The following is a 359,587-nucleotide window of genomic DNA, read 5'->3' as shown; positions in this document are numbered from 1 at the left end:
GCGCAAAACGTAGACGACCGCCTCGAACACTTGTCGTGCCGGCTTGGGCGGCCGCCCCGCCCCCGCCTTGCGCACGTACGCCTTGTCCGCGCTGCGCTCGCGCACCGGAATCAACGGCTCGACGCGCCGCCAAAATTCATCGGTCACCACCCACGATTCGACTCGCTTGCGTGTCGCCATTCCTTCGCCCTGGCGCCGTGTTAGCTACGGCTCGGAGCAGCAGTATACTATTTACGGATAACTTCTAAGTCAATTGGAAGCATTTGCGTGTACTGCCCGGCTTGGAACGGTGCATGCAGCGGCAAAACATCTCAATCTAACCCAGCCGGCGATATCGAATCGAATCAAAGATCTGGAAGACCAGATGTCGATCAAGTTATTCGAGCGTCAGAATCAGCGTCTGCTGGTGACGCAAGCGGGGAGAAATGCCCTGGTCTATGCTGAGAGAGTCTTGGCATCTGCCCAAGACATGGCGCGCCTGGATCTGAGCGACTCGATCAGTGGCCTGATCCGCATCGGGGTCGATGAGTCATGCTCCATCGTCGGCATGCCGCAGATCCTCAAAGACCTGAAAGAGACACACCCCAGCCTTCGCGTGGACCTGACCGTCGGCGGTGGCGCAGCACTGCTTGAAATGATCCATAACAACGAACTCGACATCGCGTTGCATACCGGCCGTAGCGATCAAGCCAATGTGACGAGTTTGTTTTTGGGGTGGACTGAGCACCAATGGATTGCGTCCAAGGATGTCGTGATGATTCCAGGCCATTTCACGCCGGAGCACGCAATGGCTTACCGCATCGTGTCCAATTCCCCGCCATCCACGCTCAACGATTCGATGACAAAGTGGCTGCAATCCGGAGGGTTCGAGACTGAGGAGTACAGCCGGTGCAACTCCCTGTCTCTGATGCTCGCGCTGGTCTTGTCGGGCCATGCGATTGCGGTCTTGCCTGTATCCATTGCGAGGGGCTATCTAGAGTCAGCTGCATTGCACGTGCTGGACGCCAAACCTCCCTTGCCGGCGGTGGCCTACTACTTGTCTTATCCGGCGCACCACCATAGCGAAACGACCGCTCGCATTCGGGATATTGCACAGCGAAATCTCGCCCTGACCAGGTTCTTTCTCCCAGAGTGAAGAACCCCGAGCAAATTGCTTGTTTTTAGCGGGGCAGTTGGATGGACCACCTCTACGCTATACCGGGAGCATGCATATCCAGGCGATATCGGTAGGCCGCCACTTCGACCAATTCGCCGTAAGCCCCAAAAGACACTTCCAGATTGTTTGCAATTCGCTCAGCAGCAAGAACGCTTGAGCTCTCGACGATGATGTAGGAATCTTCGCTGCCGACATACGGGACGTCCGTCATGAGCGGCTTCGACAGATCTGCATTACCTTCGACGAAGTGAATTGAGGTAACGCCTGGCTTTTCGAGCAAGGCCAGGAAATTTCGCAACCCCGGCATCATCCGCGCATCCTTCTGTGGTCGCAAGCGAATAAGCGTTACCGCGGCACCTCGGGCGAAACCCTGGCTCTCGACGAGTTGCCCAACGACACGGGTGGGTCGAATGAAACGGGGAATGTGATGTTTGGACCAATCCGTTTGATTCGCCAGTACTTCTTTATAGGGCGCGCTATCCAGCACCTCGAAGTTTACGGTGTTATAGATCTGCAAATACCTGGCCGACGAATCGACAGCCTCATATCGCCGGGCATCCAGAAATCCGGGAATTCCGACGCGTTCCGGCAGATGTTCCTTGTCGAACCACTCATTAAAATCAGCATCTTCATCTGGAAGAACCTGCATCGACGAAATTAAAATACCACTGCCTGGCAACATCATATTTATTCTCACTTTAAAAATAGAACCGAAGATAGCGAGTCAATCGATCTGGATGTTTGCATCCACGATGACCTTTTCCCACTTCACCCGGTCTCTTTTGATCGTGTCGGCGAGCCGCTGAGGTGTGCCGCCTTCGATTTCCATACCCAACCCCACCAATCTCTCGCGATTTTCCGTTTCATTCAAGATTTCATTGATGTCCTGATTCAGTCGGGCAACAATGGGAGCAGGCGTCCGGGCTGGCGCAACCAACGCGAACCAATGTAGGAGCTCGAAGTTACTGTAGCCACTGGACTCTGAGACAGTGGGCAGCCCTGGGTATGCAGGGGAGCGCTTGGCGGTTGTAATTGCCAAGGCCTTCATTTTCCCCGCCTTGGCCATCGGGATCGACTCAGGACCGATTGCCATCATCATGGCGACTTGGCCCGACATCAAGTCCTGCATAGCGGGTGCACCACCTCTGTAGGGTACATGGGTGATATCGACGGCCGCGATGCGTTTGTACAGTTCCATTCCGAGATGGCTTGGATTGCCCGCGCCGCTCGATGCATAGTTAAGGCGATTCGGTGATGATTTGAGGTAAGCCGTCAATTCATCGAATGACTTCACAGGAAGGCTGGGATTCACCATGACGATGCTAGGCAGGGTGACCAGCATCGCTACTGGCGCAAAATCTTTTTCAGCCTCATACGCGAGCCTGCCCCTGTATAAAGTAGGGTTGACGGACAGACCTGCCGTCGATGCCAGTAAGAGCGTATAGCCATCAGCTGGTGATTTCGCAACATAGCTTGCCGCGATTTGTTCTGTCGCACCCGGCTTGTTTTCAATAAGGACGGGCTGCTTTAGTCTCTTGGAAAGTTGCTGCCCGAGAAATCTGGCAACCGTATCTGAGGCGCCTCCGGGCGGATAAGGAACAATGATGCGAACAGGTTTTTCAGGGAAATTGGCAGCCTGCGTAACCGCAGGCACGATCAAAGATACGACACAGATAATCTTTAAAAAAGCAATCTTCATATGCATCCGATTTGATAAATGAAATTGCATCATACGAAGTTAGTTTCGTTATAAAAAGTCAAAAATCCGTATTAATAAGCATCAGAAAAATCTATCAACTCCATCGAAATGGAAGGATGCGCGGATGTGGTGTCGCCGGTCAACATCAGCGCTTCGCCGCAAGACGGGCTCGATGCGCGTGCACCGGATGTGGCGCAGTCGCGTGCGGCATCCGGCATACGGGAAGTTCGTTAGGCTTGGGCGGACCGCCTGTCCCAAGACCCGGACGCGCTGTTTGCCGAACTGCTGACGTTCCCGCAGCAGGAGCTGATATCTTTGTTGGCCGTGTGCGTAGCTTTGACGGTCGGCGCTGTGAGTTCACGGGAGGGTGATACGCCCCGCCGCACTGCTTGCTCAGGCTGTGGGGCTGAACATGCACGATTGGTGGACCCCCACCGCTGCGGGCTACTTCGCGCACGTTTCCAAGGCCAAGATGCTGGAAGCGGTGCAGGTGTTCGTGCCGGAGCAGGTCAACCGGCTGGCCAAGCTCAAGAAGGCAGAACTTGCCAGCGAGGCCGAAGGGCTGGTGGCAGAAACGAGGTGGCTGCCGGTGATGTTCAGGGGCGTGGAAGAACCCCGTCACTGAGGTGTCGGCAGTTGAAGTGGGCCGGGGTTTTGGCCAAATCGGCGCGACGCGCGCGGCAGGTACGCGGCGCGCGTTTTAATTTCAGCCATCGCATCCCCCAGCGTTGCCCCGGTGGGGCATTCGCCGTGAACAGCGGCGTCAAGCCAGCTACGCTGGAGAACGCCTGATTGGGTTGGTCGTGCGGTTCATCCGAACGAGGATCGAGCACCGTTTCGGCCACCCCGCTTTGCGCTGGGTTCGCCGGAACGGATGAACTTCGGCAACCTATCCACCCAATCCTCATGAACCATCAAGGCGTCAGTGAAATATTCTTTGAAGAAACCTACAGCGTGCCGCCAGAGCAAACGGCACGGGCATTGTTTTCCCGGCTTCCGCATGGAAGCGGCTATGCAGAAAGGCTGATCGAATGCCTGGCGACCGGATACCTGGTGGCAGTGGTTGAGTCCATCTGCATCCGTGAGATGCAGCGGCATGTGGACACCGCCTCAGAAGTCGTGGTGGGCCGTACGGTCCGCATGGAGCACAAGGGGCCGATTCCGCCCGGATCAGCGCTGAAGCTGAGAGGGTGGGTGGAGCAGTTGGGCGAGCGAAGTGCGACGTTTTGCGTTCAGGCGTCCGATGATCACGAAGTCGTTTGCGAGAGCTCCGTCACATTGGTGGCCGCGCAACGGGCATCCATGGAGTCTCGCATTGCTGCGAAAGTTGGGGCGCTTGTGACGAACCCTGATGGGAATCTTCCTGGCGGCGCACGCGGCACGGATGCCGCGCGCGTTTGGACTTCCAGCAGCCATGACCCTGAATCTTTCTAATCACGCCCCGCCGCAGGGGCGGTGCATCGTAGTGCGACTGTCTTTGCTGCGCCAGTTTGTGCAATATCGCCCTGTCCTCAAAGATATCGGGCTGGCCGCCATGAATGATGGCGAGTCACCTATAGGTCATCCACCATGCCCAGGCACTGCGACGCCGCGGTCAATCGAGACTACGTCGACGCGGGGACGCGCCTTCGCTCGTGTATGCGGAAGCGATTTTGTTTTGAAGGGTGCCTGCCAATGAAGTTGCTGTGCGGGGGGCCGAGGCCATGTGTCCTTTCGGGGCAGGATCACACCCACGGCGGCCTTGTATTTGTCGTGAATCCTGGCGCGGGCACGGCTTCGCCTCGGGCTTGTTCGCTGCAACCGTCCGGCCCAAACAATTTCCCCGGCACTCCCCTGCGGTCCTTGCCTTCCTCGCGAAACAAATTCTTTGGGCCTACCGGTCCTTCACTGCGTTGCGGCCTCATCGCTTTGCTCTGCGGTGCAGCGCGCCCGGACCCGCGCCCATCGGATCACGCCAAGGCCGCGATGGTCGCGACCTGGTTAACTTCTAAAAAGGACTTCATCATGTCAAACATCGGCAATTTCACCGCACAGAAAGACAGCTTCAGCGGCACGGTTCGCACCCTGACGCTTAACGTCAAGGTAAAAATCGTTCCGAACACCAAGGAAAGCGATAACGCCCCGGACTACCGCATCGTTGCCGGTACTTTCGAGATCGGCGCGGCGTGGAAGAAAGTCAGCAAGTCGGATCGGCCCTACCTGTCGGCGACCTTGGATGATCCGTCGTTCCCGGCGACCATCTATGCCCGGCTGGTTGAAGCCGAGGACGGCACGCACAACCTGATCTGGTCGCGCAGCAAGGGCGACTGAGCGTCGCCCTCAACGCCCCGCCCCTGCGGCGGGGCGCTTTAACGTTCGTGAATGGCCCGCCGTTTGTTGCGGGCTTTTTTACGTTTGACCTGTTTTGCTGATTTACGGGTTTGTGGATGTACGGCTTGACGCAGATAAGTAAACCCGGATTCGTGTATGGGCGTAAAGCCGCTTTTACGAATGTACGGCTCTGCGGGGTTACGCAGATGCGTGAAGGCGGTTTCGTGCATTTGAAGTTTTGAGTAAAGACGCATTGCAGGATTTACGGATGTCCGTGCGTCCCCGGCAAGCCGGGTCGCGCTGTCGTGCTGCGCATCGAGCCACCGATGGCGTCTCGCCCCTTCGGGCTTCCATCCCTGACGCCTGCGCGCTTCGCTTGCCCTCAAGGGGACCGGCTACCAGCCCGTCCCCGCCGCGCGGTGCTTGGCGCCCCTGGAAGTCCGCCGAACAGGCTGTGCCTGATCGGCCTTCGATTTCGACACATGGATGCCGGACTGCCTTGGGGCGATGCGCATTCTCCGGTGTTCATGGTGCGCATTCCTGTTTTACCTGGCCGTATCCCGACCGGACAAGCCGCGCAGCTTGGCGCACGCCGCACGCCCGTCAACCCCCAGCCCGCACCGACCGAGTCAGGGGTGTGACGGCCGCGCTATGCGCGTACGCCTGGATCGCAGCGCTCCGATCGGGAGCGTCCATTTCAAGGAGTTGCGATCATGAACCTTATTTCCGACGAACTACGTGCGCAGTTGCTGGACAACGGCCGACAATCCCTCGCAGGCGAGGGCTTTGACCCACTGCCAGTGGTCAAGTTGTTCACGCCCGATGCGGGTGCGACCTGGCTGCTGACCGAAATTGATCCTGACGATGAAGACCATATGTTCGGACTGTGCGACTTGGGTCTTGGCTTTCCTGAGCTGGGCTATGTGAGCCTGGCCGAGCTGATGAGCGTGCGGGGACGGCTGGGCCTTCTGGTTGAGCGGGATCTGCACTTCAAGGCAGACAAGCCGATCAGCGTCTATGCACGGGAAGCCCGGATGGCGGGCCGCATCGTGGCGTAGGTGTCGCAGGCATCAACCGCCGGTTGGCGATTGATGCCATTCCGCCGGAAGCCTGGCTTCCGTCTCAAGCATCAGCTCGCCAGCGCTGCGGCCCAAGGCCCTGGCGATCTTGAGCACCAGGGCCAGCGTGGGCATGTGCTCACCACGTTCGATCTTGCCCATGTGCGAGCGTTCGATGCCCGCCAGATGCGCCAGCGTTTCCTGGGCGATGCCGTCTTCGGTCCTGGTGGCGCGCACCGCAGCCCCGAACGCCAGAGCGGGCGCGGACTCAAAGGTCGTCGCGCCTGTCGGCCTTCCTCGCTGGATTACACGCTTCTGCATGGGCAGGAGCGTCGGTGTTTAGAACAATTTAAACCACGTTATATTTAACTCTTTTGCTTTGAATGCAAACCTCCATTAGAGTTAGAGTGTTCAGGGCGGTTCTAGAAAAATAATATTCTGTTACGGATGCGCCATGACCTTCCTTACTGAGCTCCAGCGCTCGCAAATGCTGGCCAATGGTGCAGCCCGCGCACGTGGCGAAGCCATCGATCCGTATCCCGTCGTCAAGCTCCACACCCTGGATGCCGGTGCCGTCTGGCTGCTGGTGAGCCTGGACGCGGATGGCGATCAAGCCTATGGGCTGTGCGATGCGGGAACCGGATTCCCAGAGCTGGGGACTGTAAGCTTGTCCGCATTGGAAGGTGTACACGGGCCGCGCGGCATGCGCATCGTGGCCGATACGCATTTCAAACCACGCCAATCGCTGTCGGCTTATGCGGCCGAGGCGATGCGGGACGGATCGATCAACGACTGAGCTATGGTGATCATTGCGCTCACAAGTTTCACCTTGTGTTACCCAAGCCGGCTTAAATTTTGACGTAACTCGTGGCACTCTTCCTGAAAATTCGAAAGGGAGCCATCGCAATGACGATCCAACACGACTCTGCCGACTTCTCCGCGCGTTGGCGCGCGGCAGCAGCCTACCTCTACACGCTGGACCTGGACGGTCCCGCGCTGGCATGGGAATATCTGAGACGCCACGCGGGCTACCGGGCCGACTGGCTCAGCGATCAACGCAGCGCTTCACGCAGTTCAGCGTCTCACTGGGGGTTGAAGAGTAGCCGAGGACCCACGGCTCGATGCTCGCCAGGCACACCCACGTTGGACAGCAGCGGCTGACGCGCTGCTGCATGTGCGTGCGGCTTTCACGCACGATTCAACCGCTAGTTTGGCCTTCGACTTCTGGAGGATTCCTGGTCGCAAGAGCCTGTCGCATGCAGGCCTGCAACTGAATCTCACAGCGGAGCACGGAGCGAACCGTTTGCGGGCCTCGCTGTCCACTGAGCTGGAGGAGGGCGCAGCCTATGGCTTGACTGTGCCCCTCGATGCCCACCTGCGCACGCGATTGACTGGTTACCAGGCCCAGGCCAATGCCATTCAGGGGCAATGGCCTCCAGTGGCCGCCAAAAAAGTTACCCGTGCTTCCTTGCTGCATCTGCACGCCCTGCAAGCGCTCGATGCATCACAGGCGGGCGCTCACCACCGCGACATTGCCGGAGCGCTGTTCGGCGCTGACGCGGTGCGCAAGCGCTGGACAGCTGATAGTGAGCTGCGTGCGCAGGTTCGTCACCTCCTGACCCGTGCAGAGGGTTTGATGCGTGGCGGCTATCTGGCCTTGGCAGGAGTGCGCCAGCAGCCCACCAGCGCCCCCGGAGACGAACCCGCTCGCTGAATCTCTCCCTTCGCAGTTGGCCAGGCTTTCCTGAGACTCCCTTCATCTGGCGGCATTTCGCTGCCAGGCGACAACCGTCGATGGAGTCCTTCATGGCAACTGCGAATTCCCTGCCTTTGCGTTCCTTACCTGCGGCTGCGCAGCCGCCCGCTGCAACGCCCGGTAACCCCGAGTTCCTGACCAATGACGAGGCCGCAGCCTTTTTGCGCCTCTCGCCACGCACGCTGGAGAAGCAGCGCGTTCTCGGTGGTGGCCCGCGCTACCGAAAGTTCGGCGCTCGTGTGCTCTACGCGGTTGGTGACCTGCGCACCTGGGCCGATGGCCGTGCCTACGGCATGACCTCCGATCCCGGCAGCCCTCAGCGGGCTTCGGTGCGCTGATCCAGTGCCAGATTCACGAACTCGCGAACGGATTGGCAGCCATGGTCAAGCCCTTGAGTGAACGCGAACAGCTGATGCTGTTCCGCGCACTGCCGGGCGGCGACATGGCCCCGCGCGACGCGCAGGACCTGATGGCCTACCCGTTCTTTTCGCTGGCCAAGTCCCGCCGGGTGGTGCCAATACGCTTCGAGGCCGGGGGTGTCACCCTGACGGTCGAAGGTGTACCGGAACATGGCATTGCCACGATCTGGGATGCCGACGTGCTGATCTGGGCGGCCAGCCACATCGTGCAGGCGCGGGACCGGGGTTTGCGCACTTCGCGCCTGATGGCCGCAACGCCGCATGAAATCCTCACCTTTGTACAGCGCGGCACGGGCTTTAAGGACTACCTGATGCTCAAAGCCGCATTGGATCGGCTGCAGTCCACCACGGTCGCAACATCTATCCGCCAGCCCGCAGGGCGGCGCATGCACCGCTTCTCATGGATCAATGAATGGAAAGAGCTGCCCGGAACTCGTGGCCGGGCCTACGGCATCGAGCTGATTCTGGCTGACTGGTTTTATGCCGGGGTAATGGATGACGCTTTGGTTCTGACCTTGGACCCTGCGTACTTCAAGCTCACCGGTGGATTCGAGCGCTGGCTTTACCGCCTGGTGCGCAAGCACGGCGGCCGACAGGTGGAGGGCTGGCGCTTCAACCTGCGCCACCTGCACCTGAAGTCGGGCAGCTTGCAGCGCTACGCCGACTTTGCCGTTCAGTTGCGGCGGCTGGTGCATCGGCAGTCGCTGCCTGGCTACTGGCTGTCCCTTGAGCACGTCGGCAGCACGGATTGGCTCAGATTCCGCAGCTGGTCGCGCCCACCCCGGTCCAACTTATCCACACCCGCTGGTGAAAAGCTTGTGGACAAGCTGTGTCCGAACTCGGGAATCACCCGCACGGCATTCGGGGAATCGCCCGCAAACGACACGGGTAATCACACGTGCGCATCGGCCGCCAGCCCACGCCCAGCAACGGTTTCGGGCCTCCTTAACTTATCTAACTAAAGACATAACCATGGATAAAAGAGGAAACACCCCTGCCCAAAAAACGGGCAGTGCTTCATCCGAAGCTCCAGAAAACCGTCGACCAGGAGAAGAAACACAAGCCGCAACTCGGTCCGGCAAGGTGATCGCGCTGCTCAACCAGAAGGGCGGGGCAGGCAAGACCACGCTGGCCACGCACCTCGCGGGGGAGTTCGCCATGCAAGGGCAGCGCGTGACACTGCTGGATGCCGACCCGCAGGGGTCTGCGCTGGACTGGGCGCAGAGAAGGGCGCAAAGCGGCCAGAACCGCCTGTACGGCGTGTTTGGCCTGGCGAGGGATTCGCTGCACCAAGAGGCGCCGCAGATCGCCTTGCAGGCCGATTTCGTCGTGATCGATGGTCCGCCCCGGGTGGCGGCCCTGGCGCGCTCCGCGCTGCTGGCCGCCGACCTGGTGCTGATTCCGGTGCAGCCCAGCGCTTATGACGTCTGGGTCAGCCATGAGATGGTGCAGCTCATTACCGAGGCGCGGGTGTTCCGGCCGCAGCTGCGCGCGGCCTTCGTGATCAACCGGCGTGTCGTGGGCACGGTGATCGGGCGGGAGGCGCGTGCGGCGCTGGCCGATCAGCCGTTTCCTGCGCTGCAGGTGGAGGTTTCGCAGCGCATCGTGTTTGCCGACAGCGTAGCGGCGGGTCGGTTGGCGTTCGAGGTGGCGCCGCATTGCGCGGCCGCACGCGAGATCGCTGCGCTGGCGCAGGCGGTGCGGGAGATGCTGCCATGACCAAGCCACAGGCGTTCACTGCGCAACGGCGGGCCCCGATCGATCCCAGGCCCGGTGCCGATCCGGCTTCGGCTTGGGTGCGGCGGGCCGAGGCCGTCATGGCCGTCACCAAGGCGTCGATCTACACCGCACGGCTCACCATCGATGTCACGCCTGTGCTGCGTGGGCGCATCAAGGTGGTGGCGTTCCGGCGGGGTGTGACCACCGTCGAGATGCAGCGGGAACTGCTGGAGCGTGAGTTTCCGGAGGGGACGTCATGATGCAGCCAGGATTTCAAGCAGCTTTGTCGGTGATGCGACCTGGGCGGATGGCGCCCAAGCCCACCTCCATGCGTGTTTCGCTGGCGTTTGTCGCGCAAAGGGTAAACGTGTGGTTGCGCTTCGGCAGGCCGGTGCGCGAGACCGTGCTGGACCGCTGGCGGCGCATTGCGGTGTTTGCACCTGGCGCGGTCTGCTGTCGCGTGAAGTGGTTCGCCAACGACTACGGCACGGCGCTCTGGCAGTTGATGGTGCTGCAGGCACCTATGCCACTCGGCGGCGCGCAGCGCATCGCTGGCGTGTTTCCGGGCGCACGCATCCTGCTGCGGGCTGAAGGCGAACTGCAGGTCAAGGCAGTGCTCGCGGCGATTGATGCCATCGAGCAGTTGGGCATCGATCCGTGTACCGCGGCCGTGATGTATTGGCGCACGGTTGGCAACCGGCTGGCTGCGCGCCAGCCGCTGCCCGAGTACACGCCCGAGCGGCATGCGGCGCATCTTGCGCGCGGAGCGCTGCAATGAAGCGGGCCGCCGTGATTTTCTGCATGGACCTCGGCCTGGCGGCCTTGCTCATGCCGTTGGCCATCCCACACTGTGTGTCCCTCGTCTACAACCCCAGCGACAGTGTGCCGCGCGGTTGGTACCGTATTGGGCCCGCCGACTCGCTGCAGGCCGGCAGCATCGTGCTGGCCCGACTTCCCGCACAGGCGGCTGCGCTGGCGGCGCAGCGCGGTTACCTGCCAGCTGGCATCCCCTTGCTCAAGCGCGTTGGCGCCGTGGCGCTGCAACGGGTGTGCGTGGATGGCGCATCGGTGCGCATCGACGACGTGGCGGTGGCCGCCGTGATGCTTGCCGATGGGCGGGGTCGTGCATTGTCTGTCTGGTCGCAGTGCCGACGCCTGGCGCTGGGTGAACTGTTTCTCTTGAGCAGCACGAACCTGGCGTCGTTCGACAGCCGGTACTTCGGCCCCATCTTGGCATCCAACGTGATCGGTCGTGCGCAGCCGATTTGGACCTGGGGTGCGCCATGAACTTGCGTTCTACCGTGCATATGTCCTGTCGCCAGCGTGCAGCCCTCGCTGCACTGGCGCCGCCCGTCCGGCAGCGTGGCACACCCTGTGTGCGGCTGGCGCGGTGTCGGAGCCGGGACCCCGGGGAGCCGGTGAAGACAGAGGGCAAGATAAAAGGGTCGGCACGTACCCGGCCGCAAAGCCAGTCTGCACGTGGGTTGGGCACGGCACGCCGGCTTGCAGCCTGTGTGCCGTCACAGAACGCAAACCCGCAGGGCATCACGGTTGGCCGCGTGCCGTCTTGGATGCGGTTCGCTGCGTCGCGCTGGAGCTTGTGCCATGGTCACACGTGACGATGACCGTTTCAGGGTTAAGCCAGGTGCGTCCAGGGGCGGTTCTGGTGCGGGTAATGGACAACGGGCGCAGCGCTTCGTCTCGCAGGTGTTGAAGCAGGTATCGAAGTCCGGTGCCAAGGCTTCTGGCGCGGGTGGTGCTAGGCCTGCATCGACATTCGGACGAGGGCGCGTCGCAGCGGGCAGGGCGGGCCAAACCCTTGCGGTAACTGCTCGGCGTGTGGTCATCAAGTCTCGCTATGTCGTACTGAAGAAGGCGGGCGCCAAATCTGTTTCGACGCACCTGCGTTATATCGAACGTGATGGCGTGACGCGCGATGGAGAGAAGGGGCAGGCCTACGGGCCGGAGACCGATACGGCTGACCTCAAGGCCTTCGAGGAACGCGGCAAGGGCGACCGCCACCAGTTCCGCTTCATCGTCTCGGTGGAAGATGCCGGGGAGCTGGAAGACCTGCGCGGTTACACGCGTGAGTTCATGCAGCGCATGACCACTGACCTGGAAACCCGGCTGGAATGGGTGGCTGTTGACCACTGGGATACCGACAATCCGCACACGCACATTGTGTTGCGCGGGCGCGCAGGGGAGGGCAGAGGAAAAGGCCAGGATCTGGTGATTTCGCCGGACTACATGGCGCACGGGATGCGCATGCGGGCCAGCGAGTTGGCAACCGAATGGCTGGGGCCGCGTACCGAGCTGGAGATCCGGCAGGGATTGCTGCGGGAGGTGGAACAAGAGAGGCTGACGAGCCTGGACCGGGCACTGTTGCGGCAGGCCACCGTGGATATTGTGGACTTGACCCAGCAACCCAAAGATCGACAGCGGCAAACTCATCTTCGTGCCCGGTTAAAACGGTTGGAGGCGATGGAGCTGGTGGAGCGCGTGGATGCGAACCGATGGAAGATGTCTCCAAAGATGGAGCAGACGCTGACAGCGATGGGCGAGCGTGGCGACATCCTGCGCACGATGCACAAGGCCTTGCAGGGGCAGCAGCGAGAGTTGGTTTTGGAAACCGAGTTGGCAACACCTGTCCTTGGTCGTATCGCCGCCAAGGGTCTGGCCGACGAGTTGCATGACCGAGCCTATCTGGTGGTGGATGGCATTGATGGCCGTGCGCATTATGTTCGCCTGCCGATCAGCACTGACCTGGCCGATCTGCCGGTGGGTGGCATAGTGGAAGTGCAAGCCGTTGGAGGGGAGCGGACGGTGGACCGGAATATCGCAGGTGTTGCGCGCGAGGGTCTTTATCGCACCGCTGACCATCTTGTGCAGCTTCGACAGGAAGGGAATCAAGACCCGCAAACTGTGGTCGATGTCCATGTTCGCCGGCTCGAAGCGCTGCGCCGGACTGGGGTCGTGGAACGCATGGCTGAAGGTGTTTGGCGCGTACCGCCTGACTTTTTGTCGCGCGCTCATGCGCACGATGTGCAACGGGTCGCAGGCGTTACCACCCTGCTGCGGTCGCACTTGTCTATCGAGCAGCAAGTACTCTCCCCGGGCGCAACATGGCTAGATCATCAAATGGTGGGGGATGCCAAGGGCCTGTCGGCGCTGGGCTTCGGTGCCCATGTGCGGGGTGCGTTGCTGGACCGGATGGGATTCCTCGTCGAGCAGGGCTTGGCCGAGCGGCGCGGTCAGCAAGTGGTTTTAGTGCGCAACTTGCTATCAACCTTGCGTGACCTGGAACTGGCCGAGGTGGGCAAAGTGATCCAGCAACAGACCGGACTAATCCATCGCCCGTTGCGCGGTGGCGAGCGCGCAGACGGCGTCTACCGCCGTTCAGTTCAACTCGCCAGCGGGCGCTTCGCGATGCTGGACGATGGCATGGGTTTTAGTCTGGTCCCGTGGCGGCCTGTGGTGGAGCAGCGCTTGGGACAGCAAGTCTCTGCCATGGTACGTGGATCATCGGTTACTTGGGGGCTGGGGCGGCAGCACGGACGTTAAGGGCGCGCACGCGTCCAGACTCATTGAATCATGGCGGGTAGCCAGGCTGGCTCAGCGTCTGCATGAGACGGAAAATCGATGATCGACGACAGCCAGTTTGCATAAAAACCGACCTCTGATAGCCCCGTTTAGGGAACGTTTAGGGAAGGTCTTTCATAATCGCAACAACTGGTTGTTCGCAGGCTCCCTGCGGGCGGGGCAGCGTGCGGCGGCGGTGATGAGTTTGATTCAGAGCGCCAAGCTCAATGGGCATGATCCGTATGCCTATTTGAAAGATGTGCTGGCTCGCCTGCCTACGCACAAGAACAGCCAGATCGAAGAATTGTTGCCGCATCGCTGGCAGCCCCCCCAGACTTAACTGCGATCTCGTGCCATCAAGGCGCCAGCGCCGTCTACACGTGTTCCCCATCCGCTTACGCGACAGCACACTAGACTGGTTCTGTTTCAGCCCTCAAATTACAAACGCATGGGCGTTTGAGGGAAACCCCCGAAATGTGTGCAAGTAACGGCAGCCGCGTCCCTTCCGGCTTCGAGGCATTCCTGAAGACCTCCACCGGCGAGTCGCATGGCGATGAAGCCCGCAATGAATGTGTCTCCAGCTCCCGTCGTGTCGGAAACCTCGATGGGCAGTATCCCGGTCTCGACCACGATGGAGCCGTCCGTCGCGAGGCTCCCAATCGCTCCTCGCGTGACCACCGCGAGTGCGGCACCCTGTGCCAAATATCCATTCGCGATGTCAATTGCGGCATGCGGATCGGAACCGGCGGAGCCGAAGGCGATCGCCAGCCCATCGGCGCCTGGATTGACGGTGATGTCCTGGGATACGCTGACGCCAGCGGTACCAAGCCGACGCTTCAGTTCTCCGCCGTCGTCCAGCCAGCCGATGTGGACATGGCGCATCGCGAGCAGGACTTTGACATCCGCTTCGGTCGGTCGATATGTCCGGCAAACGCCGAATTCCTCGAACGTGATGATGCGATCTCCGGCCTCGTCGATGTCAAGATTGGTATAGGCGGTAACGCCATCATTGACTTGGACGTGGTCTAGGTTAAGGCCGTTCTTCCTGAAGTAATCCAGCATACGGCGGCCGTCGTCATCCGGCCCAACAGCACCGAAATAAGCGGTATGCAGGCCATGCTTTCGAAGATGGACCGCGACATTGACGGCGTTGCCGCCGATTGCCGCGAGCCCAACCGGGGGCAGGTATCGATCGATGCAGTTGTCGCCGACCGTCGCGACTTCAAAATCCGGCATTGACTTGCTCCTAGAGATGGATGTCCGCTGCCGTATAAATTGGCGAGGGACATGAGGTAAATTAATACGCGACGCGCTTGTGGTACCGACGCATTACCGGCGGGTGATCGTGCATGACTCCCAGATGCGCGATCACCCGCTCCAGCACAGTGACGATACCGATCAGGCAGGCAAGGGCGCGAATGCATCGACAAGTTTCGAAAAATTCGGACACGAGCTGGATGAGAGCAAGAGATTGAATAGCTGTTTCGCCTGCGTTTCGCTCAGCAAGCCCGTCGTGCATGCGGTGAACTTGGCGAGCAACGCCTCGTCGCCCAGTGGATTGCCCGCGCTGCCCGGAACCGCTTCGCAGAACGCCTCGACACGCCTGCCGTCCCGAAGGACGAGCGCCACGCGACACGAGACGGAAATGCCGCTTGGTCCCCTGGGCAGCCCAGAATCATGGACCGCTTCGACACGCTCCATCATCTCGTGCACGGCAGGATCAGCCAAAGTTGCATCGTTAAATTCGCTGATCCCGACCCGACCTAAAACGGCCGCTGCCGCCAGCGCGAACGGCAGGCTGAACTTGGCCTCGACCGGCGTTCGAGGTCGGTTGTAGATTAGGATGCCGAAGACCCCTGGATCGATATTGCATATGATGCGTTCGACATCGGCGGCCTTGACGTGGTGCGTGGCGGCAAGCCCAAGCACACCCCAGATGGCGGTATGCGAGGCCGTGCAGCAGGGGTAGGACTTGATGACCATTCCGCCGGCAGAGAACCCGTAGGGCTTGCCGAAGCCGCTGATGACGGTTTCCAGGCGCGACAAGTCGCCGCCCTGGAGCGCGACGTAGCCCCTTGGACCCAACAGGCTGCCAGCTGCGGACTGAAGACCCGCTGCGGCGCATTCGGCCGCGAAAATGCCGTTGGCAACGGCCTGGCCGACCTGCAGCGGTTTGGCATGACTGCCAAAATTGCTGCGGATGCCGCTCGCGGAGGAGGCCGCCATGCCAAGTGCGTTCCGCATGGCTTCAACGTCAAGACCGAGAAGGCGCCCGGCAGAGGCGCACGCAGCAAAAGTTCCAAGTGTCGCTGTCGCATGCCACCCGTGCAGGTAGTGGCCCGGGTTGATCAATCTGCCGATGGACATGGCCAACTCGGTACCCAAGAGATAAGCGTGGAGGACTGCCTCGCCCGGGATCCCTGGCCGACTGTCGCCGATGACCGCTGCCGCCGTCATCGCCGTCACCGTGAGATGGGCCATGGTGATGTCGGTTTCGTCGTCGTCGAAATCGTGCCAATGCGCTGCATAGCCGTTGACCAAACCAGCATCGCGCAACGATAGCCGCCGCTTCGTTCCCCATATCCTGGCCGATCCAACTGCGCTGTTGGTATCCTGGCAAAGCGCGGCAAGGGCACCGACCGATCGCTCTTCGGCTGCAGCGAGCGTCACCCCGACCAGATCGGCGAAATGCCGCGCAGCCCTTGCCATCTCTACCTCGGAGAAGGTTGGAGCCGCACCGCAGACTATCTCAGCGAGAAGACGTTCATGATCTATAAAATGCTGTTGCATCGGTTTGGCCTTTAGGGGTTGGTAAGGTCGATCGGTTTGTCCGCAACTGGCGCAGYGTTCGACTTGCGACTGGTTGACGACTGCTTTGCATGGGGTTTTGCAAAATGGTTCTCGAACACACGCCCGGCGTGTGAATCAGCCAGCACTGCAGGAAATAAATGACGTGAATGAAGCCGTAGACAACGAATGCTGGACTGCCGCCACGCGAGATCGTCGTCTGGACGGCGACGCCGCCTGTGCCGAGGAAACAGATGTTCTCGAAATCTTGCCCGATCAGCGATAAAAAAGATTTGGTCAATCTCAGGCACCAGCCCCACCGCGCCGAATGACAAATAACAGTTCTTGTCAAAATTAGGCATCGACGACGTGCGGTTACGAGCGCTTACTCCATCCAGGCGCCACCGCTGACAGTCAGCGAGATGCCGGTCATGAAATTTCCTTGGGGCGATGCGAGAAAGCCGATGACGCCTGCGACATCTTCCGGGGTTTCCAACCGACCAAGGGGGGTGTCCTTGATGTAGAGCTCTTGCACCTGTTCGCTCGTCAGGCCCCGCAATTTCATTTCCCAGGCGATTTCGCGTTCCTGCATCGACGTGCGCACATACCCGGGGCAGACCGCATTGACTGTAATGCCATCAGGGGACAGTTCGCTGGCCATTGCCTGCGTCAGACCGACAACGGCGAACTTGGAGGCGATGTAGTGGGCAAGATACGGTGCCTTGCCCGTCTTGCCCGCCACACTTGCCATGTTGATGATCTTGCCGCGCAGACCGTTCTCGCGCCGATCCTGCTTGAGCATCTGCCTTGCTATTGCCCTGCTACAGAGAAAAGTGCCCTTGGCATTGACCTCGAAATTGAAGTTCCACTCGTTCTCGGTAATGTCGACAAAACGCTGCATGGTGCTGACACCGGCATTGTTGCACCAGATGTCAATCCTGCCATGGCTGGACAGGACTCGGGAAAGCGCCGAGTCGATCGAAGTAGCGTCGGTCACATCCAGAGCCTCTGCCGACGTCTGGATGGTTGATTTCCTGATTTCATCGGCAGCGCGCTCAGCCTTGTCCGCATCGCGATCGGTGACGACGACATGCGCGCCAAGCTCGCCCAGACGCGCCGCGATGGCGCGGCCAATACCTTCGCCTGCGCCCGTAACCACTGCAACCTGATTGTTCAATGGTTGTGAATCCTTAGTCATTCTGAACTCTTTCCATATAGTTGTATTGCCAAGTTTCGGCACATCATTGAGCACTCCTTGGCTGCACCGCCAAACTTCGACGATCGATGTAGTTATCGCCGACCGCCGCGACTTCGAAACCGGGCATTGACTTACTTCTAGAGATGAATTTCCGTCGCCGTATGAATCGGCGACGGACATGAGGCGAATCAATAAGCGACGCGCTTATAGTAGCGGCGCGTTACCAGTGGGTGATTGCGCATGACTTCGAGATGCGCGCTCACTCGCTCCAGCACGGTGGCGAGAACAATCGGCGAGGCAAGGGCACGAACTTCGTCCGAAATTCCGGGGAGGACGAATTCCTTGCTATCGAGGACGGTCAGCTTGTCGGTGTAGCTCGGCACAAAATTCTCAACGCGTTCGGCCAGCGGACGATATGCATCCTCTCCCTTGAAAAGCACGACGCTGACGCCTTTTTCGACAAGCTCAAGCGTGCCATGGAAAAAGTCTGACGCATGGACCGGACGAGTGCGAATCCACTGCATTTCTTCCAGGATGCAGGTGCCGTAATACAGGGCCGCAGGCCAAGTATTGCCGCCGCCGGTGAAGATATGGTAGTCGGATGCCGCGATGCGGGCGGCGAAGGCCTCCGCCTTGGGTTCGAACGCACGCTTCACTTCCAACAGCAACTTCGGCAGACGCTTCAATTCCCAGACAATGGAGTCATAGTTGTCGATTTCTTTCCGGAATTTCATGATCGACAGCGCCACAAGCAGCGACTGGAGATAAAAGGATTCGCAGGACGTATCGTCTTCCGCAAAATTGATGAAGACATGGTCACCGCCTTTGCCCAGGGGGGTTTCCCCGTGCCCCACGAAAGTGAGGACGGTTGCCCCGATCTCCTTGAGTTTGGCGAGCATTGCGACGCTCTCCTTCGTCGTGCCGGAAAGTGATGGCATGACAACGATCGATTTGTTCGTCAGGTTCACGGAGTCGGTAAGAACCAGTTCAGATGGGTAGTCGATGAAGGCGGGGAATTTCGAGTGACGCTGCAGCTGCTGGTAGGCGGGCTGCATCAGGTAGGCAACGCCGCCGGTTCCCAGAAAGAGGATGTTTTCTGCTCCGGCGTTTAGCGCGGAGGCGATGGTGTTGTCGATTCGTTCGGCCAGGGCCACGGCACCCGATTGGATGCGCAGGAAGCGGGGTTCGTCAAAATTGAGCATGGCAGGTTCTTTCAAGTTGGAAGGTTATGAAAATCAGGCGACTATGGTTTGAATCGCTTTACGGAGACACTCGTTGGCGAGATCGACACCGCGCAGACGGGTCGTGACGAGATCGATGTCCTGGGCGCGCTTTGTCGCCAGGAACGCCAGCATGCGCCGGACTTCGGACGGTGCGGTGCCACCCGGCGTCGTGCGAGCATGGACGGATCGCACCGGATCGAGGCAATCGCGGACGAACTCTGGCGTAATCGCCAGCGGGCGACCGAGCTCTTTCACGGCGGACGCGTTGATCGTCTCGACCGTCATTCCGCCGGCATCGAGACCGGCATCGATCGCACGTTGCACCGCGCCGCCGACGACGTGATGCGCTTCGCGAAAGGACAGGCCGCATTCACGCACCAGTCCGTCGGCAAGATCGGTTGCGGTAGAGAAGTTCTCGTAGCATCTTTGCTCTAACCGTCCCTTCTTCACATCGACGCATTCGAAGACTAGCCTGAGAAGCTCCATCGCATCGACGAAAAGCGCCAATGACGGCCAGGCATCCACGATCCCTTCGCGGGTCGAGTCTAGGCCGATGGAATAATTGCTGCCTTTGATGTTCGCCAACGTACCGCTTAGCGCGCCAATGCTGCGTCCGGCGGCCGCGCGGAAATATTCCAGCGCGAACATGTTCTTCTTTTGGGGCATGATGCTTGAGGTGCCCGCAATTCGGTCCGGGAAGGAGATGGTCGCGAATTCGTGGGTGCAGAACACATACATGTCTTGTGCGACACGGCTCAGCATCGACAGCGCGCTGGTGGAAGTCCACAAGAGCTCGGTCACGAAATCCCGCGACGCCACTGCTTCAAGGCACGGGCTCGCCAACCCATCAAACCCTAGGAGGTCCGAGACTCGGCTACGGTCGACGTTGAAGCTGGTGCCGGCCAAGGCGGCTGCGCCGAGGCTCGACAGGTTGATGCGCCCATAGACCGCGGCAATCTTGTCATGCTCTCGGGACAGGGCCGACGCGACGTTGGTGAGGAAGTAGCCGAAGGTTATCGGCTGCGCCGGCTGGAGATGGGTATAGCCCGGCATGATGCTTTCGGCGTGTTCAGCCGCTTTTGCCTCGCAGGCGGCGCGGGCGCGGTTCAGGCCTTCCATCATCCTTAGGCACAGGGAGCGGGTCCTCATCCTGTCGAGAGTCGCTCCGAGGTCGTTGCGGCTGCGTCCGGTGTGCAGGAAACCGGCATCTTCTCCCGCAATGGCCGCGAGGCGATTTTCAAAGGCAAAGTAACTGTCCTCGAACTGGGGATCGAGGTCCATCGCTTCGACGCCCTCTGCGCGTATCCGAGCCATGGCTTTCAGTATCGATCGTCCCACCGAGCGGTCGATCAGGCCCTGTTCGACCAGCATCACGGCATGGGCCTCGTTCAGCTGGAGCAGCGCATCCAGCGCCTGGTTGTCGAACCCGGCCATTGCCGGCCGGTAGATGACATCGGCCAATTCTTTGGCGGCGCGTTCGGTAAGGCGGGAACTGACCGCGTTTTTCGTCTCATCACTCATAATCAAAGTCTCCACTCTGGCACGCGGACGTGCGTGCTCGATAAAATCAAGTTGCTGTCGATTGTGTTGACTGGATGCGTACTCGCTGCGCAGGTTATCTTTCCGTGCGTTCGCAGAGGCGCTCATGTGGAATAGCGCGCGCGAGTTCGCGACCAGGCGCCTAAGGATTACCAGCAGGTATAACCGCCATCGACCACGAGGATGCTGCCGGTCACATAGCTTGCCGCGTCACTGGCGAGATACAGCATGGCGAAGGCGATCTCTTCCGGCTTGGCCAAGCGACCCATCGGTGTATTACGCTCCCAGATGGGCAGCCAGCCGGAATTGGTGATGGCATCCTTCGTCATATCCGTCATGACGAAGCCGGGTGCCACGGCGTTAACGCGGATCTTTTGTGGGGCGAGCTCGACCGCCATCGACTTGATCATCTGATGCACGGCAGCCTTGCTGGCGTTGTAATGCGCCTGCGGCTGCGGACGGTCGACGATAAGGCCGGAGTTTGAGCCGATCGATACGATGCTGCCGCCACCAGTTTCGACCATGCCCTTCGCCACGGCCTGTGCAATGAAGAATTGGGCATTGACGTTGACGTTCATCACGTTCTGCCATTCCTGCGGGGAGATCTTCAGGAAGTCCGTATTGGGGCCGATGCCGATGCAGTTCATCAGAACATGTGTCGGACCGAAATCACGGCCAATGTCCTGAACCACCGCCTCGGCCTTCGTCCAGTCGCACAAATCCGCGCCGTAGAAGCGGACTTTCTTGCCGGACACTTCAGCCAGCCGCTTCGCCGAGGCTTCGCCCTGCTGCTCGAGAATATCGATGATCGCGACATTGGCGCCTGCATGTACGCACAATTCCGCTACGGCAAGACCAATGCCTCGGGCAGCGCCCGTGACGATGACGGTTTGGCCATCGAGGCGAAATCTATCCATTGGGTTCGTCATGGTATCTCCTATATCCAGTATGTTCATAAGGTTGCCTAATATCAGGCGTCGTGACAGTGGAAGACTGTTCCCGAAGCCCGTTTCCTGCTCCGGAAGACAAAATGTTGGCCGTTACTGGCGGCCGGATCAGCTGCTTTGCTGCAGGAACTCGAGCTCATACGGTGATCACGTTCGTCAGACCGCGGAGAGGTGCCAAACCCGATGAGCTTGCTTCCTTGCCCGTTATCAATGCCGTCACGGAACCAAGACCATCGATGACGCCAAGCGAATTGCGCCCGAGCTTGCTGTGATCTGCGAGAACAAACACCTCGCGGGCCGCGCGCATCATGATCTGCTTCACCATAGCCTCTTCGATATCCGGCACCGTCATGATGCCCGTGTGTTCGATTCCGTCGACACCCATGAAGAGGCGGTCGCAGCGGATTGATTCGAAGAACTTCGCGGCCACCTGACCGACCGCGGCTACGGGTCCCCGGCGCAGAGCCCCTCCGCAAATATGCAGGTCGATCTGCCGTCCATCGATCAAATCGGTTGCGACATTCAATGCGTTCGTCACAACGGTGAGGCGGCGATCCCTGAGCAGACGGGCGAAATGACCGGTCGTCGTTCCGGAATCGATGATGATCGTGTCTCCGTCCTGAACGAGTTCAGCCGCACGCTCGGCGATCCGCTTCTTTTCGGCAACAAATTGGGTGGCCTTGGCCGCAAACGACAGTTCGAAAAATGCCGTCTCCTTCAGCCTGGCACCGCCATGCGTGCGAATAAGCTGGTCTTCCTTTTCAAGCTCAGACAGGTCGCGCCGGATGGTCATTTCGGAGACGCCGAACCGCTTGCAAAGCTCGTCGATACTGCCCGTGCCGACTTCACCGAGATACTCAAGCAAAGTCTTCTGACGGTCGCTGCGTTTGTCGCTCATGTTTACTTATCCCAAGTCACTAATGTGTTTGATTCAAACAAAACTTAACTTTCTTGAAAAGATTGTTTAATGTTTAATTGTGACATAAATCGAACATTAGGTCAAGTAAGCATCAGAGGTTTGCGATTGCCGGGCGAGGGGGGCGTTCGACGCCGATGCGGCCGCGGCAATATCTCGAACCCGGCAGCGGCGCGAGGGCGCATGTTTTTGGGGTGGAGCAGTGATTGCTTCGGATACGCTTTCCATAGAACAGGCTGCGGCTCCGCTGAATGTCGCCATGATCGGCGGCGGCATCATCGGCATCAGCACCGCGTTGTGACTAAGGAGGAGCGGTCAAAACGTCACCGTGTTTGAGCTGGAATCCGTGGGGTCGCGGTGCGTCGCTGGGAGATTCGGGCAAGATCGGCAACTATGGCGTCCTCTCATGCAGCACGTCGGCAATGCTGAAGGCCATGTCCCGGCTGCTTTGGGACGGCACTAGCTCGCCGGCGATCCGCCCGGCGCACTTGCGTCGCAGGCATCATCGGCTTCCTCGCGTTGCCCCAAAGAAACTTCATGGCTGGCATCTCACTGACTGTCGGCGGTGGTGTCTGGATGGAGTAGCGCTCGCAACCGCGCGTCTCCAGTAAATCTTTTTATATATCAGGTGACGAGCGATGCGATGTCGATGACGAAGCGGTAGCGCACGTCGCTCTTCAGCACGCGTTCGTAGGCTTCGTTGACGTCTTGTATATTGATCTTCTCTATTTCCGACACGATGTTGTGCTCTCCGCAAAAATGCAGCATTTCCTGGGTTTCCTTGATCGAGCCGTTCATTGAGCCTGAGAGGCTCCTGCGGCCGAGGATCAGCGAGAAGGCATGGACCGGGATCATGTGTTCCGGCGCACCGACGATGACCATCGAACCGTTGACCTTGAGCAGGCGGAGATAGGCGTTCCAGTCGATCACGACACCTGCGGTGCAGATGATGAGGTCGAAGGTGCGAGCGAGCTTCTCGAAGGTCGAGGCGTCGCTGGTCGCGTAATATTCCTTGGCACCTAGTTTCAGGCCGTCTTCCTTCTTCGACAGCGACTGGGAGAGGACGGTTATCTCAGCGCCCATGGCGGCGCCGAGCTTGACGCCCATGTGGCCGAGACCGCCCATTCCGACGATTGCCACCTTCTTGCCGGGGCCGGCATTCCAGTGGCGGAGCGGCGAGTAGAGCGTGATGCCAGCGCAGAGCAGCGGTGCGGAGGCATCGAGCGGCAGGTTGTCCGGGATTGACAGGACGTAGCCTTCCTTGACGACGACATGATCGGAATACCCACCCTGGGTCGGGGTCTTTCCGTCAGCCTCAACGTCGTTGTAGGTATCAACGAGGCCTGGTAGGTACTGCTCGTTGTCGAGGTCGCGGCTGGCGCAGCCGACACAACTGTCGACGAAGCAGCCGACGCCGACGCGGTCGCCGACCTTGAACTTGGTGACCTTCGAGCCGACGGCCGAAACGATGCCAACGATCTCGTGACCCGGAACGATCGGGTATTTCGCGTTCTTCCATTCGTTGCGGACGGTGTGGATGTCCGAGTGGCAGACGCCTGCGAACTTGATGTCGATCACCACATCGTCAGGGTTCGGCGTGCGGCGCTCGAAGGTAAAGGGCGTCAGCGGTTTCGACGCGTCAGTCGCAGCATAGCCTTTAGCAATAGTCATGAATAGCTCCAGTCATCTTTGGTAAGCGGAATTGGACGTGCGGACTAAATTGGGTGGCCTTGGCCGCAAACGACAGTTCGAAAAATGCCGCCTCCTTCAGCCTGGCACCGCTATGCGTGCGAATAAGCAGGTCTTCCTTTTCAAGCTCAGACAGGTCGCGCCGGATGGTCATTCCGGAGACGCTGAACCGCTTGCAAAGCTCTTCGTGACGGTCGCTGCGCTTGTCGCTCATGGTCACTTACTCCACGTCAATAATGTTCAGATCGAACAAGGTTGGCGCAGTCATAGTCAAATATGGCAAGGGTTTTCCCTGCGTTATATTTTTCTGAATGCTTGCATAATGATTGATGTTAACACTATTCAATCAAAAATAGTGTAAAATTAAGTCCGAAACGTCGGGAATTTATCAACACCAGGAGTAAATGCATGACACACACATATTTTTATCGCGGCCTGCTTTCCGCAGCGGCCTTTGCGTTGATCGGTGCTTTTGCTGCGGCGGCGCACGCGGCTGACGTGGTCATCGCGTCATCTGGGGGTAACTCTCAAGTCGCGCAACGGGAGGCGTTTTGGAAGCCTGTCTCGAAGGCGTTGGGTATGACTGTCGGGGAAGACACCACCCAGAACTGGGGAGAGGCGAGGGCGCAGGTCGATGCCCGAGCAGTGACTTGGGACATCGTGCAGCTTGCCATGTTTGAAAGCAAACTTGCTGCCGATGCCGGCGTCATCATCAAGCTACCCGCCGACATCGTGAATCGTAGCGATTATGTGCCTGGTACGGTCTCCGATTACTGCATCGGCACCAGTGTCTATTCCACAGTGATTTCCTACAGCACCGTAGCATACGGTGGTCGAGGTCCGCAGAACATGAAGGAGTTTTGGGACGTCAAGATGTTTCCCGGCAAGCGCGGAATGTATCGCAATCCACGCAGCACGGTCGAAGCAGCGGTTCTGGCTTTGGGTTATCCACGTAGTGAGATCTACAAGTTTCTCAGTACGAAAGAAGGTCGCAAGGCTGCGATCGCTAAGCTCGCAGAGCTTAAGCCTCATATCGTGTTTTGGGAAAGCGGTGCTCAGTCCATGCAGCTTGTCAAGGACGGCGAAGTGCCGCTGATGTACGGTTATAACGGGCGCATCCAAGCCGCCATCGATGCTGGCGCAAAGTACCGGATAAACTTCAACGACGGACGCATTGAAAACGACTGCTACGCGATTGTCAAGGGTGCTCCGAACACCGCGAACGCGTTGAAGTTCCTAAGGGAAGTCGTTAAGCCGCAATATATGAAAGACCTGCCGAAATACATCGCATACGGGTCGGCGAATTTGAAATCTTACGCAACATTTGACGAAGCCACTCTGGCCCGGCTGGCATCGTCCCCAAAGAACGTTGTCAACCAATATACCGCCGACATCGACTTCTGGTATCGGAACGGCCCCGAACTGTCGGAGGCATTTGACGAGATGCTTCTCTCGAAGTAAGAGTTACTACCTTGGAAATTAGTGACCAAGGTTGTTGGCACCTTGTCGGGCGGTTCGAAACACAGGTCGGCCGCCCGACTGAAATGATGGGCATGACCTGTTTGACCCTGCATTGGATGCGCGCGACGTTATGAAACAACCAAGACACTTGACCTCTGCCTCGGCGGACTCGCTGCCGATCGGCATCACGAATATCGGTAAGACCTATGGCCGGGTAGAGGCTTTGAAGAACGTGTCACTCGACATACGTAGCGGCGAGTTCATGACCCTTCTCGGCCCTTCGGGTTCCGGAAAGACAACCCTGCTCATGGTGCTGGCAGGCTTCATTCGACCGGACCATGGGTCCCTTCGGTTCGGAACAGAAGAGGTCATATTGAGGCCCCCTCATCAGCGTGGCATCGGGATGATGTTCCAGAACTATGCGCTGTTTCCCCATATGAATGTATTTGAGAATATTGCCTATTCGTTGAGGATCAGGAAGCGACCCCAGGTAGAGATTGATGCGGCGGTGGCGCAGGTGCTTGAGACGGTACAGTTGCCCGGTTACCAGAATCGCCGCATTTCTGAGCTTTCCGGCGGCCAGAAGCAGCGTATCGCGCTTGCTCGCGCGGTGGTTGCCAAGCCGAAGATCCTTCTCATGGATGAGCCGCTATCCGCCCTCGACAAAAACCTGAGGGAACTAATGCAGGTCGAATTGCGGGCCATGCACGAGCGCCTGGGGATGACGACCGTGCTGGTGACGCACGACCAGCGTGAGGCCCTGACCATGTCGGATCGGATCGCCGTCTTGCGAGGCGGCGAGATCGCCCAGCTGGACGCGGCCGAGGATCTTTATAACGCGCCCAAGACGGCGTTCATCGCCGAGTTCATGGGCGAATCGAACTTCCTGTCGGTAAAGACGACCGGTGGCCAACCTTATTACCGTGACCAGGCGCTCAAGCTTGGCAAGGACTCGAATGCCCCCGAAGGAGAGGGGCTGCTGATCATCCGGCCGGAAAAGATGGAGATCGTCACCGCGTCAACGGATCGAAGCGCCTACAACATGTTTAACGGCACTCTTGAGAGAATTCTTTTCCAAGGCGATAGCTGCTTAGCTTTCGTGCAACTTTCGACCGGAGAAACTATCTCGGTGAGACGGAATTTGCGAGAAGGAACGCGGTCTCTTTTTCCCGCGCRCGGAGAGCCCATCACCGTTGGCTTGCACGTGAACGAAACTCGCGTCGTGAGCAACGATCTCAAGCGATGAATATGGCACCGATCTCATTGACCAATAGTGCTGACGACAATGCTGAAGCGCTCCGGAAATCCGCAAAGTCGGAAAACGCCTGGCTGCTGTCACTTGCCGCACTCGGTGCAGCGCTGATTTTTATTGCGATCCTGCTACCGCTAGGCGTCATGCTCTACCTTTCCTTCGTCGGTGACAGGGGCGGTTTCACCCTGGAGCATTACGAGCGGCTCTGGAGCCAACCGGTATATGCCAAGGTCTTCGCAATGACCTTCAAAGTATCGTTCTACACGACGCTGCTCGTGGCGCTGGTCGGGTATCCGCTCACCTATTTTCTGGTCCAACTGCCGGAGAAGACACTGAAATACGTGCTTCTTTTCATTCTTGTCCCGTTCTGGACAGCCGTTCTCGTTCGCACCTATGCTTGGCTCGTGCTCTTGCAGTACAACGGGCTCGTCAACAAAGCTCTGATCGGCATGGGACTGATCGACGAGCCGCTGCAGCTTGCGCACAACATGACTGGCGCGCTGATCGGTATGGTCCACATCATGATTCCCTTTATGGTGCTTCCTCTTTACGCGTCCATGCGAGCGATCGATCAAAATCTCGTGGCCGCAGCTTGCAATCTGGGGGCCAAACCGTCGAAGGCGTTTTGGGACGTGTTCTTCCCGTTGTCATTGCCCGGATTCTTGTCAGGCATCCTGTTGGTGTTCGTCATGTGCCTCGGTTTTTACACGACACCCGCAGTGCTCGGAGGTGGGCAGGTCATCATGGCAGCCATGCGGATCGACGCCAACGTGCGGCTGTATTCCAGCTGGGGTGCCGCAAGCTCACTGGGGATCGTATTGCTCGCCATCACCCTCGCATTGCTCGCAATCGCAACAGTTCTCGCACGTAAAACAAAACGGAGTACGTTTTCATGACTTGGTTGAATCGCTCGGCTTCCATTCTCCAGGTCACCCATCGACAGCGCCTCTGGCTGTATGTTTTCGCGGTTCTTATCCTGATTTTCCTGATACTGCCGACGTTGATCGTCGTTCCGATGAGCTTTTCCGGGACGCAGGACTTGGAATTCCCACCCCGCGAACTGTCGTTGAAATGGTACAGCAACTATTTCTCGTCACCCGAATGGATGACTTCGACGCTGACTTCGGTCCGGGTAGCCATCCTCACGACAATTTGCGCGACGGTCATCGGTACGTCAGCGGCCTACGGTATCTGGGCCGGCAGTGCGCGCTGGCGGTCGTTTCTCCTCAGCCTTTTCGCATTGCCTATGGCCGTGCCGATCATCCTCGTGGCTGTGGGCTCGCTCTTCGTCTTCGCGCGGCTCGGCCTGGTGAACACCACCTTTGGGCTTACCTTTGTCCACACTGCCTTGGCGCTGCCCATCGTCGTTATCCTTGTGACGGCAGGGCTGGCATCCTATGACGGCAATCAGGAACAGGCGGCCCGCAGCCTCGGGGCGACTCGTCTGCGTGCATTTTTCACCGTAACCGTGCCGCAGATCAAGGCGTCGGTGCTCTCGGCGACGCTCTTTTCCTTTTTTACGTCGTTCGACGAGGTCGTCGTTGCCATGTTCATCTCGAACGGTTCTGCGGCGACATTGAATCGCCGTATGTTCAACGCCCTCCGGGACCAGGTCGATCCTACGATCGCGGCGATCTCGACATGCCTCATTGGCGTGACGATCGTACTGATTGTCCTGAGCCAAGCGTTCAAGGCCCCAACAGCACTGTCACGTTGACGGATTGGTGAGCACTACGCGGCAGTTCAGCCCGATGAGCACCGTTTGCTGCAGCCTGACGATTTCACCAAACTGGGGTGAATGCAGTCAACGTGATTGAAGGGTTTGAAGGCATACAAGGTCAGCCAGGCTGATGTACCGGGTCGACGCGGTTGTCATCGGCACCGGTGTGGGTGGGCCTGGCAGGGTGCGAGGTCATGGTGCTGGCGGTGACCACCGGTACCGGCACCAGCTCACGCAACAGCGAAGTCATTCACGCTGGCATCTATTACCCGCAAGTCTCGCTCAAAGTCCGGCTGTGCATGCAAGGTAAAGACATGCATTGCCGTTATCCACGCCTGAACTGTGTCCGCACTTCGCTGCGCTACGCCAGCATGGGTGTGTAGTGCCGTGCTTCGAATCGAAACTTCATGCACGCGGTGCCGTGGTGGCACGCGTGCAAGAAATCGATACAAAGGGCGGGTTCATGCCGACAGGTATCCTGTTTGGTCAGATTGCAGTAGTGTTGGGGATCACGCTTAGTGGTATCTGGGCGGCAACCCAATGGACATCGGCAGCGCTTGGTTGCCAGCCGCAGCTCGGACTACCCTGGTTTGACCTGTTCGGCACCCCAATCTATCACCCGTGGAGCCTGTTCGAGTGGTGGTATTTCTTTGACGCCTATGCGCCCGATGTTTTCCTGCGCGGTGGCATCATCGCAGCCTCCAGCGGATTGCTCGCAACCGGTGCCGCCATTGCGATGGCTGTCTGGCGATCACGTCTCGCGAAGCGTGTCACCACCTACGGCTCTGCCCGTTGGGCCGAACCTGAAGAAGTTCGGGCGGCAGGCCTGACCCAACCTGCTGGTGTGTTCCTGGGGAGGTTGCGTACCAAGGAAGGTGACTACCTTCGCCACGAAGGTCCGGAACACGTGATGGCCTTCGCGCCCACCCGTTCCGGTAAGGGTGTCGGCCTGGTGGTGCCAACACTGCTGTCATGGCCCGGCTCCGCCGTCATCCACGACATCAAGGGTGAGAACTGGCAGCTAACCGCAGGCTGGTGCTCACGTTTCTCATATTGCCTGCTGTTCAACCCCACTGATGCACGCTCTGCTGCATACAACCCTTTGCTGGAAGTACGGCGCGGCATGCACGAGGTGCGCGACGTGCAGAACATCGCCGACATCCTCGTGGACCCCGAAGGCGCACTGGAGCGGCGCAACCACTGGGAGAAGACATCACATGCCCTGCTGGTGGGCGCCATCCTGCATGTGCTCTACGCCGGTGACGATAAAACCCTACGCGGTGTCGCCAACTTCCTGTCCGATCCAGCCAATCCGTTCGAGATCACGCTGCACCGGATGATGACGACGCGGCATCTGGGCGACGTCACTCACCCGGTCGTTGCTTCAGCAGCCCGCGAAGTGCTGAACAAGAGTGACAACGAACGTTCGGGGGTTCTCTCTACCGCGATGAGTTTTCTGGGGCTTTACCGCGATCCGACGGTGGCTGAAGTCACCTCACGCTGCGACTGGCGCATTGCTGATCTGATTTCCGCAGAACACCCGGTGTCGCTGTACCTGGTGGTGCCGCCCTCCGACATCAGCCGCACCAAGCCGCTGATCCGCTTGATCCTGAACCAGATCGGCCGACGCCTGACCGAATCGCTGGATGGTTCGGACGGCATCGCACGTCGGCACAAGCTGCTGCTGATGCTGGACGAGTTCCCGGCGCTGGGCCGTCTGGACTTCTTTGAGTCTGCTCTGGCCTTTATGGCAGGTTATGGATTGCGTGCCTTCCTGATTGCGCAATCCCTGAACCAGATCGACAAGGCCTATGGCCAGAACCATTCGATTCTCGACAACTGCCATGTGCGCATTGCGTTCGCAACCAACGATGAGCGCACAGCCAAGCGAATTTCTGAAGCCCTGGGCACAGCCACTGAATTGCGCGCGCAGCGCAACTACGCCGGCCACCGGCTGGCCCCATGGCTCGGGCACCTGATGGTCTCACGGCAGGAAACTGCACGCCCCTTGCTCACACCGGGCGAGGTAATGCAGTTGCCACCTGATGAGGAAGTCGTGATGGTGTCGGGTCATCCGCCGATCAAGGCCGCAAAGCTGCGCTACTACCAGGACCGAAATTTCATGGGCCGGATGCTGGCGCCGCCTGTGCTGGCGCTGGACGGCTATGCAGACAAGCCCATGGCGCGGCCAGACGACTGGAGCGGACTGCCGATACCTGCAGCGTCCGAGACCTTGACCGCGAACCCGTCAGGCGGGTTTGCCGACGAAGGCGGCCATCAGCTCAAGCCTGAATTGGACGTTGCGCTCGATGTCCAGCCCTTGATGGATAGTGACGACCTGCTGGTGCTCGATGACGAGGACGACATGTCACTGCAACCACACGGCCTGAAGCGGGACAGGCGGGATGGGTCGGATATAGGGGATACAGACCAACGAACGCAGCGCACCGCGCGACTCGCAGCACTGGACCCGGACGACGGGATTGCACTATGAGTCGGACCCGTCTCAATATCTTCATTGAACCCGATCACGCGAAGCGCTTGGACCAGCTCGCCGCCGTGCACAAGGGCGTGTCCAAGTCGGCGGTGATTGCGGCGGCTCTAGCTTCATTCCTTTCACCGGATGCTGCCGACCAGCGCGAGGCCGCCATGGGTAAACGGCTGGACCGCCTCTCGCACCAGTTCGACAGGCTGGAGCGTGATCAGTCCATCCTGATTGAAACGGTGGCGCTCCACATCCGCTATTTCCTGACGGTCTCATTGCCCGTGCCCGAAGGCCAGCAGGATGCAGCCCGTGCGCAGGGCCGTGCCCGTTATGCCCAGTTTATCGAACAGCTTGCCCGCCACATTCAACGCGGGCGCAGCCTGGTCCGGGAAGTCCATGAAGAGGTTGCGCCAGATGACCTGGCTTCCCAGGCGACCACACCAGAACACGAGGAAGGGGAGGTAACCAATGATCCGCAAGCCTGACAAAGACGCGGGGGACGGTGTGGTCCGCAGTGACGGAGACGGTAGCGGTGGCAGTGCCGCCGTCTCTCTGGAGCGCCGCATCCGCATGCTGCGCACGGCCATGGGTCCTGAGATTGCAGCAGCACTGGAAGACCCGGAAGTCGTGGAGGTTCTGCTGAACCCGGACGGTACTCTGTGGCTGGACCGGCTGGGCTCGGGTCGTTCCCCGACCGGCACGACCTTGCCGCCAGCCGTGGCCGAGCGGATCATCCGCCTAGTGGCAGCGCACGTGCGGGCCGAAGTGAGTGCAGGTGCGCCTATTTTGTCGGCCGAACTGCCCGAGACCAGGGAGCGTTTCCTGGGGGTATTGCCACCGGTGGTGCGTGCGCCCTCGTTTGCGATCCGCAAGCGGGCGTTACGCATCATGACGCTGAGCCACTATGTGGCCGATGGCATTCTGACCGAAGCGCAAGCCGTATTTCTCCGTGCTGCCGTGCGTGAGCGCCTCAACATCGTCGTATGTGGTGGCACCAGCACCGGCAAGACCACGCTGGCCAATGCGCTGCTCGACGAGATTGCCGATACCGGCGACCGGGTCATGATCCTCGAAGACACGGTGGAATTGCAGTGCCGATCCGACGACCATGTCTGCATGCGCACCGAGCCGGGTGTCAGCACCATGGCCGACTTGGTGCGTGCCACGCTGCGGCTGCGACCGGACCGCGTGGTGGTCGGCGAAGTACGCGGTGGGGAAGCGCTGGACCTGGTCAAGATCTGGGGTACCGGGCATCCGGGCGGCATTGCCACCGTGCACGCCGGTTCAGCCCATGGCGCCTTGGTCCGGCTGGAGCAACTGATTCAGGAAGTCTCGGTCACGGTTCCCCGCGCACTGATCGCCGAGGCGGTCAACGTCATCGTCTTCATCGCTGGTCGCGGTCGGCATCGGCGCGTGCAGGAGATTGCACGGGTCATCGGCTTTGACAGCCACGGCTACCAGCTCAGTCCCGATCTGATGCCGTCGTTTCCTTCAATTTCACCCGTCACCAACCTACCCACTACCGGAGAACCTTCATGACGACTTCACGCATTTCCGTAAAACCAGTCCTTCAGGCCGCGGCCATCACGGCGCTGCTGCTGGCTATCGCCATCCCTGCCCAAGCCGCAGGCTCGAACATGCCGTGGGAGGCACCGCTACAGTCCATCCTCGAATCGGTTCAAGGACCAGTGGCCCGCATCGTGGCGGTGATCATCATCATTACCACTGGATTGACGCTAGCGTTTGGTGACAGCAGCGGTGGCTTTCGGAAACTGGTGCAGATTGTGTTCGGGTTGTCGATTGCGTTTGCCGCATCGTCATTCTTCCTGACCTTTTTCAGCTTCTCGGGTGGAGCGGTACTGACATGAGCGCAGTCACAGCCAATACACCGGGTTTTGAGGTGCCGCTGCACCGGTCCCTGACCGAATCCATCCTGCTGGGTGGCGCACCACGCACCGTGGCGATTGCCAATGGCACGCTGGCGGCTGCGGTTGGACTGGGCTTGCAGCTCTGGCTGCCGGGTATTGCGCTGTGGATCAGCGGCCACTCGTTGGCAGTCTGGGGCGCGCGCCTGGATCCGCAGTTCATGCAGGTCTTTGCGCGGCACATCAAGCACCGCGTGCTGCTGGACGTGTGAGGCAAGACATGGAGAACACAGCATGATGCACCTCGCCGAATACCGCAAACGCCCGGCCTTGCTGGCCGACTGGCTGCCCTGGGCCGGAATGGTCGCGCCGGGCGTCGTGCTGAACAAGGACGGTTCGTTCCAGCGCACGGCACGTTTCCGTGGGCCGGACCTGGACAGTGCGACGCAGGGCGAGCTGGTAGCGACCTCCGCGCGTTTGAACAACGCGTTGCGCCGGCTGGGGTCGGGTTGGGCCCTGTTTGTCGAGGCCGAGCGCAGCGAAGCGGCTGACTACCCGAAATCAGTTTTTCCTGAACCGCTGTCCTGGCTGGTTGATGAAGAGCGCCGGGCAGCTTTCGAGGAGGCGGCAAGCCACTTCGAGAGTGCCTATCACCTGACGCTGCTGTACCTGCCGCCGGAAGAGTCTCAGGCGCGTGCCGCCAAGCTGCTGTACGAGAACACCAAGGCCGAGGGCGTGGACTGGCCAAATTGGAGAGGGCGGCTGGAGGGCTTCGTGTCGGAGACTGAACGCTTCTTTGGCCTGCTCGAAGGGGTGATGCCAGAGATTGCCTGGCTGGACGATGGTCAGACCTTGACCTACCTGCACGGCTGTGTGTCTACGCGCCGGCATCCGGTGGCTGTGCCCGAGGTGCCGATGCATCTGGATGCCTTGCTGGCGGACGAACCATTGACGGGTGGGCTCGCCCCCATGCTTGGAAATCAGCACCTGCGTGTGCTGTCGGTGCGGGGCTTTCCTACCTCGACCTGGCCGGGTTTGCTGGACGACCTGAACCGTTTGGGTTTTGCTTACCGTTGGAGCACGCGTTTCCTGTGTCTGGACAAGGCTGAGGCGGAGAAGGAACTGACGCGCTTGCGCCGCCAGTGGTTCGCCAAACGCAAGGACATCGTGGCGTTGCTGCGTGAGACCATCTTCCAGCAGGAAAGCCCGCTGGTTGATTCCGATGCGTCGAACAAGGCGACGGATGCCGATGCGGCCTTGCAGGAACTGGGCAGTGACCAGGTGTCCTTCGGGTATGTGACGGCGACGGTGACAGTAATGGATACCGATGCCACTGCCGCCGATGAGAAGCTGCGCGCCGTGGAGCGAACCATTCAGGGCCGCGGTTTTGTCACGAACCCGGAAACCCTGAATGCGGTGGATGCCTGGCTGTCGTCCATTCCGGGACATGCCTATGCCAACGTGCGCCAGCCCATTGTTTCGACCTTGAACCTGGCCCACATGATGCCGGTGTCAGCGGTCTGGGCCGGGCAGGACCGCAATGCGCACCTGGACGGGCCACCCCTGATCGTGACGCGCACCGATGGCGCGACGCCGTTCCGGTTGCTCACGCACATCGGCGACGTGGGTAATACGCTGGTGGTGGGTCCCATCGGCATGGGTAAGTCGGTCTTGCTGGCCACCTTGGCCATGCAGTTCCGGCGCTACGCCGGCTCGCGCATTCTGGCCTTCGACATGGGCCGTTCCATTCGCGCCACCATTCTCGGGTTAGGCGGCGAGCACTATGACCTGGGAAAGGATGGTGGTGCCGAGGGCTCTATTTCCTTCCAACCGCTGGCGCGCATTGACCACGATGGCTACCGCGCTTGGGCGGCGGAATGGATAGCCGGGCGTTTGATTCACGAAGGCGTCCCGGTTGGCCCAGCCGAGAAGGATGCGGTCTGGTCGGCTTTGAACAGCCTGGCCAGTGCGCCGGTCAATCAGCGCACCATGACGGGCCTGTCCGTGCTGCTGCAATCGAACGCCTTGCGCCAGGCCTTACAGCCCTATGTGCTGGGTGGCGCGCACGGCAAGCTGCTGGACGCGGATTCGGACCGATTGGGTTCCGCCGACATGCAAGGCTTCGAGATGGAAGAGCTGATGCACAGCAAGGCGGCAATGCTGGCGGTTCTGGGTTACCTGTTCGCGCGTTTCGAAGAACGTTTTGATGGGGCTCCGACGCTGCTGATTCTGGACGAAGCCTGGCTGTTCCTGGACGACCCGGTGTTTGCGTCCCGCATTCGCCAGTGGCTCAAGACCTTGCGCAAGAAGAATGTGTCAGTGATTTTTGCGACGCAGTCGCTGGCGGACATCAAGGATTCCGCCATTGCCCCGGCCATTATTGAGAGCTGCGCCAGCCGCATCTTCCTTCCCAACCCGCAGGCGACCGAGCCGCAAATTCGCGTCATCTACGAAGGCTTCGGGCTCAACAGTCGGCAGATCGACATCGTCGCGCAGGCGCAGCCCAAACGGGACTATTACTACCAGTCGCGACTGGGCAACCGGGTCTTTGACTTGGGGCTCGGGCCGGTGGCTTTGGCATTTGCTGGTGCTGCCAAACCCGAGGACCAGCGTGCCATGGATGCGGTGTCGGCGTCCGTCCCGCGTGTGGACTTTGCAAGCGCATGGCTGCGACATCGGGGTTTGGATTGGGCTGCGGACCTCATTCCGTCGTTTCCTTCGTTTCCATCACATCAGGAGAAATCTTCATGAAGAAGACCTTGCTGGCCGTTACCACGGCTTTGCTTGTGACCGCCATGCCCGCTGCACAGGCCCAGTGGGTCGTATTCGACCCGTCCAATTATTCCCAGAACATCCTGACCGCCGCCCGCACCCTGGAACAGATCAACAACCAGATCCGGCAGTTGCAGAACGAGGCCCAGATGCTGATGAACCAGGCCAGGAACCTGACGGGTCTGGACTTTAGTGCGTTGGCTGAGCTGCGGTCCGCGCTGTCTGCGACGAACCAGTTGATTCAGCAGGCGCAGGGCATGGCCTTTAATGTGTCGCAGATGGAGACGGAGTTCTCCCGGCTTTACCCGAATGCGTATTCCGCGTCCACCTCAGGCGGTCAGATGGCAGTTGACGCACGCCAACGCTGGCGCAACTCGTTGGAGGCGTTGCGCACGGCGACGAAGGTGCAGTCGCAGGCGGTGCAGAACTTCAGGTCTGACGAGCAAACGCTGACCGACCTCGTGAATCGCAGTCAGTCGGCAGTCGGCGCGCTGCAGGCCACGCAGGCAACCAATCAGTTGCTGGCCTTGCAGTCCCGCCAAGCGATCCAGGCGCAGCAGCTCCAAATCACGCAGGACCGGGCAACCGCCTTGGAGCAGGCGCGGCAGGTGGCGGTACAGGAGCGTGCGCGCGAGGTGCGTCAGCGCTTTCAGGGTGAGGGTACGCCTTACACCCCGTACACCGTGAACTTTTACAGCAACTGAGGGGATCACCATGAAACAGCTTCTGAGTATTGCGCTGGCGTTGTCGGTATCGCTCATAGCGGGTTGCGGAAAGTCGGCACCGACTGACACGGTCGAATCACTGGTCGCGAATCCCGAGCGCCTGAAAGAACTTCGCGCCCAGTGCAAGGCTGACCATGCCAAAGTGGGGGATGCTGTCTGCGGAGCGGTGTCCGAGGCCACGCGGCGGCGCTTCATGGGCACGGGGACGCCCTATACGCCTTATGTGTCCCCAGCAGCAGCACCGCAGCCCGCTGCATCTGCCGTTTCCTCGTCGAAGGACGGGACACGATGAACGACCTGTCGGTCATCGACCGCTTTCTGGATGTTTTTTCGCGCTACATCGATTCGGGTTTTGGCTTGTTGCATGGCGAGGTGGCATTCCTGACGGCCACGTTGGTCGGGATCGATATGACGCTGGCAGGCTTGTTCTGGGCCATGAGCCATGCCAGTGGGGGTGGTGACGACGTGATAGCCAAGCTGGTCAAGAAGGTACTGTATGTCGGAGCCTTTGCCTTCATCATCGGCAACTTCAACAACCTGGCGGGCATTGTGTTTCGATCCTTTTCCGGGCTCGGGCTGGTGGCGTCTGGCTCTTCGATGACGCAGGCGCAGTTGCTGCAGCCGGGACGGCTCGCCCAAGCCGGCGTGGATGCGGGTCGGCCCATCATGGCGCAGATCAGCGACCTGACTGGTTTTCCCGAGGTGTTCGCCAATCTTGATGTCATCAGCGTATTGTTTCTGGCCTGGCTGGTGATCATTGTGAGTTTCTTCGTGCTAGCGGTTCAGCTGTTTGTGACGCTGATCGAGTTCAAGCTGACGACACTGGCGGGGTTCGTGCTGGTGCCTTTTGCGCTGTGGAACAAGACGGCGTTCCTGGCCGAGCGGGTGCTGGGCAATGTGGTGTCATCTGGCATCAAGGTGCTGGTGCTGGCCGTGATTGTCGGTATTGGCTCAGGCTTGTTTGCGGAGTTCCAGACCCCACCGGGGACGGAACCCTCGATTGACCATGCGCTGGTCATCATGCTGGCGTCGCTCACGTTGCTGGGTTTGGGCATCTTTGGTCCCGGCATCGCGACCGGGCTGGTATCGGGCGCGCCGCAGTTGGGCGCGGGTGCTGCGGCGGGAACGATGCTCGGTGCCGCTGGGCTGGCCGTGGCAGGTGGCGCAGCCATTGCCGCCGGCGGTGCTGCCGTAGCCGCCGGTGCGCGTATGGCACCGGGGGCGGCACGTGCGGCTATGGGGGGTGGTGCCAGCGCCGCCCGTTCGGCCAGCACGATGGCTGCTGGTGCGAAGTCCGCCTACCAGGCAGGTGCCACAGCATCGGGCGGTGGCGGTGTTCGCGCTGCAGGGGCAGGTCTGGCCAATGTGGCGAAGACGGGTGCGAGCGCCGTCGGCCAGCGTGTCGCGGCAGGTGCCAAGGCTGTCAAAGATCGCGTTGCATCGGCTGTACCTGAAGCGGCTGCACCGGCTTCAGCCGCAGGTGCCACAACTGGCACAGGTGCTATGAGCGCCGACGCACAGCCTCCTGCACCGGCCTGGGCGAAGCGCTTGCAACGCAACCAGCGTCTTTCGCACGGGGTTTCTACCGCCGCCCACACGCTGCGCTCAGGTGACCACGGCGGGGGCGGAGCCAGCCCGAGCCTGCGCGACCCCTCGAACCATTAAGGAGATCACTTCATGTTATTCAAACGACCCCAGGTGCGTTACTCGGACACGCCCGAACCCGTCACCCCGTACCAGGCTGCCGCACAGGTCTGGGATCAGCGCATCGGCAGTGCCCGCGTGCAAGCCAAGAACTGGCGGCTGATGGCCTTTGGTTGTTTGAGCCTGGCTTTGCTGATGGCGGGAGGATTGGTCTGGCGCTCCGCACAGTCCATCGTGACACCCTATGTCGTCGAGGTGGACAGCGCCGGTCAGGTGCGTGCAGTTGGTGAAGCTGCCACGCCGTACAAACCGAATGACGCGCAGATCGCCTATCACTTGGCGCGCTTTCTCACCGACGTGCGTTCGCTGTCGATTGATCCCATCGTGGTACGGCAGAACTGGCTCGAAGCTTATGAGTACACCACGGACAAGGGCGCGGCCACGCTGAATGACTATGCGCGCGCCAATGATCCTTTTGCTCGCATAGGGAAGAACTCTGTTTCGGTGGAGGTCACGAGCGTTGTGCGGGCCAGCGAATCTTCGTTCCAGATTCGCTGGATCGAGCGCAGTTATGCGAATGGTGCACCTTCGGGCACGGAGCGCTGGACGGCAGTGGTCTCGGTGGTGTTGCAACCGCCGCACACCGAAGAACGCTTGCGACGCAATCCACTGGGCATCTACGTCAACGGCCTGTCCTGGAGCCGTGAACTCGAAGCGACACAAGGAGTAAAACCATGAAGACACATTTCCGTATTTACGCTTTGCCGTTGGTAATGGTCACCACCCTGGCGACCATCACCGGCTGCGCCACGCACGGCAAGCCGCCGCCCGCCATCACATTGGATGAACCCGTGGCCGCACAGTTGCTGCCGGAACTACCCAAGCCCATCGAGGTGGTGACGCTGCCCGAGCCGCTGCCACTGCCGGCACAGTTAAAGCCTCTGTCGACTGAAGCAGAGACGAAGACCCCACCGGAAGCTGCCGACGAAAAGATCCGTGTCTCGCGCGCCAATCTGGAGGCGCGTGTGGCGCCGAGCCGGGAGGGCTACGTCAATGCCATCCAGGTCTGGCCGTATGCCGATGGTGCGCTATACCAGGTCTACACAAGTCCAGGGAGGGTGACCGTCGTTGCGCTGCAAGAGGGTGAGGAACTGGTGACCGTTTCGGCGGGGGACACGGTGCGCTGGATTGTGGGGGACACGGCCAGCGGCTCAGGCACCAGCTTACGTGTGACCGTTCTCGTGAAACCCACCCGCACCGGTCTGAAGACCAACCTGGTCATCACCACGAACCGGCGCATGTACCTGCTGGAGCTGTCTTCGACGCCGCAGGCCTGGATGGCTTCGGTGTCCTGGGATTACCCCAAGGACCGGATGCTGGCCTTGCAGAAGCAGGCGCAGCAGGCTCAAGTGGCTGCGCCAGTCGATTCCGGCTTGTCGCTGGAGCAGATCAAGTTCCGCTATGCCATCACCGGCGACAGCCCGCCGTGGAGGCCGCTGCGTGCTTTCGATGACGGGCAGCGGGTGTACATCCAGTTTCCTGGGGGTATCGCGCAGGGCGAGTTGCCGCCGCTGTTCGTGATTGGGCCGCAAGGTGATGGGCAATTGGTGAACTACCGTTTCCGGTCACCGTATTACGTGGTGGATCGGCTGTTTGGTGCCGCTGAGTTGCGACTTGGGGCGGACAAGGCTCAGGTGGTGCGGATTGAGCGCACCGATGGGGTTGCCAGTACGGCGCGGAGGAACTGAGCATGAGTACACCCGCCACACCGCAGGCTGACACGCCGGTGCCCCCTAAGGTCGATCCGGACACCATGACTTTGCGTGCTCCACCGCGTCCGGTGGTGCGGCTGAATAGGCGCATGCTGGCGCTTGGTGCGGGCACGCTGGCCGCCGCCGTGCTCGGCGGCACCCTGTGGTCGCTGCAGACTCACAAGCGCGAGCGCAACCCGGCGATCGAGTTGTACAACGTGGATAGGGTCTCGCAGGCCGAGAGTCTGGATCAGTTGCCCAAGGATTACTCGAAGATACCGGTCCCGGTCAAACCTGCAATACCTGTGTTGGGCGAACCGCTGCCGGGTGATTTGGGGCCAGCTATCGTCAGTGCCGAGCGCCAGCGCCAGGCGAATGTGTCGGCGGCGTACAACGATCCAGCGCATGCAGATCGTCTGACACGGTTGCGTGATGCGGAGGAAGCGGCACGCTCTACGGTGTTTTTTAGGAGCAGTGGCAATGATGCGAAGCCGGCAATGGCTGCGGCCACGGCTTCGGCTGGCAGTCCATCCGCACCGGTGTCGGGCAACCAGCCGTTCAATCCGATGGGGCCGACGACTGCCACTGCGCTGGTGGCCGACCCGACCGCTGCGCAGAACCGGCAGGAACAAAAGGCAGCCTTTGTTGCGAATGCGGGTGACACGGCTACGCGCAATCTGGCCAGCCTGCAGATGCCTGTCTCGCCTTACCAAGTGATGGCGGGCACCGTCATTCCGGCCGCGCTGGTGACYGGCATCAATTCCGACTTGCCGGGGCAGGTGATTGCCAATGTGACGGAAGCGGTCTACGACACGGCCACGGGGCGTTATCTGCTGATTCCGCAGGGCTCACGGCTGATCGGGCGCTATGACAGCCAGGTGTCCTTTGGTCAGCGGCGGGTTTTGCTGGTGTGGACGCGGCTGATCCTGCCGGACACGTCGTCGATTTCCCTGGACCGCCTGCCTGGCATCGATCCGGCGGGTTATGCCGGGCTGGAGGATGGTGCTGATTGGCATTGGGACCGGATTCTTGCGGGTGCGGCGTTGTCAACGCTGCTGGGCGTGGGGGCCGAACTGGCGGCGCCGGATCGCAGCGCGAGTGATGGCAAGGTGATCGTCGCAGTGCGCCAGGGTGCGCAGGATACGGTGAACCAGGTTGGTCAAGAGATCACCAAACGGAACATGAGTGTTCAGCCGACGCTGACGATTCGGCCGGGGTTTCCGATGCGGGTGATCGTGAGCAAGGCCTTGATTTTGCGACCGTATCAGCCGCTGTTCTTTATTAGGGGGTCTTCCCAATGAGCAAGAATGTCGGCAAGCTGCGGTTGGGTCCTCTGCCGAGGCACGAGACGGTGAAGTTGACTATTGTGCTGACGACGACATTGAAGGCTGATCTGGAGCGCTATGCGGCGTTGCATGCGCAGGCCTACGGCGAGCCGGTCGATGTCGTAACGTTGATTCCGCATATGCTGGAATCGTTCATGATGCGGGATCGGGGATTCAAGAAGCAGCATGCCGCCGGGCCAGACGCCTTGACTCGAAGGCTAGCTGCCAACGGCTTAACCGGCGCAATCGGAGCTGATGCGCTGCCTGAAGGAGGTACAAAAAAATAGGCCCTTCCATCGCTGGAAGGGCCCTGTGGTGGTGCCCGGGGCCGGAATCGAACCGGCACGCCTTGCGGCGGGGGATTTTCTTACCACTTCGGCTTTCGCCGCCCCTCAATACGAGAGTTCGTGGTCTGGAGCACGCCTTCACCATAGTCTTTCGACTTTAGGTGCCCGCCGTCTGCTCTCTACACCTTCCCTCAACCTTTCGGTACGAGGGCTTGGCTCGGTATTAGCTCGGACTTGCGTCCAGGGCCTTCGCCGAGTTTGACGGGCTTCACCTCAAGAATTTCTTCAAGAGGGCTCAAATTTGGTCTGAGTCCCCTGCGTCTACCAATTTCACCACCCGGGCTTTGAATCCTCTGGACTGGGCCAGAATTTTCTGTTCAACCTTGGTTGATCTTCCATCTCGCCGCAGGCTCAATATGTCAGATCAACATTTCAATTCTACTTGTTGCCTCTTGGCTTTTCGCCGTGGCTCCTATTTGGCTCCTAGGTCTCAACAAGCCCTTTGGGGCTCTATTCGACCAGTCGCCATAAACCGTTATCCCGCCTGGTGTTGCGTGGTGTTCACGGAGTTCAAAAAAAGGTACACAAACCTCTTTTTGAGTCCCCTGCGTCTACCAATTTCACCACCCGGGCGGAAAGAAGCGAAGACCGAAATTATGGCACAGTGTGGCGTATGAACTATCCAACCATTGAAGACGCGATCGGCAAAACGCCGTTGGTCGCGTTGCAGCGCATCGCATTCGCTGAAAACACCGAACGCAACAACGTCATCCTCGGCAAACTCGAAGGCAACAATCCGGCCGGCTCCGTCAAGGACAGGCCCGCCCTTTCCATGATCAAGCGCGCCGAGGAGCGCGGCGACATCAAGCCCGGCGACACCCTCATTGAGGCCACCTCGGGCAACACCGGCATCGCGCTGGCCATGGCGGCGGCCATCAAGGGCTACCGCATGGTGCTGATCATGCCGGAGGACCTGAGCATTGAGCGCGCCCAGACAATGAAGGCGTTTGGCGCCGAGCTGGTGCTCACGCCCAAAAGCGGCGGCATGGAACACGCCCGGGATCTGGCCGAGCAGATGCAAAACGAGGGCAAAGGCCGGGTGCTGGACCAGTTTGCCAACCAGGACAATCCGCGCATCCATTACGAGACCACCGGCCCCGAAATATGGACAGATACGTCAGGCAAGGTGACACATTTTGTCAGTGCGATGGGTACAACCGGCACGATCACCGGGGTTTCGCGCTACCTGAAGGAGAAAAATCCGGCCATACGCGTCATCGGTGCGCAACCCAGCGAAGGCTCGCGGATTCCCGGCATCCGCAAATGGCCGCAAGAATACCTGCCCAAAATTTATGACCCCAGCCATGTGGACGAGCTGGTGCTGGTCAGCCAGAGCGATGCGGAAGACATGTGCCGCCGGCTGGCGCGCGAAGAGGGTATTTTTGCCGGTATCTCGTCGGCTGGCGCCTGCTGGGTGGCGCAGGAAATCGCCAAAACCGTCCGCAACGCGGTGATCGTGTTCGTCGTGTGCGACCGCGGCGACCGCTACCTGTCTACTGGCGTCTTTCCCGCCTGATTGACCGTGAATACTGTTTCAGGCCCATATTTTGTTGGGATAGTTTGCTATGAAAAATATAGCAAATTGTTGTTCGTGGGGCATCAGCCATGACCCACGAATTCCGCTTTTGCCCCCAATGTGCGACGCCGCTGGCCATGGTGGTGCAAATGGAAGACAGTGGGGAGAAGGCGCGCCTGCGCTGCCCGGCCTGCAATTACACCCACTGGAACAATCCCACGCCCGTGCTGGCGGCGGTGGTCGAATACCAGGGGCAGATTTTGCTGGCGCGCAATGCGGCCTGGTCCGGAAAGATGTACGCACTGATCACCGGCTTCATGGAGGCAGGTGAAACCCCGCAGGAAGGCATCAGGCGCGAGATCAAGGAAGAAACCAACCTGGACACCACCGCGCTGGACCTGATCGGGGTGTACGATTTTCAGCGCATGAACCAAGTCATCATCGCCTACCATGCCGTCTGCAACGGCGAGGTCAGGCTGTCGCCGGAGTTGGTGGATTACCGGCTGTACGATTTTGACAAACTCAAGTGCTGGCCTGCGGGTACCGGCTATGCGTTGGCTGACTGGCTGCGCACGCGTGGCTATGAGCCCGAGTTTCTGGCGTGGGACAAAAGGTCGGAATAAAAGGCCGGACAAACAGCGAAACAGCGTAGCAGCGAAATAGCGGTGGGTTGGTGCTGGCACCGGAGGCGGCGGCTGTGCAGCGCCCTGTTAGTGCTTAAAATAACAGCAACCCAAGGATAAGCATGCATATCGACAAAGAACTCGACACCCGCGGCCTGAATTGCCCGCTGCCCATCCTGAAAGCCAAGAAGGCGCTGACCGAAATGCTCAGCGGACAGTTGCTGCGCGTGGTCTCTACCGACTCCGGCTCAACCCGCGACTTCCAGGCCTTTGCCAAGCAGACCGGCAATGAACTGGTGGAGCAGCAGGTCGTCGGCAGCGACTTCATTCATGTGCTGAAGCGGCGCTGAAGTTCACCACCGTCTGCCCGGGTTTCCCCCGCGGTCCGGCCTTCAGTCGAGCTTGAGCCCGCTGAGGTATTGGCGAAAGTGTTGCCCGACTTCCGGGTGTTGCAGCGCCAACTCAACGGTGGCCTCCAGGAACCCTTCCTTGCTGCCGCAGTCGTAACGCTTGCCCTGGTATTGCAGGGCATAAACGGTTTCCTCGGCCAGCAGGCTTGAGATGCCATCGGTCAGCTGGATTTCGCCCCCTACACCGCTCGCCTGGCGGCGTATATGCTCAAAAATGGCGGGTGTGAGAATGTAGCGACCGGCAACGCCCATGCGGGATGGAGCCACCTCCGGCGCCGGTTTTTCCACGATTTTTTCCACCTTCATGAGCCTCGGATTGGCTCCCGGGCTGGCAGCTTGCGCCACCACGATGCCGTAGCGGCGCGTATGCGCCAGGGGCACTTCCTGCACCGCCAGCACCGACTGGTGAAGCTCCTGGTATTGCGCGGCCATCTGGGCCAGCACCGGCAGGCCGCCCGGTGGACCCACCATCAGGTCATCCGCCAGCAGCACCGCAAAAGGCTCGTCGCCCACCAGGTGTTCGGCGCACAGCACCGCATGACCGAGGCCGAGCGAACGGGGCTGCCGGACATAGGCAAAATTCATGTCGTCGGGCTGAACCGAACGCACCAAGGCCAGCAATTCCTGCTTTTGTGCGACCTCCAGTTCGTTTTCGAGTTCGTAGGCGGTGTCGAAGTGATCTTCGATGGCCCGTTTATTGCGTCCTGTCACAAAAATCATGTGACGAATGCCCGCCGCATAGGCTTCTTCTACCGCGTACTGGATGAGTGGTTTGTCCACGACGGGCAGCATTTCCTTGGGCTGGGCTTTGGTGGCGGGGAGAAAGCGGGTACCGAGCCCGGCAACGGGGAAAACGGCTTTGTTCAAGGTGAATTTTGGCATCGACTTTGGTCTGTGAAAAAACTTAAGTGTTGCGGCTCCGGTGAGGCACACGAAGTCGGACGACATCCCGAGTCGGCGTGCGCGAACCGCGCTATGAACAGGATGAGCCGGATTGGCAGGAAAAGGACAAAAAGGACAACTGGGTGGACATCTTACTTCTTGATGCATTGGTGCCGGAGGCTGTGACCTGGCTTCAAACCAGGCACAGCGTGGAATACCGTCCCGAACTGGCTGACGATCTCATCGCCCTGCGCAAGGTGGCTTATAAAACCAGGGGCATTGTCTTTCCCCGGCAAACCGTCGTCACCCGGGGGTTTCTGGATTTTCTGCCCAAGCTCAAGGCTGTGGGCCGCCTCCACATTGGCACGGACAACATCGACATCGACGCCTGCAAGGAGCGGGACATCAAGGTCGTACACGCCAGCAGCGCCAATGTACGCTCCAACGCCGAGTATTTGCTGAGCAGCCTGCTGCTGCTTTGCCGCCGTGGTTTGGTATCGGCCCTGATGGGCCACAAGCACCCCAGCGCCCAGATAGGGCGTGAGCTTCACGGCAGCACCGTCGGCATTTTGGGCCTGGCGCCCGCCGCGCATACGCTGGCCGGCATGCTGAGCGGCCTCGGGGTTCGCCTGATCGGCTATGACCCGGCGGTGCACCACACTGCGCCCGTCTGGGAGCGTCTGGGCATTCAGCCGGTCTCCCTGCAAGAACTGGTGAGCCAGGCCGATGCGGTGTCGGTGCAGATGGTCTATGCCACGCGGTACAGGGGCTTCGTCAATGCCAAATTGCTGGCCGCCTGCAGGCGTGACCAGCTGTGGGTGGGCATCAGCCGCAGCGATTTGTTTGAGGAAGCGGCGCTGGCTGCAGCGCTGGGCGATGGCCGCATCGAGGCCTGCATTCTCGATGGTGTCGAACCCGGTTTTGCGGGAGACACCTCGCCGCTCAAAGGCCTGAAGAACCTGTTTGCCACCCCGCGCCTGGGGTCGTACACGCGGGAGGCGCGCTTGCGGGCGAGCTGGTATGTGGCGCACCGCATGCATGAAGCCATCGGGGCGCCACAGAGTGGGCTGGATTCGCTGCCCGCCGCAGCCTCACCGTCGCAGTGGCCCGAACCGGACCTCTCGGTGTAGGCGGTTGGCCCGCCCCGGCGCCGGCACCGCGGCTCCGGCCTGCCTATGCGCTACCTAGGCGCTACCTAGGCGCTTATGCCAGGCGCGCCAGCTGGTCCCTGATTTTCGCCAGCGTCGCCGTGAAATCGGTCAGGCGTTTGCGCTCCTGCTCCAGCACGGCAGGGGGCACTTTGGTGACAAAGGCCTCGTTGCCGAGCTTGGCGTTGACCTTGACCAGCTCGCCCTCCAGGCGGGTCGCTTCCTTGCCCAGTCGCGCTTTTTCGGCGGCCACATCCACTTCCATGTGCAGGCAGACGTGTGCTTCGCCGACGACCGCGACAGGCGCTGCCTGGGCGGCGGCGGCCCAGCCGGCCTCGTCCTCAAACACCTTCACTTCGCTGAGCTTGGCCAATGACTTGAGCACGGGCGCCACGCTGTTCATGAAGGCGGTGTCGCCCAGCACAAACAGCGGCAGGCGCGTGGCCGGCGAGACATTCATTTCGCCGCGCAGGTTGCGGCAGGCATCGACCAGCGTCTTGAGCTTGGTCACATGCGCTTCGGCTTGCGGGTCGATTTTTTCGGGCTGGCTTTGCGGGTAGGCGGCCTGGCCGATATAGGGGCCTTTTTTGAGCCCCGCCACCGGCGCCACTTTTTGCCACAGCTCTTCGGTGATGAAGGGAATCAGCGGATGCGCCAGGCGCAGCACGCCTTCCAGTGTGCGGATCAGCGTGCGGCGCGTGGCGCGCTTTTGCGCATCCGTGCCGGTCTGGATCTGCACCTTGGCAATTTCCAGGTACCAGTCGCAGAACTCGTCCCAGACAAACTGGTAAATGCTGCCGGCCACGTTGTCGAGGCGGTAATCGGCAAAGCCTTTGGCCACGTCAGCTTCCACGCGCTGCATGGTCGATGAAATCCAGCGGTCGGCCTGCGAGAAGCTCAGGTAGTTTTCAAACTCGCCACCGGGTGCGCATTGCGCCTTGGTGTGCTCGGCCAGGCCGCAGTCCTGGCCTTCGCAGTTCATCAGCACAAAGCGCGTGGCGTTCCAGAGCTTGTTGCAGAAGTTTCGGTAGCCCTCGCAGCGCTTGCTGTCAAAGTTGATGCTGCGGCCCAGGCTGGCCAGCGAGGCGAAGGTGAAGCGCAGCGCGTCGGCGCCATAGCCTGGAATGCCGGCGGGAAATTCTTTTTCGGTGTTCTTGCGCACCTGGGGGGCGGTCTCCGGCTTGCGCAGGCCCTGCGAGCGCTTGTCTAGCAGCGGCGCCAGTTCAATGCCGTCAATCAGGTCGACCGGATCCAGCACATTGCCTTCGGACTTGCTCATCTTCTTGCCGTGGGAGTCCTTCACCAGACCGTGGATGTAAACATGGTGGAAGGGCACCTGGCCGGTGAAATGCGTGGTCATCATGATCATCCGGGCGACCCAGAAAAAGATGATGTCGTAGCCGGTGACCAGCACGCTGGATGGCAGGAACAGGTCCAGTTCTTTGGTTTTCTCGGGCCATCCCATGGACGAGAAGGGCACCAGCGCCGAGGAATACCAGGTATCGAGCACGTCTTCGTCGCGCGTGAGCTTCTTGCCGGGTGCCTGCTGCTGCGCTTCGGCCTCGTCGCGCGCCACGTAGACCTTGCCCTCTTCGTCATACCAGGCCGGGATCTGGTGGCCCCACCAGAGCTGGCGCGAAATGCACCAGTCCTGGATGTTGCCCATCCACTGGTTGTAGGTATTGACCCATTGTTCGGGCACAAACTTCACGGCACCGCTCTCGACGGCGTCGATGGCTTTTTGCGCGATGGATTTGCCGGTCGGGTCCTGGTCGCTGACCTTGGTCATGGCGACAAACCACTGGTCGGTCAGCATGGGTTCGATCACCTGGCCGGTGCGGGCGCAGCGCGGCACCATGAGCTTGTGCTTCTTCACTTCCACCAGCAGGCCCTGCTCCTCGAGGTCGGCCACCACCGACTTGCGGGCATCGAAGCGGTCCAGGCCGCGGTATTTTTCAGGCGCGTTGTCGTTGATGGCGGCGTCCAGCGTCAGCACGCCGATGATGGGCAACTGGTGGCGCTGGCCCACGGCATAGTCGTTGGTGTCGTGCGCGGGCGTGACCTTGACCACGCCGGTGCCGAATTCCTTGTCCACATAGTCGTCCGCAATCACCGGAATCTCGCGGTCGCACAGCGGCAGCTTCACGCGCTGACCGATCAGGTGTTTGTAGCGTTCATCGTCGGGGTGGACCATCACGGCCACGTCGCCCAGCATGGTTTCGGGGCGGGTGGTGGCAACCGTCAGGGAGCCGGAACCATCGGCCAGCGGATAACGGATGTGCCAGAGGAAGCCGTCTTCCTCCTCGCTCTCCACTTCCAGGTCGGACACGGCGGACTTGAGGATCGGGTCCCAGTTGACCAGGCGCTTGCCGCGGTAGATCAGGCCCTGCTCATACAGCCGCACAAAGGTCTCGGTGACCACCGTGGACATCTTGGGGTCCATGGTGAAGTACTCGTGCTTCCACGACACCGAGTCGCCCATGCGGCGCATCTGGCGTGTGATGGTCGAGCCGGATTCCTCTTTCCACTCCCAGACCTTGGCGACAAAGTTCTTGCGGCCCAGGTCGTGGCGGCTTTTACCTTCACCCTGCAGCTGCCGTTCCACGACGATTTGCGTGGCAATGCCGGCGTGGTCGGTGCCGGGCACCCACAGCGTGTTGTGGCCGCGCATGCGGTGGTAGCGCGTGAGCGAGTCCATGATGGTCTGGTTGAATGCATGGCCCATGTGCAGCGTGCCGGTCACATTGGGCGGCGGCAGCTGGATGGAAAACGACGGTTTGGCCGCATCCAGCGTGGGCTCGTATTGCCCGCTCTGCTCCCACAGCGGGCCCCAGCGGCTTTCAATGGCCGCCGGTTCAAAGGACTTGGCCAGGCTGTCCAGCCCGGGCGTGGAAACAGGCGCCTTGGCGGTGTCGGGAGCGGGGCTGGCGGGCGTGGGGATGGCGGCGTTGGTCATGGGGCAATGGAAAAGCGGCATCCGGGATGCCGCTTGGTGTTGGAGGTAACTGCCCCGATTTTATTCGACTGGCCAGTCGGTGCCCGTGTGGTCCCCATCTGCGCCATCGGCGGGCTTGGCGTCCCCACGTTGAGCCCTCGCTTTGCACCCTCAGATACCCGGGGGTTTCTTCAGCGTCAGCATCCGGTCTTCGGGGTTGATGACAATGGTCTTGACTTCATCGCCCTGGCGCACGGTGAGCGTGACCGGCTCGTCGGGCGCCGCCCGTGCCCACAGTTTCTTGTAAAAGCCCTCCAGCGTCGTGACTTCGGTGCCGTCCACGGCCAGTACCACCACGCCTGGCTGCAGGCCGGCATTCTCCGCCGGACTGTCCGCGCTGACGCGCATGATTTGCACGCGCCCCTCGTGGTCATTCGATGTCAAGCCCAGCCACGGCCGGTGGCTTTGACGGCTGCTGCCCGACTGCTGCATTTCAGCGAGGATGGGCTTGAGCAGATCGATGGGTACGAACATGTTGCCGGGCAGGCGGCGGTTTTCGCCGCTGGCGTCCATCACCAGCAGGGAGCCTATGCCGACCAGCTCGCCCTTCTGGTTGAACAGCGGCGCACCGCTGTGGTTGCCCTGGCCTGCGGTGACCGGCGGGCTGGTGAACAGCGCGGTGTCGATGTGGTACTCCCAGTTGCCCGAAAAAGCGCGCTTGCTGACCAGCTGCGTCATGCTCACGTCACCTTCTTCGCCGTCGACGGTCGCCCCGGTCGCGGCCATCAGTGCTTCACCGGGCGTTACATCCTGCGAATTTCCCAGCGTCACGGGTGCCACGCCGCGCAAGGGCAGCAAGGGCCTGACCAGGCCAAAACCTGTGGCGATGTCGTAGGCCACAGCGGTGGCCGGCAAGCTCTTGTTGTCCTGCGTGACGACCTCGATTCGCTGCGCTTCGAGCATCAGGTAGCCGATCGTCAGGACCAGGCCATCGGCTCCGATCACCACGCCCGAGCCGGTGCGCTCCCGTCCCAGTGTTTGTATCGACCGGGCATCCGGAACGGCGGTCACCTGGATGCCGACAACCGCTGCGTTGGCCTTGCTCAGGGCATCGATCACAGCCTGAACCGTGGGCGGCGGCAGTGGGCTCGCAGCGAATGACGCAGTGAGCGCTCCCGGGGCCAGCGCTAAAGCAAGGGACAAGGCAAGAAGCGGCCGGACAAGTGAAGTACCCATGATGGACTCCCGGGACACGCCGTGACAGGCATATACAGAGAATGCGCCCGATTCAAATCCCGTGCAAGTGCGGGGCCATGGCGGGCCGGGTCGCTGCCTCGCCCGCAGCCGCGATGCAGGCTTGCAGCAGCGCCGTGTTGCCAATCTGGTTGGCCATGAGCAGGATCAGGCGGGCATTGAGCAGCTCGGACTGCTCCCGGCTCAGGCCCTGGTGGGCGTCGAGCAGGGATTCGTAAAAAGCATCGGCATCCTGGAAGTTGACGTTGGTTTTCATGCGGTTTCTCCGTGCAGGCTCCAGTGGGTGCCAAGCGCCATGGCAATGGCATGCACCAGCGAAGTGTCAATGCTTTCGCCGGTCGCGGCCACGTAGCTGTCGGGCCGCAGCAGCGCCCAGGCATGGCCAAAGACATGGCAGCTGGCCTGCAGATGACCCTCCTGGTCAATCACGTGCTCCACCGCGCTGGCCCGGCTGTCGGGGGGGATCACCTGCACGCAGCGTACGTCGGTTTGCACGGCCAGTTCCTGGAGCCGCCGAGCGGCAGCGACGGGCAGGTCGCCAAACACCAGCAGCAGCAGGCGGCTGCCGGCCCAGTTGAGCAGATCGATCAGCTCGCCCCGGGTCCCGTTGGGCCAGGTGAGGGCGCAGTTTTGCGTGGCCAGTCCACCTGTCTTGCCGCAAACGCTGGAGTGGGTGTAGGTGTTGGGGGTAGACATGCGGCCGGTATTGACCAGTTGCCGGGCAAACGCATGCTGCCTGGCCAGGCTCAGGACGGCATTGCGAAACAGGCGTTCCGCGCCATCGGTGGGACGCAAAAAGCGTGTGGTGCGGTTGGTGACCCGCATGTTGAACTGTGCGGCCTCACGCCGCTCGTCGCTGTAGCTGTCCAGCAGCTGCGGCGCGGCGCGGTCCTCCACCACGGCGGCCAGCTTCCAGGCCAGGTTGTCGGCGTCCTGCACCCCCGAGTTGCCGCCGCGCGCACCAAAGGGGCTGACCACATGGGCGGCATCGCCGGCAAAAAATACCCGGCCGTGGCGCAGCATGTCCAGGCATTCGCTGCGGTAGGCGTAAGGGCCCACCCAGACGATTTCACATTCCTCCGGACTCAGCTCGCGCTTGAACTGGGCGTTCAGCCGGGCCCGCACGACGTCTTCGCGGCTCATCGATTGCAGGTCGGCATCGGGCGGCATCTGGTAGTCGATGCGCCAGACGCCGTCGGCCATCAGGTGCTGCCAGACGGCACGCCCCTCGTTGAACGGCGCCTCAATCCAGGTGTGGCGCTCCGCGGGCGGCGGGTTGCTGAAACGCACGTCGGCAATGCACCAGCGGTCGTCGCCCTTTTTGGCGGTGGCCGTGGCCTGGCACCAGTTGCGAAACGGGCTGTGGGAGCCGGTGCAGTCAATGACATGGTCGGCCTGCAGCGAATAGGCCCCGGCGGGGGTGTCTATGGAAAGCGTCGCAAATTCGGCATTCTGCTCAAACCCGGTAACCCGTTGGCGCCATCGGAGCTCCACGCCCGGTTGGGCCTGGGCCAGCTGGTAGATCCGCTCGACCAGAAAACCTTCCACATAAAACTGCTGGATGTTGATGAAGGGCGGTTCCTTGCTCAGGGAGTGGGTTTGCTGCTGGCGCAGGTCGAAGCTGTAGACCTCGTCCTCGCCGGCAAAGGTGCGTCCCACGCTCCACTGCACGCCCTTGGCGGCAATGCGCCCGTAAATGCCCAGGCGCTTGAAGATTTCGAGTGTCTTTTGCGCGTAACAAATGCCGCGTGACGAAGCCCCTTTGACGCCCACCGTGTTGTCTTCGTCGAGCAGCACCGCCGGCACACCGTAATGCGCCAGCAGGCAGGCCAGCGTCAGGCCGGTGATGCCGCCGCCCACGATGACAATCGGGTGGCGTTTGATCTCGCCCGAGGTGAGTTCGGGTGGCGCGATAAACGGGTATTCGGGCAGATGGTAGCCGGTGCCCTGCGTGAATTCATAACCGTTGGTGAAGGCGGTTTCGGCGTAGTCCGGATGTTCTTCTTGCATGGGTGGTGTCCCTCCTGCCTGCATTTCTGCATGTACTTGCACGATTTTCTACTGCAACTCCTGGCCGCCCTTATGGYCGCGCCATCGCCCTGGCGGCAACTTCGGGCCGGTCATTGCGAGTAAATGCTCTTGAAGATATGGTGATCCGTCACGCCGATCACGTCAATGCTATTAGCTTGCAGCCGCGAATACCCGCCAACGGCGACTCCGGGCCGTCGCCTCAGCTCCATCCTGCTAATAGTCGTAAAATTGTCTGTGATTATCAGTGTGTCACTATTGATAGTTATTGGCTATTTCAATCATTGATTGCGGCAACTGGACGCGTCACGCCAACAGCGCTAAGGTGGAATCGTCTTCGGCTGGCTTTGCCCGAGGCTTCAAGCAAGGTATTCATCAACCCACGAAGGAGATTTCCATGGCTGCTCTTAAAGGCTCCAGGACGGAAGAGAACCTGAAAGCCGCGTTTGCCGGCGAATCACAGGCCAACCGCCGCTATCTGTATTTCGCAAACAAGGCCGACGTTGAAGGCCAGAACGATGTGTCAGCACTGTTCCGCTCGACTGCAGAAGGTGAAACCGGCCACGCCCACGGCCACCTGGAATGGCTGGAACAGTGCGGCGACCCCGCCACCGGCATGCCCTTCGGCGCCACCCGCGACAACCTCAAATCTGCCATAGCAGGCGAAACCCACGAGTACACCGACATGTACCCGGGCATGGCCAAAACCGCGCGCGACGAAGGTCACGATGAAGTGGCGGACTGGTTTGAAACCCTGGCCAAGGCCGAGCGTTCGCATGCGAACCGCTACACCAAGGCCCTGGCCGAACTGGTGGACTGACCAGGCAGGCGCGCCGGCCCTGCCGGTGCTGGAACGGCTGCAGGGCGTCGTCGTCTCGGGTAGCTCACCCGGGCGACGGCGCCCCGGGTCGTCCGTACAGTCCGTACCTGCTGCTCGCTATCCCCGGGGTAGCGAGTTTAAGAAAGAGTTCTGCCGCGAAAGCCCCAGTGCCGCAGAGCCATTTCTTAAACCTTCATCCTCAAAACGAGAGACAGCGCCATGGCTACAGAAGGCAATCTGAAAGCACCTACCCGTCATGCTATTGACTGGAAAAATCCGCAGTTCTACAACGAGGAGGCGACCTTTCATGAACTGGAGCGCATCTTCGACATCTGCCACGGTTGCCGTCGTTGTGTGAGCCTGTGCGGCACATTCCCTACCCTGTTTGACCTGGTGGATGAGAGCAAAACCGGCGAAGTCGACGGGGTGGAGAAAAAGGACTACTGGAAGGTGGTGAACCAGTGCTACATGTGCGACCTGTGCTACATGACCAAGTGCCCGTATGTGCCGCCGCACGAGTTCAACGTCGACTTTCCGCACACCATGCTGCGCGCCAAGGCCATCAAGTTCAAGAAGGGCGAGGTCGGCGCGGGTGAGAGGTTTCTGGCCTCCACCGATGTGCATGGCAAATTTGCCGGCATTCCCATCGTGGTGCAGGTGGCCAACGCGGTCAACAAGACCAAGCCCGCGCGCGCCGTGATGGAAAAGGTGCTGGGCGTCGACAAAAACGCCTGGCTGCCCGAGCTGGCCACACAAAAATTCCGTTCGGGTGCGCTGGAGTCACCGCCGCATCCGGTCAAAGACGGCGCCAAGACGCCGGGCAAGGTCGTGATTTACTCGACCTGCTACATCAACTACAACGAACCGGGCATTGGCCACGACCTGCTCAAGGTGCTGGACCACAACGAAGTGCCCTATGTGCTGGTGGAAAAGGAAAAATGCTGCGGCATGCCCAAGCTGGAGCTGGGCGACCTGGACTCGGTGAACACCAGCAAGGAAGCCAATATTCCGGTGCTGGCCAAATACGCCCGCGACGGCTTCGCGATTTTGAGCGCCGTGCCCAGCTGCACGCTGATGTTCAAGCAGGAGATCCCGCTGATGTACCCGGATGACGCCGAGGTGCAGCTGGTCAAGGAACACATGTGGGACCCCTTCGAGTACCTGATGGCGCGCAAGCGTGACGGCCTGCTGAAGACCGAGTTTCCCACGCCGCTGGGCAAGATCAGCTACCAGATTCCCTGCCACGGCCGGGTACAGAACATCGGCAAGAAAACCGAGGAAATGCTCAAGATGGTGCCCGGCACCAGCGTGCAGACGCACGAGCGCTGCTCGGGCCATGCCGGCACCTTCGGCGTCAAGGTGCCCTACCACCAGCAGGCCATGAAAATCGGCAAGCCGCTGTTCAAGGCCATGGCCAACCACAAGGATGGCGGCCTGCCCGATGTCATCAGCAGTGACTGCCCGCTGGGTGGCCACCACATTGCCCAGGGCTTTGACGTCAACAACCTGGGCGCGCCGCCGCAGAAACATCCGCTGACGCTGATACGCACGGCGTATGGCCTGAAGTAACCGCCACAAACCTGGATGCATCCCATGGAAACCACCGGAAAAATCACGCGCGAGTCTCTGATGACGCTTGAGGCATACAGCAAGTACCGCAAGGAACACAAGGCCGCCATCATGGCCCACCGCAAGCTGCGCAGCGTGCGCCTGGGCGAGTACATCAACGTGCAGTTCGAGAGCGAAACCAGCATCCGCTACCAGATCCAGGAAATGTTGCGTCTCGAAAAAATCTTTGAGGCAGAAGGCATTGAGCAGGAGATCGAGGCCTATGCGCCCCTGATGCCCGACGGCAGCAACTGGAAGGCCACCATGATGCTGGAGTACCCCGATGTCAACGAGCGCAAGCGTGAGCTGGCCCGCTTGATCGGCGTGGAAGACCGCCTGTTTGTCGAGGTGGAAGGCCACGCCCGCGTGTACGCGATTGCCGACGAAGACATGGACCGCGAAAACGACGAGAAAACCTCGGCCGTGCATTTTGTGCGTTTCGAGCTGGACGCCGCCATGTGCGCCGCCGTCAAGGCCGGTGCCAGCGTCAAGCTGGGCTGCGACCATACCAATTACCCCGCGCACACGATGATTCCGGCGGAATCGCTGGCGTCGCTCGCCAGCGACTTGCGCTGAGAAACCTGCTCCCCGTGCGGGAGGGGCCTGTCGCAGCCCCCGGTCTTTCGGGGGCGCCCGGCTGGCTGTCGTACAGTCGCAGGCTTGCTTGTCAATTTAATTTTTCCGGACCATGCTGTTTCTCATTTCGCCTGCCAAATCGCTGGACTACGACACCCCCCCGCACGTCTCCACGTACACCAAGCCGCTGTTCACGCGCCAGTCGGCTGAGCTGATTGATGTGCTCCAGACAAAAACGCCGCAGCAGATCAGCACGCTGATGAAGCTGTCGGATGCGCTGTCCGGCCTGAATTTCGCGCGCTACCAGGCGTGGTCCCCCAAATTCACGGCCAAAAACTCCAAACAGGCCGTGCTGGCCTTCAATGGCGATGTCTACGGGGGGCTGGACGCGAAGACCCTGAGCGAGCAGCAGCTCGGCTGGGCGCAGGACCATGTCTGCATCCTCAGCGGCCTTTACGGCGTGCTGCGCCCGCTCGACTGGATGCAGCCTTACCGGCTGGAGATGGGCACTGCGCTGGCCACCGGCCAGGGCAAGAATCTCTACCAGTTCTGGGGCTCGCAGATTGCCGATTACCTCAATCAGCGCGCCGCCGCCCATACCTCGCCGGTCATCGTGAACCTGGCGAGTGAAGAGTATTTCAAGGCGGTCGACCGCAAGGCGCTGAAAGCCCGCGTGGTGAGCTGTGTCTTCGAAGAGTTCAGGGCAGGCAAGTACAAAATCATCAGCTTCATGGCCAAGCGCGCCCGCGGCCTGATGGTCCGCTATGCCACCGAGCACAAATTGGTCACGGTCAAGAAGCTGGAAAGCTTTGATGCCGAAGGTTACCGCTTTGACCCCGCCGCATCGGAGGCCGACCGCCTCGTGTTCCGGCGCCGGCAGGCGGCCTGAAGCGTTAGTAGGCAGGCCTGGTGTGAAGCAGCAGCCCTCCAGCGTCCAGCCTGTCAGCCGTGAATTGCGGGCCTGGATAGCCGCGCAAACGGCGCTGGGTCATCCCCGGGCAGCCATCTTCCAGGCGATGCTGGATGCCGGCTGGCAGCATGCTACGGCCTGCCGTGCCTTGCGGCTGACGCTGGCGGAGCAAGCGGCGTTTGCCTTGCCCCCCTTGCCGGCGGGTGGGTCCGGCACGATGCTGGACGCCGGAGACCGCTGGGTTGAAGTGCTCCAGCGCCTGGAGGTGCCCGATCTGGTGGTGTTCGGCAATTTGCTCAGCGACAGCGAATGCGAGGCACTGATGGAGGCTGCGCGGCCGCGCCTGTCGCGCTCACTGACAGTGAACACCAAGACCGGCGGTGAGGAGCGCAACCGTGACCGCACCAGCCAGGGCATGTTTTTTGCGCGTGGCGAGAATCCGGTGGTGCAGCGCGTCGAAGCGCGCATTGCCAGGCTGCTGGCCTGGCCGGTGCACAAGGGCGAGGGCCTGCAGGTGCTGCGTTATCGGCAGGGCGCCCAGTACAAGCCCCACTACGATTACTTTGATCCGGCCGAGCCCGGCACGCCAGCCATACTGCAGCGGGGCGGGCAGCGCGTGGCAACCCTGATCATGTACCTGAACGAGCCGGAGCAGGGCGGCGCCACGGTATTTCCGGACATTCGCCTGCAGGTGAAGCCCCGCCGCGGCACCGCGGTTTTTTTCAGTTACCCGAATGCGAATCCCGCCAGCCTCACCAGGCACGGCGGCGAGCCCGTGAAGGCCGGAGAAAAGTGGATTGCCACCAAGTGGCTGCGTGAACGAGAATTTGTTTAACACCCCTGTTGAGGCTCACTGCGTGTAGCCTCCTCTCCCCTTGCAGGGGACGGCGCCTGTGGGCCGGCGTAGCCGGACCCACGGCCCCCGCTGGTGGAGTCGGGCTACACGCAGTGAACAGGGGTGAACGAATCCCCCGCCAGCAGGGGCCGTGGAACTGGCTCTGCCAGGCCGCAGGCGCCGCCCCCTGCAAGGGGGGAACAGGCTACACGCAGTGAGCCTGGACGGGGGTATACATAATGACCAGATGAAAATCAGAGCCAACCACATCGACATCGAAATCGAGGACACTCACCCGGACGATGCCACGGGCCGGCCTGCGGTGCTTCTCATCATGGGCCTGGGCATGCAGCTGATCGCCTGGCCGCCGGAGCTGGTGCAGGGCCTGGTGGACGCCGGCTTTCGCGTGGTGCGCTTTGACAACCGCGATACCGGGCTAAGCCAGCACTTTGACCACCTGGGCACACCCAACCTGCTATGGGAGGGGCTCAAGTACCGGATTGGCTTGCGCATCACACCGCCATACAGCGTGGAGGACATGGCGCGCGATGCGCTGGGCGTGCTCGATGCGCTGCAAATCGACAAGGCGCACATGGTCGGCGTGAGCATGGGCGGTATGATCGCGCAGCGGATTGCGCTGCTGGCCCCTGGGCGTGCGCTCAGCCTTTCTTGCATCATGAGCTCCAGCAGCGCGCGCGGCCTGCCTGAAGCCCAGCCCGCGGTGACGCGCGCGCTGCTCAGCCGCCCGGCGGGCAAGGGCATGGCGGCCGCCATTGACCACACGGTCAAACTCTTCAAGGCCATCGGCAGCCCTGGCTTTCCCATGGATGACGCGATGCTGCGCGAACGCGTGACGGCCGCGACCGAGCGCAGCTACCACCCGCGGGGCATTGCCCGCCAGATGGCGGCCGCCGTGGCCGACAGCACGCGTGCCGCAGCGCTGGCCCGCATCGCCGTGCCTGCGCTGGTGGTGCATGGCAAGGCCGATCCGCTAGTGCCGTTTGCCTGTGCCGAAGACCTCGCCCGCCGCATTCCGGGCGCGAAACTGGCCGGCATCGAGGGCATGGGCCATGATTTGCCGCCGGGCGTGGTGGACCGCCTGCTGGCGCTATTGATTCCGCACTTTCAGGCCGCAAGTTGATATGGCCTCCACGCTTGTCGCTTCGCGTGCCTTCGGCGGCACGCTGCCCCTTTCCTTACATAAAGGGGTCTTCGCTTGCCCGGCGCGGCCCTTCGCGGCGCGGTCAGCTACATTGATCAAGATGATCAGAGAATTTACGACCCATGAACACCCCTGAACATTCCCAACTCGGCAAGGCATCGGCCTATATTGACCAGTACGATGCCTCCTTGCTCTTTCCGATTCCCCGTGCGGAAAAGCGTGCCGAAATCGGCGTCACCGGAACACCGCCGTTTTTTGGCGCCGACATCTGGACCGCGTTCGAGCTGAGCTGGCTCAATGCGCGCGGCAAGCCGCAGCTGGCGCTGGCACACATCACCGTGCCCTGTGAAACGCCGAACATCGTCGAGAGCAAGTCCTTCAAGCTCTACCTGAACAGTTTCAACAACACCCGCTTTGCCGGTGCCGGCGAGGTGCAGGCACGCATCCGCGCGGACATCAGCGAAGCCGCGTGGCGCGGCGCGCCTTCGCCGTCTTCGGTGGGCGTGAAGCTGCTGCTGCCCGAACTCTTCGACCGTGAGCCGGTGCATGAACTCGATGGCCTGAGCCTGGACCGGCTCGACGTGGAGTGCACGCGCTACACCCCCGCGCCCGAGCTGCTGACCGCCAGCTTTGAGGAGCCGCCCGTGAGCGAGGTGCTGACCAGCAACCTGCTCAAGAGCAACTGCCTGGTGACGGGGCAACCCGACTGGGGCAGTGTGCAAATCAGCTACTCGGGGCCGCAAATCAACCAGGAGGGCCTGCTGCAATACCTGGTGAGCTTTCGCAACCACAACGAATTTCACGAGCAGTGCGTGGAGCGCATCTTCATGGACGTGTGGACGCGCTGCAAACCGCTGAAACTGTCGGTGTACGCCCGCTACACCCGCCGCGGCGGGCTGGACATCAACCCGTTTCGCACCAGCCATCCGCAGGCCTTGCCGGCCAATATCCGGATGGCGCGGCAGTAAGTTGTAGTTGTGTATTTGATTTGCACATGGGTTGGTCAATCTTGCAGTGCCGGGCATGGTCAGCGTGACTTCGCGCGTGTTGCGGTGCAGTAGACCAGGCCGGCCTGCGCACCGGCCTTACCCTGTGCCGCCTCCGCCATGCCGGCAAACAAAAAGCCGTATCCTGTGCAGGCAAGCTTTTTTCGGTTTGCAGGCTATAGTGAAGATGGCGAACGTGCTCGCCCCACTGGTCCAGCAGCCGGGTGGATTGAAAAACAGGGCCGGTGACTTCGCGGCTCGGCTTAATTCAGGCGTTGGGCATCACAAAGAAGGAGGCCGTCGTGAGCCTTGAAGTATTCACAGCACAGCTTGACGCTGTTTTGAATGAGTTCGCGGCCTTCGCAGCGAAGTCTCAGCATGACGACCTGAGCGATCTGCCGAAGGCTGATAGACAGGCACTCGTTACCAAATCCATAGCAGCGATACACCGAATCGCCGGTACAAATTCAAGCTATGCGAAGGAAGTGGATCGGCTGTTGAAAGCGCTGAATCACTTGCACATGCACACAACTTCAATCATGGGCGTTGCTAAGGCGCTCCGAGACGATCTCAAAGCTGGATACATCCGCTCATTGGTTGAACTTGTTCATAGCGATGTCTTTGCTGACTTCTTAGAGATGGCCCAGCACCTGTGTGAGGCGGCATACAAAGATGCTGCAGCCGTAATTGCAGGATCAACACTCGAAAGTCATTTACGTGGCCTCTGTAGCAAGGCCGGCATTACGGTCGAGATCCCGAAAGCAGACGGTAGCGTCGTGCCGAAGAAGGCCGAGGCGATGAATTCCGATCTTGCGTCATCAGAGGTCTATTCAAAGCTTGACCAAAAGAGTATTACCGCTTGGCTCGACCTTAGAAACAAGGCAGCTCACGGGAAATACGGCGAATACACCCAAGAGCAGGTATCGGTAATGGTTTCGGGTGTGCGGGATTTTATCGTTCGCAACCCAGCGTGATGCGATGCCCAACCCATTAACAGTGAACACCACATGCATTGGCAGCTTCAGAACACAAACCTCCATGTGATCGGCTCGGTCCATGTTTCGGCTCGCCAACTCACTGTCAAGCCTGCGATAGCAAAGCTCCTTGAGGATGCCGAGGTAATAGCGTTTGAAACCAACTTCGATCTTAAGCCAGACGCGCAAATGGGGCTATATCCGAGCTCAACCAGCCTGAGCAAAAATATTCCTCCAGATCTATTTGTAGATACTCAACGAATGTGGGCGAAGACAAACCGCCCTACGGCTGAGTTAGATCACCACCGCCCATGGCACGCCGCGTCCCTGCTCATGAATGCAGCACTCCACTCGCGAGGCTTTTCGCCTGCCAATGGAATTGATCAACAGGTGATTGAACTGGCCAAACGTACTCGCAAAACTCTGTTCTTTCTGGAAACTAGGGCAGCTGGAATAGAGCCTTTTCGGGGTGCGCCACATGAAGAACAATTGAGGTTCCTCTCAGACATAGTGCGAAACATAGAAGAGGGGATTCAGGACGCCACGTCCCTCGGTGAGAGCTGGGAGAACAACGATCCGAACGGATTGCACCCCATTTGGGACAAGTGCATTCGCCTTATGCCGCGCTCATACGCTGGCGCTCTTGGCGGCAGGAATCGTCAGTGGCTACCCAAACTTCTCAAACTAGCGCGCGGGCGCAAACGGGCTGTTGCTGTAGTAGGCGCGCTTCACATGATTGGCCCAGAAGGTCTACCAACAATGTTTAAGGCCGCGGGGATAAATTGCCGCCACATCACCACCGATTCACACTCAGGCAGTGGAGGGTGAACGCAATGCCGAAGGTCTGCTCATCATCACCCAGCCTAACTGTAGATTCGAGAGGGGCAATGATGCTTCGCATCGTTGCCCCTCAACCTTGGTGTTGAGGCTGTATTTTTAGTCCCGCCAGGGCATTGATCTGGCTCATCACGTACCGGTCGTCATTGAAACCGGGGACTTCTAACCCGCCATTCGAGTGGACGGCTCGCCGCTCGCTCAATTCCAACGTTGGGCGGCATAGAAGCACACAACACGCTTGCGGGCATGGAACGTGATTGCGGAGACTCAGCCAACGCGGGACAATCTTGGTCAGACGGTTGGTTCTGCCGAGCCTGTGGTGGGCGCGAATAGCCCGTTCGCACAGAATCGATGAGTCCTTCGTCGCGAAAGGTGCCGAAAATGACCATTGAATACTTCGAGGAGAGTAATGCGGGTACACGAACGCTGCCGCGCTCACTGGCGACAAAGGCCGGCGGCTTTGTGTTTGTGTCCGGCCAGGTAGCCAGAGACGAAAACGGCAACATGATCGCCGGGGGCATTGAAGCTCACACGCGCCAGACGATGAAGAATGTCGCTCACGCACTTGCATTGGCTGGTTGCACGCTCGAGGACGTGGTGAAGACCATGGTCTGGCTCGATGACGCACGCGACTTCGGTGAATTCAATCGCGTTTACAGCGAGTTCTTTCCTGAAAAGAGGCCGGCGCGCTCGACAATGCAAGGGAAAAACATGGTCGGCACCAGGATTGAGATTGAGGTCATTGCCTATAAGCCATGAGGCGGCATGTCAGAGAAAGAGGCCAATTGCCGCCCCACACATCGATCGAGCGGACAGCCAAAGGGCTGCGCCCTTCGTCGGTCGCTCATGTCGAACGCTGAGGCGTGTGCGGCACCGCCTTCAAATGCCGCAAAAGAAGGAGATCATTATGAAAATGCTACTTACGGTCGAAATCCCGCATGAGCCTTTCAACTCCCTTGTCAGAAGTGGAAAGGCGGGCGAGATCATTGGGCGCATCCTCGAAACAATCAAACCGGAGGCGGCCTACTTCACGGAGCAAGACGGAGCACGCGGCGGAATCTTCGTGATTGACGTGCAAACACCGTCGGATGTGCCCGCCTTTGCAGAGCCCTTCTTTCTCAACTTCCAGGCCAATTGCAAATTTCGCATTCTGATGAGCCCGGAGGATTTGCAAAAGGCCGGCCTGGAGGCGCTCGGCAAGAAGTGGGCGTGAGTTCCGCCAGACACCGCGCTGAAGCCAGCAGCGGCCCCGCCTTGCCGTTACCGGGTCGCGGCGGGTTCGGGCGTCCTGAAAAAAGTAGGGGTCCTTGCTTGACTTTACATCGCATAACAACCGCTTCGAGAGGGACGGGGCAGAAAGCGCCGAGCCCCTCCAGCGGTGTGTCAGGCCTCGCGAAACCCCTCATTTCGCAACGCCAGCCTCATGTCAAACGAACCACCTGACCCGTACAACCTCGACCGCTTCGTTCAGGCCCAGGCGAGTGACTACGAGCGAGCCCTCGGCGAACTCCGCGCAGGAAAGAAGCGAACGCACTGGATTTGGTACATCCTGCCGCAGCTGCAGGGTTTAGGTTCGAGCGAGATGTCGGCCTTCTATGCGATCAGGTCAGTCGCGGAGGCACGCGCATACATCGGGCATCCGTTGTTGGGCCCAAGGCTCAAGGAGTGCGTGGCAGCCCTGAACGCGCTTCCTGGTGTAAGTGCGACTCAAGTCCTGGGCGATGTTGACGCCGCCAAGTTCCGGTCCTGCCTGACGCTCTTTTCCCAGGTTGAGGGCCCGGAGTCGCTTTTCGGTCAAGCGTTGAACAGGTATTACCTGGGCGAGCCTGATCGCCAGACACTGGTCCTGCTCGCAGCGCAGCGCGGAGAACCGCGTGAGGCCTGACCCCTCCGTCGATGCGAGGCCCCAAGGCATGGGCCGGCTCCATGGCCAGGGGGATGGTCGCGCTCCGCGAGCCCACACGTCGGTCCCGCTTGACGTCGACTGTTAGGTGCCTTCGAAATGCGTGCATCGCTGCCGTATCAGCTTCTCGCGGACGCAGTGTTGGTCCTGCATTTCGCTGTGGTCCTGTTTGTTGTCGGTGGCCTGCTTTTCATCGTCGCGGGCAACTTGCTGGCTTGGCGTTGGGTCAACAGCCCGTGGTTCCGCGTCGGGCACATTGCGGCAATCGGGGTTGTTGTCGCCGAGTCGTGGCTGAGCATCATCTGCCCACTGACAGCAGCGGAAGTCTGGCTTCGAATACAGGCCGGGTCCACGTTCTACCGCGAGAGTTTCATTGAGCATTGGGTTCAGCGCCTGCTCTTCTATGAGGCGCCACCATGGGTGTTCAGTGCGGTGTACACATTGTTCGGCTTGCTTGTGGTGGCGGCCTGGTGGTACTTTCCGCCAAAGTTCAGAAAACCTGGGCGCAAAGGCGGCGCCTGACCCATCGCTCAAGCTTCCCCTCAACGGCAAGAGGCTGACCGATGGTGTTGTTTGCCCTTGGCTGCCCTCGGTTGCCCGTTGAGCGCGGTCAGGCGAAGTCAGCGCACCAGATCCAGCCATTCACACCGGATGAGCTGCCTGGCATGGGCATGTGCCCGCCAGTGCACATAAAGCCGCGGTGCGAAAACACCCAGCAGGCACAGTGGATACGCCCAGGGTGCTTCAAAGGTGTAGGCGGGCAGCCAGCCTATCCAGCCCATGACCCATACGGTCAGCACGGCCTCCCAGACCTGGCGTTCCACCGGGTGTGCGTCCTGTTGGGCCACATGCCAGTTTTTGACTCGCTGCAACTGCACCAGGGTCAGGTGGTGTGGGTGGTATCTGGAAGGGTCTGACATAAAGCCTCCGTGCAGAGACTTAACTGTAAGTTTCGTGAAAGGTTCTGTCAATGCTTCGACACCCATTTCATAGGCCGTGACGGGCTCCGGCAAGCCTTTCGTGGGCGGCAATGGGAAAGGATCAGGAGCAGGAGCAGGAGCAGGAGCAGGAGCAGGATCATGGGAGAAACCATCCCGGCGGGTTGCCAGGATGGCAGGGCGGCAAAGGGCAGGGCTTGTTGGTTATTTAGCCGCTGCAACGGCCTTGGCCAGGTCGCTGGTTTCCTCGCAGGTCGCGCAGATGGCCTGCAGCCTGGCGAGCTGGGCTTCGGCCTGGGCTTTCTGGTTGGTCTTCAGGTAGGCAATGCCCGAATATTCCAGCGCGCCCTTGTGCCTGGGGTCCAGCGCCAGTGCCTTGCCGTAAGCGGCAAAGGCCTCATCGTATTTGCCCAGCCAGCGGTTGGAATAACCGAGGTAGCTGTAGGCGTCGGCATTCGTGGGGTTCCTGGCGACGACCTTGCTGAAGCTGCTCACGGCTTCCGCCCAGTTTTTGGCGTCCAGGGCCTTTTTGCCGGCAGCGAAGTCGTCGATCTGTGCGTTCTGCACCGGCGTGGTCTGGATATCGGCGCCCAGCACGGCACCGGCCAAAGTCAGGCCCAGGATGGGCAATGCGATGAAGTTGCGGATGGAAAACGTATTCATGTCGGGCTCCTTTAATCGTTGATGGATTGAATGCGCTGCAGGTCAGCACCTGGGATAAACGACGGAACCTGAAAAACGGATGCAGGGCAATTCGTATTTGTTTGTAGTTTGTAATTGGGTGGTCGCGGGTGGGAGCGGGTGGTGATCGCTCAGGCTGGAGTCGGGTTTGTTCTTTGAAGGCCGGCTTAGCGCCTGTTCACGATTTATTTGGGGTTGCGCAGTTGTCTTTTCGGGATGGGCTGCAAGGCGCAGTGCGCCGCCAATAGCCCGGCTATTGGCAAGCAGTGCAATGCCGCAGACGGCCCGAAAAGGCACCTGCCCTTCGGGTTGGGACGAAATCGGGCGATTTGGCAACCAAATCCCTTGCATGGGCATGAGCCCATGCGGCGTGATGTTGGCAGCTAACTCATCCCGATTGCGTCCCAACGCGACCCCAAATAAATCGTGAACAGGCTCTTAAACCGCATGCTGCCACCGAAGGCCCAACGGGAGCTCGCGGGGGCCATACAGAAAATGCAGAACCCTGCGCATGCTGCTGCCCGTAGATTTTGACGACGCATGTAAAAGCAGCGGGCGCATGGCCATCGCACTTCCTTGCCCGGCCGTGCAGACGAACTCGGTCTGGTCCCGGCGGGCGGTCGCCGCCGCCTCAGCCGGGAGCCGGCCGCACAGGTGCGAACCGGGCACCACTCGCAGCGGACCGTCGTTGACGCCGCAAGCGTCGATGTGCAGGCGCACCGCTACCAGCTGCTGCAGGAGTTCGACCGGCGGCTGAACATACAGGGCGCCTTCCTTTTCGGACCAGCCGCCCAGGCTTTCGTGGTCTACGCGGCCGGCAACCGGGATGCTCAAATCCTGGTGCAAAGGCACAAGCCAGTTGCGGGACAGCGATTTCTCAAAATAGGTGCACTGCGTGGCGACAAAATCGGAAGGAATAAGCGGCGACAGTGATGGATGTTGGCTGATTTTTGCAGCCAGCGCCCGGCACCAGGCTTGGGACAGCAGGCAACGCGTTCCCGCCGAGCCTGCCGGAACATCCGCAACCCGGTGGGCGACAGCTTCGCACTCGGCGCCAGTCAGTACCTGCGCAACGAGGGCAAAGCCCTGGGCCGTGAACTCGGTGTGGTTCATTTCCGGTGGCTGGTCTTTTCAGCCTTGTTTCACCTGGGGTGGCCTGTCAGCCGGGGAGCCTGGCGGGCTCACCACAACTTCGCGCAATTGCCGCTGAAGACCACGGTCCCGCCAGGAGCGGCAGGCGCTGCGCTGGCCTCAAGCGTCACCATCAGCTTGCCAACTTTGGACAGCAGCTTCTCCGACGTGTCGGGCAACATGGAAACGGCCGAACCGCTGGTGGGCACGGTGCCGAGCGCAAAGGCCGGCGCATCGGCGGGCACGGCCCACAGCACCAGCGTTCCGGCGGCGGGCGGTGTGATGGGGCCTATCACCTTGACCGTCATGGTTTTGCCGTGACGCAGCGAGCTCACCAGCAGCTTGCCGTTGCCCTGCGCATCGGTGAGCAGGCCCACATAGCTTTGTGGCAGTTTTTCACCCGAACGCATGGCGATCTGGTCGCTGGACATGAAAAGCGAGGGCATGGCTGCAAACAGCGCGCTGGCCGCGATCACCCCGGCCGCCAGGCCTCCCAGGCCAAAGTCTGCCGGCTTGAGCCAGCCCAGCCAGGAGGCCGAAGGGGAAACGGTACGCGGTGCAGCGGGTGCCCGGCCGGGTTGCGTACGTGCGGCAATGGCGGCCCACAGCTGCGGCGAAGGCCGCTGGGCCGGCACTGACATGGCCAGCTGGCCCAGCCGCGTTTCCCACTGCGTCACCAGCATCCGCACATCGGCGCGGTCGCGCTGCAGGCGTTCAAAGCGGCGTCGTGCGCCGCCTGCCAGCGTGCCCAGTACATAAGACGAGGCGAGGTGCTCCAGCAGTTCAGGGTGGGTGTACCTCATGGCGTCACCCCCTGCGCGGCCAGGCAGCCTCTGAGTTTTTCCAGCCCGCGCCGTATCCAGGCTTTGACGGAGCCGAGCGGCGCGCCCATTTGCGCCGCCACCTCGGTGTGCGATAAGCCCTGGTAGTAGGCAAGCGCCAGGCTTTGGCGGTAACTGCCTTCCAGCGCATTCATGCAGCCTTCTATGTGGAGGGCCTGGCTGGCCTGTTCCAGAAGCTGCATGGCGCTGGGGGCGGGCGTTGCGGTGGTTTCGGTGTCTTCTTCGTCCACGTCGCCGGACTCGGGTAATTCGTTTTCCTTGCGGCGCGTGCGGGAGCGCAAGGCGTCCAGCGCCTTGTTGCGGACGATGGCAATCAGCCATGTCATGGGTTGAATGGTTTGCCCGTCTACCTCGCTGCGGTAGCCGCCGGCATTTTTCCAGATGCTCACATACGCCTCTTGCAGCACATCCTCGGCCGCCTGTCCATGTCTCAATATACGCAGGGCAACGCCAAACAGATGCATATGGGTGCGTGAATAGATACGGGCGAAGCAGGCGTGGTCGCCTTGCGCCGCAGCCGCGATCAGCGCTTCCAGGCTGCGGGTGTCCGCATCAGTGTCCAGCTTCATGCGGCCGAGTATATGAAGTTCCTGGAGTTTTGCCGGGCGACAAACGCCCAGGCCTCGTCACAAAAATATTTTTGCGAACCTGCATCCGATTTTCAGAACGCAGCGTTTGTCCCTTGCAGGCAAGGCGGTGGAACCAGGGCACCTGGCTGCGCGCCTCAGCCGACCGGCTGTTTTATCCGTCAATTCACTTCAGGAGATTTCCATGACATCGATTCCCGCAACCCCATCCGCCATCACCAGCCTGGTTCTGGCTGCGCTTTGCGCCGGCCTGCTCAGTGCTTGCGCCTCTTCCAAACCGGGAGGAGCCGCAAACGTCGCGAAACCCGTGCCTGCGGCGCTCAGGCCCGCCGATAGCGAGCGCGTGGCGTTCACCTGGCACGCTGTCGGTTCGCAGATTTATGAATGCCGCGCCGCCGACAAGGGCGGTTGGGCCTGGGTGTTTGTGGCGCCCGAGGCTGATCTCTTCAACCAGAAAAACGAGAAAGTAGGCACCCACGGTGCCGGCCCCAACTGGGCGGCGCTTGACGGCAGCAAGACCGTAGGCACCGTCAAGGCCCGCGCCGATGGTGAGCGCGCGGCAGACATTCCGCTGCTGCTGCTGTCCGCCAAATCAAGCGATGCCACCGGCAGGATGGCCAGCGTCACCAGCGTGCAACGCCTCAACACGGCAGGCGGCAATGCGCCGGCCAAGGGCTGCGAGACCAAGGCCGACGCCGGCAAGCGCAGCAAGGAAGGCTATACGGCCGACTATGTTTTCTTTGCGGCGAAATAGCCTTGATGCCACCCCAGCATGTTCGTACTCAAGAATCTGTTTAGCACCGGGAAGCGCTCAAAATCCGAGCCTGCGGGGCCGGAGACCACGCCCGTCAAGATGAGTCTTGAGGAGCGCATGTGGTTCCGGCGAAAGATGCTGTATGAGGCCATCACGGTCACGATGCAGGCCCACGGCATCCTGTCGGCGAGCTACCGGTTCCGTGTGGTGCGCAACGACAGGCGCGGTCACCAGTATTCAGTTCTGGTTGATCTGTCCACCGACTTCCTGCACAACCGCGAAGGCCGTCCCGGGCAACTGGTCGTCCTGGGTGCGGCGATCACCAAAAATGCGGCCGCGCGGTACGGCATCACGGTGTCCGCTGTGTACTGGCAGGTCAACGGCCAGATCCAGGGCTTCGAGACCAGCCGGCCTGATGCGCAGCACAGCGGCGGCGGGGCCACGGCGCCGGGCCTGCCGCTGTCGCACCGGAAGCGCGACCAACCCACGGCTGAAGAGTTTGCCGCCTTCGAGGCCGCCCGGCAGAAAGGGCATGAGTTGCAGCTCGGCAACCGTGTCTATTTATCCGACCTTGCACCGCTGGGCGGCGATTTTGAAAGGGGTGATGGCCAGCGCTGAAGATGGAGCGGTCGACACGCTAGAACAATTGATCGCTTGCTATCGACTCAATACCTTGTTGCCCTTGTTGCGGGCGTCCCGATGGGGTTGATGGGGCTGATGGCGATTTTTGTTCGGGCACCGGCTCTTCACCGGCTTTGGCCAGCGTGCTGGCGCGAACGCCCAGCAGGCGCAGCTTTTTCTCGAGCGGAACCCGCTTCAGGCACAGGCCCGCCAGTTTCCGGATGGCTTGACCGTCAGCGGTGTAGCTGTCGGCGGTCTGGTCGCGCGTTGCAATCCTGAAATCGTCATAGCGCAACTTGATGCCTATGGTTTTGGCCACATAGCCCTTGCGCTGCAGGTCCTGCGCCAGTTTGCTGCACAGATCGGTGAAGATGGCGCCAAGCACCGCCTTGTCGCGCACCGCATGCAGGTCGCGGTCAAACGTGGTTTCCCGGCTCATGCTGACGGGCTCGCTCTCGGTGACCACCGGGCGGTCGTCGCGGCCCCAGGCGGCCTCATGCATCCAGGCGCCCGTGGCCTTGCCGAAGTTGGCAATCAGAAACGAAGGATCCTGCGCGGCCAGCTCGCCGATGGTGTGGATGTTCAGCCTGGCCAGTTTTTCCCCCGCCTTGGGGCCAATGCCGTTGATCTTGCGTACGTTGAGCGGCCAGATCCGGGTCTGCACGTCTTCCTCATACACAATCGAAATGCCATTGGGCTTGTCGAACTCGCTGGCCATCTTGGCCAGCAGCTTGTTGGGTGCCACGCCGACCGAGCAGGTGAGGCCGGTCTTTTCAAAAATCGCTTTCTGGATCAGCCGCGCCAGCACCCGGCCCCCCTCGCGCTGGCCGCCGGGCACATCGGTGAAGTCGATATACACCTCGTCCACCCCGCGGTCCTGCATCACAGGGGCAATCTCGGTGATGGTGCTTTTGAAGAGCCGCGAGTATTTGCGCACTTCTTCAAAATCGACCGGCAGCACAATGGCCTGCGGGCAGAGTTTGGCGGCCTTCATCATGCCCATGGCCGAGCCCACGCCAAATTGCCGCGCGGCATAGGTTGCCGTGGTGATCACGCCGCGACCCACATAGTCCTTGAGCAGCGGGAAATCTTCTACCGGAATGAAGCGCAGGGCCCGCTCGCCTTGCGCCGCCAGCAGTTCTTCATCCACCTTGCGCCGACCGCCGCCGATCACCACCGGCAGGCCTTTGAGCTGCGGGTAGCGCAGCAACTCGATCGACGCGAAAAACGCGTCCATGTCGAGGTGGGCAATGCGGCGCAGTCTGGCGCCATGGGGCAGGGTTGAAACGTTCACATGGCAAGCATAGCGTTCGTCGACGTGCCATCGCTTTTGTGTGGTCAAGCTCCGGGATGCCGACCTCCACGCCGATGCGGGCGCGAGTGGGGACTGGTTGCTCTGACTGCCCACATCGGCTTCACTCCAGGCGATGTTATTTTGTCACTGACAAAATATCCGCGGCTGCCTAAACTGGCCAATTGACCTGCGACGATGCGGCCCGGTGGTGGCGCGCCATCGAGGCTAATGGAGGGGGAAATACCATGAAACGCTGGATTAAATGGAGCGCTGCCGGCCTGGGCTTGGCCGTACTGCTGGTCGCGGGTGCTGCCGTGGTGGGCACGCAGCTGGCCGAGCGCAAACGCATGCGCCAGGTGAGTGTGCCGGTGCAGCCCGTGGCGTATGCCTCGGATGCCCAGGCGCTGGAGCGTGGCAAGTATTTATTCCAGTCGCGCGGTTGCGTCGACTGCCATGGCGCGAACGGGGGCGGGCGCGACTTTGTCAATGACGGCAAAGGCACGCGCATCGCCGGGCCCAACATCACGCCTGGCGGCGTGGTGGCCGGCTACAAGCCTGAGGACTGGGTACGCACGATACGCCATGGCGTCAAACCCGATGGGCACCCGGCGCTGATCATGCCCAGCGAGGATTACAACCGCTTCACCAATGAAGACCTGGCCGCTTTGGTGGCGCATGTGCGCAGCTTGCCGCCACAAAGTCCCCGCGCCGCTGTGATCGAACTGCCCTTGCCGGCCTGGGTGCTCTACGGCTTTGACGCCATTCCCGATGCGGCGCAACGGATTGACCACGCGCTGCCGCCCTCAACCCCGGTGGCGGCTGCCGTGACGGTGCAGCATGGCGCCTATGTGGCCAATATGTGCATCGGCTGCCATGGCGAGAAGCTGTCCGGCGGGAAGATTCCCGGTGGCCCCCCGGACTGGCCGGCGGCCGCCAACATCACGCCCGGCGAGGGCAGCGCCATGGGGCGTTACAAGGATGCAGCGCAGTTCATGGCCATGATGCGCAGCGGCAAACGGCCTGACGGCACAGCCATCCAGGTGATGCCGTTTGGATCGCTGTCGGCCATGAACGATGTCGATACCCGGGCGCTGCACGCCTACCTGCAAACGGTGCCGGCCCGACCTGCGGGCCAGCGCTAGGCAGGACTTCGCCTGGCGAAGCCTGCCATGACTCATGAGCAGGTGCCCTGAGCGCCCAAGGCCTTGGCCTTGAGCACGTCTTGTCCCGAGCGAATGCCACTGGCCATTGCACTTCGAACTGGCTGCCGACCGCAGCCAGTTCGAGGGTGTGCCGCAGTTTGGCCTGTCAGACCGGCAGGCCCTTGCTGCGCAGCAGGGCGTTGAAACGCTCCGGGTCGGAGGTGCCGGCGGCGTTGGTGGCGCGAATTTTGGCTTCGCGCGCCAGGTGCGCACGCACGACCGGCAGCAGCGCCGCCACGTCCGCCGATGGAATGGCGATCACGCCATCCGCATCGCCCAGCATCAGGTCGCCCGGCTGCACCGCCAGGCCGGCGCAGGCGATCGGTATGTTGATTTCGCCCGGGCCTTCCTTGCTGGGGCCGCGGTGCGTGTGCCCGCGCGCAAAGATCGGCATGCCGTCCTCGGCCCATTCCTGCAGGTCGTGGACGGCGCCGTCGATCACCAGCCCACCGAGTTTTTTGGCGAGGGCGGTGGTGCGCATCAGACCGCCGACGAGTGCCTGCGTCAGGTCGCCGCCGCCGTCAATGACCAGTACGTCGCCGGGCTCCACCATCATCAGCGCCTTGTGGATCATCAGGTTGTCGCCGGGGCGCATGCGCACGGTCACGGCCGGGCCGCACAGCGCCGTGCTCATGCGCCCGTGGTAGGGCCGCAAGCCCATGGCGCCAATGCTGCGGCCCACGCAGTCGCCGGCGACGGCCACCGCAATGTCGCGGAATGCCGCGACCATCACGAGACCTTTTCACACCTGTTTTCAGGCTCACACCGCATGCCAGAGGGGGAGTTTTGCCGAATTTATTAGGGTTTATACCTATTTTGGAGCCAAAAATAACCTTTAAGCTTCGTTCATCGTTTCAAGTATTAATCGCTGTTTCATAAGTGAAACAATAAAAAGTCAGAACCCAAATCTTCAGTTGAGGTTTCTCATGTTTGAAATCATCCGCATCACCGGCCTTCCACGCAGTTTGAGGCATCAGGCCCGCAAGCAAGCCCGCAGGGAGGTGAACCATGGTCGCGCATAGCCAGCCGGGATTGGTGCAGGGCCGCCGCATCCTGGTCACAGGTGCGGCCCGTGGTCTGGGTTTCTCCTTCGCCCGCACGCTGTGCGAGAGCGGTGCCAGGGTGGTGCTGGCAGACCTGCGCGAAGAGTTGCTGCAGCAGTCCGTTTCGACCTTGCGCGACCAGGGCTTTGACGTCAGCGGCATTGCGGTAGACGTCGAAGATCCTGCTTCCATCCAGCGCTGCGCCGAGCAAGCGGTGATCAATCTCGGAGGCCTGGACGGTCTCGTCAACAACGCCGCGGTGACCGACTCCGGAGGTCGCGGCATGGACGACATCGAGATCGCCAAATGGGACCAAGTGATGAACGTCAACGTGCGTGGTACCTGGCTCATGACGCGCGCCTGCCGCCCCGCGCTGCGCGCCGGTGGCCGCGGCGCCATTGTCAACCTGGCTTCCGACACCGCGATGTGGGGTGCGCCTAACCTGCTGGCCTATGTGGCCAGCAAGGGCGCCGTGATTGCGATGACGCATTCGCTTGCGCGCGAGCTGGGCCCCGACAACATCACCGTCAATGCCATCGCCCCCGGCCTGGTGCTGGTGGAGGCCACGCAGTACGTGCCCGAGTCGCGGCACCGTCAATACATCGACCAGCGCGCGCTCCAGCGCGAGCAGATGCCCGAGGACGTCTCCGGCGCGGTGCTCTATGCGCTGTCCGATCTGGCCCGGTTCGTCACTGGCCAGGTTCTCGCCGTCAATGGCGGCTTCGTCATGCGCTGAACGCGCAAAACCCGAAAAACCCGCTAAACGCAATTTCAAAGGAGTGAACAATGAGTGATCTGTCTGAGCAACGGCAACTCCCCAAAAGCTGGGACCAACCTGAGGGGGCGAGCTTCGCGTCCTGGATGGAAAGCCGTGTTGCGCGTTTTTCCACCCGCAAGTATGACTTCGATGCCCTGAAGTTCCAGGCGGACTTCGATCCCAAATACCGCCGTGGCCAGATGCGCTATATCGGCACGGGCGGCACCGGTGTCGCCTCGGACAGCACCACCATCCCGGCGGAAAACTTCACCTTCTCGACCATGGTGATCCCGGCCGGCCACGAAGGCCCGTCGCACCTGCACGTTGATGTGGAAGAGGTGTTCTTCCTCATCCGCGGCAAGCTCAAGCTGGTGCTGGAAAAAGACGGCGAGCGTTTTGAAACCATCCTCACCGACCGCGACGTGGTGTCGGTACCACCCGGCGTGTACCGCGAGGAAATCAATATCGGCGACGAAGACGCGCTGATGTGCGTGATGCTGGGCAACAAGAAGCCCATCACGCCCACCTATCCGCCCGAGCATCCGCTCGCCAAGATCAAGCGCTGAGCGCATCTGCCATGAACGCCGTGCCCCGCACCGCTGACGATCTGCTGCAGGCGCCCCTCGCGCTGCTGGATAGTCGCTTTCCCCAGCGCATCGTGCCGTTGCCCTCGGGCGCGCAGGTGGCGCTGCGCGAATGCGGTGCGCCCGGCGAGGCGCCCGCGGTGGTGCTGCTGCACGGCATCAGCTCCGGCGCTGCCTCATGGCTGCATGCGGCGGTGCTGGCCGGTGAGCAGGTGCATGTCATGGCGTGGGATGCCCCCGGCTATGGTGACTCTACCCCGCTTCGGGGCGATGCCCCCACGGACGCAGACTATGCGGCACGCCTGCATGAACTGCTGCAGGCGATGGGCGTTCGCCGCTGTGTGCTGGTCGGCCATTCGCTGGGCGCGCTGATGGCTTGCGCCTACGCACGCGGTCTGGGCGCGGACTGCGTCACACGCGTGGTGCTCATCAGCCCGGCCGGCGGCTACGGCGCGCCAGCGCAGGCCGAGACCCGTGCACGGGTGCGCAACGAGCGCCGCGATGCGCTGCAGACGCTGGGCGTGGCCGGTCTTGCCGAGCGCATCCCGCAGCGCCTGCTCTCGCCGGCGGGAGACAGCGCGGTACGTGCCTGGGTGCAGTGGAACACCGCCCGCCTGCAGCCCGCAGGCTACCTGCAGGCCGTCGAGTTGCTGTGCGCCAGCGACCTGGGGAAAAGCCGGGATTTGACCATGCCGGTTGATGTTTATTGCGGTGATGCCGATGTGATCACACCGCCCGCCGCCTGCCGCGGCTGGGCGGACTTGTATGCTGCGCCCTTTGACTTGATCAAGGGCGCTGGCCATGCCAGCCCTGTGGAGCAACCTGAAGCGGTCGCGCGCCTGATCACGCGCGCCGCGATGCAACCAAACGGAGCCATGCACCATGAGTGACAACACCGCCGAAGAAAACGGCAACGACAAATACATCGTCCCCGCGCTGGAGCGCGGCCTGCGCCTGCTCGGAGAATTCAGCCGCGACAGCCGCACGCTGAGCGCGCCCGAGCTGGCACGCCGGCTTGACCTGCCGCGCTCCACGGTGTTTCGCCTGCTCAACACGCTCGAGGCCATGGGCTTCATCGAGCGCACCAGCGGCGGTAGCGACTACCGCCTTGGCATGGCCGTGCTGCGCCTCGGCTTTGAATACCTCTCCTCGCTGGAGCTCACCGAACTGGGCCAGCCATTGCTGGCGCGGCTGTGCGATGAGGTTCACTATTCGTGCAACCTGGTGGTGAGAGACGGGCGCTCGATCGTCTATGTGGCCAAGGTTGCGCCGCCCACGCCGTTCGCCAGCTCGGTGCGCGTCGGCACGCGCCTGCCGGCCCACGCGACCGTGCTGGGCCGGGTACTGCTGCAGGACCTGACCCTGCCCGAGTTGCGCGCGATCTACCCCGAGGATCACCTCGAAGCGTTTTCCGCCAGCACGCCCAAGACCGTGCTGGAACTGTTCAACCTGCTGGAAGCGGACCGCCAGCGCGGCTACGTGATGGGCGAGGGCTATTACGAGGCCAGCATCTCCACCATTGCGGCCCCGGTGCGCGACGACAGCGGTCGCATCATCGCCGCGCTGGGAACCACCATTCCCTCAGCCCACATCGAGGCCGGGCTGGTCGACGACATGGTGCAGCGTGTGCGCGTGTCGGCCGACGAGTTGTCCCGGCTTCTTAATTACCAACCCCGCAGCGCCAGCCCCAACACGGTGGTTGCATTGCGCCAGCGCTGAGCACCCGAGATGAATCTGATTGACCTGAACAATACCGTGGCCGTGGTCACGGGCGGCTCGTCCGGCATCGGCCTGGCGACAGTCGAGCTGTTGCTGCAAGGCGGCGCGGCCGTGGCCTTCTGCGGCCGCGATGAAAAGCGCCTGCGTGACGCCGAAGCGAAGCTGCGTGCGCAGTTCCCCGACGCCCGTCTGTTCGCCGCCACCTGCAACGTGCTGGACGCCGCCGACGTGCAGCGATTTGCCGACGGCTGCGAGCGTGAGTTGGGCGCCGCCTCCGTTCTGGTCAACAACGCCGGCCAGGGCCGCGTGTCCACTTTTGCCGATACCGAAGACAGCGCCTGGACCGAAGAGCTGAACCTGAAGTTCTTCTCAGTCATCTATCCCACGCGCGCCTTCCTGCCGCAACTGCGGCGCCAGGCCGCACCGGCCATTGTCTGCGTCAACTCCCTGCTGGCCGCCCAGCCCGAGCCCCATATGGTGGCCACCTCGGCGGCCCGTGCCGGCATCAAGAATCTCGTGCGCTCCATGGCCACCGAGTTCGCTCCCATGGGGGTGCGCGTGAACGGCATCCTCGTGGGCCTGATCGAGTCCGGCCAATGGCGCCGCCGCTTCGAGGCGCGCGAGAACCGCGCGCTGGACTGGGCCGCCTGGACGGGTGAGCTCGCCGCACGCAAACGCATTCCGCTTGGCCGTCTGGGTCTTCCGCAAGAGGCGGCCCGCACCATTTTCTTTCTAGCCACCCCGCTGTCGTCGTACACGACCGGCAGCCACATCGATGTCTCCGGAGGTCTCTCACATCATGCCTGACAACAACCAAATCACGGTCGGCGCCGCCATTGCCGCATTCCTCGAGGAGTGCGGCGTCAAGGCTGCCTTCGGCGTCATTTCCATCCACAACATGCCCATCCTGGATGCCTTCAACGAGCGCGGCAAAATCCGCTTCGTGATGGCGCGCGGCGAAGCCGGCGGCACCAACATGGCCGACGCTTATGCCCGCACCACAGGCGGCCTGGGCGTGTGCCTGACCAGCACCGGCACGGCCGCAGGCAACGCCGCCGGCGCCATGGTGGAGGCGCTCACCGCCGGCACGCCGCTGCTGCACCTGACGGGCCAGATCGAAACGCCTTACCTCGACCAGAGCCTGTCCTACATCCACGAAGCGCCCGATCAGCTCACCATGCTGCAGGCGGTGTCCAAGGCGGCCTTTCGCGTGCGCAGTGTCGAGACGGCGCTCAGCACCATCAAACTGGCCGTGCAGACCGCGCTGACGGCGCCTACCGGCCCGGTCAGCGTGGAGATCCCGATCGACATCCAGGCGGCGCTGATGCCCCTGCCGGCCGATCTCAAGCCACTGCCCGTGGTGGCGCACCAGCCGTCCGCCCATGCGCTGGACGAACTCGCCGACCGCCTGGCCAAGGCCCGCCGCCCGCTGCTATGGCTGGGCGGCGGAGCCCGCCATGCGGGTGCGGCGGTGGCCCGCCTCATGGCCATGGGCCTGGGCGTGGTCACCAGCACCCAGGGCCGCGGCATCGTGCCCGAGGACGACGTCCGGTCGCTGGGCGCTTACAACCTGCACAAACCGGTGGAAAACTTCTACCAGACCTGCGATGCCATGGTGGTCGTTGGCTCGCGCCTGCGCGGCAATGAAACACTGAAGTACGAACTCAAGCTGCCGCGCCCGCTTTACCGCGTGGACGCCGACCCCGCCGCTGAAGGCCGCGGCTACGCCACGGACTATTTCGTGCACGGCGACTCCGAACTCGTGCTGCAGGGGCTGGCCGACCGTCTCGAAGGCCGCCTGTCGATTGACCCCGCCTTCATGGCCGACCTGCGCGCAGCGCGTGCCGCGGCCGAGAAAAGCCTGCTCGACGGCCTCGGCCCCTATACGGAACTGGTGAGCCAGCTGCAGCAGGCCGCTGGCCGAAACTTCAACTGGGTACGTGACGTCACGGTGTCCAACAGCACCTGGGGCAACCGCCAACTGCACATTTTCGATCCGCGTGCCGGCGTGCATGCGCTCGGTGGCGGCATCGGGCAGGGCCTGGCCATGGGCGTGGGCGCCGCCGTGGGTTCTGCAGTGACCGCCTCGGGCCGCAAAACCTTTTGCCTGTCGGGCGATGGCGGCTTCATCCTGAATCTGGGCGAACTCGCCACGGCCGTGCAGGAGAAGGCCGGCGTGGTGTACGTGCTGATGAACGACAAGCGCTATGGCGTGATCCAGAACATCCAGGACGCCCAGTACGGTGGCCGCCGCTGCTATGTCGACCTGCACACGCCGGACTATGCGCAACTGTGTGCCTCGCTGCAGCTGGGCCACACGCGCGTGAGCCGGCTTGCCGACCTGCCGGCCGGCCTGGACAAGGCGCTGGCTGCGAGCGGCCCCTTTATCCTGGAGATCGACATGCTCTCCATCGGCAGCTTTAAAACTGCTTTTGCCGGCCCGCCGACCAAAGTCGCGGTCGCTGCCTGAAGCGTGTGATGCCATGCTGAAAATTGCCATGATTGGTTGCGGCGCGATTGGCGCCAGCGTGCTGGAGTTGCTGCATGGCGACCCGGACGTGGTGGTCGATCAGGTCGTTACCGTGCCGGAGGCCCGTGACCGCACCGAAACCACTGTCGCCCGCTGGGCTCCGCAGGCCCGGGTGCGGGAGGCGCTGGCCGCTGATGACACGCCTGATGTGGTGGTCGAGTGTGCCGGTCACGGCGCGATTGCCGCGCATGTGGTGCCGGCGCTGGAGCGCGGCATTGCCTGCGTGGTGACCTCGGTGGGTGCGCTGAGCGCGCCCGGCATGGCGCAGATGCTGGAGCAGGCCGCACGGCGCGGCAAGACGCAGGTGCAGCTGTTGTCTGGCGCCATCGGCGGAATTGACGCGCTGGCCGCCGCGCGTGTGGGCGGGCTCGATTCGGTGGTGTACACCGGCCGCAAGCCACCGACGGCCTGGAAGGGCACGCCGGCCGAGACCGTCTGCGACCTCGACAGCCTCACCGTCGCGCACTGCATCTTTGACGGCAGTGCCGAGCAGGCCGCACAGCTCTACCCCAAGAACGCCAATGTGGCGGCCACGCTGTCGCTCGCGGGCTTGGGCCTGCAGCGCACGCAGGTGCAGCTGTTTGCCGATCCGGGCGTCAGCGAAAACGTTCACCACGTGGCGGCGTGCGGCGCTTTCGGCAGCTTCGAGCTGACCATGCGCGGCAGGCCGCTGGCGGCCAATCCAAAAACATCCGCGCTCACCGTTTATAGCGTGGTGCGCGCGCTGCTCAACCGGGGCCGCGCGCTCGTCATCTGAGGACATGTGTCATGACATTGATCACTGAATCGAAAGAGCTGCTTCCCATCAACATCGGCGGCGAGATGCGCCTTGGCGGCGGCGATGAATCCGCCACACTCTACCCGGCCACGGGCGAAGTGGTGGCGCGCTTGCGCGCACCGAGCCTGGCGGACGTCGACGAGGCCATTGCGCGCGCCGACCAGGCATTTCGCACCAGCGGCTGGGCCCAGCGCAAGCCGCATGAGCGGGCGGCTGTGCTGTACCGCGTGGCGTCGCTGATCCGCGAGCGCGCCGAGCCGCTGGCCCAGCGCCAGCGCCTGGACAACGGCAAGCCGATCAACGAGACACGCGCCCTGGTGGCGAGTGCCGCCGGTACCTTCCAGTTTTTTGCGAGCGCCTGCGAAACGCTGGAAGAAACCATCACGCCATCGCGCGGTGACTTCATGACCATGAGCGTCTACGAGCCCATGGGCGTGGTTGCGGCCATCACGCCGTGGAACTCGCCCATTGCGAGCGAAGCGCAGAAGGTCGCGCCGGCTCTCGCCGCGGGCAACGCGGTCGTCATCAAGCCGGCCGAGGCGACGCCGCTGATGGCGCTGGAGCTTGCCGCCATCTGCGAGGAGGCCGGCATTCCCAAGGGCCTGATCAGCGTGCTGCCGGGCCGGGGTTCGGTCATTGGCGATGCCATCACCAAGCACCCGCTGGTCAAGCGCGTGTCGTTCACGGGCGGCACCACTACCGGCAAGCACATTGCCCACATTGCGGCCGACAAGATGATGCCGGTCTCGCTGGAGCTGGGCGGCAAGTCGGCCACCATGGTGCTGGACGATGCCGACCTGGACCATGCGGTGAACGGCGTGCTCTATGGCATCTTCAGCTCGTCGGGCGAGGCCTGCATTGCCGGTTCGCGCCTCTTCGTGGCGCGCAGGCTGTATGGCGAATTCATGGAGCGCCTGGCCAACCGTGCCGCCGCGCTGCGCGTGGGTGATCCGGCCGACGAGCGCACCCAGATGGGTCCGCTGATCACCGCCAAACACCGCGAATCGATAGAGCGTTATGTGGCGCTGGGCCTGGACGAAGGTGCGAGCGTGCGTACCGGTGGTGCGCGTCCGCAGGGCGGCCTGTATGAGCGTGGCTACTACTACCAGCCCACGATTCTTGAAGGCGTGAAGAACACCGACCAGATCTGCCAGCAGGAGATCTTCGGCCCCGTGCTGGTGGCCATGCCCTTCGACAACGAAGACGACCTGCTGGCCCAAGCCAACGACAGCCTCTACGCGCTGGCGGCCGGCATCTGGACACGCGACTACAAGCGCGCCTGGCGCATTGGCCGTGCAGTGCAGGCCGGCACCGTGTGGATCAACACCTACAAGCAGTTCTCCATCTCGACGCCGTTCGGCGGCTGGCGCGACAGCGGCCTGGGACGCGAGAAAGGCCGCCTCGGGATCCTGCAGTACATGGAGCAAAAAAGCCTGTACTGGGGCCTCAACGAACAACCGCTGGCGTGGGCTAACTAAAGCCTGGCGCGACGCAGCGACACAAGGAGTTATTACATGAGCGTACTGGGCATAGACGAAATCACTTACGGCGCGGACGACCTGCCGACCTGCCGCCGCTTCTTCCTGGACTGGGGGCTGTCCCTGGTCAACGAGGAGGCCGATCAACTGGTGTTTGAAACCCTGAATGGCTGCCGCGTGATCGTGGCCGCCACCAGCCGCACCGGCCTGCCGCCCGCGATGGAGGCGGGGCCGACGCTGCGCCAGGTGGTGTGGGGTGTGGAGAGCGAGGCCGACCTTGCGCGCTACGCCGACAATATCCGCCAGCAGCAGGGCTTTGTGCAGGAGGCCGGCCGCATCGGCTGCACCGACCCCAACGGCTTGTCCGTGCGCCTGCAGGTCACGCGCAAACGCCAGATCGACGTGGAGTGCGCCGAGCACAACACCTGGAGCAGCAAGCATCGCGTCAACAAGCCCAGCCCGGCCTACGAGCGCGCCATGCCCATTGAAGTGGGGCACGTGGTGTTCTTCGTCAAGGACGTGGTGGCCTGCGAGCGCTTTTATCTCGAGAGCTTTGGCTTCGCCGCTTCCGACCATTATCCCGGCCGCGGTGCCTTCCTGCGCTGCGCACCCGACGGCGGCCACCATGACATCTTCCTGTTGCAGCGCCCCGCGGGCGATGCCGGGCTCAACCATGTGGCCTTCACGGTGCGCGACATCCACGAGGTGTTCGGCGGCGGCATGCACATCTCGCGCTGCGGCTGGGAGACCCAGTTAGGCCCGGGCCGGCATCCGATCTCATCGGCCTACTTCTGGTACTTCAAAAACCCGGCGGGTGCGCTCGTCGAGTATTACGCCGACGAAGACCAGCTCACGGCCGACTGGCAGCCGCGCGATTTTGAGCCGGGCCCGACGGTATTTGCCGAATGGGCGATCGAAGGCGGCATTGATGGCAATACACGCCGCCAGTCCAAAGTGCAGCCCGGCAGTGGGTTCCTGACCGATACAAAACCGTCCACTGGAAAGGAAGCTTGACATGAAACTTCTGGAACGCGGTGTTCTGATTGTTGGTGGTGGCATTGCCGGGTGCTCGCTTGCGATAGCGCTGGCGCAACGCGGGATACGCGTGACGGTCGCGGAAAAGCTTGATGCTTGGAATTTTCACAGCTCGGGCATTTTTATCTACAGCAACGGGTTGGCGGAGCTGCAAAAACTGGGCGTACTGCCCGGGATTCTGGAGTGCGGGTTTGCCATCGAGCAGGGCCGCAATCTCTACTTTGACCTACACGGAGAGCTGATTACCGAGACCCGTTACCCGAGCGCGCCCGGCACCACCTTGCCGCCTATTTTGGGTGTTCGCCGTTCCGAGATGCACCGGGTTCTCGCGGGCCGCATGCGTTCGCTTGGCGTGGAGGTACGCCTTGGCACCACCGTGGCTTCCATAGAGGACAGCCCCGAGCGCGGTGTCGTGATTGCGACCCTGAATGACGGAAGCAAGATCGAAGCAAGCCTGATGGTGGGCGCAGACGGCATCCGCTCGAAGATTCGCACCATGCTGTTTGGCGTCCTTGAGCCCGTGGACACTGGCTTTGGTGTATGGCGCAGTATCCACCGCCGGCCGCCCGAGCTGCGCGAAAAAATCATGATGATGGGTGTTGGCAAGCGCCTGGGCATCATGCCCATCAGCCAGGACCAGCTCTACGTCTATGCCACCAGCAACGAGCCCGGCCATCCGCGCTATGACCCTGCACGCCTGCACCTGACCATGCGTGAAAAGTTCGCTGAATTTGCCGGCCCGGCCGCGCCGCTGCTCAATGACATCCTTGATCCTTCGCAGGTGTTTTACACCGCAGTGGAAGAGGTCCGGCTGCCCCAGCCCTGGAGCAAAGGTCAAGTGCTCTTGATTGGCGACGCGGCCCATGCCTCAACGCCTTTCATGGGCCAGGGCGGCACGATGGCCATCGAAGACAGCAATGTGCTGGTCAGCATGCTCTCAGAGGGCCAGGATGTTGCGCAGGTGCTGCTGGAATTCGGTGCACGTCGCCAGTCCAAATGCCAGTTTGTGCAGGATGTGTCGCGCCGCGTCGGCGAGGCCGGTGGCATGGAAAGCGCCACTACCTGTGTGACCCGAAACGTCCGCATGCGCGAGCAGGCACAGGCCGATGTCGATAACTTTTACCGGAGGCTGTATGAGTTCGACCTTATTACCACCTAAGCCCTCGGTCCGTCGCGGTTGCGAGTGCGGGTTTTCGCGGCTGTTATTCGCCACCTTGGCGGTGCTGGGTTTGGGCCTCCTTGTAGCCCAGACGCCTGCGGAAAAGTTCCTTGCCTCAGGACCTTTCCGGATCATCGCGCCATTGCCGCCCGGTGGGCCGCAGGACCGCATTTCTTTTGCCGGCCCGTCCGCGAACGCAGCCGACGCCATCCCAAGCTTTGCCCCCAGTTCCGGTGATGCCGGGTTTTATTTTTAGTTTCAGGAAACCGTTATGAAATTCACACGACGTCAAGCACTCGCCCTGGCTGCCTGCATGGGTGCCGCATTGTCCGCGGGCAGCGCCATGGCCCAGGCCTATCCGAGCAAACCCATCACGCTGGTCGTGGCCTACCCGGCCGGTGGAGACACCGATGCCATGGCACGCCTGTATGCCGAAAAGCTGACGGCCCGCCTCGGCCAGCCGGTGATCGTCGACAACCGCCCCGGCGCCAGTGGCACCATAGGCAGCGCCTACGTGGCCAAGGCACCCGCGGATGGCTATACCCTGCTGCTCGCGCCCAGCACCTTCTCCATCGCGCCGCTGGTGCTCAAGACCGGTTCCGGAACGAGCTACGACGTGCTGAATGGCTTCACCCCCATCGTCCAGACCAGTCTCCAGCCGCTGTTCATCGCGGCCAGCACTTCCGCCGGCGCCAAGGATGTCAAGGAGCTGGTCGCCCTGTCCAGGGTCAAGATGCTGTCTTATGCCAGCCCCGGCAGCGGCTCACCGATGCACATTCTGGGCGAGATGTTCAACAAGTCTGCCGGCGTGAAGATTTCGCACGTGCCTTACCGCGGTGTGGCGCCGGCAGTCAACGACCTGCTGGGTGGCCACGTGCCGGTGACCTTCATGACCTACGGCCCGGTCGCGCCGCACATTGCCACCGGCAAGGTGGTGGCGCTGGCCGTGGCGCAACCCCAGCGCTCCTCCCTGGCGCCCAATGTGCCGACGCTGACCGAGCTGGGCTACAAGGACGTGGAGGTGGGCGCCTGGCAGGGGCTGTTCGGGCCCAAGGGCCTGCCTGCCGACATCACCAAAACGCTCAACAGCCACCTCAACGAGATTCTCAAGATGCCCGATGTGACCGCCAAGATGGTCACGTTCGGTGCGCTCCCGGCCGGTGGTGACCCGTCGCGGCTGGCCAAGGCCAATGCTGGCGACTACGAGCACTTCGGCAAGATCATCAAGGAATTCGGCATCCAGGCCGACTGATCCGACCAACCTGCTGATCTGACCGACCTGTCTGAATTGATTGACCCCACAGACCCGATTGACATCAAAGGAGACCCCTGATGCAAACCGACCGCTACCTCGACCCCCACCAGGCACGCCAGCGTGCCCCCACCACCTTTGAAGACCTGCTGGGCGACGCCATTGAGCGCGCCTTCGCGGAAGGCGCCCACACGCTGCCAGAACTGGTGGCCTGCCTCAACCGTACCGGTCCGTCCAGCGAGAACGGGCAGGCGTGGACCGAGCAGGGCTTCCAGACCCTGATGGCCCGCCTCGGCAACTAAGGAAAGAGGAGAGAGACCATGAACACCATCACTTTCACCAAAGACCCCGTCGACGCATTGCTGAAGGACGGCCTGAAGAATCTCTGGTATCCCATCTGCCCGTCGGGTTTTGTCGGCGAGCGGCCGATTTCACTGCGCCGGCTGGGCAAGAAGATTGCCCTGTGGCGCGATGCAACCGGCACGCTGCATGCGCTGGAAGACCGCTGCCCGCACCGCGGCGCGCCGCTGTCGCAGGGCATGGTGCTGGGTGACCGGCTCGCCTGCCCCTACCACGGTGTCGAAGTGCGTTGCGACGGCACCGTGACCAAGGTGCCGGGAAGCCCGGGCTGCAAGCTCGAAGGCACGCGCGCGGCGCTGTCTTTCCATGTGCAGGAAGCGTGGGGCGCCATCTTCCTCTACAACAGCGATGTGAACATCGACACGCCGCCGCTCATGACCATGCCCGAAGAGCTCAGCTCGCCGGAGTATTCGCATTTCCTGTGCTATGCCGAGTGGAAAGGCGACTACCGCTATGCGCTCGACAATGTGATGGATCCGATGCACGGCACCTTCCTGCACAAGCAGTCCCATTCCATGGCCGAAGGTGAGAGCACGGCCACGTTCCAGATCCGCACGACCGACACGGGCTTTGTGTTTGAAAAGACCGGCCAGCGCGGCGTCAACTTCGACTGGACGGAATGGGGCAGCACCGGTGTGCACTGGATGCGGCTGGAAATTCCCTATCCGAAGTCCGGTGGCCCTGGCGGCAATTTTGCGATCGTTGGCTGTGCCACGCCGGTTGATGGCAACACGACAGCGGTGTTCTTCTGGCGTTGCCGCAAGGTGTCGTCCTGGCAGCGTGACACCTGGAGGTTTTTGTATCGCAACCGGCTGGAGGCACGCCACTGGGCAGTGCTTGAGCAGGACCGCATCATGCTGGAGCAAATGGAACCCGACGCGAACCAGCACGAAAACCTGTACCAGCATGACATCGGCGTGGTGCGGCTGCGCCGCCACCTGCGCAACCTTGCTGAAGAGCAACTGGAGGCTGCTTCGACGGCCGGTAATCCGGCCTGATTCATCCTTGTGTCCCTTTTGAGCCCTTGAGCCTCTAACCATCATGTCTACTACCTTGAACGCCTTCGTCCACACGTTGCGCCATGAAGCCGACGATGTGATCAGCGTCGAATTGCGGCCCTTGCCCGGAACGGAGTTTCCAGCGTTCACGGCGGGCTCGCACATTGACCTGCACCTGCCCAACGGCATGGAGCGCAGCTACTCGCTGTCCAATTCGTGCGAGGAGCGCAACCGTTACGTGGTGGGTGTGCTCCGTGACCGGGCCAGCCGCGGCGGCTCGCGCTGCGTGCATGAGCAGTTGCGTGTCGGCATGCGGCTGCCCATCTCCGCGCCCCGCAACAACTTCCCGCTGCACGAAGAGGCCGGGCACACCGTGCTGATCGCGGGTGGCATCGGCGTCACGCCCATTCTGAGCATGGCGCGCCGGCTCAAGGCGGCGGGCAAGGCCTTCGAAGTGATGTACTTCGCGCGTTCACGCCAGGGCGCGGCGTTTGTGGTTGAGCTTGAGGCGCTGGGCATGCCGCTGATGCTGCACTTCGACGACGAAAAGGGTGGCCCGCCCGACCTCAAGGCGCTGCTGTCGGCGCGGGCACCCGACGCACAGACGCATTACTACGCCTGCGGCCCGACGGTCATGCTCGACGCCTTCGAGAAAATCTGCGGGGAACTCGGGCATGAGAACGCCCACATCGAGCGCTTTTCTGCCGTGGCCGTGGCCGCATCGGCCAATGCGCATGCAACCTTCACCGTCGAGCTTCGCCGCAGCGGCCGCACCATCACCATCAAGCCGGGCAAGTCAATTCTGGACACCCTGCTCGATGCCGGAGTGTCGGTTGACCACAGCTGCTGCGAAGGTGTGTGCGGATCGTGTGAAACCCGGGTGCTTGCCGGCGAGCCCGATCACCGCGACTCCATCCTCAGCGCCAAGGAGCGCGCCAGCAACAAGGTCATGATGCTGTGCGTTTCTGGCTGCAAGAGCGACTCGCTGGCCCTGGACCTCTGAGCCCGGACCGCTGAATTTCCCGCTGGACGGGTTTGGGAACTGGCCGCATCTTCGGCCGGAGGGCCCCGTCCTCCCCGCCTTCATTTCCAAAAACCAACAACCGGCCACATTGGCCGGAGGAGAAACTCATGAAAAAATCCCTGATCGCCGCTGCGGCGATGGCTGCGGCCGGCTGTGCATCGGCCCAGTCTTCCGTGACGCTGTTTGGCGTCCTCGACGTGGGCGTGGCTCACCTGACGGGCACCGGCATCTCCAAGACCGGCGTGTCCACCGGTGGCGCCAACATCAGCCGCTGGGGCTTTCGCGGCACAGAAGACCTCGGCGGCGGCCTGGCCGCCAGCTTCTGGCTGGAAGCCGGGCTGGATGTTGACACCGGCAGCGGCAAGGGGGCGGGCGGCGGCCTGAGCTTCAACCGCCGCTCCACGGTCAGCCTGTCCGGCCCGTTCGGCGAAGTGCGCCTGGGACGCGATGATTCGGCCACCTTCCTGAGTACCCTCATCTTCGATCCCTTCCTCACCAACGGCGTCGGGGGCAACATGGCCTTCATCATGCTCGGAGCACCTATCCAGATCAGCAATGCGGTCAGCTATTTCCTGCCAGGTAACCTGGGTGGTTTCTACGGACAGGTGCAGTACGCGTTTGGCGAGCCGCCCGCCACGGCCACCAACACCCACCAGGGTAACTATGCCGGTGCCCGTTTCGGCTACCGCAGCGGCCCGGTAAATGCAGCATTGGCCGCCGGCAAGCTCAAGGGTGCGACCGCAGCGCAGGACATCGAGATCCGCAACGTGGGGGCCTCCTACGACTTGGGCATGGTCAAGCCCATGCTGTTGTGGGCTACCGAAAAAACCGGCACCGCGAAAATCACCGCCATTGAGCTGGGGCTGACGGCCCCTGTCGGCGCCGGTGAAGTGCGTGCGCAAGTCAGTCGCTACGATACGGCCTCCAGCAACGCCGACTGGCGCAAATACGCCGTGGGCTATGGCTACAACCTGTCCAAGCGGACGCAGGTCTATGGAAGCTATGGACACCTGAGCAACAAGGCGGGTGCCCAGAAATCGATCGGCGTTCAGGGCCTGACGGCCACCGGTACAACGCTGGGGGGCAAGTCGAGCGGCTACGAGGTGGGCATCCGCCACAGTTTCTAGGCGTCGATGCACCGAGCGGGGCGACGTGAGGGGCGGCCTGGACCGCCCACCACCCTTGCGCGTCGGCCTCGCTCGTCAGGCCGGGTAGGTGCCGGGCAGCAGGATGCTTTTGTCCACCGTGTTGATATTGGTGCGGCCGCAAAACGCCATGGTCAGGTCCAGCTCCTTGTGGATGATCTCCAGCGCTTTCGTCACGCCTTGTTCGCCCATGGCGCCCAGGCCGTACAGGAAGGCGCGGCCGACGTAGGTGCCCTTGGCTCCCAGCGCCGTTGCCTTCAGCACATCCTGCCCCGAGCGAATACCGCCGTCCATGTGCACTTCAATTTGCTGGCCCACCGCTTCCACGATCTCCGGCAGGGCAGAGATGGATGAGGCCGCCCCATCGAGTTGGCGGCCGCCATGGTTGGACACGATCAACGCGTCAGCGCCCGAGTTGACGGCCAATTTCGCATCTTCCACGTCCTGGATGCCCTTGAGGATCAGCTTGCCGCCCCAGCGCTTCTTGATCCATTCGACATCGCCCCAGTTCAGGCCCGGGTCGAACTGCTTGGCCGTCCATTCCGAGAGCGAGCCCATGTTGTCGACGCCCTTGACGTGGCCGACGATGTTGCCAAAGCCGTGGCGTTTGGTCCCCAGCATGCCCAAGCCCCAGCGGGGCTTGGTCATCAGGTTGAGGATGGTTGCGAGTGTGGGTTTGGGCGGTGCGCTCAGGCCGTTTTTCAGGTCCTTGTGGCGCTGGCCGAGGATTTGCAGGTCCAATGTGAGCACCAGCGCCGAGCAATTGGCGGCTTTGGCGCGGTCGATCAAGCCTTCGATGAAGGTGCGGTCTTTCATCACATACAGCTGGAACCAGAAAGGGTGGCGGTCCGTGCCGGCGGCGACGTCCTCGATGGAGCAGATGCTCATGGTGGACAGCGTGAACGGAATGCCGAATTTTTTGGCGGCGCGGGCGCCCAGGATTTCGCCGTCGGCATGCTGCATGCCAGTGAGGCCCGTCGGGGCGATCGCCACCGGCATGGCAACCTTTTGCCCAATCATCCGGGTCGCCGTGCTGCGGTTTTCCATGTTGACGGCCACACGCTGGCGCAGCTTGATCTTCTGGAAGTCGCTTTCGTTGGCGCGGTAGGTGCTCTCCGTCCACGAGCCGGAGTCGGCATAGTCGTAGAACATGCGGGGAACACGTTTTTGCGCCAGAACGCGCAGGTCTTCGATATTGGTGATGACGGGCATGGGTGGGGGTAACTCCTGGGTTCTCGACCCGCATCGTAGCCAGTTTGGCAGCCCGGCGGTTTGAAAGTTTTTTGGAATCAGGCGTGCCGGTGTAATTTTTCTCACGTTGGCACGTGGTCCGGTGCGTCCGCGGCGAACAAATGCCGAGGGTCGGCGAGGACACGAATCAAGGCCCGGGCCAGGCAGCCACGGTCATCGCGCGGTCATCACCGTCATGCAATTTCAGTTTCAAAAAAGGCTTCAGCGGTGCAAAGTGCTGCCCTGTTTATCGGGCGGTAAAGCCCGCAACGCGTTGTTGGGTGTCCTCGTTTCCCATGGCACTGGCCGCTGCTTCGGCTTCCAGCTGCAAGGCAGTTGCCAGCTGACCCGACAGTTGCGTATTGACCATCTTTTTCAGGCGCGACACGGTGAAAGTGGAGCGCTCGCTGATCTTCTCGGCCAGCGCGATCGCAGTCTCCAGCACTTTCTCTTTGGGCACCACGCGGTTGACCAGGCCGAGCCGGTACAGCGCATCGGCACTTTGCTTTTCACCCAGCAACCAGAGTTCCATGGCACGCTGATGGCCCACAGCCTGGGGCAACAGATGGGTGACGCCACCGGTCACAAACTGTCCCCAGCTCATTTCGGGGAAGAAGCAGACCACATCTTCGGCCGCTACCACCATGTCGCAGTTGAGCACCCACTCGAACCCCCCGCCCACGGCAAACCCCTGGATGGCCCCGACAACGGGCTTGCCGCTGAACATGATGTCGCGCGTGACCTGCTGGATTTTCTCGGCATAGTTCGATGTGTCCCGGGCGGTGGCGGCTTGTCCGGAAAATTCCTTCAGGTCGGCACCCGCGCAAAACGCCCGGCCTGCGCCGGCAAGCACAATGGCCTTGATGTCCTCATCGAGCTGGGCCTTGAGCAGGGTGGCGTGCAGGTCGTCCAGCAGCGTTTCGCTGATGGCGTTCAGGCGCTCCTGGCGATTGAGCGTGACGATGGCGACGGGCCCGTGTTTTTCAAAAAGTACTTGCGACATTGCTTGTCTCCATGGTTTCTTCCTTTGTGTTTGTGTTTGTGTTTGCGTCAGGTTCGGTGGATGGGTTGCTGCGGTAGGAACTCCTGCGCGAACGCTTGGTTCCAGATAAACGTCAGCGTTGCCACGATGCTGTCCAGGTCGCCCGCCACGGCACTTACTTCCGCATCTTCATACAGATAGATGGAGGCCAGGTACTGGTCGACCATGGAGCCGAGCGCGTAGCAGCGCCGGCGCAACTCACGGTCAGAGGTCTTTTTGCCCGCCTGGGGAGGCCGTTTCTTCTTGATCGAGCTGACGACCTTTTCTATCCAGGCCGTGTTGAGTGTCTGCAGGATCTTTCGCGCCTGCGGAAATGCCTCATCGTGATTGAGCAGGCACTTCATCAGGCCGCGGTTCTGCGCGAACAGCTCGCAAAAGGCCCGCGTGGACAAGGCAACGGAGGCCAGGTGGCCTTCGCTTCCCCATGTTGCCGCTATCGTCCGCTTTCCCAAAAAGGAAACGAAATCGCTCAGCAGCGCGCTGAGCAAGGTGTCTCTGTCGGGGAAATATTGGTAAAAAGTTCCCTGGGCGATTTCCGAGCGGGTGCAGATGTCCTGAACCTTCAAGCCGGACAGGGAGCATTCCTCCAGCAGTGCGCATGCCGCCCAGCGAATCCGGAGCTCGGTCCGCGCCCCCTTGCGCAGGCCCTCCTGCCCGGATTGAGCCAGAAGCACGTCGCGGTAGGCGAAGACGGTCGGGTCTGCGGCGACGCTTTCAAGGGTTGCTGAGTCGGTCATGGATGGAACGGTGAGGGTGATCGGTGAGCGGAATGGATGATGAGGATGGTCATCAGGTGCAGGATTATTGCATTAATAAAAAACTGACGTCATAATCATATTTCTATTTTTCATCCACATCAAGTCATGCCCCATCCTCCAACACCTGCACCTGCACCTGCACCTGCACCTTCGCCTGTACCTCGGCCTATACCTTTGTCTGTATCTCCGCCCGTATCGGGCGCGGCGGCCTACGGGGCGATTTTCCGGCCCGGGCTTTTTGAGGACAAGGCCTACCTCATCACCGGCGGCGGTTCGGGTATCGGCCTGAAGCTGGCCAGAGAGCTGACGTCGTTGGGCGCGCGCGTTGCGCTGATCGGGCGGGATGCCGCCAAGCTCGAACGCGCCCGTGAATCCCTTGGCGAGTCCGGGAGTGCGGCCTTCGTGTACACCTGCGATATCAGGGATGAAGGCGGCGTGACTGAAACGGTGAGCCGGGCCCTGCATGACCTCCAGCGCATTGACGGGCTTGTCAACAACGCCGGAGGCCAGTTCTTCAGTCCGGCAGAGGCTATTTCGGCCAACGGCTGGGACGCCGTCGTGCGCAACAACCTCACCGGTGGGTTTCTGATGGCGCGGGAGGTCTACCGCCAGTACATGAAGGCCCAAAACGGTGGAGTGATCGTCAACATGCTGGCCGACATGTGGATGGGAATGCCGGGCATGGCACATTCGGGCGCCGCCCGCGCCGGTATGCTGAACCTGACAGAGACGCTGGCGTATGAATGGGCGCCGATACGGGTCAACGCCGTAGCCCCCGGATGGATTGCCTCCTCGGGGCTGGAAACATACCCGGACCGGTACCGGCCGATGATCAACCGCTTTGCGAGCCTGGTTCCCGCAGGCCGCTTGGGAACGGAGGCGGAGGTTTCTGCCGCCATCACGTTTCTGCTGTCCCCCGCGGCGGCCTTTATCTCGGGGTCCACGCTGCGCATCGATGGCGCGGTACCCAACCGCCGTGAACACTGGGAGGTGGCAGCGCACGGGGAGACGCCGGCGTTCACGGGGGACTCCGCAGGCAACGGCGCCCCCGTTGATTCGCAGGGAAGCGGCGCGTGAGCGTAAGCATGAGCATAGGCATGGGCGAGAATCTTGCCGGCGCGGGTGAGGCCTGCTGGACGCCCCCCGTTTGCGCCTCCCTCGGGGGAGAGCTGCGCCAGGCTGCCGCCGAGGTCCCCGACAAGGTTTTCATCCGGATGCTGCATGGCGAGTGGACCTACCGGCAGGTGGACGTCGAGACGGATCTCCTGGCCCATGGTTTGATGCGCCAGGGCGTGGGGCGAGGGCAAAACGTGACCTTGATGCTGCCCAACTGCATCGAATTCGCCATGACCTGGTTTGCCCTATCCAAACTCGCGCCGTGACAGCGCCGGTCAACACGTCCTTCCGGGGCGCCGTATTGGCCAGTGCCATCAATCTGGTCAGAAGCCGGCTCGTTCTTGTGCATGCATCGCTGCTGGCCCCACTGCAGGAGATATTGCCGGAACTGGCCACGGTAGAAAAAATTGTGGTGGTCGGAGAGGCGTCACCGTCGCTACTTTCACCAGCGCTAAACGGCCGGCCCTTGCTGGCCTATGCCGTGCTCAGGGATTCCGCATCGCAGGAATCTCCGGCGCCTTCTCTGGCAATCAGCTTTTCCGAGCTGTCACTGCTGCTGTACACCTCGGGAACCACGGGCCGGTCCAAAGCCGCCATGATCTCTCATCGCTTCGTGCTGGGGCAGGCCAGCCTGGTGATCAAAGGGCTGGGGCTGCGCCATGACGACGTGCTGTATTGTCCTTATCCAATGTTTCACCTGGACGCGGCGGTCATGACGATTGCGCCGGCGCTGCTGTTGCGGAGTGTGGCCGCCATCGGTGAGAAATTCAGCGTTTCCCGGTATTGGGATGAAGTGCGCGCCCTTGGCGCCACGGTGTTTGACTTCATGGGCGCGACGCTCACCATGTTGTGGAAACAGCCCCCACAACCCGGCGACAGGGACAACCCCGCGCGCCTGGGCTGGGGTGTGCCGCTACCGGCGTGGGCGCCTCAGTTTGAGGAGCGGTTCGGTTGCCGCCTGGTGGAGTTGTATGGCTCAACCGAAGTGGGCGCCATGATTTACATGCCGCTGGATGCGGCCCGGCGCCCGGGTTCGTGTGGCCAACCGATCGGACCGTTTGAGGTTCAGCTGGTGGATGAAGAGGGCGTTGCCGTACCTGCCGGCGTTGCGGGTGAACTCGTCATTCGCGCCACCGCACCGTCGATGCTCATGGAGGGGTATTTCGGCATGCCCGATGAAACCCTCAAGGCGTTTCGCCATGGGTGGTTTCATACCGGAGACGTACTGCGTGCCGACGAAGAGGGCTACCTGTATTTTGTGGGGCGTCGCAAGGACATGGTGCGCAGGCGCGGTGAGAACATTTCCGCCGCGGAAGTGGAGATGGTCGTCGAAGCGCATCCCGATATTCTGGAGTGTGCCGTGATCGGCGTTCCCAGCGAAATGACGGAAGAAGAGGTGATGGCCTGCGTGGTGGCGCGTGAGTCCGCCAACATCAGCGCCCAGGCGCTGGCCGACTTTTGCGCGACACGCATGGCGCGGTTCATGGTTCCCCGCTACTTCCGGTTTCTGCCCGCGCTGCCCAAAACCCCGACGGATAAGGTGGAGAAGTTTCGCCTGCTGAATGGGGGAATAACGGCCGATACCTGGGACAGGGAAGGGCCGCAGGCCCGCGGCTGATCCGCGCTACGGGCCACTACGCTACTGCGCTTGAGGGCTGCCTCGCGGCATCGCCCACCTGGTACCGCTCACCCTGCACCCATCCTTTCGCAGTTTTCGCTGTTTCCGCTGATCTCAGCCCAGGTTCACTGGCACAAAAATCTTGCTGTCGCCACGCTGGATGAGCAGCGCCACCGATTTGTCCGCTTTGGCGACCACGCTGCGCACCTGCTCGACATTCCTGACCGGTGTGCCATTGATGGCGATCAGTACGTCGCCAGCCTGCACGCCGGCCAAGGCCGCCGGGCCGCTGGCTTGCTGGACCACCAGGCCGCTGTCGAGGCCTGCCTCCTGCCTTTCGTCGGGCTGCAGCGGACGCAGGGCCAGGCCCAGCTTGCCCTGGCTGGGTGAATCTTTTTTGCTGGCGGCCTGGGCGGACTTGTCGTCGGCACTGGCCAGTCGTGCCGTGAGCGATTTGGCGGCGCCCTGGCGCCAGACGTCGAGCGCGACGGTGTCGCCGGGGGCGGCCAGGCCAATGAGAGCCGACAGGTCGCCCGAGGAGACGATGGGTTGGCCATTGACCTTGCGAATCACGTCGCCGGACTGCAGGCCCGCCTTCTCGGCCGGGCTGCCTTTTTCAACCGTGGACACCAGGGCGCCTTCCGGTTTGTCGAGTTTGAACGAGTCGGCAAAGGTCTGGTTCACTTCCTGCACCGCTACGCCCAGGCGCGCATGCTCCACCTTGCCGTTGGCCACGATCTGCTTCTGGATCCTGACCGCTATATCGATAGGAATCGCAAACGACACACCTTGATAGCCGCCGCTGCGGGAGTAGATCTGTGAATTGATGCCGACCACCTCGCCGCGGGCATTGAACAGCGGGCCGCCCGAGTTGCCGGGGTTGATGGCGACGTCGGTCTGGATGAAAGGCACGGTGCTGTCGTCGGGCAGGGATCGGCCCTTGGCGCTGACGACGCCGGCCGTCACGGTGTTTTCAAAACCGAAGGGCGAACCAATTGCCAGCACCCACTCGCCGACCTTCAGTTCGCTGGTTTTGCCCAGTGTCACCACCGGCAGGTTGCTGGCGGCAATCCGCAGCACGGCGACGTCGGTCCTCGGATCGGCGCCCAGCACCTTGGCGCGGAATTCGCGCCGGTCGGTCAGCTTGACCGTGACTTCGCGGGCATCGCGCACCACGTGCGCATTGGTCAGGATGATGCCGTCGCTGCTCACGATGAAGCCGGAGCCCTGGCCCCGGGTGGGAACTTCCTGCTGCCCGCCGCGGCCCTGTCGGCCCTGCCCCTGCTGGAAGCGGCGGAAGAACTCGAAAAATGGGTCACCAGCCAGGGCATCGTCGTCATCATCGCCCTGGGCCAGGGGTGATCCGCTGGACACCTTGGTGGTGCCGGTGACGCTGATGTTGACGACTGCCGGGCCGTGGCGCTCGGTGATCCGGGAGAAGTCGGGCAGCGCCACGGGCGTGCTGGCCACATTGTCGGCAACGGTTGCGGCTGCGGAGGTAGGGGCGATGGCGGCAGCGGCGCTGCCATGCAGGGCATTCAGTGCGCTGACGCTGGCGCCACCTATGGCGCCAGCGGCCAGCAGGGCAACGACCAGTCGGGTATTTTTCAATGCTGCGGATGTCATGGTTGGCTTCCTTGGGTTGGAGATATACATCGAACACACATCGGACACGCATCGGTGCCCACAGGACTAACTATGGGGAGCCAGCCTTAGACGAGGCTTAAGGTGAGCAGATGGGCGGGTGGGCGCGGCCCCGCAGTGGCTATTGCGCTGCGGCCGAAGCAGCCGTAGTGGCCGTAGGGCCGGCCGCAAAGCGGATCTCAACCTTCAGCCCTCCCAGCCGGGACGAGCGCTCCAGCGCCAGTGTTGCGCCGTGCCGCTCGGCAATCGCCTTGACAATCGCCAGCCCCAGGCCGCTGCCGGTTTCCAGCGCCACGTCGCTGGCGCGAAAGAAACGGTCGAACACGCGTGGGCGGTCCTGCGCCGCAATGCCGGGCCCGCTGTCTTCCACCGTCAGCACCGGCTGGCCATGCTGCAGCTGCAGCGACACGTCGACCTGACCGCCCGCCGGCGTGTACTTGACGGCGTTGTCGAGCAGGTTGCGCAGCATGACGCGCAGGGCTTCGCCCTGGCCGGAGACCGGTGGCATCTGCGCGTCCGGCGGGTCGGCCAGGCCCAGGTCAATCTGTTTGTGCCGCGCCAGCGGCAAGACATCGGCCACCGCCAGTTTGACCACCTCGTGCAGGTTGACGTCATCGCTGCCCTCGGGATTTTCCCCCGGGCCGGCTTCTTCGCGCGCCAGCACCAGCAGCTGTTCCACCAGGCGTATCGCCCGGTCTATGCCCTGGTTCAGCCGCGCAATGCCCGCTTCGTGCGTCGCCGGATCGTCATCACCGCGGCGCAGCGCCTGGGCCTGGAGCTTCAGGGCCGTGAGGGGTGAGCGCAACTCGTGCGCCGCATCGGCGACAAAATTCTTCTGCGCATCGAATGCGCCGCGCACCCGGCCGAACAGCAGGTTGAGTTCATCGACCAGTGGGCGCACCTCGTCGGGCAGGCCGGTCGGGGCCAGCGGAGAAAAGTCGTCCGCCGACCGGCCGGCCACCTGGCGGCGGGCGCGTTCTATGGGCGCCAGCGACAGGCTGATCACCCACCACACCGCGAGCATCAGCAGCGGGGTGAGCAGGGCAAAGGGCAGCACCGCCCTGAGGGCGAGTGCGCGGGCACGCGCCGAACGCGCGTCGAGGTCTTGCGCGATCTGAACGGTTTGCAGGGCGGTCTGCAGTGTATAGACCCGGTAGCGATTGCCGTTGGCCTCGACATCGGAAAAACCCAGGACCGCACGCGGCGGCAAGGCCGAGCGGGTCGAGCGAAAGAGCTGGGTGCCGTCCTGGCCCCAGATCTGCACATAGAGGTCAAAGCTGGCGTCTTCGTCGCCGTCGATCAGCGGTGAGCCCAGGGGAATGCCGCTGCGCAGCGAACGGGCCATCTGCTGCAGATGGTCGTCGAACATGGCGTCGGCCTGCTGCAGGGCGCCGCGGTAGGCGGTCGCGGCCTGCAGCAGCGCGGCCAGCAGGATGGCGGCCAGCACAAACCACAGCAGCCGGCCCCGCAGCGAGTGCGTGCCGGTGGCCGGCGGCGGGGTGGTGCGGCTCATTCCTTGGGTACCAGGTAGCCCAGGCCGCGCACGGTCTGTATCAGCTCGTTGCCGAGCTTTTTGCGCACGCCGTGAATATAGACTTCCACCGCGTTGCTGCTGACCTCGTCTTTCCAGCTGAACAGTTTTTCCTCCAGCTGGGCGCGTGAGAGCACCACACCGGGGCGGGCCAGCAGGGCCTCCAGCACGGCCCACTCACGTGCGGACAGCGACACTGGCTGGCCATGAACGCTGGCTTCGCGGGTGGCGGGGTTGAGGCGGACACCCTTGTGCTCAAACACCGGTTCGCCCCGGCCGGCGCTGCGCCGTATCAGGGCGCGTATGCGGGCCAGCAGCTCGTCGATGTCATAGGGTTTGACCACATAGTCGTCGGCACCGGCATCCAGACCGGCGATCCGGTCGCCGATGGCGTCGCGCGCCGTGGCCACCAGCACCGGTGTCGCGTTGCGCCGCGCGCGCAGTGAGCGCAACACTTCCAGCCCATCGCGCTGCGGCAGGCCGAGGTCGAGCAGCACCAGGTCGTACTGCTCGGTGCGCAGGGCCTGGTCGGCCATGCTGCCGTCGCGTACCCAGTCCACGGCGTAGTGCTCTGCACGCAGCACGTGCAGCACGGTCTCGCCGATCATGGCGTCGTCTTCCACCAGCAGTAAGCGCATTATTTGAGCCCCCACGGTCGCTCACTGCGTGTAGCTCCCGAGGCCTTGCAGGCCGCGGCTCGCGAGACGCTTCGCCTCTGTCGCCCGTCCAAGCCTGCGCAGGCAGGCTTGGAGCCGCGGGCTCCAGCCCCTCGGGGGCCGCCCGCCTGCGGCCCGGCAAAGCCGGTTCCGCGGCTCATGCTGGGTTGAAGAGTTCCAGCGGGTACAACCAGTGGGAGTCGCGGGACTGGCTTTGCCAGACCGCAGGCGCCGCCCCCTTGAGGGGGGAGCAGGCTACACGCAGTGAGCCTGGACGGGGGTGTCACATAACGCATTGTTGTGTCCTTCGTAGCTGTTCAGTCTACAAAGTACACCTTAGCCAGAACTTAGGCGAGGCGGGCGCGATGCCTTGCAATCTGCGCCCGCACCTGGGCCGGGGCCGTGCCGCCCAGGATGTTTCGGGCATTGAGCGAGCCGCGCAGGCTTAAAGCGTCGTACACGTCTTTTTCGATGCTCGGGTTGAACTGCTGCAGCACCGCCAGCGGCAGCTCTGACAGGTCCACCGCATGCGAGATGGCGGCCTTGACGGCATGCGCCACCGTTTCATGCGCATCGCGAAAGGGCAGGCCCTTTTTCACCAGGTAGTCGGCCAGATCGGTGGCGGTGGCGTAGCCGCGCAGCGCGGCGGTTTCCATGGCTTCGGGCTTGACGGTGATGCCAGCCACCATCTCGGCAAAAATGCGCAGCGTGTCTTTCAGCGTGTCGACGGTGTCGAACAGCGGCTCCTTGTCTTCCTGGTTGTCCTTGTTGTAGGCCAGCGGCTGGCCTTTCATCAGCGTGATCAGGCCCATCAGGTGGCCGACCACGCGGCCGGTCTTGCCGCGGGCGAGTTCGGGCACGTCGGGGTTTTTCTTCTGCGGCATGATGGACGAGCCGGTGGTGAAGCGGTCGGGGATGTGAATGAAGCCGAAGTTCTGGCTCATCCACAAGATCAGCTCCTCGCTCATGCGGCTGATGTGCACCATGGCCAGGGTGGCGGCAGCGGTGAATTCGATGGCAAAGTCGCGGTCGCTCACGGCGTCCAGGCTGTTCTGGCAGACACAGGCGCGGCCCTGCTCGTCCACCATGCCCAGGGTTTTGGCCACGCGCTCGCGGTCCAGCGGATAGCTGGTGCCGGCCAGGGCGGCAGCGCCCAGGGGCAGCCGGTTGACGCGCTGGCGGATCTCGGCCATGCGTTCGGCGTCCCGCGCAAACATTTCCACATAGGCCAGCATGTGGTGGCCAAAGCTCACCGGCTGCGCCACCTGCAGGTGGGTGAAGCCGGGCAGGATCACGTCGACGTTTTTCTCGGCAATGTCGACCAGTGCCTTTTGCAGGTCACCGAGCAGGCCTCCGATGAGGTCAATCTCGCCGCGCAGCCACAGGCGCACATCGGTAGCAACCTGGTCATTGCGGCTGCGGCCGGTGTGCAGGCGCTTGCCGGCATCGCCCACCAGCTGGGTCAGGCGCGCTTCGATGTTGAGGTGTACATCCTCGAGGTCCAGTTTCCATTCAAACGTGCCCGCCTCGATTTCAGCGGTGATTTGCGCCATGCCTTTCTGGATGGCGGCGAGGTCGCTTGCCGCGATGATCTTTTGCGCGGCCAGCATGTCGGCGTGGGCCAGCGAGCCGGTGATGTCAGCCTGCCAGAGACGCTTGTCAAAAAACACGCTGGCCGTGTAGCGCTTGACCAGATCGCTCATGGGTTCGGAGAACAGGGCTGACCAGGCTTGGGATTTTTTGTCGAATTGATTCACGTCGGGCTTTCTTTCGGGCGGTTGCGCGGCAGGGCTGCGGGGCCGCGCGCCATGGGTTAGGGCGCCAGGTGCGCTATTCTGGGCAGGTATTCGCAGGTATTCGGCGCGGCCGGGTTTAAATCGGGTTTCAACCCGGGCTGGAAGGCCACGGCCGGTGCCATACTCGTTTCCGGTGATTTTATCTGTGACTGACCGCCATGCCGCGTTCCGCGACAAGACACTGCCATAAACCCGAATAACCCCGAGAACGCCCGCACAAACGATGAAGCCTTTGCCTGATCCACAGACCTTCGGGGAGTCCACGCTGCTGGGAAGCTTTATTCCCGCCGACGAAGAGGTGGTGGCGTGGCCGCCGGTGCGCACCAGCATGTTTGATGCCTGCCATGTCGGGGTGGTGCTGCGCGCGGTGCTGTTTGTGGAGGCGGTGGCAGGGGTTGGCGCCATGTTTGGCGCCAACCACCCGATGGATTGGCTGCTGCGGTTTTCGCTGCTGACCGGCGGCGTGTTGCCCGCCACCCTGGCCTGGCTGATCGCCATTTGCGCGCTCAAGTCGCGGCTGAACCGGCTGGATACCTCGTCGCAGTGGCTGGCCGGCATGGCACTGGGTGCGGCTGCCGGGCTCTATGGCTGCGGTCTGCTGGCACTGATAGGGCTGCTGCAGCCAGCGCCATGGTGGGCCAGCGCCGCTTCGGGCGCCCTGCTGTCGGCCATGGTGCTGGCGGGTTTGTTCTGGCGCGCCAAGGCGCGCACGCCGGCAGCCACCGCCGCGCGGCTGGCCGAGCTTCAGTCACGCATCCGGCCGCATTTCCTGTTCAACACACTCAACAGCGCCATTGCGCTGGTGCGTGCCGAGCCGGCCAAGGCCGAGGCCGTGCTGGAGGACCTGAGCGAGCTGTTTCGCCATGCGCTGGCCGATCCGGCCGAGTCCGTGACGCTGGGGCAGGAAATCGCGCTGGCCCAGCGCTACCTGGCGATAGAACAGATCCGCTTTGGTGATCGCCTGCAGGTGCAGTGGAGCCTGGACGCCAGCGCCGATGAGGCCAAACTGCCGCCGCTGCTGCTCCAGCCGCTGGTGGAAAATGCCGTCAAGCACGGCGTGGAGCCCAGCGCCAGCGGGGCGCAACTCCGGATAAGCACCCTCAGGCGCGGCGGCAAGGTGGTGATCAAGGTGATCAATTCGACGCCGGCCGGGGTGGGGGAGCGCGGCAACGGGCTGGCGCTTGCCAATGTGCGCGAGCGCCTGGTTTTGCTGCATGATGTGCAGGCACAGTTCAAGACCGTGTTCAAGGATGGTGTATTTCAGGTCAGGCTGGAGATTCCTGCATGAAACTCAAGGTACTGCTGGTTGATGATGAAGCACTCGCCCGCTCGCGCCTGCGCACGCTGCTGGGTGACTGTACGGCGCCGCAGGCGGTGGTGGCCGCGGAAGCCTGCGATGCAGTCCAGGCCATGAACGCCCTGCGGCAGGACAGCTTCGACGCGGTATTGCTGGACATCCGCATGCCGGGCGTTGACGGCATGGCGCTGGCCCGCACCATTGCGGCCCTGCCCCGGCCGCCGGCCGTGGTGTTTGTCACGGCGCATTCCGAGCATGCCGTGCAGGCTTTCGAGCTGGAAGCCATCGACTACCTGACCAAGCCGGTACGACTGGAACGCCTGCAGCAGGCGCTGCAGAAGGTGAGCCGGCTTGCGCAGACCGTACCGGGACCGCAGGCGGATGCATCCCGGGAGATGCTCATCATCCAGGATCGGGGGCGCACGGAGCGCGTGCCGCTGGCCGAGGTGCTCTACCTGAAGGCCGAGCTGAAATACATCACGGTGCGTACCGCCAGCCGCAGCTACATCCTGGACGGATCACTGAGCGAGCTGGAAGAGCGCCATGCCGCGCAGTTCATGCGCATACACCGCAATGCGCTGATCGCGCGGCGCGCGGTGCGCGCGCTCGAAAAGCATTTTGATCCCGAGGAAGGCGAAGGCTGGGCGGTGCGGCTCAACGGCATCGACGAATTGCTGGCCGTGTCGCGCCGCCAGCTCAGTGCGGTGCGTGAAGCCATCGCGGGATGACGGGCGGGCCGGTTCGGGGCTGGCGGCACCGGGGGCGGCTGCTGATTCCTTCCGGTGCCTGCGTCCTACGCCGACAGGCGGGTTGTTCAGGCCCAATGGAGGCATAACGATGACGGGGACTGCTCCACGCGGGTTTTCCGTGGGTTTTTCCGCGAGTTTTCGCCGGTACGACGGGCAAAGCCTGCAGCTGTGGGGTCCATGAGGAGCAACAATGACTGAAGAAGCCGCAAAAGATACGCCGCTTGCCGAGACGGAGGCGGCGCTTTTGCCGGAGCCGGAACGGCTGCTGCTGCACATGCCGGTAGACATCCGCAGTGTCTCGCTGGTGATCCTGGCGATTCTGGCCAGCCTGTTTATGCTTCATTGGGCCAAGGCGGTCTTTATTCCCGTCATGCTGGGTCTCCTCTTCAGTTATGCGCTGTCGCCCGTGGTCAACTGGCTGGAGCTCAAACGCGTGCCGCGCTGGCTCAGCGCCGCGGTGCTGCTGCTGGCCATTCTGGGCGCGATCGGCTCGACCGCGTATTCGCTGCGCGATGAGGCTTCCCGGTTGCTGGAGTCGTTGCCGCTGGCGGCGCAAAAGTTCAGGCAGGCGGTCAAAATGCGTGATGGCAAGCCAGACGGTGCCCTGGAAAACGTGCAGAAAGCCGCTTCCCAGATCGAACAGGCAGCGCGTGAAAGTGGTGCAGCCTCTGCCGGATCATCCCGGGGCGCCATGCGGGTCGTCGTTGAGACGGCAACGTTCAATGTGCGGGACTATCTGTGGACAGGCACCCTGGGCCTGCTCACGCTGATAGGCCAGTTCACCGTGGTGGTTTTCCTGACCTACTTCCTGATGATCTCCGGTGACACCTTCCGCCGCAAGCTGATCAAGCTGACGCCCAGCTTCAGCAGCAAGAAAATCACGCTACAGGCCTTGCATGAGATCACCGGGCAGATCCAGCGCTACCTGCAGGTGCAGCTGCTGGCCAGTGCGTTGGTGGGCGTGCTGACCTGGCTGGCCCTGCTGATCGTTGGACTGGACAACGCGGCGGTGTGGGGCATTGCCGCAGGCGTGCTGAACCTCGTGCCTTATGTGGGTTCGCTGGTGACGGCGGGCGCGTCGGGGCTGGTGGGGTTTTTGCAGTTTGGTTCGCTCGACATGGCGATCGTGGTGGCCAGCGCCTCGCTGTTCATCCACATGCTGGTGGGCAACCTGTTCACCCCCTGGTTCACCAGCCGCGCCAGCCGCTTGAGCCCGGTGGCGGTGTTTGTCGGTCTGCTGGCCTGGGGCTGGTTGTGGGGCGTTTGGGGATTGCTGCTCGGCATACCGATTCTGATGATCGTCAAGTCCGTGTGCGACCGGATCGATGACCTCAAGCCCATTGGCGAGTTTCTGGGCTCTTAGAAATGAGGCCCCCACGGTCGCTCACTGCGTGTAGCTCCCTGCCCCCCGGGGGGGCCGCTGCGCCTGCGGTCTGGCGAAGCCAGTCCCGCGGCCCCGGCTGGGGTGAAGAGCCCCCACGGTCGCTCACTGCGTGTAGCTCCCTGCCCCCGAGGGGGCCGCTGCGCTTGCGATCTGGCAAAGCCAGTCCCGCGGCCCCTACTGGTGTAAAACTTCTGCGGTCGCTACATGGCCGCGCTGGATCATTGAAAAAAAGAAAGAGGCCATGCCATGATGGAACTGCTCACCGACCCGCAAGCCTGGATTGCCTTTGCCACGCTCACTGCGCTGGAACTGGTGCTGGGCATTGACAACATCGTATTCATCTCGATTCTGGTCGACAAGCTGCCCAAGGCGCAGCAAGAACTGGCGCGCCGTCTGGGTCTGTTCATGGCGATGTTCATTCGTGTCGGGCTGCTCATGGTGCTGTCGTGGATTGTGGGTCTGACAGCGCCGGTTTTTACCGTGATCGGCCAGGAAATTTCAGGACGTGACCTGATCCTGATATGTGGCGGCCTGTTCCTTATCTGGAAGAGCACCGGGGAAATTCACCAGTCGCTGGAAGGCGAGGAAGGCCACGCCTCCAGTGCGGTGCAAGCCACGTTTGCCGCCGTCATTGTGCAGATCATGGTGGTGGACATGGTGTTCTCGCTGGACTCCATCATCACCGCCGTGGGGATGGTGGACAGCCTGCCCGTCATGATCGCCGCCGTCATCGTCTCGGTCGGCTTGATGATGCTGTTTGCCGGCACCATCGGGCGCTTTGTGTCTGACCATCCGACCATCAAAATGCTGGCGCTGTCGTTCCTGGTCGTTGTCGGTGTGGTGCTGATTGCGGAAGGTTTTGAGTACCACGTACCCAAGGGCTTCGTGTACTTTGCGATGGCATTCTCGCTGTCGGTGGAGATGCTCAATATCCGCATGCGCCGCAAGTCCGCCACGCCGGCACATCTGCACGCGGCCTACACCCGCGAAAAGGCGGCGCAAACCGACCTGCCGGATCAAGGCTGACCTCGCCATGGCCGGATGCGCCGGCCCGGCAATGGCGGGAATGGACCCCTGATCCCGTGCAACGTGTCAGCTGTAAACAGCCGCTGATGTGAATGGGGCGTTGGTCACGGCACCCTCCTGAACGAGCAGCGCAGTGCGTGGGCCCAGCGCCGCGAGCGGTAGCCACTGTCCGGGCTGCACCGTGTATTCGGGCTTGAAATCGCCGTCGGTTGCGACGCCGGCGCGCTGCCAGCGTATGTGGATGACGCGGTCCTGCAGCCTGAGCGTTACCTCCACCGAAGGCCAGTGGGCCGGCAGGCAGGGTGACATGCAAAATTCGCCCTGGCGCACCTGCAGGCCGATCAGGTTTTCCAGCGCGGCCCTGTGCAGCCAAGCGGCGGAACCCGTGTACCAGCTCCAGCCGCCGCGGCCGACATAGGGCGCGGCGCTGTACACATCGCCCGCCATCACATAGGGTTCGATCTCGTACTGCGGGCCGCGTTCGGGGTGACGGCTGCGGTGGGCGGGGCTCAGCGCCTTGAAGCTTTCCCAGGCCGCTTCGGCGTCGCCTGTTTTCGCTTGCGCCATCAGGGCCCAGACGCCGGCGTGCGAATACTGCCCGCCGTTTTCCCGGATGCCGGGGGGGTAGGCCTGAATGTAGCCCGGATTGTTTTCCGAGGTAGCGAACGGCGGGTGCAGCAGGCGCAGCAGGCCGGCCTCGGGGTCTATTAGTTCGCGATTCATGGCCTGAAGCGCCGGCACGGTGTAGGGTGGGCTGGAGGCGTCGGACAGCACCGACCAGGCCTGTGCAATCAGGTCAATCCGGCACTCTTCATTGGCCGATGAACCCAGGGGTGCGCCGTTGTCAAAGAAGGCGCGGCGAAACCACTCCCCGTCCCAGCCATCGCGGTGCAGTGCCGCGATCCAGCTCTCGCGGCTGGTGTTCCAGCGGTCCATGCGGGCCCGCTCGCCCCGGGTTTCCGCCAGGGGGCTGAACTGCGCGACCACGCTGCACAAAAACCAGGCCAGCCAGACGGATTCGCCGCGTCCCTCATGGCCCACGCGGTTCATGCCGTCGTTCCAGTCACCGGTGCCCATCAGGGGCAGGCCGTGAGCGCCCACCGCGAGGCTGCGGTCTATGGCGCGCGCGCAGTGCTCAAAGACCGACGCCGTTTCACCGCTGGCCTTGGGCGGGTAATACGCGTCTTCCGCGCCGTCGGGTATGGCCGCCCCTTCAATAAACAACACGTTCTCGTCAAGAATGCCGGCATCGCCCGTCATTGCAATGTAGTGCGCGCAGGCATAGGGAAGCCACAGCAGGTCGTCCGAAAAATGCGTGCGCACGCCTTCGCCGCCGGGTGCGTGCCACCAATGCTGCACATCGCCCTCGGGAAACTGGCGTGAGGCGTTGAGAAGAATCTGCTCGCGCAGCCGTTGCGGTTCGATCAGCGCAAAGGCCATTGCGTCCTGCAACTGGTCGCGAAACCCGAACGCTCCGCCAGCCTGGTAAAAGCCCGCCTTGGACCAAAGACGCGAGGTGAGGGTCTGGTAGAGCAGCCAGCGGTTGACCAGCGCGTCAAACAGTGGGTCGGGGGTGCGTACCTCGACTTTGCCGAGCAGGCCAGTCCAGAAGGTCTTGACACCCGCCAGCGCCTCGTCCACATCCCTGACTTGCCAGGTGCGTGCCAGTTGCTCGGCGCCTGCGGCATCGCCGGCATGACCCAGCATGAAGCACAGGTCCAGGCTCTGGCCGGCGGACAGGTTGAACTCTCCGGCGAGCGCCGCACAGGGGTCTACGCCACTCCCGGTCTGCTGGCCCAGCAAGCCGGGCAGCACCAGGCCGCCGGCGGTGTCAAAAAATTCGCGACGGTCGCACGTCCACTGCAGTGGACCGGGCAGGCCGGTCAGCGACAAAAAGGCACTGTTGCCGCCGAAGCCGGCACGGCCTTCGCGCTGCTGCGCCAGCACGGCGGGCAGATCCTGGGCTTTCCATGCATGGACGGTACGCCGGTCGTGGCGTGCCGCGCCCATCTGCCACTCCACCATGGCCAGCGCGCGCAGACGGCGCTTGCCGGCGCCCTGCTGGTGCAGCCGCACCCGCACGATCTTGACGGCATCATTGCGGTCGGCAAAGAAGGTGGTTTCCACCTTCAGCTCGCCGTGCAGGCATTCAAACACGGTGTAGCCCTGGCCGTGACGCACGCGGAACGCCTGCTGTGAACCACTTTCGGTGGAGGGGCTCAGGGCGAGCGGCTTTCCCGTATCGAGGTCCTGCAGCAGGTAGTGTTCAAAACCGGGATCCCGCACCGGATCGTTGGACCACGGCGTGAGTTGATGCAGGCGGCTGTTGACTGCCCAGGTGTAGCCGGCGCCCGCTTCGGACACCTGAAAACCGAAGGACGGATTCGAAATCACGTTGATCCACGGGCGCGGCGGGCGGTGCTGGTGATCGACGTCGAACTGGAATTCTCCGGTGGCGGCGTCGAAGCGCCCTGCGGGCGCCTGCAGCGAAACAGGCGAGACAGGTTGCGCGGACGGGGGGTCTTCCGCCACTTCGAGCAGGGGCATGGCGGCGCGCGGGCTCCGGCGCGTTGGCCCGGCCAGGTCCTTCCAGGCTGCCACCTGTTGCTGGAGGGGTCGCCCGTCTGCGACGAGGGTAATGCGCGCCAGACCGGACAGCGCAGCCTTTTCGGATGGTGCCACCTCGTGGTCGCGCAGCAGGAAGAAACCAGCGACATCGCTGCGCGGAAAGCTGTTTTCCGCCTGCTGGAGGGTATGGTCGCGCAGGGCGAGGATGCTCTGCTGCAGGGGCATCAGGTAGGAGTTGACCTCGCTGTTGAGGATCACCACGTCGGTCGCCAGGCCGCAGAAGCTCCACCAGGGTTGGGCGCGCAGCAGGGCACGCACGAGACCCAGTCCGATGCTGGAGTGAATGCGCACCAGCACGATGGGCTTGTCGCCCGACAGGCCGAAGCGCCAGAGCTGGCGCTGGTCCACCGGGCCGCGATCGCTCCCGGGACGTGCCGCCGTGTACATCAGCGCCGTGTTGAGATCCTGGAGGGCCTCGTTTTCTTCCGGATCCGTTCCCAGATCGCGCAGACGTACCTGCGCCAGCGTGGCGGCCATCCGGGTGGCCCGCTCCACGTGCATGGTCTGCAGGTATTTGTCGATGCGCGGCTCCAGCTCCTCGGTCGTTTCCGCGGCGGCGGTCGCAAAAGTCAGCCGCGCAACACCACCGGCCTGGATGCGCACCCGCACGCGCAGGCCCGCGACGGGGTCGAGCCCATTGACGGGGGAACCATCGGCCTGCCTGGCCTGCGCCTGCAATGCGGGTTGTCCGGGCACATGGTTGCGCCCGAGGAAGGTGCGCCGGTCGGCGATGAAGTCGATGGCCCGCACATTGGCATCGGAATCGGCCAGGAAATGCGCCATGGCCATGCCCGGATCTTCCTGCAGCCGGGGTTTGCGCGACAGGATCAGGGCGCGCCACTCGGGATGCCACCCGGTTTGCACAAACAGGTTGGAGAAGGCGGGGTGGGCCTCGTCGGCGCGTGGATCGGTCAGCACCGCCTCAAGGCATGAAATCACTTCCAGCGTGACCGTGGCCGTGGAGAGGTTGTGCAGCGTGACCGTGCGGATCTCGGTGTCGTCCTCCGGACTCACCAGCACGCTGGTCGTCACCTCCAGGTCATTCGACATGGCGTCAAACTGGACCCGATCCGCGAGAAACATGGCCGAGTAATGCCAGTCGGGATTCGGCGCGGGGTGGTACGTGAGGGATGAGGCGCGTGCCTGACCTTCGGTGCGAAGGTAAATGAACGTGCCGTACTCGTCGCGCAGGAGGTCGTCGCGCCAGCGCGTGATGTTGTACGTGCGGTTTTGCGCGTGCCAGCGGCTCACGCCTGCGCCACTGGCGCGCAGTGCCACGCTGTAGCGCCCGTTGGACAGCAGCTGCGTCGGCTGCCAGCCGGTTGCCGCCGGATCCACATCGCGCGACTGGTAAAGGGGCCCCTCCTCGATCAAGTCAGGCTCCGGGAGGGTGCGCGGATCGGCACTCTCGATGATCTGGCGCGGTGTGCGTTCATGAAGCAGCGACTCGTGGGCCTGCACCAGCGGCGCTGAGGCGAACCAGCGGCGCGGCGCCTCGTCGCACAGCACATTGCACAGCGCCACCAGCGACATGCCCTGGTGATGCGCCATGAAGTTGTAGACCACGCTGAGCGCCTGCGCCGCCGGCTGCCGGGAGACCGTGAAGTCTACCGCATCCATGAAGCCGCAGTCTCCGCGCGCGCCGAGCGCTTCGAGCCGGCGCAGGTTGGCAACCGCCTGCCGGGGGGCAAACATGGCTGCCATCACGCTGGCATACGGCGCCACGACCCGGTCACCGGGGGGTGTGCGGCGCAGGGCCAGCCGCGGCACCCCGAAGGGCGCGTACTGGTAGGCGAGGGTGTGGTCCTGCGCCAGATAAGCGGACTCGGAGACTCCCCAGGGCAGGTGGTTTGCCCTCCCAAAAGCCTGCTGCTCCTTGACCGCCGCGAGGCCAGAGACATGCAGCAGGCCCTGGTCGGGTTCGGTCATGACCAGCGAGGGCATCAGGTACTCGAACATGGAGCCTGACCATGACTTGAGTCCGGGCGTGATGCCGACCGTCAGGAAGGCGCGCCCCAGTGCCAGCCAGTGGCGCCGCGGTATGTCGCCCTTGGCCATCGCCAGAAAGCTCGTCAGCCTGACCTCGGATGCCATCAGGTCGTAGTAGCTGGCATCCAGCGCCTGCTCGTGCACGCGCAAGCCGATATGAAACAGGTGACGCTTGGCACTGTAAAGACCCCTGAAGTCCATCGCCATGCACAGGCGCTCGCAGCGATCGGCAAGATAGTTCAGGCTGGCGGCCTGTTCCGCGGTCAAGGAAGCGACAGGCGTGGGGGCCATCGAATGCAGCGAAGGGTCGCCCCGAGCAAGTTCAGCCCCGTTTCCTGATGAAAGGGGCAGCGCTACGCCGAAGGCACGCGCAGCGACAAGCGTGGGGGCCAGCAATCTCCGGCATGCCTGCGCAGTGGCCAGCAAATGGCCCGCCAGGTTGCCGCTGTCCACGGTCGACACGTAGGCGGGAAGCAGCACCTGCAGCGTGCGCGTTTCATACCAGTTGAACAGATGGCCATCGTGCTTGGGCAAGCGCTCCACCGTGCCGAGCGTGGCTTCCAGCCGCGTGAGGAGGTCGGCGACGGTGATCCATCCAAACTCGTGCGCGCATGCCGTGGCCAGCAGGTACAGGCCGATGTTGGTGGGCGATGTGCGGTGGGCGATCGTCGGCTCGGGCAACAGCTGCAGGTTGTCCGGCGGCAGGTGGTTGTCTTCGGGCCCGACGCAGTGCTCAAAAAACTGCCAGGTCTGCCGGGCCAGCTGATGCAGGTAGTCCCGGTCCCTGGCGTCGAGCGTCAGCCGTAGCGGGCGTGCCGCCGGTTTGCTGGCCCACCAGCTGGTCAGGGGCGCCATGGCCCACAGCAGGAACAGGGCGGCGCCGGCCCAGGGATGCGGGCTCCAGCACGCGGCCACTGCCAGCCCCGCGCAAAGAAGCGACGCCGCCGCGTGGCGGCGCAGGAAGGCGCCCATCGTGTATTTCGCCGACGCCTGCGCCTGCACCGCCATGGTCCATTCGAGCAGGTGCCTGTGGCTGACGGCCATGCGCCACAGGGCCCGCGCAATCGCGTCGGAAATCAGGCCGGCCTGAACCGCGAGCTGGCTGAACTGCCAGGCGCTTGCCGCAAAACTGCGTGCCACCTCGCGCAAGCCTACATGGAAGAAATGAAGCCATGCAATGCCGCGGCGCGTGGGCACCAAACCTGCCAGCGCCCCCATCAACGGTCCGGCCAGGTAGGCGGAAAGGACGAATGCCAGGGTGGTCACCAGCGAAAGGGCACCGGTGAAGATCACCCACACCAGCAGCGCCAGTGCAGCGGGTGCGACGAGCGAGCGGCGCAGGTTGTCCGTCATGCGCCACACACCCAGCGCGTCAATACCGAAGTGCCGGGCGCGCAGCATCAGGGGCAGCAGCTGCCAGTCACCCCGTGTCCAGCGATGAACGCGCGATGCCGCCACACCGGTGTGATGGGGATGGTCTTCCAGCAGGACGACGTCGCTGACATAGCCACAGCGGGTGATGCTGCCTTCCAGCAGGTCATGGCTCAAAACCGCGCCTTCCGGCAGCCGCTGGTCCAGCACCGCATGAACCGCAGCCACATTGAGCAGCCCCTTGCCGGTAAACGTCCCCTGGCCAAACACATCCTGGTACAGGTCGGAGGCGCTGCTGCCGTAAGGGTCCAGGCCGCACTGGCCCGCAAACATCGCATGAAATGGTGAACGCTCATGGTGCGCCGACAGGGGTGTCACCACGCGCGGTTGCAGGATGCCGTAACCCGCGGTCACGCGGTGGCCTTTGCGGTCAATCTGCGGCGCATTCAGCGGATGGGCGGCGATGGAGACCAGTTCCCGCAGGGCGCCCGCGGGCAGGGTGGTGTCGCTGTCCAGCGTCAGGACATAGCGCGCGCCGTCTGCCAGGCGCATGTCGGGGCTGACCGGCACAAACGTCGATGCCGAGCCCTCGGCCAGTTGCCGCAGCAGTATTTCGAGCTTGCCGCGCTTGCGTTCCCAGCCTATCCAGCGCCGTTCTGTGGGCGACCAGCTGCGCGGGCGGTGCAGCAGCACAAAACGGGGGGGCGCGCCGGCGGCGGGCGGGTAGCGGCGGTTGAGCGCGCGCAACCTGGCGAGGGCGTCATCGAGCAGGGCCTGGTCACCAGGCAGGGTGGGCGTGTCCGCGTCGACCCAGTCTGTCAGCAGGGCGTACTGGGCGTGGATTTCGCGGCTGGCCAGCCAATGCAGGCCGAGCCGGTGCACGAGTTCGTTGTTGGAGGCGGTGGAACTGAGCATGGCGGGAATCACCACCAGCACGCGGTGCTCGGCCGGAATGCCGGCGCTGAAGTCAAGGCGGGCCATCGGCTGGATGCGGGTCGACTCCGCAATCAAGCGGTGAATCAGTGAGGCCACGGCTTCGGAGGCAGGCCACGCCATCAGGAATACAGCCACCCAGCCCGTCCAGTGCATGGCGGCAGGCGCAGGCACGGCCCACCAGAGAGCGGCTACCGTGCCGGCCAGCCAGACCGCGGCATACAGCGGCAGGCGCCAGGCGCGCCGCGTCAGTCTGGCCGGCAGTGCTTTGAGAGGTGCGCCGGGCGGGCGCAGCGCCGCTTCCAGCAGCGGGCGGCCAGGCCCCATCAGGTAGTAGCCTGCCGTTCGCGCGACCATTGAATTGTTGGGCTGCCGGGCGGCCGCCAGCACGGCTTCGGCCACGGCACGTTCGGAGCGGCCGCTTTGCTGGGACAGCCTTTCCATCGCCCGCGTGATCTGCTGGCGCGTCATCTCGCTTTCCCTGGAAAAGCTGGGCAACCGGCGCAGGACCTGCAGCGAATGGCTCACTGGCTCAATCAGTTCGGCCCATTCCACCTGGCCAATCAGCCTGAGCGTGGTGATGATGTTGCTGACCGTGAGGTTGGCCGCGACCTGGCTGGTTTGCCCCTCGCCAATCAGGCCCAGCCCATCGGGGCAGTGGTGTTCTATCCAGCCGACAAGGGGAACGGCGGAATCCACCTGTTCCGCGGGCATGCGCTGCCACAGCTGGGTCAGGTAGCCGCGTTCGAGGCCACGGCTTTGCAGACGCTGGTGCAGCTCATCGAGCGCCTGCACGCTCATGGTATCGGCCGAATCCCAGACGGCGTGTGCGACTTCCCGTGCGACCTTGTTCCAGGCAATCCGGTCGGCCATGCGCCGCAGGTTTTCCAGCAGCACCACGCGCAGGGTGGTAGGCAGGGCCCAGAGTTCGCCCAGGGTGAGTTCGCTGACCTCCTGGTAGGCATGCAGGAAAGCCGTGAAGAGCACCGGGTCGAGCACGCTGTCGGTGTGTGCAACATAGGCCCAGGCGATGCCGTAGACGCGCGGCAGGCCTTCCAGCGGCTTGTCGGCCAGTTTGGGCAGGTCCGCATAGTAGCGGTGGGGAACGCCCTCCTGGATCTGCTGAAGCTGCGCTTCAATCAGGTGAAAGTTGTCGAGCAGCCACTCGGCAGCAGGTGTCACGTAATGGCCGCTTTGCGAGGTCAGGGCGATGTAGTCGTAGGCCTGGCGAAGCGCGGCGATGTTTTCCTTCACGCGGGGGAAAAAGGGCGGCCCGCGGTCGGGGCTGCCGGCGGGCCGCACGGCCTGCGCCGCCGCCAAGCTGCGGCCGTGCTGCTCAAACCGCTGCGCGCCGAAGAGCTCCGCGCGGATGGGCTCCTGCAGCTCATCGCGCTGGGAAAAAATAACTTTCCTGGCGTAGGGACTTAAGGACTCCAGCCGTTCGATGGGAGTCGTTTTCACACGCTCAGGCTACAACGACAAGCAGGCCGAGGCAGATTGCCAACACTGCCGAGACCGTGACAATGCGCGGGCTCACCAAGCCATGAATGGATTGAAGTGCCGAATGCAAGGCAAAGAAACGGCTGCGTGAGCTGGCGCAGTGACTCATGTGGGACGCCAGGTTGGCGGCGTCCGCGGACACAAAATCGGTGGTGCGGGCCGACGACGAATCGGCCATGATCTCAAGGGTCGTCATGATTGTTGCGCTCCGGGGGATGAGTATGGATAGTCACCGCGCAGCGAAACGCACGCGGATTTTCCATGGCTAACACCCATGCTAAGCGGGGGCGCCCCGAAAAGACATCAGACGACTCCGGAGTTTGGCTAGGACAATGCCTACAGGGCCTACTGCAACAGGGCTTGCTACCGGCCTTCTGCAGGCGCGCCAGAATACCCCTGCGCCCCTATCCGCCTGGTCCGGCGGGGGTGGGAAACGGTGCGTCGGTCAGGGCGGTCAGGTCAGGTAGGGAGGGTAGGTCCGGTAAACCCCAAAATCAGCCCGTGTTGCGCAATCCGGCCGCAATCCCGTTGATCGAAATATGGATGCCGGTTTGCACTTTCTGGTCGGCCTTGCCTTCGCGGTAGCGCCGCACCAGCTCGACCTGCAGATGGTGCAGGGGGTCAATGTAGGGGAAACGGTGGCGAATCGAGCGCTGCAGCGCGGCATTGCCGGCCAGCCGCTGTTTTTCACCGGTGATCAGCGTCAGCGCTTCCGCGGTACGGTGCCACTCTGCCTCGATCGCGGTGAAAACCTTCTTGCGCAGCCGGGCGTCACCCACCAGCTCGGCGTAGCGCGACGCCAGCGCCAGATCACTTTTGGCCAGCACCATGTCCATGTTGCTCAGCAGGGTGCGAAAGAAAGGCCACTGCTTGTACATTTTTTGCAGCAGGGCCAGCGTTTCCTTGCGGGTGGCGGGTGTGCCGCCCGCGTCGAGCATTTTTTCAATGGCGGCGCCAAAGCCATACCAGCCGGGCAGGGTCAGGCGGCACTGGCCCCAGCTGAAGCCCCACGGAATGGCGCGCAGGTCTTCAATTTTCTGCGAAGCCTTGCGCGATGCGGGGCGAGAGCCGATATTGAGTTCGGCAATCTCCCGGATCGGTGTGGCGCCAAAAAAGTACTCGTTGAAACCTGGTGTTTCGTAGACCAGCGCGCGGTAGGCGGCCATGCTGGCCTGTGACAACTCGGCAGCCGCCTGCAAAAAGGCCTTGGTCGCCGGTTTGGTCGGTTGCAGGAGCGTGGCTTCCAGCGTGGCCGCCACCAGGGTTTCAAGATTGCGCCGGCCGATTTCCGGGTTGGCGTATTTGGAGCCGATGACCTCGCCCTGCTCGGTCAGGCGGATCTGCCCGCGCACCGTGCCCGGGGGCTGCGCCAGGATGGCCTGGTAGCTCGGGCCACCGCCCCGGCCTACCGTGCCGCCGCGGCCATGGAACATGCGCAACTGGATGTTGTGCGAGTTCGCCAGCTGGTCGAACAGCTCGACCAGCGCGATCTCGGCGCGGTACAGCTCCCAGTTGCTGGTGAAGATGCCGCCGTCCTTGTTGCTGTCGGAATAGCCGAGCATGATGTCCTGCTCGGCGCCACTGCGTTGCACCAGCTGGGCGATCCCCGGCAGCGCGTAGAACTCGCGCATGATGGGCGCGGCATTGCGCAGGTCTTCGATGGTTTCAAACAGCGGCACCACGATCAGGTCGTTGGTGGCGCCGTTGTCGCACGTCGCGTCGCCGGGCCGCCCCAAGGCGCAAGCGCCCCCCTGGGGGGCAGCGCCGTACACGGAGTGACCAGCGTGGGGGTCATTGAGAATGCCATGCATCAGCCCGACTTCTTTTTGCAGCAGCAGCACTTCCAGCAAATCGCTCACGGTTTCGGTGTGGCTGATGATGTAGTGGCGTATGGCTTCCTTGCCAAAGCGCGCGCGCGCGGTGCGTGCGGCTTCAAAGATGGCCAGCTCGCTCTGCGCATGCGCCGAGTAGGCGGTGCCGATCACGCGCAGGGGTCGCGCGTCGTTGAGCAGGCGGATCAGCAGCGCGCGCTTTGCGGCTTCGTCCAGGCTGGCGTAGCGGGGTTCGATGCGCGCCACGGCCAGCAGTTCGGCCACTACTTCCTCGTGTTTGTCGGAGCTCTGGCGCAGGTCCACCGTCGCCAGGTGAAAACCAAACACTTCGACCGCCCGGATCAGCGGATGCAGGCGCTGGGCCACCAGCGCCTCGCCGTGATTTGACTTCAGCGACGCTTCAATCGTGCGCAGGTCCGCCAGGAAATCTTCGGCCCGGGCATAGGCGTTCTGCGGCGCCACGGCGTGGCGGGCGGCCTCGCCACCCGTCAGATCCTTCAGGGTGGCGGCCAGCCGGGCGTACACGCCGGTCAGGGCACGGCGATAGGGCTCGTCCTTGCGGTGTTCGTTGGTGTCCGGCGAGCTTTCAGCCAGGGCCTGCATGCCCGGGCTGACCTCCACCAGCATGGCTGACAGCGACAGCTCGCCGCCCAGGTAGTGGACTTCGGTCAGGTAGTGGCGCAGGGCCACTTCGGCCTGCCGTGCCAGCGCGTAGTTGAGCGTGTCCGCACTGACATTCGGATTGCCATCGCGGTCGCCGCCTATCCACTGCCCCATGCGCAGGAAGCTGTGCACCGGCTGGTTGCCCAGCTCGCGCTCCAGGTTGGCGTAGAGCTTGGGGATTTCGCGCAGGAAGGTGGCCTCGTAGTAGCTCAGCGCGTTTTCGATCTCGTCGGCCACCGTGAGCTTGGAAAAGCGCAGCAGGCGCGTTTGCCACAACTGCATCACGCGGGCGCGCAACTGGGCTTCGTTGGCCGCCAGCTCGCGGGGCGTGAGGGCGTCCTTCGCGGCGTTGGTGGCCTGCGCCAGCGCCTTGATGTCATCGCGCGCGGTCAGCAGCTGCGCAATGTCGCGTTCGGCATCCAGAATGCTTTTGCGCTGCACTTCGGTGGGGTGGGCGGTGAGCACCGGCGACACGAAACTGTGGGCCAGTGTGCTGGCGATGGTTTTGGGGGATATCCCCGCCCAGCGCAGGCGGGCCAGCGCTACTTCGATGCTGCCTTCCTGGGTGTCGCCCGCGCGCTCGTGGACGGCGCGGCGGCGGATATGGTGGCGGTCTTCCGCCAGGTTGGCCAGGTGGCTGAAGTAGGTAAAGGCCCGGATGACGCTGACGGTCTGCTCGCCGCTGAGGCCCTTGAGCAGCTTCTTGAGCGCCTTGTCGGCTTCCTGGTCGGCATCGCGCCGAAAAGCCACCGAAAGCTTGCGTACCTGCTCGATCAGTTCGTAGGCGATGACCCCTTCCTGCTCGCGAATCACGTCTCCCAGGATACGGCCCAGCAGGCGGATGTCTTCCACCAGCGGGCGTTCGTTGTCCCGGGACCGGGTGGAGGCCTTGCCGGTGGTGGTGCCGTCTTTGGCGTTCTCATTGACCTTCCTGGCGCGTGCTGAAATGACCATCTCTGCCCTCTGGTTCTGGACCTGTTCTTGAACCCCGCATGCTAGCATTCACTTTCCCCCAAGGATTACGAACAGGTTACGAGTGTCTGCAGCGTTTCAACCCGGCAACCCGCTTGCCCCCCAAAAAATCGTCATCGCCACGCGCGAAAGCCGGCTGGCCCTGTGGCAGGCCGGGCATGTCAAGGCCCTGCTCGAATCGCGTCTGGGCTGGCAGGTGGAACTGCTGGGCATGACGACCCAGGGCGACCAGATCCTGGACCGTTCCCTGAGCAAGGTCGGCGGCAAGGGCCTGTTTGTCAAGGAGCTCGAAATTGCCCTCAGCGAAGGCCGGGCCGACCTGGCCGTGCATTCGCTCAAGGACGTGCCCATGGATCTGCCCGAAGGCTTCGCGCTGGCCTGCGTGCTGGAGCGCGAAGATCCGCACGACGCCTTTGTCTCCAGCCAGTTTGCTTCGCTGGCCGACCTCCCGCAGGGCGCAGTGGTCGGAACCTCCAGCCTGCGCCGGCTGGTGCTGCTTAAAGCGCTGCGGCCTGACCTGAAAATCGAGCCGCTGCGCGGTAATCTCGACACACGCCTGCGCAAGCTCGACGAGGGCCACTACCACGCCATCGTGCTGGCGGCGGCCGGGCTCAAGCGGCTGGGCCTTGAGGCGCGCATTCGCAGCATCTTTGCGCCCGCCGACATGCTGCCGGCCGCGGGGCAAGGCGCGCTGGGCATTGAGGTGCGGGCCGACCGCAGTGATTTGATGCAGGCCCTCGGAACGCTGGCCCATCAGCCGACCTGGCTGGCGGTGACGGCTGAGCGCACCGTCTCGCGCGCCATGGGCGGCAGCTGCTCCATGCCGCTGGCCGCCTACACCCAGGGTCCGGCCGCTGAAGGCATGCAGCTCCATGCGGCCTGGGGCGATCCGGCCACCGCCGAGGCTCCGGCCGGCCGACCATTGGCCCCGCTGGTGCGGGTGCAAAAAACAGCGGTAGTGCGCAGTTTTTCCGAGGCCGAGGCGCTGGGCGAAGCGGTGGCGGCGCAGCTGCGTGCCGGCGGCGCGGTCTGGGCCACCAACACATCTTCCGACACCTGACGCCGGGGGCCGAGTGAGCATTCCCCGCCCTGTCCGCGTCATTGTGACCCGGCCCGCTCGCGATGCGCAGCACTGGGTGCAGCAGCTCCAGCAGAGCGGCATCGAGGCCGAGGCTCTGCCCCTGATTGACATTGCACCGGCCAGCAGGCTTTCGGACCTGCAGGCGCTGGAGCAGGCCTGGCAAACGCTGGACAGCTACGCTGCCTGCATGTTTGTCAGTGCCAATGCGGTAGAGCATTTTTTCAGGGGAAATTCGGCTGTTAGCCTTGAATTCGTTGAACAATCAGCTATTAATAACATAGCGAATTCGGTCTTAAGCCGGCCATTGCCCGACCTGCGCTTCATGGCGCCGGGGCCGGGCACGGTGGYTGCACTGCTTGCCGCCGGCGTTCCCGCGGCGCAGATCGATGCGCCGGCGCCGGATGCCAGCCAGTTTGATTCGCAAGCCCTGTGGCAGGTGGTGGGCCCGCGCCGCTGGCAGGGCCGCCGGGTGCTGATCGTGCGCGGGCACAGCGTCGGTGCGGCGAGCGAGGGCACAGGCTCGCCGGGCCGGGACTGGCTGGCACGCCAGTGGGAAGCGGCGGGCGCACAGGTGGATTTCCTGGCGGTGTACCAGCGCCGTGCGCCGGTGCTGACCGAAGCGCAGCTGCGGCGTGCCAGGGCTGCCAGCACCGATGGCTCGGTCTGGCTGTTCAGCAGTTCAGAAGCGGTGGCCAACCTGGCCAGCCTGCCGGCGATGGACTGGCGCCACGCGCGCGCCGTGGCCACGCATCCGCGCATTGCCGATACCGTGCGTGCTGCGGGCTGGGGTGTTGTTGTGGAGTCACGTCCGGCGCTGAACGACATCAAGGCCGTTGTCCGCTCGATAGAATCACTTCATCCATGAGCGACAGCAGCCATCCCGCCCAGCCCCAACAACCCGTTCCCGACAGCGAGTCTGTGCTGGAGCGCGCGTCAGACGCCGAACGCAGCGAAGGGCCGCCCCGAGCAAGTTCAGCCCCCCCGGGGGGCAGCGCAGTACGCGAAGCGACAAGCGTGGGGGCCAACAATACCTCCTGGGTGGTGCCCCGCAAATGGGCGCTCCTGGTGGCGGTGCTGGCGGCGGCCGGCTTGCTCGCCAGCGGGCTCCTCTGGCAAAAGCTCGGCAATATCCAGGAAGAACTCGCCCGCCGCAGCACGGAGTCGGGTGCGCAGGCGATTGAAGCGCGCACGCTGGCCCGGCAGGCCCAGGAAGGCGCGCGGGAGCTGTCGGCCCGGGTGGCCCTGCAGGAAACCCGCATCAGCGAAGTCAGCCTGCAGCGCACGCAACTTGAAGAGCTGATGCAGAGTCTGTCACGCTCGCGGGATGAAAATCTGGTGGTGGATATGGAGTCTGCGTTGCGGCTGGCCCAGCAGCAGGCCCAGCTCACCGGCAGCGCCGAGCCGCTGCTTGCCGCGCTCAAGTCGGCCGAGCAGCGCCTGGCGCGCGCCGCCCAGCCCCGCCTGAACCCCTTGCAGCGCGCCATCTCCCGGGACATGGACCGTATCAAGGCGGCCAGCCTGACCGATGTGCCCGTGCTGCTGCTCAAGCTCGACGAACTGGTCCGCCTGGCCGACGACTTGCCGCTGGCCAATGCCATGGTGGCTGCGGCGCCTGTGCGCGGGGCGAATGGCCTCGCCGGGGCGGCTTCGGTCCCGCACACCGGCGCCTCCACGCCCCAGCACTCGCTGCTGGTGTTTGACAAGCTGGTGCTCAATACCTGGGCGCAGCGGACGCTCGACAACCTGCGCGAAGAAGCCCGCAAGCTCTTGCGCGTGAGCCGCATCGAGCAGCCTGAGGCGGCACTGCTTTCTCCCGAACAGTCGTTTTTCCTGCGTGAAAACCTCAAGCTCAAGCTGCTCAATGCGCGCCTTGGCCTGCTGTCACGCCAGACGGAAGCCGCGCGCGCGGACTTGCTGAGCGCCAACGCCTGGCTGGGTAAATACTTTGACCCTGCTTCGCGCAAGACCCAGGTGGCGGCCCAGTTGCTGCAACAGGTGCAGGGCCAGCTCAAAACCAGCGAGCTGCCCCGCCTGGACGAAACCATGTCTGCACTGGCCACCGCGGCTGCAGGCCGTTAAGCGTTAAGGACAGGGAGCCAACGATGCGCGCCGCCCTCTGGCTTGTGGCCCTGTTTGGTGTCGCCGTGGCTGTGGCCCTGTTTGCGGGCAACAACCAGGCGGTGGTCACTGTCTTCTGGCCGCCGCACCGGCTTGATGTTTCCTTCAACCTGATGGTGCTGGTACTGGCAGGCTTTTTCATGCTGCTGTACGGTGCCCTGCGCGCCATGTCGGCCCTGTTTGCCCTGCCGCTGGAAGCGCGGCGCTGGCGCGCCCAGCAGAAAGAGCGTGCCATGTACGGCTCCCTGATGGACTCGCTGGCGAACCTGCTGGCGGGGCGCTACATCCGCGCCACCAAGTCGGCGCAAAACGCCCTGGTGCAGGAAAAAAGCCTGGGCCTGCTCACCGATCAATCGGGCCACGTGACCGGCCACAGCGCCAGCCGGTCCACGCAATTGCGATCGCTGGCCCACCTGCTGGTAGCGGAAAGCGCGCAGTCCCTGCAAAACAGTGCCTTGCGCGACCAGCACCTGCAGCTGGCGCTGCAAAGCGCGGCCCAGCGCCATGCGCAGGAAGTGCGCGAGGGTGTGCAGCTCCGTGCGGCACGCTGGGCGCTGGAAGACCGTGATGCCGGCGCTGCACTCGAGTGGCTGACGCAGTTGCCCCAGGGCGCCGCGCGGCGCACCCTGGCCCTGCGCATGAAGCTGCGCGCCACCCGTCAGGTCAAGCAGACCTTGCTGGCGCTGGACACCGCCCGCCTGCTGGCCAAGCACCGTGCTTTTTCACAGGCGGCGGCGCAAAGCATTGTGCGTGGCCTGGCACTGGAGTTGCTGAACGACGCGCACGATCCGGCGCAGTTGCAGCAAGCCTGGTTTTCGCTGGACGAGAGCGAGCGGGCCATGCCTGAGCTGGTGGTGCATGCGGCATCGCGGCTGATGGCGCTGCACGGCGATGCCGGGCTGGCGCGCGCCTGGCTGCTGCAGGTGTGGGACCGCATGATGGAGCCGCGTTCGGAGATCGGCGACAACCTTCGCATCAAGCTGATCACGGTGCTGGAAGCTGGCCTGGACTCCCTGGACGCGGCCTGGCTGGCCCGTATCGAAACGGCGCAGCTCAGCCGGCCGCGCGACGCCAATTTGCAGTACCTGGCCGGCATGGCCTGCCTGAACCGCCAACTGTGGGGCAAGGCCCGCCAGCTGCTGTCGCAAGCCGCCATGGGCCTGCAGGATGCCACGCTACACCGCAATGCCTGGCGTGCACTGGCGGTGCTGGCTGAGCAGCGTGAGGATGAGCCGGCGGCGGCCCAGGCCTACAAGCGCGCTGCACAGCTTAATTAGAGTAGAAGCGCAAGGACTCTGCGGCCAGGCGCTGCTGTCTGTGCAGGGCGCAGCACAAAACTTCACGGAATACCGGCGCAAGAAGCTGGACAGGCAAAGTGGACAGGCAAAGAAAAGGCCCCGCGTGCGGGGCCTTTTTCATGGGGGGTGATTGCCCGTCAGTCCATCAGGCGGCCGGGTTTTCAAAGGGCAGCGTCATCGAGCCAAGATCGCGTTTGGTCTCCACCAGCACCAGTGGACCTTCATCGGAAACCGCCAGGGGTGGGCGCTCGCGCGGCACATGCAGCGGTTTGATTTCAGCTGCGATGGCGGCTTGCACCTCGGCAATCTTGGCCGCATCGGAGTTGACCCACTGCAGGCCTGAAGACTCGGCCACCTGGGCCAGGTCCTGCAGGGGCAGGGCGTAGGCCTGGACCTTGGGCAGCGTGATACCGGCTGCGGGCGCAGGTACCGGCACGGGCGCAGCCACTGGTGCGACAACAGCGACTGGCGCCGTGTAGGCAGGCGCGGGAGCCTGAGCCGGAACCGCAACTGGAACGGTTGCCGAAGGGGTCGTCGGTGCTACAAATGCAGCAGCGACTGGCGCACGCTCTTCCTGGGCTGGCACCTGATCTGGCGCTGAGCCGGCGGGTGCGGCGGCGCCCTCGGCGGGCTGCTCGCTGCGCTCGCCGTTTTCACCGCGCTCCTCGCCACGCTCGCGCCGGTCGCGGCCGTAGCGGTCGCGGCTGCGGCGTTCACGGGGCTGACGCTGCTCGTCTGCCGGGTTGACGCCCTGGCCGGTCTCGTCGAGTGCAGCGGCGGCCATAGGCGCGGCTTCAGCATTCACGAGGTTGCCAGCCGCCTCGGGGGCCGGGGCCGGGCCCTGGCCCTCGGTGCGCTCGCCGCGGCGGTCATTGCGGCGGCCACCGCGTTCACCACCCCGTTCGCCGCGTTCACGGCGGCCTTCGCCCCGTCCTTCGCGGCCGCCCTGCTGGCGGTCGCCGTCACGGCCGGCTTCCGGGGCGGGCCTGTCCTGGCCTTGCACGGCAGCATCGCCACCCATGGCTGCAGCCATGGCGGCCTGGTTGGCCAGTGCGAGGTCCTGCTCTACCGCATCGCGCGGGATGCGGTCCCCGCGTTCGCCGCGCTCGCGGCGGTTGCGGTCACCGCGACCTTCGCCGCGACCCTCACGCCCTTCACGGCTTTCGCCGCGGGGCTGGCCTTCGCCGCGATTTTCAGTGCGGGCTTCAGCGCGCACTTCGCCGGCGGGACGCTCCTGGCGTGCGCCTTCGCCGCGTGCTTCGGGACTGCGTTCACGGCGTTCGCCGCCGCGGCCCTCGGTACGGTCGCCACGGCCTTCGGGGCGGCCCTCCGGGCGAGCCTCGCCACGTCCTTCACCACGACTGCGACCACCACGGCGGCCATCGCGGCCACCGCGCTCTGAACGTTCACCTCGCTCGCCGCGTTCGCCACGTCCATCACGTCGTGCGTCGCCGCCACGCTCTTCTTTTTTCACTTCAATGGCAGGCGCAGCAGCCGGTGCCTCGGCGCCGCCGAACAGGCTCTTGATCCAGCCAAAGAAGCCTTTTTCGGCCGCCACGTGGGCGGGCGCTGCCGGCGCAGGGCGGGGTGCCACTTTGGCCGCAGGGGCTACCGGTTCGGGCTTGGGTGGGGCAATCGGCGCAGGCGCATCGGGCAGTACGCCCTTGATCACAGGTTCCTGCTTGTTGTGTTTTTCCTGGCTGCGGCGGGTCACCGTCGTCGGGTCTTCCACCTCGTCGGCCAGCTTGTAGCTCGCTTCGATATTGTCCAGGCGCGGATCGTCGTGCTTGAGGCGTTCCAGGCGGTAGTTCGGCGTCTCCAGTGTCTTGTTGGGAACCAGCAGCACATTGATGCGCTGCTTGAGCTCGATCTTGCCGATTTCGGAGCGTTTTTCGTTGAGCAGGAAAGACGCCACATCCACCGGCACCTGGCACAGCACCGAAGCCGTGCTGTCTTTCAGGGACTCTTCCTGGATGACGCGCAGGATCTGCAGTGCCGAGCTTTCCGTGTCGCGGATATGGCCGGAGCCGCCGCAGCGCGGGCAGGGAATCGATGCACCTTCCGACAAGGCAGGCCGCAGCCGTTGTCGGCTCATTTCCATCAGGCCGAATTTGCTGATGGTGCCGAACTGCACGCGTGCGCGGTCTTGCCGCAGCGCATCGCGCAGGCGGTTTTCCACATCGCGGCGGTTGCGCGACTCTTCCATGTCGATGAAGTCGATGACGATCAGGCCACCCAGGTCGCGCAGGCGCATCTGGCGCGCGACTTCGTCGGCGGCTTCCAGGTTGGTGCGCGTGGCGGTTTCTTCAATGTCGCCGCCCTTGATGGCGCGGGCCGAGTTGACGTCGACCGAGACCAGCGCTTCGGTGTGGTCGATCACGATGGCGCCGCCGGAAGGCAGTTGTACGGTGCGGGCGTAGGCCGATTCGATCTGGTGCTCGATCTGGAAGCGCGAGAACAGCGGTGCGTCATCGCGGTAGCGCTTGACGCGGTGCTCATGCTCGGGCATCACATGCGCCATGAACTGGCGGGCCTGCTCGTAGACGTCGTCGGTGTCGAACAGGATGTCGCCGATGTCGCTGTTGAAGTAGTCGCGGATGGCGCGGATCACCAGGCTGGATTCCTGGTAAATCAGGAAAGCGCCCTTGCCGCCCTTGCCGGCGCCATCGATGGCCGTCCAGAGCTTGAGCAGGTAGTTCAGGTCCCACTGCAGCTCAGGCGCGCTGCGGCCGATGCCCGCGGTGCGCGCGATGATGCTCATGCCGTTGGGGTACTCGAGCTGGTCCATCGCTTCCTTGAGCTCGGCCCGGTCGTCGCCTTCGATGCGGCGGCTCACGCCACCGCCGCGCGGGTTGTTGGGCATCAGGACCACATAGCGGCCGGCAAGCGACACGAACGTGGTCAGGGCTGCGCCCTTATTGCCGCGCTCTTCTTTTTCCACCTGGACCAGCAGCTCCTGGCCTTCGCGGATCACATCGTTGATGCGTGCCTGGCTGACCGGCACGCCTTGCGCAAAGTATTGCTTGGAGATTTCCTTGAACGGCAGGAAGCCGTGGCGGTCTTCACCGTAGTCGACAAAACAGGCTTCCAGCGAAGGCTCGACGCGGGTGACGACGGCCTTGTAGATGTTGCCCTTGCGCTGTTCGCGCCCTTCAATTTCAATTTCGTAGTCGAGGAGTTTTTGTCCATCGACAATCGCCAGACGGCGTTCTTCTGCCTGTGTGGCATTTACCAGCATCCGTTTCATGGGTAGCTTTCCTTATCGTTCTTCGTTTTGATGTCATGTCTCGAACATCAATCACATGCCCAAAATGGGCTAACGACGCCGGAGGGACGCAGTGCGAACGTGGGGAATTGCCGGAGAGCTTTTGACCGCACCCTGGCCGACTGAAAAATCAGTCAGCGAAGTGGTCTGGGCGTAGGCGCGTGGATGGAGTGAGCAGGGGTCAAACAGGTGCTTGCCACAAAATATGTAGCGGCTTGCGCCCACTGGACAATGGATGGAGGCTGATTTATGCCAAAAAGCAGGGCCCCAAGGCGCCGCAGGCATATATTTATCAGACTGACCCATGTTGTCATCAGAAGGCTACCCGTTAAAGGACTTGATCTCAGCTGGATCCGCATACAGCCTGTTGTGCACGATGATTGGCGTGACTTGGGCTGAATGCATGGTATTCCGTAGTTGTATTCGCAAAACGCCGACTCGTCTGCACGGTAATCCGCTCGCCGCGAGGTGCCTGGCACTCGTCGCTTGCGGGCAATTGCCTGCAGGGCATCGACCTTCCAGCGGGGCTGTAGGCGGCTTGTTAACAAGCCTTTTGATGGGCTCCGGACTTGGGTGGACTAAACTCCAGACAAATCAACCACTTACAGCATATCGCTAGTGAAACACATTATAGGGGTAGCGGCAGGCAAGGCAAGGAGACCGGTTAAAGCACCGGTCCGCGCGCTTGTTGCCGCCTCCCAACCCAGGCCCCAGACCCCGTCCCGTCCCGTCGTTCGCGAGGTGGCAGCCCCGGCGCAGCCCCAGGCGACGCTGGTCATGGTCGATGAAGACTACGCCGGCCAGCGGCTCGACAACTTCCTGATCCGCCAGCTCAAGGGCGTGCCCAAAACCCATGTTTACCGCATCATTCGCAGCGGCGAGGTGCGGGTCAACAAGGGCAGGGCGCAGGCCGACACCCGCCTCGAGGCTGGCGACGTGGTCCGCCTGCCGCCGGTGCGGACCTCGGAGCGGGCTGACCAGAAGGCCCACGCCATGGCCGAGGAGGTGGCGCGCCACGGTGCCAGCTCCACCGTCGGCGGGTATGCGCCCTCGCGGGAGTTTCCGGTTCTTTTCGAGGATGACTTCCTGCTGGCCATCGACAAACCGGCCGGCGTGGCCGTGCACGGCGGCAGCGGTGTGAGCTTTGGGGTGATTGAGCAATTGCGCATGGCCCGGCCGGAGGCGGATTTCCTGGAACTGGTGCACCGGCTGGACCGGGAAACCAGCGGCATCCTGCTGATCGCCAAGCGCCGCATGGCCCTGAAACTGCTGCAGGAGCAATTCCGCGAGCGCGAAACCGACAAGATTTACCTGGCGCTGGTGAGCGGCAACTGGCCTGCCAATCACCGCGTGATCGACAAGGCGCTGCACAAATACCTGTTGCCCGGCGGCGCTGGTGAAGGCGAACGGCGCGTCAAGGTGGTGCCCAATGACCATCCCGACGGCATGCGCTCGGTCACGCTGGTCAAGGTAAAGTCCGCCTTTGCGGCCTTTCCCGCGGCCCCGGGCACCCCGTTTACCCTGCTCGAAGTCACCATCAAGACCGGCCGCACGCACCAGATTCGCGTGCACCTGGCCAACGAGGGCCATCCGATTGCGGGGGATGATAAATACGGCGACTTTGAGCTGAACAAGTCCCTGCAGAAGTCCGTCGCCGGGGGCGCGCCCCTCAAGCGCATGTTCCTGCATGCCTGGAGCCTGAAATTCAACCACCCCAAGACACGCAAGACCATTCACCTGGAAACCCCCTTGCCCGACGAGCTGCAGCAGTTCCTGTCGCTCCGGCCCCAGGGCACCTGAGAACCGTGACGCTATGGCCCCAGCCCTGCAGGGCGTGCCGGGGCCAGCGACAATCAGGGCATGCACACCCGAAATTTTGACCTGATCGCCTTTGACTGGGACGGCACGCTGTTCGATTCCACCAGCATCATCGTGCGCTGCATCCAGGCCGCGGTGCGTGATGTGGGCGGCACCGTGCCCACCGACCAGGCGGCCGCCTATGTGATCGGCTTGGGCCTGATGCAGGCGCTGGCCTATGCGGCTCCGGATGTACCCGCTGAAAAATACCCCGAGCTGGGCGCCCGTTACCGCCACCATTACGCTGCCCACTACGACGACCTGATCCTCTTTGACGGCGTGTTGCCGATGCTGAATGCCCTCAAGGCGCGCGGCTTCCGGCTGGCGGTGGCCACCGGAAAATCCCGGCGCGGGCTGGATGAGGCGCTGCGGAGCGCGGAACTCAAGGGCATGTTTCACGGCTCGCGCACGGCCGACGAGACGGCCGGCAAGCCCGACCCGCGGATGCTGCATGAGCTAATGGAGGAATTCGGCTGCACGTCTCAGCGGATGCTGATGGTGGGCGACACCACGCACGATCTGCAGATGGCGCTCAATGCGGCCTGCCCCAGTGTGGGGGTGAGCTACGGCGCGCACGAACCCGATGCCTTCACGGCCCTGGCGCCGCGCCACGTGGCCCATTCGGTGCAGGATCTCCATGACTGGCTGCTGGCCAATGGCTAGTAATGGCTAGTACCAGCGACTGAAGGGCTTCCCATGGATGAGCTGTTACCCCTGTGCAATGCCAGCGACCTGGTCGAAGGCGGGGAGGCAGTGCCCTTCGATATCAACTATGCGGGCCAGACCTGCCGGGCTTTTGCCATCCGTTACGAGGGTCTGCCGCGTGCTTACCTGAACCGCTGCACGCATGTGGCCATGGAACTCGACTGGCAGCCCAACCAGGTGTTTGACGACAGCGGACAATGGCTGCTGTGCGCCAGCCATGGTGCGGCTTACCGGCCCGATACCGGTCAGTGTGCAGGCGGCCCCTGCCAGGGCGGGTTGATCAAAATCACGCTTTCGGAAAATGACGGGGTTGTTTATTGGCATTCCGCTTACAACCTCAGACCGGTACAGTTCTAATACTTCTCTAAACTAGCGACCATGAACGAATCCAACCGCCCCGACAATCCGAACGACACCTCCCCTGATCTCCTGCGGGAGTCGGATTTCAGGCCGAACCAGCCGGAGTCCCGTCCTTATCCGGAAGATCGTGCTCCTGAAGCGGGAGCGAAAAAAGCCCTTCAGGCCGACCCGTCCCTGGCTCCCGGCTGGGAGCGCGCAACGCTGGAGAAGCTGGCGTTTGCATCGCTCAATGAGCAAAAAGCTGCCCGCCGCTGGAAAGCCTTTGTGCGCCTGTCCTGGCTGGCGTTTTTCATCGTGCTGGTGTGGATGCTCCTGCACCGCGGTACCCCCGCCACCGATGCGGCCGCGCCGCACACGGCCGTGGTGGAGATCAAGGGTGAAATCGCCGCCGGCGCCGACGCCAGTGCCGAGTTTGTCAATGCGGCGCTGCGTGCCGCGTTTGAAGACGATGGCGCCAAGGCCGTGGTGCTGCTGATCAACTCACCGGGGGGTAGCCCCGTGCAGGCCGGCATGATGAATGACGAAATCCTGCGCCTCAAGATCAAGCACAAGAAGCCGGTTTATGCCGTGGTGGAAGAAACCTGTGCATCGGCAGCTTATTACATCGCGGTGGCGGCCGACAAGATTTACGTCGACAAGGCCAGCATTGTCGGCAGCATCGGCGTGTTGATGGACGGCTTTGGTTTCACTGGCCTGATGGACAAGCTGGGCGTGGAACGCCGGCTGTTGACGGCCGGTGAGAACAAGGGCTTTCTGGACCCCTTCAGCCCGCAGAGCGACAAGCAGCGCGTGTATGCGCAGGCCATGCTGGACCAGATCCACCAGCAGTTCATCACGGTGGTGAAAGCCGGCCGCGGCAAGCGCCTCAAGGAAATGCCGGAGATGTTCAGCGGCCTGTTCTGGAGCGGCCAGCAGGCGGTGGAGCTGGGTTTGGCTGACCAGCTGGGCGGCCTGGAGTATGTGGCGCGCGAGGTGGTCAAGGCCGAGGAAATCATCGACTACACGCGCCGCGAGAATGTGGCCGAGCGCCTGGCCAAGAAGTTTGGCGCGGCCATGGGCGAAGGTGCCATGAAGGCCTTCAAGGTCATCCCTGCCATTCGTTAGGCGCCTTTTCGGATCACGCAGCGCCAAAAAACAGCAGCACCCCAAAATCAAAAAGCCCGCATTGCGGGCTTTTTTTTGGGCTGCCCCAGATGTTTCTCAGCGGCCTATGCAAAAAACCGTGGGCAGATCCAGCGGCAGGACTGGTTTGTCGCGTTTCCAGCCGCTGGCCTGCATGCTGCGCGACGAGGCCTTGTCCAGCGTCAGGCCGCAGCTCAGTGCCAGCCGCGTATTGCCCTGCAGCGTCTGCAGCAGCGCCTGCAGCAGGGCCGCATTGCGGTAGGGCGTTTCAATAAAAAGCTGGGTCTGGCCGGTTTTCAGGGCCAGCGACTCCAGTTCGCGGATGCGCTGGGTCCGCTCGCCGCCGTCCTGCGGCAAATACCCGACAAACGCAAAGTTCTGGCCATTGAGGCCGCTCGCCGCCAGCGCCAGCATCAGCGACATGGGGCCTGTCAGCGGCACCACCTGCAGCCCGAGGTCATGCGCTGCGCGCACCACTGATGAGCCCGGGTCGGCGATCGCCGGCATGCCGGCTTCACTGACCAGGCCCATGTCGTGGCCCTCCATCGCGGCCATGAGCAGCGGCCGCGCATCAAAGTTGCCGGTGTGATCACCCTTCTTGTGGACCTCACGCGGCAGCTCCTGAATTTGTAGCGACTGCAGCGGGTGCGCCAGGGGGTGCTGTTCGTTGATGCGCTTCAGGTAAGCGCGGGTGCTTTTGGCGTTCTCGCAAATCCAGCAGGACAGCCGGGCTGCGACCTGCAGCGTGCCCGAGGGCATCACGTCCTGAAGCGGAGCCTGGGTGTCGCAGCCGAAATCAAGCGGCGCGGGCACCAGGTAAAGCCGACCTTTCATGGCGCCGCTCATCGCTGTGCCCCGCTGCCGGTGAGCAGGGCCACACCGGCCGCCTGGATCATTTTGCAGGTACGTATCAGCGGCAGGCCGACCAGTGCGGTCGGGTCGTCGTTGTCAATCGATTCGAGCAGCGCGATGCCCAGCCCTTCGCTTTTTGCGCTGCCGGCACAGTCATAAGGCTGCTCGGCGCGCAGATAGTTTTCAATCTCCGCATCGCTCAGGTCCCGAAATGTCACCCGCACGGCCGCCAGGCTGCTTTGCTCGAACCCGCTTTCCAGGCACACCACGGCCACCGCCGTTTGAAACACCACGGTTTGCCCTCGCATCTGACGCAGTTGTGCAACCGCCCGTTCGTGGGTGCCTGGTTTGCCCAGCGGCAGGCCGTTCAGGTCGGCCACCTGGTCGGAACCGATCACCACCGCATGGGGAAAATTGCGAGYCACCGCGCGTGCCTTGGCGAGTGCCAGACGTTCAGCCAGCAGGCGGGGCGTTTCGCCGGGCAGCGGTGTCTCATCAACGTCGGGAGTTGCCACCTCAAACGGGAGGTGCAGGCGCTGCAGCAGTTCGCGGCGATAGGGCGAGGTCGAGCCCAGCACCAGTGGGCGGCTTGTGGGCGCAAGGGCCGTGGCTGCCGTTGATGCGGCGACCGGGTTGGAGGCAGAGTTCATGCTCCGATTCTCTTACACTGCACCCATGTCCAGATCTCTTCAAGCCCACCGGCTCAACATGCAAGCTTTCGCCCAGGATGGTGTGCCGCTTGTCGAAACCACTTTGCTACAAAATATGAAGCGCCTTGTGGAGGAAACACAAGGGCTGGAGCCTGAGTCAGTTATAAAGTGGGAGGCTCGGGCGGAGCTGCGGCCACGCCCGGGGGCTGATGACGAGGTCTGGCTGCACCTGCAAGCGCAAGCGGATGTGCCGCTGACCTGCCAGCGTTGCATGGGGGCGGTGGTCACCCCTGTCCAGGTGGATCAGTGGTACCGTTTTGTTGCCAACGAAGACATTGCGATGGCCGAGGACGATCAGTCCGAAGAAGACCTGCTGGTGATGGAGCCGCAATTCGATTTGCTGGCGGTGCTTGAAGACGAGTTGTTGATGGCGTTGCCACTGGTGCCCATGCATGGCGAATGCCCGGTGGCTCCCAAGCTGCAGGCTGGTGAGGCTGACGTCGCCGACGAATCTGGCCAGAAGCCCAATCCTTTCGCTGTGCTGGCGCAGCTCAAGAAAAAGTAATAAATTTGTATTAGATTTCGCGTTTGCAGCAGCGGGAATTCACTGGAATGATGCGCCGCCACGGAATTGCCGGGCGGGGTGATGGCCAAAATTGCCGGTATCGCGCTATAATCAAAGGCTTCGCGTGCCAATGTAGTGATGCGGCCCTGTAGACCAACATACAGGCCCAGCTACCTGAATTCAAAAATCTGGCGCGTAATTTACCAACCCTATACCCCCTCAGGAGCGGATCATGGCCGTCCAGCAGAACAAAAAGTCACCTTCCAAGCGCGGCATGCACCGCTCGCACAACGCACTCACCGTGCCAGGCATCGCTGTGGAATCCACCACGGGCGAAACCCACCTGCGCCACCACATCAGCCCGACCGGTTTTTACCGTGGCCGCAAGGTGCTGAAAACCAAATCCGAAGCGTAATTTCGCGCTTGATGTACTGGCCCGCACTGATACTGCGGGCCTTTCTTTTGTCCATAATTCAATTTTGACTGCGCCGGTCTTTTCATGATCAGGATCGCTGTCGATGCCATGGGTGGGGATGTTGGCCCGGACGTGACCGTTCCCGCCAGCCTGGCCTTTTTGAGCGGCCACCCGGAAGCCTCGGTGGTGCTGGTGGGTCAGCCAGACGTTCTGGCGGCGCACCCGCAATACGCCCTGCTGCAATCGCATCCCCGCTGTCAAATCGTTGCCGCCAGCGAGATCGTCACCATGGACGATCCAATCGAAATCGCATTGCGGCGAAAAAAGAACTCGTCCATGCGGGTGGCCATGAACCAGGTCAAGGACGGTGTCGCCCAGGCCGCTGTTTCGGCCGGCAACACCGGCGCACTGATGGCCATTGCCCGCTACGTGCTGAAAACCATGGAGGGCATCGACCGGCCCGCGATTGCGACACAGCTGCCCAATGCCGCTGGCGGCGCCACCACCGTGCTGGACCTCGGCGCCAACGTGGATTGCACGGCCGACCATTTGCTGCAGTTTGCGGTCATGGGTTCAGCCCTGGTGGCTGCCATTTCCGGTAAACCCGCGCCTAGCGTTGGACTGCTCAATATCGGTGAAGAGGCGATAAAAGGCAGTGAAACCATTAAAAAGGCCGGTGAATTGCTGCGATCTGCCTCTATTTCCGGTGATCTCAATTTTTACGGAAATGTTGAAGGCAACGATATTTTCAAGGGCACAACCGATATCGTGGTGTGCGATGGCTTTGTCGGCAATGTGGCACTGAAAGCCAGCGAGGGGCTGGCGAGCATGATCGGTGGCTTCATCAAGGCTGAGTTTTCACGCAATATTTTGACGAAATGCGCGGCAATTGTGGCCTATCCTGTGCTAACTGCATTTAAAAACCGGGTAGACCACAGGCGTTACAACGGCGCCGCATTGCTGGGCCTGCAAGGCCTGGTTTTCAAAAGCCATGGATCCGCAGATGCCTTTGCTTTTGAGAGGGCGCTGAATCGGGCTTATGATGCGGCTCGTAACAATTTGCTGGAGAGAGTTCGCGAACGCATCGCCCATGCCGCCCCCTTGTTGGTGGCGGGGCAGCCGGCACCGGCCAACAATGGCGTGCCTGCGGTTTCTTCGATGGCAGTTGACCCAGCAGTCCCAACAGCGGCACACTAATCAATGACCCGTTATTCACGCATCACTGGCACCGGTAGTTATTTGCCACCGCGCCGACTGACCAATGCCGAGCTGGCCGCCGAGCTGGCCACCAAGGGCGTTGAAACTTCCGACGAATGGATTGTGGAGCGCACCGGTATCCGGGCGCGCCATTTCGCCGCACCCGATGTGTCCAGCAGCGACCTCGCCGTGAAAGCTGCCCGGCACGCGCTCGAGGCTGCAGGCCGTCAGGCGTCCGACATCGACCTGATCATCGTTGCAACGTCGACGCCAGACATGGTGTTTCCCTCTGCCGCATGCATTGTGCAGAACAAACTCGGCATTGCCGGTTGCCCGGCCTTTGATGTCCAGGCGGTTTGCAGTGGATTTGTTTATGCGTTGACCGTGGCCGATGCGTTGATCAAAACCGGCTCGGCCACCAAGGCGCTGGTGATTGGCGCGGAAGTGTTCTCGCGCATTCTGGATTTTTCCGACAGGACCACCTGCGTGCTGTTTGGCGATGGTGCTGGCGCCGTGGTGCTGGAAGCGTCGGAGACGCCGGGTATCCTCGCCAGCGATCTGCATGCTGACGGCAAGCATGTCGGCATCCTGTGCGTGCCGGGCAATGTGTCGGGCGGCAAGGTGCTGGGCGATCCCTTCCTCAAAATGGACGGGCAGGCTGTGTTCAAACTGGCCGTGGGTGTACTTGAAAGTGCGGCCCGGGCCGCGCTGGCCAAGGCCAATTTGCTGGATACGGACATCGACTGGCTGATTCCGCATCAGGCCAACATCCGCATCATGCATAGCACTGCGAAGAAGCTGAAGGTGCCCCTGGAAAAGCTGATCGTCACGGTAGACGAGCATGGCAACACCTCGGCTGCATCCATCCCGCTGGCACTGGATGCGTCCGTGCGCAGCGGCAAGGTGAAAAAAGGTGACACCCTCATGCTCGAAGGCGTGGGCGGCGGCTTTACCTGGGGTGCAGTGCTTCTCAACTATTGAGATGGCTGTCTGTATTTCCCGGCCAGCTTCTGACAGACAGGTGGCCACTTGAGTCTCAGACCGTCAGGCCGTGTGGATGCCATTGCAATCCTGCTGCTGGTGGCGGCCTTCGTCCTGACCGGCTGGAAAATCTTCAACCGCCTGCCTGCCGTCAGCTATGCGGTGGCACCGCAGCAGGCGGTGTTGTCAGGCGCTCCCCTGAAAGCCCTGCCGGTCGCAAGCCTGCCACCGCGGCAGCGTTCACCGGACGGCCGTTTCCGCTTCGAAAATCGCGGGCCGCATGGCGGCGGGTGGGGTGGGGCGTGCGCGACCGGTTGCCGTCCTGATGGGTTTCATAGAATGGCGGGCGCTGACAGGGTTCGCCGCTTGATAACTGGAGTAATTATTTGAAATCGTTCGCTATTGTTTTTCCCGGTCAGGGTTCGCAGTCGGTGGGCATGTTGGACGCCTGGGGCGACCATGCTGTCGTCCGGCAAACACTCATCGAAGCATCGGATGCCCTGGATCAGGATATCGGCCAGCTGATCAAGGACGGCCCCAAAGAGGCCCTGGCCCTGACGACCAACACCCAGCCGGTGATGCTGGTGGCGGGTGTGGCCGCCTACCGGGCGTGGATGGCGGAAACCGGCACGGCGCCGGCCGCCGTGGCTGGCCATTCGCTGGGCGAATATTCTGCGCTGGTGGCTGCGGGGGTGCTGTCCCTGGCGCAGGCCGCGCCGCTGGTGCGCTTTCGCGCTCAGGCCATGCAGGACGCCGTGCCCGTGGGTGTGGGTGCAATGGCGGCCATTCTGGGCATGGACGCAGCCAGGGTCATTGAAGGCTGTGCCGAGGCGGTCCGCACCTTCGGGCTCAATACCGACGAGGTGGTGGAAGCCGTCAATTTCAACGACCCCCTGCAAACCGTCATTGCGGGCAGCAAGGCTGCGGTGGACAAGGCGTGCGAGGTGCTGAAAGCCAACGGCGCGAAGCGGGCCTTGCCCCTGCCAGTGTCGGCGCCGTTTCATTCGAGCCTGATGAAACCGGCCGCCGAGAAACTCAGGGAAAAACTCGCTGCCATCGATTTCGCGGCCCCGCAGATTCCCGTCATCAACAATATCGACGTGGCGGTAGAGACGGATGTCGATCGCATTCGCGCGGCGCTTTATGAGCAGGCTTTCGGGCCGGTGCGTTGGGTCGAGTGTGTCCAGGCCATCAAGGCGCGCGGGTTGACGACGGTTGTCGAGTGCGGGCCGGGCAAGGTGCTGGCCGGCATGGTCAAAAGAATAGACCCGGAATTGACGGGCGTGCCCCTGTTTGACCCGGCCTCAATGGCAGACGTGAAGGAGATGCTGGCATGAATGAAGTCAAGTTTGAAGGACAGGTTGCGCTGGTCACCGGTGCGTCGCGCGGCATAGGCGCCGCCATTGCGCTGGAGCTGGCCCAGAAGGGCCTGAAGGTCATCGGTACGGCCACCAGTGACGAAGGTGCGGCCAAAATCAGCCAGGTCCTTGCCGCTTTCCCCGGCTGTGCCGGCAAGAACCTGAATGTGAATGATGCTGCGGCGGCCGAGGCGTTGATAGACAGCATCGTCCGGGAACACGGCGGCTTGCAGGTGCTGGTCAACAATGCCGGAATCACGCGTGACATGCTGGCCATGCGCCTGAAGGACGACGACTGGGATGCGGTGCTCGACACCAATCTCAAGGCGGTGTTTCGCATGAGCCGCGCCGTGATGCGCATCATGATGAAGCAGCGTTATGGCCGCATCATCAGCATTACGTCGGTGGTGGGTGCATCAGGCAACGCGGGGCAGTCCAATTACGCCGCCGCCAAGGCGGGTGTGGCAGGCATGACACGTGCATTGGCGCGCGAACTGGGCTCGCGCAACATCACGGTCAACTGCGTGGCGCCGGGCTTTATCGAGACCGACATGACAGCAAGCCTGCCTGAAGAGCAGCAAAAAGCGCTGCTGGGGCAAATTCCGCTGGGCCATCTCGGCAAGCCGCAGGATATTGCGCATGCTGTGGCTTTTTTGGCCAGTCCGCAAGCGGCCTACATCACAGGGCAGGAAATTCATGTCAACGGCGGCATGTATATGTAGCCGCTCAGTCTGCCTCATGAGGCGCATGGGTTGACGGTGGTAAAACACATCAAATCGGGGCCGGTTTTTATCCGTCCGGCCTGATGCTTAGGGAAACGACCCTAACGCGGTAAAATCACGGATTAATTTACAACCCTCAGAGGGAACTATGAGCGATATCGAAGCACGTGTTAAGAAAATCATTGCCGAGCAACTTGGCGTTGAAGAAGGTCAAGTCACCAGTGAAAAAGCCTTTGTGGCCGATCTCGGCGCTGACTCGCTTGACACCGTAGAACTGGTTATGGCTCTGGAAGACGAGTTTGGCATTGAGATTCCCGACGAAGATGCCGAGAAAATCACCACCGTCCAGAATGCGATTGACTACGCCAACACCCATCAAAAGGCTTGAGGCCCAAGGTTCCAGACCTTTGCCTTTGCCGTCATTCAACCTGAAAGGCCGTTCAGGGTCTTTTCGGGTTTTTTTCAGGATTACTGAATGAGCCGTCGTCGTGTCGTTGTGACAGGTTTGGGTTGCGTCAGCCCGGTAGGTAATACCGTCGCTGATTCGTGGGCCAATTTGCTTGCCGGAACTCCCGGCATTGACCTGATCACGCAATTTGATGCAAGCAACTTTGCCTGCAAGTTCGCGGGTGAGGTGAAGGGCTTCAAGATCGAGGATTACATCCCCGAGAAGGAAGCCCGGCACATGGACCGCTTCATTCACCTGGGCCTGGCTGCGGCGTTCCAGGCGGTCGCTGACAGTGGCTTGCCTACCGGCGATGCGCTCGGCGACGAGCTGGCTACCCGCATTGGTTGCAACATCGGCTCGGGCATCGGCGGTTTGCCGATGATCGAGCAGACGCATGCCGAGCTGGTGAATCGCGGCCCACGTCGCGTTTCCCCGTTTTTTGTGCCGGCGTCGATCATCAACATGATTTCCGGCCATGTGTCGATCAAGTTTGGCTTCAAGGGGCCCAACATCGCGGTTGTCACGGCATGCACCACCGGCCTTCATGCCATTGGCCTGTCAGCCCGCATGATCGAATACGGCGACTGCGACGTCATGATTGCCGGCGGTGCTGAAGCGACGGTGTCGCCTTTGGGTGTGGGCGGCTTTGCCGCAGCCCGCGCGCTGTCAACCCGCAATGAGGACCCCAAGACCGCTTCACGTCCCTGGGACAAGGACCGCGACGGCTTTGTACTGGGCGAGGGCAGTGGTGTTCTGGTGCTCGAGGAGTACGAGCATGCGAAGGCGCGCGGCGCAAAGATTTATGCTGAAGTCATCGGTTTCGGCATGAGCGCTGACGCCTATCACATGACCGCACCCGACATCAACGGGCCGTGCCGTTCCATGACCATGGCATTGAAGAATGCAGGCGTCAACGCCGATCAGGTTCAGTACCTCAACGCGCATGGAACTTCCACGCCGCTGGGCGACCTGAACGAGACCAACGCCATCAAGGCGGCATTTGGCAGCCATGCGAAGAACATGGTGGTCAGTTCGACCAAATCGATGACAGGCCATCTGCTGGGCGGCGCCGGTGGCATTGAGTCGGTGTTCACCGTGCTGGCATTGCATCACCAGAAGATCCCCCCCACCATCAACATTTTCAACCAGGATCCCGAGTGCGACCTGGACTACTGCGCCAACGTGGCGCGCGACGCCAACATTGAAATTGCGGTGAAAAACAATTTTGGATTCGGCGGCACCAACGGTACGCTGGTTTTCAAGCGCGCCTGACGTCGCCCTGTTTCCACCTTTTCAAGCACGCGCCCAAGCACCGCACTGACTGTCTTGATCACCCACAACGCCCCGCCGGTTGTCTATCCGCTGGGGCGTTCGCGTTTTCAGGGCTGGCTATTGCTGGGTCTGTGGCTGGCGGGTGTGTTGCTGGTTTTATTTTGGTTTCACCTTGTCCGTCAATCTGGTTGGCGGATGGCACTGGTCGTTGCAGCGGTATGCGGTGCGGGCGCCCTGGCATGGGTTGGCTGGAAAAAAGTACCCTCTGGCCGGCTGGCATGGGACGGCGAGGTGTGGCACTGGGAAAGCCAGGCTTACCAGGCGGGCGTTGCCGGGTACGAACTCTCGGTGATTGCTGATTTCCAGCACATGCTACTGCTCCGGCTTCAGAATCCGGCGCGTGCCGGACTCTGGCTTTGGGCGGAGCGAAGGGTGTTGCCAGAGCGCTGGCTGGACCTGCGCCGGGCGGTATATTCCCCGCACAAGCCGGCAGGCTCTTCCCGCTCATTGGACGGGATGCCTGCAGAGCCGCTGCCGGCTGTGGCAGTATCGGGCCATGAGTTTCCTGTTGATGCCACACGGATAAAGCCATGACTGAGGACCTGACACCCCGGCAATCCGAAAAAGCGGCTGACAGCGACGCCATGCTGGTCGAGCGCGCCGTGGCCGGGGACCAAAAGGCCTTTGAGCTGCTGGTGATCAAGTACCAGCGCCGCATTCAGCGCCTCATAGGGCGCATGGTGCGCGATGTGGATCTGGTGGAAGACATCGCCCAGGAGACGTTTATCAGGGCTTACCGGGCCTTGGCGCAGTTCAGGGGCGAAGCCCAGTTCTACACCTGGCTCTACCGGATCGCGGTCAACACCGCCAAAAAAGCCCTGATGGATCTCAAGCGGGATCCCACCGTTTCCGAAAATTCCTTTAAATCCGGAGAGGACGATGAAACTTCCCCGCTGGAAAACGAACTAACTAGCTCGGAAACGCCGGATGCCGTGTTGGCAAGCAAGGAAATTGCGGAAATGGTCAACGCGGCTATGGAGGCCTTGCCGGAAGAGCTTCGTCAGGCCATCACCTTGCGCGAAATCGAAGGGTTGAGCTATGAAGAAATCTCGGAGGCCATGAATTGCCCCATTGGCACAGTGCGGTCCCGTATTTTCAGGGCGCGTGAAGCGATCTCTGGGAAAGTCAAGCCCTTGCTGGAAAACCAGTCAGGCAAGCGCTGGTGATGCTGGTAGTTGTTGGCTGGTATCCATGTCAAGAGCCTTGTTGAATCACTATTGAGCCAATGAATGAATAACGCCCTGTCTTTCAGCCTGTAAAGCCTTTTAATAAACCGGCAGGCCCACTGCCCATGAACATCATGAAACCGTCTATGCAAACCAGTGAACTCATGTCTGCCTTGGCCGATGGCCAGCTGGGCGGTGAGGACTTTGCCGCCGCACTGCAGGCCTGCCAGCACGACGAATCTGCGTTTTCCAGCTGGGCCGCTTACCATTTGATTGGCGAGGTGTTGCGATCCCCTGCGCCCGTGGCGCCCGTGGCGGACCTGGCCTTTCTGGGTCGGTTGAACCAGCGCCTTTCGCAAGAGCCACAAGAGCCGTTGCTTCGGGCGCGCCACCAGCCTGTTGCACTTGATCCAGCGGCGCAAGCCAAGGGAAAAGCTGGTGCGAACGTGGTCCACCACCGCGGCGCGGCATCCAATGACAGCATGCTGCCCTGGAAGTGGGTGGCCGGCTTTGCTTCCCTGGCAGCCATTTCCGCCATCGCGTGGAACGCCTCGGGCCTGCTGATGCCTGATGCTGCACCGCAGCTTGCCCAAGGCCCGGCTCAGCAGGTGCTGGTGGCTTCACCGCAGGGTCCGATAGTGCGCGATGCCCGGCTGGAGGAGCTGCTGACCGCACACAAGCAGTTGGGTGGTGCATCCGCCTTGCAGGTGCCGTCGGGGTTTTTGCGAAACGCCACCTTTGAAACGCCTCAGAATGCAGGGCGTTGAATGAGCTTTTGCTGCGGCAGAGCCTTCAAAACAACCATGAATTTCAAGACTTATCGCCTTGTGGCCTTTTTTGTTTGGCCACTCGCTGCTATTAATTATGTAGCGGCCCAGGTGCCTTCGCCGGCCACGGCGTCCACGCCTGCCACGGCGGCGGAGTCCAGAAGCGTCAATGACTGGTTGATGCGCATGCACGAGGCTTCCAAAAAACGCTCCTATATTGGGACCTTTGTTGTTTCGTCGGGTGGCGCCATGTCAAGCGCAAAAGTCTGGCATGTCTGCGAAGGCAACCAGCAGGTGGAAAGGGTTGAAACCCTGACCGGGGCGCCGCGCTCTATCTTCCGGCACAACGATCAGGTCGTTACATTCATGCCCGACCACAAGGTGGTGCGCAGCGAAAAACGGGAATCGCTGGGCATGTTTCCCGAGTTGCTCCAGTCAACCGACAGCCGCATTGCCGATTTCTACAAGATGCGGCATGACGGCGTAGAGCGGGTGGCCGGCGTCGAAGCGGACGTCGTGATGCTGATTCCCAAGGACAGCATGCGTTTTGGCTACCGTATCTGGACCGAGCAAAAAAAGGGCCTGGTGGTGAAGTTGCAGACCCTGGACGCTGATGGCAAGGTGCTCGAGCAGGCCGCGTTTTCGGAGCTGCAACTCGATGCGCCGGTCAAAATGGACCAGCTTATCCAGATGATGGGCAAGGTGGACGGCTATCGCGTTGAGAAGCCTGTGATGGTGAAAACCACGGCCAGCGCCGAAGGCTGGGTGCTCAAAGCGCCTGTTGCCGGGTTTAAACCCATGAGCTGCTACAAGCGCCCCGCGGCGAGCGCCGCGCCAGGTGCCGAGCCTCTGCAATGGATTTTCTCCGACGGGCTTGCCTCCGTCTCCATCTTTGTGGAACCCTATGACCGGCAACGCCATGAGAAGGAATCCAGCCTGTCACTGGGGGCCACCCAGACGCTGACCCGGCAACTGGACGCTTACTGGATAACCATCATGGGTGAAGTTCCCATGGCAACCCTGCGCCAGTTTGCCAATGGACTGGAGCGAAAAAAGTAGACAGTGCCTGTGAGGGAGCGTTGTTGCTGGAAAATTCTTCCCACAGGGCGCAGGCGCCGCATGTTGTCCGTCTTGTCTTTTTCATTGGTGTCCCTATTTCCTTCCCACAAGTTTTGCATGCCTGATTACCAACATTTACGACGAGGCCGATGATGCTTGAATTGAACTGGAAACCCCTGCGCTCCTGTCTGCTTGCAGGTCTGCTGGGCGTGGTGACCGCCACAGTGGTGTTGCCTGCCGCTCCTGCATGGGCGCAGGTCCGCACGCTGCCCGACTTCACCGATCTGGTTGACCAAGTTGGGCCCTCGGTGGTGAACATCCGCACGATAGAAAAAGTCAAGGCTTCGGGCGCCGGAAGCGTAGATGAGCAAATGCTGGAATTTTTCCGGCGGTTCGGGATTCCCGTGCCGCCCAATCTGCCGCGCACGCCGCGTCCCGATCGCGGCCAGCCCCAGCCCGACGAAGAGCAGCCGCGTGGTGTGGGTTCCGGCTTCATCCTCACGGGGGACGGTTTTGTCATGACCAATGCCCATGTGGTGGAAGGCGCCGATGAAGTGATCGTCACGCTGACCGACAAGCGCGAATTCAAGGCCAGAATCATCGGCGCGGACAAGCGCAGCGATGTGGCGGTGGTCAAGATCGAGGCAAGCGGGCTGCCGGCCGTGAAAATTGGCGACATCAACCGTCTGAAGGTGGGCGAATGGGTGATGGCCATCGGCTCACCATTCGGCCTTGAAAATACCGTGACAGCGGGTATTGTGAGCGCCAAGCAGCGCGATACCGGTGACTATCTGCCGTTCATTCAGACCGATGTGGCCATCAACCCCGGCAACTCGGGTGGGCCCCTGATCAACATGCGCGGGGAAGTCGTGGGCATCAATAGCCAGATCTATTCACGTTCTGGCGGCTTTCAGGGCATTTCGTTTTCCATCCCGATTGACGAGGCCACGCGTGTTTCAGACCAGCTGCGCAGCAGCGGCCGGGTAACGCGTGGACGCATCGGGGTGCAGATCGACCAGGTCAGCAAGGAAGTGGCCGAGTCCATCGGTCTGGGYAGTCCCCGCGGGGCGCTGGTCAGAGGCGTGGAGGCTGGTGCACCTGCAGAAAAGGCAGGCGTGGAAGCCGGCGACATCATCATCAAGTTCGACGGCAAGCAGATCGAAAAATCCAGTGATCTTCCGCGCATGGTCGGCAATGTGAAGCCCGGCACCAAGGCGGTGGTGACCGTCTTCAGGCGGGGTGCCACCAAGGATTTGCCGGTGGTCATCGCGGAGGTGGAAGCAGAGAAGCCCCTTCGCAAGGCCTCGTCACCGGAATCCAAACCGCCGGTCGCCGGCCCTGCACAGGCTTTGGGCCTGGTGGTGAGCGACCTGCCGGATGCACAGAAAAAGGAACTCAAGATCAAGGGCGGGGTCCGGGTAGACAGCGCCGAGGGTGGAGCAGCCCGTGCAGGACTTCGCGAAGGTGATGTGATCGTCGCCATTGCCAACTCCGAAATCGCAAACGTCAAGGAGTTCGAGACTGCGCTCGCAAAAATTGACAAGAGCAAGCCGGTCAATGTGCTGTTTCGCCGGGGAGAACTGGCGCAGTTTGTGTTGATCCGGCCGGCGCGTTGATGGTTTGAGTTTGCCTCGCGGCAAGGGCCTCGCTACGCTGTTGCCCCTCCCGCTAAAGGCATGAAAGACCCCCATACCCCGCCAGGGTTGGGGGTTTTTCCACGCCAGATACTGTTTTTTGGCGTCTTCAAAAAATATATTTTGGGTAGACCATCTTTAAATTTGTTAGTACTCACTCACAAAATTAAACGATCCAATGATGAGTTTGAGTAGAATGCCGTAGAGYTACGGTGCCTTTTTGATATATCGAGCTTCTCGACAGCCGGGATTCCTGTGGCTTTCATCATCAATTCCATCCATTCAATACTGATCCACAGATCGCCCACAAGTTGTCCAGAGCCAAGCAGTATAAAATTGTGAATAAGTTGTGTATAAGTTTCCTGTTGCTAGCCTGCAACGACAAAAATATGGAGATTTTGGGACTGTTCGCTGCTGGCTTTTTGCCTACAATGAAGTTCCAACTATCGCAGTTGCCATAGATTGTTGGTTCAGGGCGCGTCACTACTCGACGCGCCCTTTTTTATGGTCCATCGCGAATGACGTGCAATCTCTTCGCAATACTTTCAAGCACTTAGGTGTTCTCGTTGATGAATCACATCAGAAATTTTTCGATCATTGCGCACATTGATCACGGCAAATCCACGCTTGCAGATCGCATCATCCAGCGCTGTGGTGGCTTGCAGGATCGCGAGATGAGTGCGCAGGTTCTCGATTCAATGGATCTCGAGAAGGAGCGTGGGATAACCATCAAGGCGCAGACCGCTGCGCTCAAATACAAGGCACGCGATGGCCAGGTCTACAACCTCAATCTGATCGACACGCCAGGCCACGTTGACTTCTCGTATGAAGTGAGTCGCTCGCTGTCTGCTTGCGAAGGCGCGTTGCTGGTGGTGGATGCCAGCCAGGGTGTGGAAGCGCAGACCGTCGCTAATTGCTATACCGCGCTGGATCTCGGTGTGGAGGTGGTGCCCGTCTTGAACAAGATGGATTTGCCGCAGGCCGATCCCGAGAATGCCAAACAGGAAATCGAGGACGTGATCGGCATTGATGCAACCGATGCCATCCCCTGCAGCGCCAAGACCGGCATGGGCATAGACGAAATTCTGGAAGCCGTGATCGCCAGGGTGCCGCCGCCACAGGGCAATCCGGACGGTGCCTTGCGCGCCATGATCATCGACAGCTGGTACGACGCGTACGTGGGTGTCGTCATGCTGGTGCGTGTGGTGGACGGGCGCCTGGCCAAAGGCGACCGCATCAAGCTCATGGCCAGCGAAGCCATGTACAACGCAGAGCAACTGGGCGTCTTCACGCCGCACACCGAGCCGCGCCAGTCGCTGGAGGCCGGTGAGGTGGGCTTTGTGATTGCGGGTATCAAGGAGCTGCAGGCGGCGCGCGTGGGCGACACCGTGACCCTGATCAAACCCGGCACGGGTGGCGCGGCTTTCACGGCGACGGAAGCGTTGCCCGGCTTCAAGGAAATCCAGCCCCAGGTGTTTGCCGGGCTCTACCCGACCGAGGCCAGCGAGTACGACTCCCTGCGCGATGCGCTGGAAAAACTCAAGCTCAACGACGCCTCGCTGCATTACGAGCCGGAAGTCAGCCAGGCCCTCGGCTTTGGTTTTCGCTGCGGCTTCCTCGGCCTGCTCCACATGGAGATTGTCCAGGAGCGGCTGGAGCGGGAGTTCGACCAGGACCTGATCACGACGGCGCCCAGCGTGGTGTATGAGGTGCTCAAGGCCGATGGCGAGATCATCAAGGTTGAAAATCCCTCCAAAATCCCCGATGCCGGCAGGGTCACGGAGATTCGCGAGCCCATCGTGACCGTGCACCTGTACATGCCGCAGGACTATGTCGGCGCCGTCATGACGCTGGCCAACCTCAAGCGCGGGGTGCAGCTGAACATGGCCTACCACGGCAAACAGGTCATGCTGACCTATGAGATGCCGCTGGGCGAGATCGTGCTCGATTTCTTTGACAAGCTCAAATCGGTTTCGCGCGGCTACGCGTCGATGGACTACGAATTCAAGGAGTTCCGGGCTTCCGACGTGGTGAAGGTGGACATTCTGCTCAACGGCGAGAAGGTGGATGCGTTGTCCATCATCGTTCACCGCAGCCAGTCCGCCTACCGGGGCCGGGCGGTGGTGGCCAAAATGCGCGAAATCATTTCGCGTCAGCAATTCGACGTCGCCATCCAGGCGGCCATCGGCGCCAATATTATTGCGCGTGAGACAATCAAGGCGCTGCGGAAAAACGTGATTGCCAAGTGTTACGGCGGAGATATTTCACGCAAACGCAAGCTTCTCGAAAAACAAAAAGCGGGTAAAAAGCGCATGAAACAAATCGGTTCGGTGGAGGTGCCCCAAGAGGCTTTCCTCGCCATATTGCAGGTAGAAGAATAATGCGCAACACCATGAGTTCCATCACCGCCCTGGTGCTGGCGGCGTTTGTCGGCTACGGGGCTGCCTGGTATCTGGGCGCAGTGGAGGGCAACTTCTCGCTGCTGCTTTTCCTGGCGACCGTGGTCACCGGCATTTACTGGCTCGCTGAGCGGTTTTATTTTCTGCCGCAGCGGCACAAAGCGGTTGCCGTGCTTGAACAGACCGCCGCCAAACGCCAGGCCGAACTGGCCAAAATGGGCATCAACCAGGTTGACAGCAATATCAGCGAAGCCAGAACCAGGCTCATCATGCAGCCTTGGTGGCTGGACTGGACCGCCGGCCTGTTCCCGGTGATTGTGGTGGTCTTCCTGCTGCGTTCTTTTCTGTTTGAGCCGTTCAAGATTCCGTCGGGCTCCATGATCCCGACCCTGCTCATCAATGACCTGATTCTGGTCAACAAATTCCACTACGGCGTGCGCCTGCCCGTGATCAACACCAAGGTGTTTGACAACCACAGCCCGCAGCGCGGTGATGTCATGGTGTTCCGCTACCCTCCCAAGCCCAGCCTGGACTACATCAAGCGGGTCGTGGGTGTGCCCGGTGACGAGGTGGCTTACCTCAACAAGAAACTCACCATCAACGGCAAACCTGTGTCCAAGATGCCGTTGGCCGATTTTTTCGATGAGGATGCGCTGCGCTATGCCAAGCAGTATCAGGAAACCAATGGTGGACGGACATACCGCCTGCTCAATGACGACGACCGACCGGCCTTCGTTGCCGGTGCCGAGGACTTTCCGTTCAAGCAAAATTGYCGTTACAGTAGCGAGGGCGTGGTTTGCAAGGTGCCGGAAGGGCACTACTTCATGATGGGCGACAACCGCGATAATTCGCTGGATTCCCGCTATTGGGGCTTTGTGCCCGAGAAAAACATCGTGGGCAAGGCCTTTTTTGTCTGGATGAACTTTGGCAACCTCAAACGCATTGGTTCTTTTCAGTAATTGCGGCATGGGGTAGGCGCCCGGGGGTGGTCAAGCGGTCACCTACAGGGCTACCCGGCCAGAGCAGGAGAAAAAATGAAACATCAGCAACGCGGCATTTCCTTCATTGGCATTTTGTTTGTCGGTGGCGTGATTGGTTGTGGCGGTATCCTGGCGGCCCAGGTTCTGCCAACCCTGATCGAATTTCAGGCCATCAACAAAGCTGCCAACAAGGCCAAGGAAGGCAATACGGTGGCTGAAGTGAAGTCCATTTTTGACAAAGCCGCGGCGATTGACGACATCAAATCGATTGCCGGCAGGGATCTTGAGGTCACGAAAGAGGGCGACAACATCGTGGTGGCTTTCGCCTATACCCGTGAAATCCACATGGCAGGTCCAGCTTACCTGCTGCTGAAGTACAACGGCCGATCCAAATAAGTGAGAGCCAGCGCCACCTCAAGCCCAGACCTGCTGGCACTGCAAAAACGCCTGCAGCACGAGTTTTCCAATCCCAAACTGCTGGCGCAGGCACTCACGCATCGCAGCTTTTCCGCTGACCACAATGAGCGGATCGAGTTTCTGGGCGACTCTGTATTGAACCTCGCAGTGGCCGGTCTGCTGTACGAGCRATTGAGCGAGTTGCCCGAAGGCGACCTGTCTCGCGTGCGCGCCAACCTTGTCAAGCAGGATACCCTGCACAAACTGGCTTTGACGCTGGGCTTGCCCGATATGGTGCGGCTCGGTGAGGGCGAAGCCCGCTCGGGCGGGCAGAAGCGGCCGTCCATTCTGGCGGATGCGCTGGAGGCGGTAATAGGTGCTGTCTACCTGGATGCCGGCTTCGACAAGGCCGACCAGCTGGTACGGCGCCTGTTCAAGGATGTGGAAATCAACCCGCAGATGCAGGCCATCGGCAAGGACCCGAAAACCGAATTGCAGGAGTGGTTGCAAGGGCGCAAAATGAACCTCCCCATTTACCGGGTGGTGGGCACGATGGGTGCCGCTCACAAGCAGACATTTGATGTGGAGTGTGAAATCACCGAGTACGGCCGGGCGGAACGCGGCATCGGTGGCTCGCGCCGGGCCGGTGAGCAGGCTGCGGCCGCCGCCATGCTGATGTACGTTAAAACCCTGGATTCCTGACTCGGCGTCGCAGCCGCGCCCGTCCAACACCATTGAGAGACCATGAGTACAGGTAAAAAAGAGCCGAAGAAGCCGGCAAATATATCGCTTGAATTGCCCGCTGACGAGGCGCAGGGCCCTGACGCGCTGGATGCCATGCTGGCCCAGGCCTTGTCATCGCGTGCTGCAGCGGGGGCTGCTGCAGACACCCCGCCCGTCGACGCGCAGCGCTGCGGCCTGATTGCCATTGTTGGCAAACCCAACGTGGGCAAATCCACTTTGCTCAATGCCCTGGTGGGCCAGAAAATCAGCATCACCTCCCGCAAGGCACAAACCACACGCCACCGTATCACCGGTGTGCGCACCGTGGAGGCCACGCAGTTTGTGTTTGTGGACACCCCGGGTTTCCAGACCCGGCACGGCAATGCCTTGAACCGTTCGCTGAACCGCACGGTGGTGGGCGCCGTCAATGACGTGGACCTGATTGTTTTTGTGGTGGAAGCCGGCCAGTTCAACCTGGCCGATGCCAAGGTGCTGGCCCTGCTGCCCGAAAAGACACCGGCCATCCTGCTGGCCAACAAGTTTGACCTGATCCATCGCCGGGCCGAGATTGCGCCTTGGCTGCGCTCCATGCAGGAACGGCATAATTTTGCCGAGTTTGTGCCCATGTCGGCCAACAATGCCAAGGATATTGAGCGGCTGTTCGGCATCTGCGAGAAGTACTTGCCGGTGCAGCCCTGGATGTACCGCGCCGACGAGCTGACCGATCGCAGCGACCGTTTCATGGCTGCCGAGATCATTCGCGAAAAGCTGTTTCGCCTGACCGGCGACGAGTTGCCTTACACCTCCACGGTGATCATTGACAAATATGAAGAAGAGGGCAACCTGCGCAGGATTGCTGCCACCATCGTGGTGGAGCGCGACGGCCACAAGGGCATGGTGATTGGCGAGAAGGGCGAAAAGCTCAAGCGAATCGGTACCGAATCCCGGCATGAGCTGGAAACGCTCACCGGCAACAAGGTGTTTCTGGAGATCTGGGTCAAGGTGCGTTCGGGCTGGGCGGACGACGAGGCCCGGGTCAAGACCTTCGGGTATGAATGAGGCCCCCACGCTTGTCGCTTCGCGTACTGCGCTGCCCCCCGAGGGGGCCGCTGCGCCTGCGGCCCGGCTAAGCCGGTTCCGCGGCCCCTGCTGGGAGGGGAGAGCTTGCGCCGGTGTGGCGATGCGCTGTTGGTTTCCTGCCTGACGCCTTGACTATGGCAACCAAACGCATCAGCGACGAACCGGCCTATGTGCTGCACCGCTATGACTGGAGTGAGTCCAGCCTGATCCTGGAAGTCTTTACCCGCCAGTATGGACGGGTGGCCCTGGTGGCGCGCGGTGCCAAAAAACCCAGCTCCAGCTTCCGGCCGATTTTGCTTCCCTTGCAGCCTTTGCACATTGCCTTTGGCGGTGATGCCGAAATCCGGACCCTGAAAAGCGCGGAGTGGCAAGGCGGCCATGTCATGCCCACCGGCGATGCCCTGCTGTCGGGTTACTACCTGAATGAGCTGCTGATGCGCCTGCTGGCCCGCGACGACCCGCACCCGGTACTTTTTGACGCCTATTCGGCCACGGTGCAGCTGCTGGCCAGCCAGGGCACGGACACGCTGCAGCTGGCTCTGCGGGCCTTTGAGCTGCGTTTGCTGCGTGATATTGGCCTGTTGCCCCTGCTGGATGCGGAAACGGCCACGCTGGCGCCGCTGGCGCCCCAGACCCGTTACGTGCTGGTGGCGGAAGCCGGCCTCAGGCAGGCCCATGATGACGACCGCAGCAGTCTGACCGGCGAGCAATGGACGGCGTTGCAGCAGGCGCTGGGCGACAATGCCCTGTTTTCCGACACCGTGCGGGCCTGCATTCCCGGGCTCAATGAACTTAAAACCCAGCTGCGTGCGCTGCTGCACTACCATTGCGGTGTGAAGGTCCTGAAAACCCGGCAAATGATGATGGACCTGCAGGCCCTCTAACAGCCCAATACCACCATGCCCCTTTTTCGCCACACTGACCATCCACCCACACCCTCGGGCGTTCACAAGACCGCCCTTTCGGTCAATATCAACAAAGTCGCGCTGCTTCGCAACACGCGGCATATCGATATTCCGAGCGTGCTGCGTGCCGCAGAGCTGTGCCTGGAAGCGGGCGCCCAGGGCATCACGGTACACCCACGGCCGGACGAGCGGCATATTCGACCCGATGATGTCTACGAACTCGCGGCCCTCATGAAGGACTGGCCTGACCGCGAGTTCAATATTGAAGGCAATCCCTTCCAGAACCTGATGAATTTTGTGCGCGACCTGACGGCGCGGGGCTTGCCGCTGCATCAATGCACATTTGTGCCCGACAGCGAAGACCAGTTCACCAGCGACCATGGCTGGACGTTTCCCGCCGATGCCGACCGCTTGCAGCCTCTGATCGAGCAGGCCCATGCCCGCCGGGTGCGCGTGAGCCTGTTCATGGACCCCGTTGCCGAAGCCATGGCCGCTGTCAAGGCGGTGGGGGCCGACCGGGTGGAGTTTTACACCGAAAGCTACGCCCGGGCCTCGTCAGGCACGGAAAGAAGTGAAGCGCTTAGCCGGTTTTCCAGCGCCGCCCGGGCGGCAGCGGCTCTCAATTTGGGCATAAACGCCGGCCACGACCTGAACCGTGACAACCTGACTGGCTTCCTGCGAGCAGTGCCTGGCGTGCAGGAAGTCTCGATCGGCCATGCCCTGATAGCCGATGCCCTGGAGTTGGGCTACACCGCGACCGTGAAAGATTACCTGCGCTGTATTGACGAAGCCTTTGCAGTGACGTCCTGATGATTTACGGCGTGGGTACTGACATCTGCGACGTGCGCCGCATTCGTGCCAGCCTGGAGCGCCATGGTGAGCGCTTTGCGCAAAAAATCCTCAGCGATGCCGAGCTGGCCACATGGAAAGAGCGCAGCGTGCGCTGGCCCGATCGCGGCGTTCGCTACCTGGCCACGCGGTTTTCAGCCAAGGAGGCTTTCAGCAAGGCGATTGGGTTGGGCATGCGCATGCCCATGACCTGGCGCCATTGCGAAATTTCCAAAGCGGCCAGCGGCAAGCCCGAGATTGTGTTGCACGGTGCGCTCAAGGACTGGTTTGAAACCCGTCAGCTGAGCGTGCATGTCAGCGTGACCGACGAGAACGAGTACGCGGCCAGCTTTTGCGTAGTAGAGAAAAACGACTTTTAGCTATGTGATATTTGAGCAGGCAGCTATCAATTAAATAGCAACCCTGAAGTGGCAACCTTGAAATATTTCCCATGACCCAGCACGCTCCCCTGATCATCGACATTGCGGGCCTGTCCCTCACCAAGGCCGACCGCCGGCGCCTGAAGCACCCGCTGACAGGGGGCATCATTCTGTTCGGCCGTAACTGGAAGGACCGCCAGCAACTGACGGCCCTGTGTGCCGACATCAAGCGCATTCGCCAGGATTTGCTGATTTGCGTCGACCATGAAGGGGGCCGTGTCCAGCGCTTCCGGACCGACGGTTTTACCCACCTGCCGCCCATGCGAGTCCTGGGTGCCCTGTGGATGAAAGACCAGCTGGCCGCCACCAACGCGGCCACGGCCTGCGGCTATGTGCTGGGCGCCGAACTGCGTGCCTGCGGCGTGGACTTCAGTTTCACGCCGGTGCTGGACCTGGATTGGGGCGAAAGCGGCGTCATCGGCGATCGCGCCTTTGGCCGGGACCCGCGTGTGGTCAGCCTGCTGGCCAAAAGCCTGATGCATGGCCTGCTGCAAAGCGGGATGACCAACTGCGGCAAGCATTTCCCGGGACATGGGTTTGTGAAGGCTGATTCCCACACCGACATCCCGGTCGACAAGCGCAGCCTCAAGGCCATACTGGCCGACGATGCCGCGCCTTATGAGTGGCTCAACACCACGCTGACCAGCGTGATGCCGGCGCATGTGATTTACCCAAAGGTCGATGCCCGGCCGGCGGGGTTTTCGGAAAAATGGCTGACCTTCATCCTGCGTGGCCAGCTTGGCTTTGGCGGGGCAATTTTCAGCGACGATTTGAGCATGGCCGGTGCGCGCCTGATTGACGGCAGGCAAGTCAGCTACACCGAAGCGGCGGTCACGGCCCTGAACGCCGGTTGCGACATGGTGCTGCTGTGCAACCAGTCCGTCGGTGAGGGCAAGCCAGTCGATGAACTGCTCGACGGCATGGGCGAGGCGCTGGTCAAAGGGCAGTGGGAGGCGCTGGAGTCCAGCGAAATGCGCAGGCTTGATCTGCTGCCGGCGACGCCCGCCCACGAATGGGACGAGCTCATGTTGCACCCCGCCTATATGCATGCGATGGGCTTGATTCCCTGAGGCCAGTCGGGTCGAAAATTCCGGATTTGCTATCAATTAAATAGCTTAATGCTCCCGATTTATATGGGTTATAGCGATATTTTTTACTGAATAGTCAAAACTCCTGAGCCAGCATCGATCACGGCTTCCCCAGCCGTTTGTCTGCCCGTCTGCCGGTCTTTCATTGCCAGGGTTCGGGGGGCGCTGGCAGTCGTTGATGGTTAATTCAAATTAAAACCAGATCGTCAGTTTTCAACGTTCAGGGTAAGGGGCACCGCTCCCTGCGTAGAGCGCTTTCGATTCAATCGCTACAGCCCACTAGCCGAGGCCGGTCAGTCTGAGGTATCGTGAACTCCTTTTCGTCCACTTTTCCTTTGTTTGGGAGTACTCACCATGAAATCAATCCAACGCAGGGCCGCCATGCTGATGGTCGGTGCTCTGGCGACAGGCGGGGTGCTGGCGCAGGGGGTGGCGCCAGTTCGGGTCGGTTCCAAAATCGACACCGAGGGAAAGCTGTTGGGCAACATGATTGTCCTGGCGCTGGAGGCCAACGGCATCAAGACTGAAAACAAAGCCTCGCTGGGAAACACCAAGGTCGTGCGCGGCGCCATCACGGCCGGTGAAATTGATCTTTACCCGGAGTACACCGGCAACGGCGCTTTTATCTTCTCGGAAGAATCCAGCCCGGTCTGGAAGAACGCCAAGGCGGGCTACGAGCGCGTCAAGACGCTGGACTACGACAAAAACAAAATCGTCTGGCTCGAGCCCTCGCCGGCCAACAACACCTGGGCGATTGCCGTGCGCAAAGAGGTGGCAACAGCCAACAAGCTCAAGACCCTGGACGACATGGGCAAATGGGTCACGGGCGGCGGGCAGTTCAAACTGGCGGCATCGGCCGAGTTTGTCGAGCGCTCTGACGCGCTGCCGGCGTTTCAGACCGCCTACAACTTCAAGCTCAAGCCCGAGCAGATTCTGACGCTGGCTGGCGGTGATACGGCGGTCACGATACGCGCGGCAGCCGAAAAAACCTCTGGCGTGAACGCCGCCATGGCCTATGGCACCGATGGTGCGGTGGCTGCGCTGGGCCTGGTGATCATGGAAGACCCCAAAGGCGTACAACCCATTTACGCGCCCACGCCCATCATTCGGGAAGAAGTGCTCAAGAAAAATCCAAAAATCAGGGACGTACTGGCCCCTGTGTTCAAGGTGCTGGACGGCCCGACCCTGCAGGCATTGAACGCGAAGATTCAGCTTGACGGACAGGATGCCAAAAAAGTGGCTTCAGATTTCCTGAAGTCCAAGGGGCTGCTGAAGTAAGCCTGTCGCGTGACTCAGGGGCGCCGTCTTTCTGGAGATCCTTCGGGATCGCCCCCTCTGCGATGGAGTCCCGTCCTGGCGGCCATGTCGTTCCTGGGGGCGTGCGTTCTTTACGGCTTGCCGTTTTTGCGCGTGGCGCCCAACCGTCTGGTATCGGGCGAGCCCGTTTCCTTGATTGCGGTGCTTCAAGGCCCAGGGTGGCTGCTGGTGGTTTTAATGGCCTCCTTGCTGCTGGCCGCTTTTTTCAAACCCGGTCGCGTACTGCTGTGGTCCGTGGTCATGGTTTCCTGTGTGCTGGCGAGTGGCCTGATCTGGCTCGCCGGCAGGTATGCGTCCCTCGCCGCCGAGGCCGGGTCGCACCTTGCCCGGACCTCGCTGGGTGGCGCATTCTGGGCCGCGCTGCTGCTTTTGGGCTTGATCGCGGCGGACGGGATGCAGCGCCTGCGGGCGGGCAGCGCGCAACGCTTTGCCGTCGTCGCGGCCGTGCTGAGTCCGGTGTGCTTCATGCTGTCGGCAGGTTGGTGCGACGACCTGTCCATCATGAAAGAGTATGCCAACCGCTCAGATATCTTTGTCGGCATAGTCGTCCGGCACATTCAGATCGTGATGATGGCGGCGGCCTTCACCCTGTGCATTGGCCTGCCGCTGGGATGGCTGGCCTGTCAAAAAAACAGGATCGCCGGCGCGCTGTTTCCGCTGCTGAACATCATTCAAACCATCCCTTCGATTGCCTTGTTTGGCCTGCTGATGGCGCCCCTGGCCCTGCTGGCCGCGGCCTGGCCCGCGCTCGCCAGGGCGGGCATCAGTGGCGTAGGCCTGGCGCCGGCCGTGATTGCGCTGACCCTGTATGGTTTGCTGCCGGTGGTCAGGGCTACCGTGGCCGGCCTGGAGCAGGTTCCGTCCAGTGTGATTAACGCAGCCACTGGCATGGGCATGACACGCTTTCAGATTTTCGGGCGTATCGAGTTTCCCCTGGCCCTGCCGGTTGTTTTGGGAGGTGTGCGCACCGCCATCATTCAGGCCGTGGGGCTGGCTGCCGTCACCGCGCTCATTGGGGCGGGCGGACTGGGCGCCATCATGTTTGAAGGGCTGTTTAGCAGCGCACAGGACCTGGTGTTGCTGGGCGTCGTGCCCATCATTGCTCTGGGAGTGTTGGCCGATGTGGCGTTCAAGGTGTTGATCAGCCTTACCAGCCTTACCAACGTCACCGGATCAGGAAGTGGCATGCGGTCATGATCGAGTTTCAGAACATCAGCAAATCTTATGGCTTTGTCACCGCGATAGACGGGGTGAACCTCAAGATTGAGCGCGGGGAGTTTGTGGTCCTGATTGGTGCTTCTGGCTCGGGCAAGTCCACCATGATCAAGATGATTAATCGCATGGAAAGCCATGATGCGGGAAGAATCCTTTTCGATGGCGAAGAAATCTACAGCTTCAAGGTGCGCGACCTGCGCCTGCGCATGGGCTACGCCATTCAGTCTGTGGGCTTGTTTCCGCACTGGACGGTTGAGCGCAACATTGCAACCGTGCCCCAGATGCTCGGCTGGACGGCCCCAAAAATCCGCGATCGCGTCACCACGCTGCTGCAGTTGTTCGACCTTGACCCTGAGACCTACAGAACTCGCTACCCGCACCAGCTATCGGGCGGCCAGCAGCAGCGCGTGGGTGTTGCCCGTGCCTTGGCAGCAGACCCGGATGTTTTATTGATGGACGAGCCGTTTGGGGCCCTGGACCCGGTGATCCGGGCGTCATTGCAGCTGGAGATGAAGCGCGTTCACCAGGCCTCCGGCAAAACCATCGTGATGGTCACCCACGATGTTGACGAGGCCTTGCGCCTGGCCACCAAAATCGTGCTGCTCGACCAGGGCCGGATTGTGCAGGTGGCGACGCCGCTGGAGCTTTTGGCCAGGCCCGCCAACGCCTTGGTGGTCGACTTTGTGGGCCGCGGCGACATCGGCATCAAGCTGTTGTCGCTCCAGTCTGCCCATAGCCTGGCGCGGCACGAACCCCAACGTCGGGGCCCCAGCCTGCCGGCGGCCACCACGTTGCGTGAGGCGGTGTCTTATCTGGCCATGCGCCAGCTCGCGGTGGTGAATCTGACGGATGCCGCTGGCGCCCACGCCGGCGTGCTGCATGCCGCTGATATTTTTCGCAAGGCCGGGCCTTCTGATGTCTAGCGCGGGCGGGCTGCGGCGTCTGGCCGGGCTGGCCGGGGATAGGCTGCTGTGGGCCGCGCTGGTGCTGGCGGCGCTGGTGCTCTGGCTGCCGCATTCGCAGCCCCTGTTTGCCAGCCTTTTCCCCGAGCTGGACCGCCCCGTTTACCGCCAGGAGCCGTTTGCGCAACTGCTGTGGCAACACTGCAAGCTGGTGGGCGTGTCCAGCGCGATTTCTGTTCTGCTTGGAAGCGCTATCGCTGTCTGGATCACACGCCCGATCGGGCGGCAGTTCCAGCCGGTTGTGGAGACTGTGGTGTCCATGGGGCAGACCTTTCCGCCCGTGGCTGTGCTTGCGGTGGCGGTGCCTGTGGTGGGCTTTGGCGAACTGCCCGCACTCATTGCCCTGACCTTGTACGGCTTGCTTCCTGTGGTGCATGGCACCGTGTCGGGCCTTCAATCGGTTCCGGAATCGGTCCGTCAATCGGCCAACGGCATGGGCATGTCGCCTTGGCAGTGTTTGCGGCAGGTCGAAACCCCTTTGGCGCTGCCGGTCTGGATTTCCGGCGTGCGCACATCCGTCATCATCAACATAGGCACCGCGGCCATCGCCTCCACCGTGGGCGCAAAAACCCTGGGCTCACCGATTATTGTCGGACTCAGCGGCTTCAATACCGCTTATGTTTTACAGGGCGCGGTGCTGGTGGGGATGCTGGCCGTGGTGACCGACATGGTTTTTGAACGCTTGTCTCGGCTTGCCTCGTGGAAACGCTGACTGCTTGCTATCAATTTGGTGGCTACTGGTGACCGTGTCCCATGGGCTGGCAGTCCATTTCATGAATAAAAGAAAGAGGGATTTCAGGCCTTTGCCGGTCTTCAATGCCACTTTGGGTGCCTGCTAGGCCGCAGGCCAGTCCAGCTTGCCCGCTGCATCGATGTGCGTGAGATAAACGCGCAGGTCAAATTCGTACTGGTGGTACTGCGGCTCCATGTAGGTGCAGAGCTGATAGAAGGCTTTGTCATGCGCCTTTTCCTTGATGTGGGCCAGCTCGTGCACCGCAATCATCTTCAGGAATTCCGCAGGAACGTCCTTGAACAGCGTGGCCACACGTATTTCGCGTTTGGCCTTGAGCTTGCTGCCCTGGACCCTGGAGATGGCCGTGTGAGTCCCCAGCGCGTGAGCGATCACATGGAGCTTGCTGTCAAACGCGACTTTGCTGAGCGGTTCGGCGTTGCGCAAAAACGTATTTTTGAGGTCCATCACGTAGTCGTACAAGGCCTTGTCGGTGCGTATGTCGTGTGCCCTCGGGTATTTCGTGAGCAGCATGTCGCCCAGACGTTCCTGTGCCATGAGCTGCTGTACCTGGGCTTTGAGGCTGTCAGGGTAGCCCGAGAGGTATTTCATCGGATGGCCGACGGGATTCATTTGCGATTTGTTTGATGGCTGCCGACGTTTGCCAGCAGGAAGCCGGATGCATGTAAGCCCGGAGAGGGCTGCTGATTCCCGGGCGCGGGGAAGTTACTGATTTTAGTCGTGGAGCGGCCGTGATGCGTGTGGCGCGCATCGACACGATTTTTTGCTAATCTCGACCCATGAACCACGTCCAAAGCTTTCCAACCTGTCGCATCACCCTGGCTTTGCAGGGCGGCGGCTCGCACGGTGCCTTCACGTGGGGCGTGCTCGATGCGCTGCTCGAAGACGGGCGCATCGATATCGAGGGGATTAGCGGCACCAGCGCAGGGGCCATGAATGCGGTGGCGCTGGCGCATGGCTTTGCCGGTGCCGAGGGAAAATCCAAAGTGCAGCAGCATGACGCGGCACGCGAAGCGCTGGCCAGCTTCTGGAACGGCATCGTCAGCATGGGCGCGCTGTCGTCGTCGATGTCACAGTCGCTGTCGAAAATGCAGCGCGCTCCGTTTGACATCCTGTTTGGCCATATGGCGATGGGGACGTCTGAGGGGCCGTCCAGGCTATGGACCGATGCCATGACGCGCTACTGGGCCAATACGCTGTCGCCTTACCAGAGCAACCCCTTTGATATCAACCCGCTCAGGAAATTTCTGGAAAGCCAGGTAGATTTCGAACGGCTGGCGGCCGCCCGTCACCCCGGCACGCCCAAGGTATTTGTGGTGGCCACGCGCGTCAACACCGGCAAGGCCGAGGTGTTTTCAGGCAAGCGCCTGACGGCCAGCGCCGTGATGGCCTCGGCCTGCCTGCCGATGGTGTTCCAGGCGGTGGAGATTGAGGGCGATCATTTCTGGGACGGCGGTTATTCGGGCAATCCTGCGATCCATCCACTGATCTATCACTGCGACAGCCGCGATATCGTGCTGGTGCAGATCAATCCCATCAAACGCGAGTCACTGCCGACCAACGCGAACGAGATCATGGACCGCATCAACGAAATCACCTTCAATGCCGGGCTGATTGCCGAGATGCGGGCCATTGATTTCGTCAAGCGCCTGTTGGCCGAAGGCAAGCTCGATCCGGGGCACTACAAGAATGTGCTGATGCACCGGGTGGATGGTGGCGAGGCGCTTGAGCGCTTCACGGCCTCTACCAAGTCATCGACCGATGCCAGCCTGATTCACGGTCTGCGTGACCTGGGCATCCGGTGCGGCAAGGAGTGGCTGGACAAACACTACCCGGCGCTGGGCGTGAAGGACAGCGTCAACATTGCGCGGGATTATCTTGATGATTTGCGCATGCCGGTAACGAATGCGAATGGGCAGCCGGCGCGCCCGGAACGCCCGGAAGCCGTGGAGGCCAGCGAGCGCGGCAAGCCGGCAACCTTACCGCCAGTATCTCCAGTACCTTCAGCATCAACGGGGGCCGTCAAGGTATCGGCACCAGCACAGGCCCCCGCGCCTGCACCCGCATCAGCGCCAGCCGCGCGCAAGACCGTGAGTCACAAAATCCGCTCGGTGCTGGACAACTACCTGCACAAGCTCAAAAAACGCAAGGGCTGAACCGGGTCCGGCCTGTCCGGCGTGTTGCCCGCGCAGGCACGCCCCTGCGGCGCGCTTACGCCTCGCGGCGCAGTGCGGGGAACAAAATCACATCGCGAATGCTGGGGCTGTCGGTCAGCAGCATCATCAGCCGGTCTATGCCCACCCCGCAGCCGCCGGTCGGCGGCATGCCGTATTCGAGGGCGCGAATGAAGTCATGGTCGTAGAACATGGCTTCGTCGTCGCCGCTGTCCTTGGCTGCCACCTGGGCATTGAAGCGGGCCGCCTGTTCCTCGGCATCGTTCAGCTCGGAAAAGCCGTTGCCGAATTCGCGGCCGGTGATGTAAAGCTCAAAGCGTTCCGTGACCTCGGGGCGCGCATCATTGGCGCGCGCCAGCGGGGAGATTTCCGTGGGGTGCTCCATGATGAAGGTCGGCTGCCAGAGTTTTTCTTCGACGGTTTCCTCAAAGTACATTACCTGCAAACTCGCGAGTGAGCGCGTGGACAGGTGGTTCTTTTCTTCGGTCAAGCCCAGTTTTTTGAGCGCGTTGGTCAACCATGCCGCGTCGTCAACCTGCGCACCGGCTTCGGTGTGCTTGAGGATGGCTTCGCGAATGGTCAGGCGTTCAAAGGCCGGTTCCAAGTCCACCGGCTTGCCGCCGTAGCTCAGTTGCAGGGCGCCCGTGACCTTTTGGGCCGCATCGCGAATCAGTGCTTCGGTAAACGTCATCAGGTCAGAGTAATTCCACCAGGCCGCGTAGAACTCCATCATGGTGAACTCGGGATTGTGGCGCACGCTGATGCCTTCGTTGCGGTAGCTGCGGTTGATTTCGAATACACGTTCGAACCCGCCGACGATCAGGCGTTTCAGGTAGAGCTCGGGCGCGATGCGCAGGAACATTTCCTGGTCCAGCGCGTTGTGGTGCGTCTTGAAGGGCTTGGCATTGGCGCCGCCCGGGATCGGGTGCAGCATGGGGGTTTCGACTTCGAGGAAGTCGTTGGCCACCATGAATTCGCGAATGCCGCTGACTGCCTTGCTGCGCGCGATGAAGCGCTTGCGGGCGGACTCGTCCATGATCAGGTCCACATAGCGCTGGCGGTATTTGACTTCCTGGTCGGCCATTCCGTGGAATTTGTCAGGCAGGGGGCGCAGGCTTTTGGTGACCAGCCGGACACTGGTGGCATGAATCGACAGCTCGCCGGTCTTGGTTTTGAACAGCGTACCGGTGGCCGCGACGATGTCGCCCAGATCCCAATGCTTGAAGGCGGCATGAACTTCTTCGCCCACACCCTCGTTGTTGATGTAGACCTGGATGCGCCCACCGGACGGACCAAACGAAGCGTCCTGCAGCGTGGCAAAGCTGGCTTTTCCCATCACCCGCTTGAGCATCATGCGGCCGGCAACGCTCACTTTCACCGCCAGGGGTTCCAGCTCTTCCTTGGTCTTGCTGTCGTACTGCGCAAACAGTGCCTCGGCCCGGTGTTCGGGCCGGACGTCGTTCGGGAAGGCTACGCCGGCGCTGCGAAGGCCCTTGAGCTTTTCGCGCCGCTCGACCATCAGCTGGTTGTCGTCTGGCGGGGCGGAAATTGCGCTGTCGGCTGCGGGCAAAGCGGGGTGGATGGACATAGGGGTGGGTGTTCCGGAAAAAGGTCGAAAGTGCAGGGCGCTGCACCATTCCAAAATGGCCAGAAAGCGCCCAACCCATGATTTTAAGTTTTTAACCGGCTGTTTTACGGTTTAACGACCGTGATACGGCGGATTTTCCCGGATCGAAGCCCAGGCCACGCAACGCAAGGGAAGGCCAGGCGTTAAGCGGAGATGCCGCTGCGGCCCAGGATGTCGCTCACCAATTCAAGCCTGAGCAGCGGGTTGTCCAGTTCCATCAGGCGTTGTTTGAGCTGGAGCGAGATCGGCAGCAATTCACACCAGCGGTTGGCGACCCAGCCGCAGTCGTCGAGCCTGTAGGGCGGGTACATGGGCATTTGCCCGGCCGGCACGCCGCGCGTCTGCAGGGTCTGGATCAGCTTGCCGAGCGCGTTGGCGGTGTCCTGCAGGTCTTCCGGGATCTTCACGGCGATATCGTCGTCCTGGCGCGTGACATTGGCGATCCACAGACCGTGTTTCATTTTTTCGCTGCTGGAAATCGTAAAACGCTGGGTCCCGGTGCAGCGAATCACCATCAAGCCGGCTTGCGGGACTGAAAATTCGGTGATCGTGGCCAGGGTGCCGACCGTGCTGAAGGCTTCGTGCGCAAAGCCGTCACCGCCGGGCCCGGCATTGTCGGGCCGGCGGACCTCCGAGCCTTCGGTCAGCGAGACCACGCCAAAAGGTGCGCCCGCCTTGTGGCATTTGCCGATCATGTCGAGGTAGCGGACTTCAAAAATCCGCAGGGGCAGCAGGCCGCCGGGGTAGAGCACCGTGCCCAGGGGAAACAGCGGCAGGGAGGTCAGGGTCAAGGTTTCGGACATGGCGTCATGCGTCAAATTACGTTGAATGACATCATCCCACGCCCGCATTTCCCTGCTCCTGGCCGCTGCCAGATGTGCCCAACCCAAAAGGGGGCTATTTCGTGCCCGCGGCAGCGCTTTCGCGAGAGGCGCAGAACAGGCGCGGTGAACGGGGCCGGGTTACAGGGTTCAGCTGACGGCGTCGGCCGGCTGCCTGAGCAGCATGGCCAGCGAGCTCGCCACCGTCTTGCGCAATTCGCGCCGGTCGCAAATAAAGTCGACGGCCCCTTTGGTCTGCAGGAACTCGGCGCGCTGAAAGCCCTCTGGCAGGGTCACGCGCACGGTGGACTCGATGACGCGCGGGCCGGCAAAACCGATCAGCGCCTTGGGCTCGGCAATCACGATATCGCCGACAAAGGCAAAGCCGGCGCTCACGCCGCCCATGGTCGGGTCGGTCAGCACGCTCACGTAAGGCAGGCCTTTTTTGGCCAGGCGGGTCAGCGCCGCATTGGTCTTGGCCATCTGCATCAGACTCAGCAGGCCCTCCTGCATGCGCGCGCCTCCGGTGGCGGTGAAGCAGATGAAGGGCACTTTCTGCTCGATGGCCGCGTGCACGCCGCGCACAAAGCGCTCGCCGACCACGCTGCCCATGCTGCCACCCATGAAATCAAATTCAAAGCACGCAACCACGACGGCAATGCTGTGCACGGCGCCGCCCATCACGATGAGCGCATCGGTTTCACCGGTGTTTTCCAGCGCTTCTTTCAGGCGCTCGGGGTACTTGCGGCTGTCTTTGAACTTGAGCGCATCCACCGGCAGCACTTCCTGGCCCAGCTCATAGCGGCCTTCGGCGTCGAGAAACGCATCCAGCCGGGCACGCGCGCCAATGCGGTGGTGGTGGCTGCATTGCGGGCAGACGTTCTGGTTCTTTTCCAGATCGGTCTTGTACAGCACGGCCTCGCAACTGGGGCATTTGATCCACAGTCCTTCGGGCACGCTGCGGCGCTCGGTCGGATCGGTCGGGCTGATTTTTGGAGGAAGTAGTTTTTCTAACCAAGACATGGTGTCAGTCCTTGTTGGGATGCGTCTGCGCTACGCTGTTTCACTGTCGCTGCGGCTGCAGGCGCGCGAAAAACGCAATTATGCGCCGGGTTTGGCGGGTCAAAAATCAGTCCAGAGCAGTACGGATTTCTTTCAGAAAGTCATGGGCCACGGTCGCAACCTTGTCCCGCGGCTGGTTTTCTATCAGCTGGATGATCTTGCTGCCGATCACGACCGCGTCCGCCACCTTGCCGACGGCTTTGGCGGTGGCTGCGTCGCGAATGCCAAAACCCACGCCCACAGGAACGTTCACGTGCTGGCGGATGCGCGGCAGCATGGCTTCCACGGCGTCCACGTCCAGGGTGCCCGCGCCGGTCACGCCCTTGAGTGAGACGTAATACACATAGCCGCTGGCAACTTCGGCAACCTGCGCCATGCGTGCGGAGGTAGAAGTGGGTGCCAGCAAGAAGATCAGGTCCATGCCGTGCGCGCGCAGCCGGGCAGCAAATTCGACGCATTCCTCGGGCGGATAGTCGACGATCAGCACGCCGTCCACACCCGCTTTTGCGGCATCGCGGATAAAGGCGCTTTCCGTTGCGCTGCCGCCATGCTTGATGTCGTAACGTTCGACGGGGTTGGCATAGCCCATCAGGACCACCGGCGTGGCACCGTCTTTTTGGCGGAAGATGCGTACCATCTCCAGCACCTGAGCCAGGCCGATGCCAAGGGCCAGGGCTTTTTCGCCCGCTTTCTGGATCACCGGGCCGTCGGCGCTCGGGTCCGAGAAGGGCACACCCAGCTCAATCACATCGGCGCCGCCGGCCACCATGCTGTGCATTAACTCGGGGGTGATGTCGGCAAACGGGAAACCCGCCGTCACATAGGGAATCAGGGCCTTGCGGCCCTGGCTTTTCAGGTTGGCGAACGTGGCGCTGATGCGGCTCATTTCCTGGCCCCCACGCTTGTCGCTTCGTGTGCCTTCGGCGGTGCGCTGCCCCTTTCATCACCAGAAGGGGCTAATTTTCCCAGGGGCGGCCCGTCGGAAAATTCCTTTGACTGTTCGCTGCCCTTGACGGCATGGCCGCGCATCGAAGGCCGGTCATAAAAGTCAGCCCCCGACAAATCGGCCACCGTGCCGATGTCCTTGTCGCCCCGGCCCGAGAGGTTGACCAGAATGCTCTGGTCGCTGCGCATGGTTCTGGCCATTTTCATGGCGCAGGCCACGGCGTGGCTGGATTCCAGCGCAGGAATGATGCCTTCGGTACGGCACAGGTAGTGGAACGCTTCCAGCGCCTCGGCGTCGGTGATGCCGACATATTCGGCCCGGCCGATGTCTTTGAGAAACGCATGCTCCGGGCCCACGCCAGGGTAGTCCAGCCCCGCACTGATGCTGTGCGTTTCGGTAACCTGGCCGTCTTCGTTTTGCAAGACATAGGTACGGTTGCCATGCAGCACACCGGGCAGGCCGCGCTGCAGCGAAGCCGAGTGCTTGCCGCTGTCCATGCCTTCGCCGGCGGCTTCCACGCCGATCAAGCGTGTTGTTTCATAGGGAATGTAAGGATAAAAAATGCCCATGGCATTGCTGCCGCCGCCCACGCAGGCCACCACCGCGTCGGGTTGGGGCTTGCCGATGAATTCGGGCATCTGCGCCAGGCATTCCGTGCCAATCACGCTCTGGAAATCGCGAACCATCATGGGGTAGGGGTGCGGGCCCGCCACGGTGCCGATGATGTAAAAGGTGTTGTCCACATTGGCAACCCAGTCGCGCATCGCTTCATTCAGCGCGTCTTTCAGCGTCTTGCTGCCGCTTTCAACCGGCACCACGGTGGCACCCAGCAGCTTCATGCGGTAGACGTTGGGGCTCTGACGTTTGACGTCTTCGCTGCCCATGTAGACCACGCATTCGAGGCCGTAGCGCGCACAAATGGTGGCGGTGGCCACGCCGTGCTGGCCGGCGCCGGTTTCGGCAATCACACGCGGCTTGCCCATGCGGCGTGCCAGCATGGCCTGGCCGATGGTGTTGTTGATTTTGTGTGCACCGGTGTGGTTGAGGTCTTCGCGCTTGAGGTAAATCTGCGCGCCGCCCTGTTCGCGGCTCATGCGGGCCGCGTGGTAGATGGGGGAAGGGCGGCCCACAAAATGCTTCAGCTCGGAATGGAATTCGGCGAGGAATTCCGGGTCGTTCTGGTATTTGGCGTAGGCGTCTTTCAGCTCATTGACCGCATGGGTCAGAGTCTCGGAAATGAAGCTGCCGCCGTAAATTCCGAAATGCCCGGAAACGTCAGGTTGGTGATAGTCGAACATGGCTAGGAGGGTTTCTTGCAAGTTGTTCGTCGGCCGCGCGAACGGATGCGACAAATTGGTTGATTTTGTCGGCGCTTTTGATTCCTTTGGAAATCTCGACGCCTGAGCTCACATCAACGGCCAGCGTTTTACAGCGCGGCCTGACTTGCAAAATGCCATCGGTCACATTTGCAGGCGTCAATCCACCAGACAAAACGAGGTGAGCGCTGACGCTTGGAGGAAGAAGTGACCAGTTGAATGCTTTCCCGCCGCCGCCATAGCCCTCGACATGGGCGTCGAGCAGGATGGCTTGGGCTGTCTTGAAATCTTCGGCATATTTTACGAGATCGAAGCGACCCTGGTTTCCGGCGGGGTCTGCCGCGGCATGTTCGCCCAGCGGGATACGGGCGGCGCGCATGAAGGGCCGGCCCGCCTGCAGGCAGACTTCAGGCGTTTCATCACCATGAAACTGCAGCAAGGCCGAGGGAATATGGGCGCAGGCAGCCATGATTTTTGCAAGTGGTGCGTTGACGAAGAGCAGCACCGGCGTGACGAAGGGCGGCAAGCGGCGGGCCAGTTCGGCGGCTCGTTCCACCGTCACATAACGCGGGCTGGGCTCATACATGACAAAACCGACCGCATCTGCGCCCGCGGCCACAGCCGCATCCACATCTTCTTCCCGCGTCAGGCCGCAGATCTTGATGCGGGTACGGATTGATGGCGTCATGTGGTATCCCTAGACGGGGCTATTGACGATCGAGAATGCGAAGTCGTTGAACGGGGAGCGCCTACTTGCCAGCAGGGGCCGCGGAACCGGCTTAGCCGGGCCGCAGGCGCAGCGGCCCCCTCGGGGGGCAGCGCATTACACGAAGTGAAAAGCGTGGGGGCAATCATGGCAACCAATCATAAGCTGCCGTGCGATTTGGCAGGCCATAGTGGTCTTCATAGACAGGCCCCAGGAAATAGAGGCCGTTGGGTGAAAAGGTGGGGGCGGCGGCATCCCGGCTGCGTGCGGCCATCACCTCCAGGAGCCAGCCAGGCTCATGGCTGCCTTGACCTATGGCGACCAGGCAGCCCATGATGTTGCGGATCATGTGATGCAAAAAGGCGTTGGCCTCGAACTCGAAGCGCCAGTACTTTGAACCGGTACCGGCACGCTCCGAAATTTCGATCCGGTTGATGGTTTTGACGGGCGATTTGGCCTGGCATTGCGCTGCCCGAAAGGAGCTGAAGTCATGCTCGCCAACCAGGTGCGTGATGGCCTGCCGCATCGCCGCACCGTCCAGCGGCCGGTAGACCCAGCCGACACGTCCGGCCTCCACGCTGGGTCGCACGGGTGATTCCAGCACCACGTAGGCGTAGCGGCGTGCAATGGCACTGCCTCGGCAATGAAACGCGTCAGGAACTTCGCGTGCCCACTGCACCGCGATGTCGGAAGGCAAAAAGGTGTTGGTGCCGCGGATCCATGACCCCATGTCACGGTGCAGGACGGTGTCAAAGTGCACGACCTGCATCAGCCCGTGAACGCCGGCATCGGTGCGGCCGGCGCACAGGGTACGCACGGGCCGGGCGGCAAATTTGCCCAGTGCCAGCTCCAGCTTGTCCTGTACCGTGTTGCCCGACAGCTGGCTTTGCCAGCCTTCATAGGCGCTGCCGCTGTAACTGATACCGAGCGCAATCCTCACGGGGAAACCTTCTCGGCCAGCGAACGCGAGGCGCTCAGGCCGGCCTGCAATACCACCCCGGGTTCACGCCAGGGCGTTGAGAAACGCCTGCGCTTTGACCTTCAGCGGCCCTTTGGCTTCGGCCAGCACCTCTTCGGCCAGGGACCGCGCGCCGTCCGGATCACCCAGGGAGCGGAATTCCTCGGCCAGCTGGAACTTGGTTTCCAGCGGATCGTTGGACGCGGCTGCCTGGGTGTGAATCGGGCTTTCAGTTGCGGGGCCGTCGTCCAGGTCCAGCGACAGCGAACCGAGGTCAAATTCCAGCATGCCGCTGTCGGAAGCGGCTGGCGCAGGCGCGGCGGCGGCCTTGGTGGCCAGGACCGGCTTCGGGGCAGCTATGGGCTCGGGGGTGAAGTCCAGTCCCGCGGAGGGGAAGTCCATCTCGAGCGCCGGCGCTGCGGCAGGCTTGGATACCGGTGCAGGGGCCGCTATCTCGGGCAGCGAGACAGTGGCACTGCCGAAATCCATGTCAAGGTCGGGCAAGGCGGGAGCTGGCGCGGGGGCGGGCTTCGCTGCCACAGGCGGCTCTGGCGGCCGGGGGGGCGTCGATCGTACCGGAGGGGGGGGCGAGGCAACCGGGGTGGTCGCCGCGTCTTCTGCATCGCCCAGCGAGAAATCGAGGTCGAGATCGACATCCACCACAGGCGGCGTCACGGGGGCGGCAGGTGCAGGCTGGGCTGCTCTGGCGACCGTGCCGGAAGCAGTATTGAAAGCGGCTGCGCCGCTGCCTTTGCCTCCGGCCATGGGTTGTCCGCCAGGCTGGTACATCGGGTTGCCCGGATCCAGTTCACGGCCCATTTCGCTGATATACGCCCAGTCCGGGCCATTGCCCTGCGTCAGGTTGAAGGCCTCGACCGCCACGGTCTCAAAGGCCTTGGTGTCGCGGCGCTTGGCATAGATTTCCATCAGTTTGGCATGGATGGCCACGCGCGTCGGGCTGGTGCGCAGGGCTTCCTTGAGGATTTCCTCAGCCTGCAAGTCTCGTCCGTAGGCCAGGTAAACATCGGCCTCGGCCACTGGATCCACATCGCCGGCCGCATCGAGCTGGCTGGGCGAGTACACGAGGGACGATCCCGTGGCGTTGCCCTCGTTGGTATCGATGCGCTGGCCACCGCTGGCGCCAAAGAAGGAGTCGGGTTGCAGGCGGCTTTCCAGGAAGGAGCTGTCAACCTGGGCGGGGTTGCCGCGCTGGCGGTAGCGGTAAAAACCGAAGCCGGCCAGCAGGGCCAGCAGGCCGCCGGCCAGCGGCAGGGTCAGCGGGTTCTCCAGCAAACCGTCCACCAGGCTGGGTTCCGGGGGTGGAGGAGCGACCACCACGGGCTTCTTGGGGGGAGCAGCCGCAGCCACCGGAGGCAATGCTCCGGCTGCAGAAGCCGGGGTGACGGCCGCCGCCGCAATATTTGTGCTGCTGTCCGCGGCACTGGCCGCGGGGACGGCCGGGACCGCGATGGCTGCAGAAGCTGGAGCCGCTGGTGTTGATACAGCGCTGCCGGTGGTGCCAGGTTGGGCTGAATTGGCCGCCACAGCCGCAGGGGGCACAGGTGCAGGTGCGGGTGCCGCAAGGCCCGACGGCGCGGGCAAGGCAACGCCGGGCGCCTTGGCGGCGCTGGCAGCTGCCACCGGAGCGGGGGTAACGCCCAGCTTGTTGAGATCGCTGATGTTTTTGGACAGCTCCGCCACGCGGGTGGAGGCGTCCTGGGCTTGCCTGTCTTTGGCTATCTTGTCTTCGGTTGCTGCTTTGCCCTGAACCGCACCTTTGGACAGCGTCAGCTTGTCGGGGGTGGTGGTTGCCGGTGTGCGATCCTCCACCTTGGCCTGAACTTTTCCGCCGGCCTGCCTGTCGGCATCGGCTACCTGGGCGGTTGGCACGCCTTCGGCGAGTTTGCGCCGGAAGCTGTTGAAATCCCTGCTTTGGGCAACGATGGTTTGCGTGGCTTCGCGCGGTGAAATCGCGCTGGCTGTTTCCGCGCTGGGCATTTCCAGCACGGCGCCGGATTTGAGCCGGTTGATGTTGCCGCCGATGAATGCGTTCGGATTGCTCCTGAGCATGGCCACGAGCATCTGGTCCAGCGATACGCTGGCGGGTTTGTTCTCGGCAGCGATCTTCCCGGCGGTATCTCCGGCCTTGACCGTCAGCTGTTTGTCGCCCACGGGGGCTTTGTCAGCCGGCGCGGCTTTGGCTGCGGGTGGGGCTGGCGGTGTGGCTGGAGGGGAAGTCGTTCCCCGGGCTGGCGCTGCGGTACTCGGTGCGACCGGCCGTGACAACTGGGGTGCGGTTGGCGTGACAGCCGTGCCTGCGGACCGCAGGTTGGGCGGGTCAAACAGCATGGTGTAGTCGCGGGTGATCCGTCCGGACGCCCAGCTGGCCTCAAGGATGAGGTCGACAAACGGCTCGTTCACGGGTCGGCTGCTGGTCAGGCGCAAATAAGCCCGGCCATCGGCGCGGCGCTGCAGGTTGATCTGCAGGCCAGACAGCGCGGTGGTGTATTCAAGCCCTGCTGCCTTGAAGGTGTCGGCAGATGCGACACCCGCCTTCAGGCTGGAGGCCTCGTCTGCAGTGATGTCCGCGATGTCGATTTCTGCGCGAAGGGGTTCCCCCAGCGCCGATTGAACCGTTATTCGGCCCAACGCCAGGGCATGTGCTTCCAGACTTGCCAGGCTACCCAGCAATGCAATAGCGCTCGCCAGAGCACCAATACGCCAACGACCACGATGATTCATGGGTTTTTGATCCTCGATTGCTGGGGTTGCATGTAACTTTATTCTGCTTAGGCGCACAAAAACCTCAATGCGAATTTTCGAAAAACAACCATAACATCAAGGCATTAGGCTGACAAGCTAAGACACCACTTAAGTTTTGACACGGCGAGTTAGCATCAACTTACAAGTTTCAGATGTTGTCTGACGACAACGACCTGTGACAAGTGGTTACGGACGGACGGGGTGCCTCCCGGCCGCCCGTCCGTGCCTGCGTTCAAGCCTGCAGCAGGATGCGCAGCATGCGGCGCAACGGCTCGGCAGCCCCCCAGAGCAGCTGGTCGCCGACGGTGAAGGCGCCCAAATAGTCCGGGCCCATGGCCAGCTTGCGTAGACGCCCCACGGGGATCTGCATGGTGCCGGTCACGGCCACCGGTGTCAGGTCCTTGATGGAGGCTTCGCGCGTATTGGGCACGACCTTGACCCAGTCATTGTCGGCGGCGATCAGGGCTTCGATGTCGGCCAGCGGCACGTCTTTCTTGAGCTTGAAGGTCAGCGCCTGGCTGTGGCAGCGCATGGCGCCAATGCGCACGCAGAAGCCGTCGACCGGCGTTTCGGCCGTGCCAAAGGCCGCGCCCTGGCCCAGGATCTTGTTGGTCTCGGCGCCGCCCTTCCATTCTTCCTTGCTCATGCCGTTGCCCAGGTCCTTGTCGATCCAGGGGATGAGCGAACCACCCAGCGGGACGCCGAAGTTGGCGGTTTCGCCGGCGCTCAGCGACTGCTGCTTGGCCAGGATCCGCCGGTCGATTTCGAGGATGGCCGATTTCGGGTCGTCCAGCAGCGCCTTGACGTCGCTGTTGAGCGTGCCGAACTGCGTCAGCAACTCGCGCATATGCTGCGCGCCGCCACCCGAAGCGGCCTGGTAGGTCATGCTGGTCATCCATTCGACGAGCCCGGCCTTGTACAGTGCGCCCACGCCCATCAGCATGCAGCTGACCGTGCAGTTGCCGCCGATCCAGTTGTTGCCGCCCCTGGCAAGCGCATTCTGGATCACGGGCAGGTTGACCGGATCCAGGATGATCACGGCGTCATCGTTCATGCGCAGCGTGGAGGCCGCATCGATCCAGTGGCCTTTCCAGCCCGCAGCGCGCAGCTTGGGAAATACTTCGGAGGTGTAATCGCCGCCTTGTGCGGTGATGATGACGTCGCACTTCTTGAGCGCCTCGATGTCAAAGGCATTCTTGAGCGTGGTTTCGTTCTTGGCCTGGGCCGGGGCTTTGCCGCCGGCATTGGAGGTGGAAAAGAAAACCGGCTCGATCAGGTCGAAGTCGCCTTCGGCCTGCATGCGGTCGATCAGCACCGAGCCGACCATGCCGCGCCAGCCAACGAGTCCTGTGAGATTGCCTTTGAGTTTCATGGAATTGCCCTTCAAAAAGTACGAAAAACAGGCTTTTTGACCCGGCTCATCGAGCCGGCGGGCACGACGAACCGGGCTTGTCAGCCTTTAATGGTGGTCGTTTTGGTGATCTGGGCAAAAACCGGCGCAGCGCTGAGCGCGCGCGAGGCGGCAGTGCAGCGGATGGGTGCGGGGTTTTTACACATGGTGCTGATTGTAGCCAAGCTTGGGCTTCGCACGGCTGACGGCTGGCTCAAACCCCCGGCAACGCGATGGTTTGAGCCGGTTTGCGGCAAAAAAACGTCAGCCGAGCGCCTTCACGACGGCATCGCCCATTTGCACGGTACCGACCTTGGTCGTGCCTTCGCTGTAAATGTCGGGTGTGCGCAGCCCCTGGCTGAGCACCGCATCCACGGCTTTTTCAATGCGCGCGGCGGCTTCGGGCTGGTTCAGGCTGAAGCGCAGCATCATCGCGGCGCTCAAAATGGTGGCCAGGGGGTTGGCCACACCCTTGCCCGCGATGTCGGGCGCACTGCCGTGGCTGGGCTCGTACAGGCCCTGGTTTTTGTCATTCAGGCTGGCCGAAGGCAGCATGCCGATGCTGCCGGTCAGCATGGCGGCGGCGTCCGACAGAATGTCACCAAACATGTTGCCCGTGACCACCACGTCAAATTTCTTGGGTGCCTTGACCAGCTGCATGGCGGCGTTGTCCACGTACATGTGGTCCAGCGCCACGTCGGGGTACTGCAGCCCGATTTCCGTCACAACGTCTTTCCAGAGCTGGAAGGTCTCGAGCACATTGGCCTTGTCGACGCTGGTGACGCGCTTGCCACGCTTGCGCGCCGCCTGGAAGGCCACATGGGCGATGCGTTCGATCTCGGGGCGCGAGTAGCGCATGGTGTCAAAGGCTTCCTCCGCACCGGGAAAGTGCCCATCGGTGGCCACACGGCGGCCGCGCGGCTGGCCGAAGTAGATATCGCCGGTCAACTCGCGGATGATGAGGATGTCCAGGCCCGCCACCAGCTCGGGCTTGAGGCTGGAGGCGTGTGTCAGCTGTTCGTAGCAGATGGCCGGCCGGAAATTGGCAAACAGGCCCAGGTTTTTGCGCAGGCCCAAAATCGCCTGCTCGGGACGCAGCGGACGGTCCAGCTTGTCATATTTCCAGTCACCGACTGCGCCAAACAGCACGGCGTCGGCGTCCTTGGCGAGCTTCAGGGTGGCTTCGGGCAGGGGGTGACCATGGGCCTCGTAGGCGGCGCCGCCCACCAGCGCGGTTTCGGTTTCAAGCTTTAGGTCCAGAACGTTCAGGACCTTGACCGCTTCCGCGACGATTTCGGTACCAATGCCGTCACCCGGGAGAATTGCGATTTTCATGGTTACTATCTTTTTTATAGCTGCTAACGCCCATATTTACTGGGCAAAAGCATGATTTGGCTGAAAAATACCGGCTGATCAACCCGGGATGGTGTGGTTGAGCCAGGGCTTCTTCGCGAGGCGCTCGGCTTCAAATGCCTTGATCTTGTCGCTCTGGCGCAAGGTCAGGCCGATGTCGTCCAGACCGTTGAGCAGGCAGTATTTGCGGAAAGCCTGCACATCGAAAGGCAGCTCTTCGCCTTGGGGCTTGACGATCACTTGCCGTTCCAGGTCCACCGTGAGCTGGTAGCCCGGGAACGCGAACGCCTCGTCGAACAGCTGGGACACCTGCGCTTCGGACAGCACGATGGGCAGCAGGCCGTTCTTGAAGCTGTTGTTGAAGAAGATGTCGGCATAGCTCGGCGCGATGATGGCGCGAAAGCCATACTGGTCGAGCGCCCACGGCGCATGCTCGCGCGAGGAACCGCAGCCGAAGTTCTTGCGTGCCAGCAGGATGGAGGCGCCGGCGTAGCGCGGCTGGTTCAGCACGAAGTCCGGGTTGGGCTTGCGGCTGGCCGGGTCCTGCCCGGGAAAGCCGGCATCCAGGTAGCGCCACGCGTCAAACAGGTTGGGGCCAAAGCCGGTCTTGCGGATGGATTTGAGGAATTGCTTGGGGATGATGGCGTCGGTGTCGACGTTCTCGCGGTCCATCGGTGCCACGAGGCCCTTGTGTACGGTGAATTTTTGCATGTGTGACTCGGTTCAGACAAATTTACGCACGTCGACAAAATGGCCATGCACGGCCGCCGCCGCCGCCATGGCCGGGCTCACCAGGTGGGTACGGCCGCCGGCGCCCTGACGCCCTTCAAAGTTGCGGTTGCTGGTGGAGGCGCAGCGTTCGCCGGGCTCCAGCCGGTCGGCATTCATGGCCAGGCACATGGAGCAGCCGGGTTCGCGCCACTCAAAGCCAGCGGCCACAAAAATCTTGTCCAGGCCTTCACGCTCAGCTTGCTCCTTCACGAGTCCGGAGCCCGGCACCACCATGGCCAGCTTGACGTTCTTGGCGACCTTCTGGCCGAGCTTTTTGACGATCGCGGCGGCTTCGCGCATGTCTTCGATGCGGCTGTTGGTGCAGGAGCCGATGAACACCTTGTCGACGTAGAGGTCGTTCAGCGCCTTGCCCGGTTGCAGGCCCATGTAAGTCAGCGCTCGCTCGATGGCACCACGTTTGTTGGCGTCTTTTTCCTTGTCGGGGTCCGGCACACGGTCTTCAATCGACAGCACCATTTCAGGGGACGTGCCCCAGGTGACCTGCGGCAGGATCTGGCTGGCGTCGAGTTCGACCACGGCGTCAAATTTCGCGTCGGCATCCGAGTGCAGCGTGGCCCAGTACTGCACGGCCTGGTCCCACTCGACACCGGTGGGCGCCAGCAGGCGGCCCTTCACGTAGTCAATGGTTTTCTGGTCAACCGCCACCAGGCCGGCGCGGGCGCCGCCTTCAATCGCCATGTTGCAGACCGTCATGCGGCCTTCCATGCTGAGCGCGCGAATCGCCGAGCCGGCAAATTCAATGGTGTAGCCGGTACCGCCCGCGGTGCCGATCTTGCCGATGATGGCCAGCACGATGTCCTTGGCGGTGCAGCCCCTGGGCAGCGTGCCTTCGACCTTGATCAGCATGTTCTTGGCCTTTTTGGCCAGCAGGGTCTGCGTGGCCATCACGTGCTCGACCTCGCTGGTGCCGATGCCGTGCGCCAGCGCGCCGAATGCGCCGTGGGTGGAGGTGTGCGAGTCGCCGCAGACCACCGTCATGCCGGGCAGGGTGGCGCCGCTTTCGGGGCCGATGACGTGCACGATGCCCTGGCGTTTGGAAAGGAAGGGAAAGAAGGCCGCCGCGCCGAATTCCTTGATATTGGCGTCCAGCGTGGTGATCTGTTCCTTGCTGACCAGATCGGTGATGCCGTCGTAGCCGAGCTCCCAACCGGTGGTGGGGGTGTTGTGGTCGGCCGTCGCCACAATGGAGCTGATGCGCCAGACCTTGCGGCCGGCTTCGCGCAGTCCTTCAAAGGCCTGCGGGCTGGTGACTTCATGCACCAGGTGGCGATCAATATAAAGAATGGACGTGCCGTCTTCTTCGGTGTGAACAACGTGCTCGTCCCAGATTTTGTCGTAGAGGGTGCGTCCCATGGTTTTCCTTCGTGGTTTTCAATTTTAGGCGGGTGAACGGGCACCCGCCATTGTGGTTTTTGCAAGCGTTTTTTCGGGCTTCGCGGCGGGCGCGGGCTGGGTCAGGTGCTCGACCAGCAGGCGGGCAGTCAGGGGCAGGGTGGAAAAATCCCGCGCCACGAGCTGGATCTGGCGTGCTGCCCAGTCATCCGTGAGGGCGATGGATTCAAGTTCCCCCACGTCATGCATGAGCTCGAATGCGCGCTGCGGCATCACGCCCACGCCCAGGCCGTTGTGGATCATGCGGCACATGGCGTCCAGGCCCGTGACATGGATGCGCAGCTTGATGGTACGGCCCAGCGCCGTAGCGGCTTGCCGCATCGCCAGGTAAATCGAGCTGTTGGAGTGCAGGCCCACGTGGTCGAACTCCAGGCTGTCTTCAAAAGCGATGGCGTCCCGCGCGCCCAGCACATGCCCGCGCGGCACGATCAGTACCAGCTGGTCGTGCCGGTACGGCAGTGTCTGCAGGCCGCCCACCCCATCGGCGGTGTTGCAGATGCCCAGGTCCGCAGCGCCTTCCTGCACGGCGCGCACGACTTCGGTGCTCAGGTGTTCTTCCAGGTCAATCTTGATTTCGGAATGGCGGCGGATGAAGGCGCCCAGGTCTTCGGGTAAAAACTGCACGATCGCCGAAATGCTGGCGTGCACCCGCACATGGCCGCGCACGCCGGCGGCGTACTCGCTGAGCTCGCCCTGCATTTTTTCCAGGCTGAAAAGCACGGACCGCGCATGGTGCAACAGGCTTTGCCCGGCGGGTGTCAGGTCCACGCCACGGGTGTGGCGGTACAGCAGCGGCGTGTCCAGCGCAGCCTCCAGGTCGCTGAGGCGCTTGCTGACGGCCGACGCCGCAATGAATTCGCGTTCTGCCGCCTTGCCGATACTGCCGAGCTCGCACACCGCGACAAACAATTGCAGCGAAGTGAGGTCAATGCGGCGGGCGAAGTTGCGTTCCGAGCTTTTCATGAGGGTTAAAGTCATCGCGGTTCACGATGTTCCCCTGTATTTTGAGCCAATATCCATCATCCCGTCATCGCGGTATGCGATGGGTGGCGTGCCGGTGGACTGGGACCCCGGCAATACGGGGTTGGGTCGCTATCGAAAATTTCGACCGGTTTCGGTCCGATCAGTCGATGATGTTGTCGGGGGCCAGGACCCGGACCCGGTGGTCCACGTTGTAGCCACCAAACTCGGTATAGCGCAGCAGGTGGCGGTCGCACCGGGCGCAATGCCAGACATCGCAGCGGTTGTACGGGAAAAACGACACGGCAATCGGGGCATTGGGCGATTCGTAACGGGTGCCTTGGGGGTGCCGCTCTTCCAGGGTGGGCTCGTCAAGCGCAGGGTCGCGCAGCGTCGCGACCTGGGTCATCTGCTGCACTTCCCAGCGGTATTCGGCCAGGCTTTCCCAGCCGGCGCAGGCCCCCAGTGCACAAGTGCAGGCCCGGGGGGCGGCTGCCCCGGCAAGGGCCTGGCGCAGTTCGGCGGCGGTCTGGATGGGGGCCATGGGGGTGTTTTTTCGGATGAAGGGCAGTAAAGATACAAAAATACAAAAAGCCCGCCAATGTTGCCATCGGGCGGGCTCTGTAGAAACGTCTGGGGCGGGTACCCCGGTCGTTAACGCTGGGCCATGGGCTTGACGTCACGCGGGGTCGAGCCGGTGAAGAGTTGGCGTGGACGGCCGATCTTGTACTCGGGATCACCAATCATCTCGTTGAGCTGGGCGATCCAGCCCACGGTGCGGGCCAGCGCGAAGATCGCGGTGAACAGCGGCACGGGAATGCCGATGGCGCGTTGCACGATGCCGGAGTAGAAATCCACGTTGGGGTAGAGTTTGCGGGACACGAAGTAGTCGTCTTCCAGCGCGATTTTTTCCAGGGCCATCGCCAGCTTGAACAGCGGGTCGTTTTCCAGGCCCATCTCGTGCAGCACTTCCTTGCAGGTTTCCTGCATCAGCTTGGCGCGCGGATCGTAGTTTTTGTAAACGCGGTGACCGAAGCCCATCAGCTTGACGCCGGAGTTCTTGTCCTTGACCTGTTTGATGAAGTCGCCGATTTTCTCGACGCCGCCATTTTTCTGGATGTCGCCGAGCATGTTCAGCGCAGCTTCGTTGGCGCCGCCGTGGGCCGGACCCCACAGGCAGGCCACGCCGGCCGCAATGGCGGCAAACGGGTTGGTGCCCGACGAGCCGCACAGGCGAACCGTGGAGGTCGAGGCGTTCTGCTCATGGTCTGCGTGCAGGATGAAGATGCGGTCGAGTGCGCGTTCCAGCACCGGGCTGACCTTGTACTCTTCGCAGGGCGTGGCAAACATCATGTGCAGGAAGTTGCCGGCGTAGCTCAGGTTGTTCTTCGGGTACATGTAGGGCTGGCCCACGGTGTACTTGTAGGCCATGGCGACCAGCGTCGGCATCTTGGCAATCAACCGGATCGCGGCGATCTCGCGGTGCTCGGGGTTGGTGATGTCGGTACTGTCGTGATAGAAGGCCGACAGCGCGCCGACCAGGCCGGTCATGATGGCCATCGGGTGCGCGTCACGGCGGAAGCCGCGCAGGAAGAACTGCATCTGCTCGTTGACCATGGTGTGGTTGGTCACGCGGCCGACGAAATCCTTTTTCTGGTTGGCATTGGGCAGCTCGCCGTACAGCAGCAGGTGGCAGGTTTCGAGGTAATCGCAGTTGGTGGCAAGCTGCTCGATGGGATAGCCGCGGTACAGCAGTTCGCCCTTGTCGCCGTCGATGTAGGTGATCGCCGACTGGCAGGAGGCCGTTGACAGGAAACCGGGGTCATAGGTGAACATGCCTGTCTGGGCATACAGCTTGCGAATATCCACAACGTCCGGGCCCACACTGCCGTGGTAAACGGGCAAATCGACGCTGGGGCTGCCGTTGCTGAAGGACAGGGTGGCTTTGTTGTCAGCTAGCTTCATTTCTCGCTTCTTTCGTATCAAATCACATGGAAACAGCCACGCGGCCGGCCGCTGCGGTGCGCAGCAAATTTAAAACCTCAAGCGCTTCCGAAGTACAGGCGCTTGCCAACGCATCAGCATCGGGAAGCTGGTCAGGTTCCCGACGTTTTAACAGCAGGTCCAGCAAATCGTTGTCGGACAAGTCCATTAAATCATTCAAGCCTTTTGCCTGCCTGACGCTGAGCGTCGCTTCGTGGCGGGAAAAGAACTTTTCGATCAGCAGGTCGTTTTCCAGCAGGCCCCGGCGGCAGCGCCACTTGAGCTTGCTCAGGGCGCGCTCATCGAGCAAAACGTCAGGGGCTTCCATGCCAATCATGCCAAATAATTGATCAGACTGCGCGCAGGACCATCATTTCCTTGATCTTGCCAATGGCTCGGGTCGGATTCAGGCCCTTGGGGCAGACATCGACGCAGTTCATGATGGTGTGGCAGCGGAACAGCCGGTACGGGTCTTCCAGGTTGTCGAGCCGCTCGGCCGTGGCTTCATCGCGGCTGTCGGCAATGAAACGGTAAGCCTGCAGCAGGCCGGCGGGGCCGACGAACTTGTCGGGATTCCACCAGAAGCTGGGGCAGGAGGTGGAGCAGCTGGCGCACAGGATGCACTCGTAGAGGCCGTTGAGCTCGTCGCGCTCCTCGGGGCTTTGCAGGCGCTCTTTTTCGGGCGGCAGGTTGTCGTTGATCAGGTAGGGCTTGATCGAGTTGTATTGCTTGAAGAACTGCGTCATGTCGACAATCAGGTCGCGCACCACGGGCAGGCCGGGCAGCGGCTTCAGGACAATGGTGCCGGGCAGCGTGCGCATGTTGGTCAGGCAGGCCAGGCCATTCTTGCCGTTGATGTTCATCGCGTCGGAGCCGCAAACGCCTTCGCGGCAGGAGCGGCGAAAGCTGATGCTCGGATCCTGCGCCTTGAGCTTCATCAGGGCGTCCAGCAACATGCGCTCGCTGCCGTCGAGCTCCACCTCGATGGTCTGCATGTAGGGCTTGGCGTCGGTGTCCGGGTCGTAGCGGTAGATCTGGAAGGTACGTTTTGACATGGGGCGTTTCTCGCGGTCTTGTTGGCTTGACTGGTTCGCTTGGCTTGCGCTTAGAAGCTGCGCACTTTGAGTGGCACGGATTCAACCGTCAGCGGCTTCATCTGCACGGGCTTGTAGCTCAGGCGGCTGCCCTCGCTGTGCCACAGCGTGTGCTTGTGCCAGTCGGTGTCGTTGCGGCCGTTGGGATGCTCTGGCGTATCGCCGTAGTCATCGACCGAGTGCGCGCCACGGCTTTCGTGGCGGGCGGCCGCCGACACGATGGTGGCCTCTGCCGCCTCGATCAGGTTTTCAACTTCCAGCGCTTCGATGCGTGCGGTGTTGAAGATTTTTGACTTGTCCTTCAGGCCGATGTTCTTCACACGTTCGCGCAAGGCAGCGATTTTGGTGACGCCCTCGTCCATCAGGGCTTGGGTGCGGAACACGCCGGCATGCGTCTGCATGGCCGTGCGGATGTCGTTGGCCACATCCTGGGCGTACTCGCCGCCGCTCGCGTTGTCCAGCCGTGCAATACGCGCCAGCGTCAAGTCTGCCGCGTCGGCCGGCAGCGGTTTGTGCGTTTTGTTGGCGTTGTTGAACTCAACAATGTGGTTGCCGGCAGCGCGGCCGAACACCAGCAGGTCCAGCAGCGAATTGGTGCCCAGGCGGTTGGCACCGTGCACACTGACGCAGGAGCATTCGCCCACGGCATAAAGGCCGTTGACAACTTCGCTCTTGTTGTCAGCGTTCTGGGTGACCACCTGGCCATGGATGTTGGTCGGAATGCCGCCCATCTGGTAATGGATGGTGGGCACCACGGGAATCGGTTCCTTGGTGATGTCGACGTTGGCAAAGTTGTGGCCAATCTCGAACACCGACGGCAGGCGCTTCATGATGGTCTCGGCGCCCAGGTGGGTCATGTCGAGGTTGATGTAGTCCTTGTTGGGGCCGCAGCCGCGGCCTTCCTTGATCTCCTGGTCCATGCAGCGCGACACGTAGTCACGCGGCGCCAGATCCTTGTAGGCGGGCGCATAGCGCTCCATGAAGCGTTCGCCGTTGCTGTTGCGCAAAATGGCGCCTTCGCCGCGGCAGCCCTCGGTCAGCAGCACGCCGGCGCCATGCACGCCGGTGGGGTGGAACTGCCAGAACTCCATGTCTTCCAGCGGGATGCCGGCACGCGCGGCCATGCCCAGGCCGTCGCCGGTGTTGATGAACGCGTTGGTGGAGGCCGCAAAAATGCGGCCGGCGCCACCTGTTGCGAGCAGGGTGGTCTTGGCTTCGAAGATATGCACGTCACCGGTTTCCATTTCCAGTGCGGTCACGCCCACGACATCGCCATCGGCGTCGCGGATCAGGTCCATGGCCAGCCATTCCACAAAGAAGCTGGTCTTTTCCTTGACGTTTTGCTGGTACAGCGTGTGCAGCATGGCGTGGCCGGTGCGGTCGGCGGCGGCGCAGGCGCGCTGCACCGGCTTTTCGCCGTAGTTGGCGGTGTGGCCGCCGAACGGGCGCTGGTAAATCGTGCCATCCGGATTGCGGTCGAACGGCATGCCCATGTGTTCCAGGTCATAGACAACCTTGGGTGCTTCACGGCACATGTATTCAATGGCGTCCTGGTCGCCGAGCCAGTCGGAACCCTTGACGGTGTCGAAGAAGTGGTAGTGCCAGTTGTCTTCCGACATGTTGCCCAGCGAGGCGCCAATGCCACCCTGGGCGGCCACCGTATGGGAGCGCGTGGGGAACACCTTGGACAGCACGGCCACGTTCAGGCCGGCGCGTGCGAGCTGCAGCGAAGCGCGCATGCCGGAGCCGCCGGCACCGACGATCACAACGTCAAATTTACGCTTGGGGAGTTTGGAGGTAGCGGTCATGTTTATTTGGGAATCTTTTTAGTCGGGGGCGGTCAGCGGTGCTTTAAACGGGCCTCACAGGCGCCACAGGACCTGGATGCCCCAGCCGGCGCACGCCACCAGCCAGACCATGGTGAACACCTGCAGGCCCAGGCGCAGCCCGACCGGCTTGATGTAGTCCATCCAGATATCGCGCATGCCGACCCACACGTGCCAGAGCAGGGCGATGATGATGGTGAAGGTCAGCACCTTCATCCACTGCGATGAGAAAATGCCGGCCCATTTGTCGTAGCCGATGGGGCCTTTGCTGAAAAGGATCTGGGCCAGTACCAGCAGGGTGAACAGGGCCATCAGGGCCGCGGTCACGCGCTGGGCCAGCCAGTCGCGCAGGCCATAGTGAGCGCCGACAACAATGCGCTTGGAGCCGTAATTGACAGACATGGTGAGCTCCTTCTAGTTAGTAAAGGCCAAACAGCTTGGCGCCGAGCACGAGCGTGAGGCCAATGCTCACGGCCAGCGTGAAGGCGGCTGATGACTTGCCGAATTCCTTGCTCACGGCCGCATGGCTGGTGTCCATCCACAAGTGGCGAAGCCCTGCGATGAAATGGTGCAGGTAGGCCCAAATCAGTGCCAGCGCGACGAGCTTCCAGAGGAAACCCGGCAGGCCGAGCATGCCCGCGTTGAATGCGGACTTGAATTTGGAGAAGGAGATTTCCGACGATATCGAGGTGTCGAACATCCAGATGATGAAGGGCATCAGCAAAAACATGATGGCCCCGCTGATGCGGTGGAGGATGGAGACAAGGCCGGCGAGGGGCAGGCGGTAGCTGGGGAGGTCGGTAAAGGCGTTGATGTTGCGGAACTCGGGCCGCTTCTTCGCTACGGTTGTCGCTGATTCGGACATACTTGGCTTTCTATATTTTTGAGTAACTGCTTTGTAACCATCAAAAGCTGCTCAGCCCGAAATTCTATTGCAATGCAGCATGAATCTTGGGCCGGGTGCCCTATGGCTGAAAGTTTTTATCGGAAAAAGGGGGTTTTAACGGCAAATGCGCCCTGTTCCAGTGCGTGGAAATTCTGATGGGGTACACATTGGGGCGCGCATCTTACAAATCGTCCCGCTCGGCCTGAGTTTCCGCCGCCCGCCGCGCTGCCGCTTGCACATTGCCTTGGGTGGGGAAACATCGTTTTCATGGGTCTGTTGTCTTCGGGTTTTGGTTTCGGTTTCGGGGTTTCGGTTTCAACTCAGGGTGTTGTGATAGTGGTGGGTGTCGGTGCGGTAGTAGCCGCGCCGCAGCTCCATGGGGACGTCGTTGTAGGTGTAGGCAATGCGCTCCACGCTCAGCAGTGGCGTGCCGCGTTCAACTTTTAATAGCAGTTCACGCCCATCTATGGCTGGCTCGGCACGAATTTTTTCTTCGGCGCGAACCATGCGCACATTGAATTCGGTCTCAAACAGGGCGTACATCGGGCCGTGGTAGCCGGCCAGGCGCTCGGCGGTCAGGCCCTTGAAGGGCGCGGCCGGTAGCCACAGGTCTTCCAAAATGGTGGGCGTACCGGAGAAACTCAGCACCCGACGCGCCTGCAGCACCGCGTCGCCAGTACGCAGCGCCAGGGCGCGTGCAATGTCGGCGCTGGCGCGGATGCGCCGGCAATCGATGATGTCGCGCTGGGCGGGGCCTTCGCTGCCCGGAATACCGGAGTCGGGCACCAGCTTCAGGAAGCGGAACTGCACATGCTGCTCTGCATGCGTGGCCACAAAAGTGCCTTTGCCCTGGCGGCGCACCACCAGGTTGTCGGTGGCCAGCTCGTCAATTGCCTTGCGCACCGTTCCCTGGCTGACGCGGTAGCGGGCCGCCAGTTCCATTTCAGATGGAATGGCTTCGCCGGGCTTCCACTCGCCCGACTGCAGGCTTTGCAGGATCAAGCCTTTGATTTGCTGGTACAGCGGGCTGAACGCCGGGGTGGCACCTGCAAAATCATCGACGGACGAGACGGGAATGGCGGTCATGGCAGAACGGTGTTAATCCTGCTTATCATATCTTATATAAGACATAAGACAAATTGACGGACGGGCATTTTCAGGCGTAAAATCTTCGGCTGAGTCCAACGCGCAGCCTGCCTGTTCCGGGGTGTTTTGGGGGTAAATTGGGGTAAAAACCCCGTCCGACCCCGTCCGGATTGACCTGAAATCTCCAGGCTGGCGCCAAACACCTCACGCCGTTCACACCCCTTTTTCAACCGATTTTCAAACTTCCTGGAGTCCTCAATCATGAGCAAAAAACCCGTCCGTGTTGCCGTCACTGGTGCAGCTGGTCAAATCGGTTATGCCTTGTTGTTCCGCATCGCCTCTGGCGAGATGCTCGGCAAGGACCAGCCTGTCATTCTGCAATTGCTCGAAGTGCCGGTTGAAGGCCCCCAGAAAGCGCTCAAGGGCGTGATGATGGAGCTTGACGACTGTGCCTTCCCGCTGCTGGTCGGCATGGAGGCGCACAGCGACCCGATGACCGCATTCAAGGATGCCGACTACGCGCTGCTGGTCGGTTCGCGTCCGCGCGGCCCCGGCATGGAGCGCGCTGAACTGCTGGCCGTCAATGGCGCCATCTTTACCGCGCAAGGCAAGGCCCTCAACGCCGTGGCCAGCCGCAACGTCAAGGTGCTGGTGGTCGGCAATCCGGCCAATACCAACGCCTACATCGCCATGAAGAGCGCGCCCGACCTGCCGCGCAAGAACTTCACCGCCATGCTGCGCCTGGATCACAACCGTGCCGCCAGCCAGATTGCTGCCAAGACCGGCAAGGCCGTGGCTGACATTGAAAAACTCACCGTCTGGGGCAACCACTCGCCCACGATGTACGCCGACTACCGTTTTGCCACCATCAATGGTGAAAGCGTGGCCAAGATGATCAACGACCAGGAATGGAACGCCAATGTGTTCCTGCCCACCGTGGGCAAGCGTGGCGCCGCCATCATCGAGGCCCGCGGCCTGTCGTCGGCTGCCTCGGCTGCCAACGCCGCCATCGACCACATGCGCGACTGGGCTCTCGGCACCAATGGCAAATGGGTCACCATGGGCATCCCGTCGGACGGCCAGTACGGCATTCCGAAAGACACGATGTTCGGTTTCCCCGTGACCTGCGAAAACGGCGAGTACAAACTGGTCGAAGGCCTGGAGATTGACGCGTTCAGCCAGGAGCGTATCAACAAGACGCTGGAAGAGTTGCAAGGCGAGCAGGCAGGCGTTGCCCATTTGCTCTAAAGCAGTGAACATAGTGCGCCGCGCCGGGCCGCCCCAAGCAAGCACAAGCCCCTCGGGGGGCAGCGCAGCACACGCAGTGGCAAGCGTGGGGGCCCGTGTTCATCCGCGCGAAGTTCTCCTCGGCGCTCAGGCCGCAAGCGGTGTCCTGCCTGTTTGTGACCACTACAGCGGCGTGGAGGCGCGGATGCGCAAAAGCCTGCAACTGCAGGCCGAGATGTGCGAGGAGTTCGGCGCCTGCGTTTTTGACGTGACGCTGGACTGCGAAGACGGCGCACCCGTAGGCGGCGAGGCCGATCATGCGGCCATGGTGGTAGCACTGGCCACGCTTGCCAGCGACAAAGCCCGTGTGGCCGTTCGCGTGCATGCGGTAGACCATCCGGCTTTTGAGTCCGACATGGCCACCATTGCCAGCAAGCTGGCGCAACGGCTTTCGCACATCATGGTGCCCAAGGTCGACTCGGTCGATGACGTGATCAGGGCAGAACAGGCGCTGATCGCCGCATCGGCCGGCGACTTGCCGCTGCATGTGCTGATCGAATCGCCGCTGGCGGTGCACAACGCCTTTGAAATTGCCGCGCATCCGCGCGTGCAGTCGCTCAGTTTCGGGCTGATGGATTTTGTCTCCGCCCACGGCGGCGCGATTCCGGCAGACGGCATGAGCAGCCAGGGCCAGTTCACGCATCCGCTGGTGGTGCGCGCCAAGCTCGAGATCGCGGCGGCCTGCCATGCGCATGGCAAGGTGCCATCGCATTGCGTTGTCACGGAGTTCAATGACACGGCTGCCATGACCCTGGCCGCCCGCCATGCGGCTCGCCAATTGGGCTACACGCGCATGTGGAGCATTCACCCCAACCAGATCCGCCCCATCCTGGAGGCCTTTGCGCCCAGCGAGGGCGAGATTGAAGATGCTGCAAAAATAATAGCTGCTGCCGAGCGCGCCGATTGGGCTCCCATTAGTTTTGAAGGTAAATTGCACGACCGCGCGAGTTACCGTTATTACTGGCAGGTGCTGGAGCGCGCGCACCAGACGGGCCGGGCGCTGCCCGCCGAAGCCCGGACTTATTTCCAGACCGCTCATTCCTGAGCATCCCCTCACCAAGATTGTCACCCACCGCATGATAACCATTCACTCCGCCACCCTTGCTGCCACTGCTGCCACCATGGTCGCTGCTGTTTTCCTGGCAGGCCCTGGCATGGCGACGGCGCAAACCATGGCCGACAAGCCTGCTGCCCCTGCCGCCAAAGCTGCGGCCAAACCAGCTGCCGCCAAAAAACCTGCCGTCAGCGCCGACCGCACCAACCTCAAAACCGCGGCCAAAAACGTGGCGGCGGGTATTGAGGCCGCCGAGGATGCGCTGACGCCAGCCGAGCTGGCCATTGCCGAGCGCGTGCATGTGGGCAGCCTGCCCTGCGAACTCGGTGCTTCGGTCACGCTGACGGCGGACACCAAAGCCCCCGGCTACTTTGACCTGCAAGGCAAGAACTTCAAATATCGCATGTTCCCGGTGGCCACCACCACCGGTGCCATTCGCCTGGAAGACAAGAAGGCCGGTGCGGTGTGGCTGCAACTGGCCAACAAATCGATGCTGATGAACCAGAAACTGGGCATCCGCCTGGCCGACGAGTGCGTGAGCCCGTCGCAGGTGGCGGTGGCCGAAGCCATGAAGCTGAACCCGCCAGCCAGCGTGCTGGATGCGCCCAAGCCTGCGGCCGCTGCCGTGACGGCGCCGGTCATTGCGCAGCCAGCGGCTGCCGCGCCGGCTGCCAGGTAAGCATCACTTTCAGCCCCCAAGACCCAACCCGCGATCCCCACGATTTTTGAATACAGGAGAAACCAGCATGTCGTCCGAGTTTTTGCAAAGCTACCGCAACCATGTCGCCGAGCGCGCCGTTGCGGGCATTCCACCGCTGCCGCTGTCTGCCCAGCAAACCGCCGAGGTCATCGAGCTGCTGAAAAATCCGCCCAAGGGCGAGGACGCATTTCTGGTTGAACTCATCACCCACCGCGTTCCCGCCGGTGTGGATGACGCTGCCAAGGTCAAGGCCAGCTACCTGGCGGCCGTGGCCCACGGTACCGAAAAGTGCGCGCTGATCTCGCGCGAAAAAGCCACGCAATTGCTGGGCACCATGCTGGGCGGCTACAACATCAGCCCGATGATTGCGCTGCTCGACGACGCCGAAGACAGTGTGGCCACGCAAGCGGCCAGCGGCCTGAAGAACACCCTGCTGATGTTCGACCAGTTCCATGACGTTCAGGAAAAATCCGACAAGGGCAACAAATACGCCAAGGCCGTGCTGCAAAGCTGGGCCGACGCCGAGTGGTTCACCAGCCGCCCCGAGGTGCCCGAGTCCATCAAGCTGACCGTGTTCAAGGTTGCCGGCGAAATCAATACCGACGACCTGTCACCCGCGCCCGACGCCTGGAGCCGACCCGATATTCCACTGCATGCGCTGGCCATGCACAAGAATGCCCGTCCTGGCGTCACGCCCGAAGAAGACGGCAAGCGTGGCCCGGTCAAGTTCATTGAAGAGCTCAAGGCCAAGGGCAATCTCGTGGCCTATGTGGGCGACGTGGTGGGCACGGGTTCATCGCGCAAGTCAGCGACCAACTCGGTGCTGTGGTGGACCGGCCAGGACATCCCCTATGTGCCCAACAAGCGCTTTGGCGGTGTTTGCCTGGGCGGCAAGATCGCCCCGATTTTCTACAACACCATGGAAGACTCCGGCGCGCTGCCGATCGAACTCGACGTGAGCCAGATGGCCATGGGCGACGTGATCGAGCTGCGCCCGTACGAAGGCAAGGCATTGAAAGACGGCAAGGTGATTGCCGAGTTCAAGCTCAAAAGCGATGTGCTGTTTGACGAAGTGCGCGCCGGTGGCCGCATTCCGTTGATCGTCGGCCGCGGCCTGACCGCCAAGGCGCGCTTCGCGCTGGGCCTGCCGGTGTCGACCCAGTTCCGTCTGCCGCAAAACCCAGTCGACAGCGGCCGCGGTTTCACGCTGGCGCAAAAAATGGTCGGCCGCGCGGTCGGCTTGCCTGAAGGCCAGGGCGTGCGCCCCGGTACCTACTGTGAACCCAAGATGACCTCTGTCGGTTCGCAGGACACCACCGGCCCGATGACGCGCGACGAACTGAAAGACCTGGCCTGCCTGGGCTTCAGCTCCGACCTGGTGATGCAGTCCTTCTGCCACACCGCGGCTTATCCGAAACCGGTGGACGTGAAGATGCACCACGAGTTGCCTGATTTCATCAGCACGCGTGGCGGCATCTCGCTGCGTCCCGGCGACGGCATCATCCACAGCTGGCTCAACCGCATGCTGTTGCCCGACACCGTGGGCACCGGCGGCGACAGCCATACCCGTTTCCCCATCGGCATCAGCTTCCCCGCGGGTTCCGGCCTCGTGGCTTTCGGCGCCGCCACCGGTGTGATGCCGCTGGACATGCCGGAGTCGGTGCTGGTCCGCTTCAAGGGCGAAATGCAGCCCGGCATTACGCTGCGCGACCTGGTCAATGCCATTCCGCTGTACGCCATCAAGGCCGGTTTGCTGACGGTCGCCAAGCAGGGCAAGAAGAACATCTTCTCGGGCCGCATCCTGGAGATTGAAGGCTTGCCTGACCTGAAGGTGGAGCAGGCGTTTGAACTGAGCGATGCATCGGCCGAGCGCTCCGCCGGTGGTTGCACGGTGCACCTGAACAAGGAACCCATCATCGAATACATCACCAGCAACATCACGATGCTGAAATGGATGATTGCCACGGGTTACTCGGATGTGCGCACCATCAACCGCCGCATCGCCGCCATGGAAGCCTGGCTGGCCGATCCGCAACTGCTCAAAGGCGATGCGGATGCCGAATACGCCGCCGTGATTGAAATCGACCTGGCCGACATCCACGAACCCATCGTGGCCTGCCCGAACGACCCCGACGACGTGAAGACGCTGGCCGACGTGGCGGGTTCCAAGATAGATGAAGTGTTCATCGGTTCCTGCATGACCAACATCGGCCATTTCCGCGCCGCGTCCAAGCTGCTCGAAAACAAGCGCGACATTCCCGTGAAACTCTGGATGGCCCCGCCGACCAAGATGGATGCCAAGCAGCTGACCGAAGAAGGTCATTACGGCGTGCTGGGTTCTGCCGGCGCGCGCATGGAAATGCCGGGTTGCAGCCTGTGCATGGGCAACCAGGCGCAGGTGAAAGAGGGCGCCACGGTGTTCTCCACGTCCACCCGCAACTTCCCGAACCGCCTGGGCAAGAACTCCAACGTCTACCTGGGCTCCGCCGAGCTGGCCGCGATCTGTTCCAAGCTCGGTCGTATCCCGACCAAGGCGGAGTACATGGCCGACATGGGCGTGTTGACGGCGGCCAGCAGCACCGTGTACCAGTACCTGAACTTTGACAAGGTCAAGGATTACACCGATATGGCGGACACCGTGAAAGACGGTGTGGCAGCGTAAGCTTCCATCCACGTTCACCCGGACCCGTCAAAAGGCTTGGAAGGTTCGACAAAAAGCCCTGCAGCGAAAGTTGCGGGGCTTTTTCTTTTTGTTTCAAGTGTTTGCAGTCAACGCTCTATCTGCTCTATCTGCTCTATCTGCTCTATCTGCTCTATCTGCTTTATCTGCTCTATCTGCTTTATCTGCTCTATCTGAGTAAGGCGCTGTTCAATGGCGAGCCAAGGAGCCAAGGAGCCAACGAGCCGCGTCAAGCCTGCGGCATCAAGGCCTGCAGGGCCTGCCGGGTGAACTCATCCGCCGGGAAAAATGTCTCCATTGCCAGCTCCTGCAGTGTGACGTCGACCGGCGAGCCGAAGATGGTGGTGGTGCTGATAAAAGTCAGCACGCCGGCCGGCGTGGTGAACTTGAAGGGCATGACGACACCCGCGTGCTCGCCGTCCAGGTGCAGGCTGGCGGCATCTTCAGGTACGGGGTAGGCCTTCAGCTCTTCCAGCAGGGCCACCAGCACCGGGTCGGCGGTGGCCGTGATTTGCTGGCGCAGGCGTTCGAACAGGTGGGCGCGCCACTGCACCAGATTGGCAATTTTGGGGGCCAGCCCCAGCGGGTGCAGGCTCAGGCGCAGCACATTCACGGGCGCCCGCAGCAGCGACGCATCGGCCCCGGCCATCAGGTGCGGCACCATGCGGTTGGCGGCGATCAGGTTCCAGTGCCGATCGATTGCCAGCGCGGGGTAGGGCTCGTGGCTTTTCAGCAGCAGCTCCACCGCCTGCCGGGCCGAGTCCAGCGCCGGATCATGGAGTGGCCGTTCACGGTACATCGGTGCATAGCCCGCCGCCACCAGCAGGGCATTGCGCTCGCGCAGCGGAATGTCCAGGCGCTCAGAAAGGCGCAACACCATTTCGCGGCTGGGCACGGATCGGCCGGTTTCCACAAAACTCAGGTGCCGGGTCGAAATCTCCGCTTCATGGGCCAGGTCCAGCTGGCTCAGGCGGCGGTGCCGGCGCCAGTGGCGCAGGTGATCACCAAACGGCTGGGGGGTGCTTGTGTTCATGGTGCCATCCTAAAGCGCCAGCAGGCCGGTATTCCATTACCTCCCACGTCATCGACTTGGGGCGCCCCCGCGGGAATGATTCAAGTCCATGCCGCACTGATTGATAGCCAGGTGCGCTGGCTGACTTAACCGGCTATCTCAACCCAGGTTCAATTCAAGTTAATCCAAGGAGTTTGCAATGTCTTCCATCCCGTTCATGTCCTCCCCCAACTTCCTGCGCAATGTGCTGCGTGCCGATGCCCTCTCGTGCGTGGCTTGCGTCGTGCTTCAGGTCGTTTTCACGGGCCAGATGGCCCAACTGCTGGGCTTGCCCGAGGCCTTGCTGGCCTACACCAGCGAGTTTTTGCTCGTGTATGCGGCGGTGGTGGCCTTTGTTTCCACGCGTGACCCCTTGCCGAGGCCCCTGGTCTGGGTGCTATTGGCGGGTAACCTGGGCTGGGCGATCGCTTGTGCGCTGCTGCTGGTCAGTGGCCGCGTGGCGCCCTCCATGCTGGGTACGGCCTATGTGGTGGCGCAGGCGCTGACCGTGGCGGTGCTGGCCGAACTCCAGTTTTTCGGATTGCGCCGCTCGGCGCCCCAGCCAGCCTGGTGAAGGGGCTGGCAAGGGTGGTTGCGGGCCTTGTGCGTCAGGCCGTGAAAGCTCGCGCCACCTTGCCGGGTATGTTGCCAAAGGCTCCCACATCAGCCCGGCGCCTGCCAGAATGGAGGCTGTTGGTTTAACAAAAAGGAGTCTGCCATGGCCAAATCGCCTACGCCCGCCCGTCCTTCCCATGCTTTCGCTGCAACGCGCAAAACCTTCAAAACCGCGTCAGGCAAAACGGGCGAGTTCTATTCCCTGCCCGCGCTGGCCAAACAGTTCCCCAAGGTGGCGCGCCTGCCGGTGTCCATACGCATCGTGCTCGAGTCGGTGCTGCGCAACTGCGATGGCAAAAAAGTGACGGCCGAGCATGTGGGGGAGGTGGCCAACTGGGCGCCCCGTGCGGACCGTACGCAGGAAATCCCCTTTGTGGTTTCGCGCGTGGTGCTGCAGGACTTCACCGGCGTGCCGCTGCTGGCCGACCTGGCCGCGATGCGCAGCGTCGCCCTGAAGCTGGGCAAGAACCCGAAATCGATTGAGCCGCTGGTGCCGGTGGACCTGGTGGTGGACCATTCCATCATGGTCGACTATTACGGCAAGAAGAATTCGCTGGACCTGAACATGAAGCTCGAATTCCAGCGCAACCGCGAGCGCTACGAATTCATGAAATGGGGCATGCAGGCCTTTGACACCTTTGGCGTGGTGCCCCCCGGTTTCGGCATCGTGCACCAGGTCAATCTCGAATACCTGGCACGCGGTGTGCACAAGACAAAAGAGGGGGTGTATTACCCCGACTCGCTGGTCGGCACCGACAGCCACACCACCATGATCAACGGCATTGGCGTGGTGGCCTGGGGCGTGGGCGGCATTGAGGCCGAGGCCGCCATGCTGGGCCAGCCGGTGTATTTCCTCACGCCTGACGTGGTGGGCTTTGAGCTGACGGGCCGGCTGCGCGAGGGTGTCACGGCGACCGACCTGGTGCTGCGCGTGACGGAAACCCTGCGCAAGGAAAAGGTCGTCGGCAAGTTTGTCGAATTCTTCGGCGAAGGCACCCGCACGCTGGCGCTGCCCGACCGTGCCACGATTGGTAACATGGCGCCCGAATACGGCGCCACCATGGGCTTTTTCCCGGTGGATGAAAAAACCATCGAGTACTTCAAGGGCACCGGGCGCACCAAAGACGAAATCGAGGCGTTCGAGGCTTACTTCAGGGCACAGGGCCTGTTCGGCGTGGCCAAGGCCGGTGACATTGACTATTCGCAGGTGGTCAAGCTCGACCTGGGCGACGTCACGCCCAGCCTGGCCGGTCCCAAACGGCCGCAGGACCGCATCGAGTTGGGCAATGTGGCCAGCCAGTTCGCCGCGCTTTTTAGCAAACCGATTGCGGACAACGGTTTCAACCAGCCTGCCGGCATGCTGGCTACGCGGCACTTGCTGCGGCACACGGACGATGGCCGTGCCGATACCCTGCCGGGGGCGGTTCCCACGCCGATGGGTGCGCCGCGCTCGGTGGTCGAAATGGAAGGCAACCGCCCGACGCTGGCCACGATGGCAGCAGCCCATCCCGAGGTCCCCACACCTGAGTCCAAAAAGGCCGGCATCAGCATCGGCAACGGCGATGTGCTGATTGCGGCGATCACCAGCTGTACCAATACGTCGAATCCCAGCGTATTGCTGGCGGCGGGCCTGCTGGCCAAAAAAGCGGTGGAGGCGGGCCTGAAAGTGCAGCCGCACATCAAGACCTCCCTGGCTCCCGGTTCACGTATCGTGACCGAATACCTGACCGAGACCGGCTTGTTGCCTTACCTTGAAAAGCTGGGCTTTTCCCTGGCCGGTTACGGCTGCACCACCTGCATCGGCAATGCCGGGGATTTGACGCCCGAGATCAACGAAGCCATCACCAAGAGCGACCTGGTGTGCGCCGCCGTGCTGTCCGGCAATCGCAACTTCGAAGCCCGCATCCATCCCAACCTGAAAGCCAACTTCCTGGCCAGCCCGCCGCTGGTGGTGGCGTACGCCATTGCCGGCACGGTGATGCGCGACCTGATGACCGAGCCGGTCGGCAAGGGCAAGGGCAAAGATGGGAAGTTAAGGGATGTCTACCTGGGCGATATCTGGCCGACCAGCGATGAGATTGACAAGCTCATGAAGTACGCCATGAACGGCAAGGCCTTCCGCGCCAATTACGCCAAGGTCAAGACCGAGCCGGGCAAGCTCTGGGAAAACATCAAGGGGGTGACGGGCACCTCCTACACCTGGCCCACCAGCACCTACATCGCCGAGCCGCCTTTCTTCAAGGATTTCACCATGGCCGCGGGCGAGGCCGGCAGCGTGTCGGTCAAGGGCGCACGCATCATGGCGCTGTTTGGCGACTCCATCACCACCGACCATATTTCGCCTGCCGGCTCCATCAAGGCCAGCTCGCCGGCAGGCCTGTGGCTGCAGGCGCACGGCGTGCAGAAGGCCGACTTCAACAGCTACGGCGCACGCCGCGGCAACCACGACGTGATGATGCGCGGCACCTTTGCCAATGTGCGCATCAAGAACCTGATGATTCCGCCGGATGCAACGGGCTCGCGTGAAGAAGGCGGGGTAACGCTGTTCCAGCCGGGCCAGGAAAAGATGTTCATCTACGACGCCGCCATGAAGTACATGGAAGAAGGCACACCGACGGTGATTTTTGCCGGCGAGGAATACGGCACCGGCTCGTCGCGCGACTGGGCGGCCAAGGGCACCCAGCTGCTGGGCATCAAGGCCGTGGTGGCCCGCAGCTTTGAGCGCATTCACCGCAGCAATCTGGTGGGCATGGGCGTGCTGCCCTTGCAGTTCAAGCACGGTGAATCGTGGCAGACCCTCAACCTCACGGGCAACGAAGTCATCGACGTGATTCCCCACCCCGAGCTCAAACCCCAGAGCGATGCCACGCTGGTCATCACCCGCGCCGACGGCTCGCGTGAAGAGGTCAGCGTGATCCTGCGCATCGACACGCCCATCGAAGTGGACTACTACCGCAACGGCGGCATTCTTCCTTTCGTGCTCCGGCAGCTTCTCGCTGCATGAGCAGGCAAGCAGCAGCAATTTTCTGCCGGCCCGCCCCAAGGAAAATTAGCCCCCGAGGGGCTAACGTCCGCGGCTCCAAGCCTGCCTGCGCAGGCCTGGACGGACGGAAGAGCCGCTGCGTCTCGCGGCGGCACGTCCAGGGAGTTACACGCAGTGAATGACCGTGGGGGTCATCACCTCAGACAGGCCTTGATTGCCGGTGGCGGCATCGGCGGGCTCGCGGCGGCACTGTCCGCCTCGCGGGCGGGCTGGGACGTGCGCCTGTTTGAACGCGCGAGCGTTTTCAGCGAAGTAGGCGCTGGCGTTCAGCTGGGCCCTAACGTCGTCAAGGTGCTGCACGGCTGGGGGCTGGCTCAGCCGCTTGAGGCGGTGGCCGCGTTTCCCGAGCGCCTGCAGGTGCGCAGCGCCGTGTCGGGCCAGGCGCTGGGCGAGTTGCCGCTGGGGGCCACCATGGTCCGGCGTTATGGTGCGCCTTATGTCACGCTGCACCGTGCCGACCTGCACGGTCTGCTGCTCCAGGCCGTGCAGCAGCAGACCGACGCGAAACTTCACCTGGACCGTCCGCTGCAGTCTTTCAGCCAGACGGCGCAAGCCGTCACGGTGAAAACCGAAGGCGGGCCTGAAATTGAAGGCGACGCCCTGATTGGCGCCGATGGCGTGTGGAGCACGGTGCGCCAGCAACTGCTGGGCGACGGCCTGCCGCGGCGCACCGGCCACCTGGCCTACCGGGCACTGGTGTCACAGGCCAGCCTGCCCGAAAAGCTCAGGACCCAGCATGTCACGGTCTGGCTGGGCCCGCGCATGCACGTGGTGCAGTACCCGGTGCGCAGCGGCGAGTGGCTCAATGTGGTGGCCATCGTGCACGGCGAAGTAGCCGCAGATACCGACCCCTGGGACCACAGCGCCAATGCGGTCGACCTGGCCGCGGCGCTGGCCGGCAGCTGTGCCGCGCTGCGTGAGCTGGTGGACGCTCTGGCCGGCTGGCGCTTGTGGGCACTGAGCGATCGCGCGCCCATGCAAGGTGCCCACCAGCATGCCGTAGGCCGCGTGGCCCTGCTGGGCGATGCCGCCCACCCGATGCTGCCCTACCTGGCGCAAGGCGCCGGCATGGCGATTGAAGACGCCGCCGAGCTGGGTCACACCCTGGCGCAGGCGTTGGACCCGGCCTTTGATGTGCCGACCATGCTGCAGCGTTATGCGCTGAACCGCTGGCAGCGCAATGCGCAAGTGCAGGCCAGGGCCTTGCGCAACGGGCAGATATTCCATGCGGACGGACTGTTGCGCTGGGGTCGGGATACCGCGCTGAAGGTGCTGGGGGAGAAGCTGCTGGATATGCCTTGGCTTTATGGTGGGGTGTCCAAGGTCTTGTAGGTTGCTATTGAATTAATAGCTGAGTGGCTCTGCTGAGGGCGGCTGGCCGGGGGTAGCCCGGCGGCTACTCACTTTTCTTTTGCTTCGCCAAAAGAAAAGTAAGCAAAAGAAAAGGCGACCCTGCTGTCTGCGTCCCTTCGCTTCGCTGCGGGCAGCCTGCGGTGCTCGGTCCAGGCGGGGTCTCGCTCAACTCGCTGCGCTCAGACAATCGCGATCCCTGATCCGCCTGAACCTGCGCTCCTCGGCGCAGACAGAAGGGGTTGAAGGCAAACAGCCCAATACCAAATACCGGAGTCTGACGCTCAAAAACCACAAGTACACGCCATGGCGTGTACTTGTTTGTCTTGGTATTTTCTTTGTGCATTCGGTATTGCTATCTGCTCCCCACCCGTGTGGCTGGGCCGAGCAGCGCAGATGGAGGCGGGATCAGGGCCGCAGTTGTTTGAGCCGCAGGCGAGTTCTGCGGACCCCCGCCGGAGTCGAGCAGCGCAGGTTGCCTGGAGCGAAGCGCAAGGACCCAGACTGCGGGTCGCCTTTTCTTTGGTGACGTTCTTTTGGCGAAGCAAAAGAAAGTTACTTGCCGCCGGGCAACCCCCGGCCAGCCGCCCTCAGAAAAGCCAATCAGCTATCAATTAAATAGCATTTCACGCAGATACCTATTTAGGTAAATCCACTTCCCCTACAAATCCGTCCGCAACTTCCAGATCTCCGGAAACAACACCACATCCAGCATCTTGCGCAAATAGCTCACGCCGCTGGTACCGCCGGTGCCGGGTTTGAAGCCGATGATGCGCTCGACCGTGGTGACATGGCGGAAGCGCCAGAGGCGAAACGCGTCTTCGAGGTCTGTGAGTTCTTCGCCGAGCTGGTACAGGTCCCAGTACTGTTTCGGGTCGCGGTAGACGGTCAGCCAGGCTTGTTCGACCGCGGCGCTTTCGGGGTAGGGCTGGGTCCAGTCGCGTTCGGTGTGGCTGGGGGGCACGGCCAAGCCGCGCCGTGCCAGCAGGCGCAGCGCTTCGTCGTAGAGCGAGGGGGCTTCATAGGCGGCCTGCACCTGCGCCAGCAGGTCCGACCGGTGCGCGTGCGGCTGGAGCATGGCGGCGTTCTTGTTGCCCAGGGCGAATTCGATGCAGCGGTACTGGTAGCTCTGAAAGCCGCTCGACGCCCCGAGGTAGGGGCGCATTGCGCTGTACTCGGGCGGCGTCATGGTGGCCAGCACGTCCCAGGCATGGACCAGTTGCTCCATGATGCGGCTCACGCGCGCCAGCATCTTGAAGGCGCTGCCCAGTTCGTCGGCCGCTACATTCGCAATCGCGGCGCGCAGCTCATGCAGCATCAGCTTCATCCAGAGTTCGCTGGTCTGGTGCTGGACGATGAACAGCATCTCGTCGTGCGCGGGCGACAGTGGTTTTTGCGCGTTCAGAATCGCGTCGAGCTGCAGGTAGTCGCCATAGCTCATGTCGCGGCTGAAGTCGAGCTGGGCTTTCTCGTCGCGAACGATGTCCTCAGGCTTGCTCTGAGGGCTCTGGGGGTTGTGGGAGGCAGGGGCGTAGGGGCACATGATCAGGTCACCGCATGTTTCTGGTTGAATTCGGCTCTTTGCCACTCATCGGTGTCAAGTACCTGCTTGAGGTGCTCCACGGCGTTCCAGACATCTTCAAAGCCGATGTAGAGCGGCGTGAAGCCGAAGCGCAGGATGTCGAGATGTTTCCCGCCGTCGCCTGCGCGGTAGTCACCAATCACACCGCGCGCAATCAGCGCCTGCACGATGGCGTAAGCGCCTTCCTTGCGCGTGAGGCAAACCTGCGAGCCGCGCTGCGTGTGCTCGCGTGGTGTTGCAAGCCCGAGGCCCTGATCTGCGCAGCGCTCTTCAACCAGTTGAATGAACAGGTCGGTGAGGGCCAGCGATTTGCGGCGCAGCGCCTGCATGCCGCCCAGTGGTTCGGCCGCCAGGAAGCCGTCGAGCCCGCATTCCAGCGCCGTCATGCTCAAAATGGGCTGCGTGCCGCACAGGTACCGAGAAATGCCGGCGGCGGGCCGGTAGTCGGGCGTGAACTCGAACGGGGCGGCATGGCCCCACCAACCGGCCAGCGGCTGCCAGAAGCGGTCGGCGTGCTTGGGGTTGACCCAGACAAAGGCCGGGGCGCCGGGGCCGCCATTCAAGTACTTGTAGCCGCAGCCAATCGAGAAATCGGCCTTCGCGCCGTTCAGGTCCACGGGGACGGCGCCCGCACTGTGTGCCAGGTCCCAGACCGTGAGCACGCCCGCTGCGTGCGCAGCGCTCGTCACGGCTTCCATGTCGTGCATGGCACCGGTGCGGTAGTTCACATGGGTCAGCATCAGCACGGCCACGTTGGCCGTCAGCGCGCTGGCGATTTCTTCGGGCTCCACCAGTTGCAATTGGTAGCCACGTTCCTTGCACAGCGCTTCGGCAATGTAGAGGTCGGTCGGGAAGTTGCTGCGCTCGCTCACGATGACTTTGCGCTGCGGCGCGTCCTGCGCGGCGATATGGAGCGCTGCGCTGAGCACCTTGTAGAGATTGATCGAGGTGCTGTCGGTGGCCACCACTTCGCCCGGTTTTGCGCCTATCAGTTGCGCAATCTTGTCGCCCAGGCGCTGCGGCAGGCTGAACCAGCCCGCGCTGTTCCAGCTGCGGATCAGGCCCTGGCCCCATTCCTGCACCACGGCCTCCTGCACGCGTGCCGCGGCGGTTTTGGGCAGCACGCCGAGCGAGTTGCCGTCCAGGTAAATCACGCCTTCGGGCAGGCTGAACTGGTCGCGCAGGGTGCGCAGTCGGTCTTGCGCATCGAGTGCGCGGCAATCTTGCAGAGTTGTGGTCATGTCAGGTTCATCTTTCAGGGGAGTTCGCGCAAGACTGCGCCTGGATTGGGTAGTTCGCGCAGTACTGCGCGAACGGGGGAAGCATCGGCCGTCATCAGCTTGAGCGGCAGGGCAATCAGTTCGTAGTCGCCTTCGGGCACCTCGTCGAGCACCAGGTTTTCCAGCACACGCAGGCCGCGCCGGCGGATCACCTGGTGGCTGTCCAGGGTTTTGCTCTCGGCCGGGTCGATGCTGGCGGTGTCGATGCCGATCAGCTTGACGCCGAGCGCGGCGAGCCGCTCAACGGTCTCGGGCGCGTAGGCCGCGAGCGTGGGGTCCCAGCGCTCGACCGGCATGCGCGCGTAGGTGCGAACCAGCACGCGCGGCGGCAGGTCGTGTACGGCATGCGCCAGGTGCTCCCACTCGATCAGCGGCCCTTTGGCGATGGCGTGAATGACGCGGCAAGGCCCGATATAGGGCGTGAGATCGACCGCGCCGATGGTGGCGCCCTGCGGGTCGTAGTGCAACGGCGCGTCGGCATGTGCGCCGATGTGCGGCGACAAGGTGATGGTGCTGACGTTCACCGGGCAGCCCGGCGCTATGCTCGCAGCCCATTGCTGCTCGTAGGGCGTGTCGCCCGGAAAAACCGGCGAGCCTGGCGCCACGGGGGGCGAGATGTCCCAGATTCTCAAGGACTTGGCCATGGCGGGAGGAGGGGGTTGGGCTGTCATACGTGTAAAGGTAGCACCGCTGAAAAAGCCGTGGTGTCGGTTATTTCCAACAAGTGATAAAAATAGTTTAAACCTAAAGTAATTGCCGGCAAAGAAGTCGAAACCAGGGGGAGACCGGGTGGTGCGCGCTCCTGCCGCCTTGCCGTGGCTGGGGCACAATCCAGACCATCGGCACTGGCCGTCGGCCGCGGGTCTGGCACCCGGATTCTTCTTCATCAACATCAAGCAAAGAGACAGAGGTACAACATGAGTTCGAACGACAAGGCAAACGGCAAGGTCGCTGTGGTGACGGGTGCAGGCACCGGTATTGGCAGGGCCGTCGCGCTGGCACTTCTGCGGGAGGGTTACTGCGTGGCACTCGTCGGGCGACGCATCGAGCCGCTCAACGAGGTGGCCAAGGAGTCAGGCACCGACCGTGCGCTGCCGGTCCCTACCGATGTGAGCAACCCTGAGTCGGTAGCGGCCCTGTTTGCCAAGATCAAGGAAGTGTTTAGGCGGCTCGACCTGCTGTTCAACAACGCCGGCGTGAACGCCCCGGGCGTGAACATCGAGGACATCACATTCGAGCAATGRCAAAACGTCGTGAACATCAACCTCACGGGCTCCTTCCTCTGCGCGCAGGGCGCCATCCGGCTGATGAAGGACCAGCAGCCGCAGGGCGGCCGCATCATCAACAACGGCTCGATTTCCGCCCACGCGCCGCGCCCCAATTCCGCGCCTTACACCTCGACGAAACACGCCATCACGGGCCTGACCAAATCGATCTCGCTCGATGGCCGCAAGTACAACATCGCCTGCGGCCAAATCGACATCGGCAATGCCCTGACGGAACTGTCCGCCCGCATGACCAAGGGCGTGCCCCAGGCCAACGGCGAGATTGCCGTTGAGCCCATGATGGACGCCAAGGAAGTGGCCGATGCGGTGGTTCACATGGCCGCGCTGCCGCTGTCCACCAACGTGCAGTTCATGACCATCATGGCCACCAAAATGCCGTTTGTGGGCCGCGGCTAGGCTGATACGTTTCAGTCAAGGACTGTGAAGCTCCCTCCCCTTCCGGGGGAGGGTTGGGGTGGGGGCCAGCGGCGACCAGATAAGCGCGGTGGCCCGATGCCCGCGCCGTGAGCCCCCATCCCGGCCTTCCCCCAGCGGGGGAAGGAGATGATCGGCCGGACCGGGAAGCCCCGAACCGGGGCCTCCCCCTACGCGGTAGGCTGCTAGGCCTTGGCGTGTGCCGTAGCCGTCGCCCGAGGCATGGCCGTAGCAAGCGCGTAATACGCAATGCCGGCGATGGCCACGCCAAAGAACCAGCCATAAATGCCCCACCAGGACGGCAACAGGCTGGTGAAGTTGGGCAAGACGCTGGAGAACAGCGCACCAATGACGGCGGCAATGAGGGCGTTGCGGTTCCAGCCGCCCTGGTAGCGGTATTCGCCGTCCTCGTGGTAGAGCGCTTCCACATTGACCTGGCCTTTGGCGATCAGGTAGTAGTCCACCAGGATGATGCCCAAGAGCGGCCCCATGGTCGCGCCTATGGCCCCCACAAAGGTCGCCGCGTTGCCCTCCCAGGGCGCGAAGGGATAAAGCACCAATGCGATACCGGCCGCGATGTAGCCGCCGGTCTTGAAGCTGATCTTGCGCGGGAACACATTGGCAAAGTCAAACGCGGGCGAGACGAAGTTGGCCACCACGTTGATGCCCAGCGTCGCCACGGCAAAGGTCAGCGCGGCCAGCAGCGCCAGGAACCAGCTGTCGAACTTGGCGGAGATCTGCTCGGGGTGCAGCAGCACCTCGCCGTACACCTTGAAGGCGGCAATCGTCGTCACGCCGGCCACCAGCGAGAACAGGATCAGGTTGATCGGCAGGCCCCAGAGGTTGCCTTTTTTGACGGTGGCCTTGTCTTTGGCGTAACGCGAGAAATCGCAAAAGTTCAGATACAGCGCGGCAAAGTAGGTGATCCAGGTGGCGCCCACGGCCATCAGCGCCCAGAACGAGCCGGGCTCGCCGGGCACGCCGGCGTCCTTGGTCTTGGCCAGCAGCACATCCTGCGGAATGCCGTGGTCAAACGAGAAGCCGCCGGCCTTCACGCACAGTCCAACCGCAAGCACCAGCATGGCCACCCATACCGCCGGGCCGGCCCAGTCCTGGAACTTGCGCACGGTTTCCATGCCGTTCTGGATGATCAGCAGCTGCAGGGCCCAGACGACGACGAAGCAGATCACCTCCAGGCCCGAATGGCCCAGCAGGTGGGTCGATTTGTGAAACGCCATGATGGCGTCGGAGCGGGTGAGCAGCGCCACAATGGCGCCCGAGGCTGCAGCGGTCTGTGCGCCATACCAGAAGCAGGCCACCACGGCGCGCACCAGTGCGGGCAGATTGGCGCCCCAAACGCCGAAGGAGGCGCGGGCCAGCACGGGGTAGGGCACGCCGGTTTTAACGCCTGCGTAACCGACCAGGTTCATCAGGAAAAAGATCACCATCGAACTCAGGCCGATGGCCAGCAGAAAGTTGGTGAAACTGCCGCACAGCAGGAACAGGCTGGCCGCCAGGTAATAGCCCCAGAGGCTGTGCACATCCGAGGTCCATACATTGAAGATGCTGAAGGTGCCCCAGTTCCGCGTTTTTGCCGGGGCCAGGTCTTCGTTGTAAAGGTCGGGCGATGGGTTGCGAATGTCCATGGGTGATCTCCAATGCAGAGGGTGGATGCCGGGCCAGGGGGATGGAACTACAAGGCAACTGACCAGCGGGCCGGTCAATTTTGTATACACGACTGTACTCAGAAATGAAAACTTCAATCCACGGGTTTACCCGTGGCCTGATGCTGCAGTGCAGCATGTTTCATGCCATGGGTCCGGGCGCGCATTACGCCGGACACGCGGTTCGGCAGAGTTTGTGGCGGGCCTTTCGGGCGTCGCCAGCGTTAACGGGGTTCCGGCCTTGCCTGCCGTCACAGCCCTCCGGTGGGTGGAGTTCCGGGGCTGCTGCGCTGCCTTGCCGGTCAGTAGGCTGCGCTTGGGATGGCCGCCTGTGCGGTGCCGGGCGAGATGAAGTCAGCCGCCATGCGCCGAACCGCATTGGCATAGACCAATACATCAACGCCGGTGGCCACAAAGGTGCAGCCCAGGGCCAGGTAGTGCCGTGCCAGCGCCGGGTCCGAGGTGAGCGAGCCCGCTGCCTTGCCGGAGGCGATGATGGTTTTCATGGCCTGCTCGATGGCCGCCCGCACCTCGGGGTGGCCCGGTTTGCCGCGGTGCCCCATGGACGCGGCCAGATCGGCGGGGCCGATGAACACCCCATCCACGCCGTCCACGGCGCAAATCGCTTCCAGGTTTTTCAGGGCCGTGACGGTTTCCGCCTGCACCAGCAGGCAGACCTCGCTGTCGGCGTGGTCGAGGTAGTCGGTGCGCGCGCTCCAGCGCGAGGCGCGTCCCACCGCACTGCCCACGCCCCGGACGCCCCGAGGCGGGTAGCGCGTGGCGTCCACGATGGCCTGGGCCTGGGCGGCTGTGTCGACCATGGGCACTAGCAGGTTTTGCGCGCCAATGTCCAGCAACTGCTTGATTAGCGGCACGTCGCCGGCCACCGCCCGCACCACCGGCTGGGAGCGGTAGGGCGCCACGGCCTGCAGCGTGGCCAGTGTGCTGCGCAGGTCATTGGGTGCATGCTCGCCGTCAATCAGCAACCAGTCGAATCCGGCGGTGGCGCTGACTTCTGCCAGGTAGGGGTCGGCCATGGACAGCCACAGGCCGATTTGCTGTTGGCCGCCGGCCAGTGCGGCCTTGAAGGGGTTGCCGGTGCTCATGAATTCATCCTTTGAAATGGTCGTTGACGGAATGCGGGCCGCGACGCGATCCTCGCGTCCCTCGTTTCAAGCGTGCTGTCGCGAATGCCGACGATACCAGCCCAAGGCAGTCCCGGGGGGCGTGGCGGTCAGCTCACAATGCCGAGGTGCCAGGGCACGAATTCGTGATCACCCAGGCCCAGCGCCTCGCTTTTGGTCGGCTCGCCCGAGGCATGGCGCAGGATGGCCTCGAAAATCCGCTGGCCCATTTGCGGCACGTCCAGCTCGCCGTCCAGGATGGCGCCGCAATTGAGGTCCATGTCTTCCTCGAGGCGGGTGAACATGGGCGTGTTGCTGGCCAGCTTGATCGTGGGCGCCGGCTTGGAGCCGAACATCGAGCCGCGGCCGGTGGTGAAGCAGATCAGGTTAGCGCCGCTGGCGATTTGCCCGGTCGAGGCCACCGGGTCGTAACCCGGTGAATCCATGAACACGAAACCGTGGCGGTCGATGGGCTCGGCGTATTCATACACGGCCTGCAGCGGCGTGGTGCCGCCCTTCATGGCCGAGCCCAACGATTTTTCAAAGATATTAGCCAGCCCGCCCGCCTGGTTGCCGTGCCCGACCACGCCGTTGAACTGGGCATTGTGGCCCGCCGTGTATTGCTCCCACCAGGCCAGCCGGTCCAGCAGTTTCTGCCCGACTTCGGGGGTCACGGCACGGCGGGTCAGCATGTATTCCACGCCATGGATCTCGGGCGTTTCCGACAGGATGGCGGTGCCGCCGTGGCGCACCAGGATGTCCATGGCCGCGCCCAGCGCCGGGTTGGCCGTGATGCCGGAGAAACCGTCGGAGCCGCCGCACTCCAGGCCAATCTTCAGATGGCTGGCCGACACGGGCTGGCGCCGGGCCGCGTTCGCTTCCGGCAGCATCTCCCGGATGGCGGCTATGCCGGCTTCAATGGTTACACGGGTGCCGCCGACCTCCTGCATCACCAGCGTGCGCATGAGTTTGCTTTCCGGCAGGCCCTGTGATTCCACCAGCGACGCCACCTGGTTGCGCTCGCAGCCCAGTCCCACAATCAGCACGCCCGCCAGGTTGGGGTGACGGGCATAGCCGGCCAGGGTGCGGCGCAGCACATCGAAATGTTCGCTGGGTGACGACATGCCGCAGCCGCTGGTTTGTGCAAAGGCGGCCACACCGTCCACGTGGGGAAAGTCCGCCAGTCGTTCGGGCGTGAAGTGGGCCGCAATGTTCTTGATGACGGTGGCGGAGCAGTTGACCGACGACAAAATGCCGATGAAGTTGCGGGTGCCGACACGGCCGTCGGGGCGCACGAAACCCATGAAGGTGGCGCGCTCGGCATCCGTCACAAAATCGACTGGCCGCACGTCCTGGCCGAAAGCCGGGTCGCGTTCGAAATCCACCAGCGTCAGGTTGTGCGCGTGCACATGGTCACCCGCCTCGATGTCGCGCGCGGCGATGCCGATCACGGTGTCGTACTTGATGATGCGTTCGCCACTGGCGATGCGGCAGGCGGCGATCTTGTGGCCGGCCGGCACCTGGGCGCGCGCACGCGCGTCAATCTCCGGCAGGGCCTGGCCCAGGGCGAGCGGGGTCTTTGCCACGAGCACGTTGTCGTTGGCGTGCAGGCGGATCAGCGGGCTGGCGGTGGGGGAAGGCATGGCAAGGTTGGCTTGGGTTGAGCTGCGTTGAGTTGGGGGAGGCGACGCGGCGGCGCTCAGCTCTTCATCAATTCCCTGAGCTTGAGCTTTTCAATGAGCACGGTTTCTTTCTGGTAGACGCTGGCCACATACTTCTCATAGTCAGGGCCGTCCAGGTAGAGCACCGGTGCATCGATCTTGTCGGCGACCTGTTTGAACTCGGGGCTGGCCACGGCGACGCGAAACGCTTCGCGCAGTTTCTGGGTGATGGCCGGGTCCATGCCTTTCGGGGCGCCGATGCCGTTGGGTGCATCCACCACGACGTTGTAGCCCAGTTCCTTGAGCGTGGGCGCATCCTTGAAGCGTGCCGTGCGCCGCTCGCCCCAGGTGGCCAGCAGCTTGAGCTTGCCGGCCTCGACATGCGGCGCCCAGGAGCTGGAGTCGGCCAGCAGGTCGACATGGCCGCCGAGCACCGCCTGCAGCGCTTCGGCACCGCCCTTGTAGGGCACATGGTTGAACTGGACGCCTGCTGCCAGCGCGAACTCTTCCATGCCGACGTGGGTGGCGCCGCCGATGCCCGCATGGGCATAGGTCAGCTTGCCGGGGTTGGCTTTGGCAAAAGCCACGACTTCCTGAAGCGACTTGAAGCGCGAGTCGGCCGGGGCAGCCATGCCGAAGGTCTGGCCCGAGGTGCGCGCCAGGTAGGTGAAGTCCTTGAGCGGGTCCAGCTGCAGTGTGCCGAGCTGCGAGAAACGCGTGACGGAAATCGGTATCTGGCCAATGGTGTAGCCGTCGGGCCTGGCAGAGGCCATGGCCTTGGTGCCAATCATGCCGGAGGCGCCGGCCTTGTTGTCAACCGCGATGGACTGGCCCAGCACGCGCGAGGCAATCTGGCACAAGGCCCGCATGGATTGGTCCGCGGTGCCGCCGGCCGGCCAGGGGCAGATGAAGGTGATCGGCCGGTCGGGATAGGCCTGCGCCCGTGCGCGCAGGGGGTGCGTGAGTGCCAGTGCCCCGGCACCCGCAGCGGCAGCGCCGATGAGCAGTTCGCGGCGCCTGACCCCGGCGGTCCCGGCGGCCCCGGTGGGAAGGGTGGAAATTTTCATGTTTGTCTGCCTCGGGTGGATGAATACGGAATTTCTTATGCAGCGTCTTATGCAGTGATTCTTGCCCGATTCTTCATAACAATCTAATCGAATAGTGGAATCGCTTCATAGCCATTGGGTTAACATGAGCCATGGCCCAGATTGACCGCGTCCTTCGCTCCAACATCAAGCTGCGCCACCTGCAGCTGATGGTGGCGCTGGACCAGTTTCGCCACCTGGGCCGAACGGCCGAGTTCCTGTCGGTCAGCCAGCCGGCCGTCTCGAAAATGTTGACCGAGGTCGAGAGCATGCTCGACCTGACGCTGTTTGAGCGTTCCACGCGCGGCACCGTGCCTACTTCCAGCGGCCAGGCCATCGTGCGTTTTGCGCGCTCGGTGCTGGCGGAATACGAACGCACGCGCGATGAAATTGCAGCGGTGGCCAGCGGGGCGGCGGGCCGCACCCGCGTCGGTGCCATGGTGGTGGCCATGCCGGTCCTGCTGGCTGGCGCGGTCAAGCTGCTCAAGCAGCGTTCGGCGCAGGCCACGGTGCTGGTGGAGGAGGGCGACCTCACCCACCTGCTGCCCAAACTGCGCCTGGGCGAGCTGGACCTGTTTGTCGGCCGGCTGGAGCCTGGCTACGCCGCGCCGGACCTGGTGACCGAGGCGCTGTTCAACGAACCGATGAAGGTGGTGGTCAGGCGCGGCCATGCACTGGCGCGGCGCAAAACCCCGGGCTGGGCCGATCTGGCCGCCATGCCCTGCGTATTGCCGCCGCCCTGGGCTTCACTGCGTGTGAAGATCGAGCAGACTTTCTTTCGCCACGGGCTGAACCCGCCGGTCGACATTATCGAAACCTCGTCGTTCCTGGTGCTCAGCACTTTCGTGCAGCAGCGCGAGGCGGCCGGTTTCCTGGCGCGCTCGGTAGCCCTGCACTTCGAGAAGGAGGGCCTGCTGGACATTTTGCCCATTGAGGTGCCGATTGAGCTGCCCCCCATCGGCCTCATCACCGTGCGGGGGCGGCGGCTGACGCCGAGCAGCGAGCAATTGATGGACTGTTTGCGCCTGGTCGCCGAAGACGTTCAGAACGAAGAGGTTCAGACGCCTGGCCGTAAATCGACACAGGCCGCGGGGCGGAAGCCAGCGCAGAAGCTGGAACAACAGAAGCTGGAACAAAAGCCGGTGCAGAAGGGGAGCCGGCGGGCCAGCAGGGCCGGGACAACCGGCACGTGACGCGGCGTACCGGGCCCCGCACGGTTCCGGCTCCGCAGTGTGGTGCGCCACTCTGTTCTGTACTTGTCTGGCAAGGCCCGTGGGCCTCGTCACTGATCAGCCGGCGCTCCCGGAATGACAACCACTGACAGGCCCACGGGAGCAGGGCCTCGACAACATGTGGGACAACCGGATCTGGGTGCACATCCTGTACCGCATCGTGACGGCCTTCCACGTACTGCACACCGGCCTCGGCTTCAAGCTGGAACTGACCAAGAACGAAGCGTGGGGTGAACACTGCCGCAAGGAAGCGCTGGCGCATGCCGCGTTGGTCAATCAACATCTGTCCGATGGCCGCGAGTGGCTGCTGGGCGGTGAGGAGCCGACGTTCGCAGACATGACGCTGTGCACTGCGATCGCTTTTTCCAAATTTCCCGTCAACGCGACCCCGCTGGATGAACGCTTCGAGTTCCTGGATGCGTACTGGAAGCGTTGGCAAGCCCGTCCCAGCTTCAAGGCGGCCTATGCCGATCGGCAAAGCGGCATCCCGGAGGTGGACACTGTCCCTCAGTAAGCGCGCATTTTGACGCGCCGGGCCGGTGCCGGGTCGACCACCCTTGGTCGATCCGTGGGTGGTCCCAGGCTCAGGCAACCCACCTAACAAAGGTTAGACTTCTATTCACAGTGGTAGCGCTGAGCTATCGGTTTTCGAAGAACAAGACATGCAAGCCATGAACACCAACGCCAGGGAATCAATCTTGTTAGCCGCGAAGGAGATCGCCCAGTCGCGTGGTTACGGCGGTCTGAATCTCCGCGAGATCGCGCAGCAAGTCGGGATCAAGGCGGGAAGTATTTATTACTACTTCCCTGGCAAAGCCGACCTCGCTGCGGCCGTGGCCAAAAGATACGTCGAAGACGGCGCCTCTGCCTTGGCGAAAATTTCCGAGGAGTGCCCCGTCCCGATCGACGCCCTGCGGCGGTTCCCGGAGATTTTTCGTCGTTCGCTCGAAGCGGAAAACCGCCTGTGCCTTGGCAGCTTTATGGGCGCGGAAACAGATGATTTGCCAGAGGAAGTTAAAGCGGAGATCACGCAGTTCGCGGAAGTCAACATCGCTTGGATCGCCAAGCTGGTGGTGAACTCGAATTTGTGCGAGCCTGATGCCGCCGACGCTCGTGCGCGGGCGATTTTCGCTGCGGTCATGGGCGCTCAGCTACTCGCTAGAAGTCGTTCAGACCTTCAGCTGTTCGATAGTTTGATGGAAGCCTACCGCGCGTCCGGCCTGCTGCCAGTCTGATCCTGGCCGCTGCACGGCCACGCCCGTGCGCTCAATATTTGCGGCGTACCTGAGCCGTAAACAGCTTCACAGATCTTGAGCACCGGCTGACCTGAATGTTCTTCATGGGAAGCTTGTGGCAAGGGGCCGCATCGACAGTCTGCTTTTGGCCGGATCCGGATGCAGCATTCATCGAAATCGATGCCACATTGCTGACGGTCAAGCTGCTGATGTCAATGTCGGGTATGGAGCGAGCCCCTTGGAAAGTCCTATGTCGGCCATCAGTCTTGACCTGCCCCTTGATGCACACGCTCGGATGACCGGAGTTGGCCGGGAGCGTGAGTTCGACACCCGCAAACGCCGACACTGCCGGCGCCCCTGTAAGTTCTAGAACTTCGAGCGCACCATACTCGCTATGGCGTCAATTCACCTCCAGCGCAAACAGCCGGCCCGACCACGGCGCGTTGGCCAGTGCGTCGAGCGAGACCGGCTGCCTGGCCGTCGTCACATAGAGCCGGCTGAGGCCGGCGCCTCCGAATGCCAGGTCGGTGGGGCACGGAACCGGCAGGCCAATCACGCGGTCCAGGCTGCCCTCGGGTGAGATCCGGACCACGCTCCAACCATCCCGCAGGGCTGTCCATACGCCGCCCGTGGCGTCAAACGCAATGCCGCTGACGCGGCCTGAGCCCTTGGGCACCGTGGTCAGCCGGCGGATGGCCGTTGTGCCGGGCTTCATCGTCAGGATGTCGCCGGAAGCCGGGGCGCAGGCATACAGGGTTCCGTCTTCCGGCCGATAGCGCAGGCACTGCACCGGCTCGGTCAGGTGCCAGCGCGGCTTGAAGGTCCCGGACGGCTCTATCGTGCCAACCGCACTCCCGCCGCTGGCCACCTCGAACGCGGCCCAGATCGCCTGGCTGTCGTCGGTGCAGACCGCCTGGAGCACGCCGCCGGGCCAGGCCGTCACGGGCACCGCCGTGCCATCGGCGGAAATGCGCGAGGCGCCGGACTGATGCGTCAGGATGAAGTCCTCACCCTGCAGGATCAGGCCGCTCACGGGAAGGTCCACCTGTGCAATCAGCCGGTCGGCCTCGCCGTCAAAAAACCGCAGCGAGGGCGCCAGCGAGTCGACCCAGTACAGGCGCTGGCGGCGCGCGCACCACTGGGGGTGGTTGCCGAAAAAGGCCCAGGGGCCGGGCACGGGCTGCAGGGCTGAATCATCAGCCAGCTTCAGGCTGTCCTTGAGTTGCGCGCCAATGCGCCGGGCTGCGTCCGCCACTTCCGGGCCCAGCAATTCCAGCCGTTCACGGGTCAGGCGCCAGGCTGGCCCTGCCACACTGATGGCCCCGCGCACCTTGCCCTGCGGATCGACCACCGGTGCGCCCACGCAGCGCACCCCCAGCACAATCTCCTCGTCGTCGATCGAGTAACCACGCGCCGCGGTGATCCTGAGATCGGCCTGCAGCCGCCGGCGGTCCGTGATGGTGAGCGGCGTCAGTGGCTTGAGCGTCATGTCGCGTACCAGCGCATCGCGCTCTGCATCGCTCATGGCCGACAAAATGGCCTTGCCCTGGCTGGTGCAATACGCCGGCTTGCGCTGGCCGAGCGCGGCCGCCGAGCGCTTGCTGTGCGCACCGTCGTAGCGCTCCAGCGAGATCACTTCCGCGCCGTCCAGTGTGGCCAGGTAGGAGGTCTCCCCGGTCAGGTCGCGCAGCGCCCGCAGTTCAACGGCGGCCGCAGCCACCAGGTCCGGCAGGGCATAAGCCTGGCGCGCCATCTCGAAGCAGCGAAAGCCCAGCCGGTACACCTTGCGCACCGGGTCGCGCCGCAGCAGGCCGCGCGCCACCAGTGTCGCCAGCAGGCGGTACACCGTGGTGCGCGGCAGGGCCAGGCGTGCGGTGATGTCGGCCTGGCTCAGGCCCTCGGCGGTGGCCCCCACCGCCTCCAGGACGTCAATCGCCTTCTCAAGCGCGCCGGTGCCGTCGCCACTGCTGGTTGCCACTTTATTTGTCCCAATATGTGGAAATTGATTGATGTTGGGTCTGCCGCGGGTGCAGATGCCCGATGGAAATATTCCGTGATCTTATTACGATTGAATCGTCAGGCCGCTCACCATGTGCCCTGAATGTGCCCTGAAGTCATACCCACAATTTGAGACATCATTTTTTTGAGCCCACACCCATGACCCACGCCATCAACCCTCCGCCACTGCCGGTGATTCCGCAGCGCACCCCTGCCGTTCATGTTCCCGATTCGGTGCTGGACCGCCTCGCCAAAGTCACCAGCGGATCGCTGACGACGCAGCTGTACATCAAGGGTTTCCGCCAGCCTGTGCTGCACGGACTGACGCCGCTCAACAAGAAAATCAAGCCCTTCGCCGGCCGCGCCTACACCATGCGCTTCATACCGGCGCGCGAAGACGTCGATGTATACGGCAACCTCACGACATCGCCCAACGCCGACAACCTGCAGTGGGTCGGTGTCGAGCAGATCGAGCCCGGCCATGTGCTGGTGATCGACAGCAACAAGGACGGGCGTGCCGCCTCGATGGGCAACATGCTGATCACCCGCATGATGATGCGCGGTGCCCGTGGTGTGGTCACCGACGGTTCCTTTCGCGATGGCACGGAGCTGGCGCAGATGGACTTTCCGATCTGGTGTACCGGCGTGACCGCCACCACCCGGCTGTCCTATCACCATGTGGCCGACCTGCAGGTGCCTATTGGTTGCGCCGGCGTGGCGATTTATCCCGGCGATGTCATCCATGGTGACGGCGACAACATCACGGTGATCCCCGCCCATCTGGCCGAGGAGATGGCCAACCTGTGCGAGGCGCGCGACGACATCGAAGCCTACATCGGCCTGCGCGTGCAGGCCGGCGAAGCGCTGTGGGGTCTGTATCCGCCGAGCGAGGCCACACGCGCGCAATACAAGGCGTGGGTGGCTGCGGGCCGTCCGGCCATTGCCCCCGTCAAGCCCGCCGGCAGCCGCTGACGCATTCTTCCCTCTTCCTCTGGGGGAGGCCCTCACCCCGCCCTCTCCCAGGGGGAGGGGGAGCAAAACCAAGGACCTCTATGACCACCTTCACCCCCGAGTACTACAAGGCCCTGATCCGCCGTTACTTCGATGCCTGCAACGCGGCCGACTACCAGGCCCTGATGGACTGCTTCACCCCTGACGCCGTGCACTACTTCCCCGCCGGCCTGCCGGAGATCCCCTGGCGCGGCGCCGACACCATCGCCCGCAAATGGATCTGGTGTGTCGACACGTTGGGTTCGCAGTGGACCATCGAGAAAATCCTGGTCAGCCATGACAGCCCCGAAGCGGTGATCGAGTGGACGCACTGGAAGAACAAGAACGGCACGGCCCTGCGCGGTGACGAGTGGTACCGCTTCGACCCCCAGACCGGCAAGATCGCCGAGATCCGCGCCTACTATGCGGCGCCGGCCGACAAGACGGTGACGATCAACGAACTGGTCGACTTTGACTATGCCGGGCGGGGGTATCACCTGCGCAGTGACTGAGGGGTACGGTCCGCGCAGTCCACGCTCTGCACGCTCGTGTTCTTTGCAAAAAAAGACGCAGTGCCCAAATAGTCCGCAGGCGAGTAGCCGTGACATTCATGGCTACTCGTGAGGTGTTCAGGGCCTTTTCAGGGCCGTTTGCCGAATTCCTGAGTTTCCGTCGTCCACGCCAGTGCCTGCTCGCTGAGCGAGAACCCCAGGCCCGGGCGGTCGGACACCCACATGCGGCCATCCTTGAGCTGCATCTGCTCGTTGAACAGCGGGCCCAGCCATTCGAAATGCTCGAGCCAGGGCTCGATGCCGTAGGCGGCCGCCAGGTGCAGGTGGATCTCCATCGCGAAGTGGGGCGCGAGCTTGCGCTGCTTGAACTCGCCCAGGGCCATGATCTTCAGGAAGGGCGTGATGCCGCCCACGCGCGGCGCATCGGGCTGGATGAAGTCCGTGCCCGCCATGATGAGCTGCGCATGCTCGTCGAAGCAGGTCAGCATCTCTCCGGTGGCAATAGCGGTGTCGAAGCGATCGGCCAGCAGGCCGTGGCCTTCGAAGTCGTGGGCGTCCAGCGGCTCCTCGATCCAGGTGAGGTCGAAGTCCTCGAAGGCGCGGCAGGCGCGTGTGGCTTTCTGGCGGTCCCATTGCTGGTTGGCGTCGACCATCAGCGGGAAGCCGTCACCCAGCAGCTTGCGCACCGCGCCCACACGCTCGATGTCGATGGACAGGTCGGGCTGACCCACCTTGATCTTGATGCCGCCGATGCCACTCTCGCGCGAGATGGCCACGTTCTTCAGCACCTGGTCCAGCGGCGTGTGCAGGTAGCCGCCCGAGGTGTTGTAGCACTGCACCGAGTCGCGCTGCGCGCCCAGCAGCTTGGCCAGCGGCAGCCTGGCGCGCTTGGCCTTCAAATCCCACAGGGCGATGTCGAAGGGCGCGATGGCCTGTGTCGTCAGGCCGCTGCGGCCCATGGAAGCGCCGGCCCACAGCAGCTTGGTGAAGATTTTCTGGATGTCGTTCGGGTCCTCCCCGATCAGGTTGGGTGCCAGTTCCTTGGCGTGGGCGTACATGCCGGGGCCGCCAGCGCGCTTGCTGTAGCCGAAGCCGATGCCTTCGTGGCCGTCGCGGGTGCGGATCTCGGCAAAGATGAAGGCAATCTCGGTCAGCGGCTTCTGCCGGCCGGTGAGCACCTTGGCGTCGCTGACCGGCGTGGCCAGGGGCAGGAAGGTCAGCGAGAGCTTGACCCATTCGATGCGGTCGCCGGTGTCGGCGGCGGTGCGCGCGTCGGACGCGACCTGGGCGTAGGAAACGATGTTGGATTCAACTGCCACGTGAAAATCTCCTTGTGTATGGAAGCGCTTCCATTTTGCACCGTGCTGCCGCACAATCCAAGCAGCCATTCAAGCAGTTGTCGCCGTAACTGCCGTGCCCATCCCAGGATGCGGGACAAATCCGGAAGATGGCTGAAAAAGCATGGCCAAAGACCCCAAAGATGAAGATGACCGAAAGATGACTTGAAAGAAGATCCGAAAGATGGCCCGCTGATGAATATTGCCCGGCGCGCCGCCGGCTTGCGCGGCGCCCGCATGGCCGACGTGGCGGCGGCCGCCGGCGTGGCCCTGGTCACCGTCTCCCGGGCATTGAACGAGCCGGACAAGGTGTCGCCGGCCACGCTCGCCCGTGTGCGGACTGCGGTGAAGCAGTTGGGCTATGTGCCGGACCTCACCGCCGGCAGCCTGGCGTCGGCCCGCTCGCACATCGTCGGCGCGGTGGTGCCCACGCTGTCCAACGCCTGGTTTGCAGACGCCATGAATGGCCTGGCTGCGGCACTGGCACCGGCAGGCTACCAGCTGATGCTGGCCCAGTCGAGCTACCACCCCGAGGCCGAGGCTGGACTGGTGGATGCCTTTCTGGGCCGGCGCGTCGATGCGGTCGTGCTGACCGGCGCGACGCATGAGAAGGCGGTGCGGGCCAAACTGCGCCGGATGGGCTTGCCGGTGATGGAACTCTGGGATCTGCCGGCATCGCCCATCGACATGGCGGTGGGCGTCTCCCACATCGGTGTGGGCGAGGCGGTGGGCCGCTTTTTGCTGGCCCGTGGCTACCGACGCATCGGCTTTCTGGGTGCCCGGGAAGAGCGCTCGCTCAAGCGCCTGGCGGGCCTGGCGGCGGCGCTGAAAATGCAGGGGCTGGACGATGCCGAGGTGGCCGGCTTGCCTACGGAATTGCTCCCGCCGGCTTCCAGCATCGCGGCCGGTGCGGCGGCCATGGAGCGCCTGGCGGCGCGCTGCCCGGCGCTGGATGCCGTGTTTTGCAGCAACGACATTCTGGCCACGGGCGCCTTGCTGTATTGCCGGCAGCAGCAATGGCCGGTACCGCAGCGCCTGGCGGTTGTCGGCTTCTCGGATCTGGCGATGGCGGAGGCCGCGTTCCCGCCGCTCACCACGGTACGGGTGCAGGCGACGGAGCTGGGCCGGTGCGCCGGCGAGATGCTGCTCGAGCGCTTCGCCGGTGTGGCGAAGCCCCGCGGCGGCAGGGTGCTGGACCTGGGGTTTTCGCTGGTGGAGCGGGCCAGCGCCTGACGCCGGCCCCTCACGTTGCTTACTCCGCCTTGATGCCCGCGATCTTGATCACGCGGGTCCAGCGGTCTACTTCTTTCTGGACAAACTGCGTGTAGTCGGCCGAGCCCAGCGAGGGCACCACAAAGCCCTGCGATTCCATGCGGGTCTTGATCGCCGGGCTCTGCATCGCCTTGACCGCGGCCGCTTCGAGTTTGTCCACAATCGCCTTGGGCGTGCCCTTGGGCGCCGACAGGCCCGACCACGACAGCGCCGAGAAGCCCGGGTAGCCCGACTCGGCAATCGTCGGCACGTCCGGGTACAGCGGATTGCGCGACAGGCTGGAGACCGCCAGCGCCCGCAGCTTGCCGGCCTTCACATGCGGCAGCGCCACGTCCTGGTTGATGAACATCATCGGGATCTGCCCGCCCAGGATGTCGGTCATCATCGGGCCGCCGCCGCGGTAGGGAATGCCCACCATGTACAGGCCCTTGCAGTTCTGGTTGCCCTTGGCGCCGGTGCAGGTGCCCACGGTCTGCTTGAGCAGCTCCATCGCCATGTGGCCGGACGCCGCGTGGGTGTAGCCGTAGTTCAGCTTGCCGGGGTTGGCCTTGCCGTAGTCAACCAGTTCCTTGAAGGTCTTGAAGGGCGTGTCGGGGTGAACCACCAGCACGTTGGGGCCGGAGTGGATCTGTGTGATGTGGATGAAATCCTTGTTCGAGTCATAGGCCAGCTTGGGGTTGAGGCCGTGCGCCACCGCGTTCTGGCCGACACCGCTGAGCACCAGCGTGTAGCCGTCGGGCGTGGCCTTGGCGGCGCGCTCGGCACCGATGACGCCGCCGGCGCCGCCGATGTTTTCCACCACGAAGGGCTGTTTGAGCGCCTTGGTGAGTTCGTCGGCGATCATGCGTCCCATGATGTCGCTGGTGCCGCCGGCCGGAAACGGCACGATCAGCTTGACCGGTTTGGTCGGGTAGTCGGTCTGGGCCTGGGCGGCCAGCGGAAGCGCGAAGCCCAGCGCTGCGATGGCGCTCAGGCAAACGAGATGGCGTCGAAACATGTTTTCTCCGATGAGTGTTGGAAGTTGCTCTGGTACGAGCAAGCCCGGTCATTCTGGGTGACGCCTCCGGCGGGGCCTACAGGGGTTTTCGCGGAGAGCGGCTTGAAAGTCCCAACCCATGGGACAAATCAGGGCCCCAACCGGGGGCAAGTCGGCCTGCGCTGCCAGCGCATGCCGGGTTCAATGGCTCACCGGCCAGCTGGACTTGCCCGGCGAGCCGGAAAAATCAGTGGCGGGGCGTGGACCAGACGCCGGCAGCCTGCAGCAGGCCACGCGTGTAGCCCAGTGCGAACGACATGAAGCGTTCGCGGTTTTCGTCAAGGTCCGACACCGGCACATGGTCCGGGCACAGCGGGCCGGCATAGCCGCCGCGCTGGTAGGCCTTGATGGCCTGGAACATGTCGACGTCCCCCTCGTCCGGGAACACTTCCTGGAAGTCCAGGTAGCCGCCGCGGATGTTGCGAAAGTGCACCATGAAAATACGTCCGGTGGACGCAAATTCCTCGATGACGGGGATCATGTGCTTGCCCGGCTCCCTGAACATCTCGGCCACGGTGCCCTGGCAGAAGTTCAGGCCGTGGTTCTTGCTAGGGCTCAACGCCAGGAATTTGCGCAGGCCGTCGGCCGAACCGACCACGTGCTCGATGCCGTTGAGCCCGCCCACGGGGTAGGCCGGGTCATGCGGGTGGCAGGCCAGCCGCACCCCCGCCTTGTCGGCGGCGGGTACCAGGCCTTCGACCAGAAATTCGATTGCATCCCAGCCGGCCTGTTCCGTCACCGGCGGCACTTCACGCGCCAGTTTCTGGCCGCACAGCATGGCGGTTTCGGCGTCGCCTTCGTCCTGGTTGGTCGGGTAGCCCACGCCCCAATAAGAGTTCTGGCGATCGCCTTCCTGCGTGTATTCGGCGTACACGAAGCCCGAGTTGCGGGCGCCGCCACGCCCGGGTTTGAGGCCGGTGCGCGTGATGCCCACCATCTGCACGTTGTATTTGAGGCAGGTGATGCCGGCGTCGGCGGCTTTCTGGATGTTCTGCGCCAGCACGTCCCGCTGCTTGTGCGCGCTGTCCAGGTCGACCAGCGAGTCCAGCAGGATGGAGCCGACGTCGAGGGCGAAGACGTCCAGTTTCAAATCGAAACTTTCAACCCATTTGCGGTAACCGGCCAGTTTGGCGGCGTCCCAGGCGCTGACACCACCGGTGGCGGAAACCAGTTCGGTGCCGCGGTTGTCCAGCACGACACTTTGCACGCCCAGTTGCGTGGACAAACGCAGCCGGCGCTCGTTCGGGTTGAGAAGCTGTTCACTGATATACACGGCGTAGCACGGTCCAAAATGATTGATGGATATTCAGGCTCCCCTCAAAGGGAGTCGAAGTTCATTTTGGTGTGCGGGCGCAGGCGCTACAAGCAGGGATGCGGCCAGACGGCTGGCGAGTTCAGCCTTCGTCCCATGGATTGGGACGGGTCATGTCTTTGGATGTCTTTTGGGTTTGGGCGGGCGAGGGCCGCCATCCTGCGCTCGCGCCCTCACGGCCGTGAACCCGACGGGGCCGGGCGGACCGAATTCGGCGGACAGGCATGACGGGAGGGTGAGGACCGGCTGAGAACCTGTTGAAGACCTGATCAGTCAATCCGGCGGGGCAGCGGGAACTCCATGAGTGCCTTCTGCATACGCATGCGGTTTTTGGCTACGGCACGCCGCTTGAATGCCGGTGCTAACGCGCTAACGCGCTAACGCGTTAATGCCACTGGGCCGAATTTCATTCGACCCGTCCGAGCAGCAGGAACTCCATGAGTGCCTTCTGCACATGCATCCTGTTTTCCGCCTCGTCCCACACCACGGACTGCGGCCCGTCAATGACGTCGGCTTCGACCTCTTCGCCGCGGTGCGCGGGCAGGCAGTGCATGAACAGGGCATCAGGCTTGGCGGCCCGCATCATGTCGGCATCGACGCACCAGTCGGCAAAGGCTTTCTTGCGCGCCTCGTTTTCGGCTTCATAGCCCATGCTGGTCCACACGTCGGTGGTGACCAGGTCGGCGCCGGCGCAGGCCTGCATCGGGTCCTTGAAGACCTGATAGCTTTCGGCCGAGCGGATACCGGCGATGGACTGGTCGACCTCATAGCCGCCGGGTGTGCTCACATGCACCTTGAAACCCAGGATTTCGCTGGCCTGCAGCCAGGTGTTGGCCATGTTGTTGCCGTCGCCCACCCAGGCGACCGTTTTCCCTTTGATGGAGCCGCGGTGCTCGATGTAGGTGAAGATGTCGGCCAGGATCTGGCAGGGGTGGAATTCGTTGGTCAGGCCGTTGATGACCGGCACGCGCGAATGCTCGGCAAAGCGGTCGATCTTGGTCTGCTCGAAGGTGCGGATCATCACCAGGTCGACCATGCGGCTGATGACCTTGGCGCTGTCCTCGATCGGTTCGGCGCGGCCCAGCTGGCTGTCGCCCGTGGTGAGGTGCACGACGCTGCCGCCCAATTGGTACATGCCGGCCTCAAAGCTGACGCGGGTGCGGGTCGAGGCTTTTTCAAAAATCATCGCCAGCGTGCGGTCAGCCAGCGGCTGGTGTTTTTCGTAGGCCTTGAACTTTTTCTTGATGACCGCCGCCCGCTCGAACAGGTAGGCGTACTCGCTGGCATTCAGGTCGCTGAACTGCAAATAGTGCCTGATGGGCCTGGCTGCGGTGCTTTTCGCTTCGGCTGATTCGCCGGCCCCGGATTTCGTTGCCTTGGTCACGCTCTTGGTCATGCTTTCTCTTTCAATAACTGCTTGATCAGCGGGACCACAATCGCCACGACTTCATCGGCTTCGGCGGTGGTCATGATGAGCGAAGGCACCAGGCGGATCACGGTGTCGGCCGTCACGCTCAGCAGCAGGCCCTTCTCGGCGGCGCGGGCCAGTAGTTCCCCGCAAGGCTTGGTCAGCTCAATGCCCAGCATCAGGCCGCGGCCGCGGATTTCCTTCAAGCCCGGCTCGTCGGCCAGTTCGCGCGCCAGCGCCGCCCGCAGGTGGTCGCCCACCTTGACCGCATTGGCCAGCAGGCCTTCTTCTTCCATGATGCGCAGGGTTTCCACGCCGGCGCGCATGGCCAGCGGATTGCCGCCAAAGGTCGAGCCGTGGTTGCCGGGGCTAAAAATATGGGCAGCCTTGGGGCCGGCCACCACCGCGCCGATCGGCACGCCCGATCCCAGCCCCTTGGCCAGCGGCATGACATCGGGCTTGATACCGGACCACTGGTGGGCAAACCATTTGCCGGTGCGGCCCATGCCGCACTGCACTTCGTCGATCATGAGCAGCCAGTCGCGCTCGTCGCAGAGGGCGCGCACCTCCCGCAGGTACTCGTCCTTCATGCTGTTGATGCCGCCTTCCCCCTGGATGGCTTCAAAAAATACCGCCACCACATTCGGATTGCCGGCCGTGGCGGCCTTCAGGGCCTCCAGGTCGTTGAGCGGCACACGGATGAAACCTTCGACCAGCGGGCCGAAGCCGGCTTGCACCTTGGGGTTGCCGGTGGCGCTCAGGGTGGCGATGCTGCGGCCATGGAAGGCTTTTTCATAGACCACGATCTCCGGCCTCTCGATGCCTTTGTCATGGCCGAATTTGCGCGCCAGTTTCAGCGCGGCTTCGTTGGCTTCAAGGCCGGTGGAGCAAAAAAACACGTTCTCCAGGCCCGACAGCTCCACCAGCTTGGCCGCCAGCGTTTCCTGCAGCGGCACATGGTAGTAGTTGGAGGTGTGGATCAGCCGGCCGATCTGCTCCTGCAGCGCGGGCACCAGTTTCGGGTGGTTGTGGCCGACGGTGTTCACGGCAATACCGCCCAGCGCGTCCAGGTAGGACTTGCCGTTGACGTCCCAGACGCGGCAACCCTGGCCATGCGACAGCGCGATGGGCAGGCGGCCATAGGTGTTCATGACGTGGGGTGAGGCGGCTTCGATGGGCTGGGGCAGGGCTGCGTTCATGGGAAAACTCCGGGCAAGGCAGGGAACAGGCGGCCGCCGGGAAGCCGGCGGGCATGCAGCAATTTTAGGCGCAGACTTTGCGGGCTTTTGTGACGATAGTGCATCACAGCAATGCGCAGAATTGGAGTGACTGCCAGGACTTGAGTCTTATATAAGATACAATCATGGTGCGGTGCAGCATGGCGCAATACCCCCCAGCTCCTGGCACGCGACAAACCCTCCATCAGATGGTCTCCAACTCCGCCAAAGAAGTCTTTATTCAGGGCATTACCCGAGACGGTAAAACCTTCCGGCCCAGCGACTGGGCCGACCGGTTGTGCGGTGTGATGAGCCAGTTCCGTCCCGGCGGGCCGCAGCCCGGCAGCCACCTCACCTATTCGCCCTGGTGCGTTCCCACAGTCATCAATGGCCTCAAGTGCGTGGTCGTCAATGCCGAGTTGCGCGATGTCGAACCCATGGCCTGGGACTTTGTGATCAACTTTGCCAGGGACAACGAACTGCAGGTGGCTGAAGCCTGCCTGCTGCCTGATTCCCGATAAGCCGTAAAGCGGCTGCGCGGGCACGATGCGGGGTTGGGTGGTGCCCGCAATCTTCAGCTACCTGAGTACATTCCTGTTGTGCTCCGTGCGCCTTGTCCCATACTCGCTCGCTACGCTTTCAGGCTCACCCAGCCGCAACCGGAGCTGAAAACAAAAAAGCCGTCTTTCGACGGCTTTTTGCTTTGCTGCAGCGCACCCTACAAAACGGCGGACCGAAAAATCAGTCCGGGCGATTTGCCTGAAAGATCAGGCGGCCTTTGCGGGGGCCAGTGCCAGGGCTTTCACCTTGGCGGACAGGCGGCTTTTATCGCGCGCTGCCTTGTTCTTGTGGAAGATGCCTTTGTCGGCCACTATGTCCACAATGCTCTGGGCTTTGGCGAACAGGTCTTTGGCCTTGTCCTTGTCACCGGCTGCAACGGCTTTTTCGACGTTTTTCACAGCGGTACGGTATTTGGAGCGCAGCGAGGTGTTCGCAGCGTTGAGTTTGACGTCCTGGCGGACGCGTTTGCGGCCCGACGCAAGGCGCGGGTTCTTTTTCTTGGGTTTGGCAGTAGCCATATATAGTTTCCTTTAATCCTGGGGAGGAGTCTGTGGATGTTGCAGCAAACCTAGCATTATATACCCCCACGGTCGCTCACTGCGTGTAGCTCCCTGCCCCCCGAGGGGGCCGCTGCGCCTGCGGTCTGGCAAAGCCAGTCCCGCGGCCCCTGCTGGTGAAGAGGTCCCCTTTGATCGCCAAGTAGGCCTTAGGCGACGGTGGCGCAAATCACGTCACGGCGCGCAACGCAGAACTTCAAGGTCGAGCCGCGGAACCGGCTCAGCCGGGCCGCAGGCGGGCGGCCCCCTCGGGGGGCAGGGAGTGACACGAAGTGCACGACCGTGGGGGCTATAAACTCCACGGGTGTCACTTTTCAAAGCCGCCTCCACCGTATCCCTGCTGACCCTGGTCTCCCGAATCACCGGTTTGGTGCGGGAACTGCTGATTGCTTCGACTTTTGGCGCCAGCGCCATGACCGACGCCTTCAATGTGGCGTTTCGCATTCCCAACCTGTTTCGCCGCCTGTTTGCCGAGGGCGCCTTCAGCCAGGCCTTTGTGCCCGTGCTGGCGGCCAGCAAGGCCAACAACGGCGACGCCGAAACCGGGCTGCTGATCGACCGGGTCGCGACGCTGTTGACCTGGGCGCTGCTGCTGACCTGCGTGATCGGCGTGGCGGGGGCGCCGGTGCTGGTGTGGGCCATGGCCAGCGGCCTGAAGCAGGAGCCGCGTGGTTTTGAAGCCGCCGTGTTCATGACCCGCTGGATGTTCCCCTACATCGCCTTTATGTCGTTGGTGGCGTTATCGTCCGGCGTGCTCAATACCTGGCGGCGTTTTGCGGTGTCGGCGGCGACGCCGGTGCTGTTGAACCTGGCCATGATTGCGGCCGCCTGGCTGGGCGCGCCCTGGTTCCGGGCGCAGGGCATTGAGCCCGTGTACGCCCTGGGCGCCGGCGTGATGCTGGGTGGGGTTTTGCAGCTGGCGGTGCAGGTGCCGGCCTTGCTGCGCCTGGGCCTGCTGCCAAAAATCGGATTGAACTGGGCACTCGTTCAGGCTGCCTGGGCCGACACGGCAACCAAAAACATCGCCAAACTGATGGTTCCTGCCTTGCTGGGTGTCAGCGTGGCGCAGATTTCCCTGCTGATCAACACCCAGATCGCCTCGCACCTGACGCCCGGCAGTGTGAGCTGGCTGACCTATGCCGATCGGCTGATGGAGTTCCCGACGGCCATGCTGGGCGTGGCCATCGGCGTGGTGCTGATGCCGCAGCTGGCGGCGGCCAAGGCGGCCAGCGATGCCGCCAAATACTCGGCCATGCTGGACTGGGGCCTGCGCATCGTGGTGGTGCTGGCCGTGCCTTGCGCGGTAGCCCTGCTGACCTTTGCCCAGCCGCTGGTCGCCACGCTCTACCACTACGGCGCCTTTACCGACCGCGACGTGCAACAGACCACCACCGCGCTGATGGGCTACGGCGCAGGCCTGCTGGGCCTGGTGGCCATCAAGGTGCTGGCGCCGGGCTTTTATGCCAGCCAGGACATCCGCACGCCCGTGCGCATTGCGGTGGTGGTGCTGGTCATCACGCAATTGCTCAATCTGGCGCTGGTGCCGGTTTTGCAGCACGCCGGGCTGGCGCTGGCCATCGGCATCGGGGCGCTGATCAATGCGCTGTGGCTATTGGTTGGACTGATGCGGCGCGGCAGCTACACACCCGCCCCCGGCTGGGGTGCATTCGCCTGCCAGGTCCTGGCTGCCAGCGCGTTGCTGGCGGTTTTTTTGCTGTGGGCCGCAAGCCGTGTCAGTTGGATCGGCCTCAAAGATGCATATTTGCAACGGATTGGGCTGTTGGCCCTTGTTTTATGTGTATCTGCGGCTATTTATTTTGCAGCGCTCTGGTTCTCCGGGCTGAAGCTGCGCCAGCTGGTCCGGCGCTGATCCGGTCGACCCGGTCTGCCCGGTTTGCCTTTTGTCGGTCGGGACGAACCGGGGGTATACCTGATCCCCACAGCGGTGCCAGTTTGTGAGAAAGTAATGCCATGCAATTAAATCTGGCCGTACCGTCCCCATTGCAGTATTTCTCCAGCCTGGTGCAGAGCGATGAGCATTTCCCCCTGCTGGAAGCTGCCATCAGCCTGGCCCAGGATGAATACCCTGACCTTGACGTGCAGCAGGTGCTGGGCGACGTGGACCAGCTGCTGGCCCGCCTCAAGCGCCGCCTGCCGGCGGACGCACCCGCGCTGCAACGCCTGCGCGCGCTGAACCAATTCTTTTTCCATGACCTGAGTTTTGGCGGCAACGTCAACGACTACTACGACCCCGACAACAGCTACCTGAACGCCGTGCTGCGCACGCGGCGTGGCATTCCCATCACGCTGGCCGTGCTGTGGCTGGAACTGGCCCTGGGGCTGGGCCTGAACGCGCGCGGGGTGGCCTTTCCAGGGCATTTTATGGTCAAGGTCAACCTGCCCAAGGGCCAGGTGGTGATAGATCCGTTCAGCGGGCAGTCCCTGAGCCGCGAAGAGCTGGCCGAGCGGCTGGAGCCGTTCCGCCAGCGCGGCAGCATGGCGGAAGAGTTCGAGGTGCCCATGGGCTTGTACCTGCAGTCAGCGCCGCCGCGCGACATCATCAGCCGCATGCTGCGCAACCTGAAGGAAATCCACAAAACCCAGGAAGACTGGCCACGCCTGATTGCCGTGGAAGACCGCCTGATCGTGCTGCAGCCCGACGCCTGGCCCGAGTACCGGGACCGCGGGCTGGCCTGGGCAGCCCAGGGGGAAGTGACCCAGGCGGTGACCGATCTGGAAACCTACCTGGCGCATGCCGAGGATGCACTGGACATTGACGCGATGAGCGAGCGCGTCGCCCAATTGCGGGGGAAACACTGACTTTGGGCGTCCGGCGGGGATAGGGTTTCACGGCGCCTCTTTTGCCCGCCAACACCGGCCAGGTTCCGAAATGGCCAAACTGATCGCACACTGACCGGTAACCGCCTCAGGGTCGGACGCAGTCGGGTGCCCTGTCAGGTGCTCCAGAGACGGGTGCCATGCCAGCGCCAGAGCATGGCCAGCGCCACCAGGCTGAAGACCGCGCCGGCGGCAAAGGTCACCGGTGCGCCTAGCTGGTCCCACAGCACTCCCGCCAGCGTGCTGGCCAGGAGCATCGCCAGGCCGCTCACCAGGTTGAAAAACCCGAACGCCGTGCCGCGCAGGTCGGGCGGTGCGGCGTTGGTCACCATGGTGGCCAGCAAGCCCTGGGTCATGGCCATGTGCAGGCCCCACAGCGCGATGCCCGCCCAGACCCAGGTCCAGTGGTTGCTGTAGGCCAGCAGCGCATCGGCGCCAATCAGCACCGCCAGCCCCCAGGCCAGCAGCGTGGTGTGGCTCACCGAGTCCGACAGCTTGCCGAAGGGGTAGGCGCCCAGGGCATAGACCATGTTCATCCCGATCAGTACCAGCGGCGTGTAGGCGACCGGCAGGCCACCCTGCAGCGCCCGCAGCAGTAAAAACGCTTCGCTGAAGCGCGCCAGCGTGAACACGGCGCCGATGGCAACCACCCGCCAGTACGGTCCGCTCAGGCGCTTCAGGTTGTCTTTGCTGATCGGGTTGAGCCGCGGCGCCTGCCGGTCGCGCACGGGCTCGCGCACGCCGAACAGCAGCAGGGCCACGGCCAGAAAGCCGGGAATGATGGCCACCCAGAAGATGGCCCGGAAATCATTGGCCCAGAGCAGCATCAGGCCCATCGCAATCAGGGGGCCGAGGAAGGCCCCCACGGTATCGAGCGCCTGGCGCAGCCCGAAAGCCGCGCCGCGCAGGTTGGGCGGCGCCAGATCGGCCACCAGCGCATCGCGCGGGGCGCCGCGCAGGCCTTTGCCGACGCGGTCAATCAGGCGGGCGGCCATCACCATGCCAGTGGTTGTGGCCAGCGCAAAGAGCGGTTTTGACAGCGCACCCAGGCCGTAGCCGAATACCGCCAGCGGCTTGCGCTTTCCCCAGTAGTCGCTGAGCACGCCCGAGAACACCTTGACGATGAGCGCCGTGGCTTCGGCAAAGCCCTCGATCAGGCCGACGGCCCACATGCTGGTGCCCAGCACCGTGACCATGAAGACCGGCAGCAGGCTGTGGATCATCTCGGAAGAAATGTCCATGAGCAGGCTGACAAAGCCCAGTGCCCAGATGCCGGCCGGAAGACGCTGCGAGCGGCTGGCGTTGTTAGCCACGGTGTTTACCGGAGGGGCTTGCCGGTCAGCCATCGCGGCCGGATCAGCCGACGATGACGGCGGCGCCCTCGCCGCGGGGGGCGATCACGCCAATCTCATAAACCTGTTCACCGGCGTCACGCAGGGTTTTGGCCGTGGCCTGGGCGCTGGCGGCGTCCACCACCACCACCATGCCGATGCCGTTGTTGAAGGTGCGGTTCATCTCAAAGTCGTCGATACCGGCGGTCTTTTGCAGCCAGGCAAACAGCTCGGTTTGCGGCCAGCTGCCTTTTTTGAGGTGAGCCGCCGTGCCCTCGGGCAGCACGCGCGGAATGTTTTCCAGCAGGCCACCGCCGGTGATATGGGCCAGCGCCTTGATCGGATGCGCCGCCAGCGCGGCCAGCACGTTCTTGACATACAGCCGGGTGGGCTCCATCAGGGCTTGCTTGAAGGGCTTGCCGTCCAGCGTGGCGGGGCAGTCGGCGCCGGCGCGATCGATGCATTTGCGCACCAGGCTGAAGCCGTTGGAATGCACGCCGCTGCTGGCCAGGCCCAGCACCACATCGCCGGTCTGGACTTCCTTGCCCGTCAGGATCTTCGACTTTTCCACCGCGCCCACCGCAAAACCGGCCAAATCGTACTCGCCCTCGGGGTACATGCCGGGCATTTCAGCCGTTTCGCCGCCAATCAGGGCGCAACCGCTCAGCTCGCAGCCTTTGGCAATGCCGCCGACCACCGCCGCGGCGGTGTCCACATCGAGCTTGCCGCAGGCGAAGTAATCCAGGAAGAACAGCGGCTCGGCACCCTGTACCAGCACATCATTGACGCTCATCGCCACCAGGTCGATGCCGACGGTGTCGTGCATGTTCCATTCAAAGGCCAGGCGCAGCTTGGTGCCCACGCCGTCAGTGCCGCTCACCAGCACCGGTTCCTTGTAGCGCTTGGGCACCTCAAACAGCGCGCCAAAACCGCCAATGCCGGCCAGCACGCCTTCGCGCATGGTTTTCTTGGCCAGCGGCTTGATGCGTTCAACCAGGGCGTCGCCCGCGTCAATGTCAACGCCGGCGTCTTTGTAGCTCAGGGGGGAAGAAGAGGAGGTGGTCATGGGGTGGGGCTCTGGTGCGATGGGGTGCGGTCGGTCGGGTGGGCGGGGGTCTGCAGTCTGGAGCAGCCCTGCAAGCCCGATAGAATTCAGCCTTAGATTCTAAAGGCTGCGTGTCCAGTGTCCTGCCAGACCCCTGGCGGACCTTACCAGCCTCCCCCGGCAAGCTCACCGCAAGGCTTTATGCAATTCACCCACACCCAAAAAAGCGTCGCCGCCTGGTGCCTGATTGCGGCGCTGGCCGTTGTCGCGCTGTGGCTGCTGGGCCCGGTGCTGACGCCTTTTGTGGTGGCGGCGGTGCTGGCCTATGCGCTGACGCCGCTGGTGAACAGGCTGGACAGCCTCGGCAAGGGCCGCCTGCCGCGCGTGGTAGCGGTGCTGTTGGTGGAGTTTCTGTTTATCGTGGTGCTGTTCGGCCTGTTTCTGCTCATCGTGCCGATCATGGCCAAGGAACTGCCGCTGCTGCGTGAACAGGTGCCGCTGCTGGCGGACCGCCTCAACACCGAATTGGCGCCATGGCTGGCGAAGTTCGGCTTTCGGGTGTCGCTCGACGTGGCCAGCATCAAGGCCTTTGTGCTCAAGTACCTCAATGCCAATTTCGAGGACGCCTTCGGCTCGCTGCTGTCCTCCCTCAAGCTCGGGGGCAGCGTGGCGCTGGCCATCATGGGCAATGCCGTGCTGATTCCGGTGGCACTCTTTTACCTGCTGATGGACTGGGATAATTTTGTCGGCCATGTGCTGGAGCTGGTGCCTCCCCGCCTGCGCGAGGGTTTCGACAGCTTCACCAGCGAGGCCGATTCAGTGCTGGGCCAGTACCTGCGCGGCCAGTTGCTGGTCATGCTGATCATGGCCGGTTTCTATGCCGTCGGGCTGGCGCTGTTTGGCCTGGACCTGGCGGTGCCCATCGGCGTATTTACCGGGCTGGCGATGTTCATTCCCTATCTGGGTTTCGGCGTGGGGCTGATACTGGCGGTGCTGGCGGGCGTGCTGGAATTCGCCTCCATCAAGGCGCTGGTCATGGTAGCGGTGGTGTATGGGCTGGGGCAGGTGATTGAAAGCCTTTACCTCACGCCGCGACTGGTGGGGGAGCGCATTGGCCTGCACCCGCTGGCGGTTATCTTTGCCTTGCTGGCATTTGGTCAGATGTTCGGGTTTGTCGGCGTGCTGGTGGCACTGCCGGTAAGCGCCGTGTTGCTGGTGGGCATTCGTCGCCTCAAGGCCAGCTACATCGCCAGCAGGCTTTACACGGCCTGAGGGCTTCATGGGCAGGCGTGAAACAGGCAACGGACAAGCATGAAACAGATAGCGCTTGATATCGGGCTGGCCTCCGCCCCCTCGTTTGCCAATTTCTTCGGCGGGCCGAACGAGGCGGCGCTTAAGCACCTGGAGCTTTGGGCTGGCAACACCCTGCGGTCACCGGTGCCGACCTACCTGTGGGGCGAGCCGGCCAGCGGCAAGACCCATTTGCTCAGGGCCGTCAGCGAGGCGCTGCGGGAGCAGGGCGCCCCGGTGGGCTGGATGGATGCGTCCGTGCTCGAGCCACCGGAATTCAGCGAATCCTGGGCCGCCGTGATTCTGGACGACTGCCATCTTTACACGGCGGTGCAGCAGCAGGCCGCATTCAACTGGTTTGTCAATGCGCTCAATTCGGCCGATGGCCGTCCGCGTGGGGTGCTGGCCGCCGGCCTGGTGCCGCCCGCCGATCTGGCCTTGCGTGAGGACTTGCGCACGCGCCTGGGCTGGGGTCACGTGTTTGCCCTGCAGGCCCTGACCGAAGCGGAGCGCCGTGCCGTGCTCAGGCGCGAAGCCGATGCACGCGGCGTGTTTCTGGGCGATGACGCCATGGACTTCATGCTGACACGTTTTTCGCGCGACCTCGGAAGCCTCATGCAACTGCTGGACCAGCTCGACAGCTACGCCCTGCAAACCAAGCGGGCCATCACGATCCCGCTGATCAAATCCATGCTGGAGAGTCAATGACGTCAGAAAAGATGAGAAGCGTAGAGAGCAACGCCACCGAGACACAATTTCCCGCCGGGCCGCCCCAAGGGAAATTAGCCCCCTCGGGGGGCAGCGTGGTACGCAAAGCGACAAGCGTGGGGGCCCGTAAGATTGCCTTGTTCGACCTGGATCACACACTGATCCCGATTGACTCGGATTACGAATGGGGTGAGTTCACCATTGCGCAGGGCTGGTGCGAGGCCACCGAGTTCAAGCGCCGCAACGCCGAATTCTTTGCGCAATACCGCGCCGGCACGCTCGACATTCACGACTATGTACGCTTTGCCACGCAAGCCATCCGCGAGCAGGGCGCAGCCAAATCGATGGCTGCCCATGCCCGCTTTATGCAGGAAGTGGTGCAAAAACTCATTACCCCGCAGGCCCTGGCGCTGGTTCAACAGCACCGCGATGCCGGCGACGAGCTGGTGATCGTCACGGCCACCAACGAGTTCGTGACCCGTCCGATTGCCGAGGCTTTTGGTGTGAAGGAACTGATCGCGGTGGAACTGGCGCGTGACGCCCAGGGCCAGCTGACCGGTGAAATCAGGGGCACGCCGTCCTTCCGGGAAGGCAAGGTTGCCCGCGTGGAGCAGTGGCTGGCCACCCGCCAGCTGGGCTGGCACGATGTGCAAACCTGCTTTTACACCGACTCCCTCAACGACCTGGCGCTCCTGGAGAAGGTGAGCTGCCCGGTGGCCACCAATCCGGATGAACGCCTGCGCGCCATCGCCACCGAGCGCGGATGGCGCATACTTGACCTGTTCTAATTGACCAGGGCGGCGCCAGCCGCCCCGCAACGACGGGCTAGCCCGCAAAATTCTGTTTTCATGATCAAAAAATTCATCGACAAGCTGTTTGGTAAATCCGGCAGCACCGAGACCACTGCTTCCGAAAGCAGGCGGATCAAAAAATTACCTTTCGGCAAGCGCCAGGACGTCGGTCCCAAAGAACACGGCATCGACCCCAAGCTGGTCGACGACCGCGCCATGGATGTCGTGCGCACCTTGAAACAGGCCGGGTTTGAAGCCTATGTGGTGGGCGGCGCCGTGCGCGACCTGCTGGTCGGCCTGCGGCCCAAGGACTTTGATGTGGCCACTGACGCCACACCCGAGCAGGTCAAGAGCCTCTTTCGCCGCGCCTTTATCATCGGCCGGCGCTTTCGCATCGTTCACGTGATTTACGGCCGCGGCCGCGAGCACGAGGTCATTGAGGTCTCGACCTTCCGCGCGCACCTGGACAGCAGCCTGGCGGAGCAGGTGGGCGGCAACGAGCGCACCAGCAAGAGCGAGTTGGCCGGCATGAAGCATGCCGTCGACAGCTCGGGCCGCGTGCTGCGCGACAACGTCTGGGGCCCGCTGGAAGAAGACGCTGCGCGGCGCGACTTCACCATCAACGCCATGTACTACGACCCTGAAACCCAGATCGTGGTCGATTACCACAACGGCATCCGCGACGCGAAGAAAAAGATCATCCGCATGATCGGCAACCCGGTCGTGCGCTACCGCGAAGACCCGGTGCGCATCATTCGCGCGGTGCGCTTTGGCGCCAAACTCAGTGCGCTGGGATTCAAGTTTGAAGACAAGACCTCAGCGCCCTTGCGCGAGATGAGCGGCCTGCTGGCCGACGTGCCGCAGTCGCGCCTGTTCGATGAAATGCTCAAGCTGCTGCAGACCGGCCATTCGCTGGCCAGCATTGAGCAGCTCAAGACCCTGGGCCTGGGTACCGGCATCTACCCGCTGCTGGATGTGGTGGTAGATGCTGCCCATGAGCCCTTCCTGAACCTGGCGCTGAAAGATACCGACCGCCGCGTGGGCGAAGGCAAACCGGTGGCGCCCAGCTTTTTGCTGTCGTGCATCCTGTGGTCCGATGTGCGCGACGGCTGGGCGCGGCGCCGCAAGCGGGGCGAACACCTGATGCCGGCGCTGCAGGATGCGATTGATGACGCGTTCAACGCCAAGATTGGCGACGTCTCGGGCCGCGGCAAGCTGGGCACCGACATGCGGGAAATATGGACCATGCAGCCGCGGTTTGAAAAGCGTGTTGGCAGCTCGCCGTATTCGCTGCTGGAGCAGCCACGCTTTCGCGCCGGTTTTGACTTTTTACGGCTGCGCGCGCAGACCGGTGAAGTCGACATGGCGCTGGCCGAGTGGTGGGAAAAATTCAGCACCGCGTATGACGATGAACGCCACGCCATGATTGAAGAGGCGCGCCAGGAGCAACTGCAAAAGCCGCAGCATCCGCGCACGCGCGTGAAGCGCCAGGACGCGGAGGCGGAGGCGGACGGTTCATCCGCCAGCCCATCCAGTGCCCGCACGGACGCCGATCAACCCGAAACCGCGTCAGAACAGGGCGACATGGCGCCGGCCCGAAAACGCCGCCGACGTCGCAAACCGGCGAATCGCGCCAATGCAGCCGATCCCGGCAGTGCAGAAGGCAGCGCTGGCGGCAGCGACCAGCCCTCGCCAGGTGTTGCCACCAACCCTTGACCTTTTGGAGTGTGAGCCGTGAGCGTTGAGCGCGTCGTTCAGGCCTACATCGCCCTGGGGGCCAACCTCGGTGACGCAGCGGCAGCGCTGAGGCAGGCGGCAAGCGCCCTGGACCGCCTGCCGTTCACGCAGGTCCGCCGGATGTCCGGCCTCTACAAAACAGCACCGCTGGACACCGATTCGGGCGAGGCCACCGCGCCGGGCGGCGACTACCTCAATGCGGTGCTCGAGCTGGAAACAGGCCTGGCCGCGCCGGCGTTGCTGGAGCAGCTGCAGCGGATCGAGCAGGAGGCCGGCCGCCAAAGACCCTACCGGAACGCCCCGCGCACACTGGACCTGGACCTGCTGCTCTACGGCAGCGCCAGCATCGATTCAGCGCAACTGACGGTGCCGCACCCGCGCATGCTGCTGCGGGCTTTTGTGCTGGTGCCGCTGGCGGAAATTGCACCGGAGCGGGTGAGCCCCGAACAGCTCGCGGCGGTCGCGCACCAGGCCATTGAGCGGCTGGGCGACTTCGTGACGTAGCGGGTTCTCAGGGTGCCAGGCGCTCGCGCAGCCAGCTTGAATCGGCTTGCAGCGTGTAGCGCAGGCGGTCATGCAGACGGCTTTTGCGGCCCTGCCAGAACTGCCAGTTGTCGGGCTGGAGGCGGTAGCCGCCCCAATGTGGCGGGCGCGGAGGCTGCAGCAGGAATCTGGCGCCATATTTGGCCGCATTGGTCACCAGCACACTGCGGTTGGCAATGACTTCGCTTTGCGGACTGGCCCAGGCGCCAATACGCGAATCCAGCGGGCGGCTGTTGAAGTAGGCATCGCTTTCCTCCGCGGAGACTTTCTCGACCACGCCTTCAATGCGCACGACACGTTCGAGTTCGACCCAGTGAAACTGCAAGGCTGCATAAGGATTGCCGGCCAGATCGATGCCCTTGCGGCTGTTGTAATTGGTAAACCAGACAATACCGCGCGCGTCATAGCCCTTGACCAGCACCACGCGGGTGGAGGGGCGCAGCTTGCTGTCCACGGTCGCCAGCGTCATCGCATTGGGCTCCGGCACCTGCGCCGCAATGGCCTCGTTCAGCCACTGGTCGAATTGCTTCAAGGGGTCGGCGTGCGAGGCGTCTTCATTGAGTTCGGCGCGTTCGTAGCTTTTGCGGAGGTCGGCCAGGTCGAGGGTGGGGTTGCTCATGGTCACGATTGTGCACGGTTCAGTGGGCGCCTCGGCGTGGCTGGCCCAGGCTGGCATGACGCTATTCGCTGTTTGATGGTCTGTTTAATAGTCTATTTAAGGGGGGCTATTTAAGGGTCTGTTTGAGGGTACTTGAAAGCGAATTAATATTCGGCTATATTTCCACCTGACATGAAACCCAAAGACGATGAAAAGCAGCGTGCCATCGCTGAAGCCACCTTCAACCTGGTGGCCCAGACCGGCCTGAGCGGTTTGACCATGGCCGATATTGCCAAAGCGGCGGGTATTGCCACGAGCACCCTGTACGTCTATTACCCGTCCAAGGACGAACTGATCAGCCAGCTCTACGAAGAGGCCAAAACCGCGACCATGCTGCGCCTGATGGACGGCGTGGTGTCCGGCGCCCCGCTGCGCAGCCGGGTGCGTCGCATCTGGGGCAACCTGCTGCGACACCGGCTGGAGCGCTACGCGGAAGTGGTGTTCCAGGAGCAGTACTACAACTCCCCGTGGTTCACGCAGGGTAATCGCGAGCTGTCGGCCCGGCTGGCGGCGAGCTTCCTCGCGCTGATGGAAGAGGGCCAGCAGCAGGAGATATTCAAGCCCGTGCCCCTGCCCCTGCTGACGGCCAGCGTGGTCGGCTCGGTGCGGGAAACCGCCAACCTGATACGCACCCAGGTGCTGCCCGACGACGAGGCCGTGCACCAGGCGGCCTTCACCCTGTGCTGGGACGCCATCAAGGCGTGAATCGCTCGAAAACCTAATACCCCTGTTTTTCGTAGGCCAAGTTTTTTTGATAAAACCCGACTTTAAGCGAATATAAATTCGTCAAGTAATTCGCCGATTCCCTTTTGACTTCTTTTCGACTTCTCTTCTTACTTTCAACCCGCAAGGAGTTCCACGATGCCCACCCTCAACATCAATGGCAAGGACACCCCCGTCAATGCCGACGAGTCCACCCCCATCCTCTGGGCCCTGCGTGACACGCTGGGCATGACGGGCACCAAGTTCGGCTGCGGTGCCGCGCTGTGCGGCGCCTGCACCGTGCACCTCAACGGCGCGGCTATCCGCTCCTGCGTGACGCCGATATCGGCGGCCGTGGGCCAGAAAATCACCACCATAGAAGCCGTGGCTGCCGACCGCGTAGGCAAGGCCGTGCAGGAAGCCTGGGTCAAGCACGACGTAGCCCAGTGCGGCTATTGCCAGAGCGGCCAGGTGATGAGCGCCACCGCCCTGCTCAAGGCCAAGGCCAAACCGACCAACGCAGACATCGACGCTGCCATGGCCGGCAACATCTGCCGCTGCGGCACCTATGTGCGCATTCGTGCCGCCATCAAAGACGCCGCCCTGGCCCTGGCTTGAAGGAGAACACCATGTATTCCAACTCAACAGACACCTTCGACATCGCCGGGCAATTGCCAAAAGGCCTTCAGGCCCTGATGCACAAGGCGCAAGACGCCACGGAGAGCATCGCAAGCGCGGCCCTGCAGCGGCGCAGCTTCCTCAAGGTTGCGACCACCAGCGGCTTTGCATTGGGGGCTTTTCCGTTGCTGGCGCAGGCGCAAACCATGGCGACAGCCGGCGCGCCGGCTGCGGCGTCCAGCCTCAAGCCGACCCAGCAGCCTTCGGCCTTTGTACGCATCGACCGGGACGGCACGGTGACCGTCACCATCAACCGGCTGGAGTTCGGGCAGGGCGTCCAAACCGGTTTGCCCATGATCCTGGCCGAGGAGCTCGATGCGGACTGGCGCCTGGTGAAGAGCGAGCACGGCAATGCCGACCCGGCCTATGTGGACCCGGCATTCGGCATGCACCTCACGGGCGGGTCGGGCTCGATCAAGAACTCCTACACACAGTACCGCGAGCTCGGCGCCCGCACCCGCGCCATGCTGGTATCGGCGGCCGCCGCGCAATGGGGCGTCGACGCAGGCAGCCTGCGTACCCAGCAGGGCGTGGTGATAGGCCCTGGCGGCAAGCGCCTGACATACGGTGAGCTGGCCGAAGCGGCCATGAAGCTGCCGGTGCCGGAGGCGGTCACGCTCAAGGATCCCAAACAGTTCCGCATCATTGGCAAGCCCACGGGCCGGCTGGATGCGCGCGCCAAATCCAGCGGCGGCCAAAGCTACGGCATCGACGTGCGCCTGCCCGGCATGCTGACGGCGGTGGTGGCACATCCGCCGGTGTTTGCCGGCAAGGTCAAATCGCTGGATGACGCGGCGGCCCGGGCCATCCCCGGTGTGAAGGCCGTGCTGCGTGTGCCGCTGGACCGTGGCGGCGAAGGCGTGGCGGTGGTGGCGGATGGCTACTGGGCTGCCAAGCAGGGCCGAGATGCGCTGAAGGTCGACTGGGACACCAGCGGCGTCGAAAAAGTGGACAGCGCGCAGCAACTCACCAGCTACCGCGCGCTGGCGCAGAAAACCGGCACGCTCAAATACGACGCCGACGTCAGCAAGCTGGCTGCGGCGCCCAAGAAAATTAGCGCCGAGTTTGTGTTCCCTTACCTGGCCCATGCGCCCATGGAGCCGCTGAACTGCACGGTGCAGCTCAGCGGGCAGGGCGCAGATGCCAGGGCCGAACTCTGGCTGGGCACGCAGATGCCTGGCCTGGACACGCTGGCTGCGTCCAAGGTGCTGGGTGTGACCCCGCAAAACGTCAAGATGAACGTGCAGATGGCCGGTGGCGGCTTCGGCCGCCGCGCGATCGCGAGCAGCGACTACGTGGTCGAAGCCTGCAATGTCGCGAAGGCCGCACGCGGCGCCGGGCTGACGGCCGCGGTGCGCACCCTATGGAGCCGCGAGGACGACATCAAGGGCGGCTACTACCGCCCCATGCACCTGCACCGCGCCGAGATTGGTTTCGACGCGAAGGGCGACATTCTGGCCTGGGACCACGTGATCGTCGGCCAGTCCATCTTGGGGGGCACGCCCTTCGAGAGCTTCATGGTCAAGGACGGCGTGGACGGCACCATGGTCGAGGGCATGAAGGAGCCCTACGAGATTCCGATGCGGCTGTCGGTGCACCACCCCAAGCTGAACGTGCCGGTGCTGTGGTGGCGCAGTGTGGGTTCCACCCACACCGCTTATGTGATGGAAACATTGATTGACGAGATCGCCCGCAGCACGGGCCAGGATCCGGTGGCCTACCGCCTCAAGCAGTTCGGCACCAAGCACCCGCGCCATACCGCTGCATTGCAGCTGGCGGTGAGCAGGTCCGGCTACGGCAAACGCACGCTGGCGGCCGGACGCGCCTGGGGCGTGGCGGTCCACGAGTCCTTCAACACCGTGGTGGCCTATGTGGTCGAAGCCTCCGTCAAGGACAAGACGCCGGTGTTGCACAGCATCACGGCCGGGGTGCACTGCAACCTCGCCATCAACCCGACCAGCATCGAAGCGCAGATTCAGGGCGGGGCGCTGATGGGCCTGTCGATGTGCCTGCCGGGCGCTGCCATCACGTTGAAGGACGGTGTGGTGGAGCAAAGCAATTTCGGCGATTTCCCGGTGCCGCGCATCACCGACATGCCCACGGTGGCCGTGTTTATCGTGCCCAGCGCCGATGCGCCCACGGGCTTGGGCGAGCCCGGCTTGCCGCCGCTGGCCCCGGCATTTGCCAACGCAATCGCCAGGCTTACGGGCAAGCCCGCGCCGCGCGAGTTGCCTTTCAAGCTGGCGTGATGGACGGCACCGGGCCCACGGTGCTGGTGCTGGCCTCGGGCCGGGGCGAGCGCTTCATCGCGTCCGGCGGCAGCACGCACAAGCTGCAGGCGCTGCTGGCGGGCAAGCCGGTGTTGCAGCACACGCTGGATGCCGTGGCTGCCAGCGGGCTGCCCTGGCATCTTGAGAATGCGGGCCATCCCGGCATGGGCGACTCGATTGCAGCGGCCGTGCGGGCCACGTCCGGGGCTTCGGGCTGGCTGATTCTGCCGGCCGATTTGCCGCTGGTGCAGGGCGCCACGCTGAGGGCTGTTGCTGAAATGCTGGCGCAGCGCGCGGTGGTGATTCCGGTGTTCCACGGGGCGCGCGGCCACCCGGTTGGTTTCTCGGCCACGTGCCGAGCCGGCCTTTTGGCTTTAAAGGGAGACCAGGGTGCGGCTTCGGTCGTACGCGCGCAGGAGGCTGTCAATTCTGTAGCGTTTATCGACGTCGTTGATCCCGGCACGGTCACCGACATCGACACGCTGGAAGACTTGCGCCGCGCCGAAATGCTGCTCGGCCAGCGCTGAAGCGGCCCGAAAAGTTCAGGCCCGCGTGATCACAGCGCACGCCAGCCGTGGGCCGGCGTTGCCGGTGGGCTGGGTTTTGTAGTCGTCCGGGTCACGGTGAACAATCAGCCCGCGGCCCGTCACGTCGCTGGGGCCGCTGCCCACCGCGATGGATGTTGATTCAAAGCTGAATTTCGCGACCCCGCTGGCATCCGCTTTCAGGCTGGGCAAATCGCCGGCATGGTGTGCCATGTCTGAATGACTGCCGTGGGGCTTGCCATCGGGGTTGAAATGGCCACCGGCGCTCATGCCGTCGCCGCTGGAACAGTCGCCTTTTTCATGCACATGAAAGCCATGCTCGGCGTTGGGCTTGAGGCCGCGCACTTCACCTGTCACGACCACCTTGTCCCCGCTCTTGGTAAAGCTGACGGTGCCGGTGGCGGTGTTGCCCGTGGTACTTTGGAGCTGGGCCACGGCGCGCGGGCCGCTGGTCATCGAGGCGCAGGCTGTCAGAACAAGGGCGCTGGCGAGCAGTGTCAAACGGGATTTCATGGTTTTTTTCCTTGTGTTTGGTGAGGTGACGGTCAAGCTGCCGGGGAAGGTGTGGACCCTACTTTAAGCGGCAATGCCACTGCTGGCAATATCGCCCCCACGCTTGCCACTTCGTGTGCTGCGCTGCCCCCCGAGGGGGCCGCTGCGCCTGCGGTCTGGCGAAGCCAGTCCCGCGGCCCCTGCTGGAGGGAAGAGCCCCCACGCTCGCTCACTGCGTGTAGCTCCCTGCCCCCCGAGGGGGCCGCTGCGCCTGCGGTCTGGCAAAGCCAGTCCCGCGGCCCCTGCTGGGGTGAAGAGTCCCCACCCTCGCTCGCTGTGTGTAGCTCTTTGCCTTCGGCTCGTGGAGTGTCCTGCGCGGGCTTCAACAGGCGAGCTGCAACAGTTTTCCGAGTGCGTGGTCGTGAATGCCCAGGGTGCGCAGCTTGTCGTACGTCAATTGGGCGTAGTCGCGGGTCGTGCCGTAGCGGCCGCAGGAGTCTGAAAAAATCTGCCGGTAGGTGTCTTCAGTGAGCACGCCCGTGTGGCTGGGGCTGCGCTTTGACAGCGTGAAGGCCAGGGCCCGCACATCGCCCAGTGCCGTCTGGCAGCGCAGCCATTTGGGGTCGTACACGCCGTTGGGCATTTCCCTCTCCCACAAGGCGGGCAGGGCTGCAGTCACGCTCGCCTGCGGAATGCGAAACGCCACGCCCTTGCAGCTGCCACCATGCAGCAGCCCAAATACCAGGCCCGGGCACTCGGGTGTGCCGCGGTTCAGGTTGCTCCACATTTTCAGCGCGCGGTGGTAGCCATGGATGGTGGCAAAACGCTCTTCCGCAAATTCGAATTCGGGCCGCCAGATCAGCGACGCGTAGGCAAAGATCCAGAGGTCGGTGTGGCCACCCCATTCGCGTATCACGGTTTCCAGCATGTGGGCCGGATTGCGTGAGGGGGAAGGGTGCGGAAAGCTGATTGATTTTGCGGAGTCTGCCACGACCCACACTTTACAATGGTCCGAGTTTTTGTGTGACGGGAGTGGGTTGATGTTTTCTCAGGACGATGACGGCCAGTTGGGCCTGGTGTTGACGGTCGTCTTTGGCCTGGTGGCGCTGGTGATTGCCTTGCTGATGGCCGTGGTGATCGGCCTTCGCGTTGACCCGCGCGGTGTTCCGGCGCCTGCGCCTTCCGCCATCTCCGTCCCCATGGTTGTGCCCGACGCCGCACCACCGGATGCCGCCAGCGCGGCGCCGGCAGAAATCAGCCGCAGCGCCGCGCAGGCGGCCGCCGATGCAGCCAGCGTCAAGGTTGAATACGGAGTCGTGAAGTTTTACTTCGCGTCCGGCAAGGCAGACCTTGCCGCAGGCGCCGGCGACGCCATGGCTGATCTGGTCAAAGCATCAAAGTCCGGCCGCAGGCTGGTCATTGCCGGGTTTCATGATGCCACCGGTGACACGACAAAAAATGTCAGCCTGGCCCGGCAGCGCGCCCTCGCGGTGCGGGACGCCCTGAAGGCTGCGGGTGTTGCCGAGCGGCAGATCGAGCTGAAAAAGCCCGAGCAAATGGCCGGCAGCGGAAGCGATGCCGACGCCCGGCGTGTCGAAATCAGCATTCAATAGGTGACTGGGCGTCTTGCAAGCGTTCTGCGAGAGCCCTTGCAAGAGCCCTGCGAGCGCTCGGCAGACATCGGACCCGCCGGTAAAAACCAGCCGGACAAGCGCTGTGCCTGGGGCCTTTGAGTTGTCCTTTGCGTTATCTCTTGGTCCCGTTTTGGTAACCACACGGTAACCACAAGGGTGTCAAAAGCGTCGGTAACCCGTTACCATAGAGTCCGTAATAAAGTTACATGACTTAAGGTGCAACGCATGGTTCTTCATTCCACAATTTCCCGCATCACGGCCCGCATTGTCGAGCGCAGCCGCCCCACGCGCAGCGCCTACCTGCAGCAGTTGCAGGTGGCGGCCGGTCGTGATCCGGGCGTCGACCGCATGGGTTGCGCCAATGTGGCGCACGCGGTGGCGGGTATTCCGCTGGACGACCGCTTCAAGGTGGTCACCCATAAGGCACCCAACATCGGGATCGTCACCGCCTACAACGACATGCTGTCGGCGCATGCGCCCCTGCAGGGCTACCCCGCCCTGATCAAGGACGAGGCGCGCAAGCTGGGCGCAACGGCGCAGGTGGCCGGCGGCGTACCCGCGATGTGCGACGGCGTCACGCAGGGCACGCCCGGCATGGAGCTCAGCCTGTTCAGCCGCGATGTGATTGCCATGGCCACCGCCGTGGCGCTGTCGCACGACATGTTTGACGCGGCGCTGATGCTCGGCGTGTGCGACAAGATCGTGCCGGGCCTGCTGATCGGCGCCTTGCATTTCGGTCATTTGCCCACCGTGTTTGTGCCGGCAGGCCCCATGACCACGGGGCTGCCCAACAAGGAAAAAGCCCGCGTGCGCGAACTGGCCGCGCAGGGACTGGTGGGTCGCGAAGGCCTGCTTGAAGCCGAACTCAAGTCGTATCACAGCCCCGGCACCTGCACGTTTTACGGCACGGCCAACAGCAATCAGCTGCTGCTCGAAGCCATGGGCCTGCATGTGCCCGGCACCGCATTTGTCAACCCGGGCAACGATATGCGCGAGGAGCTCACCCGGGAGGCGGCCCGCACGGTGCTGGGCATCACCAAGTCCAAACGCTTTGCGCCCATCGGCCAGATCGTCGATGAACGGGCCATCGTCAACGCCATGGTGGCCCTGCTCGCCACGGGCGGCTCCACCAACCACCTGATTCACTGGGTCGCGGTGGCCCACTCGGCCGGAATCGTGATTGACTGGAATGATTTTTCCGACTTGTCCGATGTGGTGCCGACGCTGGCGCATGTATACCCCAACGGCAGCGCTGACGTGAACCAGTTCCAGGCGGCAGGCGGCCCCGGGCTGATCATTCGCGAACTGCTGGACGCCGGCCTGATGCATGAGGACGTGTTGACGGTGCGCGAGGGCGGTATCCGCGAATACACGCGTGAACCGGCGTTGGCCGGGGCTTCGCTGGCCTGGCATGAAATCGGCGCTTCGAAAGATGAGTCGATTGTGCGTTCTGCCGGCAAGCCGTTCAGTCCCAGCGGCGGGCTCAAGTTGCTGCAGGGCAACCTGGGCCGCAGCGTGATCAAGGTCTCCGCCGTCCCCGATGACCGGCACGTGATTGAAGCACCCGCCCGCGTGTTCGATTCGCAGGAAGCCTTGCACGCCGCTTTCAATGCCCGGGAACTGGATCGCGACGTGGTGTGCGTGGTGCGCTGGCAAGGCCCGCAGGCCAATGGCATGCCGGAACTGCACAAGCTCACGCCGCCGCTGGCGGTGCTGCAAGGCAAGGGGTTTAAAGTGGCGTTGGTCACCGATGGCCGCATGAGCGGCGCCTCGGGCAAGGTGCCGGCGGCCATCCACGTGTCGCCCGAGGCCGCCGCGGGCGGACCCCTGGCCAAGGTGCGGGACGGCGACATGATCCGGCTCGATGCCGTCACCGGCGAGTTGCAGGTTCTCGTGCCTGAAGCAGAATGGGCGGCACGCCAGGTCGACACCATGCCGCCTGCTTTGCGCAGGGACAACGGCATTGGCCTGGGCCGCGAATTATTTACCGGCATGCGCCGCCATGCCCTGACGGCGGAAGAAGGAGCTTTATCGTGGATGTAACTCTGGATCTCAGCGGAAAGCTGACGGCCTTGCAGGTCATGCGGGACGCGCCCGTGATTCCCGTGATTGTGCTGACCGATGTCAACCAGGCTGTGCTGCTGGCGCGGGCGCTGGTGGCGGGCGGCATCCGCATGCTGGAAGTGACCTTGCGCACGCCGCAGGCGCTGGCCTGCATCGAGGCCATTGCGCGCGACGTGCCCGAAGCGGTGGCCGGCGCCGGCACGGTGCGCAGCGCCGCCGACGCGCAGGCCTGCGCCATGGCCGGCGCCCGCTTTGCCGTGAGCCCGGGCTACACCCATGCCGTGGGCCAGGCCTGCCGTGATGCCGGCTTGCCCCTGCTGCCCGGCGTGGCGACCGGCAGCGAGATCATGATGGCGCAGGAAGACGGGCTGACCGAGCTCAAGTTTTTCCCGGCCATGCAGGCAGGCGGCCCGGCCATGCTCAAGGCCTGGGGCGGCCCGTTTGGCGATGTGAAGTTTTGCCCGACCGGCGGTGTCTCCACGGCCAACGCCGCGGAGTTTCTGGCGTTGCCCAATGTGGTCTGCGTTGGCGGCTCCTGGCTCACGCCAGCGGACGCGCTGGCGCGTGGCGACTGGGCACAGATCACTGCATTGGCGCAGCAGGCCTGCCTGCTGCAGCGGCAGGCTGCCTGAGCCGGGGAACGCTCAAGCCTGGGCGTTCATGCGCGAAATCGGCTTCTAGCCCAATAAAAATGGGCGCCAGGAGCTATAAAAGATACAGCGCCTGTCAGCCTCAACGCAAACCGGCACCGCCGCCATCTTCGGCGCGCTGGATCAACTCAATCTTGTAGCCGTCCGGGTCGGTCACAAAGGCAATCACCGTCTTGCCGCCCTTGACGGGGCCGGCTTCGCGCGTGACATTGCCGCCCGCGGCCTTGATCTTTTCGCAGGCGGCATAAGCGTCCGGCACGCCCAGCGCAATGTGGCCATAGGCCGTGCCCAGCTCATAGCTTTCGGTGCCCCAGTTGTAAGTCAGCTCAATCTCGGCCTGCGCCGGGTTGCCTTCATAGCCGACGAAGGCCAGGCTGTACTTGTATTCCGGGTTTTCGGAGGTGCGCAACAGCTTCATGCCGAGCACCTGGGTGTAGAAGTCGATGGAGCGCTGGAGATTGCCAACGCGCAGCATGGTGTGGAGTAGTCGCATGCGCGGATTATCCCGCTAGCGGGAGAAGTTTGCAGGGGCGTGTTCAGCACCCTGGAGTGGTTGGCCGCGGTCGCTCGGCAGACCTTCGGAAAGCCGCTTTTTCACCGCTTTTTGCCCCCTCTTCTTTTGTCTGTCTCGATGGCGCGATTTGTGGCACAGTTAGCTATACAGGTTCGTTGAATGGGCTGCTGGCCTGGAGGCGGATTGATGCGGATCATCGCACTGTTATTGATCCTCTGGTCGTCGCTGGCTGTTGCACAGCCGGCTGCCCCTGTTGTTGTCCTGACGCAGAGCGGGGCCATCGGACCTGCCAACGCCGACTACGTGCAGCGCGGCCTGGCGAAAGCGGTCGAGCTCAAGGCGCAGCTCGTCGTGCTCAAAATGGATACGCCGGGCGGCCTTGACCTCTCGATGCGCGCGATCATCAAGGACATTCTCGCTTCGCCGGTTCCAGTCGCCAGCTACGTGACACCGAACGGCGCACGCGCCGCAAGTGCCGGCACTTATATCCTGTATGCGAGCCATATCGCCGCCATGGCGCCTGCGACCAACCTGGGCGCGGCGACGCCGGTGAGCATCGGGCCACAGTCCGAACCGCGCGAGCCCGGTGCGGCCAAGGGCAAAGCCGAGAAGGAGGGCGACCGCGCCTCCGACACCCCATCCACCGCGCAATCCATGACGCGCAAGCAGACAAGCGATGCCGCAGCGTACATACGCGGGCTCGCGCAACTGCGCGGCCGCAATGCCGACTGGGCCGACAAGGCGGTGCGCGAGGCGGTCAGCCTGTCCGCGGAGGAGGCGCTCAAACTGAACGTCATCGATGTGATCGCAGCCGACCTTCCGCAGTTGCTCAGGCAACTCGACGGCCGGAAGATCCCGGTGCTGGGCCAGGAAAGACGGCTCGCCACCGGAACCGCCACAATCATCGAATACCTGCCGGATTGGCGCACCCGGATCCTGGTCGTTATCACCGATCCGGGCATTGCCTATCTGCTGCTCATGCTGGGCCTCTATGGTTTGCTGTTCGAGTTCTATAACCCGGGTCTCGTGCTACCGGGCGTCATTGGCGGCATCAGCCTGCTGGTGGCGCTGTTCGCCTTGCAGTTGCTGCCGGTCAGCTATACCGGCCTCGCACTGATCGTGCTGGGTGTCGGCCTCCTCATCGCGGAGCATTCTGCGCCGGGCTTCGGCGTTTTGGGAATGGGGGGCGTCGTGGCCTTCGTGATGGGCTCGATCATGCTGATAGACACCGATGTGCCCGGCTACCGCATCCCCTGGCAACTCATTGCGGGTGTGACCGCGGTGAGCATCGGCTTCCTCCTCGTTGTGTTGAACTTCGCCATGCGTGCGCGTCAGCGGCCGGTGGTGAGCGGCCGCGAGCAGATGCTCGGCGCGAGCGGAGAGGTTCTTGCCAGCACCGAAGGCGGCGTGTTTGCGCGGGTCCATGGCGAAGTGTGGAAAGTACACGCGAACGCCCCGCTCGGAATCGGCCAGACAGTCAAAGTGGTTGGCATCAACGGGCTGGTGCTGACCGTCGAGCCCACCCGCTCTGAAGGAGAAACAAAATGAACATCGGATTTGGCTGGCTGGGCGGTGTCCTGGCTGTACTCCTGGTCATCGCTTTTTTGTTTCAGGCGGTGCGCATCTTCCGCGAGTACGAGCGCGGCGTTGTCTTTACCCTCGGGCGTTTCTGGCAGGTCAAGGGGCCGGGCCTGGTCATCATCATCCCGATCATCCAGCAGGTGGTGCGGGTGGACCTGCGCACCGTGGTGCTGGAAGTTCCGACGCAGGACGTCATCTCGCGCGACAACGTGTCGGTCAAGGTCAGCGCGGTCGTTTACCTGCGCGTCATCGACCCGCAAAAGGCCATCATCCAGGTCGTGGATTACCTCAATGCCACCAGCCAGCTTGCCCAGACCATGTTGCGGTCGGTGCTGGGAAAGCACCAGCTCGACGACATGCTGGCTGAGCGGGAGAAGCTGAACATGGACGTCCAGCTGGCGCTCGATGCGCAGACCGACTCCTGGGGCATCAAGGTCAGCAATGTCGAGATCAAGCAGGTCGACCTGACCGAGTCCATGATCCGGGCGATCGCGCGACAGGCGGAAGCGGAGCGCGAGCGCCGCGCCAAGGTGATACACGCCGAGGGCGAACTGCAGGCTTCCGAGAAGCTGTTCCAGGCGGCCAAAATCCTCGCACAGGAGCCGCAGGCGATCCAGTTGCGTTATCTGGAAACGCTGACGGTCATCGGTGCGGACAAGAATACGACCATTGTTTTCCCGCTTCCCCTGGATCTGCTGACGCCCTTCCTGGAAAGGCTGAAGCCGGACACGGGCAAGTTGAACTCCTGAGGAACTCCTGAGTTTCTTTTGCCTGGCGGGTGGCAGCTCCCGACGCATTCAGCGCTCACATGAGCAGCGGCGTCTCGCTGCGTCTTGCTGCGCTTATGCCCGCGCCGGCACCTCAAAGACCAGGCAAGTCGTCGTGGCATGCGCATACAGCTTGCCATCCGGCCCGACGATGCGGCCCTCCGCCGTGGCCAGTTGCCGGCCACAGTGGATCACCGTGCCGATGGCGCGCAGCGGGCCGGATTGGTGCGACGCTGCCCGCACAATGTTGATGCTCAACTCCGCCGTCGTGTAGGCCCGGCCCGCGGGAAGCATGGAGTGCACGGCGCAGCCCACGGCTGAATCGAGCAGCGTGGCGTACCAGCCGCCATGCACCGTACCCAGCGGGTTGTAGTGCTTGAGTTGCGGCGTTCCCTGGAAGATGGCTTTGCCGGGCTCTACCTCAATGAGCGCGAAGTCCAGCGTTTCGGCAATGTGGGGGTAGGGAAACTCACCGGCCAGCATGGCCTGCATCACCTCCATGCCGGTCTTGCCCGCCACCTGTTCGGGGCCAGCAAGGCCTGGCTTGCCACCGCCCGCCAGCATGCGGGCGCGCACTGCTGCGCTTTGTTCCATCCATTGTGTCAACGTGTCTTGTGGGGTCTTTGTGTTCATTTAATTTGCATATGCAACAGTTGTAGATACAATCAAATTATGAGCGATAAATCATCCCTGTCAATCGAAGCCGAGTTGAAGGCTCAGGGTTGCACCAACCTGAGGCTGCGCCAGTTGATGCGGCGCGTGGCTCACCACTATGACCTTGAAATGGCCAAGGCGGGGCTCAAGACCACGCAGTATTCGTTGCTGAGCCATGTTTTGAAGCTGGGGCCCCTGCGTCCCGGTGAACTGGCGCAGAGCATGAAGTTCAGTGCCTCCACCCTCACACGCAACCTCAAGCCGCTGATTGACGCGGGCTGGGTTGAGCTGGCTGCGGGCAGCGATGCGCGCAGCCGCATTGTGGCCATCACGCCGGCAGGTCGCAACAAACGTGAAGAGGCCCGCCTGCGCTGGAAGGTCGCGCAGGAAGGCCTGAACCGGCGGCTGGGCGCCGAACGTGTGCTGGCCTTGCACAGGCTGATCAATGAATCGCTTGAGCTCCTGTCCTCCACTGAATCTGAACCTGAACCTGGAACCGATGATGAATAAGCCCCAAACCGCTGGCCCGCGCAAGGCCGCACTCTGGCTGGTGTTGCTGGCAGCCGGCGGCGTCTTTGCCCTCACCATGGGCGTGCGCCAGACCATGGGCCTGTTCCTGTCGGCGCTCAACACGTCGACCGCATTGGGCATTGGCAGCATCAGCCTGGCTTTTGCCTTCGGCCAGCTCTGGTGGGGCCTGACACAGCCCTTTGCCGGCGCCGTGGCCGACCGCATCGGCACCGGCCGGGTGATTTTCATCGGTGTGCTGCTGGTCGCCGTGGGCACCTTCATCACACCGCTCATGACCAGCACGGCCGGCCTGATTTTTGCCATCGGCGTACTGGCCGCGGGCGGCGCCGGCATGGCCGGTCCGTCGGTCCTGATGGCCGCGAGCACGCGCCTGGTGCCGCCTGAAAAACGGGGTCTGGCCACCGGCATCGTCAACGCCGGCGGTTCCTTCGGCCAGTTCGCCATGGCGCCCATCGCCATTGGCCTGACGGCCGCTGTGGGCTGGGCCAGCGCGATGCAATGGCTTGGCGTGCTGGTGCTGCTGGCGCTGCCGGCGGTGTGGACGCTCAAGGGCAACTCGAAAGCCCTGGCCGCGCAGGCCGCAGCGGCCTCTGGCACCAAGGCGCTCAGCGCGCGCCAGGCGATTGGCGAGGCGCTTGCCACGCCCAGCTACCTCTATCTCAGCCTGGGTTTTCTGGTGTGCGGTTTTCACGTCGCCTTCCTGGCCACGCACCTGCCGGGCGTGGTGGCGGCCTGCGGCCTGCCGCCCGAGGTGGGCGGCTGGGCGCTCGCGATGATCGGCCTGTTCAACATCGTCGGCAGCCTGGCGATGGGTTGGGCTGTCGGCCGCTGGCGCATGAAGTCGCTGCTGGCCCTGCTGTACACCACGCGTGGTCTGGCCGTGCTGGCCTTCCTGCTGGCGCCCAAAACGCCGGCCGTCATGCTGGTCTTTGCGGCCGTCATGGGCGTAACTTTTCTCTCGACGGTTCCGCCAACGGCAGGGCTGGTCGCCAAGATGTTCGGTACCTCCAACATGGCCATGCTGTTTGGCGTGGTGATGCTGGCGCACCAGGTCGGCGGCTTTCTCGGCGCCTTCCTCGGCGGCTATGTGTTTCAGGTGACCGGCAGTTACGACTGGGTCTGGTACATCGACATTGTGCTGGCCGCCGGCGCTGCGCTGGTGAACCTGCCGATCCGCGAAGCCGGTCTGCCTCGCCGCGCCATGTCTGCGGCAGCCTGACCACCGCGCTTTCAACCCATCAAGCCATGACGCCATAAGCGATCAGGAATAGGAATAGACCCCATGACAAACGCCTCTCCTTCAGCCGCGCTCTACCTTGAAGACCTCCAGGTGGGCGACAAATACACCAGTGCCGAGCACGCCATGGACGAGGCGCAGATTAAGGCCTTTGCCACGCAGTTCGACCCCCAACCCTTTCATCTCGATGAGGAGGCGGCCAAGGCCACCCTGTTTGGCGGGCTGGCCGCCAGCGGCTGGCATACCGCTGCCGTGACCATGCGTTTGCTGGTGACCGGCGGCTTGCCGATTGCTGGCGGCATCGTGGGTGCCGGCGTCGAACTCAGCTGGCCCCGGCCCACACGCGCCACGGATGTCCTGCAGGTCGAGAGCGAGATCACCGGCATTGTGCCGTCGCGTTCCAGGCCCGACCGCGGCATGGCCACGGTGCGCAGCGAGACGCGCAACCAGCGCGGTGAGGTGCTGCAAATCTCTGTCAACAAGGTGGTCGTGCCCCGCAGGCCGAGCTGACTCACGGTTTGCTCATGGGTTGAAGCGGGGAACGGCATGACAGGCATTGACCAGCGTACGCGCCTCCTGCTGGAAGCGCCGATCGGCCCCACGCTGCTGCGCCTTGCCGCGCCCAATGTGCTGGTGATGGTCGCGCAGGCTGCGGTGGGCCTGATCGAAACCTGGTTTGTCGGAAAACTGGGCACCGATGCGCTGGCCGGCATGGCGCTGGTGTTTCCCCTCGTGATGCTGATGCAGATGACCTCGGCCGGTGCGATGGGCGGGGGCATTGCCTCGTCGGTGGCCCGGGCGCTGGGTGCCAACAGGCGCGATGATGCCAACGCGCTGGTATTGCATGCCGTGGTGATCGCGCTGGGTTTTGGCCTGGCCTTCAGCCTGTGCCTGTTGCTGGGCGGCCGCTGGCTGTATGTGCAGATGGGCGGCAGCGGCGCTTCGCTGCAGGCGGCGCTGGTCTATTCAAACTGGGTGTTCGCCGGCGCGGTGTTGGTGTGGCTGTTCAACTCGCTGGCGGCGGTCATACGCGGTACCGGCAACATGGCCGTGCCCGCCAACGTCACGGTCGCGGGCGTTCTGGCGCTGGTGCCGCTGTCGCCCTTGCTGATTTTTGGCTGGGGTCCGATTCCGGCGCTGGGCATTGCGGGGGGCGCGATTGCGCTGTTGCTGTATTACCTCGCCGGCAGCATCGCGCTGCTTGTGTACCTGGGGTCGAGCCGCAGCCTGCTCAAGCCTTCGTTCCAAAACGTCCAGTTGCGCTGGCCCCTTTTCCGGGACATTTTGCGCATTGGCCTGATTGGTTCCATTTCCACCGCAGCGACCAATCTGTCGATTGCGGTCGCGACATCTCTGGCAGGCGGCTTCGGACCTGCGGCCATTGCCGGTTACGGCACGGCGTCACGCCTGGAGTATTTGCTGGTACCGCTGGTTTTTGGCCTGGGTGCGCCGCTGGTCGCGATGGTGGGCACCTGCATGGGGGCGGGCCAACATGAACGCGCGTTGCGTGCGGCCTGGACAGGCGCGGCCATTGCCTTTGCGCTGACCGAATCGATCGGTCTGGTGGCGGCTGCATTTCCGCGGGCCTGGCTTTCGCTGTTCGGTAGCGATCCGGCCATGCTCGAGGCTGGAACGCTTTACCTGCGCGCGGTCGGTCCGCTCTATGGATTTTTCGGCCTCGGCCTCGTGCTGTATTTCGCCTCGCAGGGGGCGGCCCGCCTGCTCTGGCCCGTGATGGGCAACCTGGCGCGCCTGGTGGTCGCCGCCCTTGGCGGCTGGCTGGCCATCCGCTGGGGCGGCAGCCTGGTTCAGGTGTTTGTTGCACAGGGCGCGGCGCTGGTGGTTTATGGCGTGGTCATTGCCGCTGCCATTGCTGGCGGGGCCTGGTTCGGCCGGGTCGGCTGGCCGTGCAGCACGGCAACGCTGCTGCGCCGTTTCCAGTCCGGGTGAGCCTGCGGGCGTGAGAGGGTAGGCGGTGGTCAGGGCATAGGGCTGTCCCTGTCACGCCAGCCCGCTTCGGTGTGCCAGAATCGTCCCAACCTAACCTGCTTATTCCGGCGACGCCTCCTATGCTCATCAATTGCGTGGTCTACCAGAACGGCACCAAACTGGCTGACATTCCCGTCAGCGAGATCAGCGAATATCTTTCGCACCCCGATGCCTTTGTATGGGTGGCGCTGCAGGACGCCACGCCGGAAGAACTCGAGGAAATGCAGCATGAATTCGGACTGCATGAGCTGGCGGTTGAAGATTCGCGGCATGGCCATCAGCGGCCCAAAATCGAGGAGTATGGCGCTTCGCTGTTTTCCGTGCTGCAACTGGTCGAGCCGGTGCCGGACCATCCCGGCGAACTCAACATCGGCGAGGTCGATGTGTTCACCGGGAGCAACTATGTGCTCTCGGTGCGCAACCGCAGCCAGAAGGGCTTCCTGGGTGTACGCGCTCGCTGCGAGGGGGAGCCCGAACTGCTGCGGCATGGCTCCGGCTTTGTGCTGTATGCACTGATGGATGCAGTGGTGGACCGCTACTTTCCCATCATCGACCAGCTCGAGACCGAGCTGGAAATCATCGAACGGGACATCTTTTTAAAAGACTCGGCCCGCTCCAACATCGAGCGGCTGTATGAGCTCAAGGGCCGGGTGATGGTGCTCAAGCATGCGGTGGCGCCGCTGCTGGAAGGCGCAAGCAAGCTGCATGGTGGCCGGGTGCCGCATATCTGCGCCGGCGTGCAGGAGTATTTTCGCGATGTGGGTGACCACCTGACGCGCATCAATGCATTGATTGACAACATGCGGGACACCATTGGCACGGCTATCCAGGTCAACCTGGCGATGGTCACGATTGAAGAGAGTGAAGTCACCAAACGCCTGGCGGCCTGGGCCAGTATTTTTGCGGTGTGCACCGCGTTTGCGGGCATCTGGGGCATGAACTTTGAAAACATGCCCGAACTCAAGTGGCGCTACGGCTATCTGATGGCGCTGGGCATGATTGCCATTGCCTGCGCGCTGCTCTACCGGCGCTTCAAGCGCGCACGCTGGCTATAGCAGGGAGGAAGGGGCGGGGCCGGGCGGGCGGATGCCACGCGGGGCCTCACGGTAGTGCAGTGTTGCATGCTATCTGGAACATAAAACCGCGTCTTTTGCGTCATGGCGGCGTTGCAAATCCGCGCGATACCTCGGGTATCGCTGTGGTTTGCGCCTTGCCCTGACCCAAAATCCATCGCTTTTATTTGTCCCATCAAGCATGCAACACTGCACTAGCACGGGGGCTTGAACGCTGCCCGGGCGGCCAAGGCCTTTTGCCGGCTGGCGCAGCCCTCCAGATGATCATTGACCAGACCCATGGCCTGCAGGAAGGCATATAGCGTGGTCGGCCCCACAAAGGTCCAGCCGCGTTTCTTGAGGTCCTTTGACAGCGCGGTGGCGGCGGCTGAAACCGGCATGGCCCTGACGGCTTCCTGCGTGATGCGCTCGGGCCGGCTGGCCGCCTCGGGCTCCAGCCGCCAGACAAAGGCGCCCAGCGATCCGAATTCGCGGCGCAGTTCGATCACACGCCGGGCGTTGTTGATGGTCGAGGCAATCTTGCCGGCGTGCCGCACGATGCCGGCATCGCCGAGCAGGCGCTTGGCGTCACTCTCGCCAAATTCGGCCACCTGTTCCGCCTCGAAATTGGCAAAAGCGCTGCGGAAGGCCTCGCGCTTGTTCAGGATGGTCAGCCAGCTCAGGCCCGCCTGAAAACCCTCAAGGCAGATTTTTTCGAACAGCCGGCGCTCGTCCGCCACCGGGAAACCCCACTCGCTGTCGTGGTAGTGGCGATACAGCGGCGTGGCCTGGCACCAGGCGCAGCGGACGGTGTGAATGTCATCCGTGAAAAGGCCGGCGGCCGCCCCGGGCGACGTCGTTTTATCAGCTGCGGTGAGGTCAGAGGTCATACGAAATTTTATGCCCCCTGATGGCGCGGTTTTTTAATGGATTTTCGACTCCGCATGCGGGCACGCCGACAGGGCTTGGCAACGCCACCAGGGACGCGAAGGCATGCGTTCATGTCTGGATCTGTCGGGTTGCAGTGCGGGGGCCGCTGAGCCCGTTTGACGAGGGGCATGACGACACCTAGAATGAAATTGAGAGGCGATCATCACTGGTTGCCAGATGTGACCGCCGTGGTGGATGCGATGCGGGTGATCCGCGTGAGCGCTTTATTCGGGTCGGGAAGCAGCTTACCCGCACCCGTCGCCGTGATGGCGCGTGATGGTGTTCAACGGCTGCAGACCGCGAAGGAAAAGCCATGAAAGACGTTGCACAAATCCTCAAGTCGAAGGCAGATCACAAGGTCTACACCGTCTCCCCGTCGGCGCCGGTACGGGATGCCGTCAAGCTGATGGCGGAGAAGAACCTCGGTGCGCTCCTGGTGCTGGACGGCGAAGAGTTCGTGGGCGTCATCAGCGAACGCGATTGCACGCGGAAAATGCTCCTGGTGGACCGCTTGTCCAGGGAAACGCCGGTGCGCGACATCATGAGTTCACCGGTGCAGTACGTGGGCCCCGGCCATACCAACGAGGAATGCATGGCGCTGATGACAGACAAGCGCCTTCGCCACTTGCCCGTCATAGACAATGGCAAGCTCATCGGCCTGGTTTCCATCGGTGATCTGGTCAAGGACATCATTTCCGAGCAGAGTTTCATCATCCAGCAGCTCGAACACTACATTGCGGGCGTGAAAGGGTGACGGGTCATCCGGCGACGGGCGAGTAGTGCTCCGGGCCCCAGGACCTGCCTTTTCAGGACCCAGGCAATCGGGATCGCGCGATGGGGCCGTCCGCATGAACACGCCAATCCTTGAGTCGATCCTGACGTGTCCGCTTTGCGGCCATGCAAAACGGGAGACCATGCCAACCGGTGCCTGCCAGTTTTTTTTAGAATGCGAAAACTGCAAGGCGATGCTGAGGCCCAAGGCTGGCGACTGCTGCGTTTATTGCTCCTACGGCTCCGTCAAGTGCCCGCCGCAGCAGGAGCAGGCCGGGTGCTGTGACTGAGGCCGCAACTCTCCCTGGTCAAGGTTCCGGTATGTTGGTGTCTGTATATCTGGATCGTGGCTCGTCAGGGGCCGGCTCGCCCGGCGTTGCATGCAGCAGGGCGGCTCATTTGAGCCTGCAACGAAGCGGCACAGTCCCGCAGCGCAAAAGAAGGTGATGCCATGGCCAATCGCAGGAGGCCGGCGGCATAGGCCGGGTCGCTATGAAAGCGGGCCGCGTCAATCCACCAGCCGAGCCCAGCCATGAGCCACTTGAAATCGACCTCTGCCAGCAGCAATATTTGCTCGTCGGCGCGGTGTGCTTTATCGACCCGTTTGACTTGTTCTGCGTGAACTTGCATGGTGATGGATTCCTCGCATTTTGCGGATACCTCCATAACGGCGGAATCGGATCATGCGTGTACAGGACAAGCGCCATAACTCAAAAAAATCAGGCAGAGTTGGCGTCTTTCCAGTCTTTCCAGATACGGGTGCGGGTTCTGGCGCACTGCTGGAGCCGGCCCGTTCAAAATGGCGCGTGCGCCTGTCGTTTGATGCCCTGCTTCCGGCCGGGCAGCACAGGAACGCAAACCTGCCGCGAGCGTGCTTGCTCCTCAGACCGGCACGGTGTAATTCAGCGTCATCCGTCCTCCGTCAACCATCACGATTTCACCGGTGATGTAGCTGGCGGCATCGCTGGCCAGGTAGGCGACCGTGTCGGCAATTTCCGACGGTTCACCCAGGCGCTTCATCGGCGTGCGGCTCATGATGCGGGCTTTGGCCTCTTCGCTGGTCAGCACGGCTTTGGCAGCCAAATCGGTGGCGATGGTGCCGGGGGCCACGGCATTGACGCGTATGCCTTTGTCCACCAGCGCCAGCGCCATCACACGCGTGAGCTGGTTGATGCCGCCCTTGCTGACGTTGTAGCTGGCAATCGTGGGAATCGTGAGCACGCTATTGACCGAGCTCATGTTGACGATGCTGCCCCGCGAGGCGGACCCGCCGACGCCTGGTCTTGCTTCGGTTTTGGCCATTTCGCGCGCCACGGCCTGGCCCACGAGAAATGAGCCTTTGAGGTTGATGCGCAGGACCGCGTCGAAGTCGGCTTCCGTGACGTCCAGAAAATCGGCGGCCCGGAAAATGCCGGCATTGTTTACCAGCACATCAATGCGGCCGTGCGCGGCGATGGTTTGCGCCACCAGTGCATCGACCTGGGTCTTGTCGCCCACATCGCAGTGCACATACAGGCCACCCACTTCACGGGCCAGCGCAGCGCCTCTGGCGTCGTCGATATCGGCAATGACGACCTTGGCTTGTTCGCGCGCAAAGCGCCTGATGCAGGCCTCGCCAATGCCCTGTGCGCCACCGGTAACGATACAGACGCGGCCGGCCAGCCCGAATGAAATGAGGGAGGATGGGCTGGGTGTTGGAGCGTTCATGCCCGGATAGTACCAGCGCAGGCTGCCATGAATTTCAAGGCATTTTCTGCCACGTCGGCGGCTGGCGTGCCGGGTTTGTACAGGGCGGAGCCGATGCCAAAGCCGTTGGCGCCCGCCGCGAGGTAAGGGCCCATGTTGTCGGGCGTGATGCCGCCCACCGGCAGCACCACGGTGCTGGCCGGCAACACCGCGCGCAGTGCTTTCACCACGGCGGGCGTGATCATTTCGGCGGGGAAAATCTTCAGGCCGCTGGCGCCAGCCTCCAGCGCGCCAAACGCCTCGCTGGCCGTCATCACGCCAGGCAGGCAGACCATGCCCAGACGCGCGGCCTCACGCACGACCGCGGGGTTGRAGTTGGGCGAGACGATCAGCTGGCCGCCGGCCGCCTGCACATTGCGCACGTCGTCAGGCGTGAGCACGGTCCCGGCGCCGACCAACGCCTGAGGGTACGCGCTCGCCATGGCCGCAATGCTGTCCAGCGGCTGCGGCGAATTCAGGGGGATTTCAATCAGTGTCCAGCCGGTGGACACCAGGGCCTGGCCGACCGGCAGGGCCTCTGCTGGCTGCAGTCCGCGCAAGATGGCGACCAGTGGAACAGTCTGCAGGGCATTGGAGAATTTTTGATGGGCGTTCATGGTGTCTGGTGTGGCTTTCAAGGGTGGGGCAGGGTGTCGGCAATGGCGCGCAGGCCACGCCAGGTGGCGCCGTCGCCGACGCGCTGGACCGTGACACCCAGCTGCGCAAGCGCCTGCTCATAACGGGCGGTCAGCGCTGGCGCGCCCATGACCACCACGGTATCGCCGCGTTGCAGGGTTTGGGACTTCAGTTCTTCGCCAATGACCAGCCCCGACAGGTAGCTGGGCAATGCGTCGGTGGCCATGCGCTTGAAGAGCGACAGGGTCCGCGTGCTGAACGCCGTGTGCAGCAGGCCTTGGCTGCGCAAGGCATGGGCGACACCCTGCTCAAAGGCTGCAGCGTCGGGAGCGGGATCGGTGGCCGGCAGCGTACGCGCCAGGATGGAGTGCTGGCGCAGCAGGGCGTACAACTCGCCGGTCATCCAGGTTGAAAAATCCGTGACGCGGCGATTGCTGACGGTGACCCATTTGCTGTGCGTGCCGGGCAATACCAGCCGGGCGTTGTCCAGCCGCAGCAGTTGCAGGGCGCCGAACACCTGCGTTTCTTCTCCGCGCATCACGTCAGGTACACCGCCGGCTTCAATGCACAAGCCGGGCACGATGGCGATGCGGCCCGGCTCCACCCACGCAAGCTGACCGGCAATGCTGTCGAAGCCCGCAGGGCAGGGGCAGTAGGGCGCCTCCAGCCAGCCTTGCTGGCTGCCGGCCATGCCGGAGATCAGGCACAGCGTTTTCGGGTTCATCCATGCGCCAAAGCAGCTGTCAAACACCGCTGGAAACTCACCTGGCGCGACGGTCAGGATGCCGCGCGCAAAGGCGCGCTCTTCCAGCACCTGGCCATCGGGCGCCAGCAGCGCACCGCGCAGCGAGGACGTGCCCCAGTCAACCGCCAGCAGGGGGCTCATGGCAAGGTCCTCGCGCGCGGGGGGAGCGACGGCGATGCGGCGCCGATCAGGCCGCACCGGTTTTTGATGCTTCCCGTATGGATCGGGTTGAATTGGGTGATGGTGTCGCCATGTGCGACACCATTAAATTTCCTGGCTTGCATTGAACTTCCTGAAAAAGACAGCGGCCGGGGCGTCCTTCAGGCTTGTGATGGGGGCCGGGACGCGCCAGCTGCACCCATGGTAACTGCCAGCGCGGCGCCGACCGGTGCTTGCGGCGCAAGGCAATGCAGTGATTGCCTCGCGGGAAAAGTCAGTGATTATCCCTCGGGACAAAAGCGCCGCGCTTGCCCACCAGGAAGTCCAGGTCCACGCCCTCGTCGGCCTGCAGCACATGGTCAATGTAAAGTTTCCAGTAGCCGGACGTCAGCGGCGGCGCCGGTGCCTTCCAGTCGGCCATGCGTTTGGCGAGTTCTTCGTCGCTCACGTGCAGGTGCAGTCGGCGGTTGGGTACGTCGAGTTCAATGATGTCGCCGTTCTGGACCAGCGCCAGCGGGCCGCCCGCCGCCGCTTCGGGCGCCGTGTGCAGCACGACGGTACCGTAAGCGGTGCCGCTCATCCGGGCATCGCTGATGCGCACCATGTCGGTGATGCCCTTGCGCAGCACTTTGGGCGGCAGCGGCATGTTGCCTACCTCGGCCATCCCGGGGTAACCCTTGGGGCCGCAATTTTTCAGCACCATCACGCAGTTCTCGTCGATGTCGAGGTCCTCGTCATCAATGCGTGCGTGAAAGTCTTCAATGGTTTCAAACACCACCGCACGGCCCTTATGCACCATCAGTTCGGGCGTGGCGGCGCTGGGCTTGATGACGGCGCCGCGCGGCGAGAGGTTGCCGCGCAGCACGGCAATGCCCGCCTTGTCCTTGAATGGCGTGCTCAGCGGCATGATCACGTCAGTGTTGTAGTTCTCGGCGTCGGCGATGTTCTCGCCAATGGTTTTGCCGTTGGCCGTGATGACATCGGTGTGCAGGTGCTGCGCAATTTCCTTCATCACCACCGGCAGGCCACCGGCGTAACAGAAATCTTCCATCAGGTATTTGCCGGAGGGCTGCAGGTTGACGAGACAGGGCAGTTCGCTGGCCAGCCGGTCAAAGTCGTCGACCGTCAGCTTCACGCCAATGCGCCCGGCAATGGCAATCAGGTGAATCACGGCGTTGGTGGAGCCGCCAATGGCCGCCAGCGTCTTGATAGCGTTTTCAAACGCTTCGCGTGTCAGGATCTTGGAGAGCGTGAGGTCTTCGTGCACCATCTCGACCGCCCGCCGACCGGCCATGCGGGCCAGCACGTTGCGCCGGCCGTCCACCGCGGGGTAGGCGGCGTTGCCGGGCAGGCCTATGCCCAGCGCTTCGACCATGCTGGCCATGGTGGAGGCCGTGCCCATGGTCATGCAGTGGCCATGGCTGCGGTGCATGCAGCTCTCGGCCTCAAAGAAATCCTGCAGCTTGAGTGTGCCGGCGCGTACCTGCTCGCTCATGCTCCATACCCCGGTGCCGGAGCCGAGCTCCTGGCCGCGCCACTTGCCGCTGAGCATGGGGCCGCCGCTGACACCGACCGTGGGCAGGTCGACGCTGGAGGCGCCCATGACCAGGGCGGGGGTGGTCTTGTCGCAGCCCATCAGCAGCACCACGCCGTCAATCGGGTTGCCGCGAATGCTTTCTTCCACGTCCATGCTGGCCAGGTTGCGGTAGAGCATGGCGGTCGGGCGCAGCAGGGTCTCGCCCAGCGACATCACCGGAAACTCCAGCGGAAAACCGCCGGCCTCGTACACGCCGATCTTGACCTGCTCCGCAATCGTGCGGAAGTGGCTGTTGCAGGGGGTGAGTTCGCTGAAGGTGTTGCAGATGCCGATGACGGGGCGGCCGTCGAACTGGTCATGTGGCACGCCCTTGCCCTTGACCCAGCTGCGGTAGGCAAAGCCGTCGCGGTCCTGCCGCCCAAACCATTGCTGGCTGCGTAATTCTTCGGGTTTCTTTTTGGGTGTCTGGTTACTCATGATGTGCTGCGTTTCCGTAAAAGTTTCCGTAAAGGATTCAGGGTTTGCATGGATGTCAATCGGGACTCAATCGTATGATGATAAGACCTAATGCCCCATTATGGCAATTCGTCAAGCTTGTTGAACTGAGGAGATTCCCTTGCCCAAACCCGAAATCCTGGCCGTCGCCAAGCTGCCGCCTTACCTGATCGAGCCCCTGCGCGAGGTCTTTGTCGTGCATGAACAAATCCATCAAACCGACGTGGCGGCGTTTGCCGCTGCCGCCGGACGTATCCGCGCCATCGTCGGCAGCGGCGAGTCCAGGGTGCCGCGTTCGCTGATGGCGCAGTTGCCTGCGCTGGAAATGATTTCCATCATGGGCGTGGGTTACGACGGCGTGGATGTCGCAGCGGCGCTGGAGCGCAACATCCAGGTGACGCACACGCCCGGCGTGCTGAATGACGACGTGGCCGATCTGGCGATCGGCTTGATGCTGAGCGTGGCGCGCCGCATACCGCAAGCCGACCAGTATGTGCGCAGCGGCCGCTGGCCGGAGGGACCGATGCCGCTGGCGCGCAAGGTATCTGGGGCGCGGCTGGGCATCGTGGGTCTGGGCCGCATTGGGCAGGCCATCGCCACCCGCGCAGAGGCTTTCGGCATGTCGGTGGCCTACACCGCCCGCAGCCGCAAGGCGGAACTGGCCTATGCCTATTACCCGAGAGCGCAGGCGCTGGCGGCCGAGGTTGATTTTTTGGTGCTGATCACGCCCGGCGGCGCCGGCACCCGCAAATTGATCAATGCCGATGTACTCAAGGCGCTGGGCCCGCAGGGCTACCTGATCAATGTGGCGCGCGGCTCGGTGGTCGATGAAGCGGCGCTGGTGGAAGCGCTGCAGCAGGGCGTGATCGCCGGTGCCGGCCTGGATGTATTCGAAAACGAGCCGAACGTGCCGCCCGCGCTGTGGGCCATGGACAACGTGGTGCTGGCGCCGCACATTGGCAGCGCCACGCGGCAGACACGCGGCGCCATGGCCGATCTGGCCGCGGCCAATCTGCGCGCCCATTTTGCCGGTGAACCCCTGCTCACGCCAGTACCCGAATGCCAGTAAAAGCCTCGGGTTTTCCATAGGTTTTCAGGCTTCTAATCATCATATGATAGCAACGAAATTCACTTCCAGCACATGATCAAAAACGTCCACGGCAACACGGTAGACCTGCTAGGCGAAGCCATTGTCGCGGGCCGCTATGCGGTCGGCCAGTCGATCCCGCCCGAGCCGGTGCTGTGCGAGCAGCTGGGTGTCAGCCGCACGGTGGTGCGCGAGTCCGTCAAGTCGCTGGTTGCCAAGGGTCTGATCCATACCGGCCCCAAAGTCGGCACGCATGTGCTGCCGTCCGACCAATGGAACTGGTTCGACCCTGACGTGATTGCGTGGCAGTCGCGCGCCGGCCTGTCACCCGAGTTCATCCGCGACCTGCAGGACCTGCGCCTGGTGGTGGAGCCGGCGGCCGTGAAGCTGGCGGCGACCCGTGCTACCGATGCCGACATTGCTGAAATCGAAGAGGCCTATGCCGGCATGCACCGCGCCGTGATGGGTGGCGGCGACTATGTGACCAGCGACCTGCGTTTTCACCAGGGGCTGTTGCGTGCCTCGCACAACCGCATGCTGGTGCAGATGAGCAAGGCGCTGGGCGCGCTGCTGCGCACCAGTTTCGAAATTTCCACGAGCAAAAAGGACGGTCCGCGCAGCTCGCTGCCCTTGCACCGTGCTGTGCTCGATGCCGTGGTGGCGCGCGATCCGGCCAAGGCCGAGCGCGCCGTGCTGGTGTTGATCGAAGGGGCGCACAAGGACATCGAGCAGGTGCTTGGTTCGCGCCGCCGCCTGCCCCGCGTCCACCGACCCGCTTTGCCGCTGAAGGCGGCCTGATTCCCGCAAGCCTTTCCTCACCAACCAAAGAAGGAGACTGTCGATGAAGTTCAAACTACTTGCCACAGCGGCGTTCATGACCACGGCGCTTTTAGCCGGCGGCCATGCAGCAGCCCAGGAGAAACTCACCATCTGGTGGGTCAAAGGCTTCTACAAGGCCGAGGATGATGCCTTGTTTGCGGCCATCAAGAAGTATGAAGACAAGCACAAGGGTGTCAAGGTCGAGCTCTCGCAATACCCGATCCAGGACATGATTCCGAAGACCGTGGCGGCGCTCGACTCCGGCAACCCGCCCGACGTGGCGTATGCCGACGTCTACGATTTCCAGGTCACGGGCAAGTGGGCCTTTGACGGCAAGCTTGAAGACATCAGCAGCGTGATCAGCCCGATCCGTGCGCGCTTTGCGCCCAACACGGTCGAAACCGCCTTCCTGTACAACGACGTTGCCAAGACGCGGGCCTATTACGCCTTCCCGATCAAGCAGCAGACCATGCACATCCAGTACTGGGCCGACATGCTGGCCGAGGCTGGCTTCAAGGAGTCGGACATCCCGACAGCCTGGAAGGACTACTGGTCTTTCTGGTGCGACAAGGTGCAGCCGGCGTACCGTCAGAAAACCGGCAACCGTACCTTTGGCATTGGCCAGCCACTGGGTGTGGACTCCAGCGACTCGTTCTACTCCTTCCTGACGTTCATGGATGCCCATAACGTGAGCCTGGTCAGTGACAGCGGCAAGCTGCTGGTCGATGATCCCAAGGTGCGCGCCGGGCTGATCGCGGCGCTGACCGACTATACCCAGCCGTATACCAAGGGTTGCACCCCACCGTCTTCCACCAGCTGGAAAGACCCGGACAACAACGTCGCGTTCCACAACAAGACCACCATCCTGACCCACAACGCCACGATCTCCATCGCCGCGAAGTGGCTTGATGACATGAATAACGCGGCACTCAAGCCCGAGGACCGCGAAGTTGCCAAGAAGAACTACACCGAGCGCATCCGCACCGCCGGCTTCCCGAACAAGCCTGACGGCAGCAAGATGGTCTATCGTGCCGCGATCAAGACCGGTGTGGTGTTCAACCAGGCCAAGAACAAGGCCCGCGCCAAGGAGTTTGTGGCCTTCCTGCTGCAGGAGGAAAACCTCACGCCGTACGTCGAAGGCTCCCTGGGCCGCTGGTTCCCGGTGATGAAGGCGGCGCAGCAGCGTCCGTTCTGGAAAGCCGATCCGCACCGCACCGCCGTGTACAACCAGTTCACGGCCGGCACGGTGAATTTCGAGTTCACCAAGAACTACAAGTTCACCGTTCTTAACAACGAGAACGTCTGGGCCAAGGCGGCGAACCGGGTTCTCAACGAGAAAGTGCCGGTTGACAAGGCGGTCGACGAAATGATCGCCCGCATCAAGACCGTCGCGAACTAAGAGCCAAGTCTGTCCATTAAAGAAAGTCGCGCAACCGTTCCCCTTGTGGGAGCGGTTGCGCGAGGAGCGATGCCATGAGCACTATCACTGTAGACCAGGTGAGCCCGTCAGCGGGGTCTGCCAGCAAGGGCATGACGTCGTGGGAACGGTGGGGAATGATCCTGGTCATTCCGTACCTGCTGATTTTTCTGGTGTTTGTGATTTACCCGGTAGGCTACGGTTTGTGGCTGGCGCGGGAACCGCAAACCTATGTACGGCTTTTTGCCGATCCGATTTTTTTCCGCACGGTGGTCAACAGCGTCGTGTTCATCGTCGTCTCGGTCAACCTGAAGATGATCGTCGCGCTGTTTCTCTCGGGGTTCTTCCTGAACACGCGCTGGTGGGTCAAGTGGCTGTCGCTGGTGTTCATCCTGCCCTGGGCCGTACCCTCGATTCCGACCATCCTGTCGATGCGCTTCATGCTCAATCCCGAGTGGGGCGTGATCAACACCCTGATCTTCAAGCTGACCGGCATCGACGGCCCGAACTGGCTCAATGATCCGACGCTGGCGCTGTCGTTTTCCATGCTGGCCCACATCTGGAAATCGCTGCCCTTCTGGACCCTGATCCTGCTGGCCGGCCGCATGGCGATTCCGGCCGAACAATATGAGGCGGCGTCGGTGGATGGCGCTTCGCGCTGGCAGAAGTTCCGCTTCATCACCTGGCCGTCCATGCGTTCGCTGTACCTGACGTCCACCATTTTGTCGATGATCTGGACGCTGGGCGATTTCAACAGTGTGTACCTGCTCACGGGCGGCGGGCCGGCTGACCTGACGCACGTTCTGGCCACGCTGGGCATCCGCTACCTGCGGCTGGACCAGGTCGACCTGTCGCTGGCTTCCATCGTCGTGGCGCTGCCGCTGGTGCTGCCGCTGGTCTATTTCATGATGAAACGGCTCTCGAAATGAACCCCCACGCTTGTCGCTGCGCGTACTGCGCTGCCCCCCGAGGGGGCCGTTTTTTCCTTGGGGCGGCCCTGCGGAAAAATGTCAACCGTCGCGCTTACTACGCTGCCTCCGAGGGCGTATTCGCTCTCCTGGATGCGGCTCATCGGAGCTCCAAATGAAACGCATCACCCTCAAGGCGGTCGCCAACGAAGCCCGGTTGCTGCTGGTCGGCATTCCCTTGCTCCTGTGGACCATCACGCCGATCTACCACATGGTGCTGTTCGCCATCTCGCCGCGCGACCAGGCGACCTCGGGCCGACTTTGGCCGAAGAACCCGACGCTGGACAACTTCTCTTTTGTTTTTCACCAGAAGCACTTCTACCTCGACCACTTCTGGGTGCAGATGGGCAACTCGCTGGTGATTGCGCTGTCGGTCGGTTTCCTGACGCTGGCCGTGTCTACGGCGGCAGCGTTTGCGATCAGCCGGCTCAGGGTTCCCGGCGGCCGCACGGTCATGAACATGGCCTTGTTCACCTACTTCATTCCGGCGGCGTTCCTGGCCGTGCCCATGTACAAGACCATGGGCAACTACGGCTTGCTCAACAGCCAGTGGGCGCTGATCCTGGCGATGGTGACGATCGCCTCGCCGTATTGCATCTGGGTGCTCAAGCAGGCCTCCGACAAGCTGCCGTACGAACTCGACGAGGCGGCCAAGATGGACGGCGCCACGGCGCTGCAGCTTTTCCGCCTGGTCTACCTGCCGCTGATGGTGCCATCGCTCGTTGCCGTGGGTACGTACGCGTTGCTGCTGGCGTGGAACGAGTACCTGTATGCGTTCCTGCTGCTGTCCAACGACACCAGTGTCACCCTGGCCGTGGCGCTCGGCAACTTCCTGTCGGCCGACGATTCGCCGTGGGAACTGCTGATGACGACAGGCCTGATCTACGCGCTGCCGCCGGCGGCAATCTATTACACATTCAAGCGCTACATGGTGTCGGGCCTCACGGCCGGCGCTGTCAAGAGCTGAGCAAGAAAGGGCAGCCACATGGCATCCGTATCGTTCCAGAAAATTGAAAAGAATTTCGGCAAGGTCAAGATCATCCACGGCATCAGCTTCGACATTGCCGATGGCGAGTTCGTCGTGCTGGTGGGCCCCTCGGGCTGCGGCAAGTCGACCTTGCTGCGCATGCTGGCCGGGCTGGAGGAAATCAGCGGTGGCAAGATTGCCATCGACGGCAAGATGGTCAACGACCTCGACTCCAAGGACCGCGACATTGCGATGGTGTTCCAGAGCTACGCGCTGTATCCGCACATGACGGTGCGCGACAACATGGCTTTCAGCCTGAAGCTGCGCAAGGCGGAAGCCGACCTGACGAACAAGCGCGTTGGCGATGCGGCGCGCATCCTGAACCTTGACCCCTTGCTGGATCGCTTTCCCCGTGAACTCTCGGGTGGTCAGCGCCAGCGGGTCGCGATGGGCCGGGCCATCGTGCGCGACCCCAAGGTTTTCCTGTTTGACGAGCCGCTKTCCAACCTGGATGCCAAGCTGCGCGTGGCCATGCGCGCTGAAATCAAGGCGCTGCACCAGCGGCTCAAGACCACGACGGTCTACGTCACGCACGACCAGATCGAAGCCATGACCATGGCCGACCGCATCGTGGTCATGCATGACGGCATCATCGAGCAGATCGGCACGCCGCTGGAACTGTTCGACCGGCCCACCAACCTGTTTGTAGCGCAGTTCATCGGCTCGCCGGCGATGAACGTGCTCAACGGTGTATTGCGTCAGGGCGAGGGCGGCGGCTGGGTCGAGGCCCAGGGCAGCCGCTGGCCGGTAGGCACGCTCCAGCAGGGCCGCGACGGGCAGGCGGTGCACTATGGCATCCGGCCGGGCGACCTGAAGATTTCAACCACGGGCGAGGGCATCGCGGCCAAGGTCATCGTGGTGGAGCCAACCGGCGCGGAGACCGAGCTGCTGCTGCAAGTGGGCGATGAACAGCTGATCGTCGTGATGCATGGGCGAACCAATGTCCAGCCGGACGAGCTTGTCATGCTGGAGATCGCGCCCAACAAGGCCCATGTGTTCGATGCTGCCAGCGGCAACCGGGTTGACTGAAGAAAGCGGAGAGCGCACTTTCGTTTCGCATGTGATGGAGCCCGATATTTTTGTCGTGATGGGCGTCAGCGGCTGCGGCAAGAGCACTGTTGCATTCCAGCTCGCCGCCCGCCTCGAACTGGAGTTTATCGAGGGCGATGAACTCCACTCGGCCGAGAACGTGGCGCGCATGGCCGCCGGCGTACCGTTGACCGATGCCGACCGCGAGGGCTGGCTCGGGGTGCTGGCCAGCCGTATCCGCGAGGCGCGCCTCGCGGGGCGTGGCCTGGTGCTTTCCTGTTCAGCCCTGAAACGCTCTTACCGCGATGTGCTGCGCCAGGGCTCGCCCGCCGTGCGTTTTGTGTACCTACATGGCGAACGGGCCCTGCTGGCCGAACGAATGGCGCAGCGCGCTGGACACTACATGCCGGCCACCTTGCTGGACAGCCAGTTGGCGACACTCGAGGCGCCCGACGCCAGCGAGAACGCACTGGCCTTCAACATCACAACCCCCCCCGATGTCATTGCCGCTGCCGTGGCGATGACGGTTTCCTCACCGCACTGAATGAGCATTTTCATGAGCACTCCCACGAGCACTTCCATGGGTACTTCGAATCCCTTCCGGCTGGACGGCCGGCTCGCGCTGATCACCGGATCTTCCGCCGGCATCGGTTTTGCGCTGGCGCGCGCGCTTGGGCAGGCCGGCGCCACGCTGGTTCTCAATGGCCGGGACGCCGGCAGGCTGGAACAGGCTGCAGGCGTGCTGCGCAGCGAAGGGCTGCAGGTCCACACGCGGATGTTTGATGTCACGCAGGCCGAGGCCGTAGAGGCCGCGGTGCAGGATATCGAGAGCACCCTCGGCGCCATCGAGATTCTCGTGAACAACGCGGGCATGCAGCGCCGCATGGCCCTGCACGAATTTTCCACCGAGCAGTGGCATGAGCTGATGCGCACCAACGTCGACAGCGTGTTCTTCATGGGCCGGGCGGTGGCACGCAAAATGATAGAGCGCCGTCGCGGCAGGATCATCAACGTCTGCTCGGTGCAAAGCGAGCTGGGCCGGCCCAACATCGCACCCTATACGGCGAGCAAGGGGGCGGTCAAGATGCTGACCAAAGGCATGGCGATTGACTGGGGTCCGCTTGGCATCAATGTCAACGGCCTCGGGCCCGGCTATTTCAGGACAGAACTCAACGAGAAGCTGGTGGCCGACGAGCAGTTCAACGCCTGGTTGATCGGACGCACGCCCAGCCGGCGCTGGGGCAACGTTGAAGACCTGGGCGGCGCGGCGGTGTTCCTGGCCAGCGATGCATCGAGCTTCGTCAACGGCCACATCCTGTACGTCGACGGCGGCGTGACCGCCACCCTCTGAGTCTTTAACTTTTTAATTTTTTGACTCTTTGACTTTTTGACCGACTTTGCTATTTGAGGAGAAATTCATGCGCGCACTTGTTTGCCACGCTCCGCTGGATCTGCGCTTTGACACGTTCGTGTCCGACCAGCCGGGCCCGACCGAGCTCGGCGTGCGCATTGCCTATGGCGGCATCTGCGGCTCGGACCTGCACTACTTCCAGCACGGCGGCTTTGGCACGGTGCGCATCAAAGAGCCCATGGTGCTGGGGCACGAGGTGTCGGGGGTGATCGAGTCGGTGGGCAGCGCCGTCACACAATTCCGGGTTGGCCAGCGCATTGCGGTGTCACCCTCGCGGCCCTGCGGCACCTGCCACTATTGCAACCTGGGTCTGCAGAACCACTGCATGGAAATGCGCTTTTACGGCAGTGCCATGCGCTTTCCCCACGTGCAGGGTGCGTTCCGCGAGCACCTGGTGATCGATGCCAGCCAGGCCCACCTGGTCGCCGACGACCTGCCGCTGGCCGAAGCGGCGCTGGCCGAGCCCCTGTCGGTCGGCCTGCATGCCATCGCGCGCGCCGGCTCGGTGTTCGGCAAGCGTGTGCTGGTCACGGGCTGCGGTCCGATCGGCTTGCTGTTGATCGCCGGCCTGCGGCGTGCCGGCGCGGCGCACATCATTGCAGCCGACATTGCCGACGTGCCCCTGGCCTGCGCCGCAACGCTGGGCGCGGATGAAACCATCAACCTCGCCCGCCAGCCTGGCGGCCTGGCACCCTACGCGCTCAACAAGGGCATGATCGAGGTGATGTTCGAAGCTTCCGGCAGCGACAAGGCCTTGCGCGGCGGGCTGGACGTGATGGCGCCGCGCGGCGTGGTTGTGATCGTGGGCCTGGGCGGCGATATCAGCATGCCGATGAACCTGCTGGTAGCCAAGGAACTGGATGTGCGCGGCACCTTCCGTTTTCATCAGGAGTTTGCGGTCGCGGTGCGCTTTCTCAACCAGCGCCTCATCGACGGCCGGCCGGTGATCACGCACACCCTGAAGTTCGATCAGGCGGCGGACGCCTTCAAGCTGGCGGGCGACAAGGGCCGGGCGCTGAAAGTGCTCATCGATTTCAATGCGCCTGCGGCGGCATGACAATGCGCGCAGCCCCGACCCTGATGGCTACCCCAAGACGACACCGGAGATTTCATTGACCACCTTCACCAAAGTCACCCTTTACACCGACACCGATGGCCGCGCGAAATTCCGCGAGGAAGCGATCGCATTGACGGAGGGCTCGCCGCAAGCCCTGCTGTCGCCGGTGCTTCCATCCACAGGCTACCAGCTACGCCACAGCCCGGTCGGGTTTCGCAGCCAGTTTCATTGCACGGGGACGCCGCAGTGGGTCGTCATTCTGGGTGGCCAGATGGAGATTGGTCTGCAGGGCGGGGTGTCGCGGGTGTTCAAACCCGGTGAGCATTTTTATTCGGCCGACGTGCTTCCGCCGGGCGCCACCTTTGACGCGGCAGTGCATGGCCACTGGAGCCGCCAGGTGGGGCCGGATCCGCTGGTGACCCTGTTCGTGCAGGGCTGAGGACGCAAGAAGCCCGGAAAATTTAGCGAGGCTGCATCTCGCCTGAAAGCAGTATGCGGCGTCCGGGCTGGCCAGCCTGCACAGCGGTGATCAGGGCGGTGGCCACATCAGCAGCCGGGATAGCCCGGTAATTGTTCGGGATCAGCGGTTTGAACAAGGCCGCGGCGGCCAGCGCCCATTTTTCACCGGTGCGTTGCGCCTGCCTCAGCGAGGCGCGGTCGCCTGCGAGCAGGGAGGGACGCGCGATCACCACGGTCTCAAACCCCAGGCCCTTAACGGCATCTTCCATTTCGCCTTTGACGCGGTTGTAGAAAACCGGCGACTGGCTATCAGCACCCATGGCGCTGACGACACCCAGGCGAGTGGCGCCGGCGGCGCGAGCAGCGCGTGCCACTGCCACCACCGCATCAAAATCAACGCGGCGAAAAGCCTCGCGGCTGCCCGCCACCTTGATCGTGGTGCCCAGCGCGATGAAGACGTCATCGACCGCCGGTGCGGTAAGTCCGTGGAACGAATCCGTCACCTGCACCACCAGCCGGGCGTGTTGCCGGGCTGGTGCGCGACGGCCTACCGCGTAGACCGCCGAGTAAGCCTTATCGGCTAGTAAACGAGCCAGGACCGCCTGGCCGACGAGGCCCGTTGCCCCGGCCACCAGTGCCACCCGAGCCGCCGCCACCGCCACCGCCGGAGCGGTTGCCCCGGAAGTTGTTGCGGTTGCCAGTGGGTTGGCCGGATGATGGGAATCCGGAAGAGGCGTGGCTTGCGGGCTGATGGTTGTCAAAGTCATTGCGTGGCTCGCTGCGTGAGTCATTCCTCGGCGCACGGGGCTGCTCGTCGCGTTGCCGCGCCTGCGCATGCCTTGGCTGGGCAGGCTGACCGCCTTGCGAATAACCCGAATTCTGGCGAGGCTGGCCTGGGTTGGGGGTGCGCGGGCCGCGCCCACTGCCATTGCCACTGCCATTGCCGCCACCGGCGGGGCCGCGTCCGCGGCCGTTGCCGCCGCCATTACCGCTGCCGTTACCACCGCCATTCGCGCCACGCGCAGGCTGGGAGCCTTTGGTGTCACGAATGCGCTGCATCATTTCGCTGCGTGCTGCCTTGGCGGCAGCCTGCATCACTTCGCGGCTCGGGGGCTTGCCGAGGCCGCCCCAGATGGTCTGGCGACCCATGGCCAGCGGCTCGGCTCTTTCGCCGGGCTCGGCTTCAAAACCTGGCACCAGCACTTTTTCAATGTTCTGCTTGGTAAAGCGCTCAATGTCCTGCATGAAGCCTTCTTCGTCCAGACACACCAGGCTCACCGCCTCGCCGCTATTGCCGGCGCGGCCGGTGCGGCCGATGCGGTGCACATAGTCTTCACTGACGTTGGGGATCTCGTAGTTCACCACGTGCGGCAGCTCGTCGATGTCAATGCCGCGGGCTGCGATGTCCGTGGCGACCAGCGCGCGAATCGTGCCGTCCTTGAAACCCTGCAGCGCCTGGGTGCGGGCGGTCTGGCTCTTGTTGCCGTGCAGGGCCATGGCTTCGATGCCGTTTTTGGTCAGGTGCTCGGCCACATTGTTGGCGCCAAACTTGGTGCGGGTGAACACCAGCACCTGGCTCCAGTTGTGCTCGTTGATGATGTGGGTCAGCAGCGCCTTCTTTTTGCTGCGGCTCACCGGATGGATTGTCTGCGTGATGCGCTGCACGGTGGTGTTGCGCGGCGTCACCTGAATGTGCAGGGGGTCACGCAGCAGGCCATTGGCCAGTTCGCGGATCTCGTCGCTGAAGGTGGCGCTGAACAGCAGCGACTGCTTGTGCTTGGGCACCAGCGCCAGCACCTTCTTGATGTCGTGGATGAAGCCCATGTCGAGCATGCGGTCGGCTTCGTCGAGCACCAGGATCTGTACCTGGCTCAGGTCCAGCGTGCCCTGGCTTGCATGGTCGAGCAGGCGGCCGGGGGTGGCCACCAGGATGTCCACGCCGCGGCGCAGTTTGTCGATTTGGGCCCCCATGCCGACACCGCCGAACATCACCATGGAGGTGAGTTCCAGATACTTGCCGTAGGTGCGTACGCTTTCTTCGACCTGCGCGGCCAGCTCGCGGGTCGGCGTCATGATGAGGGCGCGCACGGCGTTGACGCCGCGCCGGTTGGTCAACCGGGGTTCGGTAGACAGGCGCTGCAGCAAGGGCAGGGTGAACGCGGCAGTCTTGCCGGTACCCGTCTGGGCGCCGCCGAGCAGGTCGCCGCCGGCCAGCACGGCGGGAATCGCCTGGGCCTGGATGGGCGTGGGGGTGTCATAACCTTGCTCAAGCACGGCTTTAAGAATGGCCGGGGCCAATTTCAATTCTTCAAATGTCATGGTGTTGCACCGCTGGGGTGCTATAGATCGGCCTGTTGGGCGCCTTGTTTGAAAGCAACCCGCCAGTCAAAGGCAGATGGGATCAGAAAATCGGGCCAAAAAACATCGTAAGTAAGTACTGAAAGTAATACCCGGGATGTGCCCAAATGTTGCAGGCAACTGGAGCCAGCAACCCGCGTATTGTCGCACGGAACGATAATCGGAGGGTTCACGCAAAAAACACGCCTTGCCAAAAGGCGTTGCCCCAGAGGCGCAGCGCGTGGTTTTAGCCTGCAGATGACCCTGCAAAAAGCCTGTAAAAATAGCGGTTACAGGCCGCGTGCAGCCCGTTTTTTTGCATTGTTTTTCATTTTTACCAAAGTTGATCCTGATGGCCCAGTACGTATTTACCATGAACAAGGTCGGCAAAATCGTGCCGCCCAAGCGCCAAATTCTCAAAGAGGTGTCGCTCAGCTTTTTCCCAGGCGCCAAGATTGGCGTGCTGGGCACCAACGGCTCCGGCAAGTCCACGCTGCTCAAGATCATGGCCGGCCTGGACACCGAGATCGAAGGCGAAGCCACCCCGATGCCGGGGCTGAACATTGGCTATCTGCCGCAGGAGCCCAAGCTCGACCCCGGGCACACGGTGCGCGAGAGTGTCGAGGCCGGCATGGGTGCGGTATTTGCCGCCAAGGCCCAGCTCGAAGCGGTGTACACGGCCTACGGCGAGCCCGATGCCGACTTTGATGCCCTGGCCGCCGAGCAGGCTCGCCTGGAAGCCATCATCGCCACCTCGGGTACAGATTCCGAGCACCAGCTCGAGATTGCCGCCGACGCGCTGCGCCTGCCGCCCTGGGACGCCCAGATCAGTGTTCTGTCGGGTGGTGAAAAACGCCGCGTGGCCTTGTGCAGCCTGCTGCTGTCCAAGCCCGACATGCTGCTGCTGGACGAGCCGACCAACCACCTGGACGCCGAATCGGTGGACTGGCTGGAGCAGTTTCTGCAGCGCTATTCGGGCACCGTGGTGGCCATCACCCATGATCGTTACTTCCTGGACAACGCGGCCGAATGGATTCTGGAACTGGACCGCGGCCACGGCATTCCCTGGAAAGGCAACTACAGCAGCTGGCTCGACCAGAAAGGTGAACGGCTGGCCCAGGAGCAAAAGGGTGAAGAGGCCCGCGCCAAGGCGCTGAAAAAGGAACTGGAGTGGTCACGCCAGAACCCGAAAGCGCGCCAGGCCAAGAGCAAGTCGCGTCTGGCACGTTTTGAAGAGCTGTCTGATTTTGAATACCAGAAACGCGTGGAGACCAACGAGATTTTCATCCCGGTGGCCGAGCGTCTGGGCAATGAGGTCATTGAGTTCAAGGGCGTCAGCAAGTCCTTCGGCGACCGCCTGTTGATCGACAACCTGAGCTTCAAGGTGCCGGCCGGCGCCATCGTCGGCATCATCGGCCCCAACGGTGCGGGCAAGTCCACGTTGTTCAAGCTGATTGCCGGCAAAGAGCAGCCGGACAGCGGCGAAGTGGCGATCGGCAAGACAGCGCGCATGGCTTTTGTGGACCAGCACCGTGATGACCTGGCCAACGAAAAAACCGTCTGGGAAGATATCTCGGGCGGCCTTGACCTGCTCACCGTCGGCAAATTCACCATGCCCAGCCGCGCGTATGCGGGACGCTTCAACTTCAACGGCGCCGACCAGCAAAAACGCGTCGGCATGCTGTCGGGCGGTGAGCGCGGGCGCCTGCACCTGGCCAAGACACTGATCGCCGGCGGCAACGTGTTGATGCTTGACGAACCGTCCAATGACCTCGACGTGGAAACCCTGCGCGCGCTCGAAGACGCACTGCTCGAATTCGCCGGCTCCGTCATGGTCATCAGCCACGACCGCTGGTTCCTCGACCGCATTGCCACGCACATCCTGGCCGCCGAAGGCGACAGCCAGTGGACCTTCTTCAACGGCAACTACCAGGAATACGAAGCCGACAAGAAAAAACGCCTGGGTGAAGAGGGTGCCAAGCCCAAGCGCGTGCGCTTTAAGGCATTGCATTGAGCCCCCACGCTTTTCACTTCGTGTAATGCGCTGCCCCCCGGGGGGGCCGCTGCGCCTGCGGCCCGGCTAAGCCGGTTCCGCGGCCCCTGCTGGGGTGAAGAATCCCCACGATCGCTCACTGCGTGTAGCTCCCTGGAGATAGGTATGACCGACGACGAAGTCCTGACTCAAACCCGTCACTGGCTCGAAAAAGCCGTGATCGGGCTTAACCTGTGCCCGTTTGCCAAGGCGGTGTACGTGAAGAACCGGGTGCGCCTGGTGGTGAGCCATGCCCGGCATGCGGACGACCTGCTCGAAGAGCTGGACCGCGAGCTGGACCTGCTGGTGGCCACGCCGGCCGAAGAGGTCGATACCACGCTGCTGATTCACCCCACGCTGTTCGAAGACTTCCTGGACTTCAACGATTTCCTGGAAATCGCCGAAGGCGTGGTGGACGAGCACGGCCTTGACGGCGTGGTCCAGCTGGCCAGCTTTCATCCGCAGTTCCAGTTTGACGGTACCGAACCCGACGACATCAGCAACTACACCAACCGCGCGCCGTTCGCCATCCTGCACCTGCTGCGCGAGGAGAGTGTGGCGCGTGCGGTGGCGGCCTTTCCCGAGGCTGATGCGATTTTTGAACAGAACATCGCGACGCTGGAAAAGCTGGGGCTGGACGGGTGGAAGGCCCTGGATTTGTAAGGCAGGCTGTCAGGGAAATCAGTCGACCACCTGCGCTGACGGGTTGATCTGTCGACAGCCTCTGCCTTCTGAACAGGATACTTCCTGAGGTCGGGGTCAACCGGTTGCCCCGGGCAGCTATACGCTGGTACTCACAGGATCGGGCCGCGCCACGGCCGTCGTCACCAGCGTGCCTGTGGTGACAGACACGGTGACGGCCCTCAATACCGCCGGCACCGCGCTCAACCCACCGGTTTCCGCCACCGGTACCGTGAACGGCACTGCACCGCTGGACACCCTGGTGCGTGCGCAACAGATCCTGACGGGCGGCACCACGGTGGAAGTGGCGGGGCGTTTTGTGGATGGCCTGGGCAACTATTCCTACCTGCTGCCCGTCGACGCGCCGCAAGTGGCGCCCTACGTGGCAGTACCCGGCCCGCTGGTATTTGTGGCCGATGCGGGCGCTGCCGGCAAATACACGCTGCGGGCAAGCCTGACCGGATTTTCGGACAAGACGGCCATGCTCCCCGTGTTGACGTCCGGCGCCACGATCACTACCAACTTCACTTTCCCCTGAATCATCAGGAGAGGAGGCTGGCAGGCCCTGAAGCCGGAACAGCCAGGAAAAACGGCTTGACCGCCGGCGCTCCACACGTGTTTACCGGAGCGCCGTCGGGCAAGCTTTCCTGTACAGCCACCGGGGTCACTGGGGTGGGCGATGCTTGACGGGCCGCTACTGTCGCCAGTGGCGCTACCGCTGTTGCAGCTTCTGGCGCACCAGCTGAATGTTGTTGCGCAGCGCATAGAGCTCGTCGGTGTAGGACAGCGGGACGACAATTTTTTCGGCGCGGCTTTCCATCTGGTTGAGCTCGTCAATCAGCGGGCCCGTAGCCTCTGCCTGCCCGGCCCGGCTCTCGATGTTTCGCAGCTGGCCATACCATCTGAAAATGCGCGAACGCACCCGAAACTCATAGAGCGGCGGCACGATGCGCGACAGCGGCAGCAGCACCGCGATGATGATGCCCATGACCAGCCACATGCGTTCGACCAGGTTGGCCACCCAGAAGGGCAGGTAGCGCTGCAGCAGCGGCGCACCGGCCTGAATGCTGCGCTCGGCCTCTTTGGCCACCGGCAATTCGTTGTTCTTCACATTCGGGTATTCGCGCGCCCGCTTGAACCAGCCGGCACTGCCATGGATCTCGTTGCCGGCCAGCGCAAACAGCTGCAGCAGCGCCGGATGCGTGCCGGCCCGCGTGAGCAAGGTGGTGGTGGGCGCGACCAGGCGGACATCCTGCGGTGGAATATTGGCGGCCAGATCCACCACGCCGCGCGGCAGCACCGCAGGACTCAGGAACTCAAAGCGTCGCGAGTAGGCTTCACTCTGCGCAAAGTCCATGAGCTTGACGCCGGGCGTTTGCAGCAGCATCTGCACCATGAGCGACTCGGGGGCCGACGCGAACACAATGGCGTCGAGCTCGCCGCCGAGAAAGGCGACGGTGGCGGGGGTTTGTTCGAGTCGGGAAATTTTCAGCGCGCTGCCGTCAATGCGGTTGCTTTCGAGCAGCTTGCTCATCAGGTTAGGCACACCGCTGCCAAGGGTGCCGACGTTGACGCGCAGGCCTTGCAGTTGCGTCAAGGCGCTGAGTGTGGCCCCCACGCTTGCCGCTTCGCGTGCTGCGCTGCCCCCCGGGGGGGCTGTGCTTGCTCGGGGCGGCCCTTCGCTGCGCACGTTGGCCTCTGACGTGACTTTGCGTGCAGCGGCCTCCCGGTAAAACAGCCATACCGGTTCCAGGAACAGGCTGCCCAGCGATTCCAGCTTTTCATCGTTGTCCACGCCCGCTTCGCCCGTGCCACCCTGCACGAATCCCAGGTCGGCCTTGCCCTCGCGCAGCAGCTGCAAATTGGCGGCCGATCCTTCGGAGGGCAGCAACACGACCTCGATGCCATCCTTCGCAAGAATGCGTGCGTAGCGCTTGCCAAACTCTTCATAGGCGCTCTGTGCAGGGCCTGTGGCCAGAACCACCCGCTTGGGCGGATTCGGATCCAGCCACCAGTAGGCCAGCACCAGCAGCGAGACGGCCAGCAAAATGAAAGGGCCGGCGGAGACGGCCAGATCGCGCAGCGATAGCAGCGTGTAGCGTATGGTTTTAGGCATGTTGCGAACCATAGCATGGAGGGCGTTCAAAACGCCTGCAGCAGAGGCTGCACAAAGGCAAACCAGCCGCCCACTGCGCAGACCGCCAGGCTGGCCAGGTAAACGCGGACGGAACTTGCGCGGATTCGCAGGCAGACGCGCCTCAGCGCAGGGTCGACGGGGCAGGGCGCGCTAGCGCATGGATGCCCTTCTTCATTTCGTCGCCCGGATCCGGGTGATGACCGGCTCGTCATCTTGCAGCTCCACTGAAAAGCGAATCTTGTCGCCGGCTTTGAGCGGCTTCAGCATGGCCGGATCTTTCACCTTGAAAGGCATGGTCATGGCGCCCATGTCGATGCTCTTGATGCGCTCGTGCCGAAGCGTCACGATGCCGCGGTCAGCGTCGACCTGGACGACCCGGGCGCTGACCACTTCTGTCTGGGTAGCCGGTGGCGGGCCGGCGTGCGCCGGTGCCAGGGTGACCGCCGCGAACAGCGCCGCCAGCACCAGTGTGGGCCGCGAAAATAGAAGTTTCCTCATTCCAGTCTCCAGAAGATGGGGCAGTGCATCGGTTGCCCTTTTTCAACACGTCCGCCGGGCTGCGGGAGGTTCAATTTCCAATTCGGAGAGATTGAACCGCAGGAGCAATGATCAATGGATAGATAAATAGACCGCTTACTTGAGGGCCTGAATGGACAACACGGTATACGCCCCGTTGATCTTGTCCGCGGTGAAGCTGACCTTGTCGCCAGCCTTTACCTGCTCCAGCAGGGCGCGGTCCTGGACCTGAAACACCATGGTCATGCCGGGCATCTCGAGGTTTTTGATCTCGCCATGCTTGAGCGTGATCTTGCCGGCATCCTTGTCGACCCTGCGGACCTCGGCCTCGGTCGTCGATGAGGGGGCCTGTGCAAAGGCGCTCAGGGCGCAAGCAGCCAGAAGAACGGTGATCAGGGGTTTAAAGCTTTGCATCGAATGATCCTTCAGGTGCGGTGGTAACTTTGATAAACACGGCTGCTGCCATTGCGGTTGATGAGGAGCACGTCATACGGGTCCTTGCGCCCGCCATAAACCGGTGCGTCCATGCCCGGCGAGCCGACCGGCATGCCGGGCACGGCCAGGCCGATGACCGATGGGCGCTCTTTCAGCAGACGGTGGATTTCCCGGGCGGGCACATGGCCCTCGATGGCATAGCCGCCCACCAGCGCGGTATGGCAGGAGCCCAGCTTTTCAGGCACGCCGAGCCGGGTTCTGGCTGCGGTATTACCGCCGCTGTTCACCTGCACCTGAAAGCCACCGGCTTCCAGGTGCTTGACCCAGTCCTGGCAGCAGCCGCAGTCCGGGTCTTTCCAGACCGTGATCTGGGGCGGGCCGCTGCGTGCCAGCGCGTGCAGGGGTTGCGTGAGCAGCGCAGCCGCAAGTGCAGCCAGCGGCAGCCGGAGCGCCGCCCGGCGGGAAACGTTCTCAATGTTTATGGTCTGCATGGCCATCTCCTTTACCATTTTCTTTAATCAGTACCTTGCTGTTGGCTACATTCACCAGCCCCTTCATGCCGGCCTCATAGTGCCCGGGCTGCAGGCAGGCGAAGTCGACCTTGCCCGCCCGGGTGAATTGCCAGATGATCTCGCCGCTTTTGCCTGGCGCGACCGTCACCATGTTGGCGTCTTCGTGCTCCATCTCCGGGTTTTTTTTCATCACTTCGTAGTGCTCCTTCAGGTCTTTTTCCGAGCCCAGCACCATTTCGTGCTTGACCTTGCCAAGGTTCCTGGCGACGAAGCGGATCGTCTCGCCCTGCGTGACGGGAATTTTCGAGGTGTGAAAGCGCATGTCATCCGTCATGTCGACGACCACCGTGCGTGTCACCCGAGATGCGACGCCAGGCTTGCCGATCGCGTCGACCGCGTGGGAACCGCTGTGGTTGCCCGCCGCCAGCGCCGACAGGGACAGCAACGCGCAAGGCAGCGCGAGCAGGGTGTTACGTAATTTCATGGAATGCCTTTTCAACGATATTGGTAAAAAAATGTATGCGTGCTTCATATCGATGCCTGGTTTGTCAGTGTCTGGTATGTCAGTGTTTCATGGCGCCCATGGGCTTGCGGACCTGGACTTCGACTTCTTTCATCGGCATGTTCTGAACGGGCATTGATTTTCCTCCCTCTGCGGCAAAACGTGCGGGGTTAGGCAGAGAGCCCGTCCATTCATAGGCGACTTCACCGGCCGGGTGCTTGTGCCAGCCTGGGTCCTTGTAGTCACCGGGCTTCTGGTCCTTGCGCACTTTCAGCACTGAAAACATGCCGCCCATCTCGACAGAGCCGAAAGGTCCCGTGCCTGTCATCATGGGCGCGGTGTTGTCGGGCAGGGGCATTTCCATCTCGGCCATGTCGGCCATGCCGCGTTCGCCCATCACCATGTAGTCGGGAATCACGTTGGTGATGTCCCGTGCGACCTGGCGGTGGTCCACGCCAATCATCGTGGGCACGTCGTGGCCCATCGCATTCATGGTGTGGTGGCTCTTGTGGCAATGAAAGGCCCAGTCCCCTTCCTCGTCGGCCAGGAACTCGATCTGCCGCATCTGGCCCACGGCCACGTCGGTCGTCACCTCATGCCAGCGCGCCGCTTTCGGTGTGGGGCCGCCATCGGTGCCGGTCACGACAAATTCATGCCCGTGCAGATGGATGGGATGGTTGGTCATGGTCAGGTTGCCCATGCGGATGCGCACCTTGTCATTCTTGCGCACCACCAGCGGGTCAATGCCCGGAAAGACCCGGCTGTTCCAGCTCCACAGGTTGAAGTCGAGCATGGTCATGATTTTGGGTGTGTAGGCGCCCGGGTCGATGTCGTAGGCGTTGAGCAGGAACACAAAGTCACGGTCCACCTCGTCAATCAGCGGGTGCTTCGCCTTCGGGTGGGTGATCCAGAAGCCCATCATGCCCATGGCCATCTGCGTCATCTCGTCGGCATGCGGGTGGTACATGAAGGTGCCCGGGCGCCGGGCCACGAATTCGTAGACAAAGGTCTTGCCCGGTGCAATGGCGGGTTGGGTCAGGCCCGACACGCCGTCCATGCCGTTGGGCAGGCGCTGCCCGTGCCAGTGCACGCTGGTGTGCTCCGGCAGTTTGTTGGTGACAAAGATGCGCACCCGGTCGCCTTCCACCACCTCGATGGTCGGGCCGGGCGACTGGCCGTTGTAACCCCACAGATGGGCCTTGAAGCCCGGAGACATTTCGCGCACCACCGGCTCGGCCACCAGGTGGAACTCCTTGACGCCGTTGTTCATGCGCCAGGGAAGCGTCCAGCCATTGAGCGTGACGACCGGGTTGTAGGGGTGGCCGGTAGTGGGCACCAGCGGCGGCATGGTGTCGGGTTTTGTCTGCAGGACCGGCTCCGGCAGCGCCGCCATGGCAACTCTGCTGACTGCCGCGGCTGCGACTGCCGTAGTCAGTGCGCCAGCGCCTGTCAGAAAATTTCTTCTGTTTGTCATGTCAATTCCGATTCATCAGTTTGTGCGGCCATCAGTGACCGGCCGTTTCGCCGCCGCCGGAAGTGGGTGCGGCCATCATCAAGGTGGTGGGCTTGCCGGTCATGGACGCGGCAAGCGCGGCATCGGCCAGCCAGAACTGCTGGTAAGCATTGATCGCCGCCGTCACGCTGGCGATCTGCTCGCGGGTGTCGGCCAGGAGCTCGAACACCCCGATCAGCATGCCGTTGTAGCGCAGCACGTTTTCTTCGGCCATGGTCTTGCGCAGCGGCACAATCTCGTCGCGGTAATGCCGGGCCACGTCGTAGGCGGTGCGGTAGGCCGAGTAGCTTTCGCGCAACTGCGACGAGGCGCTGCGCACGGTGCTTTCATAGCGGTTGGCGGCGGCCAGTGATTGCGCATTCATCGCGTCACGCTGGGCTGAGCCCCAGTCAAAAATCGGCAGGCGAATGCCCAGCTCATAGCCCTTGCGCGGCGTGCTGGTACCCGCCGCGTTGTCGAACACCGTGTCTCGGCGTATGCCAAGTTCCACGTCAACCAGACTGGCGATCAAGTTCAAGCCTTGTGATTTACCGGCGATCTCGAGCTGGTTGCGCGCCATCTGCACGTCCAGGCGTTGCTGCGTGGCGTTGGTGCTCACCATACCGGCTTGGCGCGGCTCTTTGGGCAAGTCGGGCAGGCGCTCAGGCAGCTTGAGTTGCGCGGCTTGCGCGTCCGTCAAACCCAGTTGGCGCGTCAGTTCTTCACGGGCGGCCGTAGCCGCATGCTGGGCGGATGCCAGCTGCGCCGCGCTATCGGCATAAAAGCTTTGCTGGCGTGCCCGCTGCAGCTTGGTGAAATTGCCCACCTGCTGCATGCGCCGCGCCAGTTCCGCGCTCACCTGCGCGGTGTTGTTGACCTGGTTTGCATAGTGCAAGGTCTGCTGTGCGGCCACGGCGCGTACCCAGGTCTGGCGTACCTGGGTCACCTGCTCAACCACATTGGCGCTGAGCTGCACCTTGGCCTGCGCGACCTGGCCACGTGAAATCTCCTGGCGCCGGGGCAGGGTCAGCAGATCCAGCAATCCAAACGACAGCAGCCGGCCCAGTTCCAGTTCGTCAGCAAAGCGGATTCGCTCAAACGTGAAGACGGGGTTGGCAATGCGGCCGGCCTGGTTGGCCTGAGCCATGTCGGCCCAGCTTTGCGCCAACAGGGTCTGCACGGCCGGGCTGTTCGCCAAAGCGAGCTGTACAGCCTCGTCCATCGTTAAAGGCTTGGCCAGCAGCTCGCTGCTCAGCTTGGCTCTGGCTTTCCCCTGCTGCTCGGTACGACTGAGCTCCAGCTTGCCTTGGGTAAAGGTGTTGGTCGTGTCATTGGTGTCACGCACGGCATGATCAACGTTGACCGAGGCGCAGCCTGCCAGCACCAGGCTTGCCGCGGCCAGGGCGCTCAATCGAAAAATCGTTTTCATGCTTTTTCCTGTCACGGTTTGGCTGGCACTGCGCGGGGATCGGGCTTGGCTGCCGCATCTGGCGTCTGCGGCTGCCTCGCCTCTTTGGCGTACTCACGCCAGCCACCGATCCGGCCGGTGGTGTCGTTGGCCTCTTTCCAGTTGACGGTTTTTTCGTCGGTGTAAGGCTGGTAGCCCTCCAGCGCCGAGCGAAAGGCGGCTGGCGTGGTGCCCGCCGGCATGGCCGCTGCAGGTGTGTCCGGTGCGGCAGCCTGTCCATGGGCGGCGCTGGTCCACAAGGCCAGCGCCAGCACGGGCAGTGCGACCAGCCCTGGGGCGGGGTTTGAAATGAAACGAATGCTCACAAAAATCTCCTGAAAGACATGCTGAGGCGACGGCGACATCGCGCTTAGGCCGGCTGGACGGATGCTGAAGACCGTGCCGGCTGCAGGTACAGGCCCACTACGGGCCTGAAGATCAGGAAATGGGTGGTTTTTGCCCCAGTGCGGCTTCGGCACTGGCAAATTGCGCTGCCGCTGAAGCGGGCAGGGTGAACGGATGAAAGACCGGTCGCAGCGTCAGTGCGGCGGAAGACAGCGCCACCGTATGACAGGCCTGGCAGGCCGGGCAGGACCCGCACTGTCCGTGAGATGCTGCATCAGTGGCATGGTCAAGGCAGTCAGGGTTCGATGGCGAGGCAGATGGCGTGTCCAGTTGCGCGTCTGGTTGCGTGGCCTCCGGTGCGGTCATTTTATGGTGCAAATGATCGGTTTCCCCCGCACTGTGGGCATGGGATGCCATGGTTTTTGCGGCAATTTGACGGGCCTGCCCCTGGCTGGCTGCCATTTCGGTTGCCATCACGTCACCCATCCATCCGCGCAGTGGCAGCAGGGCGATCATCAGGGCAAGGAGCAAAAAACGCATCGGTGAATGATAGGGGATATGGTGAAAAGTTCCGGCCGATTCAAAATGCAGCCTGAGTACGCAGCGGCAATATGCAGTTTCAGAACGCAGCTTTACATTGGTACCTGGCGTCAGGATGTCGCGGTTTTGAACTCATGAAGGCCCTGCCGCAGCACCGCCCAGCCGCTGGTGATGGCCAGGCCCGCCATCACCGTCGCCACCGCCAGATCGGGCCAGGCCGTGCCGGTGCCGAACACGCCGAGCGCCGCCAGCATCACCGCGATGTTTCCGATGGCGTCGTTGCGTGTGCAGAGCCAGACGCCGCGCATGTTCGCGTCGCCGTCGCGCCAGGCGTACAGCATGGCGGCCACGCCGCCGTTGGCCAGCAGCGCAAGCAGGCCGATGGCGCCCATGGTGAACGCCTCGGGCGTGCCGCCTTGTGTGAGCATCCACAGCGCCCTGGCCACCACAAACACGCCAAACAGCAGCATGCTGGCACCCTTGAGCAGGGCGGTGCGGGCGCGCCAGAGCAGGCCTGCGGACAGCACTGCCAGTGTGATGCCGTAATTGGCCGCATCGCCAAAAAAATCAATTGCGTCAGCCAGCAGCGACACCGAGCCGGAACGCAGGCCCGCCCCTACCTCCACGCCGAACATGGCCAGGTTGATGGCGAGTGCCATCCAGAGGATTTTTCTGTAGCGCGGGCTGAGGGCCCTGTTGACGGCGTTGTGGTCATCGTGGCAGCAATGGGCCGACATGGGGGCTTCTCCAGATTCAGGGTTGATGGCAAGATTGGAAACCCTGAACCCACTTCAAGGTCAAGCCTCGCGTTTGAATGGCCCGGCCGTTACCGGGGACAAGCGGCTGCGCAGTGGACGGCGTTGTTGCAAGCTGTGTCCAATGATGGTGTTGGCCTGGTGTTGTCCGCTTGAATGTGGCTGAACGTGGCCGAGTGTGGCCGAGTGTGGCCGAAGATAGTGAATGGTTTAAGGGATGGTTTAAGGGTTGGTTTAAGGGGATCAGGAACTTGAATATGCAAATTGCGCGTTGGCAACCGGGGATTGTTGCGGCGCTGGCGTCGGCTTTCCTGTTTGGCGCCGGCACACCGCTGGCCAAGTGGCTGCTGGACCAGGTCAGCCCGTGGATGCTGGCCGGGCTGCTGTATCTCGGGTCTGGCTTGGGCCTGGGCCTGTATCGCTGGCTGCGGCGGGCCGCTACCCCCCGCCTCAATCCGGGTGAAATAGGGTGGCTGGTCGCGGCGGTAGTGTGTGGCGGCGGTATCGCTCCCGTCCTGCTGATGTGGGGCCTGTCGGCGATGCCGGCCAGCCATGCGGCCTTGCTGCTCAATGCGGAAGCGGTGCTGACGGCGCTGCTGGCCTGGGTGGTGTTTCGCGAGAACTTCGACAGGCGCATTGCCCTCGGCATGGCGGCCATCGTGGCGGGCGCCTTGTTGTTGAGCTGGCCTCAGCAGGAGGATGTGCCCGGTGCAATGGCGCTGACCTCGCTGTGGCCCGCGCTCGCGGTGACGCTCGCTTGCCTGTTCTGGGCGCTGGACAACAACTTCACGCGCAAGGTCGCGTTGGCCGATGCGTCATGGATTGCCTGCGTGAAGGGGCTGGCCGCCGGCGCCACGAATCTGCTGCTGGCTTTTCTGGCCGGTGCGGCGCTGCCCGGGCTGGCCAAGGTGCCGGTTGCCATGCTGGTCGGTTTGCTGGCTTATGGCGTCAGCCTCGCGCTGTTTGTGGTGGGCCTGCGGCACCTTGGCGCTTCGCGCGCCGGCGCTTATTTCTCCACCGCGCCATTTGTCGGCGCGCTGTGTGCGGTGATTTTTCTGGGCGAACCCGTCACCTGGCAGTTGCTGGCCGCCGCCGCCCTGATGGGCCTCGGAATCTGGCTGCACCTGACCGAACACCATGCGCATGTGCACCAGCACGAGGCGCTGGAACACGAGCACCTGCATTCGCATGATGAGCACCATGCGCATGAGCATGTACCTGCGGTTGAGGGGCCGCATTCGCACCGCCACCGCCACGAGCCCATGACCCACAGCCATGCGCATTACCCCGATGCCCATCATCGCCATGACCACTGAAAGGAGTAGCGACATGCGCACTGACAGCACGACCCCGGCACCGTACCGCATCAGCGAGGCGGCCGCCCTGAGCGGCGTGCCGGCCACCAACATACGGTTTTATGAAAAGGAAAAGCTCCTGAGCCCGCATGGAAGAAGCGAGAACAGCTATCGTTGTTATAGCAATGGCGATGTGCACCGGCTGCGCTTCATCCGCCTGTGCCGCGCCATGGACATGTCGCTGGACGAGGTGCGTACCCTGCTGGCGCTGGACCTGACCCGCAAGGCGGACTGCGCCACGGCACGCGAATCGCTGGATGGGCACCTGGTCCATGTGCGCGCGCGCCTGGCGGAGTTGAGGACCCTTGAAAAAGACCTGAAGGCCTTGCGCGACCGCTGCGACGGCACCGATGCGCTTTGCCACACCATTGAAGCGTTGCATGAGCGGGCCGATGCCTTGCCTGTGCAGGCAAAGCCGACCGCAGCGGTCAAGCGGCACGTCTGAGGTCACGCTTGCGTTACGCTCTCAGGTCAGTGTGCGTTTGTTGTCAAAAATCAGCGGGAGTTTTATGGTGAAAAGTTACGGGCGCAAGGCGCTGGCCTGCTTGTGTCTGGCAGGCCTGGCCTGCCTGCCGGCCATGAGCGCTGCACAGGGCAGTGTGTTTATTGAAGACTTGACCACCCAGGAGGTCAGTGCTGCGCTACGCGCCGGAAAAACCACCCTCATCATTCCGGTGGGCGGCACCGAGCAAAACGGGCCCCACATGGCGTTGGGCAAGCACAATACGCGGGCTAAAGCACTGGCCGGCAAGATTGCGGTGTCGCTGGGCAATGCGCTGGTGGCCCCGGTGCTGTCTTACACCCCAGAAGGCTCGGTGGAGCCGCCCACCGAGCACATGCAGTTTGCTGGCACCCTCTCTGTGCCCGAGGACGCCTTCAAAAGCATTTTGCGCGGGGCCGCGCGCAGCTTCAAGAAGCACGGCTTCAGCGATGTGGTGCTGGTGGGCGACAGCGGCAACTACCAGGCCGCGCTAGCCGCCGTGGCGCAGGGCCTGAACAAGGACTGGGCCAAAACGCCGGTACGCGCGCACTACATTGGCGAGTATTACCGCGCCACGCAAACTGCCTACGTGGCGGCGCTCAAGGCCAAAGGCCTGAGCGACGCTGAGATAGGAACCCATGCTGGGTCAGCCGATACCTCTTTGCTGATGGCGATCGACAGCACAATGGTCAGGCCGGAGCGCTTTGCCGAGGCGGCGCGTGCGGGCTGGCGTGGCGGCACCCTCGGGGACCCCCGCGCATCCAGCGCGGCCAATGGGCAACTGGGGGTGGACGCGGTCGTTAAAATTGCCACTGAGGCCATTAAAAAAGCGGTGGCCTTGCCGCGCTAGATTTTGTTTTTTTGAGCCTTGGGCCAGTGACCCGTTTTGAAAGTGAAAAGTAACATGCTGAAGCAAATGCGTAAAAATTATGGCGTGGCGGCAGCGCTGCTTGCTGCAGGTTTAGCGGTGGCCGGGTCGTGGGCGCTTGCCCAAACCGCCACCAAGGCGGTAGCACCAACGGCTGGGACATCGGCCACGGCAGCCGCTAGCCCAGCGGCCAAACCCGGTGGGGCTATCGACATGGTGAGCGGCATGCCCGCGGCCCTGGACAAAACCAATCTTTATAGCGAAATTTCGCCTGGCCGCTGGAGTCCTGCGGTGAGCGGCGCATTGGAGCGCGTCTATGTGCCCAACCGGAGTGACAACACGGTGTCGGTCATTGATCCCAACACGCTGAAAGTCATCGACACCTTCAAGGTCGGCGTCCACCCGCAACACGTGGTGCCCGCCTGGGACTTGCGCACCCTGTGGGTGGCCAATAATGCTGAAGGACGCACCGATGGCAGCCTGACGCCGATTGACCCTAAAACAGGCAAGCCCGGCAAATCGGTGCCCGTGGACGACCCCTACAACCTGTATTGGTCGCCCGATGGGCAATACGCCATTGTGGTGGCCGAGGCCTACAAGCGGCTGGACTTTCGCGATGCGCGCACCATGGCCATGAAGTTTTCCATTCCCACGCCCCAGTGCGCAGGCATCAACCATGCCGATTTTTCCATCGACGGAAAATTCGCCTTGTTCACCTGTGAGTTCAACGGTTCGATGACGAAAATCGACCTAGTGAACCGAAGCGTGATGGGCACGATCAAGCTTTCTCCTTACTTTGACCGCCCGGATGCGCTGGCCGCCATTGCCGCGCCAGGAAAAAAACCACGCTACATTGCCGACCCCGGCAAGCCAGGGTCCGACATTTGCACCACGCCGGGCATGCCGCAAGACGTGCGCATCTCGCCAGACGGCAAGACCTTTTTTGTGGCCGACATGATGGTCGATGGCGTTCATGTGGTGGATGGCGAAACCTTCAGGCAGATCGGCTTTATTCCTACCGGGGTGGGTGCCCACGGCCTTTACCCCAGCCGCGACGGCAAGAGCCTGTACGTGGCCAACCGCGGCAGCAACAAAATTCGCGGCACACCGGGCGGCAAAGGCAGCGTGTCGGTGATTGACTTTGCCAGCCGCGCCGTGACCAAAAATTGGACCATTCCAGGCGGCGGCAGCCCCGACATGGGCAACGTCAGCGGCGACGGCAAATACCTCTGGCTGGGCGGGCGCTACGACAACGTGGCCTACCGCTTCAACACAGACACAGGCGCGGTGGACAAAATCAAGGTGGGGCGCGAGCCGCACGGCCTGACCGTGTGGCCACAGCCCGGCCGGTTTTCTTTGGGCCACACGGGAAACCTGCGCTAAGGGGCTGCAGGGTGGCAGTCCTGCCTCCTTGCCGCTTCCTTGCCTAATCGTGCAGTGATGACAAAAACTGTTTGAGTTCGGGCGTCTGCGGGTTGCCAAACACCTCCGCAGGCGGGCCCATCTCATGCACGCGGCCCTGGTGCATAAAGATCACGCGGTCTGAGACCTTGCGGGCAAAGTTCATTTCGTGCGTCACCATCAGCAGCGTCATGCCTTCGTCGGCCAGGCTTTCGACCACGCGCAGCACTTCGCCGACCAATTCCGGGTCCAGTGCCGAGGTGATTTCGTCGCACAGCAGCACGGCGGGTTCCATGGCCAGCGCCCGTGCGATGGCCACGCGTTGCTGTTGGCCACCGGAGAGCTGATCGGGCATGGCATCAAATTTTTCTGCGAGGCCCACGCGGTGGAGCAGCTTGCGCGCCTGCTCGGTGGCTGCGGCACCGTCTTTCTTTTTCACCAGCGACGGGGCCAGCATGATGTTTTTCCCCACGGTGAGGTGAGGAAACAAATTGAAGCTCTGGAAGATCATTCCTACGCGTTGGCGCAGCTCGCGCATGGCCATGGCGCTTTCATGCAGCAAAGGTTTGCCATCCACGGTGAGCGCGCCTTGCTGAAACACTTCAAGGCCATTAATACAGCGCAGCAGCGTGCTCTTGCCCGAGCCGCTTTTGCCGATGATGGCGATTACTTCGCCCTGCGAAACTCGCAGGTCAATACCCTTGAGCACTTCATTCGTGCCATACGACTTGCGCAGGGCGGTGATTTGCACAATGGCGCGTTGTGCTGTTGATGCTGCAACAGCAGCAGCTTCTTCAACGGCGTTATTGGCGGTTTGCATTGATTTTTCTCTCCAGTGTCTTGGCGTACAGGCTGATGGGAAAGCACAGCGCAAAGTACAAAAGGGCCACACAGCTGTACACCACAAAGGGCTTGAAGGTGGCGTTGGTAATCATGGTGCCCGCCTTGGTCAGCTCGATAAAACCAATCACCGAGGCGAGCGCGGTTCCCTTCACTACCTGCACCAGAAAACCGACGGTGGGCGGGATGGCGATTTTGATGGCCTGCGGCACCACCACATGCTGCAGCAGCTCGCGAAAACTCAGCGCCAGGCTTTGGCCCGCCTCCCATTGCCCCTTGGGAATAGCCGCCACACAGCCGCGCCAGATTTCGGTCAGAAAGGCGCTGGTGTACAGCGTGAGCGCGACCGACGCGGCAACCCAGGCAGAGGTTTTGATGCCAAACAGCGCAAGGCCGAAGTAAGCCAGAAAAAGCTGCATCAACAGCGGCGTGCCCTGAAACAGCTGCACATAGCCACCGACCAGCGTGTTCATGCCGCGTAGTTTGGAAAGCCGGGCCACCAGCAAGAGCAGGCCAACAATGCCACCGCCGACAAAGGCAATCAGTGACAGCACCACCGTCCAGCGGGCGGCCAGCAAAAGGTTGCGAAAAATGTCCCAGACGGAGAATTCAACCATGGTCAGGCCTCGCGCCGGGCCGCCCCAAGCAGGCCTGCGACCCCTCGGGGGGCAGCGAACTACATGTAGTGAGTAAGTGTGGGGGCATATTTATTTATCTGCCAAAAAGGAAACGCGGACCCAGCCAGTTGAGCAGTTGTCTTACCCCGACAGCCAGCGTCAGGTAAACCAGCGTGGCCACGATGTAAGCCTCAAAGGCGCGAAAGTTGCGGCTTTGAATCAGGTTGGCGGCGTAGCTCAGCTCTTCGGTCGAAATTTGCCCGCACACCGCCGAGCCCAGCATCACGATGATGATCTGGCTGACGAGTGAAGGCCATACTTTTCGGAGTGCGGGCGGCAAGACCACGCGCACAAAGGTCTGCATGCGGTTCAGCGCCAGGCTCATCGCGGCCTCAATTTGCCCTTTGGGTGTGGCGTCAATCCCGGCACGAATGATCTCTGTCGCGTAGGCGCTCAGGTTGATCACCATGGCGATGATGGAAGCGACCTCGGGCGAGAGCTTGATGCCCGCCGCAGGCAGGCCAAAGAACACAAAGAAGAGCTGCACGATGAAGGGCGTGTTGCGGATGAGCTCCACATAGGTGCCCACGACCCATTTCAGCCAGGGTGCGCCGTGCGAGCGGACCCAGGCAAACGCCACGCCCGCTACCACGCCCATCATCGCAGAGATGACCGTCAGGCCTACCGTCCAGAGCACGCCCTTGGCGAGCAAGGGCCACTGGCTCAAGACCGCGATGAAGTCCAACTCAACCCGCATCTGGCTTCACTCCTTTTAAAAAATAACGACAGTCTCTTCTGCATCTCTACCAAGGCCGCCGTGGAACCGGCTTTACCGGGGCCACCAGCGGCGCCCCCTGCAAGGGGGGAGGCTACGCGAAGCGAGCCCCAACAGGGGTGTGCAACTCCCGCCGCCGTGGAACCGGCTTCGCCGGGCCACAAGCGGCGCCCCCTGCAAGGGGGGAGGGGGCTACGCAAAGCGAGCCCCAACGGGGGTGTGCAATATTTACTGTGGCAAATCACCGGCAGGGCGACCCAGCCATTTCACAGCCATCTTGTCAATGTCGCCTGCCTTTTTGCCCGTTGCGATGATTTCATTGACCTTCAGGCGCAGCTTGTCTTCGCCCTTGCCCACGCCAATGAAGTTGGGCGAGTCCTTGAGCAGCAGTTTGTACTCGGCAGCGAGTTGCGGGTTTTTGGCCATCATGTTGCCGGCGACTGAGGCACCCGTGGCAATCAGTTGCACCTGGCCTGCGACGAACGATGACACGGTGGCGTTGTTGTCTTCAAAGCGTTTGATGTCCGCGCCGGCGGGGGCGAGTTTGGTCAGTTCCTGGTCTTCAATCGCGCCGCGCGTCACGCCAATGCTCTTGCCTGACAGGTCGGCAAAGCTCTTGATGCTCATGGACTTGGGCGCAAAGACAGCCTGAAAGAAAGGCGAGTAAGCGGCCGTGAAGTCGATGACTTTTTCGCGCTCGGCGTTTTTGCCCAATGTGGAGATCACCAGGTCAGCCTTGCGGGTTTGCAGGTAAGGCACGCGGTTGGCACTGCTGACAGGTGTCAGTTCAATCTCGACGCCGAGCTTGGCGGCGATGTAGTTGGCCATGTCGATGTCCAGGCCCTGCGGCTTGAGGTCGGGGCCGACAAAGCCATACGGCGGAAAGTCGGTCGGGATGGCGATGGTGATTTTTTTGGCCTTCATCACGTCGTCCAGCGCCGTTTGTGCCTGCACGCCCGCTGCGACCAGCAAGGCGGCCGACATCATGCTCAGGGAAAACAGGCGTTTGGAGAGTTGGGGTAACTTCATAGCAGGGCTCCTAGATAGGTTGAGGATTCTTCAGGGGGTTTGGCCGGGCGCCGGCCGGTTTTGCGAACACTTGTAGGCAACTCTTGTGCCGATCTGGCCTTTGCGGGCGAAAGCGGGCTCAGCGCGCTGCGCAGGTGCGCCAGCGGATCGCCGCCCGCAGCCTGTAGCTGCAGGCCCGCCTGCACGTTGCCGATATGCGCCTGCATGAGTTGTTCGGCCAGCACGAGGTCGCCTTTTTCAAGGGCCTGCACAATGCGCACATGCTCCTCGCAGGACTGGGCCGCATCGTGCGAGGACTGGTACAGCATGGCGATCAGGGTGGTGCGTGCAGTGAAGTCGCGCAGGGTGTCAGCCAGCAGATTGTTGCCCAGGCATTCGGCCAGGCACACATGGAAGTCGCCCAGCAGAAAACTGCGCAGGCCGACGTCTTCTCCCTTGACCGCCGCTTTTTCGCGGGTCAGGTGGCTCTTGAGCTGCTTGAGGGCGGACTTGCTGACGTCGCGTGTGCAGCGAATCAGCCCCATCTCGATCACGCGCCGCGCCTCGAAGGCTTCACGCGCTTCCTCCCTGGAGGGCTCAATGAGATACCAGCCCCGCCGCGCACTGACCGTGACGATGCCGCGCGCGGCCAGGTGGGTCAGGGCTTCCCGCACGATGGTGCGGCTGCAGTCAAACAGCATGGCCAGCTGCTGTTCACCCAGGCGCGCGCCGGGCGCCAGCTTTTGCGCCATCACGGCTTCAATGATGCGGTTGCTGATGTGGGAGGCCGTGGTCATGCAGGAGGCAGTGCATATCCCGTGCCAGGGCCTGGACTGATTTAACTGGCTGGTATACAAGATATGTGCACCTGTGTGGTGTGCTGGTGCTGCAAACTGCAGCTTTTTGGGGCCGACCCGCACCAAACGCAGGCATTGCGGGCCGGGAGCGGCCGCGCTGCCATTTTTTCGGCGCTTGAGTGATCAGGCGCCAGGAGGCACCCATGGAACATCCCAATCGTCCCAATCGCGGTGGCTGGAAAACCTGCAGCCGTGGGCACAAGTACCGTGGCCCGGGTCCGTGCCCGATTTGCTGGCCGGGTGGAGTGAAGCGTCGCGCCAAGGCATCGCCCGTGCGGTGATCGCGCTCCTCCTCCTCCCGCAGCGGATCAGTCGAGCTTCGCGCCCGAGGCCTTGACCGCCTGGGCCCAGCGCGGCATTTCGGCCACCAGGAACTGGGCAAACTCTTCACTGCCCATGAAGGCCGGGTCGGCGCCCTGGGTCACCATGCGGTTGCGGATGTCGGGGCTGCTCATCACCTGTTTGAACGCATCGCTCAATTTGGCCGTGATGTCCTTGGGCAGGCCGGCAGGCGCCAGGAAGCCGTAAAAGCCCACCACCTCAAAACCCTTGAAGCCTGATTCGATGACGGTGGGCACATCGGGCAGGGCGGGGTTGCGCTCACGGCTGGTGACGGCCAGCGCCCGCACCTTGCCTTGCTTGTGGTAATTGGCCGCTTGCGGGATTGACTCGCCCATGAACTGCACCTGCCCGGCCATCAGGTCGGTGAAGGCCGGCGCGCTGCCGCGGTAGGGAATGTGAACCATGAAGAGCCCGGTGGCGTTCTTGAACATTTCGGGCACCAGGTGGCTGATGCCGCCGTTGCCGGCGGAGCCGTAGTTGACCTGGCCGGGCCGGGCGCGCGTGTAGTCCACAAACTCCCTCAGCGTGTTAACCGGCAGTTTGGGGTTCACCAGCAGCGCCAGCGGCTGCATGGCGGTGCGCGCGATCGGCGTGAAGTCCTTCAGCGTGCTGTAGGGCAGGCGGGTGTACAGGGCCGGGTTGATGACCATCACGCCGGTGTTGGCGAGCATCAGCGTGTAGCCGTCCGGCGCTGCCTTCATGACATCCTGGGCGCCCACCGTACCGCCGGCGCCCGACTTGTAGTCAATCACGATGGGCTGGCCCAGCACCGTCTGCAGCCGCTCGGTCAGCAGTCGCGCATGCTGGTCAAGCGGGCCGCCCGCCGGGAAACCGATCACCACGCGGATCGGCTTGTCGGGAAATGCGGCGAACGCCGTGGCGCTGGCGAGCAGCAGCGCCGCCACGAGGATGCGGGGCAGGGTCGAGAAGGCGGCGGGTAGGGTGAAGTGGCGCATGGTGTGTCTTTGTTTCTCTGTTTTTCGTGTGGATCGATGCACAGGGGCCAGCGATGGATGGATGGATGAATGGATGGATGAAAAAAACAAGGCTTTCACGTTCTGTGCGCAGCGCTCAGGGCGCTTTCATCATAGAGACGCCGGGTCACGCAGGTGACACTGTTTTATCGGGAGCTTCCCCGATGCAGGCGGCGCGAAGTGCGGGTAGGCTGTGGTGAACCGAGCCTTATCCGGAGCCCATCCTTGTCTTCACACCCGCCTGCCGACGCCTCCCTGCCCGATGCGGCCCCGCGCCACGACCTGCACTACCAGGTCTGGCCCAGGCGCTTGCCGCGCAGCATCACGCCTCCGGCCACATCGCTGTGGCACAACCTCGCCGTCAGCGCGCTGCGTTTTCCCGACAAGCCGGCGCTGGTGTTTTTTGACCGGGTGCTCAGTTATGCCGAAGTGCTGCGGCAAGCCGAGCGGCTGGCCGCCACCTTGCACCGGCTGGGCGTGCGCAAGGGCGACCGCGTGGTGCTCAACATGCAAAATTGCCCGCAGTGGGTGATTGCGCACTTTGCCATCCTGCGGGCCAATGCCGTGGTGGTGCCCGTCAACCCGATGAACCGGGCCGAGGAACTCAAGCACTACATCACGGACCCCGACGCCAGGGTCGCAATCACGGCGGCTGACCTGGCCCCCGAACTGGCCCGGGCCAACGCCGAACTGGCACCCGGTGAACGGTTGGCGCACCTGATCGTGACGCACTACAGCGATGCCTTTGATGCCAATGCCGGCGAAAACGGCGGCGACCTGCCTGAAGCCTGGCGCGACTGGCTGGGCAGCCGGCATGCGTTGCCCGCGCTCGAGGGCGGCTCCGTGATGCACTGGGCCGATGCCCTGGCCGATGGCGCTGGTGAATTGCCGGCGCACACGGCCACCCCGCAGGACCTGGCGGTGCTGCCCTACACCAGCGGCACGACAGGCCTGCCCAAGGGCTGCATGCACACGCATGCCAGCATCATGCATAACGCGGTGGCCAGCATTTTGTGGGGCAACAGCACCTTTGAAAACGTCACGCTGTCGGTGGTGCCCATGTTCCATATCACCGGCATGGTGTCGGTGCTGCATGCGACGATTTATGGCGGCGGCACGCTGGTCATCATGCCGCGCTGGGACCGCGAGCTGGCCGGGCGGCTGATCTCGCGCTGGCACGTAACGCACTGGACCAACATCCCGACCATGGTGATCGACCTGATGGCCAGCCCGAACTTCACCGAGTTCGACCTCAGCAGCCTGGTCTACATCGGTGGCGGCGGCGCGGCCATGCCGCAGGCCGTGGCCCAGCGTTTGTGGGAGCAATACGGCTTGCGCTATGCCGAAGGCTATGGCCTGACCGAAACCGGCGGGCCGTCGCACAGCAATCCCTATGATGCGACCCGGCAGCAATGTCTGGGCGTGCCTTTTGTCAGCACCGATGCGCGCGTGATCGACCCCGAGACGCTGAAGGAAGTCCCGCAGGGCGAGCAGGGCGAAATCATCATGTGCGGGCCGCAGAACTTCCAGGGCTACTGGAAGCGCCCGGACGCCACGGCCGCCGCGTTCATCGAGCTGGACGGCAAACGCTTTTTTCGTTCCGGCGACCTGGGGCGAATGGACGAGCAGGGTTACTTCTTCCTCACCGACCGGCTCAAGCGCATGATCAACGCGTCGGGTTTCAAGGTCTGGCCGGCCGAGGTGGAGGCGCTGATGTTCCGGCACCCGGCCATCCAGGAAGCCTGCATCATTTCGAGCAGCGATGCCTACCGCGGCGAAACCGTCAAGGCGGTGGTGGTGCTGCGCGCCGAGGCCAGGGGCAAGACCAGCGAGGACGACATCATCAACTGGTGCAAGCAGAACATGGCGGCGTACAAATACCCGCGCATCGTCCAGTTCGTCGATGCATTGCCGAAAAGCGGCTCGGGCAAGGTCATGTGGCGCACGCTGCAGGAAGTTGAAACCGGGAAACCCTGAACCGGCCACCGGCATCCCGGGTATTTTTGGGCGTTGTCAACTACCGGGATCGTCGCGCGCAGCGGGCTGGAGAAAACGGCTCAACCGCCGTTGGTCAGCCTGCGCGGCGTGATCTCCACCGACTCCGCACCGGTGCTCATCCAGACCGTGCCATCCTGGATGGTGACCTGCAGCTGCATGCTGCGTTCGGCCAGCCTGGCCAGCGCCTGACTTTGCGCCGCCTCGATCTGCCACACCACCAGGTTGGCTGCGCGTGTGAGCTTGGTCTCGATATTTTTCCACCACACCGGCGTGCTGCTGGAAAAACTGTAGGTGCTCACGCGTTCGGCCCGGCCCGCAGCGCGCATCAGGCGCTTGTCGTCGGGCTGACCCACGTCGATCCAGTGCTGCACGGCATCGGTGTAGTCCTTGTGCCAGAGCGCCGGCTCGTCCACGTCCCACAGGTCCTTGGCAAATTCCAGCTTGCCCTGCTTGTCGTCGGCGGGTACGTTCAGCGCAAAAGCCAGCAGGCGGATCATCATGCGTTCATCCGTCTCGGACGGATGGCGGGCAATGATGACGCCGTGGTCGGCGTACACCGCACGGTCCATGTCGGCGATTTGCAACTGGGCTTTGTAGATGGTGGCTTTGAGTGCCATGGGAAGGGGTTCCAGGTACGGCCCCGGTAGGCATGGGGCCTGCATTTAAACCCTCTATTGGAACAGCCTTTTGCGGGGTCGCCCCCATGGGACGGTCAGGGCGGGTCTTCGCCAGCAAGGTTTATCAATGCTGGCTATAGTTTGCCGATGCCAAGTTTGTCTGTTCTCGACCAGTCGGTTGCCGTCAGCGGCCGTACTGAAGATGCCTCCATCCGCGAAACCCTCGCGCTGGCCCGCCATTGCGAATCCTTGGGCTACCACCGTTTCTGGGTGAGCGAACACCACAGCCACCCCAGCATCGTCGGCTCGGCCCCCGAGGTGCTGATGGCGGCGATTGCCGCCACCACCCAGCGCATACGCGTGGGCAGCGCCGGCGTCATGCTGCCGCACTATGCGGCGCTCAAGGTGGCCGAGCAGTTCCGTGTGCTGGAGGCGCTGGCGCCCGGGCGTATTGACCTGGGCGTGGGGCGTGCGCCGGGTTCGGACATGCGCACCGCGCGGCTGTTGACTGCCAATCCCCACCAGTCGGCGGAACACTTCCCGGTGCAGGTGCGTGAATTGCAGGCCTGGGTGTCGGGTGTCGATTTGCCGGAAGGCCATTCCGGGCGCGGCGTGACTGCTAACCCCACGGGGCCGACCTCGCCCGAGTTATGGATGCTGGGCAGTTCCGACTATGGCGCGCAGCTGGCGGCGCACTATGGCCTGCCCTATGCCTTTGCGCACTTCATCACCGACGGACGGGGTGCGCAGCAGGCGCTGGATTTATACCGCCGGCTGTACCGGCCCAGCCCGCGCCACCCGCAGCCGCAGGCCGTGTTGTGCGTCTGGGCCCTGGCGGCCGATACCGAGGCGCAGGCCTGGCATCATTTTTCGGGCCGCGAGCGCTGGAAAATAGACAGGAACAAAGGCGCGCTGGGGCCGCTGCTTTCTCCGGCCGAAGTGGCGCTGCGACCCTACAGCGACGCCGAGCAGCCGGAGCTTGCCCAGCTCAGGCAGACTGCGCTGGTGGGCAGCGGGCCGCAGGTGGCCGCCAGGCTGCGCAGCCTGGCCGACACACTGGAGGTTGAAGAGCTGGCGGTGATCACCTGGACCCACGACCCGGCGGCGCGCCGGCGCTCCTACGAATTGCTGGCGCGCGAGTTTGTGCAGGGCGGTATCTCAAGCTGAAAATAACGAACCAAAAACTATCAACCGGGAAAAGCCGAGAAAAACCGAGACAACCGAGGACCCTGAATGACATCTCCCCTGTTTAGCGCCACCATTGCCGGCAGCCTGCCCAAACCCGCCTGGCTGTCGGAAACCAACAAACTCTGGCCGCAGTGGAAGGCCGAAGGCGATGAGCTCAAGCAGGCCAAGGCCGACGCCACGCTGCTCTGGATCAAGGCGCAGGAGGACGCGGGCCTGGATGTGATCGGCGACGGCGAGCAGTCGCGCCAGCATTTTGTGCACGGCTTTCTGGAGCAGGTCGCCGGCATTGACTTTGATCACAAGGTCAGGATGGGCATACGCGACAACCGCTATGACGCCATGGTGCCGCAGGTGGTGGCTGAACTGAAACTCAAAGGCCGTGTGCATGCCACCGAGGCACGCCTGCTGCGCGCCCACACCGCCAAAAAAATCAAGTTCACCCTGCCCGGCCCGATGACGATCGTCGACACGGTAGCCGACCAGTTTTACGGCGACAAGGTCAAGATGGCCATGGCATTTGCCGAGCTGCTGAACCAGGAAGCGCTGGCCCTGCAGGCCGACGGTGTGGACATCATCCAGTTTGATGAGCCGGCCTTCAATGTCTACATGAAGGAAGCCGCCGACTGGGGCGTGAAGGCGCTGGAGCGCGCCGCGCAGGGCCTGACCTGCACGACGGCCGTGCACATCTGCTACGGCTATGGCATCAAGGCCAATACCGACTGGAAGGCCTCATTGGGTGAAGAATGGCGCCAGTATGAGACCGTGTTTCCGGCACTGGCCAAAAGCAGCATCCAGCAGGTGAGCCTGGAGTGCTACCACTCGCATGTGCCGCCGCACCTGATGGCATTGCTCGAAGGCAAGGATGTGATGGTCGGCGTGATCGACGTGGCCAGTGACGAGATTGAAACGCCGGAGCAGGTGGCCGACACCATTGGCAAGGCGCTGCAGTATGTGCCCAAAAACCGCCTGTTGCCTTGCACCAATTGCGGCCTGGCGCCGATGGACCGTGAGGTGGCGCTTAAAAAGCTGCAGGCGCTGGCGCAGGGCGCCGCATTGGCACGCGAGCGCTACAAGTAGCCGGAACATCAGACACCGGAGGGCGGGCGCCTCAGGATTGGCCGGCTTCCACCATCGCCAGGCACAGGCGCTCCATCTGCAGGGCCCATTGGGCGGTTTCCGCGTCGCTCAGGCCAATCAGCAGCCCGTAGCGCTTTGCGCCCCAGACCGCCAGGTGCATGGCCTGGATCGCTTCGCGCGAGGGCCGCGCGGGCAGGTCGTCGCAGGCATCAAACACCCGGATCCACGCCGCGAGCAGTTCTTCGTGCGCGCGCCGGTGGTGTTTCGCTTCGGCAATCCCGGCTTCCAGGGCCTGCATGCCCGCGTCAAACCACGACAGTTCCGGCGCGTTCACACCACAGACCAGGCGAACCAGCGCCTGCAACCGTGCCTGCCATGGGAGGTGAGGCGGCGCCACCGCCTGCTGCTCAATGGCTTGCAACAGCTGCTCCACGCAATGGCGTACATAGCCTGAGAGCAGCGCCGTCTTGTTGGGGAAATAGTCGTAGAGCGTGCCGACCGACACGCCGGTTTCCAGCGCCACCGCACGGGTGGTTACGCCGGCCCACCCGTGCTGGCGCCAAATCCGAACAAAGGCGTCGTAAATCGCCTGCACCGTGAACACCGCGCGGGCCTGCGTGGGGCGTTTGCGGGGTTTGGCGGCAGCGGGTTTTCCGAACCCGGAAGAAGGTGGCCGGCTATACATTGGTTGTCATGTACTGATCATGTACTGATCGCTTGATCAAATTCCAGATGATCCAAAGGAAGAACCACCATGAACAATCCGGCCACGCTGACACGGCTGCTCACGAATAAAGATGCATTGAATCACACCCGCATTGCGGTTGCACAGCCCGCAGGAGACACCCTCCCTGCGGCTGCCGGCGAGGCGCTGCTGAAAATCCGGCGCGTCGCCCTCACCACCAACAACATCACCTACGCCGCGTTCGGCGAGGCCATGCAGTACTGGGATTTTTTCCCGACCGGCGAGGCCGGGTGGGGCCATATGCCGGTCTGGGGCTTTGCCGACGTGGTGAGCTCCAGCGTGCCCGGTGTGGAAGTGGGCGAGCGCTTTTACGGCTACTTTCCCATTGCCAGCCATCTGCGCGTGCAGCCGCAGCGGGTGACGGAGCGGGGCTTTTATGACGGCGCCGCGCATCGCCAAACCCTGACATCGGCCTATAACCAGTACATGCGCTGCAGCGCCGATGCCGCCTGGCGCGAGGCCGACGAAAACTGCCAGATGCTGGTGCGGCCGCTGTTCATCACTTCATTCATGCTTGCCGATTTCCTGCAGGACAACGCTTTCTTTGGGGCGGCGCAGCTGGTGTTTTCCAGCGCGTCCAGCAAAACAGCCTATGGCACAGCCTTTTGCCTGGAGGCGTATCCAGCGATCCACCGCGTGGCGCTGACCTCGGCGCGCAACCAGCGCTTTGTCGAAGGCCTGGGCTGCTATGGCGAGGTCGCCAGCTATGAGGCATTGCCGCGGCTTGACCGCAACAGGCCCACCCTGTATGTCGATTTCTCGGGTGACGAAGACCTGCGCCGGGCGGTGCACCAGCACTTTGGCGAATCGCTGGTGTACGACTGCTATGCCGGTTCGGCGCAGAACACACAATTCCTGCGCCCGCTCGACCTGCCAGGGCCCGCACCGCAGTTTTATTTTGCACCGGTGCAAATTCGTAAACGCAATGCCGACTGGGGACATGCCGTGGTGAACCAGCGCTTCAACGAAGCGCAGCTGGCCTTCATCCGGCGCATCAGCGACGCGCAGCATCCCTGGATGCAGGTGGTGGAACACCGCGGGTTTGAAGCCGCGCAGGCCTTGATTGATGACCTGAACGGCGGCCGCCTGGATCCGCAGCAGGGTCATGTGGTGGTGCTGGACGGAGCGCCTGAGGATGGTGTACGCTGACAATCTGCACATCACTGGCGGCTGACATGAGCATTGATCACACACACGGCCCCCACGACCCTGCGCATACGCATGAAGCTCCGGAGCCGGCCTGGAAGCATGATGGCGTTCGGGTGATTCCGGGCAACCAGCTCGACAGCAATACCGCGCAAACGCCGGGCATGGACCGCCGCGCGGCGATCAACTTTGCCCGCGTGGGCGCCCAGAAACTGTGGGCCGGCACCGTGACGATTCATGCGAATGCCAAGACCGGCGCCCACCATCATGGTCATCTGGAAAGCGTGATCTACGTGATGAGGGGCAAGGCCCGCATGCGCTGGGGCGAGCATCTGGAGTTCACGGCCGAAGCCGGGCCGGGTGACTTTATTTATGTACCGCCCTATGTGCCGCACCAGGAAATCAATGCCAGCCCGACCGAAACACTGGAATGTGTGTTGTGCCGCAGCGACGGTGAGGCGGTGGCCGTGAATCTGGACATTGAACCGGTCGAGAAGCCCGTCACCGTGTTGTGGGTGGACCCTACCCATCCCCACGGTGGTGTGTAGACGCGGCGTAGCGTTCGTTTGAGGGCCGGTTGCAAGGGCGGATAAGCCGCGTAAAAGCGCAGCTTGTCCGGAACGATTGCAAACTTTACTTACGATTGTCACCTTCTCCTACATGGCGGATTGGCGGTGTTTGTTACAAATGGGACTCATCAACAGGAGTCCCTTTGTGGAGAACAACAAACAAGCAGTCGGTCAGCCAGCCAACGAGCCAGCTTTTGGCGATAAATTGCGTCATAGCAAGGCGCTCATTCCGACCATGGCGGTTATGGGCGTGACCGTGCTGGCACTGGCGGCCGCGCTAGTGGTGAGCCGTACCGAGGCGCAGCCCGGCGGTACCGAAGCCATTGCCCAGACCCAGCAGCAGCCAGCCAAAACCGATCACATGGCGACAATCGGCGCCAGGCACGCACCCGTCGTTGTGGCCAAAGCGCCCAAGGCCGAAAGTTGCGCCAATTGCGGCACGGTGGAGTCGGTCGTCGCGGTAGAACGCCAGGGCCAGGTCAACGGCGTTGCCGTTGGCGGCACCACGGTGGGCCTGGGCACCGTCGCCGGCGGTGTCGTCGGTGGCCTGCTGGGCAACCAGGTCGGCGGCGGCAATGGCAAGACCGCCATGACGGTGCTCGGCGTCGCAGGCGGCGCGTACGCCGGCAACACCATCGAGAAAAACATGAAAAAAGTCACCGTCTACCAGACGCGCGTGCGCATGCACAACGGGTCCATACGCACCCTTGAACATGGGAGCGCGATCGCTATCGGTTCGCGGGTGGTCGTCGAAGGCAACACGCTTCGGCTGGCATCGACCGCATCGGCCGCCGGCTGATTAACCTAGAAAGAACAACACTGTGAACACAACAATCAGACCCCTGCTGCTGGGCGGGCTTCTCGCCCTGTCGGTGCTGGCAGGTGGGGCCGTCCAGGCCGCTACGCCGTACGTGAGCGCCACCGTCGAAGGCGCGCTGGCGCCGGGCGTGTACGGCCGCATTGACATCGGCAATGCGCCGCCGCCTCCGTTGATCTACACCCAGCCCGTCATCATTCAGCGCTCGCCGGTGATGGTGCAGCAGCCGCTGTATTTGCACGTGCCGCCCGGGCATGCCAAAAAATGGTCCAAGCATTGCGCCAGGTACAACGCCTGCGGCCGGCCTGTGTACTTCGTCAGGGTTGATGGCGACGACGACTACGAGCGCGTCAAGTACAACAGGGAATACGGGGAACACAAGGACTACAAGGACCATAAGGAAAAGAAGGACAAGCATCATGGCAAAGGCCATGGCAAGGGCAATCACGACGACTGAGTCGCGATGTTCACGCAGCCTTCATGAAGGTGCCGGTGCCCAGTCACCGGCACCTTTTTTCATGGGCTCGGCGTTTGCGCCTGCAGCCCCGGTCAGCTGCGGTTTTGGGCCGGCATTGTGCGAAGATTGACTGCACTTCAGCAAATTTGAGGAAAAATCAATGAAAGCAATCTGGAACGGCGTAGTGATTGCGCAGAGCGATGACACCGTGGTGGTCGAGGGCAACCACTATTTCCCCGAAACCTCGCTCAACCGCGACTACGTGACGTTCAGCAATCACCACACCATGTGCGCCTGGAAAGGCCAGGCCAGCTACTACTCGCTGCTGGTCAATGGCGAAATGAATACCGACGCGGCCTGGTATTACCCCGACCCCAAGCCCGAGGCGGAAGAAATCAAAGGCCGCGTGGCGTTCTGGAAAGGCGTGAAGATCGAGCCCTGAGTGGCGCGTCGCGCGCGCAAGCTCCCGCAGCCCAGGGGGCGGGTTTACCCTCTGCCGGCAACCACGGTTTCGGCTGGTCAAGCGGCAAAGTGATATGTATACTTATTAAAAATGGCCGATGATGGCCAGGTTGAATAAGGACTCCGCATGACCCTTCCCAAGCCCGATCCTGCGCTGGTTGAAAAACTCGCTATTGCCAACCGCATCCTGTACGACCAGGGCGTCGTCGACGGTTTCGGGCACGTCAGTGTGCGCCACGACGCATCGCCCTCCCATTTCCTGCTGTCCTGCAACCGGGCGCCCGGTTTGGTGCGTCCCGAGGACATCCTGACCTATGACCTCAACGGCGACCTGGCCGTGACGTCGGACAAGCGTTCCTATCTGGAGCGCTTCATCCACAGCGAAATCTACAAGGCGCGCCCCGATGTGGTGGCGGTGGTCCACAGCCACTCGCAAAGCGTGATCCCGTTTGGCGCCACGGGCCAGCGTCTGCGGCCCATTTTTCACATGAGCGGTTTTCTGGGCAGCGGCTCGTCGCTGTTCGAGATTCGCGATGCTGGCGGCAACACCGACCTGCTGATTCGCGACAGCGGCCTCGGCAAGGCACTGGCTGAGTCGCTGGGCCGGCACAACTGCGTACTGATGCGTGGCCACGGCTCCACCACGGTGGCGCCGTCCCTGGAGTTGGCGGTGTACCGGGCCATTTATGCCGAGGTCAATGCCAAGTTGCAACTCCAGGCCGCAGCGCTCGGCCCGATCAACTTCCTGAACGAGGAGGAAGCGGCACTGGCCGCAGCCAGCACGGAAGGGCAGGTGGTCAGAGCCTGGGATTTGTGGTCACTGTCCATCGCGCCGTTCGCCTGAAGCCGCTTACAGCAGCTCGACAACATCAGATCAACAACATCAGATCAACAACATGAGTCCCAACATGAAGACACGCATGTCGCTTCGCACTTTCGTGGGTTTGCTGGGCCTGGCCGCCGCCACGCACTTTTCCGCGCCCCAGGCATGGGCAGACACTTACCCTGCCCGTGCCGTCAGGATCATTGTTCCCTACGGCACCGGCGGCGGCTCCGACGTGCTGGCGCGCCAGATCAGCGCACGGCTGCAGACCGTGTGGGGGCAAGGCATCGCGGTGGACAACCGGGCCGGCGCATCGGGCAACATCGGCACCGAGGCGGTGGTGCGGTCCCCGGCAGACGGCTACACGCTGCTGCTGCAAAACAGCACCATGGTGGTCAACCCCGCCGTTTCCGGCAAGCTCAATTACGACCCGGAAAAAGACCTCACACCCATCATGTTGCTCGGCCTCACGCCGATTGCCCTGGTCGCGCACCAGGGCACCGGCATCAAGACGCTCAAGGAACTGGTGGACTACGCCAGGGCCAACCCGGCGGCGCTGAGCTACGGCTCCTGCGGCATAGGCACGCCGCAGCATTTTGTGATGGAGCTTGTCAAGCAGAAGTCCGGCGTGAGTGCCACGCATGTGGGCTACAAGGGCTGCGCACCGGGGTTGACGGATGTGGTGGGCGGCCAGGTGCCGCTGGCCATCCTCAGTGCCAACCTGGTGGCGCCGCACATCAAGAGCGGCAAACTCCATGGCATCGGCGTGTCGACTGCGGCGCGATACCCGCTGATGCCCCAAATCCCGTCCTTCGAAGAGCAGGGCCTCAAGCCGCTGGATTTTTCCATCTGGTACGCCCTGATGGGACCGGCCAAGATGCCGCCGGAGGTGGTGGCCCGCATCTATGCGGATGTCCAGAACGTGTTGGCGGAGCCTGCCATCAGGGAGTCTCTCTCGGCCGCGGGCGTGGAGCCCTACGCGGGCAATGGGGCTGACCTGGCCAGGCTGATCAAGGCCGATCTCGCACGCTATGCGCAGCTGGCCAGGTCTGCCAATATCAAGGCCGAATAGGAAAGTCCGGGAACCCTGCTTTTTGCATCCACTATTCGTTGCGGCATCGGCTTTTCGGCAGCAGGTCTGCAGGTGGTTGCCGGCGCAATCACCTGCAGTGATGAGGGTTGTAATGATCGCTGGTAATGATCTGTAAGTAATACAGGACGAACCCCTCATTCAGGCCCGCCAGTACAGGCATTGACCGGACTACGGTTCGTGCCTCAGAATCTTCCCATGGCTCTCAAGGAGATTCCATCATGTTCAAGCATATCTTGGTGCCCGTAGACGGTTCGTCTACCGCTCGTCAGGCTACCGGGAAGGCGATCGCGATAGCCGAGGCGTTCAAGAGCGCGGTGACGGTTATCTACGTCATCGATCCCTATGCTTTCACTGGAGTGGGAAATGATTTCTCCTATGGGCAGGCCGAATACCTCAGTGCAGCCACCTCCGAGGCCAATGAAGCGATCAGTGCCGCCAAGCAGGCTTTCTTGGACCACGGCATCACTGTGACAGCATCCATCGTCGAGGGCCACGCGATTTACCGCGGCATCCTTCAAACAGCGGAATCGGTGGGTGCAGATCTCATCGTCATGAGTTCCCACGGCCGTCGTGGGCTGGAAAAATTGGTGCTGGGCAGTGTCACGGCCCAGGTGCTGTCCCATGCCCATTTGCCGGTGCTGGTGGTTCGCGACTAGTACATCAAGACTGCCGCGGTGAAAGTTCCCGGTGCCCGGCTTCATGCGGGGCTGTGTCAGCGGGCTGCCGAATGCCTCAGGCCTCCACCACCAGCGGGAACTGCGCCCGTAGCCCGTCCGGAACGGGGGTGAACGGTATGGTGAGCGCCGCTCGGGCATCGTCGTCCCGCAGGTTTCGCCATAAAAAATCACGCTGGTTCAGCGGCTCACCGGCCACATAGAGTTGCGTCGTCAGCAACTCGCGGCCGCCGAGCTTGACCTTCACATGGATATGCGGCGCGCGGCTGCCATAAGCCACCGGCCGAATGGTGCGAAAGCGGTACTCGCCCTGCGCATTGACCGTCACCCGGCCAAAGCCCTGAAACGCCTTGTCGATATGACCACCGTCGCCGGGGTGATCGTAGTGGCCGGCGTGGTCGCATTGCCAGATTTCAACCTGCGCGCCGCGCAGGGGCTTGCCGCTCAGGTCGGTGACCGAGCCTTCGAGCCAGCTTGCCTCGCCTTGCGTGTAATTCAGCGCGCCGTTGCGCAGCAGGTCGAAGTCTGCATCCTGCGGCAGGGTGAGCGGGTAAAACGGGCCTTCGGTCTGGCTGGGGGTTGCGCGCCGCGGCCGGGCCGCCTGGGCGCGGGCGCCCGTCCAGACTACAGGCGAGGCAACCAGCGCCAGCGCAACGGCGCGGCGGTTCCAGCCCAGTGGGGCCGGCCGGTCAGGAGGCTTTGGCTTTAGAAGCATGGCAGTTCTCCTATTTCGAAATCCGGAGATCGCGAACCCGCCCGAACCCATCCCGCTGACGCCGCCAGAGCTGGCGACCTGGAAAAAAGGCACGCAGGAGGCTCAGAAGGGAGGCGGGCTCTCGAATTGCATCCATTGTCCGCCCAGCGGATGGGCAAAGGCAAGCAGGCAGGCGTGCAATAACAGACGGCTGGCACCGGCCGCCATGGCGGGTGGCGCATAGAGGGCGTCGCCTACGATCGGGTGCCCGATCGCCTGCAGATGGACGCGCAGCTGATGCGAGCGGCCCGTCACAGGCTCAAGAACCAGGCGGGTGGTATTGCGCTGCGGATCGTGATGCTGGATCTGCCAGCGCGTCAGACTGGGCTTTCCGCGTTCGGTGTCGATCACCCGCAAGGGTCGCCGGGCCCAGTCCACGATGATGGGTAAATCGATGCGGCCCCAGCCGTCGGGCGAATCAGCGGGCGCTGTGACCAGGCCGTCGACCTCCGCCACATAGCGTTTGTGCACGGCGCGTTCTGCAAAGGCCTGGCTGAGGGCGCGCTGTGCATCGCGGCTGCGCGCCATGACCACCAGGCCGGAGGTGCCCATGTCCAGCCGGTGCACCACCAAGGCCTCGGGATGCTGCAGCTGCACGCGCGTGCTCAGGCAGTCCTGCTTGTCCTCGCCGCGCCCCGGCACCGCGAGCAGGCCGCTGGGTTTGCGGAGCACCAGAAAAAGATCGTCGGTGTGGACGATTTCCAGTGGTGCAGACAGGGGGTTGGTGTTCGGCATCAACAGGGGGAGGTGGCAGGGGCTGGCCGGGATGTCGCGGTGCGGCGGACTGAGGAATGCCGGCTCTCCCGCGTTTGGCGTTTGGGTGCAGTGTGTGTCAGGTCCGCGGGGGCGGAAAGTTGTGCACGGGTGGGCTGGCACGCCGGTTTTCGCGCAGCATGAAGAGGTAAAGACTTTCGACCTTTTCGCGCGCCCAGGGTGTCTTGCGCAAAAACTTCAGGCTCGATGCCACGCTGGGCTCGCTGGTGAAACAGCGGATATTGATGCGTTGCCCGAGGTTTTCCCAGCCATAGTGATCGGCCAGCGCAGTAACGATGGCTTCCAGTGTGACGCCATGCAGCGGGTTGCCCGGCTGCGGTGGAACGGCCGGAGGCGCAGCGGAGGAGGGCGCAGCCATGGCTGGCCTACTTTTTCAGCTTGCCCCGCAGCGGTACCTGGGTCACGATGGTCGGGCGAACCGCATCGGGTGACACCGGTTTGGGTGGTGACGAGTCCTTCTTGGGCTTCTTGACCATCTTGTTGCTGTTTTGTTGACCTTTTGCCATGGCATTCTCCGGTTAGATTGAGTCCTGATTATCAATGCAACTTTATGCGTGGCCGGTGCGTCCGGTCAATCATTTCAGACAGTGTGATCAGCATGGTTTTCTTCAGGCCCCCGAGTGCCAGCTGGTGCTGTTTGTGCAGCGCCCAGTACATCAGTTTGGCCAGCTGGCCTTCGACGAAAAAGCTGCCGTGGGAGAGGCTTCCCATCAGGCTGCCCACCGACGAATATTCGGCCAGCGACACCAGCGAGCCCTGGTCCTTGAAGACAAAAGGCGCCACTGTCTTGCCCGCGCCCAGCAGCGGCAGCGCCCGGGTCAGGTACATGGCCTGCTGGTAGGCGGCCTGTGCGCGCGGCGGCACCCAGGTGCCATCGGGCTGCTGGCAGGCGGCGCAATCGCCAAAGGCATAAATGCTCGGGTCGCGCGTGGTCTGCAGATTGCCGTTGACCATCAGCTGGTTGAGCCTGCTGGTTTCCAGCGGATCCGTGCCGTCGGGCCCCGCGCCAATGGTCTTTAAAAAATCGGCGGCCTTCACGCCGGCCGCCCACACGGTGATGCTGGACGGCACCACCTTGCCGCTGGCCATCTTCAGGCCGTCCGCGGTGACCTCAACCACTTTCTCATTGGTGTGCACTTCAATCGCCAGCTTGCGCAGCTCGCGCAGGGCCGATTCGCTCAGGCGTTCCGGCAACTGCGCCAGCAGGCGCGGTGCCGCCTCCACCAGCACAATCTGCAAATCCTTTTCGGGATGAATATGGTCAAAGCCGTAGTTGGCCAGCACGCGCGCTGCGGCGTGCAGCTCGGCCGCCAGCTCCACGCCGGTGGCGCCGCCGCCCACAATCGCCACCGTCAGGCGCCCGCTGCCGGCCGTGCGCGGCACGGTTTGCGCGCGGATGAAGGCGTTGATCAGGCGGTCATTGAAGTGCTGGGCCGCTTTCGGGCTGTCCAGCTTGATGGTGTGCTCGGCAGCRCCGAGTGTGCCGAAGTCGTTGGTCTGGCTGCCTACGGCAATCACCAGCGTGTCGTAGCCCAGTTGCTGGGCTGGCGTGATCTCGCGGCCCGATGCGTCATGGCTGGCGGCCAGCTGCAGGGTTTTGTTGTGGCGGTCAATCCCGACCAGGCTGCCGAGCCGGAACTTGAAGTGGTTCCAGCGGGCCTGCGCCAGGTATTCGATTTCTTCGGCATGCGTGTCAAAGCTGCCTGCAGCCAGCTGGTGCAGCAGCGGCTTCCAGACATGGGTGCGCGCCGCATCCACCAGGGTGATCTCGGCCAGCCCTTTTTTGCCCAGGCGCTTGCCCAGTTGGGTAGCCAGGGCCAGCCCTCCCGCGCCCCCGCCGACGATGACGATGCGTTGCATAAAATTTCCTCCTCGGCTCAGGGTCCATTGACCTTGTTATGGTGCCATTATTAACTGGCGGGCCTCCGCCCGCGCTCAGTCCACGGTCTGCCGGTAGCGCTTCAGGGCCACGAGCCCGGCCACCAGCATGAAAAGCGCGATGGGCCACAACTGCGCCGATACTTCCACGATGCCGTTTCCCTTGAGCATGATGCCGCGCACGATGCGCAGGAAGTGCGTGAGCGGCAGGAGCTCGCCGATGGCCTGCGCCCAGGCCGGCATGCCGCGAAACGGAAACATGAAGCCGGTCAGCAGCATGGACGGCAGGAAAAAGAAAAACGTGAGCTGCATGGCCTGCAGCTGGTTGCGTGCGATGGTGGAAAACGTGAATCCCACGGCCAGGTTGGCCGCGATGAACAGCACCAGCACAACCGAGAGCAGCGCCAGGCTGCCGACCATGGGCACGTCGAACAGCAGCCGCGCGGCCACCAGGATCACCGTCACCTGCACGTAGCCGATCAGGATGTAGGGCACGATCTTGCCGAGCATGACCTCCAGCGGACGTGCGGGCGTCGCCAGCAGGTTTTCCATCGTGCCGCGCTCGCGCTCGCGCGTCATCGCCAGCGAGGTCATCATCACCATGGTCATGGTCAGGATCACGCCGATCAGGCCCGGCACCACGTTGTAACTGGTCAGGCCTTCCGGGTTGTAGCGGCGCTGCACGCGTACCTCGAATGGCGCCTCGGCCGGACGCAGCGAAGCCAGCGGACCGTACAGCTCGCGGCCAATGGCCCGCTGGCCGATGCCGTTGAGCGCGGCGAGGGCGTTGCCCGTGGCGGAGGGGTCGGTCGCATCGGCGGCGAGCAGCATGGCCGGGCGTTCGCCGCGCATCAGCTTGCGCGAAAAATCCGGCGGCACCACCAGCACAAACTGCACCTCGCCGGTGGCCAGCAGCGCGTCGCCTTCGGCCTCGCTTTGCAGCCGGTGCGTGATGCGGAAGTATTCCGAGTTCTCCAGGCCCGCCACAAAGCTGCGCGAGAACTCGCTCTGGTCGGCTACCACTATGGCAGCGGGCAAATGTTTGGGGTCGCTGTTGATGGCGAAGCCGAACAGCAGCAACTGGATGATGGGCACGCCCACCATCATGCCGAAGGTCAGGCGGTCGCGGCGAACCTGGCGAAATTCCTTGATCAGGATGGCGAGAAAGCGGGACCAGCTCATGCCACTGCTCCTGTTTTTTCGCCGGTCTTTTCTTCTGAAAAATTGTCTTTTGCGTCCTGCATGAGCGCGATGAACACGTCTTCCAGGCTGGGCTCGATAGCCTCGGCCGCCAACCCTTCAAAGGGCAGCGCGGCCAGCGCATCTTCGATAGCCTGGGTGCTGGAGGCGCTCACGTGCAGCGTGGAGCCGAAGGGCGCTACCGTGCGAATGTCCTTGGCTTCGCGCAGGCGATGTGCCACATCAATCAGGTTGGCGCCCGAGACGGCCCAGGTCACGAGCCCGGCGCCGGCAATCACCTCGGCAACGGTGCCGCGCGTGAGCAGCTTGCCATAGGCGATGTAGGTCAGCTCGTGGCAGCGCTCGGCTTCATCCATGTAGTGGGTGGAGACCAGCACGGTCAGCCCGGCGGCGGTCAGGTCGTGGATCTGGTCCCAGAAGTCGCGGCGTGCGGCCGGGTCCACACCCGCGGTGGGCTCGTCCAGCAGCAGCAGCCTGGGGTCGTGGATCAGGCAGGCCGCCAGCGCCAGCCGCTGCTTCCAGCCGCCTGACAGCGCGCCGGCCAACTGGTCGCTGCGCGTGGACAGGCCCAGGCGCTCCAGCGTTTCGCGCACCCTGCGGGGGCGGTCCTGCACGGCGTAGACGCGCGCAATGAAGTCAAGATTTTCCGCGATCGTCAGGTCTTCGTACAGGCCGAAGCGCTGCGTCATGTAGCCCACCTCGCGCTTGATCAGCGCGGCCTGGGTACGGATGTTGTAGCCCATGCAGGTGCCTTCGCCCGCGTCGGGCGTGAGCAGGCCGCACAGCATGCGGATGGTGGTGGTCTTGCCGCTGCCGTTGGGGCCGAGGAAGCCGTAGATGCGGCCTTTGGGAACGCGCATGTCGAAGTTGTCGACCACCACCCGGTTGCCGTAGCGTTTCGTCAAGCCGCGCACGTCAATCAGCGGGGGTGGATCGACCTCGGCGTTCATGGTGTACGCCCTACGGCTTTACCCACCAGACGTACCTCCAGCGGCTGGCCCGGGTGCAGGCGTTGCGCGTCGGAAAGGCCCGGTTGCGCCTCGACCATGAAGACGAGCTTGGTGCGGTTTTCCTTGCTGTAGATGAGGGGTGAGGTGTACTCGGCTTCCCGCGCGATGAAGGTGATTTTTGCCGCCATCGCGGCGCCGCAGCCGTCGCACTGCAGCTGCACTGCCTGACCGATGGCGATGGCGCCGAGCTGGTTTTGCGGCAGGAAAAAGCGCGCCTTGATATTGGCCGGCGGCAGCAGGGTCAGCACGGCCGCGCCAGCGGGCACCCATTCCCCTTCGCGGTACAGCACGTCCACCACCTCGCCCGCCACCGGGGTGCGCTGGGTTTTCTGGTCGACCCGCCAGCCCGCCTGCTCCAGTTGCGCCTGCGCGGCCTTGATTTCCTGTTCGGCAGCGCTGATCTCGGGGCTGCGCGCACCCTGCATGGCCTGGCGCAGTTGCGCATTCAGTTCATTGACGCGGCCCTGGTCGCGTGCCACGGCGGCGCGGGCCTGGTCCAGGCTGGCTGGCGAGAGGAACTGCTGCGCCACCAGGCGGTTGCTGCGCGCCAGTTCGGCGGACGACAGGGCCAGCGCGGCCTCGCCTTGCGCCAGTTGCGCGCGGATGGCCGCCAGTTCATCGGGGCGCTTGCCCTGGCGCAGGTTGGCCAGGTTGTCCTGCGCGCGCGCCACCCGGAAAGCCGCCTCCTCGCGCGCGGCCCGTTCACTTTCCTGCTCCAGCACGAAGGCGGCCGCCGATGCGGGCGCCGCATCGCCGCGTTTGAGGTGCAGCCGGGCCAGGGTGCCGCTGATGGGCGCCGCCAGCCGGACATATTCGGCCTCGGCATAGCCGGGGAAGGTGTCCGTCTGCCGGCTGTCGCATGCCGCCAGCAGACTGGCGGCCAGCAAGGCGCAGGTGCAGTACCGCAGTGTCTTCATCGTGTGCCCCTCATGTCTCTTGTGTCCCCGGAAGTCGGCGTCAGCCCGCGCAGGGCAAACTCGATACGTTGGGCCAATGCCTCCTCCGAGAGCACCATCTGGGCCACGGCCTGCGCGCCCGGGTTTTGCCGCAGGGCCGTGGCAGCCAGCACAGGGGCCGCGACGGCGCCAGCCATGAAGGCGATGACCTGGGGCACCGGGGCCTTGACCATGCTGCCTTCCCACTGGGCCTCCTGCACCAGCGAGGCAATCACTTCGACATGGCGCGGCAGGTTGGCCTTGAGGAAGTCGGCGGCCAGCGGCTCGCCATTCATGGCGTCGCCCATGATGCGCACCAGCAGGCGACCATTTTTGATGCCGAAACTGCCCAGCACGCCCAGCGCGTCGCGCAGGTTTTGCATGGGCGGGTGCGCGGGATTGACGCGCAGCGTCAGCGCCGAAAACATTTCTTCGTAGGTGCGCTCCAGCACCGCCTTGATGAAGTTCTCTTTGGTCTTGAAGTGGTAGTGGAACATCCCGAGGTTGACGCCTGCATGCTGCGTCAGCCGCCGCACCGACAGGCCGGCGCAGCCGGTGACGGGCAACAGCTCCAGGCCGGCGTCAAGCAGCAACTGGTCGATGTACTGGGAGGGGCGCACCATGCAATTATTATACGTTCGTATAGTAATTGGTCAACCCGAATTGGCGACAATCGCCGGGCCCTATGTCCCTACACAGCCTCCCCGTTTACACCGCCTCCGATCTCTTTGGCCAGCGAGCCTTCATGCGCATGTGGTTTGCGCGGCTGTTTGCCACCACGGGCAACCAGATGCTGATGGTGGCGGTGGGCTGGCAAATGTATGAGCTGACCGGCAGCGCCTGGGATTTGGGTCTGGTCGGCCTGTACCAGTTTGTGCCGGCGCTGCTGCTCACGCTGGTCGCCGGCCATGTGGCCGACCGCGTGCACCGCGGCCGCATCATTGCCGCCTGCCTGGTCGCCCAGGCCGCTGTGGCGCTGTTGCTGGTTGCTGCCACACAGGGCTGGGCGCACCCGGGCACGTCGTCGAGCTGGGTGTCGCGTGAATTGCTGCTGGGGGTGTCGGTGGTGCTGGGGGTGGCCAGGGCCTTCCAGATGCCGGCGCAGCAGGCCCTCACCCCCATGCTGGTGCCGCCTGCCATGCTGCCGCGCGCCATGGCCTTCAGTTCGGCCGGCATGCAGGCCGCCGTGATGGGCGGGCCGGCGCTGGGGGGCGTGATCTTCGTGGCGGGCGCCACGGCGGTGTATGCCGCCTGCGCTGTCCTTTTCGCCACGGGCTGCGTGCTGATCGCGGTCCTTCGCTACGACCATGTCCCGCCGCCGCGCGAGCCTGTCTCGCTGCGCACGCTGCTGGCCGGTGCGGAGTTTGTGCGGCAACGCAAGGCCTTGCTCGGCGCGGTGTCGCTGGACCTGTTTGCCGTGCTGCTGGGCGGCGCTGTGGCGCTGCTGCCCATGTTTGCCAAAGACATTCTGCATGTGGGGCCCTGGGGCCTGGGCTTGCTGCGTGCCGCACCGGCGGTGGGCGCCTTGCTGACTTCGGTGGTGCTCACGCGCTGGCCGCTGGTGCGGCGCGTCGGGCATACGATGCTCGCGGCGGTGGCGCTTTACGGGGTGTGCATGGTGGTGTTCGGCCTGTCCACCAGCTTTGCACTGTCGCTGGGAGTGCTGGCTCTTTCGGGCGGCGCGGACATGGTGAGTGTGGTGGTGCGCCAGACGCTGATGCAGATCGAAACACCCAATGCCATGCGCGGCCGGGTCGGTGCGATCAACTCGGTGTTTATTGGCGCGTCCAACCAGCTCGGCGAGTTTGAGTCAGGCGCGACGGCCGCGCTGCTCGGCCCCGTGGGCTCGGTGGTGGCCGGCGGCATCGGGACCTTGCTGGTGGCCGCGTTGTGGCTGAAGTGGTTTCCCGCGCTGGCTCACCGCGACCGGATGACTTCCTGAGGGCGTAGTGCCCGTAGTGCCCGATATTCGGCCTCCACCGGAGGCGTCTTCAGCGCCCCTGGTTGGCGCGCATGCGGTTCACTTCGATCGGCGTGATTTCGCTGGCCTGGTTGCCCCATGAGCCGCGGATATAGGTGAGGACCGCCGCGATTTCACTGTCGCCCAGAACCAGCACAAACGGCGGCATGCCGTAAGGGCGCGGATTGCCGGCGGTGGCGGGTGCGTACCCGCCATTGAGCACGATCTGCACCAGGTTGACGCCAGAGGGCATGGTCACTGCGCGGTTGCCCGCCAGCGCCGGGTAGGCATGGGGCACGCCCTGGCCCTTGGCGCCGTGGCACTGGGCGCAATGCAGCTCGTACAGTTTGGCGCCCCGCGTTCCAGGAATGGCTGGAGTGCGGGAAGCAGGCGCTGTTCCGTTCGCCGACGGGGCTGCCGCAAGATCCTTGAGAAACAGCGCCATGGCGCCCAGGTCGTCGTCGTTCAGGTACTGCGTGCTGCGCAGCACAACTTCGGCCATCGGCCCGGTGGCCGAGGCGCGCGGCGAGACGCCGTTTTTGAGCAGACTCACGATGTGCTCGCGGTCCCATTCGCCCACCCCGGCCTCAGCGGATGACGTGAGCGAGGGGGCGTACCAGTTCTGCATTGGGATCAGGCCGCCCGCGAGGTCAACGCCTTCGTCGCTGGCCCCCATCACGTTGCGTGCGGTGTGGCAGGCACTGCAGTGGCCCAGGCCTTTCACCAGATAGGCGCCGCGGTTCCATCCGGCGCTGCGGCGGGTGTCGGGCTCGTAGACGCCGGGCTTGAAGTACAGTGCCCGCCATACCGCCAGTGCCGCTTGCGACTGGTAGGGAAAACGCAGCTCGTGAGGGCGGTTGGCCTGTGCCACGGGGGGCAGGCTGTTCAGGTAGGCAAAGATCGCGTCCGAATCCTCGCGCGTGACCTGCGTGTAGCTGGGGTAGGGAAATGCCGGGTACAGCAGGCGGCCGTTTTTGGAACGCCCGTTGTGCATGGCGCGCCAGAAGTGCGCGGACGACCAGGTGCCAATACCGGTCTTGTCGTCGGGCGTGAGGTTGGAGGTGAACACGGTGCCAAAAGGTGTGGCGATGCCGAGCCCGCCCGCATAGTTCTGGCCGCCGCGCGCCGTGTGGCAGGTCATGCAGTTGCCGGCACGCGCCAGGTAGGCGCCACGGGCGATCAGGCTGTCGCTGGCTCCGGCAGTCGCCATGGGCGCCTTCACGTCCACCTCGTCACGCACATTCAGGGTCCAGACCAGCGCGGCAAGACCGGCGACCAGCAGGCTAACTGCGAGCACGGGCTTGATTATTTTTTTCATTTCACGGCCTTCGGTGGCGCTGCATTGACGGACAGCGCTTCAGGCGCGCTTCCGCAGTCGATGGCCCTGGCACCCGGCGCCAGTGCGGGCAGGGCGCTTGCCGGTTTGCTGCTGGCGGGCAGCGGCTGCGCGGCCAGCCAGCTCGAGGCCGCGTTGATGTCTTCCAGGGACAGGCGTGCCACCACGTCCTTCATGCAGTCAGGCGCGTGGGCACGGCGCTGGCCAGCTTTCCAGGCGCCCAGTTGGGCATTGAGGTAGTCGCGCGGCAGGCCGAGCAGGCCCGGAACGTTGGGCGCCACGCCGGTCATGGCCTGGCCGTGGCACTGCACGCAGGCCGGCACTTGCCGCGCTGCGTCGCCCTGCATCACCAGGCGCTCGCCGTGGCGCAAGACCTCGACGGAGGCCTTGGTGGGCAGCGGCGCGGGGTAGGGCACGTCGAGCGTTGAAAAGTACCGCGCGATTTCCATCAGGTAGGCGTCGCTCAGCGGGTCCAGCAGTTGCGTCATCAGGCCGTAGTGGCGCCGCCCGTCGCGGAAATTGAGCAGCTGGTTGTACAGGTAGCCGGCGGGTTTCCCGGCCAGGCGCGGGTAGTAGCCGTCGGGTGCGGCACGGCCTTGCGGGCCATGGCAGGCGGTGCAGGCCAGGGTGCGCTGGGCGATGGTGTCTTCAAACGGCGCGGCGGCCAGGGCGGGGCCGGCGGCGATCCAGACCATGCACGCCATGAAGCCGTGCGCCACCCATGTGCGCGCGAGAGAGAGCGTTTTTGCCATGGCGCAATCATGCCTGACATGGGGCTGCAACGTAAGCATCAGATGCGGTGGAAAAAACCATATCAGATGAAAAATCTGTGAAAATTTGGGTATCAGATGGACTAGATGGCGTGGCTTACCGGGAGAACCTGGAGACAGCCGATAGACGTTCATCGCCCACAAGGACAGGGACAGGAACAGGATTTGATGAAGCGTTACGAACAACTGGTCGAACTGCTGGCAACCGACATCCGCAATGGCCGCCTCGCCCCGGGCACCCGCCTGCCGTCCATTCGCACGCTGACGGCCCGGCACGGCCTCAGTGCTTCCACCGCCTTCAAGGCCTATTACCGGCTGGAGGAAAAAGGCCTGGTGCGCGCCCGTCCACGCTCGGGCTACTACGTGACGGCCTTGGCCATGCAGCAGCTGGCGGCACCCGCGCGGGGCCGGGCCACCCGCCATGCCGGCAAGGCATTGGCCCGGGTTGCCCCCCGGCTGGACGTCAGCGAGTTGGTGTTTTCCGTGCTGGGTGCCGCGCAGGACCCGGACATCGTGCCGCTGGGCTCGGCGTTTGCCGCGTCCACGCTCTTTCCGCTGCAGCGCCTGGGCAAGTCGCTGGCCCGCACGGCGCGCCACATCCATGGGCAGGATGCGGTCGCCCACCTGCCGCAGGGCGACCCGATGCTGCGCGAGCAGATAGCGCTGCGCTACCTGGCGATGGGCATGCCGCAGGCCGCCGAGGAGGTGATCGTGACGAGCGGGGCGCTGGAAGGGCTCAACCTCTGCCTCACCGCCGTGGCGCGGCCGGGCGATCTGGTGGCGATCGAGTCGCCGGGGTTTTATGCGGGCCTGCAGGCGCTGGAGCGGCTCGGGATGAAGGCGCTGGAAATCCCGGTGCATCCGCAGGGCGGCCTGGACCTCGGCGCGCTGGCCGAAGCGCTCAAGCACCATCCGGTCAGGGCCTGCTGGTTCATGACGTCCTTCCAGAACCCCATGGGCGCCAGCCTGCCGGAGGAAAAAAAGCAGGCCCTGGTCGCGCTGCTGGCCAGCCATGACATTCCACTGATTGAAGACGACGTGTACGGCGAGCTTTACTTTGGCAACCGCTGCCCCCTGCCGGCCAAGGCCTTCGACCGCAAGGGCCTGGTGATGCATTGCCGCTCCTTCAGCAAAACGCTGGCGCCCGGTTACCGGGTGGGCTGGGTTTCGCCCGGGCGCTTTGGCCAGCAGGTGGAACGGCTCAAGCTCATGACCACCCTGTCGGCCAGCCTGCCCGCGCAACTGGCCATTGCCGACTACCTGCAGCATGGCGGCTATGACCAGCACCTGCGCCGCTTGCGCCATGCCATGGAGTCGCAGCTGTCCAGCCTGCTGGCCGCCGTGGCGCGCCACTTTCCCGAGGGGGTGCGTGTTTCGCGTCCGGCAGGGGGTTATTTTGTGTGGGTGGAATTTGCTGAAGGCTTTGATGCACTGGCCTTGCACGAGGCGGCGCTGGCGCACGGCATCAGCGTAGCGCCCGGGCCGATTTTTTCAGCGCGGCGTCAATTCCGGCACTGCTTGAGGTTGAACTATGGTCATCCGTGGGACGCGCGGTTTGAGGCGGCCATGCAGATGCTGGGCGCACTGGCGGGGCGGCAAAGTCCGTATGCGGCAGCGGCATGACCGCAGGCTGTCAATGGCCAGTAGCGGGAGGGATGCTGCCGGGCCCGTCCGCAAGCCAGTCCGCAATGCGCCCGCAGACCCAGTCGGCATCGTCATGCGGCAGGTCGTGGCCGGCCCAGGGATGGATGTGGTGGACCGCCTGCCAGGCGTTGGCCAACCGGGCCGAACAGCGCGGGTGGACCAGCCGGTCCGCAGCCGACGACAACACCAGCGTGGGGCAGGGCGGGGCCGAGGCTGCCGTGGCAAAGCGGGCGGCGGCCCAGAGCTGGCGCCACGCATTGGCCGCGCTCACCGGTGCACTGTTGCGAATGGCTGTCCAGGCTGCAACTTCCTCGTCGCGCCGGCTGGTGCGCTCGCAGGTGAGTTGATGGATGGCACGCTCCGAGTAGCCGGCATCGCGCCAGCGCGCGGCCAGCAGGGCCATCGGCAGCCAGCTGGCGGGACGCAGGCGCTCTGCGGCATGGCTGTAGGGTCGCATGCTGGTGTTGATCAGCACCAGCCGGGCCACCTCTGCGGGATAGCGCTGCGCCCAGTCAGTGGCCACCATGCCGCCCAGCGACATCGCCAGCAGCCTGTAGGGCGGCGAATGCCCTTGGGCGCGCAACTGCCGGCGCGCAAAGTCCACCATGCCGCGCACCGACAGGGGTGACGCTTCCAGGCAAAACTCGCCATTGCCGGGCAAATCCATCGCCACGACCCGCGCGCTGCCAAGCGGCGCAGCGTCAGCGGCTGGCGCAAGCCGGGCAAGCTGCTGCGGCAGCGGGCCCCAGTGCCGCGCCTCACGCGTCAGGCCCCTCAACAGCACCCAGGTCACAAGGCCCGCCTCGGCCGCCAATGGGCGATGGCCAGTTGCTGGAGTTGAACGCGGTGATCGGCCGGCGGCAGCCATCGCGGCGCGGCAAAAGCGGCCCGCGTAAGGAAATCCAGCAGGTCGGCATGACGGCGCAGCACGCGCTTGATGCGGTGCGCCTTGATCGGGTTGAAGATGCCATGCCGTGAAAACAGCTGGCGCGGATTCTTGCGTATCCACAGCCACGAACCCAGCTCCAGCGTCATGGGCAAAAACACATGGTCGGGCGGCGCGTGGTCATATGCGTAATCCCACAGGTCGCCATGCAGCAGGTACTGGTTGCTTTGCGGCTCAAAGCTGTAGGCGTGGTGCGGATGCGATTGCTCCAGCATGGTCTTGAGGGCAAACATCTCCGGCAGGTGAGACATCAGCCGCCGCGTCTTGGCATACGGAAACCAGAGGCTGTCGTCAAAGCCGTAGCCGGAGTGGCAGTCCAGCGCGAGGCTGAAGGGGCGGCTGGCCAGTTCGTCGTGCACCACCTGCAGCAGCGCTGCACTTTCCACTTCCATGGGCGCGCCCGGCCGGCCGCAGTACCAGGGCAACCGTGGGCTCAAGGTTTGCCCGCCCGCGAGAAAGGGCACTTGGCCCTCGGCTCTTTGCGGCGCATTGCGCATCAGGTCCACGCCACGCGGGTTGGCGCGCTTTTGCGCCCACATGCCGCCAGGATTGACGAGGGGCATGAACACCAGTCGGACTTTTTGCAGCTGCTGGTGCAGCAGTTCGTCCCACTCCAGCCTGAACAGCAGCGCGCGCATGTAGTGCAGGATGAGCTGCGTGCCGATGCGCTCCAGCCCATGAATGCCGCCGAAAAAACCGACGGCCGGCGCCAGCGGGTCGCGTGAACCTATGCTGGCGGTGTAGAGCGGAAAGGACGGCCCCGCCGTGTGCGTCTCGGCCACGACGGCCACCTCAAAGTGGGCGCTGCCCGCGAGCAAAATCGCCTTGAGCTCCTCCAGCTCCGCAAAGCTCGCGGCCGCGTCGCGCGCCGGCGTCAGGCTGTAGGGGCTGTGAAGGCTGCGGGGACTCTCCGCGGCGGCGGTCGGTGGCAGGATTTCCATCCGGACATGCTGGCACAGTTGTTTGACAGCACGCTACATGCCTGCCGGGTTTTTTGCATCAAATGCTGATTTACGGCGCCTCGTCACCCGCGGGCCTACCCTTGGGCCGCTGCGGGCCGCAGCCCTCAGTCCGCCGGCGCGATCACCACATCCGACAGCGGATACGCCACGCAGGGCAGGATGAAACCCTCCCGCTTTTCCTCGGCGCTCAGTCCCGGCCAGTCAATGCGGTACGTGACCTCGCCGCTGGTCAGCGCGCAAATGCAGCTGCGGCAAGTGCCGTTGCGGCAGGAACTGGCCATGTCGAGCCCCGCGATCTGGGCGGCCTGCAGCAAGGAGAGCGAAGCGGGCGCCTCAAAGCTGGGGCCTGCCGGGCCAATGCGTGCCGTGAACACAGCGCCGGCCGTCGCTGTGAGACCAGTCAAAGGGGGAGCAGGTGCTATCGGGTCGCTGGCAGGCATGGGTGGAAGCTATCGAGTACGGGGAGGAGATAGAAAGTGGGAAGTGGGAAGTCGGAGATGCGAGGTGGCCGGCTGGTGCAGAAAAGGCCAAAAGCGAACACAGAATTTACCCCAGAAGGCAATGGCCCTGTGGGGGAGGGGCATGATTTGGGCGACAATCCTGCTCCTCCCGAAGTTTTCCCGACCGATTCACAAGCGATTTTATTTTTCATGTCCAGCTACTCCGTTCGTCCTGCCACCGCCCGCGATGCCAAAGCCATTGCCGAAATTCACGTCGCCACCTGGCAAGTCGCCTACCAGGACCTGATGCCGGAGGAGTTTCTGCAAAAGGCCACGGTGGAAAAGCGCCTGGCCTACTGGCGCGAAGCGATTGAATACAGCGAGCCTCAATTGCTGGTGGCCACCGATGGCGACGAGGTCGTTGGTTTTGTGGGTTTCGACCGCTCACGCGATGCGGGCACCAAGTCCACCACTGGCGAGATCTGGGCGATGTACGTGGCACCGGCCCATTGGGGCAAGGGCGCCGGCCTGGCGCTGTGGGACGGCGCGCGCGAGGGCTTGAAGGAAGAAGGCTGCACGCAGGTTACCCTCTGGGTGTTGCTGCGCAACGAACGCGCGCTGCGCTTTTATGAGCAGGCGGCAGGCTTCAAGCGTGAAATGCCGTCGCTCAAGACGGTAGCCTTCGGCAGTGTCAAGCTCGAAGAAATACGCCTCAAGCGCACGGTGGACTGATCACCGGGCGGGATCGCGGCGCGGCCGCTGCCCCTCGCCGACCCTTAGAACCTGTTTACGATCTAAACGAGGCCGCGTTGGGGTGCAATCGGGATGAGTGGGCCGCCCGGGTCCGCCGCATGGGCTAATGCCCATACAAGGGCCCGGGTGGCTCAATCGCCCGATTTCACCCCAACCCGAAGGGCAAGCGCCTTCTCGGGCGGTCTGCGGCGTTGCGGCGCTTGCCCATAGCCCGAGCTATGGGCGGCGCACCGCGCCTTGCATCCCATCCCGAGAAGGTGCTTGCGCGGCCCCGTTTAGATCGTAAACAGGTTCTTATGACGGCACATTGATCACACGTTCATCGTCCGGAATCAGCGGTTGTCCCTCATCAGGGTTCACCGGCAATTCCAGGCCGTCGTCGTCTTCCGGTTCGTCTTCCGACGCCGGCCCTGTTTGGGGCCGGCCGGCATCCCCGGCTTTGCGGGCGCGTCTTGCGGTCATGGTCAATCTCCTTGAAGATGCCATGATCATGTTCCCATCAGCGCTGTTTGTCAGGTGAAATCAGCGTTGTGCTGTCAGTGCAGGCTGACAGCGCCGGGGTGCAGGCGCGCCTCGCCCCAGGCGTGAGGCCGGCGTTCCTAAAACCCCTCTCTTGCTCTCTTGCTCTCTTGTCTCTGTTGTCCTACATGCAGGCCCTCCCGCTCCGCACACCCGTTGGCGGAGGCGTTTTCTATGATGGGGTCTCAGCCTGTCGATCCCCCGATCCCCCCTTTTTTTGATTTGTTCTTTTGAAGGAAACCATCATGGAAAACGCCACAGCAGACCCTCCAAGTGACACCTCGGGCAACCCCATCCAGCGTGGGGTGGAGTCGGCGGGCGCGGCGCTGCACAGCACCATCGACAAGCTGGCAGACCCGGCGCGCAGCACTGTGGACCGCGTGTCCAGTGCAGCCCATCAGTCTGTCGACAAACTGGCTGGCAATGCAAGCTATGTCGCCGAGCGGTTTTCAGACCAGACACGCCGCGTGACCGAAGCGCCGGCGCACGCCCTGGAATATTCCAAATCCTGGGTTCAGGAGCGGCCTCTTGAAGCCGTGGCCGCCGCACTCGCGATCGGTTTCATCGTGGGCCGGCTGACGCGATAACGGCTGGCTGGCTACCCGGCTGGCTGCTATTCGCAGCAGCCGGGAAATCCTCAACCGCCTGCGGGCGGTTTTTTCATGCGGAGGTCGTTCGACCCCGCATCGGCCATCAGCCGTTAACCATCAGCCATCGGAATGGACCCGCGATGGTTTGAACGCCTGTGACCTTGTGCTTACGGTTGCCCCTGGGGTTTGCCCGGCCGAACAGGCGGCTCGGGCTTGTCCGCGTCAGGGCCGGCGCCAGCCGCAGGCGCGTTGCCTGCGGGCTGATTCACGGGAAAGGGCCACCGTCCTTTTTCCTGGGGAACGGCGGGCTGCGTGGCTTCTCTGGCGCGCTTCTCCAGGGCTTTTCGGCTATTGCTGTCGGGTGGACAGAGTTGGGACGGATCATTGAGTCTCGGCATCGGTATCTCCAAAGGATGGATTGAAAGTAACCGGTATGCCGAGTGTCCGATGTAGGTTTGGGTTGACGCCGGGTGTAGGAAGGGAAGGTCTGCGCCGGGTGTCCGGTCATCTCTGCGATCCGGGGCTTTCGCGGGCCCGGCCCGAGCCGGCCGCGGCCGGGGGCATGGGCTCAGGCGGGCAGCGTGCTCTTGCGCTGTATCAGGTCGTGCTTCGCAAACAGTTCGGCGATCCAGTCGACGAAGACACGCACCTTGTTGCTCAGGTGGCGGTTGGGCGGGTAGACCACATGCAGCGGGATCGATTCGGTGCACCAGCCATTGAACAGCGGCTCGAGTGCGCCCGTGCTGATGTAGTCCTGCACCTGAAAGGTCGCGGTGTGCAGCACACCCAGTCCGGCCAGCGCCGCGACCACGCCGGCACGTGAATCGTTGACCGACAGCAGATAGTTGCCGCCGACTTCGACGGTTTCGCCGTCCTTGTAGTACTCGAACGAAAAAAGCTTGCCGTTGCGTGGAGAGGCGTAACGGATCATGCGATGGCTGTCCTCGAGCTCGGCCGGATGCCGGGGTGTGCCATGGCGCTTGAGGTATGCGGGCGAAGCACATGAGATCAGATAGAACTCTCCGATGCGGCGCGCGACCAGCGACTGGTCGATCAGTTCGCCGCCGCGTACCACGCAGTCGACGTTCTCGGCAATGATGTCTACAGGCCGGTCGCTCACGCCCAGTTCGAGCTGGATATCGGGATAGCGCGCATAAAAATCGGGCAAGGCCGGAATGATGACAGCGATGCCCAGCGAGGCGGGAATATCCACCTTGAGCCGCCCGCGCGGGCTGGCCTTGGCGCGCGACATGCTCGCCTCGAGTTCTTCCATCTCGCTGAGCAGGCGGCCGGCGCGTTCGTAGTAGGCCGCGCCGTCGGCCGTCACCGTGACCTTGCGGGTGGTGCGGTTCAGCAGCTTGGTGTCCAGTTCCTTTTCCAGGGTCTGGATCAGGCGGGTTATCGTCGGCTTGGGCATGGCCATGGAATCGGCGGCCTTGGTGAAGGTGCCGGCTTCCACGACCCTGACGAAGGCCTGCATTGCTGAAAACTTGTCCATGAGAAGTCCTGTTCAGACGTAGGGGAAAGGGTTTACCCCGATGATGACGGGCTTGCGATGGGCCTGCTTTTGGCTGGTTTTCCATCGATTATTGTTTTAGTGAAATAAAGTATAAGCAAAACGGCTATTTATTAAGTAGCCTGCTGAGCATATCTTCTGTTGCATCGCAACAAACATGGGGCCGCTTGCCGGATCCAGAAGATGACCAGCCACCCGCCCGCCCGCTCCGGCACCGAAAAAGCTCCGCCCGCCTGGGTGGATAAGCAGATCCAGCTTGCGCTGAAAAAGCCGCTGGATGTGCGCTTTTACGGCCGCCACCGTGTCGGCGCTGTGTCGCCGCTGGTGGTGCACTTTCACGGCGGAGCCTTTGCCGGTGGCTCGCTGGACGGCGGCTCCTGTGTGGCCAGGCTGCTGGCGGACGCCGGCGCCGTTGTCATGTCGCTCGACTATCCTTTGGCGCCTGCCTATCCTTTTCCGGCCGCCGTTGAAACCGGGTATGCCGCGCTGTTGTGGGCCTGGAAGGCGCGCCAGAAACTGGCCGGGCAGGGCGCACCTCTTTTCATTGCTGGTGAAGAAGCCGGCGGCAACCTGGCGGCCGCGGTCTCGCTGATCGCGCGTGACCGGCAGGAGCCCGCGCTGGCCGGGCAGATCTTGCTGTCACCCATGCTGGACCCCTGCCTGGCGACGGCCTCCCTACGCGATGCCGAAGCCGGCCCGGTCGGGTGTGTCTGGGCCGACGGCTGGCACCACTACCTGCCCCGCCTGGAAGACGCCAGCCACCCTTACGCCGCGCCGGGTTCGGCCCTGCGCCTGGCAGGCTTGCCGCCGACGCTGCTGGTGACCGCCCAGGATGATCCGCTGCGCGACGAGACGCTGGAATATGCAAAGCGCCTGCGCGCCGCAGGGCTGGTAGCGCAGCACACCGTATTGCCGATGGTGACCGGCTGGCCCTGCAGCTACCTCAAGCCTGCCAGCCACGAGGCCGTCTGGGCGCCGGCGGTGCAGCAGCAGTTCACCGAATTTTTCGCCAGCACCACTGCGCTGCAGGCCGGGCACACCCATTCGTCTTCCGTTTCCTGAATCCGTTTTTCAATTGTTTTTTCTTGAGGGAGTTCATCACCATGCCATCGATTCAACTACCGGCCAACAAGCGCCGACTTCTGGCCGTTGCCCTGGCCGTGCTGGCCGTGGCCGGCATTTCTGCCGTCGTCTTCGGCGTTTCCAGCCCGCGTGCCCAGCCTGGAGCCGGGGCCGAGCCGCCCGCAACCCCGGTGTCGGTGGCTACCGTCGTGCAGAGCGATGTGGCCGCCTGGGACGAGTTCTCCGGCCGGCTGGAGGCCGTCGAACGGGTGGACATCCGTTCGCGCGTGGCCGGCACCATCCAGGCCGTGCATTTCCGCGAAGGTGCGCTGGTCAAAAAGGGCGACCTGCTGCTGACGATTGACCCGGCCCCTTATGCCGCTGATGTGGAACGCGCCGATGCGCAGGTCGCCGCCGCCCAGGCCCGGGTCACCCAGGCCAAGGGCGAGCAGGAACGCTCACAGCGCCTGTGGAGCGAGCAGGCCATCTCCAAGCGCGAATTCGACGAGCGCACCAACGGCAAGGGCGAAGCCGATGCCAACCTGCGCGCCGCGCAGGCGGCCCTGCAGACGGCGCAGCTGAGCCTGGGCTACACCCAGGTGCGCGCGCCGGTCTCCGGGCGGGTCGGCAAGCTCGAAGTCACCGTGGGCAACCTGGTGGCCGCGGGGCCCGGCGCCCCCGTGCTGACCACGCTGGTGTCGGTCAGCCCGATTTACGCGAGCTTTGATGCCGACGAGCAGGTCGTGGCCAAGGCACTGAAAGACGCGGGCGGCAATGGCGGCCCGACCAGCCGCAACCTTGAACGCATTCCTGTGCAGATGGGCACGGCCGCCAGCACCGACACGCCGTTTGAAGGCAAGCTGCAACTGGTTGACAACCAGGTCGATGCGAAGAGCGGCACCGTGCGCGCGCGCGCCGTGTTTGACAACAAGGATGGCCAGCTCATGCCCGGCCAGTTTGCGCGCATTCGCATGGGCCAGGCCACCAAAGGCACGGCCTTGCTGATCAACGAACGCGCCGTTGGCACAGACCAGAACAAGAAATTCGTGCTGGTGGTGGGCGCCGACAACAAGGCGGTGTACCGCGAGGTCACGCTGGGCGCTTCCATCAACGGCCTGCGCGTGGTCAAGGGCGGCCTGGTGGCCAACGAACGCATCGTCGTCAATGGCTTGCAGCGCATCCGCCCGGGCGCGCTGGTGGCGCCGCAACCGGTGGAGATGTCCGCCAAGACGGAGCTCAACGCCAAACCGGTGCAGGTAGCAGCCAAGTCCTGAGCGGCTGAAAACTGAAAAAAGAACATCGTATGAATCTCTCCAAATTTTTCATCGACCGGCCGATCTTTGCCGGCGTGCTGTCGCTGCTCATGCTCATCTCGGGCCTGATTGCGCTGCGCTCGCTGCCGATTGCCGAATACCCTGACGTGGTGCCGCCCACCGTGGTGGTGCGCGCCAACTACCCCGGCGCCAACCCCAAGGTGATCGCCGAGACCGTGGCCACGCCGCTGGAGGAAGCCATCAACGGCGTCGACGGCATGCTCTACATGAGCAGCCAGGCGACCACCGACGGCCTGATGACGCTGAACGTCACCTTCAAGCTCGGCACCGACCCCGACAAGGCCCAGCAGCTGGTGCAAAACCGTGTCTCGCAAGCCGAGCCGCGCCTGCCGGAAGAAGTGCGCCGCCTCGGCATTACCACCATCAAGAGCTCACCCGACCTCACGATGGTGGTGCACTTGCTGTCGCCCAACGACCGCTACGACATGACCTACCTGCGCAACTACGGGGTGCTCAATGTCAAGGACCGGCTGGCCCGCATCAACGGCGTGGGCCAGGTGCAGCTGTTCGGCTCGGGCGACTATTCGATGCGCGTCTGGCTGGACCCGCAAAAGGTGGCCGAGCGCGGCCTGTCTGCCGGCGATGTGGTGCGCGCCATCCGCGAGCAGAACATCCAGGCTGCGGCCGGCGTGGTGGGTGCGTCGCCCGGATTGCCCGGCGTGGACATGCAACTGTCCATCAATGCCCAGGGACGCCTGCAAAGTGAAGAAGAATTCGGCGACATCATCGTCAAAACCGAAAAGGCCGAAAAAGGCGGCGCGGTGACGCGCCTGCGCGACATCGCCCGCCTGGAGCTGGGCGCCTCCGACTATGCGCTGCGCTCACTGCTGGACAACAAGCAGGCCGTGGCCGTGCCGGTGTTCGCCGCGCCGGGCTCCAATGCCATCCAGATTTCCGACGACGTGCAGGCCGTGATGCGCGAGCTCAAGAAAAACATGCCCGAAGGCGTGGACTACGAGATCGTTTACGACACCACGCAGTTCGTCCGCTCCTCCATCACGGCCGTGGTGCACACCCTGCTCGAAGCGGTGGCACTGGTGGTGCTGGTCGTGATCATCTTTTTGCAGACCTGGCGCGCGTCCATCATTCCGCTGCTGGCCGTGCCCATCTCGGTCATCGGCACCTTTGCAGTGATGCATCTCTTCGGCTTTTCCATCAATGCGCTCAGCCTGTTCGGGCTGGTGCTGGCCATCGGCATCGTGGTGGACGACGCCATCGTGGTGGTGGAAAACGTGGAGCGCAATATCGAGGCGGGCCTGAGTCCGCGTGACGCCACCTACCGCGCCATGAGGGAAGTGTCCGGGCCCATCATCGCGATTGCCCTGGTGCTGATCGCCGTGTTCGTGCCGCTGGCCTTCATCACCGGCCTGTCGGGCCAGTTCTACAAGCAGTTCGCGCTGACGATTGCGATTTCCACCGTGATCTCGGCCATCAATTCGCTGACCCTGTCGCCTGCACTGGCCGCCTTGCTGCTCAAGAGTCATGATGCACCGAAAGACGCGCTGACCCGCGGCATGGACAAGGTGTTCGGCCGCTTCTTTGCCGCCTTCAACAAGGCCTTTGGCCGCGGCTCTGACAACTACAGCCGCGGTGTCAAGGGTGCGATCTCGCGCAAGGCCGTGATGCTGGGCGTGTACCTGGTGCTGGTACTGGCCACGGCGGGCCTGTTCAAGGCCATTCCCAGCGGCTTTGTGCCCGGGCAGGACAAGCAGTACCTGATCGGCTTTGCCCAGCTGCCCGACGGCGCCACGCTGGACCGCACCGAGGACGTGATCCGCAAGATCAGCGACATCGCCATGAAACAACCCGGCGTGGAACACGCGATTGCTTTCCCCGGCCTGTCGATCAACGGCTTCACCAACAGCTCCAACTCGGGCATCGTGTTTCTCTCGCTCAAGCCGTTCGATGAGCGCAAGAGTGCGGACCTGAGTGCAGGCGCCATCGCCGGCCAGCTCAACGGCAAATTCGGAGGCATCCAGGAAGCCTTTATCGCGATGTTCCCGCCGCCCCCGGTGCAGGGCCTGGGCACCACCGGCGGCTTCAAGCTGCAGCTGGAAGACCGCGGCTCGCTCGGCTATGCCGCGCTGGACGCCGCCACCAAGGCTTTCATGGCCAAGGCTTATCAGACGCCTGAACTGGCGGGGCTGTTCTCCAGCTTCCAGGTCAACGTGCCGCAGCTCTATGCCGACATCGACCGCACCAAGGCGCGCCAATTGGGTGTGCCGATCACCGATGTGTTCGACACCATGCAGATCTACCTGGGCAGCCTGTACGCCAACGACTTCAACAAGTTTGGCCGTACCTACTCGGTGCGGGTGCAGGCCGACGCACCTTACCGCGCCCGCGCCGAAGACATCGGCCAGCTCAAGGTGCGCTCGACCACCGGCGAGATGGTGCCGCTGTCGGCGCTGATGAAAGTCACGCCGAGCTTCGGGCCGGAACGCGCCATGCGCTACAACGGCTTCCTGTCGGCCGACATCAACGGCGGCGCCGCGCCCGGCTACTCGTCGGGCCAGGCGCAGGACGCGGTTGCGCGCATCGCGGCCGAGACGCTGCCGCCCGGCATCAGCTACGAGTGGACGGACCTGACCTTCCAGGAAATCATTGCCGGCAACTCGGCCATGTGGGTCTTCCCGCTGGCGCTGCTGCTGGTGTTCCTGGTGCTGGCCGCGCAGTATGAGAGCCTGACCCTGCCGATCGCCATCGTGCTGATCGTGCCCATGGGCCTGCTGGCTGCCATGCTGGGGGTGAAGCTGACCGGCGGCGACAACAACATCTTCACGCAGATCGGCTTGATTGTGCTGGTGGGGCTGTCGGCCAAGAACGCTATTTTGATCGTGGAGTTTGCGCGCGAGCTGGAGTTTGCCGGGCGCACGCCGCTGCAGGCTGCGATTGAAGCGAGCCGCTTGCGCCTGCGCCCCATTCTGATGACCTCGCTGGCCTTCATCATGGGCGTGCTGCCCCTGGTGCTGTCGACGGGCGCCGGTGCGGAAATGCGCCATGCCATGGGCGTGGCCGTGTTCTCGGGAATGATTGGTGTCACGGCTTTTGGCCTGTTCCTGACGCCGGTGTTTTACGTGACCCTGCGCCGCCTCACGGGTAATCGTCCGCTCAAGCTGCACGGCGAAGTGCCGCATCTCGAGGCCTTCGCGGGCAGCGGGGGTGCCGGCGCGCATGCCCAGCCGGCGGCGCCCCTCAGGCATCACGAATAACAAGAAAACAAGAAAGTTAAAGGAGTTCGTCATGAACCGCATTCATTCAACGCTGCGCATGTCGCTGGCGCCCCTGGTGGCAGCGCTGGTGCTGGCCGGCTGCGCTACCAGCGCCTCGATAGACGCGTCCAGCCTGCCGAAGGCGCCGCAAGCCTTCAAGGAAAACGCCAGCCAGGTCGCCTCCGCAAATGCCACTTCTGCCCAGGTGCAATCCCAGGGCACCTGGTGGAAGGTGTTTGCCGACCCCGTGCTGGACCAACTGGTGGAGCAGGCCGGCCGCAACAACAACAGCGTGCAGGTCGCGGCAGGGCGCCTGGCCCAGGCGAGGGCGATTGCCCGCAACACCGACGCCGACCGCCTGCCCCAGGTCGGCCTGGGCGCCGGCGCCACGCGCCAGAGCAACGCCACCACCGGCAATGTGCCGCAAACCGTGGTGAGCGCCAATGCCAACTTCTCTTACGAAGTGGACCTGTTCGGCAAGCTCTCGCTGAATTCCGACGCGGCCTCGCTGGACGCCCAGTCCCGCGAAGCGCTGCTGCGCAGCACCAAACTGCTGGTGCAGGCCGATGTGGCCCAGACCTACCTGAACCTGCGCGCGCTCGACACCGAACGCTCGCTGGTGCGTGACACGCTGCAGGCCTATCGCAACACCCTGCGCCTGACCGAAGTGCGCTTCAAGGAGGGCGACGTGGCCGAGCTCGACGTGGCCCGCGTGCGCGCGGAAGTCGCTTCCACGGAGTCGGAGGCGCTGGCCCTGGACCGGCGCCGCGCCGAACTGGAGCATGCGCTGGCCGTGCTGGTGGGCGAGGTCGCCTCCAGCTTCCAGGTGGCGCCCGCCGAATGGACCACGGCGCTGCCGGTGATTCCGGCCGGCGTGCCCAGCACCGTGCTGGTCCGCCGCCCCGATGTGTCGGCGGCGCAAAGCACCATGCAGGCCGCACAGGCCCGCGCCGGTGTGGCCAAGGCCGCCTGGTTCCCCACGTTCTCGCTGACCGCCACGGGCGGTTATGCGGCACCGGAGATCAGCGACCTGTTCAAGCTCTCCACCCGCGCCTGGGGCGTGGGCGCGTTGTTGTCGCTGCCGATCTTTGACGGCGGCCGCCGTGAAGCCGGCGTGCAGAACGCCAATGCCGAACTCGACATCGCATTGGCCAACTACCGCGAACAGATCCTGGTGGCCTTCAAGGACGTGGAAGACCAGCTGGCGGCGCTACGCCTGCTGGCCGACCAGTCCGAAGCGCAGTCGCGCTCGGTGGCCTCGGCCACCCGCGCCACGGTGCTGTCGGACTCGCGCTACCGCAACGGCTTTGTCAGCCAGCTCGAGTTGCTGGACGCCCAGCGCAGCGAGTTGCGCAACCGCCGGCAGGCGTTGCAGGTGAAGGCATCGCAGTACCTGGCCACGGTCGGCCTGATCCGGGCGTTGGGTGGCGGCTGGAGCACCTGAACACCCCTATCGGCGTTCACTGCGTGTAACGCCTTTTCCCCTTGCAGTTAAATAAGCGCACCCCTATTGGCACTCACTGCGTGTAGTGCCCTTTCCCCTTGCAGGGGACAGGCGCCTGCGGCCTGGCGAAGCCAGTTCCGCGGCCCCTGCTGGAAGCCCATGGGCGCTCTCGGCCTTCTGGGTGCGTACACAAAACGGCTTTTTCGGGCCGTTTTTTTCGTTTCGGCGGCGTTTTGGGCTCTGCGGCGGCCTGAAATGGCCCCAGGCAGGCTGGAAGTGGGCGCCATCTGTTAAAACAGTTGGCTGTTTTTTGCTTTCACCCTCTTTACCTGTCTGCCCCTGATGTCTGTTTCACCTGCCGTTCCTTCCACCTCTGCCACTGCCCATCCCCTCATTCACTGGACCGAGGGCAAGGAAAACCAGGCCCATTCGGCGCGCTGGCGTTCCGAGCGCGGGGCCGCGCCGCCCAAGCGCGTGGTGGTTGCAGATGACAGCATGGCGGCCGACACAGCCTACCGGCTGGCTTGTGAGGGTACCGGCCTGCTCTGGCGGGGTGACTTCCAGAACGCGCGGCTGCTGCTGCAGGCGCTGGCGCGCCGTGTCGACAAACCGGCCAAACCCAAGCGCGAGAAGCGCGTCAAGGACCAGAAGGCTGGAGAGCCCAGCATCCAGGTTGAAGCGCCTGCACCGGTGTTCCCGGAAGCCTTTCACCTGCACCGCCAGGCACAGGCGCAGCGCGCCCGCGTGCTGGGCATGGTGCTGATCCCGTTTGACGCGGACTACAGCATTCCCCTGCGCCGCGCGCCCGATGCAAAGAAAGCCTGCGCCGAAGCCTGGGGGCCGGCCAAGGAGGGCACGGGTTCTTCTGTAGCATCGCTGCGTGAGTTGATGGGCTTCATCAGCGCGCACGAGTGGCGCCGCAAGGGCGTGCCCATCCCCGCCCTCGGTGAAGACGGGCCGCACAACCGCATCCATCCGCATTACGGCGTGTTCTCGCCGGTGCGCGGCGAATACATTGACCTGGTGGCTCAGGCGCCCGTGCGCGAGGGCACCGAGGACCTGCTGGCTTTTGACATCGGCACCGGCACCGGCGTGCTGGCCGCCGTGCTAGCCCTGCGCAGCGGCATTCAGCGCGTGGTGGCCACAGACCAGGACCCGCGCGCGCTGGCCTGTGCGCGCGACAACCTCAAACGGCTCGGGTTTCCGCAAGTCGAAGTGCGCGAGGCCAACCTGTTCCCCGAAGGCCGGGCCCACATCATCGTCTGCAACCCGCCGTGGCTGCCGGCGCGTCCCGGCTCGCCGGTCGAGCACGCGGTGTATGACGAAGACAGCCGCATGCTGCTGGGTTTCCTGGGCGGTCTGGCAGCGCACCTGGAGCCGAAGGGCGAAGGCTGGCTGATTCTGTCGGACATTGCCGAACACCTGGGCCTGCGCACGCGCGCGTGGCTGCTGGCTGCGATTGACGCTGCGGGACTCAAGGTGCTTGACCGGCTCGACGCGCAACCGCATCACCCCAAAGCCTCGGACCCGACCGACGCGCTGCATGCAGCGCGCGCGGCGGAAGTCACGTCGCTGTGGCGGCTGGCGGCCAAATAAAAGTTTGAGAAGTTTGAGAAGTTTGAGAAGTTTGAGAAGTTTGAGAAGTTTGACGAGATGAAAGCTGAGCCGCACGCCACAGTCTTGCTGGCCCCGATGGAGGGCCTGCTGGACTTTGTCCTGCGCGACATCCTGACGCGGGTCGGCGGCATAGACCGCTGCGTGTCCGAGTTCATCCGCATCACTGACCAGCTCTTGCCCGAGCGCGTGTTCACCCGCATCGTGCCCGAGCTGCACAACGGTGGCCGCACGCTGGCCGGTGTGCCGGTGCGCGCGCAGCTGCTAGGCTCTGACCCGGGCTGCATGGCCGAGAACGCGGCGCGGCTGGCCACGCTCGGGCCCGCGGGCATTGACCTCAACTTTGGCTGCCCGGCCGCTGTCGTCAACCGCCACGGCGGCGGTGCATCCCTGCTCAGGGAGCCTGAAACCCTGACAGCCGTCGTTGGCGCGGTACGCCGCGCCGTGCCGGCTGACATGCCGGTCTCGGCCAAGATGCGGCTGGGCTATAGCGACGACTCCCGCGCCGTCGAATGTGCGCTGGCGATCGAAGAGGGCGGCGCCGGCGAGCTGGTGGTGCACGCCCGTACCAAGGCGCAGGCTTACAAACCACCGGCTTACTGGGAACGCATCGCCGACATCCGTGCCGCGGTGCGGATTCCCGTCGTGGCCAACGGCGAAATCTGGACGGTGGAGGACGCGCGCCGCTGCCGCGAAGCCTCGGGCTGCAGCATGCTGATGATTGGCCGCGGCGCGGTGGCAGACCCCGGCCTGGGCCTGGCCATCAAGGCGGCGATGTGTCACCCGGTCGCTGGCGGGCAGGAGCCGGGCATCACGTGGGCGGAGCTTGTACCGCTGCTGGCGGATTTCTGGCACGTGGTCTGCAGCCGCCTGGATGCGCGCGCCCGGCCCGGCCGGCTCAAGCAGTGGCTGAATTTTTTGCGCCGCCGTTTTCCTGAAGCCGAAGCCGCCTACCAGTTGCTCAAGACCATCACCGACCCGGCCTTGATTGACGAGTGGCTGGCGGCCCTGCTGCAGGCCCGGCGCGGCGTTGACCTCCAGGTTGCGGGTGCGTTTCAGCCCGCCCTGCGAATGGAGCAGGCTGCGCTGTTGGGCTGATGCCCTGATGACATCGGGTCATCATCGGTTCACTATCGGGTCAGGATCGCGCAGGCTTTGTACCTGAAGGCTATGCCTGAGCCGCGTTCTATTCAGCCAGCTCAACCCAGGCCGGTGCATGGTCGCTGGCGCGTTCTTCCCCGCGCACCCATCGGTCTACCCCGCCGCCCTTGAGGCGTGGCGCCAGTTCGGCGTTGAGCAGGATGTGGTCGATGCGCAGCCCCGAGTTCTTCTGCCAGTGCTGGCGAAAATAATCCCAGAAGGTGTAGATGCGTTCGTCGGGGTACAGGTGGCGCAGGCTGTCGACCCAGCCTTGCGACAGCAGCCTGGCATAGGCCTCGCGGCTTTCGGGCTGCAGCAGCGCGTCCTTCAGCCACGACTTCGGGCTGTAGATGTCGAAGTCAGTGGGCACCACATTGAAGTCACCGGCCAGCGCCACCGGATGGCCGGAGCGGTAAAGCCCCAGCGCGTGCTGGTTCAGGCGTTCGAACCATGCGAGCTTGTAGTCAAACTTGGGGCCGGGTTGCGGATTGCCGTTGGGCAGGTACAGGCAGGCCACGACGATGCCGTTCACTGCGGCTTCCAGGTAGCGGCTGTGGTCGTCGGCGGGGTCGCCGGGCAGCTCTCGCCGGATCGCCAGCGGGTTGGCGCCTTTGGCCAGAATCGCCACGCCGTTCCAGGAGCGCTGGCCCTTCCACAGGGCGCCATACCCCGCCTCACGCAATTCAGCCTGGGGAAAAACGCTGTCCAGCGCCTTGAGTTCCTGCAGGCAGACCAGGTCGGGAGACTCTTTCTCCAGCCAGGCCAGCAGGTTCGGCAGCCGGGTCTTGATGCCGTTGACGTTGAAGGTGGCCAGCTTCATGGGACGCTGCGTGGCGCGGCTCAGTCTTGCTTGCGGCGATAGGCTTCCGCGCCGCCGCTGCCCCCGCCATCGGCAAAGTCATGCTGGACCAGCTTGCTGCCGCCGGGCTGCACGGGCGACTCGATCAGCGTACTGGCGCTGTTGTCGTCGCCCGCTTCGTGGTCGGGAGGGTGCGGATGCGGGCTGGTGAGTGTGTCGCCGGTCTTCGCGCGTGTCAGGCTGGTGTTGCTGTGTGACATGTCAATGCTCCAGGAAATTCATCCTGCGAAGGATGTCTTTTGAAGCTACCAGTATTGCGGCGCGCAGTGTGTCGGACAAGGCCGCAAGCCTCTTGCCCACGCGGTTATTCGCCTTGTAGTGCAGGCTGTCTTCACAGCGCCCATGGCGATGCCTGAGTCACCACCTGGCGGCAGTGCTCAGGCCCTGGACCTCAGGGCTGGAGCATCAGGCCTGCGTATAAGCCGTTTTGACCGTGGTGTAAAACTCCGCCGCATAACGGCCCTGCTCGCGCGGGCCGTAGCTCGACCCTTTGCGGCCACCGAAGGGCACGTGGTAGTCCACCCCCGCCGTCGGCAGGTTGACCATCACCATGCCGGCCTGCGAGTGGCGCTTGAAGTGGGTGGCATATTTGAGCGAAGTGGTGGCAATGCCGGCGGCCAGGCCGAAGGGCGTGTCGTTGGCCAGGTGCAAGGCCTCGTCGTAGTTTTTGGCGCGCAGCACGCTGACCACCGGGCCAAACACCTCTTCGCCGTTGATGCGCATACCGGCCGTGGTGTCGGTGAACAGCGCGGGCCGCATGTAGAAACCGGGCTGGCCGTCGGCGTTGTGCTCGAGGGCTTCGCCGCCATAGGCCAGCGTGGCGCCTTCGCCGCGGGTGATCTCGACGTACTTCAGGTTTTGCGCGAGCTGGCTGGCGTCAACCACGGGGCCGAGGTCGGTGCCGGCCTTGCGGGCGTCGTCGACCTTGAGGCTGCGCAGTTTTTCCACAACGGCAGCCACAAAGCGGTCGTGGATGCCTTCGGTCACGATGACGCGTGAGGACGCCGTGCAGCGCTGGCCGGTCGAGAAGAAACCGCTTTGCACGGCGCAGTTGACGGCCACGCCGAGGTCGGCGTCGTCGAGCACGACCATGGGGTTTTTGCCGCCCATCTCGAGCTGGAACTTGGCCATACGCCCGACGCAGGCCGCGGCAACGCGCTTGCCGGTGCCGACGGAGCCGGTGAAGGTGATGGCGGCGATGCGGGCATCGTCGAGCAGGGTGGCACCGACTTGCGAGCCCGGGCCCATCACCAGGTTGAACACGCCTTTGGGCAGGCCGCTGCGCGACAGGATGTCGGCCAGCGCCCAGGCCGAGCCGGGCACCAGTTCGGCGGGTTTGAAGACGACGCAGTTGCCGTAGGCCAGGGCTGGCGCAATCTTCCAGGCCGGAATGGCGATGGGAAAATTCCACGGCGTGATGATGCCGACCACGCCCACCGGCTCACGCGTGATCTCGACACCGACACCGGGGCGCACGGAAGGCATGACTTCACCGCCGGGGCGCAGGGCCTCGCCGGCAAAGAACTTGAAGATGTTGCCGGCGCGGGCGACTTCGCCAATGGCTTCCGGCAGGGTCTTGCCTTCCTCACGGGCCAGCAGGTCGCCGAGTTCGGCGCGGCGCGCCAGGATCTCGCTGCCCACCGCGTCGAGGATGTCGAAGCGTTGCTGCGGCGTGCTGAGCGACCAGGCCGGAAAGGCTGCCTGTGCGGCAGCAATGGCGTCTTTCGTCTGGGCGGCGTCGGCCTTGGCGTATTCGCCGATCAGGTCTCGCGTGTCCGACGGGTTGATGTTGCGCGTGACGCCCGGGGCTTCGACCCAGTCGCCGTTGATGAGGTTTTTAAACATCGGTTGTCGTCTTTCGGGATTTTTCAGCGGCCAATTTTCAGCGGTCGAACGCAGGGCGCTTGGGGTTGAACTTCCAGCCTGGAATCAGGCTTTGCATGGCGACGGCGTCGTCGCGCGCGCCCAGGCCGTGCTGCTTGTAGAGCTGGTGCGCCTTTTCCACCTCGGCCATGTCGAGCTCGACACCGAGGCCGGGCTTCTTCGGCACCTGCACCAGGCCCCCCACGATCTGCAGCGGCTCCTTGGTGAGGCGCTGGCCGTCCTGCCAGATCCAGTGCGTGTCGATGGCCGTCACGCGGCCCGGCGCGGCTGCGCCGACATGGGTGAACATGGCGAGCGACACGTCGAAGTGGTTGTTGGAGTGTGAGCCCCAGGTCAGGCCCCAGTCGCGGCAGGTCTGTGCCACGCGCACCGAACCGGCCATGGTCCAAAAATGCGGGTCGGCCAGCGGAATGTCTACCGATTGCAGCGACAGGGCGTGTTGCAGTTGCCGCCAGTCGGTGGCGATCATGTTGGTGGCGGTGGGCAGGCCGGTGGCGCGGCGAAACTCGGCCATGACTTCGCGGCCCGAGAAACCTTCTTCAGCGCCGCACGGGTCTTCGGCGTAGGCCACCACATTTTTCATGTCGCGCATCAGGCGGATGGCATCCTTGAGCAGCCAGCCGCCGTTCGGGTCCAGCGTCACCCGCGCGTTCGGAAAGCGCTCATGCAGCGCCGTCACGGCCTCGATTTCTTCCTCGCCGCGCAGCACGCCGCCCTTGAGCTTGAAGTCGTTGAAGCCGTAGCGCTCCTGCGCGGCTTCGGCCTGCCGCACGATGGTCTCGGGGGTCAGTGCTTCTTCGTGGCGTATCCGCGACCAGGCGTTGTCGGCATTTGGTTCGCTGTTGTAGGGCAGGTCCGTCTTGCTGCGGTCGCCCACAAAGAACAGGTAGCCCAGCATCTCGACCGCCTCGCGCTGCTGGCCTTCGCCCAGCAATGCGGCGACCGGCACATCCAGGTGCTGGCCCAGCAAATCCAGTAGTGCCGACTCAACGGCCGTCACCGCGTGGATGGTGGTGCGCAAGTCGAAGGTTTGCAGCCCGCGCCCGCCGCTGTCGCGGTCGGCGAACTGTTGCTGCATCTGCTGCAACACGCGCTGGTGGGCGCCTATCGGCTGGCCCACCACCAGCGGGCGCGCGTCTTCGAGGGTCTGGCGTATCTTCTCGCCGCCAGGCACCTCGCCCACGCCGGTGCGCCCGGAATTGTCGGTGAGGATCAGCAGGTTGCGTGTGAAGAAGGGGCCGTGCGCGCCGCTCAGGTTGAGCAGCATGCTGTCGCGGCCGGCGACCGGGATCACGCGCAGCTCGGTGATCAGGGGTGTGGAGGTGTTGGGCATGTTGGACATGGAAGGGGTCTCAATCGCTTTGAATCTTGAATCGTTGAATCAGCCTCAATCGGCGGTAATTTTTCCAGTGTCTATGACTTTCTTCCAGCGCGCAAACTCCTGCTGCTGGAAGGCGGCGAACTGGGCCGGCGTGTTGCCGACGATTTCAAAGCCGACGGACACGAATTGCTGCTTGACCTGCGGGTCGTTGAGCGCGGCAATGACGGCGGCATGTGCCTTGTTGCGCACGTCGGCGGGCAGGCCCTTGGGCGCCACGACGGCTTGCCAGGAGTACACCTCCAGGCCTTTCACGCCGGCCTCGCCGAACGTGGGTACGTCGGGCAGGATCGCGGAGCGCTTTTGCGAGGTGATGGCCAGGGCTTTCAGCTTGCCCGATTTGATGTGCTGCACCACGGCATTGATGTTCTGGAACGACGCGTCGACCTGTCCGCCGAGCAGGTCGGTGATGGCCGGTGCGCCGCCCTTGTAGGGAATGTGGGCGCCGCTGGTGGCGGTGAGCTGCCAGAACAGCTCGGCCGTGAGGTGGTCGCTCGACCCGTTGCCGGAGGAGGCGAAGGACATCTTGCCGGGATTCATCTTGTTGTAGGCCACCAGCGCACCGACGGTCTTGTAGGGTGAGTTGGCCGGCACCACCAGCACGTTGGGCGCCTGGACGGCGACGGTGATGGGGTCGAAGTCTTTCAGCGCGTCGTATTGCATGCCCTTGATCAGGTGCGGTGCAATGGCCAGCGGGCCGAGCGAGGTCACGAGGAAGGTGTAGCCGTCAGGCGCAGCGCGCTTGACCAGCGTGGCGCCAATGGTGCCGGTCGCGCCGGCCTTGTTGTCGATGACAAAAGGCTGGCCCAGGCTTTGGGTGAGCTTGGGGCCGATGGCGCGCGCGACCGTGTCGGTCGAGCCGCCGGCCGGGAAGGGCACCACCAGCGAAACGCTCTTGGTGGGCCAGGTTTGGGCCTGTGCACCGGCTGCGATGGCCGCTGCGGCCAGACCTATCACGAGGGTAGATAACAGTTTTTTCATGAAGATGTCTCCTGGGATGGCGGTGCTCACTGGGCGCCGAGTTTGGCGATCAACTGGCCGAGCTGTTCCATCTCGGCGGGCTTGAGGTCCGACAGCGGCGGGCGCACCGGCCCGGCGGTGTGGCCCACCAGCGTGGCGCCGGCCTTCACGATGCTCACGCCGTAGCCCTGGCCCTGGTTGCGCAGCGCAATGTAGGGCAGGAAGAACTCGTCCAGCAGGCGGTTGGTGGTGGCGGTGTCGCCGGCATGGTGTGCGTTGTAGAACTCCATCGCCGTGCGGGGGATGAAGTTGAACACGGCCGACGAATAAACCGGGCAGCCCATGGCCTGGTAGGCACCGGCAAAGACCTCCGCGGTGGGGAGCCCGCCGAGGTAGGCGAAACGGTCGCCCAGCTGGCGGCGGATGGTGACGAAGGATTCGATGTCGCCAATGCCGTCCTTGAAGCCGATCAGGTTGGGGCAGCGGTCGGCCAGTGTGAGCAGGGACTCCGGCGTCAGGCGGCAGCCGGCGCGGTTGTAGACGATCACGCCGAACTCGACGCTCTTGCACACCGCCTCGACGTGCGCCACCAAGCCTTCCTGCGTCGCCTCGGTCAGGTAGTGTGGCAGCAGCAGAATGCCCTGGGCGCCCAGCCGCTCGGCTTCCTGCGCGTAGCGAATCGCCAGCGTGGTGCCACCGCCCGCGCCGGCAATGATGGGCATGCGGCCCTGGCAGGTCTGGATCGCGGTGCGCACGACATCGCTGTACTCCTGTGGCTCCAGCGAGAAAAACTCGCCGGTGCCGCCGGCGGCAAACAGCGCCGTGGCACCGTAGGGCATGAGCCACTCCAGCCGCTCGGCGAAAGGCTTCGCGGCAAAGCGCAAATGGCTGTCGAAGTCGGTCAGGGGGAACGAGAGCAGGCCGTAGGAGATGATTTTCTTGAGTTCTTGCGGGGTGGTCATGCGAAAGAGGTCCATGAAGAAGTGGATGGGTAGACAGACTCGGCGCCTTGATCATGACAAGGTAGCGCTACCATCTGTGATCTGAATGGTAGCGCTACCGTTTTAAAAAATCAAGCAGAAATTGATGAGGGGTATTACGTATCAGGTATCCATCAGGCCCATATCCGGCCTGTCGGGGGCAGATCCGTGCATCTCCCAGACATCTCCGACCTCTCCAGTCCTCTATGGGTCTGTCCGGTCATGGCGGGGGCAAATACCGGCCGCTATCCGGCCGCTGCCCGGTGTCCATCAGGCGCTGTCGCGCTCGACAATCGTGAAGCCGATGTCGATGACCCGCTGCTCCACCGGCCGGCCTTCCGCCCGTTCCACAATGAAGCGGGCGGCTTGGCGGCCGATGGCCGTGCCATCAATGCGCACCGTTGTCAGGGCGGGGTTCAGGTCTGCGGCAAATTCCAGGTCGCCAAAGCCCACGACGGCCAGTTGCCCCGGCACCGCGATGCCGCTGGCCTGGGCCTGTGTTAGAACGCCCAGCGCCAGCAGGTCGGAGCTGCAAAAGACGGCATCAATGCCGCCTGCGTCCTGCATCAGCTCGATCAGCGCACTGCGGCCGCTTTTCACGGTCGTGGGGGCGGGCACGGTCACCATCCGGACCTCGGGCAGGCCCGCCGCCCGTGCCGCCGCCTGGAAGGCCTGGTGGCGGCGCGTCGAACGCTCGTCGTCGCCCGCCACGATCGCCAGGCGCCGCCGCCCCCTGGCATAGAGAAAATCAACCACCGCGCGCCCGACATCCACGTGGGAAAAGCCGACCAGCATGTCCAGCGGGGTGGGCGTGAGGTCCCAGGTCTCGACCACCGGTATGCCGGCGGCCAGCAGGCGCTTGCGCCCCTCGGGGGAATGCATGATGCCGGTCAGCACAATGCCATCCGGCCGGCGGCCAATGATGGCGTCCAGCAGGGCATCCTCGCGCGAATCCACATAGCCGCTCTGGCCAAGCATCAACTGGTAGCCCTGTTCGGCCAGGGCATCCGTCAGGGCTTGCACGGTTTCCAGGAACACCGGGCCGTTGAGGGTGGGCACCACCGCCGCCACCAGGCGACTGCGCGATGAAGCCAGACCCCCGGCGAGCCGGTTGGGCACGTAGCCGGTACGCTCCACCGCGTCAGTGACCTTCCGCAGCACCTCGGCCGAAACCTGGGTGGGGGTGTTCAGGGCGCGCGACGCGGTGATGGGCGCCACGCCGGCAAGCTTGGCCACGTCATGCAGGGTGACAGCGCCGCTGCCCCGGCGGGTTCGTCGCGTCTGGGTATCCGTTGGCGTGTCCTCGTGGTTCATGGGCCGATTCTATCGACGATAGCGCTACCAGTCATGCGGGCAATTTGCAGGCAGCGTGTATGCATGGCGCCAGCGCTGCCGGGAATTGTTGCGGGTGTTTCATTTGCCAGGGCGGGGCTTTGCATCAAACTAGGGTTCAGACCAATCCAGACCACACCAGTCCAGAGCAAGGTCCAACCCAAGGTCATATCCCGAAGGGCCTGGCTTTCGGCCCAGTCCAGGAAGAAAAACAACCTCAATGCATAGACGTGAATTTTCGCAAGCCGCCGCCGCGGCGGCCACGCTGGCCACCTTGGGCTCCCTGGTCCCGGCCGCGCGGGCAGCACCGGCGGGCCCTCTACCGGACAGGGGGGCGGCGCCGCCCGACGGCAGAAACACCGCCCGGGTGGCGATGGGCACCAATCTGTCCGGTATGGAGTGGGCCAAGCCAGGGCTGCGCTATGGCATGAGCAGTGCGCCCAATCTGCATTTCACCGTCCCGCGCAAGGTCGATGTGGCCTACCTGGCGGCCTGTGGCTACACGAAGAACCGCCTGCCCATCCAGTGGGAGCTGTTGCAGCCGATGCTGCACGACACCCCGGCCAACGCAGCGGCGAAGGCGGCGATTGGCAACCCCGGCGCGTTTCATCCCGCGTACGAGGCCTACATCACGGGCGTGCTCGATGCCCACGCGGCGGTCGGCATGAAATGCATCATTGATAACCACAACTATGGCCGTTACCAGGACTTCAGGTTTCAGCCCGACGGGTCCGTCATCGGGCTGACCACGCCGCCGAACCCCTTGCTGCGGCCCTACACCACCGATGCGGCCCAGGTGCAGGTGCGGATCTTTTCGCTGGCGCCCGGTGCCACGCTCACACAGGCCCACTTCGTGGATTTCTGGACGCGCGCCGCGACGAAATGGCGGAATCACCCCGGGTTTGGCGGCTATGGCCTGATGAACGAGCCCCACGACATGCCCAAGCCCGGCGGGGTGATTGCGTCGAATGAAGACGCCGTGAAGGGGGCGGAAGACCTCGCCATCTGGCCCGCCTATGCGCAGGCGGCGATCGACGCCATTCGCGCCATCGACACCGCCAATCCCATTTACGTGGCGGGAAACCAGTACAGCTCGGCCATGGTCATCGGAACCAAGAACCCCGGCTTTCCATTGCGTGGCAGCAACCTGATTTACGAAGTTCACATGTACCTGGATGCGTTCAGCAATGGCGCCTCGTTTGACTATGACGCCGAGGTGGCGAAGAACTTCAGCGCAGGATTCGGCGCCGGCGCCATTCACCCCGGCACCGGCCTGGAGCGGCTCAAAAAGGCCACCGGCTGGGCCAAGGCCGCGGGTGTCCGGCTGGCGCTGACCGAGATCGGGATGCCGATAGACGACCCGCGCTGGGAGCCGATGTTCCTGCGGGCCGTCACCCATGCCTATGAATCAGGTTGCGAGATCTACAGCTGGATGGGGGGTAATCATTGGCCCATCCACAACTACGCCATCAACCATGTGCCGGGCTGGCACCAGAGCAAGACGCTGGAGCCGCTGGTGTCCGGCGTGCTCAAGGCTTCTGCCGGCATGGAGCAGGCCCTGCTCTTCGACGACGGCCCGGGCTATGCGCTGGCCGGCGCTCCCCTCACGATCACCGTCTATGCCCGGGGCAACCTCGGCCGGCCCGTCTCACTGGCGGTGGCTTTGAAAGGGAAGGGCACGCTGAGCAAGTCGCGGCTGACACTGCCGGCCGGGCCGAATGGCCAGGACAGCTTTACCTACACGCCGGCGGACAACGAGGTCGCCACACTCAGCTACACGGGCGCTGGCCAGTGGACGGGCCCGCTGCCGCCGCCGCGCAAGGTGTTCTCCCTGGCCGACCCGGCGGCCCACGCGGCCACCAGCCTGGCCGATGCCGCGCTCGCAATCATTGCCAAATACGGTGCTTGCAAGTGGGAGCTTGCCGACGGGCACACCGATTACCTGCTGGGTGCACCGGCTGCAGCCGGCCAGGTGGTTCGCGCCATCTCGGACTCCGGCTATGGCTCCAGCCCGGGCAATGCGATGGAAATGATCAACTGGACCAACAAGGACAGCAGCACCATGGGTGCGATGTCATTGCCCGTCCTGCGCGTGACGAACGGCCGGAGGAGCTCGGACCACACGGCGCCCGATACCTTCGGCTTCTGGTGCAAGAAGTCGGCCCCGGCAGCGGGCGTGCAGCCTCGCCCGAAGAACCGCGTGCCTTACAACCTCGAGGACGCCCACTTCGCCCTGGCTTGCGTGAGCATCCCGGGAAAAAGCAACACCGGCGTGGTGTTCCAGGCCTCGAAAGCGGAGGCGCGCCAGGCCTCGGAGCTCGGGTTCACCAACGGCCAGCCGCGGGCCAGTTGGCTGGATGCGAAGGGCCAGGCGGTGCAGCTGATCGGCGCGGACCGCCTGCCGGCCGATACGCCTGCGGTGCTGGCATTCACCTCGGCGCCTGGTGCGCAAAAGCTGCGTGTCAACGCGCAAGAGGTCGCGGGTAACAACGCCACTTTCGCCCCCAGCGTTTATTCCCAGATGCTGATCGGCTGGGGTTACCTTGGCTATTACCCGCGTGAAGGTTTCAGGGGCCAGGTGTACGCGGTGATCACCGGAAAGGGCACGCCGACGCCGGAGGAGATGGTGGTGCTTGAACGTTACCTGGGCACCACGGCGGGCATGGCCAGCCTGAAGTAAGGCGGCCCTGTCGGGGCAATGTCGTGACACTGTCGGGACAATGTCGGTTGGGGGTCGTTCGTCCGCCTATTCGATCCTGGCGCCTGATGCCTTGACGACACTGGCCATGCGTTCGTAATCCACCGCCAGCAGCTTGGCAAAGTCCGCGTTGCTCATGGCCAGCGGCTCAATGCCCTGCTTGTCCAGACGCTCCAGGATGATCGGATCTTTCAGCAGCCTGGCCATGGCCGCGTTGACGCGGGTGATGTCGGCCGCCGGCGTGCCGGCAGGGCCCAGCAGGCCAAACCAGGAGTTGAACTGGTAGCCCGGCAGTCCGCTTTCGGCAATGGTCGGAACGTCGGGAAGGTATTTGGACCGCTTCGGCGATGTCACGCCCACCAGGCGGATGCGGCTGTCCCTGGCAAACGCCAGCGCACCTATGCTGGCGGCAATCACGGCCTGCGCGCGGCCGGAAATCACCTCATTGATGGCTTCGCCCGTGGCCTTGAGCGGCACATGCACCACATCGATGCCGGCCAGGCCGTTGAAGTAGGCCATCGAGAGGTGCGTCGCGCTGCCGACGCCGGCGGTGGCGTAGTTCATCTTGCCGGGGTTGGCCTTGGCATGACGGATGAATTCGCCCGCGGTTTTGGCCGGCACATCGGGGTGAATCATCAGCACATAGTCGGCGGTGCCGATGTGCGCCATCGGTGCAAAGTCTTTTTGCGGGTCGTAGCTGAGCTTGGTGTAGAGCGAGCCGGCGATGTTGTGGCTGGCCGCCGCCAGCACCATGGCGCCGCTGTCAGGCAGGGACTTGGCCACAAAGCCGGTGCCCACCGTGCCGCCGGCGCCCGGCCGGTTTTCCACGATCACCGTCTGGCCCAGCGCGACGCCCAGTTCGGTAGATAGCGATCGCGCCAGGATGTCCTGCACGCCGCCCGGGGCGAAGGGCACCACGATGCGTGCCAGTTTGGGATTCGCCTGTGCCAGCACGGTGCCTGCGCCAAGTGCCAGGCCTGCGGCCATGAAATCTCTGCGGTCCATTGCTTGTTCTTTCTGTTGGTTGCGGGAGTCAGTTCACGCAGATTTCGTCAGCCAGGCGGCGCATGAAGCGCTCGCACCAGGCCAGTTGCTCCAGCGTGACCCATTCATTGGGCTGGTGCGCCTGCGCGATGTGGCCGGGGCCGCACACGATGGTCGGCACACCGGCTTGGTGGAACAGTGCAGCTTCCGTGCCAAACGACACCTTGCCGGCACCGGTGCTGCTGTCCACGCCTGCGCATCTGAAGCACAGCTGGGCAATCCCGCTGTCGGCGTCGGTGGCGAAACCGGGCAGCACCGAGTTGAGCTTGTGGGTGATGCCGGTACCGGGCGCCACGGCCTGCATGGCCGGCAGAAGGCTGTCGGCAAATGCCTTGGCCTCATTGAAGAGCGCCTCCGGCGAGTTCATGTGGTGGTGGCGAATCTCCCAGGTCACATCGCAGTCGCGCGGAATGATGTTGAGCGCGGTGCCACCGGCAATCACGCCGGTGTGGATGGTGGTGTGCGGAACGTCGTAAATCGCATCGAACGGCCCCTCGGCGACCAGCCTGCGGTGCATGGATTTGAGGTGGGCGACGAATTCGCAGGCGATCTCGACGGCGTTGACACCCAGCGGCGTGAGCGAGGAGTGCGCCTCGAAGCCGCGCACCGAAGTCTTGTAGGCATGCTTGCCCTTGTGCGCAATCACCACCTGCATGCCGGTGGGCTCGCCCACGATGCAGCCGGCGGGCGTGTAGCCCTGGGCCACCATGTCGGCGATCAGGCGGCGTACGCCGATGCAGCCGACTTCCTCGTCATAGCTGAAGGCCAGGTGCACGGGGCGCTTGAGCTTGCGCTTCAGAAGCTCCGGCACCATCATCAGCGCGGTGGCGCCGTAGCTCTTCATGTCCGTGACGCCGCGGCCATAGAGCCGGTCACCCACGATCTTTGCGGCAAATGGATCGGTATCCCAGGGCTGGCCATCGACAGGCACCACATCGGTGTGGCCCGACAGCACCAGCCCGCCCGCTTTCGTTTCACCGTTTTCCGCCGGGAGCGTGGCCCACAGGTTGGCCTTCTTGCCGCTGTCGTCGTACGTCAGCCGGCATTGCACACCGAGCGCTTCCAGCTGCTCGCGTGTCCATTCGATGATGGGCAGATTGCTGTCGCGCGACACCGAGGCAAACGAGACCCATTTTTCAATCAGGGGCAGGGCGGCCAGGTCGGCGGCCAGGACAGATTGCATGGCACTGCTGGAAAGGGGTGCGTTCATGGGAGAGCCTTTGTGAAAAGTCCGCGGGGACGGGACTGGCGGAAAGGATGGTGGGGCGTCAAAATCGTGAGACATCTTATCTTTTTCCGCGGAAGCCCGTGGCCTGCGGCGGGCGGCCTGCGTGCGGTGCCAGGCGCTCGCCCCCGAACCTGGCGATAACCGGCGAGAATCCAGGGTTCCCTTCCGGGTTTCCGTTTCCATCCCTTCACGAAAGAATTCATGACCAGTCCCATGTACACCACCTCCATTCCCGTCTTCAAGCAGATGCTGGGCGGACTCCGGGAGGTATTGAGCAAGGCAGAAGCGCATGCGGCCGCCAGAAAAATCGAGCCCGCCGCCTTGCTGCAGGCGCGCCTGTTCCCCGACATGTTCCCGCTGCTGCGCCAGGTGCAGGTGGCCACTGACTTCGCCAAAAGCGTGTCAGCGCGCCTGGCCGGCGTGGAGGTGCCCAAGCTCGAAGACAGCGAGCAGACCTTTGCAGACCTGCAGGCGCGTGTTGCCACGGTGCTGGCGTTTCTGGAAGGGCTGGATACGGAGAAGTTTGACGAGGCCGCCACGCGCGAAATCATCACGCAGGCCGGCACCCCCAAGGAAAAGCGGTTTACCGGACAGTCTTACCTGCTCAATTACGGCCTGCCGCATTTCTTTTTTCACACCACCACGGCCTATGCCATCCTGCGCCACAGCGGTGTGGAAGTCGGCAAGAAAGACTACATCGGCGCGTATTAAGCAGGAAGCAGGACGCAGGAAGCGCGAACGAAGCGGCAAGCGGCAAGCAGCCGTGGGACGGGGCGCGGCCCCGCGTTCCCTTCAGTGGTCACTGGCTGGGCAGCTTCTGGGGTACCGTTTTTGCGTAGGAGCTCGCCGGGTGGCTGGCCTGTTCCCCGCGCATCAGCATGTCTGAGTCGCGTATCGCAAAAATGCGCTCCAGATCGGTTTTCAGTTCGCTCTGGGGGTCGGGCTCGTGGGCCGGTTTTTGGACCGACTTTGGGGTAGGCGCGTGGGACGGCTCGTGGAACGATTTTCGGGCCGGCTCTTGCCACACCGAGCGGTCAGGCAGCTCCTTGTAGGGGCAGGTGTCGCCGACTTCCAGCTGCCATGAGATGCCATACAGCCACTCGGCGGCATGCGGCTCAAAACGCATGATGTCGACCATCAGCGCTTTCTGGAAAGCGACCGCATAGTTCAGCAGGCGGGAGTCCCAGTGCTTCATGACGAGGCGCACATACATGCCCTCCCCACGGCTGCGGCTGGAGACGACCAGCATCTGGCAGTCCAGCCAGCCCGGTGGAATGCCATGGCGGCGCATGACATCGCGCAGCAGCACCTGGACCAGCTGGCGCCGCAAGGAATTGGCCGACCCATCTTCGATGGTGGGCGGGCCTTCGGCGGCGATGGCCCTGGTCTTTGCCTTGGGTTTGACCGGCAGCGGTTTGGGACGGCTTTTCAGGCCAAACAGATCGTGGAAATTCATGGTGCATGCTCCCATCTGGTTGATGGCCAACTTGACCTGGTGACTCAAGTCGGCTCGCCCCTCTGCAAAACGGCTTGTAGGGCGTTACAAGGTGTTAGTGATGGTCTGCCTCCCCAACATGCGCGTCAAGTGACTTTGTTCCGCAGTGCACCAATTTTTTGCGTTATTGCCTTGTTGCAGCGCTGTGTAATCGTGTTTTTTGTGAATATTTACACGCACGTCAACATGCCGGCGGCATGCTCCGCCGGCATGGCTTCGCGATGGCGCGGCCTCAGTCCAGCGCGCTGGCCGGGCCAAAAAACTCGTAACGGGTCTGCGATTCAGGCACGCCCAACTCGCGCAGCTGTTGCCTGACCCGTCGCATGAAGGGCTTGGGGCCCAGGAAATAGGCGTCCACATCGCGCGAAGCCGGCAGCCATTGGGCCAGTTGCCCGCTGTCGACGAGGCCGGTGGCGTGAGGCCTGTCTGCCTCGCCGGCATGCTCGTCATAGACGTAAAAGTGCTGCAGTTGCGCGTGCCGCGCCTGCCGCGTGGCCAGCGCGTCGCGGAACGCATGGACCGATTTGTTGCGCGCAAAGTGGATGAAGTGCACCGGCCGCTGGCTCTGCAGTGCGGCGTCCAGCATGGCCAGCGTCGGTGTAATGCCGACGCCGCCGCTGATCAGCACCACCGGCTTGTCGCCGTCCGCCAGCACAAACTCGCCGGCGGGCGGAAACACGTCCAGCCCGCCGCCTTCCTGCAGCTCGTCATGCAGGTAGCACGACGCCACGCCGCCCGGCTCACGCTTCACGCTGATGCGGTAGTCGCGGCCATTGGGGGCTGCCGAGAGCGAATAGTTGCGGCGAATTTCCTCGCCGTTGATCACCAGCTTCAGGCCGAGGTACTGACCCGGTTGAAAGTCTGCCACCGCTGCGCCGTCTTCGGGCCGCAGGTAGAACGAGGTGATTTCTGCGCTCTCGGGGACCTTGCGCGCCACGATAAAACGGCGCGCACCGCGCCAGCCACCCGGCGCCCCGGCTGTTTCCGCATAAATTTTCTCTTCGGCGCCGATCAGGATGTCGGCGAGTTGCCCATAAGCGGCGCCCCAGGCGGCCAGCACCTCGTCGGTGGCGATCTCCGCACCCAGCACCTCGCGAATTGCGCGCAACAGGCAGGCGCCGACGATGGGGTAGTGCGCCGGCTCGATCTGCAGCGACACATGCTTGTTGATGATTTGCGCCACCAGCCCGCCCAGTTGCTCCAGCTTGTCGATGTGGCGGGCGTACATCAGCACACCGTTGGCCAGCGCCCGGGGCTGGTCGCCACTGGCCTGGTGCGCCTGGTTGAAGAACGGCCGCACCTCGGGGTGTTCGGCCAGCAGGATTTGGTAGAAATGGGTGGTCAGTGCCTCGCCGCCGCTTTCCAGCAGCGGTACGGTGGATTTGACGATGGCACGTTGTTGCGCGGTCAGCATGGGCTCTCCAGTAGGGGCAGGGCGCCCCGCACGATGCGAAGCGGACCCCTGCCGGCTATTTATTGCCAATACCCTGTACTCAATACTTGTGCCAGCTCATCCAGCTATATGAATCAACAACTTGGGACAAGCTGGAGTCAAAAAGATGCCATGCTAAAGTAGTCAATCAGATACTTGAAAGAGTCAATATGATTGCTCAGCCGATGCTGAAAGCCCTGGTCCCGCTGGTGGACGACCTGTCCCGCGAGATGCCCGACGGCGAGCGTTACCGTCGCCTGCTTGAAGCCGTGCGTGCCTTGCTGCCGTGCGACGCCACCGCGCTGCTGCGGCTCGATGGCGCTGCCCTGGTGCCTCTGGCCGTGAACGGGCTGAGCAGCGACACGATGGGGCGGCGCTTCAAAGTCGAAGAGCACCCGCGTTTCAAGCGCTTGCTGGAGGCTGACGGACCGACGCGCTTTCCGGTGGACTGCGAGCTGCCCGACCCCTATGACGGTTTGGTGGAGGGGCTGCATGGGCACCTGGAGGTGCACGACTGCATGGGTTGCCCGGTGCAGGTCGGTGAAAAAACCTGGGGCGTGCTGACCATCGACGCGCTGAACAGCCAGCAGTTTTCAGCGGTGGACCTGGGCGACCTGCAGGCCTTTGCCAGCCTGGCGGCCGCCACCGTCAGCGTGGTGCAGCGCATGGAGCGCCTGGCCCTGCGTGCGGAAGATGAGCGCCAGCGTGCCGACACCTACCGGGAGCTGGCCGCGGAAAGCACGCCACCCGCATTGATCGGCCAGAGTGCCGCGCACCAGCGGCTGCTGGAGGAAATCGCCGTGGTCGGCAACAGCGAACTCACCGTGCTGATAACCGGCGAAACCGGCGTCGGCAAGGAACTGGTGGCGCAGGCACTGCATGCCGCATCGCCCCGCGCGGCGCGTCCGCTGATCAGCCTTAACTGCGCGGCGCTGCCCGAGACGCTGGTGGAGAGCGAACTGTTCGGCCACGTACGCGGCGCATTTTCAGGCGCGGTGACAGACCGGCGCGGCAAGTTCGAGCTGGCCAATGGCGGCACGCTGTTTCTCGATGAAGTCGGCGAGTTGTCCTTAGCTGTGCAGGCCAAGCTGCTGCGTGTGCTGCAGAACGGGCAATTGCAGCGCCTGGGCTCTGACCGCGAGCACCAGGTCGATGTGCGGGTGATTGCCGCCACCAACCGCGACCTGGCGCACGAGGTGCGTGCCGGACGTTACCGTGCCGACTTCTACCACCGGCTCAGTGTCTATCCGCTGGTCGTGCCACCGCTGCGCGAGCGCGGGCATGACGTGCTGCTGCTGGCGGGCTGCTTCCTCGAGCAAAACCGTTCGCGTCTGGGGCTGGGCAGTTTGCGGATGGACGCCGATGCCCAGGCCGCCCTGCTGGCACACGACTGGCCGGGCAATGTGCGGGAACTCGAACACCTGGTGGGGCGTAGCGCGCTGAAAGCGCTGGCGGGTATGTCGGGGCGGCCACGCATCCTGAGCCTGACGGCTTCGCATTTTGACTTGCCCACCCCGGCCAGCTGGGGTGCGCCAGCGCCTGACGCGCCTGGCAGCAAGGACACCGCAGCCCTGGAAGGGATTCCCGGCACGGGCGGCGCAGCGCCGCCGGTGGATTTGCGCACCTCGATGGAGTCGCACCAGCGCCAGCGCATAGAGGCCAGCCTGGCGCGGCATCACAACAACTGGGCTTCGGCTGCGCGCGAGTTGGGCCTGCACCGCGCCAACCTGGTCAGATTGGCGAAAAGACTGGGTCTTCGCGGGGAAGCCGGGAGCCCGCCTGGCAGGCTGCGTCCGGGCGCCCAAAACGCGCCGAAATAGGGAATTTGAAAGCGGACAGCGGTTCGGCCCAGGACTGGGCAACGCCCTCGGGGTTATCAGATTCCTGCCGTGTGCCGCGCGCCGGAGGCCCCGTTTTCAGCAAAGGTTGTCCGAAGACGGCCCGAAAAAAGCCGCCAGGACCTTGCAGTCCTGGCAGCTTCTGGATGGGAGTCTGTTGTAGATGGGTACTTGAGGCGGAAGGCTTACTTGTTCCCGCCGCCACCACCACCACCGCCGCCGCCGCCACCACCGCCGCCGCCACCACCGCCGCCACCACCATTACCTCCGCCGCCGCCGCCGCCGTTACCGCCGCCATTGCCGCCGGCGTTACCGCCACCGCCGCTACCGCCGCCTTTGCCGCCACCGCTGCCCGCGCCGGTACCACCGCCTTTGCCCGCCGCGTTGCCGCCTTTTGCGTTGCTGGCGGTGCTGCCCGTGGTTTTGCCGGCGCGATCGGCTTTCGCGACGCTTTCAGCTTTGGCTGACTTGTTGTCAGATTTCTTGCCGCTCTTGTCGGTTTTGGAGGCGCTCACGATGGAGCCCAGCTTGACGCCCATGCTTTGAGCGATTTTTCCCCAGCCCATGCCCTGGCTTCTCATCCCCAGGATGCCGGCCATGGTGATGGTTCCGTTGGCCGTGGTGATCACGCCGCCGTTCAGCGCCGCTGCAAGCTGCGCGGGGGTGGGGTTGGTGATGCCCTCTTTGGCCAGGGCAGTCTGGGCCAGTGAAAGCGCGATGTTGATGTTGCCGTAGCCCATCTTGCTGGTCGAGGGAGAAAAGCTCGCGGAAGGTGCACCCGTGGTAGATTCCAGCGTGATACTGGAACTGGTGCGAAGCCCGTTGACCAGAGACTGGGCATTTTTGTCGGAACCGGCAAAAGAGCTGAAGCTGCTGGCCAGCTTGTCACCAGCAGGACTGGTGGTGGTTGTCGTTGTGGTTGTTGTGGTGCCGGTAGCGGTTTGCGCCCCGACCAGCCCGCCGGCCAGCAGAACGAAGCTGGCAGCGCCCAACGCCACGATGGTTTTTTTGATCAACATTGGCATGACCTCACTTGAATAAACGGAGCTGCGAACTGCAGTTCTTCAGAATTCCGATCTTAGAGGCGCAATCCATGCCGACGGGTAGTCCGACCGCGCTGTTTCACATTGACACCTTTGACCGGAAAAGTAACATGTCGGTCGCTCAGGATGCAGCGCTCGCGGGTGCGGCACCGCAGCACCCGCGAGGCCGCCCTACGCATGGCGAGCTCTCGCACGACCTTGCGCGTTCCATATCAATTTGTACAGGGTGTACAGGGGCCAGGCCAACAATCCGTTTACCCTGCGGCCCGATCGGTTCAATGCCAGGGACGGCTGCAGGCACTACAGCGCCCGCGTCAAGGTTCAGCCGCTCAGGGAGCTATCCAGGGCAGGTATCGGACACCCTAGATCCCAAGCAGTTTTTTGGCGCTGTCCAGGGCTTTCAATGAGTCGTCGTGCTTGCCTTCCTTGTGAAGCTTCTCACCCTGGGCGCGCAACTCCTTGACCTTGCTCATGTCTGCCGCCGACAGGGTGGGGTTGGTGGCAAGTTTGGCGTCAATCGCCTTCATCTCGTTCGGGCAGTGGTAGGCAAAAGCCAGAGAGGAAGTCGCCAGGGTTAAGGCCGCAATGATGAATTTCATCGGATCTCCCGCTTGCGTCAGAAAATGCTGACGGTTGATGCTAGCAAATACCAGCGCGGCGCAAAAGTGCTGTCGCCCACAGGGTCAAGCCCGTGCCCGGCCTGCGTGCCGAATGCCTGCGGGGGCGCCGGCAAAAAAGGCGGGCGCGGGCACCCCCTAAAATCCAGGCTTGTTACAGCGTTTGCAATTGCATGGCGATTGCCAGACGTCGCTGCGCTGTTCCGCCGCCAACCTCCTGCAACCGGTAAGCCCCATGTCCCTCGAAGTTATTGAAGCCCAGACCGGCGACAACCCGGTCGCCACCATTGTCATCATGCACGGCCTGGGGGCCGACGGTCGCGACTTTGTGCCCATTGCCGAGCAACTGGATTTGTCGAGCGTGGGGCCGGTGCGCTTTCTCTTTCCCAGTGCACCTGTCATGCCCGTCACCATCAATGGCGGCTATGTGATGCCTGCCTGGTACGACCTCCTGGGTGTCGATCTGGTCAAACGCGAGGACGAGGCCGGGCTGCGCCAGTCTCAGGCTTCCATTGAGGCGCTGCTTGCGCATGAAAAGTCGCGCGGCACGCCGTCCCACCGCATCGTGGTGGCCGGATTTTCGCAGGGCTGCGCCATGGCCCTCATGACGGGCTTGCGGCACGGCGAACGGCTGGCCGGCATCGCGGGCCTGTCCGGCTACCTGCCGCTGGCGGACAAGACCGCTGCCGAGCGCAGCGCCGCCAATCAGGACGTTCCCATTTTCCTGGCGCATGGCTCGCGCGACGGCGTGGTCATGCTGCCGCGTGCCACGGCCTCGCGCGACGCGTTGGCGGCGCTGGGCTACCCGGTCGAGTGGCACGAGTACCCGATGGAGCATTCGGTCTGCCCCGAGGAAGTTGTTGATCTGGAGCGCTGGCTGCGGCGCGTGCTGGCCTGATTCACGATTGAAAACGGCTGCAGCCCTTGTTTTGCGGTCCTTGCTTGATGCGTGCAGGCAGCCAGGCAGCTATGAGGCTATTGAATATATGGCGACGCCGGTCGCCACCCTATGTGGCGCTCAGGCCGCCTGCGTGATGCCGCTTGGCGGGCGCACCCGCCAGAGCAGGAACAACGCGATGCCCAGGTTCAGCAGGTTCCATGCGATGCCGTTGAGGAAGGCCGCCTGGTAGGAACCGGTCAGGTCAAACACCTTGCCCGACATCCAGCCGCCCAACGCCATGCCGAACATGGTTGCCATGATCACCGTTCCCACCCGCGCGCCAGCCTCGGCCGGCACAAAGTATTCACGCACGATGATGGCGTAAGACGGCACGATGCCCCCCTGGAACAGCCCGAACAGCGCGGCGATGAGGTACAGCGACACCAGCCCGTTGAACGGCAAAAACATCAGCAATGCAATGCCCTGCAGGGCTGAGCCCAGCAGCAGCGTGCGCAGGCCGCCGATGCGGTCGCAGATGACGCCCGAGACCAGGCGGCTCACCACCCCGCAGGCCAGCATCAGCGAGAGCATTTCGGCACCCCGCGCGGCGCCGTAACCCAGGTCGGTGCAGTAGGAGACGATGTGCACCTGCGGCATGGCCATGGCCACACAGCACGCCACGCCGGCAATGCACAGCAGCGCCTGCGCCTTGCCGGGCGGCAGGCCAAAGGGCAGGCTGCTGGGGCTGGCCGCGAAGTTGCGGTTGACCGGGGCGGCCACGGCCATCGGCGGGCGCTTGCGCATCAGCAGCGCCAGCCCCGCCATGGTGATCACGCTGAAGAGCCCCAGACCCAGGTAGGTGTGGCGCCAGCCCACGGTTTCCACGAAATGCTGCACGACAGGCGGCCAGATCGCGCCGCCGACATAGTTGCCGCTGGCGCATACCGCCACCGCAATGCCGCGCCGCCGTACAAACCACAGGGACGTGTCGGCCAGCAGAGGCGCGAAGGTGGCCGAACTGCCCAACAGGCCGATCAGGAAACCATGCGCCAGCGTGAACATCCAGATGTTGCTGGCCATCGCCGCGGCGGCGTAACCCAGGCCCAACCCTACCGCCCCTATCAGCAGCGGTACCATTACGCCGAATCGGTCGGCCAGCCGCCCCATCAGCACGCCGCCCAGGCCAAACCCGATCATCAGCAGGGTGTAGGGCAGGGAGGCGTCGGCGCGCGCCACGCCAAAATCGGCCTGCACGGCCGGCAACACCACCGGCACCACGTACATGCCGCTGGCGCCCACCGTCATGAGCGCCAGCGTGATCATCAGGCGCCCTACGGCGTAGCGTGAATCAGCCAGGGCAGAAGGGTCGTGCGATGCAGGCAGGGGGGTCATCCGGAGAAGTGTTGAGTCAGCGCGGCCATACAGACCCGGTCGGGTCGGCGTGCGGCCTGTCAGGCGATGTTAGCGCCGTCAAGCATTCCTCGCCGATGACCCATGACCGATGGATGGTGGGCGATGGGCATGGTTGGCCATGAAATGAGCGCAAAAGACACTGCTCTATAGTGGCGATGGTTTGGTCTTTTCATAGCCCGCGGGCGTCTTGCCATCGGCCATCTGCCTGCCGATCTCCTGGTCGCGGATCAGGAACAGGCGTTCCAGATCCTGCAGCGCCTCCTGCTCCGAAAGAGGCATGGGCGGTGGGGCTGCTGCGGTTACGGGAGCCGCCGCCGGTGCTGGTGCTGGCGCTACCGTCGGTGCTGCTGGTGTTGCTGGTGTTGCCGCCGGTGCAATTGCGGCAGCTGGGGTCGCCGGCTTTGTCGGTTCCTGCCAATAAGCCTTCTGGGGCAGGGCGGTGTGAGGGCAACTGGCGTCCACGTCGAGTTGCCACGAAACGCCATGCAGCCAGTCGAAGGCGCGCGGCTCAAAGCGGGCAATGTCGGCAAGCAGGGTGTTCTGCAGGGCGAAGGCGTGGGTCGCCAGCCGATCGTCCCAGTGCCTCATGATCAGGCGCACGTACATGCCGGTGCCGCGGCTACGGCTGGCTACCATCAGCAGCTGGGACTCAACCCAGCCGAGCGGTATGCCGTGCCTGCGCAGCACGTCGCGCAACAGGACTTGCACGAGCTGGCTGCGGGTGGCGTTTTCCGAACTATCGTCCTGACTCAGGGGCATCGCGCGGCTCACGGGGGCTGAATTCGGGACCGGCTTGGCTGTAGTTCGGCCGCCTAACAGCATGCGCATCAGTTTTTTCATTCTTCTTACAGGCTCTCAAACGTCGCTTTGTCTTTGACTTTTTTGCGGGGAAAGCCCGGCGAAGCGAGCTTGGGGAGGATGGGTCGAAGGGGCTTTGCAGCAAAGCGCCTGTGTTTCATGGCATGATTTTTATCGTCGCCGAGCTGCCCGGACAAGTCAAGCGAGTTAGCACGGCGCTGCGGTGGGACGTGGTTTGGCCCACACACTGAAAATTATAAAGTAGCCATTTGTGATTAAAAACGTCGTTCATGGACCAAGTTGCGCCATTTTGCTGGCGGCCCCTTGCAGAGTCCGGCAAACCGTGCTGGCAAGCAGCATTTCGCCAGCGCAAAGCGCGGGCCTGTGATAACTTCCACGCCACGACACGGACCTGAGGGAATGACACCATGAACAAGCTGCAGGCGCCCGCGGGCACGCTTTTGCAGGAGCGCCTGAAAGCGCTCACCCCTGCCCGGCTGAAGGGCATGCGACGCGGCATCGAAAAGGAAAGCCTGCGCGCCCAGCCCGGAGGCGGCCTGGCGCTCACGCCGCATCCGGCCGCACTCGGCTCGGCGCTGACGCATCCCAGCATCACCACCGACTTCAGCGAGTCGCAGATCGAACTGGTGACGGGGGCGCATCAAGACGCTGAAGCCACACTGGAAGAACTCACGCAGATCCACCAGTTCACCTACCGCGTGATGCAGGACCTCGGCGATGAAATGCTCTGGGTCTCCAGCATGCCCTGCGGTCTGCCGACCGACGAGACCATTCCGATTGCCCGCTTCGGCTCGTCCAATGTCGGGCGCGCCAAGAGCGTCTACCGCATGGGCCTGTCCCATCGTTATGGCCGGCGCATGCAAACCATCTCCGGCATTCATTACAACTGGTCGCTGCCCGAGGTCACCAGCGAGCAGTACTTTGCGCTGATCCGCAATTTCCGGCGCCACGCATTTTTGCTGCTTTACCTGTTTGGTGCATCGCCCGCCGTGTGTTCGAGTTTTGTGGCCGGGCGCCAGCACGAGCTGCAAAAGCTGGCCGATCACACCATGTATATGCCGCACGGCACCTCGCTGCGCATGGGGCGCCTGGGCTACCAGAGCGACGCCCAGGCCTCGCTGGCCGTGAGCTACAACAGCCTCGAGGGCTACGGCGCGTCCTTGCAGGATGCGCTCACCCGGCCCTATCCGGCCTATGAGGCGGTCGGCATCCGCAACCCGGGCGGCGACTACAACCAGCTGGCCACCACGCTGTTGCAGATCGAAAACGAGTTCTACGGCACCATCCGCCCCAAGCGCGTGATCTTCCCCGGCGAGCGCCCGCTGCATGCGCTGCGCGAGCGTGGCGTTGAATACATTGAAGTGCGCCTGATGGACCTCGATCCGTTTGTTCCCGTGGGCATCACGGCGCAAACCATGCGGTTCCTGGATGTGTTTTTGCTGCACTGCCTGCTCACTGACAGCCCGCCCGACACCCCTGCGGAAATTGCCGCGCTGGCGCGCAACCAGCACCGCACAGCCGCGCGCGGCCGCGAGCCCGGCCTGCTGCTGGAGCGCGACGGCCGCGAGGTGACGCTGGCGGAGTGGGGCGCCGCAGTGGTCGCCGAATGCGCACCGATTGCCGCGGCGCTCGATGCCCTCCATGCTGGCACACCGGGCGGTGCGCAGTACAGCGAGGCGCTGGCTGCAGCAAGCGCCGCCTTGCGCGAGCCCGACACCCTGCCATCGGCCCGCGTGCTGGCTGCCATGGCCAAAGACTATGACAACTCCTTTGTCAGGTTTGCCCGGGCCCAATCCGAAAAATCCCAGACCATCCTGCGAAGCCTGCCCCTGGCCGAAACGCAGCATGCCCGTTTCACCGAGCTGACCCGGCAATCCATTGCCGAGCAAAAGCAGATCGAAGCCTCGGACAGCATGCCCTTTGAGGTGTACCGCCAGCAGTATGTGTCGGCGGAGCGCCTGGGCATACCGGGTATGCCGGATGCGCCGGATATGGCGGGCCGCGCAGCGCTCGCCATCTGATCAGGCCGGTGGACTCACGTCCCTAGCTTGCGCAAGGCCTCTTCGGCCTGTTCGCACCAGTAGTCGACAGCGTTGTCGTAGCTCTCCCACACGCAGCCGCTGCAGCCGCGGCCGCAGCAGGTGGTGGGTTCGGGCGGCGGCGCGCGCAGCGTGATGCCGGCGGCGCGGGCGCGCTGCTGCAATGCGCCAATGGCGGCCGGTACGGCAGCGCGGTCGCCCGGCTCGCCGGACGGGGTCTGCGCCTCCATGGCTAGGGTGGGTTTTGCCCAGCCAGGCGCCGGCGGGCATACAGCCCGATGAAAGCCACGCCCAGCACCAGCGCGAACCAGCCCACCAGCGAAGAACTGGCCACGATGCCCTGCATGCCGGGCGAGGTGATGAAGTAGGGCGAGATCAGCACGGCCAGGCCGATGACGACGCAAAGCAAGCCCCGGATCAACAGCTCGTTATTGGCCTTGGTCCGGGTCTGGTTGTTGCTGGGTTTTTGGGTGGGGGCGTTGGGCAGGGGCATGGAGGGTGGGGAAAAAGGTGAGGGGCGAAGAGGTGAAGGGGGCGCGGCAGGCGGAGCAGCTTGCGCCGGTTTGTTCAGCCAGCTTTCCCCTGATTTTGCTCCATCGCCCGGCCACGGCACGCATAGGGTTTCCTGCGCCAGCGGTAGCAGGGCCTGAACAGGTGACAATTCGGTCATCGTGCGCAGCGGGTCCGGCTTGAAAAATATCTCGGGCCTGATCCCGCCCCCGCCCCGAACCAAGAAAGAATATCCCGATGGCCATCCAGTGGTTTCCCGGTCACATGCATTTGACCAAAAAGGCGATTCAGGAGCGCATCAAGGAGATTGATGTCGTGATCGAGCTGCTCGATGCGCGCCTGCCCGGCTCCAGCGCCAACCCCATGCTCGCCGAGCTCACCAGTGCCAAACCCGCGCTCAAGGTGCTCAACAAGCAGGACCTGGCCGACCCGGCCCGCACCGCGCTCTGGCTGGCGCATTACAACAGCCTGCCGGCCACGCAGGCGATTGCGCTGGATGCGAGCGAAACCACGCCCGCCCGCCGCCTGATTGACGCCTGCCACGCGCTGGCGCCCACGCGCGGCAGCATGGTCAAGCCCATGCGTGTGCTGATCTGCGGCATTCCCAACGTCGGGAAGTCCACGCTGATCAACACCCTCATCGGCAAGCGCGCCACCAAAACCGGCGACGAGGCCGGCATCACCAAGCTGGAGCAGCGCATTGTCCTGGCCGATGGTTTTTACCTGTACGACACGCCCGGCATGCTGTGGCCCCGCATCATCGTGGCCAAGAGTGGTTACAACCTGGCGGCCAGCGGCGCCATTGGCCGCAACGCGTTCAATGAGGAAGAAGTGGCGCTGGAACTGCTCGACTACCTGATCAGGGACTACCCCGGCCTGCTGGCTGCGCGCTACAAGGTGGAAGTCCCACCAGGCATCACCGATGAGCAGCTGCTGGAGGAAATCGGCCGCAAGCGCGGCGCGGTGCTGTCAAAGGGGCGCGTCAACCTGCAGAAGGCGGCGGAAATCGTGATCCATGAGTTCCGGGCCGCCACGCTGGGCCGCATCACGTTGGAGACGCCCGAAGAGTTCGCTGAATGGCTGGCCGCCGGGCAACTGATGGATGCCGAAAGGCAATTGAAAAAAGACAAGATCGAAACCGATCGCCTGATCCGCTTCAAGAAGATTCCACGGCCGCAGAAACCACGGACGCCGCGCGCGCCGGACGCTTCCGATCCCCCCGATCCCTCGGATACCCCGGATGCCTCCGAAACTTCCGACCCCCCCGAAACCGCCTGAAGGACGGACCAGCGACTCGCCCATGCCATTCCTGTTTTTCCTGCGCGACAACGCCCGCTGGCTGGCCGGCGGCTTCCTGCTTTTTTTCTTTTCCTCGTTCGGGCAGACTTTTCTGATTTCGCTGTCGGCAGGTGACATCCGCCGCGAGTACGCGCTCTCCCACGGCGGGTTCGGCTCGCTCTACATGGCCGCCACGCTGGCCAGCGCGCTCACCTTGCCGCGCCTGGGGCATCTGGCTGACCACTACAGCGCAAAAAAACTCGCGCTGCTGGTGCTGCCCATGCTGGCGCTGGCGGCCGCCGTCATGGCGCTGTCGCGCCACATCGTGAGCCTGTTCATGGCCATTTACCTGCTGCGCCTGCTGGGCCAGGGGATGATGTCCCACCTCGCGTTCACCTCCATGGCGCGCTGGTTTTCCGCGCAGCGGGGCCGGGCCATCTCGCTCGGCACGCTGGGCCTGAACACCGGCGAGGCGGTGTTGCCGCTGGTGTTTGTGGCGCTGGCCGCGTCGGTGGGCTGGCGCAATACATGGTGGCTGGCCGCCGGCGCTTTGCTGGTGGTGGCTGCGCCCCTCATAGCCGCGCTGGTTTCAGTCGAGCGCGCCGCGCAGGCCTCCGACCCCGTGGCCCGCGTGGCCACGGCGCGCGACTGGAGCCGGGCCGAAGTGCTGCGCGACCCGCTTTTTTATGCCGTGATGCTGGCCATGGTGCCGCCGGCCTTTATCGGCAACACCATCTTTTTTCACCAGGTCTACCTGGTCGAACTGCGCGGCTGGTCGCTCACGGCGTTTGCTTCTTCCTTCACGCTGTATGCGCTGATGACGATCGCCTTCACGCTGATCTCGGGCCAGCTGATAGACCGTGTGGGGGGCCTGAGGCTGTTGCCCTTTTACCTGTTGCCGCTGGGGCTGGCGCTGCTGCTGCTGGGGTCTGTGCAAGCGGCCTGGAGCATGTTTGCCTTCATGGCGCTGTACGGGGTGTCCAACGGCTTTTCACTCTCGCTGTATGGCTCGCTGTGGCCGGAGCTTTATGGCATCCGGCACCTGGGCGCCATCCGCGCCGTGATCCTCTCCCTGCTGGTATTTGCCTCAGCCACGGGCCCGGGGCTGGCGGGGCTGCTGATTGACGCGGGTGTCAGCTATCCGGCGCTGATCGTTACGTTGGGAGCCTACTGCCTCGTCATCTCGGGGGTGATGCTGCGGGTGACACGCCGCCTCAAGGTCAGGGCCCTGGCCCCGCGCCGCATCGAAGTGAGCGTGGGCTGAGCGGTTTGAACCGATCGCACCGGCGCCGCGTCGCGTCCGGCCAGGCCCGGGTGACCAGGTCTGGCCGCCCGCCTCCCGCCGGTTGCGGAATCAAGCTGGGAAAATCCCGAATCCGCCACCTTCGGCAACGCATTTGCTGAACCGCACCGATGCACCTATAGTGGCTTTTCACCATTCTCGCGCCTGCACACCACCCTGGTAGATGCGAGGCCGCCATTCAGGGGCATTCTTTGATGACTGAAACCCAATCCGCTCAGGTCAACCCGTCACGCTTCGGCAGCGGACAATCCGTTCGCCGCCTGGAAGACGATGCGCTGCTGGCCGGCGCCGGCCGGTACACGGACGATGTGACCCTGCCGGGCCAGACCCAGCTCTTTTTTGTGCGCTCACCCTATCCGCACGCCCGCATCGTGTCGCTGGACACCACGGCAGCGCTGGCCATGCCCGGCGTGCTGCAGGTGGTCACCGGGGCCGATCTGGTGGCCGCCGGGGTCAAGCCGATTCCCGGCGCCAGCGGCTTTACGCGCGCCGACGGCTCTCCCTGCGCCGCGCCGCCACGGCGCGCACTGGCCCACGAGCGCGTGCGTTTTGTTGGCGAGGCAGTGGCCGCCGTGGTGGCACTGACGCTGCAGCAGGCCCGCGACGCAGCGGAAGCCATTGCCGTCGACTATGAAGAGCTGCCCATGGTCGTGGACATGAACGACGCGATGGCTCCCGGCGCCCCGATGCTCTGCCCCGAAGCACCGGATAACATCGCCGCCGAAACACGCTACGGCAGTGCCGAAGCCACCGCAGCAGCCTTCGCCAGCGCCCGCCACGTGGTGACGCTGGACCTAGTCAATCAGCGGCTGGCTCCGCTGAGCCTGGAGCCGCGCTCGGTGCTGGCCGCTTTTGATACCGCTTCGCGGCGACTGACCATCCGCATGAGCACCCAAATGCCTTCCGGCGTGCGCGACTCGGTGTGCGACGCGCTGGGCCTGGCGAAGGAGCAGCTGCGCGTGGTGGTGGGCGATGTGGGTGGCGGTTTCGGCATGAAAACGGGTGTCTACCCGGAAGACATTGCCGTGGCCTTTTGCGCCCGGGCGCTGCAGCGCCCGGTGAAATGGGTGGCCGACCGCAGTGAAGAATTTATTTCCAGCACACACGGCCGTGACCTGCAAAGCCACGCCGAACTGGCGCTCGACGAACACGGCAAGATACTGGGCCTGCGCCTGGCCTCGCTGGCCAATGTGGGCGCGTATGCCACCGGCGCGGGCGTGGTCATCCAGTTGATGATCGGCCCCTGGGTGCAGACCAGTGTGTATGACATCCAGACCATAGACTTTCATTTCAGGGCCGTGCTGACCAACACCGCGCCCACCAGCGCCTACCGGGGCGCGGGCCGTCCTGAAGCCATCTTCACGATGGAGCGGCTGATGGATGAAGCCGCCCGCCAGACCGGCATCGACCGGATCGAACTGCGCCGCCGCAACTTTATCCAGCCCACACAAATGCCCTACAAAAACCCCATGGGCCAGACCTACGACACCGGCCGCTTCGAGTCGGTGATGGACCAGGCGCTGGTGCTGGCCGACTGGCAGGGCTTCGAGACGCGAGCCAACGGCTCAAAGCAGCGCGGCCTGCTGCGCGGCCTGGGCATCGCGACCTTCCTGGAATGGACCGGCGGCAATGCGCTGGAAGAAAGCGTGACTGTGGAGATCAAGGCCCCCACACCAGGCACTGACGGCATCATTGAGGTCTTCTCGGCCGTCAACGCCATGGGGCAGGGCATTGCCACCTCGCTGGCGCAACTGGTGGTCGATGCGTTTGGCGTGCCGATGGACAAGGTCCGCATCGTGCTGGGCGACACCGACCGCGGCAATGGTTTTGGCAGCGCTGGTTCGCGCTCGCTGTTCACCGGTGGCTCGGCTGTACGCATAGGCGCCGAGCGCACCATCGACAAGGCCCGGCAACTGGCGGCCAAGGAGTTTGAGGCGGCCGAGCAGGACATCACGTACGCCGACGGCAGCTTCAAGGTGGCGGGCACCGACCTGAGCATCGATTTGTTTGCGCTGGCGGCGCGCCAGAGCGACCAGCGCATCTTCATGGACTCGACCACCGCCGTGGCCGGGCCGTCCTGGCCCAATGGTTGCCACATCTGCGAGGTCGAGGTCGACCCGCAGACCGGCCACGTGGCGGTGGTGGCCTATGCGTCCGTCAACGACGTGGGCCGCGTCGTCAATCCGATGATCGTGCGCGGCCAGCTCGACGGCGGCGCCGTGCAGGGCATAGGCCAGGCGCTGTGCGAGCACCTGGTGTATGACCGTGAAACCGGCCAGCCCCTGACGGGCAGCCTGATGGACTACGCCGCCCCGCGCGCAGACAACGCGCCCGACTTCAAAACCGAACTGGACCCCTCCACTCCCTGCCTGAACAACCCGCTGGGCGTCAAAGGCGTGGGCGAGCTGGGCACCATAGGCGCCGGGCCCACGGTGGTCAATGCCGTGGCCGACGCGCTGGCACGCAGCGGCATGGCGGCGCAGGCCCGTCAGTTGCAAATGCCGCTGTCGCCATCCCGGCTCTGGCATTTGATGCAGGGCTGAGGTTCATCAATTCCTCCGGCTTTACGAAGGCAGGCGGCTTTCATCGCCGGCATCCGGCTCGGCGCAGCGCTTCAGGATTTCCGCGCGCGCGGCGTCGCGCAACCGGATCGACGCTGACCAGTCGTCACCATCGGGTTGAATCGGGGCACTGACCAGCACGCTGATCGGTACGCGGCGGGGGAACCACTGGCCGGCACGCAGCACGGAGCGCGTGCCGCGGATCGTCACCGGCACCACGGGCACGCCGGCCCGCGCTGCCGCAGAGAACGCGCCCGCATGGAACGGCAACAAGCCCGGCACACGCCTGAACGTTCCTTCCGGGAAAAACAACATGGCGGTTTCGTCGCAAACGCTGCGCGTCACCCGCGCGACGTCCTGCGCCCCGCGCTGCGCGTCGTCGCGGTCTACAAACATGGCGCCGAGGCCTTGCAAGTAGACCCGTGAGATGAACTGTTTCTGCAGTTCGAGCTTGGCGATAAAGCGGACATGGCGCGGCAGTGCGGCGACCAGGGTTATGCCATCCAGGTAGCTCGCATGGTTCGCCACCACCACACAGCTTGCCTCGCGCGGCAGATTCGCCAGCCCCTCGGCCGCAAACGAGAGCCCGGACAAACGCAGGAACAGCCGGGCTGCATGGTGACTCAGGGCCCAGCTCCAGGACGGCTTGGGTAGCACGGCGGTCAGCGCCCACGTGATGGGCGCAAGCAGCCAGAACAGCAGCCAGACATAGCCAGCGTAGGCTATCTCCGCTGCGACGCGCCCGGCACGCCGCAGTTGCGGCAGTATCGCCTGCCAGGCAAAGCGCGCGATCTGTTGCCATGGCGCCGGCTGCGTGGCCGAAGCGCCTCCGGTCTCGTACAACTCGCGGCTGGCCGCGCGACGAATCTTGCCGCTGGAGGTCTTCAAGACCGTGTGCGGCGGCACCAGGACCACGTCGTCCGGCGGCGCACCGAGCACGCCGACCGCGGCGCTGTTGATCTGGCGGCGCAGCTGCGCCAGCGCCTCGGGCGGCAGGCCACGGGTTTCCGCCATGACAACGACCCGCTCGCTGCGTGTCCTGGGGTCCGGGCTGCCGAACACGGCGACACAGCCCTTGCGGACAGAGGGAATCGCGCCGACGGCCTCCTCCAGGTCGTACGGGTAGACCTGATGGCCGCCCCGAATGATCACGTCCTTGGCCCGCCCGGTGATGTAGACGTCGCCTTGTGCCATGTAGGCGTAGTCGCCCGAGTCCAGCCACTCGCCATCAAACAGCCGGCGCGTCTCTTTCGGGTTGCGGAAGTAGCCGCTGGTGGTCGACGGACCCTTGAACAGCAGACGCCCTTCCTGGCGTTCCGCCACCTCACATCCCGTCGCGTCGACCAGGCGGACCTCATGGCCCGGCAGCGGCCGTCCGCACGCCACGACCAGCCGCACGTCAGACGTGCTGCTCGCCGCGGGCAGTGCGCGGCCCGAGTGCGAGAACGCTTGCGTATCGATGCGGTCGACCAGCAGACCCCGTCCCTGCGGCGGGAAGGTCAGGCCCAGCGTTGCCTCCGCCAGTCCATACACCGGCGCCAGCGCTTGCGGCCGTAGCCCGTAGCGGGCGAAGCGTTGCTGAAACTCCTGCATGGTCGTCGCGCTGACCGGCTCGGCGCCGTTGAACGCAAAGCGCCAGCTGGACAGGTCGAGCCCCTCCAGCGCGGCCTCGTCGAGCTTGCGCAGGCACAGCTCGTAGCCGAAGTTGGGCCCGCCGGACAGCGTGCCGCGGTGCCGGTGCACGGCCCACAGCCAGCGCTCCGGTCGCGCGAGAAACGTCAGCGGCGACATCACCACCAGCGGGTACGCGTAGTACAGGCTGCCCAGCCAAGCCCCGATCAGCCCCATGTCGTGGTACAGCGGCAGCCACGAGACGAAGACGTCTTCGGAGCTGACTTGCAGGGCCTGCCCCATGGCCCGCAGGTTGGCCAGCAGGTTGGCGTGCGTCAGGACCACCCCCTTGGGACTGCTGGTACTGCCGGAGGTGTACTGCAGCAGGGCGATATCGTTGGCATGGGCGGTGACGCGTTCCAGGGAGGCGGTGGACGCGGACAGTTCTTCCACCGTGCAGACCATGCGCAGCGACGGCACCTGGGACTTGAGCAGCGTCGCCAGCACCTTGGCCCGCGGCACAGTGATCAGCGCCGTGGCCAGCGCATTGGCGAGGATGCCGACGTGACGCTGCAGGTGCTCCTCGATCTGCGCCGCCCGCGCTGGCGGGTAGATTGGTACCGGAATGCCGCCGGCCAGCAGAATGCCGGCGAAGCTGAAGAAGTACTCGCGGCCGGTCGGCAGCATGAGCGCCACCGGTTGACCCGGCTGAAAGCCGCGATCCAGCAGCCCCGCAGCGACGCCAGCGGCGCCCTGCTGCAAGTCGGCGTAGCTCAGGCGCGTCGGTGCGTCGCTGTCGCCGTTGTCGATCGCAATGTGCTCGCGCTGCGGATGAGTCCGCACGTGCCAGTCGAGCACCTCCTGCAGGGTCGCCGCCGCGTGCGGCACTTGCGAGACGCGTTCGGGCACCGCAAGCCGCCGTGCCTGCTGCACTGGCGCCTGGGGTGAACCCCGTGCGGCAAGCAGCGCACGCAGCAAGTCTCGTGGCGCTTCGGCCGTGCTCAGCATATGCTCCGGCGGGCGCACGCCGAACGCGCGTTCGAGGCGCATCAACAACTCCACGCGCGCCAGGCTGTCCAGGCCAAGGTCTTCCTCCAGCGCACTGTCCAGCGTCACCGGGTCCGTGTCCTTGCGGCCCGGGTGGAGTTCGGTCAAGACTTCCCGCACGATCCGCAACACAGCCTCGTCGGACACTGCGCGGGAAGGCGAGTCTACGTTCATGGGCTGATTACCCTTGCTGCATGGGGCCCTCGTGTTGAGGCGCCATCAAGCTTCTTTCCGTCCGCGAGACCATTCTTGGCCGATCTCGACGGTCCCGGCGAGAAAGAACAGGATGACGGCTTCGAAGCAGGGCATGTCCCCGGTCGGGCACGCGAATGATTCAGCGCACGCCCGGAACCGGGATCTGGGCCGGGGGAATAACATTGTAGGCTTGCGGGCTCCGCAATAGGGCTTTCGTGGAACTCATCTGGTACCCCTGAAGACGTTGCGGGTTTAGCAGAAATCTGACCTCTGTTTGCCTTGATCACCGTTCAGGACGGCCTAAGAGCCTGTTTACGATCTAAACGGGGCCGCGCAAGCACCTTTCGGGATGGGATGCAAGGCGCGGTGCGCCGCCCATAGCTTGGGCTATGGGCAAGCGCCGCAACGCCGCAGACCGCCCGAGAAGGCGCTTGCCCTTCGGGTTGGGGTGACGCAAACGCGGTCGCGTTTGCATCCCCATGGGGCAGCCGCACGACGCACAGCCGGCCGGCTGTGCGGTCGGGCGATTGAGCCACCCGGGCCCTTGCATGGGCATTAGCCCATGCAAGGGCCCGGGCGCCCCACTCATCCCGATTGCACCCCAACGCGGCCTCGTTTAGATCGTAAACAGGTTCTCAGCGCGTCTGAGACAATCCGGGGATGGATATCGCCAACCTCATTCAAACCGTCGCCATTTATGCGCTCCCCGTGCTGTTTGCCATCACGGTGCATGAAGCGGCGCACGGCTACGTGGCCCGCCACTTCGGTGACAACACCGCCTGGGCGCAGGGCCGCGTCACACTCAACCCCCTCAAGCACATCGACCCGCTGGGCACCATCGTGATGCCCCTGGTGCTGTACCTGGCCACATCGGGCGCATTTTTGTTCGGCTACGCCAAACCGGTGCCGGTGGAGTTCGGCAAACTGCGCAACCCCAAGCGCGACATGGTCTGGGTGGCGCTGGCCGGCCCCGGCGCCAATCTCCTTCAGGCCCTGCTGTGGGGCGTCCTGCTGTATCTGCTGCGCGGCGCCAACATGACCGAACCGTTTTTCATCAGGATGTGCCAAGCGGGCGTGCTGGTCAATGTGGTGATGTTTGTCTTCAACCTGTTTCCGCTGCCGCCGCTGGACGGTGGCCGCATTCTGGTCGGTCTGCTGCCCTACAAACAGGCGCTGCTGGTTTCGCGCATCGAGCCCTGGGGCTTTTTTGTGGTGATGGCGCTGGTGATTGCCGGCGTGATCAGCAATCTCTGGATGCGCCCGCTGATGGCGCTGACCTACACCTTTCTGGAAACCGTGTTGATGCCCCTGGCCATGCTGGTGCGATGATGATGACCAACCCACAAACTGACGCCAGTGTGCGTTCCACCCCCAGCGCCTCGCCGCTGCGCTTCCTGACCGGCATCACCACCACGGGTACGCCCCACCTGGGCAACTTCGTGGGCTCGATCCGGCCCTCGGTGGCCGCCAGCCGTTTGCCGGATGTACAGAGTTTTTACTTTCTCGCCGACTACCACGCGCTGATCAAATGCGATGAGCCCGCGCGCATCCAGCGCTCCACGCTGGAAATTGCCGCCAGCTGGCTGGCCGCCGGACTGGACCCCGAGCGCGTGACGTTTTACCGCCAGTCCGACATCCCGGAAATTCCCGAACTCACGTGGCTGCTGACCTGCGTCACCGGCAAGGGCGTGCTGAACCGGGCCCATGCCTACAAGGCCTCGGTCGACAAGAACATGGCCGCCGGCAGTGATCCGGATGCCGATGTCACGGCCGGCCTGTTCATGTACCCGGTGCTCATGGGCGCCGATATCCTGATGTTCAAGACGCACAAGGTGCCGGTCGGGCGCGACCAGATCCAGCACATTGAAATGGCGCGCGACATGGCCCAGCGCTTCAACCATCTCTATGGCGAGCACCTGGTGTTGCCGGAAGCGGTGATTGAAGAATCCGTGGCGCTGCTGCCCGGCCTGGACGGGCGCAAGATGAGCAAGAGCTACGACAACACCATCCCCCTGTTCACGCCGCGCGAGCAGCTGCGCAAGGCCATCAGCGGCATCGTGACCGACTCGCGCGCGCCGGGCGAGCCCAAGGAAGTCGAAGGCTCCGCGCTGTTCCAGATTTACCAGGCTTTTGCCAGCGCGGAAGAGACGGCCGCCCTGCGCCAGGCTTATGCCGACGGCATTGCGTGGGGCGATGCCAAACAGATGCTCTTCGAGCGCATAGACCGCGAAGTGGCGCCCATGCGCGAGCAGTACCAGACGCTGATCAACGATGCCGGCCGCCTCGAAGCCGTCCTTCTGGCCGGCGCCGAGAAAGCCCGCGCCGTAGCAAAACCCTTCATGGCCGAGCTGCGCCAGGCCGTGGGGCTGCGCAGCCTGGGCTCAGGCGCGGTGGCCGCGCCCAAAAACAAGGCGGCCAAAGCCGCTGCGCCGGCCTTCAAGCAATACCGCGAAAAAGACGGCCGGTTTTATTTCAAGCTGCTGGATGCCGACGCCCGCCTGCTGCTGCAAAGCCAGGGTTTTGACTCGCCGCGCGATGCAGCGCAAACCATCTCAACCCTGCAAAAAGAAGGTCCCGCCGCGCTGGCCGCGCTGCAGGACAAGGTCGCTGCAGCACCCGGCATTTCAGCCGGTGATGTGGCGGCGGCTTTGCAGTTTTTTGCGGCTGGCGTGCACTGAGAATCGGCTACACCGAGAGGCGGGACTGCCAGGGGAGGCGTGGCGTCTCACCGCCCCGCCAGACGACAGGTATCGGGCATGACCGCAATCACCCGAGAGAAATCAGGGACTCCTTGAACTGTTGTTTTTTTGAAGCAGACCCGAGAAAATATACCGAAACTTCGGGATTTTCCATGCCCCGAATTTGACTTTCACCAGTTATGCTCAGCAGCTGCCGAATCGATACTTCACCCCTGAATTAATGAGCATTTTTGTTATAGACGACCATCCCCTGATGCGGGAAGCCGTTGTCATGCTGATACGCCGTTTGAGCAGCAAGGCCACAGTGACCGAGCTGGACCGGCTGGCCGCTGTCATGCCCGCCGTAGAACAGCATGGCGTGCCGGAATTGATCTGCCTGGATCTGAAGCTGCCCGACACCAATGGCGTGTCCGGGGTGCGCGAACTCAAACGGCAGTTTCCGGATGTTCCGCTGGTGGTGCTCTCGGCTGCGCCTGCCCAGGACTATGAAGACCTCTCGATCGAAGCCGGTGCCGACGCCTATATTCAAAAATCCGCAGGCGCCACCGAAATCTCCAATGTCTTGCGCATCTTCCTGAACGAAGAACTGGAGCCCGCATCCGCCGCTCCCACCGAAAAGCTGTCCAAGCGCCAGAAGCAACTGCTGGTCATGCTCGACAAGGGCATGAGCAACCGTGATATCGCAGAAGAGCTTCAAATCAGCGAGCACACCGTCAAAGTGCATCTGTGGCGCCTGTTCCGGCGCCTCAACGTCAAGAGCCGCTCGCAGGCCAGTCATCTTGCCCGTACCCAGGGCCTGCTGTAGCCGCCGGGCTCATGCATCGGGCGTCGTCGCCAGGGCTCATCAACTCCACCCAGAAAACACTTCCCCGGCCGGCCCGGGATGACATGCCCACCGGGTGGTTGAGCACGTAGCTCAGGCGGGAGACGATGGCCAGCCCCAGGCCGAAGCCATCTTCCGTGCCCTGCCGGGGAATCCGGTAAAACTCCTGAAAAATCGCCTGCTGGTGGGTTTGGGCAATGCCCACGCCGGTGTCCCAGATCTCAATGCAGCGCACACCGCGTCTTTGCCGCACAGCCAGCAGCACGCCGCCCTGATGGGTGTTGCGCAAGGCATTGGACAGCAGGTTGCCCACCAGCCGCTTGAGCAGCACCGGGTCAGACCTGACCTTGCCGGGCACCGTCCGGGTCCTCAACCGCAGGCCACGCTCCACGGCCAAGGGGGCATATTGCACCTCCAGGTCCTGGATAAGGCCCATCAGGTCAACCTCCTGCAGGTTGACCTTCGACGGATCTGAATCCAGCCCGGCAAGATCAAAAAGGGAGTTGAACAAATCCTGGACGGCCTTGGTAGAGCGGACGATTTTGGGCGCGATCTGCGAGACGAATTGCGGCTCCGCAGCCAGCCAGTCGGCATACAGGCCCAGCGCGTGGACTGGCTGGCGCAAGTCATGGGCAGCGCTGGCGATAAACCGGTTTTTAATGTCTACCGCCTCCAGTGCCGCCCGGCTTTTTTCGGTCAGGGAAGCGATCAGTTTCGAATTGTCAAATTGCAATACGAGATTGGACCGCTGCACTTCATGGAACCGTTTACCCGAAATACGGATCACGGCCCAGTAAATCAGAGTCAGCGCCACCATGCCATAGGTATTGAAAGTGGAAGGAATGCCACGCTCCAGGACGAGGTGGTAGGCCAGCGCAGCCAGCACCGCAAGCACCAGCCCGTTGACATAGCCTGAAAAATACCGCAGGTAGGCGGAGAAAGTTCCCACGGCGAAACCAGCCATGCCGATCAGAACGGTCATGCAAATAAACTGGTCGTAGACCGGCGCCTTCAGGAAGAACACAAACATGGAGCTTCCCCAGATCACGGCGCTCAAAGGCCATATCCAGCCGTAGCGCGCCATGAACGCCTGCAGCGGCGCACCGCTGACCCCCCTGTACCGGCTGTGGTAGATGCTGATGACGCGAAAGCGTACCAGGGTGACAGCCACAATCGCCAAGGCCCATAGCCAGAGGCCGACGGGCTCCACGTGACCGTGCAGGATCATCACGATAACGACCACCACGGCCAATGCCGCATGCAGGGCGGGCCGGGCATTCCGCATGAAGGTATGGATCAACTCCATTTCAACCCAGGCCTCGCGCGGGATCTGCGAAACGCTCTTGGTTTGAACGCTCCTGTCGGTGCCGTTCACTGCAGTGGGGCTCATGGGTGCGAGTTTACGTCGCACTTTTACTGCGGTCTTTTATTACCGTCTTTTATTGCCGTCATTTACTGCTCGAGCGGCCATCAGACGAATAGACGGTGTTGCACGCAGCTGACGGCGTTGAAATGTGCCGCCGCCATCCGCAGCCATCAGTTAAAGGTCACCCCGGCCCAACGCACCCGGCCAAGCACCGCAAAATCCCGGTCGGGATCCTCATGGCCCTGAATGTCAAACGGCTCATAGGCCTGGTTATAGCTGCTCACACGCAGTATTTTCCCGGGCAGCCTCTGCAGTTTTTTCACGAGCAAGGCTCCGTCGAGCCTGACAACATGAATGCCCTCGGTGAGGGCATCGCGGTCCTGCAGGTCTGTCAGGACGGCGTCTTTTGAGTGCAGCCACGGCTCCATGGAAACACCCACCACCATGGACATGGCAATGTCGTTGTGGGAAATGCCCAGGTCATACCTGATGAAGCGGGCATCAAAGGGACGCATTGCAACCACCGACTCGATGTCATGGAACGCGTCCTTGCCGGCCGAAGACTTGAGGTCGAACAAGGGCACATAAATAAATTCGTCCACCTGCACTGCATGCACGCTGTTAGGCACCATGGCGGTGAGCCGGGCCTTGCCTGGCCGCTCATCGCCCAGCAAATGCGCGGGCGTGGTGTTGTATTCCTTGGCGAGCACTTCAAGCTCGAACGCGTCCGGCAGGCTGTCGCCACGCTCAATGTTCCAGATGGTGTTGCGGTGAACGCCAACAGTGGCCGCCACGTCATTGATCTCCCTCGCCCCCCGCGCCATCCTGCAGCGCTGGCCAAACTGGCGCATGAAGGCTGTCCTG

General features: G+C 63.1%; 343 protein-coding genes and 5 pseudogenes (1 of these 348 cut by a window edge). 202 read left to right on the top strand and 146 right to left on the bottom strand.

Annotation, left to right across the window (positions count from 1 at the left end):
* Positions 1–180, bottom strand: a pseudogene (locus AC1DUB_RS02015) (IS5/IS1182 family transposase); the annotation flags it as partial.
* A gap of 73 nt (positions 181–253) precedes the next feature.
* Here AC1DUB_RS02015 and AC1DUB_RS02010 point away from each other — a divergent pair.
* Positions 254–1,135, top strand: a complete 882-nt coding sequence (locus tag AC1DUB_RS02010; RefSeq protein WP_477728074.1) for a LysR family transcriptional regulator — start codon at positions 254–256, stop codon at positions 1,133–1,135.
* 52 nt (positions 1,136–1,187) lie between these two features.
* On the opposite strand, the gene AC1DUB_RS02005 is transcribed toward AC1DUB_RS02010, so the two are convergent.
* Together AC1DUB_RS02005 and AC1DUB_RS02000 are read right to left on the bottom strand one after the other, a co-directional pair.
* Positions 1,188–1,841 (bottom strand): hypothetical protein, encoded by a 654-nt coding sequence (locus AC1DUB_RS02005; RefSeq protein ID WP_477728073.1) that lies wholly within the window; start codon positions 1,839–1,841, stop codon positions 1,188–1,190.
* Between the two features lie 39 nt (positions 1,842–1,880).
* Positions 1,881–2,888 (bottom strand): Bug family tripartite tricarboxylate transporter substrate binding protein, encoded by a 1,008-nt coding sequence (locus tag AC1DUB_RS02000; protein ID WP_477728072.1) that lies wholly within the window; start codon positions 2,886–2,888, stop codon positions 1,881–1,883.
* A 379-nt stretch (positions 2,889–3,267) separates the two neighbouring features.
* Here AC1DUB_RS02000 and AC1DUB_RS01995 point away from each other — a divergent pair, with 379 nt between their 5' ends.
* From AC1DUB_RS01995 to AC1DUB_RS01985, 3 genes are all read left to right on the top strand, one after another.
* Positions 3,268–3,480, top strand: coding sequence for a hypothetical protein (locus AC1DUB_RS01995; RefSeq protein WP_477728071.1), 213 nt, complete (start codon positions 3,268–3,270; stop codon positions 3,478–3,480).
* A gap of 281 nt (positions 3,481–3,761) precedes the next feature.
* Entirely contained in the window at positions 3,762–4,289 is a 528-nt protein-coding gene (locus tag AC1DUB_RS01990; RefSeq protein ID WP_477728070.1) for a thioesterase family protein, read from the top strand.
* Between the two features lie 570 nt (positions 4,290–4,859).
* The gene (locus AC1DUB_RS01985; protein WP_477728069.1) at positions 4,860–5,165 is read left to right on the top strand and encodes a DUF736 domain-containing protein; all 306 of its coding nucleotides are present in this window, start codon (positions 4,860–4,862) and stop codon (positions 5,163–5,165) included.
* A gap of 38 nt (positions 5,166–5,203) precedes the next feature.
* Here AC1DUB_RS01985 and AC1DUB_RS01980 read toward each other — a convergent pair whose 3' ends face one another.
* The gene (locus tag AC1DUB_RS01980; protein WP_477728068.1) at positions 5,204–5,395 is read right to left on the bottom strand and encodes a hypothetical protein; all 192 of its coding nucleotides are present in this window, start codon (positions 5,393–5,395) and stop codon (positions 5,204–5,206) included.
* 252 nt (positions 5,396–5,647) lie between these two features.
* Here AC1DUB_RS01980 and AC1DUB_RS01975 point away from each other — a divergent pair, with 252 nt between their 5' ends.
* A complete protein-coding gene (locus AC1DUB_RS01975) occupies positions 5,648–5,806 on the top strand; it encodes a hypothetical protein (protein WP_477728067.1) in 159 nt (52 codons plus the stop codon).
* 72 nt (positions 5,807–5,878) lie between these two features.
* On the top strand, positions 5,879–6,223 hold the full coding sequence (locus AC1DUB_RS01970) for a DUF2958 domain-containing protein (RefSeq protein WP_477728066.1): 345 nt from the start codon (positions 5,879–5,881) through the stop codon (positions 6,221–6,223).
* Between the two features lie 12 nt (positions 6,224–6,235).
* Here the strand turns inward: AC1DUB_RS01970 and AC1DUB_RS01965 are convergent, their stop codons facing one another.
* Positions 6,236–6,544 carry a helix-turn-helix domain-containing protein gene (locus AC1DUB_RS01965; protein ID WP_477728065.1) on the bottom strand — a complete coding sequence of 103 codons (309 nt, stop codon included), beginning with the start codon at positions 6,542–6,544 and terminating at the stop codon, positions 6,236–6,238.
* 133 nt (positions 6,545–6,677) lie between these two features.
* Between AC1DUB_RS01965 and AC1DUB_RS01960 the strand changes: the two genes are divergently transcribed.
* From AC1DUB_RS01960 to AC1DUB_RS01905, 12 genes and pseudogenes are all read left to right on the top strand, one after another.
* Complete coding sequence (locus AC1DUB_RS01960) at positions 6,678–7,019, top strand: DUF2958 domain-containing protein (RefSeq protein ID WP_477728064.1); 342 nt, start codon at positions 6,678–6,680, stop codon at positions 7,017–7,019.
* Between the two features lie 110 nt (positions 7,020–7,129).
* Positions 7,130–7,384 (top strand): transcriptional regulator domain-containing protein, encoded by a 255-nt coding sequence (locus AC1DUB_RS01955; protein ID WP_477728063.1) that lies wholly within the window; start codon positions 7,130–7,132, stop codon positions 7,382–7,384.
* A gap of 13 nt (positions 7,385–7,397) precedes the next feature.
* Positions 7,398–7,472, top strand: a pseudogene (locus AC1DUB_RS01950) (hypothetical protein); the annotation flags it as partial.
* A gap of 108 nt (positions 7,473–7,580) precedes the next feature.
* Complete coding sequence (locus AC1DUB_RS01945) at positions 7,581–7,937, top strand: DNA -binding domain-containing protein (RefSeq protein ID WP_477728091.1); 357 nt, start codon at positions 7,581–7,583, stop codon at positions 7,935–7,937.
* Positions 7,938–8,029: 92 nt separating this feature from the next.
* Entirely contained in the window at positions 8,030–8,317 is a 288-nt protein-coding gene (locus AC1DUB_RS01940) for a helix-turn-helix transcriptional regulator (protein ID WP_477728062.1), read from the top strand.
* A 41-nt stretch (positions 8,318–8,358) separates the two neighbouring features.
* A pseudogene (locus AC1DUB_RS01935) lies at positions 8,359–9,162 on the top strand (replication initiator protein A); the annotation flags it as partial.
* Between the two features lie 208 nt (positions 9,163–9,370).
* A complete protein-coding gene (gene parA / locus AC1DUB_RS01930; RefSeq protein WP_477728061.1) occupies positions 9,371–10,117 on the top strand; it encodes a ParA family partition ATPase in 747 nt (248 codons plus the stop codon).
* Entirely contained in the window at positions 10,114–10,377 is a 264-nt protein-coding gene (locus tag AC1DUB_RS01925; protein WP_477728060.1) for a chromosome partitioning protein ParB, read from the top strand. Before parA ends, AC1DUB_RS01925 begins: the two co-directional genes overlap by 4 nt.
* Positions 10,378–10,424: 47 nt before the next feature.
* Positions 10,425–10,895, top strand: coding sequence for a DUF2840 domain-containing protein (locus AC1DUB_RS01920; RefSeq protein ID WP_477728090.1), 471 nt, complete (start codon positions 10,425–10,427; stop codon positions 10,893–10,895).
* Positions 10,892–11,404: a S26 family signal peptidase gene (locus AC1DUB_RS01915; RefSeq protein WP_477728059.1), complete on the top strand. Its 513-nt coding sequence runs from the start codon at positions 10,892–10,894 to the stop codon at positions 11,402–11,404. The genes AC1DUB_RS01920 and AC1DUB_RS01915 overlap by 4 nt, the downstream gene beginning before the upstream one ends.
* Positions 11,405–11,722: 318 nt before the next feature.
* Positions 11,723–13,678: a DUF3363 domain-containing protein gene (locus tag AC1DUB_RS01910; RefSeq protein WP_477728058.1), complete on the top strand. Its 1,956-nt coding sequence runs from the start codon at positions 11,723–11,725 to the stop codon at positions 13,676–13,678.
* 160 nt (positions 13,679–13,838) lie between these two features.
* Positions 13,839–14,036, top strand: a pseudogene (locus AC1DUB_RS01905) (transposase domain-containing protein); the annotation flags it as partial.
* Between the two features lie 98 nt (positions 14,037–14,134).
* Here AC1DUB_RS01905 and AC1DUB_RS01900 read toward each other — a convergent pair.
* From AC1DUB_RS01900 to AC1DUB_RS01860, 9 genes are all read right to left on the bottom strand, one after another.
* Complete coding sequence (locus AC1DUB_RS01900; RefSeq protein WP_477728057.1) at positions 14,135–14,932, bottom strand: PfkB family carbohydrate kinase; 798 nt, start codon at positions 14,930–14,932, stop codon at positions 14,135–14,137.
* Between the two features lie 162 nt (positions 14,933–15,094).
* Positions 15,095–16,486 carry an MmgE/PrpD family protein gene (locus AC1DUB_RS01895; RefSeq protein ID WP_477728056.1) on the bottom strand — a complete coding sequence of 464 codons (1,392 nt, stop codon included), beginning with the start codon at positions 16,484–16,486 and terminating at the stop codon, positions 15,095–15,097.
* 382 nt (positions 16,487–16,868) lie between these two features.
* Complete coding sequence (locus AC1DUB_RS01890) at positions 16,869–17,681, bottom strand: SDR family NAD(P)-dependent oxidoreductase (protein WP_477728055.1); 813 nt, start codon at positions 17,679–17,681, stop codon at positions 16,869–16,871.
* Positions 17,682–17,869: 188 nt separating this feature from the next.
* Positions 17,870–18,883 (bottom strand): SIS domain-containing protein, encoded by a 1,014-nt coding sequence (locus AC1DUB_RS01885; RefSeq protein WP_477728054.1) that lies wholly within the window; start codon positions 18,881–18,883, stop codon positions 17,870–17,872.
* A 33-nt stretch (positions 18,884–18,916) separates the two neighbouring features.
* Positions 18,917–20,425: an argininosuccinate lyase gene (gene argH, locus AC1DUB_RS01880; RefSeq protein ID WP_477728053.1), complete on the bottom strand. Its 1,509-nt coding sequence runs from the start codon at positions 20,423–20,425 to the stop codon at positions 18,917–18,919.
* A 167-nt stretch (positions 20,426–20,592) separates the two neighbouring features.
* The gene (locus AC1DUB_RS01875) at positions 20,593–21,372 is read right to left on the bottom strand and encodes a glucose 1-dehydrogenase (RefSeq protein WP_477728052.1); all 780 of its coding nucleotides are present in this window, start codon (positions 21,370–21,372) and stop codon (positions 20,593–20,595) included.
* Between the two features lie 154 nt (positions 21,373–21,526).
* Positions 21,527–22,288: a DeoR/GlpR family DNA-binding transcription regulator gene (locus tag AC1DUB_RS01870; protein ID WP_477728051.1), complete on the bottom strand. Its 762-nt coding sequence runs from the start codon at positions 22,286–22,288 to the stop codon at positions 21,527–21,529.
* Between the two features lie 642 nt (positions 22,289–22,930).
* Positions 22,931–23,977 (bottom strand): NAD(P)-dependent alcohol dehydrogenase, encoded by a 1,047-nt coding sequence (locus AC1DUB_RS01865; protein ID WP_477728050.1) that lies wholly within the window; start codon positions 23,975–23,977, stop codon positions 22,931–22,933.
* Positions 23,964–24,209, bottom strand: a complete 246-nt coding sequence (locus AC1DUB_RS01860; protein WP_477728049.1) for a DeoR family transcriptional regulator — start codon at positions 24,207–24,209, stop codon at positions 23,964–23,966. Before AC1DUB_RS01860 ends, AC1DUB_RS01865 begins: the two co-directional genes overlap by 14 nt.
* Positions 24,210–24,403: 194 nt before the next feature.
* On the opposite strand from AC1DUB_RS01860, the gene AC1DUB_RS01855 reads away from it, so the two are divergent.
* The 21 genes and pseudogenes from AC1DUB_RS01855 to AC1DUB_RS01755 all read left to right on the top strand — a co-directional run bounded on the left by AC1DUB_RS01855 (position 24,404) and on the right by AC1DUB_RS01755 (position 43,831).
* On the top strand, positions 24,404–25,456 hold the full coding sequence (locus tag AC1DUB_RS01855) for an ABC transporter substrate-binding protein (RefSeq protein ID WP_477728048.1): 1,053 nt from the start codon (positions 24,404–24,406) through the stop codon (positions 25,454–25,456).
* A 148-nt stretch (positions 25,457–25,604) separates the two neighbouring features.
* Entirely contained in the window at positions 25,605–26,702 is a 1,098-nt protein-coding gene (locus AC1DUB_RS01850) for an ABC transporter ATP-binding protein (protein ID WP_477728047.1), read from the top strand.
* Positions 26,703–26,704: 2 nt separating this feature from the next.
* Positions 26,705–27,604, top strand: coding sequence for an ABC transporter permease (locus AC1DUB_RS01845; RefSeq protein ID WP_477728046.1), 900 nt, complete (start codon positions 26,705–26,707; stop codon positions 27,602–27,604).
* On the top strand, positions 27,601–28,425 hold the full coding sequence (locus AC1DUB_RS01840; protein WP_477728045.1) for an ABC transporter permease: 825 nt from the start codon (positions 27,601–27,603) through the stop codon (positions 28,423–28,425). Before AC1DUB_RS01845 ends, AC1DUB_RS01840 begins: the two co-directional genes overlap by 4 nt.
* 133 nt (positions 28,426–28,558) lie before the next feature.
* Positions 28,559–28,757 (top strand): annotated as a pseudogene (locus AC1DUB_RS01835) (FAD-dependent oxidoreductase); the annotation flags it as partial.
* A gap of 134 nt (positions 28,758–28,891) precedes the next feature.
* A complete protein-coding gene (locus tag AC1DUB_RS01830) occupies positions 28,892–30,922 on the top strand; it encodes a conjugal transfer protein TraG (RefSeq protein WP_477728044.1) in 2,031 nt (676 codons plus the stop codon).
* Complete coding sequence (locus AC1DUB_RS01825) at positions 30,919–31,398, top strand: CopG family transcriptional regulator (protein ID WP_477728043.1); 480 nt, start codon at positions 30,919–30,921, stop codon at positions 31,396–31,398. The genes AC1DUB_RS01830 and AC1DUB_RS01825 overlap by 4 nt, the downstream gene beginning before the upstream one ends.
* An 85-nt stretch (positions 31,399–31,483) precedes the next feature.
* The gene (gene trbB / locus AC1DUB_RS01820) at positions 31,484–32,452 is read left to right on the top strand and encodes a P-type conjugative transfer ATPase TrbB (RefSeq protein ID WP_477728089.1); all 969 of its coding nucleotides are present in this window, start codon (positions 31,484–31,486) and stop codon (positions 32,450–32,452) included.
* Positions 32,449–32,781, top strand: coding sequence for a TrbC/VirB2 family type IV secretion system protein (locus tag AC1DUB_RS01815; RefSeq protein WP_477728042.1), 333 nt, complete (start codon positions 32,449–32,451; stop codon positions 32,779–32,781). Before trbB ends, AC1DUB_RS01815 begins: the two co-directional genes overlap by 4 nt.
* Positions 32,778–33,050, top strand: coding sequence for a VirB3 family type IV secretion system protein (locus AC1DUB_RS01810; RefSeq protein ID WP_477728041.1), 273 nt, complete (start codon positions 32,778–32,780; stop codon positions 33,048–33,050). Before AC1DUB_RS01815 ends, AC1DUB_RS01810 begins: the two co-directional genes overlap by 4 nt.
* A gap of 22 nt (positions 33,051–33,072) precedes the next feature.
* A complete protein-coding gene (trbE, locus tag AC1DUB_RS01805; RefSeq protein WP_477728040.1) occupies positions 33,073–35,529 on the top strand; it encodes a conjugal transfer protein TrbE in 2,457 nt (818 codons plus the stop codon).
* Complete coding sequence (trbJ, locus tag AC1DUB_RS01800; protein ID WP_477728039.1) at positions 35,526–36,254, top strand: P-type conjugative transfer protein TrbJ; 729 nt, start codon at positions 35,526–35,528, stop codon at positions 36,252–36,254. The genes trbE and trbJ overlap by 4 nt, the downstream gene beginning before the upstream one ends.
* A gap of 10 nt (positions 36,255–36,264) precedes the next feature.
* On the top strand, positions 36,265–36,567 hold the full coding sequence (locus AC1DUB_RS01795; protein WP_477728038.1) for an EexN family lipoprotein: 303 nt from the start codon (positions 36,265–36,267) through the stop codon (positions 36,565–36,567).
* Entirely contained in the window at positions 36,564–37,940 is a 1,377-nt protein-coding gene (trbL, locus tag AC1DUB_RS01790) for a P-type conjugative transfer protein TrbL (protein ID WP_477728037.1), read from the top strand. Before AC1DUB_RS01795 ends, trbL begins: the two co-directional genes overlap by 4 nt.
* Positions 37,941–37,952: 12 nt before the next feature.
* Positions 37,953–38,657: a conjugal transfer protein TrbF gene (trbF, locus tag AC1DUB_RS01785; protein ID WP_477728036.1), complete on the top strand. Its 705-nt coding sequence runs from the start codon at positions 37,953–37,955 to the stop codon at positions 38,655–38,657.
* A complete protein-coding gene (gene trbG, locus AC1DUB_RS01780; protein ID WP_477728035.1) occupies positions 38,654–39,667 on the top strand; it encodes a P-type conjugative transfer protein TrbG in 1,014 nt (337 codons plus the stop codon). Before trbF ends, trbG begins: the two co-directional genes overlap by 4 nt.
* Before the next feature lie 2 nt (positions 39,668–39,669).
* Positions 39,670–40,971 (top strand): TraB/TrbI/VirB10 family type IV secretion system protein, encoded by a 1,302-nt coding sequence (locus AC1DUB_RS01775; RefSeq protein WP_477728034.1) that lies wholly within the window; start codon positions 39,670–39,672, stop codon positions 40,969–40,971.
* Positions 40,968–41,282, top strand: a complete 315-nt coding sequence (locus AC1DUB_RS01770; protein WP_477728033.1) for a DUF2274 domain-containing protein — start codon at positions 40,968–40,970, stop codon at positions 41,280–41,282. The genes AC1DUB_RS01775 and AC1DUB_RS01770 overlap by 4 nt, the downstream gene beginning before the upstream one ends.
* Positions 41,283–41,955: 673 nt before the next feature.
* Positions 41,956–42,858 (top strand): cysteine synthase CysM, encoded by a 903-nt coding sequence (gene cysM / locus AC1DUB_RS01765; protein ID WP_477728032.1) that lies wholly within the window; start codon positions 41,956–41,958, stop codon positions 42,856–42,858.
* 89 nt (positions 42,859–42,947) lie between these two features.
* On the top strand, positions 42,948–43,481 hold the full coding sequence (locus AC1DUB_RS01760) for an NUDIX domain-containing protein (RefSeq protein WP_477728031.1): 534 nt from the start codon (positions 42,948–42,950) through the stop codon (positions 43,479–43,481).
* Positions 43,482–43,603: 122 nt separating this feature from the next.
* On the top strand, positions 43,604–43,831 hold the full coding sequence (locus AC1DUB_RS01755; RefSeq protein WP_477720455.1) for a sulfurtransferase TusA family protein: 228 nt from the start codon (positions 43,604–43,606) through the stop codon (positions 43,829–43,831).
* A 42-nt stretch (positions 43,832–43,873) separates the two neighbouring features.
* Here the strand turns inward: AC1DUB_RS01755 and galU are convergent, their stop codons facing one another.
* Positions 43,874–44,773: a UTP--glucose-1-phosphate uridylyltransferase GalU gene (galU, locus tag AC1DUB_RS01750; RefSeq protein WP_477728030.1), complete on the bottom strand. Its 900-nt coding sequence runs from the start codon at positions 44,771–44,773 to the stop codon at positions 43,874–43,876.
* Between the two features lie 143 nt (positions 44,774–44,916).
* On the opposite strand from galU, the gene AC1DUB_RS01745 reads away from it, so the two are divergent.
* Entirely contained in the window at positions 44,917–45,903 is a 987-nt protein-coding gene (locus AC1DUB_RS01745) for an NAD(P)-dependent oxidoreductase (protein WP_477728029.1), read from the top strand.
* Positions 45,904–45,976: 73 nt separating this feature from the next.
* On the opposite strand, the gene AC1DUB_RS01740 is transcribed toward AC1DUB_RS01745, so the two are convergent.
* From AC1DUB_RS01740 to AC1DUB_RS01725, 4 genes are all read right to left on the bottom strand, one after another.
* Positions 45,977–48,877, bottom strand: coding sequence for a valine--tRNA ligase (locus AC1DUB_RS01740; RefSeq protein ID WP_477728028.1), 2,901 nt, complete (start codon positions 48,875–48,877; stop codon positions 45,977–45,979).
* A 150-nt stretch (positions 48,878–49,027) separates the two neighbouring features.
* On the bottom strand, positions 49,028–50,092 hold the full coding sequence (locus tag AC1DUB_RS01735; RefSeq protein WP_477728027.1) for a S1C family serine protease: 1,065 nt from the start codon (positions 50,090–50,092) through the stop codon (positions 49,028–49,030).
* A gap of 52 nt (positions 50,093–50,144) precedes the next feature.
* Positions 50,145–50,366 carry a DUF2783 domain-containing protein gene (locus AC1DUB_RS01730; RefSeq protein ID WP_477720450.1) on the bottom strand — a complete coding sequence of 74 codons (222 nt, stop codon included), beginning with the start codon at positions 50,364–50,366 and terminating at the stop codon, positions 50,145–50,147.
* Positions 50,363–52,120 (bottom strand): FAD-dependent monooxygenase, encoded by a 1,758-nt coding sequence (locus tag AC1DUB_RS01725; protein WP_477728026.1) that lies wholly within the window; start codon positions 52,118–52,120, stop codon positions 50,363–50,365. The genes AC1DUB_RS01730 and AC1DUB_RS01725 overlap by 4 nt, the downstream gene beginning before the upstream one ends.
* 415 nt (positions 52,121–52,535) lie before the next feature.
* Between AC1DUB_RS01725 and AC1DUB_RS01720 the strand changes: the two genes are divergently transcribed.
* From AC1DUB_RS01720 to AC1DUB_RS01660, 13 genes are all read left to right on the top strand, one after another.
* Positions 52,536–52,958 (top strand): rubrerythrin family protein, encoded by a 423-nt coding sequence (locus tag AC1DUB_RS01720; RefSeq protein WP_011484607.1) that lies wholly within the window; start codon positions 52,536–52,538, stop codon positions 52,956–52,958.
* A 219-nt stretch (positions 52,959–53,177) separates the two neighbouring features.
* Positions 53,178–54,527 carry a heterodisulfide reductase-related iron-sulfur binding cluster gene (locus tag AC1DUB_RS01715; RefSeq protein WP_477728025.1) on the top strand — a complete coding sequence of 450 codons (1,350 nt, stop codon included), beginning with the start codon at positions 53,178–53,180 and terminating at the stop codon, positions 54,525–54,527.
* A gap of 24 nt (positions 54,528–54,551) precedes the next feature.
* Positions 54,552–55,142 (top strand): DUF3501 family protein, encoded by a 591-nt coding sequence (locus tag AC1DUB_RS01710; protein ID WP_477728024.1) that lies wholly within the window; start codon positions 54,552–54,554, stop codon positions 55,140–55,142.
* 112 nt (positions 55,143–55,254) lie between these two features.
* Positions 55,255–56,031, top strand: coding sequence for a peroxide stress protein YaaA (gene yaaA, locus AC1DUB_RS01705; protein WP_477728023.1), 777 nt, complete (start codon positions 55,255–55,257; stop codon positions 56,029–56,031).
* A gap of 22 nt (positions 56,032–56,053) precedes the next feature.
* Complete coding sequence (locus tag AC1DUB_RS01700) at positions 56,054–56,887, top strand: 2OG-Fe(II) oxygenase (RefSeq protein WP_477728022.1); 834 nt, start codon at positions 56,054–56,056, stop codon at positions 56,885–56,887.
* A 247-nt stretch (positions 56,888–57,134) separates the two neighbouring features.
* Positions 57,135–58,028 carry an alpha/beta fold hydrolase gene (locus tag AC1DUB_RS01695; RefSeq protein WP_477728021.1) on the top strand — a complete coding sequence of 298 codons (894 nt, stop codon included), beginning with the start codon at positions 57,135–57,137 and terminating at the stop codon, positions 58,026–58,028.
* Between the two features lie 143 nt (positions 58,029–58,171).
* A complete protein-coding gene (queF, locus tag AC1DUB_RS01690; RefSeq protein WP_477728020.1) occupies positions 58,172–59,017 on the top strand; it encodes an NADPH-dependent 7-cyano-7-deazaguanine reductase QueF in 846 nt (281 codons plus the stop codon).
* Positions 59,018–59,337: 320 nt separating this feature from the next.
* A complete protein-coding gene (locus tag AC1DUB_RS01685) occupies positions 59,338–60,009 on the top strand; it encodes a hypothetical protein (protein WP_477728019.1) in 672 nt (223 codons plus the stop codon).
* Positions 60,010–60,042: 33 nt separating this feature from the next.
* Complete coding sequence (locus AC1DUB_RS01680) at positions 60,043–60,837, top strand: TraB/GumN family protein (RefSeq protein WP_477728018.1); 795 nt, start codon at positions 60,043–60,045, stop codon at positions 60,835–60,837.
* 390 nt (positions 60,838–61,227) lie between these two features.
* Positions 61,228–61,605 (top strand): RidA family protein, encoded by a 378-nt coding sequence (locus tag AC1DUB_RS01675; RefSeq protein WP_477728017.1) that lies wholly within the window; start codon positions 61,228–61,230, stop codon positions 61,603–61,605.
* 148 nt (positions 61,606–61,753) lie between these two features.
* Positions 61,754–62,059: a panthothenate synthetase gene (locus tag AC1DUB_RS01670; protein WP_477728088.1), complete on the top strand. Its 306-nt coding sequence runs from the start codon at positions 61,754–61,756 to the stop codon at positions 62,057–62,059.
* 210 nt (positions 62,060–62,269) lie between these two features.
* Positions 62,270–62,731, top strand: a complete 462-nt coding sequence (locus AC1DUB_RS01665; protein ID WP_477728016.1) for a DUF1810 domain-containing protein — start codon at positions 62,270–62,272, stop codon at positions 62,729–62,731.
* 117 nt (positions 62,732–62,848) lie between these two features.
* A complete protein-coding gene (locus AC1DUB_RS01660) occupies positions 62,849–63,271 on the top strand; it encodes a DUF2784 domain-containing protein (protein ID WP_477728015.1) in 423 nt (140 codons plus the stop codon).
* 98 nt (positions 63,272–63,369) lie between these two features.
* On the opposite strand, the gene AC1DUB_RS01655 is transcribed toward AC1DUB_RS01660, so the two are convergent.
* From AC1DUB_RS01655 to AC1DUB_RS01635, 5 genes are all read right to left on the bottom strand, one after another.
* Positions 63,370–63,669 (bottom strand): hypothetical protein, encoded by a 300-nt coding sequence (locus AC1DUB_RS01655; RefSeq protein WP_477728014.1) that lies wholly within the window; start codon positions 63,667–63,669, stop codon positions 63,370–63,372.
* Positions 63,670–63,891: 222 nt separating this feature from the next.
* Positions 63,892–64,350, bottom strand: coding sequence for a tetratricopeptide repeat protein (locus AC1DUB_RS01650; RefSeq protein ID WP_477728013.1), 459 nt, complete (start codon positions 64,348–64,350; stop codon positions 63,892–63,894).
* Between the two features lie 456 nt (positions 64,351–64,806).
* The gene (locus AC1DUB_RS01645) at positions 64,807–65,481 is read right to left on the bottom strand and encodes a phytanoyl-CoA dioxygenase family protein (protein WP_477728012.1); all 675 of its coding nucleotides are present in this window, start codon (positions 65,479–65,481) and stop codon (positions 64,807–64,809) included.
* Between the two features lie 68 nt (positions 65,482–65,549).
* Positions 65,550–66,302 carry an anti-sigma factor gene (locus AC1DUB_RS01640; protein WP_477728011.1) on the bottom strand — a complete coding sequence of 251 codons (753 nt, stop codon included), beginning with the start codon at positions 66,300–66,302 and terminating at the stop codon, positions 65,550–65,552.
* Positions 66,299–66,910 (bottom strand): RNA polymerase sigma factor, encoded by a 612-nt coding sequence (locus AC1DUB_RS01635; protein WP_477728010.1) that lies wholly within the window; start codon positions 66,908–66,910, stop codon positions 66,299–66,301. The genes AC1DUB_RS01640 and AC1DUB_RS01635 overlap by 4 nt, the downstream gene beginning before the upstream one ends.
* A 202-nt stretch (positions 66,911–67,112) precedes the next feature.
* Between AC1DUB_RS01635 and AC1DUB_RS01630 the strand changes: the two genes are divergently transcribed.
* Complete coding sequence (locus tag AC1DUB_RS01630; protein WP_477728009.1) at positions 67,113–67,682, top strand: DUF3455 domain-containing protein; 570 nt, start codon at positions 67,113–67,115, stop codon at positions 67,680–67,682.
* 18 nt (positions 67,683–67,700) lie between these two features.
* The gene (locus AC1DUB_RS01625; RefSeq protein WP_477728008.1) at positions 67,701–68,300 is read left to right on the top strand and encodes an RNA-binding protein; all 600 of its coding nucleotides are present in this window, start codon (positions 67,701–67,703) and stop codon (positions 68,298–68,300) included.
* Between the two features lie 19 nt (positions 68,301–68,319).
* On the opposite strand, the gene AC1DUB_RS01620 is transcribed toward AC1DUB_RS01625, so the two are convergent.
* Complete coding sequence (locus tag AC1DUB_RS01620) at positions 68,320–69,540, bottom strand: Y-family DNA polymerase (protein WP_477728087.1); 1,221 nt, start codon at positions 69,538–69,540, stop codon at positions 68,320–68,322.
* Between the two features lie 302 nt (positions 69,541–69,842).
* Here AC1DUB_RS01620 and AC1DUB_RS01615 point away from each other — a divergent pair, with 302 nt between their 5' ends.
* On the top strand, positions 69,843–70,739 hold the full coding sequence (locus AC1DUB_RS01615) for a c-type cytochrome (RefSeq protein WP_477728007.1): 897 nt from the start codon (positions 69,843–69,845) through the stop codon (positions 70,737–70,739).
* A gap of 166 nt (positions 70,740–70,905) precedes the next feature.
* Here AC1DUB_RS01615 and AC1DUB_RS01610 read toward each other — a convergent pair whose 3' ends face one another.
* Entirely contained in the window at positions 70,906–71,529 is a 624-nt protein-coding gene (locus tag AC1DUB_RS01610) for an RraA family protein (protein WP_477728086.1), read from the bottom strand.
* 278 nt (positions 71,530–71,807) lie between these two features.
* Between AC1DUB_RS01610 and AC1DUB_RS01605 the strand changes: the two genes are divergently transcribed.
* The 15 genes from AC1DUB_RS01605 to AC1DUB_RS01535 all read left to right on the top strand — a co-directional run bounded on the left by AC1DUB_RS01605 (position 71,808) and on the right by AC1DUB_RS01535 (position 86,643).
* A complete protein-coding gene (locus AC1DUB_RS01605; protein WP_477728006.1) occupies positions 71,808–72,578 on the top strand; it encodes an SDR family oxidoreductase in 771 nt (256 codons plus the stop codon).
* A 50-nt stretch (positions 72,579–72,628) separates the two neighbouring features.
* Positions 72,629–73,165, top strand: coding sequence for a cupin domain-containing protein (locus tag AC1DUB_RS01600; RefSeq protein ID WP_011484583.1), 537 nt, complete (start codon positions 72,629–72,631; stop codon positions 73,163–73,165).
* 11 nt (positions 73,166–73,176) lie between these two features.
* The gene (locus AC1DUB_RS01595) at positions 73,177–74,073 is read left to right on the top strand and encodes an alpha/beta fold hydrolase (RefSeq protein ID WP_477728005.1); all 897 of its coding nucleotides are present in this window, start codon (positions 73,177–73,179) and stop codon (positions 74,071–74,073) included.
* Positions 74,066–74,902: an IclR family transcriptional regulator gene (locus AC1DUB_RS01590; protein ID WP_477728004.1), complete on the top strand. Its 837-nt coding sequence runs from the start codon at positions 74,066–74,068 to the stop codon at positions 74,900–74,902. The genes AC1DUB_RS01595 and AC1DUB_RS01590 overlap by 8 nt, the downstream gene beginning before the upstream one ends.
* Positions 74,903–74,911: 9 nt before the next feature.
* Positions 74,912–75,709 (top strand): SDR family oxidoreductase, encoded by a 798-nt coding sequence (locus AC1DUB_RS01585; protein WP_477728003.1) that lies wholly within the window; start codon positions 74,912–74,914, stop codon positions 75,707–75,709.
* A complete protein-coding gene (locus tag AC1DUB_RS01580; protein ID WP_477728002.1) occupies positions 75,702–77,372 on the top strand; it encodes a thiamine pyrophosphate-binding protein in 1,671 nt (556 codons plus the stop codon). The genes AC1DUB_RS01585 and AC1DUB_RS01580 overlap by 8 nt, the downstream gene beginning before the upstream one ends.
* Positions 77,373–77,385: 13 nt before the next feature.
* Positions 77,386–78,189: an aspartate dehydrogenase gene (locus AC1DUB_RS01575; protein ID WP_477728001.1), complete on the top strand. Its 804-nt coding sequence runs from the start codon at positions 77,386–77,388 to the stop codon at positions 78,187–78,189.
* 11 nt (positions 78,190–78,200) lie between these two features.
* Positions 78,201–79,688, top strand: coding sequence for an aldehyde dehydrogenase (locus AC1DUB_RS01570; protein WP_477728000.1), 1,488 nt, complete (start codon positions 78,201–78,203; stop codon positions 79,686–79,688).
* 36 nt (positions 79,689–79,724) lie between these two features.
* A complete protein-coding gene (locus tag AC1DUB_RS01565) occupies positions 79,725–80,702 on the top strand; it encodes a VOC family protein (protein WP_477727999.1) in 978 nt (325 codons plus the stop codon).
* Between the two features lies 1 nt (position 80,703).
* Entirely contained in the window at positions 80,704–81,882 is a 1,179-nt protein-coding gene (locus tag AC1DUB_RS01560; protein WP_477727998.1) for an FAD-dependent oxidoreductase, read from the top strand.
* 271 nt (positions 81,883–82,153) lie between these two features.
* Complete coding sequence (locus AC1DUB_RS01555; protein ID WP_477727997.1) at positions 82,154–83,134, top strand: Bug family tripartite tricarboxylate transporter substrate binding protein; 981 nt, start codon at positions 82,154–82,156, stop codon at positions 83,132–83,134.
* 80 nt (positions 83,135–83,214) lie between these two features.
* Complete coding sequence (locus AC1DUB_RS01550) at positions 83,215–83,436, top strand: recombinase-like helix-turn-helix domain-containing protein (protein WP_477727996.1); 222 nt, start codon at positions 83,215–83,217, stop codon at positions 83,434–83,436.
* Positions 83,437–83,454: 18 nt separating this feature from the next.
* Positions 83,455–84,492 (top strand): aromatic ring-hydroxylating dioxygenase subunit alpha, encoded by a 1,038-nt coding sequence (locus AC1DUB_RS01545; protein ID WP_477727995.1) that lies wholly within the window; start codon positions 83,455–83,457, stop codon positions 84,490–84,492.
* Between the two features lie 43 nt (positions 84,493–84,535).
* Positions 84,536–85,495: a PDR/VanB family oxidoreductase gene (locus AC1DUB_RS01540; RefSeq protein ID WP_477727994.1), complete on the top strand. Its 960-nt coding sequence runs from the start codon at positions 84,536–84,538 to the stop codon at positions 85,493–85,495.
* A gap of 128 nt (positions 85,496–85,623) precedes the next feature.
* Positions 85,624–86,643 carry a porin gene (locus tag AC1DUB_RS01535; RefSeq protein ID WP_477727993.1) on the top strand — a complete coding sequence of 340 codons (1,020 nt, stop codon included), beginning with the start codon at positions 85,624–85,626 and terminating at the stop codon, positions 86,641–86,643.
* A 75-nt stretch (positions 86,644–86,718) separates the two neighbouring features.
* On the opposite strand, the gene AC1DUB_RS01530 is transcribed toward AC1DUB_RS01535, so the two are convergent.
* The 3 genes from AC1DUB_RS01530 to AC1DUB_RS01520 form a co-directional block, all read right to left on the bottom strand.
* Positions 86,719–87,873 (bottom strand): alpha-hydroxy acid oxidase, encoded by a 1,155-nt coding sequence (locus AC1DUB_RS01530; RefSeq protein ID WP_477727992.1) that lies wholly within the window; start codon positions 87,871–87,873, stop codon positions 86,719–86,721.
* Positions 87,874–88,138: 265 nt separating this feature from the next.
* The gene (locus AC1DUB_RS01525) at positions 88,139–88,894 is read right to left on the bottom strand and encodes an enoyl-CoA hydratase/isomerase family protein (RefSeq protein WP_477727991.1); all 756 of its coding nucleotides are present in this window, start codon (positions 88,892–88,894) and stop codon (positions 88,139–88,141) included.
* Between the two features lie 47 nt (positions 88,895–88,941).
* Positions 88,942–89,670: a TetR/AcrR family transcriptional regulator gene (locus tag AC1DUB_RS01520; RefSeq protein ID WP_477727990.1), complete on the bottom strand. Its 729-nt coding sequence runs from the start codon at positions 89,668–89,670 to the stop codon at positions 88,942–88,944.
* Positions 89,671–89,865: 195 nt separating this feature from the next.
* Here AC1DUB_RS01520 and AC1DUB_RS01515 point away from each other — a divergent pair, with 195 nt between their 5' ends.
* From AC1DUB_RS01515 to AC1DUB_RS01505, 3 genes are read left to right on the top strand one after another with little or no spacing between them, the layout of a single operon-like run.
* Positions 89,866–90,768 (top strand): SDR family oxidoreductase, encoded by a 903-nt coding sequence (locus tag AC1DUB_RS01515; protein WP_477727989.1) that lies wholly within the window; start codon positions 89,866–89,868, stop codon positions 90,766–90,768.
* Positions 90,765–91,073: an AMP-binding protein gene (locus tag AC1DUB_RS01510; protein WP_477727988.1), complete on the top strand. Its 309-nt coding sequence runs from the start codon at positions 90,765–90,767 to the stop codon at positions 91,071–91,073. The genes AC1DUB_RS01515 and AC1DUB_RS01510 overlap by 4 nt, the downstream gene beginning before the upstream one ends.
* Positions 91,070–92,425 (top strand): AMP-binding protein, encoded by a 1,356-nt coding sequence (locus AC1DUB_RS01505; protein ID WP_477727987.1) that lies wholly within the window; start codon positions 91,070–91,072, stop codon positions 92,423–92,425. The genes AC1DUB_RS01510 and AC1DUB_RS01505 overlap by 4 nt, the downstream gene beginning before the upstream one ends.
* A 114-nt stretch (positions 92,426–92,539) precedes the next feature.
* Here AC1DUB_RS01505 and AC1DUB_RS01500 read toward each other — a convergent pair whose 3' ends face one another.
* The 4 genes from AC1DUB_RS01500 to argH (AC1DUB_RS01485) all read right to left on the bottom strand — a co-directional run bounded on the left by AC1DUB_RS01500 (position 92,540) and on the right by argH (AC1DUB_RS01485) (position 98,013).
* The gene (locus AC1DUB_RS01500) at positions 92,540–94,051 is read right to left on the bottom strand and encodes a Do family serine endopeptidase (protein WP_477727986.1); all 1,512 of its coding nucleotides are present in this window, start codon (positions 94,049–94,051) and stop codon (positions 92,540–92,542) included.
* Positions 94,052–94,190: 139 nt separating this feature from the next.
* Positions 94,191–95,582, bottom strand: a complete 1,392-nt coding sequence (locus AC1DUB_RS01495) for an ATP-binding protein (protein ID WP_477727985.1) — start codon at positions 95,580–95,582, stop codon at positions 94,191–94,193.
* Positions 95,579–96,238, bottom strand: coding sequence for a response regulator (locus AC1DUB_RS01490; protein WP_477727984.1), 660 nt, complete (start codon positions 96,236–96,238; stop codon positions 95,579–95,581). The genes AC1DUB_RS01495 and AC1DUB_RS01490 overlap by 4 nt, the downstream gene beginning before the upstream one ends.
* Before the next feature lie 365 nt (positions 96,239–96,603).
* Positions 96,604–98,013, bottom strand: a complete 1,410-nt coding sequence (gene argH, locus AC1DUB_RS01485) for an argininosuccinate lyase (protein ID WP_477727983.1) — start codon at positions 98,011–98,013, stop codon at positions 96,604–96,606.
* A gap of 262 nt (positions 98,014–98,275) precedes the next feature.
* Here argH (AC1DUB_RS01485) and AC1DUB_RS01480 point away from each other — a divergent pair, with 262 nt between their 5' ends.
* The 4 genes from AC1DUB_RS01480 (at position 98,276) to AC1DUB_RS01465 (ending at position 102,508) form a co-directional block, all read left to right on the top strand.
* Positions 98,276–99,340, top strand: a complete 1,065-nt coding sequence (locus AC1DUB_RS01480; protein ID WP_477727982.1) for a sensor histidine kinase — start codon at positions 98,276–98,278, stop codon at positions 99,338–99,340.
* Entirely contained in the window at positions 99,337–100,077 is a 741-nt protein-coding gene (locus AC1DUB_RS01475) for a LytR/AlgR family response regulator transcription factor (RefSeq protein ID WP_477720320.1), read from the top strand. Before AC1DUB_RS01480 ends, AC1DUB_RS01475 begins: the two co-directional genes overlap by 4 nt.
* A 211-nt stretch (positions 100,078–100,288) precedes the next feature.
* Entirely contained in the window at positions 100,289–101,461 is a 1,173-nt protein-coding gene (locus tag AC1DUB_RS01470; RefSeq protein ID WP_477727981.1) for an AI-2E family transporter, read from the top strand.
* A gap of 267 nt (positions 101,462–101,728) precedes the next feature.
* A complete protein-coding gene (locus AC1DUB_RS01465; RefSeq protein ID WP_477727980.1) occupies positions 101,729–102,508 on the top strand; it encodes a TerC family protein in 780 nt (259 codons plus the stop codon).
* Between the two features lie 66 nt (positions 102,509–102,574).
* On the opposite strand, the gene AC1DUB_RS01460 is transcribed toward AC1DUB_RS01465, so the two are convergent.
* The 3 genes from AC1DUB_RS01460 to ppc form a co-directional block, all read right to left on the bottom strand.
* The gene (locus AC1DUB_RS01460) at positions 102,575–110,890 is read right to left on the bottom strand and encodes a glycoside hydrolase family 94 protein (protein ID WP_477727979.1); all 8,316 of its coding nucleotides are present in this window, start codon (positions 110,888–110,890) and stop codon (positions 102,575–102,577) included.
* Between the two features lie 4 nt (positions 110,891–110,894).
* Positions 110,895–111,125: a hypothetical protein gene (locus AC1DUB_RS01455; RefSeq protein ID WP_477727978.1), complete on the bottom strand. Its 231-nt coding sequence runs from the start codon at positions 111,123–111,125 to the stop codon at positions 110,895–110,897.
* A 298-nt stretch (positions 111,126–111,423) separates the two neighbouring features.
* Complete coding sequence (ppc, locus tag AC1DUB_RS01450; RefSeq protein ID WP_477727977.1) at positions 111,424–114,378, bottom strand: phosphoenolpyruvate carboxylase; 2,955 nt, start codon at positions 114,376–114,378, stop codon at positions 111,424–111,426.
* An 82-nt stretch (positions 114,379–114,460) separates the two neighbouring features.
* On the opposite strand from ppc, the gene hemC reads away from it, so the two are divergent.
* The 4 genes from hemC to AC1DUB_RS01430 are packed head-to-tail and all read left to right on the top strand — an operon-like array spanning position 114,461 to position 118,872.
* A complete protein-coding gene (gene hemC / locus AC1DUB_RS01445; protein WP_477727976.1) occupies positions 114,461–115,456 on the top strand; it encodes a hydroxymethylbilane synthase in 996 nt (331 codons plus the stop codon).
* A gap of 13 nt (positions 115,457–115,469) precedes the next feature.
* Positions 115,470–116,342 carry a uroporphyrinogen-III synthase gene (locus AC1DUB_RS01440; protein WP_477727975.1) on the top strand — a complete coding sequence of 291 codons (873 nt, stop codon included), beginning with the start codon at positions 115,470–115,472 and terminating at the stop codon, positions 116,340–116,342.
* Complete coding sequence (locus AC1DUB_RS01435; protein WP_477727974.1) at positions 116,339–117,556, top strand: uroporphyrinogen-III C-methyltransferase; 1,218 nt, start codon at positions 116,339–116,341, stop codon at positions 117,554–117,556. Before AC1DUB_RS01440 ends, AC1DUB_RS01435 begins: the two co-directional genes overlap by 4 nt.
* A 23-nt stretch (positions 117,557–117,579) precedes the next feature.
* Complete coding sequence (locus AC1DUB_RS01430; RefSeq protein WP_477727973.1) at positions 117,580–118,872, top strand: heme biosynthesis HemY N-terminal domain-containing protein; 1,293 nt, start codon at positions 117,580–117,582, stop codon at positions 118,870–118,872.
* A 166-nt stretch (positions 118,873–119,038) separates the two neighbouring features.
* On the opposite strand, the gene AC1DUB_RS01425 is transcribed toward AC1DUB_RS01430, so the two are convergent.
* Positions 119,039–122,140 (bottom strand): Rne/Rng family ribonuclease, encoded by a 3,102-nt coding sequence (locus tag AC1DUB_RS01425; protein ID WP_477727972.1) that lies wholly within the window; start codon positions 122,138–122,140, stop codon positions 119,039–119,041.
* A gap of 636 nt (positions 122,141–122,776) precedes the next feature.
* On the opposite strand from AC1DUB_RS01425, the gene AC1DUB_RS01420 reads away from it, so the two are divergent.
* Genes AC1DUB_RS01420 through AC1DUB_RS01405 form a run of 4 tightly spaced genes read left to right on the top strand, consistent with a single transcriptional unit; the run spans position 122,777 to position 126,184 of the window.
* Positions 122,777–123,958: an RluA family pseudouridine synthase gene (locus tag AC1DUB_RS01420; protein ID WP_477727971.1), complete on the top strand. Its 1,182-nt coding sequence runs from the start codon at positions 122,777–122,779 to the stop codon at positions 123,956–123,958.
* 60 nt (positions 123,959–124,018) lie between these two features.
* Positions 124,019–124,678 carry an HAD family hydrolase gene (locus AC1DUB_RS01415; RefSeq protein ID WP_477727970.1) on the top strand — a complete coding sequence of 220 codons (660 nt, stop codon included), beginning with the start codon at positions 124,019–124,021 and terminating at the stop codon, positions 124,676–124,678.
* Positions 124,679–124,711: 33 nt separating this feature from the next.
* Entirely contained in the window at positions 124,712–125,077 is a 366-nt protein-coding gene (locus AC1DUB_RS01410; protein ID WP_477727969.1) for a Rieske (2Fe-2S) protein, read from the top strand.
* A 21-nt stretch (positions 125,078–125,098) separates the two neighbouring features.
* Positions 125,099–126,184, top strand: coding sequence for a S49 family peptidase (locus AC1DUB_RS01405; protein WP_477720306.1), 1,086 nt, complete (start codon positions 125,099–125,101; stop codon positions 126,182–126,184).
* Positions 126,185–126,280: 96 nt separating this feature from the next.
* Here AC1DUB_RS01405 and AC1DUB_RS01400 read toward each other — a convergent pair whose 3' ends face one another.
* Both AC1DUB_RS01400 and AC1DUB_RS01395 read right to left on the bottom strand, forming a co-directional pair.
* Complete coding sequence (locus AC1DUB_RS01400) at positions 126,281–127,048, bottom strand: SAM-dependent methyltransferase (RefSeq protein WP_477727968.1); 768 nt, start codon at positions 127,046–127,048, stop codon at positions 126,281–126,283.
* Positions 127,045–127,704: a Maf family nucleotide pyrophosphatase gene (locus AC1DUB_RS01395; protein ID WP_477727967.1), complete on the bottom strand. Its 660-nt coding sequence runs from the start codon at positions 127,702–127,704 to the stop codon at positions 127,045–127,047. Before AC1DUB_RS01395 ends, AC1DUB_RS01400 begins: the two co-directional genes overlap by 4 nt.
* A 115-nt stretch (positions 127,705–127,819) precedes the next feature.
* Here AC1DUB_RS01395 and AC1DUB_RS01390 point away from each other — a divergent pair, with 115 nt between their 5' ends.
* The 27 genes from AC1DUB_RS01390 (at position 127,820) to AC1DUB_RS01260 (ending at position 152,393) form a co-directional block, all read left to right on the top strand.
* Positions 127,820–128,269, top strand: a complete 450-nt coding sequence (locus AC1DUB_RS01390; protein WP_477721947.1) for a YceD family protein — start codon at positions 127,820–127,822, stop codon at positions 128,267–128,269.
* Positions 128,270–128,501: 232 nt separating this feature from the next.
* Positions 128,502–128,684, top strand: a complete 183-nt coding sequence (gene rpmF, locus AC1DUB_RS01385) for a 50S ribosomal protein L32 (RefSeq protein WP_007873878.1) — start codon at positions 128,502–128,504, stop codon at positions 128,682–128,684.
* A gap of 84 nt (positions 128,685–128,768) precedes the next feature.
* Positions 128,769–129,881, top strand: a complete 1,113-nt coding sequence (gene plsX, locus AC1DUB_RS01380) for a phosphate acyltransferase PlsX (protein ID WP_477720302.1) — start codon at positions 128,769–128,771, stop codon at positions 129,879–129,881.
* Positions 129,882–129,884: 3 nt separating this feature from the next.
* Positions 129,885–130,862 carry a beta-ketoacyl-ACP synthase III gene (locus tag AC1DUB_RS01375; protein WP_477727966.1) on the top strand — a complete coding sequence of 326 codons (978 nt, stop codon included), beginning with the start codon at positions 129,885–129,887 and terminating at the stop codon, positions 130,860–130,862.
* A 72-nt stretch (positions 130,863–130,934) separates the two neighbouring features.
* A complete protein-coding gene (locus tag AC1DUB_RS01370; RefSeq protein ID WP_477727965.1) occupies positions 130,935–131,252 on the top strand; it encodes a hypothetical protein in 318 nt (105 codons plus the stop codon).
* Positions 131,249–132,199 (top strand): ACP S-malonyltransferase, encoded by a 951-nt coding sequence (gene fabD, locus AC1DUB_RS01365; RefSeq protein ID WP_477727964.1) that lies wholly within the window; start codon positions 131,249–131,251, stop codon positions 132,197–132,199. Before AC1DUB_RS01370 ends, fabD begins: the two co-directional genes overlap by 4 nt.
* Positions 132,196–132,942 (top strand): 3-oxoacyl-ACP reductase FabG, encoded by a 747-nt coding sequence (gene fabG / locus AC1DUB_RS01360; RefSeq protein WP_477727963.1) that lies wholly within the window; start codon positions 132,196–132,198, stop codon positions 132,940–132,942. The genes fabD and fabG overlap by 4 nt, the downstream gene beginning before the upstream one ends.
* A gap of 148 nt (positions 132,943–133,090) precedes the next feature.
* Positions 133,091–133,330: an acyl carrier protein gene (acpP, locus tag AC1DUB_RS01355; RefSeq protein WP_011484542.1), complete on the top strand. Its 240-nt coding sequence runs from the start codon at positions 133,091–133,093 to the stop codon at positions 133,328–133,330.
* 87 nt (positions 133,331–133,417) lie between these two features.
* Positions 133,418–134,662 (top strand): beta-ketoacyl-ACP synthase II, encoded by a 1,245-nt coding sequence (fabF, locus tag AC1DUB_RS01350; protein WP_477720297.1) that lies wholly within the window; start codon positions 133,418–133,420, stop codon positions 134,660–134,662.
* A gap of 54 nt (positions 134,663–134,716) precedes the next feature.
* A complete protein-coding gene (locus AC1DUB_RS01345) occupies positions 134,717–135,256 on the top strand; it encodes a hypothetical protein (protein WP_477727962.1) in 540 nt (179 codons plus the stop codon).
* Entirely contained in the window at positions 135,253–135,888 is a 636-nt protein-coding gene (rpoE, locus tag AC1DUB_RS01340) for an RNA polymerase sigma factor RpoE (protein ID WP_477720295.1), read from the top strand. The genes AC1DUB_RS01345 and rpoE overlap by 4 nt, the downstream gene beginning before the upstream one ends.
* Before the next feature lie 146 nt (positions 135,889–136,034).
* The gene (locus AC1DUB_RS01335; RefSeq protein WP_477727961.1) at positions 136,035–136,655 is read left to right on the top strand and encodes a sigma-E factor negative regulatory protein; all 621 of its coding nucleotides are present in this window, start codon (positions 136,035–136,037) and stop codon (positions 136,653–136,655) included.
* Between the two features lie 36 nt (positions 136,656–136,691).
* Positions 136,692–137,714, top strand: a complete 1,023-nt coding sequence (locus AC1DUB_RS01330) for a MucB/RseB C-terminal domain-containing protein (protein WP_477727960.1) — start codon at positions 136,692–136,694, stop codon at positions 137,712–137,714.
* 152 nt (positions 137,715–137,866) lie between these two features.
* Positions 137,867–139,330, top strand: a complete 1,464-nt coding sequence (locus tag AC1DUB_RS01325) for a DegQ family serine endoprotease (protein WP_477728085.1) — start codon at positions 137,867–137,869, stop codon at positions 139,328–139,330.
* A 587-nt stretch (positions 139,331–139,917) separates the two neighbouring features.
* On the top strand, positions 139,918–141,729 hold the full coding sequence (gene lepA / locus AC1DUB_RS01320) for a translation elongation factor 4 (RefSeq protein WP_477720292.1): 1,812 nt from the start codon (positions 139,918–139,920) through the stop codon (positions 141,727–141,729).
* On the top strand, positions 141,729–142,706 hold the full coding sequence (gene lepB, locus AC1DUB_RS01315) for a signal peptidase I (RefSeq protein WP_477727959.1): 978 nt from the start codon (positions 141,729–141,731) through the stop codon (positions 142,704–142,706). Before lepA ends, lepB begins: the two co-directional genes overlap by 1 nt.
* A gap of 75 nt (positions 142,707–142,781) precedes the next feature.
* On the top strand, positions 142,782–143,123 hold the full coding sequence (locus AC1DUB_RS01310) for a DUF4845 domain-containing protein (protein WP_477727958.1): 342 nt from the start codon (positions 142,782–142,784) through the stop codon (positions 143,121–143,123).
* On the top strand, positions 143,124–143,825 hold the full coding sequence (gene rnc, locus AC1DUB_RS01305; protein WP_477727957.1) for a ribonuclease III: 702 nt from the start codon (positions 143,124–143,126) through the stop codon (positions 143,823–143,825).
* Between the two features lie 135 nt (positions 143,826–143,960).
* The gene (gene era / locus AC1DUB_RS01300; protein ID WP_477728084.1) at positions 143,961–144,905 is read left to right on the top strand and encodes a GTPase Era; all 945 of its coding nucleotides are present in this window, start codon (positions 143,961–143,963) and stop codon (positions 144,903–144,905) included.
* A gap of 155 nt (positions 144,906–145,060) precedes the next feature.
* Positions 145,061–145,810, top strand: a complete 750-nt coding sequence (gene recO, locus AC1DUB_RS01295; protein WP_477727956.1) for a DNA repair protein RecO — start codon at positions 145,061–145,063, stop codon at positions 145,808–145,810.
* 15 nt (positions 145,811–145,825) lie between these two features.
* Entirely contained in the window at positions 145,826–146,641 is an 816-nt protein-coding gene (locus tag AC1DUB_RS01290; RefSeq protein WP_477727955.1) for a pyridoxine 5'-phosphate synthase, read from the top strand.
* Positions 146,641–147,039: a holo-ACP synthase gene (gene acpS, locus AC1DUB_RS01285; RefSeq protein WP_477727954.1), complete on the top strand. Its 399-nt coding sequence runs from the start codon at positions 146,641–146,643 to the stop codon at positions 147,037–147,039. Before AC1DUB_RS01290 ends, acpS begins: the two co-directional genes overlap by 1 nt.
* Before the next feature lie 71 nt (positions 147,040–147,110).
* A complete protein-coding gene (gene nagZ, locus AC1DUB_RS01280; protein WP_477727953.1) occupies positions 147,111–148,169 on the top strand; it encodes a beta-N-acetylhexosaminidase in 1,059 nt (352 codons plus the stop codon).
* Between the two features lie 372 nt (positions 148,170–148,541).
* Positions 148,542–149,465, top strand: a complete 924-nt coding sequence (gene osmF / locus AC1DUB_RS01275; RefSeq protein WP_477727952.1) for a glycine betaine ABC transporter substrate-binding protein OsmF — start codon at positions 148,542–148,544, stop codon at positions 149,463–149,465.
* Between the two features lie 84 nt (positions 149,466–149,549).
* Positions 149,550–150,701, top strand: coding sequence for an ABC transporter permease (locus AC1DUB_RS01270; RefSeq protein WP_477727951.1), 1,152 nt, complete (start codon positions 149,550–149,552; stop codon positions 150,699–150,701).
* Entirely contained in the window at positions 150,698–151,642 is a 945-nt protein-coding gene (locus AC1DUB_RS01265; protein WP_477727950.1) for an ABC transporter ATP-binding protein, read from the top strand. The genes AC1DUB_RS01270 and AC1DUB_RS01265 overlap by 4 nt, the downstream gene beginning before the upstream one ends.
* Positions 151,635–152,393, top strand: coding sequence for an ABC transporter permease (locus tag AC1DUB_RS01260; RefSeq protein ID WP_477727949.1), 759 nt, complete (start codon positions 151,635–151,637; stop codon positions 152,391–152,393). The genes AC1DUB_RS01265 and AC1DUB_RS01260 overlap by 8 nt, the downstream gene beginning before the upstream one ends.
* 123 nt (positions 152,394–152,516) lie before the next feature.
* Here AC1DUB_RS01260 and AC1DUB_RS01255 read toward each other — a convergent pair whose 3' ends face one another.
* Entirely contained in the window at positions 152,517–153,044 is a 528-nt protein-coding gene (locus tag AC1DUB_RS01255; RefSeq protein ID WP_477727948.1) for a YgjP-like metallopeptidase domain-containing protein, read from the bottom strand.
* A 167-nt stretch (positions 153,045–153,211) separates the two neighbouring features.
* Here AC1DUB_RS01255 and AC1DUB_RS01250 point away from each other — a divergent pair, with 167 nt between their 5' ends.
* A complete protein-coding gene (locus tag AC1DUB_RS01250) occupies positions 153,212–154,588 on the top strand; it encodes a patatin-like phospholipase family protein (RefSeq protein WP_477727947.1) in 1,377 nt (458 codons plus the stop codon).
* A 55-nt stretch (positions 154,589–154,643) separates the two neighbouring features.
* Here the strand turns inward: AC1DUB_RS01250 and lysS are convergent, their stop codons facing one another.
* From lysS to AC1DUB_RS01145, 21 genes are all read right to left on the bottom strand, one after another.
* Positions 154,644–156,194 carry a lysine--tRNA ligase gene (lysS, locus tag AC1DUB_RS01245; RefSeq protein WP_477727946.1) on the bottom strand — a complete coding sequence of 517 codons (1,551 nt, stop codon included), beginning with the start codon at positions 156,192–156,194 and terminating at the stop codon, positions 154,644–154,646.
* Positions 156,195–156,376: 182 nt separating this feature from the next.
* Positions 156,377–157,036 (bottom strand): LON peptidase substrate-binding domain-containing protein, encoded by a 660-nt coding sequence (locus AC1DUB_RS01240; RefSeq protein WP_477720277.1) that lies wholly within the window; start codon positions 157,034–157,036, stop codon positions 156,377–156,379.
* Positions 157,037–157,204: 168 nt separating this feature from the next.
* Positions 157,205–158,077, bottom strand: a complete 873-nt coding sequence (accD, locus tag AC1DUB_RS01235) for an acetyl-CoA carboxylase, carboxyltransferase subunit beta (protein WP_477720276.1) — start codon at positions 158,075–158,077, stop codon at positions 157,205–157,207.
* A gap of 106 nt (positions 158,078–158,183) precedes the next feature.
* Complete coding sequence (gene trpA, locus AC1DUB_RS01230) at positions 158,184–159,002, bottom strand: tryptophan synthase subunit alpha (protein WP_477720275.1); 819 nt, start codon at positions 159,000–159,002, stop codon at positions 158,184–158,186.
* The gene (trpB, locus tag AC1DUB_RS01225; RefSeq protein WP_477720274.1) at positions 158,999–160,360 is read right to left on the bottom strand and encodes a tryptophan synthase subunit beta; all 1,362 of its coding nucleotides are present in this window, start codon (positions 160,358–160,360) and stop codon (positions 158,999–159,001) included. Before trpB ends, trpA begins: the two co-directional genes overlap by 4 nt.
* Positions 160,338–161,066, bottom strand: a complete 729-nt coding sequence (locus AC1DUB_RS01220) for a phosphoribosylanthranilate isomerase (RefSeq protein WP_477727945.1) — start codon at positions 161,064–161,066, stop codon at positions 160,338–160,340. Before AC1DUB_RS01220 ends, trpB begins: the two co-directional genes overlap by 23 nt.
* Before the next feature lie 163 nt (positions 161,067–161,229).
* Positions 161,230–162,024: a tRNA pseudouridine(38-40) synthase TruA gene (truA, locus tag AC1DUB_RS01215; RefSeq protein ID WP_477727944.1), complete on the bottom strand. Its 795-nt coding sequence runs from the start codon at positions 162,022–162,024 to the stop codon at positions 161,230–161,232.
* A gap of 63 nt (positions 162,025–162,087) precedes the next feature.
* On the bottom strand, positions 162,088–164,784 hold the full coding sequence (locus tag AC1DUB_RS01210; RefSeq protein WP_477727943.1) for a FimV/HubP family polar landmark protein: 2,697 nt from the start codon (positions 164,782–164,784) through the stop codon (positions 162,088–162,090).
* Between the two features lie 253 nt (positions 164,785–165,037).
* Complete coding sequence (gene asd / locus AC1DUB_RS01205) at positions 165,038–166,177, bottom strand: aspartate-semialdehyde dehydrogenase (RefSeq protein ID WP_477727942.1); 1,140 nt, start codon at positions 166,175–166,177, stop codon at positions 165,038–165,040.
* A gap of 282 nt (positions 166,178–166,459) precedes the next feature.
* On the bottom strand, positions 166,460–167,530 hold the full coding sequence (gene leuB / locus AC1DUB_RS01200; RefSeq protein ID WP_477727941.1) for a 3-isopropylmalate dehydrogenase: 1,071 nt from the start codon (positions 167,528–167,530) through the stop codon (positions 166,460–166,462).
* 78 nt (positions 167,531–167,608) lie between these two features.
* The gene (gene leuD / locus AC1DUB_RS01195) at positions 167,609–168,259 is read right to left on the bottom strand and encodes a 3-isopropylmalate dehydratase small subunit (protein ID WP_477727940.1); all 651 of its coding nucleotides are present in this window, start codon (positions 168,257–168,259) and stop codon (positions 167,609–167,611) included.
* Positions 168,260–168,271: 12 nt separating this feature from the next.
* The gene (leuC, locus tag AC1DUB_RS01190; protein ID WP_477727939.1) at positions 168,272–169,693 is read right to left on the bottom strand and encodes a 3-isopropylmalate dehydratase large subunit; all 1,422 of its coding nucleotides are present in this window, start codon (positions 169,691–169,693) and stop codon (positions 168,272–168,274) included.
* A gap of 24 nt (positions 169,694–169,717) precedes the next feature.
* Entirely contained in the window at positions 169,718–170,695 is a 978-nt protein-coding gene (locus AC1DUB_RS01185; RefSeq protein ID WP_477727938.1) for a LysR family transcriptional regulator, read from the bottom strand.
* A gap of 160 nt (positions 170,696–170,855) precedes the next feature.
* Positions 170,856–171,236: a hypothetical protein gene (locus AC1DUB_RS01180; RefSeq protein WP_477727937.1), complete on the bottom strand. Its 381-nt coding sequence runs from the start codon at positions 171,234–171,236 to the stop codon at positions 170,856–170,858.
* A gap of 110 nt (positions 171,237–171,346) precedes the next feature.
* Complete coding sequence (gltA, locus tag AC1DUB_RS01175) at positions 171,347–172,657, bottom strand: citrate synthase (RefSeq protein WP_477727936.1); 1,311 nt, start codon at positions 172,655–172,657, stop codon at positions 171,347–171,349.
* A gap of 22 nt (positions 172,658–172,679) precedes the next feature.
* A complete protein-coding gene (locus AC1DUB_RS01170) occupies positions 172,680–173,003 on the bottom strand; it encodes an FAD assembly factor SdhE (RefSeq protein ID WP_477727935.1) in 324 nt (107 codons plus the stop codon).
* A 22-nt stretch (positions 173,004–173,025) separates the two neighbouring features.
* Positions 173,026–173,730, bottom strand: coding sequence for a succinate dehydrogenase iron-sulfur subunit (locus AC1DUB_RS01165; RefSeq protein ID WP_305636524.1), 705 nt, complete (start codon positions 173,728–173,730; stop codon positions 173,026–173,028).
* A gap of 50 nt (positions 173,731–173,780) precedes the next feature.
* Entirely contained in the window at positions 173,781–175,577 is a 1,797-nt protein-coding gene (gene sdhA, locus AC1DUB_RS01160; RefSeq protein ID WP_477727934.1) for a succinate dehydrogenase flavoprotein subunit, read from the bottom strand.
* Between the two features lie 54 nt (positions 175,578–175,631).
* Positions 175,632–175,997: a succinate dehydrogenase, hydrophobic membrane anchor protein gene (sdhD, locus tag AC1DUB_RS01155; RefSeq protein WP_011484500.1), complete on the bottom strand. Its 366-nt coding sequence runs from the start codon at positions 175,995–175,997 to the stop codon at positions 175,632–175,634.
* Positions 175,998–176,013: 16 nt separating this feature from the next.
* The gene (gene sdhC, locus AC1DUB_RS01150; RefSeq protein ID WP_477727933.1) at positions 176,014–176,460 is read right to left on the bottom strand and encodes a succinate dehydrogenase, cytochrome b556 subunit; all 447 of its coding nucleotides are present in this window, start codon (positions 176,458–176,460) and stop codon (positions 176,014–176,016) included.
* A gap of 336 nt (positions 176,461–176,796) precedes the next feature.
* Positions 176,797–177,567 carry a GntR family transcriptional regulator gene (locus AC1DUB_RS01145; protein ID WP_477727932.1) on the bottom strand — a complete coding sequence of 257 codons (771 nt, stop codon included), beginning with the start codon at positions 177,565–177,567 and terminating at the stop codon, positions 176,797–176,799.
* A gap of 261 nt (positions 177,568–177,828) precedes the next feature.
* Here AC1DUB_RS01145 and AC1DUB_RS01140 point away from each other — a divergent pair, with 261 nt between their 5' ends.
* The 4 genes from AC1DUB_RS01140 to AC1DUB_RS01125 all read left to right on the top strand — a co-directional run bounded on the left by AC1DUB_RS01140 (position 177,829) and on the right by AC1DUB_RS01125 (position 183,270).
* Positions 177,829–178,815, top strand: coding sequence for a malate dehydrogenase (locus AC1DUB_RS01140; protein ID WP_477721943.1), 987 nt, complete (start codon positions 177,829–177,831; stop codon positions 178,813–178,815).
* A 13-nt stretch (positions 178,816–178,828) separates the two neighbouring features.
* Positions 178,829–179,899: an HpcH/HpaI aldolase/citrate lyase family protein gene (locus AC1DUB_RS01135; RefSeq protein WP_477728083.1), complete on the top strand. Its 1,071-nt coding sequence runs from the start codon at positions 178,829–178,831 to the stop codon at positions 179,897–179,899.
* A gap of 31 nt (positions 179,900–179,930) precedes the next feature.
* Entirely contained in the window at positions 179,931–180,587 is a 657-nt protein-coding gene (locus AC1DUB_RS01130) for a hypothetical protein (RefSeq protein ID WP_477727931.1), read from the top strand.
* Between the two features lie 67 nt (positions 180,588–180,654).
* Positions 180,655–183,270 carry a bifunctional aconitate hydratase 2/2-methylisocitrate dehydratase gene (locus AC1DUB_RS01125; RefSeq protein WP_477727930.1) on the top strand — a complete coding sequence of 872 codons (2,616 nt, stop codon included), beginning with the start codon at positions 180,655–180,657 and terminating at the stop codon, positions 183,268–183,270.
* Positions 183,271–183,517: 247 nt separating this feature from the next.
* On the opposite strand, the gene AC1DUB_RS01120 is transcribed toward AC1DUB_RS01125, so the two are convergent.
* Complete coding sequence (locus AC1DUB_RS01120) at positions 183,518–184,321, bottom strand: MmyB family transcriptional regulator (RefSeq protein WP_477727929.1); 804 nt, start codon at positions 184,319–184,321, stop codon at positions 183,518–183,520.
* Between the two features lie 178 nt (positions 184,322–184,499).
* On the opposite strand from AC1DUB_RS01120, the gene AC1DUB_RS01115 reads away from it, so the two are divergent.
* From AC1DUB_RS01115 to AC1DUB_RS01105, 3 genes are all read left to right on the top strand, one after another.
* Complete coding sequence (locus AC1DUB_RS01115) at positions 184,500–184,913, top strand: hypothetical protein (protein WP_477727928.1); 414 nt, start codon at positions 184,500–184,502, stop codon at positions 184,911–184,913.
* 144 nt (positions 184,914–185,057) lie between these two features.
* Positions 185,058–187,958: an aconitate hydratase gene (locus AC1DUB_RS01110; RefSeq protein WP_477727927.1), complete on the top strand. Its 2,901-nt coding sequence runs from the start codon at positions 185,058–185,060 to the stop codon at positions 187,956–187,958.
* Between the two features lie 153 nt (positions 187,959–188,111).
* Complete coding sequence (locus AC1DUB_RS01105) at positions 188,112–189,329, top strand: FAD-dependent monooxygenase (RefSeq protein WP_477727926.1); 1,218 nt, start codon at positions 188,112–188,114, stop codon at positions 189,327–189,329.
* Between the two features lie 64 nt (positions 189,330–189,393).
* On the opposite strand, the gene AC1DUB_RS01100 is transcribed toward AC1DUB_RS01105, so the two are convergent.
* From AC1DUB_RS01100 to kynB, 4 genes are all read right to left on the bottom strand, one after another.
* Positions 189,394–189,693, bottom strand: a complete 300-nt coding sequence (locus AC1DUB_RS01100; RefSeq protein ID WP_477727925.1) for a hypothetical protein — start codon at positions 189,691–189,693, stop codon at positions 189,394–189,396.
* A gap of 315 nt (positions 189,694–190,008) precedes the next feature.
* The gene (gene kynA / locus AC1DUB_RS01095; protein ID WP_477727924.1) at positions 190,009–190,890 is read right to left on the bottom strand and encodes a tryptophan 2,3-dioxygenase; all 882 of its coding nucleotides are present in this window, start codon (positions 190,888–190,890) and stop codon (positions 190,009–190,011) included.
* Between the two features lie 2 nt (positions 190,891–190,892).
* Positions 190,893–192,170, bottom strand: a complete 1,278-nt coding sequence (gene kynU / locus AC1DUB_RS01090; protein WP_477727923.1) for a kynureninase — start codon at positions 192,168–192,170, stop codon at positions 190,893–190,895.
* Between the two features lie 14 nt (positions 192,171–192,184).
* Positions 192,185–192,880, bottom strand: coding sequence for an arylformamidase (kynB, locus tag AC1DUB_RS01085; RefSeq protein ID WP_477727922.1), 696 nt, complete (start codon positions 192,878–192,880; stop codon positions 192,185–192,187).
* 246 nt (positions 192,881–193,126) lie between these two features.
* Here kynB and AC1DUB_RS01080 point away from each other — a divergent pair, with 246 nt between their 5' ends.
* Positions 193,127–193,891 carry an SDR family oxidoreductase gene (locus tag AC1DUB_RS01080; RefSeq protein ID WP_477727921.1) on the top strand — a complete coding sequence of 255 codons (765 nt, stop codon included), beginning with the start codon at positions 193,127–193,129 and terminating at the stop codon, positions 193,889–193,891.
* Between the two features lie 203 nt (positions 193,892–194,094).
* On the opposite strand, the gene AC1DUB_RS01075 is transcribed toward AC1DUB_RS01080, so the two are convergent.
* The 4 genes from AC1DUB_RS01075 to AC1DUB_RS01060 form a co-directional block, all read right to left on the bottom strand.
* Entirely contained in the window at positions 194,095–195,555 is a 1,461-nt protein-coding gene (locus AC1DUB_RS01075; RefSeq protein ID WP_477727920.1) for an NCS1 family nucleobase:cation symporter-1, read from the bottom strand.
* A 320-nt stretch (positions 195,556–195,875) separates the two neighbouring features.
* Positions 195,876–196,679, bottom strand: coding sequence for a 4-hydroxy-2-oxoheptanedioate aldolase (gene hpaI / locus AC1DUB_RS01070; RefSeq protein ID WP_477727919.1), 804 nt, complete (start codon positions 196,677–196,679; stop codon positions 195,876–195,878).
* A 128-nt stretch (positions 196,680–196,807) separates the two neighbouring features.
* Positions 196,808–198,340, bottom strand: a complete 1,533-nt coding sequence (locus AC1DUB_RS01065) for a UxaA family hydrolase (RefSeq protein WP_477727918.1) — start codon at positions 198,338–198,340, stop codon at positions 196,808–196,810.
* A gap of 56 nt (positions 198,341–198,396) precedes the next feature.
* Positions 198,397–199,425: a tripartite tricarboxylate transporter substrate binding protein gene (locus tag AC1DUB_RS01060; protein WP_477727917.1), complete on the bottom strand. Its 1,029-nt coding sequence runs from the start codon at positions 199,423–199,425 to the stop codon at positions 198,397–198,399.
* Positions 199,426–199,556: 131 nt separating this feature from the next.
* Here AC1DUB_RS01060 and AC1DUB_RS01055 point away from each other — a divergent pair, with 131 nt between their 5' ends.
* The 3 genes from AC1DUB_RS01055 to AC1DUB_RS01045 all read left to right on the top strand — a co-directional run bounded on the left by AC1DUB_RS01055 (position 199,557) and on the right by AC1DUB_RS01045 (position 201,910).
* A complete protein-coding gene (locus AC1DUB_RS01055) occupies positions 199,557–200,636 on the top strand; it encodes a LysR substrate-binding domain-containing protein (RefSeq protein ID WP_477727916.1) in 1,080 nt (359 codons plus the stop codon).
* A 157-nt stretch (positions 200,637–200,793) separates the two neighbouring features.
* Complete coding sequence (locus tag AC1DUB_RS01050) at positions 200,794–201,189, top strand: glutathione S-transferase family protein (RefSeq protein WP_477727915.1); 396 nt, start codon at positions 200,794–200,796, stop codon at positions 201,187–201,189.
* A 157-nt stretch (positions 201,190–201,346) separates the two neighbouring features.
* Positions 201,347–201,910 (top strand): TetR/AcrR family transcriptional regulator, encoded by a 564-nt coding sequence (locus AC1DUB_RS01045; RefSeq protein ID WP_477727914.1) that lies wholly within the window; start codon positions 201,347–201,349, stop codon positions 201,908–201,910.
* 400 nt (positions 201,911–202,310) lie between these two features.
* On the opposite strand, the gene AC1DUB_RS01040 is transcribed toward AC1DUB_RS01045, so the two are convergent.
* Positions 202,311–203,888 carry an IclR family transcriptional regulator domain-containing protein gene (locus AC1DUB_RS01040; protein WP_477727913.1) on the bottom strand — a complete coding sequence of 526 codons (1,578 nt, stop codon included), beginning with the start codon at positions 203,886–203,888 and terminating at the stop codon, positions 202,311–202,313.
* 179 nt (positions 203,889–204,067) lie between these two features.
* Between AC1DUB_RS01040 and AC1DUB_RS01035 the strand changes: the two genes are divergently transcribed.
* Together AC1DUB_RS01035 and AC1DUB_RS01030 are read left to right on the top strand one after the other, a co-directional pair.
* A complete protein-coding gene (locus tag AC1DUB_RS01035) occupies positions 204,068–204,880 on the top strand; it encodes an RraA family protein (protein ID WP_477727912.1) in 813 nt (270 codons plus the stop codon).
* Between the two features lie 80 nt (positions 204,881–204,960).
* Positions 204,961–205,410 (top strand): nuclear transport factor 2 family protein, encoded by a 450-nt coding sequence (locus tag AC1DUB_RS01030; protein WP_477727911.1) that lies wholly within the window; start codon positions 204,961–204,963, stop codon positions 205,408–205,410.
* Positions 205,411–205,538: 128 nt separating this feature from the next.
* On the opposite strand, the gene AC1DUB_RS01025 is transcribed toward AC1DUB_RS01030, so the two are convergent.
* Positions 205,539–206,729: an L-talarate/galactarate dehydratase gene (locus AC1DUB_RS01025; protein ID WP_477720804.1), complete on the bottom strand. Its 1,191-nt coding sequence runs from the start codon at positions 206,727–206,729 to the stop codon at positions 205,539–205,541.
* Between the two features lie 183 nt (positions 206,730–206,912).
* Between AC1DUB_RS01025 and AC1DUB_RS01020 the strand changes: the two genes are divergently transcribed.
* Positions 206,913–207,980 carry a LacI family DNA-binding transcriptional regulator gene (locus AC1DUB_RS01020; protein WP_477727910.1) on the top strand — a complete coding sequence of 356 codons (1,068 nt, stop codon included), beginning with the start codon at positions 206,913–206,915 and terminating at the stop codon, positions 207,978–207,980.
* Positions 207,981–207,999: 19 nt separating this feature from the next.
* Here the strand turns inward: AC1DUB_RS01020 and AC1DUB_RS01015 are convergent, their stop codons facing one another.
* From AC1DUB_RS01015 to AC1DUB_RS01000, 4 genes are all read right to left on the bottom strand, one after another.
* Positions 208,000–209,016, bottom strand: a complete 1,017-nt coding sequence (locus tag AC1DUB_RS01015; protein ID WP_477727909.1) for a Bug family tripartite tricarboxylate transporter substrate binding protein — start codon at positions 209,014–209,016, stop codon at positions 208,000–208,002.
* Between the two features lie 226 nt (positions 209,017–209,242).
* A complete protein-coding gene (locus AC1DUB_RS01010; RefSeq protein WP_477727908.1) occupies positions 209,243–210,328 on the bottom strand; it encodes a mannonate dehydratase in 1,086 nt (361 codons plus the stop codon).
* A 445-nt stretch (positions 210,329–210,773) separates the two neighbouring features.
* The gene (gene argF, locus AC1DUB_RS01005) at positions 210,774–211,685 is read right to left on the bottom strand and encodes an ornithine carbamoyltransferase (RefSeq protein WP_477728082.1); all 912 of its coding nucleotides are present in this window, start codon (positions 211,683–211,685) and stop codon (positions 210,774–210,776) included.
* 74 nt (positions 211,686–211,759) lie between these two features.
* Positions 211,760–212,974 (bottom strand): acetylornithine/succinylornithine family transaminase, encoded by a 1,215-nt coding sequence (locus AC1DUB_RS01000; RefSeq protein WP_477727907.1) that lies wholly within the window; start codon positions 212,972–212,974, stop codon positions 211,760–211,762.
* A gap of 227 nt (positions 212,975–213,201) precedes the next feature.
* Between AC1DUB_RS01000 and AC1DUB_RS00995 the strand changes: the two genes are divergently transcribed.
* A complete protein-coding gene (locus AC1DUB_RS00995) occupies positions 213,202–213,513 on the top strand; it encodes a DUF3579 domain-containing protein (RefSeq protein ID WP_477727906.1) in 312 nt (103 codons plus the stop codon).
* A gap of 246 nt (positions 213,514–213,759) precedes the next feature.
* On the opposite strand, the gene rpsT is transcribed toward AC1DUB_RS00995, so the two are convergent.
* Positions 213,760–214,071, bottom strand: coding sequence for a 30S ribosomal protein S20 (gene rpsT, locus AC1DUB_RS00990; RefSeq protein WP_477720797.1), 312 nt, complete (start codon positions 214,069–214,071; stop codon positions 213,760–213,762).
* A gap of 343 nt (positions 214,072–214,414) precedes the next feature.
* Between rpsT and murJ the strand changes: the two genes are divergently transcribed.
* Positions 214,415–215,980 carry a murein biosynthesis integral membrane protein MurJ gene (murJ, locus tag AC1DUB_RS00985; RefSeq protein ID WP_477727905.1) on the top strand — a complete coding sequence of 522 codons (1,566 nt, stop codon included), beginning with the start codon at positions 214,415–214,417 and terminating at the stop codon, positions 215,978–215,980.
* Between the two features lie 101 nt (positions 215,981–216,081).
* On the top strand, positions 216,082–216,930 hold the full coding sequence (locus tag AC1DUB_RS00980; protein WP_477720795.1) for a SirB1 family protein: 849 nt from the start codon (positions 216,082–216,084) through the stop codon (positions 216,928–216,930).
* A gap of 134 nt (positions 216,931–217,064) precedes the next feature.
* On the opposite strand, the gene AC1DUB_RS00975 is transcribed toward AC1DUB_RS00980, so the two are convergent.
* Entirely contained in the window at positions 217,065–218,261 is a 1,197-nt protein-coding gene (locus AC1DUB_RS00975) for an MFS transporter (RefSeq protein ID WP_477720794.1), read from the bottom strand.
* 43 nt (positions 218,262–218,304) lie between these two features.
* Positions 218,305–219,345 carry a phosphoribosylformylglycinamidine cyclo-ligase gene (purM, locus tag AC1DUB_RS00970; protein WP_477720793.1) on the bottom strand — a complete coding sequence of 347 codons (1,041 nt, stop codon included), beginning with the start codon at positions 219,343–219,345 and terminating at the stop codon, positions 218,305–218,307.
* A gap of 180 nt (positions 219,346–219,525) precedes the next feature.
* Here purM and AC1DUB_RS00965 point away from each other — a divergent pair, with 180 nt between their 5' ends.
* The 5 genes from AC1DUB_RS00965 (at position 219,526) to folK (ending at position 224,354) form a co-directional block, all read left to right on the top strand.
* The gene (locus AC1DUB_RS00965; protein ID WP_477727904.1) at positions 219,526–220,596 is read left to right on the top strand and encodes an AI-2E family transporter; all 1,071 of its coding nucleotides are present in this window, start codon (positions 219,526–219,528) and stop codon (positions 220,594–220,596) included.
* A 39-nt stretch (positions 220,597–220,635) separates the two neighbouring features.
* A complete protein-coding gene (hda, locus tag AC1DUB_RS00960; protein ID WP_477727903.1) occupies positions 220,636–221,322 on the top strand; it encodes a DnaA regulatory inactivator Hda in 687 nt (228 codons plus the stop codon).
* Positions 221,323–221,438: 116 nt separating this feature from the next.
* On the top strand, positions 221,439–222,110 hold the full coding sequence (locus AC1DUB_RS00955; RefSeq protein WP_477727902.1) for a histidinol-phosphatase: 672 nt from the start codon (positions 221,439–221,441) through the stop codon (positions 222,108–222,110).
* Between the two features lie 60 nt (positions 222,111–222,170).
* On the top strand, positions 222,171–223,829 hold the full coding sequence (pcnB, locus tag AC1DUB_RS00950; RefSeq protein WP_477727901.1) for a polynucleotide adenylyltransferase PcnB: 1,659 nt from the start codon (positions 222,171–222,173) through the stop codon (positions 223,827–223,829).
* Between the two features lie 18 nt (positions 223,830–223,847).
* A complete protein-coding gene (gene folK, locus AC1DUB_RS00945; RefSeq protein ID WP_477727900.1) occupies positions 223,848–224,354 on the top strand; it encodes a 2-amino-4-hydroxy-6-hydroxymethyldihydropteridine diphosphokinase in 507 nt (168 codons plus the stop codon).
* A 7-nt stretch (positions 224,355–224,361) separates the two neighbouring features.
* On the opposite strand, the gene pdxH is transcribed toward folK, so the two are convergent.
* Positions 224,362–225,012 carry a pyridoxamine 5'-phosphate oxidase gene (gene pdxH / locus AC1DUB_RS00940; protein WP_477727899.1) on the bottom strand — a complete coding sequence of 217 codons (651 nt, stop codon included), beginning with the start codon at positions 225,010–225,012 and terminating at the stop codon, positions 224,362–224,364.
* Between the two features lie 171 nt (positions 225,013–225,183).
* Here pdxH and AC1DUB_RS00935 point away from each other — a divergent pair, with 171 nt between their 5' ends.
* The 4 genes from AC1DUB_RS00935 to AC1DUB_RS00920 all read left to right on the top strand — a co-directional run bounded on the left by AC1DUB_RS00935 (position 225,184) and on the right by AC1DUB_RS00920 (position 229,228).
* The gene (locus AC1DUB_RS00935; RefSeq protein WP_477727898.1) at positions 225,184–225,756 is read left to right on the top strand and encodes a TetR/AcrR family transcriptional regulator; all 573 of its coding nucleotides are present in this window, start codon (positions 225,184–225,186) and stop codon (positions 225,754–225,756) included.
* Between the two features lie 156 nt (positions 225,757–225,912).
* Positions 225,913–226,371 (top strand): (2Fe-2S)-binding protein, encoded by a 459-nt coding sequence (locus AC1DUB_RS00930; protein WP_477727897.1) that lies wholly within the window; start codon positions 225,913–225,915, stop codon positions 226,369–226,371.
* Positions 226,372–226,382: 11 nt separating this feature from the next.
* A complete protein-coding gene (locus AC1DUB_RS00925; RefSeq protein ID WP_477727896.1) occupies positions 226,383–228,680 on the top strand; it encodes a xanthine dehydrogenase family protein molybdopterin-binding subunit in 2,298 nt (765 codons plus the stop codon).
* Positions 228,680–229,228 carry a nucleotidyltransferase family protein gene (locus AC1DUB_RS00920; protein ID WP_477728081.1) on the top strand — a complete coding sequence of 183 codons (549 nt, stop codon included), beginning with the start codon at positions 228,680–228,682 and terminating at the stop codon, positions 229,226–229,228. The genes AC1DUB_RS00925 and AC1DUB_RS00920 overlap by 1 nt, the downstream gene beginning before the upstream one ends.
* A 15-nt stretch (positions 229,229–229,243) precedes the next feature.
* Here the strand turns inward: AC1DUB_RS00920 and AC1DUB_RS00915 are convergent, their stop codons facing one another.
* Positions 229,244–229,759, bottom strand: a complete 516-nt coding sequence (locus AC1DUB_RS00915; protein WP_477727895.1) for a superoxide dismutase family protein — start codon at positions 229,757–229,759, stop codon at positions 229,244–229,246.
* A gap of 361 nt (positions 229,760–230,120) precedes the next feature.
* A complete protein-coding gene (locus AC1DUB_RS00910; RefSeq protein ID WP_477728080.1) occupies positions 230,121–230,666 on the bottom strand; it encodes a gamma-glutamylcyclotransferase in 546 nt (181 codons plus the stop codon).
* A gap of 112 nt (positions 230,667–230,778) precedes the next feature.
* Between AC1DUB_RS00910 and AC1DUB_RS00905 the strand changes: the two genes are divergently transcribed.
* From AC1DUB_RS00905 to eda, 3 genes are all read left to right on the top strand, one after another.
* A complete protein-coding gene (locus AC1DUB_RS00905; protein ID WP_477727894.1) occupies positions 230,779–231,351 on the top strand; it encodes an OmpA family protein in 573 nt (190 codons plus the stop codon).
* 246 nt (positions 231,352–231,597) lie between these two features.
* A complete protein-coding gene (gene edd, locus AC1DUB_RS00900; protein WP_477727893.1) occupies positions 231,598–233,415 on the top strand; it encodes a phosphogluconate dehydratase in 1,818 nt (605 codons plus the stop codon).
* Entirely contained in the window at positions 233,406–234,068 is a 663-nt protein-coding gene (gene eda / locus AC1DUB_RS00895; RefSeq protein WP_477727892.1) for a bifunctional 4-hydroxy-2-oxoglutarate aldolase/2-dehydro-3-deoxy-phosphogluconate aldolase, read from the top strand. Before edd ends, eda begins: the two co-directional genes overlap by 10 nt.
* Before the next feature lie 100 nt (positions 234,069–234,168).
* On the opposite strand, the gene gloA is transcribed toward eda, so the two are convergent.
* Positions 234,169–234,579 (bottom strand): lactoylglutathione lyase, encoded by a 411-nt coding sequence (gene gloA / locus AC1DUB_RS00890; RefSeq protein WP_011484451.1) that lies wholly within the window; start codon positions 234,577–234,579, stop codon positions 234,169–234,171.
* Positions 234,580–234,786: 207 nt separating this feature from the next.
* Here gloA and AC1DUB_RS00885 point away from each other — a divergent pair, with 207 nt between their 5' ends.
* Both AC1DUB_RS00885 and AC1DUB_RS00880 read left to right on the top strand, forming a co-directional pair.
* Positions 234,787–236,148 (top strand): NfeD family protein, encoded by a 1,362-nt coding sequence (locus tag AC1DUB_RS00885; RefSeq protein WP_477727891.1) that lies wholly within the window; start codon positions 234,787–234,789, stop codon positions 236,146–236,148.
* Positions 236,145–236,930 carry a slipin family protein gene (locus AC1DUB_RS00880; RefSeq protein ID WP_477727890.1) on the top strand — a complete coding sequence of 262 codons (786 nt, stop codon included), beginning with the start codon at positions 236,145–236,147 and terminating at the stop codon, positions 236,928–236,930. The genes AC1DUB_RS00885 and AC1DUB_RS00880 overlap by 4 nt, the downstream gene beginning before the upstream one ends.
* 93 nt (positions 236,931–237,023) lie before the next feature.
* On the opposite strand, the gene AC1DUB_RS00875 is transcribed toward AC1DUB_RS00880, so the two are convergent.
* Positions 237,024–237,581 (bottom strand): PaaI family thioesterase, encoded by a 558-nt coding sequence (locus tag AC1DUB_RS00875; protein ID WP_477727889.1) that lies wholly within the window; start codon positions 237,579–237,581, stop codon positions 237,024–237,026.
* A gap of 39 nt (positions 237,582–237,620) precedes the next feature.
* Between AC1DUB_RS00875 and AC1DUB_RS00870 the strand changes: the two genes are divergently transcribed.
* The 5 genes from AC1DUB_RS00870 to AC1DUB_RS00850 all read left to right on the top strand — a co-directional run bounded on the left by AC1DUB_RS00870 (position 237,621) and on the right by AC1DUB_RS00850 (position 242,414).
* On the top strand, positions 237,621–238,112 hold the full coding sequence (locus AC1DUB_RS00870) for a MarR family winged helix-turn-helix transcriptional regulator (RefSeq protein ID WP_477727888.1): 492 nt from the start codon (positions 237,621–237,623) through the stop codon (positions 238,110–238,112).
* Positions 238,105–239,352 carry an MFS transporter gene (locus AC1DUB_RS00865; protein ID WP_477727887.1) on the top strand — a complete coding sequence of 416 codons (1,248 nt, stop codon included), beginning with the start codon at positions 238,105–238,107 and terminating at the stop codon, positions 239,350–239,352. Before AC1DUB_RS00870 ends, AC1DUB_RS00865 begins: the two co-directional genes overlap by 8 nt.
* A 63-nt stretch (positions 239,353–239,415) precedes the next feature.
* Complete coding sequence (locus tag AC1DUB_RS00860; protein ID WP_477727886.1) at positions 239,416–239,880, top strand: MaoC family dehydratase; 465 nt, start codon at positions 239,416–239,418, stop codon at positions 239,878–239,880.
* 36 nt (positions 239,881–239,916) lie between these two features.
* Positions 239,917–241,320 (top strand): MATE family efflux transporter, encoded by a 1,404-nt coding sequence (locus tag AC1DUB_RS00855; RefSeq protein WP_477727885.1) that lies wholly within the window; start codon positions 239,917–239,919, stop codon positions 241,318–241,320.
* Between the two features lie 119 nt (positions 241,321–241,439).
* Positions 241,440–242,414, top strand: a complete 975-nt coding sequence (locus AC1DUB_RS00850) for a magnesium and cobalt transport protein CorA (RefSeq protein ID WP_477720767.1) — start codon at positions 241,440–241,442, stop codon at positions 242,412–242,414.
* Positions 242,415–242,626: 212 nt separating this feature from the next.
* Here AC1DUB_RS00850 and AC1DUB_RS00845 read toward each other — a convergent pair whose 3' ends face one another.
* Positions 242,627–243,301, bottom strand: a complete 675-nt coding sequence (locus tag AC1DUB_RS00845) for a DNA-3-methyladenine glycosylase I (protein WP_477727884.1) — start codon at positions 243,299–243,301, stop codon at positions 242,627–242,629.
* A 183-nt stretch (positions 243,302–243,484) separates the two neighbouring features.
* Here AC1DUB_RS00845 and AC1DUB_RS00840 point away from each other — a divergent pair, with 183 nt between their 5' ends.
* The 3 genes from AC1DUB_RS00840 to AC1DUB_RS00830 all read left to right on the top strand — a co-directional run bounded on the left by AC1DUB_RS00840 (position 243,485) and on the right by AC1DUB_RS00830 (position 244,402).
* Positions 243,485–243,658, top strand: a complete 174-nt coding sequence (locus tag AC1DUB_RS00840) for a hypothetical protein (RefSeq protein WP_477727883.1) — start codon at positions 243,485–243,487, stop codon at positions 243,656–243,658.
* Entirely contained in the window at positions 243,655–244,095 is a 441-nt protein-coding gene (locus AC1DUB_RS00835; RefSeq protein ID WP_477727882.1) for a CBS domain-containing protein, read from the top strand. The genes AC1DUB_RS00840 and AC1DUB_RS00835 overlap by 4 nt, the downstream gene beginning before the upstream one ends.
* A gap of 94 nt (positions 244,096–244,189) precedes the next feature.
* Positions 244,190–244,402 (top strand): GDCCVxC domain-containing (seleno)protein, encoded by a 213-nt coding sequence (locus AC1DUB_RS00830; RefSeq protein ID WP_477727881.1) that lies wholly within the window; start codon positions 244,190–244,192, stop codon positions 244,400–244,402.
* Positions 244,403–244,466: 64 nt separating this feature from the next.
* Here AC1DUB_RS00830 and AC1DUB_RS00825 read toward each other — a convergent pair whose 3' ends face one another.
* The 5 genes from AC1DUB_RS00825 to AC1DUB_RS00805 form a co-directional block, all read right to left on the bottom strand.
* Positions 244,467–244,742: a hypothetical protein gene (locus AC1DUB_RS00825; RefSeq protein ID WP_477720771.1), complete on the bottom strand. Its 276-nt coding sequence runs from the start codon at positions 244,740–244,742 to the stop codon at positions 244,467–244,469.
* Positions 244,743–244,994: 252 nt separating this feature from the next.
* A complete protein-coding gene (locus AC1DUB_RS00820) occupies positions 244,995–245,819 on the bottom strand; it encodes an SDR family NAD(P)-dependent oxidoreductase (RefSeq protein ID WP_477727880.1) in 825 nt (274 codons plus the stop codon).
* Positions 245,816–246,454: a 2-dehydro-3-deoxy-6-phosphogalactonate aldolase gene (locus AC1DUB_RS00815; RefSeq protein ID WP_477727879.1), complete on the bottom strand. Its 639-nt coding sequence runs from the start codon at positions 246,452–246,454 to the stop codon at positions 245,816–245,818. Before AC1DUB_RS00815 ends, AC1DUB_RS00820 begins: the two co-directional genes overlap by 4 nt.
* A gap of 17 nt (positions 246,455–246,471) precedes the next feature.
* A complete protein-coding gene (locus AC1DUB_RS00810; protein ID WP_477727878.1) occupies positions 246,472–247,359 on the bottom strand; it encodes a 2-dehydro-3-deoxygalactonokinase in 888 nt (295 codons plus the stop codon).
* Positions 247,360–247,651: 292 nt separating this feature from the next.
* Positions 247,652–249,391 (bottom strand): IlvD/Edd family dehydratase, encoded by a 1,740-nt coding sequence (locus tag AC1DUB_RS00805; protein WP_477727877.1) that lies wholly within the window; start codon positions 249,389–249,391, stop codon positions 247,652–247,654.
* A 139-nt stretch (positions 249,392–249,530) separates the two neighbouring features.
* On the opposite strand from AC1DUB_RS00805, the gene AC1DUB_RS00800 reads away from it, so the two are divergent.
* The 10 genes from AC1DUB_RS00800 (at position 249,531) to AC1DUB_RS00755 (ending at position 258,663) form a co-directional block, all read left to right on the top strand.
* Entirely contained in the window at positions 249,531–250,478 is a 948-nt protein-coding gene (locus AC1DUB_RS00800; RefSeq protein ID WP_477727876.1) for a 2-hydroxyacid dehydrogenase, read from the top strand.
* Positions 250,479–250,550: 72 nt separating this feature from the next.
* A complete protein-coding gene (locus tag AC1DUB_RS00795) occupies positions 250,551–251,294 on the top strand; it encodes a FadR/GntR family transcriptional regulator (RefSeq protein WP_477720777.1) in 744 nt (247 codons plus the stop codon).
* A 43-nt stretch (positions 251,295–251,337) separates the two neighbouring features.
* The gene (locus tag AC1DUB_RS00790; protein ID WP_477727875.1) at positions 251,338–252,714 is read left to right on the top strand and encodes an ABC transporter substrate-binding protein; all 1,377 of its coding nucleotides are present in this window, start codon (positions 251,338–251,340) and stop codon (positions 252,712–252,714) included.
* Between the two features lie 74 nt (positions 252,715–252,788).
* On the top strand, positions 252,789–253,661 hold the full coding sequence (locus AC1DUB_RS00785) for a carbohydrate ABC transporter permease (protein WP_477720779.1): 873 nt from the start codon (positions 252,789–252,791) through the stop codon (positions 253,659–253,661).
* A 154-nt stretch (positions 253,662–253,815) separates the two neighbouring features.
* Entirely contained in the window at positions 253,816–254,667 is an 852-nt protein-coding gene (locus tag AC1DUB_RS00780; RefSeq protein WP_477720780.1) for a carbohydrate ABC transporter permease, read from the top strand.
* Between the two features lie 18 nt (positions 254,668–254,685).
* The gene (locus tag AC1DUB_RS00775; RefSeq protein ID WP_477727874.1) at positions 254,686–255,756 is read left to right on the top strand and encodes an ABC transporter ATP-binding protein; all 1,071 of its coding nucleotides are present in this window, start codon (positions 254,686–254,688) and stop codon (positions 255,754–255,756) included.
* The gene (locus AC1DUB_RS00770) at positions 255,749–256,300 is read left to right on the top strand and encodes a gluconokinase (RefSeq protein ID WP_477727873.1); all 552 of its coding nucleotides are present in this window, start codon (positions 255,749–255,751) and stop codon (positions 256,298–256,300) included. The genes AC1DUB_RS00775 and AC1DUB_RS00770 overlap by 8 nt, the downstream gene beginning before the upstream one ends.
* Positions 256,301–256,312: 12 nt before the next feature.
* Complete coding sequence (locus AC1DUB_RS00765; protein ID WP_477727872.1) at positions 256,313–257,107, top strand: SDR family oxidoreductase; 795 nt, start codon at positions 256,313–256,315, stop codon at positions 257,105–257,107.
* Between the two features lie 67 nt (positions 257,108–257,174).
* The gene (locus AC1DUB_RS00760; protein ID WP_477727871.1) at positions 257,175–258,224 is read left to right on the top strand and encodes an L-idonate 5-dehydrogenase; all 1,050 of its coding nucleotides are present in this window, start codon (positions 257,175–257,177) and stop codon (positions 258,222–258,224) included.
* 55 nt (positions 258,225–258,279) lie between these two features.
* Positions 258,280–258,663, top strand: a complete 384-nt coding sequence (locus AC1DUB_RS00755; protein WP_477727870.1) for a cupin domain-containing protein — start codon at positions 258,280–258,282, stop codon at positions 258,661–258,663.
* Positions 258,664–258,685: 22 nt separating this feature from the next.
* On the opposite strand, the gene AC1DUB_RS00750 is transcribed toward AC1DUB_RS00755, so the two are convergent.
* Together AC1DUB_RS00750 and AC1DUB_RS00745 are read right to left on the bottom strand one after the other, a co-directional pair.
* Positions 258,686–259,315, bottom strand: coding sequence for an NAD(P)H-binding protein (locus AC1DUB_RS00750; protein WP_477728079.1), 630 nt, complete (start codon positions 259,313–259,315; stop codon positions 258,686–258,688).
* Positions 259,257–261,002: a DEAD/DEAH box helicase gene (locus AC1DUB_RS00745; protein ID WP_477727869.1), complete on the bottom strand. Its 1,746-nt coding sequence runs from the start codon at positions 261,000–261,002 to the stop codon at positions 259,257–259,259. Before AC1DUB_RS00745 ends, AC1DUB_RS00750 begins: the two co-directional genes overlap by 59 nt.
* Before the next feature lie 370 nt (positions 261,003–261,372).
* On the opposite strand from AC1DUB_RS00745, the gene ettA reads away from it, so the two are divergent.
* From ettA to AC1DUB_RS00730, 3 genes are all read left to right on the top strand, one after another.
* Complete coding sequence (gene ettA / locus AC1DUB_RS00740; protein ID WP_477719680.1) at positions 261,373–263,034, top strand: energy-dependent translational throttle protein EttA; 1,662 nt, start codon at positions 261,373–261,375, stop codon at positions 263,032–263,034.
* 144 nt (positions 263,035–263,178) lie between these two features.
* Positions 263,179–263,715: a DUF1415 domain-containing protein gene (locus AC1DUB_RS00735; RefSeq protein ID WP_477727868.1), complete on the top strand. Its 537-nt coding sequence runs from the start codon at positions 263,179–263,181 to the stop codon at positions 263,713–263,715.
* Between the two features lie 175 nt (positions 263,716–263,890).
* Positions 263,891–264,271: a hypothetical protein gene (locus AC1DUB_RS00730; RefSeq protein ID WP_477719678.1), complete on the top strand. Its 381-nt coding sequence runs from the start codon at positions 263,891–263,893 to the stop codon at positions 264,269–264,271.
* Between the two features lie 174 nt (positions 264,272–264,445).
* On the opposite strand, the gene AC1DUB_RS00725 is transcribed toward AC1DUB_RS00730, so the two are convergent.
* The 10 genes from AC1DUB_RS00725 to AC1DUB_RS00680 all read right to left on the bottom strand — a co-directional run bounded on the left by AC1DUB_RS00725 (position 264,446) and on the right by AC1DUB_RS00680 (position 272,396).
* Complete coding sequence (locus AC1DUB_RS00725; RefSeq protein WP_477727867.1) at positions 264,446–265,849, bottom strand: TAXI family TRAP transporter solute-binding subunit; 1,404 nt, start codon at positions 265,847–265,849, stop codon at positions 264,446–264,448.
* Between the two features lie 192 nt (positions 265,850–266,041).
* A complete protein-coding gene (locus AC1DUB_RS00720) occupies positions 266,042–266,368 on the bottom strand; it encodes a copper-binding protein (RefSeq protein ID WP_477719676.1) in 327 nt (108 codons plus the stop codon).
* 135 nt (positions 266,369–266,503) lie between these two features.
* Positions 266,504–266,800, bottom strand: a complete 297-nt coding sequence (locus AC1DUB_RS00715) for a copper-binding protein (protein ID WP_477719675.1) — start codon at positions 266,798–266,800, stop codon at positions 266,504–266,506.
* Between the two features lie 11 nt (positions 266,801–266,811).
* Positions 266,812–267,312: a DUF411 domain-containing protein gene (locus tag AC1DUB_RS00710; RefSeq protein ID WP_477727866.1), complete on the bottom strand. Its 501-nt coding sequence runs from the start codon at positions 267,310–267,312 to the stop codon at positions 266,812–266,814.
* Positions 267,293–267,817 (bottom strand): cupredoxin domain-containing protein, encoded by a 525-nt coding sequence (locus AC1DUB_RS00705; protein ID WP_477728078.1) that lies wholly within the window; start codon positions 267,815–267,817, stop codon positions 267,293–267,295. The genes AC1DUB_RS00710 and AC1DUB_RS00705 overlap by 20 nt, the downstream gene beginning before the upstream one ends.
* 79 nt (positions 267,818–267,896) lie before the next feature.
* Entirely contained in the window at positions 267,897–269,309 is a 1,413-nt protein-coding gene (locus tag AC1DUB_RS00700) for a multicopper oxidase family protein (RefSeq protein WP_477719673.1), read from the bottom strand.
* A gap of 31 nt (positions 269,310–269,340) precedes the next feature.
* Positions 269,341–270,756, bottom strand: coding sequence for a TolC family protein (locus AC1DUB_RS00695; RefSeq protein ID WP_477727865.1), 1,416 nt, complete (start codon positions 270,754–270,756; stop codon positions 269,341–269,343).
* 11 nt (positions 270,757–270,767) lie between these two features.
* Positions 270,768–271,100 (bottom strand): hypothetical protein, encoded by a 333-nt coding sequence (locus AC1DUB_RS00690; RefSeq protein ID WP_477727864.1) that lies wholly within the window; start codon positions 271,098–271,100, stop codon positions 270,768–270,770.
* A 112-nt stretch (positions 271,101–271,212) separates the two neighbouring features.
* Positions 271,213–271,659, bottom strand: a complete 447-nt coding sequence (locus AC1DUB_RS00685) for a hypothetical protein (RefSeq protein WP_477727863.1) — start codon at positions 271,657–271,659, stop codon at positions 271,213–271,215.
* Positions 271,660–271,769: 110 nt separating this feature from the next.
* Positions 271,770–272,396, bottom strand: coding sequence for a cation efflux transmembrane domain-containing protein (locus AC1DUB_RS00680; protein WP_477727862.1), 627 nt, complete (start codon positions 272,394–272,396; stop codon positions 271,770–271,772).
* A gap of 275 nt (positions 272,397–272,671) precedes the next feature.
* On the opposite strand from AC1DUB_RS00680, the gene AC1DUB_RS00675 reads away from it, so the two are divergent.
* The 4 genes from AC1DUB_RS00675 (at position 272,672) to AC1DUB_RS00660 (ending at position 276,501) form a co-directional block, all read left to right on the top strand.
* Entirely contained in the window at positions 272,672–273,730 is a 1,059-nt protein-coding gene (locus tag AC1DUB_RS00675; protein WP_477719668.1) for a DMT family transporter, read from the top strand.
* Between the two features lie 13 nt (positions 273,731–273,743).
* On the top strand, positions 273,744–274,214 hold the full coding sequence (locus AC1DUB_RS00670) for a Cd(II)/Pb(II)-responsive transcriptional regulator (protein ID WP_477719667.1): 471 nt from the start codon (positions 273,744–273,746) through the stop codon (positions 274,212–274,214).
* A gap of 64 nt (positions 274,215–274,278) precedes the next feature.
* Positions 274,279–275,100, top strand: a complete 822-nt coding sequence (locus tag AC1DUB_RS00665; protein WP_477727861.1) for a creatininase family protein — start codon at positions 274,279–274,281, stop codon at positions 275,098–275,100.
* Between the two features lie 54 nt (positions 275,101–275,154).
* Complete coding sequence (locus tag AC1DUB_RS00660; RefSeq protein WP_477727860.1) at positions 275,155–276,501, top strand: YVTN family beta-propeller repeat protein; 1,347 nt, start codon at positions 275,155–275,157, stop codon at positions 276,499–276,501.
* A 43-nt stretch (positions 276,502–276,544) separates the two neighbouring features.
* On the opposite strand, the gene AC1DUB_RS00655 is transcribed toward AC1DUB_RS00660, so the two are convergent.
* From AC1DUB_RS00655 to AC1DUB_RS00630, 6 genes are all read right to left on the bottom strand, one after another.
* Positions 276,545–277,339, bottom strand: a complete 795-nt coding sequence (locus tag AC1DUB_RS00655) for an amino acid ABC transporter ATP-binding protein (RefSeq protein WP_477727859.1) — start codon at positions 277,337–277,339, stop codon at positions 276,545–276,547.
* Positions 277,323–277,976, bottom strand: coding sequence for an amino acid ABC transporter permease (locus tag AC1DUB_RS00650; protein WP_477727858.1), 654 nt, complete (start codon positions 277,974–277,976; stop codon positions 277,323–277,325). Before AC1DUB_RS00650 ends, AC1DUB_RS00655 begins: the two co-directional genes overlap by 17 nt.
* Positions 277,977–278,070: 94 nt before the next feature.
* Positions 278,071–278,733, bottom strand: a complete 663-nt coding sequence (locus AC1DUB_RS00645; protein ID WP_477727857.1) for an amino acid ABC transporter permease — start codon at positions 278,731–278,733, stop codon at positions 278,071–278,073.
* A gap of 246 nt (positions 278,734–278,979) precedes the next feature.
* Positions 278,980–279,780 carry a transporter substrate-binding domain-containing protein gene (locus AC1DUB_RS00640; protein WP_477727856.1) on the bottom strand — a complete coding sequence of 267 codons (801 nt, stop codon included), beginning with the start codon at positions 279,778–279,780 and terminating at the stop codon, positions 278,980–278,982.
* On the bottom strand, positions 279,777–280,556 hold the full coding sequence (locus AC1DUB_RS00635; protein WP_477727855.1) for a GntR family transcriptional regulator: 780 nt from the start codon (positions 280,554–280,556) through the stop codon (positions 279,777–279,779). Before AC1DUB_RS00635 ends, AC1DUB_RS00640 begins: the two co-directional genes overlap by 4 nt.
* A gap of 368 nt (positions 280,557–280,924) precedes the next feature.
* On the bottom strand, positions 280,925–281,914 hold the full coding sequence (locus AC1DUB_RS00630; protein ID WP_477727854.1) for a Bug family tripartite tricarboxylate transporter substrate binding protein: 990 nt from the start codon (positions 281,912–281,914) through the stop codon (positions 280,925–280,927).
* A gap of 300 nt (positions 281,915–282,214) precedes the next feature.
* On the opposite strand from AC1DUB_RS00630, the gene AC1DUB_RS00625 reads away from it, so the two are divergent.
* Positions 282,215–283,909 (top strand): long-chain fatty acid--CoA ligase, encoded by a 1,695-nt coding sequence (locus AC1DUB_RS00625; protein ID WP_477728077.1) that lies wholly within the window; start codon positions 282,215–282,217, stop codon positions 283,907–283,909.
* Between the two features lie 80 nt (positions 283,910–283,989).
* On the opposite strand, the gene AC1DUB_RS00620 is transcribed toward AC1DUB_RS00625, so the two are convergent.
* Positions 283,990–284,547: a YaeQ family protein gene (locus AC1DUB_RS00620; protein ID WP_477727853.1), complete on the bottom strand. Its 558-nt coding sequence runs from the start codon at positions 284,545–284,547 to the stop codon at positions 283,990–283,992.
* Between the two features lie 147 nt (positions 284,548–284,694).
* Here AC1DUB_RS00620 and AC1DUB_RS00615 point away from each other — a divergent pair, with 147 nt between their 5' ends.
* Together AC1DUB_RS00615 and AC1DUB_RS00610 are read left to right on the top strand one after the other, a co-directional pair.
* Complete coding sequence (locus tag AC1DUB_RS00615) at positions 284,695–285,714, top strand: LLM class flavin-dependent oxidoreductase (RefSeq protein ID WP_477727852.1); 1,020 nt, start codon at positions 284,695–284,697, stop codon at positions 285,712–285,714.
* A 78-nt stretch (positions 285,715–285,792) separates the two neighbouring features.
* Positions 285,793–286,812, top strand: coding sequence for a methionine synthase (locus AC1DUB_RS00610; RefSeq protein ID WP_477719687.1), 1,020 nt, complete (start codon positions 285,793–285,795; stop codon positions 286,810–286,812).
* Between the two features lie 31 nt (positions 286,813–286,843).
* Here AC1DUB_RS00610 and AC1DUB_RS00605 read toward each other — a convergent pair whose 3' ends face one another.
* On the bottom strand, positions 286,844–287,497 hold the full coding sequence (locus AC1DUB_RS00605; protein ID WP_477727851.1) for a TetR/AcrR family transcriptional regulator: 654 nt from the start codon (positions 287,495–287,497) through the stop codon (positions 286,844–286,846).
* Positions 287,498–287,566: 69 nt separating this feature from the next.
* Between AC1DUB_RS00605 and AC1DUB_RS00600 the strand changes: the two genes are divergently transcribed.
* From AC1DUB_RS00600 to AC1DUB_RS00565, 8 genes are all read left to right on the top strand, one after another.
* Positions 287,567–288,706 (top strand): DUF2855 family protein, encoded by a 1,140-nt coding sequence (locus tag AC1DUB_RS00600; RefSeq protein WP_477727850.1) that lies wholly within the window; start codon positions 287,567–287,569, stop codon positions 288,704–288,706.
* Between the two features lie 26 nt (positions 288,707–288,732).
* The gene (locus AC1DUB_RS00595) at positions 288,733–289,251 is read left to right on the top strand and encodes a cupin domain-containing protein (RefSeq protein WP_477727849.1); all 519 of its coding nucleotides are present in this window, start codon (positions 288,733–288,735) and stop codon (positions 289,249–289,251) included.
* A 166-nt stretch (positions 289,252–289,417) separates the two neighbouring features.
* The gene (locus tag AC1DUB_RS00590) at positions 289,418–290,071 is read left to right on the top strand and encodes a glycine zipper 2TM domain-containing protein (protein ID WP_477727848.1); all 654 of its coding nucleotides are present in this window, start codon (positions 289,418–289,420) and stop codon (positions 290,069–290,071) included.
* A 22-nt stretch (positions 290,072–290,093) separates the two neighbouring features.
* Complete coding sequence (locus AC1DUB_RS00585; protein WP_477719652.1) at positions 290,094–290,546, top strand: hypothetical protein; 453 nt, start codon at positions 290,094–290,096, stop codon at positions 290,544–290,546.
* A gap of 160 nt (positions 290,547–290,706) precedes the next feature.
* Positions 290,707–290,988 (top strand): DUF427 domain-containing protein, encoded by a 282-nt coding sequence (locus AC1DUB_RS00580; protein ID WP_477719651.1) that lies wholly within the window; start codon positions 290,707–290,709, stop codon positions 290,986–290,988.
* Between the two features lie 147 nt (positions 290,989–291,135).
* Complete coding sequence (locus tag AC1DUB_RS00575) at positions 291,136–291,852, top strand: class II aldolase/adducin family protein (protein WP_477727847.1); 717 nt, start codon at positions 291,136–291,138, stop codon at positions 291,850–291,852.
* A 76-nt stretch (positions 291,853–291,928) separates the two neighbouring features.
* Positions 291,929–292,903, top strand: a complete 975-nt coding sequence (locus tag AC1DUB_RS00570; RefSeq protein ID WP_477727846.1) for a Bug family tripartite tricarboxylate transporter substrate binding protein — start codon at positions 291,929–291,931, stop codon at positions 292,901–292,903.
* A gap of 239 nt (positions 292,904–293,142) precedes the next feature.
* On the top strand, positions 293,143–293,580 hold the full coding sequence (locus AC1DUB_RS00565; RefSeq protein ID WP_477727845.1) for a universal stress protein: 438 nt from the start codon (positions 293,143–293,145) through the stop codon (positions 293,578–293,580).
* Between the two features lie 76 nt (positions 293,581–293,656).
* Here the strand turns inward: AC1DUB_RS00565 and AC1DUB_RS00560 are convergent, their stop codons facing one another.
* From AC1DUB_RS00560 to AC1DUB_RS00520, 9 genes are all read right to left on the bottom strand, one after another.
* Entirely contained in the window at positions 293,657–294,313 is a 657-nt protein-coding gene (locus tag AC1DUB_RS00560) for a dioxygenase family protein (RefSeq protein ID WP_477727844.1), read from the bottom strand.
* Positions 294,314–294,415: 102 nt separating this feature from the next.
* Positions 294,416–295,087 (bottom strand): RluA family pseudouridine synthase, encoded by a 672-nt coding sequence (locus AC1DUB_RS00555; RefSeq protein WP_477727843.1) that lies wholly within the window; start codon positions 295,085–295,087, stop codon positions 294,416–294,418.
* Between the two features lie 97 nt (positions 295,088–295,184).
* Positions 295,185–295,484: a VF530 family protein gene (locus tag AC1DUB_RS00550; RefSeq protein WP_477719645.1), complete on the bottom strand. Its 300-nt coding sequence runs from the start codon at positions 295,482–295,484 to the stop codon at positions 295,185–295,187.
* A gap of 7 nt (positions 295,485–295,491) precedes the next feature.
* Positions 295,492–295,632 carry a hypothetical protein gene (locus AC1DUB_RS00545; protein WP_198140941.1) on the bottom strand — a complete coding sequence of 47 codons (141 nt, stop codon included), beginning with the start codon at positions 295,630–295,632 and terminating at the stop codon, positions 295,492–295,494.
* A gap of 31 nt (positions 295,633–295,663) precedes the next feature.
* Positions 295,664–296,986, bottom strand: coding sequence for an NAD(P)/FAD-dependent oxidoreductase (locus AC1DUB_RS00540; RefSeq protein ID WP_477727842.1), 1,323 nt, complete (start codon positions 296,984–296,986; stop codon positions 295,664–295,666).
* Between the two features lie 75 nt (positions 296,987–297,061).
* Positions 297,062–298,186: an ABC transporter permease gene (locus tag AC1DUB_RS00535; RefSeq protein ID WP_477727841.1), complete on the bottom strand. Its 1,125-nt coding sequence runs from the start codon at positions 298,184–298,186 to the stop codon at positions 297,062–297,064.
* A complete protein-coding gene (locus tag AC1DUB_RS00530) occupies positions 298,183–299,154 on the bottom strand; it encodes an ABC transporter ATP-binding protein (RefSeq protein ID WP_477727840.1) in 972 nt (323 codons plus the stop codon). Before AC1DUB_RS00530 ends, AC1DUB_RS00535 begins: the two co-directional genes overlap by 4 nt.
* A complete protein-coding gene (locus AC1DUB_RS00525) occupies positions 299,151–300,131 on the bottom strand; it encodes an HlyD family secretion protein (RefSeq protein WP_477727839.1) in 981 nt (326 codons plus the stop codon). The genes AC1DUB_RS00530 and AC1DUB_RS00525 overlap by 4 nt, the downstream gene beginning before the upstream one ends.
* Positions 300,128–300,772, bottom strand: coding sequence for a TetR/AcrR family transcriptional regulator (locus AC1DUB_RS00520; RefSeq protein ID WP_477727838.1), 645 nt, complete (start codon positions 300,770–300,772; stop codon positions 300,128–300,130). Before AC1DUB_RS00520 ends, AC1DUB_RS00525 begins: the two co-directional genes overlap by 4 nt.
* A 62-nt stretch (positions 300,773–300,834) precedes the next feature.
* Here AC1DUB_RS00520 and AC1DUB_RS00515 point away from each other — a divergent pair, with 62 nt between their 5' ends.
* The gene (locus AC1DUB_RS00515) at positions 300,835–302,091 is read left to right on the top strand and encodes an MFS transporter (RefSeq protein ID WP_477727837.1); all 1,257 of its coding nucleotides are present in this window, start codon (positions 300,835–300,837) and stop codon (positions 302,089–302,091) included.
* A 49-nt stretch (positions 302,092–302,140) separates the two neighbouring features.
* Here AC1DUB_RS00515 and AC1DUB_RS00510 read toward each other — a convergent pair whose 3' ends face one another.
* Positions 302,141–303,427: a c-type cytochrome gene (locus AC1DUB_RS00510; RefSeq protein ID WP_477727836.1), complete on the bottom strand. Its 1,287-nt coding sequence runs from the start codon at positions 303,425–303,427 to the stop codon at positions 302,141–302,143.
* A complete protein-coding gene (locus tag AC1DUB_RS00505; RefSeq protein ID WP_477727835.1) occupies positions 303,424–304,197 on the bottom strand; it encodes a c-type cytochrome in 774 nt (257 codons plus the stop codon). Before AC1DUB_RS00505 ends, AC1DUB_RS00510 begins: the two co-directional genes overlap by 4 nt.
* 186 nt (positions 304,198–304,383) lie before the next feature.
* On the opposite strand from AC1DUB_RS00505, the gene AC1DUB_RS00500 reads away from it, so the two are divergent.
* Positions 304,384–305,838, top strand: coding sequence for an aminotransferase-like domain-containing protein (locus AC1DUB_RS00500; RefSeq protein WP_477727834.1), 1,455 nt, complete (start codon positions 304,384–304,386; stop codon positions 305,836–305,838).
* A gap of 10 nt (positions 305,839–305,848) precedes the next feature.
* On the opposite strand, the gene AC1DUB_RS00495 is transcribed toward AC1DUB_RS00500, so the two are convergent.
* From AC1DUB_RS00495 to AC1DUB_RS00485, 3 genes are all read right to left on the bottom strand, one after another.
* On the bottom strand, positions 305,849–306,652 hold the full coding sequence (locus AC1DUB_RS00495; RefSeq protein WP_477727833.1) for an alpha/beta fold hydrolase: 804 nt from the start codon (positions 306,650–306,652) through the stop codon (positions 305,849–305,851).
* A complete protein-coding gene (locus tag AC1DUB_RS00490) occupies positions 306,649–307,746 on the bottom strand; it encodes a M14 family zinc carboxypeptidase (protein ID WP_477727832.1) in 1,098 nt (365 codons plus the stop codon). The genes AC1DUB_RS00495 and AC1DUB_RS00490 overlap by 4 nt, the downstream gene beginning before the upstream one ends.
* A 125-nt stretch (positions 307,747–307,871) precedes the next feature.
* Positions 307,872–308,207 (bottom strand): 2Fe-2S iron-sulfur cluster-binding protein, encoded by a 336-nt coding sequence (locus AC1DUB_RS00485; protein ID WP_477727831.1) that lies wholly within the window; start codon positions 308,205–308,207, stop codon positions 307,872–307,874.
* A gap of 210 nt (positions 308,208–308,417) precedes the next feature.
* On the opposite strand from AC1DUB_RS00485, the gene AC1DUB_RS00480 reads away from it, so the two are divergent.
* Complete coding sequence (locus AC1DUB_RS00480) at positions 308,418–308,939, top strand: N-acetyltransferase family protein (protein WP_477719632.1); 522 nt, start codon at positions 308,418–308,420, stop codon at positions 308,937–308,939.
* Positions 308,940–309,254: 315 nt separating this feature from the next.
* On the opposite strand, the gene AC1DUB_RS00475 is transcribed toward AC1DUB_RS00480, so the two are convergent.
* Complete coding sequence (locus AC1DUB_RS00475; protein WP_477719631.1) at positions 309,255–309,422, bottom strand: hypothetical protein; 168 nt, start codon at positions 309,420–309,422, stop codon at positions 309,255–309,257.
* Positions 309,423–309,724: 302 nt separating this feature from the next.
* Here AC1DUB_RS00475 and AC1DUB_RS00470 point away from each other — a divergent pair, with 302 nt between their 5' ends.
* Entirely contained in the window at positions 309,725–310,066 is a 342-nt protein-coding gene (locus AC1DUB_RS00470) for an ElaB/YgaM/YqjD family protein (RefSeq protein WP_477727830.1), read from the top strand.
* 571 nt (positions 310,067–310,637) lie between these two features.
* Here the strand turns inward: AC1DUB_RS00470 and AC1DUB_RS00465 are convergent.
* Complete coding sequence (locus tag AC1DUB_RS00465) at positions 310,638–311,567, bottom strand: LysR family transcriptional regulator (RefSeq protein WP_477719629.1); 930 nt, start codon at positions 311,565–311,567, stop codon at positions 310,638–310,640.
* 201 nt (positions 311,568–311,768) lie between these two features.
* On the opposite strand from AC1DUB_RS00465, the gene AC1DUB_RS00460 reads away from it, so the two are divergent.
* From AC1DUB_RS00460 to AC1DUB_RS00435, 6 genes are all read left to right on the top strand, one after another.
* Complete coding sequence (locus AC1DUB_RS00460; protein WP_477727829.1) at positions 311,769–312,647, top strand: alpha/beta hydrolase; 879 nt, start codon at positions 311,769–311,771, stop codon at positions 312,645–312,647.
* Between the two features lie 41 nt (positions 312,648–312,688).
* Positions 312,689–313,921 (top strand): efflux RND transporter periplasmic adaptor subunit, encoded by a 1,233-nt coding sequence (locus AC1DUB_RS00455; RefSeq protein WP_477727828.1) that lies wholly within the window; start codon positions 312,689–312,691, stop codon positions 313,919–313,921.
* Between the two features lie 29 nt (positions 313,922–313,950).
* Positions 313,951–317,193, top strand: coding sequence for an efflux RND transporter permease subunit (locus AC1DUB_RS00450; protein ID WP_477727827.1), 3,243 nt, complete (start codon positions 313,951–313,953; stop codon positions 317,191–317,193).
* 31 nt (positions 317,194–317,224) lie between these two features.
* Entirely contained in the window at positions 317,225–318,637 is a 1,413-nt protein-coding gene (locus tag AC1DUB_RS00445) for an efflux transporter outer membrane subunit (RefSeq protein WP_477727826.1), read from the top strand.
* Positions 318,638–318,979: 342 nt separating this feature from the next.
* Positions 318,980–320,233: a methyltransferase gene (locus AC1DUB_RS00440; protein WP_477727825.1), complete on the top strand. Its 1,254-nt coding sequence runs from the start codon at positions 318,980–318,982 to the stop codon at positions 320,231–320,233.
* A gap of 57 nt (positions 320,234–320,290) precedes the next feature.
* Entirely contained in the window at positions 320,291–321,349 is a 1,059-nt protein-coding gene (locus AC1DUB_RS00435; RefSeq protein WP_477727824.1) for a tRNA dihydrouridine synthase, read from the top strand.
* A gap of 88 nt (positions 321,350–321,437) precedes the next feature.
* On the opposite strand, the gene xth is transcribed toward AC1DUB_RS00435, so the two are convergent.
* From xth to AC1DUB_RS00400, 7 genes are all read right to left on the bottom strand, one after another.
* The gene (gene xth / locus AC1DUB_RS00430; RefSeq protein ID WP_477727823.1) at positions 321,438–322,211 is read right to left on the bottom strand and encodes an exodeoxyribonuclease III; all 774 of its coding nucleotides are present in this window, start codon (positions 322,209–322,211) and stop codon (positions 321,438–321,440) included.
* A 20-nt stretch (positions 322,212–322,231) separates the two neighbouring features.
* Complete coding sequence (locus tag AC1DUB_RS00425; protein WP_477727822.1) at positions 322,232–322,450, bottom strand: hypothetical protein; 219 nt, start codon at positions 322,448–322,450, stop codon at positions 322,232–322,234.
* 205 nt (positions 322,451–322,655) lie between these two features.
* A complete protein-coding gene (locus AC1DUB_RS00420; RefSeq protein WP_477727821.1) occupies positions 322,656–324,095 on the bottom strand; it encodes an aldehyde dehydrogenase family protein in 1,440 nt (479 codons plus the stop codon).
* 37 nt (positions 324,096–324,132) lie between these two features.
* Positions 324,133–325,467: a glucarate dehydratase gene (gene gudD, locus AC1DUB_RS00415; RefSeq protein ID WP_477719686.1), complete on the bottom strand. Its 1,335-nt coding sequence runs from the start codon at positions 325,465–325,467 to the stop codon at positions 324,133–324,135.
* Positions 325,468–325,521: 54 nt separating this feature from the next.
* Entirely contained in the window at positions 325,522–326,493 is a 972-nt protein-coding gene (locus AC1DUB_RS00410) for a Bug family tripartite tricarboxylate transporter substrate binding protein (protein WP_477727820.1), read from the bottom strand.
* A gap of 26 nt (positions 326,494–326,519) precedes the next feature.
* A complete protein-coding gene (gene kdgD, locus AC1DUB_RS00405) occupies positions 326,520–327,434 on the bottom strand; it encodes a 5-dehydro-4-deoxyglucarate dehydratase (protein WP_477727819.1) in 915 nt (304 codons plus the stop codon).
* 288 nt (positions 327,435–327,722) lie between these two features.
* Positions 327,723–328,766, bottom strand: a complete 1,044-nt coding sequence (locus tag AC1DUB_RS00400) for a LacI family DNA-binding transcriptional regulator (RefSeq protein ID WP_477727818.1) — start codon at positions 328,764–328,766, stop codon at positions 327,723–327,725.
* Between the two features lie 238 nt (positions 328,767–329,004).
* Between AC1DUB_RS00400 and AC1DUB_RS00395 the strand changes: the two genes are divergently transcribed.
* Complete coding sequence (locus AC1DUB_RS00395; RefSeq protein WP_477727817.1) at positions 329,005–331,464, top strand: glycoside hydrolase family 5 protein; 2,460 nt, start codon at positions 329,005–329,007, stop codon at positions 331,462–331,464.
* Between the two features lie 66 nt (positions 331,465–331,530).
* On the opposite strand, the gene AC1DUB_RS00390 is transcribed toward AC1DUB_RS00395, so the two are convergent.
* Positions 331,531–332,487: a tripartite tricarboxylate transporter substrate binding protein gene (locus tag AC1DUB_RS00390; RefSeq protein WP_477727816.1), complete on the bottom strand. Its 957-nt coding sequence runs from the start codon at positions 332,485–332,487 to the stop codon at positions 331,531–331,533.
* Between the two features lie 28 nt (positions 332,488–332,515).
* Positions 332,516–333,736, bottom strand: coding sequence for an acetylornithine deacetylase (argE, locus tag AC1DUB_RS00385; RefSeq protein WP_477727815.1), 1,221 nt, complete (start codon positions 333,734–333,736; stop codon positions 332,516–332,518).
* Between the two features lie 219 nt (positions 333,737–333,955).
* Between argE and AC1DUB_RS00380 the strand changes: the two genes are divergently transcribed.
* Positions 333,956–334,465 (top strand): DUF1993 domain-containing protein, encoded by a 510-nt coding sequence (locus AC1DUB_RS00380; RefSeq protein WP_477727814.1) that lies wholly within the window; start codon positions 333,956–333,958, stop codon positions 334,463–334,465.
* 88 nt (positions 334,466–334,553) lie between these two features.
* Here the strand turns inward: AC1DUB_RS00380 and AC1DUB_RS00375 are convergent, their stop codons facing one another.
* Together AC1DUB_RS00375 and hmpA are read right to left on the bottom strand one after the other, a co-directional pair.
* The gene (locus AC1DUB_RS00375) at positions 334,554–335,210 is read right to left on the bottom strand and encodes a hypothetical protein (RefSeq protein ID WP_477727813.1); all 657 of its coding nucleotides are present in this window, start codon (positions 335,208–335,210) and stop codon (positions 334,554–334,556) included.
* Between the two features lie 271 nt (positions 335,211–335,481).
* Positions 335,482–336,663 carry an NO-inducible flavohemoprotein gene (gene hmpA / locus AC1DUB_RS00370; protein WP_477719611.1) on the bottom strand — a complete coding sequence of 394 codons (1,182 nt, stop codon included), beginning with the start codon at positions 336,661–336,663 and terminating at the stop codon, positions 335,482–335,484.
* Between the two features lie 188 nt (positions 336,664–336,851).
* Here hmpA and norR point away from each other — a divergent pair, with 188 nt between their 5' ends.
* Positions 336,852–338,501: a nitric oxide reductase transcriptional regulator NorR gene (norR, locus tag AC1DUB_RS00365; protein WP_477727812.1), complete on the top strand. Its 1,650-nt coding sequence runs from the start codon at positions 336,852–336,854 to the stop codon at positions 338,499–338,501.
* 203 nt (positions 338,502–338,704) lie between these two features.
* Here the strand turns inward: norR and AC1DUB_RS00360 are convergent, their stop codons facing one another.
* Both AC1DUB_RS00360 and AC1DUB_RS00355 read right to left on the bottom strand, forming a co-directional pair.
* Positions 338,705–339,538, bottom strand: coding sequence for a hypothetical protein (locus AC1DUB_RS00360; protein WP_477727811.1), 834 nt, complete (start codon positions 339,536–339,538; stop codon positions 338,705–338,707).
* A gap of 386 nt (positions 339,539–339,924) precedes the next feature.
* On the bottom strand, positions 339,925–340,161 hold the full coding sequence (locus AC1DUB_RS00355) for a hypothetical protein (protein ID WP_477727810.1): 237 nt from the start codon (positions 340,159–340,161) through the stop codon (positions 339,925–339,927).
* Between the two features lie 253 nt (positions 340,162–340,414).
* Here AC1DUB_RS00355 and AC1DUB_RS00350 point away from each other — a divergent pair, with 253 nt between their 5' ends.
* Positions 340,415–341,077: an alpha/beta hydrolase gene (locus AC1DUB_RS00350; RefSeq protein WP_477727809.1), complete on the top strand. Its 663-nt coding sequence runs from the start codon at positions 340,415–340,417 to the stop codon at positions 341,075–341,077.
* Positions 341,078–341,197: 120 nt separating this feature from the next.
* On the opposite strand, the gene AC1DUB_RS00345 is transcribed toward AC1DUB_RS00350, so the two are convergent.
* Together AC1DUB_RS00345 and AC1DUB_RS00340 are read right to left on the bottom strand one after the other, a co-directional pair.
* Positions 341,198–342,451: an MFS transporter gene (locus AC1DUB_RS00345; RefSeq protein ID WP_477727808.1), complete on the bottom strand. Its 1,254-nt coding sequence runs from the start codon at positions 342,449–342,451 to the stop codon at positions 341,198–341,200.
* Positions 342,452–342,616: 165 nt separating this feature from the next.
* Positions 342,617–343,300, bottom strand: a complete 684-nt coding sequence (locus AC1DUB_RS00340; RefSeq protein ID WP_477727807.1) for a hypothetical protein — start codon at positions 343,298–343,300, stop codon at positions 342,617–342,619.
* Positions 343,301–343,698: 398 nt separating this feature from the next.
* On the opposite strand from AC1DUB_RS00340, the gene gshA reads away from it, so the two are divergent.
* Positions 343,699–345,312: a glutamate--cysteine ligase gene (gene gshA / locus AC1DUB_RS00335; protein WP_477727806.1), complete on the top strand. Its 1,614-nt coding sequence runs from the start codon at positions 343,699–343,701 to the stop codon at positions 345,310–345,312.
* 14 nt (positions 345,313–345,326) lie between these two features.
* Here gshA and AC1DUB_RS00330 read toward each other — a convergent pair whose 3' ends face one another.
* Entirely contained in the window at positions 345,327–345,560 is a 234-nt protein-coding gene (locus AC1DUB_RS00330; RefSeq protein WP_477727805.1) for an oxidoreductase-like domain-containing protein, read from the bottom strand.
* Positions 345,561–345,562: 2 nt separating this feature from the next.
* Positions 345,563–346,000, bottom strand: coding sequence for a hypothetical protein (locus tag AC1DUB_RS00325; RefSeq protein WP_477727804.1), 438 nt, complete (start codon positions 345,998–346,000; stop codon positions 345,563–345,565).
* 77 nt (positions 346,001–346,077) lie between these two features.
* On the opposite strand from AC1DUB_RS00325, the gene ylqF reads away from it, so the two are divergent.
* From ylqF to AC1DUB_RS00310, 3 genes are all read left to right on the top strand, one after another.
* On the top strand, positions 346,078–347,118 hold the full coding sequence (gene ylqF / locus AC1DUB_RS00320; protein WP_477727803.1) for a ribosome biogenesis GTPase YlqF: 1,041 nt from the start codon (positions 346,078–346,080) through the stop codon (positions 347,116–347,118).
* Between the two features lie 22 nt (positions 347,119–347,140).
* Positions 347,141–348,382 (top strand): MFS transporter, encoded by a 1,242-nt coding sequence (locus tag AC1DUB_RS00315; protein ID WP_477727802.1) that lies wholly within the window; start codon positions 347,141–347,143, stop codon positions 348,380–348,382.
* A 233-nt stretch (positions 348,383–348,615) separates the two neighbouring features.
* Positions 348,616–350,964 carry a xanthine dehydrogenase family protein molybdopterin-binding subunit gene (locus tag AC1DUB_RS00310; RefSeq protein ID WP_477727801.1) on the top strand — a complete coding sequence of 783 codons (2,349 nt, stop codon included), beginning with the start codon at positions 348,616–348,618 and terminating at the stop codon, positions 350,962–350,964.
* 21 nt (positions 350,965–350,985) lie between these two features.
* Here the strand turns inward: AC1DUB_RS00310 and AC1DUB_RS00305 are convergent, their stop codons facing one another.
* Positions 350,986–353,814: an AMP-binding protein gene (locus tag AC1DUB_RS00305; RefSeq protein WP_477727800.1), complete on the bottom strand. Its 2,829-nt coding sequence runs from the start codon at positions 353,812–353,814 to the stop codon at positions 350,986–350,988.
* Between the two features lie 681 nt (positions 353,815–354,495).
* Between AC1DUB_RS00305 and AC1DUB_RS00300 the strand changes: the two genes are divergently transcribed.
* The 3 genes from AC1DUB_RS00300 (at position 354,496) to AC1DUB_RS00290 (ending at position 357,339) form a co-directional block, all read left to right on the top strand.
* On the top strand, positions 354,496–355,164 hold the full coding sequence (locus tag AC1DUB_RS00300; protein ID WP_477727799.1) for a site-2 protease family protein: 669 nt from the start codon (positions 354,496–354,498) through the stop codon (positions 355,162–355,164).
* Positions 355,164–356,513: a tryptophan--tRNA ligase gene (locus tag AC1DUB_RS00295; protein WP_477728076.1), complete on the top strand. Its 1,350-nt coding sequence runs from the start codon at positions 355,164–355,166 to the stop codon at positions 356,511–356,513. The genes AC1DUB_RS00300 and AC1DUB_RS00295 overlap by 1 nt, the downstream gene beginning before the upstream one ends.
* Positions 356,514–356,754: 241 nt before the next feature.
* Complete coding sequence (locus AC1DUB_RS00290) at positions 356,755–357,339, top strand: LuxR C-terminal-related transcriptional regulator (RefSeq protein WP_477719822.1); 585 nt, start codon at positions 356,755–356,757, stop codon at positions 357,337–357,339.
* On the opposite strand, the gene AC1DUB_RS00285 is transcribed toward AC1DUB_RS00290, so the two are convergent.
* A complete protein-coding gene (locus AC1DUB_RS00285) occupies positions 357,287–358,747 on the bottom strand; it encodes a sensor histidine kinase (protein WP_477727798.1) in 1,461 nt (486 codons plus the stop codon). The genes AC1DUB_RS00290 and AC1DUB_RS00285 overlap by 53 nt on opposite strands.
* Positions 358,748–358,893: 146 nt before the next feature.
* On the bottom strand, positions 358,894–359,587 hold the 3' portion of the coding sequence (locus AC1DUB_RS00280; protein WP_477727797.1) for an XRE family transcriptional regulator. Its footprint extends 161 nt past the window's final position; the window shows 694 of its 855 coding nt (coding positions 162–855); the start codon falls outside the window, past its right edge; it ends in the stop codon at positions 358,894–358,896.

Source organism: Polaromonas sp. P4_F9, from assembly GCF_056401235.1.
This window is presented reverse-complemented; position numbering and strand designations above follow the sequence as displayed.

What these genes read in the sequence shown, in the direction of transcription:
- AC1DUB_RS02005 (WP_477728073.1), bottom strand. Translation starts at nt 1,841, where the DNA reads ATGATGTTGCCAGGCAGTGGTATTTTAATTTCGTCGATGCAGGTTCTT.
- AC1DUB_RS02000 (WP_477728072.1), bottom strand. Translation starts at nt 2,888, where the DNA reads ATGATGCAATTTCATTTATCAAATCGGATGCATATGAAGATTGCTTTT.
- AC1DUB_RS01995 (WP_477728071.1), top strand. Translation starts at nt 3,268, where the DNA reads ATGCACGATTGGTGGACCCCCACCGCTGCGGGCTACTTCGCGCACGTT.
- AC1DUB_RS01990 (WP_477728070.1), top strand. Translation starts at nt 3,762, where the DNA reads ATGAACCATCAAGGCGTCAGTGAAATATTCTTTGAAGAAACCTACAGC.
- AC1DUB_RS01985 (WP_477728069.1), top strand. Translation starts at nt 4,860, where the DNA reads ATGTCAAACATCGGCAATTTCACCGCACAGAAAGACAGCTTCAGCGGC.
- AC1DUB_RS01980 (WP_477728068.1), bottom strand. Translation starts at nt 5,395, where the DNA reads ATGCACGAAACCGCCTTCACGCATCTGCGTAACCCCGCAGAGCCGTAC.
- AC1DUB_RS01975 (WP_477728067.1), top strand. Translation starts at nt 5,648, where the DNA reads ATGGATGCCGGACTGCCTTGGGGCGATGCGCATTCTCCGGTGTTCATG.
- AC1DUB_RS01970 (WP_477728066.1), top strand. Translation starts at nt 5,879, where the DNA reads ATGAACCTTATTTCCGACGAACTACGTGCGCAGTTGCTGGACAACGGC.
- AC1DUB_RS01965 (WP_477728065.1), bottom strand. Translation starts at nt 6,544, where the DNA reads ATGCAGAAGCGTGTAATCCAGCGAGGAAGGCCGACAGGCGCGACGACC.
- AC1DUB_RS01960 (WP_477728064.1), top strand. Translation starts at nt 6,678, where the DNA reads ATGACCTTCCTTACTGAGCTCCAGCGCTCGCAAATGCTGGCCAATGGT.
- AC1DUB_RS01955 (WP_477728063.1), top strand. Translation starts at nt 7,130, where the DNA reads ATGACGATCCAACACGACTCTGCCGACTTCTCCGCGCGTTGGCGCGCG.
- AC1DUB_RS01940 (WP_477728062.1), top strand. Translation starts at nt 8,030, where the DNA reads ATGGCAACTGCGAATTCCCTGCCTTTGCGTTCCTTACCTGCGGCTGCG.
- parA (WP_477728061.1), top strand. Translation starts at nt 9,371, where the DNA reads ATGGATAAAAGAGGAAACACCCCTGCCCAAAAAACGGGCAGTGCTTCA.
- AC1DUB_RS01925 (WP_477728060.1), top strand. Translation starts at nt 10,114, where the DNA reads ATGACCAAGCCACAGGCGTTCACTGCGCAACGGCGGGCCCCGATCGAT.
- AC1DUB_RS01920 (WP_477728090.1), top strand. Translation starts at nt 10,425, where the DNA reads ATGGCGCCCAAGCCCACCTCCATGCGTGTTTCGCTGGCGTTTGTCGCG.
- AC1DUB_RS01915 (WP_477728059.1), top strand. Translation starts at nt 10,892, where the DNA reads ATGAAGCGGGCCGCCGTGATTTTCTGCATGGACCTCGGCCTGGCGGCC.
- AC1DUB_RS01910 (WP_477728058.1), top strand. Translation starts at nt 11,723, where the DNA reads ATGGTCACACGTGACGATGACCGTTTCAGGGTTAAGCCAGGTGCGTCC.
- AC1DUB_RS01900 (WP_477728057.1), bottom strand. Translation starts at nt 14,932, where the DNA reads ATGCCGGATTTTGAAGTCGCGACGGTCGGCGACAACTGCATCGATCGA.
- AC1DUB_RS01895 (WP_477728056.1), bottom strand. Translation starts at nt 16,486, where the DNA reads ATGCAACAGCATTTTATAGATCATGAACGTCTTCTCGCTGAGATAGTC.
- AC1DUB_RS01890 (WP_477728055.1), bottom strand. Translation starts at nt 17,681, where the DNA reads ATGACTAAGGATTCACAACCATTGAACAATCAGGTTGCAGTGGTTACG.
- AC1DUB_RS01885 (WP_477728054.1), bottom strand. Translation starts at nt 18,883, where the DNA reads ATGCTCAATTTTGACGAACCCCGCTTCCTGCGCATCCAATCGGGTGCC.
- argH (WP_477728053.1), bottom strand. Translation starts at nt 20,425, where the DNA reads ATGAGTGATGAGACGAAAAACGCGGTCAGTTCCCGCCTTACCGAACGC.
- AC1DUB_RS01875 (WP_477728052.1), bottom strand. Translation starts at nt 21,372, where the DNA reads ATGACGAACCCAATGGATAGATTTCGCCTCGATGGCCAAACCGTCATC.
- AC1DUB_RS01870 (WP_477728051.1), bottom strand. Translation starts at nt 22,288, where the DNA reads ATGAGCGACAAACGCAGCGACCGTCAGAAGACTTTGCTTGAGTATCTC.
- AC1DUB_RS01865 (WP_477728050.1), bottom strand. Translation starts at nt 23,977, where the DNA reads ATGACTATTGCTAAAGGCTATGCTGCGACTGACGCGTCGAAACCGCTG.
- AC1DUB_RS01860 (WP_477728049.1), bottom strand. Translation starts at nt 24,209, where the DNA reads ATGAGCGACAAGCGCAGCGACCGTCACGAAGAGCTTTGCAAGCGGTTC.
- AC1DUB_RS01855 (WP_477728048.1), top strand. Translation starts at nt 24,404, where the DNA reads ATGACACACACATATTTTTATCGCGGCCTGCTTTCCGCAGCGGCCTTT.
- AC1DUB_RS01845 (WP_477728046.1), top strand. Translation starts at nt 26,705, where the DNA reads ATGGCACCGATCTCATTGACCAATAGTGCTGACGACAATGCTGAAGCG.
- AC1DUB_RS01840 (WP_477728045.1), top strand. Translation starts at nt 27,601, where the DNA reads ATGACTTGGTTGAATCGCTCGGCTTCCATTCTCCAGGTCACCCATCGA.
- AC1DUB_RS01830 (WP_477728044.1), top strand. Translation starts at nt 28,892, where the DNA reads ATGCCGACAGGTATCCTGTTTGGTCAGATTGCAGTAGTGTTGGGGATC.
- AC1DUB_RS01825 (WP_477728043.1), top strand. Translation starts at nt 30,919, where the DNA reads ATGAGTCGGACCCGTCTCAATATCTTCATTGAACCCGATCACGCGAAG.
- trbB (WP_477728089.1), top strand. Translation starts at nt 31,484, where the DNA reads ATGCTGCGCACGGCCATGGGTCCTGAGATTGCAGCAGCACTGGAAGAC.
- AC1DUB_RS01815 (WP_477728042.1), top strand. Translation starts at nt 32,449, where the DNA reads ATGACGACTTCACGCATTTCCGTAAAACCAGTCCTTCAGGCCGCGGCC.
- AC1DUB_RS01810 (WP_477728041.1), top strand. Translation starts at nt 32,778, where the DNA reads ATGAGCGCAGTCACAGCCAATACACCGGGTTTTGAGGTGCCGCTGCAC.
- trbE (WP_477728040.1), top strand. Translation starts at nt 33,073, where the DNA reads ATGATGCACCTCGCCGAATACCGCAAACGCCCGGCCTTGCTGGCCGAC.
- trbJ (WP_477728039.1), top strand. Translation starts at nt 35,526, where the DNA reads ATGAAGAAGACCTTGCTGGCCGTTACCACGGCTTTGCTTGTGACCGCC.
- AC1DUB_RS01795 (WP_477728038.1), top strand. Translation starts at nt 36,265, where the DNA reads ATGAAACAGCTTCTGAGTATTGCGCTGGCGTTGTCGGTATCGCTCATA.
- trbL (WP_477728037.1), top strand. Translation starts at nt 36,564, where the DNA reads ATGAACGACCTGTCGGTCATCGACCGCTTTCTGGATGTTTTTTCGCGC.
- trbF (WP_477728036.1), top strand. Translation starts at nt 37,953, where the DNA reads ATGTTATTCAAACGACCCCAGGTGCGTTACTCGGACACGCCCGAACCC.
- trbG (WP_477728035.1), top strand. Translation starts at nt 38,654, where the DNA reads ATGAAGACACATTTCCGTATTTACGCTTTGCCGTTGGTAATGGTCACC.
- AC1DUB_RS01770 (WP_477728033.1), top strand. Translation starts at nt 40,968, where the DNA reads ATGAGCAAGAATGTCGGCAAGCTGCGGTTGGGTCCTCTGCCGAGGCAC.
- cysM (WP_477728032.1), top strand. Translation starts at nt 41,956, where the DNA reads ATGAACTATCCAACCATTGAAGACGCGATCGGCAAAACGCCGTTGGTC.
- AC1DUB_RS01760 (WP_477728031.1), top strand. Translation starts at nt 42,948, where the DNA reads ATGACCCACGAATTCCGCTTTTGCCCCCAATGTGCGACGCCGCTGGCC.
- AC1DUB_RS01755 (WP_477720455.1), top strand. Translation starts at nt 43,604, where the DNA reads ATGCATATCGACAAAGAACTCGACACCCGCGGCCTGAATTGCCCGCTG.
- galU (WP_477728030.1), bottom strand. Translation starts at nt 44,773, where the DNA reads ATGCCAAAATTCACCTTGAACAAAGCCGTTTTCCCCGTTGCCGGGCTC.
- AC1DUB_RS01740 (WP_477728028.1), bottom strand. Translation starts at nt 48,877, where the DNA reads ATGACCAACGCCGCCATCCCCACGCCCGCCAGCCCCGCTCCCGACACC.
- AC1DUB_RS01735 (WP_477728027.1), bottom strand. Translation starts at nt 50,092, where the DNA reads ATGGGTACTTCACTTGTCCGGCCGCTTCTTGCCTTGTCCCTTGCTTTA.
- AC1DUB_RS01730 (WP_477720450.1), bottom strand. Translation starts at nt 50,366, where the DNA reads ATGAAAACCAACGTCAACTTCCAGGATGCCGATGCTTTTTACGAATCC.
- AC1DUB_RS01725 (WP_477728026.1), bottom strand. Translation starts at nt 52,120, where the DNA reads ATGCAAGAAGAACATCCGGACTACGCCGAAACCGCCTTCACCAACGGT.
- AC1DUB_RS01720 (WP_011484607.1), top strand. Translation starts at nt 52,536, where the DNA reads ATGGCTGCTCTTAAAGGCTCCAGGACGGAAGAGAACCTGAAAGCCGCG.
- AC1DUB_RS01715 (WP_477728025.1), top strand. Translation starts at nt 53,178, where the DNA reads ATGGCTACAGAAGGCAATCTGAAAGCACCTACCCGTCATGCTATTGAC.
- AC1DUB_RS01710 (WP_477728024.1), top strand. Translation starts at nt 54,552, where the DNA reads ATGGAAACCACCGGAAAAATCACGCGCGAGTCTCTGATGACGCTTGAG.
- yaaA (WP_477728023.1), top strand. Translation starts at nt 55,255, where the DNA reads ATGCTGTTTCTCATTTCGCCTGCCAAATCGCTGGACTACGACACCCCC.
- AC1DUB_RS01695 (WP_477728021.1), top strand. Translation starts at nt 57,135, where the DNA reads ATGAAAATCAGAGCCAACCACATCGACATCGAAATCGAGGACACTCAC.
- queF (WP_477728020.1), top strand. Translation starts at nt 58,172, where the DNA reads ATGAACACCCCTGAACATTCCCAACTCGGCAAGGCATCGGCCTATATT.
- AC1DUB_RS01680 (WP_477728018.1), top strand. Translation starts at nt 60,043, where the DNA reads ATGCATTGGCAGCTTCAGAACACAAACCTCCATGTGATCGGCTCGGTC.
- AC1DUB_RS01675 (WP_477728017.1), top strand. Translation starts at nt 61,228, where the DNA reads ATGACCATTGAATACTTCGAGGAGAGTAATGCGGGTACACGAACGCTG.
- AC1DUB_RS01670 (WP_477728088.1), top strand. Translation starts at nt 61,754, where the DNA reads ATGAAAATGCTACTTACGGTCGAAATCCCGCATGAGCCTTTCAACTCC.
- AC1DUB_RS01665 (WP_477728016.1), top strand. Translation starts at nt 62,270, where the DNA reads ATGTCAAACGAACCACCTGACCCGTACAACCTCGACCGCTTCGTTCAG.
- AC1DUB_RS01660 (WP_477728015.1), top strand. Translation starts at nt 62,849, where the DNA reads ATGCGTGCATCGCTGCCGTATCAGCTTCTCGCGGACGCAGTGTTGGTC.
- AC1DUB_RS01655 (WP_477728014.1), bottom strand. Translation starts at nt 63,669, where the DNA reads ATGTCAGACCCTTCCAGATACCACCCACACCACCTGACCCTGGTGCAG.
- AC1DUB_RS01650 (WP_477728013.1), bottom strand. Translation starts at nt 64,350, where the DNA reads ATGAATACGTTTTCCATCCGCAACTTCATCGCATTGCCCATCCTGGGC.
- AC1DUB_RS01645 (WP_477728012.1), bottom strand. Translation starts at nt 65,481, where the DNA reads ATGAACCACACCGAGTTCACGGCCCAGGGCTTTGCCCTCGTTGCGCAG.
- AC1DUB_RS01640 (WP_477728011.1), bottom strand. Translation starts at nt 66,302, where the DNA reads ATGAGGTACACCCACCCTGAACTGCTGGAGCACCTCGCCTCGTCTTAT.
- AC1DUB_RS01635 (WP_477728010.1), bottom strand. Translation starts at nt 66,910, where the DNA reads ATGAAGCTGGACACTGATGCGGACACCCGCAGCCTGGAAGCGCTGATC.
- AC1DUB_RS01630 (WP_477728009.1), top strand. Translation starts at nt 67,113, where the DNA reads ATGACATCGATTCCCGCAACCCCATCCGCCATCACCAGCCTGGTTCTG.
- AC1DUB_RS01625 (WP_477728008.1), top strand. Translation starts at nt 67,701, where the DNA reads ATGTTCGTACTCAAGAATCTGTTTAGCACCGGGAAGCGCTCAAAATCC.
- AC1DUB_RS01620 (WP_477728087.1), bottom strand. Translation starts at nt 69,540, where the DNA reads ATGGACGCGTTTTTCGCGTCGATCGAGTTGCTGCGCTACCCGCAGCTC.
- AC1DUB_RS01615 (WP_477728007.1), top strand. Translation starts at nt 69,843, where the DNA reads ATGAAACGCTGGATTAAATGGAGCGCTGCCGGCCTGGGCTTGGCCGTA.
- AC1DUB_RS01610 (WP_477728086.1), bottom strand. Translation starts at nt 71,529, where the DNA reads ATGGTCGCGGCATTCCGCGACATTGCGGTGGCCGTCGCCGGCGACTGC.
- AC1DUB_RS01605 (WP_477728006.1), top strand. Translation starts at nt 71,808, where the DNA reads ATGGTCGCGCATAGCCAGCCGGGATTGGTGCAGGGCCGCCGCATCCTG.
- AC1DUB_RS01600 (WP_011484583.1), top strand. Translation starts at nt 72,629, where the DNA reads ATGAGTGATCTGTCTGAGCAACGGCAACTCCCCAAAAGCTGGGACCAA.
- AC1DUB_RS01595 (WP_477728005.1), top strand. Translation starts at nt 73,177, where the DNA reads ATGAACGCCGTGCCCCGCACCGCTGACGATCTGCTGCAGGCGCCCCTC.
- AC1DUB_RS01590 (WP_477728004.1), top strand. Translation starts at nt 74,066, where the DNA reads ATGAGTGACAACACCGCCGAAGAAAACGGCAACGACAAATACATCGTC.
- AC1DUB_RS01585 (WP_477728003.1), top strand. Translation starts at nt 74,912, where the DNA reads ATGAATCTGATTGACCTGAACAATACCGTGGCCGTGGTCACGGGCGGC.
- AC1DUB_RS01580 (WP_477728002.1), top strand. Translation starts at nt 75,702, where the DNA reads ATGCCTGACAACAACCAAATCACGGTCGGCGCCGCCATTGCCGCATTC.
- AC1DUB_RS01575 (WP_477728001.1), top strand. Translation starts at nt 77,386, where the DNA reads ATGCTGAAAATTGCCATGATTGGTTGCGGCGCGATTGGCGCCAGCGTG.
- AC1DUB_RS01570 (WP_477728000.1), top strand. Translation starts at nt 78,201, where the DNA reads ATGACATTGATCACTGAATCGAAAGAGCTGCTTCCCATCAACATCGGC.
- AC1DUB_RS01565 (WP_477727999.1), top strand. Translation starts at nt 79,725, where the DNA reads ATGAGCGTACTGGGCATAGACGAAATCACTTACGGCGCGGACGACCTG.
- AC1DUB_RS01560 (WP_477727998.1), top strand. Translation starts at nt 80,704, where the DNA reads ATGAAACTTCTGGAACGCGGTGTTCTGATTGTTGGTGGTGGCATTGCC.
- AC1DUB_RS01555 (WP_477727997.1), top strand. Translation starts at nt 82,154, where the DNA reads ATGAAATTCACACGACGTCAAGCACTCGCCCTGGCTGCCTGCATGGGT.
- AC1DUB_RS01550 (WP_477727996.1), top strand. Translation starts at nt 83,215, where the DNA reads ATGCAAACCGACCGCTACCTCGACCCCCACCAGGCACGCCAGCGTGCC.
- AC1DUB_RS01545 (WP_477727995.1), top strand. Translation starts at nt 83,455, where the DNA reads ATGAACACCATCACTTTCACCAAAGACCCCGTCGACGCATTGCTGAAG.
- AC1DUB_RS01540 (WP_477727994.1), top strand. Translation starts at nt 84,536, where the DNA reads ATGTCTACTACCTTGAACGCCTTCGTCCACACGTTGCGCCATGAAGCC.
- AC1DUB_RS01535 (WP_477727993.1), top strand. Translation starts at nt 85,624, where the DNA reads ATGAAAAAATCCCTGATCGCCGCTGCGGCGATGGCTGCGGCCGGCTGT.
- AC1DUB_RS01530 (WP_477727992.1), bottom strand. Translation starts at nt 87,873, where the DNA reads ATGCCCGTCATCACCAATATCGAAGACCTGCGCGTTCTGGCGCAAAAA.
- AC1DUB_RS01525 (WP_477727991.1), bottom strand. Translation starts at nt 88,894, where the DNA reads ATGTCGCAAGTACTTTTTGAAAAACACGGGCCCGTCGCCATCGTCACG.
- AC1DUB_RS01520 (WP_477727990.1), bottom strand. Translation starts at nt 89,670, where the DNA reads ATGACCGACTCAGCAACCCTTGAAAGCGTCGCCGCAGACCCGACCGTC.
- AC1DUB_RS01500 (WP_477727986.1), bottom strand. Translation starts at nt 94,051, where the DNA reads ATGACATCCGCAGCATTGAAAAATACCCGACTGGTCGTTGCCCTGCTG.
- AC1DUB_RS01495 (WP_477727985.1), bottom strand. Translation starts at nt 95,582, where the DNA reads ATGAGCCGCACCACCCCGCCGCCGGCCACCGGCACGCACTCGCTGCGG.
- AC1DUB_RS01490 (WP_477727984.1), bottom strand. Translation starts at nt 96,238, where the DNA reads ATGCGCTTACTGCTGGTGGAAGACGACGCCATGATCGGCGAGACCGTG.
- AC1DUB_RS01480 (WP_477727982.1), top strand. Translation starts at nt 98,276, where the DNA reads ATGAAGCCTTTGCCTGATCCACAGACCTTCGGGGAGTCCACGCTGCTG.
- AC1DUB_RS01475 (WP_477720320.1), top strand. Translation starts at nt 99,337, where the DNA reads ATGAAACTCAAGGTACTGCTGGTTGATGATGAAGCACTCGCCCGCTCG.
- AC1DUB_RS01470 (WP_477727981.1), top strand. Translation starts at nt 100,289, where the DNA reads ATGACTGAAGAAGCCGCAAAAGATACGCCGCTTGCCGAGACGGAGGCG.
- AC1DUB_RS01465 (WP_477727980.1), top strand. Translation starts at nt 101,729, where the DNA reads ATGATGGAACTGCTCACCGACCCGCAAGCCTGGATTGCCTTTGCCACG.
- AC1DUB_RS01455 (WP_477727978.1), bottom strand. Translation starts at nt 111,125, where the DNA reads ATGACGACCCTTGAGATCATGGCCGATTCGTCGTCGGCCCGCACCACC.
- ppc (WP_477727977.1), bottom strand. Translation starts at nt 114,378, where the DNA reads ATGGTCATTTCAGCACGCGCCAGGAAGGTCAATGAGAACGCCAAAGAC.
- AC1DUB_RS01435 (WP_477727974.1), top strand. Translation starts at nt 116,339, where the DNA reads ATGAGCGACAGCAGCCATCCCGCCCAGCCCCAACAACCCGTTCCCGAC.
- AC1DUB_RS01430 (WP_477727973.1), top strand. Translation starts at nt 117,580, where the DNA reads ATGCGCGCCGCCCTCTGGCTTGTGGCCCTGTTTGGTGTCGCCGTGGCT.
- AC1DUB_RS01425 (WP_477727972.1), bottom strand. Translation starts at nt 122,140, where the DNA reads ATGAAACGGATGCTGGTAAATGCCACACAGGCAGAAGAACGCCGTCTG.
- AC1DUB_RS01415 (WP_477727970.1), top strand. Translation starts at nt 124,019, where the DNA reads ATGCACACCCGAAATTTTGACCTGATCGCCTTTGACTGGGACGGCACG.
- AC1DUB_RS01410 (WP_477727969.1), top strand. Translation starts at nt 124,712, where the DNA reads ATGGATGAGCTGTTACCCCTGTGCAATGCCAGCGACCTGGTCGAAGGC.
- AC1DUB_RS01405 (WP_477720306.1), top strand. Translation starts at nt 125,099, where the DNA reads ATGAACGAATCCAACCGCCCCGACAATCCGAACGACACCTCCCCTGAT.
- AC1DUB_RS01400 (WP_477727968.1), bottom strand. Translation starts at nt 127,048, where the DNA reads ATGAGCGGCGCCATGAAAGGTCGGCTTTACCTGGTGCCCGCGCCGCTT.
- AC1DUB_RS01390 (WP_477721947.1), top strand. Translation starts at nt 127,820, where the DNA reads ATGAAGCGCCTTGTGGAGGAAACACAAGGGCTGGAGCCTGAGTCAGTT.
- rpmF (WP_007873878.1), top strand. Translation starts at nt 128,502, where the DNA reads ATGGCCGTCCAGCAGAACAAAAAGTCACCTTCCAAGCGCGGCATGCAC.
- plsX (WP_477720302.1), top strand. Translation starts at nt 128,769, where the DNA reads ATGATCAGGATCGCTGTCGATGCCATGGGTGGGGATGTTGGCCCGGAC.
- AC1DUB_RS01375 (WP_477727966.1), top strand. Translation starts at nt 129,885, where the DNA reads ATGACCCGTTATTCACGCATCACTGGCACCGGTAGTTATTTGCCACCG.
- fabG (WP_477727963.1), top strand. Translation starts at nt 132,196, where the DNA reads ATGAATGAAGTCAAGTTTGAAGGACAGGTTGCGCTGGTCACCGGTGCG.
- acpP (WP_011484542.1), top strand. Translation starts at nt 133,091, where the DNA reads ATGAGCGATATCGAAGCACGTGTTAAGAAAATCATTGCCGAGCAACTT.
- fabF (WP_477720297.1), top strand. Translation starts at nt 133,418, where the DNA reads ATGAGCCGTCGTCGTGTCGTTGTGACAGGTTTGGGTTGCGTCAGCCCG.
- rpoE (WP_477720295.1), top strand. Translation starts at nt 135,253, where the DNA reads ATGACTGAGGACCTGACACCCCGGCAATCCGAAAAAGCGGCTGACAGC.
- AC1DUB_RS01335 (WP_477727961.1), top strand. Translation starts at nt 136,035, where the DNA reads ATGCAAACCAGTGAACTCATGTCTGCCTTGGCCGATGGCCAGCTGGGC.
- AC1DUB_RS01330 (WP_477727960.1), top strand. Translation starts at nt 136,692, where the DNA reads ATGAATTTCAAGACTTATCGCCTTGTGGCCTTTTTTGTTTGGCCACTC.
- lepA (WP_477720292.1), top strand. Translation starts at nt 139,918, where the DNA reads ATGAATCACATCAGAAATTTTTCGATCATTGCGCACATTGATCACGGC.
- AC1DUB_RS01310 (WP_477727958.1), top strand. Translation starts at nt 142,782, where the DNA reads ATGAAACATCAGCAACGCGGCATTTCCTTCATTGGCATTTTGTTTGTC.
- era (WP_477728084.1), top strand. Translation starts at nt 143,961, where the DNA reads ATGCTGGCCCAGGCCTTGTCATCGCGTGCTGCAGCGGGGGCTGCTGCA.
- recO (WP_477727956.1), top strand. Translation starts at nt 145,061, where the DNA reads ATGGCAACCAAACGCATCAGCGACGAACCGGCCTATGTGCTGCACCGC.
- AC1DUB_RS01290 (WP_477727955.1), top strand. Translation starts at nt 145,826, where the DNA reads ATGCCCCTTTTTCGCCACACTGACCATCCACCCACACCCTCGGGCGTT.
- acpS (WP_477727954.1), top strand. Translation starts at nt 146,641, where the DNA reads ATGATTTACGGCGTGGGTACTGACATCTGCGACGTGCGCCGCATTCGT.
- nagZ (WP_477727953.1), top strand. Translation starts at nt 147,111, where the DNA reads ATGACCCAGCACGCTCCCCTGATCATCGACATTGCGGGCCTGTCCCTC.
- osmF (WP_477727952.1), top strand. Translation starts at nt 148,542, where the DNA reads ATGAAATCAATCCAACGCAGGGCCGCCATGCTGATGGTCGGTGCTCTG.
- AC1DUB_RS01270 (WP_477727951.1), top strand. Translation starts at nt 149,550, where the DNA reads ATGTCGTTCCTGGGGGCGTGCGTTCTTTACGGCTTGCCGTTTTTGCGC.
- AC1DUB_RS01265 (WP_477727950.1), top strand. Translation starts at nt 150,698, where the DNA reads ATGATCGAGTTTCAGAACATCAGCAAATCTTATGGCTTTGTCACCGCG.
- AC1DUB_RS01260 (WP_477727949.1), top strand. Translation starts at nt 151,635, where the DNA reads ATGTCTAGCGCGGGCGGGCTGCGGCGTCTGGCCGGGCTGGCCGGGGAT.
- AC1DUB_RS01255 (WP_477727948.1), bottom strand. Translation starts at nt 153,044, where the DNA reads ATGAATCCCGTCGGCCATCCGATGAAATACCTCTCGGGCTACCCTGAC.
- AC1DUB_RS01250 (WP_477727947.1), top strand. Translation starts at nt 153,212, where the DNA reads ATGAACCACGTCCAAAGCTTTCCAACCTGTCGCATCACCCTGGCTTTG.
- lysS (WP_477727946.1), bottom strand. Translation starts at nt 156,194, where the DNA reads ATGTCCATCCACCCCGCTTTGCCCGCAGCCGACAGCGCAATTTCCGCC.
- AC1DUB_RS01240 (WP_477720277.1), bottom strand. Translation starts at nt 157,036, where the DNA reads ATGTCCGAAACCTTGACCCTGACCTCCCTGCCGCTGTTTCCCCTGGGC.
- accD (WP_477720276.1), bottom strand. Translation starts at nt 158,077, where the DNA reads ATGTCTTGGTTAGAAAAACTACTTCCTCCAAAAATCAGCCCGACCGAT.
- trpA (WP_477720275.1), bottom strand. Translation starts at nt 159,002, where the DNA reads ATGAGCCGCATCAGCGCCACGTTCGCCAACCTGAAAAGCCAGGGCCGC.
- trpB (WP_477720274.1), bottom strand. Translation starts at nt 160,360, where the DNA reads ATGTTCGACTATCACCAACCTGACGTTTCCGGGCATTTCGGAATTTAC.
- AC1DUB_RS01220 (WP_477727945.1), bottom strand. Translation starts at nt 161,066, where the DNA reads ATGACGCCATCAATCCGTACCCGCATCAAGATCTGCGGCCTGACGCGG.
- AC1DUB_RS01210 (WP_477727943.1), bottom strand. Translation starts at nt 164,784, where the DNA reads ATGAATCATCGTGGTCGTTGGCGTATTGGTGCTCTGGCGAGCGCTATT.
- asd (WP_477727942.1), bottom strand. Translation starts at nt 166,177, where the DNA reads ATGAAACTCAAAGGCAATCTCACAGGACTCGTTGGCTGGCGCGGCATG.
- leuB (WP_477727941.1), bottom strand. Translation starts at nt 167,530, where the DNA reads ATGAAAATCGCAATTCTCCCGGGTGACGGCATTGGTACCGAAATCGTC.
- leuD (WP_477727940.1), bottom strand. Translation starts at nt 168,259, where the DNA reads ATGCAAAAATTCACCGTACACAAGGGCCTCGTGGCACCGATGGACCGC.
- leuC (WP_477727939.1), bottom strand. Translation starts at nt 169,693, where the DNA reads ATGGGACGCACCCTCTACGACAAAATCTGGGACGAGCACGTTGTTCAC.
- AC1DUB_RS01185 (WP_477727938.1), bottom strand. Translation starts at nt 170,695, where the DNA reads ATGAAAAGCTCGGAACGCAACTTCGCCCGCCGCATTGACCTCACTTCG.
- AC1DUB_RS01180 (WP_477727937.1), bottom strand. Translation starts at nt 171,236, where the DNA reads ATGGCCCCCATCCAGACCGCCGCCGAACTGCGCCAGGCCCTTGCCGGG.
- gltA (WP_477727936.1), bottom strand. Translation starts at nt 172,657, where the DNA reads ATGAAGCTAGCTGACAACAAAGCCACCCTGTCCTTCAGCAACGGCAGC.
- AC1DUB_RS01170 (WP_477727935.1), bottom strand. Translation starts at nt 173,003, where the DNA reads ATGGAAGCCCCTGACGTTTTGCTCGATGAGCGCGCCCTGAGCAAGCTC.
- AC1DUB_RS01165 (WP_305636524.1), bottom strand. Translation starts at nt 173,730, where the DNA reads ATGTCAAAACGTACCTTCCAGATCTACCGCTACGACCCGGACACCGAC.
- sdhA (WP_477727934.1), bottom strand. Translation starts at nt 175,577, where the DNA reads ATGACCGCTACCTCCAAACTCCCCAAGCGTAAATTTGACGTTGTGATC.
- sdhD (WP_011484500.1), bottom strand. Translation starts at nt 175,997, where the DNA reads ATGTCTGTCAATTACGGCTCCAAGCGCATTGTTGTCGGCGCTCACTAT.
- sdhC (WP_477727933.1), bottom strand. Translation starts at nt 176,460, where the DNA reads ATGTCCGAATCAGCGACAACCGTAGCGAAGAAGCGGCCCGAGTTCCGC.
- AC1DUB_RS01145 (WP_477727932.1), bottom strand. Translation starts at nt 177,567, where the DNA reads ATGACCGCCATTCCCGTCTCGTCCGTCGATGATTTTGCAGGTGCCACC.
- AC1DUB_RS01140 (WP_477721943.1), top strand. Translation starts at nt 177,829, where the DNA reads ATGAGCAAAAAACCCGTCCGTGTTGCCGTCACTGGTGCAGCTGGTCAA.
- AC1DUB_RS01130 (WP_477727931.1), top strand. Translation starts at nt 179,931, where the DNA reads ATGATAACCATTCACTCCGCCACCCTTGCTGCCACTGCTGCCACCATG.
- AC1DUB_RS01125 (WP_477727930.1), top strand. Translation starts at nt 180,655, where the DNA reads ATGTCGTCCGAGTTTTTGCAAAGCTACCGCAACCATGTCGCCGAGCGC.
- AC1DUB_RS01120 (WP_477727929.1), bottom strand. Translation starts at nt 184,321, where the DNA reads ATGAACACAAGCACCCCCCAGCCGTTTGGTGATCACCTGCGCCACTGG.
- AC1DUB_RS01115 (WP_477727928.1), top strand. Translation starts at nt 184,500, where the DNA reads ATGTCTTCCATCCCGTTCATGTCCTCCCCCAACTTCCTGCGCAATGTG.
- AC1DUB_RS01110 (WP_477727927.1), top strand. Translation starts at nt 185,058, where the DNA reads ATGGCCAAATCGCCTACGCCCGCCCGTCCTTCCCATGCTTTCGCTGCA.
- AC1DUB_RS01100 (WP_477727925.1), bottom strand. Translation starts at nt 189,693, where the DNA reads ATGCACAAAGAAAATACCAAGACAAACAAGTACACGCCATGGCGTGTA.
- kynA (WP_477727924.1), bottom strand. Translation starts at nt 190,890, where the DNA reads ATGTGCCCCTACGCCCCTGCCTCCCACAACCCCCAGAGCCCTCAGAGC.
- kynU (WP_477727923.1), bottom strand. Translation starts at nt 192,170, where the DNA reads ATGACCACAACTCTGCAAGATTGCCGCGCACTCGATGCGCAAGACCGA.
- kynB (WP_477727922.1), bottom strand. Translation starts at nt 192,880, where the DNA reads ATGACAGCCCAACCCCCTCCTCCCGCCATGGCCAAGTCCTTGAGAATC.
- AC1DUB_RS01075 (WP_477727920.1), bottom strand. Translation starts at nt 195,555, where the DNA reads ATGGACATTCGCAACCCATCGCCCGACCTTTACAACGAAGACCTGGCC.
- hpaI (WP_477727919.1), bottom strand. Translation starts at nt 196,679, where the DNA reads ATGAGCACCGGCAACCCCTTCAAGGCCGCACTGGCCGGCGGCCAACAG.
- AC1DUB_RS01065 (WP_477727918.1), bottom strand. Translation starts at nt 198,340, where the DNA reads ATGCCTTCCCCCACCGCCAGCCCGCTGATCCGCCTGCACGCCAACGAC.
- AC1DUB_RS01060 (WP_477727917.1), bottom strand. Translation starts at nt 199,425, where the DNA reads ATGAAAATTTCCACCCTTCCCACCGGGGCCGCCGGGACCGCCGGGGTC.
- AC1DUB_RS01055 (WP_477727916.1), top strand. Translation starts at nt 199,557, where the DNA reads ATGGCCCAGATTGACCGCGTCCTTCGCTCCAACATCAAGCTGCGCCAC.
- AC1DUB_RS01050 (WP_477727915.1), top strand. Translation starts at nt 200,794, where the DNA reads ATGTGGGACAACCGGATCTGGGTGCACATCCTGTACCGCATCGTGACG.
- AC1DUB_RS01045 (WP_477727914.1), top strand. Translation starts at nt 201,347, where the DNA reads ATGAACACCAACGCCAGGGAATCAATCTTGTTAGCCGCGAAGGAGATC.
- AC1DUB_RS01035 (WP_477727912.1), top strand. Translation starts at nt 204,068, where the DNA reads ATGACCCACGCCATCAACCCTCCGCCACTGCCGGTGATTCCGCAGCGC.
- AC1DUB_RS01030 (WP_477727911.1), top strand. Translation starts at nt 204,961, where the DNA reads ATGACCACCTTCACCCCCGAGTACTACAAGGCCCTGATCCGCCGTTAC.
- AC1DUB_RS01015 (WP_477727909.1), bottom strand. Translation starts at nt 209,016, where the DNA reads ATGTTTCGACGCCATCTCGTTTGCCTGAGCGCCATCGCAGCGCTGGGC.
- AC1DUB_RS01000 (WP_477727907.1), bottom strand. Translation starts at nt 212,974, where the DNA reads ATGAACGCAGCCCTGCCCCAGCCCATCGAAGCCGCCTCACCCCACGTC.
- AC1DUB_RS00995 (WP_477727906.1), top strand. Translation starts at nt 213,202, where the DNA reads ATGGTCTCCAACTCCGCCAAAGAAGTCTTTATTCAGGGCATTACCCGA.
- rpsT (WP_477720797.1), bottom strand. Translation starts at nt 214,071, where the DNA reads ATGGCTACTGCCAAACCCAAGAAAAAGAACCCGCGCCTTGCGTCGGGC.
- AC1DUB_RS00980 (WP_477720795.1), top strand. Translation starts at nt 216,082, where the DNA reads ATGCAATTAAATCTGGCCGTACCGTCCCCATTGCAGTATTTCTCCAGC.
- purM (WP_477720793.1), bottom strand. Translation starts at nt 219,345, where the DNA reads ATGACCACCTCCTCTTCTTCCCCCCTGAGCTACAAAGACGCCGGCGTT.
- AC1DUB_RS00965 (WP_477727904.1), top strand. Translation starts at nt 219,526, where the DNA reads ATGCAATTCACCCACACCCAAAAAAGCGTCGCCGCCTGGTGCCTGATT.
- hda (WP_477727903.1), top strand. Translation starts at nt 220,636, where the DNA reads ATGAAACAGATAGCGCTTGATATCGGGCTGGCCTCCGCCCCCTCGTTT.
- pcnB (WP_477727901.1), top strand. Translation starts at nt 222,171, where the DNA reads ATGATCAAAAAATTCATCGACAAGCTGTTTGGTAAATCCGGCAGCACC.
- pdxH (WP_477727899.1), bottom strand. Translation starts at nt 225,012, where the DNA reads ATGAGCAACCCCACCCTCGACCTGGCCGACCTCCGCAAAAGCTACGAA.
- AC1DUB_RS00935 (WP_477727898.1), top strand. Translation starts at nt 225,184, where the DNA reads ATGAAACCCAAAGACGATGAAAAGCAGCGTGCCATCGCTGAAGCCACC.
- AC1DUB_RS00930 (WP_477727897.1), top strand. Translation starts at nt 225,913, where the DNA reads ATGCCCACCCTCAACATCAATGGCAAGGACACCCCCGTCAATGCCGAC.
- AC1DUB_RS00925 (WP_477727896.1), top strand. Translation starts at nt 226,383, where the DNA reads ATGTATTCCAACTCAACAGACACCTTCGACATCGCCGGGCAATTGCCA.
- AC1DUB_RS00920 (WP_477728081.1), top strand. Translation starts at nt 228,680, where the DNA reads ATGGACGGCACCGGGCCCACGGTGCTGGTGCTGGCCTCGGGCCGGGGC.
- AC1DUB_RS00915 (WP_477727895.1), bottom strand. Translation starts at nt 229,759, where the DNA reads ATGAAATCCCGTTTGACACTGCTCGCCAGCGCCCTTGTTCTGACAGCC.
- AC1DUB_RS00910 (WP_477728080.1), bottom strand. Translation starts at nt 230,666, where the DNA reads ATGCTGGAAACCGTGATACGCGAATGGGGTGGCCACACCGACCTCTGG.
- AC1DUB_RS00905 (WP_477727894.1), top strand. Translation starts at nt 230,779, where the DNA reads ATGTTTTCTCAGGACGATGACGGCCAGTTGGGCCTGGTGTTGACGGTC.
- edd (WP_477727893.1), top strand. Translation starts at nt 231,598, where the DNA reads ATGGTTCTTCATTCCACAATTTCCCGCATCACGGCCCGCATTGTCGAG.
- gloA (WP_011484451.1), bottom strand. Translation starts at nt 234,579, where the DNA reads ATGCGACTACTCCACACCATGCTGCGCGTTGGCAATCTCCAGCGCTCC.
- AC1DUB_RS00885 (WP_477727891.1), top strand. Translation starts at nt 234,787, where the DNA reads ATGCGGATCATCGCACTGTTATTGATCCTCTGGTCGTCGCTGGCTGTT.
- AC1DUB_RS00880 (WP_477727890.1), top strand. Translation starts at nt 236,145, where the DNA reads ATGAACATCGGATTTGGCTGGCTGGGCGGTGTCCTGGCTGTACTCCTG.
- AC1DUB_RS00875 (WP_477727889.1), bottom strand. Translation starts at nt 237,581, where the DNA reads ATGAACACAAAGACCCCACAAGACACGTTGACACAATGGATGGAACAA.
- AC1DUB_RS00870 (WP_477727888.1), top strand. Translation starts at nt 237,621, where the DNA reads ATGAGCGATAAATCATCCCTGTCAATCGAAGCCGAGTTGAAGGCTCAG.
- AC1DUB_RS00865 (WP_477727887.1), top strand. Translation starts at nt 238,105, where the DNA reads ATGAATAAGCCCCAAACCGCTGGCCCGCGCAAGGCCGCACTCTGGCTG.
- AC1DUB_RS00860 (WP_477727886.1), top strand. Translation starts at nt 239,416, where the DNA reads ATGACAAACGCCTCTCCTTCAGCCGCGCTCTACCTTGAAGACCTCCAG.
- AC1DUB_RS00855 (WP_477727885.1), top strand. Translation starts at nt 239,917, where the DNA reads ATGACAGGCATTGACCAGCGTACGCGCCTCCTGCTGGAAGCGCCGATC.
- AC1DUB_RS00850 (WP_477720767.1), top strand. Translation starts at nt 241,440, where the DNA reads ATGCTCATCAATTGCGTGGTCTACCAGAACGGCACCAAACTGGCTGAC.
- AC1DUB_RS00845 (WP_477727884.1), bottom strand. Translation starts at nt 243,301, where the DNA reads ATGACCTCTGACCTCACCGCAGCTGATAAAACGACGTCGCCCGGGGCG.
- AC1DUB_RS00840 (WP_477727883.1), top strand. Translation starts at nt 243,485, where the DNA reads ATGAAATTGAGAGGCGATCATCACTGGTTGCCAGATGTGACCGCCGTG.
- AC1DUB_RS00835 (WP_477727882.1), top strand. Translation starts at nt 243,655, where the DNA reads ATGAAAGACGTTGCACAAATCCTCAAGTCGAAGGCAGATCACAAGGTC.
- AC1DUB_RS00830 (WP_477727881.1), top strand. Translation starts at nt 244,190, where the DNA reads ATGAACACGCCAATCCTTGAGTCGATCCTGACGTGTCCGCTTTGCGGC.
- AC1DUB_RS00825 (WP_477720771.1), bottom strand. Translation starts at nt 244,742, where the DNA reads ATGCAAGTTCACGCAGAACAAGTCAAACGGGTCGATAAAGCACACCGC.
- AC1DUB_RS00820 (WP_477727880.1), bottom strand. Translation starts at nt 245,819, where the DNA reads ATGAACGCTCCAACACCCAGCCCATCCTCCCTCATTTCATTCGGGCTG.
- AC1DUB_RS00810 (WP_477727878.1), bottom strand. Translation starts at nt 247,359, where the DNA reads ATGAGCCCCCTGCTGGCGGTTGACTGGGGCACGTCCTCGCTGCGCGGT.
- AC1DUB_RS00805 (WP_477727877.1), bottom strand. Translation starts at nt 249,391, where the DNA reads ATGAGTAACCAGACACCCAAAAAGAAACCCGAAGAATTACGCAGCCAG.
- AC1DUB_RS00795 (WP_477720777.1), top strand. Translation starts at nt 250,551, where the DNA reads ATGATCAAAAACGTCCACGGCAACACGGTAGACCTGCTAGGCGAAGCC.
- AC1DUB_RS00790 (WP_477727875.1), top strand. Translation starts at nt 251,338, where the DNA reads ATGAAGTTCAAACTACTTGCCACAGCGGCGTTCATGACCACGGCGCTT.
- AC1DUB_RS00785 (WP_477720779.1), top strand. Translation starts at nt 252,789, where the DNA reads ATGAGCACTATCACTGTAGACCAGGTGAGCCCGTCAGCGGGGTCTGCC.
- AC1DUB_RS00780 (WP_477720780.1), top strand. Translation starts at nt 253,816, where the DNA reads ATGAAACGCATCACCCTCAAGGCGGTCGCCAACGAAGCCCGGTTGCTG.
- AC1DUB_RS00765 (WP_477727872.1), top strand. Translation starts at nt 256,313, where the DNA reads ATGAGCACTCCCACGAGCACTTCCATGGGTACTTCGAATCCCTTCCGG.
- AC1DUB_RS00760 (WP_477727871.1), top strand. Translation starts at nt 257,175, where the DNA reads ATGCGCGCACTTGTTTGCCACGCTCCGCTGGATCTGCGCTTTGACACG.
- AC1DUB_RS00745 (WP_477727869.1), bottom strand. Translation starts at nt 261,002, where the DNA reads ATGACATTTGAAGAATTGAAATTGGCCCCGGCCATTCTTAAAGCCGTG.
- ettA (WP_477719680.1), top strand. Translation starts at nt 261,373, where the DNA reads ATGGCCCAGTACGTATTTACCATGAACAAGGTCGGCAAAATCGTGCCG.
- AC1DUB_RS00735 (WP_477727868.1), top strand. Translation starts at nt 263,179, where the DNA reads ATGACCGACGACGAAGTCCTGACTCAAACCCGTCACTGGCTCGAAAAA.
- AC1DUB_RS00725 (WP_477727867.1), bottom strand. Translation starts at nt 265,849, where the DNA reads ATGCCTAAAACCATACGCTACACGCTGCTATCGCTGCGCGATCTGGCC.
- AC1DUB_RS00720 (WP_477719676.1), bottom strand. Translation starts at nt 266,368, where the DNA reads ATGAGGAAACTTCTATTTTCGCGGCCCACACTGGTGCTGGCGGCGCTG.
- AC1DUB_RS00715 (WP_477719675.1), bottom strand. Translation starts at nt 266,800, where the DNA reads ATGCAAAGCTTTAAACCCCTGATCACCGTTCTTCTGGCTGCTTGCGCC.
- AC1DUB_RS00710 (WP_477727866.1), bottom strand. Translation starts at nt 267,312, where the DNA reads ATGCAGACCATAAACATTGAGAACGTTTCCCGCCGGGCGGCGCTCCGG.
- AC1DUB_RS00705 (WP_477728078.1), bottom strand. Translation starts at nt 267,817, where the DNA reads ATGAAATTACGTAACACCCTGCTCGCGCTGCCTTGCGCGTTGCTGTCC.
- AC1DUB_RS00700 (WP_477719673.1), bottom strand. Translation starts at nt 269,309, where the DNA reads ATGACAAACAGAAGAAATTTTCTGACAGGCGCTGGCGCACTGACTACG.
- AC1DUB_RS00695 (WP_477727865.1), bottom strand. Translation starts at nt 270,756, where the DNA reads ATGAAAACGATTTTTCGATTGAGCGCCCTGGCCGCGGCAAGCCTGGTG.
- AC1DUB_RS00685 (WP_477727863.1), bottom strand. Translation starts at nt 271,659, where the DNA reads ATGCGTTTTTTGCTCCTTGCCCTGATGATCGCCCTGCTGCCACTGCGC.
- AC1DUB_RS00680 (WP_477727862.1), bottom strand. Translation starts at nt 272,396, where the DNA reads ATGTCGGCCCATTGCTGCCACGATGACCACAACGCCGTCAACAGGGCC.
- AC1DUB_RS00675 (WP_477719668.1), top strand. Translation starts at nt 272,672, where the DNA reads ATGCAAATTGCGCGTTGGCAACCGGGGATTGTTGCGGCGCTGGCGTCG.
- AC1DUB_RS00670 (WP_477719667.1), top strand. Translation starts at nt 273,744, where the DNA reads ATGCGCACTGACAGCACGACCCCGGCACCGTACCGCATCAGCGAGGCG.
- AC1DUB_RS00665 (WP_477727861.1), top strand. Translation starts at nt 274,279, where the DNA reads ATGGTGAAAAGTTACGGGCGCAAGGCGCTGGCCTGCTTGTGTCTGGCA.
- AC1DUB_RS00660 (WP_477727860.1), top strand. Translation starts at nt 275,155, where the DNA reads ATGCTGAAGCAAATGCGTAAAAATTATGGCGTGGCGGCAGCGCTGCTT.
- AC1DUB_RS00655 (WP_477727859.1), bottom strand. Translation starts at nt 277,339, where the DNA reads ATGCAAACCGCCAATAACGCCGTTGAAGAAGCTGCTGCTGTTGCAGCA.
- AC1DUB_RS00650 (WP_477727858.1), bottom strand. Translation starts at nt 277,976, where the DNA reads ATGGTTGAATTCTCCGTCTGGGACATTTTTCGCAACCTTTTGCTGGCC.
- AC1DUB_RS00645 (WP_477727857.1), bottom strand. Translation starts at nt 278,733, where the DNA reads ATGCGGGTTGAGTTGGACTTCATCGCGGTCTTGAGCCAGTGGCCCTTG.
- AC1DUB_RS00640 (WP_477727856.1), bottom strand. Translation starts at nt 279,780, where the DNA reads ATGAAGTTACCCCAACTCTCCAAACGCCTGTTTTCCCTGAGCATGATG.
- AC1DUB_RS00635 (WP_477727855.1), bottom strand. Translation starts at nt 280,556, where the DNA reads ATGACCACGGCCTCCCACATCAGCAACCGCATCATTGAAGCCGTGATG.
- AC1DUB_RS00630 (WP_477727854.1), bottom strand. Translation starts at nt 281,914, where the DNA reads ATGCGCCACTTCACCCTACCCGCCGCCTTCTCGACCCTGCCCCGCATC.
- AC1DUB_RS00620 (WP_477727853.1), bottom strand. Translation starts at nt 284,547, where the DNA reads ATGGCACTCAAAGCCACCATCTACAAAGCCCAGTTGCAAATCGCCGAC.
- AC1DUB_RS00615 (WP_477727852.1), top strand. Translation starts at nt 284,695, where the DNA reads ATGCCAAGTTTGTCTGTTCTCGACCAGTCGGTTGCCGTCAGCGGCCGT.
- AC1DUB_RS00605 (WP_477727851.1), bottom strand. Translation starts at nt 287,497, where the DNA reads ATGTATAGCCGGCCACCTTCTTCCGGGTTCGGAAAACCCGCTGCCGCC.
- AC1DUB_RS00600 (WP_477727850.1), top strand. Translation starts at nt 287,567, where the DNA reads ATGAACAATCCGGCCACGCTGACACGGCTGCTCACGAATAAAGATGCA.
- AC1DUB_RS00595 (WP_477727849.1), top strand. Translation starts at nt 288,733, where the DNA reads ATGAGCATTGATCACACACACGGCCCCCACGACCCTGCGCATACGCAT.
- AC1DUB_RS00580 (WP_477719651.1), top strand. Translation starts at nt 290,707, where the DNA reads ATGAAAGCAATCTGGAACGGCGTAGTGATTGCGCAGAGCGATGACACC.
- AC1DUB_RS00575 (WP_477727847.1), top strand. Translation starts at nt 291,136, where the DNA reads ATGACCCTTCCCAAGCCCGATCCTGCGCTGGTTGAAAAACTCGCTATT.
- AC1DUB_RS00570 (WP_477727846.1), top strand. Translation starts at nt 291,929, where the DNA reads ATGTCGCTTCGCACTTTCGTGGGTTTGCTGGGCCTGGCCGCCGCCACG.
- AC1DUB_RS00565 (WP_477727845.1), top strand. Translation starts at nt 293,143, where the DNA reads ATGTTCAAGCATATCTTGGTGCCCGTAGACGGTTCGTCTACCGCTCGT.
- AC1DUB_RS00560 (WP_477727844.1), bottom strand. Translation starts at nt 294,313, where the DNA reads ATGCTTCTAAAGCCAAAGCCTCCTGACCGGCCGGCCCCACTGGGCTGG.
- AC1DUB_RS00555 (WP_477727843.1), bottom strand. Translation starts at nt 295,087, where the DNA reads ATGCCGAACACCAACCCCCTGTCTGCACCACTGGAAATCGTCCACACC.
- AC1DUB_RS00550 (WP_477719645.1), bottom strand. Translation starts at nt 295,484, where the DNA reads ATGGCTGCGCCCTCCTCCGCTGCGCCTCCGGCCGTTCCACCGCAGCCG.
- AC1DUB_RS00545 (WP_198140941.1), bottom strand. Translation starts at nt 295,632, where the DNA reads ATGGCAAAAGGTCAACAAAACAGCAACAAGATGGTCAAGAAGCCCAAG.
- AC1DUB_RS00535 (WP_477727841.1), bottom strand. Translation starts at nt 298,186, where the DNA reads ATGAGCTGGTCCCGCTTTCTCGCCATCCTGATCAAGGAATTTCGCCAG.
- AC1DUB_RS00530 (WP_477727840.1), bottom strand. Translation starts at nt 299,154, where the DNA reads ATGAACGCCGAGGTCGATCCACCCCCGCTGATTGACGTGCGCGGCTTG.
- AC1DUB_RS00525 (WP_477727839.1), bottom strand. Translation starts at nt 300,131, where the DNA reads ATGAAGACACTGCGGTACTGCACCTGCGCCTTGCTGGCCGCCAGTCTG.
- AC1DUB_RS00520 (WP_477727838.1), bottom strand. Translation starts at nt 300,772, where the DNA reads ATGGTGCGCCCCTCCCAGTACATCGACCAGTTGCTGCTTGACGCCGGC.
- AC1DUB_RS00515 (WP_477727837.1), top strand. Translation starts at nt 300,835, where the DNA reads ATGTCCCTACACAGCCTCCCCGTTTACACCGCCTCCGATCTCTTTGGC.
- AC1DUB_RS00510 (WP_477727836.1), bottom strand. Translation starts at nt 303,427, where the DNA reads ATGAAAAAAATAATCAAGCCCGTGCTCGCAGTTAGCCTGCTGGTCGCC.
- AC1DUB_RS00505 (WP_477727835.1), bottom strand. Translation starts at nt 304,197, where the DNA reads ATGGCAAAAACGCTCTCTCTCGCGCGCACATGGGTGGCGCACGGCTTC.
- AC1DUB_RS00500 (WP_477727834.1), top strand. Translation starts at nt 304,384, where the DNA reads ATGAAGCGTTACGAACAACTGGTCGAACTGCTGGCAACCGACATCCGC.
- AC1DUB_RS00490 (WP_477727832.1), bottom strand. Translation starts at nt 307,746, where the DNA reads ATGGAAATCCTGCCACCGACCGCCGCCGCGGAGAGTCCCCGCAGCCTT.
- AC1DUB_RS00485 (WP_477727831.1), bottom strand. Translation starts at nt 308,207, where the DNA reads ATGCCTGCCAGCGACCCGATAGCACCTGCTCCCCCTTTGACTGGTCTC.
- AC1DUB_RS00480 (WP_477719632.1), top strand. Translation starts at nt 308,418, where the DNA reads ATGTCCAGCTACTCCGTTCGTCCTGCCACCGCCCGCGATGCCAAAGCC.
- AC1DUB_RS00475 (WP_477719631.1), bottom strand. Translation starts at nt 309,422, where the DNA reads ATGACCGCAAGACGCGCCCGCAAAGCCGGGGATGCCGGCCGGCCCCAA.
- AC1DUB_RS00470 (WP_477727830.1), top strand. Translation starts at nt 309,725, where the DNA reads ATGGAAAACGCCACAGCAGACCCTCCAAGTGACACCTCGGGCAACCCC.
- AC1DUB_RS00465 (WP_477719629.1), bottom strand. Translation starts at nt 311,567, where the DNA reads ATGGACAAGTTTTCAGCAATGCAGGCCTTCGTCAGGGTCGTGGAAGCC.
- AC1DUB_RS00460 (WP_477727829.1), top strand. Translation starts at nt 311,769, where the DNA reads ATGACCAGCCACCCGCCCGCCCGCTCCGGCACCGAAAAAGCTCCGCCC.
- AC1DUB_RS00455 (WP_477727828.1), top strand. Translation starts at nt 312,689, where the DNA reads ATGCCATCGATTCAACTACCGGCCAACAAGCGCCGACTTCTGGCCGTT.
- AC1DUB_RS00450 (WP_477727827.1), top strand. Translation starts at nt 313,951, where the DNA reads ATGAATCTCTCCAAATTTTTCATCGACCGGCCGATCTTTGCCGGCGTG.
- AC1DUB_RS00445 (WP_477727826.1), top strand. Translation starts at nt 317,225, where the DNA reads ATGAACCGCATTCATTCAACGCTGCGCATGTCGCTGGCGCCCCTGGTG.
- AC1DUB_RS00440 (WP_477727825.1), top strand. Translation starts at nt 318,980, where the DNA reads ATGTCTGTTTCACCTGCCGTTCCTTCCACCTCTGCCACTGCCCATCCC.
- AC1DUB_RS00435 (WP_477727824.1), top strand. Translation starts at nt 320,291, where the DNA reads ATGAAAGCTGAGCCGCACGCCACAGTCTTGCTGGCCCCGATGGAGGGC.
- xth (WP_477727823.1), bottom strand. Translation starts at nt 322,211, where the DNA reads ATGAAGCTGGCCACCTTCAACGTCAACGGCATCAAGACCCGGCTGCCG.
- AC1DUB_RS00425 (WP_477727822.1), bottom strand. Translation starts at nt 322,450, where the DNA reads ATGTCACACAGCAACACCAGCCTGACACGCGCGAAGACCGGCGACACA.
- AC1DUB_RS00420 (WP_477727821.1), bottom strand. Translation starts at nt 324,095, where the DNA reads ATGTTTAAAAACCTCATCAACGGCGACTGGGTCGAAGCCCCGGGCGTC.
- gudD (WP_477719686.1), bottom strand. Translation starts at nt 325,467, where the DNA reads ATGCCCAACACCTCCACACCCCTGATCACCGAGCTGCGCGTGATCCCG.
- AC1DUB_RS00410 (WP_477727820.1), bottom strand. Translation starts at nt 326,493, where the DNA reads ATGAAAAAACTGTTATCTACCCTCGTGATAGGTCTGGCCGCAGCGGCC.
- kdgD (WP_477727819.1), bottom strand. Translation starts at nt 327,434, where the DNA reads ATGACCACCCCGCAAGAACTCAAGAAAATCATCTCCTACGGCCTGCTC.
- AC1DUB_RS00400 (WP_477727818.1), bottom strand. Translation starts at nt 328,766, where the DNA reads ATGAACCACGAGGACACGCCAACGGATACCCAGACGCGACGAACCCGC.
- AC1DUB_RS00395 (WP_477727817.1), top strand. Translation starts at nt 329,005, where the DNA reads ATGCATAGACGTGAATTTTCGCAAGCCGCCGCCGCGGCGGCCACGCTG.
- AC1DUB_RS00390 (WP_477727816.1), bottom strand. Translation starts at nt 332,487, where the DNA reads ATGGACCGCAGAGATTTCATGGCCGCAGGCCTGGCACTTGGCGCAGGC.
- argE (WP_477727815.1), bottom strand. Translation starts at nt 333,736, where the DNA reads ATGAACGCACCCCTTTCCAGCAGTGCCATGCAATCTGTCCTGGCCGCC.
- AC1DUB_RS00380 (WP_477727814.1), top strand. Translation starts at nt 333,956, where the DNA reads ATGACCAGTCCCATGTACACCACCTCCATTCCCGTCTTCAAGCAGATG.
- AC1DUB_RS00375 (WP_477727813.1), bottom strand. Translation starts at nt 335,210, where the DNA reads ATGAATTTCCACGATCTGTTTGGCCTGAAAAGCCGTCCCAAACCGCTG.
- hmpA (WP_477719611.1), bottom strand. Translation starts at nt 336,663, where the DNA reads ATGCTGACCGCGCAACAACGTGCCATCGTCAAATCCACCGTACCGCTG.
- norR (WP_477727812.1), top strand. Translation starts at nt 336,852, where the DNA reads ATGATTGCTCAGCCGATGCTGAAAGCCCTGGTCCCGCTGGTGGACGAC.
- AC1DUB_RS00360 (WP_477727811.1), bottom strand. Translation starts at nt 339,538, where the DNA reads ATGTTGATCAAAAAAACCATCGTGGCGTTGGGCGCTGCCAGCTTCGTT.
- AC1DUB_RS00355 (WP_477727810.1), bottom strand. Translation starts at nt 340,161, where the DNA reads ATGAAATTCATCATTGCGGCCTTAACCCTGGCGACTTCCTCTCTGGCT.
- AC1DUB_RS00350 (WP_477727809.1), top strand. Translation starts at nt 340,415, where the DNA reads ATGTCCCTCGAAGTTATTGAAGCCCAGACCGGCGACAACCCGGTCGCC.
- AC1DUB_RS00345 (WP_477727808.1), bottom strand. Translation starts at nt 342,451, where the DNA reads ATGACCCCCCTGCCTGCATCGCACGACCCTTCTGCCCTGGCTGATTCA.
- AC1DUB_RS00340 (WP_477727807.1), bottom strand. Translation starts at nt 343,300, where the DNA reads ATGCGCATGCTGTTAGGCGGCCGAACTACAGCCAAGCCGGTCCCGAAT.
- gshA (WP_477727806.1), top strand. Translation starts at nt 343,699, where the DNA reads ATGAACAAGCTGCAGGCGCCCGCGGGCACGCTTTTGCAGGAGCGCCTG.
- AC1DUB_RS00330 (WP_477727805.1), bottom strand. Translation starts at nt 345,560, where the DNA reads ATGGAGGCGCAGACCCCGTCCGGCGAGCCGGGCGACCGCGCTGCCGTA.
- AC1DUB_RS00325 (WP_477727804.1), bottom strand. Translation starts at nt 346,000, where the DNA reads ATGACCGAATTGTCACCTGTTCAGGCCCTGCTACCGCTGGCGCAGGAA.
- ylqF (WP_477727803.1), top strand. Translation starts at nt 346,078, where the DNA reads ATGGCCATCCAGTGGTTTCCCGGTCACATGCATTTGACCAAAAAGGCG.
- AC1DUB_RS00315 (WP_477727802.1), top strand. Translation starts at nt 347,141, where the DNA reads ATGCCATTCCTGTTTTTCCTGCGCGACAACGCCCGCTGGCTGGCCGGC.
- AC1DUB_RS00310 (WP_477727801.1), top strand. Translation starts at nt 348,616, where the DNA reads ATGACTGAAACCCAATCCGCTCAGGTCAACCCGTCACGCTTCGGCAGC.
- AC1DUB_RS00305 (WP_477727800.1), bottom strand. Translation starts at nt 353,814, where the DNA reads ATGAACGTAGACTCGCCTTCCCGCGCAGTGTCCGACGAGGCTGTGTTG.
- AC1DUB_RS00300 (WP_477727799.1), top strand. Translation starts at nt 354,496, where the DNA reads ATGGATATCGCCAACCTCATTCAAACCGTCGCCATTTATGCGCTCCCC.
- AC1DUB_RS00295 (WP_477728076.1), top strand. Translation starts at nt 355,164, where the DNA reads ATGATGACCAACCCACAAACTGACGCCAGTGTGCGTTCCACCCCCAGC.
- AC1DUB_RS00290 (WP_477719822.1), top strand. Translation starts at nt 356,755, where the DNA reads ATGAGCATTTTTGTTATAGACGACCATCCCCTGATGCGGGAAGCCGTT.
- AC1DUB_RS00285 (WP_477727798.1), bottom strand. Translation starts at nt 358,747, where the DNA reads ATGAGCCCCACTGCAGTGAACGGCACCGACAGGAGCGTTCAAACCAAG.